General features: G+C 46.1%; 376 protein-coding genes, 2 pseudogenes, 2 riboswitches and 1 other annotated feature (1 of these 381 only partly in view). Of the genes and pseudogenes, 275 read left to right on the top strand and 103 right to left on the bottom strand.

The genetic code is table 11. From position 1 onward, the window contains the following. From ACE3K2_RS15930 to ACE3K2_RS15940, 3 genes are all read left to right on the top strand, one after another. A protein-coding gene (locus ACE3K2_RS15930; RefSeq protein WP_421892022.1) for a peptidase U32 family protein crosses the window boundary here: on the top strand, window positions 1-717 show its 3' portion. 612 nt of this gene lie to the left of the window's left edge; the window shows 717 of its 1,329 coding nt (coding positions 613-1,329); the start codon falls outside the window, past its left edge; it ends in the stop codon at window positions 715-717. Window positions 718-952: 235 nt separating this feature from the next. Further along, window positions 953-3,241, top strand: coding sequence for a methyl-accepting chemotaxis protein (locus ACE3K2_RS15935; RefSeq protein ID WP_421892025.1), 2,289 nt, complete (start codon window positions 953-955; stop codon window positions 3,239-3,241). Window positions 3,242-3,462: 221 nt separating this feature from the next. Further along, window positions 3,463-5,202, top strand: a complete 1,740-nt coding sequence (locus ACE3K2_RS15940) for a peptidoglycan D,D-transpeptidase FtsI family protein (protein WP_421892028.1) — start codon at window positions 3,463-3,465, stop codon at window positions 5,200-5,202. Here the strand turns inward: ACE3K2_RS15940 and ACE3K2_RS15945 are convergent. Next, window positions 5,181-6,377, bottom strand: coding sequence for an AI-2E family transporter (locus ACE3K2_RS15945; protein WP_421892031.1), 1,197 nt, complete (start codon window positions 6,375-6,377; stop codon window positions 5,181-5,183). The genes ACE3K2_RS15940 and ACE3K2_RS15945 overlap by 22 nt on opposite strands. A 174-nt stretch (window positions 6,378-6,551) precedes the next feature. On the opposite strand from ACE3K2_RS15945, the gene ACE3K2_RS15950 reads away from it, so the two are divergent. Then, a complete protein-coding gene (locus ACE3K2_RS15950) occupies window positions 6,552-7,955 on the top strand; it encodes a polysaccharide deacetylase family protein (protein ID WP_421892034.1) in 1,404 nt (467 codons plus the stop codon). A 117-nt stretch (window positions 7,956-8,072) separates the two neighbouring features. On the opposite strand, the gene ilvD is transcribed toward ACE3K2_RS15950, so the two are convergent. From ilvD to ACE3K2_RS15965, 3 genes and pseudogenes are all read right to left on the bottom strand, one after another. Further along, a complete protein-coding gene (gene ilvD / locus ACE3K2_RS15955) occupies window positions 8,073-9,758 on the bottom strand; it encodes a dihydroxy-acid dehydratase (RefSeq protein ID WP_074096200.1) in 1,686 nt (561 codons plus the stop codon). Between the two features lie 317 nt (window positions 9,759-10,075). After that, window positions 10,076-10,318: pseudogene (locus tag ACE3K2_RS15960) on the bottom strand (KGG domain-containing protein); the annotation flags it as partial. A 123-nt stretch (window positions 10,319-10,441) separates the two neighbouring features. Then, entirely contained in the window at window positions 10,442-11,482 is a 1,041-nt protein-coding gene (locus tag ACE3K2_RS15965; RefSeq protein ID WP_421892037.1) for an acyltransferase family protein, read from the bottom strand. Between the two features lie 222 nt (window positions 11,483-11,704). Here ACE3K2_RS15965 and ACE3K2_RS15970 point away from each other — a divergent pair, with 222 nt between their 5' ends. From ACE3K2_RS15970 to mgrA, 6 genes are all read left to right on the top strand, one after another. Then, window positions 11,705-12,670, top strand: coding sequence for a sugar kinase (locus tag ACE3K2_RS15970; RefSeq protein WP_421892040.1), 966 nt, complete (start codon window positions 11,705-11,707; stop codon window positions 12,668-12,670). Between the two features lie 88 nt (window positions 12,671-12,758). Then, window positions 12,759-13,424, top strand: a complete 666-nt coding sequence (locus ACE3K2_RS15975; protein WP_017686833.1) for a bifunctional 2-keto-4-hydroxyglutarate aldolase/2-keto-3-deoxy-6-phosphogluconate aldolase — start codon at window positions 12,759-12,761, stop codon at window positions 13,422-13,424. A gap of 95 nt (window positions 13,425-13,519) precedes the next feature. Next, entirely contained in the window at window positions 13,520-14,284 is a 765-nt protein-coding gene (locus ACE3K2_RS15980) for an alpha/beta fold hydrolase (protein WP_421892043.1), read from the top strand. A 33-nt stretch (window positions 14,285-14,317) separates the two neighbouring features. Continuing rightward, window positions 14,318-15,082, top strand: a complete 765-nt coding sequence (locus tag ACE3K2_RS15985) for an HAD family hydrolase (protein WP_421892046.1) — start codon at window positions 14,318-14,320, stop codon at window positions 15,080-15,082. A 45-nt stretch (window positions 15,083-15,127) separates the two neighbouring features. Further along, window positions 15,128-15,868, top strand: coding sequence for an NAD-dependent protein deacylase (locus tag ACE3K2_RS15990; protein ID WP_421892049.1), 741 nt, complete (start codon window positions 15,128-15,130; stop codon window positions 15,866-15,868). Window positions 15,869-15,946: 78 nt separating this feature from the next. Continuing rightward, window positions 15,947-16,954, top strand: a complete 1,008-nt coding sequence (gene mgrA / locus ACE3K2_RS15995; protein ID WP_421892952.1) for an L-glyceraldehyde 3-phosphate reductase — start codon at window positions 15,947-15,949, stop codon at window positions 16,952-16,954. A 101-nt stretch (window positions 16,955-17,055) separates the two neighbouring features. Here mgrA and ACE3K2_RS16000 read toward each other — a convergent pair whose 3' ends face one another. Next, complete coding sequence (locus tag ACE3K2_RS16000) at window positions 17,056-18,027, bottom strand: AraC family ligand binding domain-containing protein (protein ID WP_421892051.1); 972 nt, start codon at window positions 18,025-18,027, stop codon at window positions 17,056-17,058. A gap of 153 nt (window positions 18,028-18,180) precedes the next feature. Between ACE3K2_RS16000 and ACE3K2_RS16005 the strand changes: the two genes are divergently transcribed. From ACE3K2_RS16005 to ptsP, 11 genes are all read left to right on the top strand, one after another. Next, complete coding sequence (locus tag ACE3K2_RS16005; RefSeq protein ID WP_421892054.1) at window positions 18,181-19,362, top strand: galactokinase; 1,182 nt, start codon at window positions 18,181-18,183, stop codon at window positions 19,360-19,362. 1 nt (window position 19,363) lies between these two features. Then, window positions 19,364-20,353: a UDP-glucose 4-epimerase GalE gene (gene galE, locus ACE3K2_RS16010; RefSeq protein WP_315938440.1), complete on the top strand. Its 990-nt coding sequence runs from the start codon at window positions 19,364-19,366 to the stop codon at window positions 20,351-20,353. Window positions 20,354-20,367: 14 nt separating this feature from the next. Further along, window positions 20,368-21,966 carry a UDP-glucose--hexose-1-phosphate uridylyltransferase gene (locus ACE3K2_RS16015; RefSeq protein WP_421892058.1) on the top strand — a complete coding sequence of 533 codons (1,599 nt, stop codon included), beginning with the start codon at window positions 20,368-20,370 and terminating at the stop codon, window positions 21,964-21,966. Window positions 21,967-22,127: 161 nt separating this feature from the next. Continuing rightward, window positions 22,128-22,715: an MSMEG_1061 family FMN-dependent PPOX-type flavoprotein gene (locus tag ACE3K2_RS16020; RefSeq protein ID WP_421892061.1), complete on the top strand. Its 588-nt coding sequence runs from the start codon at window positions 22,128-22,130 to the stop codon at window positions 22,713-22,715. 93 nt (window positions 22,716-22,808) lie between these two features. Beyond that, window positions 22,809-23,972, top strand: a complete 1,164-nt coding sequence (locus ACE3K2_RS16025) for an iron-containing alcohol dehydrogenase (RefSeq protein ID WP_339236914.1) — start codon at window positions 22,809-22,811, stop codon at window positions 23,970-23,972. Window positions 23,973-24,251: 279 nt separating this feature from the next. Further along, window positions 24,252-24,773 (top strand): protease, encoded by a 522-nt coding sequence (locus tag ACE3K2_RS16030; protein ID WP_421892064.1) that lies wholly within the window; start codon window positions 24,252-24,254, stop codon window positions 24,771-24,773. Window positions 24,774-24,809: 36 nt separating this feature from the next. Next, a complete protein-coding gene (locus ACE3K2_RS16035) occupies window positions 24,810-26,357 on the top strand; it encodes a flotillin family protein (RefSeq protein WP_421892067.1) in 1,548 nt (515 codons plus the stop codon). A 165-nt stretch (window positions 26,358-26,522) separates the two neighbouring features. Then, window positions 26,523-27,377 (top strand): glucose PTS transporter transcription antiterminator GlcT, encoded by an 855-nt coding sequence (gene glcT / locus ACE3K2_RS16040; RefSeq protein ID WP_421892070.1) that lies wholly within the window; start codon window positions 26,523-26,525, stop codon window positions 27,375-27,377. A gap of 287 nt (window positions 27,378-27,664) precedes the next feature. After that, window positions 27,665-29,716, top strand: a complete 2,052-nt coding sequence (gene ptsG / locus ACE3K2_RS16045) for a glucose-specific PTS transporter subunit IIBC (RefSeq protein ID WP_421892073.1) — start codon at window positions 27,665-27,667, stop codon at window positions 29,714-29,716. Window positions 29,717-29,793: 77 nt separating this feature from the next. Continuing rightward, window positions 29,794-30,069: an HPr family phosphocarrier protein gene (locus ACE3K2_RS16050; RefSeq protein WP_036617010.1), complete on the top strand. Its 276-nt coding sequence runs from the start codon at window positions 29,794-29,796 to the stop codon at window positions 30,067-30,069. After that, window positions 30,062-31,774 carry a phosphoenolpyruvate--protein phosphotransferase gene (gene ptsP / locus ACE3K2_RS16055; protein ID WP_421892076.1) on the top strand — a complete coding sequence of 571 codons (1,713 nt, stop codon included), beginning with the start codon at window positions 30,062-30,064 and terminating at the stop codon, window positions 31,772-31,774. Before ACE3K2_RS16050 ends, ptsP begins: the two co-directional genes overlap by 8 nt. 209 nt (window positions 31,775-31,983) lie before the next feature. On the opposite strand, the gene gcvPB is transcribed toward ptsP, so the two are convergent. From gcvPB to gcvT, 3 genes are all read right to left on the bottom strand, one after another. Then, window positions 31,984-33,423 (bottom strand): aminomethyl-transferring glycine dehydrogenase subunit GcvPB, encoded by a 1,440-nt coding sequence (gene gcvPB, locus ACE3K2_RS16060; protein ID WP_421892955.1) that lies wholly within the window; start codon window positions 33,421-33,423, stop codon window positions 31,984-31,986. 140 nt (window positions 33,424-33,563) lie between these two features. Next, complete coding sequence (gene gcvPA / locus ACE3K2_RS16065) at window positions 33,564-34,919, bottom strand: aminomethyl-transferring glycine dehydrogenase subunit GcvPA (RefSeq protein WP_421892078.1); 1,356 nt, start codon at window positions 34,917-34,919, stop codon at window positions 33,564-33,566. Further along, window positions 34,916-36,052, bottom strand: a complete 1,137-nt coding sequence (gene gcvT, locus ACE3K2_RS16070; RefSeq protein ID WP_421892080.1) for a glycine cleavage system aminomethyltransferase GcvT — start codon at window positions 36,050-36,052, stop codon at window positions 34,916-34,918. Before gcvT ends, gcvPA begins: the two co-directional genes overlap by 4 nt. 234 nt (window positions 36,053-36,286) lie before the next feature. Next, window positions 36,287-36,387: riboswitch (glycine riboswitch) on the bottom strand. Between the two features lie 3 nt (window positions 36,388-36,390). After that, window positions 36,391-36,513: riboswitch (glycine riboswitch) on the bottom strand. A 344-nt stretch (window positions 36,514-36,857) separates the two neighbouring features. On the opposite strand from gcvT, the gene gcvH reads away from it, so the two are divergent. The 5 genes from gcvH (at window position 36,858) to ACE3K2_RS16095 (ending at window position 42,841) form a co-directional block, all read left to right on the top strand. Next, window positions 36,858-37,250: a glycine cleavage system protein GcvH gene (gene gcvH, locus ACE3K2_RS16075; protein ID WP_421892083.1), complete on the top strand. Its 393-nt coding sequence runs from the start codon at window positions 36,858-36,860 to the stop codon at window positions 37,248-37,250. A 419-nt stretch (window positions 37,251-37,669) separates the two neighbouring features. After that, entirely contained in the window at window positions 37,670-39,127 is a 1,458-nt protein-coding gene (locus tag ACE3K2_RS16080; protein WP_421892086.1) for a PTS mannitol transporter subunit IICB, read from the top strand. A gap of 38 nt (window positions 39,128-39,165) precedes the next feature. Then, entirely contained in the window at window positions 39,166-41,259 is a 2,094-nt protein-coding gene (locus ACE3K2_RS16085; RefSeq protein WP_421892089.1) for a BglG family transcription antiterminator, read from the top strand. Between the two features lie 5 nt (window positions 41,260-41,264). Next, window positions 41,265-41,699 carry a PTS sugar transporter subunit IIA gene (locus ACE3K2_RS16090; RefSeq protein ID WP_017686856.1) on the top strand — a complete coding sequence of 145 codons (435 nt, stop codon included), beginning with the start codon at window positions 41,265-41,267 and terminating at the stop codon, window positions 41,697-41,699. Beyond that, window positions 41,696-42,841 (top strand): mannitol-1-phosphate 5-dehydrogenase, encoded by a 1,146-nt coding sequence (locus ACE3K2_RS16095; RefSeq protein ID WP_421892092.1) that lies wholly within the window; start codon window positions 41,696-41,698, stop codon window positions 42,839-42,841. Before ACE3K2_RS16090 ends, ACE3K2_RS16095 begins: the two co-directional genes overlap by 4 nt. A gap of 70 nt (window positions 42,842-42,911) precedes the next feature. On the opposite strand, the gene ACE3K2_RS16100 is transcribed toward ACE3K2_RS16095, so the two are convergent. Then, entirely contained in the window at window positions 42,912-43,163 is a 252-nt protein-coding gene (locus ACE3K2_RS16100; RefSeq protein ID WP_421892095.1) for a cysteine-rich CWC family protein, read from the bottom strand. 148 nt (window positions 43,164-43,311) lie between these two features. Then, the gene (locus ACE3K2_RS16105; RefSeq protein WP_421892097.1) at window positions 43,312-45,315 is read right to left on the bottom strand and encodes an endonuclease MutS2; all 2,004 of its coding nucleotides are present in this window, start codon (window positions 45,313-45,315) and stop codon (window positions 43,312-43,314) included. Window positions 45,316-45,842: 527 nt separating this feature from the next. Here ACE3K2_RS16105 and ACE3K2_RS16110 point away from each other — a divergent pair. The 14 genes from ACE3K2_RS16110 (at window position 45,843) to ACE3K2_RS16175 (ending at window position 68,764) form a co-directional block, all read left to right on the top strand. Next, window positions 45,843-48,179 (top strand): AraC family transcriptional regulator, encoded by a 2,337-nt coding sequence (locus tag ACE3K2_RS16110; protein ID WP_421892100.1) that lies wholly within the window; start codon window positions 45,843-45,845, stop codon window positions 48,177-48,179. Window positions 48,180-48,461: 282 nt separating this feature from the next. Next, entirely contained in the window at window positions 48,462-49,415 is a 954-nt protein-coding gene (locus ACE3K2_RS16115; RefSeq protein WP_017686861.1) for an ABC transporter permease, read from the top strand. A 42-nt stretch (window positions 49,416-49,457) separates the two neighbouring features. Then, a complete protein-coding gene (locus ACE3K2_RS16120) occupies window positions 49,458-50,330 on the top strand; it encodes a carbohydrate ABC transporter permease (protein WP_133385864.1) in 873 nt (290 codons plus the stop codon). 60 nt (window positions 50,331-50,390) lie between these two features. Then, entirely contained in the window at window positions 50,391-51,890 is a 1,500-nt protein-coding gene (locus ACE3K2_RS16125) for an extracellular solute-binding protein (protein ID WP_145323911.1), read from the top strand. 24 nt (window positions 51,891-51,914) lie between these two features. Then, window positions 51,915-53,018 (top strand): glycoside hydrolase family 88/105 protein, encoded by a 1,104-nt coding sequence (locus ACE3K2_RS16130; RefSeq protein ID WP_421892104.1) that lies wholly within the window; start codon window positions 51,915-51,917, stop codon window positions 53,016-53,018. A gap of 108 nt (window positions 53,019-53,126) precedes the next feature. After that, the gene (locus ACE3K2_RS16135; RefSeq protein ID WP_421892107.1) at window positions 53,127-54,638 is read left to right on the top strand and encodes an extracellular solute-binding protein; all 1,512 of its coding nucleotides are present in this window, start codon (window positions 53,127-53,129) and stop codon (window positions 54,636-54,638) included. Between the two features lie 345 nt (window positions 54,639-54,983). Beyond that, on the top strand, window positions 54,984-56,252 hold the full coding sequence (locus ACE3K2_RS16140) for an S-layer homology domain-containing protein (RefSeq protein WP_421892110.1): 1,269 nt from the start codon (window positions 54,984-54,986) through the stop codon (window positions 56,250-56,252). Between the two features lie 396 nt (window positions 56,253-56,648). Then, window positions 56,649-59,942: a DUF5704 domain-containing protein gene (locus ACE3K2_RS16145; protein WP_421892112.1), complete on the top strand. Its 3,294-nt coding sequence runs from the start codon at window positions 56,649-56,651 to the stop codon at window positions 59,940-59,942. 171 nt (window positions 59,943-60,113) lie between these two features. Beyond that, a complete protein-coding gene (pulA, locus tag ACE3K2_RS16150) occupies window positions 60,114-62,165 on the top strand; it encodes a type I pullulanase (RefSeq protein WP_421892115.1) in 2,052 nt (683 codons plus the stop codon). Between the two features lie 478 nt (window positions 62,166-62,643). Beyond that, window positions 62,644-65,520, top strand: coding sequence for a type I pullulanase (pulA, locus tag ACE3K2_RS16155; protein ID WP_421892118.1), 2,877 nt, complete (start codon window positions 62,644-62,646; stop codon window positions 65,518-65,520). A 279-nt stretch (window positions 65,521-65,799) separates the two neighbouring features. After that, entirely contained in the window at window positions 65,800-66,429 is a 630-nt protein-coding gene (locus ACE3K2_RS16160; protein WP_017686870.1) for a 50S ribosomal protein L25, read from the top strand. A gap of 160 nt (window positions 66,430-66,589) precedes the next feature. Then, a complete protein-coding gene (locus ACE3K2_RS16165) occupies window positions 66,590-67,111 on the top strand; it encodes a hypothetical protein (protein WP_421892121.1) in 522 nt (173 codons plus the stop codon). A 272-nt stretch (window positions 67,112-67,383) separates the two neighbouring features. Continuing rightward, a complete protein-coding gene (locus ACE3K2_RS16170) occupies window positions 67,384-68,361 on the top strand; it encodes a helix-turn-helix transcriptional regulator (RefSeq protein WP_421892124.1) in 978 nt (325 codons plus the stop codon). 40 nt (window positions 68,362-68,401) lie between these two features. After that, the gene (locus ACE3K2_RS16175) at window positions 68,402-68,764 is read left to right on the top strand and encodes an HIRAN domain-containing protein (protein WP_421892127.1); all 363 of its coding nucleotides are present in this window, start codon (window positions 68,402-68,404) and stop codon (window positions 68,762-68,764) included. Window positions 68,765-68,817: 53 nt separating this feature from the next. On the opposite strand, the gene ACE3K2_RS16180 is transcribed toward ACE3K2_RS16175, so the two are convergent. Continuing rightward, the gene (locus tag ACE3K2_RS16180; protein WP_421892130.1) at window positions 68,818-69,921 is read right to left on the bottom strand and encodes a glycosyltransferase family 4 protein; all 1,104 of its coding nucleotides are present in this window, start codon (window positions 69,919-69,921) and stop codon (window positions 68,818-68,820) included. 216 nt (window positions 69,922-70,137) lie between these two features. On the opposite strand from ACE3K2_RS16180, the gene ACE3K2_RS16185 reads away from it, so the two are divergent. The 6 genes from ACE3K2_RS16185 to msrA all read left to right on the top strand — a co-directional run bounded on the left by ACE3K2_RS16185 (window position 70,138) and on the right by msrA (window position 76,274). Next, window positions 70,138-70,449 carry a DUF3817 domain-containing protein gene (locus ACE3K2_RS16185; protein ID WP_339297757.1) on the top strand — a complete coding sequence of 104 codons (312 nt, stop codon included), beginning with the start codon at window positions 70,138-70,140 and terminating at the stop codon, window positions 70,447-70,449. Between the two features lie 277 nt (window positions 70,450-70,726). After that, window positions 70,727-71,545: a TerC family protein gene (locus ACE3K2_RS16190; RefSeq protein ID WP_421892958.1), complete on the top strand. Its 819-nt coding sequence runs from the start codon at window positions 70,727-70,729 to the stop codon at window positions 71,543-71,545. 500 nt (window positions 71,546-72,045) lie between these two features. Further along, a complete protein-coding gene (locus ACE3K2_RS16195; RefSeq protein WP_421892133.1) occupies window positions 72,046-73,509 on the top strand; it encodes an RtcB family protein in 1,464 nt (487 codons plus the stop codon). Next, window positions 73,509-74,813, top strand: a complete 1,305-nt coding sequence (locus ACE3K2_RS16200) for an ATP-binding protein (RefSeq protein ID WP_421892136.1) — start codon at window positions 73,509-73,511, stop codon at window positions 74,811-74,813. Before ACE3K2_RS16195 ends, ACE3K2_RS16200 begins: the two co-directional genes overlap by 1 nt. 309 nt (window positions 74,814-75,122) lie before the next feature. Continuing rightward, window positions 75,123-75,380 (top strand): GlsB/YeaQ/YmgE family stress response membrane protein, encoded by a 258-nt coding sequence (locus ACE3K2_RS16205; RefSeq protein WP_062835823.1) that lies wholly within the window; start codon window positions 75,123-75,125, stop codon window positions 75,378-75,380. A gap of 378 nt (window positions 75,381-75,758) precedes the next feature. After that, on the top strand, window positions 75,759-76,274 hold the full coding sequence (msrA, locus tag ACE3K2_RS16210) for a peptide-methionine (S)-S-oxide reductase MsrA (protein ID WP_421892139.1): 516 nt from the start codon (window positions 75,759-75,761) through the stop codon (window positions 76,272-76,274). Between the two features lie 89 nt (window positions 76,275-76,363). On the opposite strand, the gene ACE3K2_RS16215 is transcribed toward msrA, so the two are convergent. Both ACE3K2_RS16215 and ACE3K2_RS16220 read right to left on the bottom strand, forming a co-directional pair. Then, window positions 76,364-77,245, bottom strand: coding sequence for a putative RNA methyltransferase (locus ACE3K2_RS16215; protein WP_421892142.1), 882 nt, complete (start codon window positions 77,243-77,245; stop codon window positions 76,364-76,366). Between the two features lie 284 nt (window positions 77,246-77,529). Continuing rightward, window positions 77,530-78,801 carry a hypothetical protein gene (locus ACE3K2_RS16220; protein ID WP_421892145.1) on the bottom strand — a complete coding sequence of 424 codons (1,272 nt, stop codon included), beginning with the start codon at window positions 78,799-78,801 and terminating at the stop codon, window positions 77,530-77,532. Window positions 78,802-79,063: 262 nt separating this feature from the next. Between ACE3K2_RS16220 and ACE3K2_RS16225 the strand changes: the two genes are divergently transcribed. From ACE3K2_RS16225 to ACE3K2_RS16235, 3 genes are all read left to right on the top strand, one after another. Then, the gene (locus ACE3K2_RS16225) at window positions 79,064-79,660 is read left to right on the top strand and encodes a restriction endonuclease (protein ID WP_421892148.1); all 597 of its coding nucleotides are present in this window, start codon (window positions 79,064-79,066) and stop codon (window positions 79,658-79,660) included. A gap of 121 nt (window positions 79,661-79,781) precedes the next feature. Next, window positions 79,782-80,000 carry a hypothetical protein gene (locus ACE3K2_RS16230; protein WP_421892151.1) on the top strand — a complete coding sequence of 73 codons (219 nt, stop codon included), beginning with the start codon at window positions 79,782-79,784 and terminating at the stop codon, window positions 79,998-80,000. A gap of 58 nt (window positions 80,001-80,058) precedes the next feature. Beyond that, window positions 80,059-81,309 carry a DNA glycosylase AlkZ-like family protein gene (locus ACE3K2_RS16235; protein WP_421892154.1) on the top strand — a complete coding sequence of 417 codons (1,251 nt, stop codon included), beginning with the start codon at window positions 80,059-80,061 and terminating at the stop codon, window positions 81,307-81,309. Window positions 81,310-81,497: 188 nt separating this feature from the next. Here ACE3K2_RS16235 and fabV read toward each other — a convergent pair whose 3' ends face one another. After that, the gene (gene fabV, locus ACE3K2_RS16240) at window positions 81,498-82,691 is read right to left on the bottom strand and encodes an enoyl-ACP reductase FabV (protein ID WP_421892157.1); all 1,194 of its coding nucleotides are present in this window, start codon (window positions 82,689-82,691) and stop codon (window positions 81,498-81,500) included. Window positions 82,692-82,894: 203 nt separating this feature from the next. Here fabV and ACE3K2_RS16245 point away from each other — a divergent pair, with 203 nt between their 5' ends. The 4 genes from ACE3K2_RS16245 to ACE3K2_RS16260 all read left to right on the top strand — a co-directional run bounded on the left by ACE3K2_RS16245 (window position 82,895) and on the right by ACE3K2_RS16260 (window position 86,447). Beyond that, window positions 82,895-84,175 (top strand): XRE family transcriptional regulator, encoded by a 1,281-nt coding sequence (locus ACE3K2_RS16245; protein ID WP_421892159.1) that lies wholly within the window; start codon window positions 82,895-82,897, stop codon window positions 84,173-84,175. Window positions 84,176-84,376: 201 nt separating this feature from the next. Continuing rightward, window positions 84,377-84,781 carry a VOC family protein gene (locus tag ACE3K2_RS16250; protein WP_421892960.1) on the top strand — a complete coding sequence of 135 codons (405 nt, stop codon included), beginning with the start codon at window positions 84,377-84,379 and terminating at the stop codon, window positions 84,779-84,781. A 326-nt stretch (window positions 84,782-85,107) separates the two neighbouring features. After that, window positions 85,108-85,527: a hypothetical protein gene (locus tag ACE3K2_RS16255; protein ID WP_421892162.1), complete on the top strand. Its 420-nt coding sequence runs from the start codon at window positions 85,108-85,110 to the stop codon at window positions 85,525-85,527. Between the two features lie 125 nt (window positions 85,528-85,652). After that, a complete protein-coding gene (locus tag ACE3K2_RS16260) occupies window positions 85,653-86,447 on the top strand; it encodes a hypothetical protein (protein WP_421892165.1) in 795 nt (264 codons plus the stop codon). Window positions 86,448-86,550: 103 nt separating this feature from the next. Here the strand turns inward: ACE3K2_RS16260 and ACE3K2_RS16265 are convergent, their stop codons facing one another. Next, a complete protein-coding gene (locus ACE3K2_RS16265; RefSeq protein WP_421892167.1) occupies window positions 86,551-87,366 on the bottom strand; it encodes a class I SAM-dependent methyltransferase in 816 nt (271 codons plus the stop codon). Window positions 87,367-87,439: 73 nt separating this feature from the next. Continuing rightward, window positions 87,440-88,381 carry a helix-turn-helix transcriptional regulator gene (locus ACE3K2_RS16270; protein WP_421892171.1) on the bottom strand — a complete coding sequence of 314 codons (942 nt, stop codon included), beginning with the start codon at window positions 88,379-88,381 and terminating at the stop codon, window positions 87,440-87,442. Between the two features lie 88 nt (window positions 88,382-88,469). Between ACE3K2_RS16270 and ACE3K2_RS16275 the strand changes: the two genes are divergently transcribed. The 4 genes from ACE3K2_RS16275 (at window position 88,470) to ACE3K2_RS16290 (ending at window position 93,817) form a co-directional block, all read left to right on the top strand. Beyond that, on the top strand, window positions 88,470-89,903 hold the full coding sequence (locus ACE3K2_RS16275; protein WP_421892174.1) for a glycoside hydrolase family 1 protein: 1,434 nt from the start codon (window positions 88,470-88,472) through the stop codon (window positions 89,901-89,903). Window positions 89,904-90,056: 153 nt separating this feature from the next. Beyond that, on the top strand, window positions 90,057-91,205 hold the full coding sequence (locus ACE3K2_RS16280; RefSeq protein ID WP_421892177.1) for a GerAB/ArcD/ProY family transporter: 1,149 nt from the start codon (window positions 90,057-90,059) through the stop codon (window positions 91,203-91,205). After that, window positions 91,202-92,701, top strand: a complete 1,500-nt coding sequence (locus ACE3K2_RS16285) for a spore germination protein (RefSeq protein ID WP_421892179.1) — start codon at window positions 91,202-91,204, stop codon at window positions 92,699-92,701. The genes ACE3K2_RS16280 and ACE3K2_RS16285 overlap by 4 nt, the downstream gene beginning before the upstream one ends. A gap of 6 nt (window positions 92,702-92,707) precedes the next feature. Beyond that, complete coding sequence (locus ACE3K2_RS16290) at window positions 92,708-93,817, top strand: Ger(x)C family spore germination protein (protein ID WP_421892182.1); 1,110 nt, start codon at window positions 92,708-92,710, stop codon at window positions 93,815-93,817. Between the two features lie 88 nt (window positions 93,818-93,905). Here the strand turns inward: ACE3K2_RS16290 and ACE3K2_RS16295 are convergent, their stop codons facing one another. Next, the gene (locus ACE3K2_RS16295) at window positions 93,906-94,571 is read right to left on the bottom strand and encodes a phosphatase PAP2 family protein (protein WP_421892962.1); all 666 of its coding nucleotides are present in this window, start codon (window positions 94,569-94,571) and stop codon (window positions 93,906-93,908) included. 172 nt (window positions 94,572-94,743) lie between these two features. On the opposite strand from ACE3K2_RS16295, the gene ACE3K2_RS16300 reads away from it, so the two are divergent. Then, window positions 94,744-95,319 carry a hypothetical protein gene (locus ACE3K2_RS16300; RefSeq protein WP_421892185.1) on the top strand — a complete coding sequence of 192 codons (576 nt, stop codon included), beginning with the start codon at window positions 94,744-94,746 and terminating at the stop codon, window positions 95,317-95,319. A 188-nt stretch (window positions 95,320-95,507) separates the two neighbouring features. Here the strand turns inward: ACE3K2_RS16300 and ACE3K2_RS16305 are convergent, their stop codons facing one another. Together ACE3K2_RS16305 and ACE3K2_RS16310 are read right to left on the bottom strand one after the other, a co-directional pair. Continuing rightward, window positions 95,508-96,293: an AraC family transcriptional regulator gene (locus tag ACE3K2_RS16305; RefSeq protein WP_421892188.1), complete on the bottom strand. Its 786-nt coding sequence runs from the start codon at window positions 96,291-96,293 to the stop codon at window positions 95,508-95,510. Window positions 96,294-96,312: 19 nt separating this feature from the next. After that, on the bottom strand, window positions 96,313-96,894 hold the full coding sequence (locus ACE3K2_RS16310) for a LysE family translocator (protein ID WP_421892191.1): 582 nt from the start codon (window positions 96,892-96,894) through the stop codon (window positions 96,313-96,315). Between the two features lie 206 nt (window positions 96,895-97,100). Between ACE3K2_RS16310 and ACE3K2_RS16315 the strand changes: the two genes are divergently transcribed. The 6 genes from ACE3K2_RS16315 to mmsB all read left to right on the top strand — a co-directional run bounded on the left by ACE3K2_RS16315 (window position 97,101) and on the right by mmsB (window position 105,547). Then, the gene (locus ACE3K2_RS16315; RefSeq protein WP_421892194.1) at window positions 97,101-98,108 is read left to right on the top strand and encodes a substrate-binding domain-containing protein; all 1,008 of its coding nucleotides are present in this window, start codon (window positions 97,101-97,103) and stop codon (window positions 98,106-98,108) included. Window positions 98,109-98,199: 91 nt separating this feature from the next. After that, complete coding sequence (locus ACE3K2_RS16320; protein ID WP_421892965.1) at window positions 98,200-100,068, top strand: cache domain-containing sensor histidine kinase; 1,869 nt, start codon at window positions 98,200-98,202, stop codon at window positions 100,066-100,068. After that, window positions 100,053-101,381, top strand: coding sequence for a response regulator transcription factor (locus ACE3K2_RS16325; RefSeq protein WP_421892197.1), 1,329 nt, complete (start codon window positions 100,053-100,055; stop codon window positions 101,379-101,381). The genes ACE3K2_RS16320 and ACE3K2_RS16325 overlap by 16 nt, the downstream gene beginning before the upstream one ends. Before the next feature lie 361 nt (window positions 101,382-101,742). Then, window positions 101,743-102,828: a multiple monosaccharide ABC transporter substrate-binding protein gene (gene chvE / locus ACE3K2_RS16330; RefSeq protein WP_347397566.1), complete on the top strand. Its 1,086-nt coding sequence runs from the start codon at window positions 101,743-101,745 to the stop codon at window positions 102,826-102,828. A 21-nt stretch (window positions 102,829-102,849) separates the two neighbouring features. Then, window positions 102,850-104,400 carry a multiple monosaccharide ABC transporter ATP-binding protein gene (gene mmsA / locus ACE3K2_RS16335; RefSeq protein WP_421892201.1) on the top strand — a complete coding sequence of 517 codons (1,551 nt, stop codon included), beginning with the start codon at window positions 102,850-102,852 and terminating at the stop codon, window positions 104,398-104,400. Next, complete coding sequence (gene mmsB, locus ACE3K2_RS16340) at window positions 104,384-105,547, top strand: multiple monosaccharide ABC transporter permease (RefSeq protein WP_421892205.1); 1,164 nt, start codon at window positions 104,384-104,386, stop codon at window positions 105,545-105,547. Before mmsA ends, mmsB begins: the two co-directional genes overlap by 17 nt. 78 nt (window positions 105,548-105,625) lie before the next feature. Here mmsB and mgtE read toward each other — a convergent pair whose 3' ends face one another. Further along, window positions 105,626-106,996: a magnesium transporter gene (mgtE, locus tag ACE3K2_RS16345; RefSeq protein ID WP_421892208.1), complete on the bottom strand. Its 1,371-nt coding sequence runs from the start codon at window positions 106,994-106,996 to the stop codon at window positions 105,626-105,628. Window positions 106,997-107,186: 190 nt separating this feature from the next. Between mgtE and ACE3K2_RS16350 the strand changes: the two genes are divergently transcribed. From ACE3K2_RS16350 to ACE3K2_RS16425, 16 genes are all read left to right on the top strand, one after another. Continuing rightward, complete coding sequence (locus tag ACE3K2_RS16350; protein WP_421892211.1) at window positions 107,187-107,891, top strand: DNA alkylation repair protein; 705 nt, start codon at window positions 107,187-107,189, stop codon at window positions 107,889-107,891. Window positions 107,892-107,933: 42 nt separating this feature from the next. Further along, window positions 107,934-108,488 carry a methylated-DNA--[protein]-cysteine S-methyltransferase gene (locus ACE3K2_RS16355; protein WP_421892215.1) on the top strand — a complete coding sequence of 185 codons (555 nt, stop codon included), beginning with the start codon at window positions 107,934-107,936 and terminating at the stop codon, window positions 108,486-108,488. A gap of 219 nt (window positions 108,489-108,707) precedes the next feature. Further along, on the top strand, window positions 108,708-109,934 hold the full coding sequence (locus ACE3K2_RS16360) for an amidohydrolase (protein ID WP_421892968.1): 1,227 nt from the start codon (window positions 108,708-108,710) through the stop codon (window positions 109,932-109,934). Window positions 109,935-110,061: 127 nt separating this feature from the next. Further along, window positions 110,062-110,472, top strand: coding sequence for a GNAT family N-acetyltransferase (locus tag ACE3K2_RS16365; protein WP_421892218.1), 411 nt, complete (start codon window positions 110,062-110,064; stop codon window positions 110,470-110,472). A 33-nt stretch (window positions 110,473-110,505) separates the two neighbouring features. Beyond that, window positions 110,506-110,955 (top strand): GNAT family N-acetyltransferase, encoded by a 450-nt coding sequence (locus ACE3K2_RS16370; protein WP_421892971.1) that lies wholly within the window; start codon window positions 110,506-110,508, stop codon window positions 110,953-110,955. Between the two features lie 17 nt (window positions 110,956-110,972). Further along, window positions 110,973-111,401 (top strand): GNAT family N-acetyltransferase, encoded by a 429-nt coding sequence (locus tag ACE3K2_RS16375; RefSeq protein WP_421892221.1) that lies wholly within the window; start codon window positions 110,973-110,975, stop codon window positions 111,399-111,401. A gap of 175 nt (window positions 111,402-111,576) precedes the next feature. Continuing rightward, on the top strand, window positions 111,577-112,167 hold the full coding sequence (locus ACE3K2_RS16380; protein WP_421892974.1) for a DUF1361 domain-containing protein: 591 nt from the start codon (window positions 111,577-111,579) through the stop codon (window positions 112,165-112,167). A gap of 1 nt (window position 112,168) precedes the next feature. Then, a complete protein-coding gene (locus tag ACE3K2_RS16385; protein WP_421892224.1) occupies window positions 112,169-112,633 on the top strand; it encodes a DUF6896 domain-containing protein in 465 nt (154 codons plus the stop codon). A gap of 38 nt (window positions 112,634-112,671) precedes the next feature. Next, window positions 112,672-113,130 carry a hypothetical protein gene (locus ACE3K2_RS16390; RefSeq protein ID WP_421892227.1) on the top strand — a complete coding sequence of 153 codons (459 nt, stop codon included), beginning with the start codon at window positions 112,672-112,674 and terminating at the stop codon, window positions 113,128-113,130. After that, the gene (locus ACE3K2_RS16395; protein WP_421892230.1) at window positions 113,061-113,615 is read left to right on the top strand and encodes a GNAT family N-acetyltransferase; all 555 of its coding nucleotides are present in this window, start codon (window positions 113,061-113,063) and stop codon (window positions 113,613-113,615) included. Before ACE3K2_RS16390 ends, ACE3K2_RS16395 begins: the two co-directional genes overlap by 70 nt. Continuing rightward, on the top strand, window positions 113,612-114,334 hold the full coding sequence (locus ACE3K2_RS16400; RefSeq protein WP_421892233.1) for a metallophosphoesterase family protein: 723 nt from the start codon (window positions 113,612-113,614) through the stop codon (window positions 114,332-114,334). Before ACE3K2_RS16395 ends, ACE3K2_RS16400 begins: the two co-directional genes overlap by 4 nt. A gap of 265 nt (window positions 114,335-114,599) precedes the next feature. Then, window positions 114,600-115,778 carry a hypothetical protein gene (locus ACE3K2_RS16405; RefSeq protein WP_421892236.1) on the top strand — a complete coding sequence of 393 codons (1,179 nt, stop codon included), beginning with the start codon at window positions 114,600-114,602 and terminating at the stop codon, window positions 115,776-115,778. Between the two features lie 136 nt (window positions 115,779-115,914). Next, window positions 115,915-116,985: a hypothetical protein gene (locus ACE3K2_RS16410; RefSeq protein ID WP_421892239.1), complete on the top strand. Its 1,071-nt coding sequence runs from the start codon at window positions 115,915-115,917 to the stop codon at window positions 116,983-116,985. Window positions 116,986-117,649: 664 nt separating this feature from the next. After that, a complete protein-coding gene (locus ACE3K2_RS16415; RefSeq protein ID WP_421892242.1) occupies window positions 117,650-119,053 on the top strand; it encodes a hypothetical protein in 1,404 nt (467 codons plus the stop codon). Window positions 119,054-119,118: 65 nt separating this feature from the next. Then, complete coding sequence (locus ACE3K2_RS16420; RefSeq protein ID WP_421892246.1) at window positions 119,119-125,925, top strand: polymorphic toxin-type HINT domain-containing protein; 6,807 nt, start codon at window positions 119,119-119,121, stop codon at window positions 125,923-125,925. A 19-nt stretch (window positions 125,926-125,944) separates the two neighbouring features. Then, on the top strand, window positions 125,945-126,406 hold the full coding sequence (locus tag ACE3K2_RS16425; RefSeq protein ID WP_421892249.1) for an Imm8 family immunity protein: 462 nt from the start codon (window positions 125,945-125,947) through the stop codon (window positions 126,404-126,406). A 1,072-nt stretch (window positions 126,407-127,478) separates the two neighbouring features. Here the strand turns inward: ACE3K2_RS16425 and ACE3K2_RS16430 are convergent. Next, window positions 127,479-128,381 (bottom strand): ArsR/SmtB family transcription factor, encoded by a 903-nt coding sequence (locus tag ACE3K2_RS16430; protein ID WP_421892252.1) that lies wholly within the window; start codon window positions 128,379-128,381, stop codon window positions 127,479-127,481. A 179-nt stretch (window positions 128,382-128,560) separates the two neighbouring features. On the opposite strand from ACE3K2_RS16430, the gene ACE3K2_RS16435 reads away from it, so the two are divergent. From ACE3K2_RS16435 to ACE3K2_RS16490, 12 genes are all read left to right on the top strand, one after another. Continuing rightward, a complete protein-coding gene (locus ACE3K2_RS16435; RefSeq protein ID WP_421892255.1) occupies window positions 128,561-130,051 on the top strand; it encodes a glycoside hydrolase family 43 protein in 1,491 nt (496 codons plus the stop codon). Between the two features lie 157 nt (window positions 130,052-130,208). After that, window positions 130,209-130,754 (top strand): GrpB family protein, encoded by a 546-nt coding sequence (locus ACE3K2_RS16440; protein ID WP_421892258.1) that lies wholly within the window; start codon window positions 130,209-130,211, stop codon window positions 130,752-130,754. A gap of 62 nt (window positions 130,755-130,816) precedes the next feature. After that, window positions 130,817-131,218 (top strand): hypothetical protein, encoded by a 402-nt coding sequence (locus ACE3K2_RS16445; RefSeq protein ID WP_421892261.1) that lies wholly within the window; start codon window positions 130,817-130,819, stop codon window positions 131,216-131,218. A gap of 28 nt (window positions 131,219-131,246) precedes the next feature. After that, window positions 131,247-131,528, top strand: a complete 282-nt coding sequence (locus ACE3K2_RS16450) for a hypothetical protein (protein ID WP_421892264.1) — start codon at window positions 131,247-131,249, stop codon at window positions 131,526-131,528. Between the two features lie 16 nt (window positions 131,529-131,544). Continuing rightward, complete coding sequence (locus tag ACE3K2_RS16455) at window positions 131,545-132,081, top strand: GNAT family N-acetyltransferase (RefSeq protein ID WP_421892266.1); 537 nt, start codon at window positions 131,545-131,547, stop codon at window positions 132,079-132,081. A gap of 28 nt (window positions 132,082-132,109) precedes the next feature. Further along, the gene (locus ACE3K2_RS16460; protein ID WP_421892268.1) at window positions 132,110-132,595 is read left to right on the top strand and encodes a DinB family protein; all 486 of its coding nucleotides are present in this window, start codon (window positions 132,110-132,112) and stop codon (window positions 132,593-132,595) included. A gap of 14 nt (window positions 132,596-132,609) precedes the next feature. Continuing rightward, entirely contained in the window at window positions 132,610-133,500 is an 891-nt protein-coding gene (locus ACE3K2_RS16465; protein WP_421892271.1) for an aminoglycoside phosphotransferase family protein, read from the top strand. Between the two features lie 133 nt (window positions 133,501-133,633). Beyond that, entirely contained in the window at window positions 133,634-133,981 is a 348-nt protein-coding gene (locus ACE3K2_RS16470) for a hypothetical protein (protein ID WP_421892274.1), read from the top strand. Window positions 133,982-134,220: 239 nt separating this feature from the next. After that, entirely contained in the window at window positions 134,221-135,225 is a 1,005-nt protein-coding gene (locus ACE3K2_RS16475; RefSeq protein WP_421892277.1) for an endo-1,4-beta-xylanase, read from the top strand. A gap of 47 nt (window positions 135,226-135,272) precedes the next feature. Next, entirely contained in the window at window positions 135,273-135,443 is a 171-nt protein-coding gene (locus ACE3K2_RS16480; protein ID WP_421892281.1) for a hypothetical protein, read from the top strand. Window positions 135,444-135,538: 95 nt separating this feature from the next. Further along, on the top strand, window positions 135,539-135,865 hold the full coding sequence (locus tag ACE3K2_RS16485; RefSeq protein ID WP_421892284.1) for an immunity protein TriTu family protein: 327 nt from the start codon (window positions 135,539-135,541) through the stop codon (window positions 135,863-135,865). 128 nt (window positions 135,866-135,993) lie between these two features. Then, window positions 135,994-136,812 (top strand): purine-nucleoside phosphorylase, encoded by an 819-nt coding sequence (locus ACE3K2_RS16490; protein ID WP_421892287.1) that lies wholly within the window; start codon window positions 135,994-135,996, stop codon window positions 136,810-136,812. Between the two features lie 117 nt (window positions 136,813-136,929). Here ACE3K2_RS16490 and ACE3K2_RS16495 read toward each other — a convergent pair whose 3' ends face one another. Beyond that, window positions 136,930-138,006 carry a LacI family DNA-binding transcriptional regulator gene (locus ACE3K2_RS16495; RefSeq protein ID WP_421892290.1) on the bottom strand — a complete coding sequence of 359 codons (1,077 nt, stop codon included), beginning with the start codon at window positions 138,004-138,006 and terminating at the stop codon, window positions 136,930-136,932. A gap of 478 nt (window positions 138,007-138,484) precedes the next feature. Between ACE3K2_RS16495 and ACE3K2_RS16500 the strand changes: the two genes are divergently transcribed. The 6 genes from ACE3K2_RS16500 (at window position 138,485) to ACE3K2_RS16525 (ending at window position 145,085) form a co-directional block, all read left to right on the top strand. Beyond that, window positions 138,485-139,408, top strand: coding sequence for an ABC transporter permease (locus tag ACE3K2_RS16500; RefSeq protein ID WP_421892293.1), 924 nt, complete (start codon window positions 138,485-138,487; stop codon window positions 139,406-139,408). Window positions 139,409-139,424: 16 nt separating this feature from the next. Beyond that, a complete protein-coding gene (locus ACE3K2_RS16505) occupies window positions 139,425-140,306 on the top strand; it encodes a carbohydrate ABC transporter permease (protein WP_215076232.1) in 882 nt (293 codons plus the stop codon). A 56-nt stretch (window positions 140,307-140,362) separates the two neighbouring features. Beyond that, window positions 140,363-141,970, top strand: a complete 1,608-nt coding sequence (locus ACE3K2_RS16510; protein WP_421892297.1) for an ABC transporter substrate-binding protein — start codon at window positions 140,363-140,365, stop codon at window positions 141,968-141,970. A gap of 25 nt (window positions 141,971-141,995) precedes the next feature. Next, window positions 141,996-143,468, top strand: coding sequence for a glycoside hydrolase family 32 protein (locus tag ACE3K2_RS16515; protein WP_421892300.1), 1,473 nt, complete (start codon window positions 141,996-141,998; stop codon window positions 143,466-143,468). 28 nt (window positions 143,469-143,496) lie between these two features. Further along, window positions 143,497-144,396 carry an ROK family protein gene (locus ACE3K2_RS16520; RefSeq protein ID WP_421892303.1) on the top strand — a complete coding sequence of 300 codons (900 nt, stop codon included), beginning with the start codon at window positions 143,497-143,499 and terminating at the stop codon, window positions 144,394-144,396. A gap of 245 nt (window positions 144,397-144,641) precedes the next feature. Next, window positions 144,642-145,085, top strand: a complete 444-nt coding sequence (locus ACE3K2_RS16525) for a GNAT family N-acetyltransferase (RefSeq protein ID WP_421892306.1) — start codon at window positions 144,642-144,644, stop codon at window positions 145,083-145,085. 245 nt (window positions 145,086-145,330) lie between these two features. On the opposite strand, the gene ACE3K2_RS16530 is transcribed toward ACE3K2_RS16525, so the two are convergent. Further along, on the bottom strand, window positions 145,331-146,581 hold the full coding sequence (locus ACE3K2_RS16530; protein ID WP_421892309.1) for an MFS transporter: 1,251 nt from the start codon (window positions 146,579-146,581) through the stop codon (window positions 145,331-145,333). A gap of 56 nt (window positions 146,582-146,637) precedes the next feature. Continuing rightward, on the bottom strand, window positions 146,638-147,543 hold the full coding sequence (locus ACE3K2_RS16535) for an ArsR/SmtB family transcription factor (protein WP_421892311.1): 906 nt from the start codon (window positions 147,541-147,543) through the stop codon (window positions 146,638-146,640). Between the two features lie 363 nt (window positions 147,544-147,906). On the opposite strand from ACE3K2_RS16535, the gene ACE3K2_RS16540 reads away from it, so the two are divergent. The 8 genes from ACE3K2_RS16540 to ACE3K2_RS16575 all read left to right on the top strand — a co-directional run bounded on the left by ACE3K2_RS16540 (window position 147,907) and on the right by ACE3K2_RS16575 (window position 164,348). Further along, complete coding sequence (locus tag ACE3K2_RS16540) at window positions 147,907-149,103, top strand: MFS transporter (RefSeq protein ID WP_421892315.1); 1,197 nt, start codon at window positions 147,907-147,909, stop codon at window positions 149,101-149,103. After that, on the top strand, window positions 149,085-150,407 hold the full coding sequence (locus ACE3K2_RS16545; protein WP_421892317.1) for an LLM class flavin-dependent oxidoreductase: 1,323 nt from the start codon (window positions 149,085-149,087) through the stop codon (window positions 150,405-150,407). The genes ACE3K2_RS16540 and ACE3K2_RS16545 overlap by 19 nt, the downstream gene beginning before the upstream one ends. Before the next feature lie 132 nt (window positions 150,408-150,539). After that, window positions 150,540-151,367: a sugar phosphate isomerase/epimerase family protein gene (locus ACE3K2_RS16550; RefSeq protein ID WP_421892320.1), complete on the top strand. Its 828-nt coding sequence runs from the start codon at window positions 150,540-150,542 to the stop codon at window positions 151,365-151,367. Window positions 151,368-151,545: 178 nt separating this feature from the next. Next, complete coding sequence (locus ACE3K2_RS16555; protein WP_421892323.1) at window positions 151,546-153,039, top strand: dockerin type I domain-containing protein; 1,494 nt, start codon at window positions 151,546-151,548, stop codon at window positions 153,037-153,039. Window positions 153,040-153,058: 19 nt separating this feature from the next. After that, window positions 153,059-155,437 carry an S-layer homology domain-containing protein gene (locus tag ACE3K2_RS16560; RefSeq protein WP_421892326.1) on the top strand — a complete coding sequence of 793 codons (2,379 nt, stop codon included), beginning with the start codon at window positions 153,059-153,061 and terminating at the stop codon, window positions 155,435-155,437. A gap of 192 nt (window positions 155,438-155,629) precedes the next feature. Further along, window positions 155,630-158,662 (top strand): histidine kinase, encoded by a 3,033-nt coding sequence (locus ACE3K2_RS16565; RefSeq protein WP_421892330.1) that lies wholly within the window; start codon window positions 155,630-155,632, stop codon window positions 158,660-158,662. 25 nt (window positions 158,663-158,687) lie between these two features. Further along, window positions 158,688-159,842, top strand: coding sequence for a response regulator (locus tag ACE3K2_RS16570; protein WP_421892333.1), 1,155 nt, complete (start codon window positions 158,688-158,690; stop codon window positions 159,840-159,842). A gap of 966 nt (window positions 159,843-160,808) precedes the next feature. Further along, window positions 160,809-164,348 (top strand): S-layer homology domain-containing protein, encoded by a 3,540-nt coding sequence (locus tag ACE3K2_RS16575; protein ID WP_421892336.1) that lies wholly within the window; start codon window positions 160,809-160,811, stop codon window positions 164,346-164,348. A gap of 103 nt (window positions 164,349-164,451) precedes the next feature. On the opposite strand, the gene ACE3K2_RS16580 is transcribed toward ACE3K2_RS16575, so the two are convergent. After that, window positions 164,452-169,788, bottom strand: a complete 5,337-nt coding sequence (locus ACE3K2_RS16580; RefSeq protein WP_421892339.1) for a beta strand repeat-containing protein — start codon at window positions 169,786-169,788, stop codon at window positions 164,452-164,454. Between the two features lie 163 nt (window positions 169,789-169,951). Here ACE3K2_RS16580 and ACE3K2_RS16585 point away from each other — a divergent pair, with 163 nt between their 5' ends. From ACE3K2_RS16585 to ACE3K2_RS16620, 8 genes are all read left to right on the top strand, one after another. Further along, window positions 169,952-170,899, top strand: coding sequence for a helix-turn-helix transcriptional regulator (locus ACE3K2_RS16585; RefSeq protein ID WP_421892342.1), 948 nt, complete (start codon window positions 169,952-169,954; stop codon window positions 170,897-170,899). A 73-nt stretch (window positions 170,900-170,972) separates the two neighbouring features. Beyond that, window positions 170,973-171,539, top strand: a complete 567-nt coding sequence (locus ACE3K2_RS16590) for a DinB family protein (RefSeq protein WP_421892345.1) — start codon at window positions 170,973-170,975, stop codon at window positions 171,537-171,539. Next, window positions 171,536-172,012, top strand: coding sequence for an EVE domain-containing protein (locus tag ACE3K2_RS16595; RefSeq protein WP_421892348.1), 477 nt, complete (start codon window positions 171,536-171,538; stop codon window positions 172,010-172,012). Before ACE3K2_RS16590 ends, ACE3K2_RS16595 begins: the two co-directional genes overlap by 4 nt. 410 nt (window positions 172,013-172,422) lie before the next feature. After that, entirely contained in the window at window positions 172,423-173,163 is a 741-nt protein-coding gene (locus ACE3K2_RS16600; protein WP_421892351.1) for a hypothetical protein, read from the top strand. Between the two features lie 369 nt (window positions 173,164-173,532). Next, on the top strand, window positions 173,533-174,126 hold the full coding sequence (locus ACE3K2_RS16605; RefSeq protein ID WP_421892354.1) for a YdeI/OmpD-associated family protein: 594 nt from the start codon (window positions 173,533-173,535) through the stop codon (window positions 174,124-174,126). 217 nt (window positions 174,127-174,343) lie between these two features. Further along, window positions 174,344-175,183 (top strand): BglG family transcription antiterminator LicT, encoded by an 840-nt coding sequence (licT, locus tag ACE3K2_RS16610; protein WP_421892357.1) that lies wholly within the window; start codon window positions 174,344-174,346, stop codon window positions 175,181-175,183. 146 nt (window positions 175,184-175,329) lie between these two features. Then, window positions 175,330-177,198: a beta-glucoside-specific PTS transporter subunit IIABC gene (locus ACE3K2_RS16615; protein WP_421892360.1), complete on the top strand. Its 1,869-nt coding sequence runs from the start codon at window positions 175,330-175,332 to the stop codon at window positions 177,196-177,198. A 13-nt stretch (window positions 177,199-177,211) separates the two neighbouring features. Beyond that, window positions 177,212-178,669: a glycoside hydrolase family 1 protein gene (locus ACE3K2_RS16620; protein WP_421892363.1), complete on the top strand. Its 1,458-nt coding sequence runs from the start codon at window positions 177,212-177,214 to the stop codon at window positions 178,667-178,669. 229 nt (window positions 178,670-178,898) lie between these two features. Here the strand turns inward: ACE3K2_RS16620 and ACE3K2_RS16625 are convergent, their stop codons facing one another. Further along, window positions 178,899-180,221, bottom strand: a complete 1,323-nt coding sequence (locus ACE3K2_RS16625) for an amidohydrolase family protein (RefSeq protein ID WP_421892366.1) — start codon at window positions 180,219-180,221, stop codon at window positions 178,899-178,901. Between the two features lie 201 nt (window positions 180,222-180,422). Then, window positions 180,423-181,034, bottom strand: a complete 612-nt coding sequence (locus ACE3K2_RS16630) for a TetR/AcrR family transcriptional regulator (protein WP_421892369.1) — start codon at window positions 181,032-181,034, stop codon at window positions 180,423-180,425. A gap of 287 nt (window positions 181,035-181,321) precedes the next feature. Here ACE3K2_RS16630 and ACE3K2_RS16635 point away from each other — a divergent pair, with 287 nt between their 5' ends. The 3 genes from ACE3K2_RS16635 to ACE3K2_RS16645 are packed head-to-tail and all read left to right on the top strand — an operon-like array spanning window position 181,322 to window position 183,986. Then, window positions 181,322-182,557, top strand: coding sequence for a hypothetical protein (locus ACE3K2_RS16635; RefSeq protein ID WP_421892372.1), 1,236 nt, complete (start codon window positions 181,322-181,324; stop codon window positions 182,555-182,557). A gap of 6 nt (window positions 182,558-182,563) precedes the next feature. Continuing rightward, on the top strand, window positions 182,564-183,001 hold the full coding sequence (locus tag ACE3K2_RS16640; RefSeq protein ID WP_421892375.1) for a hypothetical protein: 438 nt from the start codon (window positions 182,564-182,566) through the stop codon (window positions 182,999-183,001). Beyond that, window positions 182,973-183,986, top strand: a complete 1,014-nt coding sequence (locus ACE3K2_RS16645; RefSeq protein ID WP_421892377.1) for a hypothetical protein — start codon at window positions 182,973-182,975, stop codon at window positions 183,984-183,986. The genes ACE3K2_RS16640 and ACE3K2_RS16645 overlap by 29 nt, the downstream gene beginning before the upstream one ends. A gap of 5 nt (window positions 183,987-183,991) precedes the next feature. On the opposite strand, the gene ACE3K2_RS16650 is transcribed toward ACE3K2_RS16645, so the two are convergent. After that, a complete protein-coding gene (locus ACE3K2_RS16650; RefSeq protein WP_339305302.1) occupies window positions 183,992-184,207 on the bottom strand; it encodes a helix-turn-helix transcriptional regulator in 216 nt (71 codons plus the stop codon). 108 nt (window positions 184,208-184,315) lie between these two features. Here ACE3K2_RS16650 and ACE3K2_RS16655 point away from each other — a divergent pair, with 108 nt between their 5' ends. The 3 genes from ACE3K2_RS16655 to ACE3K2_RS16665 all read left to right on the top strand — a co-directional run bounded on the left by ACE3K2_RS16655 (window position 184,316) and on the right by ACE3K2_RS16665 (window position 187,286). Continuing rightward, window positions 184,316-184,585 (top strand): hypothetical protein, encoded by a 270-nt coding sequence (locus ACE3K2_RS16655; RefSeq protein ID WP_421892380.1) that lies wholly within the window; start codon window positions 184,316-184,318, stop codon window positions 184,583-184,585. 199 nt (window positions 184,586-184,784) lie between these two features. Then, on the top strand, window positions 184,785-185,822 hold the full coding sequence (locus ACE3K2_RS16660) for an ROK family protein (RefSeq protein ID WP_421892383.1): 1,038 nt from the start codon (window positions 184,785-184,787) through the stop codon (window positions 185,820-185,822). A gap of 264 nt (window positions 185,823-186,086) precedes the next feature. Continuing rightward, window positions 186,087-187,286 carry an MFS transporter gene (locus ACE3K2_RS16665; protein WP_421892977.1) on the top strand — a complete coding sequence of 400 codons (1,200 nt, stop codon included), beginning with the start codon at window positions 186,087-186,089 and terminating at the stop codon, window positions 187,284-187,286. 112 nt (window positions 187,287-187,398) lie between these two features. Here ACE3K2_RS16665 and ACE3K2_RS16670 read toward each other — a convergent pair whose 3' ends face one another. After that, window positions 187,399-188,004 (bottom strand): DedA family protein, encoded by a 606-nt coding sequence (locus ACE3K2_RS16670; RefSeq protein WP_339236663.1) that lies wholly within the window; start codon window positions 188,002-188,004, stop codon window positions 187,399-187,401. Window positions 188,005-188,436: 432 nt separating this feature from the next. On the opposite strand from ACE3K2_RS16670, the gene ACE3K2_RS16675 reads away from it, so the two are divergent. From ACE3K2_RS16675 to ACE3K2_RS16700, 6 genes are all read left to right on the top strand, one after another. Then, complete coding sequence (locus tag ACE3K2_RS16675) at window positions 188,437-188,739, top strand: AbrB/MazE/SpoVT family DNA-binding domain-containing protein (protein WP_017687001.1); 303 nt, start codon at window positions 188,437-188,439, stop codon at window positions 188,737-188,739. Beyond that, the gene (locus ACE3K2_RS16680; RefSeq protein ID WP_421892387.1) at window positions 188,736-189,071 is read left to right on the top strand and encodes a type II toxin-antitoxin system PemK/MazF family toxin; all 336 of its coding nucleotides are present in this window, start codon (window positions 188,736-188,738) and stop codon (window positions 189,069-189,071) included. The genes ACE3K2_RS16675 and ACE3K2_RS16680 overlap by 4 nt, the downstream gene beginning before the upstream one ends. 238 nt (window positions 189,072-189,309) lie before the next feature. Further along, window positions 189,310-192,480 (top strand): GNAT family N-acetyltransferase, encoded by a 3,171-nt coding sequence (locus tag ACE3K2_RS16685; RefSeq protein WP_421892389.1) that lies wholly within the window; start codon window positions 189,310-189,312, stop codon window positions 192,478-192,480. Next, complete coding sequence (locus ACE3K2_RS16690) at window positions 192,467-193,351, top strand: amidohydrolase family protein (protein ID WP_421892392.1); 885 nt, start codon at window positions 192,467-192,469, stop codon at window positions 193,349-193,351. The genes ACE3K2_RS16685 and ACE3K2_RS16690 overlap by 14 nt, the downstream gene beginning before the upstream one ends. 260 nt (window positions 193,352-193,611) lie before the next feature. Next, window positions 193,612-194,775, top strand: a complete 1,164-nt coding sequence (locus ACE3K2_RS16695; RefSeq protein ID WP_421892395.1) for an iron-containing alcohol dehydrogenase — start codon at window positions 193,612-193,614, stop codon at window positions 194,773-194,775. Window positions 194,776-195,043: 268 nt separating this feature from the next. Continuing rightward, entirely contained in the window at window positions 195,044-197,104 is a 2,061-nt protein-coding gene (locus tag ACE3K2_RS16700) for a methyl-accepting chemotaxis protein (protein ID WP_421892397.1), read from the top strand. A gap of 100 nt (window positions 197,105-197,204) precedes the next feature. On the opposite strand, the gene ACE3K2_RS16705 is transcribed toward ACE3K2_RS16700, so the two are convergent. From ACE3K2_RS16705 to ACE3K2_RS16735, 7 genes are all read right to left on the bottom strand, one after another. Continuing rightward, window positions 197,205-197,591 carry a RidA family protein gene (locus ACE3K2_RS16705; RefSeq protein ID WP_421892400.1) on the bottom strand — a complete coding sequence of 129 codons (387 nt, stop codon included), beginning with the start codon at window positions 197,589-197,591 and terminating at the stop codon, window positions 197,205-197,207. A gap of 20 nt (window positions 197,592-197,611) precedes the next feature. Beyond that, the gene (locus ACE3K2_RS16710; RefSeq protein WP_421892403.1) at window positions 197,612-198,988 is read right to left on the bottom strand and encodes an amidase; all 1,377 of its coding nucleotides are present in this window, start codon (window positions 198,986-198,988) and stop codon (window positions 197,612-197,614) included. Next, the gene (locus ACE3K2_RS16715) at window positions 198,985-199,170 is read right to left on the bottom strand and encodes a hypothetical protein (protein ID WP_421892406.1); all 186 of its coding nucleotides are present in this window, start codon (window positions 199,168-199,170) and stop codon (window positions 198,985-198,987) included. Before ACE3K2_RS16715 ends, ACE3K2_RS16710 begins: the two co-directional genes overlap by 4 nt. A gap of 11 nt (window positions 199,171-199,181) precedes the next feature. Then, window positions 199,182-200,210: an ABC transporter substrate-binding protein gene (locus ACE3K2_RS16720; RefSeq protein WP_421892410.1), complete on the bottom strand. Its 1,029-nt coding sequence runs from the start codon at window positions 200,208-200,210 to the stop codon at window positions 199,182-199,184. Between the two features lie 53 nt (window positions 200,211-200,263). Next, window positions 200,264-201,136, bottom strand: a complete 873-nt coding sequence (locus ACE3K2_RS16725) for an ABC transporter permease (RefSeq protein ID WP_421892412.1) — start codon at window positions 201,134-201,136, stop codon at window positions 200,264-200,266. Then, window positions 201,136-201,912 (bottom strand): ABC transporter ATP-binding protein, encoded by a 777-nt coding sequence (locus ACE3K2_RS16730; RefSeq protein WP_145323717.1) that lies wholly within the window; start codon window positions 201,910-201,912, stop codon window positions 201,136-201,138. The genes ACE3K2_RS16725 and ACE3K2_RS16730 overlap by 1 nt, the downstream gene beginning before the upstream one ends. Window positions 201,913-202,143: 231 nt before the next feature. Further along, window positions 202,144-203,820 (bottom strand): PucR family transcriptional regulator, encoded by a 1,677-nt coding sequence (locus ACE3K2_RS16735; RefSeq protein WP_421892415.1) that lies wholly within the window; start codon window positions 203,818-203,820, stop codon window positions 202,144-202,146. A gap of 218 nt (window positions 203,821-204,038) precedes the next feature. Here ACE3K2_RS16735 and ACE3K2_RS16740 point away from each other — a divergent pair, with 218 nt between their 5' ends. The 4 genes from ACE3K2_RS16740 (at window position 204,039) to ACE3K2_RS16755 (ending at window position 207,627) form a co-directional block, all read left to right on the top strand. After that, window positions 204,039-204,515 (top strand): hypothetical protein, encoded by a 477-nt coding sequence (locus tag ACE3K2_RS16740; protein ID WP_421892418.1) that lies wholly within the window; start codon window positions 204,039-204,041, stop codon window positions 204,513-204,515. Between the two features lie 187 nt (window positions 204,516-204,702). Continuing rightward, on the top strand, window positions 204,703-205,308 hold the full coding sequence (locus ACE3K2_RS16745; protein WP_421892421.1) for a hypothetical protein: 606 nt from the start codon (window positions 204,703-204,705) through the stop codon (window positions 205,306-205,308). A gap of 284 nt (window positions 205,309-205,592) precedes the next feature. After that, window positions 205,593-206,807: an S-layer homology domain-containing protein gene (locus tag ACE3K2_RS16750; protein ID WP_421892424.1), complete on the top strand. Its 1,215-nt coding sequence runs from the start codon at window positions 205,593-205,595 to the stop codon at window positions 206,805-206,807. Between the two features lie 355 nt (window positions 206,808-207,162). Continuing rightward, window positions 207,163-207,627 carry a hypothetical protein gene (locus ACE3K2_RS16755; protein ID WP_421892427.1) on the top strand — a complete coding sequence of 155 codons (465 nt, stop codon included), beginning with the start codon at window positions 207,163-207,165 and terminating at the stop codon, window positions 207,625-207,627. Window positions 207,628-207,836: 209 nt separating this feature from the next. On the opposite strand, the gene ACE3K2_RS16760 is transcribed toward ACE3K2_RS16755, so the two are convergent. Beyond that, a complete protein-coding gene (locus ACE3K2_RS16760) occupies window positions 207,837-208,370 on the bottom strand; it encodes a hypothetical protein (protein WP_421892429.1) in 534 nt (177 codons plus the stop codon). Between the two features lie 130 nt (window positions 208,371-208,500). On the opposite strand from ACE3K2_RS16760, the gene ACE3K2_RS16765 reads away from it, so the two are divergent. After that, a complete protein-coding gene (locus tag ACE3K2_RS16765; protein WP_421892431.1) occupies window positions 208,501-208,908 on the top strand; it encodes a hypothetical protein in 408 nt (135 codons plus the stop codon). A gap of 87 nt (window positions 208,909-208,995) precedes the next feature. Here ACE3K2_RS16765 and ACE3K2_RS16770 read toward each other — a convergent pair whose 3' ends face one another. Then, window positions 208,996-209,370, bottom strand: a complete 375-nt coding sequence (locus tag ACE3K2_RS16770) for an iron-sulfur cluster biosynthesis family protein (RefSeq protein WP_421892433.1) — start codon at window positions 209,368-209,370, stop codon at window positions 208,996-208,998. A 94-nt stretch (window positions 209,371-209,464) separates the two neighbouring features. On the opposite strand from ACE3K2_RS16770, the gene ACE3K2_RS16775 reads away from it, so the two are divergent. From ACE3K2_RS16775 to ACE3K2_RS16815, 9 genes are all read left to right on the top strand, one after another. Further along, entirely contained in the window at window positions 209,465-210,412 is a 948-nt protein-coding gene (locus ACE3K2_RS16775) for a metallophosphoesterase family protein (RefSeq protein ID WP_421892436.1), read from the top strand. 163 nt (window positions 210,413-210,575) lie between these two features. Beyond that, window positions 210,576-211,604: a LacI family DNA-binding transcriptional regulator gene (locus ACE3K2_RS16780; protein ID WP_421892439.1), complete on the top strand. Its 1,029-nt coding sequence runs from the start codon at window positions 210,576-210,578 to the stop codon at window positions 211,602-211,604. A gap of 181 nt (window positions 211,605-211,785) precedes the next feature. Continuing rightward, a complete protein-coding gene (locus ACE3K2_RS16785; protein ID WP_421892442.1) occupies window positions 211,786-213,057 on the top strand; it encodes an ABC transporter substrate-binding protein in 1,272 nt (423 codons plus the stop codon). 101 nt (window positions 213,058-213,158) lie between these two features. After that, window positions 213,159-214,046: a carbohydrate ABC transporter permease gene (locus ACE3K2_RS16790; RefSeq protein ID WP_421892446.1), complete on the top strand. Its 888-nt coding sequence runs from the start codon at window positions 213,159-213,161 to the stop codon at window positions 214,044-214,046. Further along, on the top strand, window positions 214,039-214,884 hold the full coding sequence (locus tag ACE3K2_RS16795; RefSeq protein ID WP_062835736.1) for a carbohydrate ABC transporter permease: 846 nt from the start codon (window positions 214,039-214,041) through the stop codon (window positions 214,882-214,884). Before ACE3K2_RS16790 ends, ACE3K2_RS16795 begins: the two co-directional genes overlap by 8 nt. A gap of 90 nt (window positions 214,885-214,974) precedes the next feature. Further along, entirely contained in the window at window positions 214,975-216,471 is a 1,497-nt protein-coding gene (locus ACE3K2_RS16800) for a glycoside hydrolase family 30 protein (protein ID WP_421892450.1), read from the top strand. A gap of 311 nt (window positions 216,472-216,782) precedes the next feature. Then, complete coding sequence (locus ACE3K2_RS16805) at window positions 216,783-219,821, top strand: beta-galactosidase (protein ID WP_421892453.1); 3,039 nt, start codon at window positions 216,783-216,785, stop codon at window positions 219,819-219,821. A 428-nt stretch (window positions 219,822-220,249) separates the two neighbouring features. Continuing rightward, window positions 220,250-221,584: an AbfB domain-containing protein gene (locus ACE3K2_RS16810; protein ID WP_421892457.1), complete on the top strand. Its 1,335-nt coding sequence runs from the start codon at window positions 220,250-220,252 to the stop codon at window positions 221,582-221,584. Window positions 221,585-221,624: 40 nt separating this feature from the next. After that, a complete protein-coding gene (locus ACE3K2_RS16815; protein WP_421892460.1) occupies window positions 221,625-223,469 on the top strand; it encodes an RICIN domain-containing protein in 1,845 nt (614 codons plus the stop codon). Between the two features lie 129 nt (window positions 223,470-223,598). Here the strand turns inward: ACE3K2_RS16815 and solA are convergent, their stop codons facing one another. Next, window positions 223,599-224,732: an N-methyl-L-tryptophan oxidase gene (gene solA / locus ACE3K2_RS16820; protein WP_421892980.1), complete on the bottom strand. Its 1,134-nt coding sequence runs from the start codon at window positions 224,730-224,732 to the stop codon at window positions 223,599-223,601. Window positions 224,733-224,883: 151 nt separating this feature from the next. On the opposite strand from solA, the gene ACE3K2_RS16825 reads away from it, so the two are divergent. From ACE3K2_RS16825 to ACE3K2_RS16845, 5 genes are all read left to right on the top strand, one after another. Beyond that, window positions 224,884-225,639 (top strand): exodeoxyribonuclease III, encoded by a 756-nt coding sequence (locus ACE3K2_RS16825; RefSeq protein ID WP_421892463.1) that lies wholly within the window; start codon window positions 224,884-224,886, stop codon window positions 225,637-225,639. Between the two features lie 232 nt (window positions 225,640-225,871). Further along, window positions 225,872-226,855 (top strand): alpha/beta fold hydrolase, encoded by a 984-nt coding sequence (locus ACE3K2_RS16830; RefSeq protein WP_421892466.1) that lies wholly within the window; start codon window positions 225,872-225,874, stop codon window positions 226,853-226,855. A gap of 50 nt (window positions 226,856-226,905) precedes the next feature. Then, window positions 226,906-227,052, top strand: coding sequence for a hypothetical protein (locus ACE3K2_RS16835; RefSeq protein ID WP_421892469.1), 147 nt, complete (start codon window positions 226,906-226,908; stop codon window positions 227,050-227,052). Between the two features lie 32 nt (window positions 227,053-227,084). After that, a complete protein-coding gene (locus ACE3K2_RS16840; RefSeq protein ID WP_421892471.1) occupies window positions 227,085-227,666 on the top strand; it encodes a hypothetical protein in 582 nt (193 codons plus the stop codon). A gap of 211 nt (window positions 227,667-227,877) precedes the next feature. Beyond that, entirely contained in the window at window positions 227,878-228,855 is a 978-nt protein-coding gene (locus ACE3K2_RS16845) for a diaminopimelate dehydrogenase (protein ID WP_421892474.1), read from the top strand. Window positions 228,856-228,938: 83 nt separating this feature from the next. Here ACE3K2_RS16845 and ACE3K2_RS16850 read toward each other — a convergent pair whose 3' ends face one another. Together ACE3K2_RS16850 and gdhA are read right to left on the bottom strand one after the other, a co-directional pair. Further along, window positions 228,939-229,793 (bottom strand): pentapeptide repeat-containing protein, encoded by an 855-nt coding sequence (locus ACE3K2_RS16850; RefSeq protein WP_421892477.1) that lies wholly within the window; start codon window positions 229,791-229,793, stop codon window positions 228,939-228,941. A gap of 150 nt (window positions 229,794-229,943) precedes the next feature. Next, window positions 229,944-231,329: an NADP-specific glutamate dehydrogenase gene (gene gdhA / locus ACE3K2_RS16855; protein WP_339236569.1), complete on the bottom strand. Its 1,386-nt coding sequence runs from the start codon at window positions 231,327-231,329 to the stop codon at window positions 229,944-229,946. A gap of 388 nt (window positions 231,330-231,717) precedes the next feature. Here gdhA and ACE3K2_RS16860 point away from each other — a divergent pair, with 388 nt between their 5' ends. The 5 genes from ACE3K2_RS16860 (at window position 231,718) to ACE3K2_RS16880 (ending at window position 236,006) form a co-directional block, all read left to right on the top strand. Continuing rightward, a complete protein-coding gene (locus ACE3K2_RS16860; RefSeq protein WP_421892480.1) occupies window positions 231,718-232,191 on the top strand; it encodes a GreA/GreB family elongation factor in 474 nt (157 codons plus the stop codon). Then, a complete protein-coding gene (locus ACE3K2_RS16865) occupies window positions 232,181-232,687 on the top strand; it encodes a cation:proton antiporter regulatory subunit (protein ID WP_421892483.1) in 507 nt (168 codons plus the stop codon). Before ACE3K2_RS16860 ends, ACE3K2_RS16865 begins: the two co-directional genes overlap by 11 nt. A 3-nt stretch (window positions 232,688-232,690) precedes the next feature. Beyond that, entirely contained in the window at window positions 232,691-233,896 is a 1,206-nt protein-coding gene (locus ACE3K2_RS16870) for a cation:proton antiporter (RefSeq protein WP_421892486.1), read from the top strand. Window positions 233,897-234,234: 338 nt separating this feature from the next. Further along, entirely contained in the window at window positions 234,235-234,951 is a 717-nt protein-coding gene (locus ACE3K2_RS16875; RefSeq protein ID WP_421892489.1) for an expansin EXLX1 family cellulose-binding protein, read from the top strand. A gap of 107 nt (window positions 234,952-235,058) precedes the next feature. Continuing rightward, entirely contained in the window at window positions 235,059-236,006 is a 948-nt protein-coding gene (locus ACE3K2_RS16880; protein WP_421892491.1) for an alpha/beta hydrolase, read from the top strand. A gap of 63 nt (window positions 236,007-236,069) precedes the next feature. Here the strand turns inward: ACE3K2_RS16880 and ACE3K2_RS16885 are convergent, their stop codons facing one another. Next, the gene (locus ACE3K2_RS16885) at window positions 236,070-236,948 is read right to left on the bottom strand and encodes a PhzF family phenazine biosynthesis protein (protein ID WP_421892494.1); all 879 of its coding nucleotides are present in this window, start codon (window positions 236,946-236,948) and stop codon (window positions 236,070-236,072) included. Between the two features lie 211 nt (window positions 236,949-237,159). Here ACE3K2_RS16885 and ACE3K2_RS16890 point away from each other — a divergent pair, with 211 nt between their 5' ends. Next, window positions 237,160-238,086 (top strand): NADP-dependent oxidoreductase, encoded by a 927-nt coding sequence (locus ACE3K2_RS16890; RefSeq protein WP_421892497.1) that lies wholly within the window; start codon window positions 237,160-237,162, stop codon window positions 238,084-238,086. On the opposite strand, the gene ACE3K2_RS16895 is transcribed toward ACE3K2_RS16890, so the two are convergent. Next, window positions 238,070-238,705, bottom strand: a complete 636-nt coding sequence (locus ACE3K2_RS16895) for a type 1 glutamine amidotransferase family protein (RefSeq protein WP_421892983.1) — start codon at window positions 238,703-238,705, stop codon at window positions 238,070-238,072. The genes ACE3K2_RS16890 and ACE3K2_RS16895 overlap by 17 nt on opposite strands. Before the next feature lie 234 nt (window positions 238,706-238,939). Here ACE3K2_RS16895 and ACE3K2_RS16900 point away from each other — a divergent pair, with 234 nt between their 5' ends. Next, window positions 238,940-239,677, top strand: coding sequence for a cyclase family protein (locus ACE3K2_RS16900; protein WP_421892500.1), 738 nt, complete (start codon window positions 238,940-238,942; stop codon window positions 239,675-239,677). A 63-nt stretch (window positions 239,678-239,740) separates the two neighbouring features. On the opposite strand, the gene ACE3K2_RS16905 is transcribed toward ACE3K2_RS16900, so the two are convergent. Continuing rightward, window positions 239,741-240,235, bottom strand: coding sequence for an arsinothricin resistance N-acetyltransferase ArsN1 family A (locus ACE3K2_RS16905; RefSeq protein WP_421892986.1), 495 nt, complete (start codon window positions 240,233-240,235; stop codon window positions 239,741-239,743). Between the two features lie 155 nt (window positions 240,236-240,390). On the opposite strand from ACE3K2_RS16905, the gene ACE3K2_RS16910 reads away from it, so the two are divergent. The 7 genes from ACE3K2_RS16910 (at window position 240,391) to ACE3K2_RS16940 (ending at window position 246,283) form a co-directional block, all read left to right on the top strand. Further along, entirely contained in the window at window positions 240,391-240,819 is a 429-nt protein-coding gene (locus ACE3K2_RS16910) for a MarR family winged helix-turn-helix transcriptional regulator (RefSeq protein WP_339308509.1), read from the top strand. A 64-nt stretch (window positions 240,820-240,883) separates the two neighbouring features. Then, window positions 240,884-242,296, top strand: coding sequence for an NAD(P)-binding domain-containing protein (locus tag ACE3K2_RS16915; RefSeq protein WP_421892503.1), 1,413 nt, complete (start codon window positions 240,884-240,886; stop codon window positions 242,294-242,296). Window positions 242,297-242,372: 76 nt separating this feature from the next. Next, window positions 242,373-243,410, top strand: a complete 1,038-nt coding sequence (locus ACE3K2_RS16920; RefSeq protein ID WP_421892989.1) for a flavin-containing monooxygenase — start codon at window positions 242,373-242,375, stop codon at window positions 243,408-243,410. A 264-nt stretch (window positions 243,411-243,674) separates the two neighbouring features. After that, window positions 243,675-243,983, top strand: coding sequence for a metalloregulator ArsR/SmtB family transcription factor (locus tag ACE3K2_RS16925; protein ID WP_339308514.1), 309 nt, complete (start codon window positions 243,675-243,677; stop codon window positions 243,981-243,983). After that, window positions 243,980-245,416: an arsenic transporter gene (locus tag ACE3K2_RS16930; RefSeq protein WP_421892506.1), complete on the top strand. Its 1,437-nt coding sequence runs from the start codon at window positions 243,980-243,982 to the stop codon at window positions 245,414-245,416. Before ACE3K2_RS16925 ends, ACE3K2_RS16930 begins: the two co-directional genes overlap by 4 nt. A gap of 2 nt (window positions 245,417-245,418) precedes the next feature. Continuing rightward, window positions 245,419-245,844 (top strand): arsenate reductase (thioredoxin), encoded by a 426-nt coding sequence (arsC, locus tag ACE3K2_RS16935; protein WP_421892509.1) that lies wholly within the window; start codon window positions 245,419-245,421, stop codon window positions 245,842-245,844. Between the two features lies 1 nt (window position 245,845). Next, window positions 245,846-246,283: a protein-tyrosine phosphatase family protein gene (locus ACE3K2_RS16940; RefSeq protein ID WP_421892512.1), complete on the top strand. Its 438-nt coding sequence runs from the start codon at window positions 245,846-245,848 to the stop codon at window positions 246,281-246,283. Window positions 246,284-246,559: 276 nt separating this feature from the next. Here the strand turns inward: ACE3K2_RS16940 and ACE3K2_RS16945 are convergent, their stop codons facing one another. Then, entirely contained in the window at window positions 246,560-246,760 is a 201-nt protein-coding gene (locus ACE3K2_RS16945; protein ID WP_091034774.1) for a hypothetical protein, read from the bottom strand. A 211-nt stretch (window positions 246,761-246,971) separates the two neighbouring features. On the opposite strand from ACE3K2_RS16945, the gene ACE3K2_RS16950 reads away from it, so the two are divergent. From ACE3K2_RS16950 to ACE3K2_RS16960, 3 genes are all read left to right on the top strand, one after another. Then, the gene (locus tag ACE3K2_RS16950; RefSeq protein WP_421892515.1) at window positions 246,972-247,427 is read left to right on the top strand and encodes a hypothetical protein; all 456 of its coding nucleotides are present in this window, start codon (window positions 246,972-246,974) and stop codon (window positions 247,425-247,427) included. A gap of 501 nt (window positions 247,428-247,928) precedes the next feature. After that, window positions 247,929-248,930, top strand: a complete 1,002-nt coding sequence (locus tag ACE3K2_RS16955; protein WP_421892517.1) for an ROK family protein — start codon at window positions 247,929-247,931, stop codon at window positions 248,928-248,930. After that, window positions 248,920-249,564 carry a sugar O-acetyltransferase gene (locus ACE3K2_RS16960; RefSeq protein WP_421892520.1) on the top strand — a complete coding sequence of 215 codons (645 nt, stop codon included), beginning with the start codon at window positions 248,920-248,922 and terminating at the stop codon, window positions 249,562-249,564. Before ACE3K2_RS16955 ends, ACE3K2_RS16960 begins: the two co-directional genes overlap by 11 nt. A 55-nt stretch (window positions 249,565-249,619) precedes the next feature. Here the strand turns inward: ACE3K2_RS16960 and ACE3K2_RS16965 are convergent, their stop codons facing one another. From ACE3K2_RS16965 to ACE3K2_RS16975, 3 genes are all read right to left on the bottom strand, one after another. Continuing rightward, window positions 249,620-251,440, bottom strand: a complete 1,821-nt coding sequence (locus tag ACE3K2_RS16965; RefSeq protein ID WP_421892522.1) for an ABC transporter substrate-binding protein — start codon at window positions 251,438-251,440, stop codon at window positions 249,620-249,622. A 69-nt stretch (window positions 251,441-251,509) separates the two neighbouring features. Further along, window positions 251,510-253,021 (bottom strand): ABC transporter permease, encoded by a 1,512-nt coding sequence (locus ACE3K2_RS16970; protein ID WP_421892525.1) that lies wholly within the window; start codon window positions 253,019-253,021, stop codon window positions 251,510-251,512. 36 nt (window positions 253,022-253,057) lie between these two features. Then, on the bottom strand, window positions 253,058-254,500 hold the full coding sequence (locus tag ACE3K2_RS16975; RefSeq protein ID WP_421892528.1) for an ABC transporter permease: 1,443 nt from the start codon (window positions 254,498-254,500) through the stop codon (window positions 253,058-253,060). Window positions 254,501-254,643: 143 nt separating this feature from the next. Between ACE3K2_RS16975 and ACE3K2_RS16980 the strand changes: the two genes are divergently transcribed. After that, complete coding sequence (locus ACE3K2_RS16980; protein ID WP_421892531.1) at window positions 254,644-256,389, top strand: dipeptide ABC transporter ATP-binding protein; 1,746 nt, start codon at window positions 254,644-254,646, stop codon at window positions 256,387-256,389. 113 nt (window positions 256,390-256,502) lie between these two features. Here ACE3K2_RS16980 and ACE3K2_RS16985 read toward each other — a convergent pair whose 3' ends face one another. The 3 genes from ACE3K2_RS16985 to ACE3K2_RS16995 form a co-directional block, all read right to left on the bottom strand. Next, a complete protein-coding gene (locus tag ACE3K2_RS16985) occupies window positions 256,503-257,282 on the bottom strand; it encodes a hypothetical protein (protein WP_421892533.1) in 780 nt (259 codons plus the stop codon). 107 nt (window positions 257,283-257,389) lie between these two features. After that, window positions 257,390-258,151 (bottom strand): LuxR C-terminal-related transcriptional regulator, encoded by a 762-nt coding sequence (locus ACE3K2_RS16990; protein WP_421892536.1) that lies wholly within the window; start codon window positions 258,149-258,151, stop codon window positions 257,390-257,392. A 27-nt stretch (window positions 258,152-258,178) separates the two neighbouring features. Continuing rightward, complete coding sequence (locus tag ACE3K2_RS16995; protein WP_421892538.1) at window positions 258,179-259,243, bottom strand: suppressor of fused domain protein; 1,065 nt, start codon at window positions 259,241-259,243, stop codon at window positions 258,179-258,181. Between the two features lie 147 nt (window positions 259,244-259,390). Here ACE3K2_RS16995 and ACE3K2_RS17000 point away from each other — a divergent pair, with 147 nt between their 5' ends. The 5 genes from ACE3K2_RS17000 to ACE3K2_RS17020 all read left to right on the top strand — a co-directional run bounded on the left by ACE3K2_RS17000 (window position 259,391) and on the right by ACE3K2_RS17020 (window position 266,168). Further along, window positions 259,391-259,684, top strand: coding sequence for an antitoxin Xre/MbcA/ParS toxin-binding domain-containing protein (locus ACE3K2_RS17000; protein ID WP_421892541.1), 294 nt, complete (start codon window positions 259,391-259,393; stop codon window positions 259,682-259,684). Window positions 259,685-259,974: 290 nt separating this feature from the next. Further along, window positions 259,975-261,432, top strand: a complete 1,458-nt coding sequence (locus ACE3K2_RS17005) for a glycoside hydrolase family 1 protein (RefSeq protein ID WP_145149897.1) — start codon at window positions 259,975-259,977, stop codon at window positions 261,430-261,432. Window positions 261,433-261,623: 191 nt separating this feature from the next. After that, a complete protein-coding gene (locus tag ACE3K2_RS17010; protein ID WP_421892545.1) occupies window positions 261,624-263,048 on the top strand; it encodes a glycoside hydrolase family 1 protein in 1,425 nt (474 codons plus the stop codon). A gap of 233 nt (window positions 263,049-263,281) precedes the next feature. After that, window positions 263,282-264,133: a BglG family transcription antiterminator LicT gene (gene licT / locus ACE3K2_RS17015; RefSeq protein WP_036668684.1), complete on the top strand. Its 852-nt coding sequence runs from the start codon at window positions 263,282-263,284 to the stop codon at window positions 264,131-264,133. 127 nt (window positions 264,134-264,260) lie between these two features. Further along, window positions 264,261-266,168: a beta-glucoside-specific PTS transporter subunit IIABC gene (locus ACE3K2_RS17020; RefSeq protein WP_421892548.1), complete on the top strand. Its 1,908-nt coding sequence runs from the start codon at window positions 264,261-264,263 to the stop codon at window positions 266,166-266,168. A gap of 75 nt (window positions 266,169-266,243) precedes the next feature. Here ACE3K2_RS17020 and ACE3K2_RS17025 read toward each other — a convergent pair whose 3' ends face one another. Further along, window positions 266,244-267,149 (bottom strand): LysR family transcriptional regulator, encoded by a 906-nt coding sequence (locus tag ACE3K2_RS17025; protein WP_421892550.1) that lies wholly within the window; start codon window positions 267,147-267,149, stop codon window positions 266,244-266,246. 183 nt (window positions 267,150-267,332) lie between these two features. Between ACE3K2_RS17025 and ACE3K2_RS17030 the strand changes: the two genes are divergently transcribed. Further along, window positions 267,333-267,917 carry an ankyrin repeat domain-containing protein gene (locus ACE3K2_RS17030; RefSeq protein ID WP_421892553.1) on the top strand — a complete coding sequence of 195 codons (585 nt, stop codon included), beginning with the start codon at window positions 267,333-267,335 and terminating at the stop codon, window positions 267,915-267,917. 59 nt (window positions 267,918-267,976) lie between these two features. After that, complete coding sequence (locus tag ACE3K2_RS17035; RefSeq protein ID WP_421892555.1) at window positions 267,977-269,320, top strand: uracil/xanthine transporter; 1,344 nt, start codon at window positions 267,977-267,979, stop codon at window positions 269,318-269,320. A 79-nt stretch (window positions 269,321-269,399) separates the two neighbouring features. Here ACE3K2_RS17035 and ACE3K2_RS17040 read toward each other — a convergent pair whose 3' ends face one another. Continuing rightward, window positions 269,400-269,771, bottom strand: coding sequence for a PilZ domain-containing protein (locus ACE3K2_RS17040; RefSeq protein WP_421892558.1), 372 nt, complete (start codon window positions 269,769-269,771; stop codon window positions 269,400-269,402). Window positions 269,772-269,977: 206 nt separating this feature from the next. Here ACE3K2_RS17040 and ACE3K2_RS17045 point away from each other — a divergent pair, with 206 nt between their 5' ends. From ACE3K2_RS17045 to ACE3K2_RS17080, 8 genes are all read left to right on the top strand, one after another. Further along, window positions 269,978-270,430: a DUF6386 family protein gene (locus ACE3K2_RS17045; protein ID WP_421892562.1), complete on the top strand. Its 453-nt coding sequence runs from the start codon at window positions 269,978-269,980 to the stop codon at window positions 270,428-270,430. A 35-nt stretch (window positions 270,431-270,465) separates the two neighbouring features. After that, window positions 270,466-271,146, top strand: coding sequence for a hypothetical protein (locus ACE3K2_RS17050; protein WP_421892565.1), 681 nt, complete (start codon window positions 270,466-270,468; stop codon window positions 271,144-271,146). A gap of 25 nt (window positions 271,147-271,171) precedes the next feature. Further along, window positions 271,172-271,822 carry an SMI1/KNR4 family protein gene (locus tag ACE3K2_RS17055; RefSeq protein ID WP_421892568.1) on the top strand — a complete coding sequence of 217 codons (651 nt, stop codon included), beginning with the start codon at window positions 271,172-271,174 and terminating at the stop codon, window positions 271,820-271,822. A 14-nt stretch (window positions 271,823-271,836) separates the two neighbouring features. Continuing rightward, window positions 271,837-272,163, top strand: a complete 327-nt coding sequence (locus ACE3K2_RS17060; protein ID WP_421892571.1) for a hypothetical protein — start codon at window positions 271,837-271,839, stop codon at window positions 272,161-272,163. 36 nt (window positions 272,164-272,199) lie between these two features. After that, window positions 272,200-272,385 carry a hypothetical protein gene (locus ACE3K2_RS17065; RefSeq protein ID WP_421892573.1) on the top strand — a complete coding sequence of 62 codons (186 nt, stop codon included), beginning with the start codon at window positions 272,200-272,202 and terminating at the stop codon, window positions 272,383-272,385. 201 nt (window positions 272,386-272,586) lie between these two features. Further along, window positions 272,587-273,630 carry a pectate lyase gene (locus ACE3K2_RS17070; protein ID WP_421892576.1) on the top strand — a complete coding sequence of 348 codons (1,044 nt, stop codon included), beginning with the start codon at window positions 272,587-272,589 and terminating at the stop codon, window positions 273,628-273,630. A 307-nt stretch (window positions 273,631-273,937) separates the two neighbouring features. Then, window positions 273,938-275,416: a methyl-accepting chemotaxis protein gene (locus ACE3K2_RS17075; protein WP_421892579.1), complete on the top strand. Its 1,479-nt coding sequence runs from the start codon at window positions 273,938-273,940 to the stop codon at window positions 275,414-275,416. Window positions 275,417-275,599: 183 nt separating this feature from the next. Further along, window positions 275,600-276,823: a GNAT family N-acetyltransferase gene (locus ACE3K2_RS17080; protein WP_421892581.1), complete on the top strand. Its 1,224-nt coding sequence runs from the start codon at window positions 275,600-275,602 to the stop codon at window positions 276,821-276,823. 109 nt (window positions 276,824-276,932) lie between these two features. On the opposite strand, the gene ACE3K2_RS17085 is transcribed toward ACE3K2_RS17080, so the two are convergent. Both ACE3K2_RS17085 and ACE3K2_RS17090 read right to left on the bottom strand, forming a co-directional pair. After that, window positions 276,933-277,298 (bottom strand): VOC family protein, encoded by a 366-nt coding sequence (locus ACE3K2_RS17085; protein WP_421892584.1) that lies wholly within the window; start codon window positions 277,296-277,298, stop codon window positions 276,933-276,935. A gap of 166 nt (window positions 277,299-277,464) precedes the next feature. Continuing rightward, window positions 277,465-279,117 carry an alkaline phosphatase gene (locus tag ACE3K2_RS17090; protein ID WP_421892587.1) on the bottom strand — a complete coding sequence of 551 codons (1,653 nt, stop codon included), beginning with the start codon at window positions 279,115-279,117 and terminating at the stop codon, window positions 277,465-277,467. A gap of 636 nt (window positions 279,118-279,753) precedes the next feature. Here ACE3K2_RS17090 and ACE3K2_RS17095 point away from each other — a divergent pair. Then, window positions 279,754-281,997: a carboxylesterase/lipase family protein gene (locus ACE3K2_RS17095; protein ID WP_421892590.1), complete on the top strand. Its 2,244-nt coding sequence runs from the start codon at window positions 279,754-279,756 to the stop codon at window positions 281,995-281,997. A gap of 146 nt (window positions 281,998-282,143) precedes the next feature. Then, a complete protein-coding gene (locus ACE3K2_RS17100; RefSeq protein WP_017687076.1) occupies window positions 282,144-282,356 on the top strand; it encodes a hypothetical protein in 213 nt (70 codons plus the stop codon). A 203-nt stretch (window positions 282,357-282,559) separates the two neighbouring features. Here ACE3K2_RS17100 and ACE3K2_RS17105 read toward each other — a convergent pair whose 3' ends face one another. After that, window positions 282,560-284,080, bottom strand: a complete 1,521-nt coding sequence (locus ACE3K2_RS17105; RefSeq protein WP_421892592.1) for a choice-of-anchor I domain-containing protein — start codon at window positions 284,078-284,080, stop codon at window positions 282,560-282,562. 318 nt (window positions 284,081-284,398) lie between these two features. Between ACE3K2_RS17105 and ACE3K2_RS17110 the strand changes: the two genes are divergently transcribed. The 3 genes from ACE3K2_RS17110 (at window position 284,399) to ACE3K2_RS17120 (ending at window position 287,502) form a co-directional block, all read left to right on the top strand. Further along, window positions 284,399-285,358: a helix-turn-helix transcriptional regulator gene (locus ACE3K2_RS17110; protein ID WP_421892595.1), complete on the top strand. Its 960-nt coding sequence runs from the start codon at window positions 284,399-284,401 to the stop codon at window positions 285,356-285,358. A 306-nt stretch (window positions 285,359-285,664) separates the two neighbouring features. After that, window positions 285,665-286,867: an MFS transporter gene (locus ACE3K2_RS17115; protein WP_421892598.1), complete on the top strand. Its 1,203-nt coding sequence runs from the start codon at window positions 285,665-285,667 to the stop codon at window positions 286,865-286,867. A gap of 191 nt (window positions 286,868-287,058) precedes the next feature. Continuing rightward, window positions 287,059-287,502 (top strand): Hsp20/alpha crystallin family protein, encoded by a 444-nt coding sequence (locus ACE3K2_RS17120; RefSeq protein WP_421892601.1) that lies wholly within the window; start codon window positions 287,059-287,061, stop codon window positions 287,500-287,502. A gap of 135 nt (window positions 287,503-287,637) precedes the next feature. On the opposite strand, the gene ACE3K2_RS17125 is transcribed toward ACE3K2_RS17120, so the two are convergent. The 5 genes from ACE3K2_RS17125 to ACE3K2_RS17145 all read right to left on the bottom strand — a co-directional run bounded on the left by ACE3K2_RS17125 (window position 287,638) and on the right by ACE3K2_RS17145 (window position 292,426). After that, window positions 287,638-288,192 carry a DUF1697 domain-containing protein gene (locus ACE3K2_RS17125; RefSeq protein WP_421892604.1) on the bottom strand — a complete coding sequence of 185 codons (555 nt, stop codon included), beginning with the start codon at window positions 288,190-288,192 and terminating at the stop codon, window positions 287,638-287,640. Window positions 288,193-288,225: 33 nt separating this feature from the next. After that, window positions 288,226-288,876, bottom strand: a complete 651-nt coding sequence (locus ACE3K2_RS17130) for a hypothetical protein (protein ID WP_421892607.1) — start codon at window positions 288,874-288,876, stop codon at window positions 288,226-288,228. A gap of 47 nt (window positions 288,877-288,923) precedes the next feature. Beyond that, the gene (locus ACE3K2_RS17135) at window positions 288,924-289,487 is read right to left on the bottom strand and encodes a TetR/AcrR family transcriptional regulator (RefSeq protein ID WP_421892610.1); all 564 of its coding nucleotides are present in this window, start codon (window positions 289,485-289,487) and stop codon (window positions 288,924-288,926) included. Further along, entirely contained in the window at window positions 289,480-290,694 is a 1,215-nt protein-coding gene (locus ACE3K2_RS17140) for an MFS transporter (RefSeq protein WP_421892613.1), read from the bottom strand. Before ACE3K2_RS17140 ends, ACE3K2_RS17135 begins: the two co-directional genes overlap by 8 nt. 244 nt (window positions 290,695-290,938) lie before the next feature. After that, window positions 290,939-292,426 (bottom strand): DUF5123 domain-containing protein, encoded by a 1,488-nt coding sequence (locus ACE3K2_RS17145; RefSeq protein WP_421892615.1) that lies wholly within the window; start codon window positions 292,424-292,426, stop codon window positions 290,939-290,941. A gap of 99 nt (window positions 292,427-292,525) precedes the next feature. Here ACE3K2_RS17145 and ACE3K2_RS17150 point away from each other — a divergent pair, with 99 nt between their 5' ends. Continuing rightward, on the top strand, window positions 292,526-293,182 hold the full coding sequence (locus tag ACE3K2_RS17150; RefSeq protein ID WP_421892618.1) for a DUF2625 family protein: 657 nt from the start codon (window positions 292,526-292,528) through the stop codon (window positions 293,180-293,182). 159 nt (window positions 293,183-293,341) lie between these two features. On the opposite strand, the gene ACE3K2_RS17155 is transcribed toward ACE3K2_RS17150, so the two are convergent. Beyond that, the gene (locus ACE3K2_RS17155) at window positions 293,342-294,682 is read right to left on the bottom strand and encodes an MFS transporter (protein ID WP_421892620.1); all 1,341 of its coding nucleotides are present in this window, start codon (window positions 294,680-294,682) and stop codon (window positions 293,342-293,344) included. A 246-nt stretch (window positions 294,683-294,928) separates the two neighbouring features. Here ACE3K2_RS17155 and ACE3K2_RS17160 point away from each other — a divergent pair, with 246 nt between their 5' ends. Continuing rightward, window positions 294,929-295,318: a VOC family protein gene (locus ACE3K2_RS17160; protein WP_421892623.1), complete on the top strand. Its 390-nt coding sequence runs from the start codon at window positions 294,929-294,931 to the stop codon at window positions 295,316-295,318. Window positions 295,319-295,352: 34 nt separating this feature from the next. On the opposite strand, the gene ACE3K2_RS17165 is transcribed toward ACE3K2_RS17160, so the two are convergent. After that, window positions 295,353-298,004, bottom strand: a complete 2,652-nt coding sequence (locus ACE3K2_RS17165; RefSeq protein WP_421892626.1) for a cation-translocating P-type ATPase — start codon at window positions 298,002-298,004, stop codon at window positions 295,353-295,355. 307 nt (window positions 298,005-298,311) lie between these two features. Between ACE3K2_RS17165 and hcp the strand changes: the two genes are divergently transcribed. The 5 genes from hcp (at window position 298,312) to ACE3K2_RS17190 (ending at window position 305,317) form a co-directional block, all read left to right on the top strand. Beyond that, a complete protein-coding gene (hcp, locus tag ACE3K2_RS17170; RefSeq protein WP_421892629.1) occupies window positions 298,312-299,604 on the top strand; it encodes a hydroxylamine reductase in 1,293 nt (430 codons plus the stop codon). A 296-nt stretch (window positions 299,605-299,900) separates the two neighbouring features. Further along, window positions 299,901-301,310: a PTS transporter subunit EIIC gene (locus tag ACE3K2_RS17175; RefSeq protein ID WP_421892633.1), complete on the top strand. Its 1,410-nt coding sequence runs from the start codon at window positions 299,901-299,903 to the stop codon at window positions 301,308-301,310. Between the two features lie 230 nt (window positions 301,311-301,540). Continuing rightward, window positions 301,541-303,166 carry a helix-turn-helix domain-containing protein gene (locus ACE3K2_RS17180; RefSeq protein ID WP_421892636.1) on the top strand — a complete coding sequence of 542 codons (1,626 nt, stop codon included), beginning with the start codon at window positions 301,541-301,543 and terminating at the stop codon, window positions 303,164-303,166. A gap of 102 nt (window positions 303,167-303,268) precedes the next feature. After that, window positions 303,269-304,285, top strand: a complete 1,017-nt coding sequence (locus ACE3K2_RS17185) for an ABC transporter substrate-binding protein (protein WP_421892639.1) — start codon at window positions 303,269-303,271, stop codon at window positions 304,283-304,285. Beyond that, window positions 304,286-305,317, top strand: coding sequence for an NAD(P)/FAD-dependent oxidoreductase (locus ACE3K2_RS17190; RefSeq protein WP_421892642.1), 1,032 nt, complete (start codon window positions 304,286-304,288; stop codon window positions 305,315-305,317). Between the two features lie 414 nt (window positions 305,318-305,731). On the opposite strand, the gene ACE3K2_RS17195 is transcribed toward ACE3K2_RS17190, so the two are convergent. Continuing rightward, window positions 305,732-306,706 carry an ABC transporter substrate-binding protein gene (locus ACE3K2_RS17195; RefSeq protein ID WP_421892645.1) on the bottom strand — a complete coding sequence of 325 codons (975 nt, stop codon included), beginning with the start codon at window positions 306,704-306,706 and terminating at the stop codon, window positions 305,732-305,734. Between the two features lie 202 nt (window positions 306,707-306,908). Between ACE3K2_RS17195 and ACE3K2_RS17200 the strand changes: the two genes are divergently transcribed. The 4 genes from ACE3K2_RS17200 to ACE3K2_RS17215 all read left to right on the top strand — a co-directional run bounded on the left by ACE3K2_RS17200 (window position 306,909) and on the right by ACE3K2_RS17215 (window position 312,713). Then, the gene (locus ACE3K2_RS17200) at window positions 306,909-308,768 is read left to right on the top strand and encodes an AraC family transcriptional regulator (protein ID WP_421892648.1); all 1,860 of its coding nucleotides are present in this window, start codon (window positions 306,909-306,911) and stop codon (window positions 308,766-308,768) included. 172 nt (window positions 308,769-308,940) lie between these two features. Beyond that, the gene (locus ACE3K2_RS17205) at window positions 308,941-309,483 is read left to right on the top strand and encodes a CueP family metal-binding protein (RefSeq protein ID WP_421892651.1); all 543 of its coding nucleotides are present in this window, start codon (window positions 308,941-308,943) and stop codon (window positions 309,481-309,483) included. Window positions 309,484-309,666: 183 nt separating this feature from the next. Continuing rightward, window positions 309,667-310,668 carry an ABC transporter substrate-binding protein gene (locus ACE3K2_RS17210; protein ID WP_421892654.1) on the top strand — a complete coding sequence of 334 codons (1,002 nt, stop codon included), beginning with the start codon at window positions 309,667-309,669 and terminating at the stop codon, window positions 310,666-310,668. Further along, window positions 310,665-312,713, top strand: a complete 2,049-nt coding sequence (locus ACE3K2_RS17215) for an iron ABC transporter permease (protein ID WP_421892657.1) — start codon at window positions 310,665-310,667, stop codon at window positions 312,711-312,713. Before ACE3K2_RS17210 ends, ACE3K2_RS17215 begins: the two co-directional genes overlap by 4 nt. Window positions 312,714-312,864: 151 nt before the next feature. Here ACE3K2_RS17215 and ACE3K2_RS17220 read toward each other — a convergent pair whose 3' ends face one another. Together ACE3K2_RS17220 and ACE3K2_RS17225 are read right to left on the bottom strand one after the other, a co-directional pair. Then, window positions 312,865-314,037: an aminotransferase class I/II-fold pyridoxal phosphate-dependent enzyme gene (locus ACE3K2_RS17220; RefSeq protein ID WP_421892660.1), complete on the bottom strand. Its 1,173-nt coding sequence runs from the start codon at window positions 314,035-314,037 to the stop codon at window positions 312,865-312,867. 94 nt (window positions 314,038-314,131) lie between these two features. Beyond that, entirely contained in the window at window positions 314,132-316,207 is a 2,076-nt protein-coding gene (locus tag ACE3K2_RS17225; protein ID WP_421892663.1) for a methyl-accepting chemotaxis protein, read from the bottom strand. A 257-nt stretch (window positions 316,208-316,464) separates the two neighbouring features. Here ACE3K2_RS17225 and ACE3K2_RS17230 point away from each other — a divergent pair, with 257 nt between their 5' ends. After that, window positions 316,465-317,493 carry a hypothetical protein gene (locus tag ACE3K2_RS17230; RefSeq protein ID WP_421892666.1) on the top strand — a complete coding sequence of 343 codons (1,029 nt, stop codon included), beginning with the start codon at window positions 316,465-316,467 and terminating at the stop codon, window positions 317,491-317,493. A 79-nt stretch (window positions 317,494-317,572) separates the two neighbouring features. On the opposite strand, the gene ACE3K2_RS17235 is transcribed toward ACE3K2_RS17230, so the two are convergent. The 4 genes from ACE3K2_RS17235 to ACE3K2_RS17250 all read right to left on the bottom strand — a co-directional run bounded on the left by ACE3K2_RS17235 (window position 317,573) and on the right by ACE3K2_RS17250 (window position 323,928). Next, window positions 317,573-318,292 carry an SDR family oxidoreductase gene (locus tag ACE3K2_RS17235; protein ID WP_421892669.1) on the bottom strand — a complete coding sequence of 240 codons (720 nt, stop codon included), beginning with the start codon at window positions 318,290-318,292 and terminating at the stop codon, window positions 317,573-317,575. A 247-nt stretch (window positions 318,293-318,539) separates the two neighbouring features. Next, window positions 318,540-320,603 (bottom strand): family 43 glycosylhydrolase, encoded by a 2,064-nt coding sequence (locus tag ACE3K2_RS17240; RefSeq protein WP_421892672.1) that lies wholly within the window; start codon window positions 320,601-320,603, stop codon window positions 318,540-318,542. 34 nt (window positions 320,604-320,637) lie between these two features. Next, complete coding sequence (locus ACE3K2_RS17245) at window positions 320,638-322,566, bottom strand: carbohydrate-binding protein (RefSeq protein WP_421892675.1); 1,929 nt, start codon at window positions 322,564-322,566, stop codon at window positions 320,638-320,640. Between the two features lie 1,008 nt (window positions 322,567-323,574). Next, window positions 323,575-323,928, bottom strand: a complete 354-nt coding sequence (locus ACE3K2_RS17250) for a DoxX family protein (protein ID WP_421892678.1) — start codon at window positions 323,926-323,928, stop codon at window positions 323,575-323,577. Between the two features lie 140 nt (window positions 323,929-324,068). Here ACE3K2_RS17250 and ACE3K2_RS17255 point away from each other — a divergent pair, with 140 nt between their 5' ends. Next, window positions 324,069-324,455 (top strand): winged helix-turn-helix transcriptional regulator, encoded by a 387-nt coding sequence (locus ACE3K2_RS17255; protein ID WP_421892681.1) that lies wholly within the window; start codon window positions 324,069-324,071, stop codon window positions 324,453-324,455. 69 nt (window positions 324,456-324,524) lie between these two features. Here the strand turns inward: ACE3K2_RS17255 and ACE3K2_RS17260 are convergent, their stop codons facing one another. The 3 genes from ACE3K2_RS17260 to ACE3K2_RS17270 all read right to left on the bottom strand — a co-directional run bounded on the left by ACE3K2_RS17260 (window position 324,525) and on the right by ACE3K2_RS17270 (window position 327,358). Continuing rightward, window positions 324,525-325,319 carry an ankyrin repeat domain-containing protein gene (locus ACE3K2_RS17260; RefSeq protein WP_421892683.1) on the bottom strand — a complete coding sequence of 265 codons (795 nt, stop codon included), beginning with the start codon at window positions 325,317-325,319 and terminating at the stop codon, window positions 324,525-324,527. A 49-nt stretch (window positions 325,320-325,368) separates the two neighbouring features. Then, window positions 325,369-326,340 (bottom strand): phosphotransferase, encoded by a 972-nt coding sequence (locus tag ACE3K2_RS17265; RefSeq protein ID WP_421892686.1) that lies wholly within the window; start codon window positions 326,338-326,340, stop codon window positions 325,369-325,371. Between the two features lie 244 nt (window positions 326,341-326,584). Then, a complete protein-coding gene (locus ACE3K2_RS17270; protein WP_421892689.1) occupies window positions 326,585-327,358 on the bottom strand; it encodes an SDR family NAD(P)-dependent oxidoreductase in 774 nt (257 codons plus the stop codon). Between the two features lie 126 nt (window positions 327,359-327,484). Here ACE3K2_RS17270 and ACE3K2_RS17275 point away from each other — a divergent pair, with 126 nt between their 5' ends. Beyond that, window positions 327,485-328,312: a helix-turn-helix transcriptional regulator gene (locus ACE3K2_RS17275; RefSeq protein WP_421892691.1), complete on the top strand. Its 828-nt coding sequence runs from the start codon at window positions 327,485-327,487 to the stop codon at window positions 328,310-328,312. A gap of 49 nt (window positions 328,313-328,361) precedes the next feature. Beyond that, window positions 328,362-328,949: an imm11 family protein gene (locus ACE3K2_RS17280; RefSeq protein WP_421892694.1), complete on the top strand. Its 588-nt coding sequence runs from the start codon at window positions 328,362-328,364 to the stop codon at window positions 328,947-328,949. 73 nt (window positions 328,950-329,022) lie between these two features. Here ACE3K2_RS17280 and ACE3K2_RS17285 read toward each other — a convergent pair whose 3' ends face one another. Next, entirely contained in the window at window positions 329,023-329,574 is a 552-nt protein-coding gene (locus ACE3K2_RS17285; RefSeq protein ID WP_421892697.1) for a TetR/AcrR family transcriptional regulator, read from the bottom strand. Window positions 329,575-329,740: 166 nt separating this feature from the next. On the opposite strand from ACE3K2_RS17285, the gene ACE3K2_RS17290 reads away from it, so the two are divergent. Further along, the gene (locus tag ACE3K2_RS17290) at window positions 329,741-330,643 is read left to right on the top strand and encodes a CPBP family intramembrane glutamic endopeptidase (protein WP_421892700.1); all 903 of its coding nucleotides are present in this window, start codon (window positions 329,741-329,743) and stop codon (window positions 330,641-330,643) included. Between the two features lie 244 nt (window positions 330,644-330,887). Here ACE3K2_RS17290 and ACE3K2_RS17295 read toward each other — a convergent pair whose 3' ends face one another. Further along, window positions 330,888-331,025, bottom strand: coding sequence for a hypothetical protein (locus ACE3K2_RS17295; protein WP_421892703.1), 138 nt, complete (start codon window positions 331,023-331,025; stop codon window positions 330,888-330,890). 424 nt (window positions 331,026-331,449) lie between these two features. On the opposite strand from ACE3K2_RS17295, the gene ACE3K2_RS17300 reads away from it, so the two are divergent. After that, the gene (locus ACE3K2_RS17300) at window positions 331,450-331,953 is read left to right on the top strand and encodes a DJ-1/PfpI family protein (protein WP_421892992.1); all 504 of its coding nucleotides are present in this window, start codon (window positions 331,450-331,452) and stop codon (window positions 331,951-331,953) included. 355 nt (window positions 331,954-332,308) lie between these two features. Here ACE3K2_RS17300 and ACE3K2_RS17305 read toward each other — a convergent pair. Next, a pseudogene (locus ACE3K2_RS17305) lies at window positions 332,309-332,455 on the bottom strand (sulfurtransferase); the annotation flags it as partial. 295 nt (window positions 332,456-332,750) lie between these two features. Between ACE3K2_RS17305 and ACE3K2_RS17310 the strand changes: the two are divergent. Beyond that, a complete protein-coding gene (locus ACE3K2_RS17310) occupies window positions 332,751-334,310 on the top strand; it encodes an acetamidase/formamidase family protein (RefSeq protein WP_421892706.1) in 1,560 nt (519 codons plus the stop codon). Between the two features lie 155 nt (window positions 334,311-334,465). Here ACE3K2_RS17310 and ACE3K2_RS17315 read toward each other — a convergent pair whose 3' ends face one another. Both ACE3K2_RS17315 and ACE3K2_RS17320 read right to left on the bottom strand, forming a co-directional pair. Beyond that, entirely contained in the window at window positions 334,466-335,320 is an 855-nt protein-coding gene (locus ACE3K2_RS17315; protein WP_421892708.1) for a sulfurtransferase, read from the bottom strand. 64 nt (window positions 335,321-335,384) lie between these two features. Further along, a complete protein-coding gene (locus tag ACE3K2_RS17320; protein ID WP_421892711.1) occupies window positions 335,385-336,329 on the bottom strand; it encodes a DMT family transporter in 945 nt (314 codons plus the stop codon). 222 nt (window positions 336,330-336,551) lie between these two features. Between ACE3K2_RS17320 and ACE3K2_RS17325 the strand changes: the two genes are divergently transcribed. The 3 genes from ACE3K2_RS17325 (at window position 336,552) to ACE3K2_RS17335 (ending at window position 339,184) form a co-directional block, all read left to right on the top strand. Then, window positions 336,552-337,460 (top strand): polysaccharide deacetylase family protein, encoded by a 909-nt coding sequence (locus tag ACE3K2_RS17325; RefSeq protein WP_421892713.1) that lies wholly within the window; start codon window positions 336,552-336,554, stop codon window positions 337,458-337,460. 37 nt (window positions 337,461-337,497) lie between these two features. Continuing rightward, window positions 337,498-338,151, top strand: a complete 654-nt coding sequence (locus ACE3K2_RS17330) for a YkyA family protein (protein WP_421892715.1) — start codon at window positions 337,498-337,500, stop codon at window positions 338,149-338,151. Between the two features lie 142 nt (window positions 338,152-338,293). Next, entirely contained in the window at window positions 338,294-339,184 is an 891-nt protein-coding gene (locus ACE3K2_RS17335; RefSeq protein WP_421892718.1) for a hypothetical protein, read from the top strand. Window positions 339,185-339,430: 246 nt separating this feature from the next. Here the strand turns inward: ACE3K2_RS17335 and ACE3K2_RS17340 are convergent, their stop codons facing one another. Next, window positions 339,431-340,603 (bottom strand): mannitol-1-phosphate 5-dehydrogenase, encoded by a 1,173-nt coding sequence (locus tag ACE3K2_RS17340; RefSeq protein ID WP_421892722.1) that lies wholly within the window; start codon window positions 340,601-340,603, stop codon window positions 339,431-339,433. Between the two features lie 48 nt (window positions 340,604-340,651). Beyond that, complete coding sequence (locus tag ACE3K2_RS17345; protein WP_421892725.1) at window positions 340,652-341,320, bottom strand: HAD family hydrolase; 669 nt, start codon at window positions 341,318-341,320, stop codon at window positions 340,652-340,654. Window positions 341,321-341,819: 499 nt separating this feature from the next. Here ACE3K2_RS17345 and ACE3K2_RS17350 point away from each other — a divergent pair, with 499 nt between their 5' ends. The 7 genes from ACE3K2_RS17350 to ACE3K2_RS17380 all read left to right on the top strand — a co-directional run bounded on the left by ACE3K2_RS17350 (window position 341,820) and on the right by ACE3K2_RS17380 (window position 348,742). Further along, window positions 341,820-342,746, top strand: a complete 927-nt coding sequence (locus tag ACE3K2_RS17350; RefSeq protein ID WP_421892728.1) for an ADP-ribosylglycohydrolase family protein — start codon at window positions 341,820-341,822, stop codon at window positions 342,744-342,746. 26 nt (window positions 342,747-342,772) lie between these two features. Then, window positions 342,773-344,032 (top strand): MFS transporter, encoded by a 1,260-nt coding sequence (locus tag ACE3K2_RS17355; protein ID WP_421892731.1) that lies wholly within the window; start codon window positions 342,773-342,775, stop codon window positions 344,030-344,032. 405 nt (window positions 344,033-344,437) lie between these two features. Next, window positions 344,438-345,385, top strand: a complete 948-nt coding sequence (locus tag ACE3K2_RS17360; RefSeq protein WP_421892734.1) for an alpha/beta hydrolase — start codon at window positions 344,438-344,440, stop codon at window positions 345,383-345,385. 230 nt (window positions 345,386-345,615) lie between these two features. After that, the gene (locus ACE3K2_RS17365; protein ID WP_421892737.1) at window positions 345,616-345,798 is read left to right on the top strand and encodes a hypothetical protein; all 183 of its coding nucleotides are present in this window, start codon (window positions 345,616-345,618) and stop codon (window positions 345,796-345,798) included. A 130-nt stretch (window positions 345,799-345,928) separates the two neighbouring features. Continuing rightward, window positions 345,929-346,627 carry an RNA polymerase sporulation sigma factor SigK gene (gene sigK / locus ACE3K2_RS17370; RefSeq protein WP_090915017.1) on the top strand — a complete coding sequence of 233 codons (699 nt, stop codon included), beginning with the start codon at window positions 345,929-345,931 and terminating at the stop codon, window positions 346,625-346,627. A 354-nt stretch (window positions 346,628-346,981) separates the two neighbouring features. Beyond that, window positions 346,982-347,227 carry a hypothetical protein gene (locus ACE3K2_RS17375; RefSeq protein ID WP_421892740.1) on the top strand — a complete coding sequence of 82 codons (246 nt, stop codon included), beginning with the start codon at window positions 346,982-346,984 and terminating at the stop codon, window positions 347,225-347,227. 162 nt (window positions 347,228-347,389) lie between these two features. Further along, the gene (locus tag ACE3K2_RS17380) at window positions 347,390-348,742 is read left to right on the top strand and encodes an amino acid permease (protein WP_421892743.1); all 1,353 of its coding nucleotides are present in this window, start codon (window positions 347,390-347,392) and stop codon (window positions 348,740-348,742) included. A gap of 69 nt (window positions 348,743-348,811) precedes the next feature. Here the strand turns inward: ACE3K2_RS17380 and ACE3K2_RS17385 are convergent, their stop codons facing one another. Then, complete coding sequence (locus tag ACE3K2_RS17385; RefSeq protein WP_421892746.1) at window positions 348,812-350,002, bottom strand: serine hydrolase domain-containing protein; 1,191 nt, start codon at window positions 350,000-350,002, stop codon at window positions 348,812-348,814. Between the two features lie 170 nt (window positions 350,003-350,172). Here ACE3K2_RS17385 and ACE3K2_RS17390 point away from each other — a divergent pair, with 170 nt between their 5' ends. Next, entirely contained in the window at window positions 350,173-350,625 is a 453-nt protein-coding gene (locus ACE3K2_RS17390) for an Lrp/AsnC family transcriptional regulator (protein ID WP_133385636.1), read from the top strand. A 101-nt stretch (window positions 350,626-350,726) separates the two neighbouring features. Here the strand turns inward: ACE3K2_RS17390 and ACE3K2_RS17395 are convergent, their stop codons facing one another. The 4 genes from ACE3K2_RS17395 to ACE3K2_RS17410 all read right to left on the bottom strand — a co-directional run bounded on the left by ACE3K2_RS17395 (window position 350,727) and on the right by ACE3K2_RS17410 (window position 354,577). After that, complete coding sequence (locus tag ACE3K2_RS17395; protein WP_421892749.1) at window positions 350,727-351,932, bottom strand: MFS transporter; 1,206 nt, start codon at window positions 351,930-351,932, stop codon at window positions 350,727-350,729. Between the two features lie 145 nt (window positions 351,933-352,077). Beyond that, window positions 352,078-352,920 carry an alpha/beta fold hydrolase gene (locus tag ACE3K2_RS17400; RefSeq protein ID WP_421892752.1) on the bottom strand — a complete coding sequence of 281 codons (843 nt, stop codon included), beginning with the start codon at window positions 352,918-352,920 and terminating at the stop codon, window positions 352,078-352,080. Between the two features lie 53 nt (window positions 352,921-352,973). Continuing rightward, complete coding sequence (locus tag ACE3K2_RS17405) at window positions 352,974-353,420, bottom strand: MarR family winged helix-turn-helix transcriptional regulator (protein WP_421892755.1); 447 nt, start codon at window positions 353,418-353,420, stop codon at window positions 352,974-352,976. A 92-nt stretch (window positions 353,421-353,512) separates the two neighbouring features. After that, entirely contained in the window at window positions 353,513-354,577 is a 1,065-nt protein-coding gene (locus tag ACE3K2_RS17410) for an ABC transporter substrate-binding protein (protein ID WP_421892758.1), read from the bottom strand. Between the two features lie 166 nt (window positions 354,578-354,743). On the opposite strand from ACE3K2_RS17410, the gene ACE3K2_RS17415 reads away from it, so the two are divergent. Both ACE3K2_RS17415 and ACE3K2_RS17420 read left to right on the top strand, forming a co-directional pair. After that, window positions 354,744-355,820: a FecCD family ABC transporter permease gene (locus ACE3K2_RS17415; protein WP_421892995.1), complete on the top strand. Its 1,077-nt coding sequence runs from the start codon at window positions 354,744-354,746 to the stop codon at window positions 355,818-355,820. Window positions 355,821-355,822: 2 nt separating this feature from the next. After that, on the top strand, window positions 355,823-356,590 hold the full coding sequence (locus tag ACE3K2_RS17420) for an ABC transporter ATP-binding protein (protein ID WP_339306577.1): 768 nt from the start codon (window positions 355,823-355,825) through the stop codon (window positions 356,588-356,590). A gap of 122 nt (window positions 356,591-356,712) precedes the next feature. Here the strand turns inward: ACE3K2_RS17420 and ACE3K2_RS17425 are convergent, their stop codons facing one another. Next, the gene (locus ACE3K2_RS17425) at window positions 356,713-357,342 is read right to left on the bottom strand and encodes a TetR/AcrR family transcriptional regulator (protein ID WP_421892762.1); all 630 of its coding nucleotides are present in this window, start codon (window positions 357,340-357,342) and stop codon (window positions 356,713-356,715) included. Window positions 357,343-357,626: 284 nt separating this feature from the next. Between ACE3K2_RS17425 and ACE3K2_RS17430 the strand changes: the two genes are divergently transcribed. From ACE3K2_RS17430 to ACE3K2_RS17445, 4 genes are all read left to right on the top strand, one after another. Next, on the top strand, window positions 357,627-359,081 hold the full coding sequence (locus ACE3K2_RS17430; RefSeq protein ID WP_421892765.1) for a 4-hydroxyphenylacetate 3-hydroxylase family protein: 1,455 nt from the start codon (window positions 357,627-357,629) through the stop codon (window positions 359,079-359,081). A gap of 18 nt (window positions 359,082-359,099) precedes the next feature. Further along, a complete protein-coding gene (gene ssuD / locus ACE3K2_RS17435) occupies window positions 359,100-360,257 on the top strand; it encodes an FMNH2-dependent alkanesulfonate monooxygenase (protein ID WP_421892768.1) in 1,158 nt (385 codons plus the stop codon). Window positions 360,258-360,432: 175 nt separating this feature from the next. Next, window positions 360,433-361,509 carry a dimethylsulfone monooxygenase SfnG gene (gene sfnG / locus ACE3K2_RS17440; RefSeq protein ID WP_421892771.1) on the top strand — a complete coding sequence of 359 codons (1,077 nt, stop codon included), beginning with the start codon at window positions 360,433-360,435 and terminating at the stop codon, window positions 361,507-361,509. 133 nt (window positions 361,510-361,642) lie between these two features. After that, window positions 361,643-362,848, top strand: a complete 1,206-nt coding sequence (locus tag ACE3K2_RS17445) for an acyl-CoA dehydrogenase family protein (protein ID WP_421892774.1) — start codon at window positions 361,643-361,645, stop codon at window positions 362,846-362,848. A 92-nt stretch (window positions 362,849-362,940) separates the two neighbouring features. Here the strand turns inward: ACE3K2_RS17445 and ACE3K2_RS17450 are convergent, their stop codons facing one another. Further along, complete coding sequence (locus ACE3K2_RS17450; protein ID WP_421892776.1) at window positions 362,941-363,507, bottom strand: DUF421 domain-containing protein; 567 nt, start codon at window positions 363,505-363,507, stop codon at window positions 362,941-362,943. A 131-nt stretch (window positions 363,508-363,638) separates the two neighbouring features. Here ACE3K2_RS17450 and rnhA point away from each other — a divergent pair, with 131 nt between their 5' ends. From rnhA to ACE3K2_RS17485, 7 genes are all read left to right on the top strand, one after another. Then, window positions 363,639-364,292: a ribonuclease H gene (gene rnhA / locus ACE3K2_RS17455; RefSeq protein ID WP_421892779.1), complete on the top strand. Its 654-nt coding sequence runs from the start codon at window positions 363,639-363,641 to the stop codon at window positions 364,290-364,292. 212 nt (window positions 364,293-364,504) lie between these two features. Then, window positions 364,505-365,374 carry an alpha/beta fold hydrolase gene (locus tag ACE3K2_RS17460; protein ID WP_421892782.1) on the top strand — a complete coding sequence of 290 codons (870 nt, stop codon included), beginning with the start codon at window positions 364,505-364,507 and terminating at the stop codon, window positions 365,372-365,374. A 299-nt stretch (window positions 365,375-365,673) separates the two neighbouring features. Then, on the top strand, window positions 365,674-366,663 hold the full coding sequence (locus tag ACE3K2_RS17465; protein ID WP_421892785.1) for a serine/threonine protein kinase: 990 nt from the start codon (window positions 365,674-365,676) through the stop codon (window positions 366,661-366,663). 582 nt (window positions 366,664-367,245) lie between these two features. Then, a complete protein-coding gene (locus ACE3K2_RS17470) occupies window positions 367,246-372,915 on the top strand; it encodes a S8 family serine peptidase (protein ID WP_421892788.1) in 5,670 nt (1,889 codons plus the stop codon). A 195-nt stretch (window positions 372,916-373,110) separates the two neighbouring features. Next, window positions 373,111-374,352, top strand: a complete 1,242-nt coding sequence (locus ACE3K2_RS17475; RefSeq protein ID WP_421892791.1) for a transcriptional regulator — start codon at window positions 373,111-373,113, stop codon at window positions 374,350-374,352. A 132-nt stretch (window positions 374,353-374,484) separates the two neighbouring features. Then, entirely contained in the window at window positions 374,485-374,925 is a 441-nt protein-coding gene (gene imm48 / locus ACE3K2_RS17480; protein ID WP_421892794.1) for an Imm48 family immunity protein, read from the top strand. A gap of 31 nt (window positions 374,926-374,956) precedes the next feature. After that, complete coding sequence (locus ACE3K2_RS17485) at window positions 374,957-375,493, top strand: RNA 2'-phosphotransferase (RefSeq protein ID WP_421892797.1); 537 nt, start codon at window positions 374,957-374,959, stop codon at window positions 375,491-375,493. A gap of 86 nt (window positions 375,494-375,579) precedes the next feature. Here ACE3K2_RS17485 and ACE3K2_RS17490 read toward each other — a convergent pair whose 3' ends face one another. From ACE3K2_RS17490 to ACE3K2_RS17510, 5 genes are all read right to left on the bottom strand, one after another. Continuing rightward, window positions 375,580-376,437, bottom strand: coding sequence for an SDR family oxidoreductase (locus tag ACE3K2_RS17490; protein ID WP_421892800.1), 858 nt, complete (start codon window positions 376,435-376,437; stop codon window positions 375,580-375,582). A 162-nt stretch (window positions 376,438-376,599) separates the two neighbouring features. Continuing rightward, window positions 376,600-377,025 carry an Rrf2 family transcriptional regulator gene (locus ACE3K2_RS17495; protein WP_036668516.1) on the bottom strand — a complete coding sequence of 142 codons (426 nt, stop codon included), beginning with the start codon at window positions 377,023-377,025 and terminating at the stop codon, window positions 376,600-376,602. Window positions 377,026-377,087: 62 nt separating this feature from the next. Continuing rightward, window positions 377,088-377,912: a carbohydrate ABC transporter permease gene (locus tag ACE3K2_RS17500; protein WP_421892803.1), complete on the bottom strand. Its 825-nt coding sequence runs from the start codon at window positions 377,910-377,912 to the stop codon at window positions 377,088-377,090. A gap of 1 nt (window position 377,913) precedes the next feature. Beyond that, on the bottom strand, window positions 377,914-378,786 hold the full coding sequence (locus ACE3K2_RS17505) for a carbohydrate ABC transporter permease (RefSeq protein ID WP_421892807.1): 873 nt from the start codon (window positions 378,784-378,786) through the stop codon (window positions 377,914-377,916). A gap of 100 nt (window positions 378,787-378,886) precedes the next feature. After that, window positions 378,887-380,191 carry an ABC transporter substrate-binding protein gene (locus tag ACE3K2_RS17510; RefSeq protein ID WP_339305114.1) on the bottom strand — a complete coding sequence of 435 codons (1,305 nt, stop codon included), beginning with the start codon at window positions 380,189-380,191 and terminating at the stop codon, window positions 378,887-378,889. Between the two features lie 168 nt (window positions 380,192-380,359). On the opposite strand from ACE3K2_RS17510, the gene ACE3K2_RS17515 reads away from it, so the two are divergent. Then, the gene (locus tag ACE3K2_RS17515; RefSeq protein ID WP_421892810.1) at window positions 380,360-382,246 is read left to right on the top strand and encodes a sensor histidine kinase; all 1,887 of its coding nucleotides are present in this window, start codon (window positions 380,360-380,362) and stop codon (window positions 382,244-382,246) included. 4 nt (window positions 382,247-382,250) lie between these two features. Beyond that, window positions 382,251-383,060, top strand: coding sequence for a response regulator transcription factor (locus ACE3K2_RS17520; RefSeq protein ID WP_421892813.1), 810 nt, complete (start codon window positions 382,251-382,253; stop codon window positions 383,058-383,060). A gap of 1 nt (window position 383,061) precedes the next feature. On the opposite strand, the gene ACE3K2_RS17525 is transcribed toward ACE3K2_RS17520, so the two are convergent. The 4 genes from ACE3K2_RS17525 to nirB all read right to left on the bottom strand — a co-directional run bounded on the left by ACE3K2_RS17525 (window position 383,062) and on the right by nirB (window position 387,554). Further along, the gene (locus tag ACE3K2_RS17525; RefSeq protein ID WP_338588040.1) at window positions 383,062-383,691 is read right to left on the bottom strand and encodes a YfbR-like 5'-deoxynucleotidase; all 630 of its coding nucleotides are present in this window, start codon (window positions 383,689-383,691) and stop codon (window positions 383,062-383,064) included. A gap of 219 nt (window positions 383,692-383,910) precedes the next feature. Further along, window positions 383,911-384,693: a formate/nitrite transporter family protein gene (locus ACE3K2_RS17530; protein ID WP_421892816.1), complete on the bottom strand. Its 783-nt coding sequence runs from the start codon at window positions 384,691-384,693 to the stop codon at window positions 383,911-383,913. Window positions 384,694-384,742: 49 nt separating this feature from the next. Then, window positions 384,743-385,069: a nitrite reductase small subunit NirD gene (gene nirD / locus ACE3K2_RS17535; protein WP_421892819.1), complete on the bottom strand. Its 327-nt coding sequence runs from the start codon at window positions 385,067-385,069 to the stop codon at window positions 384,743-384,745. Between the two features lie 55 nt (window positions 385,070-385,124). Next, window positions 385,125-387,554, bottom strand: a complete 2,430-nt coding sequence (nirB, locus tag ACE3K2_RS17540) for a nitrite reductase large subunit NirB (protein WP_421892822.1) — start codon at window positions 387,552-387,554, stop codon at window positions 385,125-385,127. A gap of 275 nt (window positions 387,555-387,829) precedes the next feature. Between nirB and ACE3K2_RS17545 the strand changes: the two genes are divergently transcribed. Then, window positions 387,830-388,537, top strand: a complete 708-nt coding sequence (locus tag ACE3K2_RS17545; protein WP_421892825.1) for a metal-dependent hydrolase — start codon at window positions 387,830-387,832, stop codon at window positions 388,535-388,537. Between the two features lie 234 nt (window positions 388,538-388,771). Here the strand turns inward: ACE3K2_RS17545 and ACE3K2_RS17550 are convergent, their stop codons facing one another. Both ACE3K2_RS17550 and ACE3K2_RS17555 read right to left on the bottom strand, forming a co-directional pair. After that, window positions 388,772-389,095 carry a hypothetical protein gene (locus tag ACE3K2_RS17550; protein ID WP_074095924.1) on the bottom strand — a complete coding sequence of 108 codons (324 nt, stop codon included), beginning with the start codon at window positions 389,093-389,095 and terminating at the stop codon, window positions 388,772-388,774. Between the two features lie 182 nt (window positions 389,096-389,277). Next, window positions 389,278-390,351, bottom strand: a complete 1,074-nt coding sequence (locus ACE3K2_RS17555; RefSeq protein ID WP_421892829.1) for a M42 family metallopeptidase — start codon at window positions 390,349-390,351, stop codon at window positions 389,278-389,280. Between the two features lie 674 nt (window positions 390,352-391,025). Between ACE3K2_RS17555 and spoVAC the strand changes: the two genes are divergently transcribed. The 17 genes from spoVAC to leuS all read left to right on the top strand — a co-directional run bounded on the left by spoVAC (window position 391,026) and on the right by leuS (window position 408,260). Next, window positions 391,026-391,529 carry a stage V sporulation protein AC gene (gene spoVAC, locus ACE3K2_RS17560; protein ID WP_421892832.1) on the top strand — a complete coding sequence of 168 codons (504 nt, stop codon included), beginning with the start codon at window positions 391,026-391,028 and terminating at the stop codon, window positions 391,527-391,529. Beyond that, window positions 391,526-392,542: a stage V sporulation protein AD gene (gene spoVAD, locus ACE3K2_RS17565; RefSeq protein ID WP_421892834.1), complete on the top strand. Its 1,017-nt coding sequence runs from the start codon at window positions 391,526-391,528 to the stop codon at window positions 392,540-392,542. The genes spoVAC and spoVAD overlap by 4 nt, the downstream gene beginning before the upstream one ends. 5 nt (window positions 392,543-392,547) lie before the next feature. After that, window positions 392,548-392,898 carry a stage V sporulation protein AE gene (spoVAE, locus tag ACE3K2_RS17570; RefSeq protein ID WP_421892837.1) on the top strand — a complete coding sequence of 117 codons (351 nt, stop codon included), beginning with the start codon at window positions 392,548-392,550 and terminating at the stop codon, window positions 392,896-392,898. Window positions 392,899-393,104: 206 nt separating this feature from the next. Beyond that, the gene (locus tag ACE3K2_RS17575; RefSeq protein WP_036615157.1) at window positions 393,105-394,061 is read left to right on the top strand and encodes an AAA family ATPase; all 957 of its coding nucleotides are present in this window, start codon (window positions 393,105-393,107) and stop codon (window positions 394,059-394,061) included. A gap of 3 nt (window positions 394,062-394,064) precedes the next feature. After that, window positions 394,065-395,312, top strand: a complete 1,248-nt coding sequence (locus tag ACE3K2_RS17580; RefSeq protein ID WP_421892839.1) for a DUF58 domain-containing protein — start codon at window positions 394,065-394,067, stop codon at window positions 395,310-395,312. Further along, entirely contained in the window at window positions 395,309-397,522 is a 2,214-nt protein-coding gene (locus ACE3K2_RS17585) for a DUF4129 domain-containing transglutaminase family protein (protein WP_421892842.1), read from the top strand. Before ACE3K2_RS17580 ends, ACE3K2_RS17585 begins: the two co-directional genes overlap by 4 nt. Window positions 397,523-397,632: 110 nt before the next feature. Beyond that, window positions 397,633-398,160 (top strand): YqeG family HAD IIIA-type phosphatase, encoded by a 528-nt coding sequence (locus ACE3K2_RS17590; protein WP_036615148.1) that lies wholly within the window; start codon window positions 397,633-397,635, stop codon window positions 398,158-398,160. After that, on the top strand, window positions 398,157-399,284 hold the full coding sequence (yqeH, locus tag ACE3K2_RS17595) for a ribosome biogenesis GTPase YqeH (RefSeq protein ID WP_340963484.1): 1,128 nt from the start codon (window positions 398,157-398,159) through the stop codon (window positions 399,282-399,284). The genes ACE3K2_RS17590 and yqeH overlap by 4 nt, the downstream gene beginning before the upstream one ends. A gap of 44 nt (window positions 399,285-399,328) precedes the next feature. Beyond that, window positions 399,329-400,198 (top strand): shikimate dehydrogenase, encoded by an 870-nt coding sequence (aroE, locus tag ACE3K2_RS17600; RefSeq protein WP_421892846.1) that lies wholly within the window; start codon window positions 399,329-399,331, stop codon window positions 400,196-400,198. A gap of 270 nt (window positions 400,199-400,468) precedes the next feature. Then, a complete protein-coding gene (gene yhbY / locus ACE3K2_RS17605) occupies window positions 400,469-400,762 on the top strand; it encodes a ribosome assembly RNA-binding protein YhbY (RefSeq protein WP_017687186.1) in 294 nt (97 codons plus the stop codon). Window positions 400,763-400,777: 15 nt separating this feature from the next. Next, entirely contained in the window at window positions 400,778-401,368 is a 591-nt protein-coding gene (locus ACE3K2_RS17610) for a nicotinate-nucleotide adenylyltransferase (RefSeq protein ID WP_074095918.1), read from the top strand. Further along, window positions 401,352-401,918, top strand: coding sequence for a bis(5'-nucleosyl)-tetraphosphatase (symmetrical) YqeK (gene yqeK, locus ACE3K2_RS17615; protein ID WP_421892850.1), 567 nt, complete (start codon window positions 401,352-401,354; stop codon window positions 401,916-401,918). The genes ACE3K2_RS17610 and yqeK overlap by 17 nt, the downstream gene beginning before the upstream one ends. Window positions 401,919-402,032: 114 nt before the next feature. Then, window positions 402,033-402,380, top strand: a complete 348-nt coding sequence (gene rsfS / locus ACE3K2_RS17620; RefSeq protein WP_036615136.1) for a ribosome silencing factor — start codon at window positions 402,033-402,035, stop codon at window positions 402,378-402,380. Further along, a complete protein-coding gene (locus ACE3K2_RS17625; protein ID WP_421892853.1) occupies window positions 402,377-403,282 on the top strand; it encodes a S1 RNA-binding domain-containing protein in 906 nt (301 codons plus the stop codon). The genes rsfS and ACE3K2_RS17625 overlap by 4 nt, the downstream gene beginning before the upstream one ends. A gap of 130 nt (window positions 403,283-403,412) precedes the next feature. Then, window positions 403,413-404,183, top strand: a complete 771-nt coding sequence (locus ACE3K2_RS17630) for a class I SAM-dependent DNA methyltransferase (protein ID WP_421892856.1) — start codon at window positions 403,413-403,415, stop codon at window positions 404,181-404,183. 217 nt (window positions 404,184-404,400) lie between these two features. Then, entirely contained in the window at window positions 404,401-405,357 is a 957-nt protein-coding gene (locus ACE3K2_RS17635) for a phosphotransferase family protein (protein ID WP_421892859.1), read from the top strand. A gap of 111 nt (window positions 405,358-405,468) precedes the next feature. After that, window positions 405,469-405,737 (top strand) — a binding site (T-box leader). A gap of 78 nt (window positions 405,738-405,815) precedes the next feature. Then, window positions 405,816-408,260: a leucine--tRNA ligase gene (gene leuS / locus ACE3K2_RS17640; RefSeq protein WP_421892862.1), complete on the top strand. Its 2,445-nt coding sequence runs from the start codon at window positions 405,816-405,818 to the stop codon at window positions 408,258-408,260. Here the strand turns inward: leuS and comER are convergent. After that, the gene (gene comER / locus ACE3K2_RS17645) at window positions 408,241-409,086 is read right to left on the bottom strand and encodes a late competence protein ComER (protein WP_421892865.1); all 846 of its coding nucleotides are present in this window, start codon (window positions 409,084-409,086) and stop codon (window positions 408,241-408,243) included. The genes leuS and comER overlap by 20 nt on opposite strands. 186 nt (window positions 409,087-409,272) lie before the next feature. Between comER and ACE3K2_RS17650 the strand changes: the two genes are divergently transcribed. The 3 genes from ACE3K2_RS17650 (at window position 409,273) to ACE3K2_RS17660 (ending at window position 413,377) form a co-directional block, all read left to right on the top strand. Beyond that, window positions 409,273-409,908, top strand: coding sequence for a ComEA family DNA-binding protein (locus tag ACE3K2_RS17650; RefSeq protein ID WP_421892868.1), 636 nt, complete (start codon window positions 409,273-409,275; stop codon window positions 409,906-409,908). A 39-nt stretch (window positions 409,909-409,947) separates the two neighbouring features. Beyond that, on the top strand, window positions 409,948-410,469 hold the full coding sequence (locus ACE3K2_RS17655) for a deoxycytidylate deaminase (RefSeq protein ID WP_421892871.1): 522 nt from the start codon (window positions 409,948-409,950) through the stop codon (window positions 410,467-410,469). Between the two features lie 100 nt (window positions 410,470-410,569). Next, entirely contained in the window at window positions 410,570-413,377 is a 2,808-nt protein-coding gene (locus tag ACE3K2_RS17660) for a ComEC/Rec2 family competence protein (protein WP_421892874.1), read from the top strand. A gap of 71 nt (window positions 413,378-413,448) precedes the next feature. Here the strand turns inward: ACE3K2_RS17660 and ACE3K2_RS17665 are convergent, their stop codons facing one another. Further along, entirely contained in the window at window positions 413,449-413,901 is a 453-nt protein-coding gene (locus ACE3K2_RS17665) for a hypothetical protein (RefSeq protein ID WP_421892877.1), read from the bottom strand. A 685-nt stretch (window positions 413,902-414,586) separates the two neighbouring features. Between ACE3K2_RS17665 and ACE3K2_RS17670 the strand changes: the two genes are divergently transcribed. Beyond that, window positions 414,587-416,611 carry a copper amine oxidase N-terminal domain-containing protein gene (locus tag ACE3K2_RS17670; RefSeq protein WP_421892880.1) on the top strand — a complete coding sequence of 675 codons (2,025 nt, stop codon included), beginning with the start codon at window positions 414,587-414,589 and terminating at the stop codon, window positions 416,609-416,611. A 144-nt stretch (window positions 416,612-416,755) separates the two neighbouring features. On the opposite strand, the gene ACE3K2_RS17675 is transcribed toward ACE3K2_RS17670, so the two are convergent. Further along, on the bottom strand, window positions 416,756-417,058 hold the full coding sequence (locus ACE3K2_RS17675) for a hypothetical protein (RefSeq protein WP_421892883.1): 303 nt from the start codon (window positions 417,056-417,058) through the stop codon (window positions 416,756-416,758). A gap of 350 nt (window positions 417,059-417,408) precedes the next feature. Here ACE3K2_RS17675 and ACE3K2_RS17680 point away from each other — a divergent pair, with 350 nt between their 5' ends. The 3 genes from ACE3K2_RS17680 to holA all read left to right on the top strand — a co-directional run bounded on the left by ACE3K2_RS17680 (window position 417,409) and on the right by holA (window position 420,499). Beyond that, window positions 417,409-417,957, top strand: coding sequence for an RNA polymerase sigma factor (locus tag ACE3K2_RS17680; RefSeq protein ID WP_017687205.1), 549 nt, complete (start codon window positions 417,409-417,411; stop codon window positions 417,955-417,957). Next, window positions 417,954-419,225 (top strand): zf-HC2 domain-containing protein, encoded by a 1,272-nt coding sequence (locus ACE3K2_RS17685; protein ID WP_421892886.1) that lies wholly within the window; start codon window positions 417,954-417,956, stop codon window positions 419,223-419,225. Before ACE3K2_RS17680 ends, ACE3K2_RS17685 begins: the two co-directional genes overlap by 4 nt. Window positions 419,226-419,482: 257 nt before the next feature. After that, the gene (gene holA / locus ACE3K2_RS17690; RefSeq protein WP_421892888.1) at window positions 419,483-420,499 is read left to right on the top strand and encodes a DNA polymerase III subunit delta; all 1,017 of its coding nucleotides are present in this window, start codon (window positions 419,483-419,485) and stop codon (window positions 420,497-420,499) included. 188 nt (window positions 420,500-420,687) lie between these two features. On the opposite strand, the gene rpsT is transcribed toward holA, so the two are convergent. Then, window positions 420,688-420,960, bottom strand: a complete 273-nt coding sequence (gene rpsT / locus ACE3K2_RS17695) for a 30S ribosomal protein S20 (RefSeq protein WP_024628504.1) — start codon at window positions 420,958-420,960, stop codon at window positions 420,688-420,690. Between the two features lie 175 nt (window positions 420,961-421,135). Here rpsT and gpr point away from each other — a divergent pair, with 175 nt between their 5' ends. The 18 genes from gpr to ACE3K2_RS17785 all read left to right on the top strand — a co-directional run bounded on the left by gpr (window position 421,136) and on the right by ACE3K2_RS17785 (window position 439,135). Then, a complete protein-coding gene (gene gpr / locus ACE3K2_RS17700; protein WP_421892891.1) occupies window positions 421,136-422,137 on the top strand; it encodes a GPR endopeptidase in 1,002 nt (333 codons plus the stop codon). A 145-nt stretch (window positions 422,138-422,282) separates the two neighbouring features. After that, window positions 422,283-423,578, top strand: coding sequence for a stage II sporulation protein P (locus tag ACE3K2_RS17705; protein ID WP_421892894.1), 1,296 nt, complete (start codon window positions 422,283-422,285; stop codon window positions 423,576-423,578). Between the two features lie 53 nt (window positions 423,579-423,631). Then, window positions 423,632-423,991 (top strand): hypothetical protein, encoded by a 360-nt coding sequence (locus ACE3K2_RS17710; protein WP_421892897.1) that lies wholly within the window; start codon window positions 423,632-423,634, stop codon window positions 423,989-423,991. A 145-nt stretch (window positions 423,992-424,136) separates the two neighbouring features. After that, complete coding sequence (gene lepA, locus ACE3K2_RS17715) at window positions 424,137-425,951, top strand: translation elongation factor 4 (RefSeq protein WP_421892900.1); 1,815 nt, start codon at window positions 424,137-424,139, stop codon at window positions 425,949-425,951. Between the two features lie 219 nt (window positions 425,952-426,170). Further along, the gene (hemW, locus tag ACE3K2_RS17720; RefSeq protein ID WP_339306680.1) at window positions 426,171-427,355 is read left to right on the top strand and encodes a radical SAM family heme chaperone HemW; all 1,185 of its coding nucleotides are present in this window, start codon (window positions 426,171-426,173) and stop codon (window positions 427,353-427,355) included. Between the two features lie 118 nt (window positions 427,356-427,473). Beyond that, entirely contained in the window at window positions 427,474-427,944 is a 471-nt protein-coding gene (locus tag ACE3K2_RS17725) for an N-acetyltransferase (protein WP_421892903.1), read from the top strand. Window positions 427,945-428,199: 255 nt separating this feature from the next. Beyond that, a complete protein-coding gene (gene hrcA, locus ACE3K2_RS17730) occupies window positions 428,200-429,231 on the top strand; it encodes a heat-inducible transcriptional repressor HrcA (protein WP_036615092.1) in 1,032 nt (343 codons plus the stop codon). Window positions 429,232-429,276: 45 nt separating this feature from the next. Beyond that, window positions 429,277-429,840 (top strand): nucleotide exchange factor GrpE, encoded by a 564-nt coding sequence (gene grpE, locus ACE3K2_RS17735; protein ID WP_215076481.1) that lies wholly within the window; start codon window positions 429,277-429,279, stop codon window positions 429,838-429,840. 160 nt (window positions 429,841-430,000) lie between these two features. Then, window positions 430,001-431,845 carry a molecular chaperone DnaK gene (gene dnaK / locus ACE3K2_RS17740; protein ID WP_091028373.1) on the top strand — a complete coding sequence of 615 codons (1,845 nt, stop codon included), beginning with the start codon at window positions 430,001-430,003 and terminating at the stop codon, window positions 431,843-431,845. A 129-nt stretch (window positions 431,846-431,974) separates the two neighbouring features. Next, window positions 431,975-433,099, top strand: a complete 1,125-nt coding sequence (gene dnaJ / locus ACE3K2_RS17745) for a molecular chaperone DnaJ (protein ID WP_421892908.1) — start codon at window positions 431,975-431,977, stop codon at window positions 433,097-433,099. Between the two features lie 241 nt (window positions 433,100-433,340). Continuing rightward, on the top strand, window positions 433,341-433,709 hold the full coding sequence (locus tag ACE3K2_RS17750) for a hypothetical protein (RefSeq protein WP_017687219.1): 369 nt from the start codon (window positions 433,341-433,343) through the stop codon (window positions 433,707-433,709). Between the two features lie 221 nt (window positions 433,710-433,930). Further along, the gene (locus ACE3K2_RS17755) at window positions 433,931-434,110 is read left to right on the top strand and encodes a YfhD family protein (protein ID WP_017687220.1); all 180 of its coding nucleotides are present in this window, start codon (window positions 433,931-433,933) and stop codon (window positions 434,108-434,110) included. Then, the gene (locus tag ACE3K2_RS17760) at window positions 434,103-434,495 is read left to right on the top strand and encodes a hypothetical protein (RefSeq protein WP_421892911.1); all 393 of its coding nucleotides are present in this window, start codon (window positions 434,103-434,105) and stop codon (window positions 434,493-434,495) included. Before ACE3K2_RS17755 ends, ACE3K2_RS17760 begins: the two co-directional genes overlap by 8 nt. Window positions 434,496-434,685: 190 nt before the next feature. Further along, the gene (gene prmA, locus ACE3K2_RS17765; protein WP_421892914.1) at window positions 434,686-435,651 is read left to right on the top strand and encodes a 50S ribosomal protein L11 methyltransferase; all 966 of its coding nucleotides are present in this window, start codon (window positions 434,686-434,688) and stop codon (window positions 435,649-435,651) included. A gap of 3 nt (window positions 435,652-435,654) precedes the next feature. Continuing rightward, complete coding sequence (locus ACE3K2_RS17770) at window positions 435,655-436,335, top strand: site-2 protease family protein (RefSeq protein ID WP_074095894.1); 681 nt, start codon at window positions 435,655-435,657, stop codon at window positions 436,333-436,335. Window positions 436,336-436,473: 138 nt separating this feature from the next. Beyond that, entirely contained in the window at window positions 436,474-437,238 is a 765-nt protein-coding gene (locus tag ACE3K2_RS17775) for an RsmE family RNA methyltransferase (RefSeq protein WP_421892917.1), read from the top strand. A gap of 2 nt (window positions 437,239-437,240) precedes the next feature. Beyond that, complete coding sequence (gene mtaB, locus ACE3K2_RS17780; protein WP_421892920.1) at window positions 437,241-438,587, top strand: tRNA (N(6)-L-threonylcarbamoyladenosine(37)-C(2))-methylthiotransferase MtaB; 1,347 nt, start codon at window positions 437,241-437,243, stop codon at window positions 438,585-438,587. A gap of 113 nt (window positions 438,588-438,700) precedes the next feature. Continuing rightward, window positions 438,701-439,135 carry an NUDIX hydrolase gene (locus ACE3K2_RS17785; RefSeq protein ID WP_421892922.1) on the top strand — a complete coding sequence of 145 codons (435 nt, stop codon included), beginning with the start codon at window positions 438,701-438,703 and terminating at the stop codon, window positions 439,133-439,135. A gap of 56 nt (window positions 439,136-439,191) precedes the next feature. Here ACE3K2_RS17785 and ACE3K2_RS17790 read toward each other — a convergent pair whose 3' ends face one another. Then, window positions 439,192-440,193 (bottom strand): Na/Pi cotransporter family protein, encoded by a 1,002-nt coding sequence (locus ACE3K2_RS17790; protein ID WP_421892926.1) that lies wholly within the window; start codon window positions 440,191-440,193, stop codon window positions 439,192-439,194. A 574-nt stretch (window positions 440,194-440,767) separates the two neighbouring features. On the opposite strand from ACE3K2_RS17790, the gene ACE3K2_RS17795 reads away from it, so the two are divergent. The 5 genes from ACE3K2_RS17795 to ACE3K2_RS17815 form a co-directional block, all read left to right on the top strand. After that, window positions 440,768-442,144 carry a class I SAM-dependent rRNA methyltransferase gene (locus ACE3K2_RS17795; RefSeq protein ID WP_421892929.1) on the top strand — a complete coding sequence of 459 codons (1,377 nt, stop codon included), beginning with the start codon at window positions 440,768-440,770 and terminating at the stop codon, window positions 442,142-442,144. A 225-nt stretch (window positions 442,145-442,369) separates the two neighbouring features. Further along, window positions 442,370-445,873, top strand: a complete 3,504-nt coding sequence (addB, locus tag ACE3K2_RS17800; protein WP_421892931.1) for a helicase-exonuclease AddAB subunit AddB — start codon at window positions 442,370-442,372, stop codon at window positions 445,871-445,873. Continuing rightward, complete coding sequence (addA, locus tag ACE3K2_RS17805) at window positions 445,870-450,288, top strand: helicase-exonuclease AddAB subunit AddA (RefSeq protein WP_421892934.1); 4,419 nt, start codon at window positions 445,870-445,872, stop codon at window positions 450,286-450,288. The genes addB and addA overlap by 4 nt, the downstream gene beginning before the upstream one ends. Window positions 450,289-450,363: 75 nt before the next feature. Continuing rightward, on the top strand, window positions 450,364-451,548 hold the full coding sequence (locus ACE3K2_RS17810; protein WP_421892937.1) for an exonuclease SbcCD subunit D: 1,185 nt from the start codon (window positions 450,364-450,366) through the stop codon (window positions 451,546-451,548). After that, window positions 451,545-453,347 (top strand): AAA family ATPase (locus tag ACE3K2_RS17815; protein WP_421892940.1); only part of this gene is annotated, 1,803 nt, incomplete at its 3' end. The genes ACE3K2_RS17810 and ACE3K2_RS17815, both read left to right, overlap by 4 nt.

Genomic DNA, 453,347 nt, shown 5'->3' on the forward strand with positions numbered 1-453,347 from the left:
CGGGGTGGCTGTTGCCAGTCTTGCCGCTGGAAGTATGATTTGTTTGAAGATGCGAGAGAAGATACCGTGTGGGTTAGCGAAGAGGACATGCAGATGAAGGCACCTGCGCCATTCAAACTGGGTGAGAACCAGCTTCCCCTGTTCCAGGAACAGGATAATGCATTCTCCATGGGATCAAAGGATCTATGCATGATTGGCCATATTCCCGAGTTGATTGATGTGGGTGTGGACAGTTTCAAGATCGAAGGACGCATGAAATCGATTCACTACGTGGCAACTGTGGTTAACGTATACCGTCAAGCCATCGACGCTTATATGGCAGATCCGGAGAATTATGTTCTGAAACCTGAATGGGTTGAAGAAATGAACAAAGCGGCGAATCGTCCGCTGAATACCGGATTTTTCTATGACACTCCAGACCATGAAGATCATATCTATGAACCGGAAGAAAAGGCCGTGCCTTTTGACTTCGCTGGATTGGTCATGGGGTATGATGCCGAAACAGGAATGGCAACCATTCAACAGCGCAATCACTTCAAACCAGGACAGGAAATCGAATTTTTCGGTCCGGGAGGTCACTTTTTCAAACAGGTGGTCGGTGAAATACAGGATGAAGAAGGCAATGTTCTAGATGCTGCTCGTCACCCTTTGCAACTGGTTAAAATGAAGGTGGATCAACCGGTTTCCTATTTCGATATGATGAGAAAAAAGAAGTAGGCTCAAATACCTATATTGTGCCAATATTGTATTATGATTTAACAAAATAGTGTTATGAAATCAACGTGTAGGACCTCCGTTTATCGGCATATGGGGGTCTTTTTTTTATAGAAAAATAGGAATAAAGTTGTAAAATATTTCTGGGAAATGAAAGGGGAACGAAGAAAGCTGTCGAATACTACATATTTATAGGGGAGAGAAAGAAAAATCCAACAAGTAAATAACTGGCAGGTGAATGGGATTGGTTCAAAAGAAGCAGAAAGACAGTGGGGAGCAAGTGACAAAAGTCGAACAGGTTAACCCTGAGAAGGTTCAGAAAGTGAAGAAAGAAAAAGTAGTCAAAAGCAAAACGACAGGTAGTGGCAAAAGAATGTTTAAGATGGATCGTAGCAAGCTCAAGTTAGGCTGGCTCAAGACTGATTGGGTGAAGAAACAATTGAAAAACCGGGATTGGAAAAACCTTGGAGGGTCTTCTTTCCAACAGATTAAGAAGGCTAATCCGGTTAAATCCGTAGGGGTTAAACTGTTCTTGATCTTTTTTGCGGGGATTATGATTTTTGTAGTGAGTTTAGGTCTATTATCCTATTCGAAAGCCAAGGATACGATAGAGAAAAATGCCTCACGTGCCAATCAGGAGACCATTGATCAGACCAAACAAAAAATGGACATCATTTTGGAGAGATTTGTGGATACGTCCACACAGATTTTCTTTGATCCAGAAATGCAGTCCTTGCTACAAAAAATGTCAGATAAGAATTTGACTGCGTATGATACTTTCGTAAATTCAAGTTCAATCAACAAGCAACTGTCCAATGTTGCATTTACAAATAAATCTATGGAAGCGATTTATTTGGTGCCTACGGACGATACAAAATCCATTATGGGTACGGGCAACAACAGTTCATCCATGGGCAGCATTCGCCAGGAAGCATGGTACAGTGAGTTGATTGAGGCGGGCGGTTATCGCTGGCTTCCAACAGAGGTCAAAGAAGATGGCTCAACGCCAACGTTCAAAATTGCACGTTCCATGAAAAACTTGCAGGGGACTACTCAGTCGTATGTTCTGGTTATTGAACTGAAACTTGAAGTTTTGGAGGAACAATTGAAGTCACTTGATCTGGGGCCAGGAGCTGTTCTTCAACTGATTGCTCCGGATAATAAAGTGGTTGCCTCCTCCATCTCGGATCGTACGGGACAAGATACAGAGCTTACATTTGTCAAAGAGTTGACCGAACCAGCAGGCAGCACAAATACGGAGTATGTGGTAGATGGCAAATCTACGGAAATGCTGGCTGTATACAGTACGATGGATACATCCAACTGGAAACTGGTTGGTATGATACCTACCTCTGTTTTGGTTCAGGATGCAAAAGGCATTCTGACCCTGACCCTGTGGATGGCGCTGATTGATGCGGGCATTGCAGTATTGATCGGGGTCTGGATGGTGCGTATGATCGCCCGTCCACTCGGCAAATTGAAAGATCTGATGCAGGAAGGTGCAAAAGGTAATCTTAAAGTTCGTACACCGTACAGCTCCCAAGATGAAATTGGTCAGCTCTCTACCGCCTTCAATCTGATGATGGAGCAGATCACGAAGCTGGTTGAACAAACCAATCGTTCTGCGCAGGAAGTACTGGATACGGCCTCCGAGCTGAGCAGTGCATCCAAGAAAACAGCTGTATCTGCTTCGGAGATTGCCGTAGCTACAGAAGAGATCGCAGGCGGTGCGGGCAGTTTGGCAACCGAAGCGGAACGTGGCAATGAATTAACGGACAATATCTCTCGTCAGATGCAGAGTGTAATCGCTGCGAATGAACAGATGGGTGATTCTGCTCGTCATGTAGAGAAGTCCAGTCAGACAGGAACACAACATCTGAATCAGTTGATGACCAAAACCCAGAAGACAGAAGAAATGATCGGTGCACTGGTGAATAAGGTTGATTCGCTGAAAGAGAGTACGTCCTCTGTTCTGAAAGTGCTTGAAGTACTGCAAAACATAACGAAACAGACAAATATCCTTTCCCTGAATGCGACGATTGAAGCAGCACGTGCCGGTGCAGCGGGACGCGGATTCATGGTGGTGGCTGATGAGGTCCGTCAGCTTGCGGCTCAATCCAGACAATCCATTGAGATGGTTGGAGAGATCACTGATAAAATTATGACTGAAATGAATGAGACCGTGGATGCTTTGTCTGCAGCTTATCCGTTATTCAAGGAGCAGATGGATGCGGTTAAAGACACCAACGTCATCTTTGCTTCCGTACAGGAACAGATGGGTGCATTTGTGGAACGTCTGGGCATGGTGACAGGTTCTATTGGAGATTTGAACAAATCTCAAGGTACGTTGTCTGAAGCCATGAGCAATGTCAGCGCTGTAGCTGAAGAATCTTCTGCAACGTCCCAAGAAGTAGCTTCCTTGAGCAGTGAACAGCAAAATATCAGTAACCAGCTGGTCAATCTGTCTGGCAAGCTGGAGAATGTGTCCACTGAACTGAAAGACACGTTGTCACGCTTTACGGTGTAATACAAAAAAATAAAAGCATGTCCGTGAAATTGCGGATTCATATTGCTGAGGAGCCTGTCCCGCACATGGGACAGGTTTTCTTTTTGTTACCGGATAATTCCAAGCTTTATCAGCAATAATATGTCAAAACGACAAAAGGTGAGATTGGGATGCATCTCCTTGCGAAACGGCGAATCTATATAGCTTGTATTCTTCTAACTCTTGTCTTTGGATTACTTATATTGCGATTGGGATGGGTCCAGATCATTCAGGTGAATCAGACCATGCCTGGATTTCACCGAACGGTACGTGAAATGTCTGTATTGCAGCGTGAACGCGGGGTGATGCTTGACCCAGGGCGGGGACAATTTACGGATTACAAGGGTGAAGCGTTGACTGGTAAGCTGCAATGGGGATTGCTTCTTTTTCCACAAGCAGGATCATTAGAGAAATTGCGCAAGCAAGAGGCATTAGAAGGCTCAGAGATGACACAGTTGGCAGCGATATTACATACCGATCTGGATCAATTGAGGAAGGAATGGAATCAGGAAAGTGTACCTCATTTCTGGACAGCGGGTGCACATCAGCCTGTTCATTTGACCGCTGCTCAGGTGGAGCGCCTACGTCGTTTGCACCTGCAAGGAGCTGGCATCTATCCGATGATGACAAGATATCTTCAGGATCATACGGGAATGCAGTGGATGGGTTATCTGGCTGAACAGCCTGAGTCCTCCAAAGTTCTAACTGGGCACCAGGATGAAGTAAAACAGCCATTTGCCATGAGATCAGGGGCAGCTGGACTGGAGAGGACACTTGAACCCTTGTTAAGGGGAATAGGTCCTACGCTTGTATCTCGTATGGTCTCGGGTGGTGGTGAGATTATCTCGGATATTCAGCCGCACGTCATTGCACCGGCCAATAGCCATTATCCTTTACGTGTAGAAACAACTGTGGATGCCCGATTGCAGCGTGGGTTGGAGCAGTTGACAGAAGAAGCTGGATTACAAGAAGGCGCCGTGGTTGTGTTAGATGTCGCTAACGCAGATGTTCGCGCCATGATCTCCCGCCCTTTCTATCAGCCACAACATGTGGACCCTAAAGAGTCATTCTGGGGGAATCGTGCAGTACAGGGAGCCGTACCGGGTTCCATTTTCAAAATTGTCACTGCCGCTGCCGCTTTGGAGTATCACGCGGTTTCTCAGGGAGAAGAATTCTATTGTGGTGGTGAGTACGGAAGATACGGGCTGTCCTGCTGGAAGGAGCATGGGCATGGAAACCTGAATCTGGAGCAAGGTTTCGCCGAGTCCTGCAACATCGTATTTGCGGAAACGGCACGCAGGCTTAGTATGGAGCAACTGGAGAATACGGCAGATCGTCTGGGACTGGCGCGTCCCGTTGGTTGGGAGGGGAAACATTTGGCTGGGATGCCCGTCTTACGACACTTTGATCATGAAGATCACGGGCGTGTGAGAACAGAGACTGTTTCTGCTGGTGATGAAGGTGCGAAAATACAGACAGCAATCGGTCAGCGAGATGTCTTGGTCACACCTCTGCAAGCCGCCAATCTGATCGTGACACTTTTGCATGATGGAAAGGTCAGCGCTCCACGTCTCGTTGAACGAATCCGATATGCGGATGGTGGCACCATGCTGGAGATGCCCTTGCATGATTCGCCTTCAGCAGCAGGACAGATTGCTCCCGCAACTGCACATAAACTCTTATCCTGGATGAATAAGGTAGTTCGTGAGGGAACAGGAAAATCCCTGCAGCATGCGCAGTGGCATGTTGCAGGGAAATCAGGTACAGCTCAGGTACAGAAACACGGGGAGAAGCTTAATCATCAATGGTTCATTGGGTATGGACCGATAGAACAACCCAAGTACGCCGTAGCTGTTCTTGTCCAGAATGTCTCTCCAGACAGCCAGCATCAGGCGACAGCTCTCTTCAGGAAGGTCATGGACTATTTGGCTGGGTCCTCGTGATCCTTTGCAGAAACAGATGTATGGATTGTAGACTCGGCAGAATTTGCTGAGGCCGTGTTAACGGGGGAGTCCATGACCAATGGAGAGGATTCAAATTCATCTTTGGGCAGGTGAATCCACTTTTGCAGGTACCCTTGTTGTAATAATTCTTTCAGAAGGATCAGAAGCACTGGAGATAACACTACACCAGCTAAGCCGAAGATCGAAAGGGAGATCAGCATAAATGAAAGCATCAAGTACGCCGAAGATACACCAATCGAGTTACCCGATATTTTGGGTTCCAGCAATTGTCGTGTCAGCATTGTCACTGCCAGAATCACAATCAGGCCGATGGCCAAGCTACTATTGCCTATAATGAACAAGTAGACGATCCACGGAATGAATACAACAGGGACGCCAAGCAATGGTACCAGATCAAAAACCGCACAGACCGCTGCAATGGTAAAGGCGTTAGAGGTTCCCAAAATCAACAAACCTGCATAAATCAATACAAACGTAATGAGCATCATGATCATCTGTGCCTTCAGATACGAACGGATCGTCTTGAACACGTGATTACGCATGAATTCAATAGCTAACTTCAATGTTTTGGGCGTTTTCGCACGGGCAAACTTGCGCCAGGATTCAATCTCGATACTGAGAAAGAAGGCCAGAATTATCGCAATTCCGAAGTTCGTAATAAACGAAGAGAATGAGCTCAGGAAGCCTACAACAAATTGCGCTCCGCTCGTTACCCATTTGGATAGGAACCCGGTCAGTGTTGCAAAGTAATCATTCACTTTTTCCATAACCCCATCAGGGAGAGCGTCGGACTTGTCTTGAATGAATAACACCAGATTGGTGAATTCACGCTGTATCATTTCAATGTAACCAGGGAAATTATCTTGAAGATTGGAAATTTGTGAAATGATAATTAAACCTACACCAAAAAAGGCAGCGACAATCAATGCAAGAAACAACAAGACGGAGATGGCTGCTCCAAGCGTCTTGGGCAATCCTTTGCGATGTAAAAATTTGGCCAGCGGTTCAATCATCCAATACACGATGAATGAGAGAAAAACGGGTGCAGCCACATGATATAATTGACTGAAACCGTACATGATCACATACACGGTTAATACAAGCAACGCGATGTCAAAGACGGTGCGCCCGTATTTTTTGTAAAGCGGTAGCATGGACATGACTCCTTTGATGGTAATAATTAGATTGTATTTATTGTACACGATAGGTATCTTTTTGGGGAAACAGGATTCAAGAAAAGTCTGAACTATGATAAAATTAAAGGCGGTTTATTTTAGATAGTGCGATAGCGCACCGTAATTCAGCAGGAGAAGTGGGGAGTTTGCAACATGACAACGGTACTTCAGAGTATTCTACTGTGGTTATTGTATCTTTCATCTTTTTACGCCTTTATTCCAAGTTTGATCAGCAGATTTTTCGGGTTTCGTGTATTCAGAAGGGGAAGAAGTGATACACAGTTTGCCTTAACGTTTGACGACGGGCCAGATCCACACTATACGCCGAGATTGCTCGATCTGCTTCGTCAGCATCAAGCAAAAGCCACTTTTTTCGTCGTTGGGGAACATGCTGCGAGTCATCCTGAACTCATTCGGCGGATACATGACGAAGGTCATCTTATCGGCATTCATAATTATATTCACAAGACGAACTGGCTCATGCGGCCACGTACCGTTCGAGATCAGATTCAGCGAACAGGTCAGATTATTCATGAAGTAACCGGTGTGAAGACTTGTTATTATCGCCCACCGTGGGGGATTATGAATCTGTTTGATTTTTTCAGCAAGAAAGAACGAAAGATTGTACTGTGGTCTTCCATGTTTGAAGACTGGAGAAGCCGGGTAGGGGCCCAGCGATTGACCGAACGGATGCTGAAGGAGCTGAGAGGCGGAGAGGTTATGCTCCTGCATGATCGAGGAACGACCCTTGGTGCTGATGCACACGCGCCGGAGCAGATGCTTCAGGCGCTGGAAGTCGTATTACAGGAAGCTGAACGGTTAGGTCTGCAAAGCGTACGTGTTGATACGTTGATGGGGGGGGTTACCGTGAATGAATCTCAGAACAAAAATCAACCACAGACTACGTTGAAGTTCTGGAAGCGACTCGTTGTTGCCTTATGGCTGGGCTGGGAGAAGCTGTTCCACTGGGTATATCATCTACGGACGGCTTCGCCAGAAGATCCCATGTTACATTTTCGATCCCGTGTATATCACGGAGCACGAATGGAGATGAGTGATGGCCATGTCATTCAAAACGGAGATCCGGTCATTGAACTACATTTTGACAATCAGAAGTTGTTCGAACTGGGGGTGACTTCGCGTTCCAGTATGCATTTGGCTATTCGCATGATTCGGACGATGGAACAACAATTACCGGATTTGGCACGCATGGTGGCACTTGAACCTGAGTTACGCTCTGCCAAAGCCATATACGGTGTGAGTATGATTAACAGAGGTCCGGAAAGATTCGGATTCACCATACAAGAATTGCCCCCCGGACCGTTCAGTGCTGCATCCAAAGTATACCTGAAACTGCTCTTAAGTGTGATCCATCCAGCGGGAACCAAACGTCTGAAACAGCGTACAGAACAATTGGTACCCAAGATGATGGCCATGCCGCTGGATGTACTGTTGGAACGTTACGGTCAATATACGACGCAGGCGGCAGCAACGATAGAAGAATCCAGAGATGAAACGTTGTTAGTTGAACAAGAGATAATACCAGAGCGGAACTAAACAGACTGATCACACCAACCAACAATAGAAAAGGGTTGCCCTTCGCCAGATTTGGCAGAAGAGCAACCCTTTATTTATTAGATTGTTTCCAATAGGTCAAGTAAAGGAAAGCGTAAATTAAATACTCAGTACGCCACCGTTGCTTGCATTGGTAACCAGTTTGGAATAACGAGCCAGGTAACCGGTTTTTACTTTCGGTTCAAAACCTTTCCAACCTGCGCGACGACGTTCGAACTCTTCGTCACTGATGTGCAATTCAATGATACGGTTGTTCAGATCCAGCTCGATGATGTCTCCTTCTTCAACAAAGGCGATTGGACCACCTTCAGCTGCTTCCGGAGAGATGTGTCCGATACTGATTCCGCGGGATGCGCCAGAGAAGCGTCCATCGGTGATCAGACCAACTTTGGCACCGAGCCCCATACCTACGATCTGGGAAGTAGGAGCTAACATCTCAGGCATACCTGGTCCGCCTTTTGGTCCTTCATAACGGATAACAACAACATGTCCTTCTTTTACTTTGCCGTTAGCAATGCCTTCGAGTGCTTGCTCTTGGGAGTCAAAGCAGATGGCAGGACCTTTGTGGTATCCACCAACCGAAGCATCAACTGCACCAACTTTTATGATAGCGCCTTGTGGTGCAAGGTTACCAAACAATACAGCCAGGCCGCCTTTTTCGGAATGCGGGTTATCCAGATGGTGAATAACATTTGTATCCTGAATTTCTTTTCCTTCAACGTTCTCACGGATCGTTTTACCCGTAACCGTAATGCAGTCACCATGAATCGCGCCTGGTTTCTTGAGCAATTCGTTCAGCACTGCACTTACGCCGCCTGCATTGTGTACGTCTTCGATGTGAAGATCGGAAGCAGGTGCAAGTTTAGCCAGATGCGGAACACGGTTAGCTACTTCATTGATACGTTCGATTGGATACTCAATGCCAGCTTCATGAGCCAGTGCCAGCGTATGCAGTACTGTATTTGTAGAGCCGCCCATCGCCATATCCAGTGCAAACGCGTTATCAATCGCTTCTACAGTAACGATATCACGTGGTTTCAGATCCATTTTAATAAGTTCCATCAGTTGTTTAGCAGATTGTTTAACAAACTCACGACGCTCAGGAGCAACAGCCAGGATAGTACCGTTACCTGGCATAGCCAGTCCCATCGCTTCAGCCAGACAGTTCATGGAGTTCGCTGTGAACATACCGGAGCATGATCCACACGTTGGACAACCGAACTGTTCAAGCTCCAGCAAACTCTTGTCATCGATTTTACCTGCTTGATAAGCGCCTACGCCTTCAAATACAGAGGTCAAGGACAGAGCCTTACCATTGCTGTCACGACCCGCTTTCATCGGTCCACCGCTGACAAACACGGTAGGGATATTACAACGGAGTGCACCCATCATCATGCCGGGTGTAATTTTATCGCAGTTCGGGATACATACCATGCCGTCGAACCAGTGAGCAGATACAACGGTTTCTACGGAATCCGCAATAATGTCACGGCTTGGAAGCGAGTAACGCATACCAATGTGTCCCATAGCAATTCCGTCATCTACACCGATGGTGTTGAATTCGAATGGAACGCCACCGGCTTCACGAATAGCATCCTTTACAATTTTACCGAATTCCTGCAGGTGAACGTGGCCGGGCACGATATCGATGTAAGAGTTACATACGGCAATAAATGGCTTGCCGAAATCCTCTTCTTTAACGCCCGCTGCGCGAAGCAAACTCCGGTGCGGTGCACGGTCAAAACCTTTTTTGATCATATCGGAACGCATCTTCTTGGCTGACATGGTGTGTTTCCCCCCAAATATATAATATTGAGCAACATGAATGGAAAAGTAAATGGCAGTGCATCTGTCGTTTAATTTCATCCGTACTCTAAAAAAGATCGGGCTTGCCGGTGTCGAGCTCCCCGTAGTTTGTGAAAATTCTTTGCTGCTTTAAACCCGTGAACACCCGGTTTTTCTATTGAGTCTATCACAACCGTCGTCATATTTCTACAATCAATAGAAAGAAGCCTCAAACCATTTTCATGGAATTAGACTTCTTGATTTGCGGGAAAACTATGATCATGTTTCGATCTGGCGAGCGGAATTCATCAGTTGCTTCCGCCTTTGCGTCCAATCTCACGATAGAATTCCTTATTATGGGTTTCGGAGGTTGCTTCGCCGCCCTTGCGACCAATCTGCTTGTAAAAGTCAGTATCATGGGCATCTGAAGTCGCTTCGCCACCTTTTTTTCCAATCATCTGGTAGAAACTTCGATCATGGTTCTTGGAAGTGGCTTTACCGCCTAATCTACCGGCTTCCTCACGGCTCATCTTGCGTTCTGACGTCGGTTGACGTGCCATTACAAATCACTCCTTACAACAATAAGTTGTTTTTTGTAGCGCGTATCCCTAATTTACCACATCATTTCCAGCCTGAAACAATACACCAGGATGGAATCGATAGTGAAGAGATCCGTCAGAGCGTTAGGCCGATCGTTTGAACACCTCATGCCGATTGAAAGAAAAGCGGGATATATCCGGTTCAATTAAGGGTTTGAACGTGTGACGTACAGCCGGCAGAGCCAGTGTGACTGCAAAGAGTACGGCGATGACAAGTATGACTGGAATATACGCCGAGCTTCCCATATAACTGTAGATTCCAGACCAGATCGCGAGACGAACGAGAAATCCATGCAGCAGGAATACATAGAGTGTGCGCCGTCCAAGGTCCGTCAGTCTGGAAGTCAGGGAAGGTACCCAAGCCAAGAACAGTGCTGCCGATGCGATTTCCAGCAAGTAGACGCCAAGTCGGAAGATGCCGGCATACCATTCGTGGTGGCCCAGTTCGGCGTATGTCATGCTGCCAAGTAACCATCCCGATGAAATATTCAAACCGCCATACGCGATCCATACCAACAGTGCAGCGGAGAGGATGGCTGCGGTTCTTCGCCCCCAACCGGATAATAAACGAGAGCGAATGGATGCTCCATAGTCATAACCGATAACAAAGAACGGCAAGAACACAAATGTACGACTGAAGCTGAGCCAGAACCCGTCGATGGGCAAATACCCGGCGATTACACCGAGCGCAATCGATCCAATCAGCCGATATATCGGTTTCCATGAAATCGTAAGGCGAAGCAACAGTCGCCAACAGAAATGACTCGCGAGAAACCATAACAGCAAGTAAGGTGCAAAGAAGGATAGCCGCATATGGGGCGTGTGGAACACGGTAAAGTCCATTAATGCGTACAAGGATTGGAACAGTACATATTGTAGAGCAATCTGCTTCAGGACGTTTCGCCCAGGTGCACCCTGGAGTGAGTGTGTCGCAAAATACCCGGTGACCCATACAAAGAGTGGCATGTGAAACGTATATATCCACAGGAACAGAGCTTCTGCTCCTGCAAAGCGTGTGATGAGTGGTTCCAGTGCATTACCAGCAAGGACACAGACGATAAGCATAAAGCGCAGATTGTAAAAGAAAGATTCCTGATCATCCCGGATCAGTGTCTGTTTTTTCATGGTGTAGCCCCCTTATAGACCCTGGTTGCAAGGTCATTTGCATCTGTAATAAGGGTAATACGGATGTACATTATCTATTGTGATTTAATTCACAATAGTAAGCGTTATCTTTTCTCAAAGCTGTGACAACAAAATGAACGCTCCGGGATTGACAACGGTTGCATAGAGGATGACAATAGTAACAGAAGATGAGGAAATGTAAATATAAGGAGGGAAGAAATCATGTCAACGAGTCCCTATCCAAGCCCGGAAATTATTACGTTTGGGGAGAGTATGGGTTTGCTGACTGCCAAGGATACAAGAGGGCTGGAATATGCAGCCACACTGGACAAGTCTTTCGGGGGTGCCGAGAGTAATCTGGCCATTGGCGTATCCCGGCTTGGGCATACCAGTGGTTGGTTTGGACGTTTGGGCAATGATCCGATCGGAAACATGATTCTGAAAGCCATTCGCGGTGAAGGCGTAGATGTATCGCGGGTAAGGTTGAGTGATCACGAGCCTACTGGTTTGATGATTCGTGAGAACGCTTCCGGGAAAGCCTCGGTGCATTATTATAGGAAGCTGTCTGCTGCAAGTGCGATCACACCTGATGATCTGGATCCCGACTATATTGCCGGGGCGAAGATATTACATGTTACAGGTATAACGGCGGCTATAAGCCCATCCGGACTTGCAACGGTAGAGGCTGCCATACATATTGCCAAACAGGCAGGGGTGAAAGTAAGCTTTGATCCAAATCTACGTCTTAAACTATGGTCAGCGGATGAAGCACGCCCCGTATTACTGCGTTTAGCTGAACTGGCGGACTACTTTTTACCGGGCCTGGACGAGATGAAACTTCTATATAACGAAGAAAATGATCAGAAAGTACTTGAGCGTTTATCTTCCATGAATGCTGTGTGCATCGTGAAGGGTGGCCCTGATTTGACCTACGTATTGGCGAATGGTACCCTAACGGAAGTTCCGTACTTTAAGGCGGATTATGTTCTGGATACGGTAGGAGCAGGAGATGGATTCTGCGCGGGATTTTTATCTGGGTTATTAAAAGGATACTCCCCGCAGGAAGCAACCCGTCTCGGCAATTTGACCGGTTCCATGGTAATACAGGCTGTTGGCGATTGGGAGGCGCTCCCGACATGGGGGCAGGTCGAGGCCAAGCTGAACAATGTTGCCCATGTTGAGCGCTAATCGCTGCTGAAATCATATATGGCTCATCTTCGTTCTTAAATGTAAGGCTTGTATACACAACCACCACATTGACAAGGGAGAGAATGAAATGAAGAAGCTTCAGCTGTTGCAAAAGATTACGGACAATGGGGTTGTGGCAGTTCTGCGTGCAGATTCTGCTGATCAAGTCATTGCCATGGCCGAGCAAGCGATTGCGGGTGGCATTAAAGTTATCGAGATTACGATGACCGTACCCAGTGCACTCAAAGCCATTGAAAAATTAAGTCGTGTATACCATTGGAACACACAAGATCCAGAGAAGTTCGCTATTATTGGTGCGGGAACGGTGTTAGAACCGCAAACGGCAAGAGCGGCCATCATGTCGGGTGCCGAGTTTGTAGTCGGACCTTCCCTGAATCCGGATACCGTTCAGATCTGCAACCTGTATCGAATTCCGATTCTGCCTGGTGTGATGACAATTGCTGATGTTCAACGCGCATTGGAACTCGGTGTGGACATCGTGAAGTTGTTCCCGGGTAATCTGTATGATCCTTCAATTATCAAAACGATGAAGGGCCCTATGCCACAGGCGAATTTTATGCCAACTGGCGGGGTATCCTTGTCTAATCTGGGGGATTGGATCAAGGGTGGAGCAGTAGCTGTAGGTATCGGCTCCGACTTGACATCGGAAGCTGTGAAGACGGGTGACCTGAGTCATGTCCGTCGCAAAGCGGAACAATATATGGATGCTTACCGCAAGGCCAAGGCTGAATAATTTTTGTTCAATTCGGAGAAGGGGAGCCTGGATTAACGAAGGCTCCCAATTCTGTGAGCCGCGGCACCTGCGGAAGTGAAGAAAGGTGATTAACGTTGAGAAATCGGTATAATACAGGGCGCAAGAAGAGGGGCATCGGGAAATTCCTGCTCGTACTTCTGGCGCTCATTGTCATTGGATGTGGATTTGTTGCGTGGAAATTATTCACACCATACGGTCCACAGGAAACAGCTCAAACGGCCATGGAAGCAGCCAATAAGGTGACCGTGAGCGAACAAGAGAACTGGATTGATTTTGTGCCCGATAAACCGGCTGGTAAGAGCGTTCTGTTCTACCCTGGTGGACTGGTGAAACCGGAAAGTTACGCACCACTTGCCCATGAGTTGGCCGCTGCTGGTCATCACACGATTATCGCCAAGATGCCAGTTAATCTGGCAGTGCTCAAGCCAAACTTGGCAGATGAGATTCTGGCCGCATATCCGGATGAACAATTTGTTATGGGTGGACACTCTCTCGGTGGGTCCATGGCTGCACGTTATGTAGCATCGCATCCTGATGCTCTGCAGGGCATCTTTTTTCTGGCATCCTACCCGGATGAAAAAGGGAGTTTAATGACACTGGGAATACCTGCATTATCCATTCTGGGTACTAAAGATGAGGTTGTGAATATGACCAAGTATCAGAGTGGACGTATGTATTTGCCCGTGGAGACGGTATATTACACCATTGAAGGTGGAAACCACGCCCAGTTTGGTGATTACGGTCATCAAAAAGGAGATGGTGAGCCGGAAGTGAGTGGAGAAGAACAGCTGAATCAGACCGTTAAGACAATTCTGGGCTGGTTAAATAACATGAAGTAATTATTGCTAGACTCATCACCGGAGGTGATACGGATGGCCTTGCTTCAAGTGAATGGAGCGCAGATCCCATGTAAAGGTATCCTGTTTGATAAAGATGGAACATTGTTGGAATTTCTCCAGCTATGGGGGCCGTGGGCAGAGACATTACTGGATCAGTTGCAATCACGTATGAATGAACTTGGAGCTTCATTTACGGTTGAACGGGAGCACGTTCTGGGCACCGTCCATAATGCAGAAGGTCATATTGTCGGTTATGATCCACAAGGCCCGCTTGCTATTGCGACTGTGGATGAGTGCACGGGATTGCTTGCCGGGCAGCTATATGCAGCAGGCATACCATGGAATGAAGCAATCACAACGATACGCAAATTTTCAAGTGTAGCCATGAGATCGGTAAGAGAGCGCAAATCCGCTGAACCGATGCAAGGATTGCTGGAATTCTTGCAGAGTTGCAGAGCAGCAGACATACCACTGGTGGTCGTCACTTCAGACAGTACAAAGGCAGCAGAAACACATCTGGATTGGATGGGGATCCGTTCCTTTTTCACATCCATTGTAGGCTGTGATCGGGTGATCCAAGGCAAACCGGATGGAGAAGCAGCACTCTTGGCTTGCCGTGAATTACATATCGATCCTGCGGAGGCCGTTGTCATTGGAGACAGCAATGGGGATATGCAGATGGGGCGGAACGCAGGAGTAGGCTATACGCTCGGTTACTGTCAACCATCAGATCAAGGATCACACCTGGTTGATGCCCACGCCATTATTCGTCATTATAATGAGATAAGCGTGAGTTAATAAGTCACCCTGATCTGATTGGACTATATAAAAGGAGGAGAGAGGATGAACGCAATAGAACAACTGGCTGCCTGGATTCAGGAAAGCTCCCGTATTGTTTTTTTCGGAGGGGCCGGGACTTCAACGGAAAGCGGGATTCCCGACTTCCGTTCGGCTGCGGGTCTGTATCAGACGGAGCAGCATTCGCCTTATCCACCGGAAGAGTTGTTAAGCCGACATTTTTTTGATCAGCATGCCGATATTTTTTATGATTTTTATCGAGGTAAAATGCTCCATCCAGATGCGGAACCGAATGGGTGCCATCGATTGTTAGCCCGTCTAGAGAAGGAGGGGAAACTTCAGGCAGTGATCACGCAAAATATCGACGGACTCCACCAGAAAGCAGGTAACAGCACTGTTTTGGAGCTACATGGCTCAGTTCATCGTAATGCCTGTATGGATTGCAAGCAATTTTATGCGCTGAATGATATTATACAATCCCAAGATACCGTACCTCGCTGTACCGCATGTGGTGGTGTGATCAAGCCGGATGTAGTGCTGTACGAGGAAGAACTGGATCAGACGACATTGTATCGATCTATTGATGCATTGTCTTCTGCCGATCTGTTACTTGTGGGGGGCACGTCACTGACGGTATATCCAGCCGCCCAGTTAATTACGTATTTTCAGGGAAAACATACCGTTCTACTTAACGCCACACCTACCGCCTATGACCGTAGAGCGGATTTGCTGATTACAGAGCCGATTGGTGAGGTAATGAATAATGTGGGCCAGCTTCTTGGTTAAACGTATGGACTGAATAACCGCATTCTCCGGCTCAAACCGGACAAAAGAGGCGGAACCTGGGGAAAGAAGGGATTCATGATGGTCTACGTAGCAAGCGATACTCGCTATGAAACGATGAAATATAACCGCGTTGGACGTTCAGGTTTGAAACTGCCAGCGATTTCACTGGGGCTGTGGCATAATTTTGGCGGTATCAATAACGCTGAGAATGGCCGTAATATGATTACCCGTTCATTTGATCTGGGGATTACACACTTTGACCTTGCCAACAATTATGGTCCACCTGCAGGTTCGGCAGAGCAGTTATTTGGACAGGTACTGGCCCAGGATCTGAAACCTTATCGGGATGAACTGGTGATCTCCACCAAAGCGGGATATTATATGTGGCCCGGGCCGTATGGAGAGTGGGGTTCGCGCAAAAATCTGGTATCCAGTCTGAATCAGAGCTTGAAACGCATGGGCCTGGATTATGTGGATATTTTCTATTCTCATCGGTATGATCCTGAAACGCCTTTGGAAGAAACGATGATGGCACTGGATCATATTGTTCGCTCGGGTAAAGCCCTCTATGTAGGGATCTCCAACTATCCCGCAGAGCAGACGAGACAGGCTGCCGAAATTCTGAAAAGTCTGGGTACACCGTTGTTGATTCATCAACCGAAATACTCGCTGCTGGATCGCTGGATCGAAGCTGATTTGCAGGACGTGCTGGATGAGTATGGAGCAGGCAGTATTGCCTTCTGTCCATTGGCACAAGGTGTGCTTACGAACAAATACTTGAATGGTATTCCGGAAGACTCACGTGCCAAAGGACCGTCAGTATTCCTGAATGAGAACAACATCTCTCCAGAGACGCTCCGCAAAGTACGTGCGCTGAACCAGATTGCAGCAGCCCGTGGTCAGAGCTTGGCCCAATTTGCACTCTCCTGGGTTTTGCGGAATGGCAGGGTAACTTCTGCGCTGATTGGCGCAAGTCGTCCTTCCCAGATTGAAGAGAATGTGGCTGCACTAAGCCAACTGGATTTCTCTACAGAGGAATTGGAACGGGTGGAATCCATTCTGTCTCCAGAGCCTGATGACAAATAAATAACGTGCAAAAGGTGCATCTTAGCCATATTGGCGGAATGCACCTTTTTTGTCGTATATGATTCTTTGTCCGCTATGTTGATTACCGCCCGTTATGTTGCTCACCGTTTGTTTTGTGGAGCATTCTTCTGTAACCCCTGATGTCGTGGGCGAGTGAGTATTTTCTCTCGATAAAGGCTGGGCGCTTCACCGTGAAATCGTTTGAACTGTTTGGAGAAATACAGCGCGTCTGGCAGTCCGACCGATGCAGATACCTGTTCGATAGACAGATCCGGTCGTTCCCGGAGGAGTTGACGCGACTTGTCGATCCGCAGTTTGAGCAGATAAGTGACTGGCGAAAGTCCGGTTTCCTGTTTGAAAATACGGGATAGATACGCACGGTTGTAGCCGAGACTCGCAGACATTTGTTCAATGGAGACAGGATAGGCATATTGGGTGGACATATATTGAATCATCTGTTTTACCGTACGTCGGATGGAGGATTCACCTGGAATTAAGGTTTGGCCCTGCGAAAGGTGATTCTGTGCTTCAGCTAGAATCATATATAACGTACCCAGTGATGTGAAATGGGAGCTTTCTTTGCGCTCGGCAAAAGCATCCTGCATCACGGATAACCAATCGGATATTCCACACGAGGGTCCGGCATGAAAAACAGACTTCTCCGGGCGGAACCCCGCCTCATCGGCATGCTGTGCAGCTTGGCTGCCCGTGAAGGCAATCCAGCGGTATTGCCACGGGTTACGGCCATGTGACTGGTAGCTTACCAGTTGCCCGGGGTGAATGAGGAAACAGTCACCTGCGGATAACTCGTAGGTGTGCAGTTCGGTACGGAACGTACCCGCCCCTTTTTCTACATAATGCAACAGATAATAATCAAACAGTTTAGGCCCGAGGGCGTGACCTGGAAGAGTCTGGCTTGCGCCGGCAAACAGGACATGCAGTGCTCCTTCTTCATAATAGACGGGATTGGAGGCAACCGAATAACTGAGTGCTCCGCTTTTACCGGAAGGGGATTCCTGTATTTTATCGATAGATGCAAGAGGGTCTTTCTTGGCGTTAGATTGGTCTGCCATGCTCGTTTCCTTCTTTCCGGGATGCTCCGATCATTATACGCCTTAAGGTCACATTTATCCATATGAAACACACATGGTTGCATTACAAGAGGCACCGCTTTCTTATATAATAACATTAAGAAAACCACAACAACGAGGCGAGGTGCAGCAGCAGTGAACGTAACTGAATTGAAACAAAAGTTTATTGAGAAGTACGGAGAGAGTGGAGCGGACATCCGTGTATTTCATGCCCCTGGGCGTGTGAATCTGATCGGTGAGCACATTGACTATAATGGTGGATACGTGCTTCCGGCAGCACTTGAATTTGGTACAACATTAATTATCCGTGAGCGTCAGGACAACAAGTTGCAACTGGCTTCCACGAACATGTCTTATGAAGGAACATTGGATACTTCCACTATTGGTAAAGAGAAAACCGGAGAGTGGATCGACTATCCTGTTGGTGTCATGGTTGAATTGCAAGGCAAAGGCGTGAATATAACGAACGGGTACGACTTCCTGTACCACGGGGAGATTCCGAACGGGGCAGGACTTTCATCGTCTGCATCTCTGGAGGTACTTACCGGATTCGCGATGCAGTCTCTGGAGGGTGTGTCGGATATTGATACGGTTCAACTGGCGCTTCTGTCCCAGAAAGCGGAAAATGAGTTCGTAGGTGTCAACTGTGGAATCATGGATCAGTTCGCTGTCGCAAACGGTGCGCAGGATCACGCCATCCTGCTGATGTGTGACACACTGGAGTACGAAAAGGTTCCTTTCCGTACAGGTTCTTACAAATTGATCATTGGGAACACAAACAAACGCCGGGGTCTGGTAGATTCGGCTTATAATGAACGTCGCTCCCAATGCGAGCAGGCACTTGCCATCTTGAAGGAACAGCTGCCTGCACTGAATTACCTGGCTCAATTGACGCCAGAGCAGTTCGTAACACTACAGGATCTGATCAAGGATGAGAAAGTAAGACAGCGTGCACAACATGTTGTGGAAGAGAACGCGCGTGTGCTCGCATCAGTCGAAGCTTTGCGGATCAATGATCTGGAAACCTTCGGCCAGCTGATGAACGCTTCTCATGAATCGCTTCGTGATTTGTATGAAGTTAGCTGTGATGAGCTGGATGTTATGGTTGAAGAAGCTCAGCGGATTCCAGGCACGCTTGGTGCTCGGATGACTGGCGCAGGATTTGGCGGTTGTACCGTATCGCTTGTGCATGAAAATGATGTTGAGCGTTTTGTAAGCGAAGTGGGCGCTGCATATGAAGCGCGTACCACTCTCAAAGGTGATTTTTATGTGTGCGGCGTAGGTGACGGTGTTAAAGAATTGAAGGAGGCGAAGTAAAATGGCAATTTTGGTGACAGGTGGAGCAGGGTATATTGGTTCTCATACGGTAGCAGCATTGTTGGAACGTGGGGAAGAGGTTGTTGTACTGGATAACTTGCAGACAGGGCATCGTGAGGCGTTGCTCGGCGGTAAGTTGTATGAAGGAGATCTGCGTGACAAAGAAATTCTGGCAAAGCTGTTCGCTGAGAATTCAATCGATGCAGTTATTCACTTTGCGGCCAACTCACTCGTAGGCGAAAGTATGAAAGACCCGGTTAAATATTATGACAACAACGTGTTTGGTACACTCTGTCTCCTGGAAGCGATGAATGCAGCGAATGTACGCCGCATTGTCTTCTCTTCTACGGCAGCTACCTACGGTGAGCCTGAGAAAGTGCCAATCGAAGAAAGTGATCGTACAGAGCCAACCAACGTATACGGCGAAACCAAGCTGATGATGGAGCGCATGATGTCATGGTTCGATAAAGTTCAGGATATCAAATACGTTTCCCTGCGTTACTTCAATGCAGCCGGTGCTCATGAGAGTGGCAAAATTGGTGAAGATCACCAACCAGAGAGTCATCTGATTCCACTCGTTCTGCAAACGGCTTTGAAACAACGCCCACACATCGCCGTGTTTGGTGACGACTATGCAACAGAAGATGGAACTTGTATCCGTGACTATATCCACGTGAGCGATTTGGCTGATGCACATCTGCGTGCAGTGGATTATCTTCGCAAAGGTGAGAACAGCAACGTGTTTAACCTGGGGAACGGTACAGGCTTCTCGGTAAAACAAGTGATCGAAACAGCTAAAAAAGTGACTGGCCTCGATATCCCGGTTGTACAGGAGCCACGTCGTGCAGGTGACCCGGCTGTGCTGGTAGCTTCATCTGCAAAAGCAAGATCTGTCCTTGGCTGGAATCCGAAATGGACCAATCTGGAAGATGTCATTCAAAGCGCCTGGAGCTGGCACCAATCACGTCCTGACGGCTACGGAAAAAACTAGGAGGCGAACACCTTATGTCACAGACTCATATTGCAGCAGGTGCCACAGAGCGGACACCGGAGCAGCAGGAAGCACTGCATGCCATTGAACGTCTGGTTGCATTTGCCTTGCAGAAACAATTAATCGAGGAAGCGGATTGGGATTACAGCCGCAACCTCCTGCTGGAACAATTCGGATTCTCGGAGCCTTATGCCGGCGAGTTGGACACAACTGTGCCCGATGGTCCACAGGCGATGCTGGATACGTTGATTGATTATGGATTTGCCATTGGACTCATTCCTGAAAATAGCGATACGTTCCGTGATTTGCTGGATGCCAAAATCATGGGTCATTTGCTGGCACGCCCATCCGAAGTGGTACGCGCATTCCGCCATACGGAGAAGACGGAAGGCATTGAGGCGGCCACATCCCAGTTCTATGACTTGTCCATTAACTCCAACTACATCCGGATGGATCGGATCTCGAAGAACGTCTACTGGACACAGGACACGGCCTATGGAGACATGGAGATTACCATCAACCTGTCAAAACCGGAGAAAAGTCCAAAGGAAATTGCCATGGCGAAATTGCTTCCGCCACCGGTATATCCAAAATGCCAGCTATGTCGTGAAAATGTAGGTTATGCCGGTCGGGTGAATCACCCGGCTCGCCAGAATCTGAGAGTCATTCCGCTGGAACTTAATAACGAACCTTGGCTGTTCCAATACTCGCCATATGTGTATTACAACGAACACTGCATCATTTTCCACCATGATCATGTGCCGATGAAACTGACCAAAGATACGCTGCGCAGACTGCTTGCCTTTGTCGGGGAGTATCCGCATTACTTTATCGGATCTAATGCGGATCTGCCGATCGTAGGCGGATCCATTCTGACACATGACCATTTCCAGGGTGGACGGCATACGTTTGCCATTCAAAATGCGCAGCCAGAAGCGGTTTTCCGCCATGCGGATGCACCTGGACTTACACTGAGTCTTGTGAAATGGCCGATGTCTGTGATGCGTCTGGCTTCACACGATCCTGCAGAGCTGCTTGAAGCAGGTAACGCAGTATATGAAGCATGGAAGGTTTACAGTGATTCTGCTGTGGATATCGAAGCATTCAGTGAAGTAGACGGTGAGCAGGTGCCACACAATACGGTAACACCAATCGTTCGTCGAAGTGCAGATGGTGGTTATGAGATGGATCTCGTATTGCGGAACAACCGTACAAATGATGTGCATCCTGAAGGTATTTTCCATCCGCACCGTGAGATGCACCATCTCAAGAAAGAGAACATTGGTCTGATCGAAGTGATGGGACTTGCCATTCTGCCAGGTCGCTTGAAAGAAGAACTGGACAGTATTGCGGATATCCTCGCCGGAGATGCCAAGCTTGCTGAGGCAGCCAAAGCTGCTGATCATGTGTTGAACAAACACCTGGGCTGGGCCGAAGAATTGATTGAACGATTCGGGCCTAATCTCGACAAAGAGCAAGCCGTTGCCATTGTACAGCAGGAAGTGGGTTTGAAATTTGCCGAGATTCTGGAACATGCAGGTGTCTACAAATATGATGAAGCCGGACGCAAGGCTTTCCGTCGTTTTGTAAGCAGCATGGGATACACTGAATAGTAATCAACATAATTAACAAATTTCAAGAACACCCGTTCAATCAAGAGCGGGTGTTCTTGGTCGTTCTTACCATTCTACGCATTGGAATGAACTTCCAAGCCCGTTATAATGGAGAGAAGTCCTAGAGTACCATAATGAATTGAGGAAATGGGGTTAATCACTTGGAAAAGCAGGCATTGAATATTCCGTTGATTACAGATTCTGAGGAACTGCAAGGTATGGTGGGTGAACCGCATGAACATGTGCGTAACAAGGCAATCTCATTTGTGGATTCACATGTGCAAAACTTTTTATCCATGTCACCATTATTTTTCCTCTCCACGTCCAACCATGATGGGAAAAGTGATGTGTCACCACGGGGCGATGGAGCGGGATTCGTAAAAGTGTATGATACATACCGGCTCGTTTATCCCGAACGCCCAGGCAATCGGCGGATCGATTCTTTGTTGAACATCTTATCTAACCCAGGAATTGGTATGCTCTTTTTGATTCCGGGTCTGAATGAAGTGCTGCGCATTAATGGTACAGCATCCATTACCAAGGATGAAGAATTTATCGCGAGTATGGGGTGGCATGGTAAAACGATTGGTGTGGCTGTCATTGTAGATGTGGAAGAGTGTTTTATCCATTGTCCGCGGGCATTCAAACAGGCTGGATTATGGTCATCAGACACATGGGCAGCCCCTGAAGATTTACCTTCTACTAACGAGATGTTTCGAGCCCATTTGGAGATTAACGGGTTGTTATAAAGTGAGTGACTATCGATTTGTTTTTCTGTAAACGGGGTACTATAATTGGAGTTGCACTAAAAATTCTAAACTCCATTGGAGGCGACAATAGATATGAGATCTTTCCAATTTTATAATCCAACCCGTCTGATTTTTGGTAAAGGACAACTGGAAGCATTAAAGACAGAAGTGCCGAAATACGGTAAACGGGTTCTGCTTGTATATGGTGGCGGCAGTATCAAACGCAGTGGGCTCTATGATCAAGTGATCGGATTGCTTAAGGAAGCTGGAGCAGAAGTGACTGAACTGGCAGGCGTTGAACCTAACCCGCGTCTTTCTACGGTGCATAAAGGGGTAGACCTCTGTAAAACAAATAACATCGACCTGATCCTCGCAGTAGGTGGCGGTAGTGTACTGGATTGTTCCAAAGCCATTGCGGTAGGTGCCAAATATGATGGCGATATGTGGGATTTTGCCCAACGCAAAGCCGTTGCACAAGACGCTCTTCCGCTCGGTACCGTATTAACAATGGCAGCAACAGGTTCGGAGATGAACTCCGGTTCGGTTATTACGAATCAGGATACGCAAGAAAAATTGGGCTGGGGTAGCGCCTATTCATTCCCTGCTTTCTCCATCCTGGATCCAGTGAATACATACACTGTTCCACTGGACCAAACGGTATACGGCATGGTAGATATGATGTCCCACGTATTGGAGCATTACTTCCATCTGGATGCCAACACACCGGTTCAACTCGGCTTCTGTGAGACAATTCTGCGTACCGTTATGGAAGCAGCACCGCGTCTGGTTGAAGATCTGGAGAATTATGAACTGCGCGAAACGATTCTGTATTGCGGAACAATGGCATTAAATGGTGTGCTGAACATGGGTCTTGCAGGAGACTGGGCAACGCATAATATCGAACACGCGGTATCCGCAGTGTATGATATCCCACATGGCGGTGGCCTTGCGATCTTGTTCCCACACTGGATGAAACATAACCTGGATGTTAATGTGGACCGATTCAAACGTCTGGCAATTAATGTGTTCGAAGTGAATCCTGAAGGCAAGTCGGACAGACAAATTGCCGAAGAAGGTATCGATGCGCTCAGCCAATTCTGGACATCCATTGGTGCTCCTAACCGTTTGGCTGATTACGATATCGATGACAGCCAGATCGACGTAATGGCTGATAAAGCGATGCTGTTTGGCCCATTTGGCAACTTCAAGAAATTGCAACGGGAAGATGTTGTATCGATTTACAAGGCTTCCCTGTAATTCTATAATCACTGACAAGTGAACGGACCCATCCTGTTGTCCGATAGCCGCAAGTCTCCTTATGGAGGCTTGCGGTTTTTTTAATGTATTCGGGCTGTATACGTGAATGATGGAGGATGATGAAGCAAGTGGAACAGAATGTCGTGATAATACCCATTATCGGTTCCAGAATACATTTGAGGAAAGATTTTGAAACATTTTGATATTTACTACGTATTTATTTACATGTGGAATGCTCAGTGAGGATGAATTTGCGGCAGAGGAGAGGAGGAAGAGGGGATGGAGACAATTTATTGGGGGTGTCTAATCGGAGGAGCAATATTTGCGGTTGTCAGCCTTGTGTTGGGTGACTTGGTTGACGGCTTGCTGGACGGAGCCTTCGAAATGCCAGGTCTTGATTTTTTCAAACCCGTTGTGTTAGCTGGTTCCATTACAACCTTCGGTGGGGCAGGCATTATGCTGACACGTTATAGTTCATTAAGTGCGATGTCGGGTCTAATATTATCCCTGCTTATAGGTATTGCTGCGGCTATGCTGGTATTCTTCGCATATATCAAACCGATGCGTAACAGTGATGTTTCGATTGCATTTTCAATGAAAGAGTTATCTGGGAAAATTGGGGAAATTACCATTCCGGTGCCGGAAAAAGGTTTTGGAGAAGTGATGATCCGCTTTGCTTCCGGTAGTACGATTCAAACGGCATCCAGTTTTGAGCACCTCCCCATTGCGGCGGGAGCCCGTGTTGTCGTTGTGGATGTTGTAGATGGTGTACTGCGTGTGTCGGAATGGGATAAAACTTAAGCCTCATCATGAAATGAATAAGGGGAGAGATGTGGAATGGATTTAAATTGGGATGTATTGTTGATTCCTGCTGTTGTGGTTGGTGTCATTTTGATTCTTGGTTTGGCTTTCTGGGCGAGATATAAAACGGTTGGGCCGGATGAAGCGATGATCGTTACGGGGTCATTCCTGGGTAGCAAGAATATCTCCGATGATGACTCTGGCCGGAAAATTAAAATTGTTCGTGGCGGCGGTGCATTTATCCTGCCAGTATTCCAGCAATCCGAGTTTATCTCCTTGTTGTCCCACAAGCTGGATGTCTCCACACCGGAAGTGTACACGGAGCAAGGGGTTCCGGTTATTGCTGACGGTGTCGCCATTATCAAGGTTGGAGGCGCTGTAGAGGATGTTGCTACGGCAGCTGAGCAATTCATTGGTAAACCTGTAGAAGCGCTGAGAAGCGAAGCACAGGAGGTGCTGGAGGGGCATTTGCGGGCCATCCTCGGTACAATGACGGTGGAAGAGGTATATCGGAATCGGGATCGATTTGCGCAAGAGGTTCAAGGCGTAGCTGCTAGAGATCTGAAAAAAATGGGACTGCAAATTGTCTCATTTACCATCAAGGATGTTCGTGACAAACAGGGTTACCTGGATGCACTCGGTAAACCGAGAATTGCTGCTGTGAAGCGGGATGCCGAGATAGCTGAAGCGGAAGCGATGCGTGATGCACGTATTCAGAAGGCCAATGCGGAAGAGCAGGGGCAGAAGGCAGAGTTGCTGCGGGATACCAATATCGCCGAGGCAGCCAAAGAGAAGGAACTGAAAGTAGCCACGTTTAAGCGGGATCAGGATACAGCCAAGGCGGAAGCCGATCAGGCGTACCATATCCATGAAGCTCGTGCTAGACAAACCGTGGTTGAAGAGGAAATGAAGGTTGAACTCGTTCGTAAGGAGCGGGAAATTGACATTCAGGCTAAGGAAATCATCGTACGTGAGAAGCAATATGACGCCGAAGTGAAGAAAAAGGCAGAAGCAGATCGTTATGCAGTAGAGCAGGCTGCGGAAGCAGACAAAGCAAAAAGAATGCGCGAAGCAGATGCAGTACAATACTCCATCGAGACACACGCCAAAGCAACAGCGGAACAGAAGCGACTTGAAGGTCAGGCTATGGCGGATGCTGAACTTGCAAAAGGTACGGCGGACTCCGAAGTTATTCGTTTGAAGGGACTTGCGGAAGCAGAAGCGAAGGAAAAACTGGCTGAGGCGTTCCAAAAGTTTGGCGAAGCGGCTGTACTCGATATCATTGTCAAAATGCTGCCTGAACTGGCTGGTAAAATTGCAGAGCCAATTGCTTCTATTGATAAACTGACGGTCGTAGATACAGGTAAGGGTGAAGGCGCCACACGAGTGAGTAACTATGTTACCGAACTTATGGCGACGGCTCCAGAGATGCTTAAGAGTGTATCCGGCATTGATGTAGAGCAGCTGATTAAAGGCCTTACCAAGTCCAAAACACCTGCGCCAGTTACCATTCAACAGAGCGAGGCGGTTACAACTCCTTCTATAATCGACAAGATTGTGGAAAGAGCTGGAGTTGACGAGTAAGAAACACGTGGAATGTTACATGGTTGCTCTATTGACCTTAAGGCGAATTTTTGTTACTTTTTAAGCGAGACGTCCGGCGCGGTTTGCCCGCTCCGGGTGTCTTTTCGTTCGTAACAGGGTGTGACTTATCGCACCTAAGATGGTGTGAAAAAAGAGGTGCAAACAATGAGCAGCCTGCATGTAGATAAAGCGCTAAATAATAATGTAATCATTGCACAGCATCCTGAACACGGGGAAGTCGTTGTTATTGGCAAAGGCATTGGCTTTAACCGAAAACCGAGTGATCATATTCCATTGACGGCTGTGGAGAAAATGTTCATTTTGAGAAACCAGCAGGAGCAAGAGCAGTACAAACAGCTTCTTCCGCAGGTGGATGAAGCACTGATCGAGATTATTAACGAAGTTATTACGTATATTGCAGAGCGTACGGACGTTCCTCTGAATGAACATATCCATATTGCATTAACCGATCACATTTCTTTCGCGTTAAAACGCAAGGAGCAGGGCATTGTCATACAAAATCCATTTTTATATGAAACCCGCGAGATTTATCCTGAAGAATATCGAATGGCAGATTACGCTGTTCGTCTGATCAAAGAGAGAATGGGTGTAGATCTGGGGATGGACGAGATTGGTTTTGTTGCGCTACATATCTATAGTGCAATGACCAATCAAAATATATCCCAGGTACGTGAACATTCACAATTGATTACTGATTTGGTGAACCTGGTGTCCGATCAACTCGATTATTCGTTTGAAACGGAATCGCTTGATTACTCTCGTTTGCTGACCCATCTTCGTTTCGCCCTTGAGCGTGTTCGCCGTGGAGACAAAGTGGAAGAACTTCATAAGTTGGATTCCCTGCTCAAGTTGGAGTATCCTGAAATGTACTCGCTTGCATGGAAACTGACCAAAGTGATGGAGAAGAGGTTGAATCTTCCAGTTTATCCTGCGGAAGTGGGGTACCTGACCATTCACTTGCAACGGCTGAATCAGCGGAAAGAAGAAGAGGATAAGTGAGATCGCTCCAGTGGTGGAATGCGGAATTTATTTTTTTGGTGTAAAGGCTTGCAAAAGATTAGAACTGGTGCTACAATGGTTTCCGTAATCAAGCAACTGAATAAACATAAGCGACGTGTTACTGACTCGATCAGGCATGAGTTAATTAAAGTGTGATTGTTCTTTCCTTGTACAGGGTATGCTATACCCCAAGGTTGGCACAGTTTACTTTATTAATTCATGCCTTTTTTTGTGTTCCCTTGCTTGAATCACAACATACAAACTTAGACGAAAGGGAGAACGAAGCGATGTTTAAAAAGCTTTTTGGTGTATTGCAAAGAGTAGGTAAAGCTCTGATGTTGCCTGTAGCCATTCTACCTGCGGCAGGATTGCTGCTGGGAATCGGTAACATGCTGGTTAATCCAGATTTCTTGCAATATGTAACGGCGCTCGACACCCCTTGGGTGAACTCGATCGCAACAATTATGATGAACGCAGGTCAGATCGTATTTGATAATCTGGCATTGCTGTTTGCCGTCGGTGTAGCCGTCGGATTGGCTGGTGGCGAAGGGGTTGCGGGTCTCGCGGCCATCATCGGTTATCTGGTCATGAATGTCACACTGGGTACCGCGGTAGGGGTTACTCCGGCAATGATCGGTGAAGTTCCAGGTTATGCCAGCATTTTAGGTATCCCAACATTAAGTACAGGCGTGTTCGGAGGTATTATCATAGGTATTGCCGCCGCGCTGTGTTACAATCGATTTTTCAAAATCGAACTGCCGTCTTACCTCGGTTTCTTTGCAGGTAAACGTTTCGTTCCGATTATCACTTCGGTTGTTTCCCTCTTAATTGGCTTGCTTCTGGTGATTATCTGGCCACCGATTCAAAATGGATTGAATGCCGTGTCTCACTTCATGGTAGATACAAGCCCGACATTGTCGGCATTTATCTTCGGAGTTGTGGAACGGTCGTTAATTCCATTTGGTCTTCACCACATTTTCTACTCCCCATTCTGGTTTGAGTTTGGTGAGTACGTGAACAAAGCTGGAGATGTCATTCGTGGGGATCAGCAAATCTTCTTTAATCAATTGCGTGATGGTGTTAACCTCACAGCGGGAACATTCCAAGTTGGTAAATTCCCATTCATGATGTTTGGTTTGCCAGCAGCCGCTCTTGCGATGTACCATGAAGCAAGACCGGAACACAAAAAGTACGTTGCAGGTATCATGGGTTCAGCCGCGCTGACCTCGTTCCTGACAGGTATTACAGAACCACTTGAATTCTCGTTCCTGTTTGTAGCACCAATCTTGTTTGCAGTACACTGTATCTTTGCAGGTTTGTCTTTCATGACCATGCAAATTCTCGGTGTAAAGATCGGTATGACCTTCTCCGGGGGGTTCATTGACTTCCTGATCTTTGGTATAATTCCGAACCGTACACCATGGTGGGACGTTATTATTGTCGGATTGATTCTTGCGGTAATCTATTACTTCGGTTTCCGGTTTATCATCCGCAAATTCAATCTCAAAACACCAGGCCGTGAAGATGCAACGCCTGAAACCGAATCTGGCGGAGGCTCCGGTTCAACGGACGAGCTCCCTCATAACATTCTCGAAGCTTTTGGTGGTAAAGAGAACATCAAACATCTGGATGCTTGTATTACTCGTTTGCGGATTGAAGTCAATGAGAAATCCAATGTGAAAAAAGATCGTTTGAAACAATTGGGTGCATCTGGTGTGCTTGAAGTGGGTAATAATGTTCAAGCCATCTTCGGAACACGTTCCGACACGATCAAATCTCAAATGCAGGATATTATTGCAGGACGAACACCAGCACCAACGCCAGTAGCTGCCAAACCAACTCCTGAAGAGGAGAAAGCACAAGGTGAACAAGGCGAGCGCATCGTTGCTGAGGATATCGTCATGCCAGTCAATGGTGAATTGCTGGACATTACAAACGTACCTGATCCAGTATTTGCTGAGAAAATGACAGGTGATGGATTCGCAATTTTGCCACATGATGGTACAATAACTTCTCCTGTGTATGGTAAAGTGTTTAATGTATTTCCTAGCAAACATGCCGTGGGCATTATGTCCGACGGTGGTAAGGAAGTGCTTGTTCATATAGGTGTTAATACGGTGAAGCTGAAAGGTCAAGGCTTTAACGTACTGGTACAGGAAGGTGATCTGGTATCAGCTGGTCAGCCGATTATGGAAGTGGATCTGGAGTATGTCAAAGCAAACGCTCCATCTATCATTTCACCAGTTATTTTCACCAACCTGCCAGAGGGCTCCACGGTAACCCTGAAGAAGAGTGGAGTGCTGAAAGTTGGCGATCAGCCAATCATTGAGATAAAATAAGAAGTGTTACGACGATGGCAAGCAAGTGTAAATATATGCAATGCCTAAACCAAACTACTGAAAGTGAGATGATTGTAATGCAACAAACATTCAGAATTACAGACGAAGATGGTATCCACGCACGTCCGGCGACAGCCCTGGTTAATACAGCAAACAAATTCAAAGGTGCAGAATCCTTTGCAGAAGCAAACGGTAAAAAAGTAACTTTGAAATCCATTCTGGGTGTTCTTTCCCTCGGATTGGAACAAGGCGACACCATCAGCATCATCGTTGAAGGTGAAGGCGAAGCTGAAGCTCTTCAAGCTTTGACTGACGTTATGGTTAACGAAGGGTTGGGCGAAATTAATGCTTAATGTCTCCGGGATCGCGGCTTCGGCGGGTATTGCTATCGCCAAGGCGTTTATCTTGGAGCATCCTGACTACTCTGTAGAAAAACGCCAAATTAACGACGTTGACGCAGAGATCGCAAAACTTGACTCAGCTCTGGGTAAATCCCAGGCTGAGCTTGAGGCGATCAAAGAGCGTACTTTACAAGAGCTTGGCGAGAAAAAAGCTGAGATTTTTGCTTCGCATTTGCTCATTCTGAATGACCCGGAACTGATTGATCCGGTTAAAGCTAGAATTGCAGATGACATGATTAATGCAGAATTTGCTTTGAACGAAACGGCATCGCAATTTATCTCCATGTTTGAGAACATGAAGAGTGCATACTTACAGGAACGTGCAGCAGATATGCGTGACGTTACCAAACGTGTGCTAAATCACTTGCTTGGTATCGACTTCATGAGTCCGGCTGAGATCAATGAAGAAGTGATCGTGCTTGCGGAGGATCTGACGCCTTCCGACACGGCTCAATTGAACCGCCAATTTGTTAAAGGTTTTGCAACCAACATTGGTGGACGTACTTCTCACTCGGCGATCATGGCTCGCTCTCTTGAAATTCCGGCTGTTGTTGGAACCAAGGACATCTTGGCTCAGGCAAAACAAGGCGATATGATCATTGTTGACGGTCTGGATGGTCACGTGCTGGTTAATCCTACGGATGAAGTTATTGCTGAATACCGTGCCAAACAGGAACAGTATGATGTACAACGTGCAGAGTGGAGAAAACTACGTGATGAGCCAACGGTAACAGTGGACAACGTTCATGTTGAGCTTGCAGCCAACATTGGTACACCAAATGATGTAACGGGTGTTCTGGAGAACGGCGGCGAGGCTGTAGGTCTGTACCGTACCGAGTTCCTGTACATGGGCAGAGACAAGCTTCCTTCCGAAGACATTCAGTATAATGCTTACAAAGCCGTACTGGAAAAAATGGAAGGCAAACCTGTCGTTGTTCGTACACTCGACATCGGTGGAGACAAAGAGCTTCCATACCTGGATCTGCCAAAAGAAATGAATCCATTCCTCGGCTTCCGCGCAGTCCGTCTGTGTCTGGACCGTCTGGATATCTTCCGTACACAATTGCGTGCATTGCTGCGTGCAAGCGTACATGGAAACCTGCGTGTCATGTTCCCAATGATCGCAACACTGGGTGAATTCCGTGAAGCAAAAGCTGTCTTGCTCGAAGAGAAAGAGAAGCTGGTTGCTGAAGGTATTGCTGTTTCTGACAGCATTCAACTCGGAATCATGGTCGAAATTCCTTCGACCGCAGTTCTGGCGGATCAGTTTGCCAAAGAAGTGGATTTCTTCAGTATCGGAACGAACGATCTGATTCAATACACAATGGCTGCAGACCGTATGAACGAACGTGTAGCGTATCTGTACCAACCGTACAACCCAGCCATCTTGCGTTTGGTTAAAATGGTTATCGATGCAGCGCATCGTGAAGGCAAATGGGTTGGCATGTGTGGTGAGATGGCAGGAGACGAAACAGCAATTCCATTGCTGCTCGGTCTTGGATTGGATGAGTTCAGCATGAGCGCAACCTCCATTCTGCCAGCTCGTAGTCAGATCACCAAGCTGTCCCGTGCGGATATGCAGGAACTCGCTGCTAAAGCTCTGGATATGCAGACGGCTGAACAAGTTGTTGAATTGGTTCAAAGCATTCAAGCGTAATTTTGCCGGGGTTTCCTCGGGATTTGGGGTTTTTCTTTTTCCGATAATGAGCTGCATTGATGCAGCGATTTTGCCGGTATCCGCGAATCATTGTGGATATCGGCTTTTTTTGTTATGAACAGGACATTATGATTCAGAGGAAAGGGAACAATAAAAAGCTCTTGCTGATTGAAATATCAGCAAGAGCTTTTGTGATAACAATGAATTAATTAACTGCAAGCGCAGTTCAGTACAGGTTTGCGGGCGGCGGTTGTCTCATCAAGACGAGTGACCGGTGTTCCGTAAGGTGCGTTGAGCACCAATTGCGGTGTCTCTTGTGCCTCTTTGGCAATCCGTATCATTGTATCAATAAACCCATCCAGCGTTTCTTTGCTTTCGGTTTCCGTTGGCTCGATCATGATACATTCCTCCACGTTGAGTGGGAAGTACACTGTAGGTGGATGATATCCAAAATCAAGTAATCGTTTGGCAACATCCAGTGTACGCACACCATACTGCTTCAATCCCCGACCAGACATGACGAATTCGTGTTTGCATACACCTGGATACGGAATCTCGTAGTGAGGTGCGAGGCGGGCCATCATATAGTTGGCATTTAATACCGCACACTCAGACACACGGCGCAAGCCTTCTGGTCCATAGGTGCGAATGTAGGCATAGGCACGTACCAGAATACCGAAGTTGCCGTAGTACGCTTTGACCCGGCCAATGGATTGATCTCCTTCACGGTCCAGTGAATACACACCATCCTCATTCTTGATCACCATCGGTTTAGGCAGGAATGGAATCAAACGGCTCTTCACACCGACGGGGCCGGCACCTGGTCCGCCACCGCCATGAGGTGTACTCATCGTTTTGTGCAAGTTCAGATGCACCACGTCAAAGCCCATATCACCCGGACGGGTAATGCCCATAATGGCATTGGAGTTCGCGCCATCGTAATAGAGCAAGCCACCCGCCTGATGTACGATGGATGCAATCTCCTGAATATCTTTCTCGAACAAACCAAGTGTATTTGGGTTCGTCAGCATCAGTGCTGCGGTATCCGAACCAACGGCTGCACGAAGTGCGTCCAGATCAACCAGTCCATCTGCGCGGGATGGAATCGTCACAGTTTCAAATCCTGCAACGGTTGCACTTGCCGGATTGGTACCGTGAGAAGAATCGGGTACGATAACTTTGGTCCGTTGTTCACCACGACCTTCGTGGTAAGCACGAATCATCATGAGTCCAGTCCATTCTCCATGGGCACCAGCGGCCGGTTGCAAGGTCACAGCGTCCATACCTGTCAGACCTGCAAGGTCGTTTTGCAATGTATATAACAGTTCAAGTGCACCTTGAATGCTGGATTCATGCTGGTACGGATGGATTTTGGCAAAACCATTATAACGTGCAACATCCTCATTAATCTTCGGATTGTATTTCATTGTACAAGAGCCCAGTGGATAAAATCCGTTATCTACGCCGAAGTTACGACGGGACAGCGCGGTATAGTGCCTGATAACATCTACTTCGAATACTTCCGGAAGTGCCGCTGCTTCCGAACGGAGCATTTCCCGGGGAATCAACGTATCGGCAGCCTGACGAGGGACGTCACATTCTGGCAGGGAATAAGCGACACGTCCAGGGCTGCTGAGTTCAAAGATCAATGATTGTTCCGGAGCAGGAGATAAAGTCTGTGCGCTGAATGTTGTAGCTGTCTCAGATGGAGCCGAAGTGGAGGCTGAGGTGCCTGTTTCCGGATGTCTTTGTACTGATGCTGTTGTAGAAGTCGTAGTCGTTTCCTGAGTCACAGTGATCCCTCCAATGCTCGTGCGAATTCGTCGATCTCTTCCTTACTGCGCCGTTCGGTAACAGCAATCAGCATATGTCCGGCAAGTTCCGGATAATCACGTCCAAGTTCGTAGCCACCAATAAAGCCCGCATCCAGCAGTTTCAGTTGAAGGGCATCCACATCGGTTTCCTCAGGAAGCTTAATCACAAATTCATTAAATGTTGGTGCATTAAACGTCAGGCTAACGCGGGGAATAGCAGTTAATGTATTCAAGGTGTAATGACTCTTTTGCAGATTCAGATCCGCGACATCAATCATGCCTTGTTTACCCAGAATGGACATATAGACAGATGCGCTAAGCGCGAGCAAAGCCTGGTTGGAACAGATATTGGATGTCGCCTTTTCGCGGCGGATGTGCTGTTCACGTGCTTGCAATGTCAGTACAAAACCGCGCTTACCATTGCGATCGGTTGTCTGACCTACAATTCGGCCAGGAATCCGGCGCATATGAGGCTGGGATACAGCGAAATATCCACATGTCGGGCCGCCGAGTGAAGCGGCGATGCCGAGGGGCTGGGCATCTCCAACAACGATGTCGGCACCCAGCTTGCCTGGGGCTTCCAGCAGACCCAGCGATAGCGGGTTGGCACTTACAACGAGCAGACCCTTGTGCGCATGCACGAGGTCGGCGGCTTGTTTTACATTTTCCACGGCACCAAAGAAGTTTGGACTCTGAATCATGACAGCAGCGGTATCGTCTGATATGGCAGCTTGCAGGGCATCCCAGTCCGTGACTCCATCCTTATAACCAATCTCGACGATCTCCAGACTCAATCCATGCGCATAAGCCTGCAATACCTGACGGGCTTCGGGATGAACGGTACGGGATACGATGAGCTGTTTGCGACGTGTTGCCGCTGCGGCCAGATTCCCTGCTTCTGCAAAGGCAGTTGCGCCGTCATACATGCTGGCATTGGCTACAGCCATACCGGTTAATTCACAGATGTAGGATTGAAATTCGAAAATGGCCTGTAATTCACCTTGGCTAATCTCAGGCTGATAAGGTGTGTAGGCAGTGTAGAACTCGGAACGGGAGATGACATGATTGATGACGGAAGGAACATGATGATCATATATGCCTGCGCCGAGGAAGCTGGCGTGTGTTTCGAAATTGGCGTTGGCACCAGCTTGTTTGGACATGTGACGTGTCAGTGCATATTCATCGAGTTTGGAGGATACGGGCAGCTCGCCCTGATAACGGATCTCCTGCGGAATGTCCTGAAACAGTTCCTCCAGCGTATCCACACCGATGGTTGCGAGCATGGCGCTCTGATCCTGCTCGGTCATGGGGATGTAACGGTGCTTGCTCATGCTTGATCAGCTCCTTGAGTAGGTGTCTTTGACGTACGTGTCCGTTTATGAAAAGGGGTCTTCACGACCTCGGCCTTCAGTTTCTTGCCGCGGATTTCAATCTCAAGCGGGGTTCCCAGCGCAGCGTATTTGCTGTCGATGAGAGCAAGCCCCAGATTACGCTTCAATGTGGGTGATTGTGTGCCTGTTGTCACTTCGCCAATCTGTACGCCTTCGGCGTAAATCGGATAGTGGGGGCGGGGAATACCGCGCTCCAACACTTCGATGCCGACCAGTTTGCGGGCGGGACCGTCATTTTTTTGCTGTAACAAGGCTTCGTGTCCGATAAAGGGTCCAGCATTCAACTTTACAAACATACCAACACCAGCTTCAAGCGGAGAGATGGTTGCCGACAATTCCTGTCCATACAGGGGAAGCTTCGCTTCAAAGCGCAGTGTATCCCGGGCACCAAGTCCGGTTGGCACCAGTCCGTGACTTTCACCGGCTTGCATTAATCCATTCCATACGGCAGCGGCCTGATCTGCTGGTACATATAGTTCAAAGCCATCTTCACCGGTATAACCGGTACGGGACAATAGCAATTTCACTCCACATACTTCGGCATTCTGCACAAAACGAAACGGTTCAATAGCCGATACATCCGTATCTGTAACTTTTTCGATAATATCTGCAGCCAGTGGGCCTTGCAGGGCGAGCAGCGCTGTCTGCTCCGAATCGTTGGTCATGTTCACGCCAGGGATCAAGTGCTCTTGCAGCCATGCCCAATCCTTATCGATGTTGGAGGCGTTAACGACGAGCATATAATGCTGATCTTCCAGCTTATACACAAGCAAATCATCCACCACACCCCCATCGGGGTAACACATCAGAGTATACTGGGCTTGACCCGGAACGAGCGTGGTCACATCATTGGTCATCATTTGTTGCAAAAAAATTTCAGCCTGCTCACCCTGTACTGTGAATTCGCCCATATGGGATACATCAAACAGTCCAGCACGCTCACGTACCGCTTCATGTTCTTTCTGGATTCCGCTGAATTGCACCGGAAGCTCCCAGCCTCCAAAATCAATGCACCGTACGCCTTCGTATTGCTGATACAGTGGGAAGAGTGGTGTTCTAAGCAAATCGGACATCAAATCACCTCGTCATGGGCCGTCAACCGGCCGGATATACAATCGTGGATCAAATGAACCAAAGTATTTTTAAATTTTTCAGCAGAGATTTTTCGTAGATTCGTAGATTCGTAGATAAGTATGGTAAGGCAGCTATGACAGCGCCGATCTGAATCCTGTTTTTTCGTTTTTTGGGAAAAAGGAAAAGGACAGGCCAAAGAATCGGCATGCCAAGTAGCACGCTGTATTCTAAGGCTCTGTCCCTTGTACCTGAGAGTTACCCCGCCGCCTTGTGCAGCAGGTTTCCCCTTGGGTGATCATATCGCCCGCACAGGGCGAATAGATGCTCTCCAGAGTTGCGTCCCGTAAAAGTCCTTTTGCCTGAGAGATTCACCCCCGCTTATCGGTGGTTTACTCCTTCGGCGTTACCTCATGTACAGCCCGAATCGGGTGTCACGGGTAATCTCTCCCTTTACATTCATCCGCGAGTATAACATAGTCCAATAAACACATTTACTCCTCTCATTAAAACGTGAATCCACTGCCGATGTCAAGAACGATGTCATAGATTATAATTGAAAACCGAATGTTTAGTCTTTTTTCGATTTTATTGTTCGTGTATTTAAAAAGACTGCGCTTACTATTCTAATATCCACCAGTATATGTAGAAAGAGTGTATTTCGGTTACGGTTTGAGAAGGCGATTAGCAAATAAATTGTGAGGTATCTTGACATTTGATTCAAAAATATCATACGCTATGTTCTGGGAAAAAGGTTAAGGTCAAAGAACGCATGCACTCATTTAATGAAAAGCGAGGCGGATATCGATGAGCGAATTGAGAAGTGATTTCCTGTACAGTGAAGAGCACGAATGGGTGCAAACCGTAGGGGAGGATACTGTACGTATTGGCATTACCGAGTTCGCGCAGCATCAGCTGGGTGACATTGTGTTTGTGGAATTGCCTGACCTTGAGACCAATGTAAAAGCAGAAGATAGCATTGGAACGATCGAATCGGTCAAAACGGTTTCGGACTTGTTCTCACCTGTCACAGGTTCAATTATTGCAGTCAATGATTCGTTGCAGGACTCACCTGAACTTGTGAACAGCTCTCCTTACGAGGAAGGCTGGATGATTGAGATTCGTGTTGAGGGAGATCTGGCAGCAGCATTGTCTACTTTGATGAACGCAGACGCGTATCGTAAACATACGGAGGAATAGGATCAACGAACTTGTACTTAATAACATACATTTTATAATAAATTGAAATGAACTTTATATTGTTTCGACCTGTGTGAGCCTGGTGCTTGCACAGGTTTTTTGTGTTTTCCAAGAATGATTTTCAATGTGGATTTCAGCAGATTGAGGATGTAAATCCCCTGAATGGACCAAGCTATAGCTTAGAAAATGATTCTGGAAATGATAAAAGTCATAGGCAAGAAAAGCCTTGTGTACCAATGGGTTCAGCCATTATGCATCAATTAAAACGATTACATAACCTAATGTTGTCATCATTGTTCATGACGAAAGTACGCTTTCATTTCATTGAACAGGAGAGCAAACTCGCTTAGGATTACAGCAGGGGAGAAATGATACCCCTTTCATAAATCATAATTACTTGATCCAAGGAGGATAATACAATGAGTAATTTGGACCAATCGTCCAATTCCAAAGGTGGGCTACGGGTAGGTGTGCAGCGTTTTGGCCGATTCCTGAGCGGTATGGTCATGCCGAATATGGGTGCATTCATCGCCTGGGGATTAATTACGGCGATGTTCATTCCAACAGGCTGGTTCCCTAACGAGACACTAGCACAGTTAGTTGATCCGATGATCAAATATTTGCTGCCACTGTTAATTGGTTACACCGGGGGTACGATGGTGCATGGTCAGCGTGGTGGTGTCGTGGGTGCCATTATGACCATCGGGGTCATCGTGGGTAGTGATATTCCGATGTTCCTCGGTGCCATGATTGCCGGACCACTGGCAGCATGGATCATCAAAAAGTTCGATAAATCGATCGAAGGTAAAGTTAAAGCCGGATTCGAAATGCTGGTTAATAACTTTTCAGCCGGTATTATTGGCGGGATCTTGGGGATCTTTGCTCTACTGGGTATTGGGCCTGCTGTAGAAGCGATTAGTAAAGTATTGTCTGCCGGGGTACAAGGTCTGATGAATCTGGGCTTGCTGCCGCTGGTCAACCTGATCATTGAACCAGGTAAAGTATTGTTCCTGAACAATGCAATCAACCATGGGATTCTGACACCGATTGCAACCGATCAAGCAAGAGAATTAGGACAATCTGTTCTATACATGCTTGAATCCAACCCGGGTCCGGGACTTGGTATCTTGCTTGCGTACTGTTTCTTCGGACGCGGAATGGCCAAATCTTCTGCACCAGGTGCGGTTATCATTCATTTCTTCGGGGGAATTCATGAGATCTACTTCCCTTACATTCTGATGAGACCGATTCTGATTCTTGCAGCAATTGCTGGTGGCGTCGCAGGAACATTAACATTCATGCTCACCGGAGCAGGACTTGTTTCAGCACCATCACCAGGCAGTATTATCGCGTATTTCCTCTTAACACCAAAAGGTGGATACCTTCCGATGCTCGCAGGGGTGCTTGTAGCAGCTGTTGTTTCATTCCTGATTGCAGCAGTGTTGCTGAAAACGGGTAAACAAAAGGACGAAGATCTGGAGTCTGCATCCAGTCGGATGAAAGACATGAAGAGTCAAGGAACTGTGCCAAACGCTGGCATTACGGCTAATAATCATCTTGAAGCAGACAGAAATGCAGATATGGCTTCTTCTAAAGTGAAAACAGATGTGAAGAAGATTGTCTTCTCCTGTGATGCAGGCATGGGATCGAGTGCCATGGGCGCTTCCATTCTTCGCAAGAAGATGAAGGCAGAGGGGATTGACGTTACGGTGACCAATACGGCCATCAGTGATATCCCGCAGGATGCAGATGTGGTCATCACACAACAAATATTAACCGATCGTGCCCGCTCTGTTGCGCCGAATGCAGAACATATATCCATCGACAACTTCCTAAAAAGCCCGGAATACGATGCGCTCGTTGAACGTCTAAAGTAATTGCCCGCATTCGTTTTCCCTGAGCCGGAGGCTGAGATATGAGTATTACCAAAAGACAACGTGAAATCGTGGAGTTTCTGCTGGAGCATCCACATGAAGTTACTGCCGGCGAAATCGCCGTTGAAGTAAAGGTCAGTACCCGAACGGTTCACCGTGAGCTTCAGATGATTGAACAATGGCTTGAACCTTTGGGCATGAGGCTGGAAAAAAAATCAGGAACCGGTATCCGAATCGATGCCGGTTCCGATGATCTGGCTATATTGCGCCAGCAACTAGAGGGTAAGGAATATGTAGAGTTTACGCCGGAAGAGCGTAAGCTCTTCATGCTTTGCATCTTGCTGGATGAACCGGAGCCTGTAAAGTTGCTCGCGTTGGCTTCCGATCTGAAAGTGACCGTATCTACCGTAACCACGGATCTGGACGATCTGGAGTCACGAATTCGTCAGGCGGGCTTGAAGTTGGTTCGCAGACGTGGATATGGCGTCAAGATTAACGGAAGTGAGACGATTCATCGCACAGCCATAGCTGCACTTGCTCTGGAATTTCTGGATGAATCCGATCTGTTCGGAAGACAACCTGAGCAAGGCGGCTCCATCGTAAACCAAAAACTGCTGGATATGATTGGACACGATGATGTGCTTACGGTCGAAAATGCGTTATGGCAACCAGACATCGAATGGCTGGAGAACATCCCGGAACGCCAATACATGAAGTTGCTGATTCAATTATCCGTTGCGATTGTACGTATTCGTAAAGGCTTTGGCATTGGCCGTATGTCCCCACGAGAGAACACGGGAGATGAAGATGCAGCGCAGGCTGAGATGAAGGTTCCGCCTTATATGGCGTCCCGCTTGTGCGGTGTGTTATCCACCCAGCTGGGACTGACATTCTCCCAAGATGAGCAAGCTTATTTTCACAGACTATTAGTTGAGACAGAGCAGCGGATTCACTCTTCGCGGCTGTTGCCAATCGACGACTTGATTTTACTGGACAGGGTACATTCACTGATTGATCAGATGCAGGCGAGAACGCATTACGCCTTTCATGAGGATCGTTTGCTTCGTGAAGGTCTGCTTGCTCATATGCAACCTGTAATGGAGCGAATTGAAGGGCAACAGATGATTCGTAATCCGCTACTGCAGCAGATCCGCAAGGATTATGATTCACTTTTTGAAGATGTCAAAAAATCTGTGGGGCAAGCTTGGCCAGGCACAGACGTTCCGGATGAGGAAATTGGTTTCTTGGTCATGCATTTTGGGGCTTCGATCGAGAGATTACGTGTATTGAAACGGGAGATCAGGGCGATCATCGTGTGTACAAGCGGAATTGGATCATCACGGATGCTGTCTAGCCGTCTGTCAAAGGAGATTCCCGAGATTCGTATCATGGATAGCGTCTCCTGGTATGAGGCTGCACGGATACCTACAGATCAATATGATCTGGTCTTATCCACTGTTGATCTGCCGATGGATGAGCACCAGTATTACAAAGTGAGTCCACTGCTTACGGCAGAAGAGAGCGAACGTCTGCGTCACTTTATCCGAACAACAACGTTACAACGACAGCATAATAAGCCCCGTGAAGCAGAGGTTCAGACCACAGGTCGTTACTCGGACCCTGACGGAATGGAAGCTATTTTAGTTGAAATCGTCCGAATTATTGGCAAGTTTCAGGTGTACCCGCTGGATAATCAGGACATCGGGTTCTATAAAACGGTGTATGCGATGTGCAACGTACTCCATGGATCTGGTGTGCTGAAGGAACCGCAAGAAGTCGCAAAGCGGTTGGAGGCACGTGAAGCAGTGGGGAGTCAGAAAATTCCTGGCACAAGACTTGCGTTGTTTCATACACGAAGTGAGGGAATTTACAGGCCGTCCATTAGCTTGTTTCAGCTCACTGAGCCACTCCTTCGTACACCGGATGATCCGGCAGGAGTTACCCATGTCCTCTTGATGCTTGGTCCCAGAGAATTATCCAAGGAAAGCCTGGAGGTTCTCAGTGAGATCAGCGCCCTGTTACTACAGGAAGAAATGATTACATTGCTGGAAAAGGGAATCAGGGATGAAATTATTCATTACCTGTCCCAGGAACTCGTAGGATTTTATCGCAGTAAAACCGAAATTGGAGGTTAACCATTATGAGTATGTTAACAACAGATAAAGTCATCATGAATGCGACGGCTCAGGACAAATACGAAGCGATTCGCATGGCAGGACAGATTCTGAAGGATGCGGGACATATTACCGCGGATTACATTGAAAAGATGATTGAACGTGAAGAGATTGTCTCGACTTATGTAGGAAACGGCTTGGCTATTCCGCACGGTACGAAGGAATCCAAAGCTTTTATTTTATCCACAGGTATCTCTGTCATTCAGTATCCACAGGGTGTTGATTTTGGCGAAGAAAAGGCTTATATGGTCATTGGTATCGCGGCTCAAGGCGGGGAACATATGGAGATCTTGACTAGCATCGCGGTGATCTGTGCTGAGGATGAGAACATGGAGGCCCTGCGTCTGGCCAAAACAGCTGAAGAAGTTATCGCGATTCTGGAAAGTGAAATGGAGCTATGAAGGCCCTACACTTTGGCGCAGGTAACATTGGACGCGGGTTTATCGGCTTGATTCTGTCCCGTGCGGGCTATGAGGTGGTTTTCTCCGACGTAAATCAGACCTTGGTAACCGCTCTTCAGCAACGGGGGCAGTATACGGTGGAACTGGCTAACGAGAGCAAGGATCAGGAGACCGTCACAGGTGTAAATGCCATCGATGGAACCAAACTGGAGACAGTTGCCCAAACCGTTGTGGAAGCTGATCTGATTACAACCGCAGTGGGCGTGGGTGTGCTGAAACATATTGCACCAGGTATTGCGAAGGGACTTGAGAAAAGACTGAATTCCGGTCCTGCTCAAAACCCTCTTCACATTATTGCGTGCGAGAACGCCATTGGAGCCAGTACACAATTGAAAGAGCATGTATATGCACTGCTCAATGAAGAGATACGTTCACTTGCGGATCAGTACGTTTATTTTCCGGATTCAGCCGTAGACCGGATTGTACCTATTCAGCATCATGAAGATCCGTTGCATGTACAGGTGGAGCCTTTTTACGAGTGGGTGGTGGATCGTTCCCAGATGGCTCCTGCATTCAAACCGGTTGAGGGCATTCTATATGTCGATGATCTGGAGCCGTATATTGAACGGAAGCTGTTCACTGTTAATACAGGACACTGCGTTGCAGCGTATATCGGTAATGTACACGGGTATGACACGATTCAGAAGGCTATTGCCGACGAAAAGGTAAAATCGATTGTCTATGGTGCTCTGCAGGAAACCGGAAAAGTTCTGGTGAAGCGTTTTGCATTCAACCCGGAAGAGCATGAGCAGTATATTGTCAAAATATTGGGACGGTTCGTCAACCCGTATCTCACCGATGAGGTTACTCGTGTTGGTCGTTCTCCGCTGCGCAAGTTGTCTCCCAATGATCGTCTGGTTCGCCCGGCCCTTCAGGCTCATGCGGATGGAACCGAAACGACCTATTTAGCGATGGGTATGGCAGCAGCCTGCAAGTTCGATGTCTCCGATGATCCGGAAGCAGTTGAACTGCAGAACATGATCTGCCAGAAGGGGATTGCGGCTGCACTGCATCATTATACGTCCATGGATGAGCATCATCCGGTGCTTGAACAGGCTGTTGCCCAGTATAACCAAATGTAAGAGCAGGAGTAGTCTGCTAACAATATAGATATTATAGATACTGCATCATAGAAGAAGAGCCATACAGTTGTTAACTGTGTGGCTCTTCTTTGGGTTGTCTTTTATCGGCATATTCATTCAGACAGCGTTGACATATGCACGATTTGCGGCGCTGCGCTGCCGGAATACGATCGAGTACACCTTCGGGAAAAGTAGCATGGTTACACCAGCATTCCGAATGAGGATGTCCTGCGGCATAGGAACAGTGATTAGCTTCACCGCATAATGGGCAGACAAGAACATCGATAAGGATGTGCTCTTGATCGTCTTGTTCTGGAGACATGGGCTTCTTCCCTCCCTGTGGAATAGCTACGAGCTGAAGTTAAACATGCTGGTCTCAGTATAACAGATATGCGTCTGTGATCATGTAATTCACTGTGTACATATGACTTCCAGTTTACCATCACTTCTGCTTCTCCCTGGGGGGTTATTTATTCTTCAGGCGGTAATTCGATCTGTAGACCTTCCACATGTTTGCGTCCCATCAATTTACGCTTCTTTCGATTTTCCTTTGTTTCTAGCACAATGTCCAGATCATAGTCATCGCCCGGATAAAGTTCATTGGCAGATATATGCAAGGTCAGTCGTTTTTTATGGATTTTGACTTTGCGTCCTCGCAGCATGACTCCGATATTTCCACGGCTATCCTCCACATCACAGACGATGCCCGACTGATTAAGATAGGCCGCATACACCCGATCTCCTTTGCGAAACGTTTTGGCAGGAGCAGGAGAATCCAACTCTCTGGTTGTTGTCTTTTTGTGAAGACCGATTGAATCCTTTGAATGCTTTGACTGCTTCCGTTTGGATAACTCTGCTGGGCCACCTGCTTCTGTATTGGCACGTTCAGACGTTAGGGCCGGAGTTTCCAAAGGAGGTGACGTGAACACGAATGTACGATCTTTCGAAATACTTTGATCGGACAGGGACTTGGATCTTTCGATAATTCGCTGTGGCATGCCCAGCTTCAATGCGATGGAATAAGCATAGCTCTCACCAGCTTCTCCGATACGCAATCGATATAGCGGCTGGAGAGAAACGGTGTCAAATTCCATACGGGCATTTTCAAATCCTGGCGTGGCAGCTGCAAAATGTTTGATTTCACCAAAATGTGTTGTTGCCACAACGGTTGCTCCGCGGCTGTGAAGTTCCTCCAGCATGGCGATAGAAAGTCCGACGCCTTCACCGGGATCTGTTCCGGAAGCCATCTCATCAATAAGCACCAGAGTTGATGTATTGGCCTGTTCCAGTATGCCAATCATATTGCGAATATGTGCGGAGAATGTACTGAGCGCTTGTTCCAAACTCTGCCCGTCACCAATATCAACCGCTACTTCGTTATAAACAGCCATCTCGCCACCTTCCTCTACCGGAATAAGCAAACCGGATTGCATCATCAGGGTTAGCAAACCTAATGTTTTGAGTGCGACCGTTTTACCCCCGGTATTCGGACCCGTAATAATGAGCGACGAGTACGTTCTGCCGATGGCAAAATCAAGGGGAACCATGGAAGAACCCATGAATGGATGACGTGCACGTTGAAGGCTGATGTGGCCCTGAGTATTGACTCGAACGGTACGTCCGTCCATGGTAGCCGCATATTTGGCTTTGGCAAACAGGAAGTCCAATACACCTACCGTTTCGGTATTCAGTGCGATTTCACGGCTATACGATTCAGCCAGGGAGGTTAAATCACCGAGAATCCTCATCTCCTCTCGGGACTCCTCGGCTTGTAAGGCGGCCAATTCCATCTGTAAACTTACTAGCTCAACAGGTTCAATATATACGGTTTGCCCGCTCCCGGATTCATCCAGCACACTGCCTTTCACCTGTTTACGGAACTCTTTCTTAATGGGCAGAACGGTTCTTCCCCCGCGTTGGCTGATGACATGTTCCTGCATAATGGAGCGGTGTTTGCTCACCAGTGAATCAAGCTTTCGTTTCATACGTTCCTCATTCACCGTCATTTTTTTACGAATACGAATCAGTTCCTTGCTCGCCTGATCCTGAATGCGTCCACTGTGGATGCAGCGCTCGATCTCACTTTGCAAAGGATCGATTAAAATCATGGATGCTGCATAACGACTGACGGTGGGAGCGGCCCCAGATTTGCCCTCCATGTACTTCATGAGTTTTGCACAGCTCCGCAGGAACTGAGCGAGATGACTGAAGTCTCGTTCACTGAATAGATAACCGGTGCCAAGCAGATCCATAATCGTTTCCATGCCGTCGAGAGAAGGGAGGGGGATACTTGCCCCAAAGCGAATCAATGAAGCCGCTTCTGCTGTTTCTTCCAGGCGCAGCTGGATCAGGTGAGCATCCACCATCGGTTTTAGTTCTCTGGCATAACGTTTGCCCAGATAAGACAGGGCGCAGTCTGCAACGTTTTTTTGAATTTGTGGGTAACCCAGACTGTTTAATGTGTTCTCATTCATGCGTAATCTCTCCTTGAATTCGAATTGGGATTTCAGTTGACGCGCTGAAACATATTCCTGGAAAACGCAAAAAGGGCGGAGAATGAACAAACGTCATTCTCCGCCCTAAACATATGGGAAAGCAGAGTCCACTACAGGTCTATAATAAAAAAATCCGCGCTGAACACAGCGCGGAAATAGACCCGGACAAAGACAATCCCGGAGGCGATTTATGATATCCGCTGTTCTTAACTAAGTACAGGGATCTGGCGCATCATGAAATACACGTATGCCATATGGGCACAAGCGCAATGAAAGGCCAAACTCCTGAATATGAAACTTGGTTAGTTAAGAACATTCACCGACATTAAAAATCTCTCCTTTGATTGAGGAATATGCAACCAATATAAACTGGAAATTGGTTTGAAGTCAACCTTATAATAAATGAGTGGACTTGAATAAGAATGGGTTTTAAAATAACAATAGTAAAATAATCCAATGAAAGCGATTTATTTTAATAAACATACGTATAAAGGAGGATGCTCTTCTTGCCGAAGTATTTACTGCGTTTGCTCTGTTTTACCCTGATCCTCGGAGCCCTTCCAGTCATTGTTATTGGTTCGGTCTCGTATACGATTGCATCGCGTGACATTGAACAGAAAGTGCGTGAAAGCAATCTACAGATATTGCATCAGACCCAGATGCGGGTAGAACAAGTTCTGCGCAGCCTGCAATTATCATCCATCCAGTATGTCAATTCACCTCTGGTACTACAAGCAATGAAGAAACCTTTGGACAGCAGCGAGTTTCAGGAGATTCGTGATCTGACCTCCGGTTTTAACAACTTGCAAGCGGTTACGAACATTGACCAAGCCTATCTGGTTAATCTGGATGAAGATTGGGTTGTTTCGATGCGTTCTTTTGGCAAATTGGATGATTTCAGTATTCGAGACCGGATTGGTACCTACCTAAGCTATACCAACAGCCTGTTCTGGGTCACTCAGAATGCCAGTTCGTCCAAGGAAAGTGTACCTGTGTCAGCAGGTATGGGTGAACTAACACCCGAACAGGCACCTACCCTTATATCCTCGGATAATGTGGTCAGTATGGTATTCAAAATCCCGATGATGCCAACCAATGTGAAACCGAAGGGATTTCTTGTGATTGATATCGCCGATACGGAACTAAGTACATATTTGAGCCGAAATACAAATGCCGGGGATATGTACGTTCTGGATCGGGAGCAGAAGTATTTTCTGAACGATGTGCAGCAAGGCGGTAAATATGACGCGCTGAATAAGGAAATTCATGAAATGGTGCAAACGACGGGCCAGCCAGAGGGTTTCTTCAGTGCGGAGGTGGAAGGTAGCCAAGTGGCAGTTAGTTATAGGCAATCTCCGCTCAATGGCTGGTTATACGTGTCCGTTGTATCTCTTGGACAGATCACGGCCCAGTCACAGAAAATTGCATTGGTCACCGGTGTCGCTACACTGGTCATGTTATGTGTAACGGGAGTCGTCGCCATATACGGGAGTCGACGGATGTACTCACCGATCTCCAGACTGCTGCAATTTACGAAGGGGTTGGATTCCCCAGTGGCTCCGTCAGGACGCCGTCAGGATGAATTTATCTATATTGAGGAGCAATTGTCAACCTTGTTCAGTTCGGAAAAAACAATGCGGGAGCAGATGAAGGGGCAGCATGTGCACCTCCAGGAGTTTTTTATGACCAAGCTGCTAACAGGCAAAATCTCGGAGGAAGATTTCAGATATCAGGGAGAAATGTACGATTTCCCGACAGGGTGGGCGAGTCTTGGTGTACTCATGCTCCAGATCGATACCTTGGAAGGGACCCGATATGAGGAACAGGATCGAGATCTGCTGCTGTTTGCTGTCAACAATATGGTAGGGGAGCTTCTTCCTTCGGCAGTTCGGTTTACCCCGGTCATGCTGGATGATGCTCAGGTCACCCTACTTGCCTCCGAACTCACGGATGAGGTGAAGCTGAAGGAATGGATGCACACCCAGGCAGACTGGATTCGCGAACGTGTCGTGACCTATCTGAATCTGCCCGTAAGTATTGGCATCAGCCGTTCTTACACCTGTATTGGCGATACGCCAAGAGCGGTTCAGGAGAGCCGAGAGGCTCTGCAAGGCCGGGTAAGTCTGGGCAGCCGTATTATTTTGCATTACGAGGATATACAACCACGTGGTCAGATGGAGGCTGCGTTGTATACCCAGTTGCGCATGATTGAAGACCAGCTCGCTTCTGCGCTCAAGCAAGGGGATGAGGAGAAGACGGACGCCTATTTTACGCAATATTTGGGGCTGCTTGCCGACAAGAAACTTCATTTCAGTGAATACCCCGTCATTATGGTTCAGTTATTGTCTCGTGTATATCAGCTTGTGCAGGAGCAAGGTGGAGATGTGGCTGAAGTATTGGGTGAAAAAGCATCCATGGCACATTTGCTGAAGTTGTCCACATTGGACGAAATGACCAACTGGTTCCGCAAGCGGCTGTTCTTGCCCGTCATGCGTTTTTGGCGAGAGCAGGAAGAATCTCAATACATGAATATTGCAAGGCGCATGATTCGTTTGATCGAGGAACGTTATGATCGTGAATTGTCGCTGGAGGCCTGTGCCGCTGAGCTTAATTTTCACCCTGTCTACCTAAGTCGGGTATTCAAGAAGGAAGCCGGAGTTAATTTTACCGAATATCTCGCAGAGTACCGTATGGAAAAAGCGAAGACCTGGCTGCAAACAACCAATCTTAAAATATCGGAGATTGCCGAGAAATTAAACTATACCAATCCAACCGCATTTATCCGTACGTTTCGCAAAATCACAGGAACAACCCCCGGCAAGTACCGGGAGCAGCAGCGATAAAACATACCTGCTCTGCCTGCCATGGCAGGCAGGCTTTTTCATGTCCGGATGAAGGAAGAAGACCGTATTAATCCATGAAGTTAAGACAGGAATATGGAGGTTGAAAGCAGTTCATTGCGTTGTTAGATTCGATGCGGGAAATGAGCTTAACCCTTGCTACATAAGGAAAAACAAAAGGCTAAAAGGAGATGATAGCCAGTCATTCGTTTATCCTCCACAATGAAGACATGAATTCAGGAAGTGATATTTTGTAATCGTTTCCAATGTGGGGAGGAAGACAATATGAAAGCCGAAACGGCGGCTCGAACACGGCCCGCTACCCGCAGTGACAAAAACCTGCTGTGGAGGGACATTATCAAAAACCGGTGGCTGTATATCATGTTAATACCGGGTGTGCTTTACTTTGTTATTTTCAAATACATACCCATGTATGGCATCACGATGGCTTTTCAGGATTACACGCCGTATAAGGGCATCTTGGGGAGTGACTGGGTAGGGTTCAAACATTTCCAGCGTTTCTTCGGAGAACCGCAATTCTGGACATTGTTTCGAAATACGTTTTTGCTTGCCATTTATAACATTGTGTTCTTTTTCCCACTGCCGATTGTACTGGCACTCATGATGAATGAGGTTCGCCGTGAACGCTTCAAACGATTTGTACAAACGCTTGTTTATGTTCCACACTTTGTTTCCTGGGTTGTTGTTGTCGGTGTGTTCTACATGCTGTTTACAACCGAGGGTGGTGCGATTAACGAATTGCTCTATAACCTGACTGGACAAAAAGTGGCGTTCCTGCTTGAACCCGGTTGGTTCCGAACCATGATTGTTGGACAATCCATCTGGAAAGAAGTTGGTTGGGGAACAATTATCTTCCTTGCGGCGCTTTCCGGTGTGGATACACAGCTCTATGAAGCTGCACGGATTGATGGTGCCAATCGCTGGCGCCAAACCTGGCACATTACGCTGCCGGCCATTCGCAGTACTATCGTCATTTTGCTCATTCTGCGTCTGGGCAATTTCCTGGATACGGGCTTTGAACAGATCTTCCTGATGCTGACTCCGACAAACCGGGATGTGGGCGAGGTATTTGATACCTACGTGTACACGAAGGGGCTTACACAGGCACAGTACAGTTATAGTGCTGCTGTCGGGTTGTTCAAATCGGTTGTCGGACTGGCGCTTGTCCTTGGTGCCAATACGCTGGCCAAAAAATTCGGGGAGGAAGGCGTCTACTAACCTTGGGTGCAGACGTTCTTCACCAGACAGGAGTGAACATTGATGCAACAGGATAAAACGTGGGGCAACCGGATCTTTGATTTTGTGAATCACGGCTTGCTGCTGTTGATTGGAATTGTGACGGTCATCCCGTTTATTTATATTTTGGCTGTCTCGTTTACCAGTCCGCATGAAGTGGCTAAGGGAGGATTCATTCTTTTTCCAAAAGAGTTCTCTCTGGCTGCGTACCGTTACATTTTCTCTACAGATACCTTGATTCGCAGTCTGGGTGTATCGGTCTATATTACGGTGATTGGTACCTTTATTAACCTGCTGTTTACGTCACTTATGGCATATCCGCTCTCCAGAAGATATTTGCGTGGACGCCAGCCCATTTTGCTGGGTGTATTGTTCACAATGCTCTTCAGTGGCGGGATGATTCCAACCTATTTTGTCGTGAAATCCTTGCACCTGACGGATACGTTATGGTCGCTGATGCTGCCTACCGCTATTAGTGCATTTAACTTGATCGTACTCAAAAACTTCTTCCAGGCCATTCCCGATGAACTGGAGGATGCAGCCAAAATTGATGGATGTAACGATGTCGGCGTATTGTTCCGGATTGTTCTGCCTTTGTCCATGCCAGCGATGGCGACATTTTCACTCTTTTACGCGGTGGCCCACTGGAACAGTTTCTTCAGCGCTGTTATCTATATCAACGATAGTGAGAAGTGGCCTGTCCAAGTCTGGCTGCGTGAGATTGTCATTCTGGCACAGAGCCGGATCGGAGACACGAGTATTGAAGAAACCGAGATCCAGCCGCTTACCATTCGTATGGCCGTTATCGTGTTCTCCACAATCCCGATTATGCTGGTGTATCCATTCCTGCAAAAGCACTTTGCCAAAGGAGTGATGCTGGGTTCGGTGAAAGGTTGAGTCGTGACAGGGTTCAAAGTCAATTCAATATGACTGCATAAAAAGGGAGGTTTTCATGTGATGAAAGCAACAAAAAAGAAAGCCGTAGCTGTCTTGAGCACACTGGCACTGGTGACGGGTTTGCTGGCAGGATGCGGATCAGACGAGGGTCAGGCTGCCGAGGGCGGCGTACAAAATGTGTCCATAGCTATTGCGCAAGTGGGTGATGTGCCAAGCAAAGGCAATGAAGTTCAGCAAAAGATTGAAGCGTATACGAATACCAAACTGGATATCCAGTGGATACCGGCTTCAGCCTATAATGACAAAATTAACGTGATGATCGCTTCAAGCGATATGCCAAAAATTGTGAAAGTGCAATATAATCCAACGGTGACCAGCGCGATGCGCAATGACGTGTTCTGGGAAGTGGGGCCTTTGCTGAAAGACTACAAAAATCTGTCGGCACAGAACGAGCGTTTTTTTGACAACATCAAGGTAGAAGGCAAGATCTACGGGGTTCCTGTTTTCTCGGATATTGCGCGGGCTACAGTCATCTATCGCAAGGACTGGTTCGAGAAGCTGAATCTGAAGGTGCCAACGACACCGGATGAATGGTATGAAACGATTAAAACACTGGCCACCTCCGATCCGGATGGAGACGGTCAGGATAATACGTTTGGACTGATGCTTTTCAAAAAATACAATGAGGACCAATATTCCTTCACGACGCGCCTTGGCGTAAGTTTTGGTGCTCCTAACAAGTGGAAGGTCGAGGATGATGGCAGCTTCACGCCGGAATTCATGACCCCGGAATATATGCAGGTGCTGGATCTGCTGAAACGTTTGTACGATGAGAAACTGCTGAACCAGGACTTTGCCGTATTTGACTCGACGGAAGCGGAGAAAAAGTATGATTCCGGTGTTGTGGGTATCCGTGTTGGTGTTGCGCAGAACGGAAAAAGTCAGCAGGAGCGTCTGTCCAAAAACAATCCGGATGGTGTGGTAGACATCGCTGGTTTGCTTGGACCGAACGGAGATCGTGTTGCAGGACAGACGGGTAACTCGGGAATTCTGGCATTCCCCAAATCGACGGTGAAATCGGAAGAAGAACTCAAGAACCTGCTCTCCTTCCTGGATAAACTGATGGACCCTGAGATGGCGACCCTGTTGATGCGTGGTATGGAAGACAAACATTACACCAAAGTGGGCGAAGATCAGGTGGAGATGAGTGACTTCGATGCATTCCAGCGTGAAGTGAAACCTTACCGTGACAACCTGCCTTATGTCGAAGGATATAACGTACCGAAATTGAAGGATACGGAACTGGGTGAAAAAGGTACGGCACTTGCTAAGGAACTGGCGGAGCACGCTGTGCCAAATCCTGCGCTGACGTTATATTCTCCAACGTATGGTGACCGCGGGGCAGACCTGGATCAGATGATTGCAGATGCGCAAACCAAATACATTATGGGCAAGATCGATCAAAGTGGCTGGGAAAAGGAAATCGAGAATTGGGGCAATGCTGGCGGAAACAAGATTCGTGAGGAATATGCCGAAGATTATAAAAAACAGGCTCAATAAAGAGCCGGAAGCGGAGGCTTGATCATGAAGGAAACACTGCAATTGACATCGGTGCGCATGGCACAGCAATTCATGGAAAGTTATCGCAACCATGAGCTGTACTCCACTTGGCATTATGAGAATGGCTGCCTGCTGAAAGCACTGGAGGAGCTGTATACGCACACGGGGGAGCAAAAGTATTTTGATTACATCCGTGAGCTGATGGATCATTTTGTTCAGGAAGATGGTTCGATTCGCTCTTATACGATCGAGGAATATAACCTGGATCAGATCAATCAGGGGAAATCACTGTTCCTGCTGCTTGAGAAAACGGGAGAAGAGAAGTATCGCAAAGCTGCGGATGTGCTTATGACTCAGCTCAAGGGACAGCCACATACGAGTGAAGGCGGATTCTGGCACAAAAAGATTTACCCTTTCCAGATGTGGTTGGATGGATTGTACATGGCCACTCCGTATCTGACCCAGTATGGCGCGGTGACGGGTGAAGAGAAGTGGTTCGACAAGGCTGCATTGCAGCTCTTGCTGGTGGAGCAACGTACACGTGATCCGCGTAGTGGTCTGCTATACCATGCCTGGGATGAGAGCAAAGAGCAGCGCTGGAGTTCGGGGGAAACGGGCTGTTCTCCACATGTCTGGAGCCGGGCGATGGGCTGGTATGTGATGGCGGTTGTGGATACATTGGATCACCTGCCAATAGATCATCCGCAGCGAGGGCAGATTGTGGGCATCTTCGAACGGGTGGCAAACGCACTTGTGCATGTGCAGGATCAACAGACCGGACTATGGCCACATTTGCTGGATCAGCCGGGACGTGAGCGGAACTATCTGGAGGCCTCCGGGACCTCGATGTTTGTTTATGCATTGGCCAAAGGTGTACGTAAAGGATATCTGAGTGGCAAGTTCAAAGCGGTTGCGGAAAAAGGGTATCAGGGTCTGCTGCAGCATTTGCTTCAAACGGACCGCGAAGGTGTGCTGTCCTTGACGCAGTGTAATGGCGGAGCAGGTCTTGGAGGAAGCCCATACCGTGACGGGTCCTACGAGTATTATGTGACCGAGTCCATTCGCATCAATGATCCGAAATCGGTCGCTCCGTTCATTTTGGCAGGGGTGGAGATTGAACTGGCGTAATGCTGGTTCTTTTCTTCAGATCACTTATGATAGCGCATACATGATTGGTTTGAGTGAAATGAGGCAAGTTTGCTGAACAATTTGGCTATCCAAAAGGAGAGATGGTTCATGAGTCCAAAAGGTCCAATGTCCCGTTTAGGCGGAATCGTTGTAATTGGTGCAATGTCCGCTGGATTGCTTGCAGGTTGCGGGGGGGAAAAAGCACCTGCTGCAGGGGAAGGTAAACTTCCCATTTCCATCTCTTTAATGCAGGTAGGTGATATACCGGGCAAGGAGAACGGGATTGAACAAAAGATTGAGGAATATACCAATACGGATGTTAATGTACAGTGGATTCCGCAGTCTGCTTTTGATGATAAAGTGAACGTGATGGTTGCTTCAGGCGAGATGCCGACCATTATGCGTGTGAATTATGTACCGACAACGTTTAATGCCGCCAAAACGGGATTGTTCTGGGAACTGGGGCCATACCTGAATGATTATAAAAACCTGTCTGCCCAATCCGAGGCTTATTTTAACAATATCAAAATTGAAGGCAAGGTCTATGGTATTCCGAACTTTCGCGATATTGGACGGACTGCGATCGTATATCGCAAGGACTGGTTCGATACATTGAAGCTGGATATCCCCAAAACGCTGGATGACTGGTATGAAGTGATGCGCTCTATTCGTAAAGATGACCCGGACGGGAATGGTAAGGAAGATACGTACGGTGCATTGTTATTCAAAAAGTATAATGAGGGCGTCTCCTCCCCACTGACGCGGATCGCTGTAAGTATCGGTGGCGTTAATAAATGGGGAGTGGACGATGCCGGGAAACTGACACCGGAGTTCCTGACCACCGAATATGTGGATACGATGAAGCTCTTCAAGCGACTGTTCAGCGAGGGGCTGATTAATAGTGATTTCCCTGCCCTGGACCCTTCTGATGCGGACAAAAAAATGGACTCGGGCCTCGTTGGCATGAAGCTGAACGGTGTTGCTCAGAACGGAAAATCTTCTCAGCAACGGCTTACGCCGAATGCTCCGGATGGAGAGATTGATGTGGCTCCGTTCCAGGGACCCGACGGCATTCGTATTGCCGGGGAGCCAGGAAACTACGGAATGCTGGTCATCCCGAAGGCATCCGTTACGGATGAGGAGCAACTGAAGAAGGTCCTTACGTTCCTGGATCAGTTGATGGATGAGGAATTGAGCACGTTGCAGCTTCGTGGATTGCTCGATGTGCACTACACCAAGACTGCGGATGGGAAAACCGAACTCAAAGATTTTGACGCTTATCAGCGTGAAGTGAAGCCATATCGGGATAATCTGTTAAGTATTGAAGGTTATAACGTTCCTGAACTGGTCGATGTTCCCATTGGTATGAAAGGTACCAAGATGGCGCGTGAAAATGAGCAGTACGCCATTGCCAATTCGGCACTTACTTTGTCTTCGGCGATCTATACCGAGCGTGGTCAGGAGCTGGATCAGATGATCTGGGATGCGCAGACCAAGTACATTATGGGTAAAATAGATGATGCTGGTTGGGAGCAGGAAATCGTAAACTGGAGAAAAGCCGGTGGTGATCAACTGATCACGGAATTGGAAGCATCCTATAAGGAATTGAACGGAAAATAAAACTGGATGAAATAAAAAGGTTGATCAAATGGAATGATATGGTTTATTCTATGAGTGAGTTTATTTTTCCAATATCATACGAAAGACCACACCCTTAAAGCATAAGGCTATGAATCTGCGGATTCATGGCCTTTTTTTGTGTTTTAAGCGAATGAAGTGGGTCTATGGAAGGAGCGTTGCACGCCTTGAAGTGATGGGGATAGAAGAAAAATAATACCAATAGCCTAGTACAACATGGTAGAATATTGATTATTATGGCAAATTTAGGTTTTGGTTATGAAGAGAAGTGACTAGGTTGACCAAGTAAAGCATCCCCATACTAAGGTACATAGGAGCGTGAGTAGATTGAAGAAACGAATTGAAAGTCACGAGAAGAAGAAAAAACGGAATGTTTGGATCGTCGGGTTGGTAACGACAGCTGTATTGGCAGCAACACTATTACCGATTGGCTCCGTACATTTGACGTCAACAGCGAATGCTGCATCGGGAACAAGTGATACTGCTCTTAGCAAGTTCAAAGATATCAAGGGTCACTGGGCTCAAGCGACAATTGCCAAAGCTTATGAAAAAAATCTGATCTCTGGTTATCAAGACGGAACGTTTCGTCCCAATGGCAAAATCACACGTGGGGAATATGCGACAATTCTCGCCCGAGCGACTGGACTGGAGAAGGTAGAAGGGCAGAATTCCTTTGCTGATCTCAAGGGACATTGGTCTGAAGCGGCGGTTAGCCAGCTTGTCGGACAAGGATTCATTAATGCTGGCGATTACGCCAAAGGGTTCAATCCGAATGTGGAACTAACGCGTTACGAGATGATGAAATGGATTGCAAATGGACTGATCAAGTCCGGAGCCAGCTTCCAGGATGCTTTTAACGATACGACAAATACGTTACTTCCTACACCGGAAGTGAACCGCGGCACTATTCGTGCCGAGCAGATTCCGTATCTTGCCCTTGTTCGTGGGACAGGCATTGTCGGTGGATTCCAGGATGGCACATTAAAACCTGCGGATTCCACCACACGTGCAGAAGTATCGGCCATTTTGCTGCGTTATATGGATGTGGAGGGCACGGATGCCGGGAAGTATAGTGACCTGAATGAGATGAGAGAGGTCGGCACGACAGGTACGAATTTAACGACGATTAGTAATTATTTTTATACTAAGAACTCTGTCAAAGTAAGTGATATATCTAAAGAGAAGATTAATTTATCAAATAATTCTGGGGTAGTTACACTTCATAGATATATTGTCGTAGATGTTACTCAGGGAAAAGAAAAAAGCGTCTATGCACCATTATTTATTGGTCCAGAGACACATCTTTTCAAAGGTAATTACATGGCTTTCGCAGATATATCTTTTACATCCAAAATTGATAAATCCAACTTAATCACATTTAATGGAGGCTTATACAACGGTTTTTTACAGTTTAATCGATTGGACCTTAAGCAAGCATCCAAGAATGGCTTAATTACTATTCCAGAAAGTTCAAGGGATTTGATAAAAAAAGATGTGGAGAAGAGGTTTTGGGTTACTTCCGTTTTAGATGGTGAAAATGGAGCATATTCCTTTAATCAAAAAAGTGAAAATATACTAAAAATTCAAAATATGTAAGTCAAAATTAATGGTGGTGGAAAATTTTTGTATTCACATATTGAGAAGAAATCCTTAATTTTTATCTCAATTTTTCTTATTACTATATTAGGTTTAAATTTAACATCCTCAATAGAAGCTGCAAGTTCAGATCCGTATGGACCTAAAAAGCAAAAAGTATCTAATACGGTACAGTCTGAAAAAAGGATAGCTAATCCAGGTGTTTACTGGTATCAACTTGATAATGGTAATTTTAGGGCAGACCATACTTCTGGACCAACTCTCTCAGAGAACCTTAATGCTAATACATGTTCTAAACCATACCCAGCTGAGAGGGACATACCTAACGAAGTTGATTTTTCCATATGGCCAGCTGTACAATGGCCAGAATTCCAATCCCAAAGAGTTACACAGCGAATGGTAGAAAACATTCGTATTAAGAGCGTAGATTATCAAACAAGCAATACGCAGTTATTCTATACTGGGGTTGGTACTACGATTATAAGAGAAGGTAGTACAGTAGTAAAAATCATTACCAAAACAGGAGGCTCCCATCAAGTAACTGAGTGGAATGATTATGATAATGGTGGTAGAACAAATCAAGGTTGTCTCAAGCAAATAGTTGCCTACCATACACCAATGGACATTATTTGGGAAGGCGATCTGGTTGAAGAGAAAGAAATCGATGTAACACCAGATTCAACTTTAACAATCGGTCAGACAAAGCAAATGAAAGCCAATGTAAGTACGAGGCACTACGGCGAAACAGATTTTAACACTGGCATCGACGTATCCCGCAGGGAGTCGGAGATCAAATGGTTTTCTTCTGATGAGACGATTGCGAGTATAGAGTTAAAAACAGGGATGTTAACGGCCGAAAGTCCAGGCACGGTCACAGTGCGTGCGATCTGGAACAATGGTACATATCTGATCTCGGATACCGCCACCATAACAGTCACGTCTGAGCCAGGACTTGTTGTGAATCTGCCGAATGCTTGTAAAGCCAATACAACACCTCTACAGGCAGAAGCTGTTCTAACCAAACCGGATCGCACTGTTCATAAACTGACGGCTCATCCCAAATTGACGTGGCAGAGCTCGAATCAGACTATAGCCACGATTGGTGCTGATGGCAAAATCACGACAAAAGGGATCGTGGGTAGCACTACCATAAAAGCCCATTTTCTTGATTCAGCTCAGCAACTGGATGAACAAGGGACTCAGGTCCTTGAGGTAAAGGACTGTACGGATAATGGAGAAGGGGGGAATGATGGTGATCCGGGGGGCGATCCTGTGAACGCTTGCTCAGTGACCATCAGCCCACCTAGTAGAGGCACGGTTATCGAAGCATCGGTTATGGACCCATCTGTTCGAGGTGTGTTGAAGGCGGATGATCGGGGATCTGAGAAGTTCGATGTTACCCGTGGTATTCCAACTTCGGAAGATCTCTACGCCAATGTCTTGGCCAAGGAATATCTGTTTCAGCACCGTTGGGTAAACATGACAGGAACGGTGACCTACAACGTAAATGTGAAAAGGGTTTATCATAAAACCTGGACGATTCCGGGAAGGGCATCTACTGGTGAGGGGGATCCAGGAACACCTCCTGAGCCCAGAGAACTTGACGTCCCTGGGGATAAAACCATGCAAGTAACAAGGACATATAGCTATTGGCAGATCGATAACCTGGAGGTATACAAGTTAAATGAGGCCAAGGTATCTAACTATGCGCTAGGTGGTTATGGTGGAACCGTGACCCTGATGCCAAATGCATATACACCACCAACTTTGCAATCAGCTATGGATACTGCGGTTACCAATCATGTGAAACCTGCGCCATGTCAAGAAATTGATCTTGGCATCAGAGGGGTTCCGGGTGGTTCGACTGAACCGTCTACGCCAGATGAAACGTCATTGTTCCAATCTGAAGCTGAAGCGATGGTTAGAGAGAACACCGTTAATAACGATAAGGTAACTTTTAATGGAGCGACAATTATGGATCCTGCCCCAGTGGATAAATCAGCTCCGCAACCGGGAACGATCCCCCAGCCTGGCATGATTGGAGATGATGTTCTGTACCAGAACCGTCTGACGATCAAGAACACATTGATGAACAAAGCTAACCAGCCTACCACGGGTGAGATTGCATATGTACTGCTCCCTGGTAATGTTAACGGAGGGCAGGATCAGAAGTTCCCCATTCTGGGCATCAACTCGGTGACAGTACATACTCCAGTTGTGAACTATGCATGGGTGTCAGATGATCAGCCCCATAATCAGAAGACTACGCCTGATCCGACCAGAGCTGCACTTATCTTAGAGCGTCCATTCATTGTACGAATCCCAACTTCAGGGCAGCACCTGGAGGCTGCGAGTTACCCGGGCTATGGAAACCGTGATTATGCAAAATATTTCCGTATCAAACAGGTTCGTTTCCCATTCGATGTTTATAACGGCGCCAGAAGCCAGTTTATCCCGGCCCTGACATGGATAGATATTCCGGTAAATCAGTTGGACACCTCTTTTTATCTTCCCGTATGGGTAGATGAGGGGAATTACCAGATTGAGTTTCGTAATATCGCCGAAAATGCACCAGCTAGTTTCACAGAACAACAGGATGCCAACACAAATCTGACCCATCACGTCGCAGCAGATACCGTTGCAGTCGAGGTTATCGGACGATTGTATGATTTTCACATCACGGATATTTCAGATTACAACTGGGAGAATGTTTTCCGCAAGCGGATAGGCAGCCCGGAACCAACGGGTGTGAGCTACTGGACCGGAGGAAACAGTATCGACGGAGATCCCCGAGGTAATGTGGCTCCCTATGTCCTGCCTATTCGTCCCGGCAGTCATCCGGTACAAGGTTTCCGAAATGTAGCAGTGAAGACGGGGTACCACCTCAAGTTTGATTTGAAGACCAAGGGCAATATGTTTGGGAAACAGGATGGTATTCGAATTACACCGACGTTTTCTTTTGTGAGTAAAGATGGCACTACCCGGCAAGAAGTGGATTTATACTACCATCGAGTACAGGAACGACTCATTCGTATCGGATCGGCACAAGATTTGGAAAAACGCTTTGTTGTCCTGAACTCACGGTTGCGGAATGTACCCGGTACGGAGTTAGGTGATACAGCGCGCTACCAGTATACGTATGAACTGTCGGAGGAGGAACGCAATCAGGGTACAATGGCGGAATATATGGTTCGTTTCGTGGATCAGACCTCTCATCTTAAAACGTGGGTAGGTCGTTATGACTGGATGATTCTTCCTTCACAGATACGCACGCTCATTGGCCCCAAAACAGATATTCCATCTGGTGTTAATGTGGATCGGGCAAATGCAGCGATTCAGCGCTGGTATGGCGAATATAGCTTGCCAGCGGACGTATATGCTGTTCCCAAAGGAACCAATCTGGAACTGCTCGCCAGACAAAATCAGTTGGATGAGAAGGCAACGGTATTTCTGAGGGACGGTTACATTGTAGTTAACTTCAATATCGAAACTTTGCGCAGCGGCAATACGAATGCACCGCACCTGCAGTATATTCATGCACCGTTGATGAATCAATGGCAAATGGAAGGTTTTGATAACAAACCGGTAGATGGTCAGGGGGGAAGCTGGTCGATGCAAGATGGGGACGTGGTTTTGTACCATGCCGATCAATCCAGCCGTAATGACTTCCAATCCCAGGTACCACATTAGAGAGATATCGTTTTACCCATAAAGAAGGCAGGCGTAATGTGAATCTACATGACGTTTGTCTTCTTTTGTGAAATTTGGATTATGGTTGGGCAGCAGAACGGGTATAAAGGGTAAGGAGCACTCGTTCCATCCATATTCATTAATTTTTTCAACGAGAGGGGAACCACACATATGATTGAAGAGGATAAGCAGGAAATATTGATTTCAGAAGATACATACAAAGGAAGAGATCTGGGTGTCACATTAGAAGCACAAGCCTGTCGCTTCAAAGTCTGGTCACCGTTAGCCGTTCAGATGGAACTACTTCTGTACCCGCCTTTGACAGGGGGGACACCGGAGGAAGAGCCCAATCAACGGAAACAGCAGGCGTTACCTATGCAAAAGAAAGCACAAGGTGTCTGGGTTCTGGAACTGGAGGGCGATTTAAGTAACTACCGTTACATGTACAAGCCTACTTTCGAAGATGGACATTCAATCCCTGCTGTAGATCCTTACGCACGAGCAGTGACCATGAATGGAGAAATGGGTGTAATTGTCAGACTGGAGCAGACACATCCGAAGGGATGGAGTGAGGATATTCGCCCGGAATTGACCAGTCCTGTAGATGCAGTCCTGTACGAACTGCATGTACGCGATTTTTCCATTCACCCCTCATCGGGTATAACGAATAAAGGCAAATACATGGCTTTTACCGAGACGGGTCTGCATGATTCGGAGGGCAACACACTAGGGATTGATCATTTGGTTGAACTCGGGATCACCCATGTGCATCTGCTTCCTGTATTTGATTTTGCGACGGTGGACGAATCCAGAGTAGATGGGGATACGACGGATGGCTCCAACTATAACTGGGGATATGATCCGCTTCATTATAATGTCCCGGAAGGTTCCTATGCATCACGTGCGGATGATCCGGAGACACGAATCCGTGAGTTCAAATCAATGGTGCTTGCCCTTCATAACAAGGGAATAGGTGTCATTATGGATGTGGTATATAATCATACGTTTGATACGGAAGGCAGCTCTTTTGAAAAATTAGTACCCGGGTACTACTATCGACAAAATGCTGATGGGACCTATAGCAATGGTTCAGGTACAGGCAATGAGGTGGCTACTGAACGTGCCATGGTTCGCAAGTTTATTATCGACTCAGTCCGTTACTGGGCAGAAGAGTACCATGTGGACGGTTTTCGCTTTGATCTGATGGGCCTGATCGACACAACTACGATGAAACAGCTTGCAGCGGAATTGCACACCGATGTGTCCCCTTCCATATTGTTATATGGTGAACCATGGGGCGCACTGGATTCGCCGCTTGGGGATGAGATGACCCTAAAAGGAACGCAGCGCGGTGCGGGTTTTGCTGTGTTTAACGATAATTTCCGCGGTGTGATCAAGGGAGACAGTGATGGCATGGGCACGGGATTTGCGACGGGCGCGGACGGGAAAGAAGACGAATTGTGGACTGGCGTCCGGGGAGCCATTCAGGATTTTACGGATGGTCCATCCGAGACGATTAACTATGTAACGGTGCATGACAATCTCAACCTGTGGGATAAAGTCGCACGCACACAAGGACTACATGATACCTTGAATTTTCTCACCTATGACAAGGATGGAAGTATTCGCGGTTGCGAAAGTGTGGAAGAGGCTGTAGAGAAGGCAAAGCCTTACTTGCAAATTGATTCGGAACACGTGCTGGAGAATGAGACGGTTAGGCGTTGTCTGCTTGCCAATGGTATTGTTCTAACCTCCCAGGGTGTTCCCCTGATCGCGTCTGGAGATGAGCTGCTTCGCAGCAAATATGGAGATGCCAACAGCCACCAGAGTGGGGACGCAGTTAATGCCATACATTGGGAGCAAAAGCAGCTGTTCAAGCCGGTGTTTGACTATTATCGTGGGTTAATCCTTCTTCGGCGGGAGCATCCCGTATTTCGGTTTCGTACACGGGAAGAGATCGAGAAGCATGTTCGTCTAATCGAAAAAGGTAATGGGTTATTGGCGTATGAACTGAATGGTACAGCAGCCAGCGATTCATGGAAACGCATTGTTGTCATCTATAACGCGTCAAAAGAAAACCGTGACATCTCTGTTCCCACAGGGACATGGAATGTGATTGTAGAAAAAGGACAAGCAGGCGTGGATACGATACGTACCATACAGGGCGGACAGGTACATGTGAATGCGCTATCCATAACGGTGATGTATTCCGATTCCCGATAAACAGCATGTTTGCCAAGCATTGAAGGCTGCCAACAGGCCATTAGTAAAATCGCTAACAAGGACACGTTCAAGATATCGAATCAAATCTAATCAAATAAATTGAGATAAAACAAATCCCCCTTTCCCGTAAGAAAGGGGGATTTGTTGATACGTCAGGCACCATTGGCTTGGTCACAGGACTATACTTCGTCATGTGTCCACCTTTTTTATGTTGTGCATCAGTTGAGTATTTTTAGTCTCAACCCAATGACATCCTGCCTTATATTCTTGTATAGTTCAAACTTTTTTTGTCGGGACAGGTACAAATGCTGTCAATCTATGGCACTTGTTTTCATATCCTATATTTTGAAAGCGATTGCTAATTGAATACGCAAATGGAACCGATATGATGTACAGACAACCCCGGGTTGACAAATCACGTCCTGCTCCGTAACATCGGGACAACACGAAAACAATGGATATAAAGGCGGTGGGAACGATGCCGGAATGGACTTCTTTTCGATACGAAGGCAACGATCTTGGCTTAACATATACTCGTGATGCAAGTACTTTTAAATTGTGGGCACCTACGGCACAACAGGTTTATATATTGGTTTTTGAGGATGAAGGGCATTACAACGAGGAGGGTAAGGTTCCGGAGCATGAGGGTGGACGGGAACATTCCATGACACGGGATGCAGACGGAATATGGACGTTGGAACTTACAGGCAATTGGGCAGGACATTATTACATGTACCGCATTATCCATGATGATCAGCGGATTGAAGTGGTTGTTGATCCTTACGCCAGAGCGGTAACAGCTAATGGGCAACGAACAGCTATTATCGATCCTGAGACCACCAATCCGGTCGATTGGGAATTGGATGTCAAACCTGCTTTTTTGCGTCCTGTTGATGCCGTGTTATATGAGTTGCATGTCCGTGATTTCTCCTCAGACCCACATGCAGATATTCCGTATAAGGGAAAATATCTGGCATTTACGGCATCCGGTCTGACGGATAGAGCAGGCAATAGCATTGGGGTAGACCATCTTGCTGAACTGGGAGTCACTCATGTACATCTTCTGCCTGTGGCGGATTATCAGACGGTGAATGAACTCGCTACGACGGATGTTGGTTCCAATGTCAGAGCACCATACAACTGGGGATATGATCCGCAGCATTATAATGTTCCTGAAGGTTCCTACGCTACCGACCCTCGTGATCCGGCAGTTCGAATTCGGGAATTCAAATCACTCGTACAATCGCTGCACAGACAAGGCATTCGGGTTGTACTTGATGTTGTTTATAACCATACGTATAGCGTGGAAGAGGGACCTTTTGAACGGATTGTACCAGGCTATTATTACCGTTATCGGGAGGATGGTACCCTTAGTGATGGTTCTGGTGTAGGCAATGAATTGGCGACAGAACGTCCAATGGTGCGAAAATATATTCTGGATTCTCTCCGATATTGGGCAGAAGAATATCATGTGGACGGATTTCGATTTGACCTTATGGCCTTGATTGATACGGATACGATGAATGAATTGACACGTGAATTGCGGGAGCAGATCGATCCGGCATTCCTGATCTATGGAGAACCCTGGACAGGTGGAGATTCACCTTTGGACCGCAAAACGTTAAAAGGAACCCAGCGAGGTCAGGGATTTGCTGTATTTAATGATCACTTTCGCAGCGCAATCAAAGGGGATAGTGACGGTAGCGGCAGAGGGTTTGTCACGGGTGCCGGAGGACAGGAATATGAGATTCTCAGAGGATTAGCCGGAGCACTGGATGATTTCACATCTTCACCTGTGGAAGTTGTCAATTATGTAACTGCCCATGACAATCTTAATCTGTGGGATAAAATTGCAACAACAATGAACCTTAGACATCAATTAGGATTTCCCGTATGGAAGGACGGACAGCCCGTGGGTGGCGGGAGTGCTGAGTCCGCTGTAACAGCAGCAGATCCTTATCGGTATGTGGATGCAGATGATGTTTTGGATCATGAGATGGTTCGTCGCTCGTTACTGTCTTCCGGCATTCTGCTTACTTCTCAGGGAATTCCGTTTCTGCATGCAGGGGATGAGATGCTCAGATCCAAAGCCGGTGATCATAACAGTTATCGGAGCGGGGATGCGGTGAACGCTATCACATGGGCCAACAAATCACGGTTTAGACCGGTGTTCGACTACTATCGTGGTCTTATTCATTTACGGCGAACACATCCCGCTTTTCGTATGATTGATGCTGAACAGGTACGAAATCACCTTCGTGTCATTCGTGCGGATGGCAATGTAGCTGCCTTTATGTTTCAGGGTGGTGCGAATCAGGACACCTGGAATCAGATTATGGTCATCTATAACGGCTCGGAACATGAGCAGCATGTGGACCTGGGGGAAGGGGACTGGCATGTCGTAGTTAATGATCATCAGGCTGGTACAGACCTCATCGAGACTGTTCGTGGCACTGTTCAGGTAGAACGATGGTCCTTAATGGTACTGTATGATACAGAGCATGATGGAGGTGCTGAGCCGTTAACAGTGGAGATTAGTTTTCCTCGCCAGGTGTATAGTCCGAAGGAGACCACTCAACTGCGAGCGATCGTACGGGACAGCATTGGCAATGTGGTAGAAAAAGCTCCAGTTACCTGGACTTCTTCTGATCCGGATATTATTCAGATCCAGCCTGATGGAACAATCCATGCACTGGAACAAGGGGAAGCTTCGATCACAGTCCACTGTGGGGACATAACAGCAAGCTGTATGTTACAAGTGGATTATCGTCATGCGGAACGAATCGAAATTGTGGGCGAACCAGTCATGTACATGACTCGAATCAGTCGCTTCCGTGCCTTGGTTCTGGATCAATTTGGTCAGCCGCTTCAGGATTCGAATATACGCTGGAGCTCTTCTCATCCAGAACTTGCAGCGGTGAGTGCAGCAGGGATCGTACGTGCGATGACACCTGGAGTAACCCATATTATTGCTGAAGCTGGAGGAATCCGGGCAACTCTTGCCGTGACGATTCATAAACAGATTTCGCGAACCGTCACGCTTCGATACGAACGGGAAGACCAGCATTATGAAGGTTGGGATGTCTGGGTATGGGGCACAGGTATGGAGGACGGAGCAGTAAGGCTGGAACAAGTTGGCAATGCCGCCGAAGCCCGCTTCCGCGTTGCTCCGGGTCTGCATCACCTGGGATTGATCATTCGATTGAACGAATGGGAAGCTAAAGATACGTGCGGAGATCGTTACGTGGACATTGTACCTGAAGATGAGGACGTGCACATTATTGTCCGTAGCGGATCAGACGAGATGCAGATCATTCGCGAAAGCGAAAAAACGGAGGATCGTGATAGCGCATAGTTTCTTAATTTACAACATCGAAAGTAGTTCGTCAAAACCTTGATAAACCAGCAGTCGGAAGAGATTCCGACTGCTTTTTTGGTCTGATTATACGAAGCATAGCTTAGCAAAAAATAAAGAATTGTCCTGTTTCGTGTTTGAGATCCTCTATCATTGGGGTAAATATAGATATGGCCCACGATTCGGCCAAAGGAAAAAGACCATGATGGTCTATAAGCGAAGCTTTAGCGCTTTCCAACAAATATAATGTAGTGATCCCTTGAAGGAGGATGTTCAATCATGAAATCCAACGGAAAAATGGCTCAACTTACAGCAACGCCAAGAACGGAAAAGAAAGGTGCAGCACTTCGCCTGTTAAGACAAGGCGGACGAGTTCCTGCAGTCGTTTACGGCCCGGGACTTGAAGGTGCTTCAATACATGTAGATGAAAAAGAAATGCTGAAAGTGGCACGCACAGGCCGCTCTGAAATGTTCAACCTGAATGTTGAGGGTGGTAAAACGGTTCCGGTACTGATCAAGGATCAGCAAGAGCGTAACGGACGTTTGCTGCATGTCGACTTTTTGCAAATTTCCAAGAACAAACCAATCAGCGTAAGTGTATCGATCGACTTCCAGGGTACAGCAGCCGGTTCGAAAGCTGGCGGTGTATTCCAGACACAGGAGACACAGTTGGAAGTAGAAGGATTGCCTGCGGATCTGCCAACGTCAATTGAAGTTGATGTTAGCGGATTGGATATTGGTGATCGCTTGACTGCTGCGGATATCAAACTGGATAAGGGTTTGACACTCGTAACTTCACCTGATTCGATTATCGCGTCCGTCATGCCGCCACAAGCGGCTGAGGAAGAGCCAACGGCTTCTGCTGAGGATGCTGAACCAGCAGCTGAAGAAAAAGCTACAGAAGAATAAACCAAGCTTAGGGATCTCAGCAGATCCCATGCTTAGCCGAAGCCCAGTCCTAGTGACTGGGCTTTTTATATTTTCAGGACAAGAGAGATTGTGTTATTCGCATGGAGAATGAGAATGTACTACAATACATCTTAAAGGGTAAGAAAGTAGGTTTAATTCAATGTTTGATCCAACGGTGTATGACAATCTGAAAGTCGGATTTGAGAATCATCTCTATGATATGGATAACCTGGATGAACGTATTCAGATTACAGGGCGTAAAGATCAGCTGGAGATGGCTGTGATGTCCAGAGAGTTCACATTACAATTCTGTCTCAGGAATCGCCCGGAAGTAACAGGAGAGGTCGTATTAAGCAGTTCCCTTGAGGAGCTTGCAGCGGAGATACTGGAGACGCCTGGGGCGCATCCGGGTTGCCGTTTGGAACTACGTTTTGGCATGGTTGTGAAGGAACCTGAGAAGCAGTGCCCGGCCATTCGTCGGATGTTACAGGAGAGCTGGCCTGAGCAGAGGATGTGCCAGAACATCCGGTATATCTTTGATGAACAGCCAGTTACATATAACGTCACGGCTCACGTTTATTTTGACCGCAGTGTGAATGAGGATCAGATGGGGGATATTGCTGAACTCTGTGAGCATATGGCGAATGTGATGAATCAATTATTACAGTTGCATAACCAGTAATTCTGAGAAAAGCCTTGTCTCTTTGTAGAGATCAGGGCTTTTTTTGTATTATTTTTAGAAAATTGTATAGGCTTTCAGGCTTAGGTTTAAGGGATTTTTGGTTAATGTTTTACGCAAGCAAGTAAGAGAATGTATATTAAAAGGGGGTAAGAGTGCAATTGGACTATACAAAAATGGTGAAATTGCGAAAATAATATTGGGACTAAAGATTTAGTTCTGTACTAAAGGAACTAGTTTTCCTTGCCGATAAAATATCGAAGGGGAGAAACTACATGACAGAGAAATTAATTCGTCTGCTGCGTATACTTCAGGCTATACAAGCAAATCCTGGAATTTCGGCCAAGGAATTGGCGCTGAAATGCGGTACGACTGTACGCACGATTTATCGTGATCTCCGGATTTTGGATAGGGTCGCCCCGATTATGAATGAAGGATACGGCAAAGGTTACCGATTTATTGGTGAGTTTGCGATGTATCCATTAGATTTTACTGAACAGGAAGCAATGGTTTTCTCCTTGCTCCCGTCCGTAGTTGATACTTCCAAGTTACCTGCTGAGTTTGATTCAGCTTTTGACAAGGTTATGTCGGCTCATGCCAAATTAAAATCAAGAAACAGTGACATTGTAGAGAATATTGCGGGAATTATTCGGATGGGCACGCCAGCTTATCGTGAGGAAGGAAAAGACCCTAATTTGCTAATTCCCATCATCGAAGCTATTCTAAGCCAGCAAACCATTCGTACTCAATATCATACGCTGACAAGAAATGAGATCACAGTTCGCGATATCGATCCCTATTATCTCATTCCACGTGATCAACGTTTTTATTTGATTGGATACTGTCATTTGCTGCAAAAAGTTCGATTGTTTCGAATTAGCCGTTTTTTGGATGTGATGCGAACAAATGCCGGTTTCGACATGGGTGATTTCAACATAACACAGTACATGAAAAACACATGGTCTATTGACCGTGGCGATGAACATATCCATTTCAAGGTGAGATTCTCTGAGAAAGTGGCCCCCTACATAAAAGAAGAAGAAATGTTTGTTCGCCCGCGAATGACAAATATGTCGGATGGGGGATTGTTATTTGAAGTGACACTGAATAGCAGCAGAGAATTTTTGAAATGGTTGTATCAGTTTGGGCCTGAGGCAGAGGTACTTGAACCTCTTGAGTTTCGTAGAGAGATACGCAGGCAACTTGTGGAGTGGTTGAAACATTATGAAACGGATGTACCATTGCTAAAATAAATTTTAATTATGGAGAAATACCCGAAAAGGAGCAGGTGATATGAGTACCAAATTATTCGCAGCTATGTATGGGATGGACCATTTCCATGGCGTGCAAGCTTTACATGTGGGGGATACCGTGTATCTCGTCAAAGATCCGGATAATCGCTTGGATCATCAGGCGATTAAGGTTGTTATTCCACCGATTGGAGCCGTAGGTTATATCGTTAATGATCCACTTGTCGTACCTCATGGATGTTGGACCGGGACGGCATTCTACGATGTATTTCATCAACTAACGTGTGCCAAAGTACGATTCATGATGAGAGATATGGTTATTATGGAGTTGATTGAGATGAGTCATATTCCTGTTCCTCAAATGGATTCTTTGATTACGGGATGGCAATTTCGTGAAAAAGCTTGATCATCTTATATAGTTTTTATTTTGGCAAAATGATCATTATAACAGGAGAAGGCTCATTTGCGGATGAGCCTGGTATAGGTGGCTTCCAGATGCATGGCTGTTCTGGCCCAACTGAAATGTGCCCTCGCGCTGTCTCGGCCGGCCTTCCCTAATATCTTGGCAAAAGTGGGATTGCTTGCAAGTTTGTACAGGCAAGAGGCAAAACTTTGGGGACGATTATAATTGGTGACAAGGTATCCATTGATACCTGATTCAATAATCTCACGAATGCCTCCGTTATCAGAAGCAATGACGGGCAATCCTGAAGCCATCGCCTCAACATTAACCAGGCCAAAAGCTTCATGTTCTTGAGATGGACAGACCAGACAATCGACTGCCCGATACAACTGATCGATATGCTCATGGTTTATCTGACCACGGAAGGAAACATGGATTTTTTGTTCATGGGCAAGCTCGCGAAGTTTACGCATATAATACGGAGGTCCTTTGCCAGCAACAACCAGTTGAACAGGCATCTGTCGCTGAAGGATGGCAGTTGCACGAACTAATACGTCTACACCTTTTCCGGGGATAAGCCTGCCGACATACAGGATAGAAAATGGTTTAGTTATTCCAAATTGTGTACGCAGATGAATCTGTTCCTCGCTGGATTCAACAGGCCTGAAACGGCTTAAATCTGCACCCAATGGTACTACACTCATTCGGCGTTTTACCAAGGGAAATCTGCGGCCTAGCCTTTGTCTCAGAGATTGACTGTTGACGGCAATCCAATCCGCTTTTTTCATCATTGTGAGTCTGGAAGGTCCGGGCTGAGCAAACGTTAACGAGTGAAGATAGAGTACAACGGGGGTGCGTGGAAAAGCTCGTTTGATGGTCGCCATACTTCGTGGCCTGTTATCCACTTGAATGACATCATAGGGTTGTTTGGACAACAAACGGATGACTGCTTTGGTATACCCGACAGGACTCGAAGCAGGGACACGTTGAATGGTGATACCGTCGATCTGTTCTGTGTTGGCGAGACCTTTCATATGACGACTTATGATGGTCACCTGATGGCGGTCTGCAAGTTCGCGGGCGATTCCCAGTATACAGATTTCCACGGAACCGTTGCCTGGCAAAGGTAATTTCTCGGGTGCAATCATAACGATTTTCATTAACAGGCTCCTCCTTGTCCGACATCTGTAACAATCTTCGTCATATATCTTATGAGGAACGGAGACATTTGGCTCCTGCCAAAAGGTAGGTGAACCACCCATATGAGCGTGTAGGAATATTCTGATGTAATGCATAAAGCGGAAATATTCAGCTTTTGTGATATACTGTACGGGAACAATTGAATTCGTTACATGTATAGAAGCAGGAGGAAAATAATGTTACATTCTACGCTGGGGCGCTTCCGGCTGATGTTGTGGTTGCAGGGAATTTCGTACGTGTTGTTGCTGTTTGTTGCTTTTCCGTTGAGAGATGCCGGGGTTATGCCGCAGGCTGTTACATGGTTTGGAAATTTGTATGGTTTTTTATTTTTAATGTATTTGTTATTTATGGTGAGTATGTACACCTCACAGAAGTGGCGTCTGCGCCGTCCAATTGCTCTGTTCTTCGTTTCTTTTATTCCACTGGGCAATATGATCTACGATGTTGTCGTATTTCGTAAGCTGTACCGTCAACTAAATAAAGCTTGACTTTATTTAACGTTATGAAATATTATGGGTATAGGTTAAACAACCTGTTTCAACTAAAACTACATATTCCTGTTAAAGGGGAGTAGCTTTTACAGTAAAGTCGTCAATTCGGGATCATATCCCCGGCTTTATTGGCAGCAATTTTGTTGTTAGCGAGACCTTTACCAAGTTTTCATGCTCGGTAAAGGTCTCTTTTTGTGGATAAAAAAGGACCTTACCAGTGATGGTAAAGGTCCTTTTTTTTGTACATCATAAGGATATTAAGGAGGAGTCAATGTTGGAAGTTTCATTATTATTGGAATATGGGTGGGTGCTGGCTGTCTTAGTCGTTCTTGAAGGATTACTTGCAGCTGATAATGCATTGGTACTCGCAATCATGGTTAAACACTTACCTGAAGATAAGCGCAAAAAAGCGTTGTTCTATGGTCTAATGGGTGCATTTGTTTTCCGTTTAGGTTCGTTGTTCCTGATCTCTTTCCTCGTCGATGTATGGCAAGTACAAGCGATCGGTGCCCTGTATCTCCTGTACATTTCGATTAACCACATCGTTAAAAAGATACTCGGTAGTCGCAATAAGACAGATGAAGCAGCTGATTCAACGCCCAAGAAACCGAAAAAACAATCCGGTTTCTGGATGACCGTTTTCAAGGTCGAAGTAGCGGATATCGCATTTGCAGTTGATTCCATTCTGGCAGCTGTTGCTTTGGCCGTGGCGTTGCCACCAAGTGGATTGCCTGCAATTGGGGGGCTTGACGGTGGACAGTTTATCGTTATCTTCCTCGGTGGATTCATCGGGCTTGTGATCATGCGTTTTGCAGCCTCGTACTTTGTAAAATTGCTTCATTCCCGTCCAGGGCTTGAAGTTGCGGCTTTTGTGATCGTAGGTTGGGTAGGGGTTAAGCTGGCAGTTATTACACTCGCACACCCTTCATTGGGTGTTCTGGATGAGCATTTCCCGGAAAATAAAATTTGGAAATTCGGATTCTATATTGTACTGATCACCATTGCGGTATGTGGTTGGTTCCTGTCTTCCAAAGTTCCTGAAAAAGAAGACGAAAATCCGGTTGAAGAGTTGGAAAAACAAGCAGGACTGTAATAATCATGTTACGCTAACAACATCATTATTATTGGGGAAACAGGGGATTGTCCTAGGACAATCTCCTGTTTTTGTTTACATATGCAATATGCAACATGGCCCAATTTCCAAGAAAAGGGTTGACACATTAATTTCAGTCGCTTTAATATAAGACTAACATGAACGAAGGGAGGCCGAGAGACATGATGCTTGGTTATGATCTGAATCAAACAGGGCGCACGGTAGATACAACTTCATATCAGGCTCATCGTCACATTGGCCTCATACGGTCGACATAGGAGGTAGGCATATCGTTTAGCGGTATTATAATCGATATGCGTTCTTCGCTTATATTATAGCGATGGATGATAGACACACAGCATGTTTATGCTGTTCTGTTCTCCATTATTGTCATTCAGTAGAAGTCATGGGCGATTAGCCTATGGCTTTTTTTAATTTATTTTACAGATGAATCAGCAAACCGAATTTGCTGAACGTACAGGAAGGAATAATACACTTTTATGAATACAGAATTTAATTTATTTACCAATCAAAATGAAATCACAGGTGGCTACCGCCATGAAGTGAAATTGCCTGCAGGGAACCTGACCGTATATGCAGCACAACAACTCTTTTCCTCGCTCGATTACAAGGTATTCGAGATGGCGAACAATAATCTGCAGATTCCTGGAATCTCTTATATGAGTTACACACCAGACGTACACGTCGGTGTAGGTACATGCATTGGAACGACAGCCGTGTGGGATGCGCAGAGCGGATACGTATCGCCCTCCATCGTGGGAAGTGACATAGGCTGTGGCATGCGAGTGCATATGACGAACTTGCACAAAGACGAATTGAAGGATATCAAGCTTCGCCGCAAACTCGTCAAAGCCATCGAGAAAGTATTGCCGATGGAGGCGAACCAGCGCGGTCATTACTCGGATATAAGACTGGAGCATATTGTTCGTAAAGGGTTGCATGGTCTACCCAAAAAGTATATACCGGACAGCTATACACCGAAAAAATCAACCTCGATGACGCATGTGGAAAGCAGCAAGTTCAGTTACGATGAGGATGTGTTAAACCACGTTCCTGATATGACGTGGCATCGTTCGCACCGACAGCTGGGAACACTGGGTGGCGGGAATCATTTTGCCGAGATCCAGGCGATTGAGATCGCTGAAGAGAATCGTGAAATTGCTGAAGCTTGGGGATTGTATGATGGACAGGTGGTGGTCATGATTCATTCCGGCTCTCGTGCATGGGGCGGTTATGTAAGTCAAACGAGTTCGTCAGCGATCGCCAAAGTCATGCAGCGGCTTAACCTGGGAACATCCGATCCCAGACTGGTATTTGCTCCCCTGGAGCATGCGGAAGGTCGTCATTATGTGAACATGATGTATTCTGCATTAAATTATGCGGTTGTCAATCGGCATCTGATTGCGTATGCTATTCGCGAAGCATTCCGGGATGTGTTTGGTTCCAAATGTGAATTCCGTACGTTATACGATTTGATGCACAACTATGCATGGGAGGAATCTCACGCAGATCAAGGTTCCGTTTTTGTACATCGTAAAGGGGCGACACGTGCGTTGCCGGCAGGTCACCCGGACAATCCCAAGCCTTATCTGGCAACAGGCCATCCGGCGCTTATTCCGGGGTCCATGGGAACGGCTTCATATCTCATGGTAGGTCAGCCACAGGGGGCAGATAATTATCATTCAATATGTCATGGTGCGGGTCGCATTCGTTCACGGACGGCAACGAAACGATTGGTTTCCGTAGAGGATTTTGCTTCGGCACTGGGTGTAGGTACGGAAGATGAGATCGTGGTTAACCAACGCTCACTTGAATCCATTATTGATGAATCACCTCAGGCTTATAAAAATGTAGATGAAATTATAGACAGTGTTACCGGCGCAGGCCTGGCTCAAGTTGTAGCCAAATGCAAACCGCTTGCAGCGGTAAAGGGAGCGAAATAATGACAGTAAACCAAAAACAAACAGATCCAACCCAGGCGATCTATACCTATGACGAACAACATGATACCCGAATTCGAGTGGAAGGGTACGCTATCTATTCAAGACTGATCCGTGGAATCAGTGAGGCACTCCATCAACGCTATGGCATTGAATACAAGCTGTATGCCAGTTCTGACCCGAACAATGAATACTGGGAATTACTCCGGGAAGACTTGCAGAATGGCAGTGCTGAAGTGGAATTGGTAGCCCGCATATTCGAGGATTTGGAGCTTCAGACGCTACATTACGACGATGATGGCGATGTGCCCACTTATGGTGTGCATTACTCCATCCGCAACAACGTATTTGCCTATCCCAAATGGGGCGTAGCACTTGTGCGAGTTCCATTTTTCCGAGAGAACGGGATATACAGTGAAGACTTTGTCTTTGCCGTTGGTGATGAAGAGATGAAGCAATTTCTGGGAAGTGTCCGGGAACGGGAACGTCAGCAAAATATGAAAAAGGTGACGGTGTATACCGATGCCCGCAATGGCAGTGATCGTCATGTGGAATCTATTACTCGCTCCGTAGGAAGAGAGGATGTTGTTCTCTCGGCACAGATCAAGCAGGATATTTTCCGCTCGCTGGATCAGTTCTTTGAAGCTGATCGTTCCTTCTACAGAGATTATGATATCCCGTACAAACGGGGCATTCTATTGTATGGGCATCCGGGGAATGGCAAGACCACGTTGGTGAAATCCATTGCGGGAAGTATCCCCGGACCGGCTGCGTATTGGCAGATCACGGAATATACCAACAGTGAATCGGTGCGTGAAGTATTCGAGGCTGCCAAACGGTTGGCACCGATGGTACTGATCATTGAGGACATCGATTCGATGCCGGATGAAGTCCGTTCCTTTTTCCTGAATACACTGGATGGAGCTACGTCGAAAGAAGGCATTTTCCTGATCGGGACAACGAATTACCCGGAGAAAATAGATCCTGGCCTAATGAACCGTGCTGGACGGTTTGACCGGGCTTACGAAATTCCGTTGCCAGATGAGGCGCTGCGCCTGCAATATTTGCGTCAACGGGGCTTCACCGTATTCGCGGGTGAAGAGGGCACAATAGAAGCAGCTCGTCTGACCGATACGTTTTCTCTTGCACAGCTGGGTGAATTGTATGTGAGCGCTGCGCTGGAATGGCATCAGAATGGACAGACGGACATTGTAAAAGTCATTCAGTCGATGCGTGGCGAGCTGGACAAGAGCCATAAACATACTTGGCTGGCGCAGCCAGGTAAGGGCCGTGCAGGCTTTTATTGATCAGACTTAACCCATCAATCTTATAATATGACGCAATTATATAAATAATCCTGCCTCAATTGGTGATACTAACCTTGTCTGCTCTAACATACAATGACTTTCGGGAGGTACATAACGCAGCCCTGAGCTGGTGAGATGCCGGAAAGTAACGCGATCTGTTTCCATACCTGACTAAGGCTTGTCTAGCAGAGAGAGATGCATGGGGACAAACGGTAATATGCAAAAATTTTTATGCCAATTGTTTAAATGCTTCTGTAGCGGTTAATAGTAGACAGACAACAACAAAAACTTTAATTAGAGGTGAATGATATGGGTTGGTTATGGTCATTAATTATCGGTGGTATCATTGGATGGTTGGCAGGTTTGATCGTTGGTCGTGACATCCCGGGTGGTGTTATTGGTAACATCATTGCTGGTTTCATCGGTGGATGGTTAGGTGGAGTAATCTTGGGCGATATGGGTCCTGAGATGGGCGGATTCCACATTGTACCTGCATTGATTGGTGCGATCGTTCTTGTAGCCATCGTAAGCTTGATCTTCCGTTCGATGGGACGTAGTCGCGGGTAACCAGTTCAAGATAAGATAACTTCTTGAATAAGTTGTCAGCCAAAATGAATTACCAATGAAGAGGTTGATTGAGAGCCATAACGATGGCTTTCAATCAACCTCTTGTTGTTTTAGAATATAGGAAGATAAGCGTATCAGCTATCTATATAAATTGAACTAACATTTACACGAGAACGTAGAGGACAGAAATAACCTGAAGAAGCGGAGTTAAAAGCTTTCTGAAAGAAAGCTACTTCGTAAGCATAAACTTCGCCTTTATCACCAGATTTCCCCTTGTAAAGCCAAATAAAAAATCTGGGGATAACAGCGATCGGAAGGTTGCTCTGTCATCGGAGTGGCAAGTGTAAAAGGTAGTTTAGATAAGAGGGGATGAACGGAATGGAAAAAGCTACATTTGCCGGCGGATGTTTCTGGTGTATGGTTACACCGTTTGAAGAACAACCGGGCATTCATGGCATTATATCGGGTTATACTGGCGGTCACGTCGAAAATCCAACTTATGAGCAGGTCAAAACCGGGGAGACCGGTCATGTCGAAGTGGTTGAAATTACATTTGATCCGGATGTATTCCCTTATGAACGACTGTTGGAGCTGTACTGGCCTCAGATTGATCCGACGGATGACGGCGGACAGTTCCAGGATCGGGGGACACAGTACCGTACGGCGATCTTTGTGCATCATGAACGTCAACGTGAGCTTGCTGAACAGTCCAAACAGGAACTTGCAGCCAGCGGACGATTCAGTCAACCGATTGTAACGGAAATTCGTGATGCAGCTGTATTCTATCCGGCTGAAGACTATCACCAGGATTACCACAAGAAAAATGAGAAACATTATAAGGAAGACCGTGCGTTATCCGGACGGGACGAATTTATAGACGAGAATTGGAAATAATGCATCAGATCACATGAAAATCCGGGGAAGTTCCAGTTGGAACTTCCCCGGATTTTTGGCTGTATGGCGGCTGAAATCAGCCATAGCGGTTACCTGATTGTTCCCACCAGTATTTCTACGTCAATGGTAATCTTCGACAAGGAAGCCTGGATGCTCACCAGGGATGATTCCAACCGATGCCAGGAAAGTGGTGTCATATGAACTAGTGACTCCAGCATGTTTTCGGTGACGGGCAGCGTGTAGGTCAGCGGAATGCTGGCGATGAGATGATGATGTTTGCGAAATCGGCCCAACGTAAGTTCCCGGCTGTCTGCTCGATCAGGTCGATTAAGGAACAGCATCTCTCTCAGTTCAATTAAATATCGTTCACGGGGGATGACTTTGATGATCCATCCCCCATCCTTCAGAATTCGTCCAAACTCTTCATAGTTGGAAGGCGAAAATATATTCAGGATGATGTCCAGCTGACCTGCTGCAAACGGACTGCATGCCAGATCGCCGACAAACCAAATTTGCTGGTTGTAGGCAGAGGAGGCCATGGCAATGCCTTCTTTGGCAATGTCGATGCCCCAACCAACGGCTGGAATATGCTGCGTAATCTGCTGCAAAAATGTTCCCTCTCCTGTACCTGCATCCAGAATATGCACGGGATAGCTGATGTCAATGGAATAACGTGCGATCCACCTTCTTAGTACTTCGGTCAAAGGAGCATAAATACCGGTTTCCGATAAGATATTCCTTTTGGCTGTAAATAAACGTTTGTCATAGTTGCCCTTGAAAAAACGTGTCATGAAATTGATATAGCCTTGTCTTGCAGTATCAAAGCTATGCCTGGACATACATTGAATGCTCCCTGAGTTAATGGTTGCCATAGGGCTGTGACAGATGGGACAGTTCAACATATGGATGTATGGATTAATAAGCGCAGCGCTACGTTCTCTGCGAAGGATTGACATGAAATAACACCCCATTCATTCAGATTTGGATAACTGAAGAAAAGGGCACAACAAATAAACCTCTGCACGAAATTCAAAAAAAGAGGTTTATGGCTATGCCCCAAGTTATCTGTATCGAATGAACTGAATAATCATGGGAAGGTTAAGCTCCTTCTGCCTATCAAGATTAGGGTAAAGCAAGAGAACGTTACTAGTATAACAGGATGAGAAGAAATGACAAGTAAGGGGAGCCAGGCGAATTTGAAATAAAAGAGCGCCCTGTAAACCGTTTAGGCGGTCATACAGAAGCGCTCCGTTCATTATTTTGCAGCAGAAGCCTTTAATACATACTTGGACAATGTCTCATCGTTCAGGGAATAGATGACATCATCTACATAGGTAGAGACACCTTCTAATGAAGGAACTGAGGGACTGATCGTATAAATATGCACGTTTTCCAGCGTCTTCGGATCAAGAATGTATCCTGTTTTGGCAAAATCAAGCTGGTACTGACCATCCTGTGTCTGGTCGATATGCATCAATGCAGGCTGTGTGTCCTTGAACGTACGCTCGGTCACTTTACCTTTCATCGTGTACAATTCCAGCTTTTGCCCTGTAAGGACCGTATAACCGTTGCCAGCCGTCTGGATGTAGGCATCACCCGCAATGGCACGTCCCCATGCAAGCTTGCCATCGACGCCAAATCCCATCAGTCGGTTACCGGTGTTTTCGAAATTGGCACGCATAATAATGGAACCATCGTCCAGAATGGCCAGTGATTCACCGCCGCCATCTCCGAGTGTATTTGCATTGGCAGGGAATTGGTAGAAGGACAGGCGATTCAACGTACGATCGTAGATCTCCACTTTGGGATTCGCAGCTTGCTGCCAGAAGTTGCCTACCTTGGTTTGTTTGCTGGCATCCACTACAATTCGACCATGATCAGCCTTGAGCACGTTGCCGTTAATGGTCTTTTCGGTAATCAATTTGCCCTTTTTGTCATATAACGAGATGGCTGAGCGAACGGAACCATTTGATTGCACGCCCTGACTTGAAGCAACCATCAGCGTATCGTTATCCAATAGGGATATGCTTGCAGGTGAATTCACCGTTTTGACCCAGTTGGTCTTGCCGGATGTATTGAATGAGTACAATTTTTTGGTTTTGTCCGAATATTCCATATACACATAAGCTGTACCGTTGCTGGCATATACCGAATCGGAGTAGGTGGTATAAGGACCGCTTTTCTCATGGAATATCGTATTCCACTTCAATTGTCCAGTTGTGGCATCGAATGCTTGGAGAGAGTCCAGTTGCCAGTCCAGTGTTGTTTTGCTGCTGGTTTTTGTTACGGGCTGGGAGGCATGTACATATACAAGATTTTTGGATGGTACGGCATGGATTGCCTTGATCAGGACATCTTTTTCCGTATTGGCCTCAGATAACATCAGGGAAGAAGACGTCCACGCCGGTTTGGGCATGGATTCGGTTGAGGCAGCAGCGTAACCTGTTGTATTCATGGTGAAGAGGAGCATGCCGCTAAAAATGAGGGCAGCCCATGTTTTGGACTTGTGTTTGGTCAATGTATGCAAGTGATAAACCACCTTTCTTCTTCGGTTCAAAAAGGAACCGATTGTTGAATTTTACCATTGATGTCATATTGAATTCAACCGAACGCACTGTAACCTTTTATCATTGATTTGTCGAGATATCCATGTTTGGCGAAGTGGAAGGGTTACAGGGAATTCATCTTCTTTCGATGAAGGTGGAAGTCTGATATATTTAGTGCGGTGATAAGCCATATCTGCGTAAAACGTTGGATAGAACATGGGGAATAGAACAAGGAGAAGAGCTATGAACTGGAATGAAAATGTGACCCTATGGGTCATTGGAATTATCGTCATATTACTACTGTTGGCCTGGATTATTCGGCGTGTTATCGGGCGCGGGCAGCGGATCCGAAGGGAAGCCAATCCTCGGAAGATTACAATAAAGGACATCGACAAGATGGAGGATGGTTCGGAATTTGAATTATATCTCTATCATCTATTCGAAGAGCTTGGGTACGATGAAGTTCATAAAACGACGAGCAGCCGGGATTTCGGGGCCGATCTGGTGTTTGTCGATAGACTCGGCAGACGAAGTGTTGTGCAAGCGAAGCGATATGGCGCAAACCATCCCGTAGGGTTAAGTGCCGTGCAGGAAATCTATACGTCCATGCGTTATTATGAAGCCGACCGGTCGATTGTATTAACGTCAGCCCGATACACCGAAGCTTGCCGCACGCTTGCAGCAGTCAATGGAGTGAAGTTGCTGGACCGGGAAGACCTGATGGAATTAATCCTGTTATTCAAAGCGAGAAGAGTGGAAGAAGCACTGGAACTCATCGAAGAAGATGATCATGAGCCCATCGAGACGTGGCAGTCCCGGCGAAAGCGGCAATCCCGCTAAGATCTTAGTTAGAAGCCCTTTTTGATTGTGTACATGCCCATTCCAGTAGGAAGCACCTTCACTTGTGTAGCTGCACATGATATATTGAGTGTATATCAACCAAAGGAGTGTGTGATCCATTATGGCACGTACACAAACACAAAAAGCATTACGCAAAGCAGAGCGGTCAGGTCAATGGTGCTCGGAACAGAGCCGAAGAGTTAACGGAGATTATGGTGCGTTATCCCAGCATGTACGGCTCATGCCTACAAAGCAGGAAAAATTGCAAAAGGTCAAACACAAGAAGCAGATCATCCAGGATGGTAGTGCTTCTTTTTATTTTGTCCATAAGGCCGGGTAGCTGGATAAGTAAGACGATTGAATTCTGTACACTATAATGAAGGGAAGAACCTATACATATGACAACAGCGCTGCATATGAATAAAAAAATCGTTCGGCGTTTTTTGCTGCAAACGCAAGCTTTACTGGAACGTTGGCCGGCAGTTTCCTTACCTTCGCCTTCGGGACCCGACCAAGTTTTGAGTTTGATTCGCTCCCTCGGCTGCGTGCAGATCGATCCTGTGGCTGCTGTAACCGGAAACCAGCATTTGGTGCTGGGTGCTCGTGACCCGGGTTATACGGCTGACAGCCTGAATGCGCTGCTCAGTGATCACAAGGTGTTTGAATATTTTGCCAATGCTGCTTGTGTCATTCCGATCGAGGATTATGCTCTCTTTGAACCTGTGCGTGCCCGGTTACGGGAGCGTCTGGCTCCGTCCTTGCAAGGTCTGGAGAAAACAGTGCAGCATGTGTTACAGCGTTTGCAGGAAGAAGGACCTTTACCTTCAAGAGCCTTTCGTGCTGTTGAACGGGTAAGTGGTTATTGGGACAGTGCAGATGTGCCAAAGACAAAGGATACCACACTTGCTCTGAATTTACTGTTAGACTCCGCTGTGATTCGAGTGGTGGCGAGGCAGGGGAATGAACGTTATTTCCATATGACCGAATCCGGATTGCAGCAACAGGGACTTCCGAAAGAAGATATGGATGTGTTGGCCCAGAGACAGGCTCTGCTGGATAAATACATTCATGCGTATCGTGTCGTAGATGCCCGTGATCCCCGTCTGGGTTGGCTAAAATCTACAGCGGCTGAACGACGCGCCGATATTGCTGCCCGTGTGTCAGATGGGCGAATGATCCCGCTTAAGGTGGAGGACGTGGTGACGCCTTATTATATACGTGCTGAAGATGAGGATTTGCTGCTGCACATGGAAAGGGAAGAGCCACACTATGATCCATCAGGCCCGGTCCGTTTCCTGCCGCCACTGGACAACCTGTTATGGAGAAGAGAACGGATTGTCGATTTATTCGATTTTCATTATAAATGGGAGATTTATACGCCAGAAGTGAAAAGAACCTATGGTTATTATGCCATGCCGATTCTTCATGGTGATCGGTTGATCGGACGTATGGACCCGCGACTTGATCGCAAAACGGGAGTACTTACCGTACGTTTGTTATCCATGGAAGAGACTGCTCCACCTGTGGAGGAATGGATTACGGATTTTCGGGAGGGACTTCAATTCTTTGCGACCATGCATGGAGCGCGTTCTATCTCTATTGAGAAGACGGTACCGAAAGAACTGAAAAAGCAGCTTAAATCGATTTGAGTAGCGGATATACAAAAGAGTGTATGGATACGAAAATCGGAATTGTTAAGGGGAAAAGGATCTAAAAAGGACAAAAAAAGGAGGAGCTGACAGGAGCCCTCCTTCTTCATTGATTTTATAATCAGATCTTTAACATGACATCTGAAGTGCTAATGAAAACCTAGGTTCACGTTCACGCCAAAACTTCTTTAGTTTATCAGATGGAGCATTTCAACGTTTGGATCAACGTCTGCTTCATAATCCACGCCATCGGTCTCAAAACCAAACAGTTGGAAGAATTCGCGACGGTAACCTTCCAGATCGGACAGATCGTAGATATTCTCTGTGGTCAACTCATTCCAGAGTTTCGCCACTTCTTCCTGAACATCAGCTCTCATCTCCCAATCGTCAATGCGAATGCGACCTTCCGCATCGGTTGGAACTTCTCCACCCGCATACAGGCGATCAGCAAACAGACGGTGCAATTGCTCGATGCATCCCTCATGCAAGCCTTTTTCTTTCATGACTTTGTATAATGCTGAGATGTACAGCGGCACTACTGGAATCGCGGAGCTGGATTGAGTCACCAGCGCTTTGGCTACAGTTACGTAAGCACGTCCACCTTTGGCACTCAGACGATCATTCAGCTTGTGTGCAGTCGCTTCCAGATGATTCTTGGCCTGACCGATGGAACCATCACGATAAATGGCATGGGTAAGTTCAGGTCCGATGTAGGAGAAAGCAATCGTTGTTGCATCATCTGCAAGCACGCCGCCTTGTTGCAGGGCATCCATCCACAGTTCCCAATCGTCTCCACCCATCACGGTTACCGTCTGACGAATTTCTTCTTCAGTTGCCGGCTCCAGCGTAACAGAGCTGATCTCGCCTGTGTGGAAGTTTACCGTTTTGTTCGTGTAAGATTGCCCAATAGGCTTCAACACAGAATTGTAAACTTCGCCCGTGTTTGGATCAATACGTCGTGCGGACGCAACGCTGTACACAACCAGATCCACTTGACCGAGTTCACTGCGAATCAGTTCAACGGCTTTGTCCCGTGTTTCGTTTGCGAATGCATCACCTGTGATGCTGTACGATTTGAGGCCTGCTTCTTCAGCGGCTTTCTCGAATGCAGCGGAGTTGTACCAGCCTGCTGAAGCTGTACGTTTTTCTGTGGAACTGCTCGGACGGTATATGCCGATTGTATTCGCTCCTGCTCCAAAAGCAGAGACAACACGTGACGCCAGACCGTATCCGGTGGAAGCACCAATCACGAGTACATTACGCGGGCCTTTTAACTCCGGTTGTGATTTTACATAATCAATCTGTTCCTGCACTTGCGCAGCGCAACCTACAGGGTGGGAAGTGGTACAAATAAAACCACGTGTTCTTGGTTTAATAATCATTTATTTGCATCCTTTCATATTCAGCTCATGTTTCAGCATTTCGATCAAATGCTCGTATACATACCTCCTTATTGTAAAACAATTACCTCGGAAACGGAAACCGTTTCGTTTGATTTTGCCGGAAGAATGGCGTTATATCATCAATTTTGCGATGATGTGAATAGAATGTACTCGCTTGTTACGATAGAAAGGACAGGGATATCATGCTGAAGGAACGTATTGAACTGCTAAGCAAAAGGAAACAAATCTCCCGTAAAGACCTTGTGGAAGGTCTGGTCACGCAGGCCCACTTTGCCAATATCCTGGCGGATCGTTATCCGCTTCCTGAGGACTTGGCAGAAGCGATCGCCGAGCGTCTTGGGGTATCCTCTTCCTATATTCTAATGGCGGCGGCTCAGGATGAGGAAACACTCGAACGGGCAGAGGCCATCTTCGAACAAATGTCGGTTCCAGCGTCGGCGATATCCGAAGATATGGTGCATGCGCTGTCAGATCGGGATGACACACTGACTGTTGAGCTGACAACGGCCTTGATGAAGGCGGTATATTATCAGCAATTAAACGATGCAACGGCACATGAATATATACATACGTCTTATCTTAATTTTTACCTGGAGAAGTATGGTCGCCCAGACGATATTGATCTGCCGCGCCCGTTAGTCAAGGCACTTTTATTCTATAAAATACAATATTATCGCTCCAAAATGGCCTTTGTAGATGTACTAACTCATGCAACCAGGCTCAGTGAGCTGGCGCTTCCTGGCAGTGAATTCTGGCTGTCTGTGCAAAATATCAAGATGGAAGCCTACATCCAGGTTAAACAGTATGAAGAGGCGAAACAGGTATTTGAGCTTACGATGCGTCATGTATATGATCAGCGGCTGTTCCATCGATTGTCCGGGTTATATGTGGCATATAGTGGCTATTGTTTCGCAATGGGACTGGTTCAGGAGGCACTCTCGGCATTAACCATGGCGGAGGCAAACCTCGTATATGCGGGGAACCAAGGCGATCTGGTGACCGCAATTGCCAACAATCGGATTGTCATGTTAACGATGACAGGTGAACTGGATCAGGCACAGGCGGAGATTGAACGATTTGCGTCACTGTTGCAGCAGGAACCAGAAGAAACACAGCTCGCGATGCGGCCGCTCGTCTGTATATATCAATGCGAAGTGGCTCTGGCGCGGAAGAACTGGGGCATACTTGCGCAGAGTATAGACCAACTTTTAAAATGTGCAACAACACAGGATCAACAGATGAGTGCAATTTTCTACCAGAGCCAGCTGTCTCTTGCACACGGGGATCGGGAAGTTTTCATGGAGCGGGCGCTTGCCTGTCTGCCTTATTTCGAATCCACGCAGCATGTCATGCGGCTTGAACCGTTATATGAGGGGATGGCCGTAGTATCCGAGGATCAGCGGAAATACAAGGAAGCAGCCATGTATTATCGGAAGTTGGTCTATTTGTTACGCAAAAAATAGACTGGATATATAAAAGTGATTCTGGTAATAAAAGGTGTTAATCAGAAGGAGCACAAATGTTGAATAACGCTACTGACATACCGTTGTCAGTAGCGTTATTTTATCATCAATGAAGTAAACATAAGGGAATAGAAAGCTGATTCTGGCTCAACTATTTTTTGGTGCTTGTATTATATGAAATCACAGGAAGGATGGTATTTTATGTATTTTGCTTCTGTACGCATTATTACCGACGACGTGGATCGTCTTGTCGGGTTTTATGAGAAAGTCATGGGTGTTTCGGCGGTACGCCCCGCGCCTGTCTTTGCCGAACTTGTTATGCCATCATGCACCCTGGCGATTGGCCACTCCCAGACGGTGCCACTGTTTGGCGTTGGTTCTGCAGTGCCGGCCGACAATCACACGGTCATCCTCGAGTTCCAAGTCCACGATGTCGATGCCGAATACAAGCGCTTGCAGCCGTTTGTGGACGAGTGGGTAAAGGAACCAACCACGATGCCATGGGGAAATCGTGCTGTGCTGTTCCGTGATCCTGATGGCAATCTCATTAATCTGTTCCAGCCAGTGACGGAGGAAGCGATCAAACGTTTCAGCGGTAGGGGCTGATTCTGGAAGAACAGCTCACTCAGTGTAAAGGTTGAAAAAGTGTGGATTTGGAAAACGTTTGGATTAAAATTCTACTGTTTTTGGCATGATTTTGTGCGTTGCCAACGCACTTGGTACAAAATATGTCTGCTAATCGTGAAATGAAGATCGGATTAGCAGATCCTTTTTTGCAGAATTAGTATCATTCCTTACCAAAGAAACGATCATCCGGTAATTCAATTGCCGGATTTTTCGTTTTTTTTGTATGCCGTCAGAAGGGTATTCAAGGACAAGCCGCGGTGTTTATAATTTAACTATAATCAAATAAAACAAATGAGGTGCTTACTATGATGGGATGGTTCGGTAAAAAGAACAAACCGGAAGATGCAATTGCCAAAGCGGATAAAATGATGAATAAAGGACTTACTGGCATGATGATGAAAGGTTTTGTATCCAAGGAACATCGGGAGGCGATCAACCAAAGTCTGGATTCAGCGAAACAGGCACAGTTGGCGGCGAGTGGTTCGCTTCCCTTAACGGCAACAGCAACGGTGGTGACAATCACCGATACAGGCAAACTGATCAACTTTGATCCGATTGTTGTGCTTGTATTGGATGTGACAGAGACAAACGGTAACCAGTATCAGCGAACACTGGAGACACTGGTATCCAAAATGCAGATTCCGCGCGTTGGCGATCGGGTGGGATTGGGCCAGAATCCAGCGAATCCGTCCGAACTGATCTACATGGGTCTAGTGTCCATCTAGAAGGTATATGGTTATAGGACAGTGATACTTTAGTTATATATAATTCTGATAACAACGATGAATAGATGTACTATTAGAGATTTTGATAGAGATATGAAGAGAAGGATTAGGAGAGGGTGGGACATATGGTAGGTTTCCTGAGATTGATTGGCGTATTAACGGTGTTCGGAGTGGGGTTCTCCCCATTTCTGGCACAGCAGCTGTGGAATGATCCGTTTATGATTATGCGGGCATGGTGGTATACTCCAGCGATTTTTGCCGGGTTTGCACTTATATTTGTTCCTGCGATTTTGAGCAATATTTTCGGCATAGGTCGAGTGAAGACAGGTTTACCGGCAGTGGGGGTCATTAAGAGCATACAACAGACAGGCACGTATATTAATGAACAACCAGAGGTTCGATTGGGTCTGACGGTGTCGCGGAAGGGGCGTGAGAAATACGATACGGAGATGAAAACCGTCATTCCACTGACCTCCATGGCACAGTTTCAGCCGGGCAGTTTCATTCCGTTAGTCGTCTCTGTGAAGGATGAGCGAAAAGTAGGGCTTGATTTGAAAGGGCAATTATCACAGGAGGATATGCAGCAATTGCTGGATGAAAAGATGGTACAGCAAGGGGTATCACCTGAAATGTTGGATATTGCAAGAACAGGGGAAAAAGCGATGGCCAAGATTCTTGATGTCACTCCACTTGGAAGTGGAGGCAGTAATAAGATCAAGCTTCAGCTCAAACTCAGCATAACCAAGACAAACGGTGAAACCTTCAATGTGACAACGCAAAAAGAAATTTTGTCATCTGCATTGCCACAGGTGCAGCAAGGTCATATCATTAACGTCATTTATTCAAGACAAGACCCAACAAAATTGGTGTTGGCATTGAATGTACAGGAGCGACAATTAAATGACTTATTCTCTTCATGAGGATGCAAATAAAAAGGAGTTCGTACAGGTCATGTTTATGACGTGTACGAACTCCTTTTTATAACATTTGGTATGTACAACAGATTCAAGCAATGTTCTGTGTTTAGACAATACCAAGGCGCATGCGATAAGAAAAGAGTACTTTTCTGGATTGTCCGTCAAATACACGATTAGCCAGCGCTCTGAATTCGTCAGCAGCTGTTAATAGATCATCCGCTCCAAGCTTCAACGCCGTTTGCAGTCCGCCTTGGCTTAGGGCGAGATTGACGTATCGATCGGCAGTGAATGTCTCGTGGTGATGAAACACGATTTCCCGCACATATCGGAACAGACCGGACTCCTGAATCTGCTGTAAATGACCATCTTTGCTCCATTTGTGTGCCTGGCTATCCTGGGGAGCCATACTGGTTGCTCGTTGATCTGCTTCCTGATTCAGCTTCAGATAGGCTTGTTCTAACTGCCAGTCTACCATTGGCGGCCAGTCGCAATCGTAGGCAGCAAATATACCTCCTGTGCGAAGTACACGTGCGAATTCGCGTAGTGTAAGTTGCGGCTCCATCCAGTGGAATGATTGGGAGCAGGTCAGCACATCGACACTGCCATCTGGTAATCCAAGGTCGTGAGACAAGCCGGACACAAACCGCAGGTTATCAGGCTTCCCGGCAGATTCCCACTTGGATTCTGCTACAGATCTCATGTCATCGCTGGGTTCGAAGCCGATGATGCGTTCTGCCTGATTCAGCCAGATCCACGAGGATAAGCCGGTGCCGCAGCCAACATCTGCGACCATGCGCGGTGTGCTGCCAAGATATGTCGTTAGAATATCCACCACTTCAGTGGGAGCAGCTGGTCGGTTCTGATCGTATAACGTACCAAAACCTTTGAAACGTTCCACATTGTTGCGTCTAATGTCTTGCATGGATAAACCTCCTTCGGTCAGATGGATGACGGAGAGTCAGCTGTGATCAAAAGTTGTATAGGCCTATATTATATCATTCATTGTTGGGAAGGTTGTTCATGACATGTTGTAAATGTTCAACGGCTTGGATATGGCGTCTGAGCAATTCCTGTCCAACATGTACAGGCTCGATTACGGTCAGCTCGGAACCAAACGACAGCAGGAAGGAGTAGAGCCATTCCCCTACATTCAGTTCGAGAGACACACGGAGCCTGCCATCAGGCTCTTTTTTAATGAGGGACGGTTCGAAAAAATCATACACCCGGTATGCAATATTACTGGAGAACGAGAGTGTCAGAGGAGTCAGGACAGGAGCTGCCTCTGATTCAGTGTGGGCTGACCCCACATCAACAGGGTGATTGAGTTTTCTCGTTAGAAAGGTCAATTGGGTGATCCGTTTCATCTTAAATGTCTCGAATTCTTTCCGATCAGGATCATCATGAATATAGCCTTTGAAGTACCATGTACTATTTTTGAAAATAAGCTTCTGTGGTTCCACAATCGGAATGCTTTTCTCACCATCCGAATTAACATAATGAAACGTAATGAGTTGATTTGTTAATATGGCTTGTTTCACCTGATTGAACAGTTCTCTCTCTTGCAGGGGGATGCTGCCCCATGGTGAGAAATTGAACTCGATCCAATCCAGCTTGTGATCAAACAGCGCGGTCAGCCGTTGCAGCATATGAGCACTATTCAGGTGTGGGATTGCACTGATGCTGTATAGTCCCATCAAAATTTCGTTCTGGTCTTCTTCCGACAGCAAGGACTTGTCCATGACATAGTTGTCCATGAGATGAATGCCGCCATGCTTGCCGGTCGTCGTATAGACGGGGATACCCGCAGCGCTTAGCCGATCGATATCACGGTACACCGTACGTACCGAAATTTCGAACATACGGGCGAGTTCGGGTGCAGTGGCTTTCTTTTTCTCCAATAACAAAAGCAACATTCGAAATAATCGGTTATTTTCCATGCTCTGATTATACCATGACAATAGGTGTCAGGGTATGGGTGGTACACTGGTTATATAGTCTTGTTGAGATATGAAGGAGGAACTGGTCATGACAATGAAAGAAGGATTTTACTGGGGTGGCGCAACGGCTGCCAATCAATTCGAGGGTGGATGGAACCAGGGTGGCAAGGGGCCAAGCACGTCTGACATGATGACAGGAGGAACCCACACGATTCCGCGCCGGATTACCCCTGTACTCGAAGAGGGCACGTATTATCCGAGCCATGAAGCGGTTGATTTTTACGGGCACTACAAAGAAGATATTGCCATGATGGCAGAGATGGGTTTCAAAATGTTCCGCATGTCCATCAACTGGTCCCGGATCTATCCGAACGGTTATGATCTGGAGCCAAACGAAGAGGGATTGCAGTTCTACGATAATGTCTTTGCCGAGTTGAAAAAATACAATATTGAGCCGCTTGTAACGATCTCCCATTATGAAACGCCATTTGGTCTGACACAGAAGTATAACGGCTGGGCTTCCCGTGAAGTCATCGACTGTTATATCCGCTATTGTACAACTCTCTTTAATCGATACAAGGATCAGGTCAAATACTGGCTGACATTCAACGAGATCAACTGTCTGACGATGCCGATGGGTGCTTATATGGCTGCAGGTATACTGTTTGAAGGCAAAGAGACGCTGGTTGACGGAGTGGATGATCCACAGACTCGATTCCAGGCATTACATCATCAATTTGTCGCTAGTGCCAAAGCGGTGAAGCTTGGACACGAGATCAACCCAGACTTCAAGATCGGTTGTATGGTCGCTTTCATGACCACCTATCCAAATACATGTAACCCGGACGACATGTTGCTTGCACAGAAGAAAGACCAAATCTCCAATATGATCTGCGGTGATGTTCAGGTTCGTGGTGCATATCCTGGATTCGCCAAGCGTTTCTTCGCTGAGCAAGGCATTCAGATCGAGATGCAACCGGAGGACGAACAGACCCTGCGTGAAGGCTGCGTAGACTTCTATTCCTTCAGTTATTATATGTCTCTGGTTGAGAGTGCGGACGAGTCCCTCGAGAGAGCAGAAGGTAATCTGCTGGGCGGTATCAAAAATCCATATCTCGAAGCTTCCGACTGGGGTTGGCAGATCGATCCAAAAGGACTGCGTTACACACTGAATCATCTGTATGATCGTTATCAGATTCCACTGATGGTGGTTGAGAACGGTTTGGGTGCTGTCGATGTGGTAGAGGAAGATGGCTCCATTCAGGATGACTATCGCATTGATTATCTGAAAGGTCACATTGAACAAATGAAAGAAGCGGTAGCTGACGGCGTAGATCTGATTGCCTACACCATGTGGGGATGTATCGACCTGGTTAGTGCATCCACTGGAGAGATGAAGAAGCGTTATGGCTTCATTCATGTCAACAAGGACAACGACGGTAACGGAGACTTGAGCAGAACACCGAAGAAGAGCTTCCACTGGTACAAAAAAGTGATCGAATCCAATGGTGAAGAGTTATAATATTGCATAAATCAATACTCGCTTGTTCCTATACATGGGACAGGCGGTTTTTTATATTGTGGTGCATAAAATGCAGATTAATTTACATACTGAATTAAAGCGACTAACTTAACTATGCTGTGAAATCTACTTTACTGACAAGGGGAGATTTCTGTGAACACATCCGGGAACCGCTACAGTATGTCACCCATTCATCTGTTTTTTGTGTTATACGTCAGTTTGGTCAGCGTGGGTTTGATGAATTTTCAATATAAAATGCTTCATGGGGCAGAGAATGACGGTTGGATCAGCATTGTGCTTGCCTCAGTGATTGTCGCCGTAGTTATTAAAATGATGTACGTCTTGTTGGGAAGGCAATCCCCGATCCAATCGACACTTGTACATATCAACCAACGTTATTGGGGGAGATATGTAGGCTCTATCATCAACTGGATTTTTATTTTGTACTTTGTGCTGGGTTCCTTTGTAGCCTTCCTCTCCTATGTTCATATTGTTCAATTATGGATTCTTCCTACCCAGAATATTGCGGTAATCAGTCTGGCGATATTGGTACTGGTCTATTATTGCGTGGCTGGCGGAATTCAATCGGTAACAGGCCTGTGTCTTTGGGGAACACTGTTCATCCTATTGCTTGTTTTTCCACAAATTTTTCTGGTGGCATCCTATTTGCATCCTCGTAATCTGCTGCCAATATTGGATCATGATGCATCCTCCATTTGGCATTCAACACGCGATATGCTCCACGAATTTATCGGCTGTGGTATTCTGCTGGTCGTTTATCCTTTTATCAAAACACCCGAACGTTCCGTCCGATGGGCTTATGCAGCAGTCATTACAGCCGCAGTGGTGTACCTCGTTTTTTTCACATTTACCTTTATGTTCTTCAGTCACGGACAAATGAAAGAGCATCTGTGGCCAACACTCAGCCTAATCAGCATTATCGAAATGCCCTTGATCCAGCGAATGGAGTATCTGGTGTTATCCTTCTGGTTACTGAAAATGTTAGCGATCATTGCGTTGGGGCTCTGGGCAGCCTGCCACTGTCTGAAGTTAGAGAAATCGATCAGACCCAGCCTGGGTCTCAAAATAGCTACGGTACTCTTTGTGATTCTCATCATGGTCATCCGAAATAGCACCCAAATTGACATGATGACAGAAGTATATATGCGAACAGGAGAAGTATTGATTTTCATCTATCTGCCGCTTCTTTTTCTGGTCTCTCTGTTTCGAATCAATCGGGGGCAGTTCGCCCAGTCAACGAAAGAGACACCAAACCGCACGGGGAAAGGCGATGAAAAATGAACTTAACTGATCATAAGCAAGAAAAATTGTTGGAATCCATTCCAGATGTACTTGCAGCCTGCGATCGTTCCGATGATTTCATGACCCAGGTTATAACTATTGCCGGATTGCCTCTCGAATTTAACTATTATAAAACGTTGGTAGACAGTCATTTGCTGGAAGTTGTAATTCATGCGTTACAAGAGCGAAGTGTTACAGGAACAACAGTAAACTTTCCCGATCTGTTAAAGCATATCCCTCTTGAGGAATCGAAAATGACGGATCAGAGCGATGAAGTGTTGCAAGCTCTCCTTCAGGGTAATCTGGTGATTCGGTGTCGTACTCAGGAAAAGAAAACCATTCTTGTTCCCATGACAGGCAAGGAAGGGATCCGAAGTAACAATGACACCGAGAATGAGTTCAGTGTAATAGGGCCCAAAGTTGGCTTCGTGGAATCATTGGCAGTTAATCTGCACTTGATTCGCATGCAACTGCGAACAACCGACCTGATTGTAAAGGAAATAACGGTGGGGTCCTTGTCCCAGTCCAAAGTGGCCGTACTTTATGTGGAAGGCATCGCCAATCCAGATAATGTGACCCGAATGGAAGAGAGACTGAAGGGCATTCATTTTGATGTTGTATTTGACACATCGCAACTGGATCAACTGATTGCAGATAATTCGTTCACGCCGTTTCCATTATTCACTACAACGGAGCGCAGGGATCGAGTTGTCTATGCACTCATAACAGGCCAAGTCGCTGTGATTAGTGACGGATCTCCCTCTTTTATTACAGGTCCATCGACATTGTTTGATTTTTTTGTCTCTCCAGAGGATTATTATCTGCCTTGGGCTCTAGGTTCCTTTTTTCGCCTGATCCGCATCTTTGGAGTGATTTTCTCCTTATTCGCTTCGGCGCTGTATGTGGCTTTAATGACTTTTCACTACGAAGTTGTACCGAAAGAACTATTAGGAAAATTGATTTCTACCAGACAAAGTGTACCCTTTCCTCCATTTTTTGAAGCGATATTTCTGGAAACGACAATTGAATTTTTGCGGGAAGCCGGCGCGAGATTACCCAATCGGATCGGACAGACCCTCGGCGTGGTGGGGGGGATTATTTTGGGGCAAGCTGCTGTAGAAGCTGCGCTTACAAGTAATGTGCTGATTATTATTGTGTCCTTGTCTGCGCTTGCTTCGTTTGTCACACCGATCTATAAAATGTCGAATGCGATTCGTTTTTTACGCTTTCCGATTATTCTATTAGCTTCACTCTGGGGCGCATTTGGCATTGCGATTGGGCTTTGTTTTTTGCTGGTTCATCTGTCCCGTTTGAAGTCCCTGGGTTCGCCATACATGTCGCCTTTTTTCCCCATGCGGTTTAATGATCTCAAAGACAGCCTGATTCGAGCATCTTATGAACAGACGACTACCCGACCGAGTTATTTGAGACCACTCTCGTTCATTCGTTATAAGCCCGGTAAAGTGCAGCCAAGAAATCGTCTGGACGAGGAGTGATTAGGGATGATCCGCATCGGCAAAATCCTGATAATCGTAACGATCATGTTTCTACTCAGTTCCTGTAAAGATACCAATATCATTAACAATATCAGCCTTGTTTTAACTTCTGCGTATGATATTCAAGACAGCCACATTCATAACAGTGTATTAATCGGGGAGTATAGTGACAAAGACAAAAGTGATGTTAAATTGATGGAGATCGATTCGGCGAATAGTTTCGACGTTGTAGCAAGAATGAACATGCAGTCAAAGGAACCAATCGAATACGGTCAGTTGAGAGTGATGGTACTCGGGGAAACGTATGCACGTCAAGGCATTGGAGATATTTTACGTGTTCTGTTACACAATACCAAAGTGTCCAGACGGATGCAATTTGCCGTTGCTGAAGGCAAGGCACTGGATATTATTAAAGCATCCATGCCATTTCATGATCCGTTATATCTGATGAAACTGATTGAGCAAAATGCCAATTACGCTAATCTTCCTCATTCCAGTCTGCATCAGACATTGTTCCAGTATTTCAGCAAGGGGCAGGATATTTATCTTCCAAGGCTTACCCTTAATAAACAACAGAAAATTGAACTGAATGGGTTGGTCATATTTAAGGGTGAGGTTGCCACGCTTCAGATCACGGAGGAGGAGGGACTGTGCTTGAAGCTACTAACGGAGAACGCCAAGAACGGCAAATTTTTGGTACCCATCACGAGTGTTCCGAACTTGGAGATGTCCTCTCAGAAGGAACATCACTATGCATTGCTTAAAATTTTGTCTTCCTCTGTAAAGCATCGTTGGTCTTCTGATCGGTCATCAGAGACTTTGGATACGATCATTCGAATCAATGCTTCTATTATTAAGGATTCGCAAAATGACTTTCTCTTATCAAGTAAGGACATGAAAGCTCTGGAGTATGAAGTTCAAAAATATATTGAATCCAAAATTAATCAATTGGTTCGAAAATGTCAGTCGGAAAATGTGGACCCTGCTGCATTCGGAGATTATGTAAGAAGTCGCAGCCGTCACTGGAACAGTCAAACATTTTATAAAAACTACCCTACGATGGATATTCCAGTTCATGTAGATCTGAACCTTGTACAAGATGGGATACAGGAATGAGTGTAGACAAATAAAACCAAGAAATACCCGGCGATCCTTCCGTTAAGGAAAGCCGGGTATTTCTTGGTGTAGTGCAATAGTGAGCCGCCTAGGCCAGTTTTCTGCTTTGCAGTTGGGACATGCGCTCCAAATGACGGCGGTAAAACCATATGCATGTGGAGAGCCAGCAACCACTCAAGAAATATCCGCCGACGATATCACTTGGATAATGCACACCCAAGTAGATACGACTTATGCCAATGGTCAGTATAAATACGGCGCTGGCAATAATCATCAGCACACGGCCCGTGACGGTGGGTACATGTTTCCAGATCAGAAAGGCCAGTCCACCATACAGGCTAAATGCGGCCATGGAATGCCCACTGGGGAAGCTGTAGCCGCTCACTTCGATGATCCGGTTAATGGTAGGTCTGGCACGCTGGAATACCAGTTTGAGCAATGCATTTAACAGGGTTGAACCGGCGAGCACACAAGCCAGGAAGAGTAGTTCGCGTTTGTGTCGCAGATAGACGTATAACACAATCATGGCGATGATGGTAATGAAGACTACAGGCATTTCACTGCCGATCCAGGTAAAAAAGTGCATGAATTGCGTCATGCCGGGGGACTCCAACCCCTGAATCCAGCCGATCAGCGTATCATCAAATCGATGAATCTGGTTGTCGCTGATGGACAGGGCGATGCTTACAAAGGCGAGCATGCATAACGCTGCAATGAGCAGCGGGAATGAGATATTCTTTTTCCAGTTGTGCATCAAATGTTGAGTTCCTCCGTGAACGTTGATTTCGTATGTTGTGTGCTTGCTTATGTCAGACATAACGATATTTGTATTGTGCTATAATTTTACAATAAATATAGCAACAATAAAAATATGTAACCTTAACAACGTTTGTTCAAGCAGAGAATGTAGGAGGGGAGCGATCGGAATGAAACGACGGTTGGTGATGTTTATGTTGGTCCTACTGTTGGTTACGTCTGGGTTAGCTCTATTTCCCGGAGAGAAAATGTATGCTTGCAGTTGTGTGGAGAGTGGTGTCCAAGAGAGATTGAAGACAAACACAACTGTATTTACAGGAGAAGTGGTGAAGAAAGGACAATCGCAGCAATCGAAGCATGATGGCATGTTAAGAGAGTATATCTTTGATGTAGATACGGCATGGAAGGGGGTTAACGCCAAAAAGATGAAAATCATCGCGAGTGACGGTGGGTCTGAATCATGTGGTATTCAATTTGAAAAGAATCAGTCCTACCTGATCTATGCTCATCAATATGAACTGGATCATAAGCTGCATACGAATCTGTGCAGTCGCAATGTTCTTGTGGAACAAGCCGGAGATGACTTGAAATTGCTGGGCGCAGGCAAGGTTGTAAGTAAAGAAGATTTTGGAGAAACCAGTGATGGCGGGCGAAGTGGACCTTTCGATCTCATCTTATACGGTACAGTCATTTTATTAGCAACTTTGGCAGTTTTGTGGTTTTGGAGACGAAAGAAAAGAATCTAATTGCCCAAGGACGGAAAGAACCTGAAGAAGCGTAGCGTTCGCCTAAAAGTTTTCTGAAAGAAAGCTGCATCGAAAGCATACGCTATCCCCGGATTTTACCTTTATAATAAGGGATCAAAAAATCTGGGGATAACAGCGATCAGAAGGTTATTCTGTCATCGGAGTGGCCAGTGTAAATATTCATTAGTTCAATTTTTAAAGTTCAGCTGCAACATGTATTCATAAGCTGTAACGCCAAATACCCGTTTGAAATGCCTATTCAGATGGGTCAGATCCACGAATCCGCAATCGGCAACAGCAGTATATACGTCCTTCTGCTTTTCGATGGATTGACGGGCACGTTCCACCTTGCAGTTTAAGAAAAACTGGTAAGGGGATATGCCGGCTTGTGCCTTGAATTCACGGATAAACTGAAACTTGGACATGCCAAATTCGGAACTGAGGTTGTCCAACTTAAGTACATCTTCGGTGCTGCAAAACATGATTTCCTTGGCTTTTCGAACCAGACTGTCCTGGGGCAGCCAGAGCTTGGTATCCATCTCCTTCTGAGCCAGAAGGTGAACCAGATCGAAGACCCGTTCGCTGCACTCGGCTTCGTCCTGTCTGTGTTGAACAGCATCGTTCAGCATCAGGATCTTACATGCAAGCTCGGGATCATAAACGATGGGGCTTCCAAAACGCAATTCCTTTTTGCCAATAATCTCCTCAACCAGATCCGGCTTCAAATACAGCATCACATAATCAATGCCAGCTTTATCATAGGAGCTTCCATCATGGGACTGTTCACGATTGAACAACATGACGCCATTTTGGTGAGAAGCCTGATATTGTCCGTCCAAATTGTATTGTTGAATGCCACGTAAAGTCACGCCAACCGCATACTCTTCGTGGCAATGTTTTTTGTATGCAAAATCAGTAAAGCTGGCGGATAGTGCCAGCACGTCTTGCGACTTTTTGTAGTTAAACCGTTCCATGCAGCACACCTCCCAAGCTTTAGATCAATCCCGATACTATAATGGCTGAGTATAACAAAAAAAGGGCCATGAGAATACTCAGTAATTTTTGGTGCCGATTCAGCAGCGTTCTGAAAACCGTGCCAAACACAACCCAACTGGAATAGGCCAGAAAACCAATGAAGGTAATGAGCAACACGAACATAAACGATGAGAATGAACTTTGATAAAAGGGCAATACATAGCTGGGAATGACCGTGAACGTAAACAAGACCACCTTAGGATTCACAAATTGCATGATAAAACCGTTCCAGAACCCGGTAACTTGTTTTGGTGCATCCTCGGTGGTACCCATCTTGTAGATCTGGTACGCCAGATACACCATGTACAGGCCGCCGACAATCTGCATCACCTTCAGGATTCCAGGCAAGACGCCGGCAAGAAGGTGATTAAGAAATGCTGAAGCGGCAAGCAACAGACCAAATGCCAGTGTAGCTCCCCAGACATAACGCATTGTTTTTCGTGCGCCAACGATCTGTGTAGAAGAAAGAATTACAATATTGCTGGGGCCGGGGGTGAATGTAACAACGATGCAGTAGATTAAAAAAGATGCAAGATTCATAATGATGATGCTCTCCTCTGGCTGTAGTCTAGTTCCATGATCATACGTTCAGAGGGAGAAATCATATAGTACATTATTGCAGCAGATACACCGTTAGCAGCAGGAGCTTTCTTTTAAAAGATAAGGGGTAGTTTTCTTTTTGTATGATTGCGTTTACAATTTAGACGATGTACACGGTGATCAGACTACTTGAGGAAGTGAACGAAATGAAAAAAATGCTGCTGGTATACATTTTACTAATCTCAGCCTTTGCGTTGTATGTGTTGAGATTCGAATACAACAGTCAGGTAAACAGTTCATGGGAGGACCGTGGGCTGCGTGGTGATATCGGGGAGACGTACATCATGATTACATTTCAGTCCGGGCTGGAGTATTGGAAGAGCCCGCTCAAAGGCTTCGAAGATGCCGGGGATGCGCTGGGCGTGACCGTTGAATATCGCGGTGCTACCCGGTATGATGCGAAGGAGCAAACCATGGTAATTGAGCAGGCCATCGCTCGTAAACCAGCGGGCATTGCCATATCTGCGATCGATCCGCAATCGCTAGTTCCAGCGATTAACAAGGCAATCGACGCAGATATCCCTGTGGTATTATTTGACGCGGATGCACCTGGTAGCCAGGCCTATTCTTTTCTTGGGACAGATAATTACAAGTCGGGTGTAATGGCCGCCGATAAAATGGCTGAACTGCTGGGTCGTGAGGGAAAGGTCGCGGTTGTAACCTCGCCAGGACAACAAAATCATGAAGAGCGGACAAAGGGCTTCCGCGATACAATCAAGGAGAGATACCCTTCCATGCAGGTCGTTGAAGTTGCAGATGGACACGGTGATGCGATGGTATCCCGAGACGAAACCCTGAGAATGATGAAGGAACATCCGGAGCTGGCGGGTATTTTTGTAACTGAAGCTACCGGAGGAGCAGGAGTGGGGGAAGCCGTTCAGACTTCGGGGGACAGACATCCATTGCAGATTATTTCGTTTGATACGAACAAGGATACATTGGACATGATCAAGAATGGTACGATCTCAGCTACGATTGCACAGGGAACCTGGAATATGGGATATTGGTCACTCCAATATTTGTTCCATCTGCATCACCAATTAACAGTTCCTGCCCCTTCTTCATCCGGTGAAAATGCACCGCTTCCCGTGATGGTAGACACAGGGATCTCTGTGGTGACACGATCCGATGTGGATGACTACTATGCCAAATAACATGGGGAATTTCAAGAGTCCAAGGCCGTGGAGCAGGAGAGCGATTTTTTCCACTTTCAGGAATGGGATTCGGCGTTTACGCTTGCGTAATATGCCCCTTCGCTACCAGCTGATGCTGCTTTTTCTGTTATTCGCCATTGTACCTTCCGTAGGACTCGGGTTGCTTGTGAACTGGACGGTGGAGCGGGTAGTTGAGCGGCAGGTTGAAGGGCATACCATGCAGCTGATTGGCAAAGTGAATGAAGCGTTGAACAGCAAAATGGAGAACTTACAAAACATGACCTATTTGATCGCATTTAACCCGGATATTGCTGCTTTTATGGACGATAACATGCCACCAAACGATGATGCAGACATGGAACCAATGAACATGGACACCCATGCTGAAACGGAGCAAAACCGGTTATATGGCATCAAACAAACCTTGCAGGGGTTCACAACGTTGTATCCTGAAATCGCCGGGATTGTTCTTGTTAATGAACGTGGTGACTATATTAGCAACGAGATGTATCCCCGGGCGGAACAGAGCCTGATCCAGGAAAAATGGTATCAAAAAGCGTCGGCCAATCCTGGCATTTTCATGGTATTGGGTCAGCCAAAAGAGCGTAATCTCACAACACATGTACGGTACAAGGATGATGAGATTGTATCGGTTGCACGTTCCATAACGGATGAAGCGTCAGGACGTGTACGGGGCGTTATTATGATTGATCTTAAACTAAGGTCGGTCTCGCAGGCTGCCCGTAATGTAACCTTGGGGAAATCCGGTTATGTGATGGTGACGGATGCAGAGGGTAAAAGTGTATACAAGCCTGAACATCCGCTAATAGAACACATCCCCACAGACTGGTTCCCCTCCGGTGAGAGTGGAACGTTTACCGCCGAAACAGAGGGTGGAACGTTATTATTCATGTATCAGTCGTCTACCTTTACGGGTTGGAGAACAGTAGGGGTATTTCCCACAAGAGACTCAATATCCGAAGTACGCCAGATCCAGTTTTATGTGGTTAGCTTTGTATTTGTGGTGTGTTTATTCGGTCTGAGCGCTTCTTTATGGTTCTCCCGTTCGATTGCTCAGCCCATTTTCCGGCTCATGTCCTATATGCGCAGGGCGGAGACCGGCAATCTCAGACCAGGCCGCTGGAGCGATCGCGCTGACGAGATTGGCATGCTTGGCAACAGTTATAACCGAATGCTTGCACAGATTAGACAACTGATATCACTAAATGAATTGCGAGAGCGGCAGAAGCGCGACGCTGAAATGCGAAGTTTGCAGGAGCATATCAAACCACACTTTTTGTACAATACCCTGGATACGATTCATTGGATGGCACGCAAAGAGGGTGCAGAAGATGTGTCCGGCATGGTTGGCGCGTTATCTCGATTATTTCGCATAGGGCTTAGTAAAGGACAGGATTACATTCCGCTGCACTCTGAGCTTGAGCATATGACCAGCTATATGCAAATTCAGCAGACACGATACCGTGATCGTCTTCAGTATACATTGGATATTCCAGCGGAACTCAGGGACCTGTTCGTGTTAAAGCTGCTGCTCCAGCCCCTGATAGAGAATGCAATCTATCATGGAATCAAGGGCAGACGTGGGCCAGGACACATTCGGGTGGAGGCCAGATTGGAACATAACAGACTGCTGCTGACCGTTCAGGATAATGGAGCAGGAATGTCCAATGAGCGGCTTGCCGAGATGCAGCATCTGCTCGAAGCTCCTCTAGCAAGTTTGGAAGCGTCTTCGCCTGGGATGACAGGCAAAAGTTATGGAATGTTGAACGTGCAAGCCCGTCTCAGGCTCTCCTTTGGCGATGAGTACGGTATTGCACTGGAGAGCCAGGAAGGTGAAGGAACTCGTGTGACCATCATTCATCCGTTGATGCGAGAGCTCCCACCCATCCAGCAAATCAATCACGAAGAGAGGCAGGAGAATGAATGGGAAAATTCATAAAATCGACCGTGACAACTTCCACTGTGATAGATGAGACATCCGAATCAACCAAGGTAATGGAGATTACGCCGGATAGCCACATGGCAAAGAAATACCGCGTGCTCATTGCGGATGATGAACCGATCATTCGTGAAGGGATTCGGGATGCCATTGACTGGACAACGCTCGGGATGGAAGTTGTAGGTGAAGCGGAAGATGGCGAGGAAGCGCTGGAACGGGCGGCTGACTTGGGGGTGGATATTGTTCTCGTGGATATGAACATGCCATTCCTGAACGGAATCGAACTAATCCGCGCCCTTCAGCAGAAGTGCCCGGGCTGTCGTTATCTGATCATCTCGGGACATGATGAATTTGCATATGCACAGGAGGCGGTGCGTCTTGGCGTAGAGGATTACATCTTAAAGCCTGTGCAAGCAGAGCAATTATATGCAGCACTTGAGCGATTGCATCAGCGACTTACTGAAGAGCAGCAGAGGACGGCTTATGTACAACAGGCAGCCCATCAGATTGAACGTAATATCCCGCTGCTTCGCCAGCGATTTCTGCTGGAGTGGCTGGAAGGGCAGGCGGAAGGGAAGGATCTGATAGAGCAGCTTGTGTTTTTGCGTCTGCCCCCCGTCCCACCTGTGCAGATTGGGATGGTGCGCTGGCCTGCCGCTGAAGCGCGTCAGACGATACTGAGAGAGAATGATCGTCAGTTGTTTCTGTTTGCAGTGGAAAATATAATTAGTGAACTCTTGGCAGAACTGCCGCATGTTCTGTTCCGGGACGCAAGCGGGTTGATCGGCATGTGTCTGTGGCAGGAGGCACCCGAAGAAATAGAGTCCCTTCTGGAACAGCAGATCAGCTCTTGCCTGAATATTGCCATTCATGCTCATGTGGAGACACATGCAGGGACACTGGAGGAGACGCCGGATACGTATCGTCATTGCCGTGAGCGGGTATACGAAGAAGTGCAGTTGTCCCCTCTGGTTCGCCGGGCGAGACAACTTATTCACGAAGAGTATGCCGAGCGGGAACTGACCTTGGAATCACTTGCTTCCCGTCTACAAGTATCTGCCGTATATCTTAGTCGTGTGCTGAAGAAAGAGCTGAACGATTCCTTTGTCACGCTTGTCACACATGCTCGCATTCGCAAGGCTACACAGTTATTAGACTCAACAACACTTCCGATCCACACCATAGCTGAGCGTGTAGGTTATGACACCCAGCATTATTTCAGCACCGCGTTTAAGAAAACAATGGGCATTTCGCCTGTGCAATATCGAAAAGACGGAGGGACGGCTTATCGTCCTTCAGTGAATCGAATATAATATGTAGCATATGAGGCCAATCATAAGACTTACCTCAACAGATCTAACCGCAATACGTAATCATTAAGACGTATGATGAATAAGAAGGATGTGTTCTACTTCGTGTGAAGCGAAGAGGAGCATGTCCTTTTTTTTTTGACTCTGGAATGGTATCTCATGGATCACACTTGTACTTTAAGCGTTTCCATCAAAAGTTAAATTTTTATAAAAAAGGTTCAAAACGTGCAAAGACCTTGCAGTATCTCCAATGCTACCATTGGTCTCAGACAGGAACACCAAGCAACAGAATGTACCACATGCATTGTAAGCGTTATCTTATAACTCATTCAGAACCGTTGATGTGAGGAAAGGGGAACTTCATATGAAAAAAGGAGCAATGCTCATCTGGCTTCTGGTGATGACCTTGATGCTCTCGGCCTGCAATCTGGCAGAGAGTGGGCCAGGCAGCAAGGAAAAGGGCTATGTCGGTATATCAATGCCAACCAAATCATCTGAGCGATGGGTGGGAGACGGGGAGAACATGGTCCGTCTGTTTCAGGAGCAGGGGTACAAAACCGATCTTCAGTATGCTGAGGACGTGGTTGAAAATCAAATTTCACAGATTGAAAACATGATCACCAAAGGTGTGGATGTGATGGTCATCGCGTCTGTGGATGGCAACACATTAACGGATGTGATCAAGAAGGCACATGATGAAGGGATCCAAGTGATCTCGTATGATCGGCTCATTCGTAATACGCCTTACTTAACCTATTACGCCACGTTCGACAATTTTAAGGTGGGTGTGCTTCAAGCCTCCTACATCGAACAAAAACTTGGGCTCAAGGATGGAAAAGGACCGTATAACATCGAGTTGTTTGGCGGCTCCCCAGACGATAATAACGCCTATTTCTTTTTCGACGGCGCGATGTCTGTACTGAAGCCGTACATTGAATCCGGCAAACTGGTTGTACGCAGCAAACAGATGACGATGGCCCAGATTGCGACCTTGCGCTGGGACGGTGCATTGGCCCAGTCACGGATGGATAACCTGCTGAGTGCCTATTACTCAGGTGATCATCTGGATGCCGTGTTATCTCCGTATGATGGAATCAGTATTGGTATCATCTCATCCTTGAAAGGTATCGGTTACGGCACTTCGAACAAACCGCTGCCCGTTATTACAGGACAGGATGCCGAACTTGCCTCGATCAAGTCAATTGTGGCCGGGGAACAGACCCAGACCGTGTTCAAGGATACGCGGAAGTTAGCCGAGAAGACGGTAGAGATGGCCAATAGCATTTTGCAAGGGAAACAGGCGGAAGTGAATGATACAACATCATATAACAATGGCATTGAGGTTGTTCCGGCATATCTCTTGGATCCTATCTCCGTGGATCGTACAAATGTGGAGCAGGATATCGTGGGTACCCAGTATTACACGAAGGAAGAAATTGGATTGAAATAATAAGTGAAAGGAGCACACCCCATGGCCGGAATCATTCTGGAAATGAAGAACATCACCAAAACCTTTCCTGGCGTTAAAGCACTGGAAAATGTCAATCTGAAAGTTCGTGAAGGCGAAATTCATTCCATATGTGGCGAAAATGGCGCAGGTAAATCTACGTTGATGAAGGTGTTGAGTGGTGTATATCCACATGGCACGTATGAAGGCGACATTTTATTTCAGGGCAAGAAATGTGAGTTCAAGGATATCAAGCAGAGCGAGGATCTGGGAATCGTTATTATCCATCAGGAGTTGGCCCTGATTCCCTACCTTTCGATCGCGGAAAATATATATCTGGGCAATGAGCGTGCCAGCAGAGGAATCGTTAACTGGAAGGAAACTTTTGTAGGTACACGGGAGCTACTCTCGAAGGTGGGACTGAGCGAAAATCCAAACACGCTGGTATCCAGCATCGGGGTAGGCAAGCAGCAACTGGTCGAAATTGCGAAAGCGCTCTCCAAGAAGGTACGACTGCTTATTCTGGATGAGCCAACTGCTGCGCTGAACGAGGACGACAGTGAAAATCTGCTGCAATTAATGCTGGAATTCAAGAAACAGGGCATCGCCTGTATCCTGATCTCGCACAAGCTGAATGAGGTATCCAAGGTGTCTGATTCCGTAACCATTTTACGGGACGGCAAGACGATTGAGACGTTGGATATGAAGAAGGAAAAAGTGACGGAGGACCGGATTATTAGCGGCATGGTAGGACGTGATCTCACCAGTCGTTATCCGGAGCGTCATGCCACCATAGGTGAAATTATCCTTGAAGTGAAGGACTGGACGGTATATCACGAACATCATGCCGAGCGGAAAGTACTGGATCAGATCCATATGAACATCAGACGTGGTGAGATTGTAGGTATTGCCGGGCTGATGGGCGCTGGGCGCACCGAGCTTGCCATGAGTATCTTTGGCAAATCCTATGGCCGGAATATTACGGGACAGCTTATCAAGAATGGTAAGCCGATCCAGAATAATACCGTCACGGAGGCCATCCAGAACGGGTTTGCTTATGTGACAGAAGACCGCAAGGAATACGGACTCATTCTGATGGATGACATCAAGCGTAATATTTCCTTAACGGGTCTCGGCAAGCTGACGCGGAACGCGGTAGTGAACGAGCGCGAGGAAGTGCTGGTCGCGGAAGAGATGAAGAAAAGCATGAATATCAAAGCACCAAGTATTTTGCAGAAGACCGGTAATCTGAGTGGTGGCAACCAGCAAAAAGTGGTGCTGAGTAAATGGATTTTTGCCGGACCGGATATTCTTATCCTGGATGAACCTACCCGCGGTATTGATGTGGGAGCAAAATTCGAAATCTATACGATCATTCATCGGCTTGCTGCTGAAGGCAAGGGCGTACTGGTAATCTCATCCGAGCTTCCGGAGGTTCTTGGCCTGTGTGACCGGATCTATGTAATGAATGCCGGACGAATCACCGGTGAAGTCAGCCGGGAGCAAGCATCGCAGGAAACGTTGATGAGATATATGACCAAGTCTGGAGGCGGCAAGCATGGAAATGATAACTAAACTGTTCAAAAATAATATCCGTCAATACGGCATGATTATTGCCTTGGTAGTGATTATGCTCTTGTTCGAGGTACTGACAGGCGGGCTGCTGCTCAAGCCGATTAATATTACGAATCTGATCTTGCAGAACAGTTACATTTTGGTGCTGGCGATCGGAATGGTGCTGGTCATTATTACCGGGCATATTGACCTGTCTGTTGGTTCCATTGCAGCCTTTGTCGGTGCCGTTGCCGCAATTATGATGGTGGATTGGCAGCTTCCGGCTTGGCTTGCGGTTATCGCTTCCTTGCTGGTTGGCGCTTTAATCGGTGCATGGCAAGGCTTCTGGATCGCGTACGTGCGGATTCCGGCATTTATCGTGACGCTGGCAGGGATGTTGCTGTTCCGAGGTTTAACGATGATTGTGCTGGAGGGGCAATCGATCTCTCCTTTCCCGGGTGGATTCCAGAAAATAAGCTCGGGCTTCCTGGCGGACATTCAATTCTCAGGCTTCGGTCTGGTATCCATCATTGTGGGTCTTGTGCTCACCGTCTGGTACATTGTTAATGAACTGCGGGAACGCCGTTCCCAGCGAAAATATGGATTCGAGGTCATTTCACAGGGACTGTTCTTGCTCAAGTTGATTGTGGTGGCTGCTGTGACAAATCTGTTTACGTTTGTACTCGCAAGTTATGCAGGTATTCCGAATATCCTGGTCCTGCTGTTTGTCCTGATCGTTGTATACTCCTTCGTGATGAATCGTACCGTTATGGGACGTCATGTGTATGCGCTTGGAGGTAATGAGAAGGCTGCAGGTCTGTCCGGAGTCAAAACAAAAAAGGTAACCTTCTGGGTGTTCGTAAACATGGGTACACTTGCCGCGGTATCCGGGTTGATCTTCGCCGCACGTCTGAATGCGGCTACGCCAAGAGCGGGTACCAACTTCGAGTTGGATGCCATTGCGGCTTGCTTCATCGGTGGTGCTTCCGCTTCAGGGGGCATAGGTACGGTATTTGGTGCCATCATCGGTGGTTTGGTTATGGGTGTGCTGAATAACGGGATGTCCCTGATTGGTCTCGGTATTGACTGGCAGCAGGGCATTAAGGGATTGGTACTGCTGCTGGCTGTAGCGTTTGATATCTATAATAAAAATAAAAGATCAGCGTAACACTGGGATAAAAATAAAATGAAAAAACAGACCTAGATCTCAGGATCAGGTCTGTTTTGCTATATGCAACACTTTGATTTACATCAAGGCATCGAGAAAACGTGTGGCGATTCCAAAATAGATAAACAGGGACAAGATATCATTCAATGTGGTGATTAGTGGGCCAGAGGCGACAGCAGGGTCGACTTTGAAACGACTAAGCAGAAGCGGAATACAGGTACCGGTCAGTGTACCGATGACAAGAGTGAGGAACAGAGACACCCCAATAATGGCGCCCAGCAGCCAGTCCCCTTGCCAGAAATAAGCAATGACGGTGATCAGTAATCCACATACCAGGCCAATCATGGTACCTACTTTGATCTCCCGACCAATCAGTGCAAGTACGGTGGATTTGTCGAGTTTGCGTCCGATCAATCCGCGTACTACAACAGCCAGAGACTGTGTTCCTGTGTTCCCCGTCATACCTGCGATCATCGGCATGAAGAATGCCAATGCGACTACCTGATTCAGTGTATCCTCGAAGAAATCCACGATGCTTCCCGAGATTAAGCCAATCAGTAGCAATAGAATGAGCCAGGGGAGTCTGCGTCTGACGGCAACAAGTGGTTTGGTATCAAAGTCGATATCCTTACCGCCACCACCCATCTTGGCCAAATCTTCACTGGCTTCATCCATAATAATATCAATGACATCATCCATCTGAATGATACCGCATAACCTGTGATTCTCATCCACTACCGGAAGCGCAATAAACTCATAACGCTGCAGAAGCTGTGCAGCTTCTTCCTGGTCCATATCTACCGTTGCATGGATCACCCGCCGGTTCATCAGTTCTTCAACCTGGGTCTTGTCGTCTGCCAAGGCAAGAGACCGATAACTCACGACACCGACCAGTTTGCCTTCGTCATCCGTCACATAGAGGTAACTGGAGGCGGAGATATGCATGGTACCTTGCGATTGCCGTAAGGCTTCCTTCGCTGTCTCGTGAGAGAGCAGGGTCCGGTAACGGTCTGTCATGATACGCCCTGCTGTCTCCGGCGGATAATTCAGTACAGACCGAATAATGGCAGAGTGGTCCAGGTTCATGTTGGACAGCAATTCTTCTCTGCGTTTGGCAGGCAAATCGTGCATGAACCGGATCAGATCACTCTTGTCCATTTGCTGCATGACTTCAAGTGTTCGTTCCGGCCCAAGTCGTTCAAACAATTGAATCTGTTCTTGCAGCTTTAGGGTCTCGGCGAGATCGGCCAGAGCATCGGGTTTGAACAAGAGCAGAAACCGATTGGTTTCTTCTTCAGGGAACTTTTTATATACGAGTGAGAGGTCGTAGGGATGCAGTTCTTTCACCAATTTATAGAAATCGGGAAGGTTCCGGGATTGCACATGTTGCACGAGTTGTTCGGTGATCTCCTCTACGGAGAAATCTTTCTTGGTATGAGGTCCGTTCATCTCGACACTCCTTTCTAAACGGTTAGCTTCATATTTTTAAACGAAATCGGTTGGCGGTTAAACAAATGAAGGGAAAAGAGCGCACCCAAAATGATATTGTAATCTTGCTCAAACATTCGATATGGGCTTACAAACAGCCGCTGCAAGGATATACTTGTTGTACAGCAACAGGCGAGGAGGATATGCGCTAGTGGAAGCAGATATCAGAACACAATTGCTCAGCATGGTTGAGCCGGAGTATCAGAAATTCACGGCTGCACTGATTCCCAACATCACGAATGTACTAGGTGTAAGGTTGCCGGCCTTACGAAAGATTGCCAAGCAGCTTGCTGCCGGGGACTGGCGCACGTATCTGGAGACGGCAGACGATGAATATTTTGAAGAAGTGATGTTGCAAGCCATGGTCATTGGACATGTTCAGGCGGATCTGGACGAGCTGCTGAAGGCTATCGAGACATTTGTACCGAAGATTGACAACTGGTCGGTGTGCGACAGCTTCTGTGCAGGACTGAAATATACGAAGGTGCATTCGGAGCCGATGTGGGCATTCTTGCAGCCGTATCTGAAATCAGATCAGGAATACGAAATCCGCTTTGGCGTAGTAATGCTGTTGAATTTTTATCTGGATGAGAAATATATTGATCGGGTTCTAATCGCATTGGATCAGATTCGACACGAAGCTTATTATGTGAAAATGGCGGTTGCATGGGCCATCTCGATGGCTTATGTGAAACAACCTGAGGTGACTCTGCGTTATCTGAAGCATAATTCCTTGGACGATTTTACGTATAATAAGGCGCTTCAGAAAATCACGGAATCGTATCGCGTTGATCCGGAGAACAAGCAGATGATCCGCAGTATGAAACGTAAGGTGAAGAAACAGAGTATCTCCTAGTCCTAACATGAAGCATTTCACTGGGGAGAGGGCGTTAAACGAATGAGGAAAAAGTTAATGTACACCACGATGCAGTTGGACGGTCGACCATGGGTGCTAATCGCTACGGAACAAGGATTGTGCCGAGTGGTCATGCCCAACGAAACAATGGAGGACTGGAACGGCTGGTTAAAGAAAATTGCACCGGGCGTGGAACTGGAAGAGAACGAACATGCGCTGAAACAAACAGGCATGATGGACTGGTTGCAGTCGTATTTTGCAGGGGAATCGATGGCTTATACAGATACCATCCCACTGGACTTGATCGGAACGAACTTCCAGCAGGAGGTATGGGGAGAGCTAGGGCGTGTGCCTTATGGTGAAATTCGGACCTATGGTGACATCGCTGCTGCGATTGGAAGACCTTCGGCTGTGCGCGCAGTTGGGGCTGCAAATGGGGCCAATCCGATTCCGGTTCTGTTACCCTGCCACCGTATTATTGGGGCCAATCGCAAGCTGACCGGGTTCCGTGGAGGGTTGGAGATGAAGCGCAGACTGCTGGATATCGAACAGATTGAAGGCGTGACCGATGGAGGGCATGCGCGGTTTCATTTTTAATGGAAGAGGGACATAGAAGATTAAGGTGATATGGACAGGGCAGGCACTTCATTGTGTCTGTTTTTTTGCATGTATTAATGTAGCGTAATACAAACGTTCCGCATATGGAACACCAACGTTTTACGTATTTTTGCACGATGAAACGGTATGGTACCATGGATCATAGATCAATCAGTATCCGGAAGACGTAATGTCGGGTGAGAAAAGAGGGATGACATGATGAAGCAGGCGTATTGGTTAACAAATGTGACTTTGGAGCGGAGTTATGTTCGGGAAGGGGAACAGGTGACAGGGACTCGGACAAGCCCTGGTCATCTGCGGATTGAAGATGGAGTGATCGCGGCGATTGTGGAAGGAAACAACCCGCTGTCTAGCGATCTGCCACAAGTAGATGGCAAGGGACTGTTGTTGCTGCCTTCGTTCGAGGAGTCACATATTCATCTGGATAAAACGTACTACGATAGGCCGTGGACAGCGGTTAAACGGATCTCCAGTATTTTCGATCGTATTGAGGAAGAGAAGGTTCTGTTGCCCAAGCTGCTGCCAGATGCAAAGCTTCAAGCGGAGCGTATTCTGACCTTGATCCAGGGGTATGGCTCCACTCATGTACGTAGTCATTGCAATATTGAACCCGTCAGTGGGTTGAAAAGACTGGAAGCGACGCGACAGGCTTTGGAATCATTTTCGGGCAAAATTTCTTCGGAAATCGTAGCTTTCCCGCAGCATGGACTGCTTCGCTCCAATTCAGTGGAGCTTATGGACCAAGCGATGAAGGAAGGTGCGACACATGTGGGTGGACTTGATCCGCATACCGTGGACGAAGATATCGAAAAATCACTGAATGCCATGGTTGAACTGGCTGTTCAGCACCAGGCGGGTATAGACATACATCTGCATGATGGCGGGCAGGCCGGTAAACAAACACTGCTGGAACTCGCTAATCTGACTGAAGCAGCAGGGCTTCAGGGCAAAGTTACGGTAAGTCATGCGTTCTGGTTTGCCCGCGCAGAGCAGCAGGAAGCAGAAGATATGGCGCAGCGAATGGCTTCGCTTGGCATGAGGATTGCTTCCACGGTGCCCATTGGCAGAACGATGATGCCTCTACCCATGCTCCACCGTATGGGCGTGAACGTGAAGCTGGCGACAGACAGCCTGACGGATCATTGGTCTCCTTTTGGCAATGGGGATCTGCTTGAGAAAGCGGGACGCTTCGCAGAACTATACGGATATAGCGATGAATTGTCCTTGTCTCAATCTCTGGCATTCGTTACAGGGGGGATCACACCGCTGGATTCACAAGGGCAACAGGTATGGCCGAAGGTGGGAGACACCGCGAGTTTTGTATTGGTGCATGCAAGTTGTTCGGCGGAAGCCGTTGCACGGCGATCTGCGCGGCAGGCCGTATGGCACATGGGGCAATTGGTGAGCGGATCGACAGCGAATTGAGGAATAGAGAGCGGGTACAGCCACGGGAAACCGTGGTTTTTTGGTATGGAAAAAAAGAGGAAGGAACTGTTCGCAACTACCACATTTTGGGTTATGATGGACGTAGTTAATGAAGGGAGCAATACGTATGAAGATTGAATATGCGACGGAAGCGGACTACGACTATATCTTGGATAGAGATCGGCATATCCATCAGGCACTTGTGAAAACGAAGATTCGTGAAAAAGAAATATTCATCCTTTGGAACGAGGACGAGGGATCAAGAATTGGATGGTTGAGGTACGGTTACTTCTGGGACAACCTTCCTTTCATGAATATGATCTGGATTGATGAACCCTATCGAAACGGTGGAATTGGCAAAAAAGTGGTGCATCACTGGGAAAATCTAATGAAGCAACAAGGCTTCGATACCGTGATGACTTCAACGCAATCAGACGAACATGCCCAACACTTCTATCGAAAGCTGGGATATGTTGATGCAGGAGCTCTGTTGCTGGATACACAACCCTTGGAGATTATATTGATCAAGAAAATCTAGTGAATAAGCCTGCAAGGAGAGAGGATTGTGGATATGGAGCAAGTGACGCTACAACCTGTAACCAAAGAAAATGAACTCGAGTGCATTAACCTTAAACCGCGGGAAGATCAGCTCGATTTGGTCGCAAGCAATGCCGATTCATTGATTCATGCGACAAAGGAGATTACGTCCAAACCATATGGCATTTTTGCAGAGGATCAGATGGTCGGTTTTATTTTGTTTGATAATGAGATTTACAATGACGGGTATTACTGGATTCTGCGCTTCATGATGGATGAGAAGTACCAGGGGAAGGGTTATGGGAAACTTGCTATTCAAGAAGTGATTCGGATGTTGCAAGATAGAAGTGATTGCAGGCAAATCAGGGTATCCCATGTCCCGCATAATATTGCGGCAAATACGCTGTATAAGCGTTGCGGGTTTCAGGATACGGGTGAATTCGAGGACAACGGTGATATCATTCTAAGTTATCAAGTGATGTAATAGGGAGGGCAAGCTCGATGATAAGAGAGGCAGAAGCCAGGGATGCAGCGGTTATCGAAAGGCTGTATACAGAATTATTGCCAAACAACGTAAACACAAAGGTACTGGAAGAGCGGATTGAAGAGGTGCGGAATAATCCAAACAGTTTCTTGTTCGTATATGAACTGGATGATCAGGTGATCGGCACGGCTCATTTACATATTTGTCTGGATGCTTTGGTGGAAAATAGACCCTTCGGTGTAGTTGAGCGGGTTATCATTACGGAACAAGTGCAGAGCAAGGGATATGGTTCTGAATTGATGAAATATGTAGAGCAGGTGTGTGTGCAGAAAAATTGTGTAAAGGTGTTTCTGACAAGCGGATCATCTAGAAACGAAGCACATCATTTTTATACGAAATTGGGGTACAACGGAGAATCCAGCAAGGCATTTAAAAAGTATTTATAACATTCATTCATCAGGGAGAGGAAATAGACAGCGCAAAATGAAAGATAACAAACATCCGGTTCAAGATCTCCGATTCATTGTTACCTTGCTCGTGGCTACTTGTTGTTGTTTAGGTGCTGTGATGTATTTACGTCACCAAACGGATACGAATATGTATCGCTTTTTAAGCTGGGATATGTTCCTGGCATGGGTACCCTTCATCATCTCATCCTGCATTGGGTACATATTCAATAAAAAAGTAACAAAAATGAGCGCGATATGTATAGGGTTGATGTGTGGAGTATGGCTCTTTTTTCTGCCCAATGCGGCCTACCTTTTTACAGAGATCCTGCACTCATTCCGATATTTTGATGCTCAAGGGGAGGTCAGGTTTTGGGTTAATATTGATTTTTGGTATGGACTCACCTTGACGTTTGCTGTAGCGATCATCGGATTGCTGCTCTCAACTTGTTCGATTATTCAAATCCACGGCATGTTAAACAAATTAGTACATAAGTACGTTAGCATGGTGGTTGTGGGCGTTATTCTGCTATTGAGCAGTATAGGAGTCTACATTGGCAGATTTAATCGGTGGAATTCGTGGGATGTATTATCCCGTCCTGGGAAGATCTTCGTGGATCTTGTGAATGATTTCAATGCAGCGAACAGCATTATGGTTGAGTTTGTCGCCATTGTATTTACGGTTCAACTTTTTGGCTACGTTATTTTAAATTTGCTAACCGCAAGGTCTGGCAGTTCATCTTCATTTGAAAGGCAAAGGATCTGAAATGATGAAATCAATAACGCAGGAAATTACAGAAGAATTGTTGGCTGTGATGGATATGTACCAAAGAATCGCGCGGCAATTGATCGACCAATTGATATTGGAAACCGATCAGCCTGATCGGACGGCAATTCTTGCAGGGGCGTACCATTTGCTGTCTAATGCGGATGTAATCCATGGAAAAGAAGAATTAACGGGCAACTGGTATTTTGATGTTCACGGCGAGCACTGTATGTTCAAGAATACAGAAACTGGTCAGACATTGGAGGTTTCCCTTGGTGGACCAGAAGATGTGGGCAACATGGACCCCTACTTTTTTTACAATTTTATAAAAACAACGCCAGAGCTTGCATACCTGACTTCGTATTTCGAGAACCCGTTTAAGGACATGTTGGATTTCTTTGAACGTTTGGAAGCGGAGCATGTGTTATTTCATGTTCACGGGGTGGCGTATCGAAAGGTTCTTTAATTGCTGTACATGTAATTAGAATTGAGGAGGTATGACGTATGAGTTTAACGGAATGGTCAGCAGATATACTTCAATATGATCTGTCGGATGAATATTCGATTCGCAGAGCTGATTTTGCCGAATGGGGATTATATTGCACGGTTTATTATGATATGCGTTATGTCGGATTTTTCAGAGAAGAAGAGTTCAGTTCTTCCAAGATCAGTGCGTACTGGATCTACAAGGGGGAAAGCAAAATAGGTGGCGTGAGAATGGAGCCAAACCGGATGTATCATTTGTTTTTTATTCCGCCATTCCAGCAGAGCTTTGAGATATTGAAACTTCTGAAGCATAAATTAATACAGTGGTCGGATCGCACCAAACGCATTCTGACCTTTGAGATTCTTCCGGACCAAGTCGATCTGTTCGCACGAGCAGGTTCTGGCCAGTGGAGTTCAGATGTCGCTGGATGCAGCGGCCTACGGATTATTTTGACATCGAATGGGACAGCAGGGTAACCGTGAAGAGTCCAGAGATTATTGAAAGTGAAACCGGCACCAGAAAATATGTGAATGAAGATGAAATTGCTCAATGTGACCTGGAGAGTTTTGCAGGAAGTCTTGAGGCTACACGAAGGAAACATACCACGCTTGCAGATTTTATTCCAAGTGATGACCCTAATTATACAAATGAGATTCTAACTCGAGCCTCCACGCTTGTATACGATCAGGAAACGGGGCAGCTGATTGCCAACTGTCGTCTTTGTCTGCAGGATAATCAGGCTGCCGTATATAGCATAGGGGTTCGGCCGGCATATAGAGGAAGAGGGCTTGCTACACTGATGTTACAGAGAGCCTTGAGTGCGCTCAAGGGTCAGTATCCCGTGCTGCGATTGTATGTGATGCAAGGGAATGATGCCGAGTCTGTGTATCTGAATCTGGGCTTTATTCCGGGCGTACAGGAGATTCAGACGATGTATATTCCTGAGGAGGAGTCACAATGAAGGTTGCCATCTTAACCGATATTCATGGGAATTTTCCTGCTCTGCAAGCGGTATTGGCTGATATCGATTCCAGAGGGGGAGTTGAGCATACATTTTGTTTGGGGGATATGATTGGCATTGGCCCTTACTCCAATGAAGTGATTGAGATGCTGTACAGCCGTAAAAATATGATAGCGATTTCGGGGAATCACGAAGAAGCCGTATTGAGTTTGCTCCAGAATAAGGGGCCATTAGAAGGGCATAAAGGCATAGCTGAGCACCACGAATGGATTGGTCAACATCTAAGTGCAGAATCGATCAAGAGAATACAAGCTCTACCGAAATTCGTTGAAAAAGAGGTAGAAGGACGTCGGTTCCTTCTGACTCACTATCATATGAGCAACGACAAGTTGGATGTCATCGATAAAGAACCATCCGGAACCAAATTGGACGCGAAGTATCAGGGAACGGCCCATGATTTGGTTTGTTTTGGTCATCATCATATTCTTCATTATTATAAGACAGATCAAAGAGTATATCTGAATCCGGGGGCTTTAGGCTGTAACGATCTTGCCATTGCCAGATATGGCATCGTGGATCTCCAAGAGGGCAAAGTGGACGTGAAATTCATTGGCGTTCCATATGACAACAGGGAGTATCTACAATCCTATGAACGGTTGAACGTTCCGGATCGGGCTTTTCTTTTGAAGGCATTCCATGGGAATCAGTTGGAGAGATAGGGTGGATAATTTCCCAATAGAGATTATGAAAAGATGCTTTAGGCACCGGTTGCTGCTAAAGCCTAACCTACATGCTGCGTGTGTCTGACACTTTATAACAATGGGAGAGTGGATTTTCAATTGGAAGACGTATTTACTCTAAAAGTTATATCTGAGATAATGTGAAAGCTGTTAGATTTATCCTGCTGGAGAGGTTGGTGGTAGTATAAGAATGTTATAGAATTTCAATGATCTAACGAGACATACATACTAGGAGGAATACCAAGTGCAACATCAACAGCATAATCTTTTTAAAAGGACTTTTGTTATTTTTAACGTGTTTATTCTATTGTTCGTGGTAGCGGTACAAGTAAAAGCGGAGGCTGCAAGTAGAGACTTTGCTTCTGGTGAACTGGAAGCGGGTGCTATCATGCAGTGGGGTGGAACAGCACTCCTTGCAGCAGCGGAGAACGCAACCGGTATTGAACCCGCTATTATGGAGCAAGTGCATGACTTTGGAAAACAGGCTTGGCAAGATGCGGATGCGGCTACAAAAGCCGCTATTACGTCTTCAATCAAGGGTTTAGATGATCTTTGGGGGACAAATAGAAAATATAGTCTTCAATGGGACTCAGATGCACAAATTTATCTTGTGAAAAAATTTGATGAATATTTCGGTGCGGGAGCACTAATTAAAGCAAATAAAATTGTCAAAGTTGCAACTGTAAAGTCTATTATTCTAGCTTCTAGGGTGAACTACGGAAATAACATATTTGGAGATCTTGGCTTTATGGGTACTTCTACTGGGCGAGACATGATCCTTTTAGAGGTAAGTGTAGATACAATGGGCCGTGTGTCGGTGAGCTTCAATGTTCCCTTCACGTTACCTCAGGCTTTAGCAAATGAAAAATTCCCTAACGCTCTCGCTGCTTACTATGCAGTGGTGAAAGAATTAGGAATCAGACCAACATTCCAAACAGTAAGACCAACTTTTACAGATGTATCTCAAAGCACCCAATACAAACCCTTATCATATGCAAAAACATTCCCTACACGCTTGACGATCCCCGCTTTAAAGGGAATTTTGAATAGCCGCGGAGAAATAACGACTCTTGAAAAACCGAACATCGGTCGAGTTGGGAATAGCCTTACTGGAGAAATTGCGATTAGTTATCCTACCTATATTGGAGATACGGGTACGTTTACTTCAGCAGACGCTGTGACTGTTGCCCCTCCTGAAGTACCGGTCGGTGGAGGAAATGGTAATGGAGATGGCGGAGCAACGGATTCCCCAATGTACTCTCCACTAGATCTAATTGTTTACAAAGCAATGTTGCAATTTATACAGGATTATCGAGTTAACCATTCAAACAACTTGGACCAATTACTTGAATACATGAAATTAAATGATTCTGGTAAGCCGTCAAATAAAGAAGCTTGGAACACCTGGTTGGGAAGCTTTTGAAATTGAGCGTATGCCTTGCTAGTCAGTTTGACTAGTGAGGCTTTTTCTTGCTTGAACCCAATCACAATAATGTCTGGATGTCTGGTACACCAAACATTAGCATAAATTACCGAAGCAATATCAAAGGAGAATACATATGAAGTATTTAAGAATGTTTATGTTATCAAGTGCACTACTAATGATTCTTGCAGGATGTTCATCCGATAAGTCTGAACAAGTGGAACTTGAAGAGATAAAAACGGAGCAACAGCAGCCCATCCAGGTGGAGATATCTGTGAATGCAGAATTCGATAGAGATGATCGACTCGCGATTAGTGGTAATACGAATCTGCCGGCAGATATGGAACTGATGTTATCCGTGAAGAGTGAAGGGGGATACAGCGCTCAGTCGAAGGCCTACGTTTATAACAGTATGTTTCAAAGTGAGCTGTTTACTTCAGGCGGGAAGGGGCTTCCAGATGGTAAGTATATTGTCTCAATCACTACACCTACAGCCAATGTACAACCTCAAAATGTGAAAGAGATTATAGGTGAACAAGGCATCAATCTGTCCGGAGAGTATGTGAAGGATGACGAGATATGGGGAAGAATGGTTGAGTACTCTTATGAGTTTAGTAAAGGAGAATCTTCAGCTCAACTCATGCCTGAAGATGATCAGGTTTGGTCCACCATTAATGGATATCTAGCGACTGGCCAATACCTTGAGGTAGCTAAGTTTGTGGATCAACTTTCGAATCCAAGCAAAGACATTCAGATGATGTACAAGTACGCCATGTACCATGTATATGGACAGGACGGAGAAGATGAGAAATCACTTGAATCACTTTATGCTATACCTAGAAGTTATACCGGTCACAACGCTGACTTGGTTTCATATTACAAATATACCCACGAATCATATGAAGAAGGACGCAGTGATCCAATGATAAGCTTCGATGATTACATAAAACTGTACAAAAACGGAGAGATGGTAAAGGACTCATACGCATCTTACCGCTCTGAACAAAAACAATCATCATCTCGAGAAAGCGACTCCTATAGTGGAAACACGCAAAGTACAGATACTTACATGGAGAAAACGCCAGTGTATGATGATAGTGGAGACTACAATAAGTATGGCGAGTACAAGCCGGTTGAAACAATGACACCCGATGAAATACGAGCTGAGCTAGAAGCAATATTAGAGGATGCAATGTATGGAGAGTAATCTAAGCATGCATAAATCTAGTTGTCACCGCTTTACAGAAGGGAGGATTGGTATTGTCTAAATCGGCTATGTTGAAGATAGTAGCCCTTGTTTGGATATCTTTTGGAATCTTGGCGCCCATGGGAATTGCACCTAAAGAGGTGTACTTTGTGACCTATCTTCCAGGATCGGTACTGTATTTGGCCATCCTTTATTATGAGTTTAAGAAATCTAAAGACTAAAAGAGCCTTTTAGACGTTTCATTTGTTGATGGAAGCTGATCTATAAATGCAATTATTTCTTTACTCAGAGAATTTGGATAGCATTAGATTTTATACGGCCACTGAAGAGATTGAAGAGTCTACCCTTTGCTAACTGTTGCTCATTGAATATAAAACTTAAGCTAATCGATACATAATTTAGATAGATTAGAGTGAGGAAATATGAGATATAACGGAAAAATTATAAAATAAAGTTTTTTTATTTAATAGTTGTATATTATTCGTCATAATCCTACATGAAAATACAAAATACACCTATTTACGAATGGATCATTATTCGGGCATAATCAGATAATTCTAAGAAGAATGGAGATGAAAGGCTTACTGGATCAGAAGAAGCATTACGTAAAGTAACTATGTGTCATGTGTGTGTTTGAGACAGAAATAAGGAGATGAAGAAAGCGATGAAGTGGAATAGAGTTATTAATCTATTACTCGTTATACTGGTTGTGGGAAGCGTTGTATTTGAACCTTCCGCTAAAATTTATGCGGATCAGCTAACATCTAAAAAGCCAATGATATATACGGGAGGTAATTTTTCAGGAGTTATAGATTCAGACGGGACAATTTGGAGTTGGGGATCTAACAGTTATAGACAATTAGGCAGAGAGGAAGCCACATTAGCGGATGATCCATTTCCGAAGAAAGCGAGCTCGGTGACAGTAAAACCTGTTCAAATTAGCGGTTCTTCTCGTTCAACGTTAGCTTTGAATTCTGAGGGTGAAATAATGGCTTGGGGTTCTAATGGCAATGGTTGGCTTGGAATCGGAGATCTTGATGGGAAGATACCTTCACCTGTACTTGTAAATTCCAATCTGAGACTATCAAATGTCATTTCCATCCACGGTGGGACATACAATGCATTTGCAATTCGTGGTGATGGAACAGTCTGGAGTTGGGGAGATAACGTTAATGGACTAATGGGTAATGGTATAAATTCAGGTTCTGAAAAATACGCTACTCAAGTAAAAGGACCTAATGGCGCTGGTTATTTGACCAGTATTACTTCATTAGTGTCTGGTACTAGTCATATTGTTGCAGTTTCTAAAGATGGTACGCTCTGGGCATGGGGGGATCATGGCGCTGGATCGTTGGGTGTAGCTGGGTCAAACATTACAAGGAGCTTTTTTCCGGTACATTTAGGTGCTAATTTTAACAAAATCAAGGATGTCAGTGCAGGTACATACTTTACGGTAGCTTTAAAGTCCGACGGAACAGTATGGAGCTGGGGACTGAACAACGAAGGACAGTTGGGGGACGGAACAAGGCAGACCCGTTCTGCTCCTGTACAGGTTGTGGGACAGTATGGAAAAGGTTTTCTGGATCAAGTCGTAGCCATTGAGAGCGGTGATAAACACACCCTGGCTTTACGTGCAGACGGTACAGTCTGGAGTTGGGGAAGTAATAGTAGTGGGCAAGCGGGTATTAAGTGGAATTCTTATAGTAACTCTCCGATGAAGCTTGAATTCAAGAATACTCTCGGAAAATCGGTGAAGATTCAAAGCATCAGCACCAGAAGTAATCATAGCGTCGCTCTATCCGTAGATAATGAATTGTTCACTTGGGGGGATAACTCTAATGGTCAATTGGGTGTTGGAGATAAAGTAAACCGGACTTCTCCTGTCCAAGTAGACTGGCATGACAGTATTACTATTTCAGAACCCGCTTACACTACTTCGTATGTTTACGATTCGAATGGAAGATTGCTTCGCAAAACGATATCCCGTAAAGACGGAGTAGCATCTACGTACCAGTACACCTATGATCGCAACGGTAACCTGAAAAATACCCAGATTATTAAGCCGTAACTATATTAAAACAGAATTATCATTAAAAAGCGGTTTACACTCAGTTGAAACGGAGAGAAGTTCACTTGAAGAAAAGCACATATAGAAAATACATATCCATCTTTCTCATTATCGCGGTCATCACAGGGCTTTTCGGAAATGTAGTCCCTGCGGTTACATATGCCGAAGAACAAAGAGAACAACCCGAACAAAACGTATCCACAGGGCAAGGTCCTTCTCTATTAGAGTCCCTTCCTCTCATTGCCGAGCAGTTTGACAGGACCGAAGACTTTTTCCAAGGTTACCTCGATCAGGGATACACGTTGAATGAAGTGATTACCGCTCTATATAAAGCCAGAGAGGAACAGATTGGATTCGACGAAGCTTTACAAACTGTTCGTCCACAGGAGATTAACGAATCCGCCACAGTCACCAGTGATGTGTATACAGATCCCGCTGTTGCCGCCGAAACGTCGATTGCTGGCGTGGAAGCAGATCAATCCGGTATTATGCAGCGGTATGAAACGTTTGTGGTAGAGGAGGAACTGACGGCCCCGCCGGAAACGGAGTTACAGAATGGTGACGAGGCGGAAGAAGAGGAAGAAGGCAATGCGGAGGCTGAGGAAAACGATCAGGCCGATCCAAGTGACGAATCAGATGACTCATCGCCTGAGGGGGAAACGAACTCCGACGGCACATTACCGCCAGTAGAAACGACAGACAATGCTGAGAATGCAGCTCAAACTAACCAGGATGTAGGTCAACAAACTTCAGCGCCTTCAAGCGAAAATATATCTAGCCTTGAAGAGAAGCCTGCTGCTGAGCAAAAAACAACGTCATCGCCACAGGGAAATGAAGTTAGTCCAGCTTCTACACCTAAGGAATCAAAAACTATTTCAGAAAAAATAACCAGAACAAAGCCTGAAAAAGGACTAGCTAAAGAGAATAAGGATGCTTCTGTTACAAACGAAAAGCAATCGGAGGTCTCATCAACACGAAAGCAGAAAACGAACTCTGATGCGCAACCGCTGGCAGGACAAACATCTATCAGCATCCCAGATCCAGGAAAGCATATTGCAGAAAAAGCACCGGTCTATAGCAAAAGGTCCTTTAATGAGGCCCCTTATACAGTGGGTGAAAACGGAGAGACCATTTCGACATTAAGTGGCGGCCTTATTTTAGAGCATGTTGATGCGTCCTTACCTGGCCGTGCAGGTATGTCATTTGCACTAGAAAGGCAATATAACTCTACCTTAGCTCAATTTTATGATCCAGTTGTAGGAACGAATACATATGAGTATCCGGTCTATAATTATTTTCTCACGTACCAGGCAGCCAAGAAAAAAATAATTACAAAATATCATGTCAAATACAGATTAAACAAATGGGTTCAGGAAGACTACAATGGCGATGGAGTAAAAGATAATGACACAATCGTTGTGGAGACTCCGACTGTATTACAAGGCACGTATACTACAGAAACTGAAGCTCGGAAAGCGGCAAATACCCAGATCGTATTTTGGAATCCGTCTGAAAGTCGCATAGAGCAACAGACCCGTAGCGGTAGCCTGAGTAGCCTTCCTACGAGCTTAAACTATAGTCAGGGTGGATACAGCGGGACATTGAACAAGTCAGGTAGTGCACAGGTCATTTCTGGACAATATCAGCCTGCCCGTACAATTAACGCTCCAACACAAACTTGTACCAATTCCATCCCTGGAAAATATGATGCCAAAGGCAACTGGACGCAAACCAGTTCGGGTAGTCCATGTCCGGAAACAAAAACAGCGACTGTGGAAGGAAAGACGATCACGCTCACCCGTTCATCGGTGACAGCTACGAAAGCTTGTCCATCACCGGATAAATCGGTAGCGAACTATGTGTGTACCAAAACATGGGAAGCTCGCTATGATGGATCAGTATCTGTACCAGCTTCAGACACCCGAATTTATTCTCAAACCTATTCGGGTAATGTCGTTAAGCCGGGCCAATATTCCTCAGAACGTTATGATCCATGGATTGCAGGTAAGGCTCCTTACCAGTATCGTCATGCGTATGCCGTGCGAGAACAGCCATGGGTAGAGCAGGAAATTACAGAAGGCCCCGGTGAAACCATTACTTTATTCACGGATGGTACACCAGACTGGTCTACAGTAAACAATTTGAAAAACAACGTGAATAGTAATCCTGGTAAAGATATTTCTTCTTCTATGATGGATAGTGGTTACAATTATTATCTTGCCTCTAATCCGTCTGCGGAGATAAGAGCGTACCAAGTAGGTAGTAACACCGATGTCACATACTATAACAAAACTGTACCTGCCGCTGCGGAAAAACGAGCACCACTTGGCAAAGGATGGTCTTGGAAACTGCCTTATATTGAAACGGAAAATAGTAAATCCTATGTTGTCATGACAGATGGTGGCCGCTACGAAATTGCAGGTAATACGCTAAAAGGCTATGACTGGGAAGGCATCACCGTTCGTCCGGACACTTCAGTCAAGGTAGGAGGCGATGAATCTGCACAAGTAATCGTTTCAGCAGATGGACTGAGTAAGCAGTATTTTAGCGTAGATGGACGGTTAATACAGTTATCAGATTCACGAAATAATGACATTCAATTCTTCTACGAATTCAATACAGCATATCAAAGCAAGCTACTAACCAGTGTGAAAGATGCATTGGGCAATACAATCCAAATTACTTACACGCCATCTGCAGTGACAATCACTCAAGGTGAGCGAATAGTCACTTACAACAAACAATTGAAAAATGGCGTAGAATTACTCGATTCTGTCATTGACCCGCTTGGTCGTAAAACTACTTATGCATACAAACTTGCCGATGCCAAATTCAATCTGCTAGGTTTTAGCCCAGAACGGGCAATATCTAACCCGTACGCATTATTAACTGGGGTGCAGCATACAACCGGAGCTAAAACGGTGTATGAATACGAAAATAGCCCGGTGCGTCGTTACATTGGGGCAGATTCCTTAAATGAAGCATACCGTGTACTGACTCGCAAAGACCAAATCTTATATGAGAGTGGAAAAGTTGAGGACTACAATCGACAAACCGTTAGTTATACGTCTGATCTGGGCGCAAGCTATGGACAAAATGCTACGTTTAGCACGATTATCAGTAGCGGCTTGACCGAGAGTCAGTCGACATATCGGAAAGTATTTGTGAATAGCGAAACACCAATCTCATTTTATAATGATCGGACCGTGCTAAGTGCCGATGGGCGTGTGGAGACGTCAACGTATACGTATGGCAAAACCGTCAAGGGCAGAGCCTATCCTGTTGCCATTCCAACAGTGACTACAATTAAAGATAATAAGACAAATGAATCCTTGACCACTACAGTGCAATACGACGACTATGGCAACGTGACGTCGATGACAGATGCGACAGGAAAAGTAGTAACCAGCACTTATGACGGTACGAGGCAATGGCTGACCAGCGTTACTGAATTAGTGGATCGGAGCAATAAGAAAGTTACAACACTCACTCGTAGTGTGCAAGGTGACATCACCAATATTGTCAGTCGTCAAGGTAGCAACAGTGGCAAGCTGTTGCAGCAATCCGATTATACCTATGATGCCTATGGAAACTTGCTGACCCAACGTATTTCAAACGATACACAGGATCAAGTGACCACAGTGGAATACGATACTAGGTACCAGCAAGCTTTTCCAACAACAACAAGTATCGCTGTGACGGACATTAACGGGAAGTTGAGTACCGTGTCCACTGGAGCTCAATACAATCCAGTAAGCGGTAACCTACTTAGTTCAACGGATGCGGCAGGCCGTACGACTCGTTATCAGCAGGATGCACTTGGTCGAACAATAGAAGTGGTCCAAACGGATGGCAACGTGTTGCGTGCCTCTTACGATGATACCGGTAATAAAATCATCGTCACCGATGAAACCGGACAGCAGCATGTCACCCAATGGAATGCGCTTGGGCAGGAGATTGAATCAGGGTACTATACTGGAGGAAACTACGTGGTTGCTAGCCGTACCGGCTATGACCCTTACGGACGTACGATATGGTCCGAGGATGCTCTAGGAAATCGAACCCGTGCGCAGTATGACAGCTGGAATCGCATTATTTCCACGACAGGGGCCGATGGTGTTGCAATTAATGTGCAATTTAATGACGCTACTCGTAGTGTGACCACCACCGATGCCGAAGGGTACACTCGCATTCAAACCGCTGACATGTGGGGTAACCTATTGCACGTGCAAGAGAAAACGCAACAAGAGAATTCATTGCGAACATTGGAGAAATATAACTATGATGTGATTAGTGGAAACTTGCTGGAAAAAACGGATGGCAACGGTAATATTACACAATATACGTATGATGTGCTCTCCAGACCCCTGATGGTAACCAGCCCCAATGGTGAGCAAACGACCTACGTATATGATCGTCTAGGCAATCTGGTTCAAACGACTGATGCCGCAGGCTATGTGAAAAAACATCGTTATGATGAGCTGGGCCGCCGAATTCAAACGACGGACAAGTTAGGTCAGGTAACCCAGAGTATCTATAACCCGGATAGCAGCCTGAGCCAGTTTGTGGATCGTAATGGCAATACGTTTACGTACGTTTATGATGCCCGAGGCAACTTAGTGAGCAAGAGCAGTCCGGAGGAAACGATTCGCTTCACCGTTGATGCAGTAGGCAAACGCACAAGCATGATTGACCAGACGGGCACAACGACATACGAGTATGATCCAGCCACCGAGATGCTCACTCAAATGAGATATCCGGACGGTTCAACCACAACATTTACGTATGACTTGAATGGTAACCGTACCACTATGACAGGGCCATTCGACACCACGGTATACTACGGTTATGATGCAATGAACCGTCTGACATCAGCAGGCACAACGCCAGAACGTTCGGATGCGAAGTACAGTTACTATTTAAATGGATTGAGCAAGGAAGCGACGTTGCAAAACGGTGTACGGGACGCAAAACAGTATAATGGGCTCGATCTGATTGAACTGTCGCAAAAGAGAAATGAGACGACCCTGCAAAATTATGGCTACCGCTATGACAACAACAAAAATATCCTGGATCGTACTCAGACCGGTTCACAGGATACGTTTACGTACGACAAGCTGGATCGGATTTCCACCTCAAGCGTGAATAGCGAGGAGTACGCTTACGATAAACAAGGTAATCGCTTGACCCAAACTTCCGATGCTGAACCTAACATTTCAGATGCTTTGTATACGTACGATATGCGGAATCGCCTAACGAGCGTACAGAAAAACGGTATCCAGGTCGATTACACGTATAACGGCGACAATCTATTAGTCGAGCGTGTGGAGAACGGCGTGAGAGTACGCTATTACTACGATGACCACGCTCAAATTATTGCGGAAGCTGAGGTCACAAGCGGTACACCAGTGCTGAAAGCCAGCTACATCCGCGGAGCAAAACTCGAAGTTATCCAGTATGGTGATGGTAGCAAAGCGTATGTACAAGTGAATGGGCATGGCGACATTACCGAGCTGCGCGACGTGAACGGAGAATTGCTCAATCGCTACGATTATGACATCTGGGGTAATACGCTGTCTAAAGAAGAGAAAGTGCATAATCCGTTCCGTTACTCGGGTGAGTTGTGGGACGACACGACTGAATTACAATATTTGAGAGCACGCTGGTATAACCCTGCTGAAGGTCGATTCCTGAATGAGGACACGTATAATGGCGAACTCGATGATCCGCTGACTCAAAATTTGTATACGTATGTGCTTAACAATCCATTACGCTATGTAGACCCCACCGGGAATAAACAATGCGAAGGAGCAACCACGTGTGAAGGCGATTCGGTAGAAACGAAGTTAAGAAATATGATTTACAACAAACTTCAAGCCGGTTCGTACAATAATGTGGATCAATTTGCTTACGATATTGGAACGTTAATGATTCATATTGATCAAAAAAAGGCTGGATTAACATTTAATGCGGATACACGAAATCTATATCGTAAAATGGCTAAATTGGCGGTGTATGGGGCCGAAAATGAGGTTCGAACATACGGGCAAGTCGATATGGGCAACCTTGCAGCGTTATTTTTTGTAGGATCGGTAAAAGGAGCAGCCTCCAATGTTCTTAGCGGCAGGTTCAACTCTTGTAATTGCTTTATTGCCGGAACCAAGGTACTGACATCCGAAGGAGAGAAGAATATCGAAGACATTGAAGTCGGAGATAAAGTCCTCGCGAAGTCGGAATATGATTCAGATGGAGAGTTGGCTTACAAGGAAGTCACTACTTTATATCGCAACCAACGTGATGATATCATTAAGTTACATGTTGGAGAGCAAGTCATCGAGACAACAAATAACCATCCGTTTTGGGTGGAAGGCAGAGGCTGGGTCTTTGCAGATGAACTTAAGGTGGGTGACAATCTTCAAAAGGCTGATGGAAGTAATCTAACCATTAACAAAGTTGAGTTTGTTAAGCTGGTTGAGCCAGTAACGGTTTATAACTTTACGGTTGCGGATTTCCATACGTATTATGTTACTGATTTAGGGATTTGGGTGCATAATACAAATTGTTTCACTGGTTCGGGCGCTGACTTAGCTAGGCTAGCCAACAATTCTAAGAGTAACGATGGGCTTTCAGGTACTGCACCTTTAGGTACAGTTTACGATGGTGCGAAAAGTTTTGTAGGTTCTAATTATACTACGCTGAACAAAAACGGATATACATGGTATTATAGCCAGAATGGTACAAAACGAGTGAGAGTTATGAATAAACAAGGAAAAGATGGTATACTTGAAGCCAATTTTGAGACTTTTAACGAAGGTTTTAAATGGAATAAAGTAGGAAATAGACTAACAAATTATCATGTTGAAGTAAAATAAAAGAAAAGAAGTGAGTGACGTGATAAAACCTGTTTTGAAAGATCTCATCATTACTGGAGATCCTAATATTTATGGAAAATTGCAATTTACAGAAACTGAAGACATCGGAGACGACTTTTATTTGTCGGGCACAGCTTGTATCGGAACTGAAGATTCTGATGGTGAGGATAATTTTGATTTTACAATCATAACGCCGAAAGCGCTCGAAAGAGAACTTGGAGATAGTTCAGATATCATACTGGGTGCAGGGTGTTTTATTGTAAATAGGCTTGATTTTGAATTGATTACCAAACAAATCAAACAAATTCTTCTAAAACATCAAGGGGAGAAATGGGAGGATATAGCAAAAAGTCTTGCTCCTTATTTCAGCTGGGAATATACTGATTCCGTACGTTTGAATGGTGAGGAAGAGCTTCTTGAGATGATTAAGAGGCATTCGGATGAGAGCGGAGATGATCCAACGTTCCCCTGTTTGGAGTGAATTAGAGTTAAAGACAGCTCATGGTGAATGTAAACGCCATGAGCTGTTCATTACCATATGGTGCTGAGATGGAACACTAGTACAGCATGAATTAAAATATCAATCAAGTTGGTGGAATTTAAGGCAGTAATGCTTTAATTGACTCTGATTGGTTTTACCTAGTAACCTTGTAGGGCTTTTGCCTTTCAAGGTTATTTTTTTTTGCAACATTCTTCCTAGTTCACGACGGATTGCAATATAAAATGCGAAACTTCTTGGCAACAAATATAAAAAAACAGTCCATGGCCGGATTCGTGTAGAATGAACTAACCAAAACAAACGATCACAAGGAGATGTGGAGATTTCCTTAGATTATTTGCCGTGAGTTAGAGCGTACAGCTTCATTTCAAGTCTACGAAACAGCAGAAGGTTAACATCTTATCAGGAATGTCGTGAGTTTCTTAATGTCCAAAGGTAAACGTTAAAAACCTGCAGAAACTCGCGGTAAATTCTTCATAGGCAGAAACATCTCAGATCGTCCCAAAGAGGTCCGTTCTCGTGAAACGTTTGGACATTGGGAACTGGGTACCGTTGTACTGAATCGTGGGCAAAAGTAAAGGATGCGTAGTCACACTCATTGAACGTAGAATGCTTCTTTATATCGCTATTCTCATGCCTGATCGTAAAGCAATGTCCATGAAGATTGCGGCTTGGTGTAGCCATCTCACAGCTGACCGAGGCAAGGAGGTTGCATGCTATGCGAACCTAGAAACGTCCCAGGGTGTGCATGTTTTTTTTGCTGTCCATATTTATCCTAGAAACGAAGTTCCAACGAATAGAAATGAATTAATTTGAGTGTTTCACCCCAAGGGCACAGATTACACCAAAGTGGAGGATGAATTTTTCGCCCTGTTTGCTCAAAATCTACATTTATCCATATCGAAAATATTTAAAGCCAAGCAGGAAAGCGCTGATGTGGATCGCGATTGCTGGTATCTTAGTTGGTGAGAAATTTTTACTGTCCGATTTATACTATTTTTTCTATAAAATAGGTATTTCCAGACACCAAATGATTAGTTAAGACAACAAAAAGTTACCCCAATACACGAATAACAATATCCTGATCATGGTTACCAAAACCGGCACCATAGATTGTTAATCCACCTACGTTGGAGCTTTCCTCGTCAACCGTGAAACGAAGCGTCCAGAACGGTTCGCTAAGCTTAATATCCGCGAGAGTAATGTCTGACATTCGCTCACCATCCATATACGTACCAGAGGCATCAATGCGTATGGTCTTCAATAAACCGTATTGATTCACATTGCGATGCCACCATTCCGGTGTATATTTGCCGCGTGCCGCTCTGCCAAAGTCGGCAGGGCTTGTCCACGTTCCGAGAGAAACACCATTGAAAGTGAAACGAATATCCGAAGGCCAATGATCCCGTAATCCCGGAGCCTCAGAGGCCAGTTCCATCGAAATCTCAATAGCATCAGTTGTCTGATCCGGTAGTACAAAGTTAGGTGTTTTATATTCAACATAGCCCTTGCCAAACCACAGAATAGCGGCGTGTACCCGCTCGGGATCAAGGAAGTAACGCGGATCGTCCCATACGCCGATTTCTTTCTCAAGTGTGCCTAGCCCACAGGTGGGGTGGATATCAAAAGAAGTATAGTGTCCAACGGATATTGTCTGCTCTCTGGTTCGTGAAGTTTGGCTTGCGGATGGCAGCTCGATCTCAATCTGATTTTGCTTGAGGTAACATAATTTGTGTGTTCCTCCGTTAATACGAACTCGTCTGCTCCCAATTAGACCCGCATCCTCCAGTTTGCGAATATGCATCGTGACAATGGAGGGGCTAAGTTCCAATACTGACGCAATATCCTTCACATTCATTTCGCGATCTGCAATCATATCCATGATTCTCCATCTGACTTCGCTTGCCAGCGCCTCATATAAAGGAAGGAACTGGGGCTCCCCATTTGCTTTGATCATCTGTACAACTCCTAACCTCAATCTTCTAAAATCACATATATATTAATTTAATAAAATTAGCTCCAAGATGCAATCCAGATTCATTGCAAGTTTATGGTCAATGGTGTTTAATTTTTTTAGTTGTTATGAAGTTGAATTCTTATATTTGTGAATTTTATAATAAGAGATGGAGTGGAGTAATGAAATACAATAACCCTGTTGTAAAAGGTTTTTATCCAGACCCTAGTGTGATTAAGGTCCATGACACATACTACATGGTGTGCAGTTCTTTTCAATATTTTCCGGGCGTACCGCTCTTTGAAAGCAAGGATCTGCTGAATTGGAAGCAGATTGGTCATTGCCTCACTCGTAAAAGCCAGATTCAGCTCGAGACGGTGAACAGCTCCGGGGGCGTATTTGCTCCAACGATCAGGCACAATGACGGGCGTTTTTATATGGTCACAACCAACGATACAACGCATCAAAATTTCTATGTCTGGACGGATAATATCTACGGAGAATGGTCTGAGCCTATTTATGTGGATCAAGGCGGGATTGATCCCGATTTGTATTTTGAAGATGGAAAGACCTTGTTTATGAGCAACGGGGTCGATGATCAAGGCATTGGCGGAATTGTACAGTGTGAGATTGAGATCGAAACCGGTCGCAAATTGACGCCAGGTCGGACCATCTGGAATGGGACAGGTGGACGATATCTGGAAAGTCCGCACCTCTATAAAATAAACGGTTATTATTACCTGCTTGCAGCCGAAGGCGGCACCGAATATGGTCATATGGTTACGTATGCCCGGGGAACTTCATCTTCAGGTCCGTTCGAAGCCTATGAACATAATCCGGTTCTGACCAACCGCAATCTGGGCGGTTATGAACTCCAGGGTGTGGGGCATGGTGATCTGGTTCAGGATGATCTGGGAAACTGGTGGCTCTTTCACCTGGGATTCCGGCAGATCGGCAGGTGGGCTACGTACCATCATCTGGGCCGAGAAGTATTTCTGACTCCGATTACGTTTGGTGAAGACGGATGGTTTACAGCCGGGCATGAAGGTACAACGCTGATGAGTTTTGAGACTAATCGGTTCCCGGACACGGTGATCCAGCAGGATAAGAAGAGTTATACGTTTGAAAATACAGACTGGAGCCTCGACTGGTGTTACCTTCGTCATCCAAATAAGGACCATTATCAGCTTGAATCAGACAAGCTTACGCTAACAGGAACCGATGTAACGCTGGACATTCCGGCATCCCCTACGTTCATCGGGCTACGTCAAAAAGATTTTAATGCCACGATTTCAGTCGATGTTAGTCTGACGAATGGGGAGGCCGGTGTCACGATCTACATGGATGAGAATCATCATTATGAAGTGGCTATTCGTCAGGAGCAGGACGGCTATAAGGTGATTGAGCGTCTGAATATCGGGGATATCAAATCGATTGAACATGAAGTGGATCTGGGAAATCAACAGCATGCAACGCTGATGATCCGCTCAAGCCAGGAACGCTATAGCTTTTCGCTTCAAGCAGATGATGAAGAGATTCTGCTAGGCACGGCACAGACGAGATACCTTTCTTCGGAGGTGGCTGGAGGTTTTACAGGCGTACTTATCGGGTTATACGCGACTGGACAAGATGCTTCGGCTGAGTTTACTAATTTCCAATGTGAATATCATTAAGAAATGAAGAGGAGGGCCTAAGGGTCCTTCTCTTTTTTAAATTTGAGAGAAACTCATATTAACTATATGGCATCACTAAATAATCTACATGTAACAAAAGGTCGGAAGAACGTGTTATTTAATTATATAGTTTGAGTGAATACCAAGGAGGAGTTGTATGGAGGATCAATGGAGAATCGCAAAGTATGATCCGGCATGGCCTGTTGTGTTTCTCGAAACGGGTTCGAAATTAAGAGTAACTTTAGGTGAAAAGGCTGTGCGAATCGATCATGTTGGGTCCACTTCAATTGTCGGAATAGACGCCAAACCTATCATCGATATACAAATATCTGTTTCTAATGTTGAGAATTTGTTGGACTACAAACGTGAGATCGAAACCGTCGGTTTTGTATTTAGAGCAGAAAATCCAGATAAGACTAAACGATATTTTCGTGAAGAACCCGGAAACAGAAGGGTACATATACACGTTAGACAGGCAGGCAGTTTCTCTGAGCAGATGACCTTGCTGTTCAGAGACTATTTAAGGGAGCATCCAGAAGATGGTCTGAAATATGCGGAAGAAAAGCACAGACTCATGTCATTGTATAAAGATGAGCGTCCCAAATATGTTGAAGGAAAAGGACCGATGGTGTGGAGCATATTACAGAGAGCACATCGTTGGTCTCAAGAAATCGGATGGCAACCGACAAAATCTGACGCATGAGCACATCCAATGAATAGAGATAACTGTATTGAAGTGATGAAATGAACATGGGAAGAAAGCTGATGACAACCGTTCTAACCATCATTTGTTTTACTTTGGCTGCAAGTATCATATCGATGAATGAATCCTACAGTTTTGATTTTTACATTCTTATTTATCTGGTATACGCGACCCCCCTGATCCTTTTGATTGGGCTACCTTTATCAATATTGCTGGACTATCTTCTCAGCCGAATACAATTCGTCAATCATGTGTTGTATCTGAGTACGAGGATATTGGGTTATGCATGTGCTGGAGTTCTAGGCATGTATATCTATTATGTGCTCATGGGAGCAGGAGAAGAAATATTGAATTTCAAAGAGACGTTAGTTCTGACCTTATTTGGCGTTCTTGCTGCCATTCTATTTGTACTGATTGATATGGGATTGGAGGCTTTGTTAAAGACGCGAAGAAGAAAGAGTTGAATTAATTGATTCGTCAGGAGGAGAGGTATTGGTTATTAACAAAAGAATCATGAATCTATCAGCCTGGCTTGCTGTATTAGCCATTCTATGTATTCCTGGAACTTTACATACGGAAGATGGACCGCTCCGAACAGAGTATGGTTTCCCGCTCCGATTCTTTACGGATTATCATATTGCCAACTCGGACGGAACAATCTGGTTTATATCTGGCATCCATTTAAATGTACTTTTATATTTGTTCAATGTCCTGTTTATTTATGCAGGTATTCATGTGATTTTGTATATTAAAAAGAGATTAACCAGAATGTAAAAATGGAGTGATGACGATGAAACAACTTCCAGTAGAATGGAATTCAGACAGACTTATTGTCTCGAATGTGAGAGAGTCCGATATTCCTGAACTTCAGTCAATTTATGATACCAGTCGTTACTTACATCAATGGGATGGACGAGAGCATGATCTGAATTATGTGAAAAAATGTTTTGAAGAAGGCCACCTTCCGCCGGGAGGCAGGCTGGAGAATTATCGAATTCAATCCATTCGTACAGCTGAGGATAACCGCCATATTGGTTTGTTAAGTGTATATCAGGGGTACCCCCTGGAGGATTCGATTTATCTCGAATTTCTATATATCCGGAGCGAGATCCAGAAGCAGGGATATGGACAAGAATTAATTCAGGCACTAACTCTGCACTGTTCCGAGCTTGGTTACAAGGAAATTCGAATTAACGTGGCGCTCAAAAATTGGCCTGCATTACGTTTCTGGATCAAATCCGGATTCAATCGGATTAGCGGAATTTATGGTGATCTTGAACATTCGGAGGATACCTTTGCCAATACAGAATTGATCAAATCTCTCTGAAAGAACCAATGAAAAGGGGAATATACCAATGGAAACTTTCTTTCGATACAACTGGATCGTGCGTGAGCAATGGTATGCATGGTGTGAAGATTTACCGCTTGAAGAATTGCTTCGGCCTCGGACGGGCGGAGTAGGCAACATATTACAGACGTTGTTTCATATCATTGATGTAGAGTGGAGCTGGCTTCAGTTGCTTCAGGGCAAACCGGATGATGCAGAAGATTTTGCAAACTATCAGAATCTTGAGGCGGTAAGACGATTGGATCGCAGATTACGTCCGGATGTGGAGGCATTTGTTACAGCATGGGAGCCGAGTATGGAAAAAAGAGCTTATATCGATCCTCGCTCGGCTGGCAAGCCTGATACAGATTCATGGGGAGAAGTTATGCGACATGTGATCGCCCATGAGATTCATCATATGGGGCAACTATCGGTATGGGCCAGAGAATTGGGCAAGCAGCCGGTATCTGCCAATGTCATTGGCAAAGGTTTGATTGTACCTGAATTAAACTGAGAGGTGGTCATACCATGGAGGAAGGGGAAACGTTGACGATCCAACTTGCCCAAGTGGATTGGATACATCTTGATGAGTGTGTCCAGCAGGTGATTGAACAGGAGGTTCAGTTCGTTCCCTTGGCACCTGGACTGGAAGCGACTGTGACGAGAATCGAAATGGGTGATCAGCGGTACGTATTGAAGGTCTGGGACAAGGATTCCAAACCGGATATCGCCAAACAATATCGGTTATTGTCCAAGCTTTATCAAAGTGGAATTCGTGTATCTAAGCCGTACGGTTGGGGATTGGATGAACAACAGAATCAAGTGCTGTTAACGAGTTATGATGGAGAGCCAATTATCCAATTAACCCAAACCAAACTGACACATTTGGCTGAAGGATTAATGGAGGTTCATCGGTATCCGGTGAATAGAGTGGGTGTTGGAAAAGATGAAGAATACATATCCAAGTATGATTTTGTTGAATACTTTTTTCCTCAGATTGAGTCGCATGGAGATATACAAAATCTTCTAGCAAACCTGATTCAGCATGTCCAGATCAGACAGGAATGTCTGATTCATGGCGATTATAATCTGGGAAACATTCTTGAAATGGACGGTCATTACACCATTATCGATTGGACCAATGGGCAGTATGGTGATCCAAGGTACGATATGGCATGGTCTGTTTTTCTGATTACCTTCTATAATGGGGAAAGTTACGGCGAGGTGTATCGCGCTGAATTTGCACGTGCTGCGAGTGATGTGTACACGCTGGAAGAGGAAGAGATTTTTGGAGCAATAGCTTGCCTGCGCTGGATTCTCTTAAGGCGCGTTGGGGATGTACCTATGGGGCCCGATGTCATGGAAAGGGTCCACAGCATGACTGTCCATAATCCATATTTGAATGAACATCTGCTGTAATCATAGTCACGGGAGCCAAGACAATAGTATACAATTTAATGAGAGTTAGACTATATTTTTTCAAATAAAATAAACAGCCTGTCCTAAATGAGCGATCCTCGCATACCTATGATAATAGAGGAGCGTGATCCATATGGAGCAGAAAGTGAAATCTTACTTTGAACTAAAGCAGCAGCAAAAAGATATTGAGCAACAGTTGTCTGTACTACGAGATGAGATCGTTGCATATTGTGCAGAACAAGGGGTTTATGAGACGCAGGTTGGTGGTTACTCCGTGAAAACAGTGCTTCAGAACCGGAAGGAATACGATGATCAGAAGCTGTATGCTTCTCTTCCTGACCCGGACATCTGGCGATTGTTGTCCAAGGTAGACAGTCATAAGTTGAAAAGTCTGATCAAGCTGAACATTCTGTCCGAGGAGCAAATTAACCCGGCATGCACCGTGAAACAGGTGACGTTGTTACAGGTGGACAAGCTGTAACATTTCATCCCCTTTCGTACTTGAGTTGAATTAAACGGAACATCACGATCACATGGCACCCTCCGCGAAATAGTTTTGTTGCTATGAGCAGCGGAGCGAATGTGGAGGTGTTTTTGTTTTGCGAGCAGGGCGCAAGATTCATAAATAGTTAAATATGAGGGGGAAGAAGTATAATTTGTTCATTGTAAGCGTATTCAACAAAAGATATGATGGATAAAAATGGGTAGGGGGAATTGTAAATGTCGACGGAAATTCCATCATTACATGCTGCTTATGCCAACAAGTTCAAAATAGGTGCTGCTGTACATACAGGCATGTTGCAGTCCGAAGGGGAATTTATCGCGAAACACTTCAATAGCATCACGGCAGAGAATCAGATGAAATTCGGAGAAATTCACCCGGAAGAAAATCGTTATGTTTTCGATGCGGCAGATACAATTGTTGATTTTGCTGTTGCTCAAGGAATGGGGGTTCGCGGACATACCCTTGTCTGGCACAATCAGACATCGAAATGGGTTTTCGAGGATAGCTCAGGTGCTCCCGTGTCCAGAGAACTATTATTATCTCGCTTGAAGCAACATATTGATACAGTGGTAGGTCGGTATAAGGGGCAAATATATGCATGGGATGTCGTCAATGAAGCGATTGAAGATAAGACCGACCTCTTCATGCGGGACACAAAGTGGCTGCAACTCGTGGGAGAAGACTATCTGCAGCAAGCATTCAGCATGGCTCATGAAGCAGATCCCAAAGCCCTTCTTTTCTATAATGACTACAATGAGACCGATCCGGTCAAACGGGAGAAAATATACAATTTGGTTCAGTCTTTGCTGGATAAGGGAGCGCCTGTACATGGAATCGGCATGCAGGGACACTGGAATATCCATGGTCCTTCCATTGAAGAAATCCGAATGGCTATTGAACGATACGCTTCACTGGATGTACAGTTGCATGTTACCGAGCTGGACTTGTCGGTGTTCCGTTATGAGGATCGTCGAACCGATCTTACTGCGCCCACTCCGGAAATGGCCGAGTTGCAGGAGCGTCGATATGAAGAAATCTTCGATCTGTTCCGGGAATATAAATCATCCATTACCTCAGTGACTTTCTGGGGAGTAGCGGACAATTACACCTGGTTGGATCATTTTCCGGTACGTGGACGCAAGAATTGGCCCTTTGTATTTGATCAACAGCTGCAGCCAAAGGACTCATTTTGGCGTATAATTAAAGATAACGAAAGTTAAAAAAATCAGAGTATGAGTCAAATTTCTGATCGAAATGAGATGAGTATATGGATTCCATCCGTAACTACCTGATGACATTTGCAGGGAACTTGGTGGCAGCCTATTTTATTTTTGAAGAGGGCACGCTGGCCAAGCCGATGATGTTTGCCACACTTATGATGTTACTGGTCATGCTGATTGATTACATGAAGAGCAGAAACAAATATTCATTGGAGTAGCATGCCTCGATATGGTTTTAAGCGATCCTGTGACACAGGGTCGTTTTTTTATATAAAGAAAATGAATGTTAAAGTAACAGCAAGGAGGGCACGTTTTGCTATGGAATCGATTCAAACAGTGGGCTGAACAGCAGGCAGATTGCTTAAAGTCTCTCCACATATCCACGGAACAGAGAGAGCATCCCGATCATGATAACCACAGCATTCCCGATCCATCTACCGGATACGTACATGAATCGAAGTGTGCCATCGGTCAGGTAACGGTTTGGGAGTCCGGACAAATGGAATATGAGGTCATTCACATTGAGACGGAAGTGCTGATATTGTGGAAGTACATTGAACGGATCGATGAGAAAGAACCTGATTTTGATGAACTTCTTACAACTTATTTTCAAGTGGTACAGTCTGGACAAAAGCCTTGACCGGGATTGACTAGGTTCTCCCTGCAATGATTCGGATAACAGCTTCCATTTACATCAGGACCATTGTTCATTACACTTGATGAGGAGTACCTCGTTAACTCAATTCAGATCATCAGGAGGACATCATTATGCATCAATCCGCACATATTCAGGAAGCAAGAGATTACATATTAAACCGAATCCATACCAAACCTGCCGTAGGCATGATTCTGGGTTCGGGACTGGGAGCGCTCGCGGACGAGATTGAAAATGCGACCGTTATCCCGTATACAGAGATTCCGTATTTTGCTCAATCGGAGGCTATCGGTCATGCCAATGAATTGGTTATTGGTGAACTGATGGGCAAAACGGTTGTAGCGATGAAAGGCCGCCTTCATTACTATGAAGGTTTTACACTGGATGAAGTGACATTTCCGGTCCGCATCATGAAGGCGGTGGGTGTCGAGCAATTGCTTATCACCAATGCCTGCGGAGCAATCAATACAAGCTTTGAGCCAGGTCAACTGATGCTCATTACAGATCATATTAACCTGGTAGGCAATAACCCATTGATGGGACCAAATAATGCTGAACTGGGTGTGCGCTTCCCGGATGTGTCCCAAGTATACAATCGCGAACTGCGCAGCATTGCCCTTAAAGTTGCAGAAGCACAGAATGTTGGCCTGCAGCAAGGTGTCTATGCATGGTGGAGTGGTCCGGCATATGAGACACCAGCCGAGATTCGCATGATTCGTACGATGGGTGCGGATGCAGTGGGCATGTCCACAGTACCTGAAGCCATTGTTGCCATTCATGGCGGTATGAAGGTACTGGGCATATCCTGTCTGACCAACATGGCCTGTGGCATACTGGATCAGCCGTTAAGTCATGACGAAGTCATTGAAGTGGCTGCACAAGTGAAAACAACCTTTATCGGGCTTGTGAAAGGTATCTTGAAAGAGATATAATCGCGAGATTGTTTTTTCTAGGCCGCGATGGACCGGATAGAGTTTCCATCCAGACAAATCGAAACCACAAAAAAACGTATGCTTCACGAGCTGTTACTCGTGAGACATACGTTTTTTTTATTTTGCAGAACGATGAACCATCTGAGAATTATCAGCCATGATTGCTGGCGTAGATTCCCTGATGATGGGTTTGGTCACAATGTGTGAGACCTGATACGGCTGTGTCGGGCTATTAATCCGGGATAACAGCATCTCTGCAGCCTTGATTCCCATCTCATTGCTGTAAATATGAACGGTCGTTAATGCAGGCTCAATGATTCGGGATTGGGGTGCATTATCAAATCCGCATATCGCAATATCCTGTGGCACAGCGACATTTCTGGCTTTCAATGCTCTGATCAGATCAACTGCTATAAAGTCATTAGCGCATACGTAAGCAGAAGGAAGGGATGCCAGCTCTGCCACTCGCTGGTTCAACCATCCTGGCTTGGAGAAACACAGACGATCATTATCCAAGATGCAGTGGGATAGGTCAACCTGCAACCCCGATTCAAGCATAGCACGGTGATATCCAACCCATCGTTCATTAAAACTCTTGCAGTGATTGTAATCTCCAACAAATCCAATACTTGTGTAGCCGCTCTCAATTAATTTTGTGGTGATCTGATAGATGCTGTGTTCATTCTCCATAAGGAGCAAATCTGCATGGAATTCAGGATAACATATGTTGGAAGCGCAATCGATAAAGATGGTGGGTATGCCCAGACTGGTAATCAGCTGAGTGTATTCCAGATCAAATAATTCAATGCAAATGATACCGTCTACTTTGCCAATATCAAAATTGTTGGGAAGTGTAAGCGTATCTTGATCGTCTTCACGCACGATATGAATCGAGAGATTGTATCCCTCCGCACTGATTCTTTTCTCCAAGCCGCTGATTAACAACGAACCAAAGTGAGACGTATTCGGCAGGTTTTCAGTTAACAGGGCGATATTGCCCGGAGTCTTGTTTAGAACATGCTCATTTTCCATATAGGCGAACTGTTTATATTTAAGTTCAATTGCTTTTTTAATTACACGGTTTCTAGTCTCATCCGGGATGTTTCCGCTATCATTCAATGCTTTGGAAGCTGTGTTCCTGGAGATCCCCAAAGCATCGGCGATGTCTTGTATCGTGACTTTTTCCTTTGCCATCTAATGCTTCACCTCTACTAATCGATAGTCATTCATATTCTTCTCTACGTCAAATGTATAATAGAACGGGACAAATAGCAATCATTACTTTACAAATGCACAAATGTGTTTACGTTTATAAACATACATTCCAATTTGATAATGGTTCCAAAAAAATTGTTACAAGTGTAATAATGTTGGGTGAGTACCTGTGGTGATGTAGGAATATCTATGTTGATATCAGCAAATTTGTGCTAATTGTATGCGATTTTAATGCGTTTTAGTTACATTTAGGCAAAGATAAAATGATCAAATGCACAAATATTTTTTTACAAAATGTATTGACTAAATTCATTGAAACCTGATAAATTGTAAATTATCAAATAGGCAATTGTAAATATTGAAAGCCCTTACTGAAAACAATTGTCAACTTCAAGAATGGAACGGGGGTAACATGTTGGATAACATAGTGGACACCAAAAAGGGCAGAGGAAAGGTAATGAAAGTGAGGACGACCAATGGTCACAGGTTGCAGCAGCTTAAAAAGAATTACTTTTTATATATGTTGCTCGCACCAGCCTTAATTTTGACTCTTATCTTCAAGTACATCCCGATGTACGGAGCCATCATTGCGTTTAAGGATTTCAGTCCGATCAAAGGCATTATGGGTAGTGATTGGGTAGGCCTGAAGCATTTCGAGAAATTTATAGCTTCACCCAATTTCGATATCATTTTAATGAATACGCTTAAACTCAGCTTTTTGGGATTGATATTCAGTTTCCCGGTGCCCATTTTACTGGCACTCATGCTGAATCAGGTACGCAAAGCTGGCATTAAGAAAAATATTCAATTGTTTCTGTACGCACCCAATTTCATCTCGGTTGTTGTTGTTGTGGGTATGCTGTTCATCTTCCTCTCACCGACAGGGCCAATTAATCAATTAACCACATGGATTACAGGTCAGCCGATTATGTTCATGTCTGAACCGGAATATTTCCGCTGGATCTATATTTTGTCCGATATCTGGACTGGAGCCGGCTGGGCTTCCATCATATACGTCGCGGCTTTGGCCAATGTTGATCCGGAGCTGCACAATGCGGCTAATCTGGATGGAGCCAATCTCCTTCAGCGTATTCGCCACATTGACCTTCCAACGATTCGTCCGATTATGGCCATCGTCTTTATCCTTGCAGCTGGCGGGATTATGTCCATTGGATTTGAGAAGGCCTATCTGATGCAGACGTCCATGAACCTGCCTTCCTCCGAGATTATTGCCACGTATGTCTACAAGGTGGGGCTACAGTCTGGAGATTACGCTTATTCTGCGGCTGTTGGATTGTTCAACTCGGTTATCAATGTGATTTTGCTGGTGACGGTGAATCTGATTGTGAAGAAATTGAATGAAGGCGAAGGCCTCTATTAGGAAAGGAGTATTATCCATGGTTGTTAAACACACGGGAATGGATCGATTGATCCTCACACTCAATGCCATCTTTCTCACCTGTGCTGTACTGGTTGTGGTTGTTCCCCTGATTTATATTGTTATCGCCTCATTCATGGACCCTACGGTGTTATTGAATCGTGGACTGTCCTTCAATGTATCCGACTGGAGTCTGGACGGTTATCAGATGATTTTATCCAATCCAGCCATGATCCGAGGTTTTGCAAATGCAGTACTGTACTCAGTTTCCTTTGCGCTGATCACCGTGACCGTATCCATATTTGCAGGTTATGCATTGTCGGATGAAAGGCTCGCGGGACGCGGATTTTTCATGATTATCTTTATTATTACCATGTTCTTCGGTGGGGGATTGATCCCTACCTATCTACTCATACGAAATCTCGGCATGCTGGATACGGTGTGGGCAATCATCATTCCTGGAGCCGTTAACGTCTGGAACATCATCCTTTCCAGAACCTTTTTCAAAGGAGTCCCTCGGGAGCTCAAAGAAGCTGCGAATGTGGATGGCGCCTCCGAGATGAAGATTTTCTTCCAGATTGTTATTCCGTTGTCAAAGCCCATCATATTTGTACTCGCCCTCTATGCGTTCGTTGGGCAATGGAATTCCTACTTTGACGCGATGATCTATCTGGATAATCCGAACCTCCATCCGTTACAGCTCGTTCTGCGTTCCATACTGATCCAGAATCAGGCTGCACCGGGCATGATCAGTGACCAACTCGCGATGGCGGAACTGAAACGACTCTCGGAGATGATTAAATATTCAGCCATTGTCATTTCGAGTCTGCCACTCATCATCATGTACCCGTTCTTCCAGAAGTATTTCGAAAAAGGTGTCATGGTTGGTTCCCTCAAATAGGGAACAGCCAGCCATATAGCAAGTTTGATCCAACCCAATCGATGGAGGTCATTAGTATGAAAAAAGTGAACAAGTCCAGAAAAGCCGTTACAACGGCGTCCATTTCCATGTTATCTGCAATGCTCTTTCTAACCGCCTGTGGCGGTGGTGGAGGCGGCGCGGCAAGTGAGGCGCAATCACCTGATGGCAAGGTGACATTGAATTTTATAACACAGAGCTCTCCGCTGGCTCCCGCTGATCCGAACGACAAGCTGATTAACAAGCGACTCGAAGAGAAAACCAATGTGCATATCAACTGGAAGAACTATACGAGTGATGTGTTTGCTGAAAAAAGAAACCTGGCAGTAGCCAGCGGTGATTTGCCGGATGCCATATTTGATGCAGGTTATGGGGATTATGATCTCCTGAAACTGGCGAAGGATGGGGCGATCATTCCACTCGAAGATATGATTGAACAATATATGCCTAATCTGCAAAAGGTGCTGGAGGAAGCTCCCGAATACAAGAGCATGATCACGGCTCCGGACGGACATATCTATTCCTTCCCATGGATTGAAGAACTCGGAAGTGGCAAACAACGGATTCAGGCAGTGGATAACTTGCCCTGGATCAATGTGGAATGGCTGAACAAGCTTGGGCTGAAGATGCCGACGACAACCGAAGAACTCAAAGAAGTGCTGATCGCGTTCAAAACCCAAGATCCAAACGGCAATGGCAAGGCCGACGAAATCCCGCTCTCTTTCATTAACAAACCGGGCGGAGAAGATCTGACATTTCTCTTTGCGGCATTTGGACTCGGAGAGAACTGGGATCATACTGTAGTAACCAATGATGGGAAAGTGGTCTTCACGGCAGCTGATGAAGGCTACAAGGAAGCGGTTAAATACATTCATGAGCTGGTTCAGGAAGGTCTGGTCGATGTCGAATCGTATCAGCAAGATTGGAACACGTATCTGGCAAAAGGCAAGGACAACAAGTACGGCATGTACTTCACATGGGATAAAGCCAACATCACAGGCATGAATGATACGTATGATGTTCTGCCTCCACTTGCTGGACCTGACGGCGAAGTTAATGTGACAAGAACGAATGGCATTGGTCTTGATCGAGGCCGCATGGTCATTACCAGCAGTAATAAAAACCTGGAATCGACAGCGAAGTGGGTGGACCAATTGTACGATCCGCTCCAATCCGTGCAGAACAACTGGGGTACCTATGGAGATGAGAGTCAGCAAAATATTTTTGAATTTGATGAAGCCAAGGGGATGCTGAAGCATCTTCCACTGGAAGGTTCTGCACCTGTGGAACTCAGACAAAAGACCAGTATTGCGGGACCATTGGCCATCCTCGACAGTTATTATGACAAATTCACAACCAAACCGGAAGATGCAGCTTGGCGCATGGAACTTCTGGAGAAGGTTATGGTGCCGCATATGAAAGCGGACAACGTATATCCAAGTGTGTTTTTCTCCATTGATGAACTGGATCGCTTGTCCACGATTGAGACCGATCTCTTCGCCTACGTACTGCGTATGCGCACAGAATGGTATCAGAACGGGAAAGTTGATCAGGAATGGGAGGTTTATCTGAAAGAGCTGGATCGCCTTGGATTGCAAGAATGGCTGCAAATTAAACAAGCGGGATATGACCGTAATAACCAATAAAGAAAAGTGTGGAGGAGAAACCATAATGTCGACGATTCTAAAACCAGATTACAGAAATGAATACCATTTTTCACCGAAAGAGAAGTGGATGAACGACCCAAACGGCATGGTGTTTTTCAATGGGGAGTATCACTTGTTCTATCAGTATCATCCGTTTGGTACCACATGGGGACCTATGCATTGGGGTCACGCGGTAACCCGAGATCTCGTCACTTGGGAGGAATTCCCTGTAGCTCTGGCACCGGATGAACATGGCATGATTTTCTCCGGCAGTGCGGTGGTGGACTGGAACAATACGTCGGGATTCTTCGAAGATGAGCCGGGGTTGGTAGCTATTTTCACACATCATCTGGAAGTACCAAATGGGCATCCTGTTCAGCGTCAGAGTCTGGCGTATAGTAAAGATAGCGGTAGAACGTGGACTAAATACGAGGGTAATCCGGTATTAAAGCATGAGTCCTTTGTTGATTTCCGTGATCCCAAAGTGTTCTGGCATGAGCAGACCAAGGAATGGGTTATGATTATCGCTTGTGGTCAAACCGTATGTCTGTATCGTTCTCCCAATCTGAAGGATTGGACGCTAGGAAGTGAATTTGGCGAAGGGATCGGTTCACACGATGGCGTGTGGGAATGCCCCGACCTGTTCCCGCTTGCAGTGGATGGAGACTCGGGGCAGGAGAAATGGGTGATGCTTGTTAGCATCGGTGCAGATCCTGCTTTTATTGAAGGCTCCAGAACACAATATTTTACCGGAGATTTTGATGGAAGTACATTTGTCCCTGACGAGGCATCCCATACGGTTCGCTGGATTGATCATGGCCGGGATAATTACGCGGGAGTTAGTTGGTCCGACATTCCAGCTGAAGATGGCAGACGACTGTTCATGGGGTGGATGAGCAACTGGATGTATGCCAATCAGACGCCGACCAATGATTACCGTGGTGCCATGACCATTGCACGAGAGTTGACACTGGAGACAAGAGCCGGAGAAGTTAACCTGATTCAACGTCCTGCGCGTGAGCTTGAGCAAGCCCGTACACCAGTATTGTCCCTGCAGGATGTTTCGATTCAGCAAGTGAATAAGCAGTTGAATGCTTTGCAACTTGTGAATTATGAGATCCAAGCGGAGTGGGCTTCCAATCAGTCGTTTCATTTTGCATTAAGAAGTGGAGCAGACAACGAGACGGTCGTTGGCTTAGACGCCAACACAGGTGAAGTGTATATCGATCGCAGTGGATCCGGTATCGGCGATTTTCATGAACATTTCCTGGGTCGCCATACAGCTGAGTTAAAGGCGGCGAGTGCGAATCAAAGTCTGCGTATCTATGTAGATCATTCATCTGTGGAAGTTTTTGCGAATGATGGTCAGGCGGTTATTACGGATCTGATCTATCCGGATGTGGACTCCAAGGGCATCTCTGCTCATGCCGAAAACACTGATCTGGTATTCTCTTCGCTTCAACTCTATGAGATATCACCGTCCAAGGCTAAAGGTTAATTGTAATGAAGGGAAGGAGTGCAGGACGATGCGTATTGGAGCCATAGAAGCGGGCGGAACGAAGTTTATATGTGGAGTAGGGAATGAGCATGGACAGATTGAAGATCGGATCAGCTTTCCAACAGAACATCCGGAGACCACTCTTGCCAAGGTAATCGACTATTTCAGGGATAAAGGTGTGGAATCCATGGGAATCGGCTCCTTTGGTCCGATTGATCTGCAACCGGATAGTCCGACCTATGGTTATATTACGACCACACCTAAGCCTGGGTGGGGAAACTGTAATGTGGTTGGAACCTTAAAGCATGAATTTCCGGTTCCTATCGGATGGGATACGGATGTGAATGCTGCCGCGCTGGGTGAAGTGACATGGGGAGCGGCGCAAGGGCTGGACAACTGTGTATATTACACAATCGGCACAGGCGTTGGTGTTGGACTTGTAGCAGGGGGCCAACGAGTACACGGATTGTTACATCCGGAGGGTGGACATATTCGAACAAGACGCCATCCAGACGATCACTTTGCTGGATTATGCCCGTACCATGGCGATTGCCTGGAGGGAATGGCTGCAGGACCAGCCATAGAAGCGCGTTGGCAAAGTCCCGGCAGTGAACTGCCGGCAGATCATCCGGCATGGGAGATCGAATCCTTTTACATTGCGGAGTCGATCACCACGGCCATTCTGCTTCATTCGCCGCAAAAGATCATCCTGGGCGGTGGTGTGATGCAGCAAGATCATCTGTTTCCACTGATCCGGGAGCAGGTTGTACGGAATTTGAATGGTTATGTGAATGCAGCTTCAATCACGCAACATATCGATCAATATATTGTGCAGCCCGGATTGGGCCAGCATGCAGGCCTGTGTGGTGCGCTCGCATTGGGTCTGGAAGCATTGCAACATGCAGCACTAGCGTCACATGCTTCGTAGTTTTCTTAAATAACCTACATCCAAAAGGGACGGTTGCGGTTCGCTTATTTGTATAAGCAAGACTGCACTGCCCTTTTTGGGCTTTTTTTATTTTGCGGAGATAAATATTTTTGGAAAATATATTACGTTCTAAAATCCGCTGTTGCTCAAGTGAGCTGCCAAAGGTATGATTTTTAGTGTCTGTCCCTATCGTGCGATAAGACATTCAAAATTTAGTGTGTCTCCAATGGAAAGGAATCCAACCAATGAAGAACCATATAACGATGCGTCAAGCTGTACAGGCAGACCAAGAGCAACTCGCTGATTTACGAGCGTTGGTACTCTACGATGATCTAACCAGGCTGGGAAGGTACGATGATGTGAAAGTACGTGAACGTTTCCGAAATACATTTGACCCTGTTCATACGCAGATTATTAAAGTGAAGGGTACAATGGTAGGATGTGTAGCATTGAAGCCCAAGGCTGAGGTATATCTATTGGAACATTTCTACATACATCCCGATTATCAAGGTCAGAGAATAGGAACTCAGGTACTGAACATGCTGCTGGAACAGGATGAAGTCCAGGGAAAACGGATTACTTTAAATGTATTACAGGGAAGTCCTGCTCGACGATTGTATGAACGATTTGGATTTATATTGGACAGTGAAGATGAGGTCGATGTGTTTATGTCCGTTCAAGTGCAGTAATAGTATGATTACCATACGTATTGAAAGTTAACTTCATATTTACACGATAATGGAGAGTATAGAAAAAAATCTTTAGAAGCGAAGAGTGGGCTTTTATCTCACAATTATCTCTGTCAGGATACCGGTCCCGCATGTTTGGAATGTGGAGGACAGATGTTGTATCATAACATGTTTGAGGTAACTGCTATCGTTGTCACACATCAAAAGCGTCGTTCCGATAAAAAGGGACGGCGCTTTTAGTGTTATTAACTGCTTGTAGTATGAACTTTATTGGATGGCTTATGTAGTAGAGTATCGAGATCGCCATTCAAATCTTTCAGGTTCGGGAGAAATGAGGCAGCTATCGAACAGATGAAAGGAAGAAGACCTAAAGACAGAAATAGGAAGGGAAGGCCATAGACTTCTGCAACCGCTGCACCTGCAAAAGCGCCTACGGGCTGTAATCCTCCACTAATCAGGAATCGTATTGAATTAACCCGGCCTTGTAGAGAACTAGGCACAAGCGTACCATGTAACGAAGAGCTTAGAGAACTGAAGAAAGGCCCTGCTGCTCCTGCGGCACATAAGGCAATAAGTGCAAATGGGTAACTCGGAAATAGTCCCAACAAAGCGTTAAACAGCCCAATCGCAGCTAAGCTGCACAGCATGACCATGCGTCGTCTCTTGATTTCACCCATCCAAGAGATAATAGCTAGTCCTGCTAGTGTACCAAATGCAGAAGCGGTGGTCAGAGTGCCCATGGCTGCGGCATCCCGGTTCAACACTTCGCGGACAAAAGGAATCATCATGGTCCAGATGGCTATAGAGGACATATTGCTGATCGAAACCATTACCATAATCGAGAACATGGCTGGGAATCGCCGATAAAAAGAGAAGCCCTCTCCAATATCTCGGATATAAGCTTTGCGAGAAAAAGATGCTTGAGCTGCTGGTTTCTGCATTGTGGGCAGATAGAGCAGTGCGGTGATGGCTGCAATGTAGCAAATAGCATTGATGCCAAGTGTCGGTAACGCTCCGGATGCAGCCGTTAGCGCTCCCGCAAAGGCTGGTCCCAGCAAAGCAGCGGCATTTCGACAGCCGTCGATCACTGCGAATGCCCGCAGCAGTTTGTGTTTACCAGCTACGCCAGGTACAACAGCCATGGCCGTTGGCATAAATAGGGAGGAGCAAGTTCCGCTAAGTGATGTAGCGAGAAATAGATGCCAAAGTTGTAATTGGCCCGCAATACCCATACTTAGTGGCAACAAAAGAGCCAGCAATCGTACTGTAGCCAGTCCAGCCATGAACCGTCCACGATGCAGTCGGTCGGACAGCGGTGATCCAAGTAGCCGGAAAGCTACCTCGGGAATGCTGAAGCTTATTGCCATAGCACCCATGGCTAGCTTAGAGGCAGTTAATTCATAAACAAGCCATTCCATGGCCAAAAGACCAAATACATCACCGAGAGAACTAAGAGTAACAGTAGCCAATAAACCGTAGTAACTTCGCTTCAGCATTATGATTCCTCCGTATGATAGAATAGTGCAATTTGTGGTGAAGGAAATGCATGAATTCAACCTTCAATATAAGCTCCAATCTGCAGTGGAAGGTTGTTCAGAGCTTCCAAGCGCAGGCTATATTCGGTGTTTTTGAAATCATAATGCACGATAATCAGTCCGGCTGCTCGCAAGGCTATTAGATGGTAATGCACCGTGCTCTTGGACAGTCCAACCTCACGGACAATTTCAGTGAAGGTCAGCTGTTTACCAGCCAGTAGTCGTAAGATGAACAGTCTGGTTTCATCGGACAGGGCCCGCGTTAGACGCAGTAACCCAGGGTCTGGTCGTCCCGGTTCTGTTGGCAGAATATCGCAAGAATAATTAGTAAAGATCATCTCGTCAAAGATCACTGAGGTGACAAATGGACGAGCATGATATTGAGGGATGAGGATTATTTGTTTTAGCATATCGTTGGGATATATCCTCATGCCCTGTGTAGCTTGTTCGTATACTTCTTGGTTATTCGTCCCGTTCAGACTGGAACGTCTCGAATCAGCTTCCAAAAAGAGTCCCTCCATAATTGCCGGATCAATCTGCCCAAAATACTGAGCATCCCATTCTCGTAGCACTTCGGATGTCCGACTGCGCAATTCTGGCAGATTGGAGGGGACAGATAACTTAAAGCGAGCGGCGATGTCATACAATTGGCCTGAGGACAAATCTTCAAGCCAATTCAAAAAATGATTCACTGAACGTTCCCCTGAACAGCTCCATATATATGGCGCAAGGCTGAAATTGTCTGTGGCTTTCATCGTATCTCGCATTTGTTGAAGTTTGGCTGGTGGGAATTGATCCTGTACATCACGAACCCATCGCTTCCCGGCATCCAGGTTAGTATGATTTTGTTTACCCATAAAAGCGCTCAGGGTGCTTACGCATTCATAAATTGGTGCAAAATCAACTTCTACTGTGTAGTTCATAAGAGTTTAGTTCCTTCCTGTATTGAGTTCTATATTTATAGAACTAATTATTTATTTTATATTATACGAACTTACTTGTTGTTTCAACATAAATTTCCCATGATCGTACGAACTATCTTCATTCCACAAAAACGTTTCACCAGAAGGGGAAGTGAAAAACATACCACTTAACGAGAGGATTTTATTTACGCCGATGATGTGAAAGTCCATGGGTGTTCCCGAAAATCCATACGAAACAAAGGAAGAGCCCATTCATTTAATTCTTGAATGGGTCTATTGAACTTTTCTATTATACTTTCCGATGACGTTACCCTAATATGGATAATAACCTACTTTTTATATAGGAATTATATAGTATGGAGAATGCCAAGATGCCACAATGGAAACGAAATCTGTATATTCTGTGGTTCGGCCTGTTTTTTAATCATATGGCGTACCGTTCCGTTTTTTCCTATCTTCCTGCAAAATGATCTCGGTATCCAGAGCGGCCTGGAAGCTTGGTCGGGTATTTCGATCTCCATCAGCTTTCTGATCAGTGGATTATGCGCACCCTTCTGGGGATCACTGGCTGATAAATATGGCAGTAAATTGATGCTCGTCCGTTCAGGGGTTGGGCTAGGTATTGCGCATCTGGCTAACTTTTTTGTATATGATCCATATACGTTTATCGCAGTGAGGGTCTTTCAGGGACTGATGGCTGGTTTTCATCCCGCCTCGATTACACTGATCGGTACCAATACTCCGGAGAAACATGTGGGTTACGCACTTGGTGTGATCTCCACGGCCAGCGCTGCGGGTGGGATTCTTGGTCCTCTTGCCGGTGGTGTGTTGAGTCACTGGATCGGACTGCGGGGATGCTTCATTGCCTCGGCTGTGATTACATTGCTCGCAGCTCTAATGGTCCTCGGTGTGAAGGAGTCACGACAAGCTCGTATGATCGTTCCAACGAGGATCATAGGGGATTTGAAAAGAGCGGCTTCTACGCCCGGTTTGATGCGAATTTACGTTTTGATTCTACTAGTCTCGACCTCCGTGCTTATCATCGAACCAGTGCTGACGCTCTATGTCGTGCAGATTGGCGGGGATGTTGGCAGTGCGACACTTAGTGCGGGCATTGTCTTCTCGGCGATTGGTGTAGCAACCGTTATTATGGGACCCCGCTGGGGCAAGATTGGTGGCAGGATCGGATACGAGAAAACGCTGTTTATCGGTCTGATTGGTGGCGGAATTGGCAGTCTGCTGCAAATGACAGCAAATAATCTGATTTATTTTGGCAGCCTGCGATTTGTTTATGGTTTGTTCTTTGCGGCGGTCTATCCGGCGCTTAATGCGCTGATTATCAAATATGCTGATCACGATTTTCGCGGGAGGGCTGTCAGTCTGAGTCAGACGGCGAGTCAGTTCGGCATTGTGCTTGGGCCGTTAATCGGTGGTTTGCTCGGTGGATGGATCGGCATTCCGTATATTTTTCTATTTACAGGGATTGTATTGTTGGGAGCGGCTTGGGCAGTATCATCACCACAACATAGGGAGGAATATATATGTCGCAACGACAATTAAAATTGGGAGCCAATCTGAACGGAGTAGGTAACAGCATCTCCTTTTGGCGTCACCCGGATATTCCCACTAACGCGAGTGTTAGTCTGGAATTCTACAAGAAGCAGGTGCGTATTGCGGAAAAAGGGAAGTTTGATCTGCTCTTTATTGCAGATGGCCTCTTCATCAACGAGAAGTCCAATCCTCATTTTCTCAATCGCTTCGAACCTCTGACGCTTCTGTCCGCACTCGCCGGGGCAACTTCCCACATCGGGCTGGTTGCTACATTGTCTACTTCCTATAGTGAACCGTTCACGGTTGCACGGCAGTTTGCTTCGTTGGATCAATTAAGTGGTGGGAGGGCCGGATGGAATGTGGTGACTTCACCTCTGGAAGGATCGGCACTGAACTTTGGCAAAGGCGAACATCCAAACCATGCGCTGCGCTACGAAATTGCGGAAGAACATCTGAATGTGGTCAAAGGTCTCTGGGATTCCTGGGAGGACGATGCCTTTGTCGGAGACAAGGAACAGGGCGTATTCTTCGATCCTGCCAAGTTGCATACGCTAAATCACAAGGGAAAGCACTTCTCCGTACAGGGCCCCCTTAATGTAGGGCGTTCGAAGCAGGGTCATCCGGTAATTTTCCAGGCAGGTTCATCCGAATCCGGTAAAGATCTGGCTGCCCGATCGGCGGATGCCGTATACACAGGACATGAGACGCTGGAGGAAGCAAGGGAGTTCTACCGGGATGTGAAGGCAAGAGCAGTGGCATATGGACGTCAGGCAACGGATATTTTGATCTTCCCTGGCATCGGCCCCATTGTGGGTAGAACAGCGGAAGAGGCGGAGCAGAAATATCAGGAAATTGTGGAACTGGTGAGCATTGAGCAGGCGCTGAACTATCTGGGACGTTACTTCGATCATTATGACTTCTCCCAGTACGCGCTGGACGAACCCTTCCCCGAGATTGGGGAGATCGGCAGCAACAGCTTCCGCAGTACAACAGACAAGATCAAGCAACAGGCACGAGAACAAGGTCTGACCTTGCGCCAAGTCGCGTTGCTGGCGTCTACCCCACGTACATCGTTCATTGGTACACCGGATCAGATCGCAGATCAGATTCAGGCATGGTTTGAAGGCGAAGCGGCAGACGGATTCAATGTTCGTACCGTGGTGCCCAATGGATTGGAAGATTTCGTGGAGCTGGTTGTTCCGGTTCTGCAAGAACGAGGTCTCTTCCGTACAGAATATGAACACGAGACACTCCGAGGGAATTTGGGTCTTCAGATTCCACGTAACCGGTATACGTTAGAGCGTGTGAGATAGAAGAGATGGGGCGGTAATGACGTTAATTTAACGTGTTGCCGTTCTTTTTGATGGTTTCTTTTTCGGGGAGTACTGCTATTATAAAATGATAAACAAGCTTCAATTCCAGACGAGTCACAGGAGGAGATTGGGATGATTAGAGGGTTAACGAATGCGGGACTGGGCAACATCGAGTCTGATGAACAATATATCACAGAGGCGGCCAAGCACGGCTTCGGATCTGTCGATTTGAATCCGCTCTCATTGATTGAAACGTATGGTAAGGAACGGGCGAAACATCTGCTGGAGAGTAATCAGGTGATCATCGGTTCATCGGGTCTGACAGTGGAGTGGCGAACGACAGATGAGAAATTTCGTGAGGGATTACAATCGTTGGTCGCTATGGCTGAAGCCTCTGCTTCGCTGGACTGTTACAGCTGTTGCACGTATATCTTGCCCTCAACGGATCAACCGGCAGCGCAATTTATGGCAGCGGCTACAAAACGCTTGAGACTCTGCGCAGACATCTTGGATGCATACGGAATCAAGTTGTGTCTGGAGTTTGTGGGATGCCATCATTTGCGTACGCAATGGAAAAATCCGTTTATCTGGCGTGTGGAGGATACCCTGGACTGGATCGATACGATCCATGCGCCTAACGTAGGCTTGCTCGTAGATTCCTATCACTGGCATACGAATGGTCTACCGATGGAAGATCTGTTGAAGCTGAAGAAAGAGCAGATTGTTCATGTGCATATCAATGATGCTTATGATTTGCCGATCGAGGAATTGAAGGATGGAGAACGCTTGTATCCTGGGGAAGGTGTAATTGATCTGAAAGGTTTTCTGAAAAACCTGAAGGCCATTGGTTACAACGGTGTCGTGGCTCAAGAGGTACTGGCACCGGCATCCGAATTGGATGTGGAGGCACGGTTTGCCAAATCGAAAGCAGGCTTTGATCAGGTATTTGCAGCGATCTGAATCATGCGGAGGAAACATAATCGAACAGAACGACTGGAGTAAACGGGTTTCCGTTTGGTCTGGTCGTTTTTTTTGTGTTTGTTTTCAATCCTCCCAAACCTGTTTATGTTCAGTGATTGTTAAGAGCGGCTTGTTATATTGATTCAGAACGTCATCAGAAAATTAAGGAGGAGACCAGTTGATTCTACATACTAACAAGGGAGCAAGAGTCAAGAGAACACGATGGAGTGTGCTTGCTCTTGTCATTACATTACTCACAAGCGTGGTTTTTCCATCTTCATCGGTACTGGCTGCAACAGGTCCAGTTTCATTAAGTCGACCTACGGATATTGAGTTCTACACGGCGGCTGATGGTGAAACAGAGATGCTCATCGCAGATAGCGGCAACAATCGGGTTATTCGGGCTACGCCGGAAGGTGAGGTACTATCGACGATAGAGGTCAATAATGTAACGGCGGTAACGATGGGTAACGATGGATTAATCTACGCTGCTGAATCCGGAGCAGCTGCAAAAGTACATATCTTTAATCAGAATGGTACTGTGAACGGACAGCCTATAGACGTTATGCGTAAATTTTCGTTGTATCCGCATCCAGATGAGGATAAGCAGCCTTACATTCGAAACTTAATTCGATATAAGCAGGGCGATTATGAAAGACTGTACGTTTTCTTCAACGTGTATAGAGAAATGAATAATGCTCCAGCGAGATATGGCACATTGGCAAACTTCGCTTTGGGACACGAGGGATGGGGAGGTTTGAGTGGCGCATTCTCAGAATACTCTGGCGCAACCCAGGGAACTGGGGATCAGGTATGGTATACCAATGGGCAGGGAGTGATGATTTACCCCTTTGCCAGCATACAGAATTCAACAGACAAACTTGGAGATCTGTCACGCGATTCGGTTAACAAACGTTTATACGTTGTGAGCGAGAATCATATTATGCAAACTGGCTATGAAGGCTTCGTATATCCTAACACTCCTGTTCTGAGTACGTGGGTGAGTGGAAACGAGGCATATCCCATTGATCTCAGTAATCAGATTGCTTTTGAACCAAAAGGTGAATTGTATATGGCTGATACAGCGAGAGACCGGATTGTTGTATTCAGTGCAGACGGAACTTCTGCTCGTATTCTGGGTCTCAGCCAGGAAAATACGCCTCAACCGGCTGCGGGCGCATTTTCCAAAATGGTTAAACAAGGGCTGCCAGTAACCTTTACATCCGCCGATTTTGAAACTAATTATGCCGACCCAGAGGAACGGCCAATGACGGATATACGCATTACGTCTCTTCCTGACAGCGGCATATTGCAGCTGAACGGCGTTGATGTTGTGAAGAATCAGGTTATTCCTGTTGCGGAGTTGAACACATTGGCCTTCATTCCTGCTTCAGCTTTTACAGGGATCAAGACAACGTTTGGTTGGCAGGCCAAGAATGGAGCTGTATTCTCAGATAGCGTGGATGTCACAATCATGCTGCGAATCAAAGGTGATGCTACCGGCGATGGTTTGCTTACACCAGCTGATGCGTTATTGGTCAATAAATATATCAAAGGGTTGATTCCATTTACACCAGAACAGATTGAAGCATTGGACATGAATGATGATGGTGTACTGGATGCCGAAGATTCAGCCCTGATTATGGGCGTTTACTTGGGAATTAATTTATAACTAGAAGGGAGTGACTATCTTGCCAAACCAAAAAGGGCATTTAATTTCTGTAAAATCCAAACGATCCATGAAGGCGCTTCTGACTATGCTGCTCACGGTTTCCATGATCTTTTCGTGGCTTCCTCAGGCACAGGCCAGTGTAGATCCTGTCATTCATATCGGAGAAGTATCCGGCAAACCAGGAGACATCGTCGAAGTTCCTGTATCTTATGATTCAAAAGGCTCAGCATTTTCTTTTTATCACTCTGAACTGTCCTTTGCCTATGATTCGGCTGTGCTTGAACCCGTGGAAGGGGACGAGGTTGTAAACCGCCAAGCCTATGGAAATTATCAGGGAGTCAGCCTAACTGAGGATACGTCTGCTCCAGGGTATATCTCAGTGATCATGACAACGCAAAGTTACATTCAGGAATCCACGGCGCTGTATTCCCTTCATTTTAAAATTAAAGAGAATGCGGCTGTTGGTTCAAGTTCAGTAACTTTGCATGCGAGCGCATTAGTAGAGGAATTGGATCCGTTTCAGGTGACTGGGGAAAATGGGCAAGTTACTGTGCTGGCCGATGAGAAGCCGATTGGGAATGTGGTTGTCTACATCGGATCTGCACAAGGAAAAGCGGGTGACAAGGTAACGCTATCGGTCGATACGGTGTCTCTTAATCAACCAATCGGCTCTTACGGGGTACGTTTGAAGTTCAACCCGGCAGCTTTGCAAGTGACTGATGTTACAGGCAGTCCGGGAATACGACATCATGCGAATAATGAGACAGGATCTCTTATCGTGGGCTGGAGTGATGAAAATGGAGGGTTAAGTCCTATCCCGGCGTTCGAGACCTACCAGACGTTGTTCAAAATTGAATTCACAATTACCTCCAATGCTGTTGCAGGCAAGTATCCGGTGGAGTTTGTCAACGAGACACTACTCGAACACTTCACTGTTACGGATGCTGATGCGATTGAAATGAATAAACAGGCCGTATCAGGTGAGATTACGGTCGTTGGTGAGCCAGTTACGCCAGTAACACCATCCAATCCGGGTTCGTCCGGTTCAGGAAGTTCATCCGGTGGTTCGTCAACACCATCCACGCCTGCAAGCACTTCCGAGAAAATTACAGTAAATGTGACCAATGAACGGAATACCAATGCTGTTGTTTCGGAAACGATTATCGAGAGAACCACAGGGGCAGATGGACGCAAAAAAGACGAGGTGAATCTGACAGCCGAGCAAACATCTCGTGCAATTGAAAGCCTGAAGAAGGCAGGTTCGAATGTGGCCCGGATCATGATTCCGGATGAAAAGGATGAGGTATCCGAACTGAACGTGAAGCTTCCGGCCAAGTCTACTTCACTGATGGCCAATGAGAAGATGAATCTGTATATTGAAACGGATAACGCTTCTCTGCAACTTCCGTCCAATTCTTTGCAAGGGCTGGACTCGGACGTATTTTTCCACCTCGTTCCGATCAAGGATGCCGCTGGACGTGAGGCAGTGGAACAGCGTATACAGAAGGATGCATTAATCGTCAAACAGTCAACCGATAGCGCCGATTTCCGCTTGGTAGGTCGTCCAATGACGATTGAGACGAATATGAGCAGTCGTCCAGTGACAGTTGTGCTGCCGATCAGGGATACGAATCTGACGCAGAAGGAACTGGACAAGCTGCAAGTATTTATTGAACATAGTGATGGGACCAAGGAACTCGTTAAGGGTAAAATCGTTAAGTTTAATGGAACAGATCAACCGGGAATTGAGTTTGAAGTCACCAAGTTCAGCACATTTTCCATCATTCTCATGAATGGCAGCAATTCTTCAGCGTATATTCAAGGTTATGCCGATGGTACGTTCAGACCGAATCAGGCGGTTCAACGTGCTGAAATGGCGGCTCTGCTGTCTCGCGTATTACCGTCGGACAGCGATGAAGCTACGCTCAGTTCATCCTATCGGGATATGCCTGTTGCAGACTGGGCACGCGAAGCGATTACAAAGGCGACTGCAGCAGGTTATATGCGTGGTAATGCTAAGGGTGATTTCACGCCAGGACGCTCTATCACACGTGCCGAGATGGCTGTCATTATCGAACGAATTTTGACAATTCAAGAGTCAGCTGCCGATGCCAATGCAGAAGCAACTGAAGCAACAACAACTTTGCCAAACGAAGCTACGGATATGACCCTGCACTGGGCCCGCGAGGCGGTTCAACGTGTATTGGCAACGGGAGTCATGAGTGTGTCGCAAGACGGAACATTCCGTCCAAACGATGCTGTGACACGAGCAGAAGCGGTTACATTGCTGAATCGTTTGGTGAAGATCGAGCCGGATCTGTCCGGTACTTCCAGATGGAAGGATGTATCTGTAGATCACTGGGCTTATGGCGCGATCCAGGCTGCATCCCAGCATTAAAATGTAGATTGCTGATGCTGCTTGTCCCTGTCTTCAGCTGGGGACGAGCAGCATCAGATGAAGTCCAGGAGGCATCTGCGGATGCCTTTTTTTCATCGTTATATTGTGGTTTGCAAAAAGGATGGACAGCTTTAGGTGGGAGTGGGAAAATAACGCTATGTTGCAAGATGGACGTTTACTGGAGAAAGAGAGATGACAGTCATCAGAACGGATCGATTTATGTTAGGGATCGGACTTATGACCCTGCTGCTTGCGCTAGTGGTTACATGGCAGATCTCCGGTGGACACAAAAAGCCTGTGGCCAGGCAGGGGATTCTGGACATGGCAGGTGTGGAATGGACGAAACAATCTGTCATACCATTGGATGGAGAGTGGGAGTTCTATCCGGAACAGTTGCTCTCACCGCAGCAGATTCATAGCACGCCTAATAAACCTGTCATGATGCAAGTGCCAGGTAATTGGGACGACGAGAAGAATAGTCAGGGATATCCCATGAAAGGCAAAAGTTATGGAACTTACCGCTTGATTGTGCGAAACGTGCCGCAAGATGAAGTGCTGGCTATTGCCAAACGTTATGTTCGCTTCGCGGATGCGATGTATGTGGATGGCAAGTTGATGAATCGTTCCGGTCAGCCAGGAACATCTGTCACATCGTACATACCGCGCAATGAACCTTATACGGTCTATTTTCACCCTGAACGTACAGAGATTGAAGTTGTGCTGCAAGTAGCCAATTTTGATTTTCGTAGTGGCGGCATCTATAACTCAATGGATCTCGGAACAGGCAGTCATATGGAAGCAAGAACGATCATTCAATCCGGACTAGAGCTATTGATTATAGGCGTTGTGGTGATCTTTGGATTGTTGTTTCTGTATCTGTATGTTCGCCTGCATCGGGATGGAATTCAGCTGTTGTATGCGTTGTTCTTCATCGGTTTCGCCTTAACGGTAGTGACCAACGGGGAGCGTTTGCTGTTGCAGCTGCTGCCAGACATTCCTTTTGAGTTGGCATATAAATTGAAATACATGTCGGTATACGGCGTGTCTGTGATTGTCAGCATGATTACCTGGAGACTTACTCCTGATCTCGCACCCGTGTTAAAAAGGTGGCTTCAGGTACCAAGCATGGTAATGGCTGTATACCTGGCATTAATTGCGCTGTTACCATTTCGTGTATATTCCATTATTCAGGAGAGTATGTACGCCATTAATCTGTGTGCCTATGCATTGGCTTTCATGGTTATTATACATCAATATGTTCGGGCAAGGTTCGGTAACCGGAGTCGGTCCCAGGCTCAATTGCTTATCATCTGCATCTGGCTTATGCTGGTCAACTATGTGCTTGGAATCATTGTGACATGGTACCCGATCAGTCAGGTACTGCTGAACTGTACAACGCTTGTGATTTTGTGTGCCTTTGCCATGTTACTGATCTATCAATACACGCAGGCATATGCTTCAATGCAGCAACTGACTCATCAACTTCAAATGTCGGACAAAGCCAAGGATGAGTTCTTGCTGCTGACTTCCCATGAGCTAAACTCACCGCTCCATAGCATTATTCATCTGTCCCGTTCCCTTCTGACAACATCACTGAGACGTACGAATGAATCGGAGATTCGGGGCAAGCTTCAGCTTATCCGCAATACGGCGTACCGGATGTCCAATCTGGTCAATGATCTGATCGATATATCCAGATTCAGGGATGGCAGCATAAAACTCTCCATGGGGAGCGTTGATTTGGTTTCCTGCCTTTCGCTGGTTACGGAAGTGCTTGGATTTCTGGCTTCTGGCAAAAGCATTGTTATGATTCGCAGGCTGGAGCCTGAAGCACGCTATGTCATGGCGGATGAGAGTCGGCTGCTGCAAGTGCTGTATAACCTGGTTTACCACATGATGGGACAACATCACCAAGGGAAGCTGGTACTGGCGTGTGAAAGGCATCTGGATCAAGTGCGAATTATTCTTCTTCTGGAAGCAGATTCAGATCGGATTACTGGACATGGTGAGAATGCAGACTCTGCTCAACAACATGCGGATGAGGTTGCAGCTGGAATTGCTGTTGCATCGGAAATGGTCAGTGCAATGAGAGGAAAACTCGTGATGAACGATGAAGATGCATCAATCATGATTGAGCTTCCTTGCGCAGCTAACACCAACATGGAAGATTTGACGGAGATAGCCGCAACGCAGGAGACTGATGTGAAGGAGGAGAAAAAGGTGGGAAGCGTGATTTCAGCCCACGTATTAATTGCGACATCTGATCTCGTAGATATGGAACAATTGAATACATTGCTTGCTACAGAAGGCTTCCATCTAAGCTTCGCAGACTCTGATGTGAAGGTTCGGACTGCGCTGGCTGGTGGAAAGTTTCCTGATCTGGTGATTGTTGACGCCATGCTGCCTGAGGTGACTGGATATGAGCTGTGCAAACAGATTCGGACGGAGTTCAGTCAGGTCGATTTGCCGATTCTGTTTATTAATATGCGCAGTACACCAGCAGATATCGAGGCATGCATCCAGGCCGGCGGCAATGATTTTATAACCCGGCCACTGGATGCTGGGGAAATTCTTGTCCGGATACATACATTGCTTGGCATGAAGCAACTGGTGAAAGAAGCGGCGAATAACGAGATGGCCTTTCTGCGTTCGCAGATCAAGCCGCATTTTCTGTATAATGCGCTAGGCACCATCATGTCGTTATGTTTTACGGACGGGCCGAGAGCCGGGGAATTGTTAGGCAGCTTCAGTCGTTATCTGCGTATACTTTTCCATCTGGATAACACGGAGGAGTTGATTCCGCTCAGTAAAGAGATGGAGTTAATTCGGGCCTATGTGGAGATAGAGCAGGAGCGATTTGGTTCACGGCTACAGGTTAAGCTGGACGTGGACAGCTCATTGTATTCCTGTAAAGTCATGCCGCTCCTGATCGAACCGCTGGTGGAAAATGCCATCCGGCATGGCGTATCCAAGAAGATTGACGGCGGCACCGTTCACTTGTTCATTCGAAGATATGAGGATAGCGTTCAAGTGGTGGTTGAGGATGATGGTGTTGGCATGTCTGGTAATCAGGTTGCCTTTATTATGGATCGAAGTCATGCAGAACAAGGCATTGGCCTGCAAAATGTACAGAGACGACTGAAACATATGAACGGACAAGCACCTGTGATTGAGAGTGAACAAGGTCGGGGTACCAAGGTGACCATTAGATTTCCGTATCAATGATAAATAGAAATGAGGGGGACATACCGTGTTGCAGGCCTATTTGGTGGACGATGAGCCGCATGCTCTGAATATGCTGGAGATGTTTCTGATTCGAACGGGAGAGGTTCACATTGCAGGTCGTTCGGTGAATGGATTCGAGGCACTTGAGGCACTTCAGCATACACGACCGGATATCTGGTTCCTTGATATTGAGATGCCGGGCATGAGCGGATTGGAACTTGCGGCGAACATCCATGAGGTCGAACCGGATGCGGTCATTATATTTACAACGGCTTATGATCATTATGCTGTTTCTGCTTTTGAACATGAGGCTCTGGATTATCTGCTCAAACCGATTGAGATGGGGCGATTGTCCAAAACCATTGACAGACTGCTGAAGGATAAGGGAACCGCCGTTAAGCCATCTGCAGCGCAACCAGTCCGGCACTCGCTGATGGACAGCCATGAGCCCAATCAATTATTTGTACAAATGCTTGGAAAATTTCGTGTCACGCCTACGAACGGTGAAATGGTCATGTGGCGTACAGCGAAGGAGAAGGAACTATTTGCTTATTTGCTGTTACATGACCCGGCCACCGGTGTTGTTCACCGGGATCGCATTATTGATCATTTGTGGCCTGATGAGCGTTACGAAAAGGCCAAAATCTATATGCATACCTGTGTCAGTCTGCTGAGAAAAAACTTAAAGAAAATGGGTATGGAGCAGATGGTCAGCTACAAGAATGAGCATTACATGCTGGACAAAAAGCGAATCCGGGCTGACGTATATGATGTGCTGGAACTTGTGCTTCGGATGCAGCGTGAGGAGGAGGTTCCACTGACTCAAATAGAGCGGACTTTGCATATGTATCAGGATGAACTGCTTCCGCAGGAAGATTATTTCTGGATGTCTGAACTTAGCCAGAAGTTGGAGCGGGGTGCGTTGGAATTGATGCTGAAACTTTCCGGGAAATATCTGGAGCTGGATAACGGCAAGAAGGCGGCAGAGACAGCAGAGCGTGCCATGGGGCATTCCCCTTATGAAGAAGAAGCCTACCGTTGTGCCATGCAAGCGTATTTGTTTATGGGTAACCATGATCATGTCCTGCGCATCTATCGCGATCTGGAGACACGATTAAGTGAGCTTCATATTCGACCTTCTGCTATGACCACGCGTTTGTATGAACAGATCAAAGCCTGAACGATGAAAAAGTAGGTGGAATAATTCAACCGGTGTGTGACAATCTGAAATGCCAATACAATGTGTCCTGGAGAATGCCTTCCAGCGACACGTTTTTTGTTTATATGAGAACATTGACAAGGAGCTAACCATCCCAGGATTTCAGTTGATGTACGTACGCAGGATTATATTAGTGGCCGGTTTAATGACAGAAAGTTATGGATAGTAAAGCTAATGAAGTTCCAAAACTCCCCAAAATCACTTCTTACTCAGGTACTAACGGACCAAGGAATTTTGATCTCATGAGGTGGTTGTGGCAGTCATGAAGGCAGCAAGATGAATTATACACAATCCGTATTACAAGGAATTAATGAAATTGTAGACGTTCCTGTAGTGTACGGAGATTGATTTTTGTGTTGTTAGCCATCTACATATTATCGGTTTGTTTATCGTATTTTTCCAGTTTGAATATAGAGTAAAGATGGGGTCTAATTTGTTAAACAACTTGTCCAAAATTTACAAAAGTAAAGATGTAAAGGCGGAAACAAAATCCCGCTCAACTCAAAGTACCTGCGGCTTCTGGGCATATCATGCCTTTAGTTCGTGGGTACTTTTTTTCTATACTCAACGTACACGTTACTCTGATTTTTTACAAAATCCACTATTTACTCCGTTTCAACATTCCTCCTACGCGAGTTCTCCTCCCAATGATGCACAGCAGTGGTGGAACTTTCCTGAATCGTGAACAATCTCTGAATTTTGTATCACCTCCTATTTGCTGCGTTTTTCCTAGATTCACTATCTCAAAATGGAGCAGGACAGAGCATGGCTCTATTAGGAAAAGATTGAGTAACCTTTAACGGAATATGAAAAAATGCAGGTATATGTAAAATTTTTAATACATGTTTTCAGGCCGTTGACCCTGCTCCCAAAAGTCTCTTATATTTACTCTCGACACAACAACTCAGAACGGGTGGTGGTACGATTTTGTTCATTCATAAAGGTAAGAAAATGTTCGCTATGCTTACGCTTATACCCTTGGCTACAGGGATGATCATAGGAGCTTTCCCTGCTGCGATAACATATGCAGATGCAGGAGATAACACCCCAACCTACAGCTCGGCAACAGGTTCATGGCAAACGGGAGATTTGCATGTACATACGTTTGAGTCCGATGATGCACAGGTTTCACTGGAGAACGTGCTCGACGCGGGTTTAACCAAATATGGGCTGGACTGGATCGCACTTACGGATCATTTGCGTTTATCCAAGCGAGATCACAACGGGAACGACATCTCGGGTGGACCAATCCCCATGTCCCAAGGAATGAATGAATATCAGGTACCACAGATCAAGGCACTTCAGGATGCAGGCAAATATGCAGGTAAAACGATCTTCTCCGGTTTCGAATGGGACATGCCAACACATGAACACGTTGGAGTGGGGATTCTTACGGATGAGCCGAACTCAAACGAAGCGCTGAACGCTGCCAAGGAATTCGAATACCGTTTCACGAATCGTGCAGCGAACCTTTTTAATGCGGCTGACGTAGCCAAATGGGATCAGAACGGGGGGCGTGCCTACACAACTCATCAGGATGCCTTAACCGCCATCAATTGGCTCGCAACGAACTATCCAATGACAAGTTATGCGATGATCAACCATCCTTCACGCGGCAAAAACAAATATACGATCGCGGACTTCCGTGATTTCAACGATCTGGCTCCACAAGTGGTATTTGGTATCGAGGGCATGCTGGGTAACCAGATGGAACCGGATCGTGGAGGGTACAACACAAGTTACAATGTAGCTAATCCGACCGCTGATGATGGATATAAATACCGTACATACGGGGGTGTAGACTACATGGTCGCCAAGGTTGGCGGATTATGGGATGCATTGCTTGGAGAAGGACGTCACTTCTGGAATTATGGCAATTCGGACTACCATTTCAAGACGATTGGCACGAATTCCAGTGGTTATTTTCCGGGCGAGTATGCCAAGACGTATACCTGGGTTGAGGGTACTGGTATGCAGGCTGTCCTGGATGGACTGCGTTCGGGGAAATCATTTTCCGTATTCGGTGACCTGATCAACGCACTGGATTTCACGGCTTCCGGAGCGGGTGCTCAGGTTGAGATGGGTGGAGACCTTAATGTGACCCAAGGCGATGAAGTAGAGTTGAAGATTCGTTTTAAGAGTCCAACCACGAGCAACAACTATGAAACTCCAATCAACAGCGGCACGTCCGCCGGACAAGTACCTGTGGTGGATCACGTCGATCTCATCGCCGGGGATGTGACAGCCAAGGCCGAGAAGGGTACAGCCGCATACACCAAAGACACCAACGACTCTACCAAAGTACTGGCTACCTTCACATCCAACGATTGGACGACAGATGCGGAGGGCTATAATGTCATCACCTACAAGATCAAAGCTACAGACCAGGACAAGTATTTCCGCCTGCGTGGTACGAATCTGGGCATGAACGTGACAGGTGAGACTGTCAATGGTGAACCACAACTTGATCCGAAAAATACGACAGCTGATGCAACGACCCGTTTTAATCAAATCAACGATAGCAACTATCGCGACCTGTGGTTCTACTCCAACCCAATCTTCATGAGTGCCACACCGTACAGTGACGCACAGGCGGTAACCGATACGCTTCAAGCAATCGATCTGGGCGATCTGAACGCGGTCCATTCCGATCTTACCCTTCCTGTTGAAGGGAAGCATGGTGCAACCATTAGTTGGTCCAGCTCCAAGCCGGAACTAATGAATAACGAGGGCAAGCTGCTTATGCAACCGGACAATAATGAGCGATTGGAACTGACAGCAACCGTGCAGCGTGGCACGGAATCACAACCCAAAACGTTCACTGTCATTGTGGAAGGCACGAATAATCAGGCGCTGGTGTTAAAAAGCAAGATGACAACTGCTGACGGCCAGCCGTATCACACAGATATATGGACGAACCAGTCTGTAACCGTTAGTGTAACCAGCGCAGTATACGCGCCTGCTACTTCTGCAATCATCGAGTTGTCTCGTGATGGAGGGCAGACATACGTACCATATACAGAGAATACACTTTTGGAGATAACGGAGCCGGGGGAGCACAACCTTTTATTCCGGGCAACCGATGATCTGGAACAAACGTATACTTTACCTCTGGTCATTAAAATAGACCGTGAGATTCCCGTCATCACCCTGCAAGGTAGCAGCCAGATGACGCTGAATGTGGGAGACACATACAACGAGCCTGGAGCACAGGCTTCTGATAATGTTGGCATCCGTGGTTCCGTGCAGGTGGATGGCACGGTGAACACACAAGCAGCGGGGATCTACACCCTTCGGTATAACGTGAAGGATATCGCTGGTAATGCTGCACAGGAGGTTATCCGTACCGTGATTGTACAAGCCCGCTCAGGCAATGGTGGCGGGGGTTCAGGTGGAGGTAATGGAGGCAACTCTGGTGGGAATTCTGGAGGAAGTACACCAAGTGTGCCAACAACGCCTACCGTTCCAACCACATCAACCAACCCGGAAACGGGGTCAGATTCATCCACTGAAGTGAAGGTTGAGGTGGAAGCGAATCAGCCTGTCCAAACGGGTTTGAAAGACATTGTGCAATTCAATGTTCCATCCGGAGCCATTGGTTCCAAAGATACGCTGCAAGTGTCTGTGGTTGCCAAGGACAATTTGCAGAATACAGCTTCCCTGAATGTACTTGGACAAGCTGTACAGATCAGTCGCGGTGGTGGAAGAACGTTGAATGATCAGGCGGCATTAAGCCTGAATGTGGATTCGGCAGATTTGCCTAACGGCACCCAACCTGCAATCTACTATTATAATGAAGCTCGTCAGAGCTGGGTATTTATCGGTGGCAAGCTGAATGCAGCAGGCAGCATAACGGCCAATGTTAATCATCTGGGCACATTTGTTGTGTCCAGTTACACACCGGTGAATCTGTCGGACCTGAATGGACACTGGGCTTCCGACTACGCAGATCGTTTGTTGGGCATGAACGTGATTCAAGGTTACACCGATGGAACATTCCAACCATCGAAGAAGATCACACGGGCAGAGTTTGTTGCGTTGCTCAGTAAGGCCCTGGTATTAAAATCAGTGCAAACGGATCTGACATTTGCAGATCAAGGTAGTCTGCCAGACTGGGCGAAAGGTGATATTGCCGCAGCCGTGCAAGCCGGAATCGTGACAGGCTACGGTGATAATACATTTAAGCCCAATCAGACGATTACGCGTGCCGAGATGGCAGTCATGATGGCGAATGCGCTGAAAGCAAGTTCAGATGCACAAGCCGGAATGTCTGGCAATACATCCGTTAAACCAAGTTTCACGGATGCATCGCAGACGCCGTCTTGGGCACAAGAAGCACTGGATGCAGCGGTGCAGGCGAAGATTGTGAGCGGATATACGGACCATACGGTTCGTGCAGGCAGTGAAACGACTCGAGCGGAAGCTGTGTCGATGATCTATAAACTGCTTTTGGCGCTTCACGTGTAAATGCAAAATAACTAATGAAAATAAACAAAGGTCACCCTGATAAGGATGACCTTTGTTTATTTTGCATGTGGGCAGGTTATGAAAAGTCTGGTCTAAGCTCAGCCTATTCCTCCTGTTCTATAATCTCAACATCCGTCTTATTGGAGGCTAGAAAAGAAGGAAGTAAACTGCCATCTGGCAATGCAATGTTAAAATGTAATAAAGCCTGATTAAGCAACCTGAAGTGTTCAGGTATGGTGTGAACCAGCACATTAAATTGAACGTCTACGGTCGCTCCTGGAGCGATTGTACCCAGTGGAAGTCCCTTTACAATGTCTCCATCGGGTTGAAGCTGTCCGTTAACCACCACGCTACCAGCGATAAAAGTGGACTCTGCTTGAATGGCATCTTTCAGAATGACATCTGACGCTGGCAATGAGCTTGCGTTATGAATCAAAATTTTGTAGCGAAGATGGGAATGGACTTCAACCTCATGTTTGTTAGCACTTTTGACAATAGTAAGCTGTGGCAAACGGCTGGGTATAACCACTGTATTGGATTGGAGTGAGCCGGAGGTTGCTTGCCCCTGAGCTTGAAATGTAGCTGTGAATTGATTAACGATATTGCCACCTACGGGCTGGTTGATAACGATGACCTCAAACGTAGTATTGGCAATCTGACCAGGCTGGAGAGCCGCAATAAAGATGCCTGCAGCCGGATTGGCTCCAGCAATCGGTTGTCCGTCTAACCTCACACTGCCGTCCACAAAGCGTGTTCCGGTCGGGATTGAATCCGTTATTGTGACCTGAACGACTGTATTTCCCGTATTGGTAACCCTAGCTTGATAGGTGATGGTATCTCCGACAACGACCGACGTTTTGTCCGCTGTTTTTTGAAGGTTAATCTGTGTTGTCGAAGTGGAAGTCACAAGTACGTTGGTAGGATTGGACTCAATTGTAAATACCGTCTGTCCCAGGGTATACCGAAGATTCGCCTGATTTATAATCGAAGAAAGAGTAGTGTTTTCATTTACTATCACTTGGAAGGAAATCGTTGTGGTACCTCCCGGTGGAATAATACCGAGGATAATTCCGTTCGCAGGGACACCCGTCGGTGTTGCCACTCCGTTAACAACAACACTTCCGGTTACAAATGATGTTCCTGGGGGAACAGAATCGGTTAATACAACCGAACTTATAGGCGATCTATTGTTATTACGTATATAAATGGTATAGATAATGGAATCACCCGGTGAGACATCCGGTCGATTGGCCGTTTTGTTAATAGACACATTGGGATTACTCACATTGAGAATGATTCGATTGGACTGTGAGTTGTAAGTGAGTGTTCGTCCGTCTGCAGTAAGAAAAGAAATATTCGCAATTGCTTGATTGATAATCTCCAGACTCGGTGGTATGGAGATTATGGTTATTAAGAACGATACTTCAATCGTCTGTCCTGGAGCAATTGACCCAACCGCAATACCTGTTGCCGGGTTGGATGTGGGTAAACTGAGACCGCCGGATACGACGCTTCCCTCTACAAAGCTCGTATTGGAGGACAACGGATCGAACAGGATAACATTGGCTGGAGTCTGACCTTCATTACTCACAGACAATTGATATTGAACGGTGTCTCCAATCTGCACATGACGGATAGAAGCTGCTTTGTATATAGAAATGAATGGGATTTGAACAGGAATTATTACGGTGTTGGACTGTACAGTATCGGTGAAATTTCCTGTGGTGAATTGAACATTCGCCTGATTGATTAGAAGGACGGGTTCAGGTTCATTAATAACGCTATCGTTAACTACAACTTGAAAAGTGACGACTGCTGTGCCGTTTTGCATGATCATATCAATTCTTATGCCTGTAGCCGGATTAGCATCAGCGATTACGGCTCCATCAACGGTAACACTTCCGGGTACAAATGTTGTACCTGCCGGAATGGGGTCCGTAAGCAAAATATCGTTAATTGGCAAGGAAACATTATTATTAATTACGAGGGTATAGGTGATCACCTCCCCGATCTGAACATGGTTCACAGGTGCGGATTTGACTACGGATATAATATTGTCAGCTGTAACAGGTATAGAGACAATATTGGATAGAACACTTTCACTAAGAACACGGCCGTCGGGTACAAGGGCAATATAATCGGCTCTGGTTTGATTGTTCAGTATGGGCGGATCAGGCAATGATGTGACCGCAACCTGGAATGTAATGAAAACTGGAAATCCAGGTGATACGGTGCCAAGAATAATTCCTGTCACAGGGCTGGTTCCACTCCAACGATTCCCGTTGATGAATACACTGTTCTGGATAAATGTCTCTCCTGGCGGCAATGGGTCGAATAAAATGACATCGGCATTCAAATTTCCCGTATTGTTTACGAGAAGCGAGTAAGTAATTGTATCTCCCACAATGGCATTCGAGTCAGAAGAGGTTTTTGTGATATCAATAATTGCCCCATATACAGGAGTAGTCACAATATTGGACAAATTCTGTAGGGGTGTTGTTCCGACGATGAAATTGATTGTCGCTTGATCTGTTAGATTAAATGGATTGGGCAAGGGTGCTGGCAGATCGGAAACACTCACCTTAAAGGTTACGATAACTTCGGTATTGCCGGGAATGCTCCCGATATTAATACCAGTGAAAGGATCGGCTCCCGGTATGACCCTCCCATCCAAGGTAAAACTATCTGGAATATACACGGTACCGGGCGAGATCGAGTCTGTAAAAATAATGTTATTAACAGTAAAGCTTTCAATATTGTCTAAAACGACGGTATAAGTGATCACATCACCTTCCACGGCATCGCTGATATCAGCTGTTTTGGTCAAAATGGGGTCGGCTGTAGATATAGGGATGATGATCTCGTTGGAAGGGGCACTTCCCGAAATGACACGTCCATCGGGCGGACTGAATGTAAAATCGGTCGTTGCCTGATTTGTTAATTGCTGACCGCCGGGCAGTGTATTAACGATGACTTGAAACGTGATGAACACACGATCTCCTGGAGCCAATGTCCCTAGTGAAATACCAGCATTAGGATCTGCAGCAGGCAAAGGAACGCCATTGGCAATCACCGTCCCTGATACAAAGGCGGCATCAGACGGAATCACATCTGTAAGTGTTAATGATGCGGCAATATTACCGGTATTCGTTACATTTATTTGGTATGTGATCGTTTGTCCGACCACTGCAAAGGCAGGATCGGAGCTTTTGGTTGTTATAATGACAGGCTGATATACAGGGATGGTTAGTGGGTCAGAGAAGGAAGCGGCTTCGAAAGGCCCGCTTATAAATGTAACCTGTGCCTGATCAGCAAGTTCGGACGGATCGGGTAGAAAAATAACATTTGTGCTGAATGTGACGGTCACAGATACACCGGGACCAATGGTTCCAAGACTAACCCCTGTGGTTGGATCTGCTGTGGGCTGAACGATTCCATCCACGGTCACACTGCCAGGAATAAATACCGAACCGGTTGGAATGGCATCTGTAAATACAACACTGTTAATCGGGTCAGTGTCTGTGTTGGAGATAACGATGGTGTACGTTAAGGTATCTCCTACAACAGCATCAATGGCACTGGCTGTTTTGGTGACACTGACCGTCGGAGTTGATACAGTCACCGTTACGATGTTGGAAACGGATGTGTCTGTGATCACACGGCCATCAGGAAGTTGGGCCGTATAGTTGGCAGTACCCTGATTGGTTAGATTAAACCCGCGCAGCAATCCAGTCACCCGTACCTGGAATGTGATGGTTACCGTATCACCGATGGCCACATTTCCAAGGTTGATGCCAGTAACAGGATCATCTGCGGGCTGTACAGTCCCGTTAACCGTAACGCTTCCGGGTACAAAGTTGGAACCGTCCGGAATAGGGTCTGTGACCGTTGTAAGTGCATCAATGTTTCCGATATTGGTTACGACCAAGGTGTATGTAACTGTACTGCCGATGAGAGCGTTGGCAGTATCCGCACTTTTTACAATTGTAATGTCCGGTTGAAAGACCGGTATCGTCACCGTGTTGGAGGGAACCTCATTGGAAATGATGGGTCCATCAGGAACGGTTGGTGCCGTATAACCAACTTTGGCCTGGTCAAATAGACGAGGTGGCGTAGGCAATGAGGTTACCTGAACCTGGAATGTAACAATAACCGAGGTGTTGGCGGGAAGAGCACCTACAAATATACCAGTTATGGGTTCCGACCCCGGCTGCTGTACCCCATTAATTGTAACACTGTCAGGTATGAACGAACTTCCCACAGGAATATTGTCGAACACAATCACGTCTGTAGCGTTTGAAACCGAGGTGTTCTCAACAAGCACCGAATACGTAATGGTATCTCCGACAATGGCATTCTGTTCACTCGCAGTTTTGGTGGCAGTGATTACAGGGGTGTTAATATTAATTTGGAGTGCAAAGGAATCAACCAAATACCCATCACCTGAAGTTGTCAAACGTAACAAAGCGGACGTTTGGGTGTTAACAAGGGTGTTGCTGACATCTACATTCGTAATGTCCCATCCTTGTCGTCCGCCAACAATATTGGTCCCTGGTGTCCCGTTGATTTGGTTCCGATTGCCAAAGGTGCCTGTAGTATTCAGTGCCCCGGTATCTCCGTTGATTTGGGAAGCGAAGAAATTCGTTGCAAAGTTATTAGGCCCGGATAACGCTCTTAGAGTAGAGACATTTGGACCAAACAGAGCCTGATCACCCGATTTATTAGCATCTCCCTCCTGTGCGCCAAGCAAAGCCCGACCTGACAACGGGCCAATAAATGGCGTGGCAAAGCCTTCGATTGGCGTTGTGACCGGACCCGATGTAGAGAGAATGACTTCTGCTCCTACCCTAATGGAGAGATTTCGCAAGGGGAAGCCAGGATTGCGGTAAACGACTCCTAGCGTCCAGCCTGCGTTATTCGAAGTGGGATCGGGAATAGACAACGTGCCTACAACTCCGCCTGTAACATATGTACCCGCTCCACCAACTCGAATTAGATCAGTCACGTCCGATGATCGTACATATGCAAAGGTCCTTGGAAATCCAGACGCCGTCGAAAGCACCACTTCTCTGGCGGTGGCTGGATCAGGCGAAACAGTGGTTACACCGACAGGTGTCGTGAGTATGACATCCTTATTAATAAACGCAGAATTGTTTTCCTGGTTATCAATGTACGTTCCTCCCCAAATCAGCTCCGCATAGAGGACCGTGCTGCCTGGAGGCAGGTTCAGAATTGCAGCGGAGCTATTATTCTGAAATACATTGGTTGTCCCCGCTGGATAAGTACCAAACTGCACACTTGTATCCGTAATAATATAAGCGCCAATACTGTCCACCGTACCTGGAACACCCACCGTATTGGATCGGCTCAGACCCAAAGTGTTACCAGTGAATGTTATAGCTCCAGTATCGTTGATCACATACCTTTCAATGAATGTCACTGTTTCACCCTCCTTCAAACATTACATAATAATCAATATATTGGATTAGAAAAAAAATATGTGAAGGTACAAGGTAATTTCAAGTAGGTACGTGGTAACCTCCAGAGCAGTATGTATAATAGAATGAGTTGTTCTGGATGATGAAACGGTGGGGGCTAGGAACATGAACAAAACCGAGCGGCAGCTTGCGATTACGCTTGAATTGCAGCGAAGAAAGATGTTAAGAGCAGAAGATTTGGCTGCTCAATTGGAGACAAGTGTACGTACGATATATCGAGATATTCAGGCATTAAGTGAAGCTGGCGTTCCGATTATGGGAGCTCCGGGTCATGGGTATTCCCTGATGGAAGGATATTTTCTGCCCCCGGTAAGCTTCACCGCAGAAGAAGCTGTATCCCTGCTCATGGGAGCGGATTTTATCGAACAGAGATTGGATAGGGAATACGCGATGGAGGCAAGGTCGGCTCAACGAAAAATTGAAGCGATTTTACCTGAATCCGTTCGTAACGAATCCACGCGTGTTCGGGAAACGATGCGACTGCTTCATACAATTGAACCTTTAACCAGATCTAGGGTGAAAACATACCTTAACCAAATACGTAATGCCATTTTGGGGCAACGTAAGCTCAGCTTCATGTACCTGAAAAAAATTCCAGGAACGGATGGCAATCGGTATCACATGCGTGAGGTTTCACCGTATGGACTCTCACTTGTTCAGGAGAATTGGGTGTTGATCGCACGTTGTGATCTAAGACAAGACATTCGTCATTTCCGTTTATCACGCATGACTGAACTTTCCGTGCTGGAGGATCAATTCCTTTTGCCCCCGGATTTTGATCTAAACAGTTATCGACCTCCTGACGACCGTAATGAACCAATATTAATCAGGGCTAAACCAGAAATTGCGGACAAAATTATGGAGGCCCTTCATTTTTATATGGATGCATTTGAAGAGCAAGAGGAAGATGTAATTTTTCATTTTCGTGTCCGCTATCCCGAGGAGATATTGCATTATTTACTCGGCTGGGGTGGAGATATCGAGGTTTTGGAGCCGGAGTCATTACGATTCCGAATGCAGGAAGTAGCCAAAAACATCTTAAAACACTACTGACATACACCTGTCAGTAGTGTTTTTTTATACTTTGGTATATCACAGATCAAGAGGAATTGGAGTTGGTTACAGGATGAGAAGCACAGCGGAAGCATTGAAATCATTGGAAACGGCAGTAGAACGATATTTGGCAGAACTGAACAACTTGGATATGTGTAGCTTACTTAAAAAACAAAGTGAAGAGGAATGGTCCATTGGACAGATGTATGTACATTTGATTCAATCAGCCCTTTTCATGCAGCTGCCTAATATTGAGCAGTGTTTGAGCAACGAGGATTTGAAGTTAAACTCGGGTGAGGAAAAAACAGAACTGGGTAGGCAGGTGTTTGAATTAGGACAATTCCCTCCCGTTCCTGTTAAAGTACCTGCTTCCCCGCAATACACTCCGCAACCACCCGAGAGCAAGGAGGGATTGATCGATGGGCTTCACGAGGTAGTGGAACGGATGAGAAGTACAGAACCCCTTTTATACCAAGCATCGGTAAACAACAAAATACGTCATCCAAGGCTTGGCACTCTAAACGCTCAGGAGTGGTTTTTGTTGATAGAGATGCACTACAGACATCATTTTTTACAATTGGATCGATTGATATCGAATCTGGAAAGGTATACGAGAGAAGGGGATGGGATGGATCTATGAAACCAAATCAGGATAGCAGGTATTGGATTGGTGTTGTATCTGCTTCTCATGTAAGTGTAGCCGTAGAGGGAGGGTTTGCGCAGCTGTGCCATGGAAAGTCAGCGATGTTGCGCCAGATGTCCCCGGGTGATTGGATGATATACTATTCTCCCCGTACAGAGATATCAACAGGGAAGCCACTTCAGGCTTTTACCGCTATTGGTCAGATTATCGACGACAAGGTGTACCAATACCAGATGTCCGATTCATTTGTACCCTTTCGCCGAGATCTCCGTTATCTTCCGTGTCGAGAAGTAAAGATAGCAACGTTGTTAGATCAACTCAGTTTTACGCGTGGTAATCGCAACTGGGGGGTTCCATTTCGTAGAGGTCACTTTGAGATCGGGGCTGAAGACTTCATGATAATAGCTTCCGCAATGTTGGAAAAGGAAACACAGTCACTACTAGATATTAGCTTAAGCCAGAGATGTTAACTAAATGTAAAGGTCCATAGATTGTCTATGGATCTTTTCATATTATGGATAATCATAAAAGCTCCGACGATCATTACGGATGTCTGAGACTTCCATGAGTAACCGTTGTGTCCATGTTATAAATAGTTGGTCAACAGACCAATAGTAAGCGTATGATATTTAAGAATGCACGATGATCCGCTAATCATGCGGCTTTTTTGATTTTCAATTGAAGACTGACTATAATATGCAATCCTTTGATTAGAATTATCGGCATCTACATGTAATCCGAATGCGTGGAGATTACAAGATTACCAAGCAGGTTCTAACTCAACCGGATCTTTTGATAGTGAATATGTAAATGGCTGGAACTTAAAAGCAGAATAAAGCGTTAAGAATACATACTAACTAAATAAGAGGAGGGTCAACCTGTGAAGAAAAAAACATTGGTTTCACTACTTACCATACCACTGGTAGCCGCATCTGTGAGTGGCTATATGTACCTGAATGAACCGTCTGTAGTTAGTGCTCAAAGCGATGTTGAAAGTGCAGCACTTAAGGCAACCCAAGGTAAAGTAGATTATATTAAAGAATCGTTTGAAGATGGATCATACATTGTTCGCTATCGGGACCGCGTGAATTTGACAGAAATCACTGAGGAGTACCGTGATAACCAGCTTCATAATAAATTGATTATTGAAGATGGTGGTAAGAAAATCACTTCGTATGGTCGTGACTTCGAGACAGGGAAATTAGTTGGGAATACCTGGACCATGCCGGACAACATTGCTGCTGAAAATGAGAAGTTGCTACAGATCTCGCTGTTGGAGAATGCTAAAGAAGAATTACAGAGTCAGGATTGGACAGTACTGGAAACTGCGGGCACACAATCCCGGTCTGCTACAGAGAGTAACGAGAAAAATGCTGTCTCCGAGGATAATCTCTACAAGGAAGTTGTAACCATTGATGTAAATACGGGTTTACCTACGAAACGTGTGATTTATCAGAAGGACAAAAACGGTGAAATTGTAACTAGCTCTACCAAGACCGAAGAGTATAAATACCTGGATTCAATGCCGATGAAGATCCAGAGCTTTGCTCCGGAAGAATCCGTTGAGATTAAAGAAATACCGGCGCCTGTAATTGAAGATAAGGTGCTTGAAGGTTCATAAGACTTTCTGTCCATCAACACGTACAATTACATGAGACAGTCAGCCTCCGTACTTGGGAGTCGGCAGTCTTATTGCTTATACATAGCCGGAATTAATTGGACTGGATTTCAGATTATTCTACGAGTTTATCCAACAGTTGTGGGTCCGTCTTATTAATCACTTTCTTTCCTTCTCCCCAGAAAAATAAAGTTGCGTTACCATTTTCCTATTAAGGAAGATCGCGTCCACTTTCTGAAGTGTTTTCTTGCCATTAAGGTTTAAATTCAAGTGGAAAAGTCAATAAAAGCTCTGTAAGCAACGCTGTACAATCCACCGAAAACCAGTACAATTGAACCTATAAGAACATGAGGTAAAGAGAGGTATTTCTCCATGATGGATACAAGTGGGAATCGCAAAGTTGACGGCTATCTTAAGAAACTCAAAACGTGGCAGGAAGAGTCCACGAAGCTGAGAGAGATTATTCGGGATTTTGACCTGACAGAGGATATGAAATGGATGCATCCGTGTTATATGCTCGATGGGAAAAACATCGTCCTAATCCATGGATTCAAAGAGTACGTCGCGATCCTGTTCTTCAAAGGTGCTCTGCTGAAGGATACACATGGCATTTTGGTTCAGCAAACGGAGAATGTACAGGCCGAGCGCCAGCTTCGCTTCACCAGTCTGGAGCAGATTGTGGAGCAGGAGGCAATCATCAAAGCCTATATTCAGCAAGCGATTGAAGTGGAACAAGCCGGATTGCAAGTGGAGATGAAACAGACTGCCGAATATAACGTTCCCGAGGAACTTCAACAGCAATTCGATGAGAATCCTGCTTTCCGAGATGCATTTGAAGCACTGACACCCGGACGGCAGCGGGCCTATCTCTATTATTTCTCACAACCGAAGCAATCCAAAACAAAAGTGTCACGAATCGAGAAGTACATACAGCCGATCATGGAGGGAAAAGGGTTGAATGATTAATTTGAGTTATAAAGCTTTTCTCCAATTGACAAATATAACGTCTTCCACTAAGATAATCGTATAAGTAAATAATGAATATAATCAGGATTGTTACTGATCAGCAGGCAAGACCGATTGATATGCAAACATGTATAGGATATATACGATGTGGGCATTATTAATGGTCTTTTTTTTGTTGCTAAATCTTGTTAACGTTTCATTATAAAAGGAGATTCGTATGAAAATCACGCGAATTATTAATAATAATGTTGTCTCTGCAGTCAATGAACGACAACAGGAGATGATGCTTCTGGGAAGTGGTATTGGCTTTCAGAAGAAAAAGGGAGACCTCGTGGAAACAGGTAAAATTGAGAAGGAATTTTTCCTGAAATCCAAAAATGTAACAGGTAAATTATATGCCTTGCTCGCCCAGATTCCCATGGAATATATTCGGGTGTCCGACAGCATTATTCAACATGCCAAGCAGTCCTTAAACAAGGAACTCAATGAAAATATATATCTAACGTTAACGGACCATATTAATTTTGCTGTGGCACGTTACAAGCAGGGTATGAATTTCAATAATGCTCTGTTGTCTGAAATTAAAGCGTTTTATTCCAATGAATTTCGCGTGGCTATGAAAGCCCGGGATATGATTAATGAGGAATTTAACATTACATTGCCTGAAGATGAGGCCGGGTTCATTGCCCTTCATATTGTCAATGCAGAACTGGGATCTGATATGGAAGAAACCATGAAGATTACACAGTTGATTCATAAAGTCTTGAATATTATTCGATATCAGTTTAATATACATTTTAATGAAAGCTCGCTCCATTATTCCAGACTAGTCACACATTTGAAGTTTTTCGCCTATCGCTTGTTTAATCATACGGTTGTGAAAAGCGGTGACAGCGATTTTCTCCATATCATTAAAGAAAAGTATGCGAATGAATATCAATGCAGTCTCCGGATTGCACAGCTGATTCGAGTCGATTATGGAAAAGAATTAACGGAAGATGAATTGGTGTATCTAACGGTTCATATCAAAAGGGTCATTGATGAAGAGAAGGACTGATTCATCAGCCACTATAATGAGTAAACTAGGATTGTTACTGGTGAGGCAGGCAAGACCTAGAGTTCCATCGTGTATAGAGCTTATCTATATTCGATAGAATTCTAGGTCTTTTTTTATACCTAAAAACGTTTGAGGGGGAGCAGTACATGAAACATGAAAGCACAGCCGCCGATATTTTGAAACTAGTGGGTGGCGAAAAAAATGTAGATAGTGTAACACACTGTGCTACAAGGTTGAGATTTAATCTGAAAGATGAGAAGGTTGCGAACAATGAAGCATTGAAAAATGTACAAGGTGTGGTGGGTGTTGCCAGCAGTGGTGGGCAGTATCAGGTCATTATCGGTAATGAGGTAAACAATGTGTATAAAGCTTTGACGAAGCTGGGGAACTTTACAACCAATGACGATGCTCCTACTGTGAAAAAGGGAAAACTGACTACGCTTCTGGACACGATCTCCGGAATCTTCACACCGATTCTGCCAGCCATGATTGGTTGTGCGATGATCAAAGCCGTTCTTCTTATTTTGAAAACATTTGATCTCGTTGATCTGGATGGGCAATTCAATACAATTATGACCTTTATCGGTGATGCAGCGTATTACTTCTTGCCGATGCTGCTTGCCTGGAGTGCGGCTGTTAAGCTTAAAGCTAATGTGGGTTTTGCATTAACCATTGCTGGTGTTCTGTTGCATCCTTCATTAGGGGCGTTGATGTCTGCAGGTGAGCCAGTTGCATTTTTGGGACTGCCTGTCACTCCGGCGACGTACACTTCGTCAGTTATTCCAATTATTTTAGCGGTATGGGTCTTGTCGTATGTTGAACGCTTTGCCGAGAAGTATTCTCCATCGGTTATCAAATCCATTCTTAAACCGTTGATCGTGATTCTTATTATGGCTCCATTAACGCTGATTGTACTGGGTCCAATCGGTGCCATCGCGGGTAACTACCTGGCGTCAGGCGTTTCTTTTGTCAATACACATGCAGGATGGTTAGTATCTGGTATTATCGGTGGGGCATTCCCGTTCTTGATTATGACAGGTATGCATTATAGTTTGGGACCTGTTGTGCTCACTGCTTACGCACAGACGAAAACGGATAGTATTGTTGGTCCAGGTATGCTTGTACACAATATTTCTCAAGGTGCAGCTGCGCTTGCAGTCGCTCTCCGGACTAAAAATAAAGCATTTAAACAAGTTGCATATTCTACAAGTGTAACTGCACTGCTCGGAATTACCGAACCTGCTTTGTTTGGTGTAAATCTACGCTTGAAAAGACCGCTGATCGCTGTAATCGTTGGTGGCGCGGTAGCGGGTATATATGTTGGATTGTTCGGTGTAGCTCGATCGGCTCTGGGTATTGCAGGTATAGCTACGCTGCCCGCATTTATCACGGATCATCCATGGAACCTGGTTCATGCGGCAATTGGTTGTGTGATTGCATTTGTAGTTACATTCATCATGACTCTGATCTTGGGATTTGAAGATGTACCTGAGGATGGAAAGAATCAAGCAACACAAGAAAAATCATCTGCTACGAACAATCGTGTACCAGTAGCCGGTGTATCTGAACATGTTCTCACTGCTCCGTTGACTGGTAAAGTTTTGGAGTTATCCACGATTAAAGACGAAGCTTTTGCAACGGGCGCTATGGGAAAAGGGATCGCTATTGAACCTACGGTTGGAAAACTTGTAGCACCAGCAAATGGTGTGGTATCTGCGGTCTTCCCTACGTCCCATGCCATTGGTATTAGTTCAAATGATGGTGCGGAGATTCTCATTCACATCGGGATGAATACGGTGAAGTTGAAAGGCGAGCATTTCAAGGTTCACGTCAAAGAAGGCGATACTGTAAAAGCTGGAGATTTGCTCATTGAGTTTGATACAGATGCCATAGCGGCTAAAGGTTATGATCTGACTACACCGATCATTGTTACGAATTCGGATGATTTTGTAGATGTCATCACAACGGACAAAGCATCCATTACTATCGGTGAAAATCTCATCAAAATTATATAAGGAGGACTTGTTTATGTCTAACAAAAATAGTTTCCCCGAATCCTTCATGTGGGGCGGTGCAACAGCGGCGAATCAATACGAAGGTGCCTGGAACCTTGATGGTAAAAAAGCGAGTACAGCCGATATGATGACGGGCGGAACCCATACGGTTCCCCGTCGGATTACGATAACGACTGAAGAGGGGGTTCATTACCCTTCTCATGAAGCAGTAGATTTTTATCATCATTATAAGGAAGACATTCGTTTGTTTGCAGAGATGGGTTTCCGTTGTTACAGAATGTCCATTGCATGGTCCAGAATTTTCCCTAATGGAGACGATGCAGCGCCGAATGAAGCAGGACTTCAATTTTACGACAATGTGTTCAATGAATTGAAAAAGTATAATATCGAACCCATCGTTACAATCTCCCATTATGAAGCACCGTTTGCTTTAACCGAGAAATTCAACGCTTGGGCTTCCAGAGAAATGATCGATTGTTACGTGAAATATTGCGACACAATCTTTAATCGTTACAAAGATGTAGTGAAGTACTGGATCACCTTTAACGAGATTAATAGCCTGATTGTTCCGGCAGGTGCCTACTTGGCTGGAGGACTTCTGGTTGATAAAAAAGGCGGCGTATTTAACAATACAGCAGTGGACAGCACGCAGATGAGATTTCAAGCGTTGCACCATCAATTCGTCGCGAGTGCCAAAGCTGTCAAGCTTGCACATGAGATCAATCCAGACTTCAAACTTGGCTGCATGATTAATTATAGTCATGGTTATGGAAGCACATGTAAACCGGAAGATATGTTAAAGGCTCTGAGAATGGATCAGATCAACAATATGATGAGCAGTGACGTACAAGTTAGAGGGGAATACCCTGACTTTGCGAAGAGATATTTTGAAGAAAACAATATTCAGATTGAGATGGCGGCAGAAGACGAAGGGGTGTTAAAGCAGGGCTGTGTTGATTTCTATAGCTTCAGCTACTATAAATCTCACGTGGTGGGTACCCGTCCAGAGGGTGATGAGACCCAAGGTAACGTCTTTGGTGGATACAAAAATCCATATCTGAAAGCGACGGACTGGGGATGGCAGATTGATCCGGTTGGACTTCGGTACGTGCTGAACCACGTATACGATCGTTATCGCATCCCGATGATGGTTGTAGAGAATGGTCTGGGTGCAGTGGATGTGGTTGAAGAGGATGGCACTATTAACGATACGTACCGAATTGAGTTTTTGCGCGCTCACATTGAACAAATGAGAGAGGCTGTCCGTGATGGCGTTAATCTTATCGGTTACACAGCTTGGGGGTGCATCGACATTGTTAGTGCATCCACTGGTGAGATGGGAAAACGCTACGGATTTATCTATGTAGATAAGGATAACGAGGGTAAAGGTACCCTGAAAAGAAGCAAAAAGAAAAGCTTCCACTGGTATACAAAGGTGATCGCATCCAACGGAGAGAGTCTGGAGTTGTAAGTTAAGAAAAAGTAGAACATATCAGAAGCTTACCATTGAATGGATAGGTTAAGGGTAAAGATAACAAGATAAAAAGATAATTAATTTCATAAACTTAGGAGGCAGTCGAGGTATCATCGACTGCCTTTATTTATTGAATAGGGCGAAGGAGTTCAAAGTAGTTCAACCAACAAGGTTGAGTACTATGCCTGACATGAATTCACAATTAATTTGGATCTCGATTTCGGACTCACCAAACTGAGTTTAGAACATCGTCGACTTCTTGGATTCTTGTGACTGATGGTGTTTGAATTAAGTTTCCTTTGACCATGACCATAGAGATGTCTGACAAGGCCTCAATATGTTCCAGCGGATTTTGCTCCATGATAATCAGATCGGCATGTTTCCCAATATCCACCGTCCCTGTAACATCATCAACGCCCAGAATCTTCGCATTGGTTTGAGTCACCATGTCGATGACCTGTTTGTTGTTCAGGTTGGCCTGTCTCATGTAGTGGTCCATTTCTCTCCACATATCATAGTGAGTCACGTAAGGCATAGCGGCATCGGTACCGATCCCAATGGTGATGTCGTTTTCGATCGCTTGTTTCACACCTTTGAGCATGGAATCATAGACGAGTCTGGAATTCTCTTTTACCGTTCTACTTACCTTCGTTACGCTGGTATCCAGTGAAGCGGAGGGATAAGCGGCTTGCAGGGTGGGGATGAGTGCGGTGTAACCATTCAGGGCATTGGGATTATTTTTGTATAAACGAATGATTTCGTCGTCCATCTCCGAACCGTGCTCGATCGTATCGACGCCACCCTGTAACGCAACCCGTACACCTTCGGTGCTTTCCACATGGGCTGCCACCCGCAGGCCAATCTTATGCGCTTCATCGCAGATCGCCGCAACTTCGTCCACCGTCATCTGTAAACGACCAGCTTCGCCCACCATTTTCGCATCCGTCACGCCACCCGTCACACAGATTTTGATCAGATCCACACCGTGTTTCACATTCAGCCGTACATTTTTTCGTGCTTCCCACGGAGAGTCGCCCACCAGCGCGAGGAATGGAGCGCCATGTCCGCCCGTTACACTTAGGAAAAATCCGGAGACAAGCAAATTAGGACCGACAAAGTCACCGTTGTTAATCTCATCCCGCAGCTGAACGTCGGTGTAAAAGAATTCTCCCACACTGCGCATCGTCGTTACACCCGCATGGAGAGCCGTCAGCGCGTTGCGTTTCATGCGTCTTTTCAAAACGTTTCTACCGAATTTCGTATTCAGGATTCGATCATAGGCAAACTGCAACAAGCCTTCACTGACCGAGAGACTGAACGGTTTCCCATCTGCAAAGAGGTGCACGTGGGCATTAATTAATCCAGGCATCACGTATTTCCCTGAGAGGTCGATCGTTGTGTAGTGACTAGGGATATTCAAATCATGATCTCGGCCGATATCCTGAATAAGTCCTTGTTCATTGACGAGAATGGTCATATTTTTTTGCAGATTGCGGTTGGAGTCGCCGTGGATCAGATTTACGTTTTTTAATGCGTAAGCGGTGTTCATGTTGTGTTCCTCCTTGGAGTGTAGGTGAGGTGAGTAGTTAAGGTAAATGGTAAATATCCAACTTAAAAATGAATTAATAATTCATTTTTGTGTCAAAAAAATAGAGTGTCTTAATGTTAGAGATTTTTTTGCGTGCAAACCAAGTTAAAATGACCTGATCTACACGCTTTGTCTACCTAGCATAAGTGATGAGATGGAGCGTTATTCGTTGAGACTCTTCATACCATACAGTCTGTATACATACAACGCTTCGAATATTTGCTTCCGGCTGTCCTCACTCATATCCCGCTTCAATAGATCCAGGTTCATGTCGATCACGTTGTGTGCGAGGATGTTCAGCAAGATCAAGTTCTCCTCGGTGCCAATCTCATATCGCTTATATTGATTCTTGAGATATGCCTTCTTGGTTTCGATCATCAGCTCGACAAGTTCATTCTTGGCGTTGGTGTAGATCGTTCCTTTATTCTTTTCGAAGATGATCACAATCTGATTCCGATATTTCCTTAATACGTCTACCTGTTCCTGTAATAGCGCCGACTTTCGATCGCTATCCGTTTCCTCGAACAAGGTCTGGTTATCAAAGTGAATCGTCTCCACCAGCACATTTTTCAAATAATCCACCAGATCCGGCGGCACGACAGCATAGAATAGTTCTTTCTTGTTCTTGAAATAAGTATAGATATTGCCCACGGAAATATGGATCTCATCCGCGATATCGCTCATCTTGGCATCCACATAGCCTTTTTCAAAAAAGACCTTGAGCGCCGCGTATTCAATCTCTTTCTTGACTTCGTCTTTCTTGGCTTGCACCATCGGGAACGACTCCTTAATAATGAATGTGTGGTTCGTTATTAGGGTAGACCTTTTTGAGGTGGGTGTCAAATGGATTACATTGATAAAAATAAAATGCTATTGAGATAGAACGTATGTTCCTATATAATCAAGTTATAAATTTTATTATTTTCTTTATGACTCATGCAAAAAATGTTTGAAATAAATAATATTCTTTATTCGACTAATATCGACAGGATGAATCGTCTTTACATGATATTCTTTATAAAAAGTTTAGGTCGTAAGTACCTAAAAGGGAGGTCATGTAGTTGTTAGAATCAATCGTTGATATATCCGGAGATATTAAAAGAATTATAATGATGACGAAGGGAAGAACCTCTCATAAAAAATTAATTTGCATACAGGAATACATGAGAAGTCAACATAACCTTAATTGGAATTTAGAAAGTGTTGAGGATTTAGAAGAAAAACTAAATGATGTCAATATTGACCCTGAGATGATTTCTGAAATTTATGAATTATTAGATCAAAGCTTCTCTCAGGGATATCCATTTTTTGTATATGAATTATCGTTACTAAATAATGTTTCAGAGGCTAACTTAAAGGAATCAATAGAGAAATGTTTCAAGTTAAATGTGGAATGTACGCCTTATCAAAAATCCTATATCTATTTGAAAAGGATAAGTGAAATCGAACACATTCAAGGAGACTCTTTGCGTTTTTCTGTTGTTTATGAGCAATTTGAAGAAAAACCTATAAGAGGAGGTGGGATAGAAAAAGGTAAGAGTGAAGAAAAGACTACTTTTGAAGTATTCTTTGATTTTAAGTTCTCATTATGTTATTTCAAATCTGGTGATAAAAAACATACCCTTTGTGTACAAAAATATTTATCTCGTAATATTAGTACCCTATCTTTGATCTCGTTTTCTGTACCAAGCAAGCTTAAAACAGTGACCTTTCTAGGGGATATTCCTATGGATAATCAAACTGCACTTATTTTAGATTTTCTTGAAGAGCAATTGGAAATGAATGGGTTCTTAATCACGGATTATTTCAGCATAACATTTGAAAATCGCAAAAGCACTAAAGTGAAAGCTGTAAGACTTAGTGGTAGTAATCTGTTTGAAAGCTATGAAGTAGCAGAGCGAATGAAGTATCAAGATAAAATAAAATCAGTAAAGTTCCAACTCGTGAAAGAGAAAAAAAGATTAGATGGTAATGTTTCTGTGGTACTTTCTGCGGTAAGAATTGATTTTCCGAGTACATTCAAGGTTGTATTTAGTGAAATGCCAAATACTGTGTACTATAGAGAGTTTATACAGCATATTATCACAAGTATGAAAAAATCAATCTCTAAGGAACATAGCGCCTCGGAAATTGAACTTCGAATGGCGAGATTGATTAGGCTTGCTGAAGTTAAGGATTCTTATATTGTGCAACGTACATTAAACGAAATTAAAGATAAAATAGACAAATTAACACTAGAAGAAAGTAGTAAAGAGGAAGTTTTAAAGTTGCTTACAGAGTATATGCCTGTGAGGTGAGTATAGGTGAAATATAGCGATGCATTTTTTCTTTATCATATAAAGAAGAATGAATCTGCAGGAGATATGATTAAAAGTCACCAAAGTTATTGGGTCAGGTATCAGGAGGTGGATAGTTATGTATGCTACTATTATTACATAATGGAATATGGCTTTCATGAAATTCCAGTATGGTTTAATTTACATCATAACTATGCAGTCATCTTTGTTAGTAATTCTGATTTTATTACAAATGTTATACGGGAGATCGAGGAAACATTTTATTTTCAATGTGAAGTGTTGGTTGTTGAAGATTCAAATCAAATAAACAATATAAATATAATTCCTAATGCGGGTTTTGTTCTTACAGATCTCTTGAAATTTGACTATGATCGTATCAAAACAATTAAAAAAGTATTAGGTGATAGGATTGGGTATGAAAGAAAATATTTACCTGAGTATTAAGACTTTTTTCGAATACGTTTGGAGTTTATTGGTTGATTCAAGTGATGTAGTAGAATATGTAGGTTGGATAACAGCTAGTATCTTTGCAATTATTGCTGTTTTTTCTATTTTTTTAGCATTTCAATTTCAAGTAAATGTTAGCGATTCAGGAAAATTGATTGGAAAGATGAGAGAAGTATTTAAAAATAGAAAAATTGAAGACTTAATTAATGTACGTGAAGAATTTATAAGTGTTAATTCTAAATTTGTGATAGTTACAAATGCAGTGGATATTACACAAAGAGTAATAAAATTTCTTATCGGAATTTGGAGTGTGAGTGGTTTATCGGTTTTGGCTAGAGAGTCCTTTAGTGATGATATGCGATTTAATTTAATTCGATTCTGTTTGATAGCGAGTGTAACAATTCTATTTTTATATTTTGTTTCCAAACTTTCCCAAATTATTAGTGACTTTTCAAGTACAGAAGCGGAGAAAAATCAAATCCATAATCAAGAAGATCTTTGTGACATTGAGAAGTTAATTCCTATGAGAATAGATATTACTGATATTATTTATCTTTCTAATCCATCCTTTAGTTTCTCTACTTGGGGGGACGAGCCGTATGTTGAATCATCAATAGAACAAAATGTAGTTTTCAGTAATTTCAACATCTTGTTAACAATTATTTCCGAGGAAGAACAAATCTTTATTGGTGCTTCAATAAAAAATCCTAAAAAGTCTACTTCCGTTCTATTTAGCTCACTAAATGATAGAGAAAAGATTAATCAATTTCTTTTTGAACATCGATTTACCTCATCAGATATATCCATCACAATTAGTGCTGGTGATATGTTGAGCCATTATGTGGCTCAGGTTGAAATATTAAATGAAGATAATTATAAAATAAGTATGGGAACAGAAATAAATAATTCTTGGTCACCACCATCTGACAAGATAGATCTTTTGAGACAAGGGCAAGAGTTTGTCTCAGTCCATTTTAATTAATAGCACTATATTTCTCTAATCTCAATAATCTCCCGAATATCATCAATATCCAACGCTTCTGCAATCCGCTCGATATGAGCAAAGTTGATATTCTCTCGTTTACCAGACTGCAACTCACTTAATGCAGCGTGACGGATATCGGACAATCGGGCCAGTTCGCGCAGCGAGATATTATGTTTTTCCGTGAGTTTGTGTATATTGACGACAACTTTTTTAGCCATGAGTATCACTCCTAAATTTTCCATATGGTCTTGACGTTACGCATGAGCGTACCATATACTTTTTGTATATCTGGTACTCTTATGCGTACCAATTTTAGGAGTGGTGACATGACAAGTACCGACAGCGAAGACCTGTCTTCGCAGTATGCACAACTCAACCAACAAGAAGACGATTACGTCGATCAACTGGTTACCTGCAACAAACTCATCTTGGACGCCATGGACATCATCGCGAAGCAGGCAGGTGTGCTAGAGATGGATACCGTGAAACAAGCAGCATATCACCTTCATTCGATGGAACTGGACTTAAACCGCAAGTTATTTGAAGTACGGCTGGAGAAGAGCATCTTGGCAAATCAAATGAGCCAGTCTACATAAAGTCACCTCAACCAAAGGACAGTGCAGGATCGTAACCGATGATCTTGAACTGTCTTTTTGTCTGTCCATCCAAACGTTTTTCGCTCCCAATTAAGCATTGACTTTCCTCCCAAATCGCCATACACTTCAATTATTAAAAGACTTTTAAAAACTTTCATTGAATGGTTCGAAATGAACGAAAGGAGGCATATAACTAACCATGTTACCTACATCACACAACACCCAGCAGGTGAAGCGCATTAACGTTGAACTAGTGAAGAATACACTCCGATCCATGGGCGTAGGCACAAAAGCTTCCATTGCGAACCTGACCAAACTCAGCGTAGCGACATGCGGCACGATTCTGAACGAGTTGCTTCAGACCGGTGAGATTATCGATCTGGGTCCAGACGAATCAAGCGGGGGGAGACCGGCGAGTCGGTATCAATTTAATGCAGACTACGCCAGTGTACTGTGCCTGATTATTCGAACAGAGGGTGGCATTCACTCGATCACACATACATATGCGAATCTGAACGGAGAGATGGCGGATGAACAGACACTCCTTTTGGATGAGATTAATGTCCCGGTGGTAGAGGATCTAATTGCAAACCTGATCGAACAACACCACAATGTACAGGCGATTGGTATTGGTATACCTGGGGTGGCGCACAACGGCGTTATTGGAATTTGCGATGTACCGGAGCTGATGTATCAGCCACTCGGGCCAAGGCTTAAGGAGCAATATGAAGACGTGGAAGTGGTCATTGGCAACGACATGAACCTGACGGTCTACGGACTTTATAACCAGCAGCAATTTGAGGAAGAGAAGAACTTCGCGGTGGTGACTTTTCCAGAGAACCATTTTCCGGGTGCAGGCTTTATCATTGACGGTCGTCCGTTGACGGGGAACACGCAATTTGGGGGCGAGGTGTCCTTTTTACCTTTTGGCGTGTCACGGGAAGAGCAGCTGCGCATGTTGAAAACGACGGAAGGGTTGCAGGAACTCGTCACAAAGACGCTGATCTCCATCATTGCAATTATCAACCCGGCAGCGATTGTTGTTACGGGCGATACAATGGACCCGGCTATGCGGGATGATCTGTTACAAGGCTGTCGGGATCACCTGATCCCAAAGGAGCATATGCCGGAGTTGATCATCCAAAGAGACACACGGCGCGAATATGTGACGGGGCTAGTAGCTGTTACACTGGAGAGCCTGACCTACCGCATTCAGGTGGTTGAGAAGCAGTGGTAAAGCTTAACCTTGCTTCCTATTTCAAATGTACAAATCATTGACACGATAACGGAGAGGGCAGAACCAATCTGAAGAACGCCTTTATCACTGTATGTTCACCTTTAGGACGATTCAAAAAAATACAGGGATAACAGCGGTCGGAAGATGGTACTGCAATCGAAGTTATAACGTGCAATCATTTTCCTGAACACACTGGAGGAACTTATTTTGAATCAGCAAGCAGGTACACAAGGGAACAAACGAAAGTTCAATAAGCTGTACGCCATGCAACTGGCAACGATCTTTCTGGGATTTATAGTATTCGGGATATCGGAAAATATTAAGGGGCCGGCCATTCCGCGCATTCAATTCGACTTTAATCTGGATGAGAAACAGCTCGGGACATTATTGTCCCTGAACGCACTGGGGTACTTGATCGCCTGCTCCTTCACGGCTATTCTGGTTCGGAAATGGGGCATCAAGGCGGTTAGCATTATATCTTTTGCATCGATGATCCTCTCGGGTGTGTTCATTTATGTGTCTCATACCTATCCACTCTTTGCTTCATCGTACTTCTTCATGTACATCGGTAACGGCATGCTGGAGATTGCCTTGGCGATTCTGGGTGCGCGGATCTTTGTGAAAAACACAGGTACGATGATGAACCTGTCCCATTTCTTCTATGGGTTAAGTTCAACGGTAGCGCCTTTGCTGGCGACTGGGGTGATGTCGTTGAGCGTGTTCGGACACGTACTGGACTGGCGAGGCATGTATCTCGTGATGTTGTCACTCTGTCTGCTGCCGATCATTGCGGCGCTGCGCAGTAAATTTCCCGGGGATGGTCTTCCTCATGAAGATCGGACCTCACTCAAGACGTTAACACGTGATCCTGCCCTTTGGCTGATGGTGCTCATTCTTTCTTTTGGCGTGGTATCGGAGCTGGCGGTTGGGGGTTGGCTGGTTAATTTCCTGGAAAAAGCCTACACTTGGGACACCGTGAAAGCCTCCGGCTTATTATCTGCGTTCTTCCTCACGTTCTCACTGGGACGCCTGCTGCTTGGACCATTGACGGACCGGATCGGATTTGTATTGTCACTGATTCTGTTCTCGGCTTTCTCGGGAGTATGTACGTTCGTGGCGCTTGCAGGGGGAGAGCGTCTTGCGATTTTCTTTGCGATATCTGGCGCGGGAATAGCGATGATCTATCCAACCGTTATGGCGTTTATCGCACGCAGATATCCAAACGGCAGTGACACCGCGATTACGTTTACGGTTACCCTGATGGGGGTTGGCAGTGTCATCGGTAACTATGTGATTGGTTGGGTCATTGAAGGTGTGAAGAATATGTATGGTCCAACGACTCAGTTGGGGCTGCTACGCGGACTTCAGGCGGGATACGGATTCATTGGTTTATGTGCTGTGATCTGTGCGGCATCTGGCGTAGTGTTGTATGTGTATTTGAAAAGAAGGCAGGAACTGATTTGAAAATCAGTTGCAACAATAAAGCCCCACTGATCTCCATGATCGGTGGGGCTTTGCATATGAATAACCAAGTTGGACTAGTGCGGGATAGCGTCTCCGCATTTCCTCAGGCAACCTACGACTTGTTCAAAGCCGCTCTTCTTTTCCAACGTTTCAACAGCACATACAATCCGAATCCGCCCAAGAAAACCACCGCTGCGGGAACGATATAAGGTTTAACAATCTCATCCACGTGCTCCCATTGAGAGCCTAATTTGAAGCCTAAGTAGATGTACAATGAGGTGATCGGAAGCATGGCCAGGAATGTAAAGAGACTGAATTTAAACACATTCATCTTCGCCATTCCACATGGGATGGAGATGACGGTCCGAATGCCGGGGACAAAACGGCCATAGAAAGCGACCCCGCTGCCATATTTCTCGAAGAACGTATCGGAAGCGTCCAGATGGTGAGGTTTAATCAAGAAATACTTGCCGTATTTTTCAACCATCGGTCTGCCGCCGTACCGTCCCAGGGCATATAACGTCAGAGGGCCAAACGTTCCACCTACAGTACCCGCCAGGATAGCCAGCCACAGCTTCATATCTCCAAGGTAAACCCAATATCCAGCCATGGGCAGCACGAGTTCAGCAGGTACGAATTCAAACGACAAGGCAATAACGAGACCTGCGTACGACAAGTCTTTGAAAAAAAGTATAAATTGCGTGATCCACTCCGTCATGCTTTCCCTCCACAAATCTATCTATTTTTTATAGTTTAGAAACACTCCTATACCAAGAGTAACAATAGCGAATAGAGCTTGTCAAAACTCACACGCATATCCGATTCAGCCCGTCACGGCGGGATATGTTAGGTCATACATAAGCGTAGATAACTCATTCAACATGTATTAAGCATGCGGTTGGTCTTCGAAAAAGAAGTTGAACTTCATTTCACCCCTAACACCAATATAACACTCTGAAAATGTTTCCAATTGTAGCGTGATAAAACTATCACTAGCTTCTTCACCATCCTGCACATAAAGAGAAGGAGATCAGAACATGACCGAAACTTCGATTATCGACCAGATCCATATTGTGGTTGAATACAATGTATCCTTTTATTGTTTCATGTATATCATATAGATATACAACTGTAGGGAGGTGAGGTATAATTGGAGCATCAATCAAACGAAAGGCGTGGGATTGCCATGACTACAGCCACACTTAGCAAATGGGGAAATAGCAGTGCAATTCGCATTCCTAACCAATTGCTTAAGCGTCTTAATCTGGAAGAAGGCTCGGAAATCGAGATTTTGGTGACAGAAGATAATGAATTGTTGTTGCGTCCAAAAACCAAGCCTGTAGAGTCCAATGAGGAACTACGTAACCATCTAAAGACTTTGCTCTCTAAAGTGAAACAGGATACAAGACATGAAGAAATAGACTTTGGCACTGAAGGGAACGAGTTACTTTGATTATTCCCAAGCGAGGCGATCTGATATGGCTTGACTTTGATCCTCAAGCGGGTCATGAGCAAGCCGGGAGACGACCGGTTATAGTTCTATCGGAACTAGAATTCAATGAAATAACGGGTTTTGCTGTTGTATGTCCCATAACGAGCCAAGCCGAGGATTATCCTTTTGAAGTTACACTACCAGAAGACCTGCCATTTTCAGGTGTTGTTTTGACGGATCAGTTGAAGAGTCTTGATGTGCGGCAACGACGTATCCAAATTGCGGGGCATGCCGAACCAACCTCTGAATTTATGAAATCAGTTCTACGCAATGTCCGTTCTATATTGGCATAATTGAAAATTAGTAGCTAATCATATTCCTAAATCCACGTCTAACTAAAAGACGTGGATTTTTTCTTTCATATCTAAATAGCTTCGTCCATCCTTGACGCTTCGGATAAGAGCTTCCGAAAGGCACTTATAAGTTGATAAGAAAGATTTTTAATCCTCTGAAAATGCTTCCAAATATAGTATGATAAGACTATCACTAGCTTCTTCACCATCCTGTACATAAAGAGAAGGAGATCCGAACATGACCGTAACTTCGATTATCGATCAGATCCATATTATTGAATACGATCCCTCTTACGCTGCCGCACTCGCGGATATGTGGAACCGCAGTAACGAAAGCTGGGGAGGTGGCACCAATGTCAGAACAGAGGAAACGGTTCGCCGGGAGATGGAGAGTTCGTCCAATCTTCATGCATTTCTAGCCGTTCATGGGAAAGAGGTGGTGGGCTTCTGCAGTTTTGCTCATTACCGCTATGACGAGAGAGCCCTATATGTACCGTTGCTTAACGTACGTCCTGACTATCACGGTTATAAGGTTGGGCGTAATCTGATTCTGAATGCTGTGCGCAAGACTGTGGAGGCGGGGTGGCCCCGCTTGGACCTGTTCACATGGGCAGGCAACACGAAGGCTGTACCGATGTACAAGAAATGCGGATTCTTCTGGGAGAAAAAAGATGAACATGTGCATCTGATGAATTTCATCCCCACGATCTTGCAGACCGAAGCACTTGCTCCTTATTTTGAGGAGTTGGATTGGTATGCAGACAGCACGCGTGAACTCGTCATCGAGCCGGATGGCCGACGGGAGCGTGGTTTTGATTTCTTTGACTACACGTGGAAAAAGGGAGAGGTCTCCCTGCGGGCTGAATTTGAAAAGTCGGGCCGCGGGCTGACGGCTCTCGAAACACCGGATTACGAGATCGCTACAGAGGTCGATGATCATGATCTCGTTTTCGGTTCCAGCTATAAGGTCCGCTATCGCATTAAGAATACATCTCCGTCTGATCTGGCGATTGAGATCAAGGGTGAGGACAACAAAAACATTCGATTTGCGCTGGACGTTGCGCGAACAGTCGCTCCGGGAGAAACCATCATCGTGGAGGGTGAGTTTCACCTTGATCCGATTACAGAGGAACAGAATAACAATAAGACGCATCCCGTGGTTGCCAGCACATGGTTGATCGGCGGTAAAAAAGCGGAGTTCAGATTGGGTGTCGCTCCCAAATTCCCGGCCAAGATCAAGACCGTCTTGCCTGTGAAGGAGCTCTATCCAGGTATCCCGGCGGAGTTGGTTCTGAATGTGGAAAATAATGTGGATGCCGAAACGGAGTTCAGCTTGGACCTGCCGGAGGATGAATTCCTGGAATGGGCGGAGCGTTCGGTGCACTTTAAGGTGCCTGCTAAAGGTAAAATGTCTGTGCCTGTGCCCTTCACCTTGCGTTCATATGGTCTCTATTCCCAAGAAGTAGAAGTGACGGCTGTCCCCGTGGGGAAACATGCGATCTCTTTTACAAGCAAACTTTCTGTCCTGATGAAGGGAATCGAAGGGAAATATGGCGGGCAGACTGAGGATCAATGGGTGGCCGTCAATGGCGCATTCTCCCTTCATATGAGCAAGCAAGATAATAATATGTGGATTGAATATCCCGGTTCCCGTCATTCGTTCTGGTGGACTTATCCGAAGCTGGGTAAGCCGTTTGCCGAAGAGTTATCCAAGAAACAAGCCAAAGAAGTGAATATTTATCCCGAAGGGGAACGTCAGGTTCTTGAAGCGCTGTATGACTCGGAGGATTTCCCTGGCTTGCAGATTAAGTCCGTGGTCAAGCTCTCTGCGAATGGAATCGCCGAATTCCACCATGAGGTTGAGAATACACGAGACACCGCCTGGGAAGAAGAGCTGTTTCTGATGAATAACTTCGGTTTCTACGGAAACCGGTTGATCCTTCCTTATCAGGGGCGCTTCGTGGACATGGGCGATGATTATGCGGGTGATCCGAACCATTGGAATAGCTCACAGATTACGGAGAACTGGCTGTTCTGCAAAGAAGAGTATGGGGCGTGCGGGATCTATTGGGACCCTTCCCTGAAGTTGCTTCGTCCAGAATACACGTTGGGGTTGCAGCATGAGCTTGGACGTTTGGAGGCAGGGGCCGTGGCGCGAACCAAGGAAACGGTGTTTGCTCTGAACACGTTTGCCAAATGGCATGATTTCCGTGCATTTGCCCGGAAGCAGCGGAACCCTGTCATTCCAATGTTGGACAGTCATCTGAATCTGACACTGAGTGAGGGGAATCCATTTGCCCCGGATGTGCTACAAGTAGCGTTGACTGAACACAAACTCGTTCCGCTTGCGGGCAAGCTGGAGCTGTATGTGCAGCAGGGTAGCGAACCGGAGGTTATGGCCCATGTGAAGGAATTGAATCCGGAGCAGAATCTGAACTCGGCGAAGCTAACTTTTTCACCAGACGAATCGGAAGATCATGACCAGCACGTGAGTGGTTGGAAAGTTCGTGGGGTCTATCGGGGCGAAGATCGGATTCAGGAGCGAACGGCTCTTTGGTTCCCGCAGAGCGGAACAGAGGTGAAGCAAACGCTTAATGAAGGTTCAGCTGGACCTTTGTACACCGTAGACAATGGAGTATTGTCGATCGCCGTTGCTCCAGAATTCGGCAGTGTCGTACACTCACTGAAAGTTGCAGGCGAAGAATGGCTGGACAGCTCGTACCCTGAACCAGCTCCACGCTCGTGGTGGAATCCGTGGTACGGCGGGTTGGGAGTGGGGGTTCCAGGCATGAATGGTTTCAGCCGCCAGTTGGAACAGAGAGTGGCTTCCTGGACGGAGCACAAGGATCAATACGGCAACGTCTGGAAGGGCATTAAGCTGACCACCCGGATTGAGAAACATGAAGCGAATCGGGGAATCACAATTCACCAGCATTATCTGATGCTGCCGGGTGTTCCTGTGCTCTGCACGCTGCTTGCCGTAACAAACGAAAGTGGCCTGATGCTGACGGATTACTCGCTTGCGGAGGAACGTTTCCTCCAGCCTTCATCTGTATATGCGGAAGGATGGATAGAACAACCGGGTAAAGATCGATTCCCATTAGGCAAAGTAGATGTGGGCCTGCCACTGGAAGACCTTTTGCGAGTCGGATCGGTTTCGCGTGAGAACATGCTGCATGCGGTCCATCGTTACCCGAATCAGAGTGCATGGGCTTTTGCCAATAATCAGGTGACGGGTTTGAACGTGAATCATCATCTGACAATCAAGCACGGGGAAACAGTCTGGACGGAGCCGACATATCTTGTCCTGGGGCCAAGCCCACTGAGTTCAGCGGATGTGCGTGACCTTCTCAAACTGAATTTTGCAACTTCTACCGAGGAAAAGGAGGCTTCACATGCCGATCATTGATATTCACATTCATCTGTCGGACATCGACAGCTTTCACCGAACAGCAATTGATCTCTCCAAAGTGGATTACTCTGCCGCTGGTCTTAAAGCGGAGTTTGATAAAAACGATGTCATTCTGGGTATCGGAATGGGGGTTACGGAGCAGACAAAGGGAGCGTTCCCGGATTCCAGTTCCCCCAACCCGATGGGACTTGACCTGGAAGAGAAAGTTCCGTCATTCCTCATGGAGTGTGTGGGCATCAATCCCAATGCGCTAGATGGAAAAAACGCTCAGGACGAGCTCGACCGGATTGAAGCCAGAATGCAATCCCACGAGGTAGCCGGAATCAAACTCTATGCAGGGTACTATCATCACTATGTGTACGACAAAATCTATACCCCGGTCTATGAACTGGCAGCCAAGTACAACTTGCCTGTTGTGATTCATACGGGAGACACGTATTCCATGAACGGGTTACTCAAGTATTCGCATCCACTGACGGTGGATGAATTAGCCTTTCAGCAGCGCGATGTGAACTTCATGATCTGTCATCTGGGTGATCCCTGGGTGATGGATGCAGCTGAAGTAGTGGCGAAGAATCCGAACGTGTACGCAGATTTGTCTGGTCTTGTGGTGGGGGATCGGCCTCATTTTGAAAGGTTCATGAACGAACCTCTGTTCATGGATCATTTCCGCCGGGCCTTGGTCTACTCGGATCATTACGAGAAAATGCTGTTCGGTACCGACTGGCCGCTTGCGCCCATCGATCTGTATGCCGAATTTGTCCGTCGACTTGTACCGGAACAGCATCATGATAAAGTCTTCTATGAGAATGCTTTTGGGCTGTTTCCGCGTATTGGACAGCGGATAGCCGATCTGGGTAGAGTCTAGGTGCCGAAATCTTAATATCTGAGGGATGTAACCCATACACTTCAGTCATGGAAGATGATGTGAGGTTCATGCTGAATCCCTGTGATGTAGCTCCTGCCATTTTGCTGGCAGGAGCTTTTTTTGTGCAGAGAAACCATCTATAACCCTGAAGACTCCATACTTATCTTGGACTCCTTCTTGTATGTATTTGTTTTTACGAATAAAGAGAACTATAATGATGGATGCACAAAATTTCAGACTTTTTTGGAGGAACATACGTAATGAGATCTTTTCAATTTTATAATCCGACCCGGCTGATTTTTGGCAAAGGGCAACTTCAAGCATTACAGACCGAAGTTCCAAAGTACGGAAAACGTATTTTGCTTGTATATGGTGGTGGAAGCATCAAACGCAGCGGGCTGTACGATCAGGTGATCAGCCAGTTGAATGAAATCGGAGCAGAGGTTACAGAACTGTCCGGTGTAGAACCGAACCCACGTCTGTCTACCGTTCACAAGGGTGTAGCGTTATGCAGAACACATGACATTGATTTGGTGCTTGCGGTTGGCGGCGGCAGTGTACTGGACTGTGCTAAAGCCATCGCAGTAGGGGCGAAATACGATGGAGACATGTGGGATGTTGTGGTGCGTGAAGCAACTCCGCAGGGCGGACTTCCACTGGGTACAATTTTGACAATGGCAGCAACAGGCTCAGAGATGAACAACGGTTCAGTAATTACGAATCAGGACACCCAGGAGAAATGGGCATGGTTCAGCGAGTATTCTTTCCCGGCGTTCTCGATTCTTGATCCGGAGTACACATACACCGTACCACTGGATCAGACTGTATACGGTATGGTGGACATGATGTCGCATGTATTTGAACATTATTTCCATCTGGATACAAACACCCCGGTTCAGCTGGGATTCTGTGAGACGATTCTTCGTACGGTCATCGATACTGCCCCTCGCCTGATCAAAGATCCGGAAAACTATGAACTGCGCGAAACCATCCTTTACTGCGGAACAATGGCACTTAACGATGTCCTGAATATGGGGCTTGCCGGGGACTGGGCATCTCACAATATTGAACATGCCGTGTCGGCTGTCTATGACATTCCGCATGGGGGAGGCCTTGCGATCCTGTTCCCACACTGGATGAAGCATAATCTGGATGTGGATGTAGAGCGATTCAAACGTATGGCCGTTAATGTATTTGATATTAACCCTGCTGGAAAGTCAGACAAACAAGTGGCTGAAGAAGGCATTGAAGCGCTGCGCCATTTCTGGACTTCGATTGGTGCTCCAAGCCGTCTGGCTGATTATGATATCGACGACAGTCAGATTGATGTGATGGCTGATAAAGCAATGCGATTCGGTCCGTTTGGATTCTTCAACAAATTGCAGCGTGAAGATGTAGTACAAATCTATCAAGCCGCACTGTAAGTGTAAATTTCACATTCACAATGTATAGTGAGTCCACTAAACAAGGGCCTTCCTGTAATACTGAGGAACGTCCTTGTTTTTATTATTACATAATCTTTTGTGCAATCCACAGTTTATTCCAAATCATATGATCTTCTTTCCTATCGAATGAAAATATTATTTTTGAAAGCGTTTTCAGTGCTGGACGTTTATTTAATATCGACCGATATAAAGTTAACCCATATTATATTGGACCCAACAAGAATGAGGATGGATGGTGAATGTGTTCATGTTATTAGCAAAAGCTAGGCAAGGCTTGACCAACATGTCTTTTCGGTTCAAATTGCCAATGATGATCAGTATTCTGGTCTGCATCGTACTGGCGGTAACTGCGGTGGTATGTTATAGCGTAGCGGCAGTCATTACGCTCGACAAAAGCAAAGATGAGATCCAGTCGACTTCTGACCGGATTGGTGCAGGACTATTTACTTCACTAAGTCTGGAAGAACAGTCCACGTTTCTGATCACAACACATCGGACATTCCAAGAATTGCTGGAGATTCGAAATGCAGCAGAGAGCCAAGATAACGAAGCATTTTTCGAGGAAAACAGTGAACTTGTTAATAAAGCCAATGGGATATTGGCTGATAGCTTAGCTGGTATGGAGGGCAACAGTGTTCTGATTTTAGTGGATCGCAATGGAACCGTGGTTGCGGCAAACGACCCGGAGTCACTTGGAGGTGAACGGGCAGACCGTGCGTATTTCCAGGAGGCCATCCAGGGACGTAACGTTATTAGTGAAGGGATCATTAGCAAGACATTGGGTACACTGGGAACGGTGTTTGCATCACCAATCTACAATGATAACAAGGAAGTGGAGGGGGTACTTGTCTCTACTGCATCTACGTCTTTCTTCGTGAACCAGTTACAGAACGTCAAGATAAATGAAGAGGGCAGAGTCATTATTTTGGACCGAATCGGAACGGTCATGTATCATTCAGCAGACGAGAGTCTGGTAGGAAAGCCATTGGAGTCAGGAGAGTACCAGTCTCTGATCGATCTGGCGCCAAGTGATACGCTACAACAGGGAGAGGCAAGTACAGACGAGAAAGTGGTATTCTACTCGAAGATTCCGCGTTCCGATTGGACCGTCATTGTGGAGGATACTTATGCAGATGTGCAAAAGCCGCTGACAGGGATGGCGAATCAAATGTACATTGTTCTGTTCAGCGCTATTGCTGTGTCGATCATCGCAGGTATCCTGATCTCACAACTGGTGACCAGACCAATTAGCCGAATCACCCTGTTGTTCAAACAACTAGCCGGCGGAGACCTGACCGTTCAGGCACAAGGCAAGTATAGCGGGGAATTCAAAGAACTGGCAGACAGCTTCAACATGATGGCTGAAGGGAACAAACAGCTGATCTCCAGCATGAACCGTTCCATCGGGGTCCTGAATACAAGTACGACAGAGCTGGATCAGTCTGCACAACAGACGTCGGCTTCCATTACGGATACAACTGCGACGGCCTTGGAGATCTCACGGGCGATGGAATCACAGGCAAACGACACGGAATCCATTGTAGATAAATTCATGAATGTTGGGAACAAGATCGAGAACGTGAATGAGATGTCACAGTCCGTTAGGCTCAAGGCGGATGAGATCACCGACGCTTTCAAAAACAATCATGAGGTCATTGATGCACTTATTGCCGTGAATGCCCAGAATGAGGCGGAAGTGAGCAACATCTCACAGATTACGGTTCAGCTCGCCGAGAGTTCCTCCGGTATCCATCAGATTACAGGCACGATTGCCGAGATTGCGAATCAGACCAAGTTGCTGGCACTGAATGCTTCCATCGAAGCGGCGAGAGCTGGCGAGCAGGGGCGTGGCTTTGCAGTCGTTGCTTCCGAGATTCGCAAGCTGGCTGAGCAGACAACGGCACAATCAGAGGACATCAATCGCATTGTGACGCAGACCATAGCACATGTGGAGCAGAATAATCGAAGTGTTCAGGCTATTGAAGCGATTGCGGAGCAGCATAAGAGCAGTGTGAGCCAGACGAAGGAAACCTTTAGTTTTGTCACCCAGAACATGCAGGACATGATGAATCAGGTACAGGCGATTGCATCCGAGATTGAGTCTATTGAGCGAGATAAGGATGATGTGCTTGGAGCTGCACAGAACCTGTCTGCCTCAGGTGAAGAGGTGTCGGCATCCATTGAAGAAGTTACAGCAACGATGCAAGAACAATCGGGCATGACAGGACATCTGGCAGAGCTGGTGAAGACCATTAACGAATTGACCGAACAACTTGCTGAAGAATCATCCCGCTTTAAAACAAAATAAGAATACGAAGATACCCGTTTCTCATAAGAGAACCGGGTATCTCCGACAATGTGAGCATCTGTACCTATCTTAGGGTACAGATGCTTTTGTGTGTGATGTGCTACTCTCCCCGAACGGAAGGTGCATACGCAAGCACTTCCATTTCTATTAAATAAGGGCCTAACCCGCTGAATACGGTAATGCGGGCGGGATATGGCTGCTTGATCATTCGCGCATAGACTTCGTTGTATTCGGGCTGATCCTCCACTCGGGCCAGATGAGTCGTTACCTTCACGATATGATCGAGTGTAAGTCCAGCTTCTTGCAGGATCACCTCAATATTACGAATGCATTGTTCCGTCTGCTCCTTAATGCCACCGATGGGCTCAAGCGTGTGTGGATCGACACCTACCTGACCTGCAATATAGACCAGATCTCCTGCGCGGACAGCATGGGAGAAAGGAAGTGGGAACTTGGGTGCTGCACTGGCATGTATGATAGTAGACATAGTTAGCTGTCATTCCTTTCTTAATGAGTGTGTAAGTTTGTTGTTAACTGATGCCAGTTCGTAGCCTGCTGATAATGATGAGCGATGGACAACAGGCGGTCTTCTCGCATGAGTGGGCCAGCAAGCTGCATGCCGATAGGTAGTTGCTTCCCTGAGGAAGGATCGAATCCGATGGGAACGGTAATGGATGGTAGCCCTGTATTGGTGAATGGTCCGTTGAAAATGGGACTACCTGTCTTGTAGCCATAGGGGGCTACATACGGTGTTGATGGAGTCAATAACACATCGACTTCATCAAAAAGCATCATCATCGCGCTGCGGAATAACGTTCGGATGCGCTGTGCCTGCAAATAATCAACGGCACTCGTCTGGTAGCCAAGTTCAAGCTGCTCCCGCATCGTGTGACCGTAACGATCCGAGGCTTCTGCGAAGCGTTCTTGATGGAAGGCAGCGGCTTCCGCTCGCATAACGGTACGATGGGCGGCAATGGTCTCTTCCATATAAGGAGGCAGTTCAACTTTTTTCCATTGCATGCCCAACTTCTCAAGTACAGCGATGGCCGACTCCACCGCTAACAAAATCGCAGGTTCATCGGTCTGGAAGAAGTTGCTCGGCAGGCCGATCACCATTCCGGAAATAGGATGCTCAAGATTATTGGTTAAATCTGGCTTGCCATAAGGAAGCGTGAAGGAGTCCAGCTCATCTTGCCCGGCCATCGCTTCCAGAACGATCGCGTTATCTTGTGCGGATCGAGTGAATGCGCCGATATGATCCAGGCTCCAACTGGCTGTGATGACACCGTTACGGCTTACCCTGCCGTAAGTGGGTTTCATACAGGTTAATCCGTTGTAAGCTGCGGGTCTGAGCAAAGATCCAAAGGTCTGCGTTCCGAGTGTGAAGGAGGCCATGCCAGCCGCTACAGCAGCGGCGGAGCCTGAACTGGAACCGCCTGGGGTATGATCTAGATTCCACGGATTGCGGGTTGGCGGTTCTCCTCCCTGGAAGGCATATTCCGTCGTTGTTGTCTTGCCGAGCAGGATCGCGCCGGCAGCCTGCAACTTATCAATCACAGTTGCATTCGTCTCTGGGATGAAGTCAGGATAGGTATTCGATCCGGCCGAGGTGCATATGCCAGCGGTATGGATAATGTCCTTAGCTCCATATGGAATGCCATGCAGAGGACCGAGATATTCGCCATTCATGAGCTTGCGCTCAGACTCTCTTGCGGCCTGTAAAGCCTGTTCGGCGGTAACCGTAACGAAGGCTTGCACAGCAGGCTCTACGTTCTCAATACGATTCAAATAGGATTTCGTAAGCTCAACAGGAGATATCGTCTTGTTTTTAATCCATGTTGCGGCTTCAGCAATCGTCAGCTCGTTCAGTGGTTTCGTAATCATCGCAGAGGCACCCTCCTATGCGGAGCATTGGGACCCACTTCTTCGGGCAACTTGAAACCCCGAATCAGCTCCAAGTCGGCAGTAAATATTGCAAGCTCCTCTCTCGTAATAACTCCATTCGCGTATTTCGCACTTTCCGTACGGCGGTGTGTGAGATAGTCGTCCTGTTTCAGAGTAATCACCCTTTCTCTCTCTATTTGGTGAAGCTTGCATCGATAATGTCCTCGTAAGCGAGGTCTTCCTTCAGATTGCCGATGAAGCGCTGCATACCCATTGCCGTCTCGAAGGCGGATTCATTGATAAGCCCCTCGGCAGGATATACCTTGCTGTCAATCATGCGTTGTACAGCTTGCTCCACGACGTTTTTGTCCAGATTCGGGAATTCCTTCACAGCAACTGCTTTGGCGCCTTCAGGATTGGATTGAATGTAGTCTAGGGCTTGCTCAATCGAGGTGACAAAGCGCTGAGTGAGATCAGGATTCTTTTCAATGAAACTTGCCGTTGTATTCATCGTTGCAAAGGCGAAGTCGGGATAATCCTTCGTGAAATCATGGACAATGTGCAGTCCCTCTGCGACGCCTTGATCCAGTTGGGGTTCGTAAACGATAGCAATGTCGGCTTTGCCAGCTAATACAGCACCAAGCTCGGAGCCATTTTGAACCTCGGTGATTGTCACATCTTTGTCGATATCGATGTTATTGTCAGCGAATAGCTTCCGCAGTAAACTGTTGGAGCTTGTAGGTGCCAAACCTACAACAATGGTTTTACCTTTGAAATCCGCTGTCGAGTTCACCGTTACTCCTTCTCTCGCAACCGCCCATACTGGAGCACTGCCCGATAGAAGGACCAGTGAGCGAGCATCCCCACCCTTGGCATTAGCAAATGCGACATGCTCCGGACCGTGGAAGGAGAACGCAGACTCCCCTGAGATGACCGAAGACAATGCTGTAGGTCCACTTCCGGCAGCCCGGATGGAGGTTAGCTCAATGCGATTCTCCTCTAAGAATCCTTGGTTATTCGCTACATAGAGCGGAAGATAGAGCAGATTGTGATACACCTCGGAGACCATGATTTTATCCACCTTCGCAGTATCCTGCCCCTCATTACCGGATGTACCTCCGCCACTCGCAGGTGTTGTGGCATTGCTTCCACATGCACTGAGCAGTGTGGTCAAGATCACCGTCATCGTTGCTAGAATAGCTATCTTTTTGAATGTACGCATTAGTCACCAGGCCCCTTTAATGGTTGTAGTTAAGTTAGTTGTTGTGGGTCAGCTTAGACAGATGTGGTTTTGCTGCTGTTCTTGTTGTCATTCCATGGAAGAAGACGGGATTCGATATAACCGACACAGGTGTAGAGGAGCATCGCGACCAGCATGAGCATGAACACACCGACCCATACGGCGGGTAAGTTAAACAGGTTGCCTTCGACGAATACCATGTGTCCGAGTCCTTTGTCAGAAGAGATGAATTCTCCGCCTACAACAGATACCAGTGCCAAACCGATATTGATCCGGAAGGCTGAGATAATCCATGGCAGAGAGGAAGGAACGATAATTTTGCGGAAAATTTGTGATTTCTTCGCACCGAAGGATTTCATCAGATTAATCTGGGATTCATCGATCTGATGTGTTGCTTGGTAGGCGGATAAAAGCGCTACGATAAACGTTGCGACAGAGGCGAGGGCAATTTTGGAGAAGATGCCTGAACCGAACCAGATGATAATCATGGGAGCGAGTGCGATCTTCGGAATACCGTTCATCGCTACGATGAATGGATCGAGTACACGGGCAACCGACTTCGAATACCACATGAGCAGCCCTGCCAATGAGCCGACTAAGCTTCCGGCTACGAAGCCAATAACGGTGGCATTCACCGTGGCGAACGCATCTGTGAGCAGCTGTCCTGAGCTGGCCATGGTGATGGCGGCATCGAGAATGGCACTCGGTGATCCCATGAGGAATCCGTTAACCAGTTTCAGGCGAACGGCAGATTCCCAGATCACCAGGATGACTGCAACAATAATGAACCGCCACAGCATCGTGACCAGCCATTCTTTGGAGAAGGTGGACTGTCTGCGTTTGCTCTTGTTCTTCGTAACGCCAGCAGGCTTTCCGGCAAGAGAGATTTTAGGTGATGTGCTCTTCATTAGCTGATCCTCCCCATTTGGATATCAAGCTCTGCCCAGATCGATTCAAAATATTGTTTGAACTTCTGGTCGGAGCGGGCTTTCAGTGCTGAACCGTATTGCGAGGCGAGACCGATGTCATACACCTGCTTCACAGTCGTTGGTCTTTTGCTCATGACCGCAATGCGATCGGAGATGGCGATGGCTTCCTCAATGTCATGTGTGATAAGCACGCCTGTCTTGCCCTCGGATTTCAGGATGGACAAGATTTCATCTTCCAGGATGAGTCGGGTCTGATAATCAAGTGCGGAGAAAGGTTCATCCAATAATATAATATCGGGCTGAGTAACGAGGGTACGTATGAGGGCTACACGTTGGCGCATACCGCCTGATAGTGTGGAAGGATAGGCTTCTGCGAATGAAGCCAGGCCATAACGATCCAGATAATCCATGGCAATATCGCCGCGATCCTTTTTGGACATGCCCTTCACTTCTAAGCCTAACGTGACATTATCCAGGATGCTTCTCCAAGGGAGCAGCAGATCCTTCTGCATCATATAGCCGACATGCCCGGTAGTCTGATCGATCTCTTCGCCACAGACAATAACCTTGCCATTTGTTGGTTTAAGCAGACCTGCGATAATATTGAAGATCGTACTCTTGCCGCAGCCGCTCGGTCCCACGATACTGAAGAACTCCTGCTTCTTGATTTGCATCGAAACTTCAGCCAGGACCTGAATATCTTCACCGGTTGCACTGACAAATGATTTGGATACGCCTTGTATCTGTATAGCCATGATAGGTAGCCCCTTTCCTACAGCCTGATGTTTGTTTATTTCTTGATGTGAGATGGTGTTAATTAATGTAACATTGATGAATATAATCCTAATAATATAGACTGATTGACGAATTGTCATTAGTTACTCTGAACATATAAATAGAATAAAATCAGTTAAAATGTACAAATGAGGTTGGTTTGGGAAAAGAAAAACAAAATAACGTGTCATTATACATGACACGTCCTCGGTTTAAGTTGTATGATCAGCTTCGCTAGGGGCTGGATTAACATTCAGTAGTGACTCCAGTGCAAAGGCCAGACGGAAGCGCAGGCTATCCATTGGGTCCTTCATGTTCCTGCCGGTCAGTTTCTCACATTTCTCCAATCTGTAGATCACTGTATTGCGATGTACGAACAATTCTTTTGCTGTATCAACGATCTGGCAGTGATTCTCATAGAAGGAGGACAGAGTTTTCATCAGCTCGCTGCGTTCGTTAGGGTCTCGTCCTTCGAAGGGTTTAAAGGTTTCTTGATGGAATTGCAGCATCTCATCGTGGGGAATCATGCGCAGCAAACGGCTTACATCCATGGTTTGATAGGAGTGAGCGAAGCGGGTCTTTCGCATCTGATAGCCGGATTGGAGCGCCTTGACTGCTTCCTTATAGGAGAGTCCGATATCCAATACATTTGTGTAGGGATTGCCTATTCCGAAGGATAAGCTGAGCTGCGACTCCGTATACAGATTGCTCGCGATCCGCTCAAGTTGCTGAACAACGGTGTGTTCTTCCCAGGACGATTCGTTCAAAAAGACGAGTATGCCGAACTGGTCGTTCTTGGTGAACATGACAAAGGAGAGATCCAGCCTGGCGAACTCCTGCTTAATCAACTCGTAATTAGCGTCTCGTTCCGAGATGAACCGCTCTTCAGAGGGAGCAGCGTTTTGCTTGGGTATGCCCGCTGAGGATTCATCCTTTTTGGCAATGATGAGAACAGAGCTCCCCTGGGCTTGCAGCCCATATTTCTTGCCGCGGTGCAGCGCTTCTTGTTCAGAACGAATGAAGCCCTGAATGAGATCGGAGAAATATTCATTTTTGTAACGGCGGGAACGCTCCTTGACGGCTTGTTTCTTGGTTAACTCCAGACCGATTACATTGACAGCTTGCTCCAGTGCCAGAGTGGAGAGTTTGGAGCTTGCGGAACTGTCGTATCGTGCGATCAAATAACCCTCATGCCGATCCGTGAAGATGGGATGAAGCTCGGCGTGCCGATAGTTATCAGCAGTAAGCAGGCAGATCGAGATTACGGTATGGAAGGAAGGGTGCTCATCTATAAATGTCAGTAAGGGCCCTGCGAGAGACTGGTCATCCATCTGTTGTGCATAATGGGAGCTTGCCGTAATCTGTTTCTTCGAACCAAGTAGAAGAACAGGTGAGGATAACAACTGAGACAGCGTATCTACGATGTTGGGTATACCTTTTCCCTGCATGATCATCGTTGAAAATTGTTTGTGAATAGATAAGGCGTAGTGAAGCTCATGGGTTTTGTTCTGAAGGATGGCGCTGATCGATTGTTGAAATATTTCACCGAGTGTATTGTCGATCTCTGACAGCTCGATGATCGGAAAGCCCAGCCTGTCGGCTGTCTCAAGCAGTTGGGGTGATAATTCAAGAGAGAAGCGCTGTGTCTTGACCGCAAGCGCCGCACAACCAATCGCATGCATGTCGGTAATGAATTCAAGGTGAGCATCGGGGCGGTCTTTCAGGATATAACCGTTGGTCAGCAGCATATCTCCGGGTTTCAGGAATTGTACAATATCCGGGGCGTCCATAATATTAATTGATTGCACCAAACGATCCAGTCCGCGATGTCCGGCAATCACTTTTGCTTTGGATAGAATGGGGATAGTCAATAATTGTTGCAGATCCATCTTCAACCCACTCGCTTTCATCATTGTATGTTATAAAATCTAACATTAAGTGAGGTGGGCGTAAAGAAGAGATTGGATAAAGAGGCTAAAAGATAGATGTAAACAAATTTATCATAAATATAAAAACTTTCCAATAATTCAATGCGTTATACTAAGTAGGCCTATATAAAATTTGATCACTATTACCAACTCTATCACTAAAAAGGAGTTCTCGATCCATGAAAGGAAAAGGATTAGTATCGCTTTTACTTGCTGGTGTTGTTGCTGGTTCTATTTTAGTAGCATCGACGACTACTGCGGAAAGAGTCGTAGCCCAAACTCCGATGGAAGCAGCAACGGAGTATTTTCAGGCTTACATTGCTAAGGATGTAGAGGGAATGATGTTTTATTCTAAAGATACAAATTATTTGGATGAGAAAAGTCGTGAAGAAGGATATGTGAAGGATTTTAAAACCAATCCAACTACAGGGTATGAAATTGTGGAAACCAAGCAGATCAACACCGATGAAGTTCAACTTTATGTAGTTCAAAAGTATGCAGGACAAGACTACGAACAGTCACCACCACTCCCGTATAAAATTTTCAGAAGCGATTATGGCTGGAAGGTTTTAGTAGAGCCGCTAGAAATCAATACATTGACTGGTGAAGTCACTAAAGGTACACCGATTCACGCTTTGCAGTATACAGATCATTAATTGTGATACCAAACAGATTTTTTCTCACGGTAATTACTTTGTAAAAAGTGATTCCTAGAATGAATTTTTCAGAAAATTAAGCCTTGGAAGGCGGTCTAGCAATGCCAGCGACCTGGAACTTTAATGCAAACAAAAAGAGACATTACCCCTTTTAAGAAACAATCTTATACAAGGGGATGGCTGTCCAATGAAAATTTCAGACCGACTATTGAGACAATATTTAGATCATGTTTACTGGATATGTGGAGGCCCTTGCGGCGGAAAGAGCACGATGACTACATTACTTTCTTCAAAGTGGGATATGAATTATTATTCTTCAGATGATCACACTTTCGATTATCAAAAAAAGGCTAATCCACAGGATCATCCAGCAATTTTGCGACACTTCATTGATTGGGAATGGTTCTTTTTAGGGCGTGGAAACGATAGAAGTCACTGGTTAAATTCCGTATTTGATGAAAGCGTAGAGTTTATTATTTTGGATTTGTTACAGATGGGGAAAGAGAAGCCAATCGTAGTAGATACTTTTATGGAACCTGCTTTTCTAAGGGAGATTGTTGACCCCAACCGAGTTGTTTATATGTTTGCAGAAGATGACCTTATTCGAGCGGAGTATCTGGATCGAGATCATCTGAGAGGCATGGAGGATTTGTTCCCTGGTTTATCAGACCCACAACGTGCACGGGACAAAACATTAAATACAGTGGTTGGGGCATCGAATCATTATCTGCAACAAGCAGAGCAGTATCAATTAAAATGGTTTATGAGAACATCACAGTCCAATCAAGAGTAGATGTTGTTAGAAGTTGAAAGGCATTTCGGTTTTAAGTGATACTGAAGTGTTAATTATATCAGTCAATAAACCTCAGAAAGTAGTCGATCAACCTGATCGGCTGCTTTTGTTCATCTAACGAGCAGGTTAACATAATAATACTAGGAAGGAAACAATATAACGGCAGAGGTGAAGAGTTGTTACGAGTCTTAAACCGCTGCTATTAAATACGATCTTTACATAACAAATCAAACAGCCGATAAATAATTATAGTTACGATTAAATCCTAGAAGGACGGTACGATAATGAAAAGTATTACACGTATGACTGCATGTTTGGTTTTAGCTGCATCACTATTGGGTTCTACAACTGCAGTAGCCGAATCCGAGATGCAGGAGCAGAATGACAATGATATAGCCACTTTGACGTGGAGAGGAATTCCAGCAGTAGACATGAACGAGCACTGGGCCAAGCGTCTCTTTCAATGGGGTATCTCTGAAAATATAATTAATGGATATTCCGATTACAACCTTAAGCCTGATCAAGTGATAACAGAGGCTGAATTCCTCAAGATGTTATACAGAGCAATGGGTATGGCTATTCCAAATGCAAGTGCAAATAGTGCATATCTACCCAGTGAGAGTTGGACAGAAGGTCTCTACAGGGTGGCTAAACTATACAACCATCCCACAACGGGAGAAAACAACTTTGCGATGAGAATGCAGCCCATTACTAAACTACGTGCTGCAGAAATTATCAGTGCAACTCAAGGCGTTCATTATACTGGCCATTATGCTGTTGCCTATCTGATCGGACATGGATTATCCAACAGTGAAGCTAATTCTCCAGAGCAGTTTGATGAGGAAAGTACGCTTACGAGAGCAGAAGCACTTCAATGGATACGTCAGCTTGCTTTTCATGGAAAACTTAAGATCGATGTAAGACCAAAAGTTCCTACAGATCTTAGTCTTCTTCCTGATCTAATGGACATAAATTCTGAAGTGATTCCTGATTTTAGTACGGAGCCCGTTACTGATGAGGATTTTAGTTTGTACATTCTTGGCGATGTTCCAGAACTTAGATTTGGAGACTCGAAAAAATCAATTGATGAACAATTCGGAGAATCTAAAGGAAAGAATATATTTGATTCTGATACATATCCGTTATTCACCGCACATTTTAACCAGAGTGGAGAGTTAGATGGTTGGAGTATTGACTCATACATGGATGATTCCCCTAATAAAGCTTCTTCACTACTCACAAAAAAAGGGATCGTGTTGGGTGAAAGCACCTTGTCAGATATTATAGATCGATATGGGTCAGCTGGAGTGAGCGGCAAAGGGATCATAGAGTATTTTTATAAAAGGATGAGCGATGGCACCTATGAGGATATTTCAATTTATGATCCGATCCAAAATATTGAAGACGTGTATACGATCTCGTTTATTGTCGATGATGAAACTCAAGTACTCTATCATGTAATGGTGACCTCTTTTAAGGTTGCTTTTGGTTATACCTAAATCCTTGTGTTATTAAAATCACGGAAAACCAAAGAAGCAGCTGATGAGTATAATCGACTGCTTCTTTGATTCAGCTAACAGGAAGATTAGCGTAACTCACCATTATTTGTTGGGGTTTAAGAGATGGAGCTCATAAAGAGTGAAGAGCCAGTAAGTATACGAAGTGAACACTTGTGAAGATGTATTCTAAAGGAGTCATAATAGTAATTTTGTGGTTATTATGATTAGTGTATCGGCTAAGCCTGTTCTATACCAATTTACAAATGCTAATGATACGATGCACCAAAGCCACCGTGATATAATTAAGAAAATTCAACGTCTATTAATGAGATATACATATGGAGTGGAGTAAAAGATGAATAAGAATCTAAAAGATATAATTTGCAGGTTAAAGATAAGCTTGAAAGAAGATCCAAATGGGATAATAGTTGGTGAGTTAAATGAGGGTATCTCGGGTATTCAGTTTGAGTTTAATCCTGTTCACCTCACTCAGTACATTTCATTTTTAGAAAAAACAAATGGTGCACGCTGTGGGGCAATTGATTTTTGGACCTATGAAGAATTACCTGATAATCAATTTAGGGTAAGCGAATTCCCTGAGTTTATAAATAGGTGGCTTGAGATAGGACAAGTCGTGTATAAACCGCTTTTTATAGACAAGTTTTCTGGTTCGTTGATTCTAATAGAAGAGGAGGGGAGGTTCCAAGAATTCGAAAATTTAGATACGTTTCTTTTAAGTTTTGTTTTCGGTAAGAGCTATCAATTAATAGTTCCGTATGTTGAAAAAGAAGAATGGATTCAGTTTCTTATAAGAAATTAGCCTATGAGTTTTCTCTAATAGCCTTATGACAAGACAGCATACCTACATACAGGTTTAAAAGTAAACATCGTGACCAAACGTTCAATTTTTGGCGGCTAAAATTACATCTCAGAGTCGAGAAAAATCAAACATAAACAGTTACGGGCGAACTAAGCGCCGAATAATTCGGATTCATAGCTCCCTGTAACTGTTTTTGATGTAGAGTACTTTTATTGACCAGGTCGGAGTATTTTGATGTCTGGCTCCATCAGCATTTTGTTCAACAATGGTCCGTACACATTGTAATGTGCCAATGAACGTCCTGGAAAATAAGCTTCTAGAATTTTCATCGTATCATGCTCTTTCCCTCCTAAAATGTAGTAATCTCGCATAACGTAAGATATTAATCTATCATTTTCAGCTTCAAATAAAGTGCCATCCATGCCTTTTGCAAACCAGTTCGAGGCTTGGAAACTTGCATAAGGTATCCCTGCTTCTACAAAGAGCATATGACTTCTACTTATTTCATATGAAGGAGAAAGTACAGAATACTTAACGCCCGGAGAAGGATATGAGCTTGTCCATGGGGTGGTATATATCGTATTTTCGCTAATTTCGGGACCTTTGCCGTGTGTGTTGTAATATCCATCTAGCGCCTCTGTATCAAATACATAAATTCCTAATTCTAACGCTTTGGAAACAGCTAATTTTTCCGTATGTACAACAGAATTATTATTTGGATCGGTTATGACCTTGGGTCCCATATACTTAATTTCCAGCTCAAAGATTAAGAAATTGGTTGAGACGCTCTAATTGAGCAACCCTTTCTATACATCATTCGTTAGAGTACGAGAGAGGTGATATAAAATTAATAAAATGAGTAATAACATCTTAATGTTGGTATTCGTGGTATCCATAATATTTGCGGGGTGTTCATCAAAAGAAAAAAATGAAGATATAGTTACTGAACGTGTAACAGCATCTGATTTTGTTCTGGAAGTCACAACATCACCTGTCTTAAGTACGGGTGAGACAATGAAAGTAAAAGGGACTTTAAAATATACAGGTATTACACCCATTGAAGTTACCCATGGAAGACCAATTATTCGTTTTTTCTTCTCCGGTAGTGACGAGGAACGTAATTATACAGATGTGGGGTATGTAACTGAGTTTAAGTCAGGTCAAGTGGTTGAGGTTGAAGATGAGTTCAAAGTAACCCAAAAAGGGAAACAAAATCTCTATGTGGATATGACCGCGGATATCGCATTAACCATGGATCCGATTGAAATTATTGTGAAGTAATCATGCACCTTTTCCATTGATAAAAAACCTCCCGTCCCGCAGAACATCTGGGATCGGGAGGTTTTGATTAACGTGCTGATTCAACGTTTAGCGTACTAACCATCCGGTGGGTTGAGGGGTAACGTCTGCGGTATCTCGTAAGTCATGAACTTTGACATTGCTGCCGTAGATCATGGAATCACTGCTCAGTCGGAACGAAGGGAAGCTGTGCTCGGATTGCAGACGCAGACAATTTTCGAAGTAAATCTGTTGCTGTTTGTTGATGACAAATGGAAGCGAACCCGCTTCTATGGTAACATCATCGCTATCCGGTTCGTTTAAGATCAGAAGTACCGCAATTCCGTCACAACCGCATCCATCGGTATCATAAAACAATTTGAAATAGCCTGGTCGATCTCCCAGCTTTTCAGTAAGTCTTGCTTCTGCCAGCGGACTGACTTGAATGATCATGACGTCGTTCACACTCCTCTAATCTCCATTGAATTCGCTTACATTTTAATATATGGACCATAAACTCAGATTAGAAGGTAAAATAAAGGAAAAGGAGGCATGTCCCATGAGAATCGTATCGTTGGACAATCAGCCGATTGAACAGTTCACCTATCTGAATGCCATCTCCGGAGGAGAGGTGATCGAAGCCCAACTACCTATTTATCATGGCACAGTATCGGAGCTTCCCGATGGAGTGGATGCACTCATTGTGACCTCGGATCTGCAAGGAGTTGTGCCTGGAACGGAGCGGAGGAAAGATGCCACATTTGGTGGAGCGACGGATTCTAATGAGGAGACGCACAACAGCGTTGGAACGAATGCCGAAATGAATAGCAACTCTATGCGGGGTGCCCTTGAGGATCAACTTCTTGGTGAAGTCCTGCCTGCTTACGTTCGGTTGTTGCTGGAAGTGGAATGGCCAGAGTTTGATCCGGAACGTATAGGCGTGTTGATGTGTGGAGACATGTATGCCCTGCGCGGAAAAAGGGGAGCCAGCGGCAATCCGGTACCCGTCTGGCTCGCCTTCAGGGCAGCCTTCGGCTGGGTTGCCGGCGTGCACGGCAACCATGACCTCACCGATGAGGCAGATGCTCATCGGTTGCACAGCGTCGAGGGCATCCATGCCATGGATGGCCCAGCCGCAATGATCAACGCCGGCACCCCAACGGGTGGCCCTGCGCCAAGTGCCGCCCAACCCAGCCAGCTGCGCATCGCGGGCCTGGGCGGCATCATCGGCAGGCCGGACAAGCCGGGCCGGCTGCCGGCAGAGCAGTACCTGCAATCCGTACGCAAGCTGCTGAAGCAGCAGCCGGATTGCCTGCTTTTGCATCAAAGCCCGGGCATCGCCGAGCTTGGGCTTAGGGGTGAACCGCTCATCCGGCAGGCCTTGGAGGCTGGGCCGGAGACGGTGGTGTTCAGCGGACATACCCATTGGGACACGTCGCTGGTCGAGCTGAGCAATGGCACACAGATTGTGAATGCCGACAGCAAGCTGTTTATTTGGACACGTTAGGTGACGGTTGACGGAGGCGAGGCTTACTTTTTTCACGGTATCTTGGTTAAGCTTCTCTTCTTGTCTTCGCAGCCCGTCACTGAAACCCATTTCATCGCCATTCCTAATCTGGTATGATAAGCAGGGAAAATAGGGAAAATTAGAGAAAAAGGAAGGTTCCGCTATGACACCGATCACCATATACGACATCGCCAAAGAAGCAAATGTATCTGTAGCGACAGTCTCCCGGGTACTGAATGATACGGCACCTGTGCGTGCAAGCACCCGAGAGAAGATAATGTCCATCATTGAAAAACACCAGTTTCAGCCCAATGCGCAGGCGCGCAGTCTGATCAAGAAAGAGACCGGCACCATCGCCATCATCCTGCCGGACATTACGAATCCCTTTTTCCCGGAAGTGTTCTGGGGTGCGGAGAATGAGGCTCGCGGATTGGGGTATACCTTCTTTCTGTGCAATACCGCAGGCGACTACAACAGGGAATCTGAATATTTGTCCATCCTGCGAGAGAAGCGGGTAGACGGGATTATTTTTCTCGGCGGGCGAATCAACATGCAGGTCTGTCCGGATGACATGGCCCAGGAATTGATTGATATGGGCAAACGTATGCCTATCGTGCTGGTCAATGGCAATATTGCCAAAGGCGGGTTCCACCGGGTGTACACGGATGAAGGCGCAGGCGCAGCCCTTGCAGCTGAGCATTTGCTTGAACTGGGGCATCGCGATATCGCCTTTGTCGGCGGGCTGAAAGAATTATCCACCACCATGGTCAAGGTCAGAGCTGTGCAGAAGAAACTTCGGGAGCATGGGCTCGAAATACCGAAAGAACGGCAACTGCTCGGGAGCTTCTCCATCGACGACGGCAAACGCGAGATGTCCAAACTGCTGGATCGTGACAATCCGCCAACCGCAGTCATCTGCGTTAATGACAATACGGCGATTGGTGCCATCAAGTCAACGATTGAGCATGGGCTTTCGATTCCAAAAGATATATCCATTGTGGGTTTTGATGACACGCCGCTCGCCAGTGCTGTTATACCGGAACTGACAACCGTATCCCAGAACACATATCAGCTTGGCAAACAGGCTGTGGATGTACTGCATGAGCTGATTAACCAAGGCAAACCGAAGAAGCAGATCATTCTGCAACCGGAGCTGATTGTGCGTCAAAGTACAGGACCTGCTTCAAGATAAAGGGGCCTGTACTTGAAAAAGAAAGCGTTGACATTTCCTCGAAGGGTGAAATATAATGAGTGCGTGAATGAAACCCCTTTCATAAAGTGGAACGGGTTTTATGTTTCAGCTTAATGAAACCCATTTCATGAAACGGGTTTCAGTGTGGTCATCCATTCATTAGTTCAAGGGGGCGTAACGTATGAGAAGAAGTTTAAAGGTCATTTCGTTATTGATGCTGGTCATGGTAATGGGTCTGACAGCCTGCAGCAGCGGGAGTAAAAGTGGTTCCTCCGGCGAGTCCGGTGGCAAGGTAGATCTGAGCATGACGATCTGGGGTTCAGAGGATGAGAAGAAAATCTATCAGGAACGACTCGACATTGTGAAACAGACGTATCCCGATATTAACGTGAAGCTGAACGTGGTTGCAGGAGATTATGACCAGAAGGTACAGACCATGATCGCCGGAGGAACGGCACCTGACATTATGATGATTGCCGAGAACTATCAGGCCTACGCCTCCAAGAATCAGATTATACCGCTGGATGACATGATCAAGGCGAACAATGTGAATATGTCCGAGCGTTATTCCGATGATATTGCAAACCTGATGAAGTATGATGGCAAACAATTTGGTTTGCCGGATCGGGCCGGTGCGATGGTCCTGTTTTATAACAAAGATCTGTTCGACAAGGCTGGGGTGGAATACCCAACCAAAGATTGGACGCAGGACGATCTGATGGCGGCAGCTCAGAAGTTGACGGTGAAGGAGAACGGCAAAACGGTTCAATGGGGTTACTACCCGGGCAGCTGGTGGCCGCAGTGGATGCAGCTCATCTACCAGAACGGTGGCTCACTGTTCGATGAGAGTGGCAAACCAACCTTCAATACAGAGCCTGTGCGTAAAGCATTACAATTCATGAATGATCTAACTTTCACACACGGTGCGGGACCAACGCCTACCGAGATTGCCGACATGGGGAATATCGGAGCCGATCCGTTGTTCGCTCAAGGCAAGATCGCTATGGAAACGACCGGGTTCTGGAACATCGGTTCACTTGCCAAGGTGGAAGGCATTAATTGGGATATCTCTCCGGTATGGGGCGAAACGAACGCATTCTTTAACGGGTTAACGATTACCAACGCTTCCAAACACAAGGAAGAAGCTTTCAAAGTCATCGAAGCACTGACCACGCCGGAAGCACAGCTGCCAATGATCAAAGCCGGTCAGGATGCTCCTGCAACCAAAGCAGGTCTGTCCAGTGATGAATTCCTGAATGCTGAATACGGCGGCAAAAAAATCAACATGGCTGCGTTCAGTGAATCAACGATCTATGCAGAGCCGTTCAACCCGCAATGGAACGAAATGATGAAGCTCATTAACGATAAGCTGGGTGTGTACTTCAACAACAAAGCCTCGCTTGATGATACCGTAACCGAAATTCAGAGTGGACTGGAAAGACTCTACAAATAGAGGGTTTTTCTGAACATGCACAAATAGCAGCGACAGCAGGACAGGTGGAATCGGCGTGAATGCGGGTTCCATCTGCTCTCTGCGTCATGGGAGGGCTTAACGTGAGAAAAAAGGACGGGAAATGGTTCTACATCTTCATCTCGCCTTGGCTGATCGGGTTTCTGGGGCTGACCCTGGGTCCGATCCTGTTTTCCATCTATATGAGCTTCACAAATTGGGATCTGTTCCAGTCCCCTGAATTCATCGGTATCGACAATTACAAAACGTTACTGACTGATGATCCGATCTTCTGGAAATCCGTCGGCAATACATTCTTCTATGCGCTGATATCCATTCCGCTAGGCATGTCGATCTCGCTCTGGATTGCATACTACCTGAACAAGAAAATTAAAGGGATTACCTTCTTCCGTATTCTGTTCTATCTGCCTTCCGTTGTTCCGGTGGTTGCAAGTTCGTTGCTCTTCATTCACTTGCTTGCGCCAACGGAAGGTTTGATCAACCAGGCACTTGCGATCTTCGGTATTCAGGGTCCTTCCTGGCTTCTTGATCCGAACTGGGTTAAACCTGCACTGATTCTCATGTCCTTATGGGGTGTGGGTGGTGGTGTGGTATTGCTGCTTGCAGGGATGAAAGGCATTCCACAGGAGCTGTACGAGGCCGCTGCCATTGATGGAGCGAAGAGTACGCAATCGTTCTTCCATATTACATTCCCGATGTTGACTCCCGTTATTTTCTTCAATCTCGTGACTGGCATGATTGGAGCGCTCCAGACCTTCGCACAGGTATTCATCGTCACTGCCGGCGGACCTGACAATTCAAGTCAGATGGTCGTTCCCTACTTATTCCAGAATGCGTTCCAATTCTACAAAATGGGATATGCATCGGCGATTGCCTGGGTACTATTCATCATCATCATGGCGTTGACACTGGTTGTATTCCGTTCATCGGCGCTATGGGTGCACTACGAGGAGGGAAAAGCCAATGAGTAATCCATCGACTGTGGAGAAGACGATATCCTATATTTTTCTGATTCTGGTCGGGGTGCTGCTTGCTTCACCTTTCCTGTACATGATCTCCATTGCACTGGCAAGTGACGCAACAACCGTCAAATCAGCCTTTACCTTCGTACCGATGGAATTCCAATGGTCGAACTTTTATACCATTTTCACGAATAACAATCTTGGCACGTATCTCAAAAACTCGGTCATCATTACCGTCTTTACGATTATCGGATCGGTATTATCAGCTTCGATCGTATCCTACGGCTTTGCCCGAATCAAGGCAAAAGGCAGTCGTTTCCTGTTTATTGTGTTGCTCAGTACGATGATGATTCCGGGTGAGGTGACGATGGTACCGCAGTTCATCATCTTCCGTCATCTGGACTGGATTAATACATTTTACCCGCTGATCGTACCAAGCTTCTTCGCTGGAGCGTTCAACGTATTCCTGATTCGGCAGTTTGTCATGAGTATTCCCAAGTCACTGGATGAAGCCGCCATGATCGATGGTATGGGTCACCCGGGAATCTACTGGAAGATCATTATGCCACTGACTTATCCGATTCTGGCCGCCATTGCGATCTTCTCATTCTCCTACAACTGGGGTAACTTCATGGGGCCGCTCATCTATATCAATGATCCGGAGAAAATGCCGCTGGCACTTGGGGTGCAGCTGTTGACTACGGTAGGTGGTGGGCAGATGCCACCATGGAACCTTGTGATGATCGCTTCCCTGTTCCTCACTATTCCGATGGTACTGGTATATCTGTTCGGACAACGTTATGTCTACGAAGCCAACATTAGCGGTGGAAGCAGCGGAATCAAGTAACCAAAGTGTCTGTAATGTGTGTATGTACTGAACCTGACGTTGAAGGTCAACGAAGTAATTACCGTACATGGAGAAGGGATTGTATAGCCCATGGCGCATAAAGAACAACGCAGCAGGAGCAAACGGAACTATATCCTCATGGGTGTAGCCCTGATTGCCCTGCTGGCAGGAGGAGGAATTGTTATCAATCATTTTGCCAATGAATCATCCAAAACACTTGTATTTCAAGAGGAACCGGTACGTCTGAAGCTGGATCAGTCCTATGATCATTTTGAAGGCTGGGGCACGTCACTTGCCTGGTGGGCCAACGATCTTGGCGGATGGAAAGATCAGGCGAAGGTGAGTGAAGTGATGGATCTGGTCTTTGATCCGGAGAAAGGATTAGGTCTGAACATCGTTCGGTACAATATTGGCGGTGAGGAGAATCCGGAGATGAAAGCCCTCCGTCCCGGCGGGGATGTACCTGGCTTCCAGCCTGAGCCTGGAGAGTGGGATTGGGAGGCTGATGCAGGTCAGCGGGCTGTTTTACAGGGATCGATGGAACGCGGGGTGAACATTGCCGAAGCATTCTCCAACTCACCACCTTATTGGATGACGATCAGTGGATCGGTTACAGGAGCCGTGGATGGCGGCAATAATCTGCGTGACGATCAGTATGATGCATTTGCCGATTATCTGACCGAAGTTGTGAAGCATTATCGGGACGAGTGGGGGATCACCTTCCGCACACTGAATCCGCTTAATGAACCTTCCTCTGACTGGTGGAAGAAAGGCAATATGCAGGAAGGCAGTCATTTTACCAATGAGAAACAGGCCGAGATTATCAAGAAAGTCGCTGCATCGTTGAAGAGCAAAGGACTGGACGGAACTGTCATTAGTGCTGCAGACGATAACAGCATTGATGAAACGGTGTTCAATTTCAACCTCTATGATCAGGATACGCTGGACGTAATCCAGCAGATCAATACCCACTCCTATAATGGTAGCAAAATGGAAGAACTGCGCACATTGGCAGAACGCCATGGCAAGAAGCTGTGGATGTCCGAGTACGGCACAGGCGGCAGCGAGCCGCACAGTCATGAGGATATGACCTCGGTACAAGAACTGGCAGAGCGGATCATGTTTGATCTGAAAATCATGCAGCCATCCGCCTGGGTATACTGGCAGGCCGTTGAAGATGAAGGGGCCAATAACAATTGGGGCTTCATTCACGCCAATTTTAACGGAGAAGAGCAGTATGAGATGACCAAACAGTATTATGGTATGGCCCAGTTTACAAAGTTTATTCGTCCCGGTGCAACGATTATTCCAACGGATGGTGGACGCACGATGGCAGCCTATGACGCGGAACGTCAGAGACTGGTGCTGGTGATTCGTAATGAATTGTCAGCGGGAACAACGGCTTTTGAACTGGAAGGGTATACGTATGGAAAATCATCCACTGCCCAGGTGTACCAGACTTCACCGGATCGGAACATGGAACAGCTTGAAGACATTCCGGTGTATGCCAACGGACTTGAAGTGCCTACGGCAGACAATTCCATCACAACGGTTGTACTGGAAGGCGTAACGTTGCAGGCGAAGTAATAACAGCGATTGGAAGGTTATTCTGTCATCTTAGTGATAGTGTGAATATGAACAATATCATTTTGAACTAATCATTTACACAGAAACGAAGAGGACAGAAATAACTTGAAGAAGCGGAGCGTGCGCCTTTATCACCGGATTTTCCCTTTGAGAAAAGGGAATCGAAAAATCTGGGGATAACAGCGATCGGAAAGTTGTTCTGTAATCGTAGTACCCGTGTAAATCGCTTTTAGTTTAACGGAGATAGTTCACCTTATATTGAATGAATCACAGGGCATATGAAACTAAATACAGAGAAGGAGGGGATCACTTTGACAGAGAAAGCATCCCTTTTGCTACAGGAACAGGAGAAGAACATCGCCAGGGCTGAGAATGGTGTTCAATCTGAATTAACATACGATGCACGCAGCTTTTTCTTAAATGGAGAGCGTGTATTTCTGAACAGTGCCACGATCCATTATTTCCGTATGCCGAAGGAGGAATGGCGTGAAGTTCTGCTGAAGGCAAAGCTGGCAGGCATGAACTGCATCGACACCTATTTTGCGTGGAATGTGCATGAAGCGGAAGAAGGACAGTGGTCCTTTGAAGGGGACAACGATTGCGGAGCATTTCTGGATTTGTGCGCAGAACTGGGCATGTGGGTCATCGCACGTCCGGGTCCGTTTATCTGTGCGGAATGGGATTTTGGCGGTTTTCCATACTGGCTTGGTACAAAGAACGGCGTGAAATTCCGGGAAAATAATGAGACCTATCTGCAATATGTAAATTTGTATTTTGACCGGATTGTGCCCATTATTCGGGAGCGCCAGTTATCAGCCGGGGGCACGGTCATTCTTGTTCAGGTGGAGAATGAATACGGGTATTTGATGGATGACGCCGCAGCAAGTGACCATATGAATACACTGAGAGATGGATTGTTACAACGGGGAATTGATTCTACGCTGATCACTTGCGTTGGCGGGGCGGAAGGCACGATTGAAGGGGCTAATTTCTGGTCGGGGGCTGACGGGCATTATGAGACTCTCCGCGCCAAACAGCCGGACACCCCGAAGATGGTGACGGAGTTCTGGACCGGATGGTTTGAGAATTGGGGAGGACCTTCGGCCATTCAGAAGACGGCACCTTTGCTGGAGAGACGCATCATGGAGATCCTGCGTGCCGGGTATACCGGAATCAGCCATTACATGTTCTACGGCGGCACCAATTTTGGTGGATATGGCGGCAGAACAATGGGCAGCAGTGACATCTTCATGATTACTTCCTATGACTATGATGCACCGCTGAACGAATATGGACGGGTGACACCGAAATATACGGTAACCAAGAATCTGTCCTATTTCGTCCATGCTTTCGGAGCCCTTCTGATGGAAACAGAGGAAATTCCGGAAGAACAGATCGTTGTACGTCATCCTGAAGGCATATCTGTACGAGGCAGACAGGCGGATAATCAGAAGATTTGGTTCCTGGAGAGTCACAAGGATGAACGCGAGACGATGCACATTACGTTGGAGGAAGGCCGGACTCTTCCGGTATCGCTGAATCCGGGACAGATTGTTCCATTGTTGGATCGAGTACAGATTGCCGAACAGGTATACCTGACTGCGGGTACGTTGATTACGGGCAATGAGGTGATCAACGGAGAATTAACCCTGTTCATCGTGGCATCTGCGGGGCAGCGGTCCGTTGTTGAACTGGAAGCTGGGGCATTGAACGTCACAGGTAGCACGGTGCAAGTGCTGGTTGAGCATGATTCAGCAAGGAACGTACACCGCCTGGATCTGTTCCATTTCCAAGAGCCTGGCATGATCCAACTGGAAGCAAACGGCACACCAATCCGTTTCGTCATTCTGGATCAAGAGACGATGAATCGAACATGGCGATTGGAAGCAACCAATCAGAAGGGATTACGTTATGCAATCGGGTTCGGTGACGTGGACGTGTTGCCATCGGGTCAGGTCAAGGGCATGATCACGGATCCGGATCGCACGATTACGCTGCTTGGTGACTGGACAGATGGAGAACGGACATTAACGGGTCATGAGTTCTTTGCCAGCGAGGAGTCTATCAGTGGAATACAGCTGCAGCTCCCATGGACACCGCCAATCGCACCAACATTGTCTGCTTCGCCTGAGCTGTCTCGTATTACGTTAACTGCGAAGCAACGCTCGGCAAGTGGACAACCAGAAGACTTTTCCCAATATGGCCAAGATTTTGGTTATCTATTGTATGAATGTGATTTCGAGAGTCCAACTGAAGGAATGAAGAGTCTCATTTTGCCGGATATCCAGGATACTGCCAGAATCATCGTTAACGGTGTTCAGCAGGCATTCGTGCGTCAGGTAGGGGCAGCAGGTGTGCAATTGCAGGTGGCCCAAGGGAAGAATACACTTCAGATTCTGGTGCAGCATATGGGCAGATTGAACTTCTCTCCATATTTGGGTGAGAGCAAAGGTCTGGCTGGTGCGGTGTATCTGGGTGGTCAAGTTCAGGATATTCGTCGGGATTGGCATATGGAGAGTGGACTTGTACATCTTGATGAGGTGAACGCTATACATGGGGCGCCACTTCTGAGCAGAAGCTTTAAGCTGGATGGCATGGATCGGGCGATTCTTGTGGGTGCCTTGAGCAAAGGTCTGCGTATCAATGGCATCGAAGTTCCGATGGAGGGATATCAGGATTGGTTTGCCTTCCAGACGTTAGACATATCCCTGTATATCAAGCCCGGAGAGACAAATACACTGGAAATGCCGTATAGCCGTTCATCCCTGAATCGACTGGAGATGATCACGTATCCAAGTCATGGAGAACTGAAGGATTGGCGTATGGCAGGAACGGAGGCATTACTTCCGCAACAATGGGAGAGTTCAGAGGCAGTGCATGGAGTGGTCCAACGTGGAGTACAGGGGGCAATCCAGCCTACGGCACAGCTTGGTATCGCCGAAAGTGGCAATTGTACTGCCAATCTGGTGACCTCTACTTCAGATGAGGGTATGTCGAGTGTTACGGTGAGCGAGAAGGCTCACTCTGCATCTGATAACTTTCAAGTACATGATTCGTACATTCAGCCCACTTGGTACCGCTGGCGTTTCGCGAAGCCTGCTATTTCCGAGCACCACAAAGTGAATTTGATGCTTCGCCTGACCGGGATGAGCAAAGGCACCATTCACCTGAATGGACATCATTTGGGTCGTTACTGGCAGATTGGCCCGCAAGAGGATTACAAAATTCCAGTAGCTTGGCTACAGGAAGAGAATGAACTGCTTTTGTTCGATGAAGAAGGCAGAACGCCAGAACGGGTACGATTCCTGTTGGATACGCCATCCCGTTATCCGTGGGTTGTCGTGAAATAGCTCATGTATTGATTGTTAGCGATGACTGTAACGAGATAGTTCGAGTTTGAAATAGCCTTTTATAGAAATGGACCACTAGAAAATAGCAATAGCAATAGCATCACATCACGCAAAAGTTTATTTTTTACCGCAGTCATACCACCTCATTTCCGCAGTCAAGATAACCCCATGTTCAGAGTCTTCGGATTCAATCTTGGGAGTGAATTGGACTAAGGGAATGGGGGAAACTGTGGTGATCCGCTATGTACAATGAGCAAAGAAAATATTTATAACCTTATTAATTGTAACCGTTTACATAACTGATAATTGTTCATCCATGATCTGTGAAGGGAGTGATGCTTCATGTAATTGGAATTGGAACAGGTAGCTGTAAGGTATGTTAAGTCTAATTTATTATTTCATTCGATCATGGATAAGGAGATGACCTGATGTTAACGAAGAGGAAAGACGCAGCAAGAGGATTCAGCGGTTTCAAAGCCGGAATGATCCTGCTGCTGGGAACATTACTTCTATTAACAATGTTATTCCCCAATACAGCGAGAGCAGCAACAAGTGTCTATACGATATCAGCTTTTACAAACACCAGTGAGTCAAATATGTATATCTATGAATCGTATAATGCGACCCATTATGGTTTGCTGAAAGGGCCAGCCTATACACCTCCGGCCGATCTGATTCGCGATCCCAGCATTATGAAGCACACCGATGGTCTATATTACGTCGTCTACACCACGAACTGGTCGGGTAACACCATTGGCATCGCCTCCAGCCCGGATAAGGTGAACTGGACATTTGTCCGTAACATTACATTATCCACACCGACCACAATCGCACACACCTGGGCACCAGAATGGTTCAAAGACAGCAACGGCAGTCTGAACATTATCGTGTCACTCTCACCAGGCAACTATGAGAATTTCAAACCATATGTCCTCACAGCTTCAGGCAGCAATCTAGCGTCTACCTCATGGTCTGCACCTACTGAACTGGCGGGCATTGCTCCCAATTATATCGACACGTTTATCGTGAAGACAGGCTCAACCTATCATGCGTTTACCAAGAACGAGACCACCAAATACATTGAATATGCGACAGCCACTTCGCTAACGGGTCCTTATACCTTTAAAGGCACAGGGGATTGGGCAGGTTGGGGCTCTTGGGTGGAAGGCCCGGCGCTTGTTCAGCTGGATAATGGTTCATGGCGAATCTACTTTGACGGCTATGCGACACAAAAATATTATTACAGCGACTCTGCTGACAACTTCCAGACTTGGGGTGCCAAACAAGAGATTGCAGGTCTTACCGGACTCGTCCGGCATATGACTGTATTGAAAGAGTCCGGACAGCCGGGTGATATCCGTAAGCTGGAATCATTCAACGTGCCGGGCAGCTTCATTCGTCATTACAACTATCAGGCCCGAATCGACGCCAATGTGAGTCCAACGGAAGATGCACAGTTCCGTATCGTTCCCGGGCTGTCGAATACAACAGGCATTTCGTTTGAGTCCATGAATTATCCGGGTTATTTCCTGCGCAATAATAATGGCAACATCGCACTCGTGAAAAATGATGGCAGTGCTGCGTTTCGAAATGACGCCACGTTCAAACGTGTCAATGGACTTGCTAACGCCAGTTGGACATCGTATGCCTTGTTTAATAACCCGAACCTGTATCTGAGACATTACAATAATGTGTTGAAATTGGAAACTGTCGTTACTACACTCGACAAGTCAGACGCGACCTTCCGAGAGGTCGCACAGTAAGAGGTGTTCTTGTTTCGAAAAATTCTAAGGAGTGAAGTAGATGAAGTGGTTAAAACGAATGGGTTCGCTGCTGTTGGCAGGAAGTCTGCTAACAAGCAGTCTGGGTCTGGGTACAGAGGTATCTGCTGCAGGAGCGTACACGGCTGTTGCCGATCCATCGAAGCAATATCAGACGATGGAAGGATGGGGGACATCGCTCGCGTGGTGGGGCAAAGTGGTTGGAGAATATTCCAATCGGGATGAGTATGTAGAGAAAATGTTTAATGCAAATACCGGATTGGGACTGAACATCCTGCGGTACAACATCGGAGGCGGGGATAATCCATCATCCAATATCCTCGAATATCGCAAAGCCGTTCCTGGGTACCAGCCTTCTCCCGGCGTGTATGACTGGAGTGCAGATGCAAACCAGCGATATATGTTGCAAGCTGCCAAAGCGCAAGGTGTGAATGTTATTGAAGCTTTTGCGAATTCCGCACCTTATTGGATGACGATCAGTGGTAATGTGTCCGGTTCGGCCAGTGGTGGGAACAACCTCAAGCCCGATTACTATGATGATTTTGCGGATTACTTAACCGAGGTTGTGAAGCATTTTCGGGATAACTGGGGCATCACATTCGATAGTGTAACTCCGCTGAATGAACCGATCTCGACGTGGTGGAAGCAGGGCAATGACCAGGAGGGCATGCACTTTGACCGGGCGGATCAGAACACCATTCTGAGTCAGGTACAAGCTTCGTTGAATGCGAAGGGCCTGTCCACAAAGCTGAGCGCACCGGAAGAATACAGCATCGATGATACGAATGTGTCATTTAACAGCTACAGTAGTGCGGTGAAATCAGCAATTACTCAGATCAACACCCATACGTATGGCGGAAGCAATCGTACGGCTTTGCGCAACACAGCGACGTCTGCGGGCAAACATCTGTGGACCTCGGAATATGGAGATGGAGATGCAAGTGGACTGACGATGTCACGGACCATCCTCAAGGATATTCGCAATATGGGCGCAAGTGCATGGGTGTATTGGCAAGCCGTGGATAGTGCAGAAGGATGGGGATTTTTCAAAAATGTGTTGAACAATACACAAACGACCAGCTACACCGTGAACCAAAAATATTATGTCATGGGCAATTACAGCAAATTTATTCGTCCTGGATACAAAATTATCGGCATGAGTGATGCCAATACGCTTGCAGCCTATGATGCAGCTTCCGGCAAAGTTGTATTGGTTACAACCAATTCGGATTCAACGGATACAACAGTAACCTATGATCTCAGTCGTTTTACGAACACAGGCACGTCTGCTCAAGTCTATCGGACTTCTTCAACGGAGAAGTTGCAGCAGCTGACGAACATTTCGGTGCAAAACAAAACCTTTACCGCTACGGCCAAGGCTAACTCGGTCACAACCTACGTCATTTCCGGTGCATCTTATAATGGGGGTACAGGATATGAAGCAGGGGCCATCTACAAATTAATCAACCGTAACAGTGGACTTGCACTTGATGTTAACGGTGCTTCTTCTACGGGTGGGGCAACGATCATCCAGTGGAATGATAATGGAGCAGCTAATCAGCAGTGGAAGCTGGAGTCGGCAGGGAACGGATATTACAACATCCGCAATGTGGGCAGTGGTCTTTTATTAGACGTAAATTCAAGTTCCACACAAGGCGGAGCCGCTCTGATTCAGTGGCAGGATAACGGGGGCAACAATCAGCAATGGCTGCCCATTGATGTGGGAGGATATGTGGTACTTGCGAATCGAAACAGTGGCCTGACGGTTGACATCAATCAAGGTTCTCTGACCGCGGGCGCCTCCACCATTCAGTGGGCCGACAATGGCGGAGCCAATCAGCAGTGGAGCCTAGTCAAAGTTAATTAGTGTGAGTGGGCATGAATTAACGCTCTTACGTGTCCTTCTTTCTTGGAGGTGCAGTGTTCTAAGCAACACTGCACCCTCTAAGAAAGTAACTATTTTAGACATACATATATTCATCCACCCGGCAGGTACTTAACGAAAACGGGATAGGGCGAACCTACTAATATCCTGATCCGTGTGCCCCGTTTGCACCAAGTCGGCTAGAATCTGTCCAATGGCACTTGCGAACTTGAAGCCATGACCGGAGAAACCGCCTGCGAGCCACACACGTTCATGGGCAGGGTGTCGGTCGATAATAAAATCTTCATCCGAAGTGAATTCATACTTGCACACACTACCCCGTTTCAATTCTCCAGCTGCCTGAGGCATATGAAGTTCCAGCAGTCTGCGCAGATCACCCTCGTCCGTTTCTTCCGTATCAAAAGGAGCGATCGTACTTCCTGGTGTCCACACCTGACCCGTATCATGACGACCCATCTTCAGACCTGATCCGCCCATGCTTGGAAAACCATAATATGTACCTTCTTTTCCTGCCAGGGTAAAACCGGGGAAATGTGCCTCGCCATACAAGGCTTCGGGTGCATCAAACCACCCCACCGTTTTACGTACAGCCTGGATTGGGAGATCGACAAAAGGTTGTAACGTCTGAAACCAGGCACCTGCGCTCAGGATGATTTGATTCGCATGGTATGTCTCACCACCTGAAGTCTGAACTGCGACGGAATGTGGTCCGTATTCAATATGTTCCACACGCGTGTGCGTTAACAAGGTGGCACCATGAGCCTTGGCTGCCTTGCGATAGGCATGAATACAACGTTCACTATACAGATATCCCGCATCAGGCTCATACATGCCCTCGTAATGCTCAGGTATTGTCATACCTGGCCAGCGTTTCATCACCTCGGCTGCGTGCAATGTTTCATAACGAATCCCTGCATCATCTGCATGGCTCAATCGATTGTGGAAGGAATGAATCTCCGGATCAACCACATTCAATACACCGGAAGGAACAAACAGTTGATCACCAGTCGTTTCCTCCAGCTCATGCCATAACTTCTGCGCAAGCAGTGCCATGGCAATATAGTCAGGCCCACCACTGTACACATGGCGCATCAGTCTGGTATCCCCATGATGGCTTCCTTCCGTGTGCGGAGGATCAAAGGCATCTATTAGTAAAGTTTTGCATCCACTGCGTGATAGATAATACCCTGCACTCATGCCCATGGAGCCGGCTCCAACGATAATAACGTCATATGATGGTGTGATAATGGCACGTCCTCTCCTTGTGGATCGTAATTCTAAACTTCTACAGCATAATGTAGTCTCTCAGTGCATTGGCAGTCAATAGAACAGTTGATCGACCTTGTCCACAAGAATGGGCCCGTGCTATATTGGAGAGATGTGAGGAGATGAGGATATGAAGCTGGTGTCCTGGAATGTGAATGGTTTAAGGGCATGTGTGACCAAAGGATTTATGGATTATTATCAGGAGAGTCAGGCGGATATTTTCTGCCTTCAGGAGACCAAATTACAAGCCGGACAGATTGAGATGGACCTGGGGGAAGACGTTTATCAATATTGGAATTATGCAATCAAAAAAGGATATTCCGGTACGGCTGTATTTAGCCGAATCAAGCCTTTATCCGTTCGTTATGGGATGGAGGAGGACAGCGAGCCGGAAGGACGGATGATTACACTGGAGTACGATGAGTTTTATCTGGTGAATGTTTATACACCTAACGCAAAGCGGGATCTGACCCGACTGCCTTACCGTCTGGAATGGGAGGACCGCTTCCGGGGATATATCCTGCACCTGGAACAGACCAAGCCCGTTATCGTTTGTGGTGACCTGAATGTGGCTCATCAGGAGATTGACCTGAAGAATCCGAAGCCCAATCTGGGCAATTCCGGCTTTACCCTTGAAGAGCGCGGCAAGATGAGCGATTTGCTTGCATCCGGGTATGTGGACAGCTTCCGCCATCTGTATCCGGATCGTACGGATGTGTACAGCTGGTGGTCTTATATGCCAAAAGTCAGAGAACGGAACGTGGGCTGGCGCATTGATTATTTTCTCGTATCCAATCAATTGGCACCTAACGTAGCGGATGCACATATTGACTGCCATGTAATGGGCAGTGATCATTGCCCGGTGGGTCTTACATTGCAACTATAAGTAAGAATCAGCTTGAGATGGAATGAGGTATGAATTTTAGAATACTAGTATAGATGAACTGCAAGTTTCCTGGATGGGAGATTTGCAGTTTTTTTGCGTTACGGGTAGGGGGTTGAAACTGGACTTTGGTTGGGGAAAGGACTGGACTCGGGATTGTTTCAATCCTGCTATTTCTTGGGTACGATTGAAACATACATATATAGATGAACCTTTGGGATAAGGGGTAGAGAAGATGAAGAAGGGGTTACGGAGAGGGTTAAAGGTGCTGGGAGGCATCATGCTTGCTACAGGACTTTTGCTGCTGGCAGGTACGGCGTATGAAGCGTATCAATCCACGCAGGATATGAAGTCCTATCCCCCGCCAGGCAAGTATTATGAAGTGAGTGGTCGCAACATGCACCTCTACACCGCTGGCAAAGGAGAGGTCACGGTGGTATTTGCCTCAGGCTGGGGTACACCGAATCCGTATGTGGATTTCAGTCCGCTGTATGACAAGATAAAATCACAGGTGAAAATTGCGGTATATGACCGGTTCGGGTATGGATACAGCGACTATACGGATGAACCTCGTGATGTCGATACCATCTCGGAAGAGATTCACCAATTGCTGCGAACATCCGGTCAACGTCCACCTTACATCATGGTTGGCCACTCCCTGGGTGCGTTGGAGACACTGCGGTTTGCGCAAAGGTATCCTGATGAGGTGGCTGGCATGGTCATGATTGATGGCGGAAGCCCGGAGTATTACAGTCGTACAGACCTGAATACACCAGAATGGATGATGGATTGGTCCCGTTTTCTGGTGAAAACAGGCATCGCACGAACATTGCTGCAGTCGGATCACATGATGGCGTCTCTGGTCATTGATCCCAAACTGGTAACGGAACCGATGAAAAAGGCCGTCACGATATCCACGCTGAGACATGCGTACAATGACAATGTCATGGAAGAGGTTCGGAATTCCAGAACCAATGCAGCGTGTGTGCTTGAGAACAAAACCAAGTTCGATTTTCCCCTGACGATTCTGACAGCGGGTTCGGAGACGTCGGATGAGGACAGTCAGGCATGGCAGGCCGATCAAGCGGGTTTTGCTTCATGGTCAACACACGGCACACAGCTGACGGTTCCACACGCGAAACACGGTATCCACAGAAGTCAGCCGGATATTGTTGCCGCCGAAATTATAAAATTAGTGACAACGTCCAGTGACTTATGAGTAAGATGATCCCACAAACACATGATGAACAGGATGAGGAGGAGGGATGGATGAGAAAGTTTAGAGTGATTACCCGGTTCCTCTCCATTCTCGTAGCCAGTTGTCTATTGTCTTTAAGTGTATTATCTGTATCTGTGATATGGGTCAAGAATAACGTTCATGCGGTGCCTGTGATCCAGTCGTTTGAACATGATTAGCACTTGAAACGAAGAAGAAGGAGTGGTAACAGATGGTGAAGAGAAGGAATTATGTATTAGCCTGTGCGGCACTGGCGATGTTGGTGGCCTTGAGTGCTTGCAGCAGCGCAGCAGAAGAACCGACAGGTGAAACGGAGAAGGTAGACACGGAAGTTTCCTCTGGAACGGGTGAACAAGCGACCAATGAAGGTGCAAGCGAAGCAACAACAAGTGGAGTGACCGAGACGGAGGGTACAACTGCGCCAGCCGAATCGGATTCAGATAGCGGTGAGGAGGCCGCTGCTGGAACGAATGAGTTGCCTGAGAATTTGCCAAGTGACTTCCCCCTGCCGGAAGATGCAACGATTCGTTTAGCCAATTCCGGTGAGAATGAAGGCAAGCAATCGGCCATGGTGATTTTCACCACGGAACAAGATATGAAGACCGTATCCAAGCTGTATAAAGACTACTTCGATGCCAAAAAGTTGACGGATGCGGGTCAGACGATTGATGACAAAAATATTATTATTCAGGGGACTGACCCGGAAACGCAGGATGTCTGGTCCTTAATTGGAGGGGCACTGGCGTCACAGGAAGGCGTCATTGAACTGACATTAACCTGGTCCGAATCATAAGGAGAAGATAAAGGCTATTGTCCTTTCCTGCGGTCTTTCTTCTTAAAATAACGAATGAACCCCAACATGCCTTGCATGCGGAGCCGCATTATTGCTGCACCGCTGCAAGGTATTTTTATTTCGAACTGGAAACCTGACAGGTTACATGGTATGTTATATCATTATAATAGATTAATAGACAACTATAGAAGAAGACAGGAGAGGATTGAACATGATTAGAGTGGGTATTGTTGGTTACGGTAACTTGGGTAAAGGGGTAGAGAAAGCCATTTCCCAGAACGAGGATCTGGAACTGATTGCAGTGTTTACACGTCGTAATCCGGAGCAGATGGTCGCTGATAGTACAGAAGTTCGTTTTGAGCATATCTCTGCAGCGGAGCAATACATAGGTAAGATCGATGTTATGATCCTCTGTGGTGGCTCGGCAACGGACCTTCCGGAGCAGACACCAGCCATCGCCAAGTTGTTCAATACGGTGGATAGCTTCGATACACATGCGAAGATTCCTGAATTCTACAAGGAAGTGAATGCTGCGGCAGAGCAAGGCGGTCACGTAAGTGTCATTTCCACAGGTTGGGACCCAGGCTTGTTCTCCATGAACCGTCTGCTTGCACAGTCCATCCTGCCAGAAGGTAAAGAGTACACGTTCTGGGGCAAAGGTGTGAGCCAAGGTCACTCGGATGCGATTCGTCGTGTTCCAGGTGTTAAAGCGGGTGTACAGTATACGGTTCCTGTGGAAGAGGTTATCAACCGCATTCGTTCAGGCGAGACACCAGAGCTGTCTACACGTGAGAAACATCTGCGTCAATGTTACGTGGTAGCAGAAGATGGCGCTAATCAGGATGAGATCCGTGAGACGATTGTATCTATGCCTAACTATTTTGCAGATTACGATACAACGGTAACGTTCATTACCGAGGAAGAATTGAAATCAGAGCACGAAGGTATGCCGCATGGTGGATTTGTCATTCGTAGTGGAGTTACAGGTGCAGGTCAAAAACAAATTATCGAATTTGGTTTGAAACTCGACAGCAATCCTGAATTTACAGCGAGCGTACTTGTGGCGTATGCAAGAGCCGCACAACGTTTGAGCGTGGAAGGGCATAAGGGAGCGAAAACGGTATTTGATATTCCGCTCGGTCACCTGTCCCCGAAATCGGCTGAAGATCTTCGCCGTGACTTGTTATAATTCTGATTCTTTTCGGTAGTTCGTTTCAATAACAAACAGCTCGTCCCTGGATAGTATAGGGCGAGCTGTTTTTTTGTTTTTTGCTACGCCCAGTGTGAGGGCATGTGAAGATGATCCGGTAACTTGGTATTCGCATTACCTTTGGCTGCATTAATCTGCGATTGCGTGAGGAAGATGCCACCTCTCAGGTCTGCACCGCCCAGATCTGTATCCCGCAAGTCTGCACCAATCCAATCAGCATTTCGTATATCTGCATGTTGGAGGTTGGCTGCAATCATTAAAGCCCCTCGGAAGCTTGCGCCCCGCAGGTCAGCCCCTTTTAAGTTGGCACCGAAAAAGTCACTTCCGGTACGTTTTTTACTCTTCTTCGACTTCCCTTGTCCATGAGCGGCGGCTGGCACATTCGCACGTATCATTTCACTGGCCTGAACCAAGAGTTGATTCACCGAGGACCGATAATGAACGATGTCCAGACGCAGGAGGGCCGCAGGCTCCAGATTGCTCAAGCGCTCGATCTCCTGGTACAACTCCTCGAATGCCGAGTGAAGGGATGACGTCTCCGGTCTCATCATCATTTCCTTCATATAACTGAGCAACTCGTGAATTTGTCGCAAGGCAGGCAGACAATCAAACATCTCCTTTGCAGACTCCGGATGATCTCGCCAATCCTTGCCCGCGTAGGTCACTTGAGACAGCTTCTGTCCGGCTCCGAAACAGTCATACACCGTACAGCCTTTGAACCCTTTCTGCCGAAGCTGGGTATGGATACCGCAGCGATTGTCCGTGCGCAGATTGGGACAGGGTGTGCCGCTGGCCTTTTCAAAAGCAAAATCAGATGACTTGCCATAGGGCAAGGCAACACAGCACAGGCCAAAACATTGCTCGCAGTCTGCACTCAGATGAGGACTCGCAGTACTGACAAATGGTTGGTTAGACAATGTAAACACTTCCTTATACGAGTACAAATAAATGGAATTACGTCTGTACCACTTTACCATTGCCCTGCGATTAGAGCAATTAGAGACAATGAAAAAAAGGCGTTTACCCAAATAAGATGGGAACGCCTTTTAATCGTGGAGAATCAAAAATTAAACTACACCTTGAGCGATCATGGAATCAGCGACCTTGAGGAAACCGGCGATATTCGCTCCGGCTACGAGGTTGCCTTCACAGCCATACTCTTCAGCAGCTTCCACACAGCTGTTGTAGATGTTCTTCATGATGTCATGAAGCTTGGCGTCTACTTCTTCAAATGACCAGGACAACCGCATGCTGTTCTGTGACATTTCAAGAGCAGACACGGCTACACCACCAGCATTAGCCGCTTTGGCTGGACCAAAAAGTACGCCCGCGCCGTGGAAGACATCAATGGCAGCCAGGGTGGAAGGCATATTTGCGCCTTCGCCAATGGCTTTCACGCCACCTTTAACCAGAAGGGCAGCAGCTTCTTCATCGATCTCATTTTGCGTCGCACACGGAAGAGCGATATCGCAAGGAATAGACCAGATTCCTTCACAGCCTTCGGTATATGTAGCATGCGGATGTTCTTTGATGTATTCACTGATGCGAAGACGATCAACCTCTTTCAGACGTTTCACGGTATCCAGGTTGATGCCTTGTGGATCGTATATGTAGCCGCCTGAATCACTGCATGCCACCACTTTGGCTCCAAGCTCCTGAGCCTTCTGAATAGCATAGATGGATACATTACCAGAGCCAGAGACAACAACTGTGCTGTCCTGGAAGCTGAGGTCTTTGGATTGCAGCATTTCCTTCACGAAGTACACACAGCCAAAGCCAGTGGCTTCCTTGCGTGCCAAGCTTCCTCCGTACAGCAGACCTTTTCCTGTCAACACGCCTGCTTCATGACCGCCATGGATACGTTTGTATTGACCGAACATGTAACCGATTTCTCTTGCGCCTACACCAATGTCACCTGCCGGTACATCCGTATCGGAACCGATATATTTGTACAGCTCTGTCATGAAGCTTTGCGTGAAGCGCATAACTTCCAGATCCGATTTTCCTTTGGGATCGAAGTCAGAACCGCCTTTGCCACCGCCAATGGGCAGACCGGTTAATGCATTTTTGAAGATCTGTTCGAAGCCAAGGAACTTGATGATGCCCGAGTATACGGAAGGGTGGAAGCGAAGTCCGCCTTTGTAAGGACCAATGGCACTGTTGAATTGCACCCGGAATCCACGGTTAACCTGAACTTTGCCCTGATCATCTACCCATGGGACACGAAATGTGATTACACGTTCGGGCTCGACAAGCTGTTCCAGCAGACTATGGTTCCTGTATTTGGGATGTGCTTCAATCACAGGAATAAGGGAATCCAGAATTTCTTTGACAGCTTGATGAAACTCGTCTTCATGCGGATTTCTGGCGACAACTGACTCATAGACAGAATGAACATATTCTGCGGCAGTAACTTGAACGGACTCTGTGGTTTCTTTTGTTATCGTGGACACTTTTTCAATGCACTCCTTTATTGTGTTAAAGTCTGTAGATGCTTATTTGCATAAATTGAATAAAAGTTTGTAGTTAAATATACAGTAAAGCAAATAAAAATACGAGATGAAAAACCATAAAATGTTTTTTATGCAGTAATTAAAATGTTCTATGGATCTACCACATGATGTGAAGAATTAAGTTATTAAATGGAAGATATGACCACATATGATAATAATACAGCAAGTTAGACGAATATACTGGATTAAAATATTAGTTTTGGTAAGATGGTAAGAAGGTCTCGTATCCCGGGGTCTTTTAACAATCAGAAGGAGGACAACAAGATGATGAAGAGAAACATGCCAACCAACATGGAGAACAAGGCTTGTATAGGGGGTGAAATCTATTATGAACCATAGGACTCCACGCCATAATTGCAGAGAGAAGCTGGTGAGCCAGCTGTTTACATTCGGTGAAGAGAAAAGAACATTTCTCGACGCCTATTTCGACGTGCGTGATCCAGAGCGGATACAATTGGAAAAACAACTGTCGACATATACGGAGTTTGTGGAAAAACTGCTCCTGGGCCCTGATGAAGATCTGGACTCGGCTGTATTGATCGGCAGTCATATTGATTTTGAATATATCGATTTTCATACGTCAGATTCGTTCATGATTGTCATGCCAGAAGATACGGACCCGGATGAGGGTCGGATTTCTTTCCTCTCTCCAGTAGGGAGTCAATTACTGCTTGGCAGAAAAGGGGAAGTTAGGTCTGTTCATACACCATCAGGTTCCATGAGGATACGCATCACGGGGATTGAGTTCAGGAGCGAAACCTTGGACGGGTCGGCTTTAGGGGGTGCAGATCATGCACTTTAAAGAGACGGACTTGCCAGGAATTGGACGTAAATACTGGCTGCATACCCGTAGTGGTGAGCACTTGGTCATTGTGATTCATAACGACGAGCGACGTGACCTGTTCCATATGGAGGCAGGGGATACGCCTGAAGAGATGGGTGATATGGTATCTCTTGTGACCCTGGACGATGATGAAGCCCGGGCGGTAGCCGCTATCGTTGGTGGTATGACCTACAAGCCGAAGTTTCAGGATGAGCGTGAAGTGATGCTTGAAGGATTGTTAATCGAATGGTTACGAATTGAACCTCACGCAGCAAGCGTAGGCATGACGATTGGTGAATTGGATATCCGTCAGGCTACGGGCGCTGTTATTCTTGCTGTTGTGACCAAGGATAAGGAGAAGCATTTTAATCCAGGTCCGGATCATGCTTTTACCGCTGGAGCTACCATTGTAGTTGCCGGTGAACGGAATCAGATCAAACACCTCAAACAATTGTTAACTGATGGACGGACTTAGCCTATGGATATGCTCATATTTGAAGTGGGAATTGCCGTTGCGCTGATTACACTTACTGGGCTGATATCTTCACGATTACGATTTTCGGTCATTCCGTTCTATATATTGATTGGTATGGCTGTTGGACCACATGCACCACAGATCGGCATAGTGGATTTGCGTTTTATCGAAAGTTCGACCTTTATTGAATTTATGGGCAGGCTTGGCATTTTGTTTTTGCTATTTTACCTGGGTCTGGAGTTCTCGGTCTCCCGTCTATTAAAGTCTGGTAAAGCCATTCTGACCGGAGGCATGTTCTACGTAGGGCTTAATTTTGTCTCTGGATTACTGTTGGGGTGGTTCATGGATCTGCCCCTTCAGGAGACTCTCGTTGTCTGCGGGATCATGACCAGCTCTTCTACAGCCATTGTAGCTAAAGTGCTCGTTGATCTGAAACGCACGGCAAACCCTGAAACAGAGATTATTATGGGCATGATCATGTTTGATGACTTGTTCATCGCGATTCATATCTCCATCCTGACCGGGCTTGTGCTCAGCGGGGCAACTTCATTCTTGAGTGTTCTGCTGGTATCGCTGTCTGCCCTGCTGTTTATTGTGCTGTTCCTGATTATTGGCAGGAAAAGCATCAAATATATTGATAAGGCACTGAATATCAAGTCATCCGAGTTGTTTCTGCTTACCGTCATGACACTGCTCTTCCTGGTGGCTGGTTTCTCGGAGACACTGCATGTAGCAGAAGCCATTGGAGCATTGATGATGGGTCTTGTGCTGGGCGAATCAAGACATGTCAGTCGGATTGAACATCAGATCATGCCTTTCAAAGATTTTTTTGGTGCCATTTTCTTCTTCAGTTTTGGTCTGACCATCGAGCCGTCTTCACTTGGCGGAGCTATTGGCATGACGATTATTGCTGTTATTCTGACGATCGCCAGTAACTATGGTGCAGGCATGATCGCTGGCAGATTGGCTGGAATGAGCCCTAAGGCCTCGTTGAATGTGGGCTTTACCCTGGTCTCCCGGGGTGAATTCTCCATTATTATGGCGAACATTGGCAAGGCCGGAGGGCTGATGGCATCCATCCAATCATTTGCCGTATTGTATGTGTTAATTCTCGCTGTGCTGGGCCCTATTCTGACAAAAGAATCTCCGCGGATCTACGCAACGTATGAGCGACTAAGGAAGCGGATGAAACGAAGGGAAACGGGTTGAGTCAAATGCTGACTGTCCTTGGACAGACCGGGTATTCTGACCGTAGTGTTTAATAGGCGCCACACCATTCGGAGAGCGAAATTACTCCGGGGTGTGGCGTTTTTTTATTACTGGGAACCCATCCAATACAGGCTTGTTATTATATAAACCTCACCAAATTATGGTATGTATCCATATCTTGTGCGTGGTCATGAATGTGAAATTCCACAGGCAGGACTATAGATGTGATTTGGTAGATAGGGATTGAAAATAAAAAGTTATTATGTAAAATAATGTTATATTCAAGATTTAGCAGTTGAATAGATATTTTACACGAGAACGTAGAGGAGGAATAACCCATGAACAAGAAAAGTAGATTTCAACGGTTAAAATGGGCAAGTACGGGGATTTTGCTCAGTCTTGTATTATTTGCTCTACCTGTATCTGCTGCATGGAACGATACATATCAGGGTTACGCGACGTATACGGGCTCAGGCTACTCAGGAGGTGCGGTGTTGCTTGATCCCATCCCTGCGGACATGAAGATTACTGCACTTAATCCGTTCCAGCTTAATTATAATGGTGTCAAAGCGGCTCTAGCGGGAGCCTACCTCGAAGTCCAGGGTCCTAAAGGTAAAACCACCGTCTATGTAACAGACCTCTATCCAGAGGGGGCCAGTGGAGCGCTGGATCTCTCGCCAAATGCTTTTAATCTAATCGGTGATCCAAAGGCAGGCAAAATCAATATCAGCTGGAAAGTGGTTAAAGCCCCCATCCAAGGCAACGTCTCTTATCGGATTAAGGAAGGCAGCAGTCAGTGGTGGGCAGCGATTCAGGTTCGGAATCATAAGTACCCGGTGCTGAAGTTTGAAGTGAAACAGAAGGATGGTACGTGGCTCAATCTTGAAAAGCAGGACTATAATCATTTCCTCGGAACCGGACTGGGCAAAGAAAAACTAAACGTTCGTATTACCGATATTCGCGGTCGGGTGTTAAATGACACAATCCCGGCTCTGCCTAATGATGGGTCAGGCGGTGCATATATCGTACCGGGCAATGTACAGTTTCCCGATTGACAGATATACGAAGGTGTTATAAAAAGAAGTATGGTCATAGATGTTATTTAACCAAAGTCGTACATTGTACGGCTTTTTTGGGTACACAAAAGGGGAGAATCAGCCAGATGAGAAAAAGTTTGCCTTCATATCAGACAACACATCCCTATTGGAAGCAGTATCAGGCTTTTTTTCCCGAAGAAGTGAGACTGGGGGAGCATACGGCTCCTCAGGAAGAATGGTGGGACTTGAATGGGGTTCATCTGCATATCGATCGCTTGCCTGCACCGGAATCTCCAATCAAAATTCTGTTCATTCATGGTGCGGGAGGTAATGGCAGATTGCTCGCTCCGTATGCCCGTATGTTACAGCGACATGGATATGAGGTGGTATCGCCAGATCTTCCGCCGTATGGGTTAAGTTACGCAATGTCTGGTACACGTATCCACTATGAACTATGGATAGAGCTACTTGTGTCAGTCATCCAACGTGAATATGAGAAAGATGGCAAGCCAATCGTTGTATTGGGGAGCAGCATCGGAGGTATGCTGGCCTATCACACCAGCGTCCGTAGTAAGCACGTTAAGGGTTTGATCGCAACTACATTTGTAGATACGAGTAATCCGGAAATGCGTGATCAGCTTGCACCGAATCGTCTGGTGAGCCGGGTGGGAAAACGGATGATGGATCTGTTCCCTGGTCTACTGGACCATCTACGTATTTCGGTCAAACAGGTATCCCGGATGCAACTGATTACCAATAATCAGGACTTAACCCGACTTATTATGAATGATCCACAAGCGGCTGCTACACGCATTCCGTTGGAATTGTTACGAACATTTCTTAATAAAAAACCGGAAGTAAGCCCAGAACAGTTCAGCCAGTGTCCGGTTCTGTTGGTTCATCCTGAATTGGACCCCATGACACCGATCCGGTTCAGCCAATCTTTTTTTGATCGTCTGATGGTCGATAAGGAATGTATCATTTTGGAGGGGGCAGGCCATTTTCCGATAGAACAGCCCGGACTGAATCAGTTGGAGGTAGCGGTGCTACGTTTTTTACAACAGATTCAATAAATGAAGGACATGATATTACATGAAATACATAGTTCTCTATCCCTAGTACGGAAAACACCTCCCTTAAGGGAGGTGAATCATAATGTTTTTGATATGAATGGCACTACCGCCAACCTGAATCTGTGTAATTTCCTTGGAGCTGTCCAAAGTTAACCTGGCTCGGATCTCGGAGGGGCGGTTCATGGTGTACCCTTGTCTGATCGTGTACGTGTGATGATGAGGATCGGTAAGCTGGTTGTAATGGTATAAATAACAGAGCATGGCCCCATTGGATGTGCCCGTTGCGCTCTCTTCCGGTATATCATACAGTGGTGCAAAATTACGACATTCTGCCAGAACGTCCCTAACAACTGATTCGTGGGTAAACACATGATAACCTATGGCATGATGAGCTTTGCTTATTTCAGCGATACGCTGGAAGTCAGGATCGATTTTGGTCAGAACAGCAGCATCTTTAACAGCTATCATGATATCGGGTAACCCGGTAGACACAATCTGTACAGGTAGTTCGGAATGTAAATCCTCCATAGAAATGCGTAATGAGTCAGCAATCTGCTGACGGTCCACGATCTCCCCAAACTCCGGCAATGTCTGTGACAGATAGACTTCTCCATTGACTTGGATAACGACTTTAAGAATTCCGGCCAGTGTCTCCAGTGTATATGTACCAACATCAATGAGATGTTGTGTCTTCATTAGATAAAATAAAGCAATCGTGGCATGCCCACAGAGATCGACTTCATCATTTGGAGTGAAGAAACGTACTTTGAAATCAGCCTGATCCGATGGCATAACAAATGCAGTCTCTGAAAAACCGACTTGTCTGGCAACCTCCTGCATCTGGGATTCAGACATATGCGCTGCTTGTAAAACAACACCTGCGGGGTTTCCGCCAAGAGCCTCGTCCGAAAATGCATGTAATGTATTTACTTCAACTTCCATATCGTTCCCTCGCTTGTTCAATGATTGGATTAAGTATTGGATTAAGATTTAACATAATCGATACTCGACATTATATCACGATTGTTGAACTGGATCGTGAATCCCAGATTGCTATGATTTTTGGAATGAATAGGTCAAGTGACCGCTGGGAAAGGGTAATGAAGGAAGAGAGAGCATAACGATAATTCAATTGGAAAGGCTGGGATCTCGAGTGAAAGCAATTGTAATTGAGGAATTTGGTGGCGCGGAACAATTGAAAGAACAGGAAGTAGCCAAGCCAGCATGTGGAGTCAATCAGGTGCTGATCCGAACACATGCCACGTCGGTCAATCCGGTGGATTTCAAAATCAGACAAGGTTATATGAAAGAAGCAGCGGAGAATTTTCCGTTGATTTTGGGCGGCGATGTTGCGGGTACTGTGGCTGAGGCAGGCTCGAATGTCACGCGGTTCAGAGAAGGTGATCGGGTATTTGCACGTCCGCGTCAATTCGGAACCTATGCAGAATATGTTGCCGTGGATGCAGATATTATTGCCCGTATACCGGAGAACTTAAGCTTTGAGGAAGCGGCCGCTATCCCGCTGGCTGCGATGACGGCTTGGCAGGCCCTTGTGGACCATGGACGTTTAGCCAAAGGGCAGAAGGTACTCATCCATGCGGGTGCAGGTGGTGTGGGAACGTATGCGATTCAGATTGCCAAGTCCCTCGGCGCTGAAGTGGCTTCTACGGCGAGTGATTCAAACGAAGCATTGCTTCGCTCGTTGGGTGTGGATCATTTTATCAATTATAAAAAAGAAGATTTCTCGGAGATTCTCTCCGGTTATGATGTTGTACTCGACACCATGGGCGGTGATATTCAGCGCAACAGCTTCAACGTGTTGAAGTCCGGCGGGCATCTGGTATCCTTGGTGGAACAACCGGATGAGAAACTTGCCAAGGAAGCTGGAGTAACGGCCAATGTCTTCATGATGGAGCCCAAAGGGGATCAACTGGATCAGTTGGCTGAACTGGCTGCGGAAGGCAAGCTCAAATCGGTTATTGATGGCATCTACCCGTTAACTGAGCAGGGAGTAAGGGAAGCACATGAGAAGAGTGAAACCCATCATACGCGTGGGAAACTCGTTATTCAGGTGCAATAGAGTTCATTAACTCGTAGAAGTATTTTGTCTCATGGGTCTGATACAGATTGTACCAGGCCTGTAATGTTTCTGGTGCAAAGACATTCAACAGCTTCAACACATGCATCGTAAATTCTAACGGAGCTATTCCGGATGCAGTAACTACATTTCCATCGGTTACTGCAGGCTCCGTTACATAATAGGTTTCTCCAGTATAATCTGGGCATATCATCTTCAGGTATCCTAAATCATTGCTTGTATGTTGTATGGAATCCAGCATCCCCATCTTTGCAAGTGCAACTGTGGCACCACAAATTGCCGCAATAACCGTACCTTTTTCTATAGCATCAGTAACTTTTTTTAATAGAGGATCATGGATGTTGTCCATCCAGGTGTTTCCTCCCGGAAGAATGATGACATCTGTACCGTTCAATGTACATTCATCCATAGAAATATGGGGAAGGATGTTCAATCCGCCCATGGTAGTTACCGGCTGTTTATCCACGCCTACCGTTACGACCTGTAAAGGCTTGATCTCTTTCCTGAAATACCTTCCCGAGTTCAGTTCAGCAGTCAGGTATCCTACCTCCCAGTCTGACATCGTATCGAATACATATAGATATACGTTCCTCGTTTGCATCATACACACTCCTTTTGTTATTCATGATTGATTGGTTTACTCTCGTATTATATAAAAACTTCACTGACATCTACGGTCAGTGAAGTTTTGAAATTTGATAATTAACAGATATACCAATAGAAAAATGAGATTGCGACATACCCTGTGGAACCAGGAACGGGACTGCTCCCCAATTGTGGTGGAATAAGATATAATAGGAGAAATTTATTCCATTCTGTGCATGAGGTGATTAGGATGTCCAACGAACTCATTCAAGCCATTCAGTTGTTAAAAGAAAAGAAGTGGGTGGATCTGACCCATACATTTGGACCGGACTCCCCACATTTTTCAGCATTTGAAGCAGCACAATTCGATACGTTGTTTGATCACAATCAAGGTTTCTTTGCCCAGAGTTTCAAGTTCCCGGGTCAATACGGGACACATCTGGATGCCCCGATTCACTTCGTTCGGGATACCCGGTATCTGGATGAACTAGGTTTGAAGGAGCTGGTATTGCCACTTGTGGTCATTGACCAGTCCGCCGAAGTAGAGAATAATCCGGATTTCACACTGGATGTGGAGCATATTCTTGCATTTGAAAGAGAACATGGTGTGATTGAAGCGGGAAGTTTCGTAGCCTTACGTACAGATTGGAGCAAACGCTGGCCTAACCATGAAGCATTTGATAACAAAGATGATGAGGGCAACAGTCATGCGCCTGGATGGTCCGTTGGTGCACTTATGTTTTTATTTGAAGAGAGAAAAGTACAAGCCATTGGACATGAAACCTTTGACACGGATTCGGCCGTGGATTATCAGAAGAATGGGGCACTTCTGGCAGAATATTATGTACTCGCCCAGGATACATATCAAGTTGAGCTGTTAACGAATCTGGATCAGGTGCCAGCTAAAGGCGCAGTAATTTTCAACATTGTACCGAAGGCGGAGAAAGCATCCGGTTTTCCAGTTCGATCTTTTGCCATTCTGCCGTGATACGGGGGAGATCAAAATATCTATTGTGACTGGTCATTAAACAATAAAGATACCGATCAATGCTTATAATAATTTTTCCATTGCCATCACATCTACAAATTTCCCTTCCAGAACGCCTTGGCTCTGGAATACACCTACCTCTCGGTATCCGCTTCTTTGATATAAGCTCTGACCTAGCGTATTAAATGGAAAGGTAAAAAGAACAAACTTATAAAAGTTATTCTGTTTACCGATTTCCTCTAATTTCTGAAGCAACTGTCGGCCGATCCCCTTGCCGCGATGATCCCGATGAATATAGATTGAGAGGTCACCGACACCATCATACGCGCTTCTAGGATTATATACATTAATGGACGCCCATCCAATAACGCTCTTGTTCACTTCAGCGACGAGTACGATGTAGCGTCCTTTGTGTGTATTAAACCATTCGTTCATATATAATTCGTCTTTTAACTCAATTTCTAGCGTGGCAATGCGGTCTTCAATACCTTGGTTATAAATAGTCAGAATGCTTCCTAGATCCACTTCGGCAGCTTGCCGCAGAATTACCATGTTGATCACTCCTTCGTTTTATTTTTGTATATGTTTATATATCACAATGTAGTTTGAAATGGGAAGGGGGAAAGAAAAATTCGAAAAACATTTGTATTTTGCAAATAATTAGAGTATAACTATAACAAGAGGTGAGGTAATTGGAAAACAACGTAAGAGAGATGTTTCAGATCATGACACGGCGTTTTGGATTGTTGGATAAAAACTGTTGCACCGCAGGAGGAATAGATATTTCACTTGTTCAGAGTCATATCATTTATGAAATTGATCGTAAGCATAATCCATCCATTCAGCAAGTGGCAGATGCACTCTCCATAGACATCACGACGTTTAGCCGCCAGGTTCAAAGTCTCGTAAAGTTGGGTTTGGTTCAAAAAACGCCCTTACCTGAAGATCGACGGATTTACATATTATCCTTGACTACACAAGGTAAGTTTGTTGCTACAGTCATTGATGAACAGATGAATGATTATTTAAAAGAAGTCTTTTCGCATATGTCTGAGTTTGAACGGGATATGGTCATCAACGCCGTCAAACTGCTCAACGAAAGTATGGCGAAATCCAGCGTATGCTGTACACCATTGGGATAAAATTTATCCCATTTATTTAATTTAATATTTGCAAATTGCAAGTAATTATGAGGAGGAAATTAATATGGTTAAACATATCGCTGTGAACCAAGTGAGCTGCTGCGAAGCACCAGTACAAGAGAAGGGCAACTTACCTGTTGCAATCATTGGAGCTGGACCGGTTGGTCTTGCGGCAGCGGCACAACTCATTTCAAAAGGTGAGCCGTTTATGTTGTTTGAAGCTGGAGATGAAGTGGGGGCAAACATTAGAAAATGGGAACATGTACGACTGTTCTCGCCATGGCAATATAACATCGATAAAGCTGCTAAAGAGTTACTGCTATCGGCGAATTGGGTTGCTCCACAAAACGAAAAGATCCCAACGGGTAAGGAAATTGTTGAGCATTATCTAAAACCTTTGGCTGCGCTACCTGAATTAAGTCCAAATGTACATTTGAATGCGAAAGTTACTGCGATCAGTCGCAAAGGGTTAAGCAAAGTGAAAACAAGTGGGCGTGAGAAACTACCGTTTGTCATCCATGTTGAACAAAACGGATCTTCGTTTATTTATGAAGCGCGGGCTGTTATCGATGCTTCTGGGACATGGTCCAACCCGAACCCGCTTCGTTCAGACGGTATATTTTCAGAAGAGGAAAAAGCGCTTAATAATCAAATTTCATATGGTATTCCTGCAGTATTAGGAAAAGAGAGAAATCGTTATAGCGGCAAGAAAGTGCTTGTTGTAGGAAGCGGACATTCTGCGATCAACACGTTGCTTGAACTTGCCCAGCTTCAAAAAGAGGAATCGGGAACTGAAATCGTTTGGGCTATTCGCAAGGCAAATATTGAGGATGTTTATGGCGGACGAGAACTAGATGGGCTTCAAGCAAGGGGTGAACTGGGTACTCGGATTCAAAAAGTAGTTGAATCCGGTACCGTAAGGGTCCTGACAGGATTCCATATTGAAGAACTTAAAAAACAAGGTGAACAGATTCAGGTTTCCGGAACCATTAAAGATGAAAAAGTGGTTATTGATCACATCGATGAAATTGTAGGTAACACAGGTTCTCGCCCTGACTTATCGACAGTGCGAGAAGTACGGGTATTAACGGACCCGAGTTTAGACTGTGTTTATGAGCTGGCACCATTGATTGATCCCAATGTCCACAGCTGCGGTACAGTTCGACCACATGGCGAAAAAGAACTGCGTCAACCTGAAAAGGATTTTTATATCGTGGGTGCCAAAAGTTATGGAAGAGCGCCAACCTTCCTAATGGCAACGGGATATGAGCAAGTCAGGTCCATTGTATCGGCTTTGGTGGGAGATATGGAGTCAGCTCAAAAAGTAGAACTGGAACTGCCGGAGACCGGTGTCTGCAGTCTAGGTGCCAGTAGCACGGACAGCTGCTGTGAACCAGTTCAGGTAGAGGAAGCCACTACAAATTGCTGCTCTACTTCAAAAACGGAAAAGGCAGGATCAGATTCTTGCTGCGGATAAATCAAGAATTCAGAGCTATTGCATCCGAATCGTGATGCAGTAGCTTTTTATAGAAGGAGGGAGAAAATTGAAAAATATGATTTATGATAGCATCGTTATTGGTGGTGGTCAATCCGGTTTGGCAGCGGCCTATTACTTACAAGAAGCTAAACGGAACTTTATCTTACTGGAAAAGAGTGAAGAGCATTTAGGATCATGGGCAAATTACTATGATAGCTTAACGTTGTTCTCACCTGCATCGTATTCCTCATTGCCAGGACTCCCATTTCCAGGCGGTGCAAATGTTTATCCACGTAGAGATGAGGTTGTTCAATACTTAAAGTCTTATGCGGCTACATACAATTTTCCAATACACTCAGGGCAAGAAGTAATCAAAGTGGATAAGAATAGTAATATCTACACAGTCCATACCTCAAGCGGAGAACAGTTTCATACACGGTCCATCATTTGTGCAAGCGGGGCATTCGTAAATCCTCATATTCCAGACATTCCTGGCATGCATGAATTTAAGGGGGAAATGCTTCATGCCAAGGACTACCGAAATGAGAAAGAGTTTAAAAACAAACGGATCATTGTTGTTGGAGGCGGAAATTCGGCGATCCAAATAGCGGTTGAACTTGCGAGGACGGCTCATGTAACGATCGCATCCAGAAGCCCGATCAAATTCAAGCCGCAGGTCATTGCGGGGAAAGATATTCACTTTTGGCTAACCATACTTAGGCTTGATCAATCCAATTGGGGCAAACGAATATTGCAGAAAAGCAGTGACGCTGTCCTTGATACAGGTATATATCAAAATGCTATCGATCAAGGTAAGCCAGATACCAAACCGATGTTTAAAGTTTTTACGGAACATGGGATAGTGTGGGCAGATGAGACTCGTGAAGATGTGGATGTCGTTCTTTTTGCCACAGGTTATATTCCGAACTTCGAATATCTTAGTGGATTGAACGTTCTTGATTCATCAGGTGTACCTTTAAAACAAAGTGATGAAAGTATCCATTTCGTAGGTATACCGTGGCAGACCTCATTTGCGTCTGCGACGATTCGAGGTTCTGGGAATGACGCCAAAAAAGTTGTACAATCGCTTGCAAAAAGAGGTATATCAGTATGATGAATTATTAAATCAAGGTGGAATCGTTGAGTATCAAACGAAAGATATAGTTAAGATGACAGACGGTCATTATTTATTAAGTCAAAATGTGAATTTTAGCTCGAGAGTAAAGTCGGCAATCTTTTTTGCCGACTTATTTGGTGTATTAAAAACACTTATATTCGTCATTGCTTATATAAGTGCTTTATTATATGATTATATCATTAAATGAAGCCGATTATAATAATCACAGGGGGTGTACATTTGGAACAAAAAATTCAGGAGATGGCTGAGGCGTATAAGTTATTGGCTGATAAAACACGGTTGACCATCGTTGCATTACTTAAAGAACAGGAACTTTGTGTATGTGATATCACAGACATTATTGGCATGTCTCAACCAAACGCCAGTCAGCATCTTCGAAAACTAAAGGCAGCCGGTCTACTTAATGAAAAGAAAAGAGGGCAGTGGGTGTACTACTCTCTTAATCCAGATGCAGAAGCATATGTTCAGTGTGTGTATCCGTTTCTGCCATCCATGAAAGATAAAATAACAGGATTGAAAAACTGCTGCGGTCCTCAGGAGGAAGCATGACCATCATCGCGATTTTAATCTTTTTACTTACACTGACTTTTGTGATTTGGCAACCTAAGGGGCTTAATATTGGATGGTCAGCGTCAGCTGGAGCTGTCCTTGCTCTTCTTTTTGGAGTCGTCAGTCTATCCGATGTAGGTACGGTCACAGGAATCGTATGGAACGCCACGCTTGCTTTCGTAGCCATTATATTAATTTCGCTGATTTTAGATGAAATCGGATTTTTTGAATGGGCTGCTCTACACATGGCAAGGCTTGCAAGAGGTAATGGCAAGCTGATGTTCGTTTATGTTGTGCTGCTTGGGGCAGGGGTTGCAGCGTTCTTTGCAAATGACGGCGCCGCACTGATTCTAACGCCTATTGTGCTTGCGATGGTCAGAGCGCTCAAATTTGATCAAAAGATGATTTTACCTTTTATTATCGCAAGTGGTTTTATTGCAGATACAACTTCACTTCCGCTCGTGGTTAGCAACCTCGTCAATATTGTTTCTGCCGATTACTTTGGTATTGGCTTTGTGGAGTATGCAAGTCGTATGATTGTTCCCAATTTCTTTTCAATATTAGCGAGTCTTCTGGTCTTATTCTTGTTCTTTAGAAAGAGTATTCCAAGCAACTATGAAGTCAGTCATCTCAAAAAGCCAGCTGAAGCGATCAAGGACAAGAAACTGTTCCAAATATCCTGGGTGATCTTAGCCGTGCTACTGGTTGCGTACTTGATGAGCGAGTTCATTCAAGTTCCGGTGTCTGTTATCGCTGGGGTTATTGCAATCTTGTTTATTTTAGCTGCACGACGTAGTCACGCTATTCAAACATGGAAGCTCATCAAAGGGGCTCCATGGGCAGTAGTGATTTTCTCAATCGGTATGTACGTCGTCGTTTACGGACTACGAAATGTGGGATTGACAGATGAACTTGGGAAGGTCATCCAAGTTATCGCCGACAAGGGTCTCTACATCTCCACACTTGGTATGGGCTTTCTAGCTGCGATATTGTCTTCGGTTATGAACAATATGCCTACAGTGATGATTGATGCGCTTGCTATCGATGGAACCAATACGCAAGGTGTCATCCGGGAATCGCTGATTTATGCCAATATTATCGGCAGTGACTTGGGTCCAAAAATCACACCGATCGGATCTCTCGCAACACTTTTGTGGTTGCACGTACTGTCCCGTAAGGATGTAAAAATCACGTGGGGAAGTTATTTCAAAATTGGGATTGTGCTCACCATCCCAACGCTCTTTATTACGCTAACAGGACTGTATTTGTGGCTCCACTTAATTCATTCAACGAGCATAAACGTTTGGTTAATGATTGGCGTAATCACAGTAGCATTGGTTGTTATCGCTATGATCATAAAAACGGTGATTAACTCAAAAATGGGCGAAGCGAAAATACAAGTAAGCCAAACCAAAGATAAAGGAGATCAATAATCATGAACAACAAACCGCTTGTTTACTTTTTGTGTACAGGAAACTCTTGCAGAAGCCAAATCGCCGATGGTTTTTTGAAGGCACTTGGTAGTGACAAATATGAGGTGAAAAGTGCAGGATTAGAGGCGCATGGCTTAAATCCTCGTGCTGTTCAAACAATGAAAGAAGCTGGAATCGATATTTCAAATCATACATCAGATGTGATTGATTCTGAGATTTTAAAACAAGCAGACTACATCATCACGCTTTGTGGTCATGCCAACGATAATTGTCCAGTTGTACGTAATGACAAAGCTGAAAGATGGCATTGGGGCTTCGATGATCCAGCCAAGGCGACAGGAACAGAGGAAGAAATCACAGCTACATTCGCTGAGGTCCGCGATTCAATTAAAGCTCGAATCGAGCAGTTCTTGAAAGAAGGTAAGTAACATGGAGCATGCCGAAAAGAAATACCATGCACTTATTGCTGATAAAGTTTTTATGGGCGGAGCTGCCGACGTAGAGGCAATGGTTCTTAACGAAGGCATTGAAGTCGTGGTGGATCTTCGAGAAGAAGCAACAGAGTGCGCGTATCCAGCAGATCATGTGAAGTGGGTAAAGGTTCCGCTCCATGACGATACGAAAGAACATGAAGCCGAGCTTTTCAAACAAGCGATTAATGAGGTTGTTGGAGCGTATAACGCCGGCAAGAAAGTTGCCTTTCACTGTGGAGGAGGCAAGGGCAGAACGGGCACCGTTGCAGCTGGTACTCTGTTAGAACTAGGGTTAGCCAGTTCAATTGAGGATGCTGAACTAAAGGCAAAAACCATCAGAAGTATCATTAATATTAAGCCACTGCAAAAGGAATTATTAAATAAAATATTCTAAAACAAGGCTTTTAATCGTTACCCTAACTGGGAACGATCCGATAGCTCAATAAAACGAACAAGCAGCTGACGAATGTGATCGGCTTCTTTTTTTATCATATAGCTAACTGGCAGCAGGTAAGTAAGCTTATCCGGAACCAAGTCCAACTAGGATTTGACCCATTGGAAAAATAAATGTGTGTTCTGGCAAACTTATCGGCTAAGTCACAACTAACTAATCTAAATGATTCAAATATGTAAATAGCAAGGGAGGCGTATTCCGCCTCCTTTTTATTTGTTACTTTTGATCCGAGTGTGGATCTTGATTAAATCTTTGAGAGATTTTTTTCTCAGTTTTCTTACGCCGTATCCAGCGCTTGAGTAACCCTTCTTCTTTTCGTTCTTGCAGCGTTTCCTTCAAGCCTTGAATCATAAATTCCGATCTTCGTCTGTCATCCCGACTAATCTCGCGTAATTCCTTAATAAATTTGTCGTCCATATCTGCCTCTCGCTTATTCAGGATAATTCCATTATACCGAACGTACGTTCTTTTATCAAGTTTTACCATTACGAATGATTTTGAGACCGATATAGTGAAAAGAAGCACAGGAACAATGCCCGGCATGTGTGAGAATGGTACCAGAGGGTTTGATAATAACCTATGAAAGACTGTATGAGGTTGAGAAACGAGAGGACGGAAGGAGCAATTCATGATGAAGCAGCGTGAAGGCAGATCGTGGTTACTCATTTTGATGCATGGAATTCTGGGGGTTGGGGCGATCGTTGGAGGAAGCATGTTAATCATCAACCCAACTGGAAATATGGTGAATTTGCCTGAATCTTTGTTGCTGAATTCTCCGTTTTCCAGTTTTTTGTTTCCGGGAATCATCCTATTGCTGGTTCTTGGTGTGATGCCTATAATGATTGCTATTGCACTAATACGCTACACTCCTTGGGCGCTGGGTGAGAGGCTGAATCTCTATCCTGACCGCTACTGGGCCTGGACTTTTTCCTTATACACGGGGTTTGCCCTGATCATCTGGATTATGGCGCAGGTGTACTGGATTCAGGATGTCTCTATCATTCACCTGGTCTATTTTGCATGGGGAGTGGGTATCCAAGTTGTCACCTTATTGCCTGCTGTACAGCGAATATATTCAAAATAACCTGCTTGTATATTGAACATACGGCTGCCGAAAGTATCGTTGAATGATTCTTTCGGCAGCTATTTTTTATGGGTATCGAGATGATACGTGTTGTTATGTAATGTTGACAAAAAACGATTATCCTCGCATACTTACGTAATATACTTTATAAAGTTTATTTATTAATTAAAGAGATAAGCACATATGATGAATATCGCAAAATCATAAATCCGCATGAAACAGGGAGGTAAGTATGGATGGTATACGTTATTATGGCAGTTATAATATGGGCAGGTACCTATGCCAGTATGGCCTTGTCAAAACAACCGATGGAAGTGAAGCCTGTGAAATCGATGGATGATTTGTTTGAGTGAACAAGCAACTCTGCCGATTTCGATCCATTGCCAAGACGGTGGAACTCATGGGTTCGAGTAAGGTATAACGTTGTGCTATGATATGGAGTGAAATGACATCCATACCATTGCTTTGGCTCAATTGAACCAGAGTAGAAACGAGAGGATTATGAAAAAAGCCAATGCTACAATGATGAAATACATCAATTTGAATAATGTGCGTGAAGTCATGCAGCAGATTGAGACGGCGACCAAACCGCAATTAGCTTCACTAACCAATCTTAGTGTTGTTACCATTAATGCGCTGATCCAGGAATTATGTGATGGCGAAGAATTGTTTCAGGATAAAGTGGTTCCCTCTAACGGCGGCCGTCCTGCTCAGGCATATCGATATAATTATAACTTCAAGCTTGCTTTGGTTCTTTACATCAAAGAGATGAAAGGCCAGGAGTTGATTTCGGCAACGGTCATGAATCTGGAAAATAAGGTTGTGTTGAAGGAAGAGAGCATCTTGCCTGCTTTTGATAAACAACATGTGCTGCAACTTATCGCACGTTTCGTTGCGCAGTACCCCGCCATTGATATGATTGGCATCGGTATTCCGGGACAAGCCGTGGATGGGGACATCACGGTGAGCAGTCATGAAGAGCTTATCCATTCACATCTGATACGGGAGATCGAGAGTGAGTTCCAACTGAACGTTCTCGTGGAGAATGATGTGAATGCAGCGATTAGCGGGTACTGTACACAGCATGCAGATATGAAGGAACAGAGTGTAGCAGGCATTTATTTTCCGAACCGATACCCGCCGGGGATGGGCATGATGTTGAATGGACAGATGATTCGCGGGAAAAACGGGATGTTTGGTGAAATCAAGTATCTTCCTTATTCACCTGATTGGAAACGTGACATGAGCAAAGATGATTTTGTAGTGCAGGTATGTCATATTCTGCAAACGATCAATGCTGTCGTTGCCCCGCACCAGATTGTCATTTATCAGGAACGTGTGGAGAGAGAAGAGCTGGATTTGGCGTGGCAAAAGTACGGGAAGGATCATCCCATGCCGTCGTTACCCGAGATCGTACATCAGGACTCGTTTCAACATGATTTTGATGCTGGGTTAAGAGGAATGGTTCTTCAGGCGTTGAAGAGGAGGATTCATGATGCGTGAAGAAGAGAGAATCATGCAGGGCATGTTGTTTAGTCCAAGTGATTCGGAATTAAAGACCATCAAAAGGCGGGCCCATAATCTCAGTCAGCAATACAGTCAGACTTTTGAAGAACAGACGGAGGAAAGGGATCAGATATTGCAACAGCTACTGGGGCAGATCGGTGAAGGCGGATTCTTGCAAGGCCCCATCTTCTTTCATTATGGTGTGCATACCCGGATTGGCGATCACTTCTTCGGTAATTACAATCTGACGATACAAGACGATGCGCAAGTGACAATCGGGGACTATACCAGTTTTGGCCCCAACGTTACGATTGTTACCCCCATTCACCCCATGATTGCCAGCGAGCGGAGACAGATGGTGGACCAGAACGGTGATGTGAAGTCACTATGTTATGCCAAACCGGTCACGATTGGAAACGATGTATGGATCTCAGCAAACGTCACCGTGTGCGGGGGCGTAACAATTGGAGACGGGTGTGTCATCGGAGCAGGGAGTGTCGTGACTCGTGATATTCCACCACATTCCTTTGCAGCAGGCGTACCATGCAGAGTTATTCGCAAAATCACTGAAGCAGACAGCATGCGAAATTACCCCGATATTTTGGCAGATTGCCGTGTGCTGGAAGAATAAAAAGGGTGTCACCAGGATCAGTAGATGATCCAGTGACACCCTTTTTGGTTTACGTTTACTTGGAGGCGTTGTAGTTACTCAAGAATTCTTTTACTTTTGCCGGATCAGCTTTCAATTCATTGCCGGTCTGAACGAGCGGGCTTACTGTGGAGTATGCTTTGAGTTTGTTGTTTTTGTAGAAACTCAAAATCTCATCCTGATTAATGGAGTACAGTACGGCTTTTCTCAGATCACTGCTCTTGGCAACATCACGATTGGCTGTGTTAAACAAGAGATAAGAAACGGCGTTGCTTGGAATGCTTTGCAGTTTCAGCTTGCTGTCATTTTCGATGATGTCATACTTGGTTTCAGGCACGCCGTAGTATAAGTGAATTTCACTGCTGCGAAGAGCAGAAAGGGCACTGTCTGCATCCGCGATGAACCGGACATTGACCTGAGCAATTTTTGGTGCATATTCCGTGCCTTTGCGGTATCCCGGATTTTGCAAGAATACAGCTTCATAGTCATTTTTATAAGACAAAATATAAGGTCCGCTAGTATAAAGGGTGTTATTGTATGCTGCGCCTTCAGTCACTGTGTTCTGATCACCGTAAGGAATATCTTTGTTGACGTCAAAGGAAGCCACATCATATGTGTTGATGCTCTCCACCTGTTTTTTGGACACAATCCCTGCAGATTGGTGTGCCAGGTAGTTCAGTACTTGTGGGAAAGGTTCCGTTGTGGTCAGTTTAACGACCTGATATTTACCTGCGCTATTATCTGCTTTGGTTTTGTCAGTTACGAGTTCTGTAATTTTGCTGCCCAGTCCTTGTTCCAATGCTTCGAGGATTGTGCCGTTACCGCTGGATTGTTTAACCGATTGCAATGCACTCAGATCTGTTACAACCTCAGCTTCTTTGATGTGTTCATGCAGACTGTATGTCCGGTGATCCGGAACGGAATCTTTGTTTTTGGCACGATCCAGGGAGAAGATCACATCATCTGCACCGACACGTTCTCCTGTATCTACAGCTTTTTTGTTATCAATCTTCGCAAAGTTGATATCGTCTCTGAGAATGAAGTAGTAGTCTGAATTACCCTCAGCAATGCTGAAATTATGAGACAGTGACCCTTCTGCTGTCAGCTGATCATCATCTGTGAGGTTAACAAGACGTACATACATATTTGTATTCAACTGGTTGATGGAACCGTCATTTCCTTTGATCGGATCAAGGGAAGTCAGTACGGATGCGCTTTGCGTCAGAATCAACGGATCTTTGGCATTTTTGGAGCTGTCCTTGAACTCAATTGGTTCCCAAGCCATCGCGCGGGATTTGGAGAGACGAACCGTGTCGACATTCAGAATGTCTTTGTTCACAGCCTGACTTTTCAGGGAAATGTACAAAGGAGCGATGTACGCCTGATCGGTTACCAAGCGATCTTCCAATTGTTTATAGGTTTCCTTGTATTCATCTGGTGTTTGGGTAGCGGCCTGATCAATGAGCTTATCAATCTCCCCATCTGCGAGGATACTGTAGTCTCCACCTGTTTTGAAAAGGGAGCGTACCGCATAATCGGGATTTCCCGTTACCGTAGTCCAGCTGGACAAGGCAATGTCATAATTTCCTGCGTCCTGCTGGGATTTGAAGCTGCCGTAATCCGGTTGCAGGTTCAGCTTCACATTGAAGCCGTTTTTGGTCAGCTGGTCCCGGACAATGTTTACATCATTTTCGGAAGAACTCATGGCGAGTAGCTCAATGTCTGCCGGTTTTTGTGCCGTTTCTGTTGTGTCCGCTGGTGCGGTCTCCGCCTGGGATTCGGTTTTTGTTTTTACACTGCAGCCGGAAATCACAATGACGAGAATGAGTAGCAATGAGATCAGTGTCCGTTTTTTCATGGGATTACCCTCCATAGATAGAATGTGTGATGTGTGAATTTTTCTATATCCTTCATTTCAACCAATCATTTAGGCCTTCTCCAGCTTGGGATCAAGCGCATCACGCAGACCGTCCCCGAGGAAGTTAAACGAAAGAACCAGCAGAATAATAGCCAACCCTGGATAAATCGCCAGATAAGAGTGGGTCTCCAGGTATGTACTGCCTAGCTTCAGAATGTTACCCCATTCCGGAATATGCGGCTCCACGCCGAGTCCCAGATAACTCAGACTGCTGGTAGCAATAACGGCTCCACCAATCGTGAGGGTAGACTTGATAATCATGGGCGCAAGGGAGTTGGGAATAATATGTTTGAAAATAATCGTACGATTGTTGTACCCCAGTGCACGCGCAGCTTCCACAAATTCAAAAGTAGATACATAGAGTACACTGGCTCTCATCGTACGGGCGTACGTTGGAATGGAACCCAGACTAAGCGCCAAAATGAGATTGACGGTATTGGCTCCAAACGCTGCAATAATCGCAATGGCGAGCAGAATTCCCGGAATTGCATAGAGAATATCAAGCAGCCGCATGATGATGTTATCCGTATGTCTGCCGTAGAAGCCGGAGAGCGCTCCGAGGACTCCGCCGATCAACACGGGGATGATCGTTGACATGCAACCTACGATCAAGGAGATCCGGGCACCGAATACAATCCGGGAAAATAAACATCGTCCGAAGTCGTCCGTTCCCAAGGGATACGCCAGGGAAGGGGATTGAAGCAGAGCGGAATAGTTATTTTCCACCGCCATGCTGTAGTCAAAGGTAAAGAAACTGCAGATCGATATCGAGAACAGAAAAATGATAAAAAACAAACCGGACATGGCAGTCATATTCGGAGCAAGACGCTCCCACAGATCATTCCAGAAGTTTGATTTTTGTTTCCCCTGTCTGCGAATGCGTCCAATGATGGAAATGCCGAGCAATAGTGCAAATACATTACCTGTGATCGAAGTCAGAATCAGTATTACACTGACACCTATCATCCAGCGAGGGAGGATCGAGGTCGCGTTATATCGGGATACGATAATCAGTACGACCAAGTCGATGACCAGAATAAATATCAACACCGCCATGGCTGGAAGAAAGTTGTCAGCCACATAAGGTTTGAAAACATTTAATGCGGACACACCGATCACGAACAGCTGGGTTAACAGCATGTATACCGCGAAGGTATACTCCACATTTCTGGATTTTCGAATCAGATGAAAGGCTGCCGTAACGATAAATATATTGCCTGAAATGATAGCAAGCAGCTGAACCCAGGCTAACCTGCGAGTCAGAGCAGAGACGGTACCGGTACGGATCAAGTCTTTTCGAATCCGGAACGTGATGACAGTTTGGACCAGTGTGAAGAATAAATAGATCCCAAGGATCGTTAGCAGAAATGGTTTGAACGTCTGCTCGCTCCAGTCATAACTGTTGAACAGGAACAATGCAGTCAAGAGAAGGGACGTGACCCAAGCGAAGCTTGCCTGACTGTATTCTCTAGAAGACTTAAGCCGGAAACGCATTTCTTGTGTTAAAGATGAGTTTGTCATAGTACACCTGCTTTAAGAGGTAGTTCAACACACACTTTAATATTGTTTCATCTTGGAACGCACTCTTGGATCGATAAAAGCGTACAGCAGATCAACCACTACATTAATAATGGAGATCGTAATGGCAGTGTAGATTACGCCGCCCATGATACTCGGAATATCGGGGATAAATTGTTTATCCACAATATAGCTGCCGAGACCGCTGATATTAAATACTTTCTCCGTTACCGCTGCCCCGCCCAACATGGCTCCGAATTGAAGTCCAACGACAGTTACAATGGGAATCAATGCATTGCGTACAGCGTGTTTTAGCATAACATGGCGTTCGCTTAATCCTTTGGCACGGGCGGTCATCACATAATCCTCATGAATGACTTCCAGTGTAGAAGAACGGGTCATCCGAGCCACCGCAGCCGTAAGTCCCGTACCCAGCACAATGGTTGGCATAATGATCGACAGCCAGTTCTGCGGGTTGAAGGTGGCGGGAAGCCACTGCATTTTAATCGAAAAGTTCAGAATAAAAATAAGTCCTTGCCAGAAATTCGGGATCGATAATCCAATCAAAGCAATAAACATGAAGGTGTAGTCGAACCACGAATTTGGCTTAATTGCAGAGATAATGCCAATAGGTAATGCAATGACGAGTGCCAACAGCAGGGAGATGACCGCCAGCGTCAAGGTAATTGGAAACTTCCTTGCAATCGTTGCGGTTACGTCTTCATTTCCTGCAAAAGACTTGCCAAGATCAAAGAAGGCAACGCCCTTGATATTGTTCCAGAGCTGTGTAAGATAAGGCTGATCCAAGCCATAGACTTGATTGAATGCTGCAATCTGTTCCTGCGTTGCTGTCTCTCCCAGAATGTTGGCTGCCGGGTTGAACGGAGACAGATACAAAATCGTAAATACGAGTGTGGCTACGCCCAGAATGACAAATACCGTCATCAGTATTCTTTCAAATATGTACTTTAGATAAGGATTACCATACAAAAACAGGATGCCATACATCAGACAGCCTGGAATAATGGATATCGCGAAAAACCATGGTTTGTCGATCAGTGAGTGGAACGTATCGGCCATTGTAAGACGTTGATGCCCTTGTTCCTGAAGTATGCGGGATGTCCGCTCCTTCAACTCTGTCTGAACACTTTCTTCCAACCATTCCTCGGTCTGTCGCTTGAATTCTCCCTCACTGACCTGCTGCTGGAAAAAACGGTGTTTGCGACGCAGCTGTTCTTCCACTTCCAACTTCAGCTTGTTCCGGTAGGAAGAAGCGAGCAATTCTTGCTCAGCCGCCTGCCTGGCAGCTACCCAGCCGTCATTTTTTCGATTCGAACGCCATATTAGATACACGACCAGATTGATCGGTAATCCAAGAATGAACAGAACATATCGGTAGGAAGGATGAAGCAGCATTTTTCCATAAATAAAGCTTAAATTGTGTACCAACCGTGAGATTCTGCTGCCTTCTGCAAGATTCAAACCAAGCGTACCTCCTTTCATTCAGGTTTAAATTGCATTATTCCGATTGATATAGTATATATTATTTAGGGTCTAATCAATTGTCAAGGTAATAATTGTGTACATATGGGTATGTGAAAAAACGGATGAGAGCTGGTGATGATATGGAACCTTTACTGAAAGTTAATGATCTATCTGTCTCTTTTCACTCCGGAGAGAGTGAGTTTCAGGCAGTGCGAGAAGTGAGCTTTGAAGTGCGAAAAGGCGAGACGCTGGGCATTGTAGGAGAATCAGGTAGTGGAAAGAGTGTAACCGCACGTTCCATTATGAGGCTGCTTGCTTCCCCACCTTCACAGATGAAGAATGGAGAGATTCTATTTAAAGGGGTCGATCTGGCGAATAAAACTCAGAAAGAGATGGAGAGCATCCGTGGACGTGATATCGGCATGATCTTTCAGGACCCGATGAGTTCTCTTAATCCGACAATTAAAGTAGGTAAACAGATCTCCGAGAGTCTGATCAAACACCAGAAGGTGTCCAAAAGGGAAGCCAAGAAACAGGCGATTGCCATGATGGAGCGGGTGGGGATAACCCGCAGCGAAATACGCTACAACCAGTATCCACACGAATTCTCCGGTGGCATGCGTCAGCGGGTTATGATCGGTATTGCACTCGCTTGTCGTCCTGAATTACTCATTGCAGATGAACCGACAACCGCACTGGACGTTACGATTCAGGCACAGATTCTGAACTTGATGAAAGATATGCAGGATCAACTGGGCACATCGATTATCCTGATCACCCATGATCTCGGTGTAGTAGCAGGCATGTGTGATCGGGTTGTTGTGATGAAAGAAGGACAGATTGTGGAGACCGGGACGACGACAGAGATTTTTGCCAATCCCAAACATCCCTATACGATCAGGCTTCTGAATGCCTTACCACGTCTGGATCAGAAGAAAAAGCCCAAACCGGTATCATTGGTCCCGAGAGACTTGGAAGATAATCAGCCGTTGCTTGAGGTAAAATCGCTCAAACAACATTTTAATCTGGGCAAAGGGAATACCTTAAAGGCTGTGAATGATATCAGTTTCCATATTCGACAAGGTGAGACACTCGGCGTTGTAGGGGAATCCGGCAGTGGAAAATCGACCACGGGGCGCGCCATTCTGCGATTGCATGAGCCAACAGGTGGGGATGTCCTGTTTAAGGGAGTTCCGCTTAATCGTCTGTCAGCCTCGGAGATGAAAACGATGCGCAGACATATGCAGATTATTTTCCAGGACCCCTATGCATCTCTGAATCCTAAAATGAGAATTATGGATATTATTGGAGAAGCACTTGATATCCATCAACTTGCAGGCAACGCCGCACAGCGGGAGAAGCGTGTAGAGGAACTATTGGAAATGGTGGGTCTCGATCCCACCCATGCGCAGCGTTATCCGCATGAATTCTCGGGTGGACAGCGACAGCGGATCGGCATAGCGCGAGCTCTGGCTGTGGAGCCGGAATTCATCGTATGTGACGAACCATTGTCTGCACTGGATGTATCGATCCAGGCTCAGATCGTACAATTGCTTGAAGAGTTGCAGCAGCGACTCGGATTGACGTATTTGTTCATCGCGCATGACTTGTCCATGGTTAAACATATCAGTGATCGGGTGGCTGTGATGTATAACGGGAAAATTGTGGAGCTGGCAGAGAGTGAAGAACTGTATTCCAACCCGCAACATGCCTATACCAAGGCATTGCTATCAGCTATTCCTGTGCCTGATCCGGCGATCGAAGCGAAGAAAAAGAGGCATGTTGTAAAAGACAGAGAAAATGGGGAAGTAGAGGACCGTTATAATCTGGAACATGCAAAGTGGGTAGAAGTCACGGAAGGACATTGGGTTGCCATATCTGGCTAGCGTCAATATCTCTTTGTTATTTTATAAAAGAAGCCCCGCCTACGATCTTCTTAGACCGTTAAGCGGGGCTTTGTCATGTAAATTCGGTATAATCGTAATCAATGAAAATTCAATTATTTGAATTGAACCGATTTCTTGATGTTATCAATCTCGGCTTTGGTCGCATCATCCATGTAAGTGAAGATAAAGTTGAAAGCATACCCTTCAATAATCGTACTATAGTAGTCCTGAGTAATGGTTGAACCATCACCTGCATCCATCGTAATTTGCATCAGATCCATCTCTTTACCACCGATCGTTTCCGTTGTGAATTCCTTGTAATCGTAAGGGAATTGGCTATCGACCATGAATTTTTTGGTTGCTTCCAGGTAGTCTTTACCTGTACGAATGCCTTGCAACAAGCTTACTTTCTCAGCAATCGCCATAGCGGAAGGTCCAACTTGACCTCCATCCAATGGGTACTGTGAAGCCATAAGCAGATTCAATGTTTTGGTCTGAGACAGTTCAATTTGTTTTTTCTTCGTTTCATCATCACCAGCAATCGCTTCGGATGAGGCACTTGTCAGTTCATTCATGCCTGCAGCATCCTGGAATTCCCAAGCTTCCGGGAATTTCAAAGATACGCCAAAGTAGTCGTTGGAATAAGAGCCTTTTTCCGTAGTCCCCAGCTCAACGTCTTGGGAGTTGTCTGTTTCCTTAGACTCTTCGCCTGCTGGTTCTGTGTTATCTGTTTCTTCCGTATTTGCTGTTTCGGAATCAGTGCCAGTTGTTGTTTCTGTCGCGGCAGGCTCTTTTGTTGCGGCTGTGTTATCTGCTTTGTCACCGCAAGCAGCTGCAACCAGCATAATCATAATGAGCATGGCGAATAAAGAAGCTTTCTTTGGAATTGTCATATTACCCTCCTGATATGTGTGTGTTTTCTCTTTCTACATCTTGCTTGTTTCCTAAATTGTAGCACAAACGTTCTCATATACTACCTATAGGAATCTATAGGGGTCCTTTATAAATAAGACAATCGGCTGGCAATTGAAACAGCTTCCGTGCTGGATTGCACACCTAATTTGTTGAATATCACTTTTTTGTGGTGATTCACGGTGCATTCCTTGATTTTCAATTGCAAAGCAATGGCTTTCACGGTGAGGCCTTCCGCGATCATTTCAAGAATGGTTAACTGACGCTTGGTGAACTCCACCGCTGGTTGATGACAAGATTCAGCGGCCTTTTGACTCTGGTAACTGTTCTGCATATATGCCGGAATCAACTTGGCAATAGCAATCAGCTCGCCCTGCATATCCGCGTTAATGGTAGACACATCCAGATAACCGAAATGCTGCGATCCCATGGACAGAGGGGAGGCGTAGCAATGCCAACTTTGGAAATAGGGACTTTCATGCTGTTCGGGGAGCAGGAGTACAGGTTCATTACTGTCCATCGTTACAGATATGGCGTTTACACCACAGCTCTGCGCAGTGAATAACATACCCGGACGAATGGGGGAATGTTCTACAGCATCTTTAAGATCTAAACTGTAATTCATAGAGAGGAGCACACCGTTGGGATCTGCGAGTAGAAAAAGATAAGTGCCCGTTAAATTCTCCTGGATAACCGAGATGCTGTTCTGGAAGGCGTGGATCAAGAAATGATTGATTTTACGAAGCCTGTCCAGACTGGATTTCGGTAAATAATCAAACGGAGCCGTTCCTGCTGCATGGGAGCAAGAATGGGACTCTTCGTGTCGTGTGGCAAATGTAGTGGCAGGCATATGTTTTCCTCCTTGCTGCATATGTTCTCATCCAATCGTTTGAATGACGTTTCCTTCCTGATCCTTGATTTCTGTTCTAACGATCTGAACGAGCATATGATCCAATGAAGTGATCTCGAATGTTCCTTCAACCGGGCGAAGGTTTTCTGCCAGTTCTTCAACTATTTGTTTGTTCACCGTCAGGGTGACTTGTCTGTCCGACTCCACTACTGCTGGATGTTCTCCCGCTTCGAACAGAATATTAGTATCAGGTCCGATCAAGGACAGAGAGGCACCTTTCGAAATTCGACTACGAAGGATGGTGCCAACTAATACGGCTTGTTTGGCTCCAAGCTGGAGTTTGGCGGGAAACGCTTTTTGCAGCCATTTTTTGCGAGGGGACTCCCAACCCAGTTGTTGTATGAATAAAAACGCTGTGCTGGATCCATCCTGTTCGATTCCATGCTCGACCGCTTGTATAACCGAAGGGATATCTGCGTACGAATTTCTCATCAGATCCGTCACATATTTGGGCATGAACATGGAGGAAGCAGACAGGAAGCCGCGAGCATTCCAGCTTTGAATCATTTCCAGTTCCCGACCTGTAATGCCAACCATCTGAATAAATTGCACGGAACCATTAGGCGTAGAAATCACGGGTAGATCAGGGTCTTCGATGAATGAGAGCGCAGTCAGCAAAGTATCGGACTCCAGACAGATGGGGCCATTGGCATCCATGTAATCTCCTGGCTGAAAGATATTTCCGCTGTTGAAGACGTAACGTCCTACATTCTGTAACAGATTCAGCGCCCATGCTGGCGGTTCAGTTTCTTCTTCAGTGCGTGTAAGACGAAATGTGAGTTCGAATCCATACCCGCTTTTGGATGCATCCTGTATCTCTTTTTCATATAATTCAGAGAAACCATAGGTGACAAAATGCCAGTGAGGCATAGGTGTGTTCACCGCATACACGCTAATGCCATCAAGTGGATCGGGACCTCCGAGCATATAAGGAATGGAGGTGCCATAATGCTTCGGCTCCTGTTCTCCGTACAGTTGTTCGATAGCTTTGTCAATCGCATCCCAACCGGATGTATTTTCTTCGTGAGTCATTAGTGAATCCTCCCAGACTGTTCTTTCCCCCGAAAAACATTTAAAATTAAGTCTACCTGTTACAGAAGTGGTTTCAAGCGGCTTTAGGATGAATTGTGTGAAATAGGACCACAGGGTTACAAATGGCGATATGGGGAGTGAAATTACATGAGTATGAAAGGTATTTATTCAAGCGAGTTTGATCAGGCAAGCTGGGACTCATTTTCCGAACTGTTTGAAGAACTTGGACAAAAGTTGGACCCCGCGTGGGTAGAACGTGCGCGATTACAAGGAATTCCGGCGGATATAAGTCGGGTGCTTTTGTGTGAAATGGGGGAGTATGCTTTTGAATGGATGGCGAAAGATATCCCGGCTTTAGGGGACAAAAGTCCTGCTGCTTACCTGGAAACGGAGGAAGGAGCGCAGGCATTAAGGGCAGCCATTATGCGTATGCCACGTTGATTTTTCCGATCAGGAGGTGTGCGAATAGTCATATGATCCAGTGAAGTTGATTTTGCAAAATAGATATGTTACGCTTACATTACAAGAGCAACTACAACAGAATACACAATAACATCTTTTGATGGATTGTAACTGTGAAGACAGGCAAAACCTAAACTGATGGTGAAATGAAGGCCCCTTTTTTTGGTGCTATTTTACCTTGAGTTTAGGTTTTTCTTGTTTTCTGCTCTAAATCAGACCATTTTTCACTTGGAAAAACCAAAATAAATTTCGAAAAGAGGTTGTTGTTCATGACCACGGCAAAAAAAGGATTCCCCGAAAACTTCCTATGGGGCGGCGCTACAGCTGCCAATCAATTGGAGGGTGCATTCGATAAGGACGGCAAAGGCCTCTCCACAGCGGACATGATCGCGCATGTTCCCAAAGAGAAGCGTACAGGCGGACATGCCATGGAAATTTCCTCTTCCCGAATTGAAGAGATTCTCTCTGGCAAAATCGAAGAACGTTTCCCCAAACGTTTTGGTATCGATTTCTACCATCACTTTAGAGAAGATATTGCGTTGTTCGCTGAAATGGGCTTCAAAGTATTCCGTTTGTCCATTCACTGGGCACGTATTTTCCCGAACGGTTATGATCAAGAGCCGAATGAAGCAGGCTTGAAATTCTACGATGAAGTATTCGATGAATTGTTGAAATACGGTATTGAGCCACTCGTGACCTTGTCTCACTATGAGACACCGCTTGGCTTGACGCAAAAATATAACGGCTGGGCTGGTCGTGAAGTAATCCAGCACTATGTTCGATATGCAGAAACGGTGTTCAACCGTTATAAAAATAAAGTGAAATACTGGCTGACGTTTAATGAAATTAACGTTATGCTGTTCAGCCCGTACACTGGCGGCGGCATTCTGATCGATAAAGTGGACAACAAGTTGCAAACAACATATCAAGCGCTGCATCATCAATTTGTAGCAAGCGCATTGGTAACGAAGCTTGCACACGAGATTATCCCTGGTTCCCAAGTGGGTTGTATGCTTGCTCGTATGGAAACTTATGCAGCAACATGTAATCCGGTTGATGTTCGTCTGGCTCAACACGAGAATCAGATTAACCTCTTCTTCACGGACATGCATGCTCGTGGTAAATACCCGAACTACATGGCTCGTTATTTTGAAGAGAACAACATCGTGATCCAAAAAGAAGCAGGCGATGATGAGATCTTGCTGAACAATACCGTTGATTTTATCTCCTTCAGCTACTACATGTCCGTAACCAAATCTGCATCCGCAGACAAGGAAGAAACAGCAGGTAACCTGACTGGCGGCGTGAAAAACCCTTATCTGGAAGCGTCCGACTGGGGCTGGGAGATCGATCCAATCGGTCTGCGCGTAACCCTGAACAACTTCTGGGATCGTTACCAGAAACCATTGTTCATCGTTGAAAATGGTCTGGGTGCATATGACCGTGTTGAAGAAGATGGTTCGATCCATGACTCTTATCGTGTGGATTACCTGAAGAAACACATCGAACAAATGAAAGAGGCCATCAAAGATGGCGTGGATCTGATTGGATTCACAGCATGGGGCCCGATTGACCTGGTGAGCATGTCCACTTCCGAAATGTCCAAACGTTATGGGTTCATCTACGTGGATCTGGATGACGAAGGTAACGGAACACTCAAACGCTCCAAGAAAGATTCGTTCGACTGGTACAAAAACGTAATCTCCAGCAATGGTGAGCAGCTGTAATTCTCCCATTATAAGGATTGTTACCGCATAAAAAGCGGGCAAAACCTAACACAAAAGTTGGCATGGAAGGAACCTCATATTCTTGACTGCCCTTTTCGTTGGAGATTGTCCGCTTTTTCCTGTCGCAAAGGATAGAGTAATGCTTTTAAACAAAGAATGAAAATACCGTTAATTAGAGAGGAATGATTGACATGGCAACACCATTTCCGAAGGACTTCCTATGGGGCGGCGCTGTAGCAGCCAACCAACTTGAAGGAGCTTATAATACAGATGGTAAAGGCCTGTCTGTTCAAGATGTCATGCCACACGGGATTACAACTCCTAGAACGGAAGCACCTACAGAAGATAACTTGAAACTGATCGGAATTGATTTCTATAATCGCTACAAAGAGGATGTTAAACTGTTTGCTGAAATGGGCTTCAAAGTATTCCGTACATCTATCGCTTGGTCCCGTATCTTCCCTAAAGGTGATGAATTGGAGCCAAATGAGAAAGGTCTGCAATTTTATGATGACCTGTTCGATGAGTGTCACAAATACGGTATTGAACCCCTCGTAACGATCTCTCACTATGAGACACCCCTACATCTGTCCAAAACATATGATGGCTGGGTTAACCGTAAAATGATCGAGTTCTACGAGCGTTATGTGACTGTGCTGTTCAACCGTTTCAAGGGCAAAGTGAAATACTGGCTGACGTTTAATGAAATCAACTCCATTCTGGAGGAGCCATTCATGAGCGGCGGGATCTATACGCCAAAAGCAGAACTCTCCAAGCAGGATCTGTACCAAGCCATTCACCATGAGTTGGTGGCAAGTGCACTAGCTGTGAAACTGGGTCATGAAATTATGCCGGAAGCCAAAATCGGCTGTATGGTACTTAGCATGCCTACTTATCCGCTGACACCAAACCCGGATGATGTGGTTGCAGCGATGCATGCTGAACAGCGCAATGATATCTTTGCTGATATCCATGCACGTGGTTACTATCCGAAATACATTAATCGTTATTTCAAAGCAAATAATATCAATATCAAGTTTGAAGACGGCGATGCCGAAATTCTGAAGCATACCGTGGACTTTATCTCGTTCAGTTATTATGTAAGTATCTGTGAGACTGGTGATCCCGAGAAACGCAATGAAGGAAAAGGGAACCTGTTTGCAGGTGTACAAAATCCTTATCTTAAAGCGAGTGAGTGGGGCTGGCAGATCGATCCGCAAGGATTGCGTGTAACCTTGAATAAATACTGGGACCGTTATCAGAAACCATTGTTTATTGTCGAAAATGGTTTGGGTGCAGTAGATGAGCTGATCACGGACGAAAATGGCAATAAAACGGTGAACGATGATTACCGTATTCAATACTTGAATGACCATCTCGTACAGGTGGGCGAAGCGCTTGAGGATGGCGTAGAAGTGATGGGATATACGTCATGGGGCTGTATTGACCTGGTAAGTGCTTCAACAGCAGAAATGAAGAAACGTTATGGTTTCATCTATGTAGACCGCAACAATGACGGTTCCGGAACATTGGATCGTTACAAGAAAAAATCATTCCACTGGTACAAGGAAGTTATTAGTACAAATGGCGCAAGTCTTAAGAACAACAACGAGTAAATACTAGTTCTGAAAGCATAGTTGTACAAGCGCCTTCTTGTGTCACATTAACGCACATTAACCGCTTTCACAAAAACATTGTCATATGGATAATTATATGGTAAGATTGGCCTAAGGCTAATGAATACTGGATTGTTACTGTTCAATCAGGCAAAACCAGAAGCAGGGCATGTTTCGTGACCTGCTTTGGTTTTGCCTTTTACTACTTTGACGGTGCAAGGTGATGTGAAGAAATGAAAATTGAGAAGGTGCTGAACAACAACGTAGTTACCGTAATTGATCCGGGAGGAAACGAACTGGTTGTTATGGGACGTGGAATTGCCTTCAAAAAGCATACTGGTGAATCGATAGACGAGAGTCTCGTCGAAAAAATATTCTCGCTTGAAAGTAAGGAAGTATCACAGAAACTTAAAACACTTCTGTCTGATATCCCGGTTGAATATGTCGAGTGCTCGGATGAGATTATCCGTTATGCCGAGACGGTGTTAGGTGAGAAGCTGCATGAGAGCATCTACATTTCACTGACGGATCATATTCATTTTGCCATTGATCGACATCGTCAAGGATTGCAGATCCGTAACGCATTGTTCTGGGAGATCAAGCGCATGTACCGGAAGGAATATGCCATTGGACTCAAGGCGTTACAGATTATTGAGGAAACGTTAGGTGTCCTGCTTCCCGAAGACGAATGCGCATTCATTGCGATGCATCTGGTTAATGCCCAGATGAACGGTGAGATGAGGGAAACGATCAGCATTACGAACATCGTTAAGGACATTCTTAATATCGTAAGACGTAGCTTTGTGATTGAACTTGATGAAGATTCATTAAGTTATTATCGATTTTTAACTCATCTGAAGTTCTTTGCCCAACGTGTGTTGCAAGGAACGGCGATTGAAGATAAAGAAGAAGATAATCCGCTACATGACTTGGTGAGCAAGCAGTATCCGGAAGCACATGCATGTGCAGTAAGGATCAGTGACTATACGCGTAAGATCTATAATCGGGTGTTGTCCAAGGAAGAAATACTTTATCTGACCATTCATATTGAACGAGTTGTCAGAAATGAACAAACAATTGAATAAAATTGGGATTGTTACTGCTAAAAAGGCAAAACCTAAACGTTGAATAATGATAAGCTTTCTGCTTTGTCATTATTCAGTGTTTAGGTTTTTTTTTAACCTTCATTACACATAAAAGGAGCCAAACACAATGGATAAACAACAATTGTCCAAAGATATTTTGAAGCTTGTTGGTGGCGAAGAGAATATCGATCAAGTCACTCACTGTATGACAAGACTCAGATTTAACCTGAATGACAACCAAAAAGCGGACAAAGCGACGCTAAAAAATACACCAGGCGTGATGGGTGTGATGGAGAACGGTGGACAGTTCCAGGTTATCATCGGTAACGATGTACCTGTCGTGTATAACGCACTCGTTGGCAACATGTCCAAATCACCAACCGCAGATAATACATCATCAGCTGCTTCAACGGGAGAAAAGAAAAAGAGAAATCCAATAAGTGCGTTGTTCGACTTCATCTCAGGTATGTTTACACCAATTCTGCCTGCGATTACGGGTGCTGGTATGATCAAAGGGATCGTGGCCATCCTTGTCGCAGTGGGGTGGTTGTCCGATACTAGCTCAACTTATATCATCTTGTCTGCGATTGGTGATGGTGCGTTCTACTTCCTGCCGATCATTCTGGCAATCAGTGCTGCACGTAAACTGGGTAGCAATATGTATATTGCCGCAGCGCTCGCAGCAGGGATAATGCACCCGACCATTACAGCATTGCTGGCCGATGGTCACAACTCATCATTTATGGGGATTACAGTCATAGCGGCAACGTATTCTTCTACAGTTATTCCGATTGTTCTGGCCGTTTGGATTGCTTCATATGTAGAAAAAGCCGTTGATCGTGTTGTACATGCTTCACTTAAGTTACTCATTGTTCCAACAGTTACCCTGTTAATTATGGTTCCACTGACGTTGATGACTGTTGGACCACTGGGTACGGTTCTTGGTAATGGTTTGTCTGGTGGTATTTCATGGTTGTTCGACAATATGTCCATCTTCGCAAGTATTCTGATTGGTGGTACGATGTCACTGCTGATCATTACAGGTATGCACTATGCGTTGCTGCCAATCGTTGTAGGTTCAATGACAACACTGGGTTACGACTTTATTATTCCACTGATGTTTGCAGCTAACTTGGCACAAGGTGGTGCAGCATTTGGTGTAGGTCTCAGATCGAGAAATAGCAAAACCAAATCCCTTGCTTATTCCACAGGTCTTACGGCTATTATGGGGATTACGGAACCAGCAATGTATGGTATCAACATGAAGTTCAAAAAACCATTTATCGCAGCTCTTATCGGTGGAGCAATCGCAGGTGCATTTATGGGGATCTTCAATGTTAAATCGTATGTTATTACAGGACTTGCGGGTCTGCCGAGTATTGCGGCATTTATCAGTCCAGCAATTAGCACATTGATTTATGCTCTGGTTGGTGGTTTGATTGCCATCGTAGCAGCAGCAATCATTACGTATATCTTGGGCTTCCAAGAAGAAAATGCATCAGAGCCAGTAGCTGCACCAGCAGCTGAGCCAGCAACACCAGCAGCAACTTCTGCTGCTGTAACTGAAGAGGCAAAGGCACAAGATGAGCAAGTATTCAGCCCGATCACAGGTGAAGTGAAACCGCTGAGCGAAGTGCCAGACCCTGCATTCTCCGAAGAGATTATGGGTAAAGGATTCGCGATTCAACCCTCTGAAGGTCGCGTCGTATCTCCGATCAACGGAACCGTGTTCTCGTTATCGAAGAGTGGACATGCCATTGGTCTGGTAAGTGATACAGGCGCAGAGATGTTGATTCATATCGGGATTGATACCGTGAAACTGAAAGGTCAATTCTTCTCTCCTAAAGTTCAAGCAGGTGCGAAGGTTGCTGTAGGTGATGTACTGATGGAGTTTGACCGGGAACAGATCGAAAAAGCCGGTTATACAACGATTACACCAGTCATTATTACAAACATGCACCAGTATGAGTCCATTGAGTCTGCTGGTCGCACGACGATCCAAGAAAAAGACTTGTTGTTTACAGCTAAAGCTTAAGTATACAAATAGTACAGCAGCTTCACCGGAATGGAAGTAATCCGGTAGAGCTGCTGTTTTTTTGCGTATAGCCTTTTACACCACGGGAAGCATACCCTGTACCAATTGCACAAAGTGTTGTGCAGGCTTGGACAGATAACGGTTTTGCAGCCAGACCAGTGCCGAGCCAACCGTGGAATGTTGATCCTGAATGCGGTATACGTGGAAAGGGTGCTCTTGGTATAACTGTAGTACCGTGTGAGGCACGATGGAACTGGCGAAGCCGAGTCGGACCAGCTCCAGCAACATATTAATGTCTGAGCACTCCCCCATGATGGAGGGTGTGACCTGATGCTCACGGAATTTGTCCAAAATTAGCTCGAACATACCAAGTCCTTCTGTACTTGGAAGCAGTAGAGGGATACCTGTAAGCTGCTTGAAATAAGTTTCCATCTCCGCTCCTGGGGTCATCTCCATTGGGCTATCCAGCGGTGTTGAAGAAATATAAAAGAGGGGCTCCTGAGGCAGGTGCAGCACCTCATAACGTTCGGTCTGGACAGGCATGCGTACACAGGCAAGTTCAACTTTGCCATCTTCCAACAATCGGCATAACTGCGCAGATTCATTTTGTTGAATTTTATAGGTAACTTGTGGATGTGTGGTGCGGAACTGCTGAAGTGCTTGGGGGATCAGACGATCCGATATGGTATTGATGCCGATCGCGAGTTTGCCTCGTATGCCGTGACGGAAACTTTGCATCTCCATTACAGCTTCCTCCATATATTTGGTCAAGGTGACCGCATAATCATAGAAGCTGCGACCCGCCTGCGTTAGTTCCATCATACGCCCTTTGCGTTCAAACAACATCACGCCAAGCTCTTCTTCCATTAACTTAAGCTGCTGGCTTAAGGGTGGCTGAGCCATGTGAAGTCTTCGCGCTGCTGCTGTAATCTGTTTCTCCTCAGCAATGGCAATGAAATAGCGACATTGTTTGATATCCAAGTGGTTGTCTCCTTTGCCTTCAATCTATATGTAATTCGTATGGAAAGCCAACAAAACATGTATTTTTAATATACTACGTTCTTATGTTACCATACATTAGATTTGCATACCTGACTAACAGGGCTTGGTTTCTCTATAAATGTTACTACATGAGAAAGACCTTGAATTGGAGGATGAAACAACGTGGGTAGAACAATACATGACGCCGCTCAAGCAGGGCATACCGATGAGGTCATTCGGTTTATTACACAGGGTAGCCGGTTGAATGAACGGGATGCATTGGGGCGAACACCTCTGATGGCAGCGGTGCACGGTAATAAGATAGACACGGCAAGAATGTTAGTGGACGCCGGAGCGGACATTAATCTTCAGGATGCACGTTTGGACAACCCGCTGTTATACGCGAGCGCCGAGGGTATGTATGACATGGTTGAACTGGCCATTGAAGCAGGTGCGGATACAAGGTTAACAAATCGTTTTGGCGGCACAGCCCTTATTCCAGCAGCTGATCGGGGCCATGTGGACATTGTGGAGCTTCTGCTGACACGCAGCGATGTGGATGTGAACCATATTAACAACCTGGGCTGGACAGCTTTGCTGGAAGCGGTCATTTTGGGAGATGGTGGGCCGGGTCACCAGCAGATTGTTGCCTTGCTTTTGCAATATGGTGCAGATCCAAAGATCGCGGATCGGGACGGGATTACACCGCTTGCGCATGCGCGCGGGCATCAGTATGCCGAGATGGAACGACTGTTGGCTGAATCCTGAAGCCTGAAAGCGAAATATAATTTTATAGATACAGTAGAGCGAAAGGATATTCCTAACGAATGAACAGACATCAAGAGCATTTATTACAAAAGAATATGAAGGACGTATCTTCGCTGATTTTGGCAGGCATACAATGGTTTTTCTTCCTGTTTACCAATACCGTTGTTGTTCCGCTATCCATTGGACATAATTTTCATCTGTCCCCGGATGCAATCGCTGCCTCGATGCAGCACGCATTCATACTTACCGGAGCAGTGTGTATCCTTCAAGCCGTATTCGGTCATCGATATGCGGTCATGGATGGTCCGTCAGGATTATGGTGGGGATTAACGCTAAGTTTGACGGTATCTGCTTCATCGGCAGGTATGAGTCTGGAGCGTATCGGCGGCGGGCTGGCTGCAGGTTTTCTGTTAGCGGGACTCACGATGATGATTCTGGGTTGGCTGGGAGCAGCGCAAGTGCTGCAAAAGCTGTTCACGCCCATGGTCAAAAGTACGATGTTATTTCTAATGACGATTCAATTAACCATGAATTTTTTCAAAGGAATGATTGGATATACGGAGTTTGGCCGCTTCGATCTGCCGGTTGCCGCGCTTTCCGTTGTCATTGCATTTCTGGTCGCCTGGATTCAATTGAAGGGTAAGGGGAAACTGGGGAACTACGCGATCCTGATTGGCATTGTGGCAGGCTGGATCGCCTATAGTTTATTGTTTCCTGGACAACATGGTGGACAGCCAAATCAGGCTCCAGTAGGTCTCACTCTGTTTCCATGGGGAGCACCTAGGTGGGAACCAGGCATTGTGATAACTGCATTTTTCGTGGGGTTGGTGAATATGACGAATTCGATCACCACATTAAGCACGGTAGAGAAACTATATCAGGCAGAGACAACAAGCCATCAATACCGACGCTCTTACGCGTTAACGGGTCTATTTTCGATGTTGTCAGCCTGTGTAGGTGTACTGCCATTTGGTTTATTTGCGTCATCAATCGGTTTCCTGGAGAGTACGCGTATTCTGCGTCGTGCTGCCTTTATTATTGGAGCGGGGTTGTTATGTATGATGGGTCTTACACCTTCTGTTACAGCCTTCTTTGCACAAATACCACCAAGCGTTGGCAGTGCTGTACTGTTTGTGGCTTATCTTCAGATGTTCGGCACGGCACTAAGAACGCTTGAAGGTACAACGTTTAATTCTAAAACGATCTATCGTGTAGCGTTGCCGGTACTTACGGGAGTTGCTGTAATGAATATTCCTGCTGAGGCCTTTCAAACCTTGCCCATGTATCTTATTCCGATCATAAGCAACGGTCTCGTCATTGGAGTATTGGTCTCACTCGTTCTCGAAAAAACCGTGAACTGGTCCAAAATGGAACAACCAGTGACAGTTAGTAAAGCGGCATAATAAGTTTTATCTTGTGACAGTCCAACTTGATTGGGCTGTTTTTTTGTTTTTTTAGATTAGCGGGCTATAGGGCCACTCCTTATTTCACGATAATCTTGCCTTGGCCTGCAAGCATTCGCATCTCTCTGGAGAGACGATCCTGGTTCCCGTCCTGCATTTCAAGCTGAACACCATAGTGCCATGACGTATTTTTTTCTTGACCCCAGCGGAGAGTGCCTTCCATATATAAAGGGTCTTCAAAGAGCAGCATATTCATTCCGATCCGAATATCGTTGTTCTCTACGGGAAGAGACAGCGGAAATGACAGCTGACAGCCGGATCGACTGATATCACATAGTTCGGCCTGAATGGGTTTGGGAGGCGCGTTGACTCCGTTGATGCTTAGGATATAGATCTCAAAGCTGATCGGTTCCTTCAATGTGTAGCGAAAGGGTTCTTTTCTATTGTTCATTGCCATGGCTTCCTCCATCAAGTTCAAAAAAGTCAGTTATGCTTATATCGACCGTTTGGAGCGAGAAATGAAGAGTTGCGAGAGCGGAGATGGTTCATGGGTTCCTTTTCCACGTGCATCAGGCTTGATATAATGATGGAATATATTTCTGGGGTCAGACCTGATCCAGATCGAAAGGACGGGAGAATATGAGGGGAACATTTAAAATGGTAACAGATACGGCAACATTGTGCCTGTATGATCTGGCAGCGTTAAAGCACCGTACCCAGGATACTTCGGACTGGTGGTCCATTCCGGAAGATGAGCTGGCTGAGGTGAATGCAGGTCATTGTCTGTTCCTGAATCTGGGTGCGGACGGAGCATATGAGGTGGAGTGGAGCCTGGAAGAGGATGCAGAGGTAGGTTCAGGTCCGGATTACGTAGCGGAACGGGAAAAGGTGTATCATCTGCAGGTTCCGTCCGGGGAGGTCTTTCTGGGAGCAGCAGAAGATGTCAGTGGTGGTGAACTGGAACCGGATGAGACGTGTGAAGGGGTTCTGCTTCAGTTAAAGCCCGGAAACTATGCGTGTATTATCTCCAGAGAAGCCAGTCGGATCGCGATAGTCTTGAAACCAAGTATACAGGGAATTAACATGCTGGATGAATTAATCCGGATTTAGTGTACATCTACGATATATGAACAGGAGGGATTCATATGCAGGCTTGGAATGACACAATCATGATGAATGCAGATGCCCTGCGTAAACGGTTGAGAATACTCGCCGCACTGGACATCATCTTTTCGGAGGAAGAATGGCTACGCGTTCATCATTATGAAAATGACCTTCAGCCAGGTGTGGCATGGGGAAACATCAATAACGGTGCAGGTGATCATCTGCATGTCTTGTTTACGAACTCAGGCACGTTGATCAAGGGATTTGATCATGAGTCACCTTTAAGTCCACATGCTCGTGAGGATGGTGAGATCTACCCGGGTATGTACGATGAAGTGCCAGAGGCGTTAATGGCTGTTCTGCGAGATCAGGAGGAAACATTGGATATGGAGGATGTGACCTTTTGCCTATGGCAGGAAGGGAACGACTTGTCATGGATGGTTGGTAACTGGATTCAGATGGCCACGGCCGAGGAAGATGAAGCGGACGCCAGAGGTGGCGCAGAATTTTTGCTGGGATATATGAACAAGAACTCGGAAGATTACGTTGATTGGGCCAAAGGGTACTATGATTTGCTGGATCTGTCGTTGGAAGCCGTAGCTGAGATATATGATGAAAAACCGGTGACTGCGAGCCTGATTAAGCAGTTGTGTCCTGAGCGAGATGTGGCGGCCGCATTGAATGAGTTGCAGCAGCGCGGGTACGCGGTGGAACAAACATAATAGAGTAGCAAAGGAGGAACGGTAGATGATGTACACTGCACAACTGGAGCGAATACGTGAAAAGTTGATCACGCTTCGAAGCCTGGACCCGCATCTGGACCTGTTCGGGGCAGAAAACCATGAATATGAAATGGCATCTGTGTGGACGCAGAAGGATATTGTGCAATTTGAACAGAAATGGCGAATTGAGTTGCCGGAGGAGTATAAGGCATGGCTTCTTCATATGGGAACGGGTGGTGTAGGACCTTATTATGGTCTGGAAAACCCGGATGACGGCGTATACGCTGTGCTTGGTTATGATGATGAGCTGAATGCAATCTCGGACCCTTTTCAATTCACGGAAGCATGGAACTGGAGCTATGACTGGTTCAATGACAGCATGGAAGAAGAGGAATGGCATGTGTTAGAGCACGAATATTTTGATCCAAAATGGTCGGCAGGCATGCTGCGCATCAGTGATTTTGGTTGTGGCATTTCCATGAATCTGATTGTTAAGGGAGCCTCCTACGGAGAGATTTGGGTTGACGACCGGGCCAACCGAAATGGAATCTATCCTGACCAGTATTGGGGCAATACGAATCGACTACATTTTCTGGATTGGTATGAATTATGGTTGGATCGTTCGATCCAGCAAATGCACGAACAAAAGCAACAATCCGGAACGAACGAAGTCTGAAGGAGGTTGTGCATATGGGCTGGGAATATGGGATTAGAACAACAGAGTCTGTGAGTTTACCCGCAGTTGTGAAACATCTGGCAAGTGCATTAACATTTACCGAAGTGTATAGTTTGGAATACCAAGTCAACGGATTTGTGTTGAAACGTGAAGATCCTTCCTGGCCTACAGCCCTTGAAGTGTGGATAGAGCAGGCTTCCGGGTTGGAAGAGATTGTGGACGGGGATTCGTATATGTACTGTTTATTTCATATCTGGGGTGAAGAGGGCCGGAGTTGGATGCAACAGATGGAGCTAGTAACCGGGCAGATGGATGGCGGTTTAATCTGGTTTGAACTCTGATCCGTAAGAGATTTGCCTGAAACAGGAGGATCATATATGGCTAAAAAATCAAAGAAAACAATTCCTGCGCTCATCTATCAGTATCAAGGTCCACAGCGGAATGTGGGTTTTGTTTTATCCCCTTTATACATAGAAGAATCGGATGAAGTAGAGATGGAAGACATGCTGTTCATATATAATGAAGACTTTGACTACATTCGTTTGAAAATCAAAATTAAATAAAATGGAATCGTTTTGGTGGGATGAAGTCATGGCAATAGCCGAGGCTTGATCCCACTTTTTTTGTTTTTTCACTATATCTGATCTACTGTTGCACAAAAATAATATTTGTTGTCCTTTTGCAATTTTTGTATTGTCACAGCCGAGGTTACACGATATAATCGAGTTGTCTTAGAGGATAATATTATAAAGGATGGTGAAATTTTGAAGAAATTCTCTATGCTTTTACTCGCGGTAACTCTATTGTTGTTAACAATCTCAACGGCTCCTTCTACCTATGGCGCGGCCAGTTATCCGAACACGTCTACGAACGGGTTGACCGGTTTTGCAGGCAATGCGAAGAATGAAAGTGGTGTATCCAAGTCAGCCACGACAGGTGGCAAGAATGGTCAGGTGGTTTACGTTAGTAATCTCAATGACCTGAGAACACATATGGCGGGTTCTATAGCCAAAATTGTCGTCGTTGAACAGAATATTTCTTCCTCTACGCTGCAAAAGGTTGAATTCGGAGCGAACAAGACACTCGTAGGTTCCTTTGACAGACATACATTAACAAATATTCATTTCAGATCCACAAGCAGTTCAAGCAATGTGATTTTTCAGAATCTGACTTTTGAACACGCTTCCAATATTAATGCCAATGATGATATCCAGATGTATATCACTTCAGGTTCCAATTACTGGATTGATCATGTGACGTTTGCTGGTCACAGCTATAACTCTGGCGGTAGTGATCTGGACAAACTTCTGTATATTGGTGATCGTGCCGATTATATTACAATCAGCAATTCCAAATTTGCTAATCATAAGTATGGCGTTATCCTTGGACATCCGAATGATGGTAACAGCAGTTACAATGGAGTGCCTCATGTGACGATGTCCAACAATTACTTCGAAAACTTATATGTACGTGGTCCTGGACTTTTAAGATATGGTTACTTCCATCTCAAAAACAACTATGCAAACAACTTTAATCAGGCCATCACCATTGGTGAAAAAGCACGGATTTATTCAGAAAACAACTTCTTTGGTGCTGGCGCTGAGAAGGGTGGCATCTTGGATGACAAAGGAAAAGGTGAGTTTACGGATACAGGAAGTACACCAGCGCTTAACAGTCCGACTTCGCCTAAAACAAACTGGAGACCAAGCTCCAATTACAGTTACCAGGTAGAGAGTGCCAGCTACGCGCGTGAGTTCGTTACCAAGTATGCAGGCTCTTCCCATACGACACTTGTATTCGGAAAATAAGACCTTGTATTCATGTTTATTAGCATAACCAAGAAGCCTTTCTTGTACGTAACAGCGTATAAAAAAGGCTTCTTATGTTTTTTTTGATATGGGAGCACATTAATTAAAAGTTGATATTTAAATTTATATCCGGAATACCGATATACATAATGTAGCGCTGCTTTCATGTTTGTGAAGTAACATTGTACTATGGCGGTGGCCTGAGCGTTGCGTCGAAATATGCACGGTAGAAAACCATAAAGAGGCCGGTGTGAGTGCGAGTATGCCCTACAATCGCAAGTTATTTTATCTAAAGGACGGGGTATGCATGAATCGTATTGACGAAATTATATGGAAACGGAACAAGATCATCAGCATCATTTTATGGGTTGTATTAATTGTAGGATTTTCTGTAGCTTTAATTGAGCCCAAATTATTCATTTCCAACGGTGTTGTGATCTTGTATGGAATCTGGCTCGCTTATGCAAACGCCAAAAAGAAGCACATCCATCTCATTCCTTGGGTGAACACTGTGCTGATCTCGTTGTGCGGGGTATTCGCCGGATGGGGAAGTGTTGATCCGCTAATTGCCATTCTCATCTCTTCGATCCTGCTTATTTATCCAAATAAAAAATGGTTTATTATCGGATTTTCGGTTATGCTTGCGAACAATATTCTTCAACTTGTGATTATTCCTACAACGACTCAGGATCAGTTTGAAACTAATGCAATCAATGTAGGGCTCTTCGCCGTTACGGGCGGGATCATGTTCATGGTGTCCTATCTGAACCAAAAGCTCTTTCATGAAAGTGAAAAAAGATGGAGTGAGGTCGAAGCGTCGCGGACCCGCGTGGAAACGATGCTTGAACGGGTTAAGGAGTCTGTTGGCGGACTATCTCGTTATACGGATCAATTGAAGCAAAAGGTGGATTCAACAGGTTCCATTACCCATGAAGTGACCCTGGGATTCAGTGAAGTTGCCAAAGGTGTGGAGTTCCAGGCAACCAGTGTGGCCGACATTTCGGAATCCTTAGCTGTATCGGATCGCCATATTAAGGACGTTGCGTTGTACTCCCAGCAGATGAAAGAGTTGTCCGCAAGTATGGCAACAAGCACGCAAACAGGAAGCGAACATATGGACCAACTGAATATTCAGATGCAAGATTTATATGAAACGATCAATACAACTGCAAATGACATGCGAAAGTTTAATGAGGAAAGTGAGTCCATGACGCTTATGCTGAACAGCATAGCGGATATCGCAACTCAGACCAACCTGCTCGCGCTTAATGCAGCCATTGAAGCGGCTCGTGCAGGCGAGCATGGACGCGGATTTGCGGTTGTATCAGAGGAAGTGCGCAAGCTGGCCGAGAGCTCAGGTCAATCTGCGAATGATATTTCAACCATTCTGTCTCGGTTAAAAGGACAAACGCAGGCACTGACAGATCGCTTCGAACGTATTCGTCTATCCTTACAACAAGGAAGAGACAGCGTGCAGACGGCAGATGAAGTGTTCCGTACGATCAACAGCAACTCTCAGCATGTGTTGAATCAAGCGACAGATATTGAGACGAGTTCTGCAACAATGAAGGATTCTTCTACCAGAGTAGTGAATGAGGTTTCCGAGATTTCGAGTGTAACGGAGCAATCCAGTGCAGCGACAGAAGAGATTCTGGCGAGCATGGAAGAACAACGTAACCTGACACAGAAGATGGTGGAAAGTTTCGGAGAACTGGAGCAACTGATTGTGAATCTGAATGAGTTAGTCTCGGATCACCAGGTTTCTTCCGTTGAGAATAAACTTTAATCCTATATCGTTGAAAGTTCGTCTGTACGTATTTATCGTGCTGGACGGGCTTTTTTTTCATCTGCAGTACCGCTTGATGCCGACATTTTTTTCCTATAGAGTGTGTGTAGAGTATGAAGAGAGTAGAAATGAAACTGTACATGGTAGTTAAAAGTAGATGTTACCTCATGGGGGAGTAAACGGTTGAAGAATAAAGGAATGAAAGATAATTTGGAATACGATGACCATACATATGAGCATAGGAAGCATAATGGCGCTGAACGCGTGCGTCTTTATGATCAGCATTCGTTCATAGACATGGACTGGCCCGATACGGAGGATGGCAGATATGCCAGAGCTTATCTGGAACCCATGATGCTGGAAGGAACGCATAGCTTTATGTCAAACGTGGAGACCACAGTGCTGCTTGCCCGGATCGACGATCTCGTTATTCCACTGACGGTGAATGATACAGAGTATGATAATGCTTATGTCTGTTCGCCATATACGCATTATGTGAGTTACGCCAAGCAGGAATTAACCATGTTGCAGAAGCCGGTGTTGGAAAAAGGACTCTCTGTACTTCTCAGTCTAATAGGTCGGGGTATGAAGCAATCGCAGATTAACAAAGTTGTGCATGTGAACAACTGGCTGTTGTCCACCAATCTCTATCCTGCCATGTCCGGTGAACAGGCAGAATGTTTGCTTGCAGCGGTACAAGAGCGATACCCTGAGCATGTCATTGTGTTTCGCTCCTTGTGTCCGGGACTTCATCCCGAGCTGATGGCGAGGCTAACGGAAGTGGGGTGTCGACTCATCCCGAGCCGACAGATCTACCTGTACCAAGCGCATGATCCTAATTTTGGCAACTCGAAGTCACGCTGGCTGTTAAAGCGGGATTACGAATTATTAGCCAAGCACAACTACGAATTCGTTTCCGAGTCAGATATGACGGATGCAGATATTCCGCGAATCGTGGAGTTGTACAAGCTGTTATACCTTGAAAAATACTCCTATCACAATCCCCAGTTCACCGAACGGTTCATTGCTGCTGCGATGGCATCAGGAACACTCAGGCTGTATGGACTGCGGAAGGAGGGGCGCTTGGACGCGGTCATGGGTTATTTCTGCCGAAATGGAATCATGACAACGCCACTGTTCGGGTACGAGACAGCGGTGCACCAGTCTGTCGGGTTATACCGCATGTTATCCGCTTGTCTGATCGGACAGGCTCGTGAGAACGGCAACCTGTTACATGAGAGCGCCGGGGCGGCGCAGTTTAAGCGTAATCGCGGTGCTGTGGCGGATTTTGAGTATTCGGCTGTGTATGAGCGCCACCTTTCATGGGGCAGACGCTGGTGCTGGCTGCTGCTTGATCGGTTGTTGAATCGTGTAGGTGTGCCGCTGATGCGCCGCATGAAGCTGTAAACAGGCATAATAACTTACTTACGCTGCCCTATGCGGGGCTGTGCGTGAGGTTTGACTTACACCTTCACACACAACTGGTTATCGAGATGCGCACAGTACGTTCGCCTAATTAGACATGCTCTGCGAGTTGTACCTCGAAGCCGTCTGGATCGGCAATGTAAATAAACCGCAGATGCGGATTGGGCTGGATAGGGCCGCGTACAATCGGAATATTCAGCTCTGCCAACCGTTCCATGGCTTCATCCAGGGAGTTCACCTCATAGCCGATCGACACGCCGGCCTCTGGTTTAAGAGTCGATTCACTGCCCTCAATCAATTCCAGCTTGGCTTCATTCTCCTTGCCCAGCATGGCAATCTGCCGTCCACGGCTTTCGAATCTGCGCTGAATTGGAAGTCCGAGCATGTCGTGGTAGAACCCGAGTGAAGCTTCCAAATTACTGACCCTCAGCGTGATCCAGTTTAATTTGATCAACATGGGTGAATCTCTCCTTTTGTTTTGCATGATATGTATTTTTTGTTACGTTCATTATACGCTAGGCGTTAGCAGGAACCTACCCATTAGCAGTAAACAATAAAAAAGCTGCCGAAATATTCGGCAGCCAAATGGTGTAATCTCTTGCAGTTCAGATCGTTCTAACGAATTATTGAATCAGATCAACGGCCGTTTGTGGTACAAATGCCTCTACACCGTTATAAACAATGACACCTTCCAAGGTTGTCTTTTTGCCGTTTACCAGTGCAATATTTTTGTAGATTTGCAGTTCCAGCTTGGTGTTGCCTTTGGTAACGAGGATCTTTGGATTTTTGGCGTCAGTCAGGTCCAGTTTGTACGTCGCGCCTTTGGCTGTAAATGCCTGTTTGGCAGGGACAAACAATTGTTTGCTTACGCTGTCGAGATCGAGATCCAGTACACGAGCCATATATTTGGCGACATCCGTGTTGTCAATCACACCGAATGGACGATCATTGTTGGGAGCATACGTGTACAGCACGACATCTCCACCTGTATGACCACCGGTTGTCCAACCGATCCCTGCGCGTTTGCTGATCATTGGACCGATTGCATAGTTAAGACTGCCCGGCTCGGCCGCTTTAATGGTGGCAATCTCCTCGGAAGTCAGGTCCGTAATGCCATAGTATTGTTTCATCACTACTTTGATGTTTGTACGCTTGGCATTCAGCTTCGCTTCAACGCCCTCACCTGTCAGTTTGGCCTTTTTCAAAGGTCCGATAAATGTGGACAACGGCTCTTTGTCATAAGTGCCGCTAGTTGCGTTGTTACCAATGGTGAGTCCACCATTGCCGTGGTCAGTTACAGCCACTACGGCAGTCTCTCCATCCGCTTTGGCAAAATCCATAGCTACTTTCACGGCATCATCAAAAGCCAGCACGTCACTGATAATACCAATCGGATCATTAGCGTGAGCTGCCCAATCCACTTTACTGCCTTCGACCATCAGGAAAAAGCCGTCTTTGTCTTTGGACAGAACTTCAATGGCTTTGGATGTCATCTCGGCAAGGCTTGGTTGCTTCGCAGGATCACGGTCCATATTATAAGCCATGCCTGCGGGTGCGAACATACCCCACAGCTTGGTCGAATCCGATGCTTTCATTGCCGCTGGTGTAGTGACGTAATCATAACCCAGTGCTTTGATAGTTGAAACCAGATTCTCGCCGTCTTTACGTCCGGCTGGCTCAAGATATTTGCTACCTCCACCCAACACAACATCCATGCCGTTGTAGACTTGTTGTTTGCTGAGTGCATCATAGTTTTTACGGTCAGGATAGTGAGAGGAGAAGTCCGCTGGTGTGGCGTGCATAATCTCGGATGTAGCGATAATTCCGGTTGCTTTGCCAGCTAATTTGGAAGCTTCTAGTACGGAAGCGACCGGTTTTCTTGCATCTCCAGGCGCAATTGCCTTTTGCCCGGGCATTGTAGCCTTGTCCGGCAGTACACCGACAAATCCGGTGTGAGATTTATGTCCTGTTGCAAAAGCAGTTCCCGCTGGAGCCGAGTCTGCAATCGGTGCATCGGCGGAGTGTGTACGAACCATACCGCTTGCCATGGAGTCCAGTGTCAGGGACGATCCCTTATACCAACGAGCCAGAGCAGTCGCATCGTTAGCCATCCCGTCAGGAATCAGAATAATCACATTTTTAATCGGTGATGCAGAGGTTGTTGAGGTGGTGTCTTCCACAGCCCACGCTTCACTGCTTCCTCCGAGTGTAGCCGTAACAATTGTTGTCACCGCGAGCATCATTTTGGCTGCACGGACATTAAACCGGTTTAACATGAATGCGACCTCCTAAAATATATGTATAGTTGGTAACCCAAACCAAGTGTATACAACAATTGCTAAACTAACGTATGGAATGGGTTAACTATATGTAAAATTTACGATTAATGAAGCGTATTAAAGTTTAAGCCCAAATGAGAATGAGGTTTTTTTGTGTTCACCCTGTCGAAGTCCTATGAAGACGATTAAAAAAAGATATTGCGAACGCTTACATTGTGTGCTAACATCACCATAACAACAGGATTGTAACCGTGTTCAGGGCAATACCTGTGTCAGTTCATTCGTTGGTTCTTTGTTCATCAAACGATTGATTGCGTTTACATTATCATATGGAATGAGCCTCATTCCTCAGGGTTGTTACTGATTGCAGGCAAAACCTGAATTGAGGGCAGTAGACCACGCTAAAGCGATGTCTATTTGCCTTCGGTTCAGGTTTTTTTATATAAAAAAATGCCTGATGGCATAACCGCAAGCGCCGTAGCAGATCATTCGAGCAGAAAGGAGCGCAGCAGATTTAAGTTTTCCTAAATAGAGAAATAGACTCATCCAAACATTGGAATACTGATTCAAAGATGTCCATTTCCAATGAAATTATCCCATCACACACTATTTGACAGCGAGGAGATTGTTGACATGAAAACCATTAAACGTTCGATTGCCATAGCAACCATTCTGGGGTTATGTGTATCCGGGTTACCAGCATATGCAGCAGGCAATACCACATCCTCTTCTTCAGCGGCGATGGACAAGCTGATCCAATCGGAGCTTATTCGCGGAAGCGGTCAAGGTGTTAATGCAGCTTATCTGAACAAAAAAGCTACACGTATTCAGGCCGCAGTACTTTACTTGCGTTTGTCCGGGTTGGAGAAAGAAGCACTGGCTTACCAGGGAACGGCAACGTATGACGATGCCGCTCAGGCAGGCAAAGTATTACAACCGGTCGTTGGTTACTTGAAGCAGCATCCGTATGTGGCTGAGATCGTAACAGGAACGGAGAAGTTTGAACCTAATGCACCACTTACAGCGGAAGGTTATGCCGGAATGCTGCTGAAGGTGCTGGGATATGAAGCGGGTACGGATTATGAGCAAGGAGCGGCTGCCACCTATGCGGCTGGAAAAGGAATCAAGGTACTTCAAGGGAAGGGAGCGAGCGAGCTTACCAACCGCCTGATGGCCGAGGCAACCGCACAGGCTTTGCAGACACAGTTCAAGAATGGCAGTGGAACCTTGGAACAGAACTGGTTGAAACATAAAGAAGCTGGGGCGTTCAAACCTCAAACGGTGCAACAGACCAAGTATGGCACAATTGAGGGTAAAACCTATGAGCAATATGGTACACTCGGCTGGCTCGGTGTTCCTTATGCGGCACCTCCGGTAGGTGAACTGCGCTGGAAAGCCCCGCAAGAACCAGAAGCATGGACAGGAACCAGGTCGGCCAAGGAATTTGCTGCGAACAGCTTGCAGATCTCTGGGAAAAATACAGTAGGTAGCGAGGATTCGTTGTATCTCAATATCTGGCGTCCCGACACAACCAGCTCGAAACTTCCGGTTATGGTGTTCCTGCACGGCGGCGGGAATATGACCGGATCAGGCAAAGATTTTCAGGGTGAACAGCTTGCACGGAGCACCAACAGCATCATTATCTCGGTGAACTACCGTTTGGGAGCTCTCGGATTCTTCGAGAATGCAGCGCTGAAAACAGGTAATGCCCTGGATGACTCAGGTAACTACGGTCTGCTTGATGCATTCCGTGCATTGGAGTGGGTACAGGATAATATCGAAGGTTTTGGCGGAGATACAGGCAATGTTACATTAGCCGGACAATCTGCTGGTGCACGTGATGTGCTGGCAACTCTGATCTCTCCACTCAGCAAAGGACTGTATCAAAAAGCAGTTGCTTTCAGCGGAGGATTGACGACAGCATCACCGGAAGAAGGCGCGCAAAAATCCGAGGATGTGCTTGTGAAGCTACTCGTGCAAGAGGGGAAAGCGGCTAATGCAGAAGAAGCCAAAGCATGGATTGGCAAACAATCTCAGGCACAGCTGGAGAGTTACCTGCGTGCACTGCCTGCGGACAAGCTGGTCACAGCATTTGGTGCAACCGCAATCCGTATGGAACCATTCCCGCATCTGTTCCGGGATGGCACCGTGATTCCAAAAGAAGGATTTGACGCCATCAATAATGGCAATTATAAGAAAGTTCCTGTATTGCTCGGCAGCCTGGAAACGGAGTTCTCTGGTTTTGCCTTCGGTGATCCGAACTTCTCGCCATCGATTACGGATGAAACCCTGTTTACCGATAAAACCAAGGCGGAACAATATGCTGCTGCGTTGAAATACGGTAGCGAAGCTTATGCAGGCTTTAATGCAGAGCGTGTAGCAGAACAATTGACGAGTAAAGCAGGTCAGCCGCCGGTATATGCGTATCGTTTTGCATGGGGCACACAGCCTGGGGTTATCTCTGAGCGTCTGCTCACGTTACTTGGCGCACCACATGGTGCGGATATGGACTTCTATACAGGACACGCGGACGGCATTGCTGCCTATTTCCCTGAGGGGTACTTCAGCGATACGAACAAACCAGGACGTGATGAGTTGTCCACCGCGATGGCAGCTTACCTGAAGCAGTTCTTGTACACAGGTAATCCAGGTACGGGCGGTTCCCCTGAGCTGGCGGCGTGGACACCTTGGACGAAAGATGCTCAAGCCCCGATCATGCGTCTGGATGCAAGCAATACAACGGCAGAGATTGGCATGTCCACACAATATAATCAAGGCAAAGACGCCGTTATGGCAAAGATGAAAAAAGAATTGCCTGAAGAAACGTACAAACTGTTGACGGAAAAAGTGTTCGCAGGCCGTTTCTTCTGGGAATAAGGATCACCTGATAGGAAGGCATATATAGATAAATTGAAAGCCAAGGGAGCATGCTCTCTTGGCTTTTTATACTGTTCGTTATACATAAATATGGTATTGTTGTAAATATAAATTAATAAGATATGGGAAAGGGGAAAACGTACATTATGGATGGAGTTAGTAATTTTGGTATTGCAGGTATTATAACGCTATTAATTTTCTTTATTATGATTGGTCTTGTATTATATCTGGTTTTCTATCTTGTGATGAAGAGGTCTGGCGTCAAAGAGGAAGTATCCGCATTAAGGATGGAAGTACGAGTGTTACAAGAGGAAGTAGAGCGGAACAGGCGGGAATTGGAAAATATGAAGCGTCGATAACATTTACACCACTAGTTTTGGATACACGGAATGGTGTGGGTACAACAGTAGGAGAGGACAGGGGCTCTACGCCCCCACCTACTCAATACAACGTGAAACCGCTCATTTCAGTCTTTGTACGCCATGGATACTAAAACTATTTCTTGGCAAAAAAACTAAGGGTTCCGGTGCTTTCATCTGCACTTACAAACAGGCTGCGTCCGTTAACACGATGAATTCCTTCTGGTGATTTTCCAGCTGTAGGAATCAGACCCAGGTAGTCCCGGATTGACCGGATCAGCAAGATCGAAGAACAGAATGGCATCTGCCCGTTCGGAAGCTACTGCTGCGTATGTTTTTCCGTCCACAGTAGAAACGGTGAGATTCTCTACTTCACTGCCTTTATTGGGACTGCGATCATCCGGGTACAAGCCAACCATGGCGGTGGCCGTGTCAATGAGGTTCTGGCTATCGTACATCCGCTTGCCTTGCAGATCCCAGACAGCAATATTGCGTCCGCCTGCTTTTATCCCATCCTCAAATTCATCCTTGCCCAAGTCCCCTTCATTAGCTGTCAGCAGGTATTTACCATCTGCCGAGAAAGCAATCCCATCCGGCTCATAACGAGCGGTCAATGTCTCTTTAAACTGAACGATACCATCATCTTTCAGATCTGCTTGATGTGAAGTGGTACCCAGCGCGAAGATAGAGATGATCTTTTTGGTCTCCAGATCTACGATGGCAACGACGTTGTTCTCCTGCAACGTGATGGCTGCTGTCTTGTTATCTGGACTAATGGCAACATACTCCGGTTGTGAATCATGCGGGTAGATGGCACCTTCTACATTGTCCAGAGATACCGGCAAGTTGGTGATTTCACCCTCCAATACGTTCCCGCCAGCAAAAGATACAACCATAATGCTACCCGGACGTTTGGTGTTGGCATAGTCAATTTCATCGGCAGCTTTATTCAGCTCTTCATCCTCTATGGCGATCACCGCATGCTGACCGTCAGGTGACAGTGCAATCGAGTCAGGACCAATACCGAGTTCATATGTTTTTACCGTTTTGTAGGTTGTCAGATCCACAATGGCAAGCAATCCTTTGTTTGCTTCACTGTCTGTATCCCCTGTACGAACAACAGCCAGACCGTATTTGCCATCTTTGGACACCGTTACACTGGTGACTTCAGCTTTGGCGGAGAGGTCATGGAAGCTGACTGTCTTCAATACGTTGATGTTTTTCAGGTCAGCAATGTCCAGTACGGAGATACTGCCATTGTCTGCTTCGGTTACGAGCAGGCGCTGTCCATCTGGCGTAGAGGCTGCTATTTCTGCTTTGCCACCGGGCATCTGAAACGATGCGGTCCGTTCAAAACCGGTTTTATTTTGGTTCAGAATCAATTGATCCGTGATTAATTTTAGCGTTTGAGGAGATACATACGTTGTGCCGTTGGTGATGTAGCTTTTACTGTCCAAAGAAGTCTTCACACCGTTGATGGTGGCTGATGACGTTCCGACAAGAAGTTGTGCTTTCGTATCTGCGATCTGGATATCGACACTGCGACTGTTACCGTTCCATGTGACTGTACCCTGCATATTTTGGATGGCTGTACGCAGTACGACATGTTCGTTAGCGGGTTTAGTTGCGTCAGCGGCATGAATCATTGATGTGTAGCCGGTTGCTCCTGCGCTAAGAATGGCGGTCATCGACAGAACGGCAAGCCATGGATTTCTCTTTTTCAATGTTCCAGATCCCCTTTATCGTTTCGTGTGTGATGGTGTGTACAATTGTTTTAGTATAGGGAACTTATGTTAAGGAGAGGTAAGAGAAGTCTGCAATTTGTGTAAAAGGTTAGATAAGAGATATTTTTCCAAATTCGATATGTAAGTTAGTGTATACAATGATTGCCACATGAAGAAAAAAAGCAGACGTGAGCCTTCATATATATAGGACTGGTCGAACGGGAGAAAATACGCTAGAATTATAATTGAGAATCATTATCAATTGATTCATGCTTTCTTTACTGACAAGTCTGATCAAGATATAGGCGAGGTGAACCCATGCGCACGGATGATACATTAGGCGTAGTATATCAGCATTGCCTGACCCAGGAACCCTACAGTCAGCAAGATGAACATACATATCTGCTCTCTCCCAAGGCGGGCAGTGGCAATATCAAAAGAGTAACAACTTACAGTGGCATTGAGATTTTATATTCACAGGTTCAATATCATCAGCCTTATCCAACGTATTTTGCGTCCGAGACACCCATTGTGGAATTGCAATTTGCCTTGTCAGGAGAACGACAGGTGGATATATCGGGTCAGGATTATTCGTTATCCATTGGTCAGGGTGCCCTCATTTTCATGCATGATTTCGAAGCGTGGTTTCATCCTCCGGCAAGAGAGTTGTATACGTCCTTTTCGCTGGGGATTCCGGTCTCTCTATTCAATTATGCCGCGGCACAACTGGGCAGTTTCAAGCCGATTGCGTTTAATCAGGTGTTGGGGGAAAAGGTGTTCAAGCCAATTGTATTTCAACTGGATAACCGGATACGGACGATGATTGATCATCTGATTGTGGAATTAAACAATAACTATAGATCTTCCTTAATGATGGAAGCGACAGCCTTGGAAATCTTGAATCGATTTATGATCCAACTGTTTGATCTGGCGCCGATCCCTGCGGGATTCTCCAGAGAGGACATCCGGAAGTTACATACGGCACGGGAGATTATGGAGGCATGTATGGTAGACCCTCCGTCATTGCTAGCATTGGCCAGACAAGTGGGTCTTAACGATTTTAAATTAAAAAAAGGGTTCAAGGCGCTTTTTGGAAGCACAGTCTTCGATTATTTACGTCAGGTTCGTCTCGACAACGCCATGAAATTGCTGCGCAATCAGAATAACAACGTCACCGAGGCCGCGATTGCGGTCGGTTACAGCAATGTCAGTGCCTTTTCACAGCAGTTTTATCGCAAATTCGGCGTGAAGCCCTCTGAGATGAAAAAGATTTATTAATAAGAAGAACTGAAACATTACACAAGAACGAAGAGTGCAACCAGTCTGGAGAAGCGGAGCGTTCGCCTTTATCAACGGATTTCTCCCATCATAGAAGGGAATCACAGAAATCCGGTGATAACAGCGATCGAAAGATGGTGCTGCAATCGTAATGGTCTGGTGTAACATGGGTTTATCTTATTTGGAATAAAATTAATAATCCGGCTTGCCGTGAATTGTTCCGTATAGAGGCAGTGGGGATTCATTCCGCCTTGTATACTCCAGGTACAGTGCATACTGCACTGAAATATAGAGGAGTGTATGAGCATGAACCGAATCAGGGGTAGTATTTTTTTTAGCGTATTTGCAGCCATGTTGGGTCTGATGCTGATTGCACCCATCATGCCACCACTTATTCGTGAGTTAGGCATGAAAGAAAGTCATTCCGGTCTTATTATCTCACTTGGGTCCATTATGATGGCTGTCATGGCTCCGGTATGGGGTAGATTCAGTGATCTGAAGGGCAGAAAATCGATTATATTGATTGGATTCATAGGGATGTCTGTAAGCTGTGCATTATTTGCTTTGGCATTGTATGGGGGATTAAATTCATGGATCGGAGGGGGAGTGTTGCTAACTCTTCTGATTGTGACGCGCAGTCTGATCGGTATGTTTATTCCGGCCGTACTTTCTTCTGCACAAGCCTATATGGGGGATGTGACAGAAGGAGAAGAGCGAGGAAGCGGGATGGCAATTATCAGCGCTGCCAATGGACTTGGCCTTGTATTTGGACCTGCGATTGCGGGAGCTTTTACCCTCATTGGTCTGCTTTGGCCGCTTTATTTTGGCATTTTTATCGCGATAGCTGCATTTATTATCGCTTTGTTGTTAATGCCGGCAGCGACACCGGTCATTCAGGCAAAACCGTCTAAAGTCAATCCGTTCCAACGCGGTCTACGAATGTACCTTGCTGCAGGCTTGGTTACGATGATGGGCATCATGACATTGCAGGTTGTCGGAGGATTTTATTTTCAGGATCAACTGGCCCTATCCCCAGCGGCGACGGCCCGAATGGTTTCGTTTGGACTCATGTTCTCTGGAGCAGCGATGTTGATCATGCAGGTCATTCAGATGAAGTGGTTGAAATGGCAACCACGTCCGATGATTTTGCTCGGTTCCCTTTTTCTGCTCGCAAGCATGATTCTGTTTTTGGTCTTCCATGTGTTGCCCATGTATTATTTCTCATTCTTCCTGTTTGGTATGGGTTCGGGTCTGATGATGCCGGGGTTCATGGCAGGTGCTTCGCTGGCAGTTAGCAAAAAACAGCAGGGTGGTGCAGCGGGATTGGTAGCAGCGATTCAGGGGATATCCGCAGTCATTACGCCTTTACTTACAACGACACTCTATCAGGTAGACAAACATATTCCGTTTATGCTCGTAGCTGTTCTGGTTGTCATGCTGGCAATCATGATGCTGGGAATGAGGAAAAATCAATCCAATACTATAGCGGACCCTATTCATTCGTTATAGTCAGATAAAGTCAGAAGATCAAAAAAGGTCAAAATAAAAGAAAAAAGGATCTATTTTAAAATGGTGAACCATGGTGAAAGATAATCGTTTTTTTTCGTCTTTTACGGACTTTGAGCGTTATTTGCACGCGTATTATAATATTCCATGTAAGCAACACCAATAAACCAACCACTTAAAAGGAGCTGATTTTCATGTTTGATCTGATTCCGTTTCGTAAGCGAAATGAAGACCCGTTCGGACACATGCTGAAATCCTTCAATGACATGGTTGAGAACTCATTCCTCTCCCCATTTGGAACTGGCTCCCAGCCATTTCGCACGGACATTCGGGAGGAAGAAGACAAATACTGGGTAGAAGCGGAGCTTCCGGGCACCGCCAAAGAGAATATAGACATTCAAGTTGAAGGTAAAGAATTGATTATTCGTGCCAAACGCCATGACATGGTTGAACAGAAGGATGACTCCAATCGGATCATTCGGCAGGAACGCCGATCAGGCGAATTTATCCGGCGTTTCTATGTGGATCATATTGATGAGGAGAATATTAAGGCCAGATTGGAAGACGGTGTGTTGAAGCTTGAAATTCCGAAACGTCCTGGGGATGATCAATCTCGCAGACGAATTCAGATTAACTAATTCACAGTGGGAAAAATAGTTTCCTTACATGGCAAAAAGCATGCAGGAGACATCCACTAGGATGTTTACTGCATGCTTTATTTTCTATGTGAATTGGACGAGAAATCACTGACTATGCATTGTGCTGGGTCCAATTCACTTCTCTGCTGCTTGCATCAAGGCATAGATCTTACGTGTGGTATTTACATTTCTTACAGTCATATAAGCATAGACTTTGGAACCCACAAGCTTGTTCATGCCGCTTTTGGATGCATCCTCTCTGCTGACTGAATACAAAATGGCTCCGGGAACATAAATCAGTGTGCCGATTTCCGGTTTGATGGGCAGCTTGTCCAGAACGGAGGGCTCATTGATCTCATCCCAGAGGAACATCACATCACTTTTGGCCGTGTCATCATTAGTCCATTCTTCCGGGAGTGCTTCAATAACACTCTGGATTTCGTCCATATTCCGTACCATCACCCTGATCTGCAAGCTGAAGTCGGCGGCGATGGCTTGTTCTAACAAGTAGGATATCTCCCTATTTGCATCGACACGTTCTTGATGATCGGCAAAAATAATATTGCCCGAGTTGATATATGTAACGACATCCAGCATGCCTGCTTGTTCAAACGTTTCTTTCAGCTGTTTCATATTAATTTTATTGTTCCCGCCTACATTAATGCCCCGCAGCAAAGCCACATAGATCATAGGGATGCCCTCCAATTTCTTCAATTCAACGGCTTAACAAAATGACAGATACTCGAAGAGATGAGCAGTATATTCTTCTCCCAATAGATCCTGCAATAAAGGCTCCACGTGCTCCAGAACCTCGGGTTTGGTCTCATAGGTTTCTTCATCTTTCAATTCGCCGGCATAGGTGCGTGCCGCTTCAATCATGATGGCTAGTGCACTGAAAAAGTCTGCCAGCGAATTAGCAACACGGTTTGCTTCTCCACCTGTGAAAGCGACATATACGGGAGAGTTCGGTGCTTCCACATCCACAATTAACGGATCATCGTTAAAGTTTGCGATGACGACATGATTTTTTGGCCAAGTGGAGGACTCTTCATAAGGTTCATTCATGCCAATCCAGCGGTAACCCAGTTGCTGACGAAGCAGATGTTCAGGTGCGACAAAGAAAATCAGTGCGGCATCACCGATCTCAACGGCGGCGTTTTTCATTTTGAGTGTACCTTCAGCCTGGGCATCCACCATTTCATAGTGACTGTACAGGTACTCAAGTTCTGGAGAAAGAGTTATTCGTGAATCTACTTCCGCCTGGTGATGTGGTTCGCGAGGCCGTATATCATGATTTTTGAAAAGTCCATAAGCTTCATTATATAAATCCTGCTGTTCTACAAAACGGCTCAAGGCCGCATCCAGTTGTTGCATGCTGTCTGATTCCTCCTACTTGGTGTAGTCTAATCGTAATCAATTGGTTAGTGCTGAATGCCTGACCAGAAGACATTCCAGCTAATCGCCAAAGCTTGTTCATAGGATTGCCGTGTCTCATACACGAGCTGTACATCCAATCCATCCATCACGGTGACAAAGGCTACGGTGGCTTCTTCCGGACTCAGGCGTATATCGGAATGTCTGGTAAATACGGCTGCCAGTTCTTCCTTCAGTGTCCCGAGGTACGTCCGATATTGGGCTAGCACAAAATCATGTACTTCCAGCGGTGTGATAAAGGACAGGATATACATAAAAGCAACGTTTGGATTTGTCAGGAAACGATTTTTGTGTTCATGCAAAAAAGCATATAGCTGCTGATCCAACGTTTGGGTCACAGACTCACTGAAAAATTGGAGTACAAACTGCTGTTCCTCCTGTACGACTTCCTCATATAACTCCAGTAATAACGCTTTTTTGGATGAATAATGATAAGCCAGAGATTGCTTGCGAATGCCTGCCTCTTCGGCAATCTGCGCCATCTTGGTCCCCTCGTAACCCAAACGATTAAAATGTTGAATGGCAATTTCCTTGATTCGTTTTTTACTCAATGTCTACCTCCAGTTGGTGAGCTGTATACCGCTGCTTTTTTGGGGAGTATACCAAATATAACAAGATATATACCACAAAAATGCCTATAGAGATAGCATACACCACCGTATAGGAAAATGCAGATGCCACAACGCCTAGGATCAACGAACCACCACCAATTCCGAGGTCAAAGAAGTTAAAGAAGGAAGCCATCGCATTTTCGTGCTCATGTTCCTCTACGAGATTCACACACCAGGTCTGAATGGCCGGGAATATGGCACCAAAGCCAAAGCCGTATAACGCACCGGCGATCAGGAATTGCACATCATTCTGGGCGATAATCAGCATCAGCAATCCAGCGATTGCAAACACGGCAGAAGGCAACAATACGGAGCCTGGTCCCCATCGATCAAACATTTTCCCCGAAAACAGTCGGACGGCAAAGCTGGCGATGGCAATGACAAAGAAAAACCATGCTATATTCTCGAACCCTCTTTCGGCGGCGAATAAAGCCACAAAGGACATGATTGAACCGGCTGCAATGCCAACGAGCATAATGAGAAGGGAAGGGAAAAGAACCTTCTTTTCAATCAATTTCACCGAAGGGACATGGGGTTGCATAGACTCGCTACTACCTCCTGTTTTCGGCTTACGGGATACAAATATCGTCATCAGGAGAGCCAGCAGCAAAATACACATGCCACCCATAAACAAGCTCTGGTAGTTGTACTTAAATAACAGACTGGTACCGATCAATGGTCCGATGGATATGGCGACTGTCTCCCCTACACCGAAATACCCCATGCCTTCTCCCCGGCGATCTCTTGGTATGTTTTCAGTGGCAATTGTTGCAAAATATGTCGTTGCCAAACCAAATCCGAATCCATGGATCACTCGAAATACAAGAATCATCCAAATACCTGACGATAGGTAGTATGCGCCTGTCATTAATGCGCAGATGGCGATACCGATAATCAACAGATATTTTTTATCCATTCGAGCTGCTAGAACAGATGTGAAGGGTCGAATCAGGATGGCAGAGAACATAAATATGCCGGTAACTAGTCCAATCTGAGAGGCTTCGCCACCCAGACTTGAAACGAATAAGGGCAAGGTGGGAAGCAACATTTCAAATGCCATAAACAATAATGCGTTGGCTAACATGATGAAAATAAAAGATCTTCCCCAGAGTTGCTGAGGTGTAGTACTGTGTGTTGAAGTAATCATGGTTTCCCTCCGTAATGGTGATCTCTGTCGCGCGACATGTTTCACTGATTTTACCTGACTGTAGTCAGATTGTAAAGGGTGGCACATGAAACTTGGGTGGTAAGAAGTTCAGGGGTGAATTGCATTAAATGAAAGCAAAAAGGAGCCTGTGCTTGGTGAGGGGATGATCCCACATAACACAGGCTCCTTTTATTTGTGTGAAGCGAGGAGGGGGTGACTCCACTTGAGTAGCATCAGATTAACTTTACCGTGGGGCAAGGTAACCATACGCCTTCGCCGGAGAATTCATTACAAGACGAAAATCTTCACTCGCTTCATCCATAAATGCGGGATTCACATATATGGAGTGTGCATCGTTGCCAGATCCCTTCATGTAGGCGGCGATGCCGGAGTAGGCTTTATTTTTCCAAACCCACAGGGCATCTTCCTGTTCTCCTGGTGAGTAATAGACATTATGGTCAAACACATTGCCGGTATTGCTCGTATATTCATTATATATCAGTACTTCCGAGCTGCCCGATACGAGTATGTTACGCATGAACGTATTGTTCTTTGTCCGTGATTGTATGAATAACTGTCCATTGCCAGCCTTCAGGCTATCATTCTCCACAAGTGTATTGTACATAATCTTGCTATCCTCGGTAGCTCCTCGTTCTTCGTCATAACCTCCCATGGCAATCCCCGTTAATCTGTTGGAATAAATCAGGTTATCACGCACGGTAATGTTGCTGGTTGAACGCCCGGCATGCTCTGAGGCAATCTCAATTCCGATGTCGCTCCGGTATACCCGGTTCTGGTCGATGATATGATCTTTCCCGCCATCTACATAGATGCCACCGGCCGAGTTCGTATCATTGGGCAGGTCTGTTCCATAGGAGGGATTGTTATTGGACGTAATATCGTATACTTCATTGCCTCGTACAATGCCATTTCGGGCCTGATCGTATGTATCATCCTCGGACGTACCCTCGTACCCGATCAGATCAATACCAATGTTGTCGGCATCATGGATGACATTATTCTGTATGGCAAAGGTATCAACATTGCCGTTGATGGCAAGGGCCTCGCTGGAACCCAGTGTAAGATCATACAATTCATTATCCTTAATGATGATATTGCGTAATGCTCGAGGGTGCTCTGTGCCATATATGGCAATACCGTGGGCATCCCTGCCCCGCAAATCGGGACCTTCAGGAGATGCGTTACTAGCGATCGCATGAATGGTGTTGCCCAATAGTTGGATATGCTCACCCGCTCCGTGGACATAAATCCCGGTTGGAACCTGGCCCCGGAGTGTGGTCGTGAAGTTACGAATTTCGAGATTTTGAATCGTGATATAACTGGCATTGTCAATTTCGATCAGCCCTTCGATGCCATCTGCAGAGAGGCCTTCACCATCAATGACGACATTCTCTTGCGGATAGCTGGAAAATAGGGTCGGATTACCGGAGGAATGACCACTCCGAGTGATTTTGACTTTTTGATGATAGACACCTTCACGCAGATAAATGGTGCTTCCTGGTGAAGCATGGTCGGCTGCGTGCTGCAACGTTTTCCACGGAGATTGAAGGGTTCCTTTATTGGAGTCCTTTCCTTGGGGAGATATGTAATGGATGACCTGAGGATCAGACTTTTGAACAGAAACGGGTGCCTTCATGGACTGGCTATGATCCTGACAACCGGATGTGAATAACAGTAGAATCGGAATAATTAGTAGAACTGTACGAATCAAAGTTGTTCCTCCTTTATATTTACCAGCTAGATTATAGCAGATTTGAACGGGTTAATAAGCCATGATATGCTTTTTATAAAATCTGGGAGGAGACGGCTCATGAATACATTAACTATAGCGGAATTAGTAGATCGGGAGAATCACGCATGGGAAGAACTCAAGGAACTTCTGGATAGCGGGCAAAATACATATGTGTATGTTCCGGCAAAGCAGGAGGCTGGAGAGGATGTCCTCTATCGTCTGCAAATAAGCACCAAATCCTATTTGGGAGCTGTTGCTTATGAGACAGAAGGTATTGTATTTGACCATGGTTGGATCACGCTGCTTGGTGCGGGTGGTGACAGTACATATGGAAGCCTCACCAGTTGGAATGGTGTGAGTGAGCAACCTTGGGCAGATGTTCTGGAAGGGTTGATGGTCGTCGCATATGATGGGGCAGGTGGTTTCTTCGGACTGGATACAGGCAAGTATGGCCGTACGGGACACATCCATTATTTTGCACCGGATACACTTGAATGGGAATCGACAGAACTGACATATTCAGAGTTCATTAACTGGCTGGCGGATGGTGATCTGGGGCAGTTCTATCAGACGTTTCGCTGGAAAGGCTGGCAGGAGGATATGGCACAGCTACAGACGGGACAAGTATTTGCGTATTATCCACCACTTTGGACGAAGGAAGGTGGCGGAGAGAGCAGCAGCAAATCCCCAATTAGCATCATGGAGGCCTGGAAGTCGGCACGGGACGGGAAATAGTTGACGCTGCTGTAGAAGGAAATAAGGAAAGCAACTGATGACCGATAAGTTCAAGTTCATTGAGTGATTCATTTGAAACAAAACGATTTTTCTGTTCCAAACTAAAAAAGACTCGCGCTTGGCGCGGGCCTTTTTGTTCTGAACTTTAAACATCCTATATTAATTGTCCAATAGAAGAGGTTCAATGCCAGAGCGTGAAGCTCTGCTATGCCAGATGGTCAGAACCAGTGAAACAACGCAGACGATCAGCAGGCAAGCATACACCACATGATAAGCCTCCTCTACCGGTACTCCCGGAATGCTGTGGAGCAGCAACCCGCAGACGGCTACAGATACCGATCCACCGAAGAACTGAATCAATTGTAACATGCCCATACCTGAACCAATTTGTGCTTTGGGCAGCACACGTGATGCTTCATTATTCAATGAAGCCATGGATGCAGAGAGTGCCGGTGAGAAAAAGAGATAACCACTGGTAATGACCAGGGCGGATTGGTCCAGTCCGAGCATGAATAAGGCAAGTACCGCTACGAGCAGGAGGTGTCCGATGATCATGAATCGCATATTGCCATAACGGTCGATCCAGCGTCCGACGAAACGGGTGCAGAATGCTGCAACAATGGCTCCTGGGGCAATCAGCAAACCAATGGCGAGCGAAGAGCGTCCATATAGATCAGCGAGCACAAGCGGCATCAAAAACAGATTGCCCAGATTCACCACCAGCACGCAGAACCCGATCAGGATTAAGCGGGTGTATCCTGGCGTTCGGAACACGTGTGGATTCACAAATGGAAGACTCGCTTTCCGAATATACAGGAGGTGTGCAACAAGTGAAATAACGCCAATGGTAAACCACAACCAGGACTGTTGGGTGATCGCTACCAGAAGTGTAGTGGCATTAATAACCGTTAGTATGGCACCAATAACATCAAATGGCTGATCCGTTTGGACGGATTCACGTGGGAGAAAATAGAGCAATACAGGCAGGGCGAGCAGGACAAGCACGGTTATGGCAAAAAGTCCGTTCCAGCCCCAGTACTCGCTAATGAGTCCGCCGACAATGGGGCCAAGTCCAAAAGCCATGGCGCTGCCTGATGAGATGAGCGCGATGGCAGCACCGCGACGTTCCACCGGGATGTAACGACTCGCAATGACGAGGCCCAGACCGGCCATCACCCCTGCACCTGCAGATTGCAGAATGCGTGTCAGCAACAGGATCGCGAAGTTATGCGCGAACAACCCCAGCAATGAAGACAACCCCAGGATCAGCAGCCCGACTGTTAGCAGTTTACGTACCGGGATACGGTCTGACAATCGACTGTAAATCACCGTCGACAGGGCGTAACCAATGGAATAGCTGGAGATGACCCAAGACCCCAGGTCCGAGGTAATCTGCAGATCATGAATAATGACGGGCAAAGAAACATTGAACATGGTGGTGTTCATCACAACGATGAACAGGCAGCACGTCCAGAGTGGCATGACAATTTTATCTTTCACGGTACCATTCCTGTCTTATCTATGAATGTGAATTCGGATTGAGCTTTGATGAAAATGTGATGAAAAGCAATATATCATTTTACACTTCATTTTAGTATATGGCAATAATGTCATACTATATATTGCGAAGTATAAGTAAAATTTAAGAGTTGTAGGTTCGGAATTTATAGACTGGTTCCCTGAAATTGGGTAAAATGATGGTTGGAATACATAACTAGATTGATTATTTTATAAGGAGTTTACAGTATGCATCACTTACTATTAATGTCCCACAGCGTATTTCCGACGTTGGATATGAAGCGAACAGCACAATTTTATGAAAAAAAGATGGGCTTTCGTGTGGTCGAATATCTCGAGGCCGCGGAACCTCATATTTGCCTTTATCGTGATCTTACCGAGATTATTTTAACCCAAAGTAATGGACAGAAGGTCATTCCCAACAGAGAATTATATGGTTATGGATATGATGCCTATTTTATTACCCAGAACCAGGAAGAGCTTCAACAGGAATTGATCAACGCAGATGTGAAGATCGTACGTGCCCTCAATCATACAGACTATAATAACAAGGAGTTTGTGATCGAGGATATTGATGGACGATGGATCGCTTTTGGCATCAAACAGGCGCTCCGATAAGGGGCGCCTGTTTGTGCATACGATATTGCAGATCCTAAGCAGCAGTGACTTGTTTACCGCGATTGCGAACCCACTTGATGACATCCATCAGAATGACGGCTGCAAGAGCGAGTCCACCTGCAATGAAGAATTCATTCCAGCCAAATGTGTCCGGAATAGCGAAGACGCCGCGCACACCTGGAATCAGTGTGATTGCGTAGAGACAGAGACAGACCAGAATGGAGCCAAGCACGAATTTGTTGGTCATAAAGCCCACCTGGAAGATGGTTTGTGTATTGGAACGTGCTGCAAATGTTTGCAGACTGCGTGCCAGAATCAAGGTTGTGAAGGCCATAGCTACGCTCATTTCCTCCGAGATGCCAAGCCCGATATATTGGGACACGATAACAGCTGCGCCAATCAGGACACCACGTGTAATCACAGCCTGCAAGGTTCCGCCTGCGAAGATGCCTTCGTTAATATCACGTGGTTTACGCCGCATGACATCTGGCTCGGGCTTCTCTGTACCCAAAGCAATGGCAGGCAGGGAGTCGTTCACCAGATTGATGAACAGCAGCTGAAGGGCCGTAAACGGATTAACCCAGCCGACGATCAAGGCAAACAAAATGGCGATAATCGCTCCGAGGTTACCGGCAAACAGATATGCGATGGCTTTTTTGATATTATCAAATACCATCCGCCCAACACTGACTGCATTCACGATGGAGACAAAGTTATCATCTGTCAGAATCATGGCAGCGGCATCCTTGGCGACATCCGTGCCGCTACCCATCGCTACGCCGATGTCTGCCTGTTTCAGTGCAGGCGCGTCATTAACCCCATCTCCGGTCATGGCTGCAACTTTGCCTTTACGCTGCCATGCACGCACGATTCGGATTTTGTTCTCAGGTGATACTCTGGCGTATACGGAGATGTGTTCGAGTTTTTGATCCAGCTCTTCATCGGACATTTTGTCCAGTTCGGCGCCGGTAATGGCCAGATCATCTGGTTCGGCAAGGCCGATATCCACACCGATGGCCTGAGCCGTCGTTTTGTGATCTCCGGTGATCATGATGGTGCGAATGCCCGCTTTTTTGGATTCTTCAATAGAGCCGTATACCGCTTCACGCGGTGGGTCAATCATCGCTGTCAGGCCAACCAGTGTCAGATCATGCTCGTCATCAATGGTGACCTGGCTTTTGTCATCGAATTTTTTGTACGCATAGGCCAGCACACGGAAGGCACGTTTGGAGAAAGCCTCATTTTTCTCTTCAAACTGTGTGCGAATCTCAGGTGTGAGGGGCTGAACTTCACCGTTGATAAACACATGGCTACAGCGGCTGAACAGCACATCTGGTCCACCTTTCGTCAGCAAAGCCGTCTGTCCCTCAAACGTATGAACCGTACTCATGAGCTTTCGATCCGAGTCAAAAGGAAGCTCGGCTTCACGCGGGAACTGGTCACGGATTTCATTGTAATCCTTGTTCACCCGGTTGCTGAAGGCAATGAGGGCCACTTCGGTTGGATCACCCAGTTCCTTGCCTTCCTGGTTAATATTCGAATCATTGCAGAGCACTGCAATATGTAACAGACGCCGTTCCTCTTCCGACCACTGATCGGGATCATCGGGGAATTCGTCCTTGGTGCCATGAGGAATGTAATAATCCACGACAGTCATCTTGTTCTGAGTTAGTGTTCCCGTTTTATCCGTACAGATGATACTGGCAGAACCGAGTGCCTCCACGGCAGGCAGTCTGCGAATGATTGCATGTTGTTTGGCCATCTTATTTGTTCCGAGTGACAATACGATCGTCACAATGGAGGATAGTGCCTCAGGAATGGCAGCAACCGCAACAGCTACAGCAAACATCAGTGCATTTACAATGGACGGCCCGATATTCTCTGTACCTTCGGTCAACCATACACGACCGGCTTCAATGCCAAAGATGAGTATCGACAATCCCAAGATGAAAAAGCCCAGTTTTTTGCTAAATGATTCCAACTTGCGTTGTAATGGCGTGTTCTTGGCTTCGGCATTTTCAATCAGTTCGGCAATTTTACCAATTTCGGTTTTGAGAGCTGTGCCTGTAATGACAAGCATGCCCCGTCCATATACGACGAGTGAGCCACTGAAGGCCATATTGCGACGATCTCCGATTGGAGCTTCATCCGGGATGGTGTCGGCGTGTTTCTCCGCTGCTTCGGATTCTCCAGTCAACATACCTTCGTTGATTTTCAAACTTCCTGATTCCAGGATACGCCCGTCTGCCGGGACATAATCACCTGCATCCAGCATAACAATATCACCGGGAACAAGTTCTCTTGCTGGAATGGTCTTTTTCTGCCCGTCACGAATGACCTTGGCTTCAGGAGCAGACATTTGTTTCAGCGCGTCGAGCGAGCTCTCGGCTTTTTTGGTCTGAACTACACTGATTACTGCGTTAAGCAAAATAACCAGGAATATGATCAACGATTCAATCAGGTGTCCAAGTACAACCTGTACCGCGGCTGCAATCAGCAGCACGATGACCATCGGATCTTTGAAATTTTCGAGGAACAGTTTCCAAACTGGCGTTGCATCTTTGCCTTTTAACTCATTGTAACCTTCCGTTTCAAGTCTCTTGGCAGCTTCCGAAGTCGTGAGTCCCTTGGAGGAACTCTGTACATCCTGAAGGGTTTCCTCTGCACTGTGTCTGTAATGTTGCAATTGACCAGCTCCTTGAATATTAGATTTCTCTGTGTATTACCCTTACGGGCAAAATCTAGAATCGTTTCATTTCCGTTTTTTTAGGATTATGCAATGTATATGTTTTTAGCTGTACACAGTATTTTTCATAATGAACCGAGATATTCCTTTTTTTGTATGTTATTATTTCCAGTTTGGATGTTGGTCTAGAGAACTATATTTAGATATTGGTCAGAAACTGTGTGCACCATCACACTAGCTCATATCAGGGTCTGTTACGCTATTTCCTAACGAACTGCGTTTAATCTAAGTTTGGAGGGGAATCCATATGTTTTGTTATCAATGCGAACAGACGCCGAGTGGCGGGTGTACCGTGGTAGGGGTATGCGGCAAAAACGAAACAATTGCAAGCTTGCAGGATACGATGATCTTTGCGTTAAAAGGCATCGCTGCTTATGCGACACACGCACGCCAGTTGGGATATTCTGATCCTGAGGTGGATCGGATTACACATGAGGCATTATATATGACATTAACGAACTCGAATTTTAATGTACAAGAACATCTGGAGATGGCGATGAAGGTAGGTAATGCAGCAATCCGCATTATGGACGTGTTGGACCGTGCGCACACGGACCGCTTTGGTGTACCAGAACCGATTACGGTTAGCCAGAACCAGATCGAAGGACAGTGCATCGTGGTGACGGGACATAATCTGTATGCATTGGAGGAGCTGCTTCGTCAAACTGAAGGTAAAGGAATCAACATCTATACTCACTCGGAAATGTTGCCTGCGCACGGTTATCCGGTGTTGAAAAAATACGCTCATCTCAAGGGGAATATCGGCAAAGCCTGGTACGATCAAAGAAGACTTTTCGAACAATTCCCGGGTGCGATTCTCGCAACGACGAACTGTGTTATGCCGATCAAAGGCACATACGCAGACCGCTTTTTCTCATACGAAGTGGCGGGTCTGGAGGGTGTTGCCAAGATTATGGATGATGACTTCTCCCCTCTGATTGAACGTGCATTGTCCCTGCCTGCGGCCGATATAAAGTCCGAGCAAGTCTTAACGACAGGGTACCATCATGAGACCGTGATTGGGCTTGCGCCAGAGATTATTCAAGCGGTGAAAGACGGTCATATCCGTCGATTCTTCGTTATTGCAGGCTGTGATGCACCAGGCAAAGGTGGCAACTACTATCGTGAACTCGCGACATCATTGCCAAATGATACTGTCATTCTGACCACGTCCTGTGGCAAGTTCCGCTTCAACGATGTGGATTATGGTACGGTTGGAGACACGGGCATACCGCGTTATATCGATCTGGGTCAATGCAATAATTCCGGTTCTACGGTTAAGATTGCAATGGCTTTGGCGGATGCTTTTGGCTGTACCGTGAACGAGTTGCCTGTCAGCATTGTGCTGTCCTGGTTTGAGCAAAAAGCAGTTGCGATCCTGCTCGGCCTGTTCAGCCTCGGCATTCAGGACATTCGGATTGGACCCAAACCGCCTGAATTCATCTCGGCTGGTGTCTTGGATGTACTCGTGGATATGTTTGGTCTGAAGTTAATTACAACGGCAGAAGAAGATATGAACGCCATGTTGGCACTGTCATAGAATGAGGGTGTATATTTACGTGCATCCTCATCTGATGACGGCGAATGTCGGTTGTGAGTATGGCGAGTATTACTCATAAGTAAAGATGGATAAGAGCCTACATAACAGTAGGCTTTTATTGCTTTTTCGACCTTCATAGGTCAATATACCTTGTATAAATGAACATGCAATGTCAGGGAAATTAGTTTTTTTATCCTATTGAAGTTTTTTCGTGGAAATGTGTATATAGATAGAGGCATATTAGAGTAACACATCACAAAACACGGGATTACCGTAACATAAGGAGATTGTACATCATGCATGACACACAGATTGAAGATTGCTTGAAACTCGCAGGTGGGAAGGAGAACATCAAGCTTGTAGAGCACGATAAAGGCACAACGACGCTAGTGCTGAAGAATAGCAGCCTATTAAATATGTCGGTTCTGGCAACCACAGATGATATGGCAGATATTCGGGTAACAGGTGAGCAGTGTCATCTGGCATTAAGAGACGAATTCTCCCAGATCTACAATGCGCTTCAGCTTATGGATATCGTGGAAGTTGCAGGAACAGGATTGAAGAAAGCAGGACATGCGAAGAAGAACAGATTCTCGATCTTACATTTTGTATCCGATGTGTTTAGGCCCTTGATGCCTGTGATTCTCGGAGCTGCCGTTATTAAAATTGCACTCGCTATTATAACGCTAATGGATACATACAGTTCATCGGATTCTTCTGCATTGATGGACAGCCAGACCTTTGCCATATTCAGAATCATTGGAGACAGTGTATTTTATGTACTGCCTGTATTGGTAGCTATCAGCACTGCGTATCGGTTGAAGAGCAATATCTATGTTGCCGCATCGATTGGCGGACTCATGTTTTATCCGGAGATGACCATGCTGATGTCGGGGGAAAAAGAGGTGCATTTCCTGGGTTTTCCACTGGTGTCCCAGCCTGCTTTTTACTCTACGGCCATCTGGGTCATTCTAACGATTTGTGCAGCGACCTACCTGGAAAGAGCCATTGAACGATGGAGTCCAAAATTCTCCAAAGGGATGGTTGCTCCATTCCTGACGTTACTGATTGTTGTGCCACTAGTATTGATGATTCTTGGTCCATTCGGCACCTGGGTTGATGAACATCTGCCGGAGGCATTGGATTCACTGGTAGCTAATGCTCCAGTGGTGTCGGTGATATTACTGGGAGCAGTTTTCTCGCTGATGTTAATTACGGGATTACACTACTGGATGCTTGCCATCATCATTAATGAAATCGTCATGAACGGTTCTTCTGTAATCATTGCTGCGATATTAGTGGCGATTGTTGGACAAGCAGGGGCTGCGCTTGCAAGTGGATTGCGCTCGAAGGAGCCAGCCTCCAGAAGACTGGCTTTCTGGGCTACTGGAACAGCACTCATGGGAGTTGTAGAGCCTGCATTGTATGCGGTCAACATGAGAAAAAGATCCTCTTTTTGCGCGGCATTGCTGGGTGGAGCTGTGGGTGGACTGTATTTTGGTTTGTTATCTGTCAAGGCATTCGCTATTATTGGAAATCCGGGTTTGGTTAGCCTGCCACTCTTCATTGAAGAGGGTAGCCTGAATCTGTTACATACATGCATCGGTGTAGTCATTGCTTTCGGTGTGTCAGGTGTACTGACGTATTGGATGGCAGGAAAAGAACAGAAACGGGGAGAAGGGTCACCAAACGTTATTATCGAGTAATACGTAAAATGTAGCATTGAAAAAGAAGCATTCAAGTTGTAAAAAAAAAGCCCGTACCTGTTGGTACTGGCTTTTTTTGCTTGTTATCTCAGTAATATAAGCATGAAATGGATAATAGATGTTCCACCATTTTATCAAACCATAGGTTGTTGGATATGGAGATGTCATGTATTTTGATATAGTGAAACGTCATAAATCAGGATGATTAATCCCTTGGAAAGGATAACGATATGTCTGACAACATGGAATGGATTGCGCAGTGGAAGTCAACAAAGGCATTAACCCATGCATGGATAACGAAAGGTGAATTGCACCACTTTCCCAGTCACACCTTGATATTTATTGTTGATGGTAAAGCGATCTGGAATATGAATGGATACCGAGTGCATGTTTCCTTTGGAGAATTAATTGCGCTTGAAGAGAACTCCGTAATGGAGGTCATTGAAGGTGGCAACCTCGATCTGGCAGGTTGGCATGTTCAGTTCGATACATATTCGGTGCTGCATGATGGACGGGAAGCTGAGAAATTTGAATGGCGGTTACCGTCAGGCGAGGCGTATCAGAAAGTGCAACTGTCCGGTGGAGCTCTGGCAAGTATGATTCAGCATTGGAGTGAAGTGCACACAGAGGATCAGAGTGCAGGAAGGGTTGGCCATCAGCATTTGTTATATGAGTTGTTAAGTAATCTATATCGGAAACCGCCGGATAACGAGGTGAAGCCAGAACACGGTATACTTCGCTCCATTAACTACATGCAGCAGCATTATGATCAGGTCATTACACGTACACAGTTAGCTCAGATTGCCGGTATGAGTCCATGGCATTATTCCCGCAAATTCAGTGAACGATATGGTAAGCCACCTCTGGATTATCTGGCCCACTACCGGATCTATCGCTCGCAGGAAGAACTCATATTAACCACAGCAACCTCTCAGGATATTGCCAAATATTCAGGATATGAAGATGCTCATTATTTCAGCCGACGTTTCAAACAATTGACTGGCGTGTCACCCAAAATGTACAAGCAGACGATGACGCAGCGAAAGATCGTGACACTGTCTCCCATTTGCGGCGAAATCATGATTCATCTGGGTGTCATCCCCCATGCCGTAGTGGTAACCCCGATCCTGTTGTCCCCACATCATAAGGAACAATTTATAACACATGGAGTAAAAATGCTGGAGGTTACACAGTACGACGTGGAGATTGAACTTATTCGGCAAGTCCAGCCGGAAATGTTGATTGGAAATGTATTAACAGAAGAGGTCAAAAGGGAGCTGCGCACAATTGCACCGATTCTCACCGGGCTTCATCAAGATGTGGAACGCATGCTCGATCAATTGGCAGCCTGGTTTCTGAAAGAAGAAGAGGCTCATCGACTGCATCAGCAGATGAAACATGAGGTCAGTGTAGCTAAGCGACAGTTGCAATCCATTATTCAATCCGCATCCACAGTTATGCTGCTAAGGGTAGAAGCATTTGGTTATCGATATCTGGGAGGGCATTCCCACGGGGTATCACACTTGTTATATGAACAGCTTGGATTATCACTGCCGCAAGTACTGGATTCAGGTGCAGCCTGGTTTAATCCTTGTTCGCTTGAACTGCTCACCCAAGCCAATCCCGATTACCTCTTGGTGGAGAAGCGGATCATGCAACACTTCAGTGCTGAAGAGAATATGAGGAAACTATGGGAGAGTCCGCAATGGAATGACCTGAAGGCTGTGAAAAATAATCGGGTATTTTACGTAGATACCCATCTGTGGGTGGACGGTCACGGAATTACGGGACATACTCTGATCCTTAATCAGATCATTCGCCATCTTACGGAATCTCATCATGAGAGAGCACAATAATCCAACTCAATACGCACGATATGCTATGGAAGCGACACTTCTTATTTGATACTATTTGATAATAATTATCATTATCAATATACATAAGGGGAGAAGTATATCATGTCACGAAGATTTAAAGGGTTAGCTATCATGCTGCTGGTGATCAGTATTATGCTGGCGGCATGTTCAGGTGGAACTACTGAAGAGAACGTTACAACTGGAACAGCAGGTACTCCAACTGAAGGAGCAGCGAGTACACCAGAAGAAGCAGCTAATGAGAGTGGGACTAAGGTGGTGCAGGATCAGTTTGGAGAAGTAACGATTCCGACCCATCCTCAAAATCTGGTTGTATTTGATTCGATCTATGCCGAGTATCTGATTGAAATGGGGGTTACACCTCAAATCGTTTTGTTAACTCCAGAAGTGGAAGCGGAATACCGCCCTGATTATTTGAAAGAACATGGAGTCCAGATCATTGAAGTTGAGCAATATCAATATAATTATGAGCAGTTGCTTGCGTTGTCACCGGATATGATCCTCGCAGCTGGCGAAGGTATGGAACAGGGCGTATATGATGAATTGTCCAAAATCGCTCCTACGGTGGCACTGGATGCCAACAGTGAAATGAAACGTGCGATGCCAAAGCTGGCTGCCATATTCGATAAGACCGAAGAATCTGCCAAAGTACTGGCTGAATTCGACGAAAAAGCCTCACAAGGAAAAGAGAAAATTGCGGCAGCCTTGGGAGACAAGACCGTATTGGTCCTCCGGGTTGAACACAATCGTTATCGTTTCATGGGTCCCAAAGGAGGAAGCAGTAGTGTTTTCTTCTATGATATCCTGGGTCTGAATAGCCCTGAAGCGATCAAAAACTCTACAGATTGGTTTAGCCAGTTCTCACTGGAATTCTTGCCTGAGATGAATCCGGATTATATTTTCCTCGAAGACAGAACCCTCGTAGGTTATGACACGAAGAAATCTATGGAAGATCTGAAGGCAAGCCAGGTGTGGTCAAATCTGGAGGCTGTGAAGAATGATCATGTCTTCCCGTTGAAGACAAGTCAATTCGTATCGGGTGTGGGTCCGATTGGCTCTGTAAAATTGATGGACTATGTTGTTGGAAAGTTGGTGCCTTAAATGACAACGGAGACAGAATTGGATATCTACGATATTACGATCATTGGTGGTGGGCCAGCTGGTATGTATGCCTCATTTTATAGTGGGATGAGAGCCATGCGTACCAAGATCATCGAAGCCAAGCAGGAACTGGGTGGATTCATGCGTACGTACCCGGAGAAGCTGATCTGGGATGTGGGCGGGATTGAACCGATTCGCTGCGAGAAGCTGATTGAATCACTGGAGAGACAGGCAAGAACGTTTGAACCAACGATTGTGTTTGGGCAGGAAATCGCCGAGCTTGAACGACGTGAGGATGGAGTATTTGTACTCATGTCCAAAACAGGCGAGCGTCATTACACACGTACCATCCTGTTATGTGCGGGTAGAGGTATGACGCAGGTGCAAAAGCTGGATGTCGAGGGTGCCAATCGGTATGAACTGACGAATCTGCACTATACGATAACCGATCTGTCCCGTTTTGCCGGGAAGCGTGTTCTCATCTCGGGTGGCGGCGATTCCGCAGTTGACTGGGCGAATGAAATGGGCAAGATTGCAAGTGAAGTTACGGTAGCACATAGACGTCATGAATTTACCGGACATGAGCTGCCTGTTGCCCAGATGAGAGCTCAGGCGAACGTCATGACACCTTATACCATCTCACGTTTATACGGTACAGGTGACAAAATTGATCGTGTCGAACTGGCCCATGCAGAAACCGGTGAGATCACACATGTTGAGGTGGATGAAGTCGTCGTAAGCCATGGCTATGATCGTGATTTTGGAAACCTCGTGCAATGGGGATTGGCGCGGGAAGACTACGGCGTTTCCGTTGATCAACGAATGCGTACCAACATTCCGGGCGTATTTGGAGCAGGGGATTTCATCACTTATGGAAGCAAAGTCAGGCTGATCGCAGGTGCTTTTAACGATGCGGTGCTTGCAGTTAATAGTGCCAAGACGTATCTGGAACCTGCTGCTTCCGATATGGCGGGTGTATCCTCTCACAACGCTCGGTTCTATGAGAAAAACAAAGCTCTCTCCAATACGTAGATAGGTTTGTACGGATAGAGGAAGGGAATTTGAAGAAGCCTTGTTAGTTTAGTGATATGGTGAAACCAAATAAAACAGCGCCACCTGAATCATTCTGGTGGCGCTGTTTGTGTAATCTTTTTTTGAGCTGGATAAAAAGTCTTGAATCCCAGACTACCAATCTTGGCGAATGGATAGATGATTTTCTAAGGAACTCAGGACATCTTATTTGGCCTTCAGAACCTCTTTTCAAATTCTAAGGAACACCAGACACGTTATCTACGAAACCTCCTAGTAAAAACACTGAAAACGGCCTTTTAATCTGATATAGAGTGTCCCAGGTTCGTTAGATTTCTGTATGCGCTTCAAATCGTTGAATAAGACGCCTCAGGTTCGTTGGCTTCTATTGTTATTTCATTAGATTTGAAACTTGCGCTAATTCAGCTCAGTCTGTCCACTTGCGAGTCGATCTGCGATCTCTTCGGCTTGCAGAATGGAGGTATAGGGATCAGCGGTGAAATATTTATGGATATCCAGTTTGAAGATATGGTTGTTCTGCACCGCGGGCAGATGGTCCCAGACGTTAGGCAACAGGGAGTGATCTTTCGTACCTTCTGTAACCATCATCAGCAGGTAATCACCCACGTACTCTCCGAATACCTCCGCGCTAGCTTCCAGGTTTTCTTTGCCTTGGTCCAGAAGATCTGATTTCACCTTGGGTGCAGGAGTCAGTCCTAGCAATTCATAGGCTGCTCTTCCACCACGATTGGCGCTGTTGCCGATAATGGCTGGGTTTTTCAAAAAGTTAAAATCGGCAACGGTGAAGGTGGCACCGTCCGGAATTACACCTTTGATTTTGGCCTGAGCAGCTGCAATCCGTTGTTTAAACGATTTGTTCCACGCGATGGCTTCTGCTTCGCGATTCAGAATCTCGCCCATGGCAGTTACCTCGGCTTCCATGGAATCATACTGATCGGGTACGAATACAACAGTCGGAGCGATTTTGGAATAGGTCTGAAATTTTTCCTGGTCCCATGTGATAATCAGATCCGGTTCCAGCTCTACCATTTTCTCAAGCGAAACCTCACTGTGGTTACCCAAGTCTGCGCTATCCTCAAGCTTGTCACGCAGGAACATTCCATAATCCAGCAGGCTGCTCGGTACACCGACAGGTGTTACCCCTACAGCCAGAACATGTCCTATGTTCCAATCAACAACTACCCGCTCCGGGTTGAGGGGGACTGTAACGTCTCCCATCATTGTGGAGATTGTTCTTGTCTGTGTTGCGGTGCTTTCTGTTTCTGTCGTGACGGGTTCCACCGTCTCTTTTTGGGTACAACCACTAATGAATATGGCCATAATCAGCAAAACAGGCAGGGCCATACAATACCAAACTTTCTTAAACAACATGACGAACCCTCTTTCTAATTGATAATGATTTTCATTTAATATAACTGTAGAGGCAATATGACGATTGCACAATAACCGATTCGGAAGTGAAAGCATACCCATTTCAGAACTCAATCAACAGGTTGAACTGAGAATGATTATCATATATGATGAGGCAAAGCTATGGATGTGGTAACGAGAAATAATAGAAAGGTCCATGACAATGAACATAGAAGAATACGGGGCATTATGGGAGCATATAACCATCCGATTACTGGATATTCGGATCATGACCGTGAACATCAGTGAAGATCCTAATACGTGGACACTTCCCTCGAATGCTTTTTTATTAATTACGAATGGCAAGGGGAAGATCTGGCTTGGGCAGGCGATGCATCAGATTAAAGGGACATATATTCTGCACGCCTCCAAAGGAACACGCCTGAATTGTCTGGCTAAGAATCCGATGGAAATACATGTGTTGTCTTATTCGTCAGCAGGACCAGAGAGGGCCAATACGGAAAGTTCCCTAACCAATACTGGGTCGGATTCTCTGCAAGTAAGTTTTGGGTTTGAACCAATGTATCCATTGCCTTTAATTGAGATCATGCAATTTATATACAGACAGTGGATTGAACTACAATCAGCAGGCCGAATTCAAACCAAGGCGTTGTTCTATCAGTGGCTTGCAGAGATGTTGAAACAAATGCAGGAGCAGAGGAAGAACCGTACGAAGCTGGATCGAGTAGATCAGGCAGTGCTTTATCTGAAACGTCACTACGCGGAACCACTTAAGATGGAGCAGGTAGCTGATATTTTGGAATGCAGTCCAAGGTATCTGAACCAATTGTTTCAGCTTCAATTAAATACGAGTCCCAGTCGTGTGCTGTCTCAGATTCGGATGGAACAGGCGATGAAACTACTGGTGAGCACCAAAGGGACCTTACAGGAAATCGCGGAGAGAGTAGGCTATGAGAACGGCTATACGCTAAGTCGTTATTTCAAGAAACATTACGGGGTTTCTCCGGGCTTTTACAGAAAGCGTCGAGAGAGTAGCAGTAGCATTCCAGATATAGCCCCGAAAACATGCCAACCACATTCCCTTCTGGAAAGTCATTATCCGGGATGGAGCGAACGAACGGTACCTATAATTGAAGCTGACCGAACTCGGCCAGCTCAAGAGAATACAGACCTGAGAGGAATCCAGGTGAGGAAGTCCTCGACGCCGACGGTGCCAAGAGCCAGAACTCGGGTGTTTGCCTCAAGCATGGGCGAGATTATGATACCGAACAAGCCTAGCCGTGTTGTTGTGGACTGGAATTTGGGAGAAGTACTGGCATTGGGAGTGACACCTCTCGGAGCGCCGCATTCACTCATTGAAAGCAACCAAATGCTAGAGCCTTATATCTGCGACCAAGTACAGGATATCGGTAATCATAATTTTATTTCACTTGAAAAGGTGCTTGAACTGGAACCGGATCTGATTATCACCTGGAATCCTGCTGCTTATGCTTCCTATGCCCGGATTGCACCTACGGTGGTCTATGGAGGGAATGGGGACACCTCTGTCGCGGAGGGGATTCGTGAGATGGGACGTATTTTGAATCGCCATACAGAAGCCGAAACATGGATTAAGGAATACGGGCGGAGAGTACATACTTTGCAACAAACCATCACGAGCAAGGTTTCTTCTGAGAAGACATTTACCCTCATTGATCCGAATTGGGGAGAACATATTACCCTTGTGGGAGATACGGGAACTCGTGGAGGTAAGGCGGCCTACGGATTACTGAACTTGAAGGCGGCAGGCAAGGTTCGTCAGGAGCTACTAGAGCCGGGTCTGGAATCTCTGGATATTGCGCGGAGTGCGGTAGGTGGGTATCTGGAGGACTACCTGTTGGTGTTGGATAATGGTCCAAGACATGGTTCTGATGATCCATCTTCAGTCAAACCATGGCAGAAATCGATCGAGACAGAGCACTGCCGGATTATTAACCTTGATTGGAATAGATATTTTCTGTCCGACCCGTTGTCGGCGGTGCTGCAAGCTGAGGAAATGGCAGAGCGGATTATGGCACGTTAATTGCCGCTCACGTAATGAGCAGTAAAACATATCAAGCCAATATTCCATCTATGCTTATCCCGAAACGAGCCAACCATATATGTGAATATCTGGTGAATTCCTCGCTGTACAGGTCCATGAGGGTAAGTTCTCCATTATACTTAATAAAAACGGACGAGGAGATGGACTCCAGATGAAAAAACAAATGTGGATCATTGCAAGTGTTGCAATTGTAATTGTGATCGGAACCTACCTGTTTGCAAGCAATACGGGCAAGGAAGAAGCGGGTACAGCCAATGCGCCCAACATCAGAAAAATGGTGGAAGATATCAGCACAGGAAAAGAGACCCCGGAATCTGCCTCCATTAATGCCAAACAGTTAATCGTCACAGATCAAGATCAGCATACAACTACATATGATTTGCCTGAGAACGAATTTTTTCTTTCCATTGCACCCTATATGGACCAGACTCATCCCTGTGCCATTCATAGCTTGACCGGTTGTCAGGGGGAACTGAGCAATAAAGAATTCAGTGTTACCATTCACGATTCTCAAGGCAACACTTTTATGAAAGATGAAGTGATCAAGTCTGGTGCGAACGGATTTATGGATTTTTGGGTGCCAAGAGACAGAACCTATCTGATTCGTATTGTTCGAGATGGAAAGGTTGCAGAAACACAATTGTCTACATACGAAAATGATAATACATGCATCACCACGATGCAGTTGATTTAAGGCAAACAGAGAAGCAATGGAAGGGAAGGATGGCCTTTGAGCTATCCCTTTCCTTTTTTTATTTCATAAAAGAATGGGAATAAGGTACTTTGCATTGACAAAAATCAATTCCTACGGCATAATCCAATAGTGATAATGATAATTGTTATCATATAAATACATACAAACAGGGGAGATACAGATATGAAAAAAGGGTTAAACGGATTGTTGATCATGCTGGCCTTTGTGCTGGTTTTGGCAGGTTGTGGTAAAAGCACGACAACAACAGATACAAGTCAAGGTACGAATTCGGGTAGTGCTCCAGCTGAAGAAACAGCAGGCCCTGTTACCGTGAAGCATAAACGTGGAGAACTTAAGCTGGACAAGCCTGCAGAGCGTGTAGTTACACTTGAATGGACATATACAGAAGATGTTGTTGCTCTGGGAGTTCAACCAGTAGGTAATGCGGATAACGCTAATTATAAAGTGTGGGTAACATCCCAAGCAGCATTGGATGACAGTGTAACGGATATCGGAACACGCGGTGAACCGAATCTGGAAGCTATTGCTGCATTGAAGCCGGATCTGATCATTGCTAACGCTGATAATAATAATGCGGTTTACGATCAACTGAATGCAATTGCACCAACAATTGAATTCGATCCGTATGATGGTGATGGCTATAATTATGACAAAATGACAGAGATCTTTAATACCATTGCTACAGCTCTCGGTAAAGAAGACAAAGCAAAAGAAGTTCTTAGTGATCTCGATCAGCACTATGTAGAAGCCAAAGAAAAACTGGCTGCCGCGGGTAAAGAAAATTTCAACTTTGCACTGACACAAGCTTTCACATATCAAAATGCAGTCAGCCTGCGTATGTTTACCGATAACTCGGTTGTGATTGGTACTTTGGACAAAATTGGATTGGTTAACGATTGGAAGCCCGAGAAAGTTGAAAACTATGGCTTCTCTACAGTAGGCATTGAATCCTTATCCGATGTGCAGGACAGTAACTTCATTTATATTACACAGCCAGATGATGACGTCTTTGGCACAGCCATGAAAGATAATTCGGTTTGGAACGGACTGAACTTTGTGAAGGAAAAACGCACATATCAACTGGATAGCACAACATGGACATTTGGTGGACCGATTTCCTCCAAAGTACTGGTTGATGGCGTAGTAGAGGCGATTACCAAATGAGTTCGGTTCAAGGTTCTAAGCCAACGATGAATTGGCGCACAATAAGCATATATGGGGGCGGTCTAACCGCTCTCATCGTGCTTTTTTTTGTAAGTCTGTGTTATGGAGAGGCAGCTATTCCTTTGCATGTCGTCTGGGATGCACTTTCAGGAAGACAGGATACATTAGAGCACAATATGGTTTGGGATTTGCGTATGCCGCGTACAGTCATTGGTATTCTTGCAGGTGGGGCACTGGCTATTGCGGGTGCTTTGTTACAGACGATTACTCGTAATCCACTGGCTGCTTCAGATACGCTGGGCATTAATGCAGGCGCGTACTTTGTGGTGGTGCTGGGAGCTATTGCTTTTCCAGGTTTGTTAAGCCAGTCGCCTTTTCTCTTCGCAGCTCTTGGAGGTCTGTTGGCAGCATTTGCGGCTTATTTCATGGGCGGCGGACGAACATCAAGCCCGGTTCGGCTTGCGTTATCTGGCATGATTGTATCGATGGTGCTTGGTTCATTTACAAGCGCATTACATATTTTTTTCTCCATGGAGACGCAAGGGTTATTTCTTTGGGGCTCCGGAACACTTGTCCAGAATGACTGGAGTGGTGTGACCTATGCCTGGCCTTGGGTGATTGGCATTACCCTTCTCGCGTTAATCTTGTCCAGACAGTGGGATATGCTGGAGCTGGATGAATCAACGGCTTCTTCCTTGGGTCAAAAGGTAGGATTGGCTCGATCGGGTGGCTTAATTCTCGCGGTATTACTGGCTGCAGTCATCGTCAGTGTGATTGGACCGATTGGTTTCGTGGGACTGGTTGCGCCACATCTGGTTCGATTGAGCGGCGTACGCTCCAACCGACTACTGTTACCCGGTGTGTTCATATGGGGCGCAGCACTCCTGGTTGGGGCGGATGTACTTGCCAAAATGGTGCGTAACTCCAGCATGGAGCTGCCGACAGGTGCGGTTATGGCGATCATTGGTGCACCATGGCTCATCTGGCTTGTCCTTACACGTATGAAGGCAGCGAACGGCTCAGGTACGGCCTCTTCGATGAGCACAGGAGCACCTTCACGTCGCTTTGCATTTGGCCCGATGGCTGTATTATTCTCAGTCATTACCATTGCGCTTATCCTGCTCAGTACAATGTTTGGCGGGATGCGAATTCCGCTGGCTGATCTGTTGCCGAGCTTATTCCAGTCGGATGGAATGTTCTCCGCCTTGGTTCAGCTTCGGATTCCGCGTACACTTGTGGCCGCAGGAGCGGGGGCAGCACTGGCCATTAGCGGTGTGCTGATTCAAATGGCGGTACGTAACCCGCTGGCGGATGCTTCAATTGTCGGGGTGTCCTCTGGTGCAGGGCTTGGAGCGATGATGGTCATCATCTTATGGCCGGGTCTTCCGGCATACTTACTGCCGATTGCGGCAATCGTCGGCGCAGCCATCGCTGCAGTGATTGTGTTCTCCCTCTCCTGGAAAAAAGGACTGAATCCATCTGCGGTTGTATTGCTTGGGATCGCGATGTCTGCCATTGCTGGAGCAGGGATTCAGATTCTGATTGTCCGTGGTGCGGTATACGGTAGCAGTGGATATATCTGGCTGACAGGAAGTACCTATGCTCGTACCTGGGAACAGGTGAAGGTTATCGGATTATTTTTAGTTATTTTGTTACCGGTGGCTTGGTGGCTGGCACGCAGATTCGAACTGCTGGTATTCGACGACAATAGTGCATCTGGGCTTGGTCTTGGAGTACGTCGTACACGATTATTGGCCATGACAGTTGGTGTATTACTTGCAGCAGGTGCTGTTGCTTGTGTAGGAACTGTCGGTTTTATCGGTCTGATTGCACCCCATATGGTACGGCTATTGACGGGCAATAAGTTAAGACGATCCATGTTCCTATCCGCATTAGCGGGTGCAGTCATGCTGGTGCTCGCCGATACCATCGGCAGAACCGTTATGGCACCAACAGAGATTCCATCAGGCATACTCATAGCAATCATTGGAACACCGTACTTCCTGTATCTGATGTATCGTTCTAACTGGCGCAAGTCGGTATAAAATGTTGGAACGGAATGTATGGTTCCACACCAAATGACAAAAATCCCCTCAGGTCTATAAGAAGTAGAGATCACGTTATCCAACGTGAAGCTCATACTCTCTGTAGACCTTGAGGGGATTTATGGTTGAGTACATTCTAGCGGTGTTCCTGTTAGCTGGATTTCAAAATCCCGCTGTGATCAACGGATTCCACAGCTTGCTGTAATACTTCAACATCCTGAACAAGCGCGAATCGAACATAACCTTCGCCCGAAGGACCAAAGGCACTGCCTGGGGTTGCAATGACACCCGCATGTGTGACCAGATCCATGGCAAATTGCTCCGAACTGTCGTAGTGAGCGGGAATGCGGCTCCAGACAAACATGGTTGCTTCCGGTTTGGCAATAGGCCACCCGAGATTGCTGAAGCCCTCACAGAGGATGTCTCTGCGCTGTTCATATATAGCTCTGACTCGTTCAACCTCGGATTGATCTCCGGTAATGGCGGCAATTGCTGCTTTTTGGATGGGCAGGAACATGCCGTAATCCATATTGGATTTTAGCTTTTTCAGCATGGAGACCATGGTTGTATTGCCCACACAGAAGCCGATTCGGGCTCCGGCCAGGCCATAGGTTTTGGATAAGGAATTGAATTCCACACCGACGTCCATGGCGCCAGGGAACGCGAGGAAGCTTCCACATGACTTTCCATCAAATACGAGTTCACTGTACGCGTTATCGTGAAGCACGATAATATCATACTTTTTGGCAAAGGCAATCAGGTCGAGATAGAACTGATCCGGTGCCATCGCGGTAGTCGGATTGTTCGGATAGGAGACCAGCATGAATTTTGCTCGATGAGCGATATCTTCCGGTATATCCTGAAGCTGAATAACATACCCGTTTTCTTCTTTTTGCGGCATATAATACAGTTCTGCACCTGCCAGTAGAGGTCCATCCGCGAAGACGGGATAACAAGGGTCAGGGACCAGCACCAGATCACCTTCATCTACAATGGAGAGGGATATATGTGCGAGTCCTTCCTGTGAACCAAGCAAGGAACAGATTTGTGTTGCCGGGTCCAGCTCGACCTGATAGCGCTGCTTGTACCAATCGCTTGCAGCTTGCAGCAACTCACTCTGATCATTCACTGCATATATATAATTGGCCGGATCAGCTGCGGCCTCGCATAGTGCAGTTATAATATGCTGTGCAGGTGGGATATTCGGCGTACCCACACTGAGATCAATAACTGGCTGGCCGTTCTCCAGTCTGCGGCGCTTGATCTCCAGCAACCGGGTGAAAATTCCTTCGTTGAAATGATCCATTCGTTTGGCAAAGTTCATGATGATGATTCAGCCTCCAATCCTCTTCGTACACATATTCATTAATAATAAATGGACAGCGACTAAAAGAGAAGAGCAGGGGAAATCTTGCGGATCATGACTCTACTTTAAACTGGCTTAGCTCGTCTTGCAGTTTGCCAGATAGCTGGTTCAACTGTTTCGACAGATCAGCTACCTGTTGAATACTATCCAGCTGCTCCTGTGTGCTGGCACTTACTTCTTCCGTCGATGCCGAGTTCTCCTCTGTGGTGGAAGAAATAATCTCCAGTGCCTGGAAAATCTCGTCTTTGTGCTTGTGTACATTGGCGGTATTGCTTGTGATCTGCATCATACGTTGCTGCAGATCTTTCAGGTCTTGGTTAATGCTAAAGAATACATGCTTGGTATCTTCCACGGATTTGGCATTCTCCTCCGCAATCTTCATACCGCGCATGGTATGTTCAACCGACAGGGTTGTTTTCTCTTCAATCACATTCACTTTTTTGTTGATTTCCTCCGTTGCCTGAGCGGTCTGTTCGGCAAGTTTGCGGACCTCTTCGGCAACGACAGCAAATCCTCTTCCATGTTCGCCAGCACGTGCAGCCTCAATGGAGGCATTCAAGGCGAGCAGGTTCGTCTGAGAGGCAATCTGTTTGACCGTATCCACAAAACTGGATATTTCATTCCGGCTCAGGTCAATCTCCTGAATAATAGAGGATACCGCTAATGTGGACTGATGATTCTCCTCGGACCATTTCGATAATTGTTCCACGACCGCAAGCCCTTGGCTGCTCTGATCGGCAGATGTCTGCACGACTGTTTCCATAGCCTGCGCATCCGTAGCAATTTCATCGATTTGGCTGGATAATGAGCCTGTTTTGCGTAAAATATTTTCCGTTTCGATGGACTGATAATTCGTTGCATTGGCTATTTCGTTAATAGCTGTCGATGTGTCATTCATGGTCACAGCCGTTCGTGAAGAGATGGCTTGAAGATCATTCGACGACTGGTTCAGAACCTGCGCCGAACTGCCGACCATTTGCAGCATGCTCTGAATTTTCTGTACCATGGAATTCAAGCCTGTGGCAATCTGCCCAATCTCATTAGTAGACTTGATATCCAGTTTCACAGTCAGGTCACCTTGTTCAATCTGCTTGATCTTGGCCAGCAATTGCGGTATAGAGCGTAAGAGACGGCGAAGAGTAATGTAACAGATGATAACAAGCAGAAGGGTAGCAGCAGCAAAACCGCCAAGCGTAATCCACGTGAATGTTTTTAGTTCCGCGAGAACTTCTTCTTCGGATATGGTCAGACCAACGGACCATCCTGTATCCTTGCTCGTAGCGTAGCCGATATAACGACGTTCCCCATTGTCGTTCATCAGTTGTACGCCGCTCTCACCGGCAAGCATTTTCTTGCCGATTTCCCCCATGTCCCCCGTACTATCGAGGATGTTCTCCTTCAGAACCTTCTCTTGGTCGGGGTGATACAGAATCTCTCCACTTTTGGACAGCAGCATGGAATAGCCCGTGCTACCAAGGGAATAACTCTCCATGATGGCTGGAATATCCTTGAATGCAATATCCGCTGCGGCGAAGCCGATCATGTTGTTGTTGTCGTCTTTGATGGGATAAAAGATACCCATAAGTACATCGCCTGCAGCAATATCAATGTATGGATCAGAGAAATAAAGTCCGTCTGCATCGATAATCGGTTTGTAGTATGGACGAGACTGGATTTCAAAGTCTGGTGCAGATACGACACCATCATTTTGAATCCAGAAGCCTTTTCCATCCAGCCCCCCGACCCAGGCATCAGCAAACGAAGGCTCTGCCTTAACGATAGCGGCCAGTGTCGCCTGTGTTTCTGCAGCGTAGGTTGAACTTGCGGCATCCGTTGCAGATGCTGTTGTTTCTATGTATTGCCTAAACAATGTGTTGGTGGACATTTGCTTGACCAGCGCGCCCTTTTCCTTGAATAACGCATCAAATTCACTCACAATGGCTTGTGTCTTGGTCTGGAGCATGGACTCCTGCTGTTTCACAAGAATGTTTCGTGTGCTTGCGAACATATATGTCCCCAGCACGCTAAAGACAACTACGATAATGACCAGCAGCACAATGGACAACGTATTTGCCATGCTGGAAGTCCGTGCTCCCGTTTTTCCCCACTTGTTCAATATGTTCGACATATTCCATCTCCCCAGATGATTAATAAAAAGCTCAAAACGCCTAAGTTATATGTCGGCATATTCTATAGTTTTCTGTAGATTTCTGTCGAATAATCCTGAAAGCAACGGGAAGGAAAGGGCTGAGAAAATGAGAAAAATGAAAGGGATGAAAATAGGATAGGTATGAAAAAAACAGGGTCCGTTGGTGGTTCATCCAGGTAATGTTGTTTATAATGGAATGAATTGGAACCATAGGCGTGGAAAAAGGGGGATTATCTGTGAATAAGACATGGCATGCTTCGATACAGGGGGTTCCATGGAATGCCGAAAAGATGCACCAGGCGGTGCATCTGTTACGCCGCAGAGCAACAGTTCATTTTCGCTTTGGCGCAGATACATTTGAGGATCTTGCCGAACTGGATGCAAATGTGTTCGCTGCCCGGCCTGATCTGATTCTTCACATATCGAATGTAGACCCTAAAGCAGCATATTCATCTGGATTTCTGGGGCGACTTGCCCAGTTGAAGCATGTATCTGCCCTACAGCTTGATCTATTACAGGCACAAGACCTGACGATATTGGGCGCCATGGAGCAAATGCAGTTTCTAAGATTGATTTCAACTGCAAAGCCAACCCGCCTCGATTTTATTAAACACTATAATCAATTAACCTTTCTTGAACTCCGTGGCAAATTCAAAGATCTTGCTTCCATTGCAGCATGCCTAAGTCTCAATACGATAATACTGAACTGCTCCATTGAAACACTCGATGTGTTGGCCGAGTTACCTATGCTTCAATATCTGTCCCTGGATCATGGTGAGTTAAAAGGGGGACTGGATATATTGACAGAGTCGACCATCTCGATGTTGAAGCTAAGTTCGGTTCGCAAGCTGACGAGTGTCCAGGGACTCGAACAGATGCACGGATTGGAATATCTGCATCTGTCCTTGCCCAAGCTGGAGCAGTTATGTGACTTTTCCCATATGTCCTCTCTCAGACAGCTCGAACTGGACTATATGAAATCGTTGAGGGATACCGAATATCTATGGACAGCCCGTACGTTGGAGGCCATTGAACTGAAAGATATCAATACGGCGCTCAAGGCGGATTCTTTTGCTGGACTGACCGGGCTGGAGCACTTGCGCCAAATCGATTTTCGTTATATTGATGTGAACAAAGGACGGATTGCCGCTATGCGTGATCACCTGACCAAGGCAGGAAAGTCGAATTTGTTATATGAAAATATTCCTGAGCATGAACGCATGAATTCCATAGGCATTGCACACTTGTCGCATGTATTAATGTAAACGGTCTTCAGTCCAGCGTATGTATACATAGCGACCCCGCACTGAACGAACCGGTTGTGCAGGCAGATGTCATTACTATTTAAGTATTCGTATCCGTTAATGCGGGTATGTTGATCTCTTTCACACAGGCCGCTTTGGACAAGCTGATAATACATCGAACGATGGCGACCATGTCCTGTAGGGGAATACGGGTCCCGTGATACTCGGCGAGTGCACGTTCCATTCCGTCTTCATACGGGATTTCTGCCGCCAGTTCTCCCGGGTTGATACATGTCACCGCGATGCGGTCCTCTCTCGTATGCTCTCTTAAAGCTTCTGTAATACCCCGTATGGCAAATTTGGAGGCGACAAATGAAACCTGGCTGCTGCCTGCATTGCTCAAACCGGCTGTTGAACCGATCAGGATAATCTTGCCTGCTTCAGACTGGCGGAGCTGAGGCAGTAAAGCCTGTATACATACAATCGTTGAAGTCACATTTACATGGATCAGCTGACTGATATCTGCGGGTTCATCCCGATCAAACGTATAGTGCTCTTCAAATCCTTCCTTTTCCCAGATCCCCACGTTATAAATAAGCACATCTAACGTCTCGCCTTGAAGCTGGCTGGCAATATGTTCCGCGGCTTGAAGCTCGGAAAGATCAGCCTGAATCCATATTCGCTGGACGCCATCCTCCACGGTCAGGCTTTCCGGCTTGCTCCGGGAGACCACCCAAACTTTATCACCAGACTGTGGCACACCACGGACGAAGGCATCGCCCAATCCTTTGCTTGCACCGAAGACAATTATATTTTTCACATGAAACCCTCCTTACAGATTAGAAATGTTTAAGTATTTTCATTACTTTATATCTTACTATAGAGGTGATATATGGAACATGAAGTTTAAATGAGGTATGCTTCATGCTTATCAAGATTCGGGATTGTTGGAATTTAAAAGGTGAGGCTCTTCATAAGAAATGTACTGAAAAGGACCTGGCTCCACACATGGTGAAGTCCAGGTCCTAATCAATAAGTGAAAAATTAATAACCGAATAAAATCACATTTATTCTACGCGGAAATAATCGAAATCTGCATATCCTCCGGTAGACTTCGTTGCATAATTGAATAGTGCAAACCGATATCCCATAAAGTGTGGCAGGGTGTAAGACATTTGAAGTGTATTGCCAATGGTTGTCCAGTTGCTGCCATCCAGACTATAAGCAAAGTAGGCTTTGTCGGTCTGATTCGTAAAATCACAGATGACGCGGAGATAGATTCTGTTCTGGTTCAATGGCATGGTTGCTACTTCGGTCATGGTGCCGGAACCGGCATTTGCCATAACGATGGATTTGGTGCTGCCTGTCATTTTTACGCCGACAAAACCATATCTGGCCTGAAAAGCAGCAAGTCCGGCATAATCACCATCCTTCATGCCTGCTGTGTCCAAAGCCGTAATCCCTGTACTTTTGGGACCAAAGGTTCGTTGTGTCAACGTGTTGCGGGCTTCCAACAGGTTTTTGCTGATTTTGCCTGCAGTTAACCGCATGAAACCGGGCCGCTGGAGCAGGGACCAGTTGGCAGGATCGGGGTTATGATTCCACTGCCAGAATGGGGCTAGTCCAGAGGTGGCGGTGGATGAATTGCTCGTCAGGGAGACGTCATCCACATAAAATGCCATCAGATCATTGGTCTGGTCCGGATTCGAGTTATACGGTGTTTCCACAAAAATAAAGCTTTGGGACAGGTCTGCATTCGACGGAACAGTATACGTACCTTGAAGAGTGCCCCATTGTCCGCGGGTTAGCGTTGCACTGCCCATAATGCCAATTCCGGTATAACTTGCACCGTTCTGGATGCTAAGATTGAACGTTTTGGTTGCGGGACCAGCGGTGTATTTGATCTTAGCCGAAAAAGAGTACGTTTCTCCAGGTACCAGCTTGCCTGTTAACATCTGTTTGGCACCGCCTGCTGTCTGCTGTCTGCCGCTGACGAGCAGGCTTTTGGTACCGCTAAAAGCTTCGGCATTTGTTAAGTTGATGGTTGCCGTATTGTTGCTGGACCACGGCTGAATGGTGCTTTCCTCAAAGTCGCCGTTCACTAACAGTTGTGTTACTGAGGGGGGGCCTGATGTGGCTGTGTTAAACTCATCGGACCCGTAGATTTTGGAAGCAGGCTGACCTTCAACGGGCATATTCATGGTCAGGGGAACTTTGCCGTTCACCCCAAACACAGGCCAGTTATCCGACCACGTCACCGGAACAAGATAGGGGATGCGCCCAATGGCCCCGCTATCTCGAAACAGCAAGCCGTACCATGCACCGGATGTGGTATCCACGATGCCTCCCTGGGCAATGCCCGAGTCTCTTAGGACAACTTTACCTGTGTATGGCCCTGTCAATGTGTCTGCACGATAGGCAAGCTGAATGCGTCCATCACCCGAAGGCCAGGCAATCAGGAATACATAATACCTACCATTGATCTTCTGAATGTGTGCTCCCTCTGCCTTCACAATCATATTGGAGCCGGCTACATTGCTTGCGTTTGGAATCAGGACCTGATTGAGCCCGCCAGACTTGACAGCCTTAGCATCAGATGTCAGCTCAATGATACTGATGTTATCACTGCCATGAACAAGAAAGGTTCGATTCCCGTCAAACAAAAGGGAGGGGTCATGGTAATAACTGTTTAATGTGTAAGGTGTCCATGGTCCTGTTTCAATATTGCTGGTTTGGTAAATATACGTCTTGCCCGTGGAAAGTGAGCCAAAGGCTACATAATACATTCCGTTGTTGTACCGCAAGCTGCTCGCCCAGGAACCACGTCCATACTCGTTTTGTCCGTTGTTCAGATTCTGTATATCCCCGTTTCCGAGCGTATCATATACATAGTTTACGATGCTCCAGTTGACCAGATCATAAGACTTCATGACGGGTACTCCCGGATTCATATGCATCGTTGTGCTTGTCATATAAAAGGCATTGCCCACCCGAATGACGTCACTGTCAGGAACATCCGCGTAAATCACCGGATTGCTGAATGTTGCGGCTGAAGCAGTGGGACTTGTCCCAGACAGCGATGCCACAAATAACGGAAGAGAGAGCAGAAGCGTACTGATTTTTTTCCACATAACTTGTCCTCCCAAATCTATCCTGACCTTTGCGTTATTGCGAGTGTTCAAGATAATCAATATAAGCATCCCACGTGCCATTATCCGTTGTTACGACTAGCTTGACTTCCTGGTTGCCTGTAGCATGTGTGATGTTCGACAGGGTCTGTACGGTCGGCTGTGTACCAGTAAAGTAGAATGAACCTGCTGTTACACCCCCAATGACAAGATCGACACGGGCTGTATTATTGTTGTTGGAAGCACCGCGGACAGAGAAATGATGGGTCGGGAAGGCATAATATTGATTGTATGCTGCATAATCGTTGTTTGCGTAGAGTGCTACTCCATTAAAAGGGGAGCTGATCACACCGGCATATTGACCGCCAAGTGTCATGCTTTCCGTTTCGATTCGAGTAACGGATGGGTTAGGATTGGGATTGGGGTTGCCGCCCGAACCGGATGTGAACTGCCAGTAGTCCAGATTGAACAGATTTCCGCTACCTGCGCCTGTAAACACCAGATACAAACGGTGTACACCCGTTGCGTTGGTAACATTGGTCTCCAGCTCGCGCCAAGTCTGCGAACCCCCGGTTGAGCTTACGTTAAGTGTTCCAGCCAGAGGACCTGTCGGACTGTCCAGTCGAATCTCGATGTTGCCATTTCCGGTAGAAGCAACATTGGCCTTGAACTTGGAGGCTCCAGCTGAGCCAAAATCAACATTGCCAACTGCGATCCAATCCCCATTATGAATATTCGTTACATTCTGATTGGCTACAGGTCCACCGCTCGCTTGACTCGGTTCAGTGGTAATTCCTGCTTGCCACCCAATGGTTTCGGCTTCCACGCGGACATACGGGTTGAGGTTGGTGGTCTGAGGTACACCTGTCATATTTCCTTGAACCTCCTGGATTGTTCCATCTGCATTATGTGTCAGTTTGTTGATATGTGTGGAACGGTATCCTTTGCCTTCACCGAGAAATGCTCGACTCACCGTCTGCGCATGGTACGCTACATACCATTCGTTGTTGAACTGAAACACGGCATGGTGGTTATTGCCCCCTACGCCGAAGAAGGTGCCAGGATTTTTCAGAAAGTGTCCTTTATATGTGAAAGGCCCCATCGGACTGTCGCTGACCATGTATCCGATCTCACCTTTTGGATATGCCGTGGGATGAGTTCCCGCGAAGTTGATGCAGTAGGAGTAGTAATATTTGCCGTTATACTTATGAATGCCGGAATCTTCGAACATATAAGGAGAATCAATCGTAACTGCACTGCCTACCACACTGGTCATGTCGGCACCGAGACGAATGACCCGAGCTGTTTTGGGATTGGCAATGGAAGCAGCATTGGTATCGTTCGGAATGCCACCTCCAGCATACAAATAAGCAGAGCCATCATCATCGACAAGTACAGCCGGATCAAAGAGCCAGGTTACGCCAGACATACCCGGTGTACTGTGAGTCAGGAGGGCACGACCAAGTGGATCAGACCACGGTCCAATGGGGGAATCCGCCGTCAGCACGCCAATACCTCCACCCGAGTTGGCAAAATACAGGAAAAACTTTTCTTTGCCGGCAATGGTTTTCTTTGCCATGGCAGGAGCCCAGGATTGGGTAGCCCATTTGGCAATCCCTTGTCCATTATTGGCATTATTTGCACCCGCTACAGGGATGGAACCATGGTCTGTCCAGTTCACCATATCAGCGGAAGAGATGACGTTTATTTTCCCAATTGTGCTGTACTGATTCTCTCTTACAGATCCGTCACTGTTGTACAGATATGCGTCACCTGTCATGTAGACATACACCCGATTGTTATGGACAAGCACATAAGGGTCGGCTCCAAGTTTATGATCAATAAGGGGGTTGGAATTACCAGGAATTTTGGCAACGGCAGCATTGGCTGCATGGCTCGATTCAACGGGTAAGGTGACAAAGATGAGCAGACACGACAACAAAAAAACTAACGGTTTACGGATCATACGTTTCGCCTCCATGAGATTGGATTAGTGGTAACCGAAAATCAGAATAGCTGAGATGATGAAATGTCAAAAAAATGAAGAGTTGTCCCTTATGTCACCCCCTTCTTGAATAGTTGTTAGGTTGGCTGTTAGGTTAAGTCTTCATGCTGTTTATATGGTTTAAGCCATACGGCCACCTGTGCACCGTTTACATGGTCACGGCGACAAGGGAGTGGCTATAACCCGAAGTAAAATTGCATCTGCTTGTGCGATTAGAAAAGCTATAATCTGTCAGGTTTCTTTTTGTAATCGCTTTCAATAAAATGGGTTAGAAGACTGAAATTTGGCGAAGAAAGAGGTATAGTTGCGTTTAAATGTAATTATTTTTCATATTTTCTTTAAAATGTTTATTAACTTGACGATATCATATCACAATTTTAAGATAATACAATCTTTTTCTATTTTTTAGTAAAGGATGAAGAAGATCATTATTATATGTGTTTAACATTGGGATTGATGGTAAAGAACATGTTGCAGAATGGTTTCACGTGATACACAGCGGCAAGGGAATTCGTTTGGATAATTACTCATAGACAGGGACTTCTTACCATCATGGTGAGAAGTCCCTGTTTATTTGTGAGTACAATTCGTAGAGCATGGCGCTATTGGATCAAATCGCAGGCTTCGTCGGTACACAGGTGTGTATTCTGTTAGGACCTCTCAATGATCTAAATGTCTGCAGCAAAGATATTGTTTATGACGCGGATCGATTGTTCATCATGGTCAATGGGCAAAATCCGCGTGCCGAAGCCACCTTTCGCAAGTTGTGTCGTTCGGAAGTATGGAAAGGCTTGAATATAGTTCGTAATAGAAACGTACATAAGGTATCCTACGACAAATGGTGAATGCACACACCTCTCGCGGTTGATGGACAATTGGACGAGATGAGCAAAATAGTGGAGAAGGGATAATCGACTACATATGATTACAACAACAGATCAAGCATATCAGATCGGCCACTCGGTTCCTTTATAGTCTTCCATAGGCTATGATCAATGCAAGAACGATAAAAAAGATATTCACGCCGAGCTCCCGGTACTCTTTACGCCAAATATGAAACAGCATCCCAAGAAGTGCGACCCCTGCCAGAGAAATCGCGGCGATCGGGGTAAGCACCAGAGCTATGTTTAGCGCCCAAGGCAAAACAAGGCCCAGCGCTCCAAGTAGCTCCGCGATTCCGATCAGAACAACTAGACTTTTTGGCACATCATTGACCCAAGCCCATGTCTTTTTGGACGACTCAATACGAATGGTTTTCATCCATCCCGAAAAAACGAAGCCTACTGCCAATATGATTTGTATGATCCATAACGTCACATTCATCTTTTCTTTTCCCCTCACTTGTTCAATTTGGATGTCTGCCTCTATACTAAAGTGAGAAAGCCCAGTCAGGAAGTAGGCACTTAAACCTAACCAGGTAACCAAAAGTAAACCGTGGCATGGTCAGAAAGTGAGGAATAAGAATGACAGTGTATTGCAAATTTGGAACGGCGCTGGATATCCTCACGGGCAAATGGAAATCATTGATTCTTCTGCGCTTGCTGAGTAACGGTACAATGCGGTTCAGCGAATTACAAAAAGCCATTCCAGATATTTCGAAAAAGATGCTGACCCAGCAGTTAAAAGAACTGGAGTATCACGATATTGTGCATCGCGAAGTATATGCGCAAATCCCGCCTAAGGTTGAGTACTCGATAACGGAGTACGGACAGCTCATGAAACCTGTGCTCCAGACAATGAGCAACTGGGGAGCCGGGCATGTGCAGCATATGGAAAAGCTCTACGGCAAAGAAGACGAGGAGGTAGGGGCCAACGCATCCGATCTTCGAAAAATCGATTCATTCCAGTAAACGTTTTGGTATGAAGCGAATGCTAAAAAAGCCCGCAAAGATTGCGGGCTTTCCTTGCTAGCCATTCATCTACCTGTGAATCTCGCTGGCGGATTTGGCACCTTGACTTTCGAGCCACGGAATCAGTTCGGCTGAAAAATTGCGTTTTGCTGTGTCCAGTGGAGTCATTCCATCCCAGGTGGCTATCCAGTTCAGTTCGGCGCCGTGGTCAAGCAGGTATTCGGCTGTTTCTCTTTGACCTCCATGGCAAGCACACCAGAAGGCAACGGTTACTGCATCGGGTGGAGAAGGGGAGGTGCTTGTTCCCCAAGGATAACATTCCGGGAGTTGGGCTCCTTTAAAATGTTCTTGTATGGCGTGAATATTTCCAAGAGCGGCTGCATGCCAAAGGGCAAAGACCGCACCGCGCTCAACCAAGCGTCGGGCTGTATCCCATTGTGCGAAAGCAATAGCATCGTCCAGCGGTGTACCACCGGCGATCACCGCGCCAGGCGCTTCCATGTCTGCGCCTGCATCAAGAAGGGCGTCGAGCACTTGAACATCATTGGAGCTTGCAGCCCAATGCAAAGGTGTCTCGATATGTGGACCGACAAAAGGAGCATTCACTTCCGCACCGAACTTGATCAATACTCGCACGGTATCCGCTCCATGATGGAAGTGCCCTGGCCAATCCGTCACCACGTGCAGCAGCGTTCGAGAGATACTGGAGTCTGAAGCGATGTTGTCAGGATTTCTTTCCAGTATTCTTATCTTTGCCAATCCCGGATTCTCTGCCAGCAATTGCTGTAACGATGGGATATCTCCAGTGTGAATGGCTTGAATGACGCTCGCGGCAAGTCGTTCATCTTCGTAAATCAATTCCATCCTCAAATCTCCTTCCAGACTTATATTCATATCATATTTATGGTTCTTATCACATAAGCATCTGAACTGCGCATCTGGCATGATACTCCGCAAGACCTTTAGCGAATTGCTGATCGGGGAAATGTCTGTGAAGCAGTTTTAACCCTCCGGATACCAAAGATAAATGATGGCAGAATCGATAAAATGTCATCCGCGCCGGGTCGAGGTCGTTATTTTTTAAGTGGTGATAAAAGTCTCCAAATCGAAACTCCAGAAAGCTATGCTCATGTTCGAGATCGAAGAACCCTGCGCCCTCAATATCAATAAGGCAGGGTTGCATCGCATGATCTATCCATATATGATCCGGACCCAGCTCTCCATGGATGAAACTATAGAGCTCTCTGGGTTGAATTGCGGCTTCCAATTCGGATAGTTTCTCAAGCAGCCTTTCTTCATTTTTTCTAATATCGGTCATATGCTTGGATGCATAGGATAATACTGTTTCCGCATCCAAACGCTGAACTTTGTAGCAAGGCTCGGCCTTTTTACTGTTATCGTTGGCGTTTCCATAAACATTTCTTTGGATGTTATGCATAGTAAACAGCATATCCCTGATTCGTTGAAAAACTATATCCCGATCGTTGTGATTTTTATGCTGGAAATAGGCTTCGGCTTTCTGTCCATCTACATACTCAACAAGAGCAAAATCATAAGCGTGCCGATCTCTATCTTTATTTAGGTGATACAAGTTAGGTGTTCGAATTCCATGTTGTGCGAGAAAGCGAGTATTCAATGAGAAGCGTTCGCTGCCATATGAACTGTGGAAAATGGGTTCATTTATGATCTCTTCCTGAAAGTAGTTGCTGGAAATATCCCAAACGTACAACAGGCAAGTGAACCCATTCTTGAAGTCCATTTTGTAAATGACTTTTTGTGCGCCTCCATGAACTCTTGCGCTTTGTGTTATGAGATAACCGGCACCAAATACATTGTACACATAATCCTGTAATTCTTCACGAGTGAAGTGGTTGTTGGAAATCATTGATTTATGCTCCGTTTCATCTGTATTTTGCCGGCCAGCAATCTAAATATATAGAACATTTTTCCAAAAATATAGACTGTTTCTTTTCGATCTGTTAAAGTGTTGCTTAAGGTCTGTATATTCATATGTATATCAAAGCAAGGGGTCGGGTACTCACGCTAGTGAGTGACCCGGCCCCTATTTTGTATGCAAGTTGACTCTCTGTTGACATCAAGTAAGACACTTCGAATGTAGCCACCGAATTCTATACAGTAAGTCCACCATCTACAGGCAAAACGACTCCGGTAACAAAAGAGGAATAATCACTAAGCAACCAGGCGGCTGCGTTAGCAATCTCTATAGGTTCAGCCGGACGTCGGAGAGGTGTCTTAGCACTAATCTGTTCAATGATGTCGGGGTTAATAGAAACCCACTGCTGAATCATATCCGTCATTGTGGTTCCCGGAGCAATGGCATTAACACGGATACCTGCTGGCCCATATTCGACCGCAGCCGTTTGAGTCAGACTGTTTACCGCTCGTTTAGATGCCCCGTACGCTCCCAATCCCGGATTCCCCTTCAAACTACCCACGCTGCTGGTGTTAACAATGGAACCTGAACCTGAAGTCTCCATCATGGCTTTAATCTGGGCTTTCATGCACAGCCAGACGCCTTTATAATTTACGGACTGAATCAGGTCGAAGTCTTCTTCTCTTTCATCCACCAGCGATGATACCGTGACTCCAATGCCTGCGTTATTAAAAGCAGCATCGAGACAGCCATATCGTTCCACTGTAGCCTTAACAGCTTCTTCAACATTGCTTGCATCTGACAGATCAGCTGTAAAATAGGCAGCATCTCCACCCGACATCACAATGTCATCCCTGACTTTACGCAACTCAGACTCTGTTCTTGCGACGAGCATCACAGAAGCTCCCTGTTGTACAAACAGCCTTGCTGCCTCCGCTCCAATGCCTCGCCCCGCACCTGTAATCATCACTACCTTGCTCGCCAACATTTGTCCTGCAATGGTTGTCATATTCATTCTCCTTGCCTGGAATTGTTGATCTCATCAACTGGCTTAAGTATACTTTGACTATTAAATGGTCACGAGAACCTGCTTGATGATGGGTTTACGAGTGATAGGATAAGGGGGAGGTTTTACTTGAACGACAGTGAGCGCCGTTTAGCGCTAGGTAATTTCTTAAGAGATTTACGCGCCTCTCTTTCTCCCCTTGATGTCGGCCTTTTGCCTGGCAATCGTCGTCGCACACGAGGTTTGCGGCGAGAAGAAGTCGCTGGGATCGCCAACATAGGACTCTCCTGGTATACACGCCTTGAGCAAGGTCGTGATATCCGTCCATCGGTAGGTGTACTGGAAAGCTTGGCTTCCGCGCTCAAGCTGACACCCAATGAGCGAAGACATCTCTTTTTGCTTGCTGGAGAATCACTGCCTCCTCAATCGACTATTATGGAAGAGAAAATCAGCTCTTCCATTCAGGACATGCTGAATGAATTGAATCCTAATCCGGCCTATGTCATCGGGAAAAAGTGGGATTTTCTCGCTTGGAATAAAGCGGCAGATGCTGTATTTACGATTAATACGGTATCACCTCCGCATGATTATAATTTGATGTGGCGCCAATTTACCGATCCTGTGTGGAAGGAAGGATCGGAGGATTGGGAAAGAGTCTCACAGAGAATGATTGCCGAGTTTAGAACGTCAAGAGCACGCTATCTGAACGATGATTCATTCGACAAGTTAATCGAAGACTTGAAGAGGACAAGTGCTGATTTTACGAGGATGTGGCAGTATCATGAAGTGCCAGGTTCCCTTGACGGCTACAAGAGGCTTTTGCACCCCACTTTTGGCGTTGTTGAATTTGAGCATGTCACCCTTCAATTTCCCAATGAACCAGATCAGCGAATCATGATTTATATGCCTCATCCAGCAACAAAATCCCTTTTACAGCACTACTTCACGCACGAGTAGACAAGCATAAAAATTGAAAAGCATTCATTCGGAAAGGATACATCACTCTTTGAACTATTATTTTCTGGAATCTCAATATCCACGTAGAGGGTTTATTAGTGGTGGAACGATTTTCACTCCCCAATTAGATATGAATTATGTGGCGGTAGAGAATCCGTTGCCAGAGGGGACAACCGCAGAGGTTGAGTTACTGCCTACGGTGCGCAATCTGAACGTAGATTATTTTGAGACGATCACAGGAACAAGACATGTATCAGATCGTTTTAAGAAACTGTTGGAGGAACGGAAGACAAACGCACAGTTTATTCCAACAACGGTATGTTACCACGACGGTCGACCGGTGGAGGAAACCTATTGGACTGCACATCAGCTTGATCGTTTGGATGTTTTCGATTATGAACGTTCGGAATATGGGCGCAAAGCGGTCATTGCTGCATCTGTACAACAGCCTCCGCGTAAGATCGTCAAAGTTGTATCTCGGATCTGCCTTCATGAAGAGCGAATTGGCGAGCATGAATTTTTCATGCTGGATTATATCAATATCTTTAAACCCGTTGTTTCAAAAGATTTTTACGAAGTATGCCGCAAACATAAGCTGAATCTGAACGTGACAGAAGTTGAACATGTAAGCATCTAGAATGCTGCATGAATCTAATGAAAGCACAGAGAAGCCCGCGCAAAACGTGGGCTCTTTAGTCTTTACTTTTCCTTTAACGTATAATCCAATGGATGTAGTCTTGTATCATTTCTTTGCTTCGTGTTCGATTTATTTTATCCGGTTCTAAATACAAATTGAGAGCCATCCCATTCATAAAGGCATACAGTTTTTCCTGTTCCTTCTCCTCATCGGTAGTGCGCAGAAGACCTTCATTTTTCAAGTACGTAATGCAGTTCCTTATTGCGTTTTGCAGGTCCTCATAATTGGCATCGAACCCTTTTTGCGTTTTTCCATAACTTACAAATGCAAACCAAACCTCCATTTCCAATAATGTCTGTTCATCCGTCGGCACTAGCTCAAGCAAGTATTCAACAATTCTTTCTTGAGGCGACAGTTCTCTTGCATTCAGATTGCTCAGCCGAGTAAGTACCTTTTCTTTAACTAACTCCATTGCAAATGCTAATAGGTCCTCTTGTTTTGAAAAGTAATGTCTTAAAGCGCCTTGTGATAATCCGGCCTCCTTCGCAATTGTTCTTGACGTTGCATGATGAATGCCTTTCTCACTAATGATTTTCCAAGTAGCTTCAGCGATAATGTTTTTCATCTTCTCATGGTCCACGATTTTTGGCATACACACAGAATACCATATTATTTAACTCAACTGAAATAAATAGACGATCAAGATGGAATGTGCTAAAGTTTATTTAACTCAACTGAAATAAAAAAGAATGGGGCAAACGCGACATGCCACTCAAAGGAGTGCAAGTGGAATGAATCAGCAATTCAAAGTAATGTTCCCGGCATGGGGAAAGGCAACCGGCTTATTATCCATAATCATGATATTTGCTGCTGTATTGTGGTTAGTGTGGACTGGAAACTTGAATATAAGGTACACGGCGGATCGTGAGGAAGTGATTCCAATATGGAATAATATGTTACCGGCATGCCTTGGCATTGTTCTAATCCGTATGATTCCTTATAAAAGTCAATATCCCTCGTCTTTCCAACAGATGGAGAAACAGCACTTGGTCGTTCAATCACTTGTATTATTGCTGTCAGGCATTTTATTTGCGGTTGCTCTGATAACGATAGACCAGCAAGGATTACATTTCCAGCTATACTATTTGGCGTTCAAGTTGACGACACTATTGTTCATCCCATTGATTCTATTGCTGATTTATCGCAAAATGACTGGCGGGCAACAAAACAATATTTCGGCAAAGCCTCGCACCCGCAGACAAGTCATCGTACCACTAATAGTCATTGTGGTGTGGGGTTATCTAAAGTTCTATTCCCCTATTGCACAACCAGAAGGAGCAATCGTAACAACCGATATGACAGAATTACTCCTCTTGGTGTTGGTTGGTTTCATGATCAATAGTGTATTGGAGGAAGTTTTTTATCGGGTATGGCTGCAGACTCGATTGGAGACGCTGCTTGGAAGATGGCCCGCCATACTACTAGTTTCAATGCTATGGTCCATTTGGCATGTCGCCATTCAAGGAAATGGTCAGTGGGATATAGATGTGGCAACAGTAATTGCAAATCATGGGGTTACGGGTCTGTTTCTTGGTTATTTATGGGCCCGCTATCGTAAAATATGGGTGATTATCCTGATTCATGGACTCATGAATGCTTCTCCTCATTTTCTTGTGCAGATCCTGTTTCATTGAGCGATAAAGGAACTGGTTGGATCAGTCTTCCCGGGTGAGGCTGGGACACTGCAAATACATCGCCCCATGCATCAGCCTGCATAGCGGTGTATTTGTCGTTGAGATCCTGCAGACTTTTGCTTCGTCCCGGCTCTTCTCTCGTCGCTACCGTATTCTCCTCATAACGAAATCAGTCACTCCAGCTCCGGAATACACTCCACATTTTAAATCCCGTTTCTTCCAGCGCAATCACGTTCGGGCAAGCCTAGACGCCAGAGCAGCAATACAAGATAATTGCACCATCCTTGACCGGCTGACCGAGCAAGAATCCGCAATCGGCAATGAACACATCCGGTTCATAGATTCTGGCAAGCAGCCAGCGCATGGATACAATATTTTTCATCAAAATACACCGCCTTATGAGAATGGGTTAAGTTTAACACCCACTTCTCTAGCAGATGAAATGTCAATAATGTGAGTTGATATTTACTTAAATGAGATATTTAGACATTATATTCATAATAATTATACTAAATAACTAATATTCCTTTTATTTTTATTAAATGGTATAAATAGCGGAGGGGGAAATTCCAATTAATCATTTACATATAAAGAGGTGAGACGAGCATGAAAATCAACGTGAAGAAAGTAGAAGTATTGGTACCACTGATCGACCAATTTTTGGGATGGGACAATTGTAATAGTTTTGGCCTTCTTCAATCTGGCTCTATGGATTGTGGGTGCTTACAACAATTCTAAAGAGTTAAAAAAGCAACTTGAACTAAAAATACACGAAAGCAGGTGTAAACATTAATACTCATGTCTTAATCTACGACGGGTTTGTAAATTTTGAAATAATGCTGGCAACTTATTTAATGAAAACTCAAGGGGAAATTATAACAGTGGGTTTAAATTCCGAAATGGTCTATTCTTATGAGGGCTTTATTGTTAAACCCCATAAAGATATAAAAGAAATTGATTGTGACGAAGTAGAAATACTGCTTATTCCAGGAGGAGATATTGGCGCAATAGAAGGAAATCGTCAGCTAACATCACTTATTAAGAGACTAGACATTAACGGGAAATATATCGGTGCCATTTGCTCAGGAGTTGAACTTGTTAAACAAGCAGGGGTTTTAGAAGGAAAAAGATTTACTGGCAATGGAATAAACAATGACGAAACATATACAGTTAGTCAGAACATAATAACTGCAAAAGCTAACGGATATGTAGATTTTGGGATTGAGCTAGGCAAAATGTTAAATATTTATTCCGATGAAGATGATTATAATGAAACAATCAGATTTTTTAAATATTTTGAGAATAATTAGTGTTATATGAAATGAGTTCAATCGTTGTTATCTATTAATGACCACCCTAAACTTTCTACTCAGTCATTAGTAGAGTTTCACCATATACATTTAATTTACTGTGGGTCTGCACCAAAATCAAGAAGTAGTAAATCTAAAGTAGTTGCGGACAAAGGTGTAGCAGTTTGATTCCTTTAAAGTCTCACAAATTTGGATTCACATCGTTGTTTAAAATTATTTGAAGTGTTTGTCAATTTCCAAGAGCAAATCATTCATAAATGAATGATAGCTCTTGGAGATTTTCGTTTCTATAGTACTAAAGAGAGTACACGCCTACATGACGAAATATTCCTCTTTAAGATAATTTACATCCTCGCTATCTTATTCCTCTCCCGGTAGCCACCGGATTCTCCTCATCACTAATCCAGTCAATCCAGCTTCCGGGATACAACTTCACATTCGAGAATTCCGCTTCTTCCAGCGCAATCACGTGCAAACAAGTGATTATGCCTGAACCGGAGTGTAGTAGTATTCCTGTGGCGGTATCTGATACATGAAAAACATACATAATTTTCCTGGGACTTAATTTCGTTTGTTCAAATCTCTGAAGGAGAATTCTCAAGTTATTAGAAGTATTTTAGTTCTACATGCTTTCATATGATAAGTATACTGACATTTTGTTTGTTTTTATAAGTTTATTCTTGACATCTAGCCCTATAATGTCATGTTTGTTAACAAAAAAATATTGTTGTAAATGTATTTATATGTTAGTGTTTATTTGTGTTAGAAAATATTACATAGTATAGAGGGGGAGCGTAATGTTTATTAACCGAACGATTAGGAAATTTGGGGTTTCAGTAGGGATTATAAGTATGTTTACATTTGCTCTACCTTCAGTGGGCTTTAGTATGCCATTGCAACCAACAACCCTTGATAAGGTAGAAGGTGATTATTATGTAACATCTGCGATTGAGAACATTCGCTGGGGATCACTGCCTAATCGAGATAGCTCTCCGATTCTTACTGTACCATCAGGAAGTGCTGTAACATTTGATACGGTATCTCATGAGGGATTGATCGAGGATCAAGGGAGAAATCCAGTGGAGTACTTCGGCAAATTCGGTATCTCATCCGATGGCGTGTTGGATGATGCGAAGGCAATTGCGGCTTCTGAGATTAAGCATGATTATGTAAAAGACGGACCTCATATTATCACTGGGCCAGTAGCGGTTGAGGGAGCAGAGCCAGGAGATGTTCTGAAAGTAGAAGTCCTTTCGTTGCAAACTCGAGTTCCATATGGTGTCATTTCTAACCGCCATGGTAAAGGTGCCCTTCCTGACGAATTTCCAGAAAATACAGGTCCTCAAGAGGGAGCTAGCGCAACAAAACCGGAATTATATAATAATGTATCTATATTTACGCCTATTGAAGAAATCAACGGCAACTGGTATGGGGTATTACCAACAAAAGCTGGCAAGAATGTACGTTTCCCAATTAACCCGTTTCTAGGTGTGATGGGGGTTGCACCAAATACCAGCGAAGTTGTGAGTTCGATCCCACCTATTGAAACAGGAGGCAATATGGATATTAATGAGTTGGGTGTTGGTGCAACTATTTATTATCCGATTCAAGTTAAAGGCGGGCTATTCTATACTGGAGATCCACACTTTGCTCAAGGAGATGGAGAAGTAGCGTTAACTGCATTGGAAGCTTCCTTAAGGGGGACAGTTCGGTTAACGGTGTTAAAGAAAGGTGATCCATCACTACCACACAGTGGAGAATTCACGCAACCCTTTGCTGAAACAGAGGATTACTGGATTCCAATTGGACTGGACCCTGATTTGGATGAAGCCATGAAAGAATCAGTACGTGAATCGATTCAATTCTTATCCGATAAGCTTGATATGGATAGAAGTGTAGCTTATGCGTACCTATCGGCCGCAACGGATTACGAAGTATCTCAGGTCGTGGACCGAACGAAAGGCGTTCATGGACTCATTCGAAAGACCGATTTCCTTGAATATGTTGACGTTGCCATGAATGTAGGTGGTACGACAATCAAACCGGTTATTCATAACGATGAGTTCTACGTACCGATTCGAACCATTTCCGAGCTATTGGGCGGTACAGTAGTATGGGATCATAAGACGCGTACAACTCAAATCAAATTAGGCACAAAAAATATAAGTGCTCAAATTGGTTCAGATGTGTATTCAATTAACGATAAACTAGTGTTCAATAGTAACGTACCAAAGCTTTTAAAAGGCGAAACCGTAGTTCCGGTTTCTGTTATTAATGAAATACTAGGTGCTTATGTAAACTGGACGACGATCGACAAGACGTTAACAGCAAATGTATCGTTAAGTAAAAAGCAATAAATTAATTTCATTATTCAACCGTGGTGGACAGATGTCCATCACGGTTTTTTCTGTTATCATGAATCAAAAAACTCTCGATGTTGACTCCGAACATAGAAAAATACATCGCCGGGGCAGATAAGCCACCTGGCGATGTATTCAACATCGATACACTGTTATACGTCTTTGTCCGTTTCCGCATTACCGGTAGCCACCGGATTCTCCTCATAACTGATCCAGTCGCTCCAGCTCCCTGAATACAATTTCACATTCGAATATCCCGCTTCTTCCAGTGCAATCACGTTCGGGCAGGCAGAGACACCAGAACCGCAGTATACGATGATCGCGCCATCCTTGTCCAGCTTACTGAAGCGCTCTTCTAACACCTCAGTACCTGTCCAACGTCCATCCCAATCCAACACATCTTTCCAAAAATAATTCACCGCACCCGGAATATGTCCGGCCTTGGCATCAATGGGTTCCTCCAGCCCCGCATAACGGCGGGCGTCGCGAGAGTCGATCAACACAGCGCTCCCAGTTACCGAGGCTTGTTGCACATCTTGCACATTTGCAAGCATCTGTGGCTGTACGTTCACTTCAAAGGAAGACGGGATCTGAACCGGCACATCCGTTGTAACTGGAAACTTGGCATTTTTCCAAGCGGAGAAACCTTCGTCCATGATATACACCTGTTCATGACCGATGTAGCGCAGCAGCCACCACAATCGTGAGGCGTTCATGCCGCCCTGATCGTCATAAGCAACAATCCGACTATTGAAGCCGATGCCAGCTTTGGATAGACGACTTGCGAGCACAGCCGGATCAGGAAGCGGGTGACGTCCTCCGTGCGCAGAGACAGGAGAGGATAGATCTTTTTCCAAATCGAGATAGACAGCTCCTGGAATATGTCCAGCTTCATAGGCTTGTCGTCCAGCCTCCGGTTGACCAAGCAAGAATCGGCAATCGGCAATGACTACATCCGGTTCGTACATTCTGGCGAGCAGCCAGCGCATGGATACAATATTTTTCATCAAAATACACCGCCTTATGAGAGTGATAGAGTCGTTTATAACTATGCATTACGAAAAAAATACGTTATACCGTGGTAGGTTCAACAGGCCCTTTGCCAGCGATCGGAGCGTCGGCAGGAATGGGTTGAGGTTTGGTTTTGCCATATCGAATGAAGATCCATACCCCGAATATAATGACAACCCCGGCAGACATCTGTAATGCACTGAGCGATTCGCCGAGCAGCATCCAGGCCAGTAATGAAGAGAATACGGGTTCCCCAAGTACGCCCATGGATACTGTCGTGGCATTCATATATTGAAGCAGCCAGTTGAAGAGATAATGTCCGAAGATCGTTGGCACAATGGCGAGCAGCAGGAAGATTCCCCACTCTGACGCAGCGTAACCCCCGAATGGGTGGCCCATAATCAGATTATATACTGCCAGCGTACAAGCAGCGACAAAGAATACCCAGAAGTTATACGAAAATGCGCTAAGTCCCGCTCGCAAAAATTGACCCAGCAGCATATGGACAGCGACCGCAATTGTGCCAAGTAAAGATAGTATATCCCCTTGCAGGGCAGTGCCTGCCAACTGGAAATCTCCTGCACCAATGACAATCGAGCCAAGCAGGGCGATGCCCATGCCGATGATCATCATGCGGTTAATTTTGGCTTTGAACAGCCATACCGAACCGGCAAGAATCAGGATAGGCTCCAACGCAAGAATAACAGTGGAACTGGCAACACTGGTGAGCCGCAGCGAACCCATCCAGAGCAGGAAATGAAGGGCTAGCATCACACCGGATGCAAGCAGCAAGCCCCACTGTCGTGCATTCAGACGCATCATCTCGTGTCTGTATTTCCAGACAAACGGGAGCATGAGCAGATTGGTCAGAAATAGGCGATACATGGCAATAATCGCAACATCTGCGTTAGACCAACGTACAAAGATCGAAGAAAAAGAAATGGCGATAATTCCGACAAAGAACAACAGATAGATGGATCTGCCGGCACGGTTCAAGCTTGTCATGGGTGTAGCTCCTTCTTGAAGTCTGATGGCGTAAATCACTTCATTATACAGGAGAAGGTAACTGCAGGAAAGATCAAGAGAACAAAGAGATAAGCAGATTGTAACCGGGCTTGTAACTATTCTGTCATTCTCCCGATCCATTTTTCTATTAATCTTCTATATAGAGACATGAAACGAGATAATATACCAATAATCGGGAAAAAATGAAAGTAAGGAAGTGGCATGAAAGTGAGAGTCCAACAAGAGAGAGCGGGAGAACGTGGAAGTATTCCGCCCAGCACAAGTCGCGCGAAAACACATAAACGAAGAAAAATCCGGTATGGAAGGATTAGCATAGCTCTAATGCTCCTGGTACTGTTCGTTACCGGTGTAACCTATATATTTCTTGGCATGACGCATTGGATCAAAAGCGTTGTGGCGCCGCCTCCAATGACTGTAATCGAACAGCCCGCCAAGCTCGGCATGATACAAGTTACTCCGAATGCGAAGGAGGAGCCGGTACGGTTCCAGGGTCAGGTTCGCAAATTGGCATACATAACGTTTGATGATGGCCCAACAGAATATACGGAACAACTGCTGGATATTTTGAAGCAACATGAGGCGAAGGCTACCTTTTTCATGATCGGACGGCAGTTGAATCAGCATCCAGAAGCAGTAAAACGGCTGTTGAAAGAAGGCAGTTACCCTGGTCTTCACAGCATGACGCATAACTATAAAAAGCTGTATAAGAGTGGAAGCTCTGCGAACTTTGTGAAAGAGTTCAAGAAAGAGCAGAAGATGGTGCAAGACCTGATTGGTTTTACACCTCATCTTATTCGTGCACCTTATGGCAGCAGTCCACAGATTGGTGAAACGTTCAGAGGTGACATTGCGGCGGCCGGGTTCAAAATGTGGGACTGGACGACAGATTCCCTGGATTGGAATCTTCCCGGTCAGCCGAATAAGATTGTGGCCCGCGTGAGCAAAAGTGTACATCGGGATAAGGAAGTGATTCTGATGCATGAACGGGAGCAGACGGTTCAGGCTCTGCCACGTATTCTGAAACTGCTCGAAGATCGAGGTTACGAGTTCGAAGTATACGATCCGGATGCACATTGGATAGCGAATTTTAGCGGAGATACCCGCTTGTAGTATAACAACAAGATGATGCAAGAGAGGAAGGACTTGAGTGCTAACGAGTAAAAAAGTGGCGCTTGCGGCAGTGAGTGTATTGCTAATTCTGCTGGCGAGTGGTTGTGGAGATCCGCAGGAGCCTGCGGCAAATCAGGTAAACCAATTGGTGCTCAGCGGTCAGGAGATCGATCAGAGTTTGAACAAACTGACCAGTCATGAGCAGGAAGATATGAAGTTATACAAGTCTATTTTAGACAAAGGCAAGAACAAAAACAGTGATCTCGAAGCACTGCTGGATCAGGCAGCAGATCATATTCATGAACGAAGAGCGTTGTTGAAACAGGCGGAAGAGGCCATGAAAGAGACCAATGAGAAGACGGTAGCCCTGCGCAGTTCATTGAAAGAACTATCCTTTGAAAAAGAAGAAACGTTGACACAGGCTGAGAAGGTGTTGGATCAATATGAAGCAAGAGCACGTGCATTGGAAAATTTTGTGGCTTCGTATCAGCTGAGTCTGAGTGCCGATGAGCAGTTGTATGATCTGATGAGAGAAAGTGCAGAACCTAATCTGGTTAAGATCAAACGAGCCATTCGGGTACGCAATAGCGAATATGCCAAGCTTGCTGAATTCCGGAAGCAATTTAACCTCCACACCAAAACATTTAACGGAGCCCATGCCAAACTGGTACAGATGGATCAGGCCAGCTAAGTCGAGAATTTCCACACCTGTTCAGATATTTTGCATGATTGAGCCGCCTGTCTCCCGTGTAAGTACTAGTATACAGCCAAGCCAATGGATGAGAAGCAACATGGACAAGCATCATTGCGTATAAGCTAACGGAGGTGTTCATATGCGAAAAGGAAATACAATGAAAGTCAGTGCGTCAATCCTGGTTTTACTTATGGGATTCTCGCTTGTGGCCTGTGGAAACAGTAATCCTGCTGCACAGCCACCGGTGAATAATACGGAAGAACAGTCACCAGAACCGGGGCAACAACCGAATGAAAGTGCTGCAATAGAAGCAGAAGGTATTCTGACTGGATGGGCTGATCCGCACACCGTTGAGATTCGAGTGAATGAGAAGCCGATGTCATTCCAGGTGAGCGAAGATCTGCAAAAGTCTCTGGATGATATCGATGACGAAGATGCCGTTCGTTTCAAATATGTAGAGAAAACGATTGATGCAACAACGAAACAGTTGGTACTCACAGAGATCGCAAAGATGGAATCGAGTGATGACAATAACGGTTCCAATGCAGGCGGTACCGTGACGTCCGATCGTCCGAAGACATCAGAGCTGGAAGTGACGGTTGAAGGAATGACCGAGAAGCGCCCTGTAACACTGGCACAAGCGAAAGGTTATTCACTTTATGTGTTCGAACCGATGGCTTTTGACCCGGAAGATCATGAATTAACCATGAAGATTGATCCGGATTATGAGGTAGAGATTGAGAAGCTGCCGGCGAATTACAATCTGGATGCGCTGAAGATGGATGCCAAGGAAGAGTTGTCCGAGACCGGAGAAGTGAAACAATTAACGGCTGAACAACTCAGTAATGGGCCAATGAAGGATGCAAAATTGTACATGATGTCCCAGAATGATAAGAAAACAGAGTATTTTATTGTGAAAGAGCTGGACGGCAATGGTTTCATTTTCCACATCCAAGCACCTGTTGGTGAACCTTCGGAAGGTTTCCTGCCTATGGCCTATGCATCCCTTAATTCCATCATGAATGAGTAGAAAATGAATGAGTCACCCGGTTACGCCGAACGCCGAACGGCTAAAAAATTAAAAAGATTACCTAAAAAGCGTGTTTCCTTGAGAGAGGAGATACGCTTTTTTATTAGCTACACTATCATATAGCGTGTACCGTGCCATGCAAAGACAAAGAGCCGGGAGGAACAGTAGCATGCATAGGTTCCTCCCGGCTTCTTGGCCGTGCTTCTATTCAGTTTGCAGGATCGAACCCATGCCCTGATCCGTTACTCAGTTTAATATCGTAGATTTCTTACGCCCTCTGAGTTCCTGATAGTTGGTGATTACATTCTGGTGAACGGGATGTTCGTCGGGAATTCCCATGCGTTCACGGATGAAGGCAGAGACGCCATCTTCGCGAATCATGTGTTGTAGCTTCATGGCTTCCTCGTCGCGTTCATCATTGAACAGCATTGCGGCCGCCATAGCCGAAGTTAAATGAGGAATTTCAATTCCGAATTCACTGGCCTGAATCGCTGGGCGAACAAGCCGATCATGAGGCGAGAGCTTACGAAGGGGGGAACGTCCGACCCGGGTGACCTGATCTGTCAGGTTGGGATTGGCGAAGCGTTCCAGTATGGTGTCGATATATTTGTTATGCTTCTGTGCGTTGAATCCATGCTTCTGGATGAGCATCTGACCCGTCTCTTCCATAACATGGCGTACCTTGGCTCGCAGGGTAGAATTACTCATAACCTGGCGGATCGTCTTGAATCCTTCGAGATAGCCGAAGTATGCGGCGACACAGTGGCCTGTATTTACCGTAAACATTTTACGTTCGATATAAGGTTCAAGGGAATCCACATAGTGGACACCATCAATTTTCTTAAAACCATCCAGGAGTGCTGGACGATGAACGACCCATTCATAAAAAGGTTCAACCGTGACCTGCAGCGGGTCCTTGTGGTTTTGGGCCGGAACAATCCGGTCCACAGCTGCATTGGGGAAAGAAACATAACGTTCCGCTTGATTACGGGTTTTTTCATCCAGGAATGGATAGATACGTTTCTTCAGCCGGGTGCTGCCACCTATAGCATTCTCGCAAGCGATAATATGCAGTGGCGCCTGATTATTGTTTTTCATGCGAAGTTGAATGCCTTTGGCGATGGGCTCAGCGATATCTCCGAGTGCAGATACACCGACGGCGGTTGTAATCAGATCAGCTGAAGCGATCTCTTCAGCAACCAGATTCTGCTCATTTACGTTGATCGCTGTCACGTTGTTGACAATCGTTGTGTCCTGTTCGCTATTGGCCAGTGTTATCGGGTATTCCTGTCTTTGTTGAAGCATGGAGATTTTCTTCGGGTTACGTGCGACAAAGCAGACTTCGTAGTCGGAAGCGGACAACATATGACCGATAAAACCGCGGCCTATATTGCCCGCACCAAAATGTACAGCTTTCATGTATGAACTCCCCCTTTAAGGATTAAATCGCGAAATTCGTGCAGACCTTTAGACGGTAGTGACGAGTGGTTTCGAAATCAAATCGTTAAATGCGAGGTCAGTCAAGCAAGACAGCCGTTGGTGAGGCATATCGAATTCCAGTGTTCCTGTGATGGTATTCGAGATGACTACGCAGTGCATCCCAGCCGCAGCAGCTGCACGCGCGCCGTTAGGTGAATCCTCAATCGCTACGGCTTCGTCTGCAGTTACTCCAAGGGCTTCAAGCGCTTGATTGTAGAGTTCCGGGTCAGGCTTCACATTGGCAACATCATCTGCGGTACGAATGACTTCAAAATAATCTTTCAGTTTCAGTTGTTCCAGATGCTGTTCAACCCAATCCCGTTTGGAGCTGGATGCTACAGCGAGTTTCAAGCCTGCTTCACGTGCTTGCTTAAGATATTCCTGAATACCAGGACGAACCTTCTCTTTGTTCATCAGTGCAGCGTGCTGCAATTGAACGGATTCCCTGAACGCTTCCCGATCAATCGGAAGATTCAAATCTGTGATGAGGTACTCATACGGATTAAATGTTTTCAGACTGGTACCGATGCATTGTGAGTACATCTCCAGGGTTAAATCTACGCCGTGTTCCTTGTAAGCATCACGAAAAGCAATATACCATGCTGTCTCTGTATCAATAATCGTTCCGTCGAAATCAAACACCAGTGCCTTAATCATAAATTTGTTCCTCCTGTTTCAGAATTAGTTTGGGATTAAAAATGAAAATTTTCTGCAAATTCATTCCTTGCATTCATTAACCTGCGGGATATTAGTTGACGCAGTAGATCGAAAATGAATATTAATTTGGGAAAAAATATGCGTTTAATGCTAATAAAACCGTAACATAGGACAAACCGAGGGGTCAAGCACGTCATGATTGTTCACATTGAAAATTTTCACATATATGATTTGTTTTCAGAAAAATATAAACGTTGCAAACCGTTAACCCTTTTGCATGTAAGCGGTGTACTGAATAAACTGTTTTTACAGCTCAAAAAAAATAAAACTTTTTTTATGAAAATGTGATGATCGGGCCGTTCAACAGCTTTCGACACTTTTATAATAGAAGAAATGGAGCTTCATGGATTGGATTTTATTAGCTTTACGCCAGATCAGGCCCTGTGGGAGAATGGAAGAAAGATTCTGAAAGTATATGGACTAAGGGAGGAAGACAAGCATGCTGCAAAAGGACCGTTTCAATGGCTGCTTCATCGGGCTTGCAGTGGGCGATGCGCTCGGAACTACCGTGGAATTCAGCAGTCCGGGCACATTCGAACCTGTGACGGATATGGTGGGAGGCGGCGTATTCGGGCTAGAGGCAGGGCAGTGGACAGATGATACCTCCATGGCACTATGTCTGGCAGAAAGTTTGGTACGCAAGTCAGACTTTGATCCTTCGGATCAGATGCGCAGATACGTCAATTGGTACAAGGTCGGGTACATGAGCAGCACAGGTGATTGCTTTGATATCGGCGGGGCCACCCGAAGTGCCTTGGAGAGGTTTGAGATCACTGGAGAAGCCTACAGCGGATCAACTGACCCGATGACGGCGGGCAATGGCTCTATCATGAGGCTTGCTCCTGTCGCGATGGCTTATGCCAATCAACCGAACGAGGCGATCCGCTATGCCGGGCTGAGCTCTCGGACAACACATGCTGCAACGGAAAGCGTGGAGGCGTGTGAAGTACTGGTTGCTGTACTTGTTGCTGGTCTGCGAGGAGCGGACAAAAACGTCATGCTGATGCCGGAGACCTGTCGACAGTGGAGGGAAGAGGATTCTTTTTCACCCGCAATTGAAGAGGTGGTTAGAGGTTCCTATCAGCACAAAGAACCGCCCGAAATTAAGGGCAGTGGTTATGTGGTTCGTTCACTCGAAGCAGCATTATGGGCATTCCATAAGTCGTCAAGCTTTGAAGAAGGTGCGTTGTTGGCTGTTAATCTGGGTGATGATGCGGATACTACTGGTGCGGTGTATGGGCAGATTGCAGGTGCTTATTATGGACTGAGCGGTATTCCTGCACAATGGCGGGACAAGCTGGCTATGCGTGAAACGTTCGAACAACTAACAGATGCCTTGTGGTTGAAGGCGACAGAACATCGTTGATGAAGAGACAGGAGAAGAGAACATCTATGAGCACGACTGGATACCAAACAGGATACAAAACAGAACCAGAGGCTTCGCAGTCCGGTAAACGAGGGGCGTTTCCATTGTCCCTGTTATGCCTGACGATTGGAGCTTTTGCAATTGGTATGACTGAATTTATCATTATGGGCCTGCTGCCCAATGTGGCAGCAGACTTGAATGTAAGCATTCCACAGGCAGGACAACTCATCACGGGATATGCGCTTGGTGTTGCGGTAGGTGCGCCGATTTTAACCGTGTTTACACACAAGATTCCGCAGAAGAAACTGCTGGTATTGCTCATGTGCATTTTCATTATCGGGAACGCATTGTCTGTCATTGCTCCGACATATGGTCTGTTAATCTCTGCACGGATATTAACGGCATTTGCCCATGGTACGTTCCTCGGTGTAGGTTCAATCATGGCAACGCGGCTCGTTGCACCCGAGAGAAGGGCAGGAGCGGTATCGGTTGTTCTCGCGGGGCTAACGATTGCCAACATCATTGGCGTTCCGTTTGGTACATTTATCGGGCAACAGCTTGGATGGCGGTCATCTTTCGGGGCAATTACGATCTTGGGCATCATTTCGTTGATTGGCATCATTCGTTTCATTCCCGTCCTCCCGCAAGGCGCACCAGCGAACCTGGCACAACAATTTCGGAATTTGGTTCGTCCGCAAGTATTATTGGTTCTGCTTGTTGGCGCGATGGGCTGTGGAAGTCTGTTTGCCGTATTCACGTATATCACGCCGATGCTTGTGGACATTAGTGGTTTTGCCGAGCAAAATGTGACCTGGATTCTGGTGCTGTTCGGATTCGGTGTTACATTGGGCAACATGGTTGGCGGTCGTCTCGCGGATTGGAAGCTAATGCCTTCTTTGATCGTCAACTTTGGCATCCTGGCTGTTCTTCTGGCTGCACTAACGCTTACCTTGGAGAATCCATATCTCGCGGTGATCACGATATTCTTCTGGGGTGTTGCGGCCTTTGGGATCATGCCAGGATTGCAGATTCGCATCATGAATATGACCCGTGAAGCGCCGCTGCTGGCGACAACATCAAGTCACTCCGCATTTAATCTGGGGAATGCAGGTGGTGCCTATCTGGGTGGATATGCAATTACCCACACGGGACTTATATCCGTACCTTTATATGCAGCAGTTATTGCCGGATTGGGTTTGCTAGGACTGCTGTTCAGTCTGTTCGTGGAGCGTAAACATCATGGGCCAGAGGTAGTCGAGGTTGCAGAGGCTGTGTCGGCAAGTTGAAAATGAAATCCGTTCACCTCAATTCTTCCGTTGAACATGGAGAGTTGAGGTGTTTTTATGTCATGATGAGATCCGAAGTGGAGGAAGCGAATAGACGGTATGGTGGTGTGCGGAAGTATACTTTTTAAAGTATAAGATATAGTTATTTAAGTCTTTTGATGATGTACAAGTCTTGAGAGGTGATATAATGAAGAGGTAATTGGGATTGTTTGTAAATTATGGATAGTGAATCTTGGCGTCCGTATTAGGAAAGTTGAAGAACAGCAACACGTATTTTTGAGTAGGAAGGAGGAACTTCACACTTTAAAATGTAAGGGCTTTCAATTGGAGTTTGTTTGTATATGAAAGACCTGTGAGAAGGTTCGTACACGATCTAAAATCATATTCCAAAGGAGATTGATATTGATGAAAAAACGTCTGTCCAAGATTCTGAGTCTCTCCATCACAGCAGCACTCCTTGTACCCACGATGGCGTCTGCAGCCGATATGCAGGAAACGGTAGCTCCGACTCCCATTCAGGCGGTGATTGATCAGGGAGCGACCGGGACCATGGATAACTCGGGGCAAAATGCGCTGGCTAACACGCCGGTTGTGCCTGCACCGCCGGGTTATGATGCCTATCGTAACAATATTCCGCATGGCAATACCAATCTGATCTCCTATTATTCCACAACGGTAGGCAATACACGGAAAGCGACGGTGTATACACCGCCAGGATATTCACAGAATAAAAAGTATAACGTCCTGTATCTCTTGCACGGCATCGGCGGGGATGAGCATGAGTGGGTAAACGCCATGAAACCGAAGAACATTCTGGACAACCTGTATTCCGAAGGCAAGCTGTCAGATATGATCGTTGTCATGCCAAATGGCCGCGCCATGAAGGACGACCGTCCAGTTGGTGACATTTTTGCCCCGGACAAAGTGGCTGCATTTGAACGATTCGAGCAAGACCTGCTCAAGGATCTGATTCCTCATATCGAGGCCAATTATCCGGTATACAAAGACAAGAATAGTCGTGCGTTGGCCGGTCTGTCCATGGGTGGTGGGCAGTCGCTTAACTTCGGATTGAAAAATCTGAATACCTTCGCTTGGGTAGGGGCCTTCTCGGCTGCACCGAATACACAATCTGTATCACAGCTGGTGTCCAACCCGGGGCAAGTGGCTAGCCAACTCAAATTGTTGTGGATCTCCTGTGGATCGAGTGATGGCCTGTTATGGGTCAGCCAGAATTTCAAAAACGGTTTGAGCAGCATGAACATTCCGCATACCTGGTATCTGGATGTAGGTGGACACGAACCATCTGTCTGGAACAGCGGCTTGTATCAATTCTCTCAACGCATTTTCAAGTAATTAACCGGTATTCCTAGGGATTCTCAGATAGTTACTGGGATTCATATTGGATGCGCTGCAACCTCAGTTCTGTTTCGTACAGAGCTGGGGTTTTTGTTATATTTTTATAATGAATCAAGTTATCTGAATGGAGCATATAGAGTATTATTAATTTTGGAGATGATGGGGTTAATGAGAGTGTAAGTAATGGTTTAATTGATTACATAGGTAGTCTTAAGAAGGAGAGGAATATGATGTTTTATTACAAAGGTGCGTTCCGTGAAACGGACAATGTGATCTATTTTAAAAGCGATGTTTCATTAGCCCAGAATGATGTTGTTCTATTTGGTGAAAAGAAGTATTTTATCGAAAGTGTGGAGAAAGAATTTCTTCTGCTTCAGCGGGTGGGCTCCATCATTTCTGTGAGTCTGTGAAATCTTCGCAAGATCCTCCCCTTTTTCGAGTGTACGTGCACTTCTGGGCCTCTGCCTACATACAATAGATCGACCCTGTTCCCACATGTGCTCAGGCCAGATCGTTGTAAAACTGCAGGAGGTGTCATCTGTGCCCGGATTGTTTACCGCAATTGCTCTATTCATTAAAGAGTTAACGTTACTCGTCTCGTATGTCAAAAATAATGCGTTCCCCCAGCCACTGGCTGAGGATGATGAAGCCAAACATTTGCGCCTTATGGCTGAAGGCAATGCTCACTCCCGCAATCTGCTCATTGAACACAATCTGCGCCTCGTCGCGCATATCGTCAAGAAGTTCGACAATACGGGTGAAGATCAGGAAGACCTGATTTCCATCGGAACCATTGGTTTGATCAAAGCGATCGAAAGTTTTCAACAAGGCAAAGGCACGAAGCTTGCCACATTTGCCGCGAGATGTATTGAAAACGAGATACTTATGCATCTGCGTTCCCTGAAGAAAACACGCAAAGATGTATCCCTGCATGACCCCATCGGTACGGACAAAGAAGGCAATGAAATCACATTGATCGATATCCTTGGCACAGAAGCTGATGATGTCGTGGATCGGGTACAGCTCAAGATTGAAAAAAGCAAAATTTATCGCAATCTAGATATCCTGGATGACCGGGAGAAGGAAGTTGTGATCGGTCGATTTGGCCTGGAAGCAGGCGGGGAAGAGCGCACCCAACGCGAGATTGCCAAGGAACTGGGCATTTCACGCTCTTATGTATCGCGGATTGAGAAGCGGGCGTTAATGAAGCTGTATCATGAGTTTTACAAGCAAAAATAGTTGCTAGTTAGATAGCACTTTTCGTTAAAAGGATGGTGCTTTCTAAACCTTCCGTATTTGTAGCGAGATGCATTAAGATCGAAAATTTGTTACACCGCGCTCTCTGAAATTGGTACGGACAAAGAGGGCAATGAAATTACAGTGATTGATATCCTCAGAACAGATTGAATAAGCATAAGGAATAGCTGAACAGATTAGAGGGCGCCTTTACGGGAGCCCTTTTTACTGTGAAGATACTTGGAATTTGTCTGTATGGTATTTATTATTTAGAATTATAACCTAAATAAAGGAATTTATCTCCCTGTTGAAGAATATATTATAAACAGACCAAATTAATATAAGGAGTAAATCATAATGAAGCAGCTTTTTCAGAAAACTCCACTGTGGTTTTTGTTAATCTGGATCGTAGGATTTATGATGATCGTTTTTAACATGTTCCAATCAAACTCGGGTAATATTAACTTGATTGCGCTATTGATGATTAGTGTTGCTAATGCGATTCGAATTTGGAAAAACGAACGACCATTAGCCATTGCCTTTTTAGTCGTTGCCGTTCTAAGCTTGGTTTATATTTTAATATATTTTATTAGGTATGTATGATAAACGTGTACATAAACAGAGGTCACCCTTTACGAGGTGGCTTCTTTGCTGTGCAAAAAATATATAAATGAGGGATATGTATTCTGAGCAGATTATTATATGATGAGTAAAAATATTTTTACATCGTAGAGCGCATTTGCAGAAAGAGAGTGGTGGTTGATCATGCAGCAAGAAACATTAACAAGGGGATTAAAGAACAGGCATGTGCAGTTGATGGCGATCGGAGGTGCGATCGGTACAGGTCTGTTTCTCGGAGCAGGAAAAACGATCCAGTTGACAGGGCCATCCATCTTGCTGGCCTACATCATTACGGGTGTGGTGCTGTTCCTGATCATGCGTGCATTGGGGGAGTTGCTCTTAAGCAACTTGCAGTATCATTCCTTTGTCGATTTTGTGCGTGATTACCTGGGAAATATGGCGGCATTTATTACAGGTTGGACCTATTGGTTCTGCTGGATCTCCATTGCCATGGCGGATATTACGGCCGTTGGATTGTATACCCAGTTTTGGTTTCCGAATGTACCGCAGTGGATGCCGGGGTTAATTGCGTTGGTCATTTTGCTAATCATGAACTTGGCAACGGTCAAGTTGTTTGGTGAGATGGAATTCTGGTTTGCTCTGATTAAAGTTGTGGCGATCTTGGCACTTATTGTTGTGGGTTTATATATGATTTTCAAAGGTTTTACAACGGATCAGGGTCCAGCGAGCTTCACCAATCTGTGGAGTCATGGGGGATGGTTTCCGAATGGACTGCATGGGTTCATCATATCGTTCCAGATGGTGGTATTTGCCTTTGTAGGCATGGAGCTGGTGGGACTTACAGCGGGGGAAACGGAGAACCCGGAGAAGGTTATTCCAAGAGCAATTAACCAGATTCCGATCCGGGTCTTACTCTTCTATGTAGGTGCATTGCTGATTATTATGAGTATCTACCCGTGGAACGCCATTGTGCCCACTGAAAGTCCGTTCGTACAGGTGTTTGCAGCTGTAGGTATTGCGGCCGCCGCCGGGATTGTGAATTTCGTGGTGCTGACGTCTGCTGCTTCGGCTTGTAACAGTGCCATTTTCAGTACAAGCCGTATGGTGTTCTCCATGGCAAAGGATCACAACGCACCCCAGTCATTTGCACGACTGAATAGAAGGAAGGTTCCTTCCAACGCGCTGTTTTTCTCCACGATTGTTATTTTGATCGCGATTGTTTTGAACTATATCATGCCAGAGGGCGTATTTACGCTGATCACGAGCGTGTCAACCGTGTGTTTTATCTTTGTCTGGGGCATCATGGTGATCTGTCATCTCAGATATCGTCGTACTCAGCCGGAACTGGCGAGTCGCAGCCGCTTCAAACTGCCACTTTATCCGTTCTCGAACGTTTTGATCTTAGCTTTTCTGGCATTTGTGCTGGTAGTATTGGCTTTGGCTGAGGACACGCGAGTGGCGTTATTTGTCACGCCGGTGTGGTTTATCCTGGTTGCAGGAATTTACCTCCTCAAAAAAGAGAAACTTGAGCAGTAGCTGAGCGTAGAACTTGGCTTTATTAACAAGTAGACCCGCCCAATTGGATTGGGCGGGTCTTGTTGTTGTTTATATTTTTGCAGCCTTTTTGCTCTCCCGAATGCCTGCGTAGATGGCATCACAGATATCGGTAGTATACTTTCCCGACATCCCTTCAAGTGCCGTATTGGTGAATGCGGCAACACTAAGTTCTTCTTTTGGATCAACAAACCAGGAGTGACCATAGGTTCCGCCCATCCGCCAGGTACCCGGGGATTCCGGTGTACCAGCTGCAGCAGGGTCTTTAAGTAGGGTAAAACCAAGGCCAAACCCTCTTCCTGGCCAATACGGCATGTCGAGTTCACCGATTTGATTCGTGGTCATCTCGGTGGCAACAGCTTCCGTAAGAATAGGCTGTCCCCCTTGCCGCAATGCCTCAAGTAGAGTGAGAAAATCTCCGGTACTCCCAACCATACCCGCTCCGCCTGATGCATAAGCCGAAGGTTGATTAGCACGGTTGGGGGCAAGCCGGAAACCGGCAGTACCATCAATAAAAGGAACCTGCTCTAAATCATTATGGAGAAGACGAGGCTCATCAGAACCATCTGCATCTGCATATGCAGCGGTCAGCCGATTCGAATCGACTGCCACAAAATCAGTGTCCGTCATGCAAAGTGGATGAGTAACCAGCAGTTGGACAGCTTCTCTTAGTGGCATTCCGGTTACCTTTTCAATAACGGCTCCGAGTACATCTGTCGCGATGGAATATCTCCACATGTTTCCTGGCTCATACAAAAGAGGAACAGAAGCAAGCCTGTGGAGATTCTCCTCCAGACTGATTCCAGATACATCCATACCGTCCGAGACCCCCGCACGTTCATAATTGCCTTGTTCTTCTTGGAAGAACCGATAAGTCAGCCCAGCGGTGTGCGTCATTAAGTGCTGAATGGTTATTTCAGCATCCTGACCCTGGGCAAGCTTGGGCCGGAATGCAGGTAACCAGCGAGTCACCGGATCATGCAGACTCAGCTTTCCTTGTGAGACCAATGCCAGAGCTGCTGTTGACACAATGGGTTTGGTTACAGAAGCAAGTCGAAACAGAGCGTTTTCTTCCATGGTGCGCTTTTGCTCCCTGTCTGCGAAACCAGCAGCCCGGCTGTATATCACTTCTCCTCTTAATGCAACTTGTACAACCGTTCCCACGATTCTATTTTCGCTTAATGCGCGGTCTATTGCCTCATCCACATAAGTATGCAATGTGGTGATGTGTTCTTTTCCCATTCTGATCGTCCTCTCCTCTACGGATGTGATTGATTCATTATTGTGACTGTGTTTATTATATAAATGATTAAAGTTGTGTTACATGCATTACTAAAGGTATTATAGTGAATTATCGGAGATACTTAAGGTTATTCCAGCGTATATCTTATGTATTTAAAGGGGGGTATTACATGGACGAAATAGATCAGCATATACTGTTTCACTTGGAGAATCAGGCAAGATTATCCATGACCGAATTAGGCAAATTAGTCGGATTATCTCAACCGGCTGTGACTGAACGAGTCAAACGAATGGAAGAAAAGGGCGTTATCGAGGAATATCGTACGGTGATTTCCCCATCCAAATTAGGCAAGCAGAGCACGGCATATGTTCTTTTTCGTACAAGAGATTGTTATCCTTTCCTGGATTTCTGCCGTGCGTCACCTGAAGTCGTGGAATGTTACCGAATAAGCGGGGAGTATAATTATTTGCTGAAAATCCTTACAGACACGATTCAGGGACTTGAAGAGTTCGAGAACAAGTGTGACCCGTACGGCACTTACATGACCTTGATTACGATGTCTTCTCCGATTGCACATAAAAATCTCATGGAAGGACCGAATTTACTGGCACAGGCAGAATAAACCACAGTCTATAAAACTATAAAATGAAAAACAGAAGAGGAGTTCACATCAAGTGAACTCCTCTTCTGTCCTACATGTAACTCATGCAAAATGCCTTCCTGTTATTTTACTTTGGGAAATCCATATTTAGAAGACCGCATCGTTATGAGCAATGCAGGAATGAGCAAGATAAACAGCGACCCGGCAAGGTAACCTGCTCCAAGTACTTCAAGAAGGACGCCCCCGATGATGCCTCCTCCACCAATGGCCAGATTCCATGCGGTAACCAGCATCGATTGGGCGACATCCGCACTTTTGCCTCCGGCTTGAGCAATGGCAGTTTGCAGTAGAGTGGCAGCCCCACCAAACGTAAGTCCCCAGATCGTAATGCCAAGGATAATCATCACAGGTTGATGAGTACCGATTCCCATCACGACAGACGCCAGAGCGAATGCTGCCAGACTGATGAGTACCAATTTCCTCAAAAATCGGTCAATTAGCATTCCGGTTAACCAAATTCCCACAATGGAAGTGATACCAAAAATGAGCAAAATCAAGTCTACTCTGTTAGCAAATACGGTCTGGGCTAGGTAGGGAGAAATATAGGTGTAAAGGATATTATGGGCAAGCATCCAGGCCAGAACCACCAACAGGATGGGTCTAACGCCCGGAATGACAAACACTTTATGCAGGGGAAGACGTTCTCCGGCTGGCTCTCCTGCAAAATCCGGCATTTTCCAGAGAACCCATACGATTAAAGCTGCGGTCAGCAGCGATACCATCCCGAAGATGAGGTGCCAGCCGATATAAGAACTGAGAAAACTACCGATGGGCACACCCAGGGCTAACGCCACCGGAGTGCCGACCATAGCCACAGCCATGGCTTTGCCTTTTAACGAATCCGGGACCATCCGACGAGCATAACCTGCTGTCATTCCCCATAACACACCCGCAGAGACCCCGGCCATGAAACGAGCAGCAAGTGTCAGGATATAATCTGAGGATATGGCGGTAACGGTGTTAAAGACAAGAAAGCCGCTAATGCATACCAGCAGTAAAGGTCTGCGTCTCCATCCACGTGTAGCCGCAGTCAAGGGAATGGCAGCAATAAGTGATCCAATGGCATAAAGAGTCACCAACTGTCCGGTGAGTGCTTCACTGACCCCCAAGTCTTTTGCGATTTGCGGCAGCAGTCCCGCTGGCAGGCTTTCAGTGAGGATACATATGAATCCAGCCATGGCTAAAGCAAGTAGTCCGGCCCACGGAAGGCGTTCTGAAGATATGGAAGGCAGCTCCCTTTGCTTGGGGAGGGATGTGTGAATGGCCATGAATAAAAACCTCTTTTCTTATCGTTTAATTCTATCCGGAACTATGCATATAAGCTTATCTGAAAAAAATAAACTTTTGCATACGAAATTAAAGGTAAGAAGGAGGTTTTAACATGGTATTTATTTTATTTTGTACATTTCTCCGTTAATTCAAAAGATGCTGTCTGTTCAACCATCCAAGGATGAGTTCGACAGGTTCCATGTAGCGTTGGCCTACCAGTAAACCCGTATGTGTTGTATCCCAAAGTCCGGCATATGCAGCCCCGAGCTGTTTGGCAGTTAATTGGCCTCGCTGATCTTCGTCTTCACCGGAAACAGCCTTGATCACCAAGCTGGGGCAACGGATCAGGTCGCCATTAATGGATATTCCATCGGCTCCACACAGGGCTGAAAAGGTAGCAAATGCCTTCGCAGACTCCGTTTGCAGATACTTACGCTGAAAAGCAATGTCTTCTGCCGTCTCATCGATGCTTGCAAGTTCCTGCCGGGCAGGTGCAGGCATGATGATGTCCGATATGGTCCGTCGATCTGTTTCAGGATAAGGTACGGCGTCATGGACCTCCTTGCTTATGCTGGCATCAATGACAACCAGGCCTGCAAGAGTAACGGTTTCTGCAATCTTTTGACTGAGAATGCCACCCATGCTGAAGCCAATAAGAACGGGAGGTTCGTTGATCCCGGCTAACACTTCACGAATATCTTCCAAATAATCGTCAAACGTAATCTTGGTCATGTCCATGACCCGACTCTTGTAATGGCTTCTCAGGTTCATGACATAACAGGTCCAACCGTGCTGGACAAAATGGGGGATATATTTGCTCCACATCCAACTGCCTGTGTAGGCACCGTGAAGGAACAGCAGTGGGGGCTTCTTGGTCACTGTTTCTGCATCATGAAGCGGGTTTCCTTCGAATATCTCCAAGTGCAAATCATGTTCTCCGATCTTCTTGACCTGATGTTCCGGTAATAATCGTGTGTAATCTGTCATGCTTAAAACCTCCGATTTTTTTGTTTGATATCAAACTATTTATCCAAAAAAAATTAGAAGTTGCCATGAATTTTCATTAAAATTCGAAGCAACTCTTTTTTCTCCGCTTCCGTAACGTCCGCATAGAAGGTATTCAGCATGCGCTGCGAGATCTCTTCAAAGACCGGCTTTAATTCTTCGCCTTTAGCAGTCAAAGCCACATGAACAACGCGTGAATCTGTTGCATTACGCTCCTTGACGACGTATCCTGTGCGCACCAATTTGTCCACAAGTGCAGTCACCGTGGATTTATCCTTGCCGATTTTTTTGGCGATTTCAGCCATGGTCATCCTGTGATTGTTGTACAGGGCATAGATAATATCCCCATGGGACGTGGCGAGATCCTGAATTCCCTGCTCAGCCATCTCGGCCAGGATGAAGCGGTTGACCTTCTCTTTAATTTTGGATATGAGTGAAATAGCGTCTCTTGTTTTCATATGTGTAATATAGTTTGTTATCAAACTAATGTCAAGCTTTGATTCACAAGTTATTACATGCGCAGTATAGCAAAAGAGCAGTGAGAATTTCTTCTCCTGCTCCTTCGCTCCAGTCACTACTTAATCGGATTAGCTTTCATTTCCTGTCCCATTTTTTCAATACCATCCAGAATCTGATATCCATAACCCCAGAACTGGCTGAAATCCGTGACATAGATCTGTTTGTTCTTGATTGCGTTCATACTTTGCAGGGCAGGGTTGGCATACAGATTTTGAATCAGCTTGTCGATATCCGGTGAACCGGCATACGCGGACAAAAGAAGATAGTCTGGATTCGCTGTGATCAGTTGCTCTACACTAACTTCACCTTGCACACCATCAAACGTATTTTTCAGCTTCAACAGGCCAAGTGCATCAAGCTGATACGTATCGTTCTGCATGCTGCTTACCGTAATGGTGTCTTCTGTAGCGGGTACGATGTAGGCAAAAGTATGCTCAGGCTGATCTGCTACACTTGCCTTAATGGCTTCAACACGGGTCTTCAAACTTTCGGTGAATGTTGCGGCATTTTCCTGAACGTCGAAGATCTGCCCAAGTTGTGCAATATCGCTATACAGGCTATCAAGTGTGCCTTTGTGATTCGTCGTTTGCAGGAACGTGCGGATATTCATGTCATTTAATCCATCGACGGTACCCACACCCCAGTCTGCATCAGCGAACAGGTCACCCCGTCCGAGTACCAGATCCGGGCTTGCACCTACAACCAGTTCTTTACCTACATAATCTTTGGACAATACCGGAATTTTGGCGAAATCATCAGCCACATCCGGTGTAACGGAACCGTATAGAGCAGCAACACCGACGATTTTATCGGTCAGACCCAATTTGATGAGCATCTCAGCCGCAGATTGGGTATTCGCAACTACACGTTCAGGTGCTTTATCGAATACTTGTACCTTCGGTTTCCATTCGCCGCCTTCACCCGAGATTGAGAAATTCTCAATGGTGAGCGGGTACGTCGTTTTATTTGTATTTTCAGCAGGAGCTGAAGTTTCTGTCGTGTTCGTTGTTGAAATTGTTTCTTCAGCAGGGGAAGAAGTGGAAGTATTCGAACAGGCTGCAAGCAGCATTAACAGGAGACTTAGAGCAGCGAAGCCAATGGTTCTGGATGTGAATTTCATGAAATGATGAACCCCTTTTCTACGTGTTTTGAATTGACAAAGATAATCATTCTCAATTATAATCCGAGAAAATGCTTTGTAAATAGCTAAATTTAATGGGTTCTACATTTTACACGAATTGATGGGGGAAGAGATGGCACAGACGGTTCAGGTTAAGACACAGCGTATGGGAAAAAGAGAGTCTCTATTTCATAGTAAATCCGGGTTTGTTTTACTGATTGCAGCTTTAATCATGATTACGATGATTTCTGTAGGAATCGCAGTTTCCATTGGACAGGTTCGCATTCCGCTGGCGGAGTCATATCGTATTCTTTTAACCAAATTAACGGGTTTTCAGTGGGGGGCAACACCCATTGAGACAGGTCCCTTTACCGATATTATCTGGCAGATTCGTTTCCCGCGTGTGCTGATGGCGATGTTTATCGGTGCAGGTTTGGCTTTGTGCGGTGCTGTTATGCAGGCTGCAGTGCAGAATCCACTGGCTGATCCCTACATACTGGGTATATCCTCAGGCGCTTCACTTGGGGCAACCTTTGCGATTCTCATTGGATTCGGTGCGATTGGATGGCTTGGTCAAACCGGGGTGGCTTTCTGGGCATTCGCCGGAGCGATGGGTGCGTCCTTACTGGTCCTGACTTTGGCAGGGATTCGGGGGAAAATGACATCGGTCAAGCTGGTGCTTGCCGGAATGGTGATTAACGCGTTATGCAGCGCTTTTTCGAACTTTATTATTTATTTTGCCAACAATGCCGAAGGCATCAAAACAGTGACGTTCTGGACCATGGGCAGTCTGGCGACTTCCGGTTGGAACAAGCTTCCACTCGTAGGAATCGTTGTGCTGGTGGCGATTCTATTCTTCCTTTTACAATCCAGAGTTCTCAATACGATGTTATTGGGGGATGAAGCAGCCGTTACACTGGGTATTAATCTGAGTGTGTACCGCAGGGTGTACATGCTGTTAACCGCTCTGGTGACAGGCGTTATGGTGGCGAGCTGCGGCATGATTGGCTTTGTGGGACTCATTATTCCGCATATTGTGAGAGGTCTGGTGGGTTCCGACCATCGTAAAGTGATGCCTGTATCCGTGCTGTTTGGAGCCATTTTCCTCATCTGGACGGACGTTATTGCACGATCTCTGATATCCAGCGTTGAGTTGCCGATCGGGATCATTACGGCCATGATTGGTGCGCCGATGTTTATGTATATGCTGGTCAAAAAAGGCTACGGTTTTGGAGGAAATTAAACATGAAGCTGAACGTAGAAAATGTATCCATCTCTGTGCTGAACACGGACATCATCAAGGATATTTCATTACAGGTGAACGGCAAACAGTTTGTCGGACTGATCGGACCGAATGGTTGTGGCAAGTCAACGCTGCTCAAGAGCATCTATAAAGTGATTAAACCACAGCAAGGCAAGGTTTTTCTGGATAATACCGATATTCTGAAATCCAGTCCCAAGCTTGTTTCCAGACATATGGGCGTTGTTGGCCAGTTTAATGAATTGAGTTTTGATTTTACGGTGCGCGAGATGGTCATGATGGGCCGTACTCCACACAAAAAAATGCTAGAAACGGATAATGAACGTGACCACGAAATCGTGGAGCAGGCTTTGGAAAAAGTACATCTGACCGGACATGCAGACCGCAATTACGTGTCTCTGTCTGGTGGAGAGAAACAGCGTGTCATATTGGCGCGTGTCCTGGCACAGCAACCTCAATTCCTGATCCTCGACGAGCCGACCAACCATCTGGACATTAAATACCAACTTCAGATTCTAAATATTGTCCGTGGACTCGGCATTGGCATATTGGCAGCGCTGCATGATCTCGAACTCGCCGCAGAATATTGCGATTATCTCTATGTGGTGAAAAAGGGCCAGATTGTGGTACATGGCAAACCCGCTGATATCCTGACCCGTGAAATGATTGGTGAAGTATTCGATGTAGACTGTGAAATCTATGAAAATCCGGTTACGGGTGGCCTGGGTATTGCATACCTGAGTACACGTTGATATGTCTAGTGTTCCAGTGAACTGTCTTTCGAGCTGATTTTCAGCTTGGAAGGCAGTTTTTTTGCATTTAGCTTTCGCAGAGGAGGTTGGTCAAGTTAGCTCCTGTCTTCAGAACAGGCAGGTCAGGAGTGGGGGGAGCGTGTATCCTGGGCCTGCGCGCCCATGGCCGTGTAGGCACCTAGTCGGGCAAGACGGGTAAGCTGCAACGCCATATGATGGGGAGAGTATACTTTGTTATTTTCAAGCCATTTATGAATAATTCCACTGGTGGAGAAGCTGAGATGATCAAGTAAAATGTCCAGAGGTACCTGAACCTTTTGATCCATCCCGAGTTGGGTGATTCGTTGAAAAAAATAAGTTTTAATCACCTCGTTCAGCCGGGTACTGAAATTGCCAACAGGATTGATCAGTAGCATGACCCGATAGAACTCATCATGTTCAAAGATGTGCTCAAACAGGACCGCAAAGATCGGGTCAGGCTCGGTAAAAGAAAGGGCCACATCCATAGCAGCAGAACGTTCACTGAGTACATGTTCCAGCAACTCCAATTTCTCGTTGACCATCTTGTCCAGTAAATCCTCTTTGTCTATGAAATGGGCGTAGAAGGTTGAACGGTTGATGTTCGCTTGTTCTGCAATGTCCACGATGCTGATGTCCACGTAATTCTGCTTCTTCATCATGTTCAAAAAAGCTTCAGAGATCATGACACGGGTTCTGTAAATTCTTCGGTCGACACCTCGGGTCTCATTCATTCCATATCACCTCAAAACAACAGATTAGGATTTTTTGTTGGTTAAACAACATCGTCTGGATCCGTATTTCATGCATGCATGGGAGTGCGCTTAAGATGCAGGCACCTTCAATTCAAGCCGGATTGTAGTTTATTTTGACGTTGCCCGACAGATCAGGCATTTGTGTTTGTTAACCGTCAAATTTGGACTCATTGATTGTTGCGATCCAATGGATATTAGCTATGATAAACAATAAAACATAGCAAATCAATCGGAAAAATAAAATTTAAAAAAGGGGTGACATTTTGAGGGGAGATACTTTCATATCCAGTCTGGAGGATGGACGACGTGTCTGGCTGGAAGGTCAGCAGGTGAAGAATATTTCCGAACATGCGGCTTTTAAAGGCACACTATCCACCATCAGGCAGTTGTTTAATATGCTGGATGATCCTCTTCAACGGGATCAAGTGGGCTATGCCCCTGAGGGACAGGAGCGATATGCACACAGCTCGTTTCTCATCCCGCACACAGCAGCCGAATTGAACAAACGCAGTCAGTCCTTTGCAGCCTGGTCTTCCAGCACCAATGGCATGATGAGCCGGTTATCCGACTATGCCCGTTCCATGGTCACCGGATGGTATGCTGCCCGGCACGAATTATCCCACCTGGACCCGCAATTTTCGGATAAAATCAGCACCTATTACCATGAGGCCAGAGACCGCGACCTCTTTTTGACAACAGCCATTATTGATCCCCAGATTGATCGTTCCAGCGGGTTGGATGATCAGCGGATCGCAGAGCGATTCCTGCATGTGGTGAAGGAAACTTCGGAAGGCATTGTGGTTAGGGGAGCCAAAATGATTGCAACAGGTGCACCGTATACGCATGACTTTCTGATCTTTTCGTTTCTGCAATTTCAGACCCGACATCAGAAACATGCGCATGTCCTGATCGTACCCGCCAATTCACCAGGACTGCATATTGTGTGCAGGGAGTCGTTTGCTGATGGCAGAGAGCGCAATCATCCGCTCAGTGCAAGGTACGATGAGATGGATGCCGTCCTTTTTTTCGATGATGTCCTGATTCCTTGGGAAAGGGTGCTTCTCTACGGCGATTCGGACAAGGTCCTGAAGCTTCGCGGGAACCGTACAGCCAATGGATTGGCCTTCCACCAAAATGTCGTGCGTTTTGTAGCCAAGCTGGAATTTGTCACGGGTGTGGCGTTTGCGGTGGCTGAGTCGATTGGCGTAACCGGATTTCTGCATATACAGGAGAAACTGGGGGAGCTGCTGACACAGATTGACGTAATCAAGGCGCTGATTATTGCAGCGGAGGCCAAAGCCGTGCCTGATGTGGCAGGCGTACTCGTTCCTGATCTGACGTATGTAGAGACGGCGCGAAGTTTGGGAACCAAATATTACCCACGGGCGGTTGAGATACTTCAACAAGTTGGCGCAGGTGGTTTTGTTCAGACCCCTTCCGGGATTGAGGACTTCTACGGTCCGATTTCCGAATTTATGCATTTGTATTTTGAAGGCGCTGCGGTAAGTGCAGAGAAAAAAGTGGAGCTGTTCAAGCTGGCTTGGGATCTCATCGGCAGTCCGCTTGGCGCAAGACATCTGTTATATGAAAAATTTTATGCAGGTGATCCGATCCGGGGTCTCGCGTCCCATTACAGTCGACATGACAAATTGTCGTTAACAGGTCCTGTCTGGAAGCTGATTCAAGAGAACAGCAAGGGCAGAGTAGCCACTAATTGAGCAGGAGGAGAGAGAAAAATGGAATTGTTTTGGTTTATCCCGACACATGGGGACGGAAGATTTCTGGGCACCCGAGAAGGTGCGAGGGCAGTGACCTATCATTATTGCAAACAGGTTGCGCAAGCTGCAGATGAGCTTGGGTTTGCCGGGGCGCTGCTGCCTACTGGAAAGTCATGTGAAGACGCCTGGGTCGTTGCTTCCTCGCTGGTGTCGGTAACGGACAAGCTGAAGTTTCTGGTCGCTGCACGTCCTGGGCTGATGCTTCCGACCACGGCTGCACGAATGGCAAGTACACTGGATCGTTTCTCCAAAGGAAGACTTTTGATTAATGTCGTAGCCGGAGGGGACCCGATCGAGCTTGAGGGAGACGGGTTGTTCCTGGATCATGATGAGCGTTACGCATTGACGGATGAATTTCTAACCATATGGCGCAAGGAGCTGGCGGGTGAAGAAGTTGATTTTGAGGGCAAATATTTAAAGGTCAACGGTGGATCGGTGCTGTATCCGACCATTCAGAAGCCTTATCCTCCGCTATATTTTGGAGGCTCCTCTGAAGCAGCCATGGAGGTGGCTGCCGAGCATGTAGACGTATACCTGACGTGGGGTGAGCCACCTGACCAGGTGGAGGCCAAGATCAACCGAATGCGGGAGCTTGCTGCCAGAAAAGGAAGAAGTCTGCGCTTCGGCATCCGGCTTCATGTAATCGTTCGTCCAACCGCAGAGGAGGCCTGGCAGGCCGCGAATGACCTGATTGCTCATCTGGATGAAGAGACGATAGCTTCTGCCCAGAAGATCTATGCTCGCATGGATTCCGTCGGTCAACAGCGAATGGTCAGACTGCATAATGGGGATCGTTCCAATCTGGAGATCAGCCCAAACCTGTGGGCAGGCATTGGACTGGTCAGAGGCGGTGCTGGTACAGCGCTTGTAGGTGATCCTGACCAGGTTGCAGCGAGAATGCGGGAGTACGAGGCACTGGGAATTGAGACCTTCATTATGTCGGGGTACCCGCATCTGGAAGAGGCCTACCGTACAGCTGAGCTGTTGTTTCCGAAACTCAATTATGCACAATATGGCGACAACGGAGAGCGCTCGTTTATCAGCCCATTTGGCGAGATCATCGCCAATAATAACATTCCTGATCATGTGGTAAAAGCGCCTGCGGCTTCCAAATGATGCTGTCCGATTTTTACGATATCTCCATTGAAAACATCGTACATTCTGGCCGATTAGACGAACTAAAGGCACCTCAAACTTAAAGGTTGTAGGTGTCTTTTTTGTTGCATTCCACTCCGGTAGAGAGGGCCTTGGCCCTTGCCTATACATCATTCCATTGAAGAGGTGATTCCACATGTCCATGCAATTCGCGTATTGGGTTCCTAATGTAAGTGGGGGTCTGGTGATCTCCAGCATCCCGCAAAAAACAGGCTGGTCATTTGAGGATAACGCGAGGTATGCCAAGATCGCAGAAGATGCGGGCTTTGATTATGCGTTATTGCAAACCAGATTTATGGCCAGCTATGGGGCTGAAAATCAACTGGAAGCCATTGCTCTTGCCTCCGCACTGGCTGTGGTTACAGATCGCTTGAAACTGATCGCAGCCATATTGCCTGGATTATGGCATCCCGGTCCAGTAGCGAAAGCAATCACGACGATTGACCATATCAGCAAGGGGCGAGCTGCCGTAAATATTGTCAGCGGCTGGTTCAAGGGAGAGTTTTATGGATTTGGAGAACCATGGCTGGACCATAACGAGCGTTATCGTCGCTCGGAAGAGTTCATCCGTGTCATCAAGGAGCTGTGGACGCAAGAAGAAGCCAATCACCAGGGAGACTTTTACCGTATTCATGAAGTGCCGCACAAACCCAAACCAGTTACACTTCCCCCTGTGTTCCAGGGAGGGAATTCGGCGGCTGCACGCGATATGGCTGCACGAGTTTCGGATTGGTATTTCATGAACGGGAATAACATTGAAGGCTTCCGTACCCAGATTGAGGATGTGACCGGGCGGGCTGCGTCCTACAACCGCAAGCTGCAATTCGGAGTCAATGCTTTTGTCATCGTGAGGGATACGGAAGAAGAAGCATTGGAAGTGCTGCGCCAGATTATTCTGCATGCTGACCCCGAGGCCGTGGAGGGCTTCCGCAGTCAGGTTCAATTTGCAGGCAAAGCTTCACCTGAACAGGAGGGAATGTGGGCGAATTCCAATTTCGACGACCTGGTGCAATATAATGACGGGTTCAAAACCGGTTTGATTGGTACCCCGGAGCAGGTGGCAGACCGCATCATTGCATTGAAAAAGGTTGGAGTAAATCTCATTCTAACTGGTTTTCTTCATTACGATGAGGATATTCAGGCTTTCGGTGAGAAGGTGATCCCGCTGGTTAGAGAGAAGGAGGCGGCGCTAAGCCGGGTAGCGGCTACCTGAGCAGACCATCGTTTTTTAATAGATGGAATGGAATGAAGTGAATTGGATTGGATTGGATTGGATTGGATTGGCACATCTGTATCCGTGTTTTTGAGGGATTTACCCCTATTATAATTAGAGGAGAGATGACACTATGAGTATTCAAGCAAACACGATTCACACCCAACCAGACTATGGGCAATTGAGAGTTGAAATTCGGGGGATTGTCGACGAAGTTATTAGACCACGTGCTGAGCTGATTGACCGTGAGGGCCGTTTCCCACGTGAGAATCTGTCCGCCCTTGCTGAGGCCGGATGGAATGGGGTGCTGATTCCTGAGCGCTTCGGTGGACGGGGATTGGATCATGTTGCCTTTGCGATTGCGGCAGAAGAAATTGCCAAGGGATGCCCTTCGACTTCACTGGTATATGTCATGCATGTTGGAGCCGTTCAGACGATCGCTCTCTACGGAGATGAGGATCAGAAGGAGCGCTGGCTGAAACCGGTACGTCATGGCGCTATCGGTACGTATTCCACAAGTGAGCGTGCTTCGGGAGGTCACTGGTGGTTTAATTTCAGCGAGGCTTCCCGAGATGGTGAAGATTATATTCTGAATGCCGAAAAGTCGTTCACGACAAGCTCGGGACAGGCTGATTTTTATGTGACCCAGACTCGCACGCCAGGAGCACAAACCCCGACAGATGTGAGCTTCTTCCTTGTTGATGGTCAACTGGAAGGCATTACGTCCGGCGTGTGGGATGCGCTCGGTGTTCGTGGAAACCACAGCGGACCCATTAAATATGAAGGTGTCCGAATTGCAGCTCGGGATAAGCTTGGAACCGAGGGGCAGGGTCGCGAAATTCTGGAGAGTGGTGTATCCCCCGTATATCTGATCGGCCTGGGCTCAACCTGGCTTGGAGTTGCCGAGGCGGCGCTTGAGGCTGCATCCGAATATGTGAAGGGCATGGTTCATCGGGATTTTAACAAGCGTTTAGCCGATTACCAGATCATCCGCCAACAGTTGGCTGAAGTGAAGGTGCTGATCTCCAGCCTGAAGCCTTGGCAGTTATCTCTTGCGCGGCAGCTGGACGAACTTCAGGCACAGGGGAGACCACAAGTTGAGCTGTTCCTGCCGCTGGTTGAATTCAAAATTCATGCTGCCGAAGTTGCGAATAAAGCGACCAAAGCAGCGCTGGATGTTACCGGAGGTTATGGTTATAAAAAAGGCGTGTTTGAACGTCTCTTCCGTGACGCGCGAGCTGGCATTGCCATGGGGCCTTCCAACAACATCGCCAGAGAGTGGATTGGCAAGTCTCTGGTCGGTCTGCCACTGGAGCTGTGGTACGAGGGCGGGGATTAATTCACGCAGAAACTGAAAAAAGGAAGCCTGTATATCTTCACCTGAAGATATACAGGCTTCCTTTTTCTTTTGCGACGAGGGACAGGCAGTAGCTATTCAAGTGTGGAGTCCAACGGACGAGAGTGTCCATCCTGGACGACCTCCTGGAACAGTCTTTTGGATTCTGTGGGCCACGTACCTTGCTTCAGGAGTGCTTCCAAATCACCAATGGTTACTGGGCGCGCGTGCCGTTTGAGCACATAACCGAGTTGCCCGTTTGGTTCCATCGTGGCCGTTTCCAGATCGGTAATACTTGTAATCCCTTTTTCCCGCAACTGCATCTCCAATTGGTCCACGGAGAAGCGCATATGTTTCAGATTCGGTAGATTCAACTTCCCATCTTCCACGACAACCTTTGATTTTCCGCTCATCAGTTTTTCAAACCAATTAAACTTCAATTGTAATTGTTCAACGATCAGAAGTGTGAGGATAAATACCGCCGCTGACCCGATCGCTTTGCCTAACTCATGATTCGCAATTGGCTGTACAATCGTTGTTCCGATGGAGATCATGATGACCGTTGTGGCAACACTCATCTGTGAGATGGATTTGCGTCCTGCAATTCGTAGCAGAATCATGCCGATAAGTACAAGTAAAACGGATTTCCATATCCAGTCCATTGGTTGTATTCCTTTCTATACCAAATCATGTGTCGTATTGCTTAGCTTGGACGAACAACTTAACTTTCATTCACCCCTCCCAATCGTTTACAATAGGGTATTGATGAAGTTAAACAAAGGAGCGGGTCAACGTGGCAAAACAGAAATACTATGTTGTCTGGGAGGGCAAGAAGCCAGGCGTGTATAGTACATGGGCAGAATGCAAAGCACAGACGGATCAGTATAACGGAGCAAAATATAAATCCTATGAGTCCAAAGCAGCCGCAGAAGAGGCATACCGTGCCGGATGGAAAGGGAACTGGGGTTCAAGTGCCGGCGGAGCGTCAAAGTCGAAGTCGGCTGGTAGCGGAAGAAGCGCAGGCATGGAAACGTCGGAAGAAGTGGATTACGACAGCATCTCCGTTGATGTGGGTACACGCGGTAACCCCGGACCTGTAGAATACAAAGGGGTAGACACCCGCACAGGTGAGATTATCTTTTCTGTCGGACCGATCTCCAAAGGCACGAACAATCTGGGCGAATTCCTGGCCATTGTACATGCCCTTGCACATCTGAAAAAAGAAGGCAGTACCAAAACGGTGTATACCGACTCGGTCAATGCCATGAAATGGCTGAAGCAGAAAAAAGTAGCCACAACGTTACCAAGAGACAACTCCACGGAAGAGATCTGGCTGATGATTGATCGTGCGGAGCAGTGGCTTCAGACGAATACGTATAGCAATAAAGTGCTCAAATGGCAGACCAAACAGTGGGGCGAAATCAAGGCCGATTACGGTCGAAAATAAGTATTTCTCTTTAAGATGCCCCCTTTATTTCTGGTCTATTAGAATCGTTATTTACAATTTCCAGTTTCCGCTCTATAATCATCTGAATATGATTAGTTAAACATATGGAGGAGCCTGTCATCTGCAGGCCCTCTTTATCTTTTTGGACCTTCGATTTACAGGCCAAGTTTACGAGAATCAGTTATTTTGAGTATATATTGCAGGAGGCAGACATGAGTTCCATTTATAGAAGTGAAGAAGGCAAGAGCAGCATCCTTGAAGAGTATGAGATTTATTTGAACGAGTTGGGTGAGGAATTTACTCGGGAATATGTAGAGACGCGTTTTGGCAAGACGCATGTTTTACTGACGGGTCCTCTGGATGGCAAGCCGTTATTTATTCTCCAGGGCGGGAACTGTGTGAATCCGATGACGTTGTCATGGTTCTCTTCTTTATTTAAAGAATACCGGATTATTGCTCCTGATACGATTGGTCATCCTGGTTATAGTGAGGAAGCGAGTATCTCGACACGGTTTGATAGTTTGGCATTATGGGTGTCGGATCTGCTTGACCACTATGAGATTGAAAAGAGTGCATTTATCGGTCCATCGTTTGGAGGAGGCATCATTCTCAGACTGGCTACCTATATTCCGGAACGCATCTCGTGTGCCGTATTGGTTGCTCCTGCAGGTCTTGCAGTCAACTCCAAAATCAAAACAGCTCAGGATATCACGCTGCCGCTCGTCAAGTATCGGATGACGTCTTCACCATCTTCCTTGCAAAAAATTACGGACACCATGTCGTGCAACTGCATGAAAGAAATGGATAAAAACATTATCGGCAAACTTTTCAAATATGTCAGTATAGATCAGGATCTGCCCAAACTCACAGAGCGGGAAGAACTGTTGAACTATACGTCTCCAACCCTGTTATTGGTGGGGGAGAAGGATGTATTTTTCCCAGCGGATAAGTGTATTGAACGTGCTCAAAAAATTATTGCGAATGTGCAAGCCATCAAGTATGATACCGGACATTTCCCTTCACAGGACGTATTGGTGCAGATGAACGAGGAAATTGGACGTTTTTTACAGAAGAATTATTAAATCAAGCTGCACTTGAAGGATGAGAAATGTTTTTCTCCAGTTTAATAAAGTAATTACAACCATTTGTCGATACTGTATATACGAGAATCTTTTTCTTCTATAGAATAGTGTGGATAGGGAATAGCAGTAGATCGTAGAAGGCTTGATATCATTAATATTTAAATATTTCGCGTTGAGGTGTTTCAAATGGCATCATTTGGTTTATATAGATGGTTGGCGATGAATTGCTTACTGGTTGAACCAAATGATGCATTTACGCGGAAAGTCTTCCGATCGACAAGGTTGAAAAGAGGTCTGTTATGAGAAAAGACAATTGCAAAATGGCATTGCAACGCAATGTGATTATAAATGATACATATCAGGTAAGACAGGTATTAGCCAGCAGTGAGCTGGCTATTGTATATGCAGGGCGAGATCGTAACACGGGTGCCAAGGTAGCCATTAAGGAATTTTTCCCACAGAGACTGGCTGAACGTCAGGCAGACAAACGTGGGGTGTTCTGCTCTTCGCGAGGATACGGTGGGCAATATCAGGAGTTACTGGCTGCATTTCTGCTCGAAGGTGAACTGTTATCAAAACTGGATCATCCTCATATTGTTTCGTATTTGGATCATTTTGAAGCAAATGATACGGGATATCTGGTTATGGAATACTGCACGGGAATCACCTTGACCGAGTATTTAAATGAACACAATCATGCGCTGGATGCTGCCTTCATAACGGAGACGCTGCTTCCACTGGTGGATACATTGGATTACATACATAAACAAGGCATTCTTCACCGGGATGTGAAACCTTCCAACATTATGGTTATGGAGGATGGTACACCCAAGCTTCTGGACTTCGGCTCAGCTACCCGTTGGCCGATGCAATCCGGAGAGAAACAGGTGATATTCACATCGGCAGGTTACTCTCCACTGGAATTCTATTCGGAGAAATCCAGTCAGGGACCGATGTCGGACATCTATAGCCTGGCGGCTCTGCTCCATTATTGGACATGCGGACAACCTCCTATGGATGTGAAACAGCGGTTGTTCCAGGATGAATTGCCATCTGTTCGCTCACATAATGAGTATGTGAATCCTTGGCTCGCTCGTGTTATTCATTGGGGGCTCATGGTTCGTTCCGAGAAACGCTGTGCTTCCCTGGCCTGGGTCAGAAGCTCGCTGCGAATTCAAGCCTGGGTGTGGAAAGTGCGCAAGCCAGGTACAGTGGAATGGTCTTTTGCCGAGAATGAACATACGCAGGTCTATGAAGTGGAGTCGAAAAAGCAACATGAGACGGCGTAAGTTGGAGTGACCTGTGTTCATAAAGTGGATGAACTTAAATGAGAGCATAGCTGTCAAATAGGATTAAAATATAAACAAGCCAGTTCTTCCCCTCTCATCTGGGGCGAGTTGGCTTGTTTTATTTTATATTTTAAAAGAATGAGATTGAGATCTAATAGAAGAATGAATAACTTATCATTTAGGAAAGACATCATTCAAGTAAATGTTAAAAAATCTCACATGTATCAACCTGATTTGGATAACGGTGTGAGCTTTTTTGCGTTTTTTTTAAATTTTTAAGTTGCACCTTACAATAAAAATAACAAAAAAAGTAATTTTCTTTAGAAAAATCGATTCATTTTCGAAAGTGATTCTAGGTCTAAAGATACTTGTTTATCAAATCTGGTTCTGAATTAAAGGCTGGAATCTTGAATTCGTGACATGAAGTCAGTAAATTAGATAATTCGGTCTATTTATATGTAATTTATCCAAAGGTTAACAGAGTAATGCAATCTATCAACATGCTTAATTACCCCAATTTACATACCCTACGCTGCGGAATACGATTAGCCTAATCTGATCGTAAATCGCAGGAGGTATGAAATGAAACGAAAATCAACCCGATGGTTATCCAGTTTAGTAGCAGCAGGAGTCCTGTTGTCTTCCATGTTCTCTTTACCAGCTTACGCAGCACCCTCTTACGGTCCTCTACAGCAGAGTAAAAGCGCCAAGTCCATTCTGCAGTCTCTTACACCAGAAGAAAGACAAGCTTTGACTCAGCTTCAAGTCATGGACGGTGAAGTGATCGACCCCAAGGTTAATACCAAAAGTAACGATTTGGTCAACGTGATCGTGCAGTTCAAAAGTGAACCCGCTGCCGTTGCCTTGAAACGGGCTGCACTGAACCAAGAGAAGTTATCTGAGCGTACGGCGACAAGTAAAGTGAAACAAAACCATCAGCAATTTAAACAGCATATTAAGTCTTTGCAGCAGAAGAGAGGGTTATCTTATGATGCTGCCTCCATTCGGATTACGCAGGAGTACGAGACCGCACTGAATGGTGTTGCATTAAAGATCCCTGGTGTAGCCGTAGAAGATCTGATGAAATCCGGGGTTGTGAAAAAAGTATGGGCTGATCAGGAAGTGGCTCTTGATCTGCCAGAGACAGACACATCAAGTGAATTTGCATCTACATCCGGAATGCAACCTCGAATGGCTGATAGCGTGCCATATCTCGGCATCAACAAACTTCATGAAGAGGGGATCACTGGTAAGGGAATCAAAGTGGGAGTACTGGACACCGGAATTGATTATAATCATCCGGATTTAACAGAGGCGTATAAAGGGTATCGCGCTCATGCGGGTGAAGATCCAAAGCAAGTGGACCCGGCTACGGTAAAAGGATGGGACTTTGTTGATAACGATGCTGACCCCATGGAGACAACCTATGAAGATTGGGAAAATTCGGGTTACAAGGAACAAGGTGTTTTAGCAGAAGCTTATTATACTTCCCATGGAACACACGTATCGGGAACCATCGCTGGGCAGGCCAAAAATGACGTGGGGTATGCTGTGAAAGGTGTTGCTCCAGATGTAGACTTATATGTGTATCGTGTACTTGGCCCTGGTGGAAGTGGTGAGATGAGTGGCATTATTGCCGGAATTGACAAGGCCATTGAAGATGAACTTGATGTTATCAATCTATCGTTAGGGGCTGCCACGAATGATCCGCTGGATCCTTCTTCAATTGCACTGAATAATGCGATGCTGCAAGGCGTGGTGAGTATGGTTGCGGCAGGTAATGATGGACCCAATGAAGGTACGTTAGGTACACCAGGCGCGAGCGCGCTGGCCATTACGATTGGTGCTTCCGATGTTCCGTTAACTATTCCTACGGCTACAGTGACTCTGGATGTGTATAACAATCCAGGTGCGGGAGAGACAGAGGAAACAGCTGTAATGGAAGAAGAAGTCCCCTCTGAGGGTGAGGAAACATCTGTAGTGGAGCAGGAAGAATCACCTGTTGAGGAAGAAGAGGCATCTGATGAGGAGAAAACTCCTGTAGTGGAAGAAGGAGCTCCACCAACAGCAGAAGAGACACCAGCAACAGATGTAGAAGCGCCACCCGCAGTCGAAGAAACACCTGCATTAGAAGAAGATGTACCAGCAGCAGGCGAAGAAGCGCCAACGAATGAAGCACCTGCTGCAACGTATACGGAGGCGTTACCTCTGTTTGGTAAAGATTTTACTGACGATTTGACTACGCTTGAAGGCAAAACCTACGAACTTGTTTATGCAGGGCTTGGTAATGCTTTTGATTTTGAAGGTATTAATGTACAAGGCAAAGTGGCCCTAATCGCTCGGGGAGATATTGCACTCGATGCCAAGATTGTCAACGCAAGAAAAGCAGGGGCGGCAGCAGCAATCATTTATAATAATGTTGAAGGAACAATCCCCAATTATTTGGGTGAAATGAACGGATATATTCCCACGTTCCAGATGATGAGAGAGCTTGGAGAAAAACTAAAAGTGTTGAACGGTGTGACGGTCACCTTTGGTGCAGCAGGCCAAACCGTTACGGAAGGAAATAAACTGGCCGATTTCAGTTCCCGAGGTCCAGCCGCCTTGAATGATGATATTAAACCCGATATCGTCGCCCCGGGCGTAGCTGTTTTTTCAACCTATCCTGTATTTGTGAATGATCATACGGGTGAGAATTATACTATTGCCTATGCACGAATTTCGGGTACTTCCATGGCAACACCACATATGGCGGGTATTGCCGCGCTTATGCTCCAGGCACATGAAGAATACACACCTTTTGATGTGAAGACGGCTCTTATGAATACAGCGGTTGATCTGAATGGGAATTATTCCGTGTATGAAGTAGGTGCAGGCCGAGTAGATCCTTATCGGGCAGTCCACACATCCGTATTTGCCAAAGTTCAGGACAAAACAATTCACTTCTCGAATGATGAATCCATCCTTATTGATGAAATTACAGGTTCCATCGTATTTGATAGTGCCTATTTGGAAGAAGACGGCCAGGGAATCGTATCTGACAGCCGGACAATTAAAATAGAGAATAAAGGGGACCTTGCCAAAACGTATAACACTTCCATCAAGCTGTTAAACGATATGAATATAAATGTAGATCTTCCTGAATCGATTAATGTAAGTGGCGGAAGTACCGAAGAGATGACTGTTTCAGTGGATATACCGCAGGACACGCCAAGCGGTCGTTATGAAGGGTATGTATATCTGGATACGGAAAATGCGGCAGATCATATTCAGATCCCATTCTCGATCCGTATTAGTGAAAAGGGCATTACTTCGGTGGAGATGATACCGCCATCCATCACAAACGATACGCCATTTCACCAATTCCTGAATCGGATTACACTGAGTACCATTCTTTTGGGCAGTCCTATGGATTCTGTCGATGTATTGCTGAAGGATCGTGAGACCGGTAATGAAATCGGTTTTGTAGGTACAATGAATTCGCAGTCTATGCTTCCAGGAATAGAATATATGATCCTGAATTTGTTTAAAGGTTACGCGTTTCCGATTACAAACGGGGAGATCTCCAACGTTGCACGATTTGTCCCAGAGGGCAGCTATACACTGGAAATCATCGGGACGGATTCTGACTCCCGGCAGTATTCATACGAAACATTAGTCGTTGTGGACAATACAGCCCCCGAGATTGATTTGGGTATAGAACCTGGTGTATATGAACTCAACGATAGTATGTTGACGGAAAGGGAAGCTGGAGAGGGCATCTGGTATGATGGCACAGCTATCGATGCGACCGTGCAAACCTTTGTTGATCATGGGATCACGGCTTATGATCAATCTTCCAATCGCATCATGTTCTACGAGAATGGCAGTCCTTTCTATTCCGGTGAATTACCTGTTTCAGCAGATGGAAACATATCTTTTGGTATTACCAAAGAAGAATATGATCAGGGTTACGAACTGCGACTCTTTGGAATGGATGTGGGTACAGCGGCCAATCCCGTCAAGGACCACCGCTATGGATTTATTTCCGAAGGCAAACCTTATGTGACCAGTAAATATGACAAAGACCAAGTCCGTAAAGGAGATACGATCACCCAGACCATTCAATTGAACAATGTGGAGAAATTAAACCGTATTTCGTTTATCCTGGAATCGATGTATGACTACAAACAATTTAACCGGATTGAGCCAACGCCTGAGCTGCAGGCATTACTGGATGCCACAGGTGCTGAAGTGAAATTCAGTGATCCTGTCGTGAGCCCAAGAGAAATCAGCTTTGAGGCATCCATCTCAGGTGGTTCCTTTGAAGGAATCACAGGTGATCTTGATTTATTCGATGTTGTCTTTGATGTACCGAAGGATGAATTTTACATGAAGAAAAATGATGTCCCATTGCTTGAAGTGAAATACACGACGGTTGGCATGAGAGAGAACGAAGAGAAGTTGACATTAACCGCGTTTAACACAGACAGCTATGAAGTGATCTCCAAATCTTCAAGAACATATGGTTATGTACGTCCCGAAGCTTTTATGGTCAATGGAGAGTATCTGGATTTTGCAAATGACTATTCGGCAATGGGCATTGAAGTTTATGCGGAGACGGCTTCCGGAGAGAGATTTGAGGGGACGCTGCAAAAATACGGTGAGTTCCTCATCGATGGCATTCCTGCAACAGGTGAAATGACGACGATCTACACACGAGTTCCCGGTCATCTACCTTCCAAGCTGGCGGTAGTTCTGAGCAAGAATATTAATGGCGAATATTATGGCATCAATCAACTGAATTCGTCCGACTTTACGTATGCAGGCGATATTAATGGAGATGGAGTCATCGATATCTATGACATGGAGCTTGTAACGAATCATTATCATACCTCAGATGAGATCGCTGATATCGATCAGGATGGTTATGTGGGAGACGCGGAAGTGAATTATATTACGAATAACTTTGGAATGACCGCTAAAGATTCTACCAAGGAGCCTGTTTTGCAAATTGGAAACAAAGACTTAGGGTACTTCCTCAACAAAATTCAGGAAATGAACAATGGTGGTTCTGGTAATCATGGTGGCGGATCTGGCAATAACGGTGGAGGCGGAGCTTCTACAACTCCTGCACCTGTCCCAACCCCTGGACCAACCACAGAATCAGATCCAAGCCAAAATCAGGTTATTACAGAAAAAGAGTTAAAAGTTGTGACAAACGGTACCGTCAATGTGGATATTACCGTTGGTAACAAGATTGAGCTGCCTTTCAATACGGGGGATTTGTTGGGTACGAATACACTCACACTTTCTCAGCAAGGTGTACTATCATTAACCATTCCATCTAGCGTGCTGAAAGAACTGCAAACCAAAGGCGGTTCTGGTGCTGCTGGTGGCAAGATCATTTTGGATATGAAAAAACAAGATGTGAAAACCCCAGAAACGAGAGAAGGTCTTACGTGGACAACCGCAGGTGCTGCTTACGAAGTTGAACTGTATCTCCAGGTTTCCAGTGAGAAATTATCGTTGTCCTCACTTCCTGAGGAGGTTACCCTGTCACTTCATTACAACAAAGAATCAAACAGCGATCTGGTTGGAATATATAATGAACATTCTTCTGTGAATCAATGGGTTTACGCAGGTGGAATCGTAGATGAAGAGAAGGGTACCGTGACTTCCCAATTGTCTGATTTGGGTACGTATGCACCGTTCGTTTACGATAAATCCTTCGAAGATGTGGCACCAACGCATTGGGCAAATGAAGCAATTAAGTCTCTATCGGCCAAACATGTGCTGACGGGCAAAACAGAGACCGCGTTTGATCCACAAGGTCAAACGACTCGTGCCGAATTCGCCGCTTTAATCGTGAGAACCCTTGGTTTAGAGGTGAAAGGTAACGATGTGCCATTTGGTGATGTGAGTAAGGATGCCTGGTATGCAGACAACGTGGCTGCGGCCTATCAAGCAGGTTTGATTCAGGGAATAGCCAATGACAAGTTTGCTCCAACCCAAACTATATCACGTGAAGAAATGGCAGTGCTTATGATGAGAGCATACAAGTATCAATCCCAATCCAACCATATCCAATCGGCTGTTGCCGGTTATACGGACGAAACAAACATTGCATCTTGGGCAAAAGAAGCTGTGGCGAAAGCTTCCGAGCTTGGTGTAATGAAAGGTTCTACTGGCGGGAGATTCAACCCCAAAGATAGTGCTACTCGTGCCGAAACGGCTCAAACGGTTCATAATTTACTTTCGTTGCTAAAATAAAAAATACAAAAATAAGAGGTTCCTCCGGCAGGAGGAGACCTCTTATTTTTTGTTATTACTTTTTTTGTTATTTTACCCAGTGGACCTCCTGAAGCTCTCTTCCCAAGTATGTCAGACTCCAATATATAACTGGCAGAGTCCATTTTCGAACCCTATAATTAGGAATAAAACGATGGATGGAAACGAGGTGTAGTAATGATTGAAGGGAAGATTATTAAATTTTACCGGGAGAAGAATAGACGAACTCAAGGCGAATTGGTGAAGGGAATCTGTTCGGTCACACATCTGAGCAAAATTGAACGGGGCATGACAGAATATTCTCAGGAGATTATGGACATGATCTGTGATCGACTACATATTGATATGGCAAGGGAAGTAGTCAGATATCATCAAATGAACGATCTTCTGGATTCATGGCAAGAGGCCATCATTATGCAGAGAACAGCTGAAGCTATTCGCCTAAAAGACAAGTTGGAAGAAGAACCGTTAAGAGGTATACCTGATTTGCGTTTATCCTATGATTTGCTGCAGATCCGTTTTTACTTGTTTATGAACAATATCGATGAAGCGGAGAGACTTATAGCCCAAGTCGAGATTCCGGATGAATCGGAGCATTCATATGAACATTATTTTTATCACCATGTAATGGGAATTTACTACTTCCTTACAGGACATTATCGCAAATCCATCCAGACGCTAACTTCAATCAATCAGTCCAAATATACGAATCATGAGTACTTTTATCATTTGTCTCTGGCATATCACTCGATATATTCAAATATCACGTCTTACTATTACGCCGAGAAAGCTATCCAGCATTTTCGGAAAACGCTCAATATGGTGCGAATCATTGACACCGAAACGATCATGCTGGTTCAGCTCAATTCCCGTGAATATCATGATTTTCCCGAGACGAAACGCAGATATGAAAATCTGATTCGGATTAGTGATGATTGCGGGCTTCCTGACCGAAAAGCAAAGCTTCTGAACAATCTGGGTTACGAATATAACCGGCGGAAGCAATATGAGGATGCGGCTCACTGGTACAGACAAGCGCTTGATATCATTCCGGAGAAACAACCGTTATACCTGATGGTGCTCAATAATTACATAGAGTCGAACAGACTGGGTAATCTCATACCTGCAAATAAACTATTGGACATGTCTCTGAAAGCATTGCACAACTCTACACTTGTTTCAGATGCAAGTTATATGGAATTGGAACTCCAGTCTGTCATTTTACAAGGGCAGGAGCAAGCGTATTATGAAATGATAGAGGAACGAATTCTTCCTTATTATCGTGAACTTGGTTCCCAGTATCTCGCCGAACGTTATGAAGAGTTATTGTTTCAGTACTATATGAATCATGGGGAAACGGAGAAGGCGCTTAGGCTCGCAAAAAATCGTTTCGAATCACAATCGACTTCACTTATATAGGGTAATAAATGTGTAAGAAAAGTGTCCTCAACATAGCGTTGATTTGATACGAATACCCCAACTCCGATACAATGTTTTCATAGAGTCCAAGAGAATGGAACAAATACGGTGCAGAAATGGAGAAAACCCAATATGACTGAATTTATCAACGCTGGCGATATTAATGACGTAATTCTGGCTGCGGCGGCAAACGAGCTGGAGCAGATGGTGGACAAAATGTGTGAGTTGATTGGCACCCCTTTGGAACAAACGAGTGAACTGGAGCGTCAGGTCATGGCTGCTTTTGGTTTTGGTGCGGTGTATGGCATCACTCATCGGGATCAGCTAGCGGAGACGCAGGCCCATGCCTTGAGCATTCGGATGCTGATTAAACCGTTTAATTACAGTGAACAGCAGGCGGTTGATTTTGCCGATGATCTGATCCGGGTGGCTTCCGATCGTGAGGTTCATCCGGTGATGAATACCATTATCCAACGTGGGATTGATGGACACCGTCAGTTCAATCAGGAAGACGATGAAGGATTGGAACATAACATTCAGGAGATTTTAACAGCGGTTCAATCGCAAAAATAGACAGTTTTAGTAGATGTGGGAGATGATCACAATGGATCTGATGAAATTAAGCAAGGAACTCTCATACGCTCTGCGGCATGCACCATGGGAGTATGAGCTGGAACTCGACGAAGAGGGTTGGGTGGAAATCTCGCAATTGCTGGTGGCTTTACATGAAAGTCCGCAGTGGAAGGAAGTCACACAAGCCGATCTGGAGCAGATGATTCAAGCCTCGGAGAAAAAGAGACATGAAATCCGTTCTGGCCGTATCCGGGCATTGTATGGACATTCGACACCACATAAAATATCCAAGATAGCTGCTGAGCCACCGGAAACCCTGTACCATGGGACCCCGGCACGCGCCGTAAATTCTATTATGGAACTTGGCTTACAGCCGCGGCAAAGGCAATATGTACATCTGTCCTCAGATATTGATACGGCCAATCAGGTGGGACGAAGACGGGATGATCAGCCTGTCATTTTGAAAATAAACGCTGCACAAGCGTCTACAGATGGAATCCTCTTTTATCATGGAAACGAGAATATCTGGCTGGCCGATCATATTCCCGCTCGTTATATCGACCAATAATCACGATCTCAAACTCCAAGCCTTAGCTACATCAAAAAGGGACACACCCAACATTTGTTGGTGTGTCCCTTTCTTATATTCAAAACTTACTTGCCTACAATCGCTTTAATACCTTCGTTAAGCGGCTGAGCCGGACGGCCAAGCAAATTCTCTAATGTATCACTTTCTACAGCCAATGCACCTTCACGAATAGCGCTTTGCATATCAACGAGCATCGATACGACAAAGTCCGGTAGACCCGCACCCTTCATGATGTCAGCGTAAGTGGCATCGTCCACGTTTTGCACGTTGATGTCCTGTCCAAGCACTTCACCAACAATGGCAGCCAGCTCAGCTTGCGTACGCAGTTTGCCGGACAATTCATACACGGTATTCTCATGTCCTTCACCTGCAAGTACAGCTGCTGCTGCATGGGCATAGTCACTGCGGGTAGCCCAGCCGACCTGGCTATCATTGGTAGCATGAACCCAAGGTGCGCCTTGCGTAGCCGCTTGCACACTGCCTGCTTCATTTTCCAGGTACCAGTTGTTGCGCAGGAAGGAATACGGAATGCCGGATTCACGAATTGCTTTTTCTGTAGCGCGGTGAACTTCCGCCAGGGAAAGGGTATTTTGATCTGCATTCACAACACTTGTATAAGCGATGAATCCAACGCCTGCTTTCTTGGCAGCGTCCACAGCAGTCTGATGTTGGCGAATACGTGTTTCATTGTCACCATCAGTGGAAATGAGCAACAGACGGTCTACACCGGCAAAAGCTTTCTCCAACGTCTCCGGTTGATCGAAATCACCGTGACGCACGTCAACACCTTGAGCGCGGAGTGTTTCCGCTTTCTCCGGATTACGTACACTTACAGCTAAATTCTTGGCAGATTCGTTTTTTAACAATGCTTCTACAACCAGTGAGCCCAATTGACCTGTTGCGCCAGTAACCAAAATTTTCATCTTTTTTTCCTCCTAGGATATGTGTTGTGATTGTATACAACTTGTTTAACTCAAGCCAGATAAGTCGTATACAGTTATTACTTGCATATGGATGTAATCAAAAATGTTATAACAGGTGTGATTACAACGAAAGGGTTAAAAAAAGCTCACAATGAGCTTTTTTTATTCAGAGACATGAATCTGATCCATCATCTGCTGTATGGTTACACGATTCAAGCGCTGCTCCATAGCTGTCTGAGCCTCAATGAGTTCAGCACGCAAGGTGTGTTCAATCATGTTGCCGACCGGACATTTCGGATTCGGATGTTTATGAAAGTTAAATAATTCCCCATCCTCCACCACCTCAAGTGCTCGATATACATCGAGAAGGGTAATGTCTGCCGGATCTTTCAACAAGGAAGCACCGCCCACACCGGGTCTAACGTCGATCAGACCAGCCTGTTTCAGCTTGGACATGATCCGCCGAATAATCACGGGATTGGTATTCACACTCTGCGCGATCACATCTCCGGTGCATTCATTTGGCATCACAGCGATCAGGGACAGGGTGTGAACCGCAATGGAAAAGCGACTGCTGATTTGTCTCATGGGATAATCACCACCGTTGTAACCATGATAGTTACAAAAAGATCAAATGTCAACTAGATCTTTTACCCCTTCACCGCCCCTGAAGTCAGACCGCCCACAATATACTTTTGCCCAATGAGGAACACAATCAACACAGGCAATGACGTGAGTACAATATCGGCACTAACCAGATTCCACTGGGCACTGAATTGTCCGAAGAAGTTATATACAGCAAGCGTCATCGGCCACATCTCTACCGTGTTCAGCATATAGAGCGGGGCAGTAAACTCATTCCAGACACTCAGGAAATTAAGCACAAATACCGTCACCAGCACGGACGTGAGCAGCGGTACAATGATTCTCAGGAACAGCTTGATCCCATTACATCCGTCCATGATCGCGGCTTCATCCAGCTCCTTCGGGATGTTAGACACAAAAGCATACGTAATGAACAGCGAGATCGGAATACCCATGGCCGTATAGAGCAGAATCATGCCGACATGTGAATTGATCATGCCCAGCGATTTCATGACTTCCATCAGCGGAATGTAGTTGAGTGGCAGTGTGATGCCGAGAATCAGGAAGAAGTACAGGAACTTGCTGAGCTTCGAATGATTACGGGATAACGTGAAGGCCGAAAAGGCCACAACAAACACAAGAAGCAGGGAGGAGACCCCGGAGTGCAGCAGACTGTTGAAAAATGAACCGCCCAAATGTCCCTGTTCATAGACGATTTTGTAATTTTCAAAAATAAATTTCTCAGGCAATGTCAGTTTAAGCACTTTGGCCTCAGCATCGGACTTGAATGAATTCAGTACAATGACGACAAAAGGGATCAAGACCACCAGGCTAAGCAGCCAGGCGAGTGTATTTAACCCAAGCGAAGCGAGTCTTTTTCTCAATCGCATGTTAGTATTCCACCTTTCGGTTCATCAAACGAATGATGAAGAAGGAGATGATCGCCATGATGACAAACAGAATGGTAGATAGCGCACTTCCCAGTCCCCAATAGCCTTTGGCAAAAGAGGAATAAACCGCCGTGTTAATGACATCTGTCGCGTTACCGGGGCCACCGTTGGTCAGCACGTATACGGCATCGAATACTCTCAGCCCATACGTAATATTAAGCACTGTGGCGATGGTAATGGTAGGCATGAGCATTGGAATCGTAATTCGGAATAGCTTCTGCCCGAAGCCGGCGCCGTCAATGGATGCTGCTTCGTAATAATCGCGTGGAATCGCGAGCAGTCCGGCGATGAACAGCACCATGATGTACCCCATGCCTTTCCATGTATCCACTGCCATGATGGATGGCATAGCCCAGGTGAGGGAGCCCAGCCAGTTCTGGGCGATAACGTCCAGTCCCAATGAACGCAGGGTTACGTTAACGAACCCGTTGTTGGGGTCAAGCAGACTTTTGAATACAAGTCCAACAATGAGAAACGACAGCACCTGCGGGGAGAAAATGATCATCCGATGCAGATTGGCGGCCTTTACACCGCTGACCAGCAGTAGGGCCAGAAACAAGCCGAGAACCGTCTTGGCGATGGATGTAACCAGGGTGAAGAGGACTGTGTTTTTGATAAAAAGCAGATAGGTCGGATCACCCGCCAGAATAGTGCGGAAATGCTCCAGACCGATAAAGTTTTTCTCCGAACTGTAACTGTTCCAATCGGTGAACGAATAATAGATACCCAGCAGGGCGGGAGCAACGATGAACAGCAGATATAATACAATTGCTCCAGATGAGAAATACCAGGGATAGATTTTGTTTGCATTCATAACCGGTAACACCTTTCCTTCCTGCCAAAATACATGAGCGGGCAAGTGCCCGCTGCAGGTAACGCTGTTCAGCATGTATGTTTAATCGAGTTATGCGCTGTTACTGCCACTTCTCATCTTTCAGCACTTTGGCTTGTTCAGCACGACGTTTATCAATATTTTGCAGAATCTGATCCGGTGTCATTGCGCCAGCGAACATGCCTGACAAGTCCTTGCCAATATCCATCCATTGTGGATCAATATATTTCACAGCGGCCTGCATGACCGTACCTTTTTCATGATTTTTCTCGTAATCAATATAATCCTGTGTCAGCTTCGGTTCGATTTCCGGCCAGCAAATGGTCAGATTGCCCTCACCTTCATCGAACACACGCTGCAGATGATCATGCTCTGTAATCCAGCGGAAGAATTTCAGCACTTCTTCGGGATGTTTACTGTTTTTGTTACCAAACATCGCAGCTGAACCGCCCGGATTCACACCAATCGTCTGATTATCTCCCCACGGCATGACGAAGAACCCCATATTGTCTTTCATGGCCGGATACGCTTCGGAGACTTCCTTTTCCGTCCCTGGAACCCGCAGCAACATCGCTGCTTTCTCTTGACCAAACGCTTCAATTCCCGCTTCTACCGTATTGGACAAGAAGTCTTTGCCGAAATAGCCGAGATCCGCAAATTCCTTCAATTGTTCAATGACCGTCTTGAGTTGCGTCATATCGGCGACTTTCATCTCATTATTGTTTAGCTTCTCGTAGGTTCCTGCTGTTGTTTGCTCATAGTTGGGTCCCGTTTCGAACAAAGGCAGAACCTGATACCACCCGCTGGCAGGTGCCTGATAGAACGGGATGATATCTTTATCCTTAATCTTCTGGCTGATCGCCTTGAATTCGGCATAGGATGTAGGAGGCTCTATGCCGAGCTCTTGAAAGATACGTTTGTTATAGTACACATACCAGATTTTCGTTGGCGCAAAAGAAACCCCGTACACCTTGTCATTGTGACTGACGGTTGGCAAAATCTCTTCGGACATCCGGCCTGTGAATTCCTCATTGGTCAGGTCAATGGCATTTTCCTCCGGTCTTACGTTGGCTGGCATGCTGAGAGGGTCCACATCGACATTGAAAATGTCAGGTGCTTCGCCAGAGGCCAGCTTCACCTTGATCAGGTCACGCCACTGTGCGTCAGGTACGACCTGAAAGTCAATTTTGACACCGGTCTCCTGCTCATATTCCTTGGCCATCGTCTGCATGATACCTGTACGCGGAATACCGGATTGGCTGGTTCCAAACGTAAGTGTAACCTTACCCGAACCTTCCGTACTTTTACCTGAGTTGCACCCGGCAAGCAGCAGAGTGGAGAGCAGGAGTACACTTGCGAGCGAAAAAAGAAATCGTTTTCTCATCATTGAACCTCCCGTAATATAAAGAAAATTGTCACTTGCCGAAACGCTTAATGTAAGCGTATTCTTATGTGGATAACTTTACTGTGAACAGCGAATACGCTCAATAGACAAAAACGTTCTGTTGGGTGGACATTTTCGAATGGTGTGACCAATATCATCATAGGACGAGGTGTGTGGGGATTGCGGTATCGATTTGGAACGCTTCAGCAAAGTCTGTTTGCCTATTACTCTGCGGTATTTATTGTCTTTTCGCTCATTGTGGCAGGACTCCTGTATGTTTTTCTTGCGAATGACATCCGTCATCGAAGTGAAGAACAGCAGCGACAACTGGGGGTATCCATCGTCAGTAATCTGGATCAGGAAGTGGTGAAAATGAACAACTTTTCCATGAATATTGTGTACTCTAATCTGGTCAAAGAACACTTCAGTCACTACTTGGCACCAGCGGAAGGCAGTGAGCAGACACTGACGAGTGATCCGGCATTGTATAAGGATACAACCACACTGATTGATGTCATTCTGGCGATCATTAGCAGCTCCAATACAGCCAAACAGGCCAATATCTATGATGTGAACGGCAAGATGCTGGGAGCGGGTGCATTCAACGGTCAACTGTCCGTGGATCTGACTCAGCGACCGTGGTACAAGGAAACCTGGGAGCGGAGTGGCTGGCGGGTGATTCAACTGTTAGAGGGGGGAGCTTTGCCCATGCCAACAGGTGAAGGGAAACCAGATCAACCCTACATTTCCCTTACCCGGGTATACAAAGATGGCAACTATGTCAGCCAGGGCGTCGTTGAGATTTTGCAGGATGCCGAAACCCTGTTCCAGCATTTGAATGATTTGCAGGCGAGTAACGAGGAGCTTAGGATCTATGTGATGGATGAGCACAATACAAGGCTGTATCCGCTGTCTTCGGATGGCGAGGATTCTCAGGCAGTTCAATTCGATGATGTGGACTTGATTCAAAATCTTTCATTTCCGCCTGACACGATGCAGGAGATCAGCGATCCTCTGAGTCATTCCAAACAGATGATGACGTACATGACATCACAGGAGACGGGATGGACCGTTGTGGTCATGCAGTCCAAGCAGTCCCTTTTTGCAAGTCTCAACCGGATGGCTGTGATGTTTATCGGCGCCACGTTAGCTACGTTGATGTTGATTCTGGTTCTCTCGTATCTAATTTCCAAAAGGGTCACTTTGCCGTTACATCGTTTGCAGCGCATTATCCAGAAAACGGGTGAGAACGATCTGGTATCCGGTCAAGATTCGGCGCATTTGTTCAAGCTGGAGCATCCGGGTTCCATCCGGGAGATGGATGAGCTGAATGATACGTTTATCCGCCTGAATCAGCAGCTTGTGCAATCTTTTCAGGACAGACTGGCGATGAAATCCCAGGAGACAGAGGCGAGATTACTGGCATTACAGTCCCAGATGAACCCGCATTTTCTCTACAACAACATCACAAATATCAGCATCATGGCGGAGGAAGGCATGAATGATCAGATTATCGCGTTCTGCGGTCATATCGCATCCATGCTTCGTTATATCTCGACTCCCGGCAAAAACGGGGTCCCGCTGTCTCAGGAATTGGATTATTGTGAGCGATATCTGGAGTGTATGAAGATTCGGTTTGAAGATGATCTGCACTATGAGTTTCATATTCCGGAAGAGATGCAGCATATTCAGGTTCCGATGCTGATGGTGCAACCGCTACTCGAAAATGCCATCAAATATGGACTGGGTGATACCCCGCCATGGAAACTGAATATTACTGGAGATATGGATGCCATAGAACAGACCTGGCAGATCCATGTGGAAGACAATGGACCTGGCATGGAACCCGAGGCACTTGCCAAAATCCTGCTTTACATCGAACAATCACAGGAGTGGGAGCGTATGCCTGACCTCGAAATTAACGGCATGGGACTCAAGAATATATGGCTTCGATTGAAATTATGGTATGGTACGGCAGCCCACATGCAGATTATGAACAAGCCTTCCGGCGGTGTCCAGATTACCATTGGCGGTTCCATTCGAAAGGAGCATGACTGAACCGATGACAATCAAATATAGAACGATTATTGTGGAAGATGAGGCCCTGATTCGCCGGAACGTCTCGCGCAAATTCAGGGAGCTGGACACCCGGTTTGAGGTGATTGGTGAAGCGAGGAATGGTCAGGAAGCGTTACAGCTGATCGAACATTCCGTACCTGATCTGGTTGTAACGGATATACAGATGCCGGTAATGAATGGATTGGAACTCGCCAAACATCTGTATTTTGCCTATCCGCATGTGAAAATTGTCATTCTGAGTGGTTATCATGAATTTGAATATGCCCGGCAGGCAATCAGTTACAAGGTGGAGGATTATCTGCTCAAACCATTATCGGAAGAACAGCTTCGGACACTGCTGGATGCGATGGAATTGAAGCTTGGGAGCGCTGTGGATTCGCTTGCCCATGTCAGTGCCGTGTTGGATGAGCAGGTGAAGCCGGAGGATATCGCAGAAGCCGTTAAGCTGTATTTGAAGCAGAATTATATGCATGAGATTACACTTCAGGACATGGCGGGACAGATGCATTTTAGTGTGGACTATCTAGGAAAGTGTTTTAAGAAAGTAACAGGGGAGACTCCGCTGAAATATATGACAGGCTTGCGAATGAATGAAGCGAAGCGCATGCTCGTTACTCACGAGAATATGGATATCAAGACCATTGGTGGGGCGGTAGGGTATAGTGATTCCCACTATTTCAGCCGGATTTTCAAAAACAAAACGGGCATGTACCCCAGCGAGTACCGCATGCAATTGCAGGAACGAAAAAAAGCCCTGCCCATGGATGATGAAGACCATGTTGACTTGAGCTGATTTAGAGGGCCAGAGCTTCTTCGGTTATTTTGCGAATATCAAACGGGGAGCGAATACCTTCTTCAATCATGTCGGGGAGAATCTGTTCCAGGAAATACTGCACACAGTGGAGGTCGATATTTTTGATTTTCACCAAGGCATAACGGTACATGACGATAAATTCTTTCTCCGTATTGCCACGTTGGAGTTCGGCAAAGGCTTCGTATACCTGATCCATCTTGTCTGCGACTTCGAGAATCAGTCCTTCAACCGATTGGTCTTTGCCTTCACGCAGCTGTCTGCGGAAAATAGGCTGGAACTCTTCAGGAATATTTTCATTAATAAAATGTTCAACCATGCCTTCTTCCACCTTTTGCAGCATCGATCGCAGCTCCAGTGAATAATGTTTGACTGGTGTTTTGATATCACCGATGAAGATTTCGCCATAATCATGACTGCTCGTAATTTCGTATAACTTCTTCCAATCGATGGTGACTCCATGCTGTTCCTCAATATCTGCGAGTGTTTTGGCGTACTGTACCACTTTCCAGGAATGAGCAGATACACTGTGTTCTTCGAATTTGAATTTGCCAGGTGTACGGATAATACGTTCAAGATCGTTTAGTGACCTGAAGTACGTATGAATTCCCATAGATGTGATCATCCTTTGCAAGTTTGAGTAGTCTATTCCGACTATAATGCTGTTATGTTAACCTGGGATTAAAGATGTATACACCCCATGTAAAAAATGAAGATCAAAAAGCCACGAGGTGGGCTGAATCAGGTTCAGCCCACCTCGTGGCTTTGATTAGATAAGAATTCGTGCGATCCCGAAATTCATATCCTGCATCAACGAATGCAAGGATACATGTCACGCTTTTTTACGTACCGGTGAAGTATACCAGTAAGCCATGCCGACAAAGAGGGCACCACCGATGATATTACCAAGCGTCACCGGGATCATGTTATGAAACCAGCCTGCCAGCGTAATGGTATCCGGGTGGTTTGGCAACAGCCAGGACAAGGACAGCAAAGTCATATTGGCAACACTGTGCTCATATCCACTTGCAATAAAGGCGTACAGACACCACCAGATAAGAGCAATTTTGGCGATATCCTCTTTTGTGCGAGCAGCCATCCAGATCGCCAGACAGACGAGCCAGTTACAGAGAATGCCGCGGAAGAACAACTCCGATACGGGAGCGGCCATCTTTTTGGCAGAAGCGACGAATAACAGATGTTCAGGCGTAGCCGTTTTGAACAGGCCGCTGCCTACAATAAGCAGGCTGAGCAGGATCGCACCCAGCAAGTTGCCGAGGAAGACGAGACCCCAGTTTTTCAGTGTATCTTTAACGGTGGTCCGGCCTGCGAGCGTGCTCATGGTGAAAAACATGTTGTTGCCTGTAAATAGTTCCGATCCGGCAAAAATGACCAGCGTGAGAGCGAGTCCGAAGGACATGCCCATCAACATGGTTTGCAGTGGTGACTGTGCCGCAAGGAGCGGGGCACCAATACTGAAGATCAGTACGATGCCAAGCCCTACATAGGCACCCGCCATTAAAGCGGCAACCATGTAGCGTGAAAGATTGGAGTTCATCTGATCCCGTTTTTTAACCGCTGCTTCAATAATTCCCTCAACACTTGGTGTATACATCACGGTTTCCCCCATTATTTTGCATCAATCTTTAAACGTTTTGATGGAGCTATATCTCAATCCAGACCTGGCCGTTCTCTACCTTCACCGGATACATCTGCACTTGCCCATTGTCCGGTGCTTGCACAACACCGGTAGTTAAGTCAATTTTCCAATCATACAGCGGATCGTACAGATAATGCCCGGACACGATACCTTCTGCCAGCGGTCCACCCTTGGGGTGGGGGTTGTGATTATCAGCGGCGAAGATGGTGCCATCCGATGCACGAAAGACAGCAAGCTGATGGTCCTGAATCTCAACTACTCTTCCGATTCGTGGCAGGAATTCTTCAACTACTCCAGCGGGGAAGTAGGTGCCTGATTGTTTTGTCGTCATCTTAAACCACTCCTTATCTATTTAACATTCTCCAGAATTAATCCTGCAAGCTTGTTTATGGACGAGCCGATACTTCGATACCATGGAACATTTTGCTTTCGCCTTCCTCATTGCGAATCGCTTTTTGCCAAGGTTCTTCAACATGCTCCAGTGCGAATTCAATCCGCTGCATCAACGCTTTACGTTCCTCCAGGTTATCCACGACAACCGAACGAATATGTTCCAGCCCCATGCGTTCCACCCACTCGGAAGTCCGTTCCAGATAGTTACCTGTCTCGCGGTAATATTGCATGATGGCTCCGCACAGTTCAATCAACTCTTCATCTGTTTTCACTTTGCATAAGGAATCAGCCAGTCTTGCTTTAATACCGCCGTTACCACCGATGAAGATTTCCCAACCTCCGTCGTTACCAACGATACCGATATCTTTGGTACATGCCTCTGCACAGTTCCGTGGACAACCGTTGACGGCATATTTAAACTTGGCTGGCAGATCCAGACGTTCGAATTTACGTTCGATGCGAGCGCCCATGGCCATGGAATCCTGTGTACCGAATCGGCAGAATTGGGAGCCTACACATGTTTTGACCGTACGCAGCGATTTGGCGTATGCATAACCTGAAGGCATATCCAGTTCAGCCCAGACTTTAGTCAGATCTTCTTTTTTAACACCAATCAAGTCGAGACGCTGACCTCCGGTAACTTTGACTGCTTTTACATCATATTTGACTGAAACGTCAGCGATGCGTTTGAGGTCCGCTGGAGTAGTCACCCCGCCGTACATCCGAGGTACAACCGTATACGTTCCATCCTTTTGAATATTCGCGTTCATACGTTCGTTAACAAAACGGGATTCCTTTTCATCTTCGTGAGTATCCGGTGCAATCATGCCAAGGTAATAGTTGATCGCCGGACGACATTTGGAACAACCTTCAGGTTGATTCCAGCCGAGAACATTCATGACTTCTTTGGTTGTTTGTAATCCCTTTGCACGAATCTCGGCTACAATCTCATCCCTTCCCATGGAAGTACATCCGCATATTCCCTGTTTGGCTCCACTGCTGAAGCCGTCTCCCAGCACATATTGCAGAATTTGCTCCACAACCGGTTTACATCCACCGCAAGACCGCGTTGCACCTGTACAGGCTTTGATCTCATCTACGCTGGTTAGTCCTTGATTCGTAATGACATCAACAATCGTTCCTTTGGTTACTCCGTTGCACCCACAGACAATCTCGTCTTCCGCCATCGTTTCTACAGAGGTGGTTTTCTTATGGCCTCCGCAGCCTGTACCCATGAGTGAACTATACAATTCTTCGGTCATTTCGGCCTGTTGTTTGATCAGTTTCTGCAATTCGGCAGAATCCGTAATGTCACCGAAGAGAACGGCACCGACCATTTTATTATCACGGAGCAGAATTTTTTTGTAAGTCCGTTTCCAGTCGTCTTTGTGCGAAATGACGGTGTGCTCAGGACTGTCCATGAATTCACCAGTTGAAAAGACGTCCACACCCGAAATTTTCAATTTTGTGGATACTACAGAACCTTCATACGGAGCCGTCTCAACACCGCAGATATGTTTCGCGAGAATCATGCCTTGCTCGAACAATGGGGCAACAAGGCCGTAACATACCCCGCGGTGCTCTGTACATTCCCCGACCGAATACACATTCTCAAGTGAAGTCTGCATATAATCATTCACGACAATGCCCCGGTTCACTTCCATACCGCTTTCGCGGGCTACAGCCGTATTGGGTTTGATTCCTACAGCCATGACCACAAAATCAACATTCAGTACAGTATCATCTGCAAAACGAATTCCTTCAACCCGTTCCCCGCCCAGAAGTTCGGAAGTTTGCGCCCCCATCTTGAAGCGGATACCCTGACGTTCAAGTTCCGCCTTCAACATGGCTGAAGCTTGCGGATCAAGCTGACGCTCCATCAGATCATCCATCAGATGCACGACGGTAACTTCCATGCCGAGTTGTACCAAACCTTTGGCAGCTTCAAGACCAAGCAGTCCGCCCCCGATCACGGCCGCTCGTTTGTACTGTTTGGCAGCGTCCAGCATGACATTACAATCGGCGATGTCCCGGAAACCGACAACACCCTCTTTGTCATGCCCCGGTACGGGGAGAATGAAGGAGTTGGAGCCTGTTGCAATGATGATTTTGTCGTAAGGGACACGAGTTCCATCTTCAGTCACAACCTCGTGTGTCTCGGCGTCGATTCGTGTAACCGTTGTGCCTGTGTGCAATGTAATGCCGTAATCTTCATACCAGTGAAGGTCGTTCAGGACGATATCGTCCAGCGTTTTGCTTCCTTCCAGTACGTAAGACAACATAATTCGGTTGTAGTTAGGATAGGGCTCGGTGCCAAAAACAGTAATATTAAATCGCGTAGTTAATTTCAGAATTTGTTCAACGGTACTGATTCCTGCCATACCGTTACCAATGATGATGAGGTTCTCTTTTTTTCCGTTCATGTGTGTAGGCCTCCTTGAATAGACGCTGTACATTACTCAAAATTTTAGTGGTTTATATTTGAAATTATACAAGGTGTTGATGACAGTTTATGTGATTTAATTCACTAATAAGGATAGAATAGTCATAAATTTAATTGTGTGAGCCCCATCACAGAATTAAATTTTTATTTTTATATAAATAAGAAATGCGAACTATTGTTCTTATTTTGTTTTCATTGTAAAATCGGAACTGGGCCGTATTGTTCCCGATTTCTTCGAAAGGACGTTTTTGCATCATGATGGGAAGATCCCACCTCATTATCGGGACAGGCGTGTCGCTTTCTGTTCTGCAGTTGGCTGGTATGCCGGTGACTGCGCCGGCAGTTACAGTTGCTCTCATTGGTTCGTTATTGCCTGACATCGATGAGCCGAATTCGCTGCTTGTATCGAGAGCCTTGCCTAACAGTCTGATCAGGCTGTTACAGACGATTCTGTTGCCCACAGCTGTATTTGTGTACTTTTATGTTCATGCCAAACCATGGAACCTGTTGCTTGCAATCCTTATTGCGCTCGTGTCATTCCTGCCTTCGCGTTCACTTCGCAAAGTGTTGATGTTTGCCATTGGACTCGGTCTCGTGTTCTACGGTCATGCATTTGCACCGTGGAATCTGATTGCAGGCAGCCTGCTTATGCTGTGCACCACGCTAACTCATAGGGGATTAACACATACCTTGTATGGAACTGCGGTATGGGCTGGTTTACTCTACAGCACGACCCAGCAGCAGGGACCGGAAATCTGGGTAGCGGGAGGTACGGCGTATGCGATGCACCTGTTGGCCGATTCATTAACCAATCGGGGCATTCGTCCGTTACCGCCGTTTAAGTTCCGCATACGAGCCAATCTGATGAGCACAGGAACCAAGCATGGAGCCGTTGTGGAGAATGTCTGCATTGTGCTCACACTCATTTTGGCGTGGTTTGCGTTCTCGCCATTATTTCTGTAAAGACCAAATGCCAGTCCGGTGAATCGGACTGGCATTTTTACGTATTCATCATTACCGGTATTCTACATATGGTTAAGACTTGCAGCTCAATCAGGTTGAAGTTGGTGAGCCTGTGAGCGTATCGATATCTGTAGAGCCAAATGCAAATAAAACAACCAGAATAAGCACAATTAACAGCTCGGCAAATCCGATTCCGTCAAATTCGGACATGACATCCACCTCATTTCTTGACCATTAAGAATTAATTCTCTGTTGAAATGCCTGTATAACATCATTAAGCGTCATATCGCCGCCAGTTTCATCCAGGAATTGTACCAGTTTATCTGAATTGGAGGGTGTGACCTTTTGAAGTGTTTTATATTGACCAACCAATTCTACAACCAATGTAGCCTCACGAAACAACGTGACGGCATCCACTCTCAACTTTCCGCTCACCAATAGCGCTGCTACAATCAGTTCGAGATTTTTCCCTTTAAGGCTTCCATTAAGGAGGGTATTAGCAGCGTTTGGTTTTTTGTTAGAACCTTTATTTGATTTTCCGTTCCTTCCCACTGCCATAACAGGTCCCCCACTGGTTGGTGTTTGGTTATTGATCTTCCATGATCGTATATCTTATGTGTGCGTTCTCCATAACGTTCGACCTATTAATCTAGTTGAATAAACCCAAAAAAGAGACATCCCGGTCTGACGGGACATCTCTTTCAGGTACATCCTATTTAAGGAATTTCCGTTTAGCGAAACTACGCGTTATTAATAATGGTATTCATCGTTGTCCGATCAAGACCTTTGACCAGTTTCACAATCAGTTCTTTGGCCGCATCGTAGTCATCCGTATGAATGATGGAAGAAGACGTGTGGATATAACGTGCGCAGATACCAATAACTGTTGATGGTACACCAATGCCGCTCAGGTGAACTTGACCCGCATCGGTACCACCTGGTGAGATGAAATACTGCATTTTGATCTGGTTGGATGAAGCTGTATCTTGAACATACTCCACCATTCCGCGATGAGTGAACATACCCGGGTCAAATATACGAAGCAATGCTCCTTCTCCGATATGTCCAAATGACTGCTTGTCACCTGTCATATCATTCGCCGCGCTACAGTCAAGTGCAAAGAAGATATCCGGCTGAATCAGATTGGCCGCCGTACGTGCACCACGAAGCCCCAGTTCTTCCTGAACCGTTGCACCAGCATAAAGCGTATTAGGCAGTTTTTCCTTATGTAGCGCTTCAACCAGTTCAAGTGCAAGTCCTACGCCGTAACGATTATCCCACGCTTTGGCCATGATTTTTTTCGGGTTGGCCATCGGCGTGAATTCACAGATTGGCACGATCTGCATCCCTGGATGAATGCCCCATGATTCTGCTTCCGCACGGTTGTCTGCTCCAATATCGAGATACATGGAATTCAAATCAACTGGTTTGTTCCGCTGGGACTCGTCCAGCAAGTGTGTAGGTGTAGACCCTACAACTCCGGTAATTCGGCGATCAGGTGTGATGATTTGCAAGCGTTGAGAAAGTACAGCCTGACTCCACCATCCACCCAGTGGACGGAATTTGATCATACCGGTTTCGGTAATGCCCGTAGTCATGAAACCAACTTCGTCAAAGTGTCCGGCTACCATCACTTTAGGACCGGATTCCTCCCCGCGCAATACAGCAAATAGACTTCCCAGTCGATCTTGGACGAACTCATCGGTATAAGCGGAAAGCTGGTCTTTCATCCAGCCGCGAAGCTCGCGTTCAAAACCGGAAGCGGAGGGGAACTCCGTCAATGTGCGAAACATATCCATCGTTTTTTCATTCATGTGTCAACAACTCCTCTGTTGGTATGTATTTCAGGTCACAGTAGAACGGCTACCCGCCTGTTGTCCTTTTAGAATGTAGTTCAAAAAGTCCACTTTTGATTACGAATCATGCAAAACCAGACTTTTTAAATATTCACTTTAAAATGCTGAGGACTTGTTATTTAACCACTGGTCACATTACAGTATGAACCTTGCGCAAGTGATTGTCCATGTTTATGTCACGTATTTAAGGCATGTTTTGGGAGCTTGCCTCATCCATGTTTCATTACATTATCCGCTGCAGCCGCAGTCCTAATGCTGCTTCAATGAATATGAATATACAGAGGAGATGTCATCATTTTGTGAAGTGTTTTATACCCAATATTTCCTTGTCTTCACACAGGAAGGAGCTAAATATCATATGAAGCCTCCAGAAGAGGGCACGGAAAAAGTACTGTTTATCGTTCTTTTTATCTTGCTCGTGATTGTTCTTCTTTATTTATAGAACGTAGCTAAAAGTCCCCAGATCCGGCGTATTCGCATCCTGCTTCCACAACATGATCTGATTGGAAACATATACTGTTTGTCGCCGGATACATAACCTGCCGATTATTAACAAACAATGAATACAGGATTACACACATTGGCATTCAGCCGTAGCTTTAAACTTTTTCACATAGAGGAGGTCTTGTATCTTGCCAGCTCAATCTGCATCCGGAAGCGAAAAAAAATCATCGTCCCTGTCCATGGATGAAAAGGAGTACAAAAAAGTTGCAAAAAAACATGAGCCGCCTCGTCCAATCCTGAAAAATTGCCTCAAGGCATTTCTGGTTGGGGGTACCGTCTGTTTGATTGGACAGGCCATTCAAGAGGCTTTTATGGCCGGTTTTGACATGACATCGAAGGAAGCTTCCAATCCTACGGTGGCGGTCATGATTCTTATATCGGTTATTCTAACTTGTCTCGGCGTTTACGATAAAATGGCTCAATGGGCAGGCGCAGGAACTGCTGTGCCGGTTACCGGATTTGCCAATTCCATGTGTTCAGCTGCACTGGAACATCGTGCGGAAGGACTTGTGCTCGGTGTTGGGGCCAACATGTTTAAACTTGCTGGTTCCGTTATCGTGTTTGGTGTCGTGGCAGCATTTGTCGTAGGGATCGTTTACGCCTTTTTGGGATTTGGAGGTGGGCACCTATGAAGCGATTGGGTCGTCAAACGTGGCAGTTTGAAAATCGTCCGCGAATTATCGGTAAAGCAGCAGTTGTAGGACCAGAAGAAGGCGAGGGTCCACTGTCATCTGATTTTGATTATGTTTATGACAATCTCGAGATTGGCGAGAAAACGTGGGAAAAGGGAGAACGTAAACTGCTCGAACAGGCCTCCCAACTGGCTTTGGTTAATGCAAATATCACCAAGGAAGAGCTTCAATTTTTTGTTGGCGGAGATTTGATGAATCAGATTATCAGCAGTTCCTTTTCGGCGCGAAAACTGGGCGTGCCTTACTTGGGTGTTTTTGGAGCCTGTTCTACTTCCATGGAAACATTAGCGCTAGCGTCCATGATTGTTGACTCCGGAGCTGGCGATTATGTCCTTGCAGGAACGGTTAGCCACAATTGTACGGTTGAGAAACAATTTCGCTATCCGACCGAATATGGCTCCCAGAAGCCGCCTTATGCCCAATATACCGTTACGGGTTCAGGGTGTGGTGTGGTGTCCCGTACGGGTGATGGTCCTGTAGTTACCAAAGCCACTATTGGGCGAATCATGGATTTGGGCATCAAAGATCCCTTTAATATGGGTTCAGCCATGGCGCCAGCAGCAGCCGACACTATAATCTCTCATTTCAGGGATACGGGATTGGAACCAGGCTATTATGATCTCATTGTGACCGGGGATCTGGCTTCCGTTGGTCTGCCCATTACGAAAGAACTTCTGCAAAAAGAAGGCATTCCCATGGAACAGACGGTATTTAATGACTGCGGCCTGATGATCTATGATCGGGAGAAACAGCCTTATGTTGTTGCCGGGGGGAGTGGCTGCGGGTGTTCTGCTACGGTAACCTACGGTCACATTTTGAATCGGATGCAGAAGGGAGATCTCAAACGGGTGCTCGTTGTTGCTACTGGAGCCCTCTTGTCTCCGCTCTCGTATCAGCAGGGAGAAAGTATTCCCTGTATTGCACATGCCGTAGCTATAGAAAAGGAGGGATAAATGGAATGCAGTTTTTGTGGGCATTTATCGTTGGCGGTTTAATCTGTGTTGTAGGACAGCTTCTAATGGATGGTGTCAAACTGACGCCGGCACATACCATGAGTGCACTAGTTGTGGCAGGGGCGGTTGCTGATGCACTCGGTCTCTATGATCCGTTGGTCAAGTTTGCAGGAGCAGGTGCTTCTGTGCCCATCACAAGTTTCGGTAACTCTTTGGTCCATGGGGCATTGACTGAACTTGAGAAAGAGGGATGGATTGGAGTTATTACCGGGATTTTTGATCTGACAGCGGCGGGAATCTCGTCAGCGATCATCTTTTCTTTTCTTGCAGCACTGGTGGTACGGCCAAAAGGATAACATGATATGGCAAAGCCATTGAACATAGTGGATTCAGCAGAGGCGCCGGATAACTTTTATCCGGGCCTTTTTTGTCGTATTCATGCGAGAACTGCGGTGAATCTGACGGGCTGGAAACAAATTGTGAGTTCCTTCGAGTGTACTCACGCCCGTGGATCATGTACAATAAAAGGAAATCTGTATGCTTTTTTAGGAGGTTAGACCACATGCCTGTGCGCAAAGAGTCGATCCAAATCATATCTGCAGTTCGTTCAAATCTGGAATCCTGCATAATGGGGAAATCCTTTGAAATTCAACTTTTACTTACAGCTTTGCTTGCAGGCGGGCACGTTCTGATTGAAGACGTACCAGGAACAGGGAAAACACAGTTAATTAAGGCACTGTCGAAATCCATGCGTGGTGAGTACCGACGCATTCAATGCAATCCTGATATTTTACCTAGTGATATTACGGGTGTATCCGTGTTCCATCCGAAGGATGAGCGTTTTTATTTCCGGCCAGGTCCCGTTATGACCAACATTTTGCTGGCTGATGAGATTAACCGGGCCACCACAAAAACCCAGTCGGCTCTGCTCGAAGTCATGGAGGAGCGTAGCGTAACCGTTGATGGCGATACGTATGATCTGCCACATCCGTTCATGCTTTGTGCAACTCAGAATCCAATTGATTTTGAAGGTACGTATACTTTACCTGAAGCACAACTCGACCGGTTTATGTTGAAAATAAGTCTCGGTTATCCCGATAAGGAAATTGAGAAAATCCTGTTAAAGCAGCATCAGCTTGGTCAGCCTGTGGATCGCCTTGAATCCGTTACCCATATGGACCAGATCTCGGCAATCCAGCAGGAGATTAAGGAAGTCTTTATCGGTGATCCGGTCATGGACTACCTGTTGGATGTTGTACGTCAAACTCGCTCCCACCCATCTGTATTGCTGGGTGCCAGCCCACGGGCAGCCATATCGTTCATGATGGCCGTGAAGGCCTTTGCTTTCTTGCAGGAACGTGATTATGTGCTTCCGGATGATGTGAAAACGATGGCCCCTTATGTGATCTCTCATCGTATTGTGCTTCGACCCGAATCGAGACTGGACAGTATGAGTTCCGAGGCCGTTTTGAATGCCGTACTCCAGCAAGTACGCGTGCCCGTCTCCATGGGGCAATAGTTCATGAAGCCGCTTTTGAGAACAGTCAATAGAGGGCTGCGCCACCCACGCGTATGGAGCATCGCAATGGTGTGGATGTGCTGTCTGGCTTATGTTTTGTTTCAGGGCGGGAAGACATCCCTTATGCTGCTGTCGATGGTGACCCTGCTCTGTGTGTATCTTGCCATTGCTGGATTTAGCGGAGTAAGACGTGCTCAAGGAGTGCGTAAGTTATCTTCTGGTCCAGACCACGAAGAATTGCTGCATGCGGGTGACCAGGTTCAAGTACAGCTGAGTCTGACTATTCCGGGATTCCTCCCGCTTCCCTATGTGGTTGTACGTGAAATGCTGCATCGTCATAATGGAGAATCGTGGTCGTTTAAGGAAAGTTTGATCCCCAATATGCGAGGTAATGGCGAGTTATCATTCCAGACACCGCCACTTGAGCGGGGAAAGTATGTTTTCTCAGAAACGGAATGTGCCAGTGAGGACATATTTGGACTGATTGAACATCGAGGTAAGTTTAAAGCCAAAGGTGAGTTTCGTGTACTGCCAAGAACGGTATTTATTCCATATTGGCAGCTCTACGACCGCAAATCACGGTTATCCGGTCCTCAGACGGCGTTAACCCGTTCACGGAGAGAGACCACTCAGATCAATGGTGTACGTGATTACGTATACGGAGATCGACTTTCCCGCATCCACTGGAATGCAACGGCAAAAACAGGGAACTGGAAGTCCAAGGAGTTTGAACATGAGTCTGTGCCCAAAACCATTCTGGTTCTGGATGCACTTGCATCAAGTTATGAACATGGGGATGCATTCGAAATTGCCGTGTCCACGGCTGCCTCTCTGCTGGAGTATGGTGTCAGGGAACGAATGGGGATGGGATTGTTGACCTTGTCCGACCAGACATCCTTCATGGCCCCCAGTGAAAGTCTAATGGAACGACAGAAGATGATGCATCATCTGGTGGATATTCAATATAACGGTCAGGATACCCATCTGTTGCCCGGCGTGGAAAGAATCGCACGTCAACTGCCTCAGGGAGCTTACTTTGTCGTGATTTCTCCCCAGAAGGATGAAAAAATAATGGAACTGTTGCGCTGGGCCGATACACGGGGCATGACTCCATGTCATATTCTGATCGATACCAGTGAATCCCGCCGGAGTGCGGAGTGGAATGCCATGTTGCGTGGAAGAGGTACGAGGTCATTCACGGTTTCTCACTTGCAGGAGCTTCCAACGGTGATGGGGGGAGGTTCTGTATGAATACAAAAGGAAATGAAAGTATTGCAGGCAAACGATCATGGTATCATGCAGCGTCATTGCTCTGGATTTTCCTCATTGGAATGCAGTGGATTTCATTTACGCAGGAATCGTGGTACACGGAGACCACTTCTCTGGTGTTATGGACACTTGCAGCGGTCAGTGTGTTGGAGGTCATTCTGCCCTTCAAAACGATATATCGCGCGATGATCAAGGCGGTCGTTGTTGGTTACATTTTGCATAAAACGCTGATTGATTATACGGTGTACATCCCTTATGGCTCTTTAACAGATCGAGCGGAGCAATTCATATTGCATATGACGCCGTACATCTGGTTCTCCTTGTGTGCATGGGTGATGCTTGAAGCTGCGCTTCGACTCGTGACCACAACACGTCGCATTCTTGTTTTTCTGGGAGTCAACATCATTTCGATGGGGATTCTCGATTCTTTCACCCAGATTCCACTCTGGATTGAAATCGCCTGGGTGATGTTTGCGGGGATGGGATGGCTCGTATGCCAGCATTTCCGTAATTATCAGCTACAGTATCCACAAGGTTGGAAACGAATCATCCGTTATCCTTATAAAGTTCTGTCCAATATTGCCATTATCTTTTCTTTGATTATTGTAGCCAGCGTTAATATGCCGGAGATTCCACCCACCTTGACGGACCCGTACACAGCGTGGCGTAACTATACCGGGACTTCCGCAAGTCAGGCTGGTAACGGAAACCTTGATATTCCGGCAGCTACCGAATCGGGATACAGCAGGGAAGACAATCAACTTGGTGGAGGATTCAACTTCGACTATACCCCTGTCATGTCGGTCACGACCAATGAGCGTAGTTACTGGCGCGGTGAGACGCGTGCAGAGTATACAGGCACAGGCTGGGATGACCGTGGACGGGGTGCGACAGAAAATGTTCAAGCTGGACAGCCTCTCGAGAACGCTGAATCCGGCAATGTGAATACCAAACAAGTGATTCAGAACGTCACGATGCTGAATGACAATGTCTATCCCATTCTTTTTGGTGCTTATTCGATCTCGGAAGTGAGTTCGATTAATGGTGAGGACAGAACGGAGCGGATGTTGTGGAATGCTGAACAGGCTGAACTGCATGTGGTGACAGACCGTCAGCAACCACAGTATCCCAAAACGTACACCATCGTATCTGAAGCTCCTGTGATTGTGGAAGATGAGCTTCGTACAAAGACATTTGAAGATCTGTATAACAGTAATCCGGCAGATGATATGTACTTGCAGTTACCCTCCCGTTTCCCTGACCGGGTTTCGAATCTGGCAGCCGAGATAACGGCATCTGCTAATACGCCGTATGAAAAAGTGGCATTACTGCAAAACTATTTACAAACTAATTTTGAATACACGAACAATCCGGATTTATCTCGAAAAGTAAGCAGTGACTTTGTGGAAGGTTTCCTGTTTGATATTATGGAAGGCTACTGTGACTACTTCTCCACTGCGCTGGTGATGATGGCGCGCTCGGAGGGCATTCCTGCAAGGTGGGTTAAAGGTTATGCGCCTGGACAATTGTCCCTGAATTCGGACATGCAGGCTCCGCGTCAACCTGGCGCGGAGATTGAGACAACCTACACCGTTACCAATGCAGATGCACACTCCTGGGCAGAGGTCTACTTTGGTGAGTATGGCTGGATTCCTGTTGAAGCAACACCGGGCTTTGATATGCCGCTGCTCACGGAACAGCCTGATGTACAGCCTGTTGATGAGCCAGAAGAACAGCCAGAAGAGGAGCCGGTACAAGAGGAAGAGCAGACACCTGCACCTGAGCAGACATCGTCTGTCATCCCAACTTTTGTCATCTGGGCTGCAGGAGCCATCATTGTATTGTGGGTAGCATATATGTTCTGGCGTAATCGCTTCTCCATGCGATTCTTCCTGCTTCGTCTGCGGACAGGTGGACCGCTCACCCCTGAACAGAAGGTGGTGGCGGAGACCGAACGTTGGATTCATTATGTAAAACGCAAAGGACTGACACGGAGCGGAGACGAGACACTTCGTGAATCGGTAGCCCGCTGGAGCCAGGCAAAACCTGCTGCAGAAGCGACATTACATGAGCTTCTCACGAAGTTTGAACAGACTCGTTACAGTCCGGCGTCCGTAAAAGCCGACGACTGGAAGGCTGTCTATCAGACTGCCTTGAAGCTGCGGAAGGAACTGAAAGCGGAACGGGCATAGTTGTTGCCCGTCCCGTTTTTCCTTTTTTCCTATGCCATCAGGCGCTGTATGCATTTTCAGGAAAGACGGATTTGTGATATAGTGTGTCGTATGAAACTGAGGTGACTTCTTTGTTTAAAATGTTAATGCCCAAGCTGCGTGTAGACACGGTTTTTGACATTAATCTGGAAGAGCTGTACGCTCAAGGCTACCGTGGAATTATAACTGATCTGGATAACACACTCGTTGGAGCCAAAGCCCCTGATGCTACGCCTGAACTGATTGAATGGTTTGCGCGTGTAAAAGAGGCAGGTTTCAAGCTGATGATTGTGTCCAATAACAATTTGAATCGTGTATCCCTGTTTGCGACCCCGCTGGATATCCAGTTTGTGCATAGTGCACGCAAACCATCGAATGTACCGTTTCGTAGAGCAATGAAAATGATGGAGCTATCTCCTGAAAACACGATTGTAGTCGGCGATCAGATGCTTACGGACGTCTATGGAGGGAACCGAATGGGGTTATATACCGTTCTGGTACTGCCAATCTCCATTGGCGACGAAGGATTTATGACCCGCTTTAATCGACGCGTGGAACGGATTGCTCTAACGAGTTTACGCAGGAAAGGCTTATGGCTTGAGGAGGAAAAGAAGAAATGACAGAACCGCATAACGGCAATCTTGCCGTAAGGTGCAGCGGATGCGGCGTGCATCTGCAAACAGAAAATTCGGAATTACCAGGGTTTATCCCCGAGAAAGCACTGGATCGTGAACCGGTTATATGCCAGCGCTGTTTCCGCATCAAAAACTACAATGAGTCATCATCCGTTACGGTGGATCAGGACGAATTCCTGGCTCTGCTTAGCAAAATCGGGGATAAGGATGCACTTGTCATCCATATCGTTGATTTGTTTGACTTTGATGGCAGTATTATTTCCGGTCTGCAACGTTTTGTGGGTAACAATCCGGTATTACTTGCCGTGAACAAAACGGACTTGCTCCCAAAAGTAACCAACTGGAACAAGGTTCGCAACTGGGTGCAGAAGCAAGCCAAAGAACAAGGTTTGAGAACAGTGGATGTCGTCTTGTGCAGTGCGAAGCAAAATCAGGGCTTCGACCGACTGCTTGAGCTTGTGGGAACGTATCGCGAAGATCGTGACGTGTATGTGGTTGGTGGAACCAATGTGGGTAAATCCACACTGATTAACCGTCTGATCCGTGATTACAGCGATCTGGAGCAGGAACTGACCACATCCCGTTATCCGGGAACCACACTGGATATGGTGAACATTCCGCTGGATGATGGGAAATATATTATTGATACGCCCGGAATCGTATATCCATGGCGTTTCAGTGAGATTGTTTCACGTAAGGATCTCGCTGCCATCATGCCGGAAAAACCGCTTAAACCGGCTGTGTATCAGTTGAATTCCGGTCAGACGCTGTTCTTCGGCGGCATGGCTCGATTCGACTTTGTGGAAGGTGATCGCCAGTCGTTCACTTGTTTTATCAGCACGGCGCTTGATATTCACCGGACGAAGCTTGAGCGTGCAGATGACCTGTACCGCGACCACCTGGGAGAATTATTATCTCCGCCAACCCGTGAGAATGCAGCAGAGATGGGTGAATGGACCAGACATGAATTCCGCATCAAACGCGGCAGTCAATCGGATGTATTCATCTCTGGTTTGGGCTGGATTAAAGTAAATGGTGATATTGGAGCGCTGGTTGCTGTTCATGTTCCAAAAGGCATTCGTGTACAAATCCGTCCATCCTTAATCTAATCAATTCTCAGAACCTGTACATCAGATGGATCGGAGGCGGACCTATGTCTGAGCAGAAAAAGTTCAACCCTTCACTTCCTGTGTTGCTTGGTGTCATGGGCGATCCTATTGCTCACTCCAAGTCTCCGGCAATGCACAATGCGGCTCTGCTGGCTGCTGGAGTGAATGGCATGTATATGCCACTGCATGTTCATCCAGATCAACTGGAATCGGCAATTCGGGGAATTGTGGCACTTGGCTATCGAGGAGTCAATGTCACCATCCCGCACAAAGAGAAGGTCATGCAGTATCTGGATGTGATCGATGAAAGTGCTCGCCTGATTGGTGCGGTGAATACCATCGTTAATGAAGGTGGAACACTGACAGGGTACAATACAGATGGTATTGGCTATGTCCGATCCCTGAAGGAAGAGGCGGTGCCTGAGCTTGCGGGCAAACGTATTGTTGTACTGGGAGCAGGTGGAGCAGCGAGAGGCGTCATATACGCACTTGCACTGGAGAAGCCTGAACAGATCCATATTCTGAACCGTACAACGGACAGAGCTATTGCACTTGCTTCGGATTTACGGGGCCATGGTCTGGGAGAAATCTCGGGCAGTGGCATGGAAGATGTTGCAACAGTACTGGCTACGGCTGATATCGTGATTAACACAACGTCTGCTGGAATGCATCCGCATGTTGATGACGTGCCGGTTGACCCTTCATTGATTCGTGAAGGAGCAGCGGTAAGTGATCTGATCTACAATCCGCTGGAGACCCGTCTGCTTCGGGAGTCACGGATGCGCGGATGTACGGTTCACGGTGGTTTGGGTATGTTTGTATACCAGGGCGCAGTGGCCTTTGAACATTGGCTCGGTATTCCGGCTCCTGTGGAGACGATGAGACGAGCAGTACTGAACAGTTTTGAAGTGTGAAAATGATATTAAGAGTACAGGCAGACGACGAGTGCAGAACCAATCTGAAGAAACGGAGTGGTCGCCTTTATCACCGGATTTTCCCTTTGTGAAAAGGGATCAGAAAAATCTGGGGATAACAGCGATCGGAAGATGGTACTGCAATGGGAGTCACCTTGTGTACTCAGTGATCATTTTCACCATTGAAAAATAATAATTGAATGGTCAGGTCCAGACTGTCTTTAACACTGTCGATCAGGGCCTGCTCAACATAAGGAGTATGGAGTATTCATGTTAAACGGTAAACAAAAGCGCTTTTTGCGGTCACAGGCACATCACCTGACCCCTGTATTTCAGATTGGTAAAGGTGGAACGAATGAACACCTGTTCCGTCACATCGAAGATGCGATTGAGAAGCGCGAATTGATGAAAGTGCAAGTGCTCAACAACAATGACGAGGACAGAAAAGAGATGGCGGAAGAAGTTGCCCGTGAAACGGGAAGTGAGCTTGTACAACTCATCGGTAACACCATCATTCTGTACAAAGAATCTCGCGATAACAAACAAATCGAATTACCTAGATAAGGGAGCGTGACGCGGGTGAAGATCGGCATCATGGGTGGTACGTTTGATCCGATCCACATGGGACACCTCCTGGCAGCTGAAGCGGCAAGGGATTCGCATGCACTGGATGAGATCTGGTTCATGCCTTCCCATGTTCCACCTCACAAACGTGGAGCCGGAGCTTCGGGACAGCAACGTCTCGATATGACGGAAGCGGCTGTGAAGGGTGTGCAGCAATATGAGGTGCTGGGTATCGAGATGGAACTTGGCGGAGTGTCTTATACAATCGATACGATGAAGGAACTGTGGCGGCGCCATCCGGAACATGAATTTTATTTCATTATCGGGGCGGATATGGTGAACTATCTTCCCAAATGGGAGCAGATTGAAGAACTTGCCGAACGCCTAACCTTTATCGGGGTTGGTCGGCCGGGTTTCCAGTTACATCTGGATGATCTACCAGACGAGTTACAGGATCGGGTCTTGCTGGCCGAGATGCCCTTGGTGGATATTTCATCAACAGCCGTACGCAGACGTCTTGCCAAAGGTCATTCGGTACGCTTCATGATTCCTGATGAGGTGCACCAATACATTGTAAGGAGCGGTTTATATGGGACTAAGCCGTGAGAAACTAATACAAGCCGTATCCGGGCAAATGCCTGAAAAACGCTGGAAGCATACACTTGGTGTGATGGAGTCGGCAGTGATGTTGGCTGAAAAATACGGTGCTGATCCTGTAAAAGCGGATCTGGCAGCGATATTGCATGACGTGGCGAAGTACTGGCCCGTAGCAGAGATGGAAGCGGTCATCCGCGATAACGGATTAAACCAGGAACTTTTGCAGCATGACAAACAGCTCTGGCATTCGGAAGTCGGTGCTTTTGTAGCCAAGCGTGATTACGGTGTAGAAGATTCCGAAGTGATTCATGCCATTCGGTGGCACACCTCGGGTCGGGTCGGCATGAGCTTGCTGGACAAAGTGGTATGTCTTGCCGATTATATTGAACCGGGGCGAGATTTCCCGGGAGTGGATCACATTCGCGAACAGGCTGAGCATAGTCTGGAGGAAGGATTAATTGCCGGATTCGACTCAACGATCAGCTTGCTGATCTCGCAGCGCCGTGTGATTTATCCTTTAACCGTGTTGTCGCGCAATGACTTGATTGCTCAATTATAGAGGTTGTTCAAAAAGTCCACTTTTGATTACGAAGGATGCCTAGCGGCATCATCAGCATCGAAGATGAAAACTGATTTTTTTGAACACACAATTATAGATTATGGAGGTTGGTTCATGACAGTATCATCGAAAGAACTTATGAATATGGCGGTTGCTGCCGCTGACGACAAAAAGGCATCCAATATTGTAGCGTTGGATCTGATTAATGTTTCCCTGGTGGCGGACTATTTTGTTATCTGTCACGGGAATTCCGATACACAGGTACAGGCCATTGCCACTGAAATTCGCAAACAGGCTCATGCAGCCGGAGCGACGATCAAAGGTATCGAAGGTATGGATTCCGCGCGTTGGGTACTGATGGACATGGGCGATGTTGTTGTTCATATCTTCCACCGCGACGAGCGTGAATACTACAATATTGAACGTTTATGGTCTGATGCCAAAGTGGTGGAAACGGTATGAGTTTGATTGCTGGAACAGTCGTCTCTTTACCGGTGTCACGTGAAGTGTCTCCGTTTGGTTTCTTTTTGACGACAGGATCGGAAGATGTATTGCTTCACTACACCGAGTTAACGCGCGATATTAAGATTGGCGAGACGCTTGAGGTATTTGTATTCTTTGATACGGAAGATCGTCTGGCCGTAACGATGAAGAAGCCTTATCTCATGCTTGGCGAAATGGCACGACTGGTTGTGGCTGATGTTCATCCACGACTGGGCTGTTTCCTGGAAATGGGACTTGGACGGCAATTGCTGCTTCCTATTCGTGAATTGCCTGAACTGGAAGAACTGCGTCCTCAAGTGGGGGATGAAGTCTTTGTAATTATGGAACATGACAAGCAGGGACGTCTGCGTGCCAAATTGGCCGGGGAACGTGAACTTTCACCCTTGTCATTCCATGCCCCAACTTCATGGTTAAACGAGTGGGTTGAAGCGACGGTATACAAGCCACTGCAGATGGGTACTTTTGTACTGGTAGAGGGTGGTGTACTGGGCTTTGGCGCGATTGGTATGATTCATTCATCTGAACGCAGTCATATGCTGCGCCTTGGTGAGAAAGTGAAATGTCGGGTGACCCTGGTACGTGAAGACGGACGTGTGAATCTGGCTATGACTCAACTCAAACAAGTTGGACGTAACGAAGATGCAGACATGCTGCTCGCCTTTATGAAAGAACGTCCTATGGGTGGCATGCCTTATTCGGATGCAACTCCACCGGATATCATCAAGCAGCGCTTTGGCATCAGTAAATCTGCTTTCAAGCGTGCCTTGGGCAAATTGATGAAAGACGGACTGGTGGTTCAAAAGGAAAGCTGGACGTATCTGTCCGAATCTGCTCCTGCGGATCAAAGTGAAAACAAGTAATTTTTTGATTGAATATTCGTAATATGAAACTCGGAGAAGGCAGGGCTAGGCTGGGTAAATACCGGACACCCCTGCTTTTTACTTTGTTAGATCAGGATTGGAAAATGAAATTGAAAGTGCGGTGCCTGACATGTCTTACCGGAAATTTGCCTATGTCTATGATGAATTAATGGAAGATATGCCTTATCCGGACTGGATAAGGTTTGCAAGAACAGCATGGGAAAAGCATGGAATGCCCAAAAGTGTCGCTGAACTTGGCTGTGGAACGGGCTCCATTACGATCCCGCTCGTGAACTCCGGTTTCGAAGTTACAGGCATTGACCTCTCAGCAGATATGCTGTCTGTTGCACGCAGCAAGATGGAGGCTACGCCTCAGGGTCATCGCTTGTATCGGGAAGGCAGCGTACGTTGGGTGCAGCAGGATATGCGAGACTGGCGAGTTCCGGAACCTGTGGATTCGGTAATATCTTTTTGTGATTGCGTCAATTATCTGCTTGAACAAGAAGATGTTGTTCGAACATTCCAGCGGACATATGAGATGTTGAAGCCTGATGGAACGTTTTTGTTTGATGTGCATCATCCCAATACCCTTATCCGTTATGATGAAGAGCAGCCTTTTGTACTGGATGAGCGCTCCGTATCTTATATTTGGACTTGTGATCTGGACCAGGATCGTTGTGAGATTGAGCATCATCTCAGTATTTTTTCGCGTGTGGATGATGGTCGCAAGGATATATACCAGCGGTTTGAAGAAGTTCATGTCCAGCGTGCATATAACCCGGACTGGATGAAGCTGGAGTTATCCAAGGCAGGTTTTAGAGATGTGAAAGTATATGCGGATTTTGAATGGAATGAGGCTGGAGACAGCGCACAGCGCTTGTTCTACGTTGCTTTGAAATAAGAACGACTCATGTAAACTGTCCTTATGCTTGGTACATAAGGGCAGTTTTTTTGTTTAATTTTCCATAAAGAAGGATGGACATGTTCTGTAATCGGGCAAAAATGTTAGGAAAAATTATGGGGATGACAAAAAGTATTGCCAGTTAAAGTAAAGGAGGCGATAATAATCGGATAGAAAGCGTTTTCTGAGAGATCAATAGTTGAAGTGAGGTGGAGAAGTGGAAAGTACATATAAAACAAGACTTACGTCAGAACAACTGAATGCCATAATCGAGCAGCATCTATCTGCAAGTATACGAGACTACAAGGAAATGGTGGATGGCTGGGCCAATCATGCATATCTTATTACACTGAATGATGCACAGCGAGTGGTACTCAAAATAGCCCCGTCGGCTTCGACCAATCTGATGCGCTGTGAACAGGATCTCATGATTGCCGAGGTTGAGGCACTGCGTCTCATCAGCGAGTTGCAGAACGTTCCCGTTCCTCAAGTGCTGGCTTATGATGATTCGTTAATCTTAGCTCCAGCGCGTTATTTCATCATGGAGTACATGTCCGGAACACCCTATAATCAGGTCAAGGATCAGTATTCCGCGGAAGAGCAGGAAGCCATAGAACACCAACTGGGGCGTTATAATCGTCGAATCAATGAAATCAAGGGCGAGAAGTTTGGATATTTCTCGGAGCAAAAAAAGCGTTATTCCACATGGAAAGAAGCATTTATGAATCTGATGGATGACATTCTTGCGGATGGGGAAGAGGCAGGGATTACATTTTCGATGGATTACCCAGAATTGAGACGTTTGATTGATGAAAAATCGGATGTGCTGGACGATGTAAAACAACCTGTTCTTGTCAGTTGGGATCTGTGGGATGGCAATGTTCTAGTCGACAAAGGTCGCATTACAGCGATGATTGATTTTGAACGTTCACTGTGGGCAGACCCTCTGATGGAGCATTATTTTAGTCATTTTAACTATACACCTGGTTTTGTGAAAGGGTATGGGCATGCGATTACGACTGAAAGTGAGCTGAAAAGAAGAAGTCTGTATGACTTGTACTTTGATCTGGTGCTGCGCATAGAGTGCGCTTATCGTCAATATGATCATCAGGAACATGTGAATTGGACCATTCATAATCTGGAGGAAGGTCTTGAGCGATTTCGTTTAATCTGAACAGCAACCAGCGTTATGAATGGTTCGGGCCGTATACTTCAAGATGGCGATTATAATGTGTAATATTGACTTTAGGCTTGTTTTTTTATATAATGGTCGCTATATTGTATACATATTTCGATGATAAGGATTAGTAGTAATTCCTGTTCATAACAGAGAGCCGGCGGTTGGTGCAAGCCGGTTGACAGTAATTTGCGAACTCGCCTTGGAGAAATGCGGTGATTACACCATTCTGTTTAACTTGCTGGTATAAAGCTTGGATCAGGAATGGAAATCCGCATCGGTTAACCGCCGTTACAGGTCCAAAGGGAGTGGATGACGAAGCACGTTCGTCCGCTAACTAGGGTGGTACCACGGGAATTCAACCTCTCGTCCCTAGCGCTGCAAACGCTACGGGATGCTGAGGTTTTTTTGTTGCAATTAAAGCTAAAACGAATAACCTGAAGGAGGAACAATAGATGAGTGAGAATAACCAGCCAAAACACGGCTATCAGCCACAAGTCATGGAAAAAAGTTGGCAGCAATACTGGGATGTTAATAAAACGTTTAAAACGGGTGAGGACCCTGCCAAACCGAAATTTTATGCACTGGATATGTTCCCGTATCCATCCGGTTCAGGTCTGCACGTAGGTCACCCGGAAGGATATACGGCAACGGATATCGTTTCCCGTTACAAGCGTATGCGCGGTTACAACGTATTACACCCCATGGGTTGGGACGCTTTCGGTCTGCCTGCTGAGCAGCATGCACTGGATACAGGTGAACATCCACGAGATATTACATTCCGTAATATTGACAATTTCCGTCGCCAGATCAAATCGCTCGGGTTCTCCTATGACTGGGATCGTGAGATCAGTACAACGGACCCTGAGTACTACAAATGGACACAATGGATCTTTATCCAGCTGTACAATAAGGGCCTCGCTTATGTGGATGAAGTCGCAGTGAACTGGTGCGAAGCACTTGGAACGGTACTGGCTAATGAAGAGGTTATTGATGGTAAGAGTGAACGTGGTGGACATCCGGTAGTACGTAAACCGATGCGTCAGTGGGTCCTGAGAATTACCGAGTATGCAGAGCGTCTGTTGGAAGACCTGGAAGAGCTGGATTGGTCTGAAAGCATCAAAGATATGCAACGTAACTGGATCGGTAAATCGACAGGTGCGGAAGTGGTATTTGCCATTGAAGGTCGCGAGGAAGTTATCAAGGTGTTCACTACCCGTGCGGACACATTGTTCGGTGCGAGCTTTGCAGTACTTGCTCCGGAACATGAATTGGTAGAAGTAATTACAACCGAAGATCAACGTGAAGCGATTCAGGCTTATCAGGAGCAGGCTTCTCGTAAGAGTGATCTGGAACGTACGGATCTGGCCAAAGACAAAACAGGTGTATTCACTGGCGCTTATGCAATCAATCCCGTTAATGGTGCAAAACTGCCGATCTGGATTGCTGATTACGTTCTTGCAGGTTACGGTACAGGTGCGGTTATGGCTGTTCCGGGTCATGATGCACGTGACTGGGAATTTGCGAAGCAGTTTGGTCTGGATATCATCGAGGTTATTCAAGGTGGAGACGTTACACAAGAGGCATATTCCGGTGATGGCGCGCATGTGAATTCCGATTTCCTGAACGGACTGAACAATGAAGAAGCGGTTGCCAAGATGATTGCTTGGCTGGAAGAGAACGGTAAGGGGCAAGGGAAAGTAACTTACCGTCTGCGTGATTGGCTGTTCAGCCGTCAGCGCTACTGGGGTGAGCCAATCCCGATTCTGCATCTGGAAGACGGAACGATGAAGACCGTACCTGAAGATCAACTTCCACTGCTGCTGCCTGATATCGACCAGATCAAACCTTCGGGTACCGGAGAATCACCACTGGCGAATGTTACGGAGTGGGTGAATACGGTAGATCCGGAAACGGGAATGAAGGCACGTCGTGAAACCAACACCATGCCACAATGGGCAGGTAGCTGCTGGTATTACCTGCGCTTTATCGATCCACACAATGACAAGGAATTGATCTCCAAGGATAAACAGCAGCAGTGGCTGCCGGTGGATCTGTACATTGGCGGAGCAGAGCACGCGGTGCTTCACTTGCTGTACGCTCGTTTCTGGCACAAAGTGTTGTATGATCTGGGTGTTGTGGAAACCAAAGAACCTTTCCACAAACTGGTGAATCAAGGTATGATCCTGGGTACCAACAATGAGAAAATGAGTAAATCCCGTGGTAATGTCATTAACCCGGATGAAATCGTAAATGAATTCGGTGCAGACACATTACGTCTTTACGAGATGTTCATGGGACCATTGGAAGCAACAAAACCGTGGAATGCAAACGGGGTTGAAGGCATGCACCGCTTCCTGTCACGAGTATGGCGTCTCTTCATTAACGAAGACACAGGAGCCATCAATGACAAGATTACGGTGGATGGTGGAACGGACGAGTTCAAGCGGACTGCTCACAAAACGATCAAAAAAGTTACGGAAGATCTGGAACATCTGCGCTTTAACACATCCATCAGTCAGCTGATGATCTTCATCAACGATGCATACAAAGCCGATACGCTGCCTCGTGAAGCGATGGAGAACTTTGTGCAGCTGTTGTCACCACTGGCACCGCATATGGCGGAAGAACTGTGGAGCCGTTTGGGTCATGAAGGTGGAATCTCTTACGTGGCTTGGCCTGAATATGATGAGTCCATGACAGTGGATGCGGAAGTAGAAATCGTTGTTCAGGTAAACGGCAAAATCGTAACTCGTGCTACGATCGCGAAGGATCTGGATGCACAGGGGATGCAGGACTTCACGATGGAGCTGGCACCTGTCAAGCAGGCGCTGGAAGGCAAGACCATTCGCAAGGTCATTGCCGTTCCAGGCAAACTTGTTAATATTGTTGCCGGTTAATCTCGCCGGCTCGGAATAGTTCATCCAGCTTTAACAAATCTTCATCATATTTGTCATGTGTCGTGTGGATCAGGCTGTCGAAAACACCGTCGAGGCTAACCTTCAGCAGTGCAAGTGCCTGAGCGGTAATACCGCCAGGTACAGCCACACGAGCCTGAAGCTCTTGCGGTGTGTATCCTCCTTCGGTGAGCAGCTTGCCTGTTCCCAAGAGCATTTCGCCAGCCAGGGCACAGGCATCTGCCCTTTTGATGCCTGTCAGCTTCACTGCGCTTTCGATCCACTGTTCCAAAAAGAACGATATAAATGCAGGTCCGCAGCTGGAGAAGTCGGATGTAATTCGTGTACAGGCTTCATCCACTTGGAATGGCCTGCCTATATGACTAAGCAGACTTTCCAAGACAGCGCGGTCCTCACTGGTCATTCGTTCGCCGTGTATACACAGGGACGCGCCGCTGCCAACCTGGTGTGTGACGCTGGGAATAACCTTGGAGACTTTGCAAGGAAGTGAAGATTCCAGATGGCGCAGTTGCACGGGACTGGTGATCGAGACAATTATATGATTGGGATTCACGACAGGCAGGATGTCGTCAATGACATGTTTGAATTCAAGCGGCTTCACGCACAGGAAGATGATATTACTTCGGATCACCGTTTCCCGATTGCTCTGGGATTCATGCAGACCGGGGTAACGGAGGGATAACTGCCGTACTTTGGACGGGGTTCGATTACTGGCGGCGATCTGCCGCGGTTCGAGTGCACCCGATTGGATCAGGGCATAGATCAGCAGGCTGCCCATGCTGCCGGTTCCGATAAATCCAACCTTCATTGTTTCAGGCCTCCTTTCATGCTTTACGGTACTGGCGCAGTTCATTCCCTCTATTCTATGCGTGAGGACCTGTTTCACATGACATGAAAAATACACAACTTGTTTCATCAGGGAAGTTCAACGGTTCGGAAGCACCGCCCGTGTTCGAAATGAATGATTTTGAATTCAGGGAGAGGTGTGGAAGAAATGAGATGGAACAAAGGAATGACCATTGCTGCTGCGGTGGTTGGAAGTATACTTATATTATGGTCGGGCAAAAGTGAACAACCACCTAGTGGCTGGGAACCCTTGCAGCTCGGCACCGAGAAGCCGACGATAGAGCAGGAACTTCCTGCTGTACAGTCGGCTACTTCGGTTCTGGGCAATACAGGAACTTCTTCGGGAACGGATGCAAGTAGGATGCAGACTGGGATTGATGCAAAGGCAGATAAGTCTAAAGAGCTTGTGAGCGTCGGGGTTGAAGGTGATTCGGGAGTTCAAACTCCAAATCAGACAAACGATAATCCATCGGATATTGCACCTTCGACTGAACCGGTTGTGCAGGGTGCGAATTCGAATCCTTCGGTCAACTCGGAGACAGGTTCAAGCAGTAATTCATCTGTAGTTCGTGAAGAACCTGCCGACAGTGGCAAGATTGATGTCAATACGGCACCTGTCTCCAAGCTTACGGAGCTTCCCGGAATCGGAGAAAAGAAAGCTCAGGCCATCGTGGACTATCGGAATGCACATGGTCCTTTTGCCAAAGTTAGTGATCTGACAAAGGTCAAAGGAATCGGCATGAAGATGCTGGAGAAGATGGCGCCCTATGTGCAAATCCGGTAATATGAGAATAAAAAATGTGTTGAGCGGGAGGAAAGCAGCATGAGTGCAGTAGAGGTACGCAAGGATTGGGATACGTATTTTATGGACATCGCGTATATGGTTTCCACCCGTTCCCGTTGTTCGCGTCGTCACGTAGGTGCCGTTCTTGTTCAAGGAAAAAAACTGCTGGGAACAGCCTATAATGGTGCACCCACCGGTGTTCCGGATTGTTCGGAAGCAGGGTGCATGATATCGGAAGAGTATGAGTTGGTCGTGACCGATGGGAAAGAAGACATGGTGAAGAAGCAACGCTGCATTCGCACAATCCATGCGGAGCAAAATTTGCTTTTATTCACAGATCGAATCGACCGCGAAGGCTCGTCCGTGTATGTGACTGACGAACCTTGCTGGACATGTGCCAATATGCTGGCGAATAGCGGGATTACAGAAATCGTCTTTCATCGTTCTTATCCTAAAGATACCGGCAAGGTTACGAATATGATGGAACAGAAGGGCATAACATTCCGCAAGCTGGAGAACTACCAGCCGCCGCGGGAAACGATGATGACTGTGAGCAATTAATCTAAATATGGTCGAATATGCGAGGGAGAACCTCCGGCAAGCCTGAATTGGCTTCCCGGGGGTTTTTCTGCGTTCCAGGGTGACAGGAAGGAGGGGACAAATGAAAGGCAGACCGTTGTTAAGTTTTACAATTTGCTGGTTATGTGGTAGCGGGATGGCATGCGCGTTAACAGGCTGGACGTTAATCTGGGGGATGATTGGAGCGCTGGCGTGGATGCCACTTCTACTTCGTTTCATAGATGTGCGTGGATGGTCCATTTTGTTTTTGCTCACTGCCTTTATTGGAGGTGCTGCACATTGGGAATGGAATGACGTACGTAATCATAGCCGACTGCCCGAGACCATCCATATTGCTGCTGATGAGATGGACGGTATGGCTGCAGAAATTCAGGGTGAGCTTGTATCAGATGTACGTGTTGATGGAGATCGGGCTGACTTTAAGATACAGATGTCTTCCGTATTGCCCACATTGGCTTCGTCAGCAGATAGAGATCAGGCAGCATCATCTGCATTCCAAATAGATGAACAATTAATGGTACAAGTCAGACTGATGGAGCAAGAAGAACAACAGGTAGCAGCGGGCTGGAAGAGGGGCGATGCAATCACGCTTCATGGTGCTTTTGCCCTTCCTGGCGAAGCGAGGAACTTTGGCGGGTTTGATTATCGCAGTTATTTGCGAACCCTCCATATCCACTGGTTGTTCAAAGTGAAGGGAGCCGATTCGGTCACAGCTACGCCTTCGGAGGGGCTTGGACAATTCAACGTGCTACGGTGGACGGATTGGACAAGACATACGTTGGGTTCAGCAGTCGAGCAATTATTTCCTGAGCCTCATGCAGGATATATGAAGGGTTTAATTATCGGAATGGCTAACGATATCGATCCAGGCACCTATGGTCAGTTTTCACAACTGGGTCTAACACATATCCTGGCAATCTCCGGAACCCATGTGGCTGTATATGTAGCTTCTCTTCTCCTTATTCTATCCTGGCTAAGGCTTACCAGAGAGACGGCACTCACGATTGTTCTGATCCTGGTGCCTGCATATGTACTATTATCCGGTGGTTCACCTTCAGTCATTCGGGCAGGGATTATGTCCATGATTGGTTTGTATATGGCACGTCGCGGCCTCGCCAGAGACGGTCTTCAGATGATCAGTGCAGCAGCATTGCTGATGATGTGGTGGGACCCGTACTTTTTATTAAGCGTGAGCTTCCAGTTATCCTTTCTTGTGACCGCAGGTTTGATGATCTACATGCCATTGATTAACCGACTGTTCAGCAGTTGGCCGAAATCTTTGGCTGCAACAGCATCCGTCACAGTGACCGCTCAGTTAATTTCGTTCCCGGTAACCATTCTGTATTTCAACCAGTTCTCATTGCTCTCATTTGTGGCTAACTTTCTGCTGGTTTCTCTGATTAGCGCTATTGTATTACCTCTGGGGACCGTCGCGATGCTATTGTCATTTATATGGGTTCCCTTGGCGAAACCTCTCGCATGGATTGCGATTCAACTGAATCAGCTGACTTTTGTAAGCGTGGAGTGGATGAACAGCCTGCCAGGTTTTGTGCTGATCTGGGCAACACCTTCCCTGTTGTGGATAGCTGCATATTATGCCGTGTTGTATGCCTTACTCTATCTATTGCATCGGGGTAATGGTGAGCAGCGAGAAACAACGTTTATTGAGGAGGATACGGCTCCTCTTGTGAGGCGACAACCTGGTAAGAACCGTGCAGATGGAAAAGAAACTTCATTAACGACATTAGGAGCCAGTATTGCCTGGCCGGAATATACAAGTGCATTTACTACACGAGGTGCAGGATATTATGCACATGAACGAATGAGTAAAGTTCAGCGATGGATGTGCGGGTTGCTCGCGCTCAGCTTTGTGGCTGGATTGTGGTGGGCATATCAGACTCCCCAGCCTGCTGGGGCTGGTATGGTGCAGTTTTTGGACATTGGACAAGGGGACAGCACGTTGATTACAACGCCGGAAGGCAAACATATTTTGGTGGATGGCGGAGGCACGGTGAGCTTTGGGAATACCGAACAATCATGGAAAACAAGGCGTGATCCGTATGAGGTCGGAGCGAAGGTCGTGGTTCCTCTATTGAAAAAGAGAGGCATCCATCAACTGGACGCTGTCATTGTCACACATGCCGATCAGGATCATGCCGGGGGGCTACAGGCTGTGCTGGAACAGCTCCCGGTTAAACGTTTCATGTTTAATGGCACAACCAGTGGTAAAGATAACTTTGATAAGTTAGTGAATACGGCCATGGAACGAAAAATCCCTCTTTACGCCATTCAGCAGGGGATGTCCTATAAGGCTGACAAAGAGACCAGTTTACATTTTATAGCTCCAGATCTGGCACACATGAATATAAAAGCATCAGGCAGCTTGCCTGTGTCTGAACACCAGAATCATGATTCGGTTGTCTTTTTGCTGGACATGGCTGGGACATCCATGTTGTTTACTGGCGATATGGATGCTGCGTCCGAACAGGACCTGCTATATATGATTCAGGATGGCTCATTGGCTGCACAGTTTGAACAGAAAGGAGCAGATTTTGGAGATACAGAGGGAGTTGTACAACGTGTACTTACACATCCGTTGCAGGATAATTCAAATGATATTTCAGCATCTATCTCCATTGACGTGTTAAAAGTTGCTCATCATGGTAGTAAAACGTCGTCAACTGAAGCCTGGCTCCAATACTGGAACGCCAAAACCGCCGTGATATCTGCCGGTGTTAATAATACATATGGGCATCCCAATCCGGGAGTGATGGAACGTCTGGAAGCTAACGGGTCAGATATTTATCGGACAGATCAGATGGGTGAGGTCCAGATTAGAGTAAAGGATGGGAAGATTGATATCCGGTACAAGTTGTTTGGAGTTGAGTGATGGATTTGACAAGGCTGTATAGTAAGCAGGTTGAAGAGTTTATAAAAACGGATATGACGGTATGAGTCTATTTATCTGTGTGAAGATGAGTGAAGAAAACCCCAATTGAATACCAACTGGAAAGTTAAAAAGACAAGAGAACTTATAATAATGTGAATAGACTGAGCAGAAAAAGTGCTGAAGTTAAGTGTAAATATCGAGAAGATGATCCCACCTATGAAGCCTAATAGAACATATGCGGCAATAGCAAAGAGCAATCTCACATACGTATTATCTTTTTTTCTGTATAAAAGCAAACCATCCACCAATATGGAAAGTGGCGTAATTAAGAAAAGTAAAATAGCGAGGTTGATCAATAATCCAACTACAAATTTATACCCGAATGAATAATAGTAAGTATTCTCCATTCTTTCATCCAAAGGGACATAGTGATATATCCCCATTGCCAGTGAAATGAAAATAGCAGTTAATACAGCTGCAAGTATTTTTCCGCGCGGCCTATTGATCTTATGTGTGTTTGTCATTCAAATATTGACCTCCATCTTAAATAAATATATTCAACATGAGATAGGCTAAGGTAGTTACTATATTTTAACATATGAAGGTTTAGAAAAAGTGGAGTTAAATAAAGTACTTGGTCGACCTATAAAAGAAAAAAGTCGTTTCACTGTGAACGACTTTTTTCTTGAATTGCATGTGGTGACATATTCAATGTCTATGTACTTTAAGCACATCTCGACTGTCACGTGGGGGAGTTGACTAAAAATATGTTACTTTCTTGCTTTCAAGATACTAATCGGCAAGCTAATTATAGCTGTGCTAAATAAGTTAAGTATCTGATCGATTTGATCCCAACTTCTAAGCCCTATTATCATATTAAAAGCAAAAAGTAACACATTACAGAGTAGAAAGAATCCTAGGAAATATTTAAAAAAGATTTTTATATTCATTTAATCTCCCTATATTCAATTGAAATTTTGTTACGGATGTACGTTTATATGCCATTTTAGATTATTGAATAGAAGTATTTATATGTTATTCGTTAAATTCGTGTGAAAATATGGTTTAAGTTGCGGTTTTTATTAGTGTTAAGTAATTTTTATTGCAGGAGTATGGTTATTTTTACCGAATAGTAGTTAGGTTCACCATAGAGGGACAGAAATACTTAGTGATCGTAGCACTATACATAATAATGAGGGGATCAAGAAAATGGAACTTGTAGAAATGACACAAAGTAAAAGGAACAGTAGTGCAACTCAGAAGTTTAGATTGAAATGGATTATAAAAGCGATAGCCCTATGCATTGGACTTTTAGTTATCAGTTTGATCGCAGGACAGTCCTCTGCTTTGGCATCATCTGGATCGGGTAACTCCATCACTTCAGTTCTTGATCGGAATGATTATTTGCTGGACGATGGTACACTTTGGTCTAAAGGGATTACAAGTGGAGTATGGACACAAAATCGAAAACTGATTGGTATTTCAAAATCAGACGATTATTTCATCTTTGGTTGGACTGCTGATGGCCAAGTGATTCGGTGGGATAAGGATAATGCGCATATACCAGTAACGAAACAATTCAATGGTGTTATTAAGGTATATGGCCATGGATGGGTTCAGCTTCAGGATGGGAATCTTTATAATTTTGATGATCAGGCTAAGATTTTGGAATCGATTATCGATGCGGATTCTTATCGGGATAGGTCTGGAAGAGATGCTTCTTATACCGCATTATCTTCCTCAGGAGATATATATTATGACAAATACAACAAAATACGCAAAGCCGGAAATGTACCTGGTGGTAAAGCAATTGCAACGAATGGTGTTTACGCAGCAGTGTTGAAAAATGATGGCTCGGTAGTGATTGTAAGTATGCTGTATGAGGATGAGCAGATCACGGTTGCGAATAATGTGCAATCTTTAATTTGGTGGGGGAGTACGCATAAGCTGCTCACGGTGAAACAGGATGGAACCGTTTGGAGCTACGATCGAACTGCCAAATATAAGGGCGAGCAACTGTCTGGTTTAAGTAACATATTGCGGATGGTGTATGCGCCTAATCTGGATGAACTATATGCACAGTTACAGGATGGATCATGGGCTACATATGATAATGGAAAGTTAACTCCTCTATTAGCTCCCGCGTTAAATCAAGTGACACTTACGGCATCTTCCAAGGAAGCTAATATTGGGGATACGATCACCCTTACCGTTCAGGAAAATTATAGTAACGGTTTCAAAAACAAACGTGCGCCGTTGCCTGAAGAACTTATAGTGGATCAGCCCCAAGTTGCACAGATTCAGGCAGGAGGCAAACTAAAGGTTACGGGCATGGGAACAACCAAAGTGACATTGAAGATAGGAGGTTTGGCTTCAAGTCTTCAGCTGAACGTGGATTCAGGAAAAAAATTAACAGGTGCCACATTGTTAGATGGACATATCTACTTGCCAGTACAGTCGGTTTTCAAAACTTTGGGAGCCAAAATAGATGTGAAAGGCTCATCTTTTGACATTCAATTTGGAGATGACAGTATTACTTTGCAAAAGGGGAGTGCTGTTGCGCGATTAAACAACAAAGAACTAAAGTTGAAAGGGATAGTACAAACGATTGGAGGACAAACTGTATTTCCTGCGGATTTGTTAAGACAGGCTGCGGGTATTCAGGTTCGATGGGATGCTGAACTAAAACAGGCAAAGGTGCTGGTTGGAAATTCTTCTATTCTGGTGGAATCGAAGGACACACTTGCCCTGATCAAGAAAAAAGAGCTGGGGAATCTTGGTCGCTTCATTGGCAAGTCCTACTGGATTAACAGTGATACGAGTTTAGGGCAACGTTTCAGTAAAGTGACCATTACAGACATCAAAATTGAGAAGATTAAATACGGTGATCGAAGTTACTCTATTGTCTTCCGTAATGCAAAAGGAAAAACCGTTTCCGCTTACGCAGGAGGTACACCTTCCAGTGTGACGGAGATGCTTGCCGATTCCAACCAATTCTTCTCTTCTGATCCGTACAAGAAATACAATTGGTCCAAGTCTACTTGGAATAAAATAATTGCCGGAGAAGTAGCTCTAGGAATGAACATAACGCAGGTGCGCTTTGCATGGGGAGATCCAACGAACATTACGTATGAAACGAGTTCAAAAGGCAAAATCGAAGTTTGGGTGTATGGCAGCTCAGCAGGCATAAGAGCTTTAGGGTTTCTCAATGGCAAACTGATCGTGATTTATTGATGAATACACCAATTCATCACTTCATTTGATTGCAAGTTACAGAACATCCCAGTACAGAACAAAAAAAAGCCCGCTTTCCGTTACACTCCACGAGGGAGAATATCGGAAAACGGGCCATTTTTTCAAATCGTAGATAAAAAAGAACTACTCCACGCCATCCTTAAAGTGTTTGTTCCAGTGTTTATCTCCCTTGTGCATCAGATCTTCTACCGTTTTCTCAAGAGTCATCAACAGCTGTGCTCTGACATCAAGTACGGTTTCTCTGTACAAGCGTTCTTCCGATCCAACGATTTTATCGCCGTATAAGGCTTGTGCAGCTACGTACTTCCGATGCTCCTCAACCAGAGTATCAATGGAATCCAGTGCATGTTCCACAAAGTGGGAAATGCTTTGGTATTCTTTGGGCATTTGTTCTTTTAAAGCTTGAATTTTCGCTAGAGCTGGCATGCTCATCACCTCGTATTTATGAATGTAAATTTACAATACACCATTTTCATGAAAAATGCATTAAAAATAGCTTAAATTTGGACAAATTTCGACTTTTTTTATTTTCAGAACCAAAAAAGTACTTCGCTATAATGTATGCCATTGCATTTGAATTGAGTCGTGTAAGTAATGGAATCCCTTTTGGATACGTTTGGTGACTCGTTATGCAATTTCTGTTATTCTAAGAGAAGATTTCAGCGGCCCTAATACATACGCCGTTATTTTGTTATGGCAAATTAAAAAATACTTAACTTTGCAACAATTTTATTGATGATCACGTCTGTAAGGTTGCAGGGAGAGGGGGATCCTTTGTGGTAGAGCCGGAACTCATCAGAGCCGCTCAATCGGGCGATCGCGACGCTCTAATTACCCTATTGCGGGAGATTGAACAACATGTCTATCGGACCGCATATTACATTCTAAATAATGAACAGGACGCTTTGGATGCTGCTCAGGAAGCGTTGATCCGAATTTACACCAAAATCAACTCATACGAAGAAAAGGCCCAATTCAAAACATGGGTACAACGCATCGTCACCAACATCTGTATTGATAAATTCAGACGAACCAAACCGTCCGTCTCCATAGACGAACATGATATGGTTTTTCAGGATAATCAGGATGTGGAATACGAGGTCATGTCTACATATGTGGCCCAAGACATTCAGGATGCGATCAACAAGCTTCCGGAGCATCATCGTACCGTTATTGTTCTAAGATATTTGCAGGACTTATCCTACAATGAAATTGCGGATTGTCTCGATCTTCCGTTAAATACGGTGAAATCTTATTTATTTAGAGCCAGACAGCAATTACAGAATCTACTACAGGAATATCAGAAAGGTGGTGTGACAGGATGAAATGCGAAGAGGTGGTGGAATGGATGCACCGCTATCTGGATCATGATCTGGGCGAAGCGGAAACCGCGCAGATGCTACAGCATGTGGCGAAGTGTCCGGAGTGTGCCGAGAATTTTAGTTTACTCAGAGCTCTTTCCAGAGAACTGGAAGAATTGCCGCAAGTAAGCCCGAAATTTAGTCTGGTGGATGCGATTATGCCTCAGCTTGATGCCATTGACGAAGCGCGGAAGGAACAAAGTAGCACCATACAGGAAATGAATCCTGTCCCCGCTGCATTTGAGAATTTACAACGTTCAAGTGAGCGGAAAACGAAGCAAAAATGGCTTAACTCGATGGCAGGACGTATGTCCATGGGTGCAGCGGCTGCGGCAGTTGTACTGGGATTTGCCATCTGGGGATATCAGCCTGAACAGATTGAAAATGCCGATTCCTTGCTGAGCTCTGGAGCTACTCAAGAAAGCGGCAATGTGGATGAAAATCCACTAAGCAAGAGTATTGAAAATTATGATCCTGCTGCAGCTTCTTCCGCACCAAGCAGCAATGATGTATTTGTGGATCAATCGAATGTTTCACCAACTGAACCGGATAACCAGGGAGTAGAAACAACGCCTGAAGAGAACGGTGGAGAAAAGGCACAGGAGCCTGAGGTTAAGTCAGATCCGACACCTCAACAACCGGCTACCGAATCAACGCCTGCTCCGAACAAAGGAGCACAAGACAATTCGTCCAGTTCTCCTTCGACGGATCGTCAGAAGAGTGAGGCTCAGAACCAGGATACCGAGCAGAAGAATCCAGATTCAGGAAGTGCACCAAGATCTCCATCCGATGGTGAAGAGAATGGAGTAACTGAAACAGACAATGGAGATACCTTCACTTCTCAGATGATTGTACCGAATGAAGATGCTCCAGCAGAAGGCAATTCTGCTCCTGATGACAGTGCAGGTGCAGACGCCTCTGGAGGAAACAAAGGATTCGCAGCAGGACCGGATCAGGAGATGACTACGACGGCAGCACCAAAAGAATGGAAATCACCAGACGGCTCTTACGTAGTCATGCTCCTTGGTGACCAGATCAGCATCTACTCCAAACCTGTGGGCGAACCGGATGTTCTAAATTTGGTTGAACAACGCAGTATAGAGGGAACACTGAAGTCAGCAAGTTGGTCGAAGGATGGTACCCTATTTAATTACGAAACGGACAAGGACGGAACAACGGCGAAGAACTCGTTTAATGTGCCTGCTGTTTCAAGTGGAGCTCCTGCGAAATAATTAAAATTGGGGAGTACGCGCCTTTAAACGAAAGAACATTTTCAGTATGACAAGCATATATTGGAAGTAACAAAACGTCCTATCTCAGTTCAAACAACTGACGTCGTATGACCGCGCACCGGCTTTTTCTAGAACTGCTGGTGTCTGCGTTTATATAGATGTAGGACAGGGGACCTTCATCCGTAAACTGGATGTAAGGTCCCTTTGTTGTCTTGCGTGTTTTCTGGTAGGATAAGAGGGATAAGGAGGCACCGTGAATGGATGTAAAAAGTGCGACAAAGGCAATACGTAGTGGAGAACCGGCTCCGATCTATGTGCTGTATGGAACGGAAAAGTATCAGATACAGCAATTTACGGATATGTTAAAAGAGCAGGTTATTGAAGAAGAACATCGTGATTTTGCGATAATTCCATATGATTTGTCTGAAACGGCTGTGGAGGTCGTTATCGAAGAAGCAGAGACTGTACCTTTTCTGGTTCCACGTAAATTAATTATTGTAAGGGATGCGAGCCTGTTCACTGCAGGTAAAGAATCCAAGATTGAACATCAGGTTGATCGTCTGCTTACATATATGGAAAATCCGGCAGATTACAGTACGATTGTTTTTCTTGCCCAAGGGGATAAGCTGGATGAGCGTAAGAAACTGGTGAAGGCTGTCAAGAAACAGGCAGTCGTTCTTGCTTTTGCCCCGCTTAGTGGAGACGAGTTGTTGAATTGGATCGTGAAACTGGCGAAGCAGCGTGATGTTTCCTTGGAGGCGGGAGCGGCGGAAACGCTAATCAGCTATGCAGGAACAGGTTTACAGACCCTTTCTGCTGAAGTGGACAAGTTATGTTTGTTTGCGGGTAATGGGGGAACCATCCGGCGTGCTGATATCGAATCACTGGTGGCCCGCAGTACAGAGCAAAATGTATTTTCACTGGTAGAAGAGCTTGCTAATTTGCGACTGGAGAAAGCATTGGCTCTGTTCTATGAGTTGCTGAAGCAGCGGGAAGAACCGATTAAAATTGCGGCTTTAATTGCACGACAGTTTCGGATCATGATTCAGGTGAAAGAGTTGGGCCAACAAAGCTACTCCCAACAGCAGATTGCCAGTCAACTTGGTCTGCATCCGTATGCGGTTAAGATTGCTGGAGAACAGGCGCGTAAATTTCAGCCGGAACGTCTGAGAATGATTCTGAGTCATCTCAGCGAACTGGATTACCAGATGAAAACAGGAGCGGTGGATAAAGTCCTTGGTCTGGAGCTGTTCTTATTGAGACTTGGTGCGTGAATGGATGCGTAAACGTAATAGATTACTAGTGTAAATAACAAACAAAGCGACCTTAGCTCCATGATGGTTAGATCATCGGAATAAAGGTCGCTTTGTATGTGTCTTATACTTATCGAATCAGATACTAAAAAATCCTGAAAGCCTATGCTGTTCAGGATTTTTCCATTGGATCGTATAAGTAACGCTTCTTACGCTTGTGCGGAAAGAGCGTTCAGTTTTTTCGCCAAGCGAGACTTTTTGCGTGCTGCAGCATTTTTATGAACCAGACCTTTAGTTACAGCCTTGTCCAGCTTTTTGGAAGCAGCTTGAATCGCAGCTTTTGCAGTATCAACTTCGTTACTTACCAGAGCAGCATCAGCAGCTTTTACAGCTGTACGGAGTGCAGACTTCTGGGAAGCGTTGAGTGCGCGGCGCTTGTCGCTCGTTTTTACGCGTTTAACAGCGGATTTGATGTTTGGCATTACATTCACCTCCTGTAAGGCATTTGCATGAATACAAACGTTTCACAACTTAAAATATTCTATCACGCTAGCATGTAAAATGCAACAGATATTCCTACGATGTTCGACATGCTGCATAAAGAAACTCTTTTTCCCACACAATATGCTCAAATGCGGTAAGGGAGGCAGGGACAGAATGACACTGGATTTGCAAAACTATACAGTTCGTACCGATTTGGCGATTGACTCCAAGGAAATGGCTCAAGGTGGACAGAAACAGACGATTCCCGGATTACGGGAAGATGTGGAAAAAAAAGAGGGCATTACGATTACACGTATTGATGTCCTGAATGAAGAAGCAGCCAAGGCCATTGGACGGGTGAAAGGTCACTATGTCACTTTGGAGGTGCCTTCACTACGGAATGGTGATACGGAGTTACAGGAGCGAGTTGCCGCCGAGTTCACACGTGAAATGGAAGATTTTATGATCAAGGCCGGGATCAACAAAACATCCAAGGTCTTGATTGTTGGTCTGGGCAACTTGAATGTCACCCCGGATTCACTCGGTCCACTTGTTGTGGAAAATCTGATGGTAACCCGTCAGTATTTCGAATTGGTGCCCGATCAGGTTGCGCCAGGATATCGGGAGGTCAGCGCAATTGCTCCTGGTGTGTTAGGGACAACGGGCATTGAATCCAGTGACATCGTACAGGGGATTGTAGACCGGACCAAACCAGATGCTATTATTGCAATTGATGCCCTGGCCTCCCGTTCTCTGGAACGTGTAAATACCACCATTCAGGTAGCAGATATTGGTATCCACCCTGGATCCGGTATTGGAAACAAACGGCGTGGCCTGACTCGTGAGATATTAGGCGTGCCATGCATCGCCATCGGAGTACCAACCGTATGTTATGCGTCCACCATTGTGAACAATGTGATTGAGATGATGCGTTCACACTTCCGCCAGGAAACGGATCAGACCAAACAGATCATGGGCATGTTGGATGACATCGGTGAGCAAGATCGCTTAAGTCTGGTGAAAGAGGTACTGGAGCCCCTGGGTCATGACCTCATTGTTACGCCAAAGGAAATCGATGAGTTTATTGAGGGCATTGCCAACGTCATCGCCACAGGACTTAATGCCGCACTCCATGATGCAGTGAATCCGGATAACGTAGCCGCTTATACACATTAAAACTTAAAACTGCTGAGAAGAAGGTCCGAATCTATCGGACTTTCTTTTTTTGTTTCTGTAATCTTTCATTTTCCTGTTCTATCAGATTGGGCGGGCTCATAGAGTTGAAGTATAAGAGTTGTCCAGCAGGGAAGGAGACAGCAGAATGAACAAGATATTGGCCTGGAATATTGGAAAGTGGAAAAAAAGATGTCTGCACGTGCTGGCCATGGGCCGTACGTTGTTGTTGCTTATGATCATATCTGCCTTGTTTTTTATCGTACTGGGTCTTGGCGGCATGGCAGAGAAACGCTTGAATAATTCACCCGTGTCTTCCATGAAAGGATTTGCGAGTGCCGTATCAAGTCGCTTTTTTGTTGATATGCTCGGTATGGAGATGCCTCATCTCACCCAGAAAGAACAGACCTCTGCCATATCCGGTGAGAATCTCACCTCATTTGTTTTCCAATTACTAACGAATGTTAATCCTCAAGATCCCAAGAGCTTGATTGCGAGAGAAATGCCGGGCATGGGTTCCAACCAACCTGTCCTGCTCCGTCCTGGCTCTGGTAACGAAAAAGCAGAGGCTCCCGAGGATTATCAGCCCGGTCCCGGTCTTACGGATACGGCTTCCGCAGGTGGAGGAAAACCCGGTAGTGAGCTGCATGTTCCACCAGGTCAGGACAACACGGATCCATCTGATTCGAGTGAGCCTGGAGATGGACAAGGTAAGGAAGATCCACCAGCGAAGAATGGCGAGAAAGACAACTCAGGTTCACCGACAACAGGCAAAAAATCAATTCTTATCTATCATTCCCATCCACGGGAAGGCTACAATCCACTGCTAGGTACGAAAAGTGATAATCCATCATCAGGCAAATCAACAGGCAATGTGTTTCAAGTGGGAACCTACCTCTCAGACAGTTTGGAGAAACTGGGAATCGGCGTAGAACACGCCAAGGATGATTACCCCACCAAAGTAAAGGACTATAACTGGAACTACTCCTATAAATACTCTCGTCAAACAGTAAAAGCGGCACTTGCTCAAAATGACGATCTGACGTATCTCATCGACATTCATCGTGATTCACAGCGTCATGGCAAAACAACCACGACCATTAATGACTTGGGCTATGCCAAAGTGTACTTCATTATTGGACATGAAAATCCAAATTGGCGGCAGAATGAAGCTTTTGCAGCGAAAATTCATAAGAAACTGGAAGCCAAGTATCCTGGGGTATCCCGTGGTGTGTGGGGCAAGGATGGCGGAGGAGCCAACAATGGAGAGTATAACCAAACGCTTTCACCCAACAGCATTCTGATTGAGATTGGTGGCATCGACAACACAGGAGCTGAATTACAACGTACATCGAAAATTCTCGCAGACATGATTGCTCAAGTGTATTGGGAAGATCAGAAGGTGGACAAAGCTAGTGCGAAGACATCTTCGCAGGGGGGATAAGAGTATATATGTATGAAGAACAAAATAGTAGAGAGTGACAGGAGGCAAAGTATATGTCCAGATTCGGTAAAAGACTGTTATCCATGGCAGTGTTAATGTTACTGGGTGTTCTGTTTGGAATGCAGCTGGCAGGCAGCAACTTTCATATGGGCAATCCATCCGAAGGCACGTCAACGGTGGTGACAACTGAGCCAACTTCATCGGTTACCGAATCTGTTCCAACTGCACCTGTCCAAAAGGAGATCAAAGAACCACCATTTGTACCTGTTCAGTCTCCAAGCCAAGTGCTTGGGGCAGATCAGAGTAAGGCTCCGGTTGATGTGTTGGCGGACAAAACAGCTGGACTATTGCAAAATCTCTCACATAGTGGAATCAAGTGGGTGGTCTCTCTTTTTAGCGGCGTTGCTGAATAAAATACTATAATTTAAAGGTACAATATAACCTCAGGAGGTCATGATCACACTTTATTATCAAAGTTGAGACATCACGGGATTGATGCACTCTGCATCAACTGTTATAATGAAGTGATTGACACTAGGCTGTTTCTGGGGGTAAGGAATGACTGACATTCGGGCAAGACAACGTAAAATTCGTAACTTTTCTATTATTGCACATATAGATCACGGCAAATCAACACTTGCGGACCGGATCTTGGAGTACACAGGTGCGCTCACTTCACGTGAAATGCAGGAACAGGTTCTGGATAAGATGGACCTTGAACGCGAACGTGGAATAACAATCAAGCTACAGGCAGTTGCGCTGAGTTACAAAGCTGATGACGGTGAAGAATATTTATTGAATCTGATTGATACACCAGGACACGTAGACTTCACGTATGAAGTATCACGCAGTCTTGCTGCATGTGAAGGTGCTCTGCTGGTTGTGGATGCAGCTCAGGGAATTGAAGCCCAAACACTTGCGAACGTGTATCTGGCATTGGATAACAACCTTGAAATTTTACCAGTTATCAACAAAATTGACCTTCCAAGTGCTGATCCTGAACGGGTGAAGCAGGAAGTGGAAGATGTTATTGGTTTGGACACAAGTAATGCGGTTTTGGCTTCGGCCAAGTCGGGTATCGGGATCAAAGAGATTCTGGAGCAAGTGGTGCAAAGTGTTCCGGCACCGACTGGTGATCCTGACCAGCCTTTGAAAGCGCTGATTTTTGACTCGCACTATGACCCGTACAAAGGTGTAATCGTATATGTACGTGTGGTTGATGGCAAAATCAAATCCGGTTCCAAAATCAAAATGATGGCAACAGGTAAATCATTTGAAGTCATTGAAGTTGGAGCGTTCAAACCTCGCATGACCATCGTGGACGAGCTGAACGTGGGTGACGTTGGATTTATCGTTGCCGGTATTCGTCATGTAGGCGATACACAAGTCGGGGATACGGTGACAGATGCCAAAAATCCAACACCGGAACCTCTGCCGGGTTATCGCAAAATTAACCCGATGGTATACTGTGGTCTCTATCCGATTGAAACATCGGACTATGTTGATCTGCGTGAAGCACTTGAGAAATTGCAGTTGAACGATGCGTCTCTGAGCTTTGAACCGGAAACATCCAGTGCACTCGGTTTTGGATTCCGTTGTGGATTCCTTGGACTGCTTCACATGGACGTGATCCAGGAGCGGATCGAGCGGGAGTTTAACATTCCGTTGATCACAACGGCACCAAGTGTAATCTACCACGTTACCTTAACGAATGGTGAAGTGATGAAAATCGACAACCCATCCAACTATCCTGAGGTGGGACGGATTGATTACGTCGAGGAACCGTACGTCAAGGCAGATATTATCGTACCGAATGATTATGTAGGTACCATTATGGAGCTGTGTCAGAATAAACGCGGTGAATATGTGAATATGGAATATTTGGACACGACCCGGGTTACCATTACCTATCAGATTCCGTTGTCCGAGATTGTATATGACTTCTTCGACCAGTTGAAATCCGGTACCAAAGGATATGCATCCCTGGATTATGAGCTGTCTGGTTACCGTCAGTCCAACCTGGCGAAAATGGATATTGTACTCAATGGTGAGCAGGTTGATGCGTTGTCCTTCATCGTTCACCGTGACCGTGCCTATAACCGCGGACGCATTGTCTGTGAGAAACTGCGCGAGCTGATTCCACGGCAAATGTTCGAGGTGCCAATTCAGGCATCTGTAGGTACTAAGGTTGTTGCTCGTGAAACGGTAAAAGCGATGCGTAAAAACGTACTTGCCAAGTGTTATGGTGGTGACATCTCGCGGAAACGGAAACTGCTTGAGAAGCAGAAGGAAGGTAAGAAGCGGATGAAGCAGGTTGGTAACGTTGAGGTGCCGCAAGAGGCATTTATGGCGGTACTGAAAATTGATGACTAGGACGTTTGCTTGCAAACGTCACGTGAATCCTTTTGGTACATCAATAATTTGTGTATGAAAGGATAAACGATATTTTGTCTCGGGTACAACACAGCATGTGTGTATTCAAATTAGATTAAAGACGTTTGCTTACAAACAGGGTACAACACAGAATATTAATAACTAAGCTGAAAGGGAAGCCGGATGGCTTTCCTTTTTTCAAATAGAGGGGGACTTGCCATGACATTGGCAGCACACAGCCGGAAGACAGGTGCGCCCCAAGCGGTGTACCTTCACATTCCCTTTTGCACGAATAAATGTTTTTATTGCGACTTTAACTCTTACGTTCTGAAAGATCAGCCCGTGATGCAATATCTCGAAGCGCTGGAACGGGAGATGGAACATACAGTTAAGGCAAATCCACCGGGTGAGATCAAAACCATATTTGTAGGTGGGGGTACGCCAACAGCTCTGAAACCGGATGAGATGGCAGTGTTTCTTCGTTCCGTGAAGACGTATTTCCCAAATTGGGCGGACGATATTGAATTTTCGATGGAAGCCAACCCGGGAACAACAGATGCGGAGAAACTCGCTGCGATGAAAGAAGGCGGCGTAAACCGTGTCAGCTTTGGTGTGCAGGCTTTTCAGAATGATCTGCTCACAGGTATTGGCCGTATTCATAATACGGATGATGTATATCGGAGTCTGGAGAACGCTCGAAAAGCGGGACTGAATAACCTGTCCATTGACCTGATGTTCGGGTTGCCGAATCAGACTGTAGCGATGTTGAATGAGAGCATCGATAAAGCGCTGGAACTGGATCTTCCGCATTACTCCATCTACAGTCTGAAAGTGGAAGAGAATACCCTTTTCCATACATTGTATCAGAAGAACCAGCTACCTCTTCCTCATGAAGATGACGAGCTGGAGATGTATCTTCTATTAATGAGACGTATGAAAGAAGCAGGTTATGGGCAATACGAGATCAGTAACTTTGCCAAGCCGGGCTTCGAGAGTCGTCACAATATCACGTACTGGCGTAATGAGGACTACTACGGTTTGGGTGCAGGTGCACATGGATATGTAGGCCGCGAACGTCATATGAATATTAAAGGTATAAATCCATATGTTGAAGCTTCACGAGCAGGACTGCCTCGTCTGGATCATTTTGAGATTGCTCGTCCGGAGGCTATGGAAGATTATTTGATGGTGGGACTGAGAATGTTGGAGGGGGCTTCGGCCTCACGGTTTAGCGAACAGTTCGGAGAGTCCATGGAAGAAGTATTTGCAAAGCCTTTGGGCAAAATGTTGAACGCAGGGTTGCTTGAGCGGACGGCAGACGGCTTCCGACTGAGCGAGCAGGGTATCCTGTTCGGAAATGACGTTTTTGCGGAGTTTATCGGGTCCATATCGCTGAATTCGTAGCTTGAAATTCTATACGCTCTGTTGTATATTTATTCATATTGATTTTACAGAGCGTGTTAATTTAACAACTACGAAGTCAGCTTTCCTCTGGAAAGCTTGGTAATAGGAGGAGAGCAGGATGTCGGTAATATGCAGAAAAGCCGTGCCGGAAGATGTTGAACCACTGTATGAAATGATTAAGGGCTATGCAGAGCGTGGGATCATGCTTCCGCGATCACGGGAAATACTGCACCGGCAGCTGGAGCACTTTGTTGTAGCCGAAGTGGATGGTGAAGTGGTGGGTTGCGGATCGCTTTGTCGTCTGGGGAATGATCTGGTGGAAGTCAGATCACTCGGTATCTCGGAAGGGCACAAAGGGCTTGGTATTGGCTCCCGATTGCTGGACCGACTGGTAGAAGAAGCGGAGAAACAACAGATTCCCAAGGTTATGGCGTTGACATATGAAGTATCCTTCTTCCTCAAAAACGGCTTTGCTGTGGTGGAAAAAGAGATTTTCCCCGAGAAAGTATGGACTGACTGTGTTCATTGCAGTAAACAGGATTGTTGTGATGAGATCGCGGTATTAAAAGAGCTTAACGTTACAGCCTAATAACTGAATGGACTGCATGGATCGAGCCGAGTCAACCTCTGCCCTACATGCAGTCCTTTTTTACTCTAAAGGATGTACAATAAAGTTGTTAGGACTCGTCGACATTGGTCTATACTATAAATAGATGAGCCCACTCATCAAACTCACTTGACAATGTTCACGTCAGTTTGGTATTTTTGTATTACCGCTTAGCACTCATCTAACTGGAGTGCTAACGACATGGGACAGTGCAGTCAGAAGGAGGGAATACTCACCATGTTAACAGAGCGTCAACGAATGATTCTGAACGCTATAGTGGATGACTATATCCGTTCAGCTGAGCCCGTAGGGTCCCGGAGCATTTCCAAAAGGGGAGATGTTGGATACAGTCCGGCGACGATCCGTAATGAAATGGCGGATCTTGAAGATATGGGGTTTCTGGAACAGCCGCATACCTCGGCTGGACGCATTCCATCCCATAAAGGCTATCGATATTATGTCGATCATTTGGTTCCCTGGAACCAGGTGGAGCCTCAGGAGTTGGATGATCTGAAGTCGTTCTTTGCTGAAAAACTGAACGTCATGGAACAAGTTATTCAGCATGCATCCAATATTTTGTCACATATGACCAATTATACTTCGATCCTGCTCGGACCTGAAGTATTCCATACGTCCCTTCGTCACTTCCAATTGCTTCCGTTGAACGAGAGTGAAGCTGTGGCAATCATCGTGACCAATACAGGTCAGGTGGAGAACAAGACGGTCCAGATTCCACCAGAAATCTCGGTAGCCGAGATGGAAAATGTCGTTCGCTTGTTAAATACCAAACTTGTGGGCGTACCAATCTACAAATTGAAATCACGTCTCTATACCGAACTTGGGCAAGAGATGGAACGGCATATTACACGTTACGAGGAAGTTATGCAGGTGCTGAACAGTGCCTTTGATAACGAACATGATAATCGTCTGTTCCTCAGTGGTGCCACCAATATGTTGACTCAACCGGAGTTTAAAGATATCGAAAAGGTAAAAGATATTCTTGACCTGCTTGAAGAGACACCAACACTCATGAAATTGATGATGCCCGTGCCGGGTGGATCTGGTATTCAAGTGCGAATCGGTACTGAGAATGATCATGAAGCCTTTGCCAACTGTAGCCTGATTACAGCCTCCTATTCATTGGACGGTGAGGCTTTGGGTTCGATCGGTATTCTGGGACCCACGCGGATGGATTATGCACGTGTCATTCATATTTTAAATACACTATCCCGTGACTTGACGGCGATGTTGACGCATCGTTTCAAATAAAGATTCGGGGATGAACCATTTCATTCGCATAAGGAGGTGAACATCTTGAAAGAGGAGCAATCATTTACAGAAGAACAAGAGGTAACAGCAGCTGAGCAGGAGCCTATTAATGAAGCTGGCGCTGCAGAAGCACAAGCTGAAGAGATCGCTGATCAGGAGCAGGATGAGCTTGCACGTCTGAAGGCAGAAGCTGAGGAGCAACAGCAGCGTTATGTCCGTGCACAGGCTGATTTTGATAACTTCCGTCGTCGTACGCAGAAGGAAAAAGAAGAATTGGCTAAATATGCTTCGATGAAGCTGGTCACCGAACTGGTACCGGTTATTGATAACTTCGAGCGCGCCATGGCTACTGTACCGGAAGGAGCAGAGGTCGAATCTTTCTCCAAGGGCATCCAAATGATTTTCCGTCAATTGGAGACGGTGATGAATAATGAAGGTCTGACGGCAATGGAATCGGTAGGACAACCGTTTAATCCTGAATTCCACCAAGCCATTATGCAAGTGGAGAGCGACGAGTACGAAGAAGGTATCGTTGTTGAGGAAGTCCAAAAAGGCTACATGCTGAAAGATAAAGTGCTTCGTCCAGCTATGGTTAAAGTCAGCTCATAATTTCCTTATAGGAAGGAATGAGTTGGCTCCGTGGTTGAACAATGTGGGCGAAGTTTAATATAAAGGTTTGTACACATAGAGCACGATTAGCAACATGAACATCTAAATAAGGGTCAGATCAGACCTATTCATTTTAAATTGTTGAGGAGGAAATTTTCGGATGAGCAAAGTAATCGGTATTGACTTAGGAACAACAAACTCATGCGTAGCAGTAATGGAAGGCGGCGAGGCTGTCGTAATTCCGAATCCGGAGGGCGCACGTACCACTCCATCCGTAGTTGGTTTCAAAAAAGATGGAGAGCGCGTTGTTGGTGAAACAGCGAAACGTCAAGCGATCACCAATCCGGATCGTACGATCATGTCGATCAAACGTCACATGGGTACTTCCCACAAGGAAACAATCGATGGCAAAGATTACTCTGCACAAGAGATCTCTGCAATCATCCTGCAAAAATTGAAAACTGATGCTGAAGCTTATCTGGGTCAAACGGTAACTCAAGCCGTTATCACGGTACCAGCTTACTTCAATGACAGTCAGCGTCAAGCGACTAAAGATGCGGGTAAAATTGCAGGTTTGGAAGTTCTGCGTATCGTCAACGAGCCTACAGCAGCAGCTTTGGCATATGGTATGGAGAAATCCGAAGACCAAACGATTCTCGTATATGACCTGGGTGGCGGTACGTTCGACGTATCCATTCTTGAACTGGGTGACGGTTTCTTCGAAGTTAAAGCAACTAGCGGGGACAACCAACTGGGTGGGGATGACTTTGACCAAGTAATCATTGATTATCTCGTAAGTGAATTCAAAAAAGATCAAGGCATTGACTTGAGTAAAGATAAAGCAGCGGTTCAACGTTTGAAAGATGCAGCGGAAAAAGCGAAAAAAGAACTTTCCGGCGTATTAACTACAACGATCTCCTTGCCGTTCATCACGGTTGCTGATGGTGTTCCTCAGCATTTGGAGTTGAACCTGAGCCGTGCGAAATTTGAAGAAATCTCTGCAGGTCTGGTTGAGCGTACGCTTGAACCAACTCGTCGTGCATTGAGCGATGCGGGTATGACAGCTAACGATATCGACAAGATCGTATTGGTTGGTGGTTCCACACGTATTCCTGCAGTCCAAGAAGCAATCAAAAAACTGACAGGTAAAGAGCCACACAAAGGCGTTAACCCGGATGAAGTTGTAGCTTTGGGTGCAGCTGTACAAGCGGGCGTACTGACAGGTGACGTGAAAGACGTTGTATTGCTCGACGTAACTCCATTGTCGCTGGGTATCGAGACAGCAGGTGGTGTATTCACGAAAATGATCGAGCGTAACACTACGATCCCTACAAGCAAATCTCAAGTATTCTCTACGTATGCAGACAATCAACCAAGCGTTGAGATTCATGTTCTGCAAGGTGAGCGTGAGATGGCAGCAGGTAACAAATCGCTTGGACGTTTCATGTTGGGTGATATTCCACCAGCTCCACGTGGCGTTCCACAGATCGAAGTTAGCTTCGATATTGATGCCAACGGTATCGTTAACGTATCTGCAACAGATAAAGGTACAAACAAAACTCAAAAAATCACAATCACTTCTTCCAGCGGTTTGAGCGATGCAGAAGTTGAGCAAATGATGAAAGATGCTGAGTTGCATGCTGAAGAAGATAAAAAACGCAGAGAACTCGTTGAAGCGAAAAACAGTGCCGATCAATTGATCTATTCTGTTGACAAAACGATTAAAGATCTTGGTGAAAAAGCAGATGCTGGCGAAGTTGAAAAAGCAAATGCGGCCAAAGAAAAACTGCAAGGTGTTCTGGCTTCCGACAACCTGGAAGATATCAAAGCTGCTACAGAAGAACTGACAGAGATCGTTCAACAACTGTCCGTGAAACTGTATGAGCAAGCTCAGGCGCAAGAGCAAGAAGCACAAGGTGCTGAAGAGCAACAAGGTTCCGCTAAACGTGACAACGTCGTAGACGCTGATTACGAAGTTGTGGATGAAGATAAAAAACAAAACTAATTCGTAGTTCTACGCGAATTAAACATCGGTGACGTTCGAATTAGAGGGAAAGTCATAGCCGGGGCTCCCGCGCTTTGGCTTTCCTTTTGTCACGATGTGCGATATGGTGAATGATATGGGGGTGGAAGAGTGGCTGAAAAGCGTGATTATTATGAGGTGCTTGGCGTTAGTAAAACGGCTAACGACGATGAGATTAAAAAGGCTTACCGTAAGCTTGCCCGTCAGTATCACCCTGACGTAAACAAGGCTGCTGATGCGGAAGCTAAATTTAAAGAAGTCAAAGAAGCTTACGACGTAGTGAGTGACGGTCAAAAGCGTGCACAATATGATCAATATGGTCATGTCGATCCGAATCAGGGTGGATTCGGTGGTGGCGGTGATTTTGGCGGCGGCGGATTTGGCGACATCTTCGACATGTTCTTTGGCGGCGGTGGCGGTGGACGACGTGATCCCAATGCTCCGCAACGGGGGAATGATCTGCAGTACACGATGACGATTGAGTTCAAGGAAGCTGTATTTGGTAAAGAAACCGATATTACAATTCCGCGTACTGAAGGCTGTGATACCTGTCATGGCTCAGGTGCAAAACCTGGAACGAAACCGGAAACCTGCTCGGTCTGCCACGGTAGCGGTCAGCAGGAAGTCGTGCAAAATACACCGTTTGGTCGTATGGTGAATCGTCGTGCATGTTCGAACTGTAGCGGTTCGGGCCAAATTATCAAAGAAAAATGTACAACGTGCAGTGGTAGCGGTAAAGTCCGCAAGCAACGCAAAATCCATGTTCGTATTCCAGCGGGTGTAGATGATGGCGCGCAACTGCGTATGACAGGTGAGGGCGAGGGAGGTCTGCGTGGCGGACCAGCCGGAGATCTGTATATTGTCATTCGCGTGAAATCACATGATTTCTTCGAGCGTGAAGGCGACGATATTTATTGCGAAATCCCACTTACCTTTGCTCAGGCGGCTCTGGGAGATGAGGTTGAGATCCCGACGTTGACCGAGAAAGTGAAGTTGAAAGTACCAGCTGGTACACAAACGGGAACGTATTTCCGTCTCAAAGGCAAGGGCGTACCACGCCTGCGCGGAATGGGGCAAGGGGATCAGCATGTGAAAGTGGTTGTGGTTACACCTAGTAAGCTGAATGACGAGCAGAAAGATCTGCTTCGCCAAATTGCTGCACTGGATGGAGAGCAAACACATGAGCATGAACAATCTTTCTTTGATCGAGTGAAACGTGCCTTCCGCGGCGACTGAGAATAAAATAAAGCAAAATCAAAAGGACACCAAAGCGGTTTTTACCGCTGGGTGTCCTTTTTTGTACGCCTTTTTTAGTGATTCAGTGGTTTTTGGCAAAAACTATGGATATAGGCTACGAAGAACGAAAGCAATTTGTGGGAGCATTTCGGTATATTCTGAGCGAACTTGCGGAAAGATAGCATGGCGAGAATGATATGCATAGCTGATATGCGAGAAATTAGGGAAGCAGGTGAAGCGAATGACCGAGAAAAATATTTTGGCGTACTTTCACAGCCCGGAGCAGGCCCAGGGGGCAGCCAAAAAACTGGAGGCATTGCGAGTGGAGGACCTGTCCATTAATCGATTCAGCCGATATGCGGGTGTAGGACCAAGCGGGGCTTCCTACAAGCCGGGCGTTTCCGGCAGTTTTTCATCGTGGGTGCCCGATTCAATGCAAACGAATGCCAGTGCTGGAATCATGGCTGCGGCGGACCCTTCTGCAAGCGGTATGAGTGATGGTGGGCAAGGTGGGCCTACAGGAAGGGATGTATTACTCACTGTCATCGTAGATGAATCGGTACATCACCGCGCGATGTCTATTATCGAACAAGCCGGTGGAATGATCTAGTTTTAAGAAATATATATAAGATGGACAGATAATTACACTTTAACGGAGAGTGTAGAACCAATCTGAAGAAGCGAAGCGTGCGCCTTTATCCCCGGATTTCTCCCTTTAAGGAGGGAGTTGAAGAAATCTGGGGATAACAGCGATCGGAGGATGGGACTACAATCGGAGTCTTACAGTGTAACAAATATTAGTTCATTTTAATTTGAAGGAGGAGCATTACAATGGCAGAACATGAACGTCCAGGCAAGATTCTAACCAAAACGGAAAAGATGAAACGCATGCAATCCGCGAAAAATGAGGACGTGGAATTCAGCGCTGAAGCTGCGGATCATGAAGATATAGAAGCATTACGCCGCAGTGAAGCGGCTGATCGACGTCAGGGACGGGAGCTTCATGACTGAAGATCGCTCGGCAGTGACCCTCGAAGCTGTTTTTACAAGCTGGACTGAGGCGGAATCTGCACGCAGAGCCCTGGAGTTGTTGCACCCGAACCAATTGAGTATTGAGAGCCTGGGCAATGAAGCGTCTGCATTGGATTCAAACGATGTTAAGGGCTTCGATAATTCCCCTACAGCCGTCGTTGGAGGATTTAGTGGAGAACTGAATGTACTTGCCCTGATTAGTGATGAAACGGAAATGTTGTCCAATGGTCAGGTGTATGATACACCCGAAGAGGATTCGGAAAACAGGCTAAAACAAGAAATTTTGCTGACCGTGTCCGTATCCAACGATTCGCTCCCGCAAGCCGCTGAGATGATCACACAGAATGGTGGACGTTTTTGCTAAGTGGGATTCAAATTATGCAAAATGTTGAAGTAAATGAAACTGATATGTATGAATAGATGACAGGATATTCGAGCAGTCAGGCTGCGGATATCCTGTTTTGTTTTTCTTTTACTGATGCAGCTTTGTACTCGGACTCGCTTGTGTAGTACAATAGTTGGGATGTTTGAAAAATGAGGAGGAAAAACCAAGTATGTTATGGCATGAACTAACAATACATACCACAGAAGAAGCTGTGGAGATGATTTCAAATTTTTTACATGAAGCGGGTGCTGGAGGGGTTTCGATCGAAGAGTCCGGTACTTTAAATAAAAAACGGGACACCACCTATGGTGAGTTATACGACGTTCCTTTGAATGATATTCCGGAAGGGTTCGCGGTCATCAAAGGGTACTTCTCCGAAGGTACAGATATGGTTGCATTGCAGTCAGAAGTTCATCCCAGAATTGAGGAACTCTCTGAATTCGGAATTGATACAGGTGAGGTTCGTTATGAGACACGTACAGTGGATGAAAATGACTGGGCAACAGCCTGGAAGCAATATTTCAAGCCAGTACGTGTATCGGAGCGTCTGACCATTAAACCAACGTGGGAAGAGTATACGCCAGAAAGTCCGGATGAGAAAATTATTGAGCTTGACCCAGGCATGGCTTTTGGTACAGGAACACATCCAACGACCTCCCTCTGCTTGCGCACACTGGAAACGGTTATTCAGGGCGGCGAGGAAGTCATTGACGTAGGTACAGGTTCGGGTATTTTGGCTATAGGCGCGATTAAGCTTGGGGCAAAACATGTACTGGCGCTTGATCTTGATCCGGTTGCGGTAATCAGTGCCAGGGAGAATGTGGAACTGAATGGGCTGGAGCAACAAATTACGGTTAAAGAGAGTGATCTGTTATCTGTCCTCGGGAGTGAGGACCCTGCACTTGGTGTACAACTACCGGTTAAGGTTGTCGTCGCGAACATTCTGGCTGAAATCATTTTGTTGTTCGTAGACGATGTCTATAATGCGCTTGAGTCTGGTGGGACCTATATTGTATCAGGCATTTGGAAGAACAAAGAGCAGGTTGTCCATGATGCACTGGTAGCCTCCGGGTTTGAAGTGAGTGCGATCCATCGTGATGAGGATTGGCTTGCGTATGTAGCCAGAAAGGGGTAACGTATGGACTTTTGGAATTCGTTCTTTCGTTATCCGATCGATCAGCTTCCGTTTTTCTTGCTGACGATCCTGATCGCATTTACGGTGCATGAATTCTCGCATGCGTATTTTGCCAACAAATTCGGTGATCCGACAGCCAAGCTGTTGGGTCGGGTTACGCTGAATCCGGTTGTACACTTTGACTTGTTTGGTGTGCTGTTGCTCATTATTGCCGGCTTTGGTTGGGCACGTCCGGTCCCGGTTAATCGGGCTAATTTCGACAAGCCGAGATTGATGGGCATCATCGTATCCGCAGCAGGGCCTCTGAGCAATCTGTTGCTCGCGATTATCGGTACAATTATCTATGCTTCACTGGTTGGTTCGGGAGCACTCGGCGGTATAGATAATGAACGGTTGCTGACAGCAATCACAACGTTCTTCGCTATTTTTAACTTAACCAACTTTTTCCTGTTCCTGTTTAACTTGATTCCGTTGCCCCCGCTTGATGGTTATCGGATTCTGGAAGATGTAGTGCCACCTTCAATCAGCCGCAAGCTGCAAGGGGTGGAGCAATGGTCCATTTTTATCTTCTTATTGATTCTTGTTATACCTCCGTTGCAAAATGTGACGATTCAACCTTTGTATGAGTTTGCGCAAACGATGTATGTGGATCTGGCAAAACTGGTAATTGAATTATATCGCTAAAAGCGCATCTGGTATTGGACCGGAATACTGGTCAGAAACACGTAAAAGTTGTATGATCATCTGTGGCGATTGGATTCACGCCTGTCATTAGGCGGGGTGAATTCCAGTCATAACAGGACAGAATGGGTGGATTGACTAATGCAGCGATATTTTGTATCTGCAGAGCAGTTTAATGAACACGCTGTGATCATCACAGGTGATGATGCACGCCATATCGGCAAGGTCATGCGTGGTAAACCTGGAGATAAACTGATTGTCAGTGACGGAAACTCCAGAGAAGCACTCGTGGAAATTGAGACCATTGAAGCGGGTCAAGTGACAGCCAATATTGTAGAGCCCCTAATTATGGACCATGAAGCACGGATTCGTGTAACTGTGGCCCAGAGTTTGCCCAAGGGCGACAAGATGGAAACAGTTATCCAGAGATGTACTGAGATTGGGGCGGTATCATTTATACCCTTCCTGTCAGAACGTACGATTGTGCAATACGATGCCAAGAAAGAAGGCAAACGGTTGGAGCGTTGGCGGAAAATCGCCAAGGAAGCTGCTGAACAGAGTCACCGGAATCGTATTCCGTCTGTCGAGCAGCCGCTTTCCTGGAAAGGGCTGTTATCTTCTTTTGAGGGCTATAACCTGGTATGTTATTGTTATGAGAAAGAAAACGGTAAACAGCTGAGAGATGCACTGAAACCGTTTGTTGAGCAGCTTGCACCTGATGCAAGTGCAGAAGTACTGATTGTTGTTGGACCGGAAGGTGGATTTTCTGAGAAGGAGACGGCAGAGGCTGATCAGGCAGGTGCTGTATCCGTTGGACTGGGCAAACGCATTTTGCGTGCTGAGACAGCTGGAATGGCAGCACTAACTTGCGTGTTATATGAATCCGGAGAAATGGGAGGAATGTAATTATGCCATCCGTGGCGTTTTACACCTTAGGCTGCAAAGTTAATTTCTATGATACAGAGGCGATTTGGCAATTGTTCAAAAACGAAGGTTACGATCAAGTGGACTTTGATGAACAGACAGCGGATGTATATTTGATTAATACTTGTACAGTAACCAATACCGGCGACAAAAAGAGCCGTCAAATTATTCGTCGTGCCATTCGGCGCAACCCGGAGGCGATCGTGGCTGTTACAGGCTGCTATGCGCAGACTTCTCCGGCAGAGATTCTGGACATTCCTGGGGTGGATCTGGTTATCGGTACACAGGACCGTGACAAGATTTTGCCATATGTTCATGAAATTCAGGAGTCCCGTCAACCCGTTAACGCGGTGCGTAATATTATGAAGACCCGTGTATTTGAAGAAATGGACGTACCGGATTTTGCTGACCGTACCCGCGCATTCCTGAAGATTCAGGATGGTTGCAATAACTTCTGTACATTCTGCATTATTCCGTGGTCTCGTGGTCTCTCACGCAGCCGTGAGGCGAACAGCATTATTCAACAGGCGCATCAACTCGTACACGCCGGATACAAGGAGATTGTTCTGACTGGTATTCATACAGGTGGGTATGGCGATGACATGGAAAATTACGATCTGACCGATCTGCTGTGGGACCTGGACAAGGTAGAGGGCTTGGAGCGTATTCGAATCAGCTCGATTGAAGCCAGCCAGATCGATGACCGCATGCTCGACGTAATCCAACGTTCGAACAAGCTCGTTCGTCACTTCCATATTCCGCTGCAAGCGGGGGATGATACGGTGTTGAAACGCATGCGCCGCAAATATACGACAGAAGAGTTCTACAATAAGATGCTTCGCATTCGGGAAGCGATGCCGGATGTTGCGATTACGACAGACATTATTGTTGGGTTTCCGGGTGAGACCGATGAGATGTATCGTAATGGGTATGAATTGATGCGGAAGATCGGTTTTTCCGAAATGCACGTATTCCCTTATTCCAAGCGTACAGGTACGCCAGCAGCGCGAATGGAAGATCAGGTGGACGAAGAGGTCAAAAATGCACGTGTGCATGAACTGATTGAATTGTCTGAGCAGATGCAGCTGGAGTACGCTGAGCAGTTTGTCGGACAGGTACTGGATGTTATTCCCGAAGGTGAAGCGAAGGGCCGCGAGGGAAGCGGCAAGCTGCACGGTTATAGCGACAACTACATTCAACTGGTCTTTGACGGAACCATGGATATGGTCGGTAAAGTGTGCCGAGTTAAAGTGATTGAAGCTGGTGTCAACGAGAGTCAGGCTACACTGGTACGTGTGTTGGAAGAGAATCTGAAGTCCGCCGCGATGTGATCGAGGCGACAGAAACAAGGATTTCATTTCCTTGGGGAGCTTACCCGGGGAGATGAGGTCCTTCTTTTGCAAAAAATAAGATAAAGATATTGAAGTCGATGGGGGAGAGCACGATGAACAAAAAAGAAATTTCAGCAGGCGGAGTTGTTTATAGAACAGGGGAAGACGGACATCTTCAAATTCAGCTTATCGTAGATCGTTATGGTAAAACAACTCTCGCCAAGGGCAAAATGGAAGATGGAGAAACAATCGAACAGACGGCACTGCGCGAGATCTTGGAAGAGACAGGTATGGTGGGCCGCATTGTAGAGCCCGTTGATATCATTGCTTATACGTACCAACATGCAGATTTTGGCCCGGTGGACAAGGAAGTTCATTATTATCTCGTTGAAGCCAAGAGTGGAGATCTGCAGCCTCAGATTGAAGAAATCAAGGGTGTGGATTGGTATGCTCCGGAAGAAGCATGGTCCAGACAGCAGCAGAGCGGATATGATAATAACGATGATATCTTGCGTGTAGCCCTGAACAAGTTAGGCATTAACGTATAACGCAGTATAGTCCTGGTCAGTTAACCGTGTGTTCTATGGGTCTGGATAGGTAATCATCAAGCCACGGGTGACTTCGCCGCGGGGGCGTGAACCGGTGGTTTTTTGTGCCAGATTGGCAAGTAACAGAATGGCAAAGCAAGTAGTGAACTGGTGATGTTAAAAAGGGTCTGGGCATGCGCAATCTGTGCCCCGTTGTCCGCTGACAGCCAAGCCGAAGCTGCATGCAGCTGGCCGATCAGCGGCATAAACAGCAGCGCTCCCGCAATGTTTAATACCACATGGGAGGCTGCGACAAATTTGCCTGCGGATGCTCCGCCCGCGGCAGCAATTACAGCGGTGATACAGGTCCCCACGTTGGACCCGATCACGATGGCGATGCCGATCTCCACAGGCAATACCCCTGTGGCTGCGAGCGTAATCGCCATGCTAATGACAGCGGCGCTGCTGTGAATGAGCGCTGTCAGACAGGCGCCTGCCAGGAAGCCCCACCACAGGCTGTCCGCCGAACGGTCGAGAAACCATTGAAATACGCCCATGCTCCGCAAGGGTAAGGCAATGGATTGCATCACCTGAATGCCTGTCATAACAAGTGCAAATCCCGCAGCTGAGAGGAAGCTGTACTGGATGTTAAACAGAGTCCGGCGCGTCCGCTCAGGAGCGGCCAGATTACGTTCACCAAGTACAACAAACATGGCCCAGCCCGTCAGCGACAGGACAAGCAATGGTAGGGAAGCACGTCCGATCTGCAGTCCCACCAGCTCCGTCGTCAGACATGTCCCGATGTTGGTACCGAGGATGATGCCGAGTGTACGTCCATAGGTAATTAACCTGGCATTCGCCAGTCCAATGGTGAGTACGGTGACCGCAGTACTGCTCTGTAACAGGGCCGTTGCACCTGCACTGAAGGCCATGCCTTTCCATGGAGCAGATGTTGCGCGATTGAGCCAACCTGCCAACATGGGCCCAGCCATACGCTGCAAGGCCGTCTCCATCAGCTTCATGCCACCAAAAAAGATAATAAGCCCATAGAGCAGGGGCAATATCACATCTCTAAACATAGAAACATCATTCCTTCCGTCCGGTTCCTTACCTCATCCTATGAGTAAATAGAGACAACCATGACAAGCCTAAAGGAATTCAGAGGAAGCCAGCCTCCCTCAATTCAAGTATCTTAACTACCGCACCCCAATTCGAAAGATACGGTGCTTCGTGCAAACGTAGTGGAGGGGACGAAATCGAATCTGAAGAAGCGAAGCGTGCGCCTAAAAGCTTTCTGAAAGAAAGCTACATCGGAAGCATATGCTGTCTCCGGATTTTCCCTTTAAAGAAAGGGAATCAAAAAAATCTGGAGACAACAGCGATCGGAAGATCGATTCGTAACCGAAACGCCACCTAATTGCCGCACCCCAATTCAAAAGATACGGTGTTTCGTGCAAGCGTAGTGGAGGGAACGAAATCGAATCTGAAGAAGCGAAGCGTGCGCCTTTGTCTCCGGATTTTCCCTTTTAAAGAAAGGGAATCAAAAAAATCTGGAGACAACAGCGATCGGAAGATCGATTCGTAACCGGAACGCCACCTACGCGCCGCACCAAACCTATCTTTTCAACTAACTATGAAAGAAGTGGATCTACCTTGCCATCAGTTACACTCGAACGCAGTCGCAAAAAGCGGCTTGAACATGCACATCCATGGATATTTAACAATGAAATTGCCTCGGTTGACGGAAACCCGGAGCCGGGAGATCTGGTCAATGTATTGAATCATCAAGGTCGCTATCTGGCGACAGGGTATTACAATCCCGCATCTCAGATCACGGTAAGGGTTGTAGCTTATCAACCCTTGGAGTCCGAACAGATGGATACGGCATTCTTTGCAGCGCGTTTCCGCGATTGCCTGCGTCATCGGGAACGTTTTATCCAGGATGGAGAGGCGTACCGTCTCGTTTATGGCGAAGCTGATTTTCTGCCAGGATTAATTGTTGACCGATTTGGCAGCATCCTCGTTGTACAGTTGCTTACACTTGGCATGGATCGTTGCCGTGAAGCCATCGTACAGGCACTCATTGAAGTGATGCAGCCTGAAGGCATATATGAGCGCAGTGATGTCTCGATTCGTGAACTGGAAGGTTTGGAGCAGACCAAAGGTCCATTGTACGGAGAATGCCCGCGACATGTCACTGTTACCGAGAATGGACTGCTCATTAAAGTGGACATCGTGGAAGGCCAGAAGACAGGTTACTTCTTCGACCAACGTGAGAACCGTGCAGCGATCGAACCGCTCATGAAAGGTTGGGGTTACAAGAGTGGAATCACACTCCAAACGACCGAGCAGGATGGCACAGAGCAGCTCTTGCCTGTGAATAAAAGCGGTAATGTCGTTACATTCCCGTATTGGGATGGTGCCACTGTACTGGAGTGTTTCTCACACACAGGCAGCTTCACGTTGAATGCCTGCAAGTATGGAGCCAAGAAAGTGACTTGTCTTGATATTTCGGAACATGCCATTGAAAGTGCGCGAACAAATGTGGAACTGAACGGTTTTACCGACCGGGTCGAATTCGTAGTTGCTGATGCATTCCAGTATTTGCGTGAACAAGTGAAAGGACTGGATGAACGGACTGCACGTGCGCGTGCTGGCGAACAAAAAGTGGATACATCCAAAGCGCTTGCAGCTGGTGGTAAAACATTTGATGTCGTGATCCTCGATCCCCCGGCGTTTGCCAAAACAAAATCAGCAGTCAAAGGTGCATGCCGTGGCTATAAGGATATTAACCTGCAAGGAATGAAACTGGTTAATGAGGGCGGATATTTGGTGACAGCCAGCTGTTCGTATCACATGCGTCCAGACCTCTTCCTGGATACGATTGCCGATGCAGCGGAAGATGCAGGCAAAGTGCTTCGTTTGATTGACTGGAAGGCAGCCGGTAAGGACCACCCGCAAATTTTGGGCGTGGATGAAGGACATTACCTGAAATTTGCTATTTTCGAAGTGCGCAGTAAAAAGAATTAGAAGAGTCTAATTTCACTTTTTCAATCTCTTGTGAGATAAAGTGAAATTTTATATTAATGATACTTTCGGTCAATAGTCCACAGTGTGAAAAGCTGCGGGCTTTTTGCTGTGTTAACGGAGATGATCTCCGATTTTACCGGATAGTGGCAAACGTATGTTCCGAACCAAGTCAGATATGGTATACTGGGAATTAAAATCTTGAACGTGTGGTTTGGAGGATTAGACATGTCCGTTCGTTTTGTTATTGGCCGGGCAGGCAGCGGTAAAAGCTCGCTGATTACCCGGGAAATTACATCTTTGCTTCAAAAGGAACCGCAAGGTAAACCTTTAATTTTACTTGTTCCCGAACAAAGCTCTTTTCGAACAGAGCAGGCATTGGTGTCTTCTGGAGCAATCAAAGGTACCATGCGTGCAGAAGTGCTCGGCTTTCGCCGTTTAGCCTATCGGATCATGCAGGAAGCAGGCGGTTCTGCTCGTATTCCAATCGGAGCCGAAGGCAAAAAGATGCTGCTCTACAAAGTCATCCAGCGCCGCAAGGAAGAATTGAAGCTGTTTGGTGCATCCGGCAGCCAGCTGGGTTTTATAGGTGAATTAAATGACTTATATAGTGAATTTAAACGTTATGAGGTTGATCCATCATTGCTGGAAGAAGGACTATCTGGATGGAATATCTCATCCTCTTCGCCAATTCTGGAGGACAAGCTGCATGACTTGAATCTGATATATCGTGACTATGAACAGGAACTAACCAATCTATATATTGATGATGAAGACACGTTGACCGAACTGACAGAGCGTTTGTCGGAAAGTACATTGCTGCAGGATGCCCAGATCTGGATTGATGGTTTTCAGGGATTCACACCACAGGAGATGAGTGTGATCGGCCGGCTGATGTTGCAGTCGTCTTCCGTGACGATTGCACTGACCTTGGATCGTCCTTATGATCATGGAGCGCTGCCTGGAGAACTGGAACTGTTCTATCCTACGGCGAGTGCCTATGCGCGTCTCAAAGGGATGGCTGAAGAGCTGGGTGTACCGAGTGATATCACCGTGCTGGATTCAGAGATTCCACCGAGATACAAGGATCGTCCGGGACTTGCTCATCTGGAGGCTGGGTTCGACCGCCGAATCCGGTGGAAAGGTGAGGGTCTTGATTCCGGAATTCGTCTGATTGCTGCGGAGAACCGACGAGCTGAGATGGAGGGAGCACTGCGTGAGATGCGGCGCCTGGCGCAAGACGAAGGTGCACGTTATCGGGATATGGCGGTACTTGTCCGCCAGTTGGATACTTACGCTGATATAGCCGAACCGCTATTCAGGGATTATGGTGTACCTGTCTTTTTGGACCGCAGAAGAAATGAACTGCATCATCCATTATCCGAGTTTATCCGTTCCACATTGGATATTGTTCGTCGCCACTGGCGTTACGAGGATGTATTTCGGTGTGTCAAAACGGATCTGCTGCTTCCGCGTGATGGTTCCATCACCCGTGAAGATATGGACCAGCTTGAGAATTATGTCCTGGCTTGTGGTATTCATGGATATCGCTGGACTGACGGCAAACCGTGGAAATATGTACCCAGCCTGTCGCTTGAAGACAATGGTCAGGATGGACGTAGTCGAGGACGGGACCAAATGCTTTCTTTAATGGAGCGTTGTCGAGCGGTCATTACAGATTCCATGGGTGCGTTTGAGAAACGGATGAAAAAGGCAAAGACAGCCAAAGCCCAATGCGAGGCACTGTACAGATTGCTGGAAGAGGCTGAAGTCCCATGGAAGTTGGAACATATGTCTGCTGAAGCTAAGGCGCAAGGTGACCCCGAACGATCGAGAGAACATCGGCAGATGTGGGGAGCTGTGCTGGATCTATTGGATCAGATGGTCGATATGATGGGCAATGAACGGCTGGATATCACGCTGTTTGCCGGAATGATTGAGACCGGATTGACGGAACTGAAGCTGGGTCTGGTACCGCCAGCACTGGATCAGGTTTTGGTTGGTTCCATGGACCGTACACGTCTTCAAGACATCAAATACGTATTTATCCTGGGTGCAGTTGATGGTGAATTGCCCGCCGTACCTCAGGATGATGGTGTATTAACGGAACTGGAGAGAGCGTTACTGACGGAACGAGGCGTGGCGCTTGGACCGGGTGCAACGAGGCAAATGCTGGATGAACGTTTTCTGATCTATACGGCACTTACAGCGGCAAGCAGCCAGTTGTGGCTGAGTTACCCGGTTGCTGATGATGAGGGAAAAGCACTGCATCCTTCCGAGATTGTCCGCCATGTACGGAAAATGTTTGGTCTGCAAGAACAGCCATTGCTCGCTCAACCACCGGTTGTGAACTCGGAAGAAGTGCATTGGTCCTATGTCACCCATCCAGGTCAGAGTCTGTCTGCGCTGATTGGACAATTGCGCAAATGGCGACGCGGAGAAGACATCCCTGAAATGTGGTGGGCGGTCTACAATTGGCATGTATCTCGGGAGACAAGCAGACCTCAGCTGGAGCGGTTACTGGGATCGATCTTTTATCGTAATCGGGCATTGCCACTACGGACAGCCACCAGTCGCAGATTGTACGGCACAGAGGTGAGGACGAGTGTTTCGCGAATGGAGCGGTTCGTAGCTTGTCCGTTCTCCCATTTTGCTTCGCACGGGCTGCGTCTCAAAGAACGGCAATTGTACCGCCTTCAGGCTCCTGATATCGGACAACTGTTTCATGCTGCACTGAGCCAGCTGGCTATGCGGTTGCGTGAAGAAAATCGTAGTTGGGGCAGCTTGACCCCTGACCAATGCCGCAAGGAAGCCGAGCAAACGGTGGAGCAGATTGCACCACAGCTGCAAGGGGAGATTTTGCTAAGCACCAAGCGATACGGTTATATTTTCCGCAAATTGAAGGACATTGTTAGCCGGGCATCCGTTATTCTTGGGGAACAGTCCAGACGTGGAAGTTTTGAACCGATTGGGTTGGAGCTTGATTTTGGACCGGATAAAACGCTGCCCCCACTTCGTTTTGAACTGGAGAACGGCTGTGTGATGGAAATTGTGGGTCGGATTGACCGTGTGGATGTGGCAGAAGGAGAGAATGGTCTGCTCCTTCGTGTAATTGACTATAAATCAAGCCAGACGGACCTCAAGCTTCATGAAGTGTATTATGGTCTGTCATTGCAGATGCTCACCTATCTGGAGGTGCTGCTTAGTGCTGCCGAGGAATGGCTTGGGGAAACGGCGATGCCGGGAGGAACGTTGTATTTCCATGTGCATAACCCGCTATTGCAATCTGCAAATGGTATGACATCGGAGCAAGCCGGACAAGAACTGCTGAAACGGTTCAAAATGAAAGGTTTGCTGCTGGCGGACCGGGATGCTATCGCGCAAATGGACAACACCCTGGATAAGGGGTATTCAGCCATTATTCCGGTTGCCCTTAAGGCAGATGGCAGCTTTTATAGCAGTGCTGCTGTAGCTACGCCAGAGCAATGGGATACGCTGCTTGCTTCGGTTCGCAGTAATATTCGTGAGATTGGTACCCGGATTACGGATGGGGATGTGGCCATTGAGCCTTATCGCATTCAGCAGGAAGTGGCATGCACGTTTTGTCCGTATAAGTCCGTTTGTCAATTTGATGAGAATATAGAAGGAAATGAATACAATATGCTTGCCAAACCTGGCAAACAGCAAATCTGGGATATGTTATCTCACACCAAAGGAGGGGAAACATCATGACGAATATGCCCAAACCGGAAGGAAGCTTCTGGAGTGACGACCAGTGGAGTGCGATCTCGGAAAGTGGAGAAGACATTCTGGTTGCCGCTGCGGCGGGATCGGGAAAAACAGCCGTATTGGTTGAACGTATTATTTGCAAGATCGCAGATCCCTCCCAAGGATTCAGTGTGGATCGGTTGCTTGTAGCTACGTTTACCAAAGCGGCTGCCGCCGAGATGAAACAACGGATTCGGGAAGCGCTGGAACGTGCGCTGGAAGAACAGCCTGGAGAAGAACATTTGCGTAAGCAGCTGTCCCTGCTTGGACGGGCATCCATTACAACATTGCATTCATTCTGTATGGAAGTCATTCGCCGGTACTATCAGCAAATTCCGTTGAACCCGGCTTTCCGTATCCTGAATGAAAATGAAGCGGAAATCATGCGGCAGGAACTGCTCGAAGAACTCTTTGAGGAAAAGTATGGCGAAGAAGATGAAGGGAGTACATTCCGCGAATTGGTGGACTGGTTCAGTGGAGAGCGAAACGATGATGCGATGCATCGACTGGTACAACGGTTGTATGATTTCTCCCGCAGTCATTCCTGGCCGGATCATTGGCTCTCAGAGATGGCATCCGCTTTTCAGGTGGAAAGTGTGGAGGAACTGGGACATTCAGCTTGGGTCCAGAGTATTTTGCGTGATGCGGCTCTTGCTCTAAGTGGTGCAGCAGGACTGCTTCGTCAAGGGATTCATATTTCCATGCAGCCTGAAGGCCCGGCACCTTATGCAGATACGTTAAAAGAAGATCTGGTGATGGTGGAAGAGCTGCTGTCTGCGGTCCAGGTTATGCCATGGGAGAGGTTGCCTGAAGTTTTTCAACCCGCTGTATTTGGCAAACTGAAACCCTGCAAAAAGGATCAAACGGATCCGGCTTTACAGGATCAGGTGAAGGAACTCCGTGAGGCTGCGAAAAAAGCAGTTACCGATCTGAAAGGCTCACTGTTTGGAAGAAGTGCGTTTTCGTTCTGGCAGGAGCTGGAGCAGGCGGCACCACTTATGCAGGAGTTGTCGAGGTTGGTTAGTACATTTGGTGAACGTTATCGGCAGGCCAAACAGGAACGTGGGCAAGTTGACTTCAGTGATCTGGAGCATTATTGCCTTCACATTTTGCGACATGAGGATTCAACGCCTGAACTGTCGATGCCTTCCGATGCGGCTATGGAATACCGTTCGCGATTCGATGAAGTGTTGCTTGACGAATATCAGGATACCAATACGGTTCAGGAAGATATCGTGAAACTGATCTCCAGGGAAAACCCGGGTAACCGATTCATGGTAGGTGATGTCAAACAGAGTATCTATCGTTTCCGGTTGGCTGAGCCAGGTCTGTTTATGAACAAGTATCGCCAATATGGATCCAGCACACGTGAGGACGGAATGGTGGGAAATCATCTGAGTGGTACAGGTCAACGTATTGATCTTGCGCGGAATTTCCGCAGTCGTGCGGAAGTTGTACATTCGGTCAATATGATATTCCGGCAACTTATGAACGAAGGTGTGGCAGAGATTGCTTATGATGAACGAGCTCAACTGGCGTATGGGGCTACATTCCCGTCAGAAACGCTTGGTGATGAGGCGTATACACCTGAAGTCATGTTGATCGATCGTCAGGGCGGTGGTCCTGATCTGACAGAGAGTACGGATGAGAACGGGGATGCAGCGGTCTCCGCAGAACTGGAGAGTGCCGAACTTGAGACAGCCCAGTTGGAAGCACGGGCGATTGCAAGGCGTATTCGTGAAATGGTTGGAGATACGGACAAACCTGCCCTCCACGTATACGACAAAGCCCTGCAAACGATGCGCCCGGCACGATACGGTGACATGGTCATCTTGCTCCGTTCAACCTTGATGTGGGCTCCGCTCATGATTGAGGAATTCAGACAGCAGGGAATTCCTGCTGGAGGAGAACAGAGCAAGGGTTACTTCCAGGCTACGGAAGTGGAAATCATGATGTCTTTGCTACAGCTTGTTGATAATCCAAGGCAGGATATTCCGCTTGCTTCCGTACTTCGTTCCCCGATTGTCGGACTGGATGAAGAAGAACTGGCACAGATTCGGCTAGGTGACAAAAGACAGTCTTTCTACGATGCAGTGATAACAGCTGCTGGAGAATGGGCCAATTCCTCCACTAATGCCGTACAACAATCCGGGCAGGAGAATCATCCTGATTCCAATATCGTCCAGCTGCAGTGGCCGGAAACCTGGTCAGAGATGGAACAGGGACAGCGGGAGACAGCAGCTTCTGTCGAGGCAGAGATCCTGGATGGTGGATATGAATTCGATGTGAATACAGATGGCATTCAAGATGCTGATTTTACTGGACATCCAGGTGAGGGTATGGACGTTACGGAGATTTCAGGCTCCGAGTTGCAGCAAAAGTTAATTCGTTTTATGCGTCAATTGAAGCAGTGGAGACTTGAGGCAAGACAAGGCAGTCTAAGTGAACTGATCTGGCGTATGTATCGGGAAACCGGGTATTTGGACTGGGTTGGGGGTCTTCCCGGAGGACTGCAACGTCAAAGTAATCTTAAGGCATTGTACGATCGCGCACGACAATATGAGGAATCAACTGCCAATCGCGGCTTGTTCCGTTTCCTGACGTATGTTTCAAGATTGCGGGAAAACGGGGGAGACCTCGGGACTGTAGCAGGTGGTTCTGGTGAGCAGGACAACGCCGTACGTATCATGACGATTCACCGGAGTAAAGGTTTGGAGTTTCCGATTGTCTTTGTCGGTGGCATATCCAAGATGTTTAATCAGCAGGATCTGAACGCACCGTTTCTCATGCATAAGGAACTGGGATTTGGTCCGAGGTTTGTGGATCGTGAGAACCGGGTTGCCTATCCTACATTAGCCAATCTGGCGATTCGTCGTCGTGCGCAATTTGAACTGCTTGCTGAAGAGATGCGTGTGTTGTATGTTGCGCTGACCCGTCCCAAAGAGAAAATGATTCTGCTGGGTACCGTAAAAGATGCGGCGAAAAAAGCGCTCGCGTGGTCTCAGGTCAAGGACAGCCCTGAATTGGCATTGCCAGACTATCTGCTTGCTGCAGGACGGAGCTACCTGGACTGGATTGGGCCATCCCTGATGAGACATCCAGATGCGGCTGTGCTGCGTGAACTTGCTGGAAGCAATGATTCGTTCTCAGCCTGTCTTGCAGATGATCAATCACGTTGGACGATTTCTATTATTTCCGCCGATCAGGTATCCCGTGATCATGTGGTGGATCAGACACTCGGACAAGAAGACGGGATGACTGAGGTGCGGAAAGAACGAATTGCTGCACTACAGGCGGTTCAGCCTGTGAGGTTGCTTCCATCCTCAACTGTAGAAGAGCTGACGAAGAGTGCACAAGATACGGCTAACCAAAACATTGAAGATGCAGGTACAGATACAGTAGCCCTTCAACAAGAGGAGACACGCCTAATTCGTGAAGTTGATCAACGGCTTTCGTGGACATATCCCTATGAAGCAGCAACTCAGGTGGCAGCCAGTACATCTGTCACGGAGTTGAAAACGTTACTTGCGATGCAGGATATGCAGTCCGTAGAGGTGATGGAGGAACTGGGAGAACAATCCGAGACATTATTGGATCACAACACGTCAGGAATCAATTACACCAAAGATGAATCAGGCCAGGCACTACGCGGCTTATCCGGTGAGTTGAACGAGCATGAGACTGGATCAGGGTCAGATTCAAACGGTATGGTGAACGTTTTGGATGTGGGGTCTGCGAGTACATCTTTCAAATTGCATCTGCGTCGTCCCAAATTTATGGGAGAGAACCAACTGACAGGAGCAGAACGGGGGAACGTGTATCATACGTTGATGCAGCATCTTCCTATAGATGGATCGGCCATTGATTCACAGCTTGTTGAGCAGACCATTCAGCGACTGGTGGAGCTCCAGATTTTGCTGTCCCATCACACGGAGGTGATCGAACCGGAAGAGCTGGTCGGATTTTTTGATACAGAACCAGGGAAAGAGCTGTTGCGTGCAGCGTGGGTGAAACGGGAGATTCCGTTTGTGTATGGACTTCCGGCACATCAGTCCCCTGCGGAGTGGTTACATGATCGGGCAGCGAACTCAGATATGTTTAAGATAAATGAAGATAGCAAAATGCAAGCATCCATTGAAAATGAAACCGTGCTTGTACAGGGGATTATCGATTGTCTGTATGAGGTTGATGGTGAGCTTGTCCTGCTCGATTACAAGACGGACCGGGTGTTGGAGCATCGTGGTGGTTTGGATGAACTCACCAAAAATTATCGCTTCCAGTTGGATCTGTATGGACGGGCTATCGAAGATATATTAGGTCGGAAAGTGGACCGGAAATGGCTGTACTTTTTTGATGGTGGACATGCAGTGAAATTATAAAAGACTGAAATTTTAAACGAATTGGATCGGAATTCAAATCCATGGATTTCATATGGGAGAGGGGTGGAACGGACGATGCGTATTTTGCATACAGGGGACTGGCATTTGGGAAAAACGCTGGAGGGACGAAGCCGACTGCGTGAACAGGAAGATTTCGTGGATGAACTCGTCAGACTGGCGGATGAGCAGCAGGCGGATGCCATATTGATGGCCGGGGATGTGTATGATTCGGTGAATCCTCCCGCAGCAGCGGAGCAGCTTTTTTACGAGGCGGCAGCGCGTTTGACAGCAAATGGAAGACCTCTTGTGGTGATTGCAGGAAATCATGATCAGCCGGAGCGTGTAGCTTCTGTCACTCCACTTGTGAACAGGCAGGGCATTACACTCGTAGGTATGCCTACTTCAGAAGCAGTGACCATCCATGCAAAGCGGACCGGAGAGACTGGACAGATTGCCGCATTACCTTATCCTTCTGAAGCCAGATTGAATGAATTGCTGACAACGGATGGGGATGAAAATGTGCTCCGTCAGGCATACAGTCAACGGGTGGGTATGTTAATGCAGCGGCTGGCAGCTTCTTTCCGCCCGGATACCGTGAACTTGGCCATGAGTCATATCTATGTGCTTGGCGGACTTGAGAGTGATTCGGAACGCCCGATTCAGATCGGTGGGGCTTACACGGTGGACCCTTCATCTCTATCGACTGGTGCGCAATACACGGCGCTTGGGCATCTTCATCGTGCACAGGCTGTCAAAGGTGACGGTGTGATTCGATATAGTGGTTCTCCTCTCGCTTACAGCTTCTCGGAAGCTGGACAGAGCAAGTCTGTCACGATGGTTGATCTGGCCCCAGGCGGAGCTGCACAGGTAGAGGAAGTTTTGTTAACGTCCGGGCGTCCGCTGGTGCGTTGGCAGGCTCGTGGTGGTCTGGCAGAAGTATATCGCTGGCTGGACGAGGGACGTGATCCCCAGGCTTTTATCGACATGGAAGTGTGGCTGGATGAGGCGATGTCCCTGAAGGAGATTCAGCAGCTTCGCAAATCAAATGAGGGTATCATTCATATTCGACCGGTGTATCCCGAGATGGCTGCAGCAGGACTTTTGGAGCAACGTTCCGAGCTGCCGGTTCACGAACTGTTCCGCAAATTCTATCAGCGTCAGACGGGTGGTGCCCAGCCGGAAGACAGCCTCGTACAGCTTTTCCTGGAACTTGTGGATGAAGACGAGCCGGGTGTGCGTGAGGAGGTCGAGGAAAGATGAAGCCCATTCTATTAAAAGTTGCCGGACTGCAAAGCTATCGCGAGATGCAGGAGATAGATTTTACCGTGCTGACGGAGACGGGACTATTCGGCATTTTTGGTCCAACGGGTAGTGGTAAATCTTCCTTGCTTGATGCCATCACACTCGCCATGTACGGAAAAGTGGAACGTGCGGTGAACGGCACACAAGGGATTATGAATCATGCAGAAGATTCGTTGTCGGTTGCTTTTACATTTGAACTGATGTCGGCGGAAGGCACTCGAAGGTTCCGGGTTGAGCGACGTTTCAAACGGAATAATGAAGTGTCGGTGAGTAACACGATCAGCAAATTCATAGAGACGGTCCATGGTGAAGAACAGGTACTTGCCGACAAATTGGCAGATGTTAATCGCTGTGTTGAAGATGTGATCGGTTTGAAGATGGATGATTTTACACGGGCAGTGGTGCTTCCTCAAGGGAAGTTTGCCGAGTTTTTGTCACTCAAAGGCAGCGAGCGTCGCCAGATGCTGCAACGATTATTCCATCTGGAGAAGTATGGGGACCAGTTGGCCATCAAATTAAGTCGGCGGGTCAAGGATAATGATATGGTTCACCAATCTCTTGCTGCGGAGCAACAGGGGCTTGGCAATGCCAGCAAGGAGACGCTGGATGAAACGAAACGACTTCTTAAAGCTGCTGTTCAGCAGTCTGAGTTGTCCCGCAAAGCGCTGGATGAAGCAGCAAAGGAAGCCGAACAACTGGGCAAAATTCGTGAGTTAAGTAACGAAAGGCAGGCCCGTACAGATGAACAGCAGAAACTGAAAGCACTGGAGCCACAGGTGGAAGCAGGCGAACAACGGCTGAAACAATCCGTTGCGGCAGATGCCATACTGCCTGCGTTGCAGACGGTTCGAGATGCTATGGCTACGCAGAAGCAGCGGCAGATTGCCGCCGAGACAGCTCATCAGCAAGCACTGGAACATGAACGTCTGGCGGTTCAGGAAGCGGAGAAGGCCGAGACGGCACGTGTGCAGGTCACTGAGGAAGAACCGAAACTTTTGCTGCGCCTGGAACAACTTGAACAAGCGAAAGAGCTGCAACGGGAACGGGACGGGCTTCAAGCCGATTGCTCGCGCCTTGCGCAGCTTCTGGAACAGGGGCAGGCTGAACAGACTGCGCTGGGACAGCAACTTGAGAAGGAAAAGGAGTTGCATCAGCGCGGGCGCAAACGGCGTGAGGAACTACAGGAGAGCCTTAAGCCGAATGAGGTGAAGTCAGAGGAACGCAGGCAACTTCAGGCTGCACTTGAGCTGAAGCATCGTGTGGATACTGCTGCGGAGCAATTGCAACAAAACAAAACTGACATGCAAGCCTATAGGCAGTCGGCAGAACAGGGAGCCGACAAGCTGCAGGCAGCGGCTGAGGAAGAAAGACGTCTGAGTGATCAGCGTCAGCATCTGGTAGAACAGGCGTCAGCAGGTCTTGAGGCCTTGCTTGCCTGTGAGCAGGATATTAGCCGCGAACAAAGCCTGCTGGCCCTTGCGGAGGAACAGCTACGTGGCACGATGCGCGAGCAGGAGCTGCACCGGCTGTCCTCCGCCTTGCGCGCCGAGCTGCAAGATGGCGAGCCATGCCCGGTGTGCGGCTCGCCGCATCACCCGCTCCCGGCTGCGCCGCCGGGAGAAGGTCCGCACGCAGGCGATGCGGACCCGGAACTGCTGCGCAGCCTGCACGCGGAGCTGCAGGAGCTGCGCTTTGGGCTGCGCCAGCAGCTGCACGAACGTCGCAGCCTGCTGACGCAGCTTGGCGGGGGGGGGGGG

This window comes from Paenibacillus sp., assembly GCF_048976745.1.
Lineage (GTDB): Bacteria > Bacillota > Bacilli > Paenibacillales > Paenibacillaceae > Paenibacillus.

Bases quoted from the DNA above. Each gene is read 5' to 3' on its own strand.
- ACE3K2_RS15935 (WP_421892025.1), top strand. From the start codon at position 953: ATGGGATTGGTTCAAAAGAAGCAGAAAGACAGTGGGGAGCAAGTGACA.
- ACE3K2_RS15945 (WP_421892031.1), bottom strand. From the start codon at position 6,377: ATGCTACCGCTTTACAAAAAATACGGGCGCACCGTCTTTGACATCGCG.
- ACE3K2_RS15950 (WP_421892034.1), top strand. From the start codon at position 6,552: ATGACAACGGTACTTCAGAGTATTCTACTGTGGTTATTGTATCTTTCA.
- ilvD (WP_074096200.1), bottom strand. From the start codon at position 9,758: ATGTCAGCCAAGAAGATGCGTTCCGATATGATCAAAAAAGGTTTTGAC.
- ACE3K2_RS15965 (WP_421892037.1), bottom strand. From the start codon at position 11,482: ATGAAAAAACAGACACTGATCCGGGATGATCAGGAATCTTTCTTTTAC.
- ACE3K2_RS15970 (WP_421892040.1), top strand. From the start codon at position 11,705: ATGTCAACGAGTCCCTATCCAAGCCCGGAAATTATTACGTTTGGGGAG.
- ACE3K2_RS15975 (WP_017686833.1), top strand. From the start codon at position 12,759: ATGAAGAAGCTTCAGCTGTTGCAAAAGATTACGGACAATGGGGTTGTG.
- ACE3K2_RS15985 (WP_421892046.1), top strand. From the start codon at position 14,318: ATGGCCTTGCTTCAAGTGAATGGAGCGCAGATCCCATGTAAAGGTATC.
- ACE3K2_RS15990 (WP_421892049.1), top strand. From the start codon at position 15,128: ATGAACGCAATAGAACAACTGGCTGCCTGGATTCAGGAAAGCTCCCGT.
- mgrA (WP_421892952.1), top strand. From the start codon at position 15,947: ATGGTCTACGTAGCAAGCGATACTCGCTATGAAACGATGAAATATAAC.
- ACE3K2_RS16000 (WP_421892051.1), bottom strand. From the start codon at position 18,027: ATGGCAGACCAATCTAACGCCAAGAAAGACCCTCTTGCATCTATCGAT.
- galE (WP_315938440.1), top strand. From the start codon at position 19,364: ATGGCAATTTTGGTGACAGGTGGAGCAGGGTATATTGGTTCTCATACG.
- ACE3K2_RS16015 (WP_421892058.1), top strand. From the start codon at position 20,368: ATGTCACAGACTCATATTGCAGCAGGTGCCACAGAGCGGACACCGGAG.
- ACE3K2_RS16025 (WP_339236914.1), top strand. From the start codon at position 22,809: ATGAGATCTTTCCAATTTTATAATCCAACCCGTCTGATTTTTGGTAAA.
- ACE3K2_RS16030 (WP_421892064.1), top strand. From the start codon at position 24,252: ATGGAGACAATTTATTGGGGGTGTCTAATCGGAGGAGCAATATTTGCG.
- ACE3K2_RS16035 (WP_421892067.1), top strand. From the start codon at position 24,810: ATGGATTTAAATTGGGATGTATTGTTGATTCCTGCTGTTGTGGTTGGT.
- glcT (WP_421892070.1), top strand. From the start codon at position 26,523: ATGAGCAGCCTGCATGTAGATAAAGCGCTAAATAATAATGTAATCATT.
- ptsG (WP_421892073.1), top strand. From the start codon at position 27,665: ATGTTTAAAAAGCTTTTTGGTGTATTGCAAAGAGTAGGTAAAGCTCTG.
- ACE3K2_RS16050 (WP_036617010.1), top strand. From the start codon at position 29,794: ATGCAACAAACATTCAGAATTACAGACGAAGATGGTATCCACGCACGT.
- ptsP (WP_421892076.1), top strand. From the start codon at position 30,062: ATGCTTAATGTCTCCGGGATCGCGGCTTCGGCGGGTATTGCTATCGCC.
- gcvPA (WP_421892078.1), bottom strand. From the start codon at position 34,919: ATGAGCAAGCACCGTTACATCCCCATGACCGAGCAGGATCAGAGCGCC.
- gcvT (WP_421892080.1), bottom strand. From the start codon at position 36,052: ATGTCCGATTTGCTTAGAACACCACTCTTCCCACTGTATCAGCAATAC.
- gcvH (WP_421892083.1), top strand. From the start codon at position 36,858: ATGAGCGAATTGAGAAGTGATTTCCTGTACAGTGAAGAGCACGAATGG.
- ACE3K2_RS16080 (WP_421892086.1), top strand. From the start codon at position 37,670: ATGAGTAATTTGGACCAATCGTCCAATTCCAAAGGTGGGCTACGGGTA.
- ACE3K2_RS16085 (WP_421892089.1), top strand. From the start codon at position 39,166: ATGAGTATTACCAAAAGACAACGTGAAATCGTGGAGTTTCTGCTGGAG.
- ACE3K2_RS16090 (WP_017686856.1), top strand. From the start codon at position 41,265: ATGAGTATGTTAACAACAGATAAAGTCATCATGAATGCGACGGCTCAG.
- ACE3K2_RS16095 (WP_421892092.1), top strand. From the start codon at position 41,696: ATGAAGGCCCTACACTTTGGCGCAGGTAACATTGGACGCGGGTTTATC.
- ACE3K2_RS16100 (WP_421892095.1), bottom strand. From the start codon at position 43,163: ATGTCTCCAGAACAAGACGATCAAGAGCACATCCTTATCGATGTTCTT.
- ACE3K2_RS16105 (WP_421892097.1), bottom strand. From the start codon at position 45,315: ATGAATGAGAACACATTAAACAGTCTGGGTTACCCACAAATTCAAAAA.
- ACE3K2_RS16115 (WP_017686861.1), top strand. From the start codon at position 48,462: ATGAAAGCCGAAACGGCGGCTCGAACACGGCCCGCTACCCGCAGTGAC.
- ACE3K2_RS16120 (WP_133385864.1), top strand. From the start codon at position 49,458: ATGCAACAGGATAAAACGTGGGGCAACCGGATCTTTGATTTTGTGAAT.
- ACE3K2_RS16125 (WP_145323911.1), top strand. From the start codon at position 50,391: ATGAAAGCAACAAAAAAGAAAGCCGTAGCTGTCTTGAGCACACTGGCA.
- ACE3K2_RS16130 (WP_421892104.1), top strand. From the start codon at position 51,915: ATGAAGGAAACACTGCAATTGACATCGGTGCGCATGGCACAGCAATTC.
- ACE3K2_RS16135 (WP_421892107.1), top strand. From the start codon at position 53,127: ATGAGTCCAAAAGGTCCAATGTCCCGTTTAGGCGGAATCGTTGTAATT.
- ACE3K2_RS16145 (WP_421892112.1), top strand. From the start codon at position 56,649: ATGGTAGAAAACATTCGTATTAAGAGCGTAGATTATCAAACAAGCAAT.
- pulA (WP_421892115.1), top strand. From the start codon at position 60,114: ATGATTGAAGAGGATAAGCAGGAAATATTGATTTCAGAAGATACATAC.
- pulA (WP_421892118.1), top strand. From the start codon at position 62,644: ATGCCGGAATGGACTTCTTTTCGATACGAAGGCAACGATCTTGGCTTA.
- ACE3K2_RS16160 (WP_017686870.1), top strand. From the start codon at position 65,800: ATGAAATCCAACGGAAAAATGGCTCAACTTACAGCAACGCCAAGAACG.
- ACE3K2_RS16165 (WP_421892121.1), top strand. From the start codon at position 66,590: ATGTTTGATCCAACGGTGTATGACAATCTGAAAGTCGGATTTGAGAAT.
- ACE3K2_RS16170 (WP_421892124.1), top strand. From the start codon at position 67,384: ATGACAGAGAAATTAATTCGTCTGCTGCGTATACTTCAGGCTATACAA.
- ACE3K2_RS16175 (WP_421892127.1), top strand. From the start codon at position 68,402: ATGAGTACCAAATTATTCGCAGCTATGTATGGGATGGACCATTTCCAT.
- ACE3K2_RS16180 (WP_421892130.1), bottom strand. From the start codon at position 69,921: ATGAAAATCGTTATGATTGCACCCGAGAAATTACCTTTGCCAGGCAAC.
- ACE3K2_RS16185 (WP_339297757.1), top strand. From the start codon at position 70,138: ATGTTACATTCTACGCTGGGGCGCTTCCGGCTGATGTTGTGGTTGCAG.
- ACE3K2_RS16195 (WP_421892133.1), top strand. From the start codon at position 72,046: ATGAATACAGAATTTAATTTATTTACCAATCAAAATGAAATCACAGGT.
- ACE3K2_RS16200 (WP_421892136.1), top strand. From the start codon at position 73,509: ATGACAGTAAACCAAAAACAAACAGATCCAACCCAGGCGATCTATACC.
- ACE3K2_RS16205 (WP_062835823.1), top strand. From the start codon at position 75,123: ATGGGTTGGTTATGGTCATTAATTATCGGTGGTATCATTGGATGGTTG.
- msrA (WP_421892139.1), top strand. From the start codon at position 75,759: ATGGAAAAAGCTACATTTGCCGGCGGATGTTTCTGGTGTATGGTTACA.
- ACE3K2_RS16215 (WP_421892142.1), bottom strand. From the start codon at position 77,245: ATGGGGTGTTATTTCATGTCAATCCTTCGCAGAGAACGTAGCGCTGCG.
- ACE3K2_RS16225 (WP_421892148.1), top strand. From the start codon at position 79,064: ATGAACTGGAATGAAAATGTGACCCTATGGGTCATTGGAATTATCGTC.
- ACE3K2_RS16230 (WP_421892151.1), top strand. From the start codon at position 79,782: ATGGCACGTACACAAACACAAAAAGCATTACGCAAAGCAGAGCGGTCA.
- ACE3K2_RS16235 (WP_421892154.1), top strand. From the start codon at position 80,059: ATGACAACAGCGCTGCATATGAATAAAAAAATCGTTCGGCGTTTTTTG.
- fabV (WP_421892157.1), bottom strand. From the start codon at position 82,691: ATGATTATTAAACCAAGAACACGTGGTTTTATTTGTACCACTTCCCAC.
- ACE3K2_RS16245 (WP_421892159.1), top strand. From the start codon at position 82,895: ATGCTGAAGGAACGTATTGAACTGCTAAGCAAAAGGAAACAAATCTCC.
- ACE3K2_RS16250 (WP_421892960.1), top strand. From the start codon at position 84,377: ATGTATTTTGCTTCTGTACGCATTATTACCGACGACGTGGATCGTCTT.
- ACE3K2_RS16255 (WP_421892162.1), top strand. From the start codon at position 85,108: ATGATGGGATGGTTCGGTAAAAAGAACAAACCGGAAGATGCAATTGCC.
- ACE3K2_RS16260 (WP_421892165.1), top strand. From the start codon at position 85,653: ATGGTAGGTTTCCTGAGATTGATTGGCGTATTAACGGTGTTCGGAGTG.
- ACE3K2_RS16265 (WP_421892167.1), bottom strand. From the start codon at position 87,366: ATGCAAGACATTAGACGCAACAATGTGGAACGTTTCAAAGGTTTTGGT.
- ACE3K2_RS16270 (WP_421892171.1), bottom strand. From the start codon at position 88,381: ATGGAAAATAACCGATTATTTCGAATGTTGCTTTTGTTATTGGAGAAA.
- ACE3K2_RS16275 (WP_421892174.1), top strand. From the start codon at position 88,470: ATGACAATGAAAGAAGGATTTTACTGGGGTGGCGCAACGGCTGCCAAT.
- ACE3K2_RS16285 (WP_421892179.1), top strand. From the start codon at position 91,202: ATGAACTTAACTGATCATAAGCAAGAAAAATTGTTGGAATCCATTCCA.
- ACE3K2_RS16290 (WP_421892182.1), top strand. From the start codon at position 92,708: ATGATCCGCATCGGCAAAATCCTGATAATCGTAACGATCATGTTTCTA.
- ACE3K2_RS16295 (WP_421892962.1), bottom strand. From the start codon at position 94,571: ATGCACAACTGGAAAAAGAATATCTCATTCCCGCTGCTCATTGCAGCG.
- ACE3K2_RS16300 (WP_421892185.1), top strand. From the start codon at position 94,744: ATGAAACGACGGTTGGTGATGTTTATGTTGGTCCTACTGTTGGTTACG.
- ACE3K2_RS16305 (WP_421892188.1), bottom strand. From the start codon at position 96,293: ATGGAACGGTTTAACTACAAAAAGTCGCAAGACGTGCTGGCACTATCC.
- ACE3K2_RS16310 (WP_421892191.1), bottom strand. From the start codon at position 96,894: ATGAATCTTGCATCTTTTTTAATCTACTGCATCGTTGTTACATTCACC.
- ACE3K2_RS16315 (WP_421892194.1), top strand. From the start codon at position 97,101: ATGAAAAAAATGCTGCTGGTATACATTTTACTAATCTCAGCCTTTGCG.
- ACE3K2_RS16320 (WP_421892965.1), top strand. From the start codon at position 98,200: ATGCCCCTTCGCTACCAGCTGATGCTGCTTTTTCTGTTATTCGCCATT.
- ACE3K2_RS16325 (WP_421892197.1), top strand. From the start codon at position 100,053: ATGGGAAAATTCATAAAATCGACCGTGACAACTTCCACTGTGATAGAT.
- chvE (WP_347397566.1), top strand. From the start codon at position 101,743: ATGAAAAAAGGAGCAATGCTCATCTGGCTTCTGGTGATGACCTTGATG.
- mmsA (WP_421892201.1), top strand. From the start codon at position 102,850: ATGGCCGGAATCATTCTGGAAATGAAGAACATCACCAAAACCTTTCCT.
- mmsB (WP_421892205.1), top strand. From the start codon at position 104,384: ATGGAAATGATAACTAAACTGTTCAAAAATAATATCCGTCAATACGGC.
- mgtE (WP_421892208.1), bottom strand. From the start codon at position 106,996: ATGAACGGACCTCATACCAAGAAAGATTTCTCCGTAGAGGAGATCACC.
- ACE3K2_RS16355 (WP_421892215.1), top strand. From the start codon at position 107,934: ATGAGGAAAAAGTTAATGTACACCACGATGCAGTTGGACGGTCGACCA.
- ACE3K2_RS16360 (WP_421892968.1), top strand. From the start codon at position 108,708: ATGAAGCAGGCGTATTGGTTAACAAATGTGACTTTGGAGCGGAGTTAT.
- ACE3K2_RS16365 (WP_421892218.1), top strand. From the start codon at position 110,062: ATGAAGATTGAATATGCGACGGAAGCGGACTACGACTATATCTTGGAT.
- ACE3K2_RS16370 (WP_421892971.1), top strand. From the start codon at position 110,506: ATGGAGCAAGTGACGCTACAACCTGTAACCAAAGAAAATGAACTCGAG.
- ACE3K2_RS16375 (WP_421892221.1), top strand. From the start codon at position 110,973: ATGATAAGAGAGGCAGAAGCCAGGGATGCAGCGGTTATCGAAAGGCTG.
- ACE3K2_RS16380 (WP_421892974.1), top strand. From the start codon at position 111,577: ATGTTCCTGGCATGGGTACCCTTCATCATCTCATCCTGCATTGGGTAC.
- ACE3K2_RS16385 (WP_421892224.1), top strand. From the start codon at position 112,169: ATGATGAAATCAATAACGCAGGAAATTACAGAAGAATTGTTGGCTGTG.
- ACE3K2_RS16390 (WP_421892227.1), top strand. From the start codon at position 112,672: ATGAGTTTAACGGAATGGTCAGCAGATATACTTCAATATGATCTGTCG.
- ACE3K2_RS16400 (WP_421892233.1), top strand. From the start codon at position 113,612: ATGAAGGTTGCCATCTTAACCGATATTCATGGGAATTTTCCTGCTCTG.
- ACE3K2_RS16410 (WP_421892239.1), top strand. From the start codon at position 115,915: ATGAAGTATTTAAGAATGTTTATGTTATCAAGTGCACTACTAATGATT.
- ACE3K2_RS16415 (WP_421892242.1), top strand. From the start codon at position 117,650: ATGAAGTGGAATAGAGTTATTAATCTATTACTCGTTATACTGGTTGTG.
- ACE3K2_RS16430 (WP_421892252.1), bottom strand. From the start codon at position 128,381: ATGATCAAAGCAAATGGGGAGCCCCAGTTCCTTCCTTTATATGAGGCG.
- ACE3K2_RS16435 (WP_421892255.1), top strand. From the start codon at position 128,561: ATGAAATACAATAACCCTGTTGTAAAAGGTTTTTATCCAGACCCTAGT.
- ACE3K2_RS16440 (WP_421892258.1), top strand. From the start codon at position 130,209: ATGGAGGATCAATGGAGAATCGCAAAGTATGATCCGGCATGGCCTGTT.
- ACE3K2_RS16445 (WP_421892261.1), top strand. From the start codon at position 130,817: ATGACAACCGTTCTAACCATCATTTGTTTTACTTTGGCTGCAAGTATC.
- ACE3K2_RS16455 (WP_421892266.1), top strand. From the start codon at position 131,545: ATGAAACAACTTCCAGTAGAATGGAATTCAGACAGACTTATTGTCTCG.
- ACE3K2_RS16460 (WP_421892268.1), top strand. From the start codon at position 132,110: ATGGAAACTTTCTTTCGATACAACTGGATCGTGCGTGAGCAATGGTAT.
- ACE3K2_RS16465 (WP_421892271.1), top strand. From the start codon at position 132,610: ATGGAGGAAGGGGAAACGTTGACGATCCAACTTGCCCAAGTGGATTGG.
- ACE3K2_RS16470 (WP_421892274.1), top strand. From the start codon at position 133,634: ATGGAGCAGAAAGTGAAATCTTACTTTGAACTAAAGCAGCAGCAAAAA.
- ACE3K2_RS16475 (WP_421892277.1), top strand. From the start codon at position 134,221: ATGTCGACGGAAATTCCATCATTACATGCTGCTTATGCCAACAAGTTC.
- ACE3K2_RS16480 (WP_421892281.1), top strand. From the start codon at position 135,273: ATGGATTCCATCCGTAACTACCTGATGACATTTGCAGGGAACTTGGTG.
- ACE3K2_RS16490 (WP_421892287.1), top strand. From the start codon at position 135,994: ATGCATCAATCCGCACATATTCAGGAAGCAAGAGATTACATATTAAAC.
- ACE3K2_RS16495 (WP_421892290.1), bottom strand. From the start codon at position 138,006: ATGGCAAAGGAAAAAGTCACGATACAAGACATCGCCGATGCTTTGGGG.
- ACE3K2_RS16500 (WP_421892293.1), top strand. From the start codon at position 138,485: ATGAAAGTGAGGACGACCAATGGTCACAGGTTGCAGCAGCTTAAAAAG.
- ACE3K2_RS16505 (WP_215076232.1), top strand. From the start codon at position 139,425: ATGGTTGTTAAACACACGGGAATGGATCGATTGATCCTCACACTCAAT.
- ACE3K2_RS16510 (WP_421892297.1), top strand. From the start codon at position 140,363: ATGAAAAAAGTGAACAAGTCCAGAAAAGCCGTTACAACGGCGTCCATT.
- ACE3K2_RS16515 (WP_421892300.1), top strand. From the start codon at position 141,996: ATGTCGACGATTCTAAAACCAGATTACAGAAATGAATACCATTTTTCA.
- ACE3K2_RS16520 (WP_421892303.1), top strand. From the start codon at position 143,497: ATGCGTATTGGAGCCATAGAAGCGGGCGGAACGAAGTTTATATGTGGA.
- ACE3K2_RS16525 (WP_421892306.1), top strand. From the start codon at position 144,642: ATGAAGAACCATATAACGATGCGTCAAGCTGTACAGGCAGACCAAGAG.
- ACE3K2_RS16530 (WP_421892309.1), bottom strand. From the start codon at position 146,581: ATGCTGAAGCGAAGTTACTACGGTTTATTGGCTACTGTTACTCTTAGT.
- ACE3K2_RS16535 (WP_421892311.1), bottom strand. From the start codon at position 147,543: ATGAACTACACAGTAGAAGTTGATTTTGCACCAATTTATGAATGCGTA.
- ACE3K2_RS16540 (WP_421892315.1), top strand. From the start codon at position 147,907: ATGCCAAGATGCCACAATGGAAACGAAATCTGTATATTCTGTGGTTCG.
- ACE3K2_RS16545 (WP_421892317.1), top strand. From the start codon at position 149,085: ATGTCGCAACGACAATTAAAATTGGGAGCCAATCTGAACGGAGTAGGT.
- ACE3K2_RS16550 (WP_421892320.1), top strand. From the start codon at position 150,540: ATGATTAGAGGGTTAACGAATGCGGGACTGGGCAACATCGAGTCTGAT.
- ACE3K2_RS16565 (WP_421892330.1), top strand. From the start codon at position 155,630: ATGACAGTCATCAGAACGGATCGATTTATGTTAGGGATCGGACTTATG.
- ACE3K2_RS16585 (WP_421892342.1), top strand. From the start codon at position 169,952: ATGAACAAAACCGAGCGGCAGCTTGCGATTACGCTTGAATTGCAGCGA.
- ACE3K2_RS16590 (WP_421892345.1), top strand. From the start codon at position 170,973: ATGAGAAGCACAGCGGAAGCATTGAAATCATTGGAAACGGCAGTAGAA.
- ACE3K2_RS16595 (WP_421892348.1), top strand. From the start codon at position 171,536: ATGAAACCAAATCAGGATAGCAGGTATTGGATTGGTGTTGTATCTGCT.
- ACE3K2_RS16605 (WP_421892354.1), top strand. From the start codon at position 173,533: ATGATGGATACAAGTGGGAATCGCAAAGTTGACGGCTATCTTAAGAAA.
- licT (WP_421892357.1), top strand. From the start codon at position 174,344: ATGAAAATCACGCGAATTATTAATAATAATGTTGTCTCTGCAGTCAAT.
- ACE3K2_RS16615 (WP_421892360.1), top strand. From the start codon at position 175,330: ATGAAACATGAAAGCACAGCCGCCGATATTTTGAAACTAGTGGGTGGC.
- ACE3K2_RS16620 (WP_421892363.1), top strand. From the start codon at position 177,212: ATGTCTAACAAAAATAGTTTCCCCGAATCCTTCATGTGGGGCGGTGCA.
- ACE3K2_RS16625 (WP_421892366.1), bottom strand. From the start codon at position 180,221: ATGAACACCGCTTACGCATTAAAAAACGTAAATCTGATCCACGGCGAC.
- ACE3K2_RS16630 (WP_421892369.1), bottom strand. From the start codon at position 181,034: ATGGTGCAAGCCAAGAAAGACGAAGTCAAGAAAGAGATTGAATACGCG.
- ACE3K2_RS16645 (WP_421892377.1), top strand. From the start codon at position 182,973: ATGAAAGAAAATATTTACCTGAGTATTAAGACTTTTTTCGAATACGTT.
- ACE3K2_RS16650 (WP_339305302.1), bottom strand. From the start codon at position 184,207: ATGGCTAAAAAAGTTGTCGTCAATATACACAAACTCACGGAAAAACAT.
- ACE3K2_RS16655 (WP_421892380.1), top strand. From the start codon at position 184,316: ATGACAAGTACCGACAGCGAAGACCTGTCTTCGCAGTATGCACAACTC.
- ACE3K2_RS16660 (WP_421892383.1), top strand. From the start codon at position 184,785: ATGTTACCTACATCACACAACACCCAGCAGGTGAAGCGCATTAACGTT.
- ACE3K2_RS16665 (WP_421892977.1), top strand. From the start codon at position 186,087: ATGCAACTGGCAACGATCTTTCTGGGATTTATAGTATTCGGGATATCG.
- ACE3K2_RS16670 (WP_339236663.1), bottom strand. From the start codon at position 188,004: ATGACGGAGTGGATCACGCAATTTATACTTTTTTTCAAAGACTTGTCG.
- ACE3K2_RS16685 (WP_421892389.1), top strand. From the start codon at position 189,310: ATGACCGTAACTTCGATTATCGATCAGATCCATATTATTGAATACGAT.
- ACE3K2_RS16690 (WP_421892392.1), top strand. From the start codon at position 192,467: ATGCCGATCATTGATATTCACATTCATCTGTCGGACATCGACAGCTTT.
- ACE3K2_RS16695 (WP_421892395.1), top strand. From the start codon at position 193,612: ATGAGATCTTTTCAATTTTATAATCCGACCCGGCTGATTTTTGGCAAA.
- ACE3K2_RS16700 (WP_421892397.1), top strand. From the start codon at position 195,044: ATGTTATTAGCAAAAGCTAGGCAAGGCTTGACCAACATGTCTTTTCGG.
- ACE3K2_RS16705 (WP_421892400.1), bottom strand. From the start codon at position 197,591: ATGTCTACTATCATACATGCCAGTGCAGCACCCAAGTTCCCACTTCCT.
- ACE3K2_RS16710 (WP_421892403.1), bottom strand. From the start codon at position 198,988: ATGATTACGAAACCACTGAACGAGCTGACGATTGCTGAAGCCGCAACA.
- ACE3K2_RS16720 (WP_421892410.1), bottom strand. From the start codon at position 200,210: ATGCGTACATTCAAAAAGATAGCTATTCTAGCAACGATGACGGTGATC.
- ACE3K2_RS16725 (WP_421892412.1), bottom strand. From the start codon at position 201,136: ATGAAGAGCACATCACCTAAAATCTCTCTTGCCGGAAAGCCTGCTGGC.
- ACE3K2_RS16730 (WP_145323717.1), bottom strand. From the start codon at position 201,912: ATGGCTATACAGATACAAGGCGTATCCAAATCATTTGTCAGTGCAACC.
- ACE3K2_RS16735 (WP_421892415.1), bottom strand. From the start codon at position 203,820: ATGGATCTGCAACAATTATTGACTATCCCCATTCTATCCAAAGCAAAA.
- ACE3K2_RS16740 (WP_421892418.1), top strand. From the start codon at position 204,039: ATGAAAGGAAAAGGATTAGTATCGCTTTTACTTGCTGGTGTTGTTGCT.
- ACE3K2_RS16745 (WP_421892421.1), top strand. From the start codon at position 204,703: ATGAAAATTTCAGACCGACTATTGAGACAATATTTAGATCATGTTTAC.
- ACE3K2_RS16750 (WP_421892424.1), top strand. From the start codon at position 205,593: ATGAAAAGTATTACACGTATGACTGCATGTTTGGTTTTAGCTGCATCA.
- ACE3K2_RS16755 (WP_421892427.1), top strand. From the start codon at position 207,163: ATGAATAAGAATCTAAAAGATATAATTTGCAGGTTAAAGATAAGCTTG.
- ACE3K2_RS16760 (WP_421892429.1), bottom strand. From the start codon at position 208,370: ATGGGACCCAAGGTCATAACCGATCCAAATAATAATTCTGTTGTACAT.
- ACE3K2_RS16765 (WP_421892431.1), top strand. From the start codon at position 208,501: ATGTTGGTATTCGTGGTATCCATAATATTTGCGGGGTGTTCATCAAAA.
- ACE3K2_RS16775 (WP_421892436.1), top strand. From the start codon at position 209,465: ATGAGAATCGTATCGTTGGACAATCAGCCGATTGAACAGTTCACCTAT.
- ACE3K2_RS16780 (WP_421892439.1), top strand. From the start codon at position 210,576: ATGACACCGATCACCATATACGACATCGCCAAAGAAGCAAATGTATCT.
- ACE3K2_RS16785 (WP_421892442.1), top strand. From the start codon at position 211,786: ATGAGAAGAAGTTTAAAGGTCATTTCGTTATTGATGCTGGTCATGGTA.
- ACE3K2_RS16795 (WP_062835736.1), top strand. From the start codon at position 214,039: ATGAGTAATCCATCGACTGTGGAGAAGACGATATCCTATATTTTTCTG.
- ACE3K2_RS16800 (WP_421892450.1), top strand. From the start codon at position 214,975: ATGGCGCATAAAGAACAACGCAGCAGGAGCAAACGGAACTATATCCTC.
- ACE3K2_RS16810 (WP_421892457.1), top strand. From the start codon at position 220,250: ATGTTAACGAAGAGGAAAGACGCAGCAAGAGGATTCAGCGGTTTCAAA.
- ACE3K2_RS16815 (WP_421892460.1), top strand. From the start codon at position 221,625: ATGAAGTGGTTAAAACGAATGGGTTCGCTGCTGTTGGCAGGAAGTCTG.
- ACE3K2_RS16825 (WP_421892463.1), top strand. From the start codon at position 224,884: ATGAAGCTGGTGTCCTGGAATGTGAATGGTTTAAGGGCATGTGTGACC.
- ACE3K2_RS16830 (WP_421892466.1), top strand. From the start codon at position 225,872: ATGAAGAAGGGGTTACGGAGAGGGTTAAAGGTGCTGGGAGGCATCATG.
- ACE3K2_RS16835 (WP_421892469.1), top strand. From the start codon at position 226,906: ATGAGAAAGTTTAGAGTGATTACCCGGTTCCTCTCCATTCTCGTAGCC.
- ACE3K2_RS16840 (WP_421892471.1), top strand. From the start codon at position 227,085: ATGGTGAAGAGAAGGAATTATGTATTAGCCTGTGCGGCACTGGCGATG.
- ACE3K2_RS16845 (WP_421892474.1), top strand. From the start codon at position 227,878: ATGATTAGAGTGGGTATTGTTGGTTACGGTAACTTGGGTAAAGGGGTA.
- ACE3K2_RS16860 (WP_421892480.1), top strand. From the start codon at position 231,718: ATGAACCATAGGACTCCACGCCATAATTGCAGAGAGAAGCTGGTGAGC.
- ACE3K2_RS16865 (WP_421892483.1), top strand. From the start codon at position 232,181: ATGCACTTTAAAGAGACGGACTTGCCAGGAATTGGACGTAAATACTGG.
- ACE3K2_RS16870 (WP_421892486.1), top strand. From the start codon at position 232,691: ATGGATATGCTCATATTTGAAGTGGGAATTGCCGTTGCGCTGATTACA.
- ACE3K2_RS16875 (WP_421892489.1), top strand. From the start codon at position 234,235: ATGAACAAGAAAAGTAGATTTCAACGGTTAAAATGGGCAAGTACGGGG.
- ACE3K2_RS16880 (WP_421892491.1), top strand. From the start codon at position 235,059: ATGAGAAAAAGTTTGCCTTCATATCAGACAACACATCCCTATTGGAAG.
- ACE3K2_RS16885 (WP_421892494.1), bottom strand. From the start codon at position 236,948: ATGGAAGTTGAAGTAAATACATTACATGCATTTTCGGACGAGGCTCTT.
- ACE3K2_RS16895 (WP_421892983.1), bottom strand. From the start codon at position 238,705: ATGCAAACGAGGAACGTATATCTATATGTATTCGATACGATGTCAGAC.
- ACE3K2_RS16900 (WP_421892500.1), top strand. From the start codon at position 238,940: ATGTCCAACGAACTCATTCAAGCCATTCAGTTGTTAAAAGAAAAGAAG.
- ACE3K2_RS16910 (WP_339308509.1), top strand. From the start codon at position 240,391: ATGTTTCAGATCATGACACGGCGTTTTGGATTGTTGGATAAAAACTGT.
- ACE3K2_RS16915 (WP_421892503.1), top strand. From the start codon at position 240,884: ATGGTTAAACATATCGCTGTGAACCAAGTGAGCTGCTGCGAAGCACCA.
- ACE3K2_RS16920 (WP_421892989.1), top strand. From the start codon at position 242,373: ATGATTTATGATAGCATCGTTATTGGTGGTGGTCAATCCGGTTTGGCA.
- ACE3K2_RS16925 (WP_339308514.1), top strand. From the start codon at position 243,675: ATGGCTGAGGCGTATAAGTTATTGGCTGATAAAACACGGTTGACCATC.
- ACE3K2_RS16930 (WP_421892506.1), top strand. From the start codon at position 243,980: ATGACCATCATCGCGATTTTAATCTTTTTACTTACACTGACTTTTGTG.
- arsC (WP_421892509.1), top strand. From the start codon at position 245,419: ATGAACAACAAACCGCTTGTTTACTTTTTGTGTACAGGAAACTCTTGC.
- ACE3K2_RS16940 (WP_421892512.1), top strand. From the start codon at position 245,846: ATGGAGCATGCCGAAAAGAAATACCATGCACTTATTGCTGATAAAGTT.
- ACE3K2_RS16945 (WP_091034774.1), bottom strand. From the start codon at position 246,760: ATGGACGACAAATTTATTAAGGAATTACGCGAGATTAGTCGGGATGAC.
- ACE3K2_RS16950 (WP_421892515.1), top strand. From the start codon at position 246,972: ATGATGAAGCAGCGTGAAGGCAGATCGTGGTTACTCATTTTGATGCAT.
- ACE3K2_RS16955 (WP_421892517.1), top strand. From the start codon at position 247,929: ATGAAAAAAGCCAATGCTACAATGATGAAATACATCAATTTGAATAAT.
- ACE3K2_RS16960 (WP_421892520.1), top strand. From the start codon at position 248,920: ATGATGCGTGAAGAAGAGAGAATCATGCAGGGCATGTTGTTTAGTCCA.
- ACE3K2_RS16965 (WP_421892522.1), bottom strand. From the start codon at position 251,440: ATGAAAAAACGGACACTGATCTCATTGCTACTCATTCTCGTCATTGTG.
- ACE3K2_RS16970 (WP_421892525.1), bottom strand. From the start codon at position 253,021: ATGACAAACTCATCTTTAACACAAGAAATGCGTTTCCGGCTTAAGTCT.
- ACE3K2_RS16980 (WP_421892531.1), top strand. From the start codon at position 254,644: ATGGAACCTTTACTGAAAGTTAATGATCTATCTGTCTCTTTTCACTCC.
- ACE3K2_RS16985 (WP_421892533.1), bottom strand. From the start codon at position 257,282: ATGACAATTCCAAAGAAAGCTTCTTTATTCGCCATGCTCATTATGATT.
- ACE3K2_RS16990 (WP_421892536.1), bottom strand. From the start codon at position 258,151: ATGCCTGCCACTACATTTGCCACACGACACGAAGAGTCCCATTCTTGC.
- ACE3K2_RS16995 (WP_421892538.1), bottom strand. From the start codon at position 259,243: ATGACTCACGAAGAAAATACATCCGGTTGGGATGCGATTGACAAAGCT.
- ACE3K2_RS17000 (WP_421892541.1), top strand. From the start codon at position 259,391: ATGAGTATGAAAGGTATTTATTCAAGCGAGTTTGATCAGGCAAGCTGG.
- ACE3K2_RS17005 (WP_145149897.1), top strand. From the start codon at position 259,975: ATGACCACGGCAAAAAAAGGATTCCCCGAAAACTTCCTATGGGGCGGC.
- ACE3K2_RS17010 (WP_421892545.1), top strand. From the start codon at position 261,624: ATGGCAACACCATTTCCGAAGGACTTCCTATGGGGCGGCGCTGTAGCA.
- licT (WP_036668684.1), top strand. From the start codon at position 263,282: ATGAAAATTGAGAAGGTGCTGAACAACAACGTAGTTACCGTAATTGAT.
- ACE3K2_RS17020 (WP_421892548.1), top strand. From the start codon at position 264,261: ATGGATAAACAACAATTGTCCAAAGATATTTTGAAGCTTGTTGGTGGC.
- ACE3K2_RS17035 (WP_421892555.1), top strand. From the start codon at position 267,977: ATGAACAGACATCAAGAGCATTTATTACAAAAGAATATGAAGGACGTA.
- ACE3K2_RS17040 (WP_421892558.1), bottom strand. From the start codon at position 269,771: ATGAACAATAGAAAAGAACCCTTTCGCTACACATTGAAGGAACCGATC.
- ACE3K2_RS17045 (WP_421892562.1), top strand. From the start codon at position 269,978: ATGGTAACAGATACGGCAACATTGTGCCTGTATGATCTGGCAGCGTTA.
- ACE3K2_RS17050 (WP_421892565.1), top strand. From the start codon at position 270,466: ATGCAGGCTTGGAATGACACAATCATGATGAATGCAGATGCCCTGCGT.
- ACE3K2_RS17055 (WP_421892568.1), top strand. From the start codon at position 271,172: ATGATGTACACTGCACAACTGGAGCGAATACGTGAAAAGTTGATCACG.
- ACE3K2_RS17060 (WP_421892571.1), top strand. From the start codon at position 271,837: ATGGGCTGGGAATATGGGATTAGAACAACAGAGTCTGTGAGTTTACCC.
- ACE3K2_RS17065 (WP_421892573.1), top strand. From the start codon at position 272,200: ATGGCTAAAAAATCAAAGAAAACAATTCCTGCGCTCATCTATCAGTAT.
- ACE3K2_RS17075 (WP_421892579.1), top strand. From the start codon at position 273,938: ATGAATCGTATTGACGAAATTATATGGAAACGGAACAAGATCATCAGC.
- ACE3K2_RS17085 (WP_421892584.1), bottom strand. From the start codon at position 277,298: ATGTTGATCAAATTAAACTGGATCACGCTGAGGGTCAGTAATTTGGAA.
- ACE3K2_RS17090 (WP_421892587.1), bottom strand. From the start codon at position 279,117: ATGTTAAACCGGTTTAATGTCCGTGCAGCCAAAATGATGCTCGCGGTG.
- ACE3K2_RS17095 (WP_421892590.1), top strand. From the start codon at position 279,754: ATGAAAACCATTAAACGTTCGATTGCCATAGCAACCATTCTGGGGTTA.
- ACE3K2_RS17100 (WP_017687076.1), top strand. From the start codon at position 282,144: ATGGATGGAGTTAGTAATTTTGGTATTGCAGGTATTATAACGCTATTA.
- ACE3K2_RS17110 (WP_421892595.1), top strand. From the start codon at position 284,399: ATGCGCACGGATGATACATTAGGCGTAGTATATCAGCATTGCCTGACC.
- ACE3K2_RS17115 (WP_421892598.1), top strand. From the start codon at position 285,665: ATGAACCGAATCAGGGGTAGTATTTTTTTTAGCGTATTTGCAGCCATG.
- ACE3K2_RS17120 (WP_421892601.1), top strand. From the start codon at position 287,059: ATGTTTGATCTGATTCCGTTTCGTAAGCGAAATGAAGACCCGTTCGGA.
- ACE3K2_RS17125 (WP_421892604.1), bottom strand. From the start codon at position 288,192: ATGATCTATGTGGCTTTGCTGCGGGGCATTAATGTAGGCGGGAACAAT.
- ACE3K2_RS17130 (WP_421892607.1), bottom strand. From the start codon at position 288,876: ATGCAACAACTGGATGCGGCCTTGAGCCGTTTTGTAGAACAGCAGGAT.
- ACE3K2_RS17140 (WP_421892613.1), bottom strand. From the start codon at position 290,694: ATGATTACTTCAACACACAGTACTACACCTCAGCAACTCTGGGGAAGA.
- ACE3K2_RS17150 (WP_421892618.1), top strand. From the start codon at position 292,526: ATGAATACATTAACTATAGCGGAATTAGTAGATCGGGAGAATCACGCA.
- ACE3K2_RS17160 (WP_421892623.1), top strand. From the start codon at position 294,929: ATGCATCACTTACTATTAATGTCCCACAGCGTATTTCCGACGTTGGAT.
- hcp (WP_421892629.1), top strand. From the start codon at position 298,312: ATGTTTTGTTATCAATGCGAACAGACGCCGAGTGGCGGGTGTACCGTG.
- ACE3K2_RS17175 (WP_421892633.1), top strand. From the start codon at position 299,901: ATGCATGACACACAGATTGAAGATTGCTTGAAACTCGCAGGTGGGAAG.
- ACE3K2_RS17180 (WP_421892636.1), top strand. From the start codon at position 301,541: ATGTCTGACAACATGGAATGGATTGCGCAGTGGAAGTCAACAAAGGCA.
- ACE3K2_RS17185 (WP_421892639.1), top strand. From the start codon at position 303,269: ATGTCACGAAGATTTAAAGGGTTAGCTATCATGCTGCTGGTGATCAGT.
- ACE3K2_RS17190 (WP_421892642.1), top strand. From the start codon at position 304,286: ATGACAACGGAGACAGAATTGGATATCTACGATATTACGATCATTGGT.
- ACE3K2_RS17195 (WP_421892645.1), bottom strand. From the start codon at position 306,706: ATGTTGTTTAAGAAAGTTTGGTATTGTATGGCCCTGCCTGTTTTGCTG.
- ACE3K2_RS17200 (WP_421892648.1), top strand. From the start codon at position 306,909: ATGAACATAGAAGAATACGGGGCATTATGGGAGCATATAACCATCCGA.
- ACE3K2_RS17205 (WP_421892651.1), top strand. From the start codon at position 308,941: ATGAAAAAACAAATGTGGATCATTGCAAGTGTTGCAATTGTAATTGTG.
- ACE3K2_RS17210 (WP_421892654.1), top strand. From the start codon at position 309,667: ATGAAAAAAGGGTTAAACGGATTGTTGATCATGCTGGCCTTTGTGCTG.
- ACE3K2_RS17215 (WP_421892657.1), top strand. From the start codon at position 310,665: ATGAGTTCGGTTCAAGGTTCTAAGCCAACGATGAATTGGCGCACAATA.
- ACE3K2_RS17220 (WP_421892660.1), bottom strand. From the start codon at position 314,037: ATGAACTTTGCCAAACGAATGGATCATTTCAACGAAGGAATTTTCACC.
- ACE3K2_RS17225 (WP_421892663.1), bottom strand. From the start codon at position 316,207: ATGTCGAACATATTGAACAAGTGGGGAAAAACGGGAGCACGGACTTCC.
- ACE3K2_RS17240 (WP_421892672.1), bottom strand. From the start codon at position 320,603: ATGTGGAAAAAAATCAGTACGCTTCTGCTCTCTCTTCCGTTATTTGTG.
- ACE3K2_RS17245 (WP_421892675.1), bottom strand. From the start codon at position 322,566: ATGATCCGTAAACCGTTAGTTTTTTTGTTGTCGTGTCTGCTCATCTTT.
- ACE3K2_RS17250 (WP_421892678.1), bottom strand. From the start codon at position 323,928: ATGAATGTGACGTTATGGATCATACAAATCATATTGGCAGTAGGCTTC.
- ACE3K2_RS17255 (WP_421892681.1), top strand. From the start codon at position 324,069: ATGACAGTGTATTGCAAATTTGGAACGGCGCTGGATATCCTCACGGGC.
- ACE3K2_RS17260 (WP_421892683.1), bottom strand. From the start codon at position 325,319: ATGGAATTGATTTACGAAGATGAACGACTTGCCGCGAGCGTCATTCAA.
- ACE3K2_RS17265 (WP_421892686.1), bottom strand. From the start codon at position 326,340: ATGATTTCCAACAACCACTTCACTCGTGAAGAATTACAGGATTATGTG.
- ACE3K2_RS17270 (WP_421892689.1), bottom strand. From the start codon at position 327,358: ATGACAACCATTGCAGGACAAATGTTGGCGAGCAAGGTAGTGATGATT.
- ACE3K2_RS17285 (WP_421892697.1), bottom strand. From the start codon at position 329,574: ATGAAAAACATTATCGCTGAAGCTACTTGGAAAATCATTAGTGAGAAA.
- ACE3K2_RS17290 (WP_421892700.1), top strand. From the start codon at position 329,741: ATGAATCAGCAATTCAAAGTAATGTTCCCGGCATGGGGAAAGGCAACC.
- ACE3K2_RS17295 (WP_421892703.1), bottom strand. From the start codon at position 331,025: ATGAAAAATATTGTATCCATGCGCTGGCTGCTTGCCAGAATCTATGAA.
- ACE3K2_RS17310 (WP_421892706.1), top strand. From the start codon at position 332,751: ATGTTTATTAACCGAACGATTAGGAAATTTGGGGTTTCAGTAGGGATT.
- ACE3K2_RS17315 (WP_421892708.1), bottom strand. From the start codon at position 335,320: ATGAAAAATATTGTATCCATGCGCTGGCTGCTCGCCAGAATGTACGAA.
- ACE3K2_RS17320 (WP_421892711.1), bottom strand. From the start codon at position 336,329: ATGACAAGCTTGAACCGTGCCGGCAGATCCATCTATCTGTTGTTCTTT.
- ACE3K2_RS17325 (WP_421892713.1), top strand. From the start codon at position 336,552: ATGAAAGTGAGAGTCCAACAAGAGAGAGCGGGAGAACGTGGAAGTATT.
- ACE3K2_RS17335 (WP_421892718.1), top strand. From the start codon at position 338,294: ATGCGAAAAGGAAATACAATGAAAGTCAGTGCGTCAATCCTGGTTTTA.
- ACE3K2_RS17340 (WP_421892722.1), bottom strand. From the start codon at position 340,603: ATGAAAGCTGTACATTTTGGTGCGGGCAATATAGGCCGCGGTTTTATC.
- ACE3K2_RS17345 (WP_421892725.1), bottom strand. From the start codon at position 341,320: ATGATTAAGGCACTGGTGTTTGATTTCGACGGAACGATTATTGATACA.
- ACE3K2_RS17350 (WP_421892728.1), top strand. From the start codon at position 341,820: ATGCTGCAAAAGGACCGTTTCAATGGCTGCTTCATCGGGCTTGCAGTG.
- ACE3K2_RS17355 (WP_421892731.1), top strand. From the start codon at position 342,773: ATGAGCACGACTGGATACCAAACAGGATACAAAACAGAACCAGAGGCT.
- ACE3K2_RS17360 (WP_421892734.1), top strand. From the start codon at position 344,438: ATGAAAAAACGTCTGTCCAAGATTCTGAGTCTCTCCATCACAGCAGCA.
- ACE3K2_RS17365 (WP_421892737.1), top strand. From the start codon at position 345,616: ATGATGTTTTATTACAAAGGTGCGTTCCGTGAAACGGACAATGTGATC.
- ACE3K2_RS17375 (WP_421892740.1), top strand. From the start codon at position 346,982: ATGAAGCAGCTTTTTCAGAAAACTCCACTGTGGTTTTTGTTAATCTGG.
- ACE3K2_RS17380 (WP_421892743.1), top strand. From the start codon at position 347,390: ATGCAGCAAGAAACATTAACAAGGGGATTAAAGAACAGGCATGTGCAG.
- ACE3K2_RS17385 (WP_421892746.1), bottom strand. From the start codon at position 350,002: ATGGGAAAAGAACACATCACCACATTGCATACTTATGTGGATGAGGCA.
- ACE3K2_RS17390 (WP_133385636.1), top strand. From the start codon at position 350,173: ATGGACGAAATAGATCAGCATATACTGTTTCACTTGGAGAATCAGGCA.
- ACE3K2_RS17395 (WP_421892749.1), bottom strand. From the start codon at position 351,932: ATGGCCATTCACACATCCCTCCCCAAGCAAAGGGAGCTGCCTTCCATA.
- ACE3K2_RS17400 (WP_421892752.1), bottom strand. From the start codon at position 352,920: ATGACAGATTACACACGATTATTACCGGAACATCAGGTCAAGAAGATC.
- ACE3K2_RS17410 (WP_421892758.1), bottom strand. From the start codon at position 354,577: ATGAAATTCACATCCAGAACCATTGGCTTCGCTGCTCTAAGTCTCCTG.
- ACE3K2_RS17415 (WP_421892995.1), top strand. From the start codon at position 354,744: ATGGGAAAAAGAGAGTCTCTATTTCATAGTAAATCCGGGTTTGTTTTA.
- ACE3K2_RS17420 (WP_339306577.1), top strand. From the start codon at position 355,823: ATGAAGCTGAACGTAGAAAATGTATCCATCTCTGTGCTGAACACGGAC.
- ACE3K2_RS17425 (WP_421892762.1), bottom strand. From the start codon at position 357,342: ATGAATGAGACCCGAGGTGTCGACCGAAGAATTTACAGAACCCGTGTC.
- ssuD (WP_421892768.1), top strand. From the start codon at position 359,100: ATGGAATTGTTTTGGTTTATCCCGACACATGGGGACGGAAGATTTCTG.
- sfnG (WP_421892771.1), top strand. From the start codon at position 360,433: ATGTCCATGCAATTCGCGTATTGGGTTCCTAATGTAAGTGGGGGTCTG.
- ACE3K2_RS17445 (WP_421892774.1), top strand. From the start codon at position 361,643: ATGAGTATTCAAGCAAACACGATTCACACCCAACCAGACTATGGGCAA.
- ACE3K2_RS17450 (WP_421892776.1), bottom strand. From the start codon at position 363,507: ATGGACTGGATATGGAAATCCGTTTTACTTGTACTTATCGGCATGATT.
- ACE3K2_RS17460 (WP_421892782.1), top strand. From the start codon at position 364,505: ATGAGTTCCATTTATAGAAGTGAAGAAGGCAAGAGCAGCATCCTTGAA.
- ACE3K2_RS17465 (WP_421892785.1), top strand. From the start codon at position 365,674: ATGAGAAAAGACAATTGCAAAATGGCATTGCAACGCAATGTGATTATA.
- ACE3K2_RS17470 (WP_421892788.1), top strand. From the start codon at position 367,246: ATGAAACGAAAATCAACCCGATGGTTATCCAGTTTAGTAGCAGCAGGA.
- ACE3K2_RS17475 (WP_421892791.1), top strand. From the start codon at position 373,111: ATGATTGAAGGGAAGATTATTAAATTTTACCGGGAGAAGAATAGACGA.
- imm48 (WP_421892794.1), top strand. From the start codon at position 374,485: ATGACTGAATTTATCAACGCTGGCGATATTAATGACGTAATTCTGGCT.
- ACE3K2_RS17485 (WP_421892797.1), top strand. From the start codon at position 374,957: ATGGATCTGATGAAATTAAGCAAGGAACTCTCATACGCTCTGCGGCAT.
- ACE3K2_RS17490 (WP_421892800.1), bottom strand. From the start codon at position 376,437: ATGAAAATTTTGGTTACTGGCGCAACAGGTCAATTGGGCTCACTGGTT.
- ACE3K2_RS17495 (WP_036668516.1), bottom strand. From the start codon at position 377,025: ATGAGACAAATCAGCAGTCGCTTTTCCATTGCGGTTCACACCCTGTCC.
- ACE3K2_RS17500 (WP_421892803.1), bottom strand. From the start codon at position 377,912: ATGCGATTGAGAAAAAGACTCGCTTCGCTTGGGTTAAATACACTCGCC.
- ACE3K2_RS17505 (WP_421892807.1), bottom strand. From the start codon at position 378,786: ATGAATGCAAACAAAATCTATCCCTGGTATTTCTCATCTGGAGCAATT.
- ACE3K2_RS17510 (WP_339305114.1), bottom strand. From the start codon at position 380,191: ATGATGAGAAAACGATTTCTTTTTTCGCTCGCAAGTGTACTCCTGCTC.
- ACE3K2_RS17520 (WP_421892813.1), top strand. From the start codon at position 382,251: ATGACAATCAAATATAGAACGATTATTGTGGAAGATGAGGCCCTGATT.
- ACE3K2_RS17525 (WP_338588040.1), bottom strand. From the start codon at position 383,691: ATGGGAATTCATACGTACTTCAGGTCACTAAACGATCTTGAACGTATT.
- ACE3K2_RS17530 (WP_421892816.1), bottom strand. From the start codon at position 384,693: ATGTATACACCAAGTGTTGAGGGAATTATTGAAGCAGCGGTTAAAAAA.
- nirD (WP_421892819.1), bottom strand. From the start codon at position 385,069: ATGACGACAAAACAATCAGGCACCTACTTCCCCGCTGGAGTAGTTGAA.
- nirB (WP_421892822.1), bottom strand. From the start codon at position 387,554: ATGAACGGAAAAAAAGAGAACCTCATCATCATTGGTAACGGTATGGCA.
- ACE3K2_RS17545 (WP_421892825.1), top strand. From the start codon at position 387,830: ATGATGGGAAGATCCCACCTCATTATCGGGACAGGCGTGTCGCTTTCT.
- ACE3K2_RS17550 (WP_074095924.1), bottom strand. From the start codon at position 389,095: ATGGCAGTGGGAAGGAACGGAAAATCAAATAAAGGTTCTAACAAAAAA.
- ACE3K2_RS17555 (WP_421892829.1), bottom strand. From the start codon at position 390,351: ATGAATGAAAAAACGATGGATATGTTTCGCACATTGACGGAGTTCCCC.
- spoVAD (WP_421892834.1), top strand. From the start codon at position 391,526: ATGAAGCGATTGGGTCGTCAAACGTGGCAGTTTGAAAATCGTCCGCGA.
- spoVAE (WP_421892837.1), top strand. From the start codon at position 392,548: ATGCAGTTTTTGTGGGCATTTATCGTTGGCGGTTTAATCTGTGTTGTA.
- ACE3K2_RS17575 (WP_036615157.1), top strand. From the start codon at position 393,105: ATGCCTGTGCGCAAAGAGTCGATCCAAATCATATCTGCAGTTCGTTCA.
- ACE3K2_RS17580 (WP_421892839.1), top strand. From the start codon at position 394,065: ATGAAGCCGCTTTTGAGAACAGTCAATAGAGGGCTGCGCCACCCACGC.
- ACE3K2_RS17585 (WP_421892842.1), top strand. From the start codon at position 395,309: ATGAATACAAAAGGAAATGAAAGTATTGCAGGCAAACGATCATGGTAT.
- yqeH (WP_340963484.1), top strand. From the start codon at position 398,157: ATGACAGAACCGCATAACGGCAATCTTGCCGTAAGGTGCAGCGGATGC.
- aroE (WP_421892846.1), top strand. From the start codon at position 399,329: ATGTCTGAGCAGAAAAAGTTCAACCCTTCACTTCCTGTGTTGCTTGGT.
- yhbY (WP_017687186.1), top strand. From the start codon at position 400,469: ATGTTAAACGGTAAACAAAAGCGCTTTTTGCGGTCACAGGCACATCAC.
- yqeK (WP_421892850.1), top strand. From the start codon at position 401,352: ATGGGACTAAGCCGTGAGAAACTAATACAAGCCGTATCCGGGCAAATG.
- rsfS (WP_036615136.1), top strand. From the start codon at position 402,033: ATGACAGTATCATCGAAAGAACTTATGAATATGGCGGTTGCTGCCGCT.
- ACE3K2_RS17625 (WP_421892853.1), top strand. From the start codon at position 402,377: ATGAGTTTGATTGCTGGAACAGTCGTCTCTTTACCGGTGTCACGTGAA.
- ACE3K2_RS17630 (WP_421892856.1), top strand. From the start codon at position 403,413: ATGTCTTACCGGAAATTTGCCTATGTCTATGATGAATTAATGGAAGAT.
- leuS (WP_421892862.1), top strand. From the start codon at position 405,816: ATGAGTGAGAATAACCAGCCAAAACACGGCTATCAGCCACAAGTCATG.
- comER (WP_421892865.1), bottom strand. From the start codon at position 409,086: ATGAAGGTTGGATTTATCGGAACCGGCAGCATGGGCAGCCTGCTGATC.
- ACE3K2_RS17650 (WP_421892868.1), top strand. From the start codon at position 409,273: ATGAGATGGAACAAAGGAATGACCATTGCTGCTGCGGTGGTTGGAAGT.
- ACE3K2_RS17655 (WP_421892871.1), top strand. From the start codon at position 409,948: ATGAGTGCAGTAGAGGTACGCAAGGATTGGGATACGTATTTTATGGAC.
- ACE3K2_RS17660 (WP_421892874.1), top strand. From the start codon at position 410,570: ATGAAAGGCAGACCGTTGTTAAGTTTTACAATTTGCTGGTTATGTGGT.
- ACE3K2_RS17665 (WP_421892877.1), bottom strand. From the start codon at position 413,901: ATGACAAACACACATAAGATCAATAGGCCGCGCGGAAAAATACTTGCA.
- ACE3K2_RS17670 (WP_421892880.1), top strand. From the start codon at position 414,587: ATGGAACTTGTAGAAATGACACAAAGTAAAAGGAACAGTAGTGCAACT.
- ACE3K2_RS17675 (WP_421892883.1), bottom strand. From the start codon at position 417,058: ATGCCAGCTCTAGCGAAAATTCAAGCTTTAAAAGAACAAATGCCCAAA.
- ACE3K2_RS17685 (WP_421892886.1), top strand. From the start codon at position 417,954: ATGAAATGCGAAGAGGTGGTGGAATGGATGCACCGCTATCTGGATCAT.
- holA (WP_421892888.1), top strand. From the start codon at position 419,483: ATGGATGTAAAAAGTGCGACAAAGGCAATACGTAGTGGAGAACCGGCT.
- rpsT (WP_024628504.1), bottom strand. From the start codon at position 420,960: ATGCCAAACATCAAATCCGCTGTTAAACGCGTAAAAACGAGCGACAAG.
- gpr (WP_421892891.1), top strand. From the start codon at position 421,136: ATGACACTGGATTTGCAAAACTATACAGTTCGTACCGATTTGGCGATT.
- ACE3K2_RS17705 (WP_421892894.1), top strand. From the start codon at position 422,283: ATGAACAAGATATTGGCCTGGAATATTGGAAAGTGGAAAAAAAGATGT.
- ACE3K2_RS17710 (WP_421892897.1), top strand. From the start codon at position 423,632: ATGTCCAGATTCGGTAAAAGACTGTTATCCATGGCAGTGTTAATGTTA.
- lepA (WP_421892900.1), top strand. From the start codon at position 424,137: ATGACTGACATTCGGGCAAGACAACGTAAAATTCGTAACTTTTCTATT.
- hemW (WP_339306680.1), top strand. From the start codon at position 426,171: ATGACATTGGCAGCACACAGCCGGAAGACAGGTGCGCCCCAAGCGGTG.
- ACE3K2_RS17725 (WP_421892903.1), top strand. From the start codon at position 427,474: ATGTCGGTAATATGCAGAAAAGCCGTGCCGGAAGATGTTGAACCACTG.
- hrcA (WP_036615092.1), top strand. From the start codon at position 428,200: ATGTTAACAGAGCGTCAACGAATGATTCTGAACGCTATAGTGGATGAC.
- dnaK (WP_091028373.1), top strand. From the start codon at position 430,001: ATGAGCAAAGTAATCGGTATTGACTTAGGAACAACAAACTCATGCGTA.
- ACE3K2_RS17750 (WP_017687219.1), top strand. From the start codon at position 433,341: ATGACCGAGAAAAATATTTTGGCGTACTTTCACAGCCCGGAGCAGGCC.
- ACE3K2_RS17755 (WP_017687220.1), top strand. From the start codon at position 433,931: ATGGCAGAACATGAACGTCCAGGCAAGATTCTAACCAAAACGGAAAAG.
- ACE3K2_RS17760 (WP_421892911.1), top strand. From the start codon at position 434,103: ATGACTGAAGATCGCTCGGCAGTGACCCTCGAAGCTGTTTTTACAAGC.
- prmA (WP_421892914.1), top strand. From the start codon at position 434,686: ATGTTATGGCATGAACTAACAATACATACCACAGAAGAAGCTGTGGAG.
- ACE3K2_RS17770 (WP_074095894.1), top strand. From the start codon at position 435,655: ATGGACTTTTGGAATTCGTTCTTTCGTTATCCGATCGATCAGCTTCCG.
- ACE3K2_RS17775 (WP_421892917.1), top strand. From the start codon at position 436,474: ATGCAGCGATATTTTGTATCTGCAGAGCAGTTTAATGAACACGCTGTG.
- mtaB (WP_421892920.1), top strand. From the start codon at position 437,241: ATGCCATCCGTGGCGTTTTACACCTTAGGCTGCAAAGTTAATTTCTAT.
- ACE3K2_RS17785 (WP_421892922.1), top strand. From the start codon at position 438,701: ATGAACAAAAAAGAAATTTCAGCAGGCGGAGTTGTTTATAGAACAGGG.
- ACE3K2_RS17790 (WP_421892926.1), bottom strand. From the start codon at position 440,193: ATGTTTAGAGATGTGATATTGCCCCTGCTCTATGGGCTTATTATCTTT.
- addB (WP_421892931.1), top strand. From the start codon at position 442,370: ATGTCCGTTCGTTTTGTTATTGGCCGGGCAGGCAGCGGTAAAAGCTCG.
- addA (WP_421892934.1), top strand. From the start codon at position 445,870: ATGACGAATATGCCCAAACCGGAAGGAAGCTTCTGGAGTGACGACCAG.
- ACE3K2_RS17810 (WP_421892937.1), top strand. From the start codon at position 450,364: ATGCGTATTTTGCATACAGGGGACTGGCATTTGGGAAAAACGCTGGAG.